At 36.3% G+C, this 461373-nt stretch carries 361 protein-coding genes, 7 tRNA genes and 1 other RNA gene (2 of these 369 cut by a window edge); 148 read left to right on the top strand and 221 right to left on the bottom strand.

Features of this window, described 5'->3' with window-relative positions:
- From I5168_RS07070 to I5168_RS07050, 5 genes are all read right to left on the bottom strand, one after another.
- Window positions 1–1159: the 5' portion of a TonB-dependent receptor gene (locus I5168_RS07070; protein WP_431471326.1), read on the bottom strand. Its footprint begins 1310 nt before the window's first position; only the first 1159 of its 2469 coding nucleotides appear in the window; its start codon is at window positions 1157–1159; its stop codon lies off the left edge, out of view.
- A gap of 36 nt (window positions 1160–1195) precedes the next feature.
- Window positions 1196–1486 carry a hypothetical protein gene (locus I5168_RS07065; RefSeq protein ID WP_105019457.1) on the bottom strand — a complete coding sequence of 97 codons (291 nt, stop codon included), beginning with the start codon at window positions 1484–1486 and terminating at the stop codon, window positions 1196–1198.
- 80 nt (window positions 1487–1566) lie between these two features.
- Window positions 1567–2565: a hypothetical protein gene (locus I5168_RS07060; RefSeq protein WP_060524232.1), complete on the bottom strand. Its 999-nt coding sequence runs from the start codon at window positions 2563–2565 to the stop codon at window positions 1567–1569.
- Between the two features lie 155 nt (window positions 2566–2720).
- Window positions 2721–4703 carry a putative porin gene (locus tag I5168_RS07055; protein ID WP_431471325.1) on the bottom strand — a complete coding sequence of 661 codons (1983 nt, stop codon included), beginning with the start codon at window positions 4701–4703 and terminating at the stop codon, window positions 2721–2723.
- 78 nt (window positions 4704–4781) lie between these two features.
- Window positions 4782–5051, bottom strand: coding sequence for a hypothetical protein (locus I5168_RS07050; RefSeq protein WP_167342369.1), 270 nt, complete (start codon window positions 5049–5051; stop codon window positions 4782–4784).
- Window positions 5052–5125: 74 nt separating this feature from the next.
- Between I5168_RS07050 and I5168_RS07045 the strand changes: the two genes are divergently transcribed.
- Together I5168_RS07045 and I5168_RS07040 are read left to right on the top strand one after the other, a co-directional pair.
- Entirely contained in the window at window positions 5126–5725 is a 600-nt protein-coding gene (locus tag I5168_RS07045; protein ID WP_105019460.1) for a ribonuclease HII, read from the top strand.
- A 61-nt stretch (window positions 5726–5786) separates the two neighbouring features.
- Window positions 5787–8213, top strand: a complete 2427-nt coding sequence (locus I5168_RS07040; RefSeq protein WP_431471324.1) for a hypothetical protein — start codon at window positions 5787–5789, stop codon at window positions 8211–8213.
- A gap of 5 nt (window positions 8214–8218) precedes the next feature.
- Here the strand turns inward: I5168_RS07040 and I5168_RS07035 are convergent, their stop codons facing one another.
- The 3 genes from I5168_RS07035 to I5168_RS07025 form a co-directional block, all read right to left on the bottom strand.
- Window positions 8219–9304 (bottom strand): DNA topoisomerase IB, encoded by a 1086-nt coding sequence (locus I5168_RS07035; protein ID WP_431471323.1) that lies wholly within the window; start codon window positions 9302–9304, stop codon window positions 8219–8221.
- Between the two features lie 104 nt (window positions 9305–9408).
- Entirely contained in the window at window positions 9409–10110 is a 702-nt protein-coding gene (lipB, locus tag I5168_RS07030; protein ID WP_431471322.1) for a lipoyl(octanoyl) transferase LipB, read from the bottom strand.
- Window positions 10111–10167: 57 nt separating this feature from the next.
- Window positions 10168–10326 (bottom strand): YqaE/Pmp3 family membrane protein, encoded by a 159-nt coding sequence (locus tag I5168_RS07025; RefSeq protein WP_082586949.1) that lies wholly within the window; start codon window positions 10324–10326, stop codon window positions 10168–10170.
- Window positions 10327–10662: 336 nt separating this feature from the next.
- On the opposite strand from I5168_RS07025, the gene lysS reads away from it, so the two are divergent.
- The 3 genes from lysS (at window position 10663) to I5168_RS07010 (ending at window position 13331) form a co-directional block, all read left to right on the top strand.
- The gene (lysS, locus tag I5168_RS07020; RefSeq protein ID WP_060524219.1) at window positions 10663–12354 is read left to right on the top strand and encodes a lysine--tRNA ligase; all 1692 of its coding nucleotides are present in this window, start codon (window positions 10663–10665) and stop codon (window positions 12352–12354) included.
- A gap of 113 nt (window positions 12355–12467) precedes the next feature.
- A complete protein-coding gene (locus tag I5168_RS07015) occupies window positions 12468–12878 on the top strand; it encodes a hypothetical protein (RefSeq protein ID WP_431471321.1) in 411 nt (136 codons plus the stop codon).
- 75 nt (window positions 12879–12953) lie between these two features.
- On the top strand, window positions 12954–13331 hold the full coding sequence (locus I5168_RS07010) for a hypothetical protein (RefSeq protein WP_042277696.1): 378 nt from the start codon (window positions 12954–12956) through the stop codon (window positions 13329–13331).
- A gap of 31 nt (window positions 13332–13362) precedes the next feature.
- On the opposite strand, the gene I5168_RS07005 is transcribed toward I5168_RS07010, so the two are convergent.
- Genes I5168_RS07005 through I5168_RS06990 form a run of 4 tightly spaced genes read right to left on the bottom strand, consistent with a single transcriptional unit; the run spans window position 13363 to window position 17289 of the window.
- Complete coding sequence (locus tag I5168_RS07005; protein ID WP_431471320.1) at window positions 13363–14199, bottom strand: sterol desaturase family protein; 837 nt, start codon at window positions 14197–14199, stop codon at window positions 13363–13365.
- 24 nt (window positions 14200–14223) lie between these two features.
- A complete protein-coding gene (gene hemL / locus I5168_RS07000; RefSeq protein WP_105019467.1) occupies window positions 14224–15516 on the bottom strand; it encodes a glutamate-1-semialdehyde 2,1-aminomutase in 1293 nt (430 codons plus the stop codon).
- A complete protein-coding gene (locus I5168_RS06995) occupies window positions 15516–16370 on the bottom strand; it encodes a glucosaminidase domain-containing protein (protein ID WP_431471319.1) in 855 nt (284 codons plus the stop codon). Before I5168_RS06995 ends, hemL begins: the two co-directional genes overlap by 1 nt.
- On the bottom strand, window positions 16354–17289 hold the full coding sequence (locus I5168_RS06990; RefSeq protein ID WP_431471318.1) for a 1-aminocyclopropane-1-carboxylate deaminase/D-cysteine desulfhydrase: 936 nt from the start codon (window positions 17287–17289) through the stop codon (window positions 16354–16356). The genes I5168_RS06995 and I5168_RS06990 overlap by 17 nt, the downstream gene beginning before the upstream one ends.
- Window positions 17290–17700: 411 nt before the next feature.
- Between I5168_RS06990 and I5168_RS06985 the strand changes: the two genes are divergently transcribed.
- The 4 genes from I5168_RS06985 to I5168_RS06970 all read left to right on the top strand — a co-directional run bounded on the left by I5168_RS06985 (window position 17701) and on the right by I5168_RS06970 (window position 22066).
- Window positions 17701–17862 (top strand): DUF5522 domain-containing protein, encoded by a 162-nt coding sequence (locus I5168_RS06985; RefSeq protein ID WP_181072639.1) that lies wholly within the window; start codon window positions 17701–17703, stop codon window positions 17860–17862.
- Window positions 17862–19886 carry a urocanate hydratase gene (locus tag I5168_RS06980; RefSeq protein ID WP_431471317.1) on the top strand — a complete coding sequence of 675 codons (2025 nt, stop codon included), beginning with the start codon at window positions 17862–17864 and terminating at the stop codon, window positions 19884–19886. Before I5168_RS06985 ends, I5168_RS06980 begins: the two co-directional genes overlap by 1 nt.
- A gap of 6 nt (window positions 19887–19892) precedes the next feature.
- Window positions 19893–20471: a DUF4136 domain-containing protein gene (locus tag I5168_RS06975; protein ID WP_338350107.1), complete on the top strand. Its 579-nt coding sequence runs from the start codon at window positions 19893–19895 to the stop codon at window positions 20469–20471.
- 191 nt (window positions 20472–20662) lie between these two features.
- The gene (locus tag I5168_RS06970; RefSeq protein ID WP_105019473.1) at window positions 20663–22066 is read left to right on the top strand and encodes a hypothetical protein; all 1404 of its coding nucleotides are present in this window, start codon (window positions 20663–20665) and stop codon (window positions 22064–22066) included.
- Window positions 22067–22077: 11 nt separating this feature from the next.
- On the opposite strand, the gene I5168_RS06965 is transcribed toward I5168_RS06970, so the two are convergent.
- The 6 genes from I5168_RS06965 to I5168_RS06940 all read right to left on the bottom strand — a co-directional run bounded on the left by I5168_RS06965 (window position 22078) and on the right by I5168_RS06940 (window position 31793).
- Entirely contained in the window at window positions 22078–22500 is a 423-nt protein-coding gene (locus tag I5168_RS06965; RefSeq protein WP_431471316.1) for an OsmC family protein, read from the bottom strand.
- A 3-nt stretch (window positions 22501–22503) separates the two neighbouring features.
- Window positions 22504–24582, bottom strand: a complete 2079-nt coding sequence (locus I5168_RS06960; RefSeq protein WP_431471315.1) for an alpha-ketoacid dehydrogenase subunit alpha/beta — start codon at window positions 24580–24582, stop codon at window positions 22504–22506.
- 57 nt (window positions 24583–24639) lie between these two features.
- On the bottom strand, window positions 24640–25965 hold the full coding sequence (locus tag I5168_RS06955) for a dihydrolipoamide acetyltransferase family protein (RefSeq protein ID WP_105019476.1): 1326 nt from the start codon (window positions 25963–25965) through the stop codon (window positions 24640–24642).
- A gap of 191 nt (window positions 25966–26156) precedes the next feature.
- Window positions 26157–28145, bottom strand: a complete 1989-nt coding sequence (locus tag I5168_RS06950) for a DUF3352 domain-containing protein (protein ID WP_431471314.1) — start codon at window positions 28143–28145, stop codon at window positions 26157–26159.
- A 58-nt stretch (window positions 28146–28203) separates the two neighbouring features.
- Window positions 28204–29832, bottom strand: coding sequence for an acyl-CoA carboxylase subunit beta (locus tag I5168_RS06945; protein ID WP_105019478.1), 1629 nt, complete (start codon window positions 29830–29832; stop codon window positions 28204–28206).
- 320 nt (window positions 29833–30152) lie between these two features.
- A complete protein-coding gene (locus tag I5168_RS06940) occupies window positions 30153–31793 on the bottom strand; it encodes a SulP family inorganic anion transporter (RefSeq protein ID WP_105019479.1) in 1641 nt (546 codons plus the stop codon).
- Window positions 31794–31900: 107 nt separating this feature from the next.
- Here I5168_RS06940 and I5168_RS06935 point away from each other — a divergent pair, with 107 nt between their 5' ends.
- Genes I5168_RS06935 through I5168_RS06925 form a run of 3 tightly spaced genes read left to right on the top strand, consistent with a single transcriptional unit; the run spans window position 31901 to window position 33905 of the window.
- Window positions 31901–32263, top strand: a complete 363-nt coding sequence (locus I5168_RS06935; protein WP_105019480.1) for a hypothetical protein — start codon at window positions 31901–31903, stop codon at window positions 32261–32263.
- Window positions 32264–32287: 24 nt separating this feature from the next.
- Window positions 32288–33274, top strand: coding sequence for a DUF6588 family protein (locus I5168_RS06930; protein ID WP_431471313.1), 987 nt, complete (start codon window positions 32288–32290; stop codon window positions 33272–33274).
- Window positions 33255–33905 carry an acyloxyacyl hydrolase gene (locus I5168_RS06925; protein ID WP_431471312.1) on the top strand — a complete coding sequence of 217 codons (651 nt, stop codon included), beginning with the start codon at window positions 33255–33257 and terminating at the stop codon, window positions 33903–33905. Before I5168_RS06930 ends, I5168_RS06925 begins: the two co-directional genes overlap by 20 nt.
- A gap of 204 nt (window positions 33906–34109) precedes the next feature.
- Here I5168_RS06925 and I5168_RS06920 read toward each other — a convergent pair whose 3' ends face one another.
- The 5 genes from I5168_RS06920 to thrS all read right to left on the bottom strand — a co-directional run bounded on the left by I5168_RS06920 (window position 34110) and on the right by thrS (window position 39037).
- Window positions 34110–35564, bottom strand: coding sequence for a vWA domain-containing protein (locus I5168_RS06920; protein ID WP_431471311.1), 1455 nt, complete (start codon window positions 35562–35564; stop codon window positions 34110–34112).
- A 189-nt stretch (window positions 35565–35753) separates the two neighbouring features.
- Complete coding sequence (rplT, locus tag I5168_RS06915; RefSeq protein ID WP_042277677.1) at window positions 35754–36098, bottom strand: 50S ribosomal protein L20; 345 nt, start codon at window positions 36096–36098, stop codon at window positions 35754–35756.
- A 98-nt stretch (window positions 36099–36196) separates the two neighbouring features.
- The gene (gene rpmI / locus I5168_RS06910; protein WP_042277675.1) at window positions 36197–36394 is read right to left on the bottom strand and encodes a 50S ribosomal protein L35; all 198 of its coding nucleotides are present in this window, start codon (window positions 36392–36394) and stop codon (window positions 36197–36199) included.
- Window positions 36395–36522: 128 nt separating this feature from the next.
- Window positions 36523–37032 carry a translation initiation factor IF-3 gene (gene infC, locus I5168_RS06905; RefSeq protein WP_082586947.1) on the bottom strand — a complete coding sequence of 170 codons (510 nt, stop codon included), beginning with the start codon at window positions 37030–37032 and terminating at the stop codon, window positions 36523–36525.
- A gap of 58 nt (window positions 37033–37090) precedes the next feature.
- Window positions 37091–39037, bottom strand: coding sequence for a threonine--tRNA ligase (gene thrS / locus I5168_RS06900; protein WP_085775115.1), 1947 nt, complete (start codon window positions 39035–39037; stop codon window positions 37091–37093).
- 264 nt (window positions 39038–39301) lie between these two features.
- Between thrS and I5168_RS06895 the strand changes: the two genes are divergently transcribed.
- Window positions 39302–40798, top strand: a complete 1497-nt coding sequence (locus I5168_RS06895) for a hypothetical protein (RefSeq protein ID WP_431471310.1) — start codon at window positions 39302–39304, stop codon at window positions 40796–40798.
- Between the two features lie 46 nt (window positions 40799–40844).
- Window positions 40845–41249: a hypothetical protein gene (locus I5168_RS06890; RefSeq protein ID WP_105019487.1), complete on the top strand. Its 405-nt coding sequence runs from the start codon at window positions 40845–40847 to the stop codon at window positions 41247–41249.
- Between the two features lie 224 nt (window positions 41250–41473).
- Here the strand turns inward: I5168_RS06890 and I5168_RS06885 are convergent, their stop codons facing one another.
- The gene (locus tag I5168_RS06885) at window positions 41474–41971 is read right to left on the bottom strand and encodes a GNAT family N-acetyltransferase (RefSeq protein ID WP_431471309.1); all 498 of its coding nucleotides are present in this window, start codon (window positions 41969–41971) and stop codon (window positions 41474–41476) included.
- A gap of 9 nt (window positions 41972–41980) precedes the next feature.
- Complete coding sequence (gene rimO / locus I5168_RS06880) at window positions 41981–43285, bottom strand: 30S ribosomal protein S12 methylthiotransferase RimO (protein WP_431471308.1); 1305 nt, start codon at window positions 43283–43285, stop codon at window positions 41981–41983.
- 136 nt (window positions 43286–43421) lie between these two features.
- On the opposite strand from rimO, the gene I5168_RS06875 reads away from it, so the two are divergent.
- Complete coding sequence (locus I5168_RS06875; protein ID WP_167342392.1) at window positions 43422–44261, top strand: carboxypeptidase-like regulatory domain-containing protein; 840 nt, start codon at window positions 43422–43424, stop codon at window positions 44259–44261.
- Here I5168_RS06875 and I5168_RS06870 read toward each other — a convergent pair.
- The 10 genes from I5168_RS06870 to paaZ all read right to left on the bottom strand — a co-directional run bounded on the left by I5168_RS06870 (window position 44258) and on the right by paaZ (window position 57527).
- Window positions 44258–44866, bottom strand: a complete 609-nt coding sequence (locus tag I5168_RS06870; protein WP_105019491.1) for a DUF1684 domain-containing protein — start codon at window positions 44864–44866, stop codon at window positions 44258–44260. The genes I5168_RS06875 and I5168_RS06870 overlap by 4 nt on opposite strands.
- A gap of 8 nt (window positions 44867–44874) precedes the next feature.
- Window positions 44875–45204, bottom strand: coding sequence for a hypothetical protein (locus tag I5168_RS06865; protein WP_167342394.1), 330 nt, complete (start codon window positions 45202–45204; stop codon window positions 44875–44877).
- Between the two features lie 9 nt (window positions 45205–45213).
- Complete coding sequence (locus I5168_RS06860) at window positions 45214–46812, bottom strand: amidase family protein (protein ID WP_431471307.1); 1599 nt, start codon at window positions 46810–46812, stop codon at window positions 45214–45216.
- Between the two features lie 58 nt (window positions 46813–46870).
- Window positions 46871–47827: a signal recognition particle-docking protein FtsY gene (gene ftsY, locus I5168_RS06855; protein WP_105019494.1), complete on the bottom strand. Its 957-nt coding sequence runs from the start codon at window positions 47825–47827 to the stop codon at window positions 46871–46873.
- Between the two features lie 98 nt (window positions 47828–47925).
- Complete coding sequence (locus I5168_RS06850) at window positions 47926–48525, bottom strand: transferase hexapeptide repeat family protein (RefSeq protein WP_431471306.1); 600 nt, start codon at window positions 48523–48525, stop codon at window positions 47926–47928.
- Window positions 48526–48578: 53 nt separating this feature from the next.
- On the bottom strand, window positions 48579–51530 hold the full coding sequence (locus I5168_RS06845; RefSeq protein WP_431471305.1) for a hypothetical protein: 2952 nt from the start codon (window positions 51528–51530) through the stop codon (window positions 48579–48581).
- Between the two features lie 307 nt (window positions 51531–51837).
- Window positions 51838–53049, bottom strand: a complete 1212-nt coding sequence (locus I5168_RS06840; protein ID WP_167342399.1) for a S41 family peptidase — start codon at window positions 53047–53049, stop codon at window positions 51838–51840.
- A gap of 11 nt (window positions 53050–53060) precedes the next feature.
- Window positions 53061–53813, bottom strand: a complete 753-nt coding sequence (locus tag I5168_RS06835; RefSeq protein ID WP_060524157.1) for an enoyl-CoA hydratase/isomerase family protein — start codon at window positions 53811–53813, stop codon at window positions 53061–53063.
- Window positions 53814–53936: 123 nt separating this feature from the next.
- Entirely contained in the window at window positions 53937–54797 is an 861-nt protein-coding gene (locus I5168_RS06830) for an OmpA/MotB family protein (protein WP_167342400.1), read from the bottom strand.
- Window positions 54798–54989: 192 nt separating this feature from the next.
- Window positions 54990–57527 carry a phenylacetic acid degradation bifunctional protein PaaZ gene (gene paaZ / locus I5168_RS06825; protein WP_167342401.1) on the bottom strand — a complete coding sequence of 846 codons (2538 nt, stop codon included), beginning with the start codon at window positions 57525–57527 and terminating at the stop codon, window positions 54990–54992.
- A gap of 278 nt (window positions 57528–57805) precedes the next feature.
- On the opposite strand from paaZ, the gene I5168_RS06820 reads away from it, so the two are divergent.
- Complete coding sequence (locus I5168_RS06820) at window positions 57806–58591, top strand: hypothetical protein (RefSeq protein ID WP_431471304.1); 786 nt, start codon at window positions 57806–57808, stop codon at window positions 58589–58591.
- A gap of 32 nt (window positions 58592–58623) precedes the next feature.
- A complete protein-coding gene (locus I5168_RS06815; protein WP_431471303.1) occupies window positions 58624–59379 on the top strand; it encodes a hypothetical protein in 756 nt (251 codons plus the stop codon).
- 53 nt (window positions 59380–59432) lie between these two features.
- On the opposite strand, the gene I5168_RS06810 is transcribed toward I5168_RS06815, so the two are convergent.
- Window positions 59433–60647: an acetyl-CoA C-acyltransferase gene (locus tag I5168_RS06810; RefSeq protein ID WP_431471302.1), complete on the bottom strand. Its 1215-nt coding sequence runs from the start codon at window positions 60645–60647 to the stop codon at window positions 59433–59435.
- A gap of 121 nt (window positions 60648–60768) precedes the next feature.
- Between I5168_RS06810 and I5168_RS06805 the strand changes: the two genes are divergently transcribed.
- From I5168_RS06805 to I5168_RS06785, 5 genes are all read left to right on the top strand, one after another.
- Window positions 60769–61947: a 3-hydroxyacyl-CoA dehydrogenase NAD-binding domain-containing protein gene (locus I5168_RS06805; RefSeq protein WP_431471301.1), complete on the top strand. Its 1179-nt coding sequence runs from the start codon at window positions 60769–60771 to the stop codon at window positions 61945–61947.
- Complete coding sequence (locus I5168_RS06800) at window positions 61947–62474, top strand: DUF1697 domain-containing protein (protein ID WP_431471300.1); 528 nt, start codon at window positions 61947–61949, stop codon at window positions 62472–62474. Before I5168_RS06805 ends, I5168_RS06800 begins: the two co-directional genes overlap by 1 nt.
- A gap of 3 nt (window positions 62475–62477) precedes the next feature.
- Window positions 62478–62882, top strand: a complete 405-nt coding sequence (locus tag I5168_RS06795; RefSeq protein WP_338351016.1) for a PaaI family thioesterase — start codon at window positions 62478–62480, stop codon at window positions 62880–62882.
- Window positions 62883–62988: 106 nt separating this feature from the next.
- Window positions 62989–63519, top strand: coding sequence for an RNA polymerase sigma factor (locus I5168_RS06790; RefSeq protein WP_060524130.1), 531 nt, complete (start codon window positions 62989–62991; stop codon window positions 63517–63519).
- On the top strand, window positions 63519–64313 hold the full coding sequence (locus I5168_RS06785; protein ID WP_431471299.1) for an anti-sigma factor domain-containing protein: 795 nt from the start codon (window positions 63519–63521) through the stop codon (window positions 64311–64313). The genes I5168_RS06790 and I5168_RS06785 overlap by 1 nt, the downstream gene beginning before the upstream one ends.
- A gap of 314 nt (window positions 64314–64627) precedes the next feature.
- Here I5168_RS06785 and I5168_RS06780 read toward each other — a convergent pair whose 3' ends face one another.
- From I5168_RS06780 to I5168_RS06760, 5 genes are all read right to left on the bottom strand, one after another.
- Window positions 64628–66844, bottom strand: coding sequence for a TonB-dependent receptor (locus I5168_RS06780; protein ID WP_431471298.1), 2217 nt, complete (start codon window positions 66842–66844; stop codon window positions 64628–64630).
- On the bottom strand, window positions 66844–68121 hold the full coding sequence (locus I5168_RS06775) for a cell surface protein (RefSeq protein ID WP_431471297.1): 1278 nt from the start codon (window positions 68119–68121) through the stop codon (window positions 66844–66846). The genes I5168_RS06780 and I5168_RS06775 overlap by 1 nt, the downstream gene beginning before the upstream one ends.
- A gap of 109 nt (window positions 68122–68230) precedes the next feature.
- On the bottom strand, window positions 68231–68791 hold the full coding sequence (locus I5168_RS06770; RefSeq protein WP_060524122.1) for a DUF4331 family protein: 561 nt from the start codon (window positions 68789–68791) through the stop codon (window positions 68231–68233).
- Window positions 68792–68808: 17 nt separating this feature from the next.
- Window positions 68809–69462 carry a DUF4331 family protein gene (locus tag I5168_RS06765; RefSeq protein WP_060524119.1) on the bottom strand — a complete coding sequence of 218 codons (654 nt, stop codon included), beginning with the start codon at window positions 69460–69462 and terminating at the stop codon, window positions 68809–68811.
- A 128-nt stretch (window positions 69463–69590) separates the two neighbouring features.
- The gene (locus I5168_RS06760; protein WP_338351020.1) at window positions 69591–70370 is read right to left on the bottom strand and encodes an enoyl-CoA hydratase-related protein; all 780 of its coding nucleotides are present in this window, start codon (window positions 70368–70370) and stop codon (window positions 69591–69593) included.
- A 178-nt stretch (window positions 70371–70548) separates the two neighbouring features.
- Here I5168_RS06760 and I5168_RS06755 point away from each other — a divergent pair, with 178 nt between their 5' ends.
- Window positions 70549–72687, top strand: coding sequence for a T9SS type A sorting domain-containing protein (locus tag I5168_RS06755; protein ID WP_431471296.1), 2139 nt, complete (start codon window positions 70549–70551; stop codon window positions 72685–72687).
- A gap of 8 nt (window positions 72688–72695) precedes the next feature.
- Here I5168_RS06755 and paaD read toward each other — a convergent pair whose 3' ends face one another.
- The 5 genes from paaD to I5168_RS06730 all read right to left on the bottom strand — a co-directional run bounded on the left by paaD (window position 72696) and on the right by I5168_RS06730 (window position 76959).
- Entirely contained in the window at window positions 72696–73232 is a 537-nt protein-coding gene (gene paaD, locus I5168_RS06750) for a 1,2-phenylacetyl-CoA epoxidase subunit PaaD (RefSeq protein ID WP_105019511.1), read from the bottom strand.
- A 244-nt stretch (window positions 73233–73476) separates the two neighbouring features.
- The gene (gene paaC, locus I5168_RS06745) at window positions 73477–74277 is read right to left on the bottom strand and encodes a 1,2-phenylacetyl-CoA epoxidase subunit PaaC (RefSeq protein WP_105019512.1); all 801 of its coding nucleotides are present in this window, start codon (window positions 74275–74277) and stop codon (window positions 73477–73479) included.
- Window positions 74278–74520: 243 nt separating this feature from the next.
- Entirely contained in the window at window positions 74521–74805 is a 285-nt protein-coding gene (paaB, locus tag I5168_RS06740) for a 1,2-phenylacetyl-CoA epoxidase subunit PaaB (RefSeq protein ID WP_042277605.1), read from the bottom strand.
- Window positions 74806–74823: 18 nt separating this feature from the next.
- Window positions 74824–75780: a 1,2-phenylacetyl-CoA epoxidase subunit PaaA gene (gene paaA, locus I5168_RS06735; RefSeq protein WP_042277602.1), complete on the bottom strand. Its 957-nt coding sequence runs from the start codon at window positions 75778–75780 to the stop codon at window positions 74824–74826.
- Between the two features lie 102 nt (window positions 75781–75882).
- A complete protein-coding gene (locus I5168_RS06730) occupies window positions 75883–76959 on the bottom strand; it encodes a 2Fe-2S iron-sulfur cluster-binding protein (protein ID WP_431472758.1) in 1077 nt (358 codons plus the stop codon).
- Between the two features lie 150 nt (window positions 76960–77109).
- On the opposite strand from I5168_RS06730, the gene I5168_RS06725 reads away from it, so the two are divergent.
- Window positions 77110–77700 (top strand): hypothetical protein, encoded by a 591-nt coding sequence (locus I5168_RS06725; protein ID WP_431471295.1) that lies wholly within the window; start codon window positions 77110–77112, stop codon window positions 77698–77700.
- On the opposite strand, the gene I5168_RS06720 is transcribed toward I5168_RS06725, so the two are convergent.
- The gene (locus I5168_RS06720) at window positions 77693–79219 is read right to left on the bottom strand and encodes a GH3 family domain-containing protein (RefSeq protein ID WP_431471294.1); all 1527 of its coding nucleotides are present in this window, start codon (window positions 79217–79219) and stop codon (window positions 77693–77695) included. The two genes, I5168_RS06725 and I5168_RS06720, sit on opposite strands and share 8 nt — an antisense overlap.
- A gap of 100 nt (window positions 79220–79319) precedes the next feature.
- Complete coding sequence (locus I5168_RS06715) at window positions 79320–80183, bottom strand: hydroxymethylglutaryl-CoA lyase (protein WP_042277593.1); 864 nt, start codon at window positions 80181–80183, stop codon at window positions 79320–79322.
- A 119-nt stretch (window positions 80184–80302) separates the two neighbouring features.
- Between I5168_RS06715 and I5168_RS06710 the strand changes: the two genes are divergently transcribed.
- On the top strand, window positions 80303–81457 hold the full coding sequence (locus tag I5168_RS06710; protein ID WP_431471293.1) for an NAD(P)/FAD-dependent oxidoreductase: 1155 nt from the start codon (window positions 80303–80305) through the stop codon (window positions 81455–81457).
- A 43-nt stretch (window positions 81458–81500) separates the two neighbouring features.
- Here I5168_RS06710 and I5168_RS06705 read toward each other — a convergent pair whose 3' ends face one another.
- Both I5168_RS06705 and I5168_RS06700 read right to left on the bottom strand, forming a co-directional pair.
- On the bottom strand, window positions 81501–82118 hold the full coding sequence (locus I5168_RS06705; RefSeq protein ID WP_431471292.1) for a LysE family translocator: 618 nt from the start codon (window positions 82116–82118) through the stop codon (window positions 81501–81503).
- Window positions 82118–83161, bottom strand: coding sequence for a quinone-dependent dihydroorotate dehydrogenase (locus tag I5168_RS06700; protein ID WP_431471291.1), 1044 nt, complete (start codon window positions 83159–83161; stop codon window positions 82118–82120). Before I5168_RS06700 ends, I5168_RS06705 begins: the two co-directional genes overlap by 1 nt.
- A 75-nt stretch (window positions 83162–83236) precedes the next feature.
- Here I5168_RS06700 and lpdA point away from each other — a divergent pair, with 75 nt between their 5' ends.
- Window positions 83237–84628 (top strand): dihydrolipoyl dehydrogenase, encoded by a 1392-nt coding sequence (gene lpdA / locus I5168_RS06695; RefSeq protein WP_431471290.1) that lies wholly within the window; start codon window positions 83237–83239, stop codon window positions 84626–84628.
- An 81-nt stretch (window positions 84629–84709) separates the two neighbouring features.
- Here the strand turns inward: lpdA and I5168_RS06690 are convergent, their stop codons facing one another.
- Together I5168_RS06690 and I5168_RS06685 are read right to left on the bottom strand one after the other, a co-directional pair.
- Entirely contained in the window at window positions 84710–85297 is a 588-nt protein-coding gene (locus I5168_RS06690) for a hypothetical protein (protein ID WP_431471289.1), read from the bottom strand.
- A gap of 104 nt (window positions 85298–85401) precedes the next feature.
- Window positions 85402–86292, bottom strand: coding sequence for a hypothetical protein (locus tag I5168_RS06685; RefSeq protein ID WP_431471288.1), 891 nt, complete (start codon window positions 86290–86292; stop codon window positions 85402–85404).
- Window positions 86293–86337: 45 nt separating this feature from the next.
- Here I5168_RS06685 and I5168_RS06680 point away from each other — a divergent pair, with 45 nt between their 5' ends.
- Complete coding sequence (locus I5168_RS06680; protein ID WP_431471287.1) at window positions 86338–86694, top strand: TM2 domain-containing protein; 357 nt, start codon at window positions 86338–86340, stop codon at window positions 86692–86694.
- A gap of 66 nt (window positions 86695–86760) precedes the next feature.
- On the opposite strand, the gene I5168_RS06675 is transcribed toward I5168_RS06680, so the two are convergent.
- The 4 genes from I5168_RS06675 to I5168_RS06660 form a co-directional block, all read right to left on the bottom strand.
- A complete protein-coding gene (locus I5168_RS06675) occupies window positions 86761–87372 on the bottom strand; it encodes a porin family protein (protein WP_167342421.1) in 612 nt (203 codons plus the stop codon).
- 129 nt (window positions 87373–87501) lie between these two features.
- Window positions 87502–88095, bottom strand: coding sequence for a porin family protein (locus I5168_RS06670; protein WP_167342422.1), 594 nt, complete (start codon window positions 88093–88095; stop codon window positions 87502–87504).
- Between the two features lie 79 nt (window positions 88096–88174).
- Window positions 88175–88597, bottom strand: a complete 423-nt coding sequence (gene aroQ / locus I5168_RS06665) for a type II 3-dehydroquinate dehydratase (RefSeq protein WP_431471286.1) — start codon at window positions 88595–88597, stop codon at window positions 88175–88177.
- Window positions 88598–88700: 103 nt separating this feature from the next.
- On the bottom strand, window positions 88701–89300 hold the full coding sequence (locus I5168_RS06660; RefSeq protein ID WP_042277575.1) for a porin family protein: 600 nt from the start codon (window positions 89298–89300) through the stop codon (window positions 88701–88703).
- A gap of 126 nt (window positions 89301–89426) precedes the next feature.
- Here I5168_RS06660 and xerD point away from each other — a divergent pair, with 126 nt between their 5' ends.
- Window positions 89427–90338 (top strand): site-specific tyrosine recombinase XerD, encoded by a 912-nt coding sequence (gene xerD, locus I5168_RS06655; protein WP_431471285.1) that lies wholly within the window; start codon window positions 89427–89429, stop codon window positions 90336–90338.
- Between the two features lie 77 nt (window positions 90339–90415).
- Window positions 90416–91363, top strand: coding sequence for an aldo/keto reductase (locus tag I5168_RS06650; protein WP_431471284.1), 948 nt, complete (start codon window positions 90416–90418; stop codon window positions 91361–91363).
- Window positions 91364–91612: 249 nt separating this feature from the next.
- Here the strand turns inward: I5168_RS06650 and rny are convergent, their stop codons facing one another.
- From rny to I5168_RS06630, 4 genes are all read right to left on the bottom strand, one after another.
- The gene (gene rny, locus I5168_RS06645; protein ID WP_431471283.1) at window positions 91613–93187 is read right to left on the bottom strand and encodes a ribonuclease Y; all 1575 of its coding nucleotides are present in this window, start codon (window positions 93185–93187) and stop codon (window positions 91613–91615) included.
- Window positions 93188–93234: 47 nt separating this feature from the next.
- Window positions 93235–93345, bottom strand: a non-coding RNA gene (gene ssrS, locus I5168_RS06640) — 6S RNA.
- 55 nt (window positions 93346–93400) lie between these two features.
- The gene (locus tag I5168_RS06635; RefSeq protein ID WP_042277571.1) at window positions 93401–93691 is read right to left on the bottom strand and encodes a cell division protein ZapA; all 291 of its coding nucleotides are present in this window, start codon (window positions 93689–93691) and stop codon (window positions 93401–93403) included.
- Window positions 93692–93694: 3 nt separating this feature from the next.
- Window positions 93695–93982: a hypothetical protein gene (locus I5168_RS06630; RefSeq protein WP_042277567.1), complete on the bottom strand. Its 288-nt coding sequence runs from the start codon at window positions 93980–93982 to the stop codon at window positions 93695–93697.
- A gap of 119 nt (window positions 93983–94101) precedes the next feature.
- Here I5168_RS06630 and I5168_RS06625 point away from each other — a divergent pair, with 119 nt between their 5' ends.
- Window positions 94102–95811, top strand: coding sequence for a M23 family metallopeptidase (locus tag I5168_RS06625; protein WP_431471282.1), 1710 nt, complete (start codon window positions 94102–94104; stop codon window positions 95809–95811).
- Window positions 95812–95814: 3 nt separating this feature from the next.
- Window positions 95815–98313 (top strand): carboxypeptidase-like regulatory domain-containing protein, encoded by a 2499-nt coding sequence (locus I5168_RS06620; protein ID WP_431471281.1) that lies wholly within the window; start codon window positions 95815–95817, stop codon window positions 98311–98313.
- Here the strand turns inward: I5168_RS06620 and I5168_RS06615 are convergent.
- Window positions 98303–99469, bottom strand: coding sequence for a cysteine desulfurase family protein (locus I5168_RS06615; RefSeq protein WP_167342428.1), 1167 nt, complete (start codon window positions 99467–99469; stop codon window positions 98303–98305). The two genes, I5168_RS06620 and I5168_RS06615, sit on opposite strands and share 11 nt — an antisense overlap.
- 73 nt (window positions 99470–99542) lie before the next feature.
- On the opposite strand from I5168_RS06615, the gene I5168_RS06610 reads away from it, so the two are divergent.
- Entirely contained in the window at window positions 99543–100439 is an 897-nt protein-coding gene (locus I5168_RS06610; RefSeq protein WP_431471280.1) for a hypothetical protein, read from the top strand.
- On the opposite strand, the gene I5168_RS06605 is transcribed toward I5168_RS06610, so the two are convergent.
- The gene (locus tag I5168_RS06605) at window positions 100436–100963 is read right to left on the bottom strand and encodes a Smr/MutS family protein (protein ID WP_431471279.1); all 528 of its coding nucleotides are present in this window, start codon (window positions 100961–100963) and stop codon (window positions 100436–100438) included. The genes I5168_RS06610 and I5168_RS06605 overlap by 4 nt on opposite strands.
- The gene (locus I5168_RS06600) at window positions 100953–101144 is read right to left on the bottom strand and encodes a hypothetical protein (RefSeq protein ID WP_105019533.1); all 192 of its coding nucleotides are present in this window, start codon (window positions 101142–101144) and stop codon (window positions 100953–100955) included. The genes I5168_RS06605 and I5168_RS06600 overlap by 11 nt, the downstream gene beginning before the upstream one ends.
- Window positions 101145–101262: 118 nt before the next feature.
- On the opposite strand from I5168_RS06600, the gene I5168_RS06595 reads away from it, so the two are divergent.
- From I5168_RS06595 to I5168_RS06580, 4 genes are all read left to right on the top strand, one after another.
- On the top strand, window positions 101263–103308 hold the full coding sequence (locus tag I5168_RS06595; protein WP_105019534.1) for a T9SS type A sorting domain-containing protein: 2046 nt from the start codon (window positions 101263–101265) through the stop codon (window positions 103306–103308).
- Between the two features lie 2 nt (window positions 103309–103310).
- A complete protein-coding gene (locus I5168_RS06590; protein ID WP_042277552.1) occupies window positions 103311–103604 on the top strand; it encodes a DUF2752 domain-containing protein in 294 nt (97 codons plus the stop codon).
- A gap of 73 nt (window positions 103605–103677) precedes the next feature.
- Window positions 103678–104046 (top strand): CCC motif membrane protein, encoded by a 369-nt coding sequence (locus I5168_RS06585; RefSeq protein WP_240919409.1) that lies wholly within the window; start codon window positions 103678–103680, stop codon window positions 104044–104046.
- A 66-nt stretch (window positions 104047–104112) separates the two neighbouring features.
- Window positions 104113–104475, top strand: a complete 363-nt coding sequence (locus tag I5168_RS06580; RefSeq protein WP_042277548.1) for a CCC motif membrane protein — start codon at window positions 104113–104115, stop codon at window positions 104473–104475.
- Between the two features lie 50 nt (window positions 104476–104525).
- On the opposite strand, the gene I5168_RS06575 is transcribed toward I5168_RS06580, so the two are convergent.
- Genes I5168_RS06575 through rocD form a run of 3 tightly spaced genes read right to left on the bottom strand, consistent with a single transcriptional unit; the run spans window position 104526 to window position 106492 of the window.
- On the bottom strand, window positions 104526–104897 hold the full coding sequence (locus I5168_RS06575) for a DUF2752 domain-containing protein (RefSeq protein ID WP_431471278.1): 372 nt from the start codon (window positions 104895–104897) through the stop codon (window positions 104526–104528).
- Window positions 104898–105191, bottom strand: coding sequence for a CD225/dispanin family protein (locus I5168_RS06570; protein WP_431471277.1), 294 nt, complete (start codon window positions 105189–105191; stop codon window positions 104898–104900).
- 26 nt (window positions 105192–105217) lie between these two features.
- Entirely contained in the window at window positions 105218–106492 is a 1275-nt protein-coding gene (rocD, locus tag I5168_RS06565) for an ornithine--oxo-acid transaminase (RefSeq protein WP_167342432.1), read from the bottom strand.
- A gap of 109 nt (window positions 106493–106601) precedes the next feature.
- Here rocD and rlmD point away from each other — a divergent pair, with 109 nt between their 5' ends.
- From rlmD to I5168_RS06545, 4 genes are read left to right on the top strand one after another with little or no spacing between them, the layout of a single operon-like run.
- Window positions 106602–108020, top strand: a complete 1419-nt coding sequence (gene rlmD / locus I5168_RS06560; RefSeq protein WP_431471276.1) for a 23S rRNA (uracil(1939)-C(5))-methyltransferase RlmD — start codon at window positions 106602–106604, stop codon at window positions 108018–108020.
- Window positions 108021–108022: 2 nt separating this feature from the next.
- Window positions 108023–109504, top strand: a complete 1482-nt coding sequence (locus tag I5168_RS06555) for a TlpA family protein disulfide reductase (RefSeq protein WP_431471275.1) — start codon at window positions 108023–108025, stop codon at window positions 109502–109504.
- Window positions 109497–110012 carry a DUF6452 family protein gene (locus I5168_RS06550; protein WP_042277539.1) on the top strand — a complete coding sequence of 172 codons (516 nt, stop codon included), beginning with the start codon at window positions 109497–109499 and terminating at the stop codon, window positions 110010–110012. Before I5168_RS06555 ends, I5168_RS06550 begins: the two co-directional genes overlap by 8 nt.
- Window positions 109993–110691, top strand: coding sequence for a DUF6048 family protein (locus I5168_RS06545; RefSeq protein ID WP_060524061.1), 699 nt, complete (start codon window positions 109993–109995; stop codon window positions 110689–110691). Before I5168_RS06550 ends, I5168_RS06545 begins: the two co-directional genes overlap by 20 nt.
- A gap of 57 nt (window positions 110692–110748) precedes the next feature.
- Here the strand turns inward: I5168_RS06545 and I5168_RS06540 are convergent, their stop codons facing one another.
- The 3 genes from I5168_RS06540 to ruvX all read right to left on the bottom strand — a co-directional run bounded on the left by I5168_RS06540 (window position 110749) and on the right by ruvX (window position 112310).
- Window positions 110749–111147 (bottom strand): DUF5606 family protein, encoded by a 399-nt coding sequence (locus tag I5168_RS06540; protein ID WP_042277534.1) that lies wholly within the window; start codon window positions 111145–111147, stop codon window positions 110749–110751.
- A 53-nt stretch (window positions 111148–111200) separates the two neighbouring features.
- Window positions 111201–111791, bottom strand: coding sequence for a peptide deformylase (gene def / locus I5168_RS06535; protein ID WP_431472750.1), 591 nt, complete (start codon window positions 111789–111791; stop codon window positions 111201–111203).
- Window positions 111792–111896: 105 nt separating this feature from the next.
- Window positions 111897–112310 (bottom strand): Holliday junction resolvase RuvX, encoded by a 414-nt coding sequence (ruvX, locus tag I5168_RS06530; RefSeq protein ID WP_060524059.1) that lies wholly within the window; start codon window positions 112308–112310, stop codon window positions 111897–111899.
- 79 nt (window positions 112311–112389) lie between these two features.
- On the opposite strand from ruvX, the gene I5168_RS06525 reads away from it, so the two are divergent.
- Both I5168_RS06525 and I5168_RS06520 read left to right on the top strand, forming a co-directional pair.
- Window positions 112390–113205 carry a 2,3,4,5-tetrahydropyridine-2,6-dicarboxylate N-succinyltransferase gene (locus I5168_RS06525; RefSeq protein WP_042277527.1) on the top strand — a complete coding sequence of 272 codons (816 nt, stop codon included), beginning with the start codon at window positions 112390–112392 and terminating at the stop codon, window positions 113203–113205.
- Entirely contained in the window at window positions 113205–114269 is a 1065-nt protein-coding gene (locus I5168_RS06520) for a glycosyltransferase family 9 protein (protein WP_431472749.1), read from the top strand. Before I5168_RS06525 ends, I5168_RS06520 begins: the two co-directional genes overlap by 1 nt.
- 6 nt (window positions 114270–114275) lie before the next feature.
- On the opposite strand, the gene I5168_RS06515 is transcribed toward I5168_RS06520, so the two are convergent.
- Window positions 114276–115100: a glycosyltransferase family 2 protein gene (locus I5168_RS06515; protein WP_431472748.1), complete on the bottom strand. Its 825-nt coding sequence runs from the start codon at window positions 115098–115100 to the stop codon at window positions 114276–114278.
- A 104-nt stretch (window positions 115101–115204) separates the two neighbouring features.
- Between I5168_RS06515 and I5168_RS06510 the strand changes: the two genes are divergently transcribed.
- Window positions 115205–115969, top strand: a complete 765-nt coding sequence (locus tag I5168_RS06510) for a glycosyltransferase family 2 protein (RefSeq protein ID WP_167342437.1) — start codon at window positions 115205–115207, stop codon at window positions 115967–115969.
- Here I5168_RS06510 and I5168_RS06505 read toward each other — a convergent pair whose 3' ends face one another.
- The gene (locus tag I5168_RS06505) at window positions 115970–116806 is read right to left on the bottom strand and encodes a glycosyl transferase (protein WP_258150549.1); all 837 of its coding nucleotides are present in this window, start codon (window positions 116804–116806) and stop codon (window positions 115970–115972) included. It lies immediately after the preceding gene.
- Entirely contained in the window at window positions 116803–117561 is a 759-nt protein-coding gene (locus I5168_RS06500; protein WP_105019543.1) for a lipopolysaccharide kinase InaA family protein, read from the bottom strand. Before I5168_RS06500 ends, I5168_RS06505 begins: the two co-directional genes overlap by 4 nt.
- A gap of 169 nt (window positions 117562–117730) precedes the next feature.
- Here I5168_RS06500 and I5168_RS06495 point away from each other — a divergent pair, with 169 nt between their 5' ends.
- The 8 genes from I5168_RS06495 to I5168_RS06460 all read left to right on the top strand — a co-directional run bounded on the left by I5168_RS06495 (window position 117731) and on the right by I5168_RS06460 (window position 126420).
- Window positions 117731–118846, top strand: coding sequence for a glycosyltransferase family 4 protein (locus tag I5168_RS06495; RefSeq protein WP_431472747.1), 1116 nt, complete (start codon window positions 117731–117733; stop codon window positions 118844–118846).
- A gap of 7 nt (window positions 118847–118853) precedes the next feature.
- Window positions 118854–119885, top strand: coding sequence for a glycosyltransferase family 4 protein (locus I5168_RS06490; protein ID WP_167342440.1), 1032 nt, complete (start codon window positions 118854–118856; stop codon window positions 119883–119885).
- Between the two features lie 34 nt (window positions 119886–119919).
- Complete coding sequence (locus I5168_RS06485) at window positions 119920–120576, top strand: L-threonylcarbamoyladenylate synthase (RefSeq protein WP_431472746.1); 657 nt, start codon at window positions 119920–119922, stop codon at window positions 120574–120576.
- Window positions 120576–122000: a CCA tRNA nucleotidyltransferase gene (locus I5168_RS06480; RefSeq protein WP_431472745.1), complete on the top strand. Its 1425-nt coding sequence runs from the start codon at window positions 120576–120578 to the stop codon at window positions 121998–122000. The genes I5168_RS06485 and I5168_RS06480 overlap by 1 nt, the downstream gene beginning before the upstream one ends.
- Before the next feature lie 280 nt (window positions 122001–122280).
- Window positions 122281–122901: a two-component regulator propeller domain-containing protein gene (locus I5168_RS06475; RefSeq protein WP_431472744.1), complete on the top strand. Its 621-nt coding sequence runs from the start codon at window positions 122281–122283 to the stop codon at window positions 122899–122901.
- Window positions 122898–123899 carry a hypothetical protein gene (locus I5168_RS06470; RefSeq protein ID WP_431472743.1) on the top strand — a complete coding sequence of 334 codons (1002 nt, stop codon included), beginning with the start codon at window positions 122898–122900 and terminating at the stop codon, window positions 123897–123899. The genes I5168_RS06475 and I5168_RS06470 overlap by 4 nt, the downstream gene beginning before the upstream one ends.
- A gap of 834 nt (window positions 123900–124733) precedes the next feature.
- Window positions 124734–125969: a peptidase T gene (pepT, locus tag I5168_RS06465; RefSeq protein WP_431472742.1), complete on the top strand. Its 1236-nt coding sequence runs from the start codon at window positions 124734–124736 to the stop codon at window positions 125967–125969.
- 76 nt (window positions 125970–126045) lie between these two features.
- Window positions 126046–126420, top strand: a complete 375-nt coding sequence (locus tag I5168_RS06460) for a DUF1801 domain-containing protein (protein ID WP_431472741.1) — start codon at window positions 126046–126048, stop codon at window positions 126418–126420.
- 74 nt (window positions 126421–126494) lie between these two features.
- Here I5168_RS06460 and yajC read toward each other — a convergent pair whose 3' ends face one another.
- The 4 genes from yajC to I5168_RS06440 all read right to left on the bottom strand — a co-directional run bounded on the left by yajC (window position 126495) and on the right by I5168_RS06440 (window position 129556).
- Window positions 126495–126788 (bottom strand): preprotein translocase subunit YajC, encoded by a 294-nt coding sequence (yajC, locus tag I5168_RS06455; RefSeq protein WP_042277499.1) that lies wholly within the window; start codon window positions 126786–126788, stop codon window positions 126495–126497.
- A gap of 9 nt (window positions 126789–126797) precedes the next feature.
- Window positions 126798–127265, bottom strand: a complete 468-nt coding sequence (locus I5168_RS06450) for a DUF1573 domain-containing protein (protein ID WP_042277496.1) — start codon at window positions 127263–127265, stop codon at window positions 126798–126800.
- A gap of 95 nt (window positions 127266–127360) precedes the next feature.
- On the bottom strand, window positions 127361–128299 hold the full coding sequence (locus I5168_RS06445; protein ID WP_431472740.1) for a transcription antitermination protein NusB: 939 nt from the start codon (window positions 128297–128299) through the stop codon (window positions 127361–127363).
- 153 nt (window positions 128300–128452) lie between these two features.
- Window positions 128453–129556 carry a Glu/Leu/Phe/Val family dehydrogenase gene (locus I5168_RS06440; RefSeq protein ID WP_042277493.1) on the bottom strand — a complete coding sequence of 368 codons (1104 nt, stop codon included), beginning with the start codon at window positions 129554–129556 and terminating at the stop codon, window positions 128453–128455.
- A 133-nt stretch (window positions 129557–129689) separates the two neighbouring features.
- Between I5168_RS06440 and I5168_RS06435 the strand changes: the two genes are divergently transcribed.
- From I5168_RS06435 to I5168_RS06425, 3 genes are all read left to right on the top strand, one after another.
- Window positions 129690–131444: an ABC transporter ATP-binding protein gene (locus I5168_RS06435; protein ID WP_431472739.1), complete on the top strand. Its 1755-nt coding sequence runs from the start codon at window positions 129690–129692 to the stop codon at window positions 131442–131444.
- A 204-nt stretch (window positions 131445–131648) separates the two neighbouring features.
- A complete protein-coding gene (locus I5168_RS06430) occupies window positions 131649–132032 on the top strand; it encodes a PUR family DNA/RNA-binding protein (RefSeq protein ID WP_060524027.1) in 384 nt (127 codons plus the stop codon).
- A gap of 78 nt (window positions 132033–132110) precedes the next feature.
- Entirely contained in the window at window positions 132111–134633 is a 2523-nt protein-coding gene (locus tag I5168_RS06425; protein WP_431472738.1) for a M14 family metallopeptidase, read from the top strand.
- 69 nt (window positions 134634–134702) lie between these two features.
- Here I5168_RS06425 and I5168_RS06420 read toward each other — a convergent pair whose 3' ends face one another.
- The 3 genes from I5168_RS06420 to I5168_RS06410 all read right to left on the bottom strand — a co-directional run bounded on the left by I5168_RS06420 (window position 134703) and on the right by I5168_RS06410 (window position 136029).
- Entirely contained in the window at window positions 134703–135305 is a 603-nt protein-coding gene (locus I5168_RS06420) for a M23 family metallopeptidase (RefSeq protein ID WP_105019556.1), read from the bottom strand.
- A gap of 93 nt (window positions 135306–135398) precedes the next feature.
- Window positions 135399–135734 carry a tRNA-binding protein gene (locus tag I5168_RS06415; RefSeq protein WP_431472737.1) on the bottom strand — a complete coding sequence of 112 codons (336 nt, stop codon included), beginning with the start codon at window positions 135732–135734 and terminating at the stop codon, window positions 135399–135401.
- Window positions 135727–136029, bottom strand: a complete 303-nt coding sequence (locus I5168_RS06410; protein WP_042277484.1) for a hypothetical protein — start codon at window positions 136027–136029, stop codon at window positions 135727–135729. Before I5168_RS06410 ends, I5168_RS06415 begins: the two co-directional genes overlap by 8 nt.
- A 209-nt stretch (window positions 136030–136238) precedes the next feature.
- Here I5168_RS06410 and I5168_RS06405 point away from each other — a divergent pair, with 209 nt between their 5' ends.
- The 3 genes from I5168_RS06405 to I5168_RS06395 are packed head-to-tail and all read left to right on the top strand — an operon-like array spanning window position 136239 to window position 138281.
- The gene (locus I5168_RS06405) at window positions 136239–136796 is read left to right on the top strand and encodes a thioredoxin family protein (protein ID WP_085775182.1); all 558 of its coding nucleotides are present in this window, start codon (window positions 136239–136241) and stop codon (window positions 136794–136796) included.
- 51 nt (window positions 136797–136847) lie between these two features.
- Window positions 136848–137789, top strand: a complete 942-nt coding sequence (lgt, locus tag I5168_RS06400; protein ID WP_060524018.1) for a prolipoprotein diacylglyceryl transferase — start codon at window positions 136848–136850, stop codon at window positions 137787–137789.
- A 6-nt stretch (window positions 137790–137795) separates the two neighbouring features.
- Entirely contained in the window at window positions 137796–138281 is a 486-nt protein-coding gene (locus I5168_RS06395; protein WP_431472736.1) for a DUF192 domain-containing protein, read from the top strand.
- 145 nt (window positions 138282–138426) lie between these two features.
- On the opposite strand, the gene I5168_RS06390 is transcribed toward I5168_RS06395, so the two are convergent.
- The 7 genes from I5168_RS06390 to I5168_RS06360 form a co-directional block, all read right to left on the bottom strand.
- Window positions 138427–141102, bottom strand: coding sequence for a gliding motility-associated C-terminal domain-containing protein (locus I5168_RS06390; protein WP_431472735.1), 2676 nt, complete (start codon window positions 141100–141102; stop codon window positions 138427–138429).
- A 182-nt stretch (window positions 141103–141284) separates the two neighbouring features.
- Window positions 141285–144323: a protein translocase subunit SecDF gene (secDF, locus tag I5168_RS06385; RefSeq protein ID WP_431472734.1), complete on the bottom strand. Its 3039-nt coding sequence runs from the start codon at window positions 144321–144323 to the stop codon at window positions 141285–141287.
- Between the two features lie 98 nt (window positions 144324–144421).
- On the bottom strand, window positions 144422–144997 hold the full coding sequence (locus tag I5168_RS06380) for a hypothetical protein (protein WP_431472733.1): 576 nt from the start codon (window positions 144995–144997) through the stop codon (window positions 144422–144424).
- Between the two features lie 285 nt (window positions 144998–145282).
- Entirely contained in the window at window positions 145283–146206 is a 924-nt protein-coding gene (gene mdh / locus I5168_RS06375) for a malate dehydrogenase (RefSeq protein WP_042277468.1), read from the bottom strand.
- A gap of 108 nt (window positions 146207–146314) precedes the next feature.
- Window positions 146315–147415, bottom strand: a complete 1101-nt coding sequence (locus I5168_RS06370; RefSeq protein ID WP_042277466.1) for a DUF6588 family protein — start codon at window positions 147413–147415, stop codon at window positions 146315–146317.
- Between the two features lie 110 nt (window positions 147416–147525).
- Window positions 147526–149463, bottom strand: a complete 1938-nt coding sequence (gyrB, locus tag I5168_RS06365; protein WP_085775188.1) for a DNA topoisomerase (ATP-hydrolyzing) subunit B — start codon at window positions 149461–149463, stop codon at window positions 147526–147528.
- Window positions 149464–149612: 149 nt separating this feature from the next.
- Window positions 149613–150245 carry a 7-carboxy-7-deazaguanine synthase QueE gene (locus tag I5168_RS06360; protein ID WP_167342455.1) on the bottom strand — a complete coding sequence of 211 codons (633 nt, stop codon included), beginning with the start codon at window positions 150243–150245 and terminating at the stop codon, window positions 149613–149615.
- A 174-nt stretch (window positions 150246–150419) separates the two neighbouring features.
- Between I5168_RS06360 and I5168_RS06355 the strand changes: the two genes are divergently transcribed.
- The 7 genes from I5168_RS06355 to I5168_RS06325 all read left to right on the top strand — a co-directional run bounded on the left by I5168_RS06355 (window position 150420) and on the right by I5168_RS06325 (window position 155905).
- Window positions 150420–151934: a helicase HerA-like domain-containing protein gene (locus tag I5168_RS06355; RefSeq protein WP_105019564.1), complete on the top strand. Its 1515-nt coding sequence runs from the start codon at window positions 150420–150422 to the stop codon at window positions 151932–151934.
- A 58-nt stretch (window positions 151935–151992) separates the two neighbouring features.
- The gene (locus I5168_RS06350) at window positions 151993–152541 is read left to right on the top strand and encodes a membrane lipoprotein lipid attachment site-containing protein (protein ID WP_042277460.1); all 549 of its coding nucleotides are present in this window, start codon (window positions 151993–151995) and stop codon (window positions 152539–152541) included.
- 10 nt (window positions 152542–152551) lie between these two features.
- A complete protein-coding gene (locus I5168_RS06345) occupies window positions 152552–153394 on the top strand; it encodes an alpha/beta fold hydrolase (protein WP_431472732.1) in 843 nt (280 codons plus the stop codon).
- 54 nt (window positions 153395–153448) lie between these two features.
- Window positions 153449–153688: a DUF7218 family protein gene (locus I5168_RS06340; protein ID WP_060524006.1), complete on the top strand. Its 240-nt coding sequence runs from the start codon at window positions 153449–153451 to the stop codon at window positions 153686–153688.
- On the top strand, window positions 153689–154711 hold the full coding sequence (locus I5168_RS06335; RefSeq protein ID WP_060524005.1) for an AI-2E family transporter: 1023 nt from the start codon (window positions 153689–153691) through the stop codon (window positions 154709–154711). It begins immediately after the preceding gene.
- A 72-nt stretch (window positions 154712–154783) separates the two neighbouring features.
- Complete coding sequence (locus tag I5168_RS06330; RefSeq protein ID WP_042277452.1) at window positions 154784–155326, top strand: ClpP family protease; 543 nt, start codon at window positions 154784–154786, stop codon at window positions 155324–155326.
- Window positions 155327–155485: 159 nt separating this feature from the next.
- Window positions 155486–155905: a VOC family protein gene (locus I5168_RS06325; RefSeq protein ID WP_431472731.1), complete on the top strand. Its 420-nt coding sequence runs from the start codon at window positions 155486–155488 to the stop codon at window positions 155903–155905.
- Here the strand turns inward: I5168_RS06325 and I5168_RS06320 are convergent.
- The 3 genes from I5168_RS06320 to I5168_RS06310 all read right to left on the bottom strand — a co-directional run bounded on the left by I5168_RS06320 (window position 155884) and on the right by I5168_RS06310 (window position 162462).
- On the bottom strand, window positions 155884–157521 hold the full coding sequence (locus tag I5168_RS06320) for an amidohydrolase (protein ID WP_431472730.1): 1638 nt from the start codon (window positions 157519–157521) through the stop codon (window positions 155884–155886). The genes I5168_RS06325 and I5168_RS06320 overlap by 22 nt on opposite strands.
- A gap of 158 nt (window positions 157522–157679) precedes the next feature.
- On the bottom strand, window positions 157680–159398 hold the full coding sequence (locus I5168_RS06315) for a hypothetical protein (protein WP_431472729.1): 1719 nt from the start codon (window positions 159396–159398) through the stop codon (window positions 157680–157682).
- Window positions 159399–159441: 43 nt separating this feature from the next.
- Window positions 159442–162462, bottom strand: coding sequence for a tetratricopeptide repeat protein (locus tag I5168_RS06310; RefSeq protein ID WP_431472728.1), 3021 nt, complete (start codon window positions 162460–162462; stop codon window positions 159442–159444).
- Window positions 162463–162582: 120 nt separating this feature from the next.
- On the opposite strand from I5168_RS06310, the gene I5168_RS06305 reads away from it, so the two are divergent.
- From I5168_RS06305 to I5168_RS06295, 3 genes are read left to right on the top strand one after another with little or no spacing between them, the layout of a single operon-like run.
- On the top strand, window positions 162583–163266 hold the full coding sequence (locus tag I5168_RS06305; RefSeq protein WP_042277440.1) for a cell division ATP-binding protein FtsE: 684 nt from the start codon (window positions 162583–162585) through the stop codon (window positions 163264–163266).
- Between the two features lie 2 nt (window positions 163267–163268).
- Window positions 163269–164129 (top strand): glycosyltransferase family 2 protein, encoded by an 861-nt coding sequence (locus tag I5168_RS06300; RefSeq protein WP_431472727.1) that lies wholly within the window; start codon window positions 163269–163271, stop codon window positions 164127–164129.
- Window positions 164126–165025 carry a glycosyltransferase family 2 protein gene (locus I5168_RS06295; protein WP_431472726.1) on the top strand — a complete coding sequence of 300 codons (900 nt, stop codon included), beginning with the start codon at window positions 164126–164128 and terminating at the stop codon, window positions 165023–165025. Before I5168_RS06300 ends, I5168_RS06295 begins: the two co-directional genes overlap by 4 nt.
- 11 nt (window positions 165026–165036) lie before the next feature.
- Here I5168_RS06295 and I5168_RS06290 read toward each other — a convergent pair whose 3' ends face one another.
- Together I5168_RS06290 and I5168_RS06285 are read right to left on the bottom strand one after the other, a co-directional pair.
- Window positions 165037–165438, bottom strand: a complete 402-nt coding sequence (locus I5168_RS06290) for a sugar 3,4-ketoisomerase (RefSeq protein WP_431472725.1) — start codon at window positions 165436–165438, stop codon at window positions 165037–165039.
- On the bottom strand, window positions 165438–166247 hold the full coding sequence (locus I5168_RS06285; RefSeq protein ID WP_431472724.1) for a glycosyltransferase family 2 protein: 810 nt from the start codon (window positions 166245–166247) through the stop codon (window positions 165438–165440). The genes I5168_RS06290 and I5168_RS06285 overlap by 1 nt, the downstream gene beginning before the upstream one ends.
- A 32-nt stretch (window positions 166248–166279) precedes the next feature.
- Between I5168_RS06285 and I5168_RS06280 the strand changes: the two genes are divergently transcribed.
- Window positions 166280–167416, top strand: a complete 1137-nt coding sequence (locus I5168_RS06280) for a glycosyltransferase (RefSeq protein WP_431472723.1) — start codon at window positions 166280–166282, stop codon at window positions 167414–167416.
- Between the two features lie 125 nt (window positions 167417–167541).
- Here I5168_RS06280 and I5168_RS06275 read toward each other — a convergent pair whose 3' ends face one another.
- The 6 genes from I5168_RS06275 to I5168_RS06250 form a co-directional block, all read right to left on the bottom strand.
- Window positions 167542–167829 (bottom strand): hypothetical protein, encoded by a 288-nt coding sequence (locus I5168_RS06275; RefSeq protein WP_431472722.1) that lies wholly within the window; start codon window positions 167827–167829, stop codon window positions 167542–167544.
- A gap of 99 nt (window positions 167830–167928) precedes the next feature.
- Window positions 167929–168588, bottom strand: coding sequence for a DUF6705 family protein (locus I5168_RS06270; protein ID WP_167342466.1), 660 nt, complete (start codon window positions 168586–168588; stop codon window positions 167929–167931).
- A gap of 73 nt (window positions 168589–168661) precedes the next feature.
- Window positions 168662–170005: a dihydrolipoamide acetyltransferase family protein gene (locus I5168_RS06265; protein WP_431472721.1), complete on the bottom strand. Its 1344-nt coding sequence runs from the start codon at window positions 170003–170005 to the stop codon at window positions 168662–168664.
- Window positions 170006–170139: 134 nt separating this feature from the next.
- On the bottom strand, window positions 170140–171228 hold the full coding sequence (locus I5168_RS06260) for a glycosyltransferase family 2 protein (RefSeq protein ID WP_431472720.1): 1089 nt from the start codon (window positions 171226–171228) through the stop codon (window positions 170140–170142).
- Window positions 171229–171846, bottom strand: a complete 618-nt coding sequence (gene recR / locus I5168_RS06255) for a recombination mediator RecR (RefSeq protein ID WP_167342469.1) — start codon at window positions 171844–171846, stop codon at window positions 171229–171231.
- A gap of 3 nt (window positions 171847–171849) precedes the next feature.
- Entirely contained in the window at window positions 171850–172389 is a 540-nt protein-coding gene (locus tag I5168_RS06250) for a DUF1599 domain-containing protein (RefSeq protein ID WP_042277418.1), read from the bottom strand.
- Between the two features lie 54 nt (window positions 172390–172443).
- Here I5168_RS06250 and folP point away from each other — a divergent pair, with 54 nt between their 5' ends.
- The 4 genes from folP to I5168_RS06230 are packed head-to-tail and all read left to right on the top strand — an operon-like array spanning window position 172444 to window position 175667.
- Window positions 172444–173274, top strand: a complete 831-nt coding sequence (folP, locus tag I5168_RS06245; protein WP_431472719.1) for a dihydropteroate synthase — start codon at window positions 172444–172446, stop codon at window positions 173272–173274.
- Window positions 173275–173292: 18 nt separating this feature from the next.
- On the top strand, window positions 173293–174069 hold the full coding sequence (cdaA, locus tag I5168_RS06240) for a diadenylate cyclase CdaA (protein ID WP_060523974.1): 777 nt from the start codon (window positions 173293–173295) through the stop codon (window positions 174067–174069).
- A gap of 3 nt (window positions 174070–174072) precedes the next feature.
- A complete protein-coding gene (locus tag I5168_RS06235) occupies window positions 174073–174855 on the top strand; it encodes a DUF3667 domain-containing protein (RefSeq protein ID WP_431472718.1) in 783 nt (260 codons plus the stop codon).
- A complete protein-coding gene (locus I5168_RS06230) occupies window positions 174855–175667 on the top strand; it encodes a DUF3667 domain-containing protein (protein WP_042277411.1) in 813 nt (270 codons plus the stop codon). Before I5168_RS06235 ends, I5168_RS06230 begins: the two co-directional genes overlap by 1 nt.
- Here the strand turns inward: I5168_RS06230 and I5168_RS06225 are convergent.
- On the bottom strand, window positions 175664–177439 hold the full coding sequence (locus I5168_RS06225; protein ID WP_105019579.1) for an ABC transporter ATP-binding protein: 1776 nt from the start codon (window positions 177437–177439) through the stop codon (window positions 175664–175666). The genes I5168_RS06230 and I5168_RS06225 overlap by 4 nt on opposite strands.
- A gap of 101 nt (window positions 177440–177540) precedes the next feature.
- Window positions 177541–178302 (bottom strand): tRNA pseudouridine(38-40) synthase TruA, encoded by a 762-nt coding sequence (truA, locus tag I5168_RS06220; protein ID WP_431472717.1) that lies wholly within the window; start codon window positions 178300–178302, stop codon window positions 177541–177543.
- An 82-nt stretch (window positions 178303–178384) separates the two neighbouring features.
- Between truA and I5168_RS06215 the strand changes: the two genes are divergently transcribed.
- Entirely contained in the window at window positions 178385–178873 is a 489-nt protein-coding gene (locus I5168_RS06215) for a metallophosphoesterase family protein (protein WP_431472716.1), read from the top strand.
- 129 nt (window positions 178874–179002) lie between these two features.
- Here the strand turns inward: I5168_RS06215 and I5168_RS06210 are convergent, their stop codons facing one another.
- A complete protein-coding gene (locus tag I5168_RS06210; RefSeq protein ID WP_431472715.1) occupies window positions 179003–179413 on the bottom strand; it encodes a DUF4293 domain-containing protein in 411 nt (136 codons plus the stop codon).
- A 182-nt stretch (window positions 179414–179595) separates the two neighbouring features.
- On the opposite strand from I5168_RS06210, the gene rho reads away from it, so the two are divergent.
- The 4 genes from rho to I5168_RS06190 all read left to right on the top strand — a co-directional run bounded on the left by rho (window position 179596) and on the right by I5168_RS06190 (window position 183262).
- Window positions 179596–181287 (top strand): transcription termination factor Rho, encoded by a 1692-nt coding sequence (gene rho / locus I5168_RS06205; RefSeq protein WP_431472714.1) that lies wholly within the window; start codon window positions 179596–179598, stop codon window positions 181285–181287.
- Between the two features lie 305 nt (window positions 181288–181592).
- Window positions 181593–182312 carry a hypothetical protein gene (locus I5168_RS06200; RefSeq protein WP_060523963.1) on the top strand — a complete coding sequence of 240 codons (720 nt, stop codon included), beginning with the start codon at window positions 181593–181595 and terminating at the stop codon, window positions 182310–182312.
- Between the two features lie 138 nt (window positions 182313–182450).
- On the top strand, window positions 182451–183026 hold the full coding sequence (locus I5168_RS06195) for a hypothetical protein (protein ID WP_105019583.1): 576 nt from the start codon (window positions 182451–182453) through the stop codon (window positions 183024–183026).
- Between the two features lie 83 nt (window positions 183027–183109).
- Window positions 183110–183262 (top strand): hypothetical protein, encoded by a 153-nt coding sequence (locus I5168_RS06190; protein ID WP_167342478.1) that lies wholly within the window; start codon window positions 183110–183112, stop codon window positions 183260–183262.
- A 32-nt stretch (window positions 183263–183294) separates the two neighbouring features.
- Here the strand turns inward: I5168_RS06190 and I5168_RS06185 are convergent, their stop codons facing one another.
- Genes I5168_RS06185 through I5168_RS06175 form a run of 3 tightly spaced genes read right to left on the bottom strand, consistent with a single transcriptional unit; the run spans window position 183295 to window position 187057 of the window.
- On the bottom strand, window positions 183295–184554 hold the full coding sequence (locus I5168_RS06185; protein WP_431472713.1) for a hypothetical protein: 1260 nt from the start codon (window positions 184552–184554) through the stop codon (window positions 183295–183297).
- Between the two features lie 6 nt (window positions 184555–184560).
- On the bottom strand, window positions 184561–185775 hold the full coding sequence (locus tag I5168_RS06180) for a hypothetical protein (RefSeq protein ID WP_105019585.1): 1215 nt from the start codon (window positions 185773–185775) through the stop codon (window positions 184561–184563).
- A gap of 10 nt (window positions 185776–185785) precedes the next feature.
- Window positions 185786–187057 (bottom strand): OmpA family protein, encoded by a 1272-nt coding sequence (locus I5168_RS06175; RefSeq protein ID WP_431472712.1) that lies wholly within the window; start codon window positions 187055–187057, stop codon window positions 185786–185788.
- A gap of 136 nt (window positions 187058–187193) precedes the next feature.
- Here I5168_RS06175 and I5168_RS06170 point away from each other — a divergent pair, with 136 nt between their 5' ends.
- From I5168_RS06170 to I5168_RS06155, 4 genes are read left to right on the top strand one after another with little or no spacing between them, the layout of a single operon-like run.
- Complete coding sequence (locus I5168_RS06170; RefSeq protein ID WP_431472711.1) at window positions 187194–187748, top strand: RNA polymerase sigma factor; 555 nt, start codon at window positions 187194–187196, stop codon at window positions 187746–187748.
- The gene (locus tag I5168_RS06165) at window positions 187741–188469 is read left to right on the top strand and encodes a tetratricopeptide repeat protein (RefSeq protein ID WP_431472710.1); all 729 of its coding nucleotides are present in this window, start codon (window positions 187741–187743) and stop codon (window positions 188467–188469) included. The genes I5168_RS06170 and I5168_RS06165 overlap by 8 nt, the downstream gene beginning before the upstream one ends.
- Before the next feature lie 19 nt (window positions 188470–188488).
- Window positions 188489–191488, top strand: coding sequence for a CHAT domain-containing protein (locus tag I5168_RS06160; RefSeq protein ID WP_431472709.1), 3000 nt, complete (start codon window positions 188489–188491; stop codon window positions 191486–191488).
- Between the two features lie 50 nt (window positions 191489–191538).
- Entirely contained in the window at window positions 191539–193152 is a 1614-nt protein-coding gene (locus tag I5168_RS06155) for a T9SS type A sorting domain-containing protein (protein ID WP_431472708.1), read from the top strand.
- A 69-nt stretch (window positions 193153–193221) separates the two neighbouring features.
- Here the strand turns inward: I5168_RS06155 and rpsT are convergent, their stop codons facing one another.
- The 3 genes from rpsT to proS all read right to left on the bottom strand — a co-directional run bounded on the left by rpsT (window position 193222) and on the right by proS (window position 195193).
- Window positions 193222–193473 carry a 30S ribosomal protein S20 gene (gene rpsT, locus I5168_RS06150; protein ID WP_042277382.1) on the bottom strand — a complete coding sequence of 84 codons (252 nt, stop codon included), beginning with the start codon at window positions 193471–193473 and terminating at the stop codon, window positions 193222–193224.
- A gap of 41 nt (window positions 193474–193514) precedes the next feature.
- Window positions 193515–193586, bottom strand: a tRNA-Glu gene (locus tag I5168_RS06145).
- A gap of 128 nt (window positions 193587–193714) precedes the next feature.
- Window positions 193715–195193, bottom strand: a complete 1479-nt coding sequence (gene proS, locus I5168_RS06140; RefSeq protein WP_338351058.1) for a proline--tRNA ligase — start codon at window positions 195191–195193, stop codon at window positions 193715–193717.
- A 113-nt stretch (window positions 195194–195306) separates the two neighbouring features.
- On the opposite strand from proS, the gene I5168_RS06135 reads away from it, so the two are divergent.
- Together I5168_RS06135 and I5168_RS06130 are read left to right on the top strand one after the other, a co-directional pair.
- Window positions 195307–196356, top strand: coding sequence for a hypothetical protein (locus tag I5168_RS06135; protein ID WP_431472707.1), 1050 nt, complete (start codon window positions 195307–195309; stop codon window positions 196354–196356).
- A gap of 17 nt (window positions 196357–196373) precedes the next feature.
- Window positions 196374–197870, top strand: coding sequence for an OmpP1/FadL family transporter (locus I5168_RS06130; protein ID WP_431472706.1), 1497 nt, complete (start codon window positions 196374–196376; stop codon window positions 197868–197870).
- A 217-nt stretch (window positions 197871–198087) separates the two neighbouring features.
- Here I5168_RS06130 and I5168_RS06125 read toward each other — a convergent pair whose 3' ends face one another.
- Entirely contained in the window at window positions 198088–203169 is a 5082-nt protein-coding gene (locus I5168_RS06125; protein WP_431472705.1) for a T9SS type B sorting domain-containing protein, read from the bottom strand.
- A 256-nt stretch (window positions 203170–203425) separates the two neighbouring features.
- Between I5168_RS06125 and folE the strand changes: the two genes are divergently transcribed.
- The 4 genes from folE to I5168_RS06105 all read left to right on the top strand — a co-directional run bounded on the left by folE (window position 203426) and on the right by I5168_RS06105 (window position 207606).
- On the top strand, window positions 203426–204097 hold the full coding sequence (gene folE / locus I5168_RS06120; protein ID WP_042277377.1) for a GTP cyclohydrolase I FolE: 672 nt from the start codon (window positions 203426–203428) through the stop codon (window positions 204095–204097).
- Window positions 204098–204184: 87 nt separating this feature from the next.
- Window positions 204185–205669 carry a cysteine--tRNA ligase gene (gene cysS / locus I5168_RS06115; RefSeq protein WP_167342492.1) on the top strand — a complete coding sequence of 495 codons (1485 nt, stop codon included), beginning with the start codon at window positions 204185–204187 and terminating at the stop codon, window positions 205667–205669.
- Between the two features lie 173 nt (window positions 205670–205842).
- Entirely contained in the window at window positions 205843–206064 is a 222-nt protein-coding gene (gene yidD, locus I5168_RS06110) for a membrane protein insertion efficiency factor YidD (RefSeq protein ID WP_042277375.1), read from the top strand.
- Between the two features lie 72 nt (window positions 206065–206136).
- Window positions 206137–207606 carry a sodium:solute symporter gene (locus I5168_RS06105; RefSeq protein WP_431472704.1) on the top strand — a complete coding sequence of 490 codons (1470 nt, stop codon included), beginning with the start codon at window positions 206137–206139 and terminating at the stop codon, window positions 207604–207606.
- On the opposite strand, the gene I5168_RS06100 is transcribed toward I5168_RS06105, so the two are convergent.
- Window positions 207603–207965 carry a CoA-binding protein gene (locus tag I5168_RS06100; protein WP_060523935.1) on the bottom strand — a complete coding sequence of 121 codons (363 nt, stop codon included), beginning with the start codon at window positions 207963–207965 and terminating at the stop codon, window positions 207603–207605. The genes I5168_RS06105 and I5168_RS06100 overlap by 4 nt on opposite strands.
- Window positions 207966–208215: 250 nt before the next feature.
- On the bottom strand, window positions 208216–209223 hold the full coding sequence (locus I5168_RS06095; protein ID WP_060523933.1) for a 3-oxoacyl-ACP synthase III family protein: 1008 nt from the start codon (window positions 209221–209223) through the stop codon (window positions 208216–208218).
- A gap of 76 nt (window positions 209224–209299) precedes the next feature.
- Between I5168_RS06095 and I5168_RS06090 the strand changes: the two genes are divergently transcribed.
- Window positions 209300–209905, top strand: a complete 606-nt coding sequence (locus tag I5168_RS06090) for an alpha-ketoglutarate-dependent dioxygenase AlkB family protein (RefSeq protein ID WP_431472703.1) — start codon at window positions 209300–209302, stop codon at window positions 209903–209905.
- Here the strand turns inward: I5168_RS06090 and I5168_RS06085 are convergent.
- Entirely contained in the window at window positions 209902–210195 is a 294-nt protein-coding gene (locus I5168_RS06085; protein WP_431472702.1) for a TIGR03643 family protein, read from the bottom strand. The two genes, I5168_RS06090 and I5168_RS06085, sit on opposite strands and share 4 nt — an antisense overlap.
- A 74-nt stretch (window positions 210196–210269) precedes the next feature.
- Between I5168_RS06085 and I5168_RS06080 the strand changes: the two genes are divergently transcribed.
- The 4 genes from I5168_RS06080 to I5168_RS06065 are packed head-to-tail and all read left to right on the top strand — an operon-like array spanning window position 210270 to window position 214012.
- Complete coding sequence (locus tag I5168_RS06080; protein WP_431472701.1) at window positions 210270–210926, top strand: SdpI family protein; 657 nt, start codon at window positions 210270–210272, stop codon at window positions 210924–210926.
- Window positions 210926–211882: an alpha/beta hydrolase gene (locus I5168_RS06075; protein WP_431472700.1), complete on the top strand. Its 957-nt coding sequence runs from the start codon at window positions 210926–210928 to the stop codon at window positions 211880–211882. The genes I5168_RS06080 and I5168_RS06075 overlap by 1 nt, the downstream gene beginning before the upstream one ends.
- Window positions 211883–211942: 60 nt before the next feature.
- The gene (locus I5168_RS06070) at window positions 211943–213259 is read left to right on the top strand and encodes a DUF819 domain-containing protein (protein ID WP_431472699.1); all 1317 of its coding nucleotides are present in this window, start codon (window positions 211943–211945) and stop codon (window positions 213257–213259) included.
- Window positions 213260–213304: 45 nt separating this feature from the next.
- Complete coding sequence (locus I5168_RS06065) at window positions 213305–214012, top strand: DUF4369 domain-containing protein (RefSeq protein ID WP_431472698.1); 708 nt, start codon at window positions 213305–213307, stop codon at window positions 214010–214012.
- On the opposite strand, the gene I5168_RS06060 is transcribed toward I5168_RS06065, so the two are convergent.
- The 8 genes from I5168_RS06060 to I5168_RS06025 all read right to left on the bottom strand — a co-directional run bounded on the left by I5168_RS06060 (window position 214007) and on the right by I5168_RS06025 (window position 238312).
- Window positions 214007–214273: a hypothetical protein gene (locus tag I5168_RS06060; protein WP_042277359.1), complete on the bottom strand. Its 267-nt coding sequence runs from the start codon at window positions 214271–214273 to the stop codon at window positions 214007–214009. The genes I5168_RS06065 and I5168_RS06060 overlap by 6 nt on opposite strands.
- A gap of 39 nt (window positions 214274–214312) precedes the next feature.
- Window positions 214313–215290 (bottom strand): type I phosphomannose isomerase catalytic subunit, encoded by a 978-nt coding sequence (locus tag I5168_RS06055; RefSeq protein WP_431472697.1) that lies wholly within the window; start codon window positions 215288–215290, stop codon window positions 214313–214315.
- Window positions 215290–215700 carry a 6-pyruvoyl trahydropterin synthase family protein gene (locus I5168_RS06050; protein WP_042277355.1) on the bottom strand — a complete coding sequence of 137 codons (411 nt, stop codon included), beginning with the start codon at window positions 215698–215700 and terminating at the stop codon, window positions 215290–215292. The genes I5168_RS06055 and I5168_RS06050 overlap by 1 nt, the downstream gene beginning before the upstream one ends.
- Window positions 215697–216206 carry an isopentenyl-diphosphate Delta-isomerase gene (idi, locus tag I5168_RS06045; RefSeq protein ID WP_042277354.1) on the bottom strand — a complete coding sequence of 170 codons (510 nt, stop codon included), beginning with the start codon at window positions 216204–216206 and terminating at the stop codon, window positions 215697–215699. The genes I5168_RS06050 and idi overlap by 4 nt, the downstream gene beginning before the upstream one ends.
- Window positions 216207–216304: 98 nt before the next feature.
- Window positions 216305–217321, bottom strand: coding sequence for a LacI family DNA-binding transcriptional regulator (locus I5168_RS06040; protein ID WP_431472696.1), 1017 nt, complete (start codon window positions 217319–217321; stop codon window positions 216305–216307).
- Between the two features lie 189 nt (window positions 217322–217510).
- Complete coding sequence (locus I5168_RS06035) at window positions 217511–219490, bottom strand: OmpA family protein (RefSeq protein ID WP_431472695.1); 1980 nt, start codon at window positions 219488–219490, stop codon at window positions 217511–217513.
- A gap of 18 nt (window positions 219491–219508) precedes the next feature.
- The gene (locus I5168_RS06030; RefSeq protein ID WP_105019606.1) at window positions 219509–220444 is read right to left on the bottom strand and encodes a PorP/SprF family type IX secretion system membrane protein; all 936 of its coding nucleotides are present in this window, start codon (window positions 220442–220444) and stop codon (window positions 219509–219511) included.
- A gap of 63 nt (window positions 220445–220507) precedes the next feature.
- Window positions 220508–238312 (bottom strand): Ig-like domain-containing protein, encoded by a 17805-nt coding sequence (locus tag I5168_RS06025; protein ID WP_431472694.1) that lies wholly within the window; start codon window positions 238310–238312, stop codon window positions 220508–220510.
- Between the two features lie 646 nt (window positions 238313–238958).
- Here I5168_RS06025 and I5168_RS06020 point away from each other — a divergent pair.
- A complete protein-coding gene (locus I5168_RS06020) occupies window positions 238959–240560 on the top strand; it encodes a peptide chain release factor 3 (RefSeq protein ID WP_431472693.1) in 1602 nt (533 codons plus the stop codon).
- 69 nt (window positions 240561–240629) lie between these two features.
- On the opposite strand, the gene I5168_RS06015 is transcribed toward I5168_RS06020, so the two are convergent.
- The 30 genes from I5168_RS06015 to I5168_RS05870 all read right to left on the bottom strand — a co-directional run bounded on the left by I5168_RS06015 (window position 240630) and on the right by I5168_RS05870 (window position 296553).
- Window positions 240630–242630: an OmpA family protein gene (locus I5168_RS06015; protein WP_431472692.1), complete on the bottom strand. Its 2001-nt coding sequence runs from the start codon at window positions 242628–242630 to the stop codon at window positions 240630–240632.
- A gap of 12 nt (window positions 242631–242642) precedes the next feature.
- Window positions 242643–243578 (bottom strand): PorP/SprF family type IX secretion system membrane protein, encoded by a 936-nt coding sequence (locus I5168_RS06010; RefSeq protein WP_105019606.1) that lies wholly within the window; start codon window positions 243576–243578, stop codon window positions 242643–242645.
- A gap of 54 nt (window positions 243579–243632) precedes the next feature.
- A complete protein-coding gene (locus tag I5168_RS06005; RefSeq protein ID WP_431472691.1) occupies window positions 243633–270971 on the bottom strand; it encodes an SdrD B-like domain-containing protein in 27339 nt (9112 codons plus the stop codon).
- A gap of 532 nt (window positions 270972–271503) precedes the next feature.
- Window positions 271504–271815 carry a DUF3467 domain-containing protein gene (locus I5168_RS06000; protein ID WP_042279760.1) on the bottom strand — a complete coding sequence of 104 codons (312 nt, stop codon included), beginning with the start codon at window positions 271813–271815 and terminating at the stop codon, window positions 271504–271506.
- A gap of 5 nt (window positions 271816–271820) precedes the next feature.
- Window positions 271821–276128: a DNA-directed RNA polymerase subunit beta' gene (gene rpoC / locus I5168_RS05995; protein WP_042279759.1), complete on the bottom strand. Its 4308-nt coding sequence runs from the start codon at window positions 276126–276128 to the stop codon at window positions 271821–271823.
- Between the two features lie 90 nt (window positions 276129–276218).
- Window positions 276219–280028: a DNA-directed RNA polymerase subunit beta gene (gene rpoB / locus I5168_RS05990; protein WP_167342532.1), complete on the bottom strand. Its 3810-nt coding sequence runs from the start codon at window positions 280026–280028 to the stop codon at window positions 276219–276221.
- A 125-nt stretch (window positions 280029–280153) separates the two neighbouring features.
- On the bottom strand, window positions 280154–280531 hold the full coding sequence (gene rplL, locus I5168_RS05985; RefSeq protein WP_042279757.1) for a 50S ribosomal protein L7/L12: 378 nt from the start codon (window positions 280529–280531) through the stop codon (window positions 280154–280156).
- 48 nt (window positions 280532–280579) lie between these two features.
- Window positions 280580–281095 carry a 50S ribosomal protein L10 gene (gene rplJ, locus I5168_RS05980; protein WP_042279754.1) on the bottom strand — a complete coding sequence of 172 codons (516 nt, stop codon included), beginning with the start codon at window positions 281093–281095 and terminating at the stop codon, window positions 280580–280582.
- A gap of 12 nt (window positions 281096–281107) precedes the next feature.
- The gene (gene rplA / locus I5168_RS05975) at window positions 281108–281806 is read right to left on the bottom strand and encodes a 50S ribosomal protein L1 (RefSeq protein ID WP_042279751.1); all 699 of its coding nucleotides are present in this window, start codon (window positions 281804–281806) and stop codon (window positions 281108–281110) included.
- A gap of 11 nt (window positions 281807–281817) precedes the next feature.
- Entirely contained in the window at window positions 281818–282258 is a 441-nt protein-coding gene (rplK, locus tag I5168_RS05970) for a 50S ribosomal protein L11 (protein WP_042279749.1), read from the bottom strand.
- A gap of 67 nt (window positions 282259–282325) precedes the next feature.
- A complete protein-coding gene (gene nusG, locus I5168_RS05965) occupies window positions 282326–282880 on the bottom strand; it encodes a transcription termination/antitermination protein NusG (RefSeq protein ID WP_431472690.1) in 555 nt (184 codons plus the stop codon).
- A gap of 12 nt (window positions 282881–282892) precedes the next feature.
- Complete coding sequence (secE, locus tag I5168_RS05960; RefSeq protein WP_042279746.1) at window positions 282893–283090, bottom strand: preprotein translocase subunit SecE; 198 nt, start codon at window positions 283088–283090, stop codon at window positions 282893–282895.
- A 36-nt stretch (window positions 283091–283126) separates the two neighbouring features.
- Window positions 283127–283199, bottom strand: a tRNA-Trp gene (locus I5168_RS05955).
- Window positions 283200–283281: 82 nt separating this feature from the next.
- Entirely contained in the window at window positions 283282–284469 is a 1188-nt protein-coding gene (gene tuf / locus I5168_RS05950; protein WP_431472689.1) for an elongation factor Tu, read from the bottom strand.
- A 107-nt stretch (window positions 284470–284576) separates the two neighbouring features.
- Window positions 284577–284648: transfer RNA gene (locus I5168_RS05945), tRNA-Thr, on the bottom strand.
- A 93-nt stretch (window positions 284649–284741) separates the two neighbouring features.
- A tRNA-Gly gene (locus tag I5168_RS05940) sits at window positions 284742–284814 on the bottom strand.
- A gap of 42 nt (window positions 284815–284856) precedes the next feature.
- Window positions 284857–284937: transfer RNA gene (locus I5168_RS05935), tRNA-Tyr, on the bottom strand.
- Window positions 284938–284967: 30 nt separating this feature from the next.
- Window positions 284968–285041, bottom strand: a tRNA-Thr gene (locus I5168_RS05930).
- 98 nt (window positions 285042–285139) lie between these two features.
- Entirely contained in the window at window positions 285140–285439 is a 300-nt protein-coding gene (hpf, locus tag I5168_RS05925; RefSeq protein ID WP_042279744.1) for a ribosome hibernation-promoting factor, HPF/YfiA family, read from the bottom strand.
- 21 nt (window positions 285440–285460) lie between these two features.
- The gene (locus I5168_RS05920; RefSeq protein WP_431472688.1) at window positions 285461–286342 is read right to left on the bottom strand and encodes a tyrosine-type recombinase/integrase; all 882 of its coding nucleotides are present in this window, start codon (window positions 286340–286342) and stop codon (window positions 285461–285463) included.
- Between the two features lie 68 nt (window positions 286343–286410).
- The gene (rpsU, locus tag I5168_RS05915; protein ID WP_042279738.1) at window positions 286411–286605 is read right to left on the bottom strand and encodes a 30S ribosomal protein S21; all 195 of its coding nucleotides are present in this window, start codon (window positions 286603–286605) and stop codon (window positions 286411–286413) included.
- An 88-nt stretch (window positions 286606–286693) separates the two neighbouring features.
- Entirely contained in the window at window positions 286694–287863 is a 1170-nt protein-coding gene (locus I5168_RS05910; protein ID WP_431472687.1) for an acyl-CoA dehydrogenase family protein, read from the bottom strand.
- 26 nt (window positions 287864–287889) lie between these two features.
- Entirely contained in the window at window positions 287890–288747 is an 858-nt protein-coding gene (locus I5168_RS05905) for a ComEA family DNA-binding protein (RefSeq protein WP_431472686.1), read from the bottom strand.
- Window positions 288748–288756: 9 nt separating this feature from the next.
- Window positions 288757–290841: an amino acid carrier protein gene (locus I5168_RS05900; protein WP_105018117.1), complete on the bottom strand. Its 2085-nt coding sequence runs from the start codon at window positions 290839–290841 to the stop codon at window positions 288757–288759.
- Between the two features lie 75 nt (window positions 290842–290916).
- Entirely contained in the window at window positions 290917–291918 is a 1002-nt protein-coding gene (locus I5168_RS05895; RefSeq protein WP_105018116.1) for a potassium channel family protein, read from the bottom strand.
- 4 nt (window positions 291919–291922) lie between these two features.
- Window positions 291923–292150: a PspC family transcriptional regulator gene (locus I5168_RS05890; protein ID WP_042279727.1), complete on the bottom strand. Its 228-nt coding sequence runs from the start codon at window positions 292148–292150 to the stop codon at window positions 291923–291925.
- Window positions 292151–292165: 15 nt separating this feature from the next.
- Window positions 292166–293434, bottom strand: a complete 1269-nt coding sequence (locus tag I5168_RS05885; RefSeq protein ID WP_431472685.1) for a DUF2851 family protein — start codon at window positions 293432–293434, stop codon at window positions 292166–292168.
- A gap of 82 nt (window positions 293435–293516) precedes the next feature.
- Complete coding sequence (locus tag I5168_RS05880) at window positions 293517–294533, bottom strand: PLP-dependent cysteine synthase family protein (RefSeq protein WP_431472684.1); 1017 nt, start codon at window positions 294531–294533, stop codon at window positions 293517–293519.
- A 64-nt stretch (window positions 294534–294597) separates the two neighbouring features.
- The gene (locus I5168_RS05875) at window positions 294598–295680 is read right to left on the bottom strand and encodes an amidohydrolase family protein (protein ID WP_042279725.1); all 1083 of its coding nucleotides are present in this window, start codon (window positions 295678–295680) and stop codon (window positions 294598–294600) included.
- Window positions 295681–295767: 87 nt separating this feature from the next.
- The gene (locus I5168_RS05870; protein ID WP_105018112.1) at window positions 295768–296553 is read right to left on the bottom strand and encodes an SDR family oxidoreductase; all 786 of its coding nucleotides are present in this window, start codon (window positions 296551–296553) and stop codon (window positions 295768–295770) included.
- A 93-nt stretch (window positions 296554–296646) separates the two neighbouring features.
- Here I5168_RS05870 and map point away from each other — a divergent pair, with 93 nt between their 5' ends.
- Both map and I5168_RS05860 read left to right on the top strand, forming a co-directional pair.
- Window positions 296647–297456 carry a type I methionyl aminopeptidase gene (gene map / locus I5168_RS05865; protein WP_105018111.1) on the top strand — a complete coding sequence of 270 codons (810 nt, stop codon included), beginning with the start codon at window positions 296647–296649 and terminating at the stop codon, window positions 297454–297456.
- A gap of 42 nt (window positions 297457–297498) precedes the next feature.
- Window positions 297499–298263, top strand: a complete 765-nt coding sequence (locus I5168_RS05860) for a class I SAM-dependent methyltransferase (RefSeq protein ID WP_105018110.1) — start codon at window positions 297499–297501, stop codon at window positions 298261–298263.
- On the opposite strand, the gene I5168_RS05855 is transcribed toward I5168_RS05860, so the two are convergent.
- Together I5168_RS05855 and I5168_RS05850 are read right to left on the bottom strand one after the other, a co-directional pair.
- Complete coding sequence (locus tag I5168_RS05855) at window positions 298264–299310, bottom strand: FAD:protein FMN transferase (protein WP_105018109.1); 1047 nt, start codon at window positions 299308–299310, stop codon at window positions 298264–298266. It abuts the gene before it with no gap.
- On the bottom strand, window positions 299307–299666 hold the full coding sequence (locus I5168_RS05850) for a hypothetical protein (RefSeq protein WP_060523881.1): 360 nt from the start codon (window positions 299664–299666) through the stop codon (window positions 299307–299309). The genes I5168_RS05855 and I5168_RS05850 overlap by 4 nt, the downstream gene beginning before the upstream one ends.
- Before the next feature lie 166 nt (window positions 299667–299832).
- Between I5168_RS05850 and I5168_RS05845 the strand changes: the two genes are divergently transcribed.
- The 6 genes from I5168_RS05845 (at window position 299833) to I5168_RS05820 (ending at window position 305973) form a co-directional block, all read left to right on the top strand.
- The gene (locus tag I5168_RS05845; RefSeq protein WP_431472683.1) at window positions 299833–301281 is read left to right on the top strand and encodes an aldehyde dehydrogenase; all 1449 of its coding nucleotides are present in this window, start codon (window positions 299833–299835) and stop codon (window positions 301279–301281) included.
- Between the two features lie 4 nt (window positions 301282–301285).
- Window positions 301286–302089, top strand: coding sequence for a pyrroline-5-carboxylate reductase (gene proC / locus I5168_RS05840; RefSeq protein WP_105018107.1), 804 nt, complete (start codon window positions 301286–301288; stop codon window positions 302087–302089).
- A complete protein-coding gene (locus I5168_RS05835) occupies window positions 302089–303303 on the top strand; it encodes an NAD(P)/FAD-dependent oxidoreductase (RefSeq protein WP_373420728.1) in 1215 nt (404 codons plus the stop codon). Before proC ends, I5168_RS05835 begins: the two co-directional genes overlap by 1 nt.
- 118 nt (window positions 303304–303421) lie before the next feature.
- Window positions 303422–304936 (top strand): 2,3-bisphosphoglycerate-independent phosphoglycerate mutase, encoded by a 1515-nt coding sequence (gene gpmI, locus I5168_RS05830; RefSeq protein WP_105018105.1) that lies wholly within the window; start codon window positions 303422–303424, stop codon window positions 304934–304936.
- An 18-nt stretch (window positions 304937–304954) separates the two neighbouring features.
- Window positions 304955–305554 (top strand): thioredoxin family protein, encoded by a 600-nt coding sequence (locus I5168_RS05825; protein WP_105018104.1) that lies wholly within the window; start codon window positions 304955–304957, stop codon window positions 305552–305554.
- Window positions 305555–305613: 59 nt separating this feature from the next.
- The gene (locus I5168_RS05820; protein WP_105018103.1) at window positions 305614–305973 is read left to right on the top strand and encodes a cupin domain-containing protein; all 360 of its coding nucleotides are present in this window, start codon (window positions 305614–305616) and stop codon (window positions 305971–305973) included.
- Between the two features lie 9 nt (window positions 305974–305982).
- Here the strand turns inward: I5168_RS05820 and I5168_RS05815 are convergent, their stop codons facing one another.
- Window positions 305983–307293 (bottom strand): hydroxymethylglutaryl-CoA reductase, degradative, encoded by a 1311-nt coding sequence (locus I5168_RS05815; RefSeq protein WP_431472682.1) that lies wholly within the window; start codon window positions 307291–307293, stop codon window positions 305983–305985.
- A gap of 126 nt (window positions 307294–307419) precedes the next feature.
- Between I5168_RS05815 and I5168_RS05810 the strand changes: the two genes are divergently transcribed.
- The 4 genes from I5168_RS05810 (at window position 307420) to I5168_RS05795 (ending at window position 313525) form a co-directional block, all read left to right on the top strand.
- On the top strand, window positions 307420–309573 hold the full coding sequence (locus I5168_RS05810; RefSeq protein ID WP_431472681.1) for a S9 family peptidase: 2154 nt from the start codon (window positions 307420–307422) through the stop codon (window positions 309571–309573).
- Window positions 309574–309597: 24 nt separating this feature from the next.
- Window positions 309598–311142, top strand: coding sequence for a peptide MFS transporter (locus I5168_RS05805; protein ID WP_105018101.1), 1545 nt, complete (start codon window positions 309598–309600; stop codon window positions 311140–311142).
- A 6-nt stretch (window positions 311143–311148) separates the two neighbouring features.
- A complete protein-coding gene (locus I5168_RS05800) occupies window positions 311149–312924 on the top strand; it encodes a peptide MFS transporter (RefSeq protein WP_431472680.1) in 1776 nt (591 codons plus the stop codon).
- Window positions 312925–313000: 76 nt separating this feature from the next.
- Window positions 313001–313525, top strand: a complete 525-nt coding sequence (locus I5168_RS05795) for a thioredoxin family protein (RefSeq protein WP_431472679.1) — start codon at window positions 313001–313003, stop codon at window positions 313523–313525.
- On the opposite strand, the gene I5168_RS05790 is transcribed toward I5168_RS05795, so the two are convergent.
- Genes I5168_RS05790 through surE form a run of 5 tightly spaced genes read right to left on the bottom strand, consistent with a single transcriptional unit; the run spans window position 313522 to window position 318495 of the window.
- Window positions 313522–315594 (bottom strand): ComEC/Rec2 family competence protein, encoded by a 2073-nt coding sequence (locus I5168_RS05790; protein WP_431472678.1) that lies wholly within the window; start codon window positions 315592–315594, stop codon window positions 313522–313524. The genes I5168_RS05795 and I5168_RS05790 overlap by 4 nt on opposite strands.
- 23 nt (window positions 315595–315617) lie before the next feature.
- The gene (locus I5168_RS05785) at window positions 315618–316325 is read right to left on the bottom strand and encodes a C40 family peptidase (RefSeq protein WP_431472677.1); all 708 of its coding nucleotides are present in this window, start codon (window positions 316323–316325) and stop codon (window positions 315618–315620) included.
- Window positions 316309–317421 carry a lipid-A-disaccharide synthase gene (gene lpxB, locus I5168_RS05780; RefSeq protein WP_431472676.1) on the bottom strand — a complete coding sequence of 371 codons (1113 nt, stop codon included), beginning with the start codon at window positions 317419–317421 and terminating at the stop codon, window positions 316309–316311. Before lpxB ends, I5168_RS05785 begins: the two co-directional genes overlap by 17 nt.
- Before the next feature lie 2 nt (window positions 317422–317423).
- Window positions 317424–317723 (bottom strand): hypothetical protein, encoded by a 300-nt coding sequence (locus I5168_RS05775; RefSeq protein ID WP_060523864.1) that lies wholly within the window; start codon window positions 317721–317723, stop codon window positions 317424–317426.
- On the bottom strand, window positions 317713–318495 hold the full coding sequence (gene surE / locus I5168_RS05770; protein WP_431472675.1) for a 5'/3'-nucleotidase SurE: 783 nt from the start codon (window positions 318493–318495) through the stop codon (window positions 317713–317715). The genes I5168_RS05775 and surE overlap by 11 nt, the downstream gene beginning before the upstream one ends.
- Before the next feature lie 158 nt (window positions 318496–318653).
- Between surE and I5168_RS05765 the strand changes: the two genes are divergently transcribed.
- From I5168_RS05765 to I5168_RS05755, 3 genes are read left to right on the top strand one after another with little or no spacing between them, the layout of a single operon-like run.
- Window positions 318654–320801 (top strand): carboxy terminal-processing peptidase, encoded by a 2148-nt coding sequence (locus tag I5168_RS05765; protein WP_431472674.1) that lies wholly within the window; start codon window positions 318654–318656, stop codon window positions 320799–320801.
- On the top strand, window positions 320801–321904 hold the full coding sequence (locus I5168_RS05760) for an ABC transporter permease (protein WP_431472673.1): 1104 nt from the start codon (window positions 320801–320803) through the stop codon (window positions 321902–321904). Before I5168_RS05765 ends, I5168_RS05760 begins: the two co-directional genes overlap by 1 nt.
- 2 nt (window positions 321905–321906) lie before the next feature.
- On the top strand, window positions 321907–322728 hold the full coding sequence (locus I5168_RS05755; protein WP_431472672.1) for a DNA/RNA non-specific endonuclease: 822 nt from the start codon (window positions 321907–321909) through the stop codon (window positions 322726–322728).
- Window positions 322729–322979: 251 nt separating this feature from the next.
- Here the strand turns inward: I5168_RS05755 and arsM are convergent, their stop codons facing one another.
- From arsM to I5168_RS05735, 4 genes are all read right to left on the bottom strand, one after another.
- Window positions 322980–323948 (bottom strand): arsenosugar biosynthesis arsenite methyltransferase ArsM, encoded by a 969-nt coding sequence (gene arsM / locus I5168_RS05750; protein WP_060523857.1) that lies wholly within the window; start codon window positions 323946–323948, stop codon window positions 322980–322982.
- 62 nt (window positions 323949–324010) lie between these two features.
- Window positions 324011–325075 (bottom strand): arsenosugar biosynthesis radical SAM (seleno)protein ArsS, encoded by a 1065-nt coding sequence (gene arsS, locus I5168_RS05745; RefSeq protein WP_042279682.1) that lies wholly within the window; start codon window positions 325073–325075, stop codon window positions 324011–324013.
- An 86-nt stretch (window positions 325076–325161) separates the two neighbouring features.
- The gene (locus I5168_RS05740; protein WP_431472671.1) at window positions 325162–325449 is read right to left on the bottom strand and encodes an HD domain-containing protein; all 288 of its coding nucleotides are present in this window, start codon (window positions 325447–325449) and stop codon (window positions 325162–325164) included.
- 379 nt (window positions 325450–325828) lie between these two features.
- On the bottom strand, window positions 325829–326164 hold the full coding sequence (locus I5168_RS05735) for an arsenosugar biosynthesis-associated peroxidase-like protein (protein ID WP_042279680.1): 336 nt from the start codon (window positions 326162–326164) through the stop codon (window positions 325829–325831).
- Between the two features lie 169 nt (window positions 326165–326333).
- Here I5168_RS05735 and I5168_RS05730 point away from each other — a divergent pair, with 169 nt between their 5' ends.
- Window positions 326334–326555, top strand: a complete 222-nt coding sequence (locus tag I5168_RS05730; protein WP_042279679.1) for a hypothetical protein — start codon at window positions 326334–326336, stop codon at window positions 326553–326555.
- A 65-nt stretch (window positions 326556–326620) separates the two neighbouring features.
- Here the strand turns inward: I5168_RS05730 and I5168_RS05725 are convergent, their stop codons facing one another.
- From I5168_RS05725 to I5168_RS05695, 7 genes are all read right to left on the bottom strand, one after another.
- Window positions 326621–328051, bottom strand: a complete 1431-nt coding sequence (locus I5168_RS05725) for an alpha-amylase family glycosyl hydrolase (protein WP_431472670.1) — start codon at window positions 328049–328051, stop codon at window positions 326621–326623.
- Window positions 328052–328115: 64 nt separating this feature from the next.
- Window positions 328116–330464 carry an alpha-amylase family glycosyl hydrolase gene (locus tag I5168_RS05720; RefSeq protein WP_431472669.1) on the bottom strand — a complete coding sequence of 783 codons (2349 nt, stop codon included), beginning with the start codon at window positions 330462–330464 and terminating at the stop codon, window positions 328116–328118.
- A gap of 52 nt (window positions 330465–330516) precedes the next feature.
- Window positions 330517–332433 (bottom strand): glycoside hydrolase family 13 protein, encoded by a 1917-nt coding sequence (locus I5168_RS05715; protein WP_431472668.1) that lies wholly within the window; start codon window positions 332431–332433, stop codon window positions 330517–330519.
- A 61-nt stretch (window positions 332434–332494) separates the two neighbouring features.
- On the bottom strand, window positions 332495–334798 hold the full coding sequence (locus I5168_RS05710) for a glycoside hydrolase family 65 protein (RefSeq protein WP_105018088.1): 2304 nt from the start codon (window positions 334796–334798) through the stop codon (window positions 332495–332497).
- Window positions 334798–335460, bottom strand: coding sequence for a beta-phosphoglucomutase (gene pgmB, locus I5168_RS05705; RefSeq protein WP_167342579.1), 663 nt, complete (start codon window positions 335458–335460; stop codon window positions 334798–334800). The genes I5168_RS05710 and pgmB overlap by 1 nt, the downstream gene beginning before the upstream one ends.
- Window positions 335453–336898: an MFS transporter gene (locus I5168_RS05700; RefSeq protein WP_167342581.1), complete on the bottom strand. Its 1446-nt coding sequence runs from the start codon at window positions 336896–336898 to the stop codon at window positions 335453–335455. The genes pgmB and I5168_RS05700 overlap by 8 nt, the downstream gene beginning before the upstream one ends.
- Before the next feature lie 120 nt (window positions 336899–337018).
- On the bottom strand, window positions 337019–338041 hold the full coding sequence (locus tag I5168_RS05695) for a LacI family DNA-binding transcriptional regulator (protein ID WP_042279671.1): 1023 nt from the start codon (window positions 338039–338041) through the stop codon (window positions 337019–337021).
- Between the two features lie 223 nt (window positions 338042–338264).
- Between I5168_RS05695 and I5168_RS05690 the strand changes: the two genes are divergently transcribed.
- The 9 genes from I5168_RS05690 to I5168_RS05650 all read left to right on the top strand — a co-directional run bounded on the left by I5168_RS05690 (window position 338265) and on the right by I5168_RS05650 (window position 354765).
- On the top strand, window positions 338265–341150 hold the full coding sequence (locus I5168_RS05690) for a SusC/RagA family TonB-linked outer membrane protein (RefSeq protein ID WP_431472667.1): 2886 nt from the start codon (window positions 338265–338267) through the stop codon (window positions 341148–341150).
- Window positions 341151–341167: 17 nt separating this feature from the next.
- Window positions 341168–342763 carry a RagB/SusD family nutrient uptake outer membrane protein gene (locus tag I5168_RS05685; RefSeq protein ID WP_431472666.1) on the top strand — a complete coding sequence of 532 codons (1596 nt, stop codon included), beginning with the start codon at window positions 341168–341170 and terminating at the stop codon, window positions 342761–342763.
- 18 nt (window positions 342764–342781) lie between these two features.
- Window positions 342782–343897: a SusF/SusE family outer membrane protein gene (locus tag I5168_RS05680; protein ID WP_169709776.1), complete on the top strand. Its 1116-nt coding sequence runs from the start codon at window positions 342782–342784 to the stop codon at window positions 343895–343897.
- A 63-nt stretch (window positions 343898–343960) separates the two neighbouring features.
- The gene (locus I5168_RS05675; protein ID WP_431472665.1) at window positions 343961–346696 is read left to right on the top strand and encodes an alpha-amylase family glycosyl hydrolase; all 2736 of its coding nucleotides are present in this window, start codon (window positions 343961–343963) and stop codon (window positions 346694–346696) included.
- A gap of 284 nt (window positions 346697–346980) precedes the next feature.
- Entirely contained in the window at window positions 346981–347973 is a 993-nt protein-coding gene (locus I5168_RS05670) for a M28 family metallopeptidase (protein WP_105018080.1), read from the top strand.
- 1 nt (window position 347974) lies between these two features.
- Window positions 347975–348658, top strand: a complete 684-nt coding sequence (locus I5168_RS05665; protein ID WP_105018079.1) for an SDR family NAD(P)-dependent oxidoreductase — start codon at window positions 347975–347977, stop codon at window positions 348656–348658.
- Window positions 348659–348888: 230 nt separating this feature from the next.
- Window positions 348889–353235: a DNA polymerase III subunit alpha gene (gene dnaE / locus I5168_RS05660; protein ID WP_431472664.1), complete on the top strand. Its 4347-nt coding sequence runs from the start codon at window positions 348889–348891 to the stop codon at window positions 353233–353235.
- 108 nt (window positions 353236–353343) lie between these two features.
- On the top strand, window positions 353344–353661 hold the full coding sequence (trxA, locus tag I5168_RS05655) for a thioredoxin (protein ID WP_042279663.1): 318 nt from the start codon (window positions 353344–353346) through the stop codon (window positions 353659–353661).
- A 174-nt stretch (window positions 353662–353835) separates the two neighbouring features.
- Window positions 353836–354765, top strand: a complete 930-nt coding sequence (locus tag I5168_RS05650; RefSeq protein ID WP_431472663.1) for a DUF58 domain-containing protein — start codon at window positions 353836–353838, stop codon at window positions 354763–354765.
- A gap of 103 nt (window positions 354766–354868) precedes the next feature.
- On the opposite strand, the gene I5168_RS05645 is transcribed toward I5168_RS05650, so the two are convergent.
- The 5 genes from I5168_RS05645 to porU form a co-directional block, all read right to left on the bottom strand.
- Window positions 354869–356521: a pyruvate dehydrogenase complex dihydrolipoamide acetyltransferase gene (locus I5168_RS05645; protein ID WP_431472662.1), complete on the bottom strand. Its 1653-nt coding sequence runs from the start codon at window positions 356519–356521 to the stop codon at window positions 354869–354871.
- Between the two features lie 2 nt (window positions 356522–356523).
- A complete protein-coding gene (pdhA, locus tag I5168_RS05640; RefSeq protein ID WP_105018075.1) occupies window positions 356524–357522 on the bottom strand; it encodes a pyruvate dehydrogenase (acetyl-transferring) E1 component subunit alpha in 999 nt (332 codons plus the stop codon).
- A 149-nt stretch (window positions 357523–357671) separates the two neighbouring features.
- Window positions 357672–358157, bottom strand: a complete 486-nt coding sequence (gene cdd, locus I5168_RS05635; RefSeq protein WP_431472661.1) for a cytidine deaminase — start codon at window positions 358155–358157, stop codon at window positions 357672–357674.
- Window positions 358158–359333, bottom strand: a complete 1176-nt coding sequence (gene porV, locus I5168_RS05630) for a type IX secretion system outer membrane channel protein PorV (protein ID WP_060523806.1) — start codon at window positions 359331–359333, stop codon at window positions 358158–358160.
- A gap of 43 nt (window positions 359334–359376) precedes the next feature.
- Window positions 359377–363225: a type IX secretion system sortase PorU gene (porU, locus tag I5168_RS05625; protein ID WP_431472660.1), complete on the bottom strand. Its 3849-nt coding sequence runs from the start codon at window positions 363223–363225 to the stop codon at window positions 359377–359379.
- A 198-nt stretch (window positions 363226–363423) separates the two neighbouring features.
- Between porU and gldJ the strand changes: the two genes are divergently transcribed.
- The 10 genes from gldJ to I5168_RS05575 all read left to right on the top strand — a co-directional run bounded on the left by gldJ (window position 363424) and on the right by I5168_RS05575 (window position 374485).
- Window positions 363424–365118: a gliding motility lipoprotein GldJ gene (gldJ, locus tag I5168_RS05620; RefSeq protein ID WP_060523801.1), complete on the top strand. Its 1695-nt coding sequence runs from the start codon at window positions 363424–363426 to the stop codon at window positions 365116–365118.
- 68 nt (window positions 365119–365186) lie between these two features.
- Window positions 365187–366449 (top strand): UDP-N-acetylmuramoyl-tripeptide--D-alanyl-D-alanine ligase, encoded by a 1263-nt coding sequence (locus I5168_RS05615; RefSeq protein WP_431472659.1) that lies wholly within the window; start codon window positions 365187–365189, stop codon window positions 366447–366449.
- 54 nt (window positions 366450–366503) lie between these two features.
- Window positions 366504–366576 (top strand) — tRNA-Phe (locus I5168_RS05610).
- Window positions 366577–366758: 182 nt separating this feature from the next.
- On the top strand, window positions 366759–367490 hold the full coding sequence (locus I5168_RS05605) for a type III pantothenate kinase (protein WP_431472658.1): 732 nt from the start codon (window positions 366759–366761) through the stop codon (window positions 367488–367490).
- Window positions 367483–368739 (top strand): hypothetical protein, encoded by a 1257-nt coding sequence (locus I5168_RS05600; protein ID WP_244895602.1) that lies wholly within the window; start codon window positions 367483–367485, stop codon window positions 368737–368739. The genes I5168_RS05605 and I5168_RS05600 overlap by 8 nt, the downstream gene beginning before the upstream one ends.
- A 19-nt stretch (window positions 368740–368758) precedes the next feature.
- Window positions 368759–370114 (top strand): hypothetical protein, encoded by a 1356-nt coding sequence (locus tag I5168_RS05595; RefSeq protein ID WP_431472657.1) that lies wholly within the window; start codon window positions 368759–368761, stop codon window positions 370112–370114.
- Window positions 370114–370698 carry an LPS export ABC transporter periplasmic protein LptC gene (gene lptC / locus I5168_RS05590; RefSeq protein WP_167342593.1) on the top strand — a complete coding sequence of 195 codons (585 nt, stop codon included), beginning with the start codon at window positions 370114–370116 and terminating at the stop codon, window positions 370696–370698. The genes I5168_RS05595 and lptC overlap by 1 nt, the downstream gene beginning before the upstream one ends.
- Before the next feature lie 2 nt (window positions 370699–370700).
- Window positions 370701–370892 (top strand): hypothetical protein, encoded by a 192-nt coding sequence (locus I5168_RS05585; protein WP_082586934.1) that lies wholly within the window; start codon window positions 370701–370703, stop codon window positions 370890–370892.
- Between the two features lie 2 nt (window positions 370893–370894).
- Window positions 370895–372166 (top strand): hemolysin family protein, encoded by a 1272-nt coding sequence (locus tag I5168_RS05580; protein WP_431472656.1) that lies wholly within the window; start codon window positions 370895–370897, stop codon window positions 372164–372166.
- Between the two features lie 207 nt (window positions 372167–372373).
- Complete coding sequence (locus tag I5168_RS05575; protein ID WP_431472655.1) at window positions 372374–374485, top strand: peptidylprolyl isomerase; 2112 nt, start codon at window positions 372374–372376, stop codon at window positions 374483–374485.
- A 70-nt stretch (window positions 374486–374555) separates the two neighbouring features.
- On the opposite strand, the gene I5168_RS05570 is transcribed toward I5168_RS05575, so the two are convergent.
- Window positions 374556–375473, bottom strand: a complete 918-nt coding sequence (locus I5168_RS05570) for a GYDIA family GHMP kinase (protein ID WP_431472654.1) — start codon at window positions 375471–375473, stop codon at window positions 374556–374558.
- 32 nt (window positions 375474–375505) lie between these two features.
- Window positions 375506–376759: an ABC transporter permease gene (locus tag I5168_RS05565; protein ID WP_431472653.1), complete on the bottom strand. Its 1254-nt coding sequence runs from the start codon at window positions 376757–376759 to the stop codon at window positions 375506–375508.
- A gap of 231 nt (window positions 376760–376990) precedes the next feature.
- Here I5168_RS05565 and I5168_RS05560 point away from each other — a divergent pair, with 231 nt between their 5' ends.
- Window positions 376991–378058: a diphosphomevalonate/mevalonate 3,5-bisphosphate decarboxylase family protein gene (locus I5168_RS05560; protein ID WP_431472757.1), complete on the top strand. Its 1068-nt coding sequence runs from the start codon at window positions 376991–376993 to the stop codon at window positions 378056–378058.
- 5 nt (window positions 378059–378063) lie between these two features.
- A complete protein-coding gene (locus tag I5168_RS05555; RefSeq protein ID WP_105018067.1) occupies window positions 378064–378999 on the top strand; it encodes a mevalonate kinase family protein in 936 nt (311 codons plus the stop codon).
- A gap of 69 nt (window positions 379000–379068) precedes the next feature.
- Here the strand turns inward: I5168_RS05555 and I5168_RS05550 are convergent, their stop codons facing one another.
- The 5 genes from I5168_RS05550 to I5168_RS05530 form a co-directional block, all read right to left on the bottom strand.
- Window positions 379069–379698 carry a hypothetical protein gene (locus I5168_RS05550; protein WP_431472652.1) on the bottom strand — a complete coding sequence of 210 codons (630 nt, stop codon included), beginning with the start codon at window positions 379696–379698 and terminating at the stop codon, window positions 379069–379071.
- The gene (locus I5168_RS05545) at window positions 379698–380465 is read right to left on the bottom strand and encodes a M48 family metalloprotease (RefSeq protein ID WP_431472651.1); all 768 of its coding nucleotides are present in this window, start codon (window positions 380463–380465) and stop codon (window positions 379698–379700) included. Before I5168_RS05545 ends, I5168_RS05550 begins: the two co-directional genes overlap by 1 nt.
- Window positions 380466–380490: 25 nt before the next feature.
- Window positions 380491–381168: a M15 family metallopeptidase gene (locus I5168_RS05540; RefSeq protein ID WP_105018064.1), complete on the bottom strand. Its 678-nt coding sequence runs from the start codon at window positions 381166–381168 to the stop codon at window positions 380491–380493.
- Window positions 381169–381171: 3 nt separating this feature from the next.
- Window positions 381172–381630: a GNAT family N-acetyltransferase gene (locus I5168_RS05535; RefSeq protein ID WP_431472650.1), complete on the bottom strand. Its 459-nt coding sequence runs from the start codon at window positions 381628–381630 to the stop codon at window positions 381172–381174.
- Between the two features lie 140 nt (window positions 381631–381770).
- Window positions 381771–388406, bottom strand: coding sequence for an MG2 domain-containing protein (locus I5168_RS05530; RefSeq protein WP_431472649.1), 6636 nt, complete (start codon window positions 388404–388406; stop codon window positions 381771–381773).
- Window positions 388407–388524: 118 nt separating this feature from the next.
- Between I5168_RS05530 and I5168_RS05525 the strand changes: the two genes are divergently transcribed.
- From I5168_RS05525 to I5168_RS05475, 11 genes are all read left to right on the top strand, one after another.
- Window positions 388525–389268 (top strand): tetratricopeptide repeat protein, encoded by a 744-nt coding sequence (locus I5168_RS05525; protein ID WP_431472648.1) that lies wholly within the window; start codon window positions 388525–388527, stop codon window positions 389266–389268.
- A 3-nt stretch (window positions 389269–389271) separates the two neighbouring features.
- Window positions 389272–390627 (top strand): UDP-N-acetylmuramate--L-alanine ligase, encoded by a 1356-nt coding sequence (locus I5168_RS05520; protein WP_431472647.1) that lies wholly within the window; start codon window positions 389272–389274, stop codon window positions 390625–390627.
- A 108-nt stretch (window positions 390628–390735) separates the two neighbouring features.
- Window positions 390736–392283 carry a bifunctional phosphoribosylaminoimidazolecarboxamide formyltransferase/IMP cyclohydrolase gene (purH, locus tag I5168_RS05515; RefSeq protein WP_431472646.1) on the top strand — a complete coding sequence of 516 codons (1548 nt, stop codon included), beginning with the start codon at window positions 390736–390738 and terminating at the stop codon, window positions 392281–392283.
- A 54-nt stretch (window positions 392284–392337) separates the two neighbouring features.
- Window positions 392338–393366 (top strand): rod shape-determining protein, encoded by a 1029-nt coding sequence (locus I5168_RS05510; protein WP_042279614.1) that lies wholly within the window; start codon window positions 392338–392340, stop codon window positions 393364–393366.
- 14 nt (window positions 393367–393380) lie between these two features.
- Window positions 393381–394205, top strand: a complete 825-nt coding sequence (gene mreC / locus I5168_RS05505; RefSeq protein ID WP_431472645.1) for a rod shape-determining protein MreC — start codon at window positions 393381–393383, stop codon at window positions 394203–394205.
- Window positions 394198–394707 (top strand): hypothetical protein, encoded by a 510-nt coding sequence (locus tag I5168_RS05500; RefSeq protein WP_431472644.1) that lies wholly within the window; start codon window positions 394198–394200, stop codon window positions 394705–394707. The genes mreC and I5168_RS05500 overlap by 8 nt, the downstream gene beginning before the upstream one ends.
- Window positions 394704–396632 carry a penicillin-binding protein 2 gene (gene mrdA, locus I5168_RS05495; RefSeq protein ID WP_431472643.1) on the top strand — a complete coding sequence of 643 codons (1929 nt, stop codon included), beginning with the start codon at window positions 394704–394706 and terminating at the stop codon, window positions 396630–396632. Before I5168_RS05500 ends, mrdA begins: the two co-directional genes overlap by 4 nt.
- Window positions 396632–397909, top strand: coding sequence for a rod shape-determining protein RodA (gene rodA / locus I5168_RS05490; RefSeq protein WP_105018056.1), 1278 nt, complete (start codon window positions 396632–396634; stop codon window positions 397907–397909). The genes mrdA and rodA overlap by 1 nt, the downstream gene beginning before the upstream one ends.
- 55 nt (window positions 397910–397964) lie before the next feature.
- Window positions 397965–398906, top strand: a complete 942-nt coding sequence (locus I5168_RS05485) for a geranylgeranylglycerol-phosphate geranylgeranyltransferase (RefSeq protein WP_431472642.1) — start codon at window positions 397965–397967, stop codon at window positions 398904–398906.
- On the top strand, window positions 398906–399856 hold the full coding sequence (locus tag I5168_RS05480; RefSeq protein WP_431472641.1) for a carbon-nitrogen hydrolase family protein: 951 nt from the start codon (window positions 398906–398908) through the stop codon (window positions 399854–399856). The genes I5168_RS05485 and I5168_RS05480 overlap by 1 nt, the downstream gene beginning before the upstream one ends.
- A gap of 59 nt (window positions 399857–399915) precedes the next feature.
- The gene (locus I5168_RS05475) at window positions 399916–400809 is read left to right on the top strand and encodes a pseudouridine synthase (RefSeq protein WP_042279603.1); all 894 of its coding nucleotides are present in this window, start codon (window positions 399916–399918) and stop codon (window positions 400807–400809) included.
- Here the strand turns inward: I5168_RS05475 and I5168_RS05470 are convergent.
- The 7 genes from I5168_RS05470 to I5168_RS05440 form a co-directional block, all read right to left on the bottom strand.
- On the bottom strand, window positions 400787–401437 hold the full coding sequence (locus I5168_RS05470) for a peptidoglycan-binding domain-containing protein (protein WP_431472640.1): 651 nt from the start codon (window positions 401435–401437) through the stop codon (window positions 400787–400789). The two genes, I5168_RS05475 and I5168_RS05470, sit on opposite strands and share 23 nt — an antisense overlap.
- Before the next feature lie 36 nt (window positions 401438–401473).
- Window positions 401474–402892, bottom strand: coding sequence for a glycosyltransferase 87 family protein (locus I5168_RS05465; RefSeq protein ID WP_431472639.1), 1419 nt, complete (start codon window positions 402890–402892; stop codon window positions 401474–401476).
- On the bottom strand, window positions 402892–404385 hold the full coding sequence (locus I5168_RS05460; RefSeq protein ID WP_431472638.1) for a cellulose synthase family protein: 1494 nt from the start codon (window positions 404383–404385) through the stop codon (window positions 402892–402894). The genes I5168_RS05465 and I5168_RS05460 overlap by 1 nt, the downstream gene beginning before the upstream one ends.
- Window positions 404382–405083 (bottom strand): glycosyltransferase family 2 protein, encoded by a 702-nt coding sequence (locus I5168_RS05455; protein ID WP_431472756.1) that lies wholly within the window; start codon window positions 405081–405083, stop codon window positions 404382–404384. The genes I5168_RS05460 and I5168_RS05455 overlap by 4 nt, the downstream gene beginning before the upstream one ends.
- Before the next feature lie 89 nt (window positions 405084–405172).
- On the bottom strand, window positions 405173–407935 hold the full coding sequence (locus I5168_RS05450; protein WP_431472637.1) for an outer membrane beta-barrel protein: 2763 nt from the start codon (window positions 407933–407935) through the stop codon (window positions 405173–405175).
- A 62-nt stretch (window positions 407936–407997) separates the two neighbouring features.
- The gene (der, locus tag I5168_RS05445; protein ID WP_431472636.1) at window positions 407998–409299 is read right to left on the bottom strand and encodes a ribosome biogenesis GTPase Der; all 1302 of its coding nucleotides are present in this window, start codon (window positions 409297–409299) and stop codon (window positions 407998–408000) included.
- 149 nt (window positions 409300–409448) lie between these two features.
- The gene (locus I5168_RS05440; RefSeq protein WP_105018047.1) at window positions 409449–410426 is read right to left on the bottom strand and encodes a polyprenyl synthetase family protein; all 978 of its coding nucleotides are present in this window, start codon (window positions 410424–410426) and stop codon (window positions 409449–409451) included.
- A gap of 203 nt (window positions 410427–410629) precedes the next feature.
- On the opposite strand from I5168_RS05440, the gene I5168_RS05435 reads away from it, so the two are divergent.
- Window positions 410630–412006, top strand: coding sequence for a T9SS type A sorting domain-containing protein (locus tag I5168_RS05435; protein WP_105018046.1), 1377 nt, complete (start codon window positions 410630–410632; stop codon window positions 412004–412006).
- A gap of 56 nt (window positions 412007–412062) precedes the next feature.
- On the top strand, window positions 412063–413403 hold the full coding sequence (locus tag I5168_RS05430) for an aryl-sulfate sulfotransferase (RefSeq protein WP_431472635.1): 1341 nt from the start codon (window positions 412063–412065) through the stop codon (window positions 413401–413403).
- On the opposite strand, the gene rlmN is transcribed toward I5168_RS05430, so the two are convergent.
- The 10 genes from rlmN to I5168_RS05380 all read right to left on the bottom strand — a co-directional run bounded on the left by rlmN (window position 413404) and on the right by I5168_RS05380 (window position 424313).
- Window positions 413404–414441, bottom strand: coding sequence for a 23S rRNA (adenine(2503)-C(2))-methyltransferase RlmN (gene rlmN / locus I5168_RS05425; RefSeq protein WP_431472634.1), 1038 nt, complete (start codon window positions 414439–414441; stop codon window positions 413404–413406).
- Between the two features lie 65 nt (window positions 414442–414506).
- A complete protein-coding gene (locus I5168_RS05420) occupies window positions 414507–416819 on the bottom strand; it encodes a T9SS type A sorting domain-containing protein (protein WP_431472633.1) in 2313 nt (770 codons plus the stop codon).
- Between the two features lie 114 nt (window positions 416820–416933).
- Window positions 416934–417986: a tRNA preQ1(34) S-adenosylmethionine ribosyltransferase-isomerase QueA gene (queA, locus tag I5168_RS05415; protein WP_042279579.1), complete on the bottom strand. Its 1053-nt coding sequence runs from the start codon at window positions 417984–417986 to the stop codon at window positions 416934–416936.
- A 66-nt stretch (window positions 417987–418052) separates the two neighbouring features.
- The gene (locus tag I5168_RS05410) at window positions 418053–419312 is read right to left on the bottom strand and encodes a 3-phosphoshikimate 1-carboxyvinyltransferase (RefSeq protein WP_431472632.1); all 1260 of its coding nucleotides are present in this window, start codon (window positions 419310–419312) and stop codon (window positions 418053–418055) included.
- Window positions 419309–419635 carry a nucleotide pyrophosphohydrolase gene (locus tag I5168_RS05405; protein ID WP_042279574.1) on the bottom strand — a complete coding sequence of 109 codons (327 nt, stop codon included), beginning with the start codon at window positions 419633–419635 and terminating at the stop codon, window positions 419309–419311. The genes I5168_RS05410 and I5168_RS05405 overlap by 4 nt, the downstream gene beginning before the upstream one ends.
- Window positions 419636–419637: 2 nt before the next feature.
- Entirely contained in the window at window positions 419638–420132 is a 495-nt protein-coding gene (gene dtd, locus I5168_RS05400) for a D-aminoacyl-tRNA deacylase (protein ID WP_431472631.1), read from the bottom strand.
- Between the two features lie 14 nt (window positions 420133–420146).
- Window positions 420147–421154, bottom strand: a complete 1008-nt coding sequence (gene rsgA / locus I5168_RS05395) for a ribosome small subunit-dependent GTPase A (RefSeq protein WP_431472630.1) — start codon at window positions 421152–421154, stop codon at window positions 420147–420149.
- A gap of 66 nt (window positions 421155–421220) precedes the next feature.
- Window positions 421221–422306: a bifunctional 3-deoxy-7-phosphoheptulonate synthase/chorismate mutase type II gene (locus I5168_RS05390; protein ID WP_105018040.1), complete on the bottom strand. Its 1086-nt coding sequence runs from the start codon at window positions 422304–422306 to the stop codon at window positions 421221–421223.
- Window positions 422296–423159, bottom strand: coding sequence for a prephenate dehydrogenase (locus tag I5168_RS05385; RefSeq protein ID WP_431472629.1), 864 nt, complete (start codon window positions 423157–423159; stop codon window positions 422296–422298). The genes I5168_RS05390 and I5168_RS05385 overlap by 11 nt, the downstream gene beginning before the upstream one ends.
- On the bottom strand, window positions 423156–424313 hold the full coding sequence (locus tag I5168_RS05380) for a pyridoxal phosphate-dependent aminotransferase (protein WP_431472628.1): 1158 nt from the start codon (window positions 424311–424313) through the stop codon (window positions 423156–423158). Before I5168_RS05380 ends, I5168_RS05385 begins: the two co-directional genes overlap by 4 nt.
- A gap of 333 nt (window positions 424314–424646) precedes the next feature.
- Between I5168_RS05380 and gldA the strand changes: the two genes are divergently transcribed.
- The gene (gldA, locus tag I5168_RS05375; protein ID WP_167342616.1) at window positions 424647–425549 is read left to right on the top strand and encodes a gliding motility-associated ABC transporter ATP-binding subunit GldA; all 903 of its coding nucleotides are present in this window, start codon (window positions 424647–424649) and stop codon (window positions 425547–425549) included.
- Here gldA and I5168_RS05370 read toward each other — a convergent pair.
- The 8 genes from I5168_RS05370 to I5168_RS05335 all read right to left on the bottom strand — a co-directional run bounded on the left by I5168_RS05370 (window position 425546) and on the right by I5168_RS05335 (window position 433667).
- The gene (locus I5168_RS05370; RefSeq protein WP_431472627.1) at window positions 425546–426253 is read right to left on the bottom strand and encodes a TIGR04283 family arsenosugar biosynthesis glycosyltransferase; all 708 of its coding nucleotides are present in this window, start codon (window positions 426251–426253) and stop codon (window positions 425546–425548) included. The genes gldA and I5168_RS05370 overlap by 4 nt on opposite strands.
- A gap of 6 nt (window positions 426254–426259) precedes the next feature.
- Window positions 426260–427015 (bottom strand): DUF547 domain-containing protein, encoded by a 756-nt coding sequence (locus I5168_RS05365; RefSeq protein WP_431472626.1) that lies wholly within the window; start codon window positions 427013–427015, stop codon window positions 426260–426262.
- A 67-nt stretch (window positions 427016–427082) separates the two neighbouring features.
- On the bottom strand, window positions 427083–427901 hold the full coding sequence (locus tag I5168_RS05360) for a purine-nucleoside phosphorylase (protein WP_105018035.1): 819 nt from the start codon (window positions 427899–427901) through the stop codon (window positions 427083–427085).
- A complete protein-coding gene (locus I5168_RS05355) occupies window positions 427891–428514 on the bottom strand; it encodes a TIGR04282 family arsenosugar biosynthesis glycosyltransferase (protein ID WP_105018034.1) in 624 nt (207 codons plus the stop codon). The genes I5168_RS05360 and I5168_RS05355 overlap by 11 nt, the downstream gene beginning before the upstream one ends.
- Window positions 428515–428566: 52 nt before the next feature.
- On the bottom strand, window positions 428567–429127 hold the full coding sequence (locus I5168_RS05350) for a hypothetical protein (protein ID WP_317043036.1): 561 nt from the start codon (window positions 429125–429127) through the stop codon (window positions 428567–428569).
- Window positions 429102–430451, bottom strand: coding sequence for a magnesium transporter (mgtE, locus tag I5168_RS05345; RefSeq protein ID WP_060523728.1), 1350 nt, complete (start codon window positions 430449–430451; stop codon window positions 429102–429104). The genes I5168_RS05350 and mgtE overlap by 26 nt, the downstream gene beginning before the upstream one ends.
- Before the next feature lie 58 nt (window positions 430452–430509).
- A complete protein-coding gene (gene rsmA / locus I5168_RS05340) occupies window positions 430510–431358 on the bottom strand; it encodes a 16S rRNA (adenine(1518)-N(6)/adenine(1519)-N(6))-dimethyltransferase RsmA (protein ID WP_431472625.1) in 849 nt (282 codons plus the stop codon).
- A gap of 41 nt (window positions 431359–431399) precedes the next feature.
- Window positions 431400–433667, bottom strand: a complete 2268-nt coding sequence (locus I5168_RS05335; RefSeq protein WP_431472624.1) for a response regulator — start codon at window positions 433665–433667, stop codon at window positions 431400–431402.
- Between the two features lie 114 nt (window positions 433668–433781).
- Here I5168_RS05335 and I5168_RS05330 point away from each other — a divergent pair, with 114 nt between their 5' ends.
- From I5168_RS05330 to I5168_RS05320, 3 genes are all read left to right on the top strand, one after another.
- A complete protein-coding gene (locus I5168_RS05330; RefSeq protein WP_042279553.1) occupies window positions 433782–434366 on the top strand; it encodes a HupE/UreJ family protein in 585 nt (194 codons plus the stop codon).
- Between the two features lie 90 nt (window positions 434367–434456).
- A complete protein-coding gene (locus I5168_RS05325; RefSeq protein ID WP_042279552.1) occupies window positions 434457–434888 on the top strand; it encodes a deoxycytidylate deaminase in 432 nt (143 codons plus the stop codon).
- Window positions 434888–436468: a S41 family peptidase gene (locus I5168_RS05320; RefSeq protein ID WP_431472623.1), complete on the top strand. Its 1581-nt coding sequence runs from the start codon at window positions 434888–434890 to the stop codon at window positions 436466–436468. Before I5168_RS05325 ends, I5168_RS05320 begins: the two co-directional genes overlap by 1 nt.
- On the opposite strand, the gene I5168_RS05315 is transcribed toward I5168_RS05320, so the two are convergent.
- The 4 genes from I5168_RS05315 to rpe all read right to left on the bottom strand — a co-directional run bounded on the left by I5168_RS05315 (window position 436465) and on the right by rpe (window position 439069).
- The gene (locus I5168_RS05315; protein WP_060523720.1) at window positions 436465–436662 is read right to left on the bottom strand and encodes a hypothetical protein; all 198 of its coding nucleotides are present in this window, start codon (window positions 436660–436662) and stop codon (window positions 436465–436467) included. The two genes, I5168_RS05320 and I5168_RS05315, sit on opposite strands and share 4 nt — an antisense overlap.
- 6 nt (window positions 436663–436668) lie before the next feature.
- Complete coding sequence (locus I5168_RS05310) at window positions 436669–437256, bottom strand: MarC family protein (RefSeq protein WP_042279549.1); 588 nt, start codon at window positions 437254–437256, stop codon at window positions 436669–436671.
- A gap of 132 nt (window positions 437257–437388) precedes the next feature.
- On the bottom strand, window positions 437389–438354 hold the full coding sequence (locus I5168_RS05305; protein ID WP_431472622.1) for a YpdA family putative bacillithiol disulfide reductase: 966 nt from the start codon (window positions 438352–438354) through the stop codon (window positions 437389–437391).
- Between the two features lie 55 nt (window positions 438355–438409).
- Window positions 438410–439069 carry a ribulose-phosphate 3-epimerase gene (rpe, locus tag I5168_RS05300; RefSeq protein WP_105018029.1) on the bottom strand — a complete coding sequence of 220 codons (660 nt, stop codon included), beginning with the start codon at window positions 439067–439069 and terminating at the stop codon, window positions 438410–438412.
- A 340-nt stretch (window positions 439070–439409) separates the two neighbouring features.
- Here rpe and I5168_RS05295 point away from each other — a divergent pair, with 340 nt between their 5' ends.
- Window positions 439410–439979 carry a hypothetical protein gene (locus tag I5168_RS05295; protein WP_146104969.1) on the top strand — a complete coding sequence of 190 codons (570 nt, stop codon included), beginning with the start codon at window positions 439410–439412 and terminating at the stop codon, window positions 439977–439979.
- Window positions 439980–440162: 183 nt separating this feature from the next.
- On the opposite strand, the gene I5168_RS05290 is transcribed toward I5168_RS05295, so the two are convergent.
- The 13 genes from I5168_RS05290 to ruvB form a co-directional block, all read right to left on the bottom strand.
- Window positions 440163–442430: a polyribonucleotide nucleotidyltransferase gene (locus I5168_RS05290; protein WP_338350786.1), complete on the bottom strand. Its 2268-nt coding sequence runs from the start codon at window positions 442428–442430 to the stop codon at window positions 440163–440165.
- Between the two features lie 168 nt (window positions 442431–442598).
- Window positions 442599–442868 (bottom strand): 30S ribosomal protein S15, encoded by a 270-nt coding sequence (gene rpsO / locus I5168_RS05285; protein ID WP_042279545.1) that lies wholly within the window; start codon window positions 442866–442868, stop codon window positions 442599–442601.
- A gap of 137 nt (window positions 442869–443005) precedes the next feature.
- Window positions 443006–445108 carry a gliding motility protein RemB gene (locus I5168_RS05280; protein WP_431472621.1) on the bottom strand — a complete coding sequence of 701 codons (2103 nt, stop codon included), beginning with the start codon at window positions 445106–445108 and terminating at the stop codon, window positions 443006–443008.
- A gap of 103 nt (window positions 445109–445211) precedes the next feature.
- Window positions 445212–446036, bottom strand: a complete 825-nt coding sequence (locus I5168_RS05275) for an energy transducer TonB (protein ID WP_431472620.1) — start codon at window positions 446034–446036, stop codon at window positions 445212–445214.
- A 164-nt stretch (window positions 446037–446200) separates the two neighbouring features.
- Window positions 446201–446929 (bottom strand): energy transducer TonB, encoded by a 729-nt coding sequence (locus tag I5168_RS05270; RefSeq protein WP_060523704.1) that lies wholly within the window; start codon window positions 446927–446929, stop codon window positions 446201–446203.
- A gap of 60 nt (window positions 446930–446989) precedes the next feature.
- Window positions 446990–447412 (bottom strand): VanZ family protein, encoded by a 423-nt coding sequence (locus I5168_RS05265; RefSeq protein ID WP_146104968.1) that lies wholly within the window; start codon window positions 447410–447412, stop codon window positions 446990–446992.
- The gene (gcvH, locus tag I5168_RS05260) at window positions 447412–447789 is read right to left on the bottom strand and encodes a glycine cleavage system protein GcvH (protein ID WP_105018024.1); all 378 of its coding nucleotides are present in this window, start codon (window positions 447787–447789) and stop codon (window positions 447412–447414) included. The genes I5168_RS05265 and gcvH overlap by 1 nt, the downstream gene beginning before the upstream one ends.
- An 83-nt stretch (window positions 447790–447872) precedes the next feature.
- Window positions 447873–455084, bottom strand: a complete 7212-nt coding sequence (sprA, locus tag I5168_RS05255; protein WP_105018023.1) for a cell surface protein SprA — start codon at window positions 455082–455084, stop codon at window positions 447873–447875.
- Window positions 455085–455108: 24 nt separating this feature from the next.
- Window positions 455109–455690 carry a Holliday junction branch migration protein RuvA gene (gene ruvA, locus I5168_RS05250; RefSeq protein WP_042279540.1) on the bottom strand — a complete coding sequence of 194 codons (582 nt, stop codon included), beginning with the start codon at window positions 455688–455690 and terminating at the stop codon, window positions 455109–455111.
- Window positions 455691–455726: 36 nt separating this feature from the next.
- Window positions 455727–458039, bottom strand: coding sequence for an NADP-dependent malic enzyme (locus tag I5168_RS05245; RefSeq protein ID WP_167342629.1), 2313 nt, complete (start codon window positions 458037–458039; stop codon window positions 455727–455729).
- A gap of 241 nt (window positions 458040–458280) precedes the next feature.
- Entirely contained in the window at window positions 458281–458817 is a 537-nt protein-coding gene (locus I5168_RS05240; RefSeq protein WP_431472619.1) for a hypothetical protein, read from the bottom strand.
- A gap of 366 nt (window positions 458818–459183) precedes the next feature.
- Window positions 459184–460518, bottom strand: coding sequence for a cytochrome P450 (locus tag I5168_RS05235; protein ID WP_431472618.1), 1335 nt, complete (start codon window positions 460516–460518; stop codon window positions 459184–459186).
- A gap of 3 nt (window positions 460519–460521) precedes the next feature.
- Window positions 460522–461373, bottom strand: the 3' portion of a protein-coding gene (ruvB, locus tag I5168_RS05230) for a Holliday junction branch migration DNA helicase RuvB (RefSeq protein WP_105018015.1). 177 nt of this gene lie beyond the right edge of the window; 852 of the gene's 1029 nt are visible here — the last part of the coding sequence; its start codon lies off the right edge, out of view; the stop codon is at window positions 460522–460524.

Here is a 461373-nt window from a genome sequence, read left to right as displayed (position 1 = left end):
GTTGATACTGGTAGTTGAATTCAAACTTTCCTAGATTTCTAAAGCGTTTAAAAGCGTTAAGAGCAACTTGGTGATGTATGACCTCTTGTTTTGGCTCATCAATATCATAAGTAAACTCATTAATGATAGCAGGTTCACCAGAATTTATACTACGCACTAAGTCGGCGGTATTACCAATGTGAGATGCTCTTAAAATACCTAATTCAGTATCGTAAAAATTATATTCAGCACTTAAACCGTATTCAAATTGCTTATACCCAACTGCAAGTCTAGTAGCAGCTGTTTGAGAACCCGTATTAGAAAGAATATAATCTGGGGCTTCAAAATCTCCCAGTCGCTTGAAAGTAATATTTGCCTGTTGATACCAGCCTGACTTTTTATATCGCTGTATACCAGCAGTTATAGCTCCGCCACGACCATTCGATTGACCGGTTAAGATTGCGTTACCCATAAGAGTATCCTTACTTATTACACGAGCTGGGTCTATTATTATAGTTCCTCCTACCGCGTCGCCACCATAACGTAAGGCACTACTACCTTTAATAACTCTTATAGAAGATGCTGTGTTGGGATCAATATTTGGAGCATGTTCTGTTCCCCATTCTTGATCTTGTAACCTCACACCATTATTTACAATGGTAATTCTACTACCATACAATCCGTGCACGATAGGCTTTACGACACCTTGACCTGTTTTCAGTGATGACACTCCAGGCACAGTTTCTAGCGCATCTCCTAGGGTTGCACCGCTATACTTTTGAATTAATTCCTTATCAATACGAGTTGCATTTTGAGTAGTTGCATGATCATCATGAACATCGGCAACAACCTGTACCTCATCAAGTTCATTGATATGATGTTCGAGAGTAATATTTAAGATTTTATCTTGATTTACAACGACCTCAATTGATTTTTTATCACAATCAATATGAGTAATAATAAGATGGTAAACTCCTGTACACAAGTCATTTACTTGATACTCACCAGCTAAGTTTGACGTATAAGTACGCTCTTGCTCCTCTACATATACTTGGGCTAGTTCTAGTGGTTTATTATTATGAAAATCGGTAATCTTACCTTTAAGGGTGTTCTTGCAATCTTGTGCTGTACACATTGCAACAGTAGCCATAAATATGACTACTAATAAATATTTAAACATAGTAAGGGATTGTAATAACTAATTCAAAAAACGGAATTAGGCTAGTACTGGCGGCGGTCTTGTAAAGAGAATGTTTGATGTTGAGTTCGCTTTCGCGGAAGCGTAATAAACAACAACACCATCAACAGGGATGTGATTTTGAATAGATGGAGTCCATGTCCCTAATTGTGGGAAATCATATTGAAGTTCCTGAAACTCGTGAGATATAACACATACCTCGCAATCTGTTTCATGATCATCATCATGTGACCAGCTATGCAAGTTCATCAATTGCATGCTAGTAAACAGGGCGATTAGTAATATGGATATGTATTGGTTATATCTCATGATCGCCAAATATAGAGCAAAAAAAAATTGTTGCGCTCGAACAAGCGCAACAATTAATATTTCTTTATAGAATTTGAGAATTAGTCGTTCCCGTAGAAATCTAATGAGCTACAACCAGCAAGCATGTTGTTAATAGCTGGATTAGCATTTCCAGATTGTGCTACGTCAAATGCAAGTACTCGTCCACCACCATTAGCAATCTCTGCAATAAAAATGGTATTTGATTCGGTATCGTAATCAACATCAATTGGATTACCTAAAAACGTATTTGAACCTGCAACTCTTGTTTGAGATGATAGTGCCAAAGTCCCACCATTTGCAACTCCTGCTATTTGAGAAAGCGCATTATCAATTACATGATAAGCACCATCTGTATCACTAGAAGCCAGACCAACATCTGTCATGATTAATAAGTCATCTTGTGCATCATAGGCAATACCGTGTGTTCTTACGATTCCTTCAATTGTAATTTGTTTGGTTGCAGCTAGTGAACCATCAGTTGTATTTGATAGGAAATTGGTAAAAATTGCTAGATCTGAGGTGTTATCAACTACCGCATATAAATCTGATCCTACAAACTCAACGCCCCATAAATCAAAAGCTATATCAAACGTATTACGCAATTGCAAACCGCTTGATGTTCTAGTATAAACGAATAGTTGATTAGTACCATTATCTGCTACTACTACATTGTCACCATTTATAGCTAGTGCTCTAGGACTGTTAAATGCGGCCGTGGCGGTAATACCTGTTGCTGCTGCAACAGCTCCTGATTCAATAGTAGCCTCTACATCTGTAAAAACACTTAAGTTAAGAGCACTACGTGATGCAACAAATAACTCGTCTGTATCACCATCGTACTCAATACCTTCGTTAGAGGTACTTAATGTCGTAAGAGTTGTAGTTTCAACCTGATCATCATCAGAAAAGTCATAGACTGTGATGTCACCACTTGCTGTACTGGTTACATAGAGTTCTGCTCGGTCAAAACGTCCTTCTACAACATCATCATCGTCAGAACAGTTAAATAAGGTTAGTGTACTTAACAGCAAACCGCTGTATAAAAAATACTTTTTCATTGTAATTGTTTTTGAATTCATACATATTTACGAAGAATCTTACACCTCGGTTTTAATGAATTCATAAGAGAGTTTGTAAATGTTAAAGAAAAACAGCTGATTTTACTCAAAATCAACCACTTGAAACATAATTATTTAACGTTTTTAATACAATTTTATAAAAAGAAATTCCACACTATACCGAATCTAAAAGTGAAATCACGATAAGGATGTAATGGAGCACTGAAGTAATCCTGCTTACCAAAGAGTGCATTGATATGTTCTGCCTTAAAGAATATTCTTGTTTGTCTAATCTTACCATTTAAGAAAACATCAATCATAGGAAAATCACCAAACTCTTGATTGTTTTGCGTATAGAATTCCCCTAATACAGGATCGTATCCATCCATATTGTAGGAAGTAAAATATTTTAATGTAAAACCGGTTTGCAGTTGTAAAGCTCTTTTAAAAAACCTATTCTCATAGTAAAAGGTATTTCGAGTAACTACTTCTGGTAAGTTTAATACTTCTTGATTTTGGTCAACAGACTGAAGCATGACGGTATGATCCATACCAAAATGGGTCAAGAACTTAAATCCTTTGTACAACTTCAATTTTAAATACGTAATTTCAGAATCAAATTGTTGAGGAGCTGCATTATAACCTACTGTATTCAAATCAGAGTCCAATAACTGATTTTCGGTGAAGTAAACATAATCCTGAATTCTAGTAATGCTTAACTGTGCATCTAGAAGTTTATCTGATTTTAAATCAATAGAAAATTGTTGCTTCTCGATATTGTCAAAAGCATTTTGCCAATTATAATTTTCATAATCACTTTGGAATAAAAGCGCATTAAAATTAGGAGATTGCGAGCTCAAATCTAAAGAAGCACTAAGTTTAAACAACTTAAAATCATAACTAGCCGATGCATTTAAAAATTGACCTGTCAAATCACCAAATAGTATTACACCACCATCACCTTGAATATCAAATCCTTTATAATTCTTACTAAACGTTCCTGATAATTGGTACGTTTCACCCTTGAGTCTATTGGTAATTGAAGAAGTCCCAAAATCAAGAACACGATTATAACCATAATTATATGCCTGCCTGGTGAATCCTGCTTTAAAATGACCTAACAAATGATGATCATAGAGTAAACCTACTTCTATATCTCCTTGTTCAAAATCTGTTTTATCATTAATTGCATTCCCAAAGGCATTTCCTAGAAATTCTTCATCTGGTGAAGACTGCTCAAACCTGTACAATTTATCTTCATAAAACATTTCATTGTACAATCTTGCGCTGTAGAAACTGGTTGAATCCTTTTTACCTAGAAACTCATATTCATGATTGATATAAAATCGACGACCGTTCAATGTACCTTCCGCATTTTCTAGATTAGGGTCTAATCGTCCTCTATCATCAAAATCCTCATCGTTATCAACAAATCCTTGAACGGCACTAGCCACAATACCACCATTCTCTTGATTAGATAAATCTTGAAAGGTTGTATGTGCTATAGCTTTATACTTCTTATTTTTTGAAACATAATTTGCCGTGAATTTAAATATCCCTGTGCTAGTAAGTGTGCGAGCATAGTCTCCTGCGCTGCGCACTCCTTTATAACCGATAGAGAAATTAAATTGAGGAGAAATATTACTTGTAAAGGTAGCGTCTAACTGCTGTCCTTGATTTACTGCTGTTTTAAAATATAAATCGGTTAAAGGAGTAGGCACTCTATAATACTGCATATCCTGTACTTCTAAATATCCTGTATGCCTAGCTCGCGCACCCATTGATGGAGTGAGTGTATTTAATGAATAGGACTTTCCTAATTCATTATAAGGTTGACCTACATTGTGAAAGGGTTGTAATTCAAAATTATCCTTGCGCAAATAATTGAATTTATAATCTTTGTAAATGTGTAAAGTGGTATCTACGTGAGTCGTATCACGTTGTGCAGATATGATTAGGTAATCTGTAATCGGTGGCTTATCTCCCTTAACTTGAACGCCAGGTTGATCTGTATTTTGATCTCCGTTCAAAGATGTAAATCTATCAGAAGTTCGAACTTCTCCAGCTGATATCAACTCCTTTTCTTGTGCTATAGAAAGTACAGGAAAAGCCAACAATAGAAATAAAAGAAATCTCATTTTTTTAATCACGGCTCAAAAGTAAGATAACGATAGCAATTAGAAGTTATTGAGTTCCTATTAATCTATAGGTATAGATTAATTAAAAATACCAACAGCAAGCTCTATCCAAAGTAAGAAAAAAGCAATGAGAGCTAGTACAATTAGGCCGTACCTCCATTTTGAAGAAGTGTGAGAAAACCAAATATAATGCAACAGAACGCTTGTTGTAAACAGCATCACACCCATAACTAAGAAATCCAGCAAACCCCAATTCACCTCTTTACTAAACACCATACCGATAATTGGTAGGGTAAGAACTAATCCTGTTATAGATAAACTACGTTTTAAAATTCGAATAGTTTTCATGTATTCCTTCTTTGCACATTCAAATTAAGTAATGCGTTTTTATAAAGGTAATTGATATTAATTACATTCGCAGTATGCTTTTATTACAAGTAAAACCCAATCTTATTGAGGCAGGAACTGATGAAGCTGGACGTGGCTGTCTTGCCGGACCCGTCACTGCTGCTGCTGTTATTTTACCACCAGACTTTAAATGTCCTGAATTGAATGATAGTAAAAAGCTTTCGCGAAAGCGTAGGTATGAACTTAGACCTATTATAGAAAAAGAAGCAATATCATTTCATGTATCGCATGTAATGATGGAGAAAATCGATGAGATTAATATATTGAATGCAAGTATTCTGGCAATGCATCAATCAATAAAGGGTCTTGAAAGTAAACCTGATCATATAGCCGTTGATGGCAATCGTTTTAAGCCATGCAACGAAATACCTTACACAACAGTGATTAAAGGTGATGGAAAATACCTCAACATCGCAGCTGCTTCCATACTCGCCAAAACATATAGAGATGATTTTATGGAAAAAATATCTAGGGAATTCCCTAATTATGATTGGCATAAAAATCAAGGTTATCCCACAGTTGCACATCGCCACGCTATTAAACAATATGGTAGTACAAAATACCATAGAAAAAGCTTTAAACTTTTACCAGATCAATTAAGTCTGGATTTATAATAGTTTTGTTTGAACTGTGTGTTATTTCATATAACTTTTACCTTTGTATAAAACTAGGTCTATGAAAAACTTTTTGAGAATCTTTGTTTTGGTTCTGCTTATTACTAGCTGTGAAAAAGACTCCCAAATAGATTTAAATCTCCTCCATCGTATACCACATGATTCTAAGATCATAATTGACGCAAATAACATGGAGGATGTATTTAGTTTTATAGAAAATAACGCTCTATATAACCAAATAAAAAATCTAGATAGACTACAAGAAATTAAAAATGCAGGTAGCTTTTTAGAATTATATAAAGAAAGTGATAACAATCTAATCACAGTAAGCATTGAAGGTAAAAATGAAGTGGTTATTTCTTTAATTTCTTCGGACCTACCAAAGTATAGAGATACTACATCAACCTTTAATTACAATGAAACAAAATACTATAAATCAAAAACAGATAGTATTGATTTTTATTTTCTTAATCATAAAGGATTGCATCTCGCTAGTAGTTCAAAACTTATAATTGAAAGTCAAATAAGACGAGAACTTGATGATTATGTGTTTAATGACGAGTTCAAATCTTTATATGAAAAAACTAGTGGTAATTCGGTATCCTTATATGTTAAAGCCAGTGATAGAAATTGGCTTAAAGAATTTATCTATGGTCGCAATATAAATGATAAGGGAAACTATGCTCATTGGTATCAAGTAGAACCAGAAAACAACGATCTTGCGATACAATTCTCTGGTATTCTCACGTATTCAGACAGTACATCAATGCGCCATGCACTTTATGATGGCCTGACTGCTAGAACTAACCACATATCTGAAATATTACCTCTTAATTTCACCAATGTAGAAACTACTACTTATAAGAATCATCAAGAAATCATATCCAATTTGTCCAGGCAAAAATCAATTAATCACGAGGTTACTGCTACTGTAAAAAATATTTTAGACAACTGTTATGAGTTAAGTAAAATAAGCTGGGATAAGGAGCACGTTGTAGCTTTTGGACTAGAACCTTACGAAACTTTCTTTCTCAACCTGGATAGTTTATCCACAGCCAAGTTTGAGTATCGTAACACAACCATTTATGAATTAAGAGAACCTATCAATACTAGTAGCTTATCTCCTATTTTACCTCAAAAAAACTATTCATATATTACTGTTTTAGGATCTCACTTTATATTGTCTGAAAAAGCAACTACACCCGAGCAAATCATTGCTGCAATTACCAACAAAAGCACTTTGGCCGATCAAATTTGGTGGCAAGACCTAAACAGTTCGATAAATAGCTCAAGTAGCTACACTTCAATTAGTAGTATAGAATTTTATAAGCAAAACTCTACGCTAAGTAAAAACGACAGCAAGATTTTAAAGCAAATTTCAAGTAAAACTTATCCATTTATTATATCTCAATACGTACATGAAAACGAATACGCTCATTATAATTTCCATATACCAGTTGTAAACGATGAGTTAAACAGTGGTAGCGTTCAACAGAGTTTGACTTATAAATCAGGCTCGAGTATTATTGCAGGACCATTCCTATTCCCCAATCATTTAACTAAAGGATATGATGTTGCCTTTCAAGACGCCGAATTAAAACTTCACTTAGTATCAGACAAGGGTAAACGACACTGGTCTAAACAGTTGAAAGGGAAAATATTAGGCGAGATACAAGTTGTTGACGGCTATAAAAATGGTCGCAAACAGTTAGTTTTCACCACTGAAAAAGCAATTTACTATCTAGATCGCAATGGCAAGGACGTAAATAAATATCCATTAGAATTTAAAAACGGTATAGATCAACCGGTAAGTGTTTTTGATTATGACAACAGCCGTAATTACCGATTTGTTGTAACTCAGGGTTCAAGATTATTCATGTATGATATAAATGGTAATGCTGTTAAAGGCTTTAATTATCAACCTGATGGAGAAATTCTAACATCACCACAACATATTAGGGTAAACAACAAAGATTTTATCGCGTTTGCTAAAGCAGAAAATAAAATAGCCCTTATCAGTCGTACTGGAAAAACCAGAACTAAGGTTACAGTTCCTATTGCGTTGAAAGGTAAACTCAAACAGTTTAAAAATAAATTGGTTGGACTAGATCAAGACGGTAAATTCTTCTCAATTAATCCTCTTAATGGAGAAGTAGCATTTGAAAATTTCAATAAGTATGGTAACTCTTTTGATAGCTCAAAGTCCCAAAGAGTGAGTTACAACGATAATAATCTGTTTATCAATAAGAATAAAGTTGAAATACCTTATGGTAGCTATGAGTACATTTCGGTTTATGAGAACAAGAACAAAAGCTTCATATCACTAGTTGATAACGCAGAAAATAAGGTTTACATATTCTCCCAAAAAGGTGATTTACTTAATGGATTTCCTGTTTACGGTAATACTACGGCGTCTGTAAAAACTGCTGGTAAATGGCATTACCTAGTCACTTTAGATGGTGATGATGTCCTACTATATAAGTGGTAACGCTCTTAAATTGATGGCTTAAATTCAATTTCAAAATCATCTATAAGCTGTTGAATTCTAGTTTCAATAGCCGTAAAATAGGTACGATCTTTTAATTCTTTAATTTCTTTCCTCTCATCTACAAAACCAGATTGTTTATAAACATCAGCGATATGAGGATGAACATAATATTCTCTACATACACTACGCGTGTTACCTAAAGCTTCGGCAGCAGCATCATAGGCTTGCAGTAGATTAGCTTCTCTATCTTTTTCAGTATTCAAATCAGGTGATTGTAGTAAGAAAGTATAGAATTCTCTTGTCGCGCCCCATGTTCTAAAATCCTTTGCCGAGAAAATATCTCCTGCGATGGTATGCAGATAATCGTTGACGTCATGACTTTCAATAGATTGATGGTTCCCGTAATCATCGTAATACTGAAAAAGTTCCCAACCAGGAATTTCCTCACATTGCTGTATCGCTTTTACCAGCTGTGCGTCATCAATTTCAACATGTTGATCAATTTGATGTTTTCCTTTAAAGTCAAAGATAATTTTTGATCCTGTATCAGTTAAGTGACGCATGCGCATTGTAGACAATCCATATGTCCCATTGCGCTTAGCATATCCTGAACTGCCTATGCGCACATAAGTTTCATCCATTATTTTTATAACCAGCGCAAGACATTTTTCTCTTGTCATTCCTACCACTTGAAGACTGTTTACTAGTTGCTTTCTAATTTTTGGTAACGCTTTCGCGAAAGCGGACATTTTAAAAAACTTAGTTTGATTACGAACTAAATTCCAGAGGTCATGATAGAGATATACTTTACGGTTTTTTGCATCGCGTCCAACTACTTGCAAGTGCCCATTATCGATAGCACTTATTCGCACTTGTTGCCAAGCTGGCGGTATCACTAACGATTTAATCCTTTTAAGTTGAGCCTTATCGGTTAATCTAGATTCATTATCAATTAGGTAGGTATATCCACGACCGTATTTTTTCCTATGAATATTTAAATGTTGGTCTGTTACATAAACCAAATCTGCCAGCTGTGCAGCATATTCAGGCTCTTCAATACAAGCACGTATATCTTCAATTGATAAGGTCATACCTATAAAAGTAGTCTAGTACATCATTGAGACTACTTAAGGATATTGTAATTCATGTGTAAAGAATGTTAATTCAATTTACATGATCGGCAAGAAGACGAGAATTACTTTTCTACAAGATCTGCTTCAAAAAGCTCAACAAAATAGGTTTTAATTTTTTGCTTGATCTCCTCTTGATCTACAGGTCTTTTTAGCTCTGCTGCTAGAGATGTTACTGCTTTATCTTCTATTCCACAAGGAATAATATGGTCAAAATAACCTAGATCTGTATTTACATTAAAAGCAAAACCATGCATGGTAACCCAACGACTAGCACGTACTCCTAGAGCACAAATTTTACGTGCAAATGGTGTTCCTACATCCAGCCATACCCCAGTTTCACCATCACTACGTTCACCTTTAAGACCGTAATCGGCCAAAATTTTAATGAAGATTTCTTCTAGTAAACGTAAATATTCATGAATGTCAGTAAAGAAATTTTCTAGGTCAAGAATTGGGTAACCTGTAATCTGTCCAGGACCGTGATAAGTGATGTCTCCGCCACGATTAATTTTATAAAAATCGGCATTGATTTGTTTAAGAACGGCTTCATTGGCAAGAAGGTTATCCAGATCACCACTTTTACCCAGCGTGTAAACGTGATTATGTTCTACAAATAATAGGTGATTAGGTGTAGGATTCTTGGAATCTTCTTTCCTATTTTCAATTTTAATATCAAGAATTTCTTTAAAGAGTTGTTCTTGATAAACCCAGGTCTGTTTATAGTCACCGACCCCTAAATCCTGAAAGAAGACCTTTTTATTCATTTTGCAAAGGTAATATTAACTTTGGTTAAACTTATACTAAATCGCTAAATATTTATATTATCTGTCAGGATTATTTAGTATGATCAATGCAGCAATAACACCAGGAACCCATCCTAACAAGGTTAATATCAATACAATCAAAATAGAACCACAGCCTTTACCAATTACTGCAAGTGGAGGAAAAATAATGGCCAAAATTACTCGCCAAACGCTCATATATTATAATTTAAAGGTGATGTGATTGCAGTAATATGACTGTGTAAAATGACAAATGTTACATTTTTTTCTTCAGCTTATTTAATCTAGATGAATTCACAACGATCAGTTTTTAGTAGTGACTTAAACACATTTAAATACACTTAGGTTAACTACTTTATAATCAGTTTTTTTTGAGCTGAAAAGAACTCGTTAAAAAGCACATGTTTTTTATTTAGCAACAGACTATTAGACAATCAAAGTACTCTTAATAATGTTCTTTTCATTTTTCACATTCTTATTAAAGTTACTTTTCTGTTTTAATTTACCTTTGCAGGCTTATAAAAACACCTATTTATGCAACTTTCTGAACAAGAAATCGTACGCCGTGAAAAATTGGCAAAACTGCGTGAGATGGGAATAGATCCTTATCCAGCAGCGCTTTATCCCGTAGACCATTCTACTAAACAAATTAAAGCCGATTTTAAAGAAGGTAAACAGGTAAACATCGCTGGTAGATTAACCTCTAGACGTATACAAGGTAAGGCTAGTTTTGCCGAAATTCAAGACTCAGAAGGTCGTATACAAGTTTACTTTAATCGTGATGAAATTTGTACCGGTGATGACAAAACGCTTTATAATGAAGTCTATAAAAAATTATTAGATATAGGTGACATTATAGGAATAGAAGGTGAGCTTTTTAAAACACAGGTAGGTGAAATGACTGTAAAAGTCACTAATTTCACATTGCTTACGAAAACCTTGCGTCCACTACCCTTTGCAAAAACGGATGCTGATGGAAAGGTTTATGACAAATTTGATGATGCAGAACAACGTTATCGTCAACGATATGTGGATTTAGTAGTTAATCCAGATGTTAAAAATGTTTTTGTCAAAAGAACAAAACTTTTTAATGCCATGCGTGAATTTTTCAATTCGCGTGAATATTTTGAAGTAGAGACTCCAATTTTACAACCTATTCCTGGTGGTGCGGCTGCAAAGCCTTTTATCACACATCACAACTCTCTTGACATTCCTCTTTATATGCGTATTGCAAATGAGCTGTATCTTAAGAGATTGATTGTAGGAGGATTTGACGGTGTATATGAATTCAGTAAAAACTTCAGGAATGAAGGGATGGATCGCACACACAATCCAGAATTTACAGCCATGGAAATTTATGTGGCTTACAAAGATTATAACTGGATGATGGATTTTACCGAGCAATTATTAGAACATTGCGCGGTTGCAGTAAATGGTACTACTCAAAGTACATTTGGCGATCATACCATTGAATGGAAAGCTCCATACCCTAGAGTCACCATGACTGATGCTATCAAACAGTTCACCGGTTTTGATATTACCGGTAAGAGCGAGGAAGAGTTGTACGCTTTCGCGAAAGCGGAAGGAATAGAAGTAGATAACACAATGGGTAAAGGAAAGCTCATCGACGAAATATTTGGTGAAAAATGTGAAGGAAACTTTATTCAACCTACCTTCATTACTGATTATCCTAAAGAAATGTCACCATTAACCAAGGAACACCGTGATCATCCAGAACTTACGGAACGTTTTGAATTGATGGTTTGTGGTAAAGAAATAGCCAATGCTTATAGTGAGCTTAACGATCCTATAGATCAACGCGAGCGATTTGAAGCTCAACTGGCTCTAGCCGATCGTGGTGATGACGAGGCGATGTTTATAGATCAAGACTTTTTAAGAGCTCTAGAATACGGTATGCCACCTACGTCTGGATTAGGAATAGGAATGGATCGACTAATTATGTTTTTAACCAACAACCCATCCATTCAAGAAGTTTTATTTTTCCCACAGATGAGACCGGAGAAAAAATTAAACGTCGACCTCAATGATGATGAAAAAATGGTATATGAACTATTAAAAAAATCAGGCAAAGTAGAGTTGAATGCGCTTAAATCTGACAGTGGACTATCTAATAAGAAATGGGATAAAACAGTAAAAGGATTGACTGGTAAAAAGGTAGCCAAAGTTGAGAAAACAGATGATGGACTTTTTATCGATTTAGTGTAGCCTGAACTGGTACGATTTTAAAATTATAAAAACCGCTAGTAAATACTAGCGGTTTTTCTTTGATTAAACTTTTCAACTATAAGCCAGTCATAAGGACAAATAAAATTTTAAATATGAAAAACATCATTCTAATCGCTACATTTTTTGTGACAGCGATATCCGTAGCACAACGCCCACTTCCAAAAAAAGGAAATGATTTTACACCAGAACAACGTGCAGAACTTAAAGTTAAAAAAATGGCTGTAGCACTAGATTTGTCGGACAAGCAAATCAATAGTATTGAACCATTAATCGCAAATCAAGAATTGGAACGTCAAAGCTTGAGAGAGAATCGCGAGGAAATGAAAAATTTGAGTAATGACGAAAAGTTCAATCGTTTAAACACTAGATTGGATAAAAAACTTGAATTTAAAAGAAAAATGAAATCAATTCTAACAGCCGATCAATACGAAAAGTGGCAGAAAATGCATAAAAGAAAGAGAACTGAAGGCAGAAAGAAACATAAACGTAGAAGAAATGAGTAATTAAACTAAGTTTTAATTATTGATAAGGCTAGTTTATATTATTTGTTTATTTTTAAACTCAACAAATACCATCAAATGAAAAAGATCATATTCTTATTAGCCATTGTGTGTTCAGTAAGTGCATATTCACAACAAACTATTACGGCAGAACAACAGGAAGTTTCTGCGCAAACTCATATCAGAGTTAAAGAATTCAATAAGAAAATAGAAACTAAAGTTCAATTGATTGTTGATGCTGTTAAATTGGATGAGAAAAAGGTAAGCGAGCTACGAGAAATAGTTAGAGATCGCGAATCAATGGTTATTCGTATAGAAAGAGAAGCGCAAAGAGGAGAAACGAATGACTTGCAAGGAACTTTAAATGATGTACAAAGTAATTATGAAAAGCGCCTTAAAGAAGTACTAGGTACAGAAAAGTACAACTTATTAAAAAGCAAACAATCTCCGAAATAATAATATAGATTGGTCGATTAAAAGAAGGTTCTCAATTTTGAGAGCCTTCTTTGTTTTTATACTGGATAGTTTTGTTAAAAGGCAAACCTAACTGATACTTCAAATCGTTTGAGCGCTTACTATCGACAATGTCCAATCCGTAGTTGATATTTTGGCTATCACCATAGTAATAGGTTCCAAATATGTGATCCCAAATACTCAGAATATTCCCAAAATTTGTATCTGTTATAGGCATACTATCATGATGATGGAATTTATGCATACCAGGTGTTACTATTAGGTAGCTTAATGTTTTATCCAGTTTTTTAGGTAAACTAATATTTGCATGACTCCAATAAGTGAAAAATACTGTAATGATCCTATATATAAGATAAAAACCTATAGGCATACCTGTAATCACTACTGCTATCAAAGCTGCAAATTCCCTTAACATAAAATCCAAAGGGTGATGTCTAGTTCCACTAGTAACATCTAAAAAAGTATCACTGTGGTGTACCGTGTGAAGCCTCCATAAAATACTACTTTTATGTAGTAAAAAATGAATGCCATATTGAGCAACAAGATCTAGTACTAATAAACTTATGACTAGTTCTAACCAGATAGGCAAACTCACATAATTTAATACTCCTAAACTATTTTGCTCTAGAAAAATAAAAACACCAGCAGTCAGTAAACCAAATACTACATTAATAATCATAGTAAATGTAAGCAAGGCAAGATTTGTTTGAGCATGCTTCCATTTATCGTAAGGTGATTTTAAAAAACTATAGTATCCTTCAAGAATCCAGAAAAGGGTAATCAAACCTATCAGCCACACCAATTTATAGTAGATGGGCATTGTTTCAAAGATTTTTAAAAATGCTTCCATCTCACTAAAGTAGCAAAAGTTATGCTACCAGCTTTTAACTACTTCCTGAGTAGCCTCAATAGTTCTGTCTAGATCTTGATAAGAAAGAGCATCATTTAAGAAATAGCTTTCAAATGCACTAGGTGGCAAATAAATACCTCGTTCTAGCAATCCATGAAAATATTTTTTAAACCACTCATTGTTTCCTTTGGCTGCGCTTTCAAAATCCACTACTGGATCTGGAGTAAAATGAACTGACATCATCGATCCAAATCTATTAATCTGATACTCGATTCCCTTACTCTCTAGAACTTCTTGAATTCCCTTATGTAAATACTCCGTTTTTTGAGAAAGACTATCAAACACTTCTGGATGTTTATTCAAATGATCTAACATTGCATATCCGGCACTCATCGCTAGTGGATTACCACTTAATGTACCAGCCTGATAAACTGGACCTAGTGGCGCTAAATAATTCATAATTTCTTGACGTGCTGCAAATGCTCCTACAGGTAATCCGCCACCTATGACTTTACCATAGGTAACAATGTCTGCATTTACACCTGTTACCTCTTGTGCACCACCACGAGCTAGCCTAAAACCAGTCATCACCTCATCAAAAATGAGTAGTGCATTATTTTGATCACACAATTCTCTTAATCCTTGTAGAAATCCTTCCTGTGGTATTATACAACCCATGTTACCAGCAATAGGCTCTAGAATGATACAGGCAATTTGATCCTTATTATGCTCAAATAGCTGTGCAACCTGATCAAGGTTGTTGTACTGGGCAAGTAAAGTATCTTGAGCTGTTCCTTTTGTTACTCCAGGACTATTTGGACTCCCAAAAGTCACCGCACCACTACCAGCTTGAATTAAAAAGGAATCACTATGCCCGTGGTAGCAACCTGCAAATTTGATAATTTTATCTCGACCTGTGTAACCTCTAGCTAGCCTTACTGCACTCATACAAGCCTCGGTACCAGAGTTTACCATTCTAATTTGATCAATATTAGGAGCCATTTCAATGGCAAGAGCAGCAATTTTGGTCTCCAATTCAGTAGGCATACCATAGGAAGTACCACGGTCAACAGCCTCTTTTACCGAATTCACTACGGGCTCAAAGGCATGACCTAATATCATTGGACCCCATGAAGCTATATAATCTATAATTTCATGTCCATCCTCAGTTTGAAGATAAGCTCCTTTGGCGCTTTTGACATATACGGGATCACCGCCTACTGCGTTAAATGCTCGTACCGGTGAGTTTACACCACCAGGAATATATTTTTTTGCCTCATTAAATAAGGCACTACTACGTTGATAAATAAATGACATTAAAAATCTTTAGGAAGAGGTTCTACAAATAGTTCTTGACCTACACTAATAGTGTTGTCCTTTAAACCATTAAAGGCTTTCAATTGATCTACTGTAATATTATATTTTCTTGAAATACTATAAAGTGTGTCGCCGGCTACAACTTTGTGCGATGCTTGTACACTTGGTCTTACATCGGTGATAGTTCTGGTTTTAGAATCCGTAGGGTTTCCTAGTACCATATTATCGTACTTGTATAGCTCATAACGCTCAATTAAACTTATGAGTTTTTGAGGGTAACGTCTATCTGTGGCATATCCAGCAGCTCTTAAACCTTTGGCCCAACCTTGGTAATCATCTGGTTGTAATTTGAATAAACCTGCATATCTTTTCCTATCTCTCAAAAATAGAGAATGATCACGATAAGAATAGTCTGGATCATTATAGGTCCTAAAACATTCTTGCGCCTTATCATCATCATGATATATGCGTCCACCAGTCCATCCTTTATGACATTTTATTCCAAAGTGGTTGTTAGCCTCTACAGCTAGACGACCTTCACCAGATCCACTTTCTAGAATACCTTGAGCTAGCGTGATACTAGCTGGTATCTTATAAAGTTTCATCTCTCGCATGGCGGTATTAGCAAATAAATCTATGTAAGTGGACACCTTATCTTTACTATCAGGCTTTGTAGTTTTAGTAACCTTATCTTCTTCTTGTTGACCTATGGCTTGTGGCGTCGAATCTGGTTGAGTAATTGTTTGAGTTGTCTTTTTCTTCTTTGTAGTCACTACTTTTTTACTACCACCGCACGATGTTAATAGCATCACTCCAAAGAAAATGATCAGCAAATTTTTAAATTTCAAACTCATAAGTAATTTCTTCTCTTCTTTTTCTTTTCAACATTTGATTGTAACCAGCGATCGCCTGTAATCCTCCTGTATGAATTGCTAAAATACGAGAATCTTTAGGAAAAACACCTTTTAAAATAAGGTCTTCTAGATGGAACATCATTTTTGAAGTGTATATGGGATCAAGTGGTACTCCGCTTTCGCGAAAGCGTGAATTCATATATTTAATTAGTTCATTATCAGACCTTGCGTATCCTCCAAATCTATCCTCAGAAAACACTTGAAAATTAGAACGAAGAGTAAGCTTGTTTATTTCCTCCTTTAAAAAACCTCCCTTTAAGGCAGAAAACACTAAAACCTTTTGGTTAGGTGCGCTGCTTTCAATAATACCTGCTGCCGTTCCACCTGTTCCGCCAGCCACGGCAATAAAATCATAATGAGATTTATCTTGGTCGGTTAATATTTCTTTGGTTCCTTGAATTGCCAGTTGGTTAGTTCCACCTTCTGGGATAATCATAAGTTTACCGTGTTCCTTAAAAAGCTCTCGATAGTATTGATCATCCTTTTGCTTGTAAGATTCTCTAGTTACAAAGTGAAATTTCATTCCATTGTTGTGAGCCGTGAGTAAGGTATTATTACTTGCTAAGGTTTTTTTTAGATTTAAACCCAATTCCTCTCCTCTTATAATCCCGATACTAGATAAACCAGCAATTTTTGCAGCGGCGCTTGTGGCTGCTATATGATTTGAAAAAGCTCCTCCATATGTAACTAGGGTATTGATGGATTCTTTTTGTGCATGTAATATGTTATATTTTAATTTCCTAAGCTTATTACCAGATACTTCAGGATGCAATAAGTCTTCTCGCTTAATATCTATTAAAACGTTATTAAGTGTTTTAAAAAACTGATTTTCAGACTGTATTACTCCATAATCTTGCATAGGACAAAGGTAGCAAGCTAATAATGTAAAAAAGCATAGGGTTTTCGCTTTTTTAAGTATTGTAGCTCCGTTTCCATACAATAAGCTTCTTTTTCAAATCTTATTGATCTATAGGCTAAATCATGTGATTTACTAACTCTTAATATTAGATATTCCAACAGATACCATAAATAGAAAAAGACGATTAAAAGCTCCAGCTGTTGCCTGGCGTGAATTCTTTCATGATTCATAAAAACCGGATCATTTTTAAGCGATTTGGATTTGACTAATAAAAATGGATATAGCGTTATACCGTTATAATTTTTAAGAAATGAAATTTCGACCACTATCATAGTGATAAAGGTAGTATTTATTAAGTCAAAAGCCTATTATCCTTACGGTCATACCACCGTAAAATAGTATTTTTAAGCCATGAAAAAACATATTCCCCTTGAGGAAGGAGATTACTACTTAACACCAGAAGGGTATCGTTGTTTCACTGAACAATACCATTTAAAAAGAGGTTATTGTTGTGAAAGTGGATGCAGACACTGCCCATACGGTTACAATAAAAAAACAAACAGCCAGAAATAATGAACAAAACTATCAATAACAACAGTCAGTTTGATTTAGACATATTTCAACAGAGTATAAAACAGGGTATTCCTGAATCTTTACCAGACCCATATGTCTATGACAACTCAGTAAACCATGCTCCTAAAAGAAAAAAAATTCTCAATAAAGAAGAAGAACAACTTGCATTGCGCAACGCACTCCGATATTTTAAACCTGAATTTCACTCCATTTTATTACCAGAGTTTAAACAAGAATTAGACGAGTATGGACGTATTTATATGTATCGTTTCATGCCTAAGGAAGAAATAAAAGCTAGATCTATTGACGATTATCCAGCTCGTTCTAAACAGGCTGCAGGAATAATGCTCATGATTCAAAATAATCTTGATCACGCGGTCGCACAGCATCCTCATGAACTTATCACTTACGGTGGTAATGGTGCTGTTTTTCAAAACTGGGCTCAATATTTACTCACTATGCAATATTTGAGCGAAATGACCGATGAACAAACTTTAGTCATGTACAGCGGTCACCCAATGGGGTTATTCCCTTCACATAATAAGGCTCCTCGCTGTGTTGTTTCAAATGGAATGATGATACCTAATTATTCTAAACCTGATGATTGGGAAAAATTTAATGCACTAGGTGTCACCCAATACGGTCAAATGACAGCAGGATCCTACATGTATATAGGTCCTCAAGGAATCGTTCATGGTACCACTATAACTGTATTAAACGCCTTTAGAAAAATTGGAAAATCTCCATTAGGTAATGTATTTGTTACTTCTGGATTAGGAGGAATGAGTGGAGCACAACCAAAAGCTGGAAATATTGCAGGTTGTATCACCGTTTGTGCCGAAATGAATCCAAAGGCGGTACAAACTCGACATTCACAAGGATGGGTGGATATTGTAATTGACAACACACATGAGTTAGTAGAACGAGTAAAAGTTGCCCAACAACACAAGGAACCTTTATCAATTGCCTATCTAGGAAACGTCGTTCATGTATGGGAATCCTTCCATGAAGCAGGAATAGAAATTGCGATAGGTAGCGATCAAACTAGCTTACACAACCCATGGGCTGGCGGTTACTACCCGGTAGATCTATCTTTTGAACAGGCAAATAAAATGATGAGTGAACAACCTGAAGAATTTAAAAGTCAGGTTCAAAATTCTTTAAGAAGACACGTTGCTGCTGTGAATAAACATACTGATCAAGGAACCTATTTCTTTGATTATGGTAATGCCTTTTTATTAGAGTCCAGTCGTGCAGGAGCTAACATCAAAGGAGAAACTACAGAATTCAAATACCCATCATACGTACAAGATATAATGGGACCTATGTGTTTTGACTTCGGGTTTGGCCCATTTAGATGGGTTTGTGCTAGTAATGATCCTACAGATCTTAAAAAAACAGATGAAATTGCTACTCAAGTTTTAGAAAAACTAGCAGCAAACTCTCCACAAGAGATTAAACAACAAATGCAAGACAATATCCAATGGATTAAGGGCGCACAACAAAATCAACTTGTAGTAGGGTCACAAGCACGTATTTTATATGCAGATGCTTTAGGAAGAATAGAAATAGCCAAAGCTTTTAATCAAGCCATAGCGCAAGAAGAAATAGGCCCTGTAATTTTAGGCCGAGATCATCATGATGTATCAGGAACAGACTCACCATACCGTGAAACATCAAACATTTATGACGGCTCTAGATTTACAGCAGATATGGCTATACACAATGTAATAGGCGATAGCTTCAGAGGTGCTACATGGGTTTCCATTCATAATGGCGGTGGTGTAGGCTGGGGCGAAGTAGTTAATGGTGGATTCGGCATGGTTATTGATGGTAGTAAAGAAGCTCAAAATAATTTGGAGAGTATGCTTTTCTGGGACGTTAATAATGGAATAGCAAGAAGAAACTGGGCTCGTAATGAAAATGCAACATTTGCGATTAAACGAGCAATGGAACTTAATCCAGATTTGAAAGTTACGTTACCTAATAAAGTAGACAGTAACTTAATTAAAAATATTAATTAGCAAATCGTGAAAGTTGTTATCGCTTTCGCGAAAGCGCAAAACCCAATAGCTATGAAACGATTTTTTACCCTTTTATTAATAACAATAGTAGCTGCTAGTTGTCAAACAGTACGAGTTACTCAAGATTATGATGTAAATGCAGATTTTAACAAGTATCAAACGTACGCCTACTACAAACAAGGTATTGACGAAGCCGATGTAAGCGAACTTGATAAAAAACGTATTCTTAGAGCTATTGATGCGAATATGCAAGCAAAAGGATTTACCAAATCTCAAAATCCTGATTTCATGATTAATATTTTCACTGATGCCAAGGAGCGTGTTGATGTGTATAACAACTGGGGTTGGAATGTCGGCTGGGGCTGGGGCTGGGGCGGCTTTTGGGGTGGCCCATGGGGCAATAGCGTAAACCGAGTTACCGAAGGCGTTCTTTATATAGATTTTATAGACACCAATAAAAAAGAGCTTATTTGGCAAGGTATAGGAACAGCGCCGTTAAAGACCACACCACAAGACAAAATAGAACGAACCAATGAAATGGTTAAAGAAATATTAGAGCAATTTCCACCAGAGCCAGCTAGATAACTTTTTTGGAATTAGTATTAAATAGGCTTCATTATCAAGGAATCACATCAAATAATCGTAAGTGTATTGAGAAAACCTCATCTATACATCTGATTTTTATACCCTTTAACTGAAATTAACAATAATACGTTGATAAATACGTGATTATGACATTTAAGTTTTTGATTTGCATAATCTAAAATGATAATGTTTTGAAATTAATTTCAGTTATTTTCCTTTTTTCTTTTGCCACGAGCTTAGCTCAGGTTGGTATAAACACCACTTCTCCTGCCGATGGTACTGCATTGGATATCTCATCATCCGATAAAGGAATATTAATTCCTAAAGTATCACTTAACTCAACTAATAGCTTAAGTGGAATAAATTTAGTAGGTAGCACACTTGAAGAAGGTGTTTTAGTTTATAATACAGCAACCACTTCCGGGACAAATGCCGTTTCACCCGGTTTTTATTATTGGAATGGTTCCAACAGCTGGATTTTATTAACCAATTTAAAAGATTGGTCGGTAGAAGGAAATAATGCCATTTCAACGGACAGGTTTGGTACAAATAATAACATCCCTGTTATCATTAAAACGAATAATAATGATAGATTTCAAATAACTACATCTGGTAGACTTTTGAGTTATTCTAATGGAACCGAATCGTTACCATCCTATTCATTTGCGAATAAAACTAATTCAGGAATGTATTTGAACGGATCCGATGAAGGCTTAATGTTTACAAGTGACGGGTATGACTTTTTGAAATTACAAAATTTTGGCACCTCTAGACAGATAACACTTAATCCTGATGGAGATGGTGATATGAGTCTGCAAATTCGAGGAGATTCAAATGTAATTCTTAGTGCAAACTCAAGTAGACATAATCTAGACGTAGGCTCTAATGCTAACCCAGAATACGCTTCGCTTGCCTTAAGTCAGAGTAATCGTGGACTTCTACTAAATAGAGTTAGTTTAACAGCTGCAAATAGTTTCAGTCCATTACCATCAAATCCAGCTTCAGGTACAATGGTTTACAATAGAAGTGAAAATTTAACTCCATCAGGATATCTTAACGATGTTCGCCAAGGTGTGTATGTATGGAATGGTAGTAGATGGATACCACAATTTGCAGAAACACGCTCAGCAAGGTTTGGTAATGCAGCAAATAGAACTCAAAATTTAAACGATTTCACTTCAAACGAATTAGAACTGTTTTCCTTTGCGGAATGGAATGATGATTATAGTTTATTTAACGTAAGCTACGGATCAGGCACAACAAGATTGACAATAGGAGAAGATGGAAGGTTTGAAATAAAGGTAAATATGTCAATAATTGTCGATTCAGGATCTACTAACGTTGACATTCAATTAGATGCTGAATTAAGGGTAGATCGAGGAGGAACCACAATATATCCAGGAACAACAACATCTAACAACTACATGAGAAATAGAAATGGTGTAACAACTTCTAGTATCAACATAAATGAACTTGTTGAATTAGAAGCAGGTGATCAAGTCTATATTCATGTAGAACAAACAGGGAACACGGGAACAGTTACCATGAGACCCGAGGCAGGAAGTAATTTTTTTACTATTAAAAAAATCAAATAAAACCTCTAAGGTTACTCAATATCGGTACCGTTTACTATTACTTTATAGTTAATCGCAACTACAGCATCAAAAGTTTTAGAAACACTACAGTATTTCTCAAAACTTAAAGCCGCTGCACGAGCAGCCTTTTTATCGTCTATATCTCCTTCCAGATGAATAGCACAAGTGATTGACTTAAATGGTTTTGCATGATCTAATTCAAATCGATCTCCTTCCACCTCAACTTTGTAACTAGTGATAGATTGACGTTGCTTTTTTAGAATATCAATAATATCAATTGCGCTACAGCCACCTACTCCCATTAAAACAAGTTCCATTGGACTTACTCCTTGTACAGGAGTTGCGCCACTATGATCGATCATTACTGTATTTCCTGAGGAGCCTGTTGCTTCCATCAAAAAATCATCATTCTTACGTTCAATTTGAATTTTCATCACTTAATAATTCAATACCTCTTCAATCTTATTCTTTACCTTTTCAGTACTAGGAATCATGGTTTGCTCTAGCGTACTATTTAAAGGAATCGCAGGCATATTCTCACTTCCTATAAGCATTACTGGTGCGTCTAACTCTTTAAAACATTCTTCTTGAATACGACCTTGCAATCCTCGCGAAAACCCATTATCACTAGGTTCTTCGGTTACAATTAAACATTTACCGCATTTCTTTACACTGGTAAATACAGTCTGATAGTCCAACGGATGTAGAGTACGCAGATCGACTACCTCTATTCTATCCTGAACTCCTAATTCTTGAGTAGCATTCATAGCCCAGTGAACACCCATTCCATAGGTAATTATCGACAAGGTTTCCTCTTCCTCTTGTTTCCAAATTTCTTGTAAAACCCATGCTTTACCAAATGGCAGGACGTAATCCTCGCTAGGCTCTATGCTAGTTGCTCCTTTTGTCCCGGGCACTTTGGACCAATACAAACCTTTGTGTTCAAAAATCACCACAGGATTAGGATCGTAATAAGCTGCTTTCATCAGTCCTTTTAAATCGGCACCATTAGAAGGATATGCTATTTTAAGACCTCGTATATTGGTTATAACACTTTCTACAGATGATGAGTGATAAGGACCACCACTACCATAGGCACCTATAGGCACTCTTAAAATCATTGATACTGGCCATTTACCATTACTCAAGTAACATGATCTTGAGACCTCGGTAAATAATTGATTCAGACCTGGCCATATATAATCTGCAAATTGAACTTCAACTATTGGTTTCAATCCTACCGCACTCATTCCTACTGTACTACCTACTATAAAGGCTTCTTGAATAGGAGTGTTAAAAACTCGATTATCACCAAACTTTTGAGCTAGTGTAGCTGCTTCTCTAAAAACACCACCTAATCTTCCTCCTACATCTTGCCCATAAAGTAAGCATTCAGGATGCTTGCGCATCAATTCTTCAATAGCAAACAAGGCACAGTCCACCATGACTACTTTTTCTGCGTCCTTTGGCGATCGTTCTCCTTTTTCCTCAGTAATCGGTGTAGGTGCAAAATCATGCGTAAACAAATCTGCTGGTTCTGGGTCTGGTTGTTCTATTGCACTTTTGAGAGATTGCTCTACTTCTGCTTTCGCGAAAGCGTCCATTTCATCCAGTTCCAGCTCGCTATATCCATATTTACCCATAAGCTCACGCATTCGTGGATAAGGGTCACGACTACGTGCCTCTTCAAGATCATCTCTATAAAACTCCATGCGAACACCGCTTGTATGATGATTAAGCAAAGGCACCTTGGCATGAACTACAAATGGTCTGCGTTCTGTCCTAATAGTTTCAATAACTTTTTCAAGGGTTTTATATGATTCCTCAAAGTCTGTCCCATCAATACTTACCGACTCTAAGCCATGAAACCCTGATGCATATTGAGCAGCATTTTGTGCTCGTGTTTCTGCTTCATTAGCACTTATATCCCAGCCATTATCTTGTACTAGATATAGAATAGGTAATTGTTTAAGGGCTGCCATTTGCCAGGCTTCCGCTATTTCACCTTCGGTTACACTGGCATCACCTAGTGAACAAACAACGATAGGCATGTTAACATCGTCATCTTGCTTCAAATCTTCAAGACTTTCCTTGTACCACATTCCCATTGCTACACCTGTTGCAGGAATTGCTTGCATTCCTGTTGCGCTACTTTGATGAGGAATTTTAGGCTTATCCTCGTCATTCAATGATGGGTGTGAGTAATAGGTACGACCACCACTGAAGGGATCATCTTTTTTAGCTAATAACTGTAGCATTAAATCATAAGGCTTCATACCTATTGCGAGCAGCATGGCATCGTCGCGATAGTAGGGAAATGCAAAATCTTGAGGTAGCAATTGCATTCCGATTGCTGTTTGTATCACCTCATGACCACGACTAGTGGCATGTACATATTTTGAAACCAGCTTAAAATTGTCTTCGTAATGCTCTGCCATTGCTTTGGCAGTAACTAGATTACGATAGGCCTTTTTAAGGTTTTCCTTAAATTGAGTATCATTTATAAAATTACTCATATTAAATGTTTTACTTGTCAACATCACATTAATGATGTAGACAGTGATTTTATAGTGTTATAAATCTTTAAGATCGGGAACAAGAGCCATATTATCGGCTACCTTTTTCAAAAAGCTACCGCCTAAATAACCGTCAACAACACGATGATCAAAACTTAAGCTTAACATCATCATACTGCGAATCTCGATGCGATCTTCTCCATTTTCTGTGATTACTTCGGCACGCTTTTTAATAATCCCAGTTGCCAATATTGCGACTTCCGGTTGATTGATAATGGGTGTTCCCATTAAGGAACCAAAGGTCCCTACATTACTAATTGTAAAGGTGCTTCCTTTTATATCATCACCACCTAGTTTATTATCCCTAGCTAGCCCAGCAAGTCGATTTACATCGGCAGCTAGTTCAGGTAGTGTTTTTTGATCGGCATTTTTAACTACAGGCACTATTAAATTACCGGTGGGTAACGCCGTTGCCATCCCAACATTAATTTCCTCTTTTACGATAATGTTTTTGCCATCCAGACTACTATTAATCATTGGAAATTCTTTGATAGCGCTGGCAACAGCTTTAACGAATAATGGCGTAAAGGTCAGTTTGTTGCCGTGTTTTTCTTGGAATTCGTTTTTCACGCTTTCGCGAAAGCGTACTACATCAGTCAAATCTGCTTCAACATAGGCAGTAACATGTGGACTAGTGTGTTTACTGTACACCATGTGATCTGCAATCATGCTGCGCATGCGGTCCATTTCTACAATACGACCAGTTCCTTTGTCTAAATTGAGTTGGGGAATTCTATATGCTGTTGGGTCTGGTTCTGGCGATACTGATTGTGCAAATTGATAAGGCCTGCCTTCATTCAAATATTGTATTACATCACTCTTGCGTAGACGATTATCTTTACCAGTGCCGGGAATACGAGCTAATTCCTCATACGAAATATGATGCTCTCTTGCTATACTTTCTACTAACGGGCTTATGAACCTATCAACATTGACAAATGAGGTTTGAGAATTACTAATTGAACTGGTTACGGCTTTTTTAGGCTTGAGAGGTGTTTGTTTTGGTTTCTCAGAACTCGTTTTTTGAGGTGCTTTTTGTGCGGAATTGTCTGTTTTTTTTGTTGAACTTACTGCTCCTTCTACTGGCTCAAATCGAGCAATCACAGCGCCTATTTCAACCACGTCTCCTGAATTGAATAAATGCTCCTGCATGATACCACTAGCAGTCGCAGGTACTTCATTATCAACTTTATCAGTACCTACTTCAACAAGAATATCTCCTTCTTTAAAGGATTCTCCTGGTTGTACCATCCAATTGAGTACAGTTCCTTCGGTTATACTTTCACCCATTTTGGGTAAAACAAAATCTTCCATTTTTGCCATGGGATAAAAATAAGAAAACTAACGGTTGTTAGCTTACTTATAATTCTTAAAGTAGTAATATTTTTAGGTATGAAATAGACTAAAAAATCAAAAGCTTTTTTAATCATTTTTGATTCAATGTTGGTTTATTGGTTAGTAGTAAGCATCAAATTTTACTTTACGGCATGTAATATTTAATCTAGTAAATAGGGCTAAAAGCTTTTTTGGTGAAAGCGTTTTCCATTAGGATAGAAGGCTTTCCATTTGCCAATTTGCTTACCTAGTTTAAAGCGTCCAGAAATTTTCAACTCACCAGTGATATAATATTCTCTATATCTACCGTTAGGTAAACCATCACTTAAAGGAACTTTGAATTTAAGCTGACCATTTGAGTAGAATTGCTCATAATCACTAGCAGTAAAATCTGAAGGAAATAGGTCAAGCTGAAATATTGTTTCTTTATCTAGATTTACCACATTGCGCACCAACTCAATTCCTGGTGAAACTTGTTGCTCTAATTCTTGCACCTGATTATCGTAATCAGGATCATATCTCATTACAGCTCTTGTTTTAAATAAATCATCCTTTGCCTTTAACTCAAAACCTAGTTGGGTAAATTGAGAGTAAAAATCGTGTTGCTTATTAAGCAGTAGTTGAGTTTCTTTATTTAAGTATTCACTTCCTACATGAGCTAGTTTATTAGTATCTATATAAAAAAACACATTGCTTTGGGTACTGAATTCATCAATAAAATCCATGTAATAATCGCTGTAAATCAATGTGTTTTTGTCCTCGTAATCATCAATCATTTTTTTGAGTGTTACTGGACTGTTGGAAAAGACTATATAGTCATCAATAACTGTATAATATGGTTTTTCAATTCGTTCAAACATTCCTCCTAACACCCATTTAAAAAACCCTTTTATATCAAGAAAATTTATTGCATGTTGTTTATAATTAACCGTTTTGAACATGACAGGAGATTTTTTACGAATTTGTTCTTGAACAAATCTTAGCCGCTCCTGCATTACATCCTCGTCGTTATATTTAATGGCAGCTATTATACTTTCTTGGTTATTCTTATAATTAGGATTATTGCTATTATCTAATGTAGCAAAAGCAAATTCATCATCCCACCAAGAGTACATATCACGATCTAGATTTATATCCAGAAATTCCTCTATCTTCTTTTTACCATTTTCATATTCTTCAACTGTTTTATTTTCTTGTTTCTTTAAAATTGAAATAAAATCCTGTTGTAGAGATTGAAAATTATCAAACCCAAAACTTATATAAAGTGCGGTATCATTTGGCAAAACAGTAGTGGCATCTAAGCTACCTGTTCCAGAATTGTCTAATGCTTTTATAAAGGCTTGTGCAGTCGAATTACCGCTTATATAACCAGTTGCTTTTAACCATCGATCACTTTCTTCTTCTATTTGAAAACCGCTGTAATAAAAATTTCTTTCAAGAATATCAATAATATCACTGGATTCATTAACAAAAAGACCATAGTAATTACTGAGCTGATTGTGATTCAAGTAAAACCTGAATAAGCCATCATCTTGAATTTCATTTTTCACTTTTATGAAATTCAAGTCGGTACTTAATTTAGGATTTTTGCTTGTGGTAATACTTCTTTCAACCAGTCGAGGTGTGTAACTTGCTACTAATTGATTTTCTATAAAGGTTATTCTAAGAACCTCATTTGTATTTGTATCCAATATCTCTTGAATTACATGTCCTTTAAATTCTCTTTTAGAAACACTGTAATTCTCATTTACCAACTGGCTAATGTTATTTTTAATCAAATCAATTTTTGAATACTGCCTTAGATCGGCTACGTATAAAAACCCGTAATCATCAAAACTGATTTTATGAGCACTTATAATAAGATCTCTATCTCCTATTTTATTAAATAAATTTCTTTCTGACTGAAAAAGAGAATCCAATGAGTTTAACTTCTCACTCATCAATGCAATTTGCTCATTCGATTGCAAATGATCCCATAATTCACTTTGAGAAAGAATTTCTAAATTACTAATAGGTTCGCGCGTTTCAATTATAAACATCGCATCATGAGGTACAAGATGAAAAGCGTTTATACGATCTGGTTCAAAAACAAACCAACTCGCGACCTTGTAAACTATAAAAGCTAAAAGGGCAAATAGCGCAATTTTAAAATACCTCTTTATGGTCATTGTAGGATTTAGCCTTTGGATCAAGATAATAACTACAGATCATGTAGCAATATTATAATTATGTCTGTATCACCCCAAGATTAAAATCCTTTTCAATAGGTGCATGATTTGCGGCTTCTATTCCCATAGAAATCCACTTGCGTGTATCGCGCGGATCTATAATAGCATCAGTCCATAATCGTGCAGCTGCATAATAAGGAGAAACCTGATCGTCATATCTATTTTTGATTTTGTCAAACAGTGCTTTTTCATCTGCTTCACTCAGTTTCTCACCCGATTTTTCTAGCGATGCTTTTTCAATTTGCATGAGTACTTTAGCAGCGCTATTTCCAGACATTACTGCCAGTTCTGCGCTAGGCCATGCGACGATTAATCTAGGATCATAGGCTTTACCGCACATAGCATAATTACCAGCACCATAACTGTTTCCTACTACTACAGTGAATTTAGGAACCACGCTATTTGAAACTGCATTTACCATTTTGGCACCATCTTTTATGATTCCACCGTGTTCTGACTTGGAACCTACCATAAAGCCAGTCACGTCTTGTAAGAAAACTAAAGGTATTTTCTTTTGGTTACAGTTGGCAATAAAACGAGTTGCTTTATCGGCGCTATCACTATAGATAACACCACCAAATTGCATTTCACCTTTTTTGGTTTTTACAATTTTCCTTTGGTTAGCCACTATACCAACTGCCCATCCATCAATTCTAGCATATCCAGTTACGATGGTTTGGCCATAGCCAGATTTATATTCTTCAAATGTATCCGCATCGATCATACGATTGATGATATCCATCATATCATATTGATCACTACGCTTTCGCGGAAGCGTACCAAATAACTCTTCTGGATCCAGAGAAGGTTCTACTGATTCCTTTCTATTGAAACCAGCCTTTTCAAAGTCTCCAATTTTGTCAAAAATATTCTTGATTTTATCTAAGGCATCTTTATCGTCGCTAGCCTTATAATCAGTAACACCGCTTATTTCACAGTGAGTAGTTGCACCACCTAAGGTTTCATTATCGATACTTTCTCCAATGGCTGCTTTAACCAAATAGCTTCCAGCTAAAAAGATACTACCTGTTTTATCAACTATAAGAGCCTCATCACTCATTATAGGTAAGTAAGCACCACCAGCAACACAGCTACCCATAACAGCAGCAATTTGAGTGATTCCCATACTACTCATAACTGCGTTATTACGAAAGATGCGACCAAAATGTTCCTTATCTGGGAATATTTCATCTTGCATAGGTAAGTACACTCCTGCACTATCTACCAAATAGATAATCGGTAATTTATTTTCAATGGAAATTTCTTGGGCTCTAAGGTTCTTCTTACCCGTAATAGGAAACCAGGCTCCTGCTTTAACCGTAGCGTCATTTGCGACTACGATAACTTGTTTACCTTGAACATGACCAATTTTAACTACTACTCCACCGCTAGGACAACCACCATGTTCCTCATACATTCCTTCACCAGCAAAGGCTCCTATTTCAATAGCATTGGATGGATCATCCAATAAATAATCGATTCTTTCTCTTGCAGTAAGCTTACCTTTAGCATGGAGCTTATCAATGCGTTTTTGCCCACCGCCTAATGAAACTTGAGCAAATCTTTTTTTGAGAGTACTTAATAGTAATTTATTGTGATCTTCGTTTTTATTAAAGTTGATATCCATCGATTGCGTAGTTTTCCCAAAAATAGCAAATCTCAACCTGAAACGCAGAATATAACTGGTTTAAACAAGAATTAACATGAATTCAAAAGCCCTTATTAATCAATGAATTAAAACGTAAGCCTCAAGTCTAAAAACTTAAAATTATGTTAATGAGAGTTCAACACAATTGATTTAAATCACTTCTCGTAACATTATCCAAATTATTATTACGTGAAAATCCATGCAACAATGCCATACATTGCACGCATTCTGTGTTAATCAATAATAAGAATTAAATCTACCTGAGAAGTGTTTAAAGAGGAAGGTTAAAATATTCTTCCTTAAACCTCTGCATCTAATAAATCGGTAGCAATATGGTACCGTGGATCCTCAACACTGCTTTCAATAATAGTATCAAATTCAGGATTACGACGCATGAGTAATTCTTTACACTCAGGACTTAAATGGGTCAGCTTCACTTCTTTTCCTTGTGCTTGATATTTATTTACAACCTCTCGTAGTGCTTCAATTCCTGAATGATCCTGAACCCTAGATTCAATAAAATCTATTTTAATTTTTTGTGGATCATTTTTAGGATCAAATTTCTTATTAAAATCAGTCACTGATCCAAAAAATAATGGGCCCCAAATTTCATACACCTTGGTTCCATCATCTTCAATACGTTTTCTCGCTCTAATTCTTTTGGCACTTTCCCAAGCAAAAACAAGAGCACTTATAATTACACCTACAAAAACAGCAATTGCAAGATCAAAAATAACTGTAACTACTGATACAGTTATCAGAACAGCAGCATCAGATTTTGGAATTTTATTAAGTATCCTGAAACTTGACCAAGCAAAGGTGTCAATAACCATCATAAACATTACACCTATCAACGCTGCGATGGGAACTTGCTCTATTAGTTTATCTGTAAACAGTAAAAACGTTAACAAGGTAATTGCCATCATAACCCCAGAAAGTCTACCACGACCACCGGCATTAATATTAATTACTGTTTGACCAATCATTCCACAACCACCTGTTCCTCCGAAAAGTCCACTCACAATATTACCTGCACCTTGCGCCACACATTCTCGATTACCACTACCACGTGTCTCGGTAAGTTCATCGACTAAATTCATGGTCATCAAGGATTCAATTAAACCAACCGCAGCGGCAAGAAAAGCATAAGGAAGGATGAATTGAAAAGTTTTAAAATTGATTGGTAAGTTGCTCCAAAGATCAGTATTAAAAGTAGGTAATTCACCCTTTAAACCTGTCCCACCACCTTCAATTATGTAGGAACCTACTGTACTTACCTCCATACCGCTTATCACAACAACAGCAGTTGTAACTATGATTGCCGTTAATGCAGCTGGTATCTTTTTAGTAAGTTTAGGTAATAACCATATAATTCCCATGGTTAATAACACAAGCGCAATCATCGTCCACAATTCAGTTCCTTGCATGTAGGTGGATACATATCGTGTAACTCCATCTTCTCCCACAACCGGATTTTTATGTGAAAACATTTTTACTTGCGCGATAAAAATCACTACCGCAAGACCATTCACAAATCCCATCATTACTGGATGTGGTATTAACCTAACAAATTTACCTATCTTAAAAACACCTGCTCCTATTTGAATAACACCCATTAAGATTACCGTGGCAAAAAGGTAGTAAAAACCCATATTTTCTACTGGGTTTTCAAAGGCCATACCCTTTTCATGACCTTTGATGATAAGATCAACAAATATCACTGCAACAGCACCAGCAGCACCCGATATTAAACCAGGACGACCACCGAATAAAGCAGTTATTAATCCTATTATGAACGCTCCTGAAAGTGCCACTAATGGGTCTATACCAGCCACAAATGCAAAGGCCACTACCTCTGGAATCATAGCTAGCGATACCGTAATTCCCGCAAGAATATCGTTTTTAGGAGATTTTGTAAAGTTGTTGAAAATTTTAGCCATGCTTGTGAACTGCTGTATTTTAAAGGGCGCAAAGGTAATCGCTTTTTAAGGTTTATAAAACCTTGAATAAGTTATTTATATTTGAAAACCAGTTAACCAAGAACTTCATGAACTTATACACAAGGTGTACCAGTTGTGGCAACCATTTCAATTTAAAGATTAAGGGAAAAGATCGTGTTGAAATCAAAATGAAATACGGTGATTCAATTGCGTCACAGTGCAGTCATTGCCACACACAACAATCAACACCAATTAAAAAGATTAAAGCCGAAACAAATCAGCTTATCATCTCGATAGGATTTATAATAGGAGCTGTAGCATTCTTAAGTACATTTTTCTTTATAGGTAAATATTTGGCACTAGGTAAAGCAGTTTATTTCATTTATGGTGGTTTAACCTCTTTACCGTTTTTATTATGGCGTATTGAAGAGAAGTCTGTCAGGAGTTTTAATAGTACCAACGTAAAATAAGGTGAATTCCTTAAAAATCAATCTATGAAAAAATATGTCCCGTTAGTTATTGTTTTTCTCGCTTTCGCGAAAGCGGAAACACTACGAGCTCAAAATGATATTGAAGTTGTTTTAGAAGATTTACTTGTCTATCTGGATGGGTATATTGAACCAGCAGCTGAAGCCAGTGTTACGCAAGCAGGAGCAGCCTGGTATTACAGTGCTAAAGCACTACCAAAATTTAAGACGAGCATAGGCTTACATGCTAATGCGCTAGTTGCTCCTGAGAAAAAGCAATTCTTCACAGTAAATAACGATAAATTTAACAATTTGAGAATACGAGGCGGCACAGAGGCTAAAATACCTACAGCCTTAGGTCCGGAACAACGAACGTTTTTTGACTTTACCGTGGAAGGTGAAGAGTATGAACTTCAAGTTTTTGAAGGCATATCATCCGAAGTACTAGGACATCCCTTTTTACAAGCTAACGTAGGCTTATGGGCCGAAACTGAATTGCTTGTAAGATTTGCGCCAAAAATCACCTTGGATAAATCTAATTTTAGTTTATACGGTCTTGGGCTTAAACATAATTTAAGCCAATATTTCTTTGGTTCAAATCGTGATTTTGAGCTAGCAGTTCTAGCCAATTATTCTCTTTTTGATTTTAATTTAATATTTGACCCTTATACTATAGAATCAAATCAAGGAACAGCGCTTACAACTATTGATGGTGCTTTAATTGACTCGCATGCTGTTATTGTCCAATTAATTGCAAGTAAGGATTATAACAATTGGACATTTTCTAGTGGTGTAGGTTATACAAATAGTTGGATTGATTATCGACTTACGGGAAGTGAAGGTACGTTTCTGAACTTATTTAACGAGGTCCTCGTAGCTCTTGGTGAGACTAAACAGTCTTATCGATTTGATCTAGGCGCCACTTACAACTGGAATAAATGGAGTGTCACATCTCAATTAAGTGTGGCTCATTATGCTAATTTAAGTTTAGGTGGTGTTTACAAGATCAATTAATAGTTTCATTTTCTTACTTGTTTCAATAGTAAGTATATCGGTTCAAGCACAAGAAACTTCACCAGAAAAATCGGCTAGAAACAGGAAAATCGGTATCGGATATGGCTGGCACACACAGCAATCTTTTCCTGGAACGAGCAACGATTATATTTATGAAACAAAGTCGGCTCACATATTTTATGAATGGCAGCAATGGCAAAGTGGCAGATGGACCTTTCACACCTCAATTGAGACGGCACTATATCAGGTAGATCATCAATTGCTTAACTTTTATTTTATCACACCAGATCAAGAAGATTTTCAAGAAAGACGTGATAGATTCACACAGGCAAGATCATTTAACGAATACGTAGCACATGCAGGACTGAAAACAGTTTACAACTGGAATTTTGAAATAAAACCATTTATTCAAATTCGTATAGGTCCTATGTACGGCACACAAACTACCGAAAGGCTGAAACGAGGTTTTTCTTTTTCAGATGTTTTGAGTATTGGAACACAATATCAAGTAGATGAGCATGAATTTATAATAACCTATAGCTTAAGACATACCTCAAATGCAGGTTTAAAATTTCCTAATAGCGGTCACAACAGTTCAGGATTTCAAATAAGTTATGCTTACTTGTTCTAGAAATAAGTTTAATTAACTTATTAAACTCTTAAAAATTCACACAACTTTATTACGAGATTACTGTTTAATTAGCATTTCTATCCTACTCTATCCTATAATTTTACATCATCTAAGAATACAATTAAGTAGTAATTATTGTACAAAAAAAGGGATGCTGTGCTTGCATCCCTTTTTCATTGATAACCTAATATAAACTCAATACCATTAAAGTCTATCAGCAATTTGAACAAGCTCTTTAAACTCTTGAATGTATCCATGTGGATCACTCAATTGTACCGACTGTAAAACCTGTTCTATATCACCGTAATTGAAACTGCCTTTATAGCTAGAGTTCCTAAGATTCATTCCAAAACTAGCTGCAGCAGCACCTAATTTTTGCTGTGATGAGCTCGCACTAAAATCAAGATTAGCATCTAAGAGTTCTTCCACTAGTAAATTGCTGGTTGAGTTAACTGGCTCTTTATATCTTAGATTAACCTTGAGACTAGGTTGATTAGCACTTCCTGCTGTTGATGCAGGTACAATCTCATAAAAGGCGGTAATGGATTGCCCGCGACCTATTTCCCCAGCATCTTCCTCGTCATCCTCAAACTGATCATCTTGTAGCAACCTGTTTGCATATCCAATAAGTCGATAACTTTGCACTTCAGTTGGAGAAAATTCTACTTGAATTTTTACATCCTGAGCAGCGGTAAAAAATTTATTTCGTTCGTGAACAAAAACTTTCAGCAACTGTTCTGTTTTGTCAATATATTCATAGGTCCCATTTCCTTTATTAGCCAATTGCTCTAAGGTTCCTTCATTTAAATTTCCTCTACCTACACCTAAAGCTGTTAGAAAGACACCTGATTCTTTTTTATCTTCTATAAGTTCAATAAGACCTTCTTGATCAGATACTCCAATATTAAAATCACCATCGGTACCTAGAATCACTCTATTATTTCCATTATTTATATAATAGGATTGTGCTATTTCATAAGCCGTAATGATACCTCTTGCACCTGCAGTTCCACCACCAAAACCTAAATCGTCAATAGCTTGTTTTATTCTTATTTTATCACTTCCTGGAGCGCCATCTAAAACCACCCTATCTGCACCAGCATAAGTAACAATTGAAACAATATCATCATCATTGAGTTCATCCACCAAAAATTTAAACCCAGATTTAAGCAAACCAAGTTTATCTGGCGAAGACATACTTCCTGAGACATCAATTAAAAAAACATAATTACTACCTGCAACGGTTGTAAGATCAATATCCTTTCCTTTTATACCTATTCTAGCAAGCTTATGTCCATTTGTCCATGGACAGCTTGTAATCTCTCCATTTATAGTTATAGGACTAGTTGAAAAATCATCATCATAATTCATATCAAAATAATTAATGATTTCTTCAGTGCGCACTGCATTAACAGGTGGCAAAACCGCTTCCTGCTGTAAAAAGCGCCTTACATTAGAATAAGAACCACCGTCGGCATCTATTGAGAATGTAGAAATTGGAAATTCAGTAACGTCAAGAAAAGGATTTTCTGTAACTTCATTATACTGATCGCCTGAAAATGGTTCTGGGAATGGGGAGTCATTGTAAAACATTCCTTGATCCTCACAAGAAATCACAAAAAATAGTGTAATAATTAAAAGTGATAGTAATTTTTTCATGGTTGCGTTTTTAGAATAGATACACATTTCCTTAAAAGGTTGCGTAAAAGAGTGTATCATTTATGAAGAAAGGAACATAAATAAGGATCTTCACAAAAACGCTAAGACAAGTAAATTAAAACGCGCTGAAAAAAAATCCCGATCTGATATCAGATCGGGATTTAATTTGATGCGAGAGGTGGTTACACCTTATTTTACTTTTTCCACGATAGCTTTAAAAGCCTCTGGATTATTCATTGCTAGGTCTGCAAGAACTTTACGATTAAGTTCTATATCGTTTTTCTTTACAGCACCCATAAATTGAGAATAACTCATTCCATGTAAACGAGCACCTGCATTGATACGAGTGATCCATAAACGACGGAAAGTTCTCTTTTTATTTCTTCTATCACGGTAAGAGTAAGACATTGCTTTCTCAACCGCATTCTTTGCTACTGTCCAAACGTTTTTACGACGTCCGAAGTAACCTTTTGCCTGCTTAAGGACTTTTTTTCTACGAGCTCTACGAGCTACAGCATTTACTGATCTAGGCATAATTTTAATTTTTTAATAGTAGGCGACTGTTTTAACAGCACTTTTAAAAGCCTGACTATTGGGTTTTTATTAATTAATAAACCATCAAGGTTTACAGCTTACTTAAGGTTAAGTTGTAACTTGATATTGTTTTCATCACTCTTGTGCACAAGTGTATCGTGAGTAAGAGCTAACTTTCTTTTCTTGCTTTTCTTTGTCAGGATGTGACTTTTAAAAGCGTGCTTTCTTTTGATCTTTCCAGTACCAGTAAGCTTAAAACGCTTCTTTGCACTAGATTTAGTTTTCATTTTAGGCATAATTTCCTTTTTTAATTTCTCGCATTTCCACTTAAAAAATGACCATAAAAAAACAGCCCTCTTTTAAGAGGACTGCAAAAATATTATTTTTCCTTGAATTATTAATGCGATCAAGCAAAAAGTTCGTCTTATTTTTTCTTAGGAGCGATAAACATATTCATACGTTTACCTTCCATTTTAGGCATTTGTTCTACTTTACCTAGATCTTCAAGATCTTGAGCAAGTCTAAGCAACAATATTTCACCTTGATCTTTATAGATTATAGAACGTCCTTTAAAGAAAACATAGGCCTTTAATTTAGCTCCTTCTTTCAAAAACTTCTCGGCGTGTTTTTTCTTGAACTCATAATCGTGATCATCTGTATTAGGACCGAAACGTATTTCCTTAATAACCACCTTACTTGCGTTTGCCTTCATGGCTTTTTCACGCTTCTTTTGTTCATAAACAAATTTCTTGTAGTCAAGAATTTTAACTACTGGCGGTTCTGCGTTAGGAGAAATCTCAACAAGATCTAGTTCTTGCTCGCGCGCTTCTTTCAATGCGTCACGGGTGTCCATTACTCTAGGTTCACCTTGACCTACTAATCTAACTTTTCTTGCACGAATTTTCTCATTAATTGCGTGCTTATCTTCTTTAATAATTCGAGCCGGTCCGCGGCTTCTGCGTCTACGTATTGCTATGGCTATATAATTTTAATTAAACTTCAAATTTTTTCATGGTAGCATCGATTTCTTCTTGTATCGCTTTCGCGAAAGCGGAAACATCCATACTACCTAAATCGTCTCCACCATGTTTACGTACAGAAATAGTGCCATTCTTTTCTTCTTGTTCCCCAACAATGATCATGTAAGGGATTTTATTCATTTCGGCCTCACGGATTTTTTTACCCATGGTCTCTGCACGATTATCAACAATAGTGCGAATTTCGTAATTTCCTAGAGAATCTGCTACCTTTTTTGCATAATTTTCATATTTCTCACTGAGAGACAGTATAGTACATTGCTCTGGCATAAGCCATAATGGGAAGTTACCACCTGTGTGCTCTAGTAAAATTGCGATAAAGCGCTCCATTGATCCAAATGGCGCACGGTGAATCATCACTGGTCGATGTGACTCATTGTCAGCTCCTTTATAAGACAGATCAAATCTTTCTGGCAAATTGTAATCTACTTGTATAGTTCCTAACTGCCAGCTACGGCCTAGAGCATCTTTTACCATAAAATCAAGTTTAGGACCATAAAAAGCAGCTTCACCTTCTTCAATGACATAATCTAAACCTTTATCTCGTGCCGCGCTGATGATCGCGTTTTCTGCAATTTCCCAGTTATTAACGTCGCCTATATATTTTTCTGGTTTTTGCGGATCTCTTACACTCACTTGTGCGGTGAAATTTTCAAATCCTAACGAACCAAAAACGTATAATACTAAATCTATAACTGCTTTAAACTCTTCATCTAGTTGTTCTGGCATACAAAAGATGTGAGCGTCATCTTGAGTAAATCCACGTACTCGAGTAAGACCATGTAGCTCACCACTTTGCTCATAACGATAAACAGTCCCAAACTCAGCAAAGCGTTTTGGTAAATCTCGGTATGACCATTGTGTACTTTTATAAATCTCACAATGATGAGGACAGTTCATCGGTTTAAGAAGAAACTCTTCATCATCAGCTGGTGTGGTAATAGGCTGAAAACTATCTTCACCATATTTAGCATAATGTCCTGACGTAACGTATAATTCTTTTGAGCCTATATGAGGACTTACCACCATTTCATAACCAGCTTTCTTTTGAGCTGCTTTTAGGAAGTTCTCTAATCGCTCACGTAATGCAGCACCTTTTGGCAACCATAATGGAAGACCTTGACCTACTCGCTGTGAGAAAGTAAATAACTGTAATTCCTTACCTAATTTTCTATGGTCGCGTTTTTTTGCTTCTTCAAGTAATTCTAGATATTCTTTAAGGTCCTTTTGTTTAGGAAAAGAAATACCATAAACTCTAGTAAGCTGTGTATTATTTTCATCACCACGCCAGTAAGCACCAGCAATAGACATTACTTTTACAGCTTTAATTATTCCTGTATTAGGAATGTGACCACCGCGACACAAATCAGTAAATGAATCGTGATCACAAAAGGTAATCGTCCCGTCCTCAAGGTTCTCTATAAGTTCTACCTTATACTCGTTATTTTGTTTTTTGTAGAAATCTAGCGCATCTTCTTTTGAAACACTGCGCATTTCAAACTCATGTTTACCTCGAGCGATTTCCAACATTTTAGCCTCAATTTTTGGAATATCACTTTCAGAAATACTGTGCTCTTTAAAGTCTATATCGTAGTAAAATCCATTATCTATAGCTGGCCCTATTGTTAAACTCACTCCAGGAAACAATTCTTCAATAGCCTGAGCCATAACATGTGAGGTTGAATGCCAAAAGGCTTCTTTACCTTCCTTATCTTTAAAGGTGTAAAGAATAAGATCTCCATCTTCGGTAAGCTGTGTTTTTGTTTCTACTTTTTTCCCATTGTAGCTAGCACTAATAACATTGCGCGCTAATCCTTGAGAAATACTCATTGCGACATCCATAGGTGTTGAGCCGCTCTCCATTTGTTTGATACTACCGTCTGGTAATGTAATATTAATCATAAGTACAAAATATGAATAAACAAAAGTAATCTTTTAAGCCTATTAACAAAGCATACATAGATTAAACTTATGGTTAATTAAGAAGTTGAAAAAATAGATTATTATTGACTTGAAAGTTTATGAACAACCATTTACAACTCTGGAGATTTAAATCTATTAGATAAAAGTCATTTTTATTAGATAAACTTTCTCAACTACAACAAATTAGCTATTGGAAAGCCTGTCATTTTTTATGTAACTTTAACCACATATAATCAACCTCTCATGAAAGCATTATTAGGGAAATGTAAGTGGGCACTTTTTTTATCATGTTTCTTATTTCATTGCAACCTTTATTCTGCGAGCAATGAATCAAAAAACGTTTCTGAATTAATCTATAAAATAGATAAAAGTACCGATCGTGTAACCTTATTTGAGTTAATCAAAAAACTTAAAAAAGAACACAATATCTCTACAAGAATCACATCCTATAAGCGTACAAGTGGAACAACTACTGAACTAGGCCTATACTTTAGTGATAAATTGAATAATGAAAAATCATTCAATTTATCAAGTCAAAACGGTATAGCAGACATATGTATTAAGATAGACAGTAAAAAGGATGAACTGTTAACTGCAGGAACTTGCAATCCACCAATACAAGAACCTACAACCCAAATAGATCAAAATACCTCAACAGCTTCAAACCGTACATCTACTGAGCCAACAAGCATAAGAACTAAACAAGAACTTAAACAACAAGCAGCACGAGACCGAGCAAGTATTGCAAGAGAGAAAAAGAAAGCAGCAATCCTTAAAAGGCAAGAGGAAATGCAAGAGCGTTTACAAGAGCAAAGAATTAAAAAGAACGAATTAGATTCCATTGCTGCTGCAAAAAAATTGAATCGCCTCAAAAAGGTCGAAAACGAAAAACTAGAACGTAAAAAAGAACTGGAAGCAGCAAGATTAAATAAAATCAATAACGATAAAGAACTTCTCAAACAGCAAATAGAGGCAATAAAAAATAAAAACTTAATCGAGCAAAGAAGACTGGATTCTATAAGAAAAGAAAGAGAAAAACTACAACGACAAAGCGAATTGAGAGATCAAAAGATTAAAGAAACTAAAGAAACAATTGCCGCTATTAAAGAAAGTAGAAAAGAAGCTTTCAGAACCGAAAAAGAAAGGTTACAAAAAGAAGAAGAAATGCGCAGAGAACTGGTTCAAATAAAGCAAGACAGTGCCGCAATACAACGAGACCAAATTGCGCAACTTAAACTTACTCAAGAAGAAAAGCTAGCATTAATTGAAGAAGAAAAAAGAAAAGCACAAGCCATACAAAACAAATTAAAAGAACAAGAACTTAAAAAAGAGTTAGAAAGAATTCAACGAGAAAGAGACCTAAGCGAGCAAGCACTTATGGAGATTGACAAAAGCTATGAAGAAAGAATGGTTGGTCTAGAAAAACTACAAGAACTAGTTGTAGAAAATAAGGATGAGGTTGTAACTCAAAAAGTTGATGAAAATAAAATAGCACTTTCCGAAGGCACACTAATCATTAATGGCGATCAAAGCTTTTATCGCAGTTATAAAAACCGAACCGACATTTATAACTCTCTGGGTAAGGTAATCTTATCACTAGAAAAAAGTATTACAAAAAATTCGCATTCTGGTTCTATAAACATTAAGGGCCAACCTATTAAATGGCAATTAAAAAACTCCATTCTTATTTTGAAAAATAATTCTGGTGAATTAGTAAATCCAGACGGTAGTATTTATTAGAGTTTGGTCTAAAATTTGATGTCATTTCACGATATCAAATAAGAATATGAAAAAGCTGCTGTTAATTTTAATTTTAGCTATTACTACAGTCTCGTGTAACATCATAAACGATTGCGACATTTGGGGTGCAAAACCGCAACTAAATGATACAAAACTTTCAACAGGCGTTGTAGATTCATATTACGAAGACAGTTTGAATGCCGAAATTGATAATAACCCTAACGACAACGGCTATTACTACTATTTTACCGTTCATCATTTACCTGCTGGAATGGATTACGAAGTTTACGGAAGAGAGTTGGTCCTTTTTGGCACTCCATCACAACCTGGACGCTATTCTATTGAGGTTGAACTATACGTAGAACCTGAGTTTTGGGACGAATCGTATGAAGGTGATGGATTGTGTACAGATACTACAAGCAAATACTACAGTCTTGAAATCAAATCATAGGACATTTATACCTGAAATAAGGAAATAATAACCTATAACTAAGGTAGATCATAATAGAACTTTGTAATGTATTTTAAAAGCAAAAACATTATGAAATTCTATGAGACTTCAATTTTCAGATTAATTAATTTCTTTACTCAAAATAAAACAATCGGCCCTAAAGTTCTTAACCGTTTAAAATATTGTGAACAGGAAAAAGTCCATGATTTTTATTGCAAGGGCAATTAAAGGTGTTTTTCAAACAATTGATTAGTAGAGTGTGGCATGTGGACTGTCCCTACTGGCTTAAATCCCATACCTTTATAATAAGAACATAGTTTTTCATTGTTAGCTAGACAATCCAACCTAAGCACACCTATTCTATGACTAACAGCCTTTTTTTCTATAGCTTTCATCAATTTAATACCTATACGATTTCCCGTATAATCTGGATGAATCACCAACGAATGAATATAGAATGCGGCGATATCTTGTTTTCCCCAATAAGGAATGTCATCCTTCATTAATCGGAACATCCCTACTAGAATTGAATGAGAATAAACTAAGGTAAACTCGGCAGCATTAACTCCTTGTTGCACCCATTGAAGTTTATCCTCTGGTGGTTGTAACCAATAGCTCCATTGATCAACACTTGATTCTTTAAGGTGACGTGCCGCTTTTTGTAACAATTCGACCACAACTGGAAAGTCAGATGATTGAGCTGTTACAAATTTAAGTTCCATGATTTATTTTTAAGACACAGGCTCTCCATAAAGGTCAAAGTCTTGAGCATCCGTAATTTTCACATTAACAAAACTACCTACAGACAAATAATGATCTGCAGCCTCAATGAGTACCTCATTATCAACATCTGGACTATCAAACTCGGTACGACCTACAAAATAATTACCTCGTTTACGATCAATCATGACCTTAAAAACTTGACCTATTTTTTCTTGATTAAGTTCCCACGAAATTTGAGATTGAATTTCCATAATTTCATTGGCTCTTTCCTGTTTAACCTCTTCAGGTACATCATCCTCTAATTGATAAGCATGTGTATTTTCTTCATGAGAATAGGTAAAACAGCCTAGTCGTTCAAATCTTTGTTCTTTTACCCAATCTTTCAACAGCTGAAAATCCTCTTCTGTCTCTCCTGGATATCCTACTATTAAAGTAGTTCTAATTGCCATATTGGGTACGCTTTCGCGAAAGCGTGACAACAACGCATTAGTCTTCTCATAAGTAGTACCACGACGCATGGATTTCAACAGCTTTGTAGAAATGTGTTGAAGTGGAATGTCTAAATAAAAACAAACTTTAGGTTCTTGATTCATAACGTCAAGAACATCCATAGGAAAACCTGTAGGAAAGGCGTAATGAAGGCGAATCCACTCGATACCATCTACTTTTACCAAAGCGCGTAAAAGGTCTGCCAGTTTGCGCTCTTTGTATAAATCAAGGCCGTAATAAGTTAGATCTTGAGCAATTAGAATGAGTTCTTTAACACCCGATGCAGCTAGCTTTTCTGCCTCGATTACCAAATTCTCAATTGGTGTACTTCTATGCTTACCTCTCATTAAAGGTATAGCACAAAAAGAACATGGTCTATCGCAACCTTCGGCAATTTTAAAATAGGCGTAGTTTTTGGGTGTAGTAGTCACTCGCTCTCCTATAAGCTCGTGTTTATAGTCTGCACCAAGTGCTTTGAGAAGTGATGGAAGTTCGGTTGTTCCAAAATATTGATCAACATCTGGTATTTCCTTTTCTAGATCTGGTTTATATCTTTCTGACAAACATCCAGAGACAAATACCTGATCCACCTCACCACGATTTTTACGCTCAACAAATTCAAGTATGGTATTAACAGATTCTTCTTTGGCATTATCAATAAAACCACAAGTATTAATTACCACTACATTACCTTCTTCTTCGTGAACGACATCCTTTCCACTCGCTTTAAGTTGCCCCATTAAAACCTCACTATCGTAAACGTTTTTGGAACATCCTAATGTTACAACATTAATCCTATTTTTCTTTCTTGACTTTGTTCTCATATCGGCTGCAAAAATACGATGAAGTAATGGATATGTTGTTAAAGTAAATTATAGGATAAAATTGTTGTTATTTAGTTATCTTTAATAATATATGCGGTATCTTCTTCTCACTTTTCTATTGCTAATTTTCACTGGTATGACAACTGCACAAAATCGAACTGTCACTGGTGTAATTAGTGATCCTGATGGCCCGATAGGTGGTGCAATCATAACTGTAAAAGGAACAGAAAGATATAGTACGACAAATTTTGATGGATTTTACTCCATCATGGTCAATGATGGCGATGTTTTGGTTTTTAGTTATGTAGGTTATGAGAGTCAAGAGGTTAAAGTAGGGTTATTGAATATTATAAACGTAATATTAATTAGCAGCTCTGAAGAAATAGTGATAGAATGTGGATTGTATCGCACCAATCAAAAAATTAGTTTATTTAAACTAATTAATAACGAATTAATTGGAGTCTCCTATCAGGATTATTATCAATTCATTCCAAAAGTAAACTTTGGTATGTCCTTGGGTAGTGATTTTGAAAATGGACTCTTTATAAATGGGTTTATTAGTACTTATATAAAAACATCTTCAAGAACCGATCCTTACTATCAGTTTATTGATTTAGACTCAAAATTATTCCGTAATGAATCTTTACAATTCAATTACCACAGTCTAACCCTAGGGTTTCCGAAGAATTCATCTATATTCAAAAACCACAGCTTATATATAAGATTACCCTATGTGGATTACTCAAATAATCTTAATAATTTTAAAGAGGTTGGAGTTGGAGTTGGTTTGGCTGGAGAATTGTTTTTAGGTATCGGACACTATACAAACTACGATTACTTTAAAAGTACTAACATATTTTCTACTCAATTTTCAAGAAGTATCAAAATCGGAGAAGAATATTTTACCGCAAGCATTAATTACCAGCACCTGGAACGATTTGAGGAGTTTACAATTGGTCTAGGATATCTATTTTAAAACCTTTTCTTTTTCAAAATCCCCTTTTTAACTCCTGCCTGTAGTTTGGTGTTTAAATGGTTTTCTTTAGGCGGAATAGGACAAGAATATCCATACCTATAAGCGCAATAAGGATTGTACGTATTGTTAAAATTGAGAACAACCTTTTTCTTTAATGGAGCTCTTAATTCCAAGTACCTTCCAACCTCATAGGTTTCATCACCATTAGTTTGATCAGTAAAATAAAGAGACAAAAAATTGTGATATTCAGGATGATTGCGATATTGTGGCCCATACATGACTAGCAACCTATAACTCTCTCCTTTTAAATTAAAATCTAAATAACCGTACTTTTCATAATCACTTACTTGATTCATTGTTGTGGTTACTTGAATGGTGGAATCGTCGTCAACAGGAGTGAAATTTGCCTCAACTACATATTCCGGGTCGTAAGGGTAGTATTTTAACGCAACAAACTCCTTTTTATCATCCTGTGATAATGGTGATTTATCACCAGATTTAAAAATTGCATTTTGCTTTTTTCTAAATTCAATAGTTTGTTGTCTATAATCAGGTGATTGAGAAAACAGACATAGGAATCCTATAAATATTAGTATATGTTTCATAAAATTAATCAAAAAGTGGCGTAAACCCAATTTGCAATTTCTTGATACGCAAATCTACAAGCTAGAATTACCGCAATAAGAAATAATGTAACCACCCAAGATTGTTTCTTAAGCCATAAAGTTACTACACTAATAAGTAAAACAACAGCGTGAATTGCAGCTATAAAATATACTGGTGTGTATAAGTTATCTGGCATGAGTACGTTGGACTCTCTTTCGCCCGTTAAAAAAGGAACTATGGAAGTAACTATATAAAATGCAGCGTAAAAAGCTACTATTTTGGTAGTTATATTTAATCCTTTTGGAGTAAATAAAACAGATTGATTTTCTTGACTCATATATTTCAATTAATAACCTTTGGGCGCTTGTCTATGGTTGGTTGCTTTTTCATAAGCTGCTGCCCACTTGAACAACAAGGCATCCTCTTCGGTAGGTGCAATAAATGTTAAACCGTATGGTTGTCCTGAGTCGTCATATCCCATAGAAACTGTCATGGCAGGAAAAAATGCTACAGCTGCTTGTGCCGCAGTGTAATTATTGATGGAAAGAAAACCATCGAGGTTATTTTTTCTTGTATAATAATAAAAATAATCTTGAGTTGCCGTGGTAAGCTTTCTTTTAAGGCTTTGCAAATCCTCTTCACTCATTAAATCTTTTTTGATCATATTGTCGAATAAGCGTTGACCATAAGGCATGGTTTTCACCGAGTCGATTTTATTAAAATTCACTAAGCGTTCCAAATCATATCCACGATACGATTGGTTTGCATATCCCGTAAAATAGTTAGGCAAATCCCGTTTCATATCCTGATCAAGTAAGCTTATAAAACCGTCTAATGAAACATCCTTTTCTTCTAGAATCACTACAGTTGCCCCTAAACTCTCTATATCCTTAATAGCCTGTGAAAACAATGAGTTCTCTTGAAAGCCAGCAAAAACACCAAAACGTTTTCCTTTTAAACTAGATTCATATAATCCAGCGATTTCCTTTTTAGATATTACTTCTACATTTTGAGTCATAGCATTAAGTAGGATTGCATTGTCCATGACATTCTTGGCCATAGGACCGGCAGTATCTAAATAACTAGAAATAGGTACAATACCGCTTCCGCTTAGTGTTCCTACTGTAGGTTTGTATCCCACGAGCGCGTGTTGTGAGGATGGTGATAATATGCTTCCTGCCGTTTCAGAGCCTATTGCAACCGCCGCAAAATTTGCAGCAACGCTAGCGCCACTACCACTACTTGATCCACCTGTATCAAATTTTCTAGGCCCATATGGATTTAATGTTTGTCCACCAACGGCGCTCCAACCACTAGGACAATCACCGCAAAAGTAATAGGCCCATTCACTCAGGTTTGCTTTACCTAGAATAACCGCACCTTCTTCCTTAAGTCTTGTAATAATTTTTGCATCTCGTGCGTCATTTTCAAGCAATGCAACTGCACCAGCTGTAGTGGCAATTCCCGATACATTAATATTATCCTTAACTAGAACAGGAATACCCCACATACTATATTGAATATCAAGCGCAGTTCCTCTATCCTTTAATTGAGAGTCTGCCTTTTTTGCTTGCTCGATAGCCTCGGGATTAATTCGGATTACGGAATTGATCGCTTTTTTATTAAGACGGTCGTACTCGTAAATACGGCTTAAATAATACAGTGTAAGTTGTTCATAGGTAAACTTTCCTTCTGCGATGGCAGTATGAATTTCAGGAATTGATTTTTCAAGGACGTATGGACCTATCAATATTGAGGACTTCTTCCCTATTTCGCTTTCGCGAAAGCGTAATACCTCATCCAGCACACCTTCAAACACGTCTTGTTTTGAAATATACTGGCTATCAATTACCTTGAATTCTCTGAAATCATCTTTTTTCTTGCTTACATCAGTGGATTGACACGCTGCAAGCACAGCCAAAAAGAAAATTGAAAAATACCTCATCTTTGAAAATTTGCTTAAAAATAGCAAACTATCGATAAACAAGATGTTTTGAATGTAGTTACTGTTTAAAGAAGCTATCTACAAACTCAACTTTATTGAAGACTTGTAAATCATCCATGCCTTCACCTACACCTATATAGCGCACGGGTATTTGAAATTGATCTGAAATACCTATTACCACACCACCTTTTGCAGTACCATCTAACTTAGTAACAGCAAGTGAAGTAACCTCGGTAGCAGCGGTGAATTGTTTTGCCTGCTCAAAAGCATTTTGACCGGTTGACCCGTCCAAGACGAGCATGACGTCGTGAGGCGCATTAGGCAGCACCTTTTGCATAACTCGTTTAATTTTACTGAGCTCGTTCATCAGGTTGACCTTATTGTGCAGTCGTCCAGCGGTATCTAGTAAAACCACATCAGCATTTTGAGCTACGGCACTTTGTAGGGTATCAAAAGCAACACTGGCAGGATCACTACCCATCGCTTGTTTTACAATCTCTACTCCTACTCTATTTGCCCAAATATCTAATTGATCGACTGCAGCAGCTCTAAATGTATCTCCTGCTCCTAGTACGACCTTTTTACCTTTTTGTTTAAACTGGTGTGCCAGTTTTCCAATTGTAGTGGTTTTTCCTACACCATTAACTCCAACAATCATGATAACATATGGACCATCAGTGTTTGGAATAGTGAAGTCTGTGGCATCACCATAATTGACCTCGCTCATTAATCCAGCGATTTCTTCTCGCAGGATTGAATTAAGTTCTGAGGTGCCTAGGTACTTATCTCTAGCTACTCGTTCTTCAATACGATCAATTATTTTTACCGTAGTCGCCACGCCTACATCACTAGATATAAGTACATCTTCTAGATCATCTAGAACATCCTCATCTACCTTTGATTTACCTGCAACGGCTTTACCTAATTTATCAAAGAAACTGGATTTTGATTTCTCAAGACCTTTGTCTAAAGTTTCTTTTTTTTCTTTATTGAATATCTTTTTGAAAAAACTCATTAGTAGCTAATTGGTAAATGCAAAGTTACACAAGTATATAGAGTTAATAAGTGCTTCTTTTTAGGAATTATAGAATAGCCTGTATGGCTGATTTAGCTTTATGATTTTTTAATCTCTTGAAGTGTTTTATAAAAGTCCTCTTGAACAGGTCTATTTTTAGGTAATTCTCTTAAAGGTTCCACTTGTCGCATTGTATCGTGACAGTCATTTGGCAATTGCTGGTACAATCTAGTTCCTGCCGTTTTCCAATCTATCATTTGATCACTAACGTCTTTGATTTTTTTTGCAGGATTACCGACAATCAAACTACGCGGTTCAAAAATAGATTCTGCCTTTACAAAACTCATAGCTCCTACTATACATTCATCGCCTATGACAGCATCATCCATGATGACACTATTCATTCCAATTAAGCAATTGCGACCTAAATTAGCTCCATGAATGACCGCGCCGTGTCCTACATGTGCGCTTTCGCGAAAGCGGATACTTTTACCAGGAAACATGTGCACCGTACAATTTTCTTGTACGTTAACACCATCTTCCAAAATGATTTCACCCCAGTCACCACGTATTACCGCACTAGGGCCTACGTAACAATTTTTACCTATGATAACATTGCCTATGACAGTTGCTTGAGGATGAATAAAACTACTCTCGTGAACTACTGGGATATGACCTTTAAATGAATAACATGACATAAAGCTAAATTAAACCAACTCTGATAATTTCTCAAATAAATATATGCGTAGGTTTAATTGATAATTACTTTTTCTGTGTAGTAACGACCATTTACCTTCAATTGAAGGATATAAGTACTGGTTGCCATATTAGCAGTGGTTATTTCCCAATTCTGACTGCTGTTCTTTAAAGTGGAAGAATTCACGTTAACGATAGCTTTTCCATTGATATCCAAAAGGTTTACAGACTCTAATTGATAATTGTCATCTAGTAATTGAATTACAATTTTTTGTTCACCATACGGCTGATAAATTGAAAGGATGTCATTGATTGAATTAAAATCATCAATTGAAAGAGTCGTATTTTCAAATTTTATAGAAAAGCGTCCTATATATTGACCAGCATTTAATTGTATGTTTGCGCTTGCATTTCGTAAATCATGATAATTATTGAGTAAGCTATCGAACAAATAAATATCTTGATTACTATCCCAATTTTCAAGCTCATCGATTCCGATGGTATAATTACCTGCGTCATTAATTTCTACAATTAGAGGTAAGCTATCACTATTATCGATATTAGGTACACCTTGAATCATATAGTTCTCTCCATTTAAATCAAATGCCATGTCATTTGACAGCCATTCATAGGCTTTTCCATCATAATATTTATCAACACCATCTGATGATAATGGATCAACTGTTAATAATAACTGTCTGTGCCCACCTGAAAGTCCAGTAAATCCTAATCTAATTTTTGATCTTATATCCTGTTGTTGAGGACCTAGAGTGGCTGTCCCACCAGCTTTGACAAATACGCTTTGACCAGAAGTTTCTGTGACAAAAATTCTTTGATTATTATTAAAATTAATGGGATTGCTACCAACGGTTTCTACAAAAAATCCTTGCGCAACTGGGATGTAACGTCCTGGCGTTTTAGTTGCAGTTCCTGATGTTGAAACACCATTAGCCGGAGTGGCAATGGATGGAGCACCTACACCACCTGAAAAATTATAGGTTGCATATCCGCCTTGGTATTCGGCTAAAAGGTGAGAATTGCCTCCATAATGTTCCCAAAAATAAACAGTACCGTCCAAGTCTGGATTATCTAACAAGAATTGATGAGTATCAATAGCACTAGGATATGGATTCGAAATTAAATAAATATTTCCAACTGTAATCGGCAAATTAATATTACCGTTATTTGGAATACCTTGAAATATAAAAGGTTGTACTCCTGTGGAAAGATGTGTCCCTTTCATTGTGAATCCTTCTCCAGCAAGTAAACTGGTTGACGGTGAAATTTGTTCCCAGTTTGAATAATTCCCAGGTTGATCCCTAAAAGCATAAAGCCATCTTCCTGAGATGGTAGCTGCGTTAGTAGCATCACCAGGTATTCCATCTGGAGTGTTTGTATTTGTAAAACTTAAATCTCGAGGGATTCCTGTAGTTCCATCTTTCATAACAGTTGAAACATCAAAACCTGCATTACTAGATGAACCAGTATTTGAGACAGGACTACCCCAATAAGTATACCTATACAAGTTAGGATTTCCTTCTCGCCATTTTCTCAATTCACCACTTGCCCCTACATTTAAAACTGAACTGTTAGTTTGTACAAATTGTCCATCTAATCCTAAATCTAATACTCCATTAAGATTTACAGGTCCAGTGACCTCAATACCTACATCACCAGAAGTAGTAAGGGTAACTCCTGGATCTATAAGTAAGGTTCCTGTTGTAAAAGAGTTAGTTTGAGTTGTGTTTTCCCTAACTATGACTGAATGCGAACTATTACTTGCTATAGGAGTTGATAATCCAGGGTCATAAGGGTCCCAACTTCCAGAATCGTAAACAAATTGCGGAAGTATTTGGATAATCACAGTATTAGAATAACTAGTATTTCCACAAATATCTTGAGCGCGTCGCCTATAATATCTAGTAGTGGTAAGACCTGTAGGAGGAATATAAGAAAGTGACGATGCTCCTGCTACATTTACCCATCCCGTAACTCCATTGTTACTCCACTGCCATTGATAATTAACAGAGGTACTGTAGGCTTCGGCGTTACTTGTTGAACTTAAGTTCACGGTGTTAGCAATTATATTATAAGAAGAAGCTCCTGTAATCGTTCCTGCATTCAAACTAGTAGCGTCTGTAAAGCTTATTTGATCAACGAATCCGCGATCCTCTCCCACTGAAACACTTCCATCCTTAACATAGCGCCATTCTATAGTATTATTTCCATAGTCAAGCGGTAAAGTAACCAATGTCCATCCTACTGTCCCGCTTATACGTTGCCTTCTTACACCATTAACATATACTTCGAGAAAATCATAATTTGCCTCACTACTCACACGCCATCTAAAACTTACCTGCGATCGACAAGAGACTGTAGTACTAAAGGAAGAAGTTTGATTATGTGTTATGGTACCAGAAGCTGCACAATCACTACCACTAAAAGCCCAACTACCTAATGATCCCCAAAAAGGTCGAGTACCACCGCCATTTAAAGTAGATTGAGTGTTTTCAGTTGCCAAAGTTAATGAAGTCGTAGAATATATATAAGAGTAATAAAGATTCATTCGATGATCTACATCACCTACTGTTTGATTACTAATTGTATTCTGATACTCTACTGGTGTAAGGTTGAATGTGCTTGTTTGTTGAGTTCTACAGTCATCGCCTGATTGATAGGTACATCTAGAACCTGAATCATCTTCCCATGCATCTATTCTTCCAATTATTTGTGTAGCTGGAACATTGTTTCTAGTTCTAGATGCGAACGTCCCAGTTCTATTGTAAGCTCCGTTATCATCAATTTGTACGCAACCACTGGAAATTTCAGCTATTGTGTTATCTCTATGATATCCATATGCCGTATATTCTTCTGTAGTGTTAAATCCAAAGTCATTGCCACAACCATTACCTTGAAATCTTGTTATCCTGGCAGTATAGTTTATGTTTTGTGAAAGACCTACTAACCCTAAAAAAATAAAACTAAAAAATACGTACAAAGTCTTCATAATAAATCGATTGGGACTCGTGAATTTCGTAAAACACTACTATTCAATAAAATACAATCGATACATTACATAGATATTCGGTTATCTACGTTTTTTGAAGAAAAAAAATGACGTTTACTAAAAATTTTTACTACAATATTTTACCAAAACGAAATGCAATTAACCTAAAAATCAAAAGATTAATATGTAGTGTTAACTAAGACCTTCAATTTTAAGAATTTACAAGTCCATGAATTTGAATTAATGATGAAAATGCATAGACGATAACTTTAGTAATAACTTTAATCTTTAACTGCTCTATTTAAAATTACGAGCCTTCAATAAATTTTATGGTTTGATCAATCCAGTTCTCATCATTTTTTAGTCTGACATCAACTGGAACGCCTCTACTTTCAAATTCAAAAAACTCATTGAATTTTAGGTCGGACAAATAAAATGAATAACAATTATCGCCTATTGAAATTAAATCTCCATAATTCAAACCATAAGCAATTACTCCCATGGAACTGTCACCTAATACTGTACCATTTATTAATTCACCTATGAAATGAGTTGTTTGTTCTGCATTGCTTCCAGACTTACCGTTTACAAGAACATATATATTGTTGCGTTTTGCATACTTTTTGATGGCCTTTCTCAATGGTTTACCTATTTGATCTGTACCACCACCATTATTGCGCAAATCGATGATAAGGTGATTTACTTCTAAATTTGGAAAAATATCATCTATAAACTTATTTGCTACTGCTACGTTATCATTGGCCCAACTGAACGTAGCTATACGCATATAACCAACCTTTTTATTTAACGGTTTGTAATAATAAAGGCTATCACTTTCTGGTGCATTATAATGGTATGGCTGTGTTTTATCTTTATAAATACCGTAGAAAACGAATCTCCCGTTAACTACTCTTTCTGCTCTAGAGCTTGCAAACAGTGAAAAATCGGATTTTATAAAGGATATCCTAAACTTATCTCCCAGAGAAGGAATTAATTCAAAAAACTGCATACCTGGTTCCCAATGGTCCATTTGAGTTTTTAATAATATTCCTAGGTATTTATCTTGATCTTTCACAACCCCAAAGGTGGAACCTTCACTATAATATACGCCTTCAATATCTTCAAATGGCTTCTGGTTGAGTTCAGTTTTAAGAGCATTTAAATCACCTTGATAGCGCGGAAGATTTTTGTAAAAAATAGAATTCTTAATGTTTATGGTATCAGAAATTCCAGTACCACGTACTCTACTATGTTCATCTCTTATTACATCTTTTAAATCTGTAATTTTTATGAAACATTCCCAGTGAGTAGTGTTTGAATCAACTTCTGCTAATAGAACATTTAACTTAGCTTTATAAGCTTCCTCGACCTTTCTATCCTTTGTCTGTTGTTTATAAGAAATAGTTTGTTTGTATTTTTCTGCAAACTCATTCAGCGATGTTTTACAATCACAGTTTTGAGCCTTACCACTCAGGATAGCCGTAAAAACGAAAAGAAAAGAAAGATAAATTGCCCTCATTACCAAATTATTTACTTAAACCTTTTTAATGTTTCCTTAGTAAATTCACTCAAGACTAATCGCCCAGAGATTTTAGCTCTATCGATCAATAAAGTATCCCAGTCTTCACAACCTGTCCAAAACATTTTTTTCATTTCGGCCATGGCATCTGGATTATAAGTCGCTAGATGTTGCGCAAATTTTAGAACTGCCTCATCCATCTCTTCTGTAGATTCATAAACATGAGCAAATAAACCGTTATCTTTTGCCCATTGCGGTGAATAGAATTCATTAGCATTAATAGCAATCTGGCTCATACCGGTTAAACCTAATTTACGCTCTACTGCTGGCCCCACTACAAAAGGACCTATACCTATATTAAGTTCACTTAGTTTTATAGCAGCATATTGAGTGGCAAAACAATAATCGGTAGCAGCAGCTACTCCTACTCCACCACCAACAGTTTTTCCTTGTACACGCCCAATGATAAATTTGGGACATTTACGCATGGCGTTAATTACATTAGCAAAACCACTAAAAAATTCCAGACCTTGCTCCTTATTTTCAATTGCAACCAATTCTTTAAAACTGGCACCTGCACAAAACGTTCTCGCTCCACCAGACTTCAAAATTATCACTTTGGCTTCTTCATCTTTACCTGCGTCTTCTATTGATTGTGCAAGATTTGCAAGCACATCACTAGGTAATGAATTGTGTGCTGGGTGAAAAAACTCAATAGTTGTAATCCCATTATCAGTTTGAGATGTTACGTAAGGTGCGGTCATAATTTTCAATACTTTATTTGTAATTCAAATCTAAGATTTCTTTGGCGTTTTTATAAAGATATAACCATAAAAAAGCCTCTTGTTTACACAAGAGGCATAACATTTCCTGTTATTGTTAAACGATTAGTCGTTAGTTCTATTTACTGCCGCTACTTCACTTTCTAATAAAGCAAAAAATTTGTCTAGATTAGGCATAATTACGATTTGTGTACGTCTATTTTTAGCCATGTTTTCTCTACTATCATTTGCTACTACTGGATCATAACTTCCTCGACCTGCAACAATTAATTGATCAGGCGAAACATTAAATTTGTTTTCTAATCTTCTTACAATTGATGCGCTACGCTCGGTACTCAGGTCCCAATTGTCTTTAATATAACTTCCTTCTTTTACTGTTCTACTATCTGTATGACCAACTATAAGAACTTCTAACGATGGCTCACTGTTAACTACTTGTGCAATTCGATTTAAAATACCATCTGCATCTTTTCCTATTCTGTAACTACTGTCTTTAAATAACATGTCGTCATCTATGTCTATCATTACAACGGTTTCATCAACCGATACATTTAAATCTGAATTTTCAGGTAGACCAGAAAGCTTTTTGGACATATTGTGAGCGATAGCGACATTAAGAGAATCTTTTAAAGTGGTTGCTCCGGCTAGTTTTGCCGCTGGCACATCTTTCAAAGTTGCCCTCATCGCTTTTTTATTGTTTTCAGACATAACTAGATCACCGTTATCCTGTGAAACTAACATCCCATCCTTCTCTGTTTTGAGAGAAGCAATCTTGGCATTGTATCGATCCACTCGCATTTCTATTTCATTCATGCGATTTTCTAATTGTTCTTTTTCAACTCGTGTTTTTTGAAGTTGAGATACAGTGGTGTTGTACTGTGATTCTAGCTCGGTGTATTTCTTTTTTGAAACACAGCTCGTTGTTAACAGAACTACTCCTGTAGCAATAAAAATTTTCTTGATCATAACTTATTTATTTGATAGCAACATAATGTGATGATCAAACGAATAGTATATAGAAAAGCTTAAAGTGTCGTTAAACAATTTATAAACACTAATCAATGTGTTGATTTACAGTTATTTAAAATCAATACGTTGATTTAATACAATTGTTAATTAATTGTATAAATTAAGAGTTACTTAAGAACCACGTAGTCTTTACAACAGTCCAAATTGTTCCAAATGATGTGTTACATGTTTACGCTCCAGCAAGCTCCATTCGTATTTAGAAAGCGGTCCAAAAACAGCATTCTTTGTAGTAGCTTTTGGATTACGCTTAAAGTAATCTATGTACCCATTACGAGCCTCAAAAAGTTTTTCAATAGCGGTTGCCAGGTCTTCATGTTGTAGCTCCTCTAGGCTTCCATCTTGTTTCATTAATGGCATCTTGAAATCACGCGGCATTTTCTCATAATTCCATAAGGTTGCTGCCACTTTTTCTAGATATTTTTCTGGTGTTGCTACTTCAAAATCTTGAATCTCACCACTAGCAATTCTGTAACCATGCTCTAGATGCTCGACCATGTGCTGCATGGTCATGCTGCCCCATAATGGTTTTGTTTCTGGGTTCGCTTTCGCGAAAGCGGAACGCATAAAACGTTCATTGATTTCTGGAAATGTTGTTTGCTTTTTCTCTACCATCGTAAGAATAGTCGCAACCGCAACGAGAGCTTGTGCTTCTTCGTCCGTTTTACCGTTTTCATAATCAACTGGCTCTGCGTCAAAAACCTCAACATACCATTTTACGATACCACTAGGATGCTCACGACCGCTTACATCGCGCTCGCGTTTTTCTTTACAAGTTAATCGCACATAAATCGTATCGTTGTGGTATAACGGTCTTAAAAAACGAATATCTTCAAGTCCATAATTGGCACTTACTGGGCCTTTATTAGGATAAACGAACAAACCAGCAGCGGCACTAATGATAAAGTAACCATGCGCTGTGCGCTTTTTAAAAATGCTACCATCTAAACTGGTGATATCTGTATGGGCATAAAAATGGTCCCAAGTAAGATTAGCAAAGTTTTGAATATCCGTATCAGTAAGAGTACGCTTGTGCGTTTGCAGACTCATACCAGGTTTGATATCTTCATAATGATAGGCAAAAGGATGCTTTTCGGCTTCTTTGTACGCACCATTAGGTTGGTATATTCCTGTGACTTCTGTGAGTGTCGTCGGGCTACCTTGAACCGCACAACGTTGCATGTAGTGTTTGATACCGCGCAGTCCGCCCATTTCCTCGCCGCCACCTGCTCTACCAGGACCACCGTGTACTAATAACGGTAGCGGTGATCCGTGTCCGGTGGATTGTTTGGCACTTTCGGCATTTAAACATAGTATTCTTCCATGATGCGATGCAGCTTCTACAGTGTACGCTTTCGCGAAAGCGTCATCACCAGTAACCACACTGCTCACCAGAGAACCTTTACCCATTTGAGCCAACTCGATTGCCTCTTCAATCCCATTGTAAGGCATGATGGTACTCACAGGACCAAAAGCCTCAATCTCGTGAACCGCAATGTTTTTGAATGGGTTGTCTTCTCTCAACAAAATTGGAGACATGAACGAGCCTTTTTGGGCATCGGCGCCATGAACCTCAACATTATCTAAATCACCATAAACGATGTTTGCTGTCTCGGTTAGTTTTTTAATTTGGCTGATGGTTGTATCACGCTGATCATTATTAATTAACGCACCCATGCGTGTTTCCTTTAGTTTAGGATCACCTATAACAGTACGACTTAATTGCTTTCCTAAAGCGATCTGAACATCTTCAACCAGATTTTCTGGAACGATAATGCGACGTATAGCAGTACATTTCTGGCCGCATTTTACGGTCATCTCTTTACGTACTTCTTTAATAAACAGGTCAAATTCTACTGTTCCAGGAACCGCATCTTCTCCCAAAACACAAGCATTTAAACTATCTGCTTCCATTGTAAATGGAACACTCTCTTCTAGAAGCTGGCTGTGATTTTTAAGTTTACGACCTGTGGCAGCACTACCTGTAAAGGTGACTACATCTTGAGATTGTACAGTGTCCAAAATACTTGTAGTAAGCCCAGATAACAATTGCAGTGATCCTTCTGGTAAAATACCGCTATTGATAATCTCACGCACTACAGCCTCTGTTAGGAAAGCTGTTTGAGGTGCTGGTAATACCACTGCTGGCATTCCTGCCATCCAGTTTACGGCACATTTCTCTAGCATTCCCCAAACAGGGAAATTAAATGCGTTGATATGAACTGCTACTCCTTTTTTAGGTACTAAAAGGTGGTGTGCCATAAAGCGTCCACCACGCGATAAATCAATAGGCTCACCTTCTACAGCATAACTTTGGTCTGGAAAGAGTTTACGCAAACTGGCATTTGCAAATAGATTACCAAATCCTCCTTCTATATCTATCCAGCTATCTACTCTCGTTGCACCGGTGCGGTAACTAATCTCGTAAAACTGTTCCTTGCGCTTGGTAAGATAAAGCGCCAGTTTTTTAATCATATTACCACGCTGCTGAAAGGTCATATCTCTAAGGATTTTACCATTATCTCTACCATATTGCAAGGCACTAGCGATATCCAACCCTTCTGTACTTGTTAAGCCTATTACGTCACCTGTAACAGCGTCGTACATATTACGAGCATTTCTATCATCTCCTGTTAACCATTGTCCATTTATATAAGAAGGTAAAATCATAATATCGTGTTGTTATCAGGCTTTTAAAGATGATAAAGCCCTTAATTCAAAATTCGCATGATTGATTGTTACGAAAATAATAAATGATAACAGTACAAGACTAACATTTGTTAGTTAATTTAAATTCTTTAAATTTTTTGTAAGAAATTGGATTTACTATTGATTGAAAATAAAACTGTTAAACCAAGAATAATACCGATTATAGATTTAAATAAAACCGCATGATCCATTTACTCGTAAACCTAGACTGTACAATACGTTTGCAAAAAAAATGAGAAATGAAATTCCTGTGGTTATTATTAATGTGTTCCATACTGTCTTTTTTTGGTCAGGCTCAAGTAGGAATAGGCACTACTAATCCTGCAATTGGGACTATTCTTCACATAGATGATTCCAGCGGAATTAGAGGTGTAAAACTACCCGATGCTAACCTCATTGATCTTAATACCATAGATCCTTTACCTACAGGCACACATGTAGGAACCATGGTTTATAACATTAACTCCTTCACTGGTCAAGGATTTTTTTATTGGACTGGCTTTGTATGGGCGCCTTTACAGTTGTTCTCTGAAAGAGCTGCGAAATTTCAGAATCTTAAAAATATAGAGACGACTAACGATGTTAACCTTAATACTACTGCCGGTGTAGATGTGGAAATTATGGATGGCGTTGTGTTTAATGATAATCTAGATCTTTTTGAACAAGTAACTGATGCTAATAATCGTGTAACTAGAATTAAAGTAAAAAAATCTGGCAGATACAAAATCACCGTTTTTATAGGTTTAGAACAAGATGATGCCACAGCAGGATCTTCATCCATACAAGGAAGAATTCGAATAAAAGATTCGATGAATTCATTGAGGTTTGAAGGTAGTTCTCACCGAAGTTCTGAGATGGATCGAAATGGTACCGGTGATGATGATGGTACACTTTCATTTTCAGAAATTTTAAATCTTGATGAAAATGATGAAATCTCTATTAATTGTTCCAATCTAGAAGGTACTGCAGCTGTTTATCAACGAGACAAAAAAGGCTCTGCATTTATAATAGAAAAAATCAGATAAAACATTCAACTCATAACTTAATCCCTATTCTTTTGAAGACAATTACAGTTTTATTAGTAATCCTATTACCCCTACCAATTCATGCTCAAGTAGGTATAGGAACCAGTCATCCTGCCACAGGAACTAGCCTGCACATAGAAGATTCTACAGGAACAAGCGGTGTACTTTTCCCCAAAGTAAATATCCTAGATTTACAAACAGTAGATCCACTTCCGACAGGTACGGAAAACGGGACCATAGTCTACAATACAAATCTTACTACTGGTGAAGGTTACTACTATTTCAAGGACGGTAAATGGGAACCCATTTTTGGGGTTGTAGGCTCTATGGCAAAATTTACAAACCTTTTATTCTCCACAAGTTCCAAAAATTTAAATACAGGAGGCTGGACAACTACTCAATTATGTACTAGCACTTATTTTAATGACAACGCAACCGTATATCAAGAATCTGGCAATACAACTTTGACTGTAGGTCAAACTGGTAGGTATAAGGTTGTTGTCAATATATCGTTAGAAGGCTTTTCTGGTAATAGCAATCAAGCATTGCTAGCTGTAGAATCTACATTACGTATAAATGGCACTCAAACTGGTGGTATCTATCGCAGTCAAGAAATGATTTCTGCAAATAGCTCTACACCAGATTATAGCAGCATTAGTATCACCGAAATTATTGAATTAAATGCCATGGATAAAATTACTGTAGTAACCAGACGTACTCAAGATACTGGTACAGTTTATTTACGCTCTGAAAGGTCCTCGAGCATCTTTATTGAAAGATTAGATTAATTATCAAACCCCAGTTTAAAATTTAACTAGGATTTGATACTTAGACAGTTACCTTACAAACTAGCATTCTCAATCACCATCGCATAACCTTGACCTACACCTACACACATGGTAATAAGCGCATAGCGTTTCCCGGTAAGTTGTAATTCCAACGCCGCGGTATTTGCAAGCCTAGCTCCTGTCATTCCAAGTGGATGACCGATAGCAATGCTTCCACCATTAGGATTAATTCTAGGGTCATCATCTGATAGTCCCCATAAACGAGTGCAAGCTAATGCCTGTGATGCAAATGCTTCATTTAACTCTATAACATCCATATCATTCATAGTTAATCCTGCTTTTTCAAGCGCACGATTACTAGCTTCTACAGGTCCTATTCCCATTATACGAGGTTCTACTCCTACTACAGCACTACTCAATACTTGAGCTCTAGGCGTTAAATCATACTTCTTGACAGCATCTTCACTAGCAATAACTAATGCAGCAGCACCATCATTAAGTCCGCTAGAATTTCCAGCAGTCACTGATCCACCTTCTTTCTTGAAAGCTGGACGTAACTTTGCAAGTATTTCTTTGGAAGTAGTAGGTTTTATAAATTCGTCTTGATCAAAGACAATTGGGTCTTTTTTACGTTGCGGGATTTCAACAGCTACAATTTCTTTAGCAAGTCTTCCATTTTGTTGCGCAGCAGTAGCTTTATGCTGTGACCATGCTGCAAAGGCATCTTGATCTTCACGAGATATACCAAATTTCTCTACGAGATTTTCGGCTGTATTTCCCATTCCATCCACACCATACATTTCGGCCATTTTGTGGTTTACAAATCTCCAGCCAAAACTACTATCATACATCTTACTGTCATTACCAAAAGCACTACTAGGTTTTGCTATGACGTAAGGACCACGTGTCATATTTTCTACACCACCGCATACAAACACATCGCCATCACCAGTCTGAATAGCACGATGAGCGTGTACCACACTACTTAAACCAGAGCTACATAATCTATTAACTGTTTCTCCTGGAACGCTCCATGGCAATCCAGCAAGTAATCCAGCCATACGTGCTACATTACGATTATCCTCACCAGCTTGATTAGCACATCCCATAATAACATCGGCATAGGCTTCTTTTGGAATACTAGAGTTCCTGTCAACAACAGTTTTTATAACAAGAGCCGCCATGTCATCTGGACGTACTTTTGAGAGCGTTCCTTTGTAATTTCCTACTGGCGTTCGTACACCATCGATGATATATGTTTTTTTCATAAAGTATATAAATTACGCTTTCGCGAAAGCGGAAAAGTAAAATGATTTTCATCAAAAATACAAATAAGAAACTCGGTAGATGTATCCTCAAACTCTTAAATTTGAAGATCAAAATTAATCTATGAAAATTAAGACAGTAGGAATAATAGGTGCTGGAACAATGGGTCGTGGTATTGCACAAGTTGCAGCTACCGCTGGATGCACGGTTGCACTTTTTGATACGAATCAAGATGCTCTGGATAATGCCCGTGCCTCTCATGAAAAAATCATGAATCGATTGGTAGAAAAAGGACGTATCGATGAAGATGAGAAAAACCGAATTCTAAGTAATATCACGTATGTGGATGCTGTCTCCGCTTTCGCGAAAGCAGACCTCATCATAGAAGCCATTATAGAGAATATTGACATTAAGAAAAAGGTTTTTCAAACTATTGAAAAAACTGTTTCTGAATCATGTATCATCGCATCAAATACCAGTAGTTTAAGTATCGCGAGTATTGCTGCATCACTAGACAAACCTGATCGTTGTGTAGGTATTCATTTTTTCAATCCTGCTCCATTAATGAAATTGGTAGAAGTTATACCAGCGGTACAAACTAGTGAAATAACTTTAAACACTAGTGTTGCTACTATTAAAGAATGGGGTAAGGTTGTGGCAGTAGCAAAAGACACACCAGGTTTTATCGTTAACCGCGTAGCACGTCCTTTTTACGGAGAAGCTATAAGAATTTTTGAAGAAGGCATTGCCGATATTCCTACCATAGATTACGCTTTAAAGGGTTTAGGTTTTAAAATGGGACCTTTTGAGCTTACAGATTTCATAGGCCATGATGTAAATTATGTAGTGACTGAGACTGTATTTAAGGCTTTCTATTACGACCCGAGATACAAACCTAACTTTTCTCAAAAAAGATTAGTTGAAGCTGGATGGTTAGGCCGGAAAAGTGGTAGAGGTTTTTATGATTATAAAAATGATGAAGCCGCTAATTTCTATGGAAAACAACAACCAAACAAAGAGACAAAACTCATCGAGAATATTCAAGATAGAATCCTTGTCATGCTTATTAATGAAGCTGCCGATGCTTTGTTTTTAAATATAGCAAACGCTACTGATATTGATACCGCCATGACTAAAGGCGTTAATTACCCTAAAGGACTACTATCATGGGCTAATGAAAAAGGAATTTCATGGTGTGTAAATCAATTAGACTCGTTATACGATCTGTATCGTGAGGACCGTTACCGTTGTTCACCTCTATTAAGAAGATTGAATGAGCACGGTAAGCAATTTGATATTTAATGAGATACGTAGGTTTATTAAGAGGTGTTAATGTAGGCGGCAAAAACAAACTTCCAATGGCTGAATTGAGGAAAGCTTTAAGCTTTCTTCCTATTGATAACTTAGTGACATACATACAATCTGGAAACATTGTCTTTGATTCTGATTTTAGCAGTACAGAATGTTCTACTCTCATATCAAACACTATATCTCAAAATTTTAACCTGAACATTCCTGTAGTAGTTTTTGAACAAGCTAATATTATAGAAATATTAGATTCTAATCCATTTAAAAAGCTATGTGAGGTAGAGAAAAAATTCATGTCTTTTGGATTTCTTGATGAATACCCCAGTAAGGAAAATTGTGAATTATTGGAGTCTTTTTCTAATGAAAAGGAGTTCATCAAAATAACAGAAAATATCATATTTTTTTACTGCACTATCGGGTTTGGTAAAACAAAATTGACTAACCATTTTATGGAGAAGAAACTCAAAGTTTCTTCGACTATGAGAAATTATAACACCACTTTGAAATTATCAACACTGTAGAATATGGACGGAAAAGAAATACCTAAAAAAATGCTTAGTCTAGATCCTTTTTCACAATGGTTAGGTATCGAGATTTTAGAATGTGAGGTAGGCAAAGTTACATTGGGAATGACTGTAAGACCCGAAATGCTTAATAGCATGGGTAAAGCTCACGGTGGCATTACCTACTCCTTGGCAGATAGTTGTTTTGGTTTTACTGCAAATACACATGGCAAGTATGCGGTCTCTATTGAAACTAGTATCAATCATATTGAAGCACTAGAAGCAGGTGATTATTTGATAGCAACTTGCACTCTTAATGAGACAAGAAATAAAGTAGGTTTCAATATTGTTGAGGTTTACAAGGGCAAAACTTTAGTTGCGTTATTTAAAGGAGTAGTTTACCGCACCAATAAGAATTGGGAATAAATCATATTTGTTAAGAAATAACTTAGAAAAATAAACTTATTGAGTATCCAAATATGCAATACCACTAAGTTTTTCTATTTTTACACATTACCGGTAAATTGAATTAATGACATCACTAGATAATCTTATAACAAGATTTAAAAATAAAGAGGTTGATGCTTTTGAAAAGCTATACGAAATGTATAGCGATAGTATCTATGGTGTCATCATGAATATCGTGAGAAATGAAGAAATGGCGACTGAGCTTTTACAGGATTCATTCTTAAAAGCCTGGAACAACGCAGAAACTTACAATTCTAAAAAAGGAAGGTTTTTCACCTGGATGCTTAATATAGCGCGTAATAGCGCAATTGATAAGACAAGATCCAAAGCTTTTAAACAATCACGTAAAAACCTAGACTCTAGTTTATTCGTAGATATTATACCAGACAATGAAAATCTGGATAACAAGACGGACGCTATAGGCATCAAAAATTATGTAAAAGCCCTTGGTGAAACTTGTAAACAACTTATAGAATTACTTTATTTTAAAGGTTTCACTCATAAAGAAGCCGCTGAAGAATTAGGCAATCCTATTGGGACGATTAAAACTAGGAATCGTAATTGCATCAAACAATTACGCGATATGGTATTATAATGAAGGATGTTAAAGAATACATAGAATCTGGAATTCTTGAGCTATATGTAGCTGGGAAACTTAGTGAACAGGAAAATCAAGAAGTTCATGAGATGATGTATGAACATCCTGAAATTAAAAAAGAAGTTGAAGAAATTGAAAAAGCGATTTTGCTATTAACGGCATCAGTAGCTCCAGGAACAGTTTCCTTCAACAATATTTTAAATCATGTAAACTCAAACGATAAAAGAGTAATACCGTTAAAAACTAGATATAATTGGGTTACCTATACCGGTTGGGCAGCAAGTATTTTATTAGCAGCTGGCTTAGTTTATAATTATCAGTCCAAAGTTGATTTACAAGGCGAATTAGAACTAACAGAGAGAGAAAATCGAATTCTTGAAATTAAGTTTGAAGACTCTCATGAAGCTCTAGTTCAAACACAAAATACCTTAGATGCTATAAGAAGTAAAGACGTCATTACTATACCTTTAGGAGGTCAAGGTAATTTTGCCGACTCTTATGCTAAGGTATACTGGAATAAGGAAGATAATTCTATTTATATTGACGGTTCTGGCCTACCAGAAACTCCAACAGGTAAAGTATGGCAAATATGGTCTTTAACTTTAAATCCGCTTACTCCGACTAGTTTAGGAACTATTGACAGTTTCAATGATGATGAAGACAAACTATTTAAGTTTGAAAATGAATATAGTAGTGAAGCTTTTGGGATAACTCTAGAACCAAAAGGCGGAAGTGAATCTCCTACTATGGACCAACTACATACTCTAGGAGTAGTAAATTCAAATCCTTAAAGGGTTCATTTTTCATTAATTCTATAATTCTTCTTAAAGTAAATTTTTCTCCTTCGTTTAAGGACTAATTTATTAATTGCCTTGTCCAGCTATTGAACTTTCTTATATCAAATTTGAAGATTCCGTTTAAACTAGTTCAGTGAATTCTTTTTAATAACATTAATTGAAATCAAAAACGCCCGTATTCAATATACGAGCGCTTTTTCAACCAACTAACTAACCAATTAACTATTACAATTAGAAAATAAAAACCTTAAAATTATCTCAATCAAACCATCGGCTAGTAATCAGTATATTCTAAACATATAAAGGTTTTAAAATGTGTATGTAGCAATACCTCTTATATAAAAAGGTGTGCCTGGAGTAAAATGTAATTCTTCTGTACTCGCAGATTCATTTCTTAAACGAGATTCAGTAGCAAACTGCGCCTCATTCCAATCAATATCAAATAGATTTTCTACTCTAACTCCAAGTGTGAGCTTATTAAACTCATAAGACACATTTAAGTCAAACACTGTATAACCTTCGGCTATGATAGTGTTGTCTTCATTTGCTGGCCTATCATCGATGTATCTCATTTGCAGGCCACCTGAGAAATTTTTAATATCCTTAAAGTATAAACCAGAGACCAATGTAAAGTCAGGAGCCAAAGGAATAAAATCCTCTCCATCAAGTTCATCAATAGCTCTTGCTTTAGTATAAGTTGCATCTGCATTTAGAAAAAGCCAATCGTTTAATTGGTATCTAGTACTTAAATCAATCCCGTATCTTCTTGTTTTTCCACTAGGCTCAACTATCCCGGCATCACCAACATACACAAACTCTTGTTCTAAAAACAAATACCACAAAGCGCCTTCTACTAATAACCTAGGTGCAGGTTTCCAGGTCAATCCTAAATCCGCGTTATAGGATCTTGGTAATATTTCTTCACCTTGATTAGCTACAACTACTCGGGCATCATTAGAATGAAATCCTAAACCAGATTTAGCGTAAACTTGAAAATCATTGTTTATAGTATAGTATAAATTTAGTTTTGGATTAAGAAGGGTTTCAGTTTCAGATTGGGTTTCATAATTTTCTTGTAACTGATCGTTATATAAGAAATTGAAATGATCCAATCTCACACCTGGCTGAATTTTAAACTTACCAAAATCCAACATTGCTTCTACATAGGCACTTGTATTGGTTTGATTAATATCACCTAACTGTAACACTTCAAGAGTTGTTTTTCTGTTTGCTGTTCTGGATAATTCAACATCATTATTAACATCGTGCCTTAAACTAAAACCATAACTCAAATCAAGATCAAAGTTTGAGAAATTCTGGTTGTAGTTAAACTTTGTATTTATACCATATATATCACGATTCTCACGTTGTTTAATCTGATCACCATTAATAGGATCCTCTAAAAAGAAAGTAAAGTTTGAGAAAAGTTCAAAAGTATAATTAGAATAAAAAGCATTTGCGGTTAAGGTTGTGTTTTCCGAAAGAATTGACTGGAAACTTATATTGAAATTAGTTCTTGAAGTATCACCACCTTCCGTATCATCTATTGCACCAAAACGTGTAATAAGTCCTCTATCAACTGCTCGTTGAGGAATTTGACCAGATGCATCCCAACGGCTTGTGAAATGAGAAGCCGTAAGTTCTACTCGATCTCCTGAAGCTAGATTCTTAATATACTTTGTAAATAAATTGATTCTATTAAAATTTTGTGGAGATTCGAATGGACCATCACTCTCTAGGTATTCTACAGCTAGATAAGCATTATCAGTGCTCTTTTTATCTAAGAGGTTAAACATACCGACTGTTCTCAGTGTATTAAATTGTCCAAGACTCAGGCTCAAACTATTCTTTTGTAAATAATCTTTGGTTTTAAAACTTACATATCCAGCTGTATTGAAATCTCCTTTATCAGCATAATACGCGCCTTTACCAAAGTCAATAACATCTATCGTTTCTGGAATTAAAAAATGAAGGTCGCTATAACCTTGTCCATGAGCATGTGATACCATATTCACAGGCATGCCATCCACATCGATTGCCACATCAGTTCCATGGTCAATATCAAATCCACGTAAGAAAATTTGTTCAGCTTTACCACCACCAGCGTGTTGACCAATGAAAAGACCTGGTACTTTCCTTAAGATTTCTTGAGATGATGTTACAGGTGCAATTTCAAGATCTATTTTGGAAACTGTGGAAGTAAGATTCTTTTGAGAGGCTACAACCAGTTCCTTAAGCTCTACTGGTTTCAACTTCAAAACAATTTTATTATCCAACATGGTTTCAACTTCTAATAGTTGGGTAGAATAACCTAAAGACCTATACATGACAGTATCTCCAATTCTTGTATTCAATAATTCGAACCTACCTAATTCATTACTATGAGTGTGTTCTTGGGTTCGTTGGTTTTCTATATAAACATCCTGTAATGGTTGATTAAATTCTGATACAACTGTTCCTGAAAACTGTTGTGCATGCAATAAGGAGCTTATTAAAAATGTAGCTAAAAAAAAGGCGTTTTTCATTATAAAGTTTTAATCTTAGAAGTTGTCACAGGTCCTAATTCATATGAGCTCGCAAGTAATTCTTTTTTCATTTCTTGAACAATTTCTGCACGGTTAACATTTTTATAAATTTTAGCCATGTGTAATAATGCCAATGGTTCAAAAGTTTTACCATACACCTTGTCATCAATTATTGCAATAGCTTTTTCTGTTTCTCCAAGATTATAATAACTCCAGGCAAGTAAATCATATGCCATAGGAGTTGGTCTGTTTGCTACTTCAATTTTTGCTATTTCTAGAGCAACCTCTGGTTGTTTAACCTCATCAATAAAAATTGCGATGTCATAAGCATTATACATATCACCATAATTGTCATCTTTAGTTAACAATTTATATTGGTTTAATGCTGTTTCTTTTTCAACTGCATTACCTGAGTATTCAGAAATTTCGGCTTTTAATAGATACAAATCCGGAGACTTATAGTAGGACAAACAATGATCTATAATATCATTTGCATCGGACACTTTATTTTCATGGGAATATAATATCCACGCGATACCTTTTTTAGCATAGGCATCCTCTGGCTTTAACTCTAATGCTTTTAAGTAATGATTATAACTTTTTTCTATTTCACCAGCATGACCATAAAAATCCGCAAGATTTGTATAGGACCAATATTTGAGAGAAGACAAGTTTGAGGATTCTGCAATTTTGGTAGCCTTTTCCATATTAAAAATAGCATTATCCAAATTACCCTTATGATCTTCCCATTTTGCTACTCTTATAAAGTAATCAAATCCACCATCGTTTCTTATGGCATCTAACTGTTTTTCTGCTAGAGAATAGTTTCCTAGTTCCAAATGGACATCAAATAACATTTTTTGAGTAGCTAAAAGACCATCTCCTATATTTTCTGCATCTTCCAATAACGTTAGAGCTTCTTTAAAGCGATGTTGAGATATGTAATTTGAAGCTAAGGATCTTAAGTAGCCCGGTTCTCTATTTTGTGTTAATTCAACAGCTTGATTCAAATCAGCCTCTGCTAATTTTAGATATTCAATTTTTGCAGTGAGATCAAATAGACTAGAATAGACATTTGCTCTTTTTACGTAATAAGGATGTTGATTAGGTGTTTCATTTATTTTGTTAGTCCAGAATAGTGCATCTTCAAGTTGCGACTTTAAATCTGGTGTTTGGTTAAGATACTCTGCATATTCGTCACCAGTTTTGAAGGTGTTTTCACAACTTATAGACATGGCGAGTAACATTGCGAGCAATGAGTAAATAGTAATTTTCATTTTTAGGTTTTTAAGATTTTTAATATTAAGAGACGAGCTTTTCATTAAGAGAACCTTTAAAAAACTCGCCTCTAAGTAAATGGGGAATAGATATCAACTAGCTACTCACCTACCAAGGTGAAGCTAGGTAAGGGAAAGAACTATCAAATTGTTTATCATTAGCATCAACATTGTCATTTGATAAACCAGGATTTTCAGAAAAATCTTCACCTCCAAAAATCAATAAAAGTTCTACTGTAATAACATCATCAGTTAAAGCACGACCCGTTAATACATTAGTCCCATCAAAAAAGGTTGTAGTCCCATCTAGTGATACATTAAGGACATCTGTAGCAAGTAAACCTGTAAAGGCAGCAGCATCTTGTCCTAAAGCATTTTGATCACCAGGATTTGCAAAGGCCGGACTCAATCCAGTAAGATTGTTTTCAAACATCGTTTGAAACATTGCATTTTGATTAGATGGAATTGTGGTATTAAAATTATCTTTCATTCCAGAAGACACAAAGACAGTATTAACCGCTGGTCTTCCCATTTGATCTTGTTGTACAAATGTTCCAGAAAAATCTGGTCCTTGTGGAGTTGTATTTATATCGTCGTCGTCACTACAACTAACAGCTGTAAAAGCTAAAGAGACAACTAGAATCGATATCTTAAAAATATTAGATTTCATATTAATTCGTTTTAAGGTTATTGTTTTCTTTTAGTCTCTACCCAAGTATTGATAGTTCCTGATCCACCTATCATAGACTTAGGCACCTCAACTACAATTGACATTACATTAGTACCAGCAAAGGTGTCAGTACCAGGATTATTAAAACTTGTAGCATTTCCGGCGATGATCTCGCCATATTGAGCAAAATCCATGAAAAAAGGATCATCTCTAGGACCTGCAAACGCCATCATTCCATTTGAACTTTCAACAATAGCATTTTGACCATACGGCGTAATATCCACTACTAGTTGATTGTTTGAATTGGTAAGAATACTACTGTTAAGACCAGTTCCCATAGGAGCATCTGGACCAAAAACATACATTTGCCCATCCTTTGGAATAGCTTGTATTACTAGATCTTCAACATTATCATCATCGGTATCAATGTTGAATTCAACTAACACGTTTTCATCAAAAGATGCTGCTCCAGTTGCATTTGGCGATAACAACCCTTGCACATTTGCAACAAATGCAATGTTATTAGAGTTTTCACCTTGGAAGGCATAAAAATCGGTGATATCACTTGTACCACCTTGTACTGCAGGCGCGTCAATATGATCTGCTGCGATCACGACTAGACCTACGATTGCCATAGCGGCAAATAGTAAGTAAAATTTATTTTTTTTCATAAGTGTGAGAATTAAAAGTTAATCGGCTCTCAATTCTATTTACGTCAACTTATGAAAAGTGGTTTTGTTAAAGTTTTATTAAACCATATTAAAGCACTATTTTACAGACTAATAGGTTCGTTTTTATATTAATTTCCTTTGAACTTTGGACTGCGTTTTTCCATAAAAGCTGCAACACCTTCTTTGTAATCCTCGGTTTGTGCGCTTTCAATTTGAAGTTTACTTTCTAAGGCTAATTGTTGTTCAACGTTGTTTGAATAACTTGCGTTGAATGCTTTCTTTGTATTAGCCAGGGCAATGGTAGGTAGGTTTGCTAGTTTTTCTGTTTTAGCTTTCGCGAAAGCTAAAAACTCATCATCTTTTATCGCTTTATAAATCATACCCATTTGTTCAGCCTCGTTTGCGGTAATTTTATCGGCTAGCATAGCGATAGCACTCGCCTTACCAAAACCAATTAATCGTGGTAAGAACCAGGTCCCAGCACTATCTGGAATTAACCCTATTTTACTAAATGCTTGAATAAACGCAGCACTTTCTGTCGCAATTACCACATCACAACACAATGCGATGTTTGCTCCAGCACCAGCAGCAACACCATTTACTGCAGCTACAACAGGTTTTTCTAGTTCACGTATCTTAATCACGATAGGATTATAATGGTCGTCTAGTATAGCTTTAAAACCAGGATTAAGTTCTGGATCAGTAATCTCTTGAATGTCTTGACCAGCACAAAAAGCTTTCCCTTCTCCAACAATCATTACAGCACGCACATCATCTTCTTTACAACGATCCAAAGCATCTTGCATCGCATGGGCCATTTCTTTATTAAAAGAATTAAAAACCTTGGGTCTATTAAGAGTTATGGTGGCGATATTGTTTTCAATTTGAAGCAAAATACTGTTTGACATATGTTTTATGTATTTCTACCTAGGGCTAAACCTGGGTTGATGAATAAATGATTATTAATTTATGTAAAGTTAATGGTTAGTACGCTTTCGCGAAAGCGGAATTAAAATCGATGTAGATTTAACTCTAAGTTAATCGAAGAGTTCAAAATCTTTTATATTTTCAAACAAACTACCAGCCATGAAATACTTCTCTGTCATAATAGTGCTATGGAGCGCTTTAGGATTTTCACAACAAGGCGATATAGATTTTGAATTAGTGGTGAGTAATGGGCCGATGGGTGGATATGCAGATGTTACTTACTATATATCAAATTTATCTCCTACAGCAACCTATACTAATGTCACGATCAATCATCCCGATGCAGTTTTACAGAATGTAGTGGTCACTCCATCTACCTTGCCACCTGGTATTCAGGTATATTTAACAGGTCGTATACCATTGTCTGGAGACAATTATGCAGGAATAGGATTGCGCAACACTCAAGCTACTCTTACTGCTAGTGATGGAACTACTACAATTACAGAACTTTCTGACGGTAGAGATTTTCAAGGAAACAGTATGGATGATGGTCCAACTGATTATTTTGTTTTAGAATCACCTAGTTATGGTGTGATTTATATTGACGACAATTTGAACGGTCAATACGATGCAGGAATAGATACATTCTTACCACAGGTAAGGATAAATTTATATGATAGTGCTGGTAATACAGATTTTTTGATGACAAATGAAACTGGATGGTGGTATTTTGATAATAGTTTTCTACAGAATAATAGTACAGGTAATTTCACTTACGGTGCCATCATAGACGTTAATTCACTACCTGCAAATAGTACACGTACCTATCAACTTACAGATGGTGATAATCCCTTTATCCCTAACGGTACTCTTGCCTTTAATTTTAATATGAGCCACGGTTTTGTGTCATCAGATTTTGGCACCATAGAGGCAAGTGCCTTTTTAGATGAAAATAACAATGGTATGCGTGACACAAACGAAGTCAATGTCCCATATGTCGATTTTGAATTTATTAAAGATAATGATCCAACTAGTGCTTTGATAATTAACTCTGGTAATGATGGTATTGTAAGACGCTTTGATAGTAATCCAGGGATCCAATTGAACGATGTCAAAGCTATACTTACCAACAATTCAAGTTTTTACACTATAACAACACCAGATTACGACGATATTACCACGACGATCAATCAAACATTTTACGCTCCACTTGCCCTGACAGAAAATTCTAGTTCCAATAGAGACACTGCTGTATACCTAACAAATGTGGCATCACCAAATCCAGGGTTTGCCAGTAGATGTAGAATTACAATTGACAACCGCAGCCCTGGAATAAGCACAGGTAATTTACAATTCACTGCAGATCCAAACGCAAGTATTCTAAATGTGTTTGATCAAAATGGCAATGACTTATTGGTGAATGGAGTTGCTACGGCAACAACTTCTGGGTTTATTATGAATTACTCCATACCCTATTTTTCTCAAAAAGAGATAGATGTAGTTATGGACACGCCAATCACAGGTGTACAAATAGGAGATGTTTTCACTCATAATTCTACTATATTACCCACATCTATAGATGTAGACACTGGTAACAACACTCAAAACATTGATGTTAGTGTAATTGCTTCATATGATCCTAACGATATTACTGAAATAAGAGGTCCTTCAATTCCTATAAATTTATTTTCTACCAGTGATTTTTTAGAATACACCATACGGTTTCAAAATGAAGGAACTGCAAATGCCCAATTTGTACGAATTTTGTCCTCGGTAGATGCTATGCTTGATTTAACGACACTAGAAATGCTTTCTAGTAGTCATAATTATACTTATACTATAATTGGTAACGAATTAGACTGGTATTTTGATAATATTCAACTAGTTCCACAATCGGTAGATGAACAAGCTAGTCAAGGCTATATAAAATACCGTATTAAACCTCGTGCTGGTTTTTCAGTAGGTGATGTTATTAGTGCCCAAGCAAGAATTTTCTTTGATTATAATCCCGCTGTTTTTACTGAAGAATGGACCAGCACATTTGATTCTTCAGCGTCGATTAATGATTCTAGAGAAATTGTTACTGTATATCCCAATCCTATAAATAACCATAATGAATTACACATTTCACAATTAGAAAATGGAAAATTTGAGTTATTTGGGGTAACAGGTATACTATTATACAGTGGCGAGTACCATGAAGGTGTCATAAAACTAAATAACCTTTCTCCAGGAATCTTTTTTTTGAAAGTTATCGGTAACGGTAGGTCTGCCGTTATTAAATTAGTTAAAGAATAAACCTCTTCTTACTTCAAACACTTGAAATAGTCAAAGGGCTCTAGACAATCATCACATTGAAACATTGCTTTACAAGCTGTTGAACCAAATTGACTGACTAGTTTTGTATTAGTAGAACCACAGTTGGTGCATTTGACCAACTTTTTATTATTAAGTAGAACATCCTTATCGGCAGTTGGTTCTAGAGGAGCAGCTATACCATATTCTTCCATAGCTTTACGACCACGTTCTGTAATCCAATCGGTTGTCCATGGTGGCGACATGATAAGTTGTATGGTGGTTGTGTAGCCCGCTTTCGCGAAAGCGCGATCTAAATCATCTCCTATAACATCCATTGCCGGACATCCACTATATGTAGGTGTAAGTTGAATGGTTACATGATCTTCATCCAATTGCACACTTCTGATTACACCTAAATCAATAACACTCAAGACTGGAATCTCTGGATCAGAAACAGACTCTAAAATATCTAAAACATCTTTGGGTAAATCCAAAAATTGTTCAGAATTTAATTCATAAGAATTTGTTTTAGAATCACTACTCATCTCTATGTCTGTAAATATTTTATTTCTTTAGTTAGCCAATACATTGAAAATAATCTTTGCTTCAATTTAAAAATGGGTTAAACTCAATATTTGAACGCTCACATAAAACTAAGTACTAGTAAAACAATTAAATTTTTAAATACTCTTTATTTTAAAAGTCTCACTGCCAGTAATTTAAAACGAAAGTGCTATCAAAAAAGTTTTTAACCGCCGTTATAACTTACTGTAGAGGATTCACTCAATACTACCATTTGCTATTCGGGTAGGTACGCTGCATATATTGCATTTCTGCAAGGATGTATCCCATGTACTCACTGTGAAGTCCGTTTTTCCCTCCTTTTTGAAAGTAAGGTACTTCTGGAACTTCCAGGGTTGCCTCTGTTAGCAAGTTTTCTACTTTTTCATAATAGTACTCTCTTAATTGTAGCATATCTGGAGCTACGCCAGCATCAATCATTGCTGAATCAGATTCATTTACTTGAAAAAGTTCGTCCGTAAACACCCAAAGATCATTAACCGCTTTTTGAGCTTTATCATGACTTTCTTCTGTTCCATCACCTAATCTCTTTAACCAATCTCCTGAGAAACGTTCGTGATAACTCGCCTCTTTAATTCCCTTAAATGCTAGTGCTCTCAGTGTTTCATCGGCGCTTTGTTGCAAGGCATTCAAGAACATTTTATTAAAAACGTCAAAGAAAAACTGTCTTGCAATTACATAGGCAAAATCTGTATTAGGTTGTTGTACCAGTAATACACTTCTATACTCACGCTCTTTTCTTAAAAAGGCAATATCGTCCTCGGTACTTCCGTCACCTTTTATTTGAGATATATACTGATAAAAACTGCGAACTTGACCTAAAAGATCGAGCGAAATGTTTGTAATAGCGATATCAGGTTCTAGATTAGGTCCATGACCACATAGTTCACCTAGTCGTTGAGCTAAGATTAAATAATTATCGGCAACACCTAAAAGATAGTCTATCAGGTGTTGTTTATTTTCCTTGGACTCTAGGAATTGTGGGTTTAATTCTCTTATCGGTTTCATTTTCGCTAGTTGTAATTAAAGTCTAGTTTTAGGTATAGACTTATTTTATCTTAATCTCAATTAATGGCGTCATTACTAATTTAAAAGATGCCATATCAAAAGAGTTATATATTTTAATAACTATAAGAATATCTAATCGTAATTCTCATTTAAGATGAAGTGAAAATTAACATTCTTATTTCCATTTCCTTTCTGAACTAATATGTCCAATTTTCCCCAAACATCTCTTATAGTATTAGCATATTACATATGTTTCAACTCGTCAGGCAACTCATAAAAAGTAGGATGCCTGTACACCTTATCTGCAGCAGGCTCAAACAACTCTCCACTATCTTGTGGATTGCTTGCAGTGATATGTTTACTTTCTACCACCCAAATACTCACACCTTCATTTCTACGTGTATACACATCTCGAGCATTATTGAGTGCCATTTCTGCATCCTCGGCATGTAAACTACCACAGTGCCTGTGTTCTAGACCATTTTTAGATCTAATGAATACTTCCCATAATGGAATTTCTTTACTCATAATATATTAAGTTCTTGATTAGATAGCTTGCTTATTTTTACGCTCGTTTTGTTTCTGAGCGTATGCCATCGCAGCATCTCTCACCCATTTTCCTTTTTCCCAAGCATTTCTGCGATCATCCAGTCTTTTTTTATTCATTGGTCCATGCCCCTTTACTACTTGCCAAAACTCATCCCAATCTATTGGACCAAAATCATAACCTCCTTTATCTTCATTCCATTTTAATTCAGGATCTGGTATAGTAAGTCCTAGAATATCGGCTTGTGGAACAGTTTGATCAATGAACTGTTGTCTAAGCTCATCATTAGTTTTGCGCTTTAGCTTCCATTTCATGGATTGTTCAGTGTGCACACTGTCTTTATCTTCTGGTCCAAGCATCATTAAGGATGGCCACCACCATCTATTTAATGCATCTTGAGCCATTTGTTTTTGCTCTTCTGTACCGTTACAAAGCGAAAGCATAATCTCATAACCTTGTCTTTGGTGGAAGCTTTCTTCCTTACAAACACGCACCATAGCTCTTGCATATGGTCCGTAAGACGTACTACACAATGGCACTTGATTGATGATAGCAGCACCATCTACTAACCAACCTATAGCTCCCATGTCAGCCCAAGTTAAAGTAGGATAATTAAAAATAGAACTGTATTTGGCTGCTCCTGTATGTAATTGATTGTATAATTCTTCTCTCGAAATTCCTAAGGTTTCACAAGCGCTATATAAATACAACCCATGACCTGCCTCATCCTGAACTTTGGCTAATAACGCAGCCTTACGTCTAAGTGAAGGTGCTCTTGTGATCCAATTTCCCTCGGGTAACATACCCACGATTTCAGAATGTGCGTGTTGTGAAATCTGACGTATGTGAGTTTTACGATACTTCTCTGGCATCCAGTCTTTCGGCTCAATTTTTTCATCATTTGCGATTTTAGCCTCAAACTGTGCTTCTAAACTTTTAATTTCTGCTTCACTCATAATTTCTCGATATTATCACTTCATTACCTATAAGGTACTGTAATGTGGATTAAACTTAAATGGTTTATCAATAGTTCCTATTAAAGATAGGTACTTATTAAATTAAACATCATAATCAACTACTAATTTTTTACTAGTCGGAACACTTACGCAACTAAGTACCAAACCTTTGGCGACCTCTTCTTCAGTAAGAGCATAATTAACTTTCATAGCTACACTACCTTCTTTAACCTTGCACTTACACGTACTACACACACCACCTTTACAAGCATAGGGAAGATCGGCTCCTGCTGCAATCGCTCCGTCTAATACATTATCATAATCCTCACCTAATACAAAATGAAATTCTTTACTACCATCAATAATTGTGACCTCAACACCATCCACTTTTTGTTCAAGGGCAGCTGCAGCTCTTGCTTTATCTTCTTCACTTAAACCACTCACAAACAATTCGTAATGAACATTTTCAGCCTTCATCCCAGCAGCAACTAATTCATCGCGAATTAGAAAAATCATCTCTTCAGGTCCACAAATAAAAGCATGATCAGTATGCGGCGCATTAATCAACGTTTGAGTAAGAGTTTGCATCTTTTCCTTATCAAAGCGGCCGTTAAATAAAGGTATATCACGGTGCTCTCTACTCAAAAAATAAAACACTTCAAACCTGCTCAAATATTGATTTTTAAGAGCTTCTATTTCTTCCTTAAAAATGATTGAGCTAGCAGTTCTATTCAAATAAAACAATTTGAACTTAGCGAGTGGTTCTTTTTTCAAATGTGTTTTAATTATACTAAGCATAGGTGTAATACCCGAACCAGCAGCAAAAGCGACATAATTCTTACTTTCTGCCTCACTGTAACATTCAATACCAAAATCACCGCTAGGCGCTGCTACTTGTATTGAGTCACCAGCTTTAAGCTTTCGATTTACAAAAGTTGAAAATTTACCCTCATAAATTTCTTTCACGGCTACCTTCCACTCATCATCAAGAGGACTACTGCATAAAGAGTAACTGCGTCTAACATCCTCGCCATCGATTGTTGCTCGCAATGTCAAAAACTGTCCCTGACGATAATTAAACTCTTTTTTAAGTTCTTCGGGTACGTCAAAAGCAAGTACCGTCGTATCATCAGTTTCTTTATAGACCTCAGATAATGTTATGTTATGAAATGTATTCACGTTGAATAAGTCGTTGATTTGAAACAAAACTAACACTTGTTAGTTTGTGATGCAAATATGCTGTTTTAATTAGACTTGTTCTGTATTGAAATCAATTATTTTAACCTGATTTTCACGACACTTTTTGTACTAAATACTAATTTAGAAAATATGTCATATTCTAAAATAAAGGCCCCAGCTAGTATTATTGATGCAGTAAATGAAGCTGTTAGTTATTTTCCTGAACTTTATCACACACCTATTGAATTTAAGTTTAATAATATGGTGCGTAAAAATTTTATGCAAGCTCAACCCAAATGGATAAGCTTTTTAAAAAGAAGAAAACATCGTAGTTATATTATCCTAATAAGTAAGGAGTTTAGAGTAGAAAACGAAATTTTCACTGTGAATGAAATCCCTTATGATGCACTTGTAGGATGGTTAGGTCATGAATTAGGTCATGTGATGGATTATCGTAAAAGGAGCAGTTTAGGAATGTTAATTTTTGGGATTAAATATTTGTATTCATCCGCACACATTCAAGAAGTAGAACGCACTGCCGATGAATATGCTGTAAGACATGGCATGGGAGAACATATAATCAAAACCAAGAATTTTATTTTAAACCACACTAGTTTATCTGAGACTTATAAAAATCACATGCGTAAATTTTATCTATCTCCCGAGGAAATTTTAGAATTGATTAATAGATATGGTGATACTGGTGAAAAACCTACTAGAGAAGAGCTTGCGCCTAAGTAATGGTCGATTTACAAAAATGCTCCCATTCCTTAAAAGTTTCTTCTTTCATAACTTTTTCCATTTTTACCTGACCACCTTTCTTCTTGTTGTAATCATTCCATTTTGAAAATATCTCTGGTGCAACTTTATGAACTATCACACCCTTTAAGGCCTTAGACCTTGCAACTTTATAATTTTTATTTGCTTTTTGAAGTAAATCATCAAGATGTGATGCTAGCTCTTTCTCACTTACCTCAGTGGTTGTCCCTAACGTCCAAACGTGATAAAACTCACCTTTATTTTTTTTGGCACAAACCGTAAACTCCTTGATTGCTGTATCAAATTTGTTTTGCAGATCCGTTATCGCTGTTTCCATTTTAAGTACAGATAATTGACTACCTACTACATTTAGAAAGAACTTTGTCCTTCCTGTGATTTTAATTTCAGCGCGATCAACATCAGTAAATTTAATCGTATCACCTATTAAATAACGCCAGGCACCAGATACCGTTGAAATTATTAATGCATAATCCACATTTTCCTCTACTGCGCCTAAATGCAAAACTGGAGCATCTTCAACTATACTCCCATCTGGATTTATATATTCAGGTTTAAAAGGAACAAATTCAAAATAAATGCCACCATCAGTAACAAGTTGCATGGCGTCAGTTTCTGGTCTTTGTTGACTTGCTATAAAACCTTCACTAGCTAGATAAGTATCTACAATTTGAACAGGTTTAGAAAACAGTTTTTCAAAACTGCTGCGATACGGCTCAAAGGCAACTCCACCAGAGGTATATACAGACAAGTTAGGCCACACATCATGGATAGAATCAACCTTGTGATATTCCATCACTCTTTTAAGCATTATTTCAATCCAGGATGGTATACCGCTTAACATTCCAATATCCCAATTTTCAGATTGAATTGCAATTTGATGCACCCGTTCATCCCAATCATCTATACTTGCAATTTCCTTTCCTGGCTTGTAAAAGGAACTCAAAAATTCTGGAATTTGACTAGCCGATATTCCACTAATCTCGCCTATAGTAAACCCATTTTTATGATCAAGATCAGTAGAACTTCCCAATGCGAGAACCTCTTTTTCAAAAATTGAAGGATCTAAATTAAAATTACTTAATGCGCTTACCTGTGAGGTTCCAGCATCCTTAATGGCTGTTATCATTTCATCAGTTACAGGTATCATCTTTGACTTTTTACCAGTTGTACCGCTTGATCTAGCTAAAAAACTAGGTACACCTGGCCATGTAATATCGGGTTTCCCTTGTTTCATTTGTTGCCACCATCGATCGTTCATTTTATCATAGTCGTAGAAAGGTATCGCTTTCGCGAAAGCGTGCCTAATATCATCACTTTCTAAAATGGAATCAAAATCATAGTAAATACCAAACGAAGTATCCTGAGCTGTGATGAGCATGTTACGCAGGACCTTTTCCTGTGATTTTACATGGTCTGTAACCGAGGTCAAATTTTCATGAATACTGAGTGCTGTCTTAATCAAAGGACCTAAGAATGCCATATAAATAAGGTTTATTGTAAAGGTAAGACCCGTACAACCAGCATCTCGTTAAGATAGTGTTTAACTATGCTTATAAAATGTAAAAGGTATCTTTAACTCTTTAATGAAATACGGAAAATAACTTAGTTGCCTCATTATAGCTACTTTCAAATGACATTGCGTTTACATTTGAGTGCGCCTTTACGTTATTAAAGTAACTCACCATTTTTTCTGTAGGCATGTTTCCTGTAAGGTCATCTTTGGCCATAGGACAGCCACCAAATCCTTGAATAGCACCATCAAACCTGCGACATCCTGCTTTAAAGGCTGCATCGACTTTTTCATGCCATGTGGTAGGAGTAGTATGTAAATGTGCACCAAACTCCACATGCGGATACATAGGTATCAAATTTGAGAATAGATAATCTATAGTGGATGGATCGCTGGTACCAACGGTGTCGGACAATGAAAGGATTTGAACTCCCATTGTTGCTAATTTCTCTGCCCAGTCACCTACTATGTCTACATTCCATGGATCACCATAAGGGTTACCAAATCCCATTGAAATATAAACTACAACTTGTTTTCCCGAAGTATGAGCAATGTTTAGAATTTCCTTGAGAGTTTCAACAGATTGCTCTATTGTCTTATGCGTATTACGCATTTGAAAATTCTCAGAAATTGAAAAAGGAAATCCTAAATAATCAATTTCAGGATGTTGACAAGCATCTTGAGCTCCTCTTACGTTTGCAACAATAGCGAGTAATTTGCTTTCTGTTTTAGTTAAGTCTAATCCTGCTAAAACTTGAGCAGTATCAACCATTTGAGGAATTGCTCTTGGGGAAACAAAGCTTCCAAAGTCAATCGTATCAAAGCCACAACGCAGCAGTGATTGAATGTACTGTATTTTTTTATCAGTAGGAATAAAAGGTTTTATTCCCTGCATGGCGTCTCTAGGACATTCAATAAGTTTTACCTTTTCCATCGACCGGTAAAGATACGATGCTCGATCAGCTTTATGAAATCGATTGCGTAAATGATTTTTGATTAATTATCTATTTTTAAACTTGAATTTTAAACTTCTAATCAATCAATTCTCAGCTTATGAGTTCAGTAGACTTTCAAGTAGCAGTAATAGGTGCAGGACCAGCAGGTGCAAGTGCAGCTTATAAATTAGGAATAGCTGGTGTTTCATGCATTCTTATTGAAAAACAAAAGCTACCTCGTTACAAAGTTTGTGGTGGCGGACTGGTATATAGAGGATTAAACTCCATGTCGTTTGATATTTCATCCGTTATTGAAAGGCAGTTTGACACTATTGATATTTACTTAAAGAATGGTAAATCCATAAAAACAAGCTCTACAGAACCTATGGTAACCATGATAATGAGAGATTCATTTGATCATTTAATTACTAAAAAGGCTCAGGAAGCTGGTGTTCAATTACAAGATGAGACTAAATTGACAGCGATCAATCATGATAATCAAATGATTCAAGTTGTTACGGATAAAGGAAGCTGGAATGTTGAAGCAATTATAGCGGCCGATGGTGTTTACAGTCCTACTGCAAGGATGACTGGCTGGAAAAATGAGACTAGACATCTTGCTCCTGCATTAGAATACGAGGTTTACGTAACTGATGCAGAGTTTAAAAAGCACAAAGACATCGTTCGATTCGATATTGATGCCATTAAAAGTGGTTACGGATGGAGCTTTCCAAAAAAAGATCATTTATCAGTAGGTGTTGGCGCCTTTGGTGTTGAAAAAAAGAAAACAGATTTGAAAAGCTTGTGTATGGACTACATGAAGCGCATAGGAATCAATGAAGTAACTCATATAGATAAGCATGGGTTTAATGTTCCTGTAACTCCAAGAACAGATGGTTTTGTAAAAAACAATGTATTTCTCACGGGTGATGCGGCAGGTTTTGCCGATCCATTAACAGCCGAAGGTATTTCAAATGCCATAAGAAGTGGTAATCTAGCTGCACAATCCATCATTGAAAACGCTAACAACATCACAAGTGCTGGTGAACGTTATTTGGAGCTTTTGAATGACGATTTATTACCTCAAATAAAAACCGCTCAACAATTGGCCAAATGGTTCTACTCTCATCCTAAATTGAGGAACATTGTTCTTAATAAATATAGTCAAGAATTTGCAGATTATGTTGCAGGTATTTTTGCTGGAACTAAGACTTACCCAGAAAATGTAACGAAAAGATTGAAAGAAAAAGCGTTGTCCATGGTCAGTTTCTAATGTTTAGTTTTTTTTTAATTTGTAATAATGTAACAATTAAAACTTAAGGTATTAGTATTAAAACAGCAATCCCTACAAACACCACTATTTGCAACCATTTCATAAAAAAAGGAAACCAGTTGGAGTTTTTTATAAATATAGCTGCCCGACCTGCTAATAATGCAATACTGTAAAAAACAACTAAGGAAACTAACATAAAAATTATTCCCAAAATATAAATTTGAATCCATTCAGGAGTGTCATTTTGAACTACAAACTGTGGTAGCAAAGCAAGAAAAAACAAACTTACCTTGGGATTCAAAATATTCATAGTTACTCCTACTTTGAACATGTCCCACCAATTACCTTGAGAAGTTTGAGAATCCTGCAATGAGATAGATGGATCAGATTTGAATACTTGAAAAGCAAGATAAAGCAAGTAAATGGCACCGGCTATTTTTATTCCTAACAATAACCACTCATTATCCCTTATTACAATCGCAAACCCAAAAGCTACTAAAGAAGTATGAGCAATACAACCTGTTATTAATCCAGTTGCAATGGCAATTCCTATTTTACTACCACGAGCAACACTCTGTGTTAGAACAAAAATGTTATCTGGCCCAGGACTCAACGCAAGTAATAGTGTGGCAAGCGCAAAAGAAACTAAAGATTCTATCATTAACCTTGATCAATAATTGCCTTATTAATCCTTTTTATCAATCCAGGCCCTTCATAAATAAAACCGGTATACAACTGTACAAGACTTGCTCCTGCATTAAGTTTATCTAGAGCATCCTTTTCACTCATAATACCACCTACTCCTATAATGGGAAAAGCACCATTACTCTTTGAATGTAAAAAACTTATGACTTGGGTTGCGCGATTAGTAAGTGGCGCACCGCTTAATCCACCGACTTCATTTTGTAAGCTCTCTGCAGATTTTAATTTGTTTCTCTCTATAGTTGTATTGGTAGCAATCACACCATCAATCTTTGTATCTTCTACAATACCTATAATATCCATCAATTGATCATCAGTAAGATCTGGAGCTATTTTCAATAATATAGGTTTACGTACTGACTTCTTATTATTAATATCTTGTAGGGTCTGTAAAATATGAGTCAACGGTTTGCGATCTTGTAATTCACGTAAACCTGGTGTATTTGGTGAACTCACATTGACAGTAAAATAATCTACAAACTCAAATAGTTTTTCAAAGCAAATAATGTAATCATTGACTGCTTCCTCATTAGGAGTGATCTTGTTTTTTCCAATATTTCCACCGATAATCACATGCCCTTTTTCACCAGGTCTTGGATTTTTCTTCAATCGTTCAACTGCAGCATCAACACCACCATTATTAAAGCCCATTCTATTAATAATTGCTGCATCATTCTTAAGCCTAAAAAGTCGTTGTTTGGGATTTCCGTCTTGTGGTTTAGGTGTAAGCGTTCCTATTTCAATAAACCCAAATCCTAGGTTTGAAAATTCTTTAAAAGCCTTGGCATCTTTGTCAAATCCAGCAGCCATTCCAACAGGATTTGGAAATTTGATTCCAAATAATTCTCTTTCTAATGACTTTGGATTGTTGTGGTAGCGCTTTCGCGAAAGCGAACTAAATCCAGGCAACTTGTTTAATAACTTAACACTTTTGAATGAAAAATGATGTACTGCCTCTGGATCAAAGTTAAAAAGCAGTGGTCGTATTATAGTTTTATACATAGGAATAAGGTTGGGCAAATTTACAATCTGTATTGCTTTATTGCATATTTTTGTGACTCTAAAAAAAAGATCGACATGAGTAAATATGATGTAATCGTTTTGGGAAGTGGACCAGGCGGATATGTAACAGCTATACGTGCTTCACAACTAGGTATGAAAACTGCCATAGTAGAGAAAGAATCTCTAGGTGGAGTTTGTTTAAACTGGGGTTGTATTCCTACTAAAGCACTTATTAAAAGTGCCGATGTTTTTAACTACCTAAAACATGCTGAAGATTATGGTCTTAAAGCAGATAATGTAGATAAAGATTTTGATGCTGTTGTAAACCGCTCTCGCGACGTTGCAAATGGCATGAGTAAAGGTGTTCAATTCTTGATGAAAAAGAATAAAATCGATGTCATCATGGGTTATGGAACACTTAAAAAAGGTAAAAAAGTTGAGGTAAAAGCCGAGGATGGTTCTACCCAAACCATAGAAGGAAATCACGTAATTGTAGCTACTGGAGCTAAGTCTAGAGTTCTTCCATCGCTTCCACAAGATGGTAAAAAAGTGATAGGATACCGTGAGGCTATGACTTTAAAGGAACAACCTAAAAAGTTAATCGTAGTTGGATCTGGTGCTATAGGTGTTGAATTTGCTTATTTCTATAACGCAATGGGAACTGAGGTTACCATTGTAGAATACCTAGATCGTATTGTTCCTGTAGAGGATATAGATGTATCTAAACAAATGGAACGCAGCTTTAAGAAGTCTGGAATTAAAGTCATGACTTCAAGTGAAGTAACAAAAGTAGATACTAGTGGTGATGGTGTAAAAGCTACCGTTAAAACTAAAAAAGGTGAAGAGGTTCTAGAAGCAGATATCGTATTGAGTGCCGTAGGAATCGAAACTAACCTTAAAAATATAGGATTAGAAGAGGTTGGTATTTCTACTGATCGTGGTAAGGTACTGGTTAACAAATACTACCAAACTAATATTCCTGGATACTATGCAATAGGTGACATTACCGCTGGACCAGCACTTGCACACGTTGCTAGTGCAGAAGGAATCTTATGTGTTGAAAAAATTGCTGGTATGCATGTGGAACCATTAGATTATGGTAACATACCTGGTTGTACCTATTCTACTCCAGAAATTGCCAGTGTAGGTATGACTGAAGCACAAGCTAAAGAAGCTGGTTATGAGCTTAAGGTAGGTAAATTTCCTTTCAGCGCAAGTGGTAAAGCAAAAGCTAGTGGCGCAAGCGATGGTTTTGTAAAAGTAATATTTGATGCTAAGTATGGAGAGTGGTTAGGTTGTCACATGATAGGCGCTGGAGTTACAGATATGATTGCAGAGGCTGTTGTTGCACGTAAATTAGAAACTACTGGTCATGAAATTTTAAAGGCAGTTCATCCACACCCAACTATGAGTGAAGCTGTGATGGAAGCCGTAGCAGATGCTTATGATGAAGTAATTCACCTGTAAGACCTTATTAATTATACAATTAACAAAGAATCCTTGTCCTTATTTATAGAACAAGGATTTTTTTATTGACTATTTTTTTTTTTAGAATCGGAAAGACGTACCCAAGCTTAATGTTCCTACCTCACCTTCCTTACGAAGATTATTACTAAAAGTAGCTCTTTGGTAATCAAATAAATTCTGTTGATATCTTAAGTCAATACGCCATCTTTTTGATAAGTCGTATTGTAATCCAAATTGTAAATAAGGATTTACAATCACACGACCATATCTATCACGCTGGACAAGAGTTTGTGCGTTTGTATTGAATAATGTTCCTGCACCTGCATAAATGCGCCATCGATTTGCAAATCGATGATGAGTTTGAAAGGAAAGATAAGGAGTAAGACCTAGATTAGCATCAACGCCAGTTTCCCATCTTAAACTCCACACATTGTTTACTTTATAATCTGCATAAATACCTAGTCCTAGACCTAGAAATTTATCATCGTATTTGTATCTGGTATTTTGATAGGTTTGATAGGATAATAACGTTCTAGCAGTAGCTCCTAATTCCCACCTATTTTCAACAGGTGGATCAAATAGAATAGAAGTTGATTTTCTTTCTGTTTCTTGTGACCATAAAGCGTGTGTCACGGACAAAAAAAGCAAGGTAATGAGTAACTGTTTCATAGTTTGGTGTTTTGGTTTTGACCACAAATAAAACACACAAAACCACCAGCTACACTATTGACCACCAGGCTTTAACCCTAAATAACAAAAACTGTTAAGTGGTGTTACTTTTGAATTTTTGGTTTTTCTTTAAAAAAGGTAAAAGTTACATCTTCACCTACCTTTAGTTGTGAGGTCACATCTATTACTTGACCATCCTTAGCTTCAATTGCAATTTTTGCAGTATTGGGTGGTTTATTTCCAATATTTAAGGCTTTGATTTTAATAGTGTTCACAGGATCTATAAATTCCAAAGGAATTATTTTTTTAGTTGTACTAGGTTCAAAGTCCTTCAATATTTTGCGATCATTGATGGATAATTCTATTTTATCTCCATCTGCTTCTTGATCGTCCCAAATTATTAATTTAATATTCTTGTCTTTTAATATAATGTTCAAATTTTCTCCACCCTTTAATTGATTTTTAGAGAATCGATTGAACATCTTACTCATATTAATTTTCTGTTTAATGCTATCAGGAACTTTATTGGTTCTATTCACTCTTTTTTGAAATTTCTCATTTCGCTTTTTAACCTTTTCTGCCGCTTGCATTACAAGTTCCCCATCTATACAACTAGTAAGATCATCATAATATCCCTTAAAGGTTCCTTTAATTTCTGCTTTCCCGTTTAATTTTCTTAAATCACCTGTGAAATAAACGTTGCAAAAATCTATCTCCTTAATGTTAGATTTAGTGTAAATAATCTCGACTTCTCTAAATTCCAATTTATTCTCTTCACTATCATACTTTCCTACTACGGCCGACTTTGTCTCGTGCTCACCATTCATATCAGAGTAAGAAAATCCTTTAATTTTTCCGTTTTCTTCTTTAAAACTAAGATTATAAGTTATGAGAGAACTATCTGGTAATTTGAGCAGTCCCATGTATTCATAATTTTGAGCGCTAGATACTAAACTGAATAAAACTAAAATTAAACCGATTAAATATGATTTCATAAAAAGGCATATATTTGAGTAAATGTAACCAATAAAACAAATTTTATGAAAACAAAATTTACTTTGGTATTAGTAGGTTTATTCATGGTAATGAGTCAATTTGCCTTTGCCTCATTCCCAGTTGAAAGACAAGTTGTTTCTGAAACTATAGCAATTAGCGATACAGAAACGATGGAAGTAGCTACAACAACATTAACTTCTCCTGCTGCGGTTGCTTGGTCAGAGGATCAAACAGTTGCTATTCTTTTATGGTTTTTCCTAGGAGGATTTGCAGCACACAGATGGTTCTTAAAGAGCCCATGGTACTGGAATGTTCTCTTCATTATCACATTTGGATTCTTCGTTGTAGGATGGGTGATCGATGGTATAGAGATTATTACAGGAAGTTATCCTGGACTGTAAATTTAAAATTTAAAAAAAAGCCCGTTGAGTTTTCTCAACGGGCTTTTTTATTACACTTATTTTTAATTACAAGTCAAATATGAGTCCAGCAGAGATAGCTGTTGAGATGTTAAACAACTTGACATCCTGACCAAAATCATTATTGTTTTCATTAATTCGGCTTAGTCCATAAAAACTTTGGGCTTGGAAAAATAATTCTGTATTCTCCGAAACATCAAATTTATATCCTATCCCGTAACCTAAGCCTATATCTAGGCTAGAGACTTGATCCTTTAAATCAATCTCACTACCATCAGAAAGCTCACCTTTTGCACTTAATAATACATTTAAAGAAGGACCAAAATTCACATACCAGTTTCTGTTATCCCCAAAGTGAAAGTTTGCTTGCAAAGGAATAGATAAATAATTAAGCTTATCAATATTATTTTCAACATCAGTTCCTTTTGCATCATACAGTAATCCAGTTCTAAAACTCCATCGATCACTAAAATAGTAGTCTCCAGTTACTCCAACTACCATAGCTACTCTCAAATCATTGTTTAAATCTACATTACTTCTGTAGTTGGAAAGGTTTAATCCTAATTGAGGAGCAAGAGTAAAGTCACCTTTGTCATTTTGAGCATCTGTTGTAAAGGCAAAACCAGCGACACACAATACCGTTAAAAGAATTTTTTTCATTTGGTTGATTTTTTAAAATTACGGAGTAAAACTAATTTCCATGCTACTACCATAATGTGAAAATTATGTTAACACAAATAAGCCCATTGAGAAAACTCAACGGGCTTTTTAATTTCTGTAAATGATCTATTAATTGAATTTGTATACTAATCCCAAATTAACATTAGTAAAATTAAGACCTAAATCAAATGAATTAGTAGAATCAGAAGCTCCATCTAGCTCAACAGATGAATAGCTTAAAATTCCCACTGTCGCTTCTAGCGCAAAGTTGTTTGAAATGAAGTAACTAACACCTGGAGCAATACCTAGTCCAAAACCATCGGTATTAGATTCAAAAGCACCTTGCTCGTTTTCAACAGAAAGGTAAGCAACCGATAATTGTCCAAATAAAGAAAATTGACTACTTGGAGTTACATAATATCTTCCTGTAGCCTCGATGGCTATTGTAGTTGATTCAAAATCAACGACTCCAGGCTCCTCAAATGTTGAAGATGATAATCCTAATCCTAATCCTATAGCGATGTTGTCAGAAACAAAATATCCAACTGATGGTGCGAATTCTAAAGTGTTTTCTTTACGATCGCCAGTACTTTCTGTACTTATTCCAATTGATCCAGTAACAAATAAATCGCCTTGGGAGTAACCACCTGTATTTTCCTCTTGAGCGTTTGACATACCCATTCCAAATACTGCAAACGCAGCTACAAATAACATTTTTTTCATGATTGATTGTTTAAAATAATAATGAAGTAAAAATATCTGTTTGAAATGAGGTTATTGTTAATAGAATATTAATGCACTATTATCTTATGGATAGATAATGCATACCTAATTCATAACCTAATAATCCAAAACCACTTATCACTCCTGCGGCATGTTTAGATATATAGGACACATGTCTAAACTCTTCTCTTTTCATCACATTTGAGATATGAACTTCAATAACTGGTGTGGTTATTCCTGCAACAGCATCAGCTATCGCAACCGATGTATGCGTGTATGCGCCTGCATTAAATAAGATCACCTCGTATCCATGATCATCGGCTTTATGCAATTGATTGATCAACTCACCTTCTACATTACTTTGGTAATATTCAATAGTGATATGAGGTAGTTTTGCCCTTAAAGCTTTTAAATAATCATCAAAACTTTCTGCTCCATAAACTTCTGGCTCGCGTTTCCCTAGCAAGTTTAAATTAGGTCCATTAAGTATAAGTACTTTCATATGGTAAATATATCGGTAGTTACGCTTTCGCGAAAGCGTAAACTTAAAAAAGCCTGTTATCTAATAAATAACAGGCCTTTCATTTTTCTTTTTCCTTATCGTTCTAGAACTTGTATCCTATTGAAAGTTGAAGGTTAGAGTTGGTGATATCATCTCCAAACGTATCATTATCTTCAAACACATTGTTCAAACCAATCATATAACGAGCACTTATCATAAATCCTTCGAGCGATGTTCCCTCTTTGAATTTATATGCAAATCCACCACCAGCGCTTAGATCCAACTCTTCGGCATCAGCGTCTTGTTCTACATCTACTAGTCCGCCTTCTTGTGTGAACTCATCATTTACTAGAATTCCAAATTGTGGTCCTGCTTCGATTGAAAAACCAGAATCTGCAATGTAAAATTTAGCCAAAATTGGAATATTGATATAATCCAACTTTAACTTACTCTCTACCCCATTTGCTTCCGATTGTAAACCTTGTTGTGAGTAAACAGCCTCTGCTTGCAACCCAAAAGAAGAATTGAACATGTATTCACCTGTTAAACCTACATGGAAACCAGTACGACCATCAGTATCTTCAACAGCATCTCCTTGCAACTTTGCAAAGTTTACACCACCTTTAACTCCAAAGTCGATTTCTTGTGCCTGAACAGTAATAGCACTTACCGCTAAAGCAATTGTAAAAAGTAATTTTTTCATAGTTATTTATTTTTGTTGCACAAGATTACTAGAAATTTAAACACACATAACTTAAATTATTTTTAAGAGCTGTTAAAACTAGTTAATGACAAAGCCCTTTTTAAGATCATAATTAATTGAATATAAATGAAATACAACGCTTGGGATTCTATAATAAAAAGCTTTAAATCTTACTCTAGAATCGAGCGTGGACTATCAGAAAACACAATAAAAGCATACACTAGGGATCTCAATAAACTCAAGAATTACCTTATTGACAATGATCAAACTGTGAAACCAGAAAACATCTCCAGTGAACAACTTAAAGAGTTTATCTATCATATATCTAAAGAGGTTAAGCCACGTTCACAAGCAAGGATAACAAGTAGTTTAAAAGCTTTTTTTCTCTATTTAATATTAGAGGATTATAGAGAAGACCAACCTATGGATTTGATTGAAAGTCCAAAAATAGGACGCAAGCTACCAGATACTCTTACCCTTGAAGAAATTGATCAACTACTCGCTGCCATAGATAGATCTACCCCAGAAGGTGAACGCAATCGCGCTATCATTGAAACATTATACGGTTGCGGTCTTAGGGTAAGTGAATTAATTACATTAAGATTAAGTGACCTACTTTTTGAGGAAGGATTTATTAAAGTTATAGGTAAAGGTAACAAGCAGCGGTTTGTCCCTGTAAGTGAATATACTATTAAGGCGATCAACTTATATCGTGATGAAGTACGCGTTCATCAAAAAATAGACCTAAAACATCAAGACACTTTATTTCTTAATCGTCGAGGAAAAGGTCTTACCAGGGCTATGATTTTTCATATAATAAAGCAATTAACGCAACTCGCAGGTATTAAAAAAACTATAAGTCCACACACTTTTAGACACAGCTTTGCCACTCATCTACTAGAAAATGGTGCCGATTTAAGATCGATTCAGGCCATGATGGGGCACGAAAGTATCACCACAACCGAAATTTACATGCACGTTGACCGCAAGCATCTAGAACAAGTGATTCATCAATATCATCCTTGGGCAAAACAGTAACCTATTAAAGTTTTTATAAACTAGCATTCATTTTTGGGTATCGCTTTCGCGAAAGCTAACTTTAACAAAAAACAAAAATGAAAACATTAAAATTTAGAAATGGAGATGAACTCCAGGCTATAGGTTTAGGTACATGGAAATCTGCACCAGGTGAAGTGAAAAAAGCCGTAATCACAGCACTAGAAAACGGATATAAACACATAGATTGTGCTGCCATTTATGGAAATGAAAAAGAAATTGGTGAGGCTTTCAATGAGGTTTTCTCAAAGGGAGAAATAAAAAGAGAAGATGTGTGGATCACATCAAAGCTATGGAACAACGCGCACTTACCAGAAGATGTTGAACCTGCCCTAGATCAAACCTTAAAAGACTTACAACTGGATTACCTAGATTTATACCTAATTCACTGGCCCGTTGCATTTAAACCCGATGTAAAAAACCCTGAAAAACCTGAGGATTACTTAACACCCGATGAAGCTCCTATCCATAAAACGTGGGAAGCTATGACCGAATTGAAGCAAAAAGGAAAGGCAAAACATATAGGAGTTTCCAATTTCTCAATCCAAAAGCTTGAAGACTTAATGAGTAAGACTGACGAGACTCCTGAAATGAATCAAGTTGAGTTACACCCTTTGCTACAACAAAACGAGCTTTTTGAATACTGCAGTAAAAATGGAATTCACTTAACAGCTTATTCTCCATTGGGTAGTGGTGACAGATCCGAAGGTATGAAACAAGCTGATGAGCCCAACATGTTTGAACTTGATGCGATCAAAAACATTGCTCAAAAACACAATGCTAGTGAAGGTCAAGTGCTTATCAACTGGTCAGCAAATCGTGGTACAGCGGTTATTCCTAAATCAACAAATGAAGGGCGTATTAAAGAAAATCTAGCTGCTGCCGCTGTAAATTTTGACAAGGAAGATTTGAAGGAGCTTTCAAATCTAGATCGTCATTACAGATATGTAACAGGGAAATTCTTTGAAGTTCCAGAGAAGGGTTATGACAATATTTATAACGAATAAAAATTTACCCTATATGGGGTATTTTTTGAATTAGATATTCTTCTCATCTTTGACAAAGAGAAAGCAATCAAGTTCATGGAGTAAGAGAGTTAGGGGACTTTTACTTCACAAAAAAATGAGCTGATTCTCAAAATCATAAGCCAAAAAACTTATGAGGTTTAGGAAGGTTGTAGGGGATTTTTCTAAATCAAATTAAAAAACCGTTCTGAGAGATCAGAACGGTTTTATTTTTTGTTAGAATTTTTAAAATTACTTGGCAATATTTACCGCTCTCGTTTCTCGGATTACAGTAACCTTTACCTGACCAGGATAAGTCATGTCCGTTTGGATTTTTTGAGAAATCTCAAAAGAAAGCTGTGCCGCTTTTTCATCATTAATTTTCTCGCTTTCTACCATAACTCGTAATTCTCTACCAGCTTGAATGGCATAAGCTTTTTCTACTCCTGGAAAACCAAAAGCTATATCTTCAAGGTCTTTTAATCGTTGAATATAAGAATCCAGAACTTGTCTCCGCGCACCTGGTCTAGCACCGCTTATGGCATCACAAACCTGTACTATAGGTGACAATAGAGATGTCATCTCGATTTCATCATGGTGAGCACCAATTGCATTGCAAACTTCAGGTTTTTCACCATTTTTTTCGGCAAGTTTCATACCGAGAATAGCGTGAGGAGTTTCATCTTCAGTTTCAGGTACCTTACCTATATCGTGCAGAAGACCTGCACGTTTAGCTAGTTTAGGATTAAGTCCTAATTCACTCGCCATGGTTCCACACAATTTGGCTACTTCTCTACTGTGCTGTAATAAGTTTTGACCGTAGGAAGAACGATACTTCATTCTACCTACCATTTTTACTAGCTCAGGATGAAGACCGTGAATTCCTAAATCAATAACGGTACGTTTACCTACCTCTACTATTTCTTGGTCTATTTGTTTACGAGTCTTACGAACTACCTCTTCGATACGAGCTGGGTGAATTCTACCATCAGTTACTAATTTGTGTAACGAAAGTCTAGCTACTTCTCTTCTTACTGCATCAAAACAAGATAAGATAATTGCATCTGGAGTGTCATCTACTATTATTTCAACTCCAGTTGCCGACTCAATCGCCCTGATATTACGACCTTCACGACCTATAATACGACCTTTAACATCATCACTTTCTAGGTTAAAGACGGAAACACAATTCTCTACAGCTTCTTCTGTCCCTATACGCTGAATAGTGTTTATAATAACTTTACGTGCTTCTTGTTGAGCAGTCATTTTGGCTTCTTCAATAGTTGTCTGGATAATGCTCATGGCTTCTGTCTTTGCCTTATCCTTAAGTGACTCTACAAGTTGTTTCTTTGCATCTTCACCAGACATTCCACTTATAACTTCCAGCTGCTTGACTTGAGATTCGTGCAGCTTTTCAACCTCATCTAGACGCTTATAAACGCTTGCACGTTTACTTTCAACATCCTTAAGTTTATCCTCTAAACTTTGATTGAGTTTTTTATTTTTTGATAATTCACTTGAAGCCTTTGACTCTTTATCTCGAGTTCTCTTTTCGGCGTCGTTCATTTTCTTTTCTCGCTGCATGATTTCCTTCTCATGCTTTGATTTGAGCTCGATGAATTTTTCTTTTGCTTTATAGGTTTTATCATTATAAAGCTTTTCGCCTTTAATTTCGGCATCTTTTAGAAGGCTATCTGCTTCCTTTTTTGCATCGGCAATAATTTTTGATGCTTTTCCTTTTTCAATTATAGATTTTGCAATTAAAAATCCTATTGCTAATCCTATTATTAGCGCCACTATGGCGATTATTATACCTGTTGTATCCATGGTTGTTGACTATATATAAAAAAACCTGCACTAGTTGGGTTTTGAATGAACTCCTTAAATAAAGTTTAAGGCTAACTGATTGATCAAGGGTCTGGCATTATGACCAGCATGCTTTTACAACCACGACTCACCTTTTTTAAAGAATTATAGTGTTGAGTTCACCAAAAAATTGAACCAGTGCAGGTAGTAACTTTATTATTTTAAAAGAACGTCTTAAGAAAGGTGATTATCTAGTAAATGCTCGATATTATCCAGCATTTTTTTAGCATTTTCAACATCACTATTCTTATCTATTTTAATTTGCTCTGCTTGAGCTGCAAACTGTAGAGCACACATAGCTAGAACATCTTGTTTATCCCTTACGGCATAATTATTCTCCAGCTGTTGTATCATTTTTTCTATATTCTTTGCAGCTATACGAAGACCTTCTTCTCGAGAAGGTTCTATGGTAAGAGGATAAACTCTATCTGCAATAGAAATTTTGACTTTTTGCCTCTGACTCATAGTTTACGTAAGTTGAGCTATACACTTATCAATTTCTTTAACAAGTGCATTTATCTTGAGCTTTGTTTTTGTTTTGTACTCGTCACTACCCAGCATTGCGTTTGCCGTTTTGAGAGCTACCATCTTATCCTCTGTTGCTTTTAACGATTGTAAAAGTTCATTATTGTCTTTTTCCAATGTTGAAGTAAGTGTTTTTTCATCCATTAACTCCTGTCGCAACCTAGCATTTTCTTGTAATAAAGTCTTTACTTTTAACTCTATAGAAGAAAGTTGAGATGTTAGATCATTCATACGGCATTATTTTCTGCTGTATTTACAAATCTAAAATTATACCTAGAGATTTCAAACAAAAGTGGAACAAACTTTGACATTATTTGTAAAATTAATCCTGCTAAACCTATATTAGTGCCATGATGCAACGTTTATTTATTTCTACCTTTTTCATACTGTGCATGTTCCATTTCGGCGAAAGCCAAACCAACAAAAAAATTCTAGAAGGATATTTTATCAACCCTTTAGATATAGACATGAAACTAAGTGGGACTTTTGGTGAGTTAAGGTCAAATCATTTTCATAGTGGTCTAGACATAAAAACAAATCAAAGAACTGGTGCCAAAGTGTATGCTGTGGCAAATGGTTATGTGAGCCGTATTAAAATTGAAAGATACGGTTATGGTAAAGCTTTGTATGTGACGCATCCTAACGGTTATACTAGTGTCTATGCGCACCTAGAAAAATTTGCTCCCAGAATAGAGGAATACGTAAAGAAAAGGCAATATGAAAAAGAAAGTTTTGAAATCCAGCTGTTCCCAACAGACTTAGAGTTACGAGTAGACCAAGGAGATATAATCGCCTATAGCGGAAATAGTGGTGGTAGCGGTGGTCCTCACTTACATTTTGAGATAAGGGATAGTGCTGCAAAACCGATCAATCCAATGTTAATGGATATAGAAATACCAGACACTAAGGCTCCTATTGTTAAACAGGTTATGGCCTATCCTCTAGATGAAAACAGCACCATCAATGGTCGCAATCAACCCGAATTGATAAGATTGATCCCTTTAAAAAATGGCGATTTTAAAACGGAAAATTTCAAAGCCTATGGGCAAATAGGTATAGGAGTAAACACTAATGATCGACAGAATGGAGCCGCTAACCAAAATGGAGTTTACCGCATTAAATCCTACCTTAACGGCACTAAAAATTTTCAAATCACTTTTGACACCTACGCTTTTAATGAGACTCGATATTTAAACCGTCTTATCGATTATAACCATTTTAAAAAGACTAAAAGTCGAATTACAAAATTGTTTATTCCAGAAGGTTCTCCTTTAAGTCTTTATGAAGATCATATAGATTATGGTGTTTTAAGTTGCTATGATGCCGGTGTAACCAATCAACTTAAAGTTGAAGTAATGGACTTCAAAGACAACACAACCAGCATTCATTTAAAAATCACCACTGATCAACCACCAGGAGAAAGAATGATTCCAGACAATTCGCATTTGTCTTATGTAAATCATAGAGAAAGTTTTACTTACAACGACGGTGCTTTTAATGTGTCAATCCCTAAAGGAGCTCTTTACCAGAACAGTTTATTAGATATCAAAGTAAATAGCGATACAGTAAAAATTCATCAGGATGAAATACCCTTACACAAGAATATTTATATCAATTACAACCTAAAATCTAAAAAGGAAGAAAATCTCAAACAGTATTATATAGGACGAGTTACTGATTGGGGAAGCGTTTACTACACTTCTTCAAAAATTAAAAATGGAGTTCTTACAGGTAGCACCAGATACTTTGGCACCTATGCAGTAAGCAAGGATTACACGCCACCTACCATTACCCCAATTAGCTTTAAAAACAAACAGTGGATATCTAATCATAAGACTTTGAAAATTAAAATTGATGATGCACAAACTGGTATCAAAGGATATCGTGCGACAGTTAATGGAGAATTCATTTTAATGGAGTACGACTATAAAACAAAATTACTAGTACACGATTTTGAAGATGGAGTCGTTAAAGATGGAGAAAACAACCTAAAAGTGATTGTAACGGATAATGTGGGAAATAGCACTACATTTGATGCAGTCTTTTACCGTAAAAACTAATTTTTGAAACAGCTTTTAACCTCGGTTTTTTTATTATTATCATTTCTTTCATTTAGTCAAAATGCCACAATTACCGGTGTTATTCTAAACGAAAAAAACTTACCAGTAGGTGACATTAATGTAAGCATTACAGGCACCTCAATTGGTAACGCAACAGACAACAGCGGTTTCTATAAAATCATAGTGCCAGCAAACGAATTACTCGAATTAAAGTTTTCTGCAATTGGTTATGAAACTATTATCATAAAAAATTTAAAACTGGCAAACAATCAGGTTTTTGAACTTAATCCGGTTATTAAATCTAATATTGAGGAATTTAAGCCTATCGAAATAGATGCGATAAGAGACAATGAACTTAGAGGGATTACAAAAATTAAACCTGCCATAATAAGAAATATGATAGGTGCTCAACCTGGTGTTGAAAATCTTCTTAAATCCTTACCTAGTATTAGTAGTAACAATGAATTGAGCACTCAATACAATGTAAGAGGTGGAAATTTTGATGAAAATCTAGTTTATATAAATGAGATTGAGGTTTACAGACCTTTTCTTATACGTAGTGGTCAACAAGAAGGACTGAGTATTGTCAATTCTGATTTGGTACGAGATGTGAAATTTAGCGCTGGTGGATTTCAAGCACGATACGGTGATAAGTTAAGCTCTGTTTTGGATATTGAATACCGTCGCCCTACCCAATTTGCTGCTGGAATCGACGCTTCTTTATTAGGTGTAAATAGTTATGTAGAAGGTACCGCTTTCGCGAAAGCGTTAACAGCAACTCTAGGAGTACGATATAGAGACAATAGCTTATTTGTGAACTCTAGAGAAACTGAAGCCATTACCATTCCAAGGTTTTTTGATTCTCAAACACACCTCACCTATCAGTTATCTCCTAAATTTGAATTAAGCTTCCTGGGAAACATTGCTATCAATGACTATGAATTTGAACCACTTACCTCTCAAACAAATTTTGGTACGGTAAACGATGCTCAAGCTTTAATTATTGACTATGACGGTCAAGAAAACGATAGGTACGAGACCTACTTTGGCGCAATAAAAGCCAGTTATGATGTTAATGATAACTTGAATGTAAGGTTAATATCTAGTGTTTATCACACTCAAGAACAGGAATACTATGACATTCTTGCAAGGTATAGCATCGGTCGCCCAAATACAGATATTGGAGGAAGTGATCTAGGAGAAGTAGATTTTACAACCTCCATAGGAAGTGAACTAGATCATGGACGTAATAATCTAGATGCACTTATCACTACTGCACAACTTAAATCAACTTACACCATACCTAGCTCCAAAAAAAATAAAGACGTTATCGATGCTAGTATTAAATTTAACAAGGAAGACATTAGAGATAGGTTAAGGGAATATACGGTTATAGATAGCGCCGGATTTAGCGTAAGGCCACCATTACCAGAATTTAGAAACCAACAACCTTATTTTTCATATACAGCTCCTTTAGTACCGTTTGAATCTGCAAGGGCCGATAATGATATTACCATCGATCGAGTACAGGCTTTTATACAATATAGTAGCCGTGGATATCTAGGAGATCACGAAACCTTCTGGAATGCAGGGATAAGATCTCATACATGGACTGTAGCCGGCGATGAAGTTGATAGTAATACTCAAACTGTATTTTCTCCTAGAGCTCAATTTGCTATAAAACCGTATTGGAAGAAAACAGATATGTTGTTCAGGCTGTCCGGTGGATTATACCATCAACCACCTTTTTATAGAGAGTTAAGAGATCAACAGGGAACGGTGCAACCACAAGTCGAGGCACAAAAATCAGTTCATATTGTTCTAGGGAATGACTGGAGTTTTAATTGGTCTTCTAAAAAAGACGAAATAAGACCATTTAAACTGACTACCGAGGTTTATTATAAAGATTTATGGGATGTGAATACCTACACTCTTGAAAATGTTAGGCTACGATATAGAGCAAACAACAATGCTACGGCCTATGCTTACGGGATAGAAACAAGAATGAATGGCGAGTTTATCAAAGGAACTGAAAGCTGGATATCTCTTGCATACATGCGTACCCAAGAAAACTTGGACAATCGAGGATTTATTGATCGACCTACTGATCAAAGACTAAAGGCTGCATTCCTATTTCAAGATTATGTTCCTACAATACCTAATTTAAGAGCCTACTTGAATATGGTTTATAGTACAGGGTTACCAGGCGGATCACCTAGTTATGCAGATCCTTATGATTTTCAATTTAGGCTTAAAGATTACTTTAGAGCAGACCTTGGCGTACAACTCGAGCTTGTAGGACCTAATAAAGTTGCTAGAGATGACAGCTGGTTAGCCAACTTTACCGAACTTTCTATAGGTGCTCAAATCTATAACATATTCAATTACGAAAATCAAATATCAAATCTTTGGGTGAGAGATGTAGCTAGTCAGGCACAATACGCGGTGCCTGTAAGATTAACTCCTAGAGTTTTTAATATAAGATTACTAGCTAGACTGTAGCAGTTGAAAATTGCTCGATATACTCCTTGAGAACATTTATTACGTAATCCAATTCTTCTTTAGTATTGTAGATTGAAAAACTAAATCTTAGACTAGGTTTATTTAAATCCTCTCCTTTAAGAACGTTACTAAGCACATGACTTCCTTTTTGTGCTCCGCTTTGACACGCACTTCCTTTTGAGCAAGCAATTCCTTTCAGGTCTAAAGTAAAAAGAAGCATCGCAGCTTTGTCTGCAGGAATCGGTAAACACACATTCAATAAGGTAAAGGTGCTTTTATCTTCCTTGGAACAATTACCATTAAATTTTATACCTGGCACATTACTTATTAATTGGTCTTTGAAGTAATTTTTAAGTTCTAGAACGTAACTTCTTTCTTCTTCTAGATTATCATAAGCCATTTGTAATGATTTGTCTAGGCCTACTATATTATGAACACTTTCAGTACCAGCTCTTACACCACGCTCTTGTGAACCACCTACAATTAATGCTTGTAATCCTGATCCTTTCCTTACAAAAGCAAATCCCACTCCTTTAGGACCGTGAAACTTATGAGCACTCACGGCTGTAAAATCTACGGGAATTTCTGAAAAATCTAATTCATAGTGACCAATAGATTGCACGCAATCACTATGAAACAAAGCATTGTACTGTTTACATAATTTTGCTATTGATTTTATATCTATTTTATTTCCTATTTCATTGTTCACATGCATTAAAGAAACTAGCGTTTTCTCATCTGACTCTTTCAACAATTCCTCTAGATGTTCTTCGTCAGGCGTTCCACATTCTTTTAATCTTACATGAACCTTAGTAGCGCCATGTTTTTCACAGGCTTGATCAATAGCGTATAAGACAGCATGATGTTCAATAGGCGTGGAAATAATTCTAGTAACACCTAAGTCCCGCACACAACTTATTATAGCAAGGTTATCAGCCTCAGTACCACCAGATGTAAAAATGATCTCGGCAGCACTTACGTTCAATACCTTTGCAACATTCTTTCTTGCCGTTTCAATCAAAGATTTGGCTTCTCTTCCGTAACTGTGAGTTGAGCTAGGGTTACCATAAACTTCGGTCATGACCTTCGTCATTTCCTCAATAACTTCTGGTCTCATTTGAGTTGTTGCTGCGCTGTCTAGATATACTTTTCTCATAACAGCAAAAATAAATTAATTAAGAATATTATATAGTAACTCACGTTAATACTTAAGTTCTATTTTTGTATCCATGAAGAAGTTACTTTACTTATTACCCATTTTTCTTTTTAGCTGCGATGATGGCGATGTTATCGTGCAAGAATTTGATTTTGAAAATGTATCAGTTGATGCATGCGAATCTGATTTTTTGAATAGTAATGAATACATTTTTTACAAAAACAACGGTCAAGAAACAATCTTCATTCAGTTTTCTACGACCGACGGTATTTTATTAGAAAACAACACCTATGGAAACTACTCAGTAGGAACTAACAACTCTATTGAATACCGCAAATTATCAGATGATATCCCATCTGATTATTACTGTAATAACATTCCCATTCAAGGAATTGACGTACTAGATGTGTTTACAGCAACAGCTGGTGATATTTCAATTGTCACAATAACTAATAGTGAAACAGACAATGACGGTATACCTAACGAACTTGAAACTGGAGACTACGACAATGATGGCATACCTGATATAATAGATCTAGATGATGATGGTGACAACGTACCTACAGTAGATGAAGGCGTGGTAATCACCAATGGCATGATAGATCTAGCTCTCAGTCGTGATACAGACAGTGATGGGATTTTGGATTACCTAGACACAGATGATGACGGCGATGGAATCCTTACCTCACAGGAGGATGTTGACGGTGATCTAAACCCGAGAAATGACATAACAAATGGAATTCCAAACTACCTGAATCCTGCTGTATCCGATACATTTACAGCAACCATAGATACCGCTATCCCTAATAGTTATAGCAGATCCTCGAATCTTGATATTACAATATCCAATTTGATTCTAACCGATGGCAACAATGAGGTATTACTAGGAACTTTTGATTTTGGAACCTACATTTCTCCCGTACTTACCATTGAATCTACAGGCGAGGTAAATACAGTAATAACAAACTAGGATTTGTTTTGATAGAAATACACTTCAGTTGCACCCAGTCCGTATTTCTTGAAATCAGCATCATAGTACGTTAAATGCTCATAACGATTAAGTAAATACTCGAGCTCGGTTTTTAGTACACCAGTTCCCACTCCATGGATCAAAATTAATTTGGGAATTCTGTTTTGTAAAGCCCATTCCACTTTAGAACGAGCTACCTGCAGTTGTAAATCTAACTTTTCATGCGGTTGCATGTAAGCATCCTTATTAGTTAGTTGATGAATATGCAAATCAACTTCTATCGGTGGTAGTTGCCCTTTTTTCCTTTTTTTCGATTGTTTTTTCTTAGGCTCTTCTGCCATAGAGATATCCACGGCACCTATTTGGAATGTTTGATCTAGAATAATCTGCTTGGGATCTACTTGGATTTCTATTTCCTCATCTGTAATGATGGTGAGTGATTCCGCTTTCGCGAAAGCGACAACACCACGTACATCGTCGTCGATAAAGGTTATCCTATCCCCTTTTTTGAATTTACGACTCATCAGAATCTAGATGATCATCTTTAGTTTTAACCCAATGTTGACTTGCTCTATAAGCCCCAAACATCAACAAAACTAATCCAATAATTTTTATGTATACCGAAGTATTTTCATCAATGAGAGCGTAAGCAAGTAGAACTCCACCTAAAAAAATTAAAATACCGTTTATGGATTGCTTGACCATCGTTTTGGGCTCAAAAATAGTCCTTTTATCGATAAACCACATTGAAACATGGTCTTTTAACCATAATTTTTAAGATTTCTATGGTAAAAGTTTATTTTTGTTCTATAATAAGAGTAGTATGAAAAATTTTATAATTACCGCATTTTTAAGCATATACGCAATAACCGCAGCTGCCCAAGTTGTTGTGGTAGGTGATAATTTCATCTATTCTCAAGGAGTCAATCTATTTTCTAAAGGAAGCATTGATTTAAATGATGCCGACTCTAGAATTTACCTAAGAGAAGAAGCGCAACTTATTCAAAATGACAATGTAAGTAATGCTGGTGACGGCTTTATTTCTATTTTCCAAGAAGGTACCGCTGATCAGTTTAATTACAACTATTGGTCTGCACCAGTAGGTGATGTGGCTACAGCATCTGGAAACGAAGGTTTTTCAATGACTCAAATCTATTATCCTACAGGAATCCTTACTGGAACAGCTGCCGATGATGAAAATTATTTCAATAGGACTATTACTGCAGAAAACGCTAATTTCTTAAATTATAATGCTCGTGATGGTGTTTCAGATGATGGGACAGCAACCAATCCTCTTGAAATTGCAAGTAGATGGATATACAATTATGACAGTGCAGGAAACGCAATACCAGGAAATGCCTATTCAGGATGGAATTATCTAGGTGGTAGTGGTTTTGTGAATGCTGGATATGGTTTTAGCATGAAAGGTGTTTCTGGAACTAATGGGATTGCAGTAAATCCTAATCTTAGAGAATATCAAAATGGTCAAATCGGACAACGATATGATTTTAGAGGACGTCCTAATAATGGTAATATTACCGTAGGTGTGGCAGATGATGAGGTTTCACTAGTAGGTAATCCTTATCCAAGCGCACTTGATTTAAAACAATTTTTATTTGAAAATTCCACTGTAAGATATGGTGTAGGAAGCGATCCTGCAGAAGTTGCTACAGTAGATGACACAAAGTTAGATCCATCTATTTTATTCTGGCAGTCTAATGCCTCTGGTAGTCACATGCTTACTGCATATGAAGGAGGATATGGTATTTATTCACCTGATGGATATGATGTAACGGCACCAGGATCAGGGATATTTGCTACTGAAGGTAATTATGTTCCTGCTGCCTTTTATTCATACGACAATAGTGGTAATCCAATTACCAACACATCACCTGGACTAGCAAGCCCAGTAGGAGCAACACTTAGATACGCTCCTGTAGGACAAGGATTTATGATAAGACGAAATGCTAGCGGTTTTACCGCTCCCAATGGAACTTATTTTCCTCCTACTGCTAATTTAACTACCGGAACGGCTTTACCATCAGGAGCTAATGGTGAAGACCAAATCGTATTTACTAACACTCAAAGAGATTTTGTTAGAGAAAGTGGTGGCAACTCCTTAATGCTTAGAGGTTCTGGAAACGGTGGCGCACAAAATAGTGCTTATGCTAACCAGTCGCCTAAATTTAGAATGAATGTAATCATTAATGATACTTACACTAGACAATTATTATTAACCTTTAGAGACAACCTTTCTCTTAACTACGACTCAGCTGTTGATGCTAGGGTTCCAGGGCTCTTGGATACTGATATTTTTGTTAATGTAGAAGGTGGTGCGTTTTCAATTGCAGGTCAAAAATATGATGAAGACATGGGTATTCCTCTAGGACTACTAGTTGATCAAAACGCATCTAATGATGCTACTTTCAATTTTTCAGTTGTAGAACAAATTAATTTTACGCCTAACAATATTTATATTTATGACACCATTGATGATGTGTATTATAACATAACGAGAAGCTCACAAGGGATACAATTACCTTCAGGTCATGCGTCAATGGATCGTTTTGAGATTAGATTTAAAGACACTAGCAACACTTTATCTAATGATACTATTGACGAACTAGGCTTCACAGTATTTCAAAATAACAGAAAACAAAACTTAACTGTATATAATCCAGAGCTGCAAAAGGTTTCTAATATATCGTTGTATGATCTTTCTGGACGATTAATTTTTAATGAAAAACCATCTACAGCTCAAACAGAATACACGTTTAACACTGCAACCTTGTCGAGCGCCTTATACATAGTTAAAGTAACTACCGAGGCAAACAAAGAAGCAGCTATCAAAATAAGTATTGCTAATTAAACATGAATATAAACCTCATCCTAGATGACAGCTGGATGCTGCCTTGTATGAGTAAAAAAATATTAGGAATGGACTGTCCTGGATGTGGAATCCAGAGGTCCATTTCTTTTTTACTTCAAGGTGAATTTGTAAATGCTTTTTACATGTATCCAGCCATATACTTTCTTTTCTTACTTTTTTCTGTGTTAATTATAGATTTCTTCATTAAAATCAAGCATGGAGAAAAAATTAAATTAGTTTTGACCGTACTTACTATAGGAACCATACTAGTTAATTATCTTTTAAAAGTTTTTTGAAAACTTATTTAGAATAACGTAACTTTTGGACTTACTTTTAAACCTATAATTCAATTAACCTAAATTTATCATCATGCAAAAACTCAACACAACCGCAGTCTACATTTTATCCATTGTAGGATTTTTATGTTGTTGCGCCTGGGGACTAGGATTTGTGGCAGCTTTAATAGCTTTTATTATCGCAAACAAGGAACTGAAAAAATATAATGAAAACCCTGAAGCTTACAGTAATGGTAAAGCTATGAAAACTGCAAAAACCGTAGCTTTAGTATCCTTAATTGTTTCTGGACTGGTAACAGCTTACACCGCTTACACATATTTTGCATATAGTGAAAGAGAACGTTTAGAGCAGGGAATTGATTTTTATAGATCAATTGGAGCTCCAGATGAAATGATTGATGCTATGGAAGATCAATTAGACAATATTGAAGACGAAGAATAAGTAGTTATTATATAATAAATTAAAAGGCTCTTTAAATAGAGCCTTTACTTTTTAAATTTTAATATCATGCAAAAATTAAATACAACGGCTGTATACCTTTTATCTGTAGCAGGATTTTTATGTTGCTGCTTTTATGGTATAGGGACAATTGCAGCTATAATTGCTCTTGTTATAGCAAATAAAGAACTTAAAAAATACAATCAAAACCCGGAAGCCTATACAAATGGAAAAGCAATGAAGTCGGCTAAAACGGTTGCCATCATTTCATTAATACTATCTATAATAGGATTGGTAGTTCTGGTTTTATTTTACATGAACCAATGTGAGTTTTACGAATGGTACATCGATTTTGCTCTTAATCAACCTAATGTAACCGAGGAACAACTAGCACCACTGTACGACGCAATGGAACAAGCAGGTTGTAGATAATATTCTAACATTACTCAAAAAAAGGCTCGCTAACGCGGGCCTTTTTTATTTTATACATTTCTATAAATAGTAAAAACAATAATGCTCATAAGCAATATTAAGATAGGCCACTTCCCAATCAAATATTTACGATATTTTATAGGAATGATGGACGTATGTTCCATTAAAAGAACTAAGATTATATAAGGAATTAAAAAAAACAATAGAGCATTTAAATCCCAAGCTGTTTTAAAATCTCCATGAAGTATAGCGTGTATTGCTCGTTGCGAACCACAACCTGGGCAATCATAAGAAGTCACCACCTTACTAGGACACTTTGGAAATAATGCTGTATTTGATGGATTATAGGAATAGTAAATATAAAAACAGCCACTTATAAAAGTGACTGTAATTGCAATAAAAAAGAATCTTTTAAGACTCATTTAAATGTTGTCCAATCCTACTACCAAAAGAACAAAAAGTAAATAAAGTACTATAAACACAGCTGCTCCTATAGCACTGTAAATACACCATTGTTTTGCTTTTTCCGATGCTTGTCTAGATTCATTGTACATACCTTGATTCCACAGTCTATCTACTTTTGCTGCGTTTACAATTGCTGGGATTCCTAATGGCCAGCAACATATAATAGTCACAATTATCGATTCAGCTAAATAGGTTTTAGGAGGTTGTCCTACTGGTCTTTGGTTTTCAGGTTGATTGAAAGGATCTTGCATATTATTTAATTTATTTGTGTAGCAATTTACTCAAACTCCTTTAAAGTTTTAATAATTATCTCAATACAATCATCTAACTGCTCTTTTGTCATTACCAAAGGAGGAGCAAATCTTATGATGTTACCATGAGTAGGTTTTGCTAGTAAACCATGATCTCTCAAACGTAAACAAATATTCCATGCAGTATCACTTTCTTCCGAATCATTTACAACAATAGCGTTAAGAAGTCCACGACCTCTTACTAGAGTTACTGTATCGGTAGTTTCGATATATTCATTAATTCGGCTTCTAAAGTAATTACCTAGTTCTCTTGCATTTTGCGCTAGCTTTTCATCCTTTACAACATCAAGTGCCGCCATTGCAACTGCACCAGCGATAGGGTTACCTCCAAAGGTACTTCCATGCTGCCCAGGTTGTATAACATTCATAACTTCATCATCTGCAAGAACAGCGCTTACAGGATAAGCTCCACCGGATAATGCCTTACCTAAAATTAAAATATCTGGACGTGAGTACGTTTCTTGTCTTTCACAATGACCTTCACAGGAACATTTACCGCATACAGCAAGTAAAGCACCAGTACGAGCAATACCTGTTTGGATTTCATCTGCAATGAAAAGAGCGTTGTATTGAGCGCATAATTCCTTTGCTCGCATCATGAAGTCATCACTAGGAGTATACACTCCTGCTTCCCCTTGAATAGGTTCAACTAAAAATCCAGCTATATTATCTTGTTGTAATGCCTTTTCAAGAGCATCAGTATCATCATAGGCAATCTTAATAAAACCAGGAGTATAAGGTCCAAAGTTTTTTCTTGCATTTTCATCGTTAGAAAAAGAAATCACAGTTGTTGTCCTACCGTGAAAATTATTTTCACACACAATTATTTGTGCATCGTGTTCCTGAACACCTTTCTTTTCATAGGCCCATTTTCTCGCAATCTTTATAGCTGTCTCTACCGCTTCGGCGCCCGTGTTCATCGGTAAAACTTTGTCAAACTTGAAGTAATCAGTTACATATTTTTCATAAACACCTAGCTTATCATTGTGAAATGCTCTAGAAGTAAGCGTTAATGTTTTTGCCTGTTCAGTCATGGCATTAACAATAGCTGGATGACAATGACCTTGATTCACAGCACTATAAGCACTAAGAAAATCATAGTACTTTTTACCTTCTACATCCCAAACAAAGACTCCATCACCTCGTTCCAGAACCACTGGTAAAGGATGATAATTATGAGCTCCATGCTTATCCTCTAGATCTATATATTGTTGGGATTTATTTCCTACTTGAACGTTCATACTATTACTATTTATTGGTTGGGCAAGTTAATAAATCTAACAGGCACTGTCCAATAAATATCGTTAAGAAACCTTCAATTCCACTAGATAAAGTTTAATTTTACGCCCTATGTCTAAAAGAAGAAAAAGAGCACAAAAAACCTTTTTAAATGTACCTGTGGTTGATGCTGGTGCCAAAGGTAAAAGCGTAGCAAAAACTGAAGATGGTGAGGTAATTTTTCTTACCGATGCGGTTCCTGGTGATGTGGTAAACATTCAAACCTTTAAGAAAAAGAGATCCTTTTATGAAGGCCGCGTAACAGAATTTATAAGTAAGAGTGATCGTCGTACAACACCGGTATGTAAACACTTTAGTGTGTGTGGTGGTTGTAAATGGCAACACATGAAGTATGAGGACCAACTACATTTTAAACAGAAGGAAGTTGTAGAGAATCTTACTAGAATAGGTCATCTGGAATTACCTAGTGTGACACCTATTTTGGGTTCTGCAAAACAATACCACTATCGCAATAAAATGGAATTCAGTTTTTCTGCAAACCGCTGGCTTACTCTTGAAGAGATAAACAGTGACAAAGAGATTCAGGATAAAAAAGCTTTAGGATTCCACATTCCTGGTATGTGGGATAAAATTTTACATCTGGATGAGTGTCATTTACATCCTGCTATTGGTGAGAAGATAAGATTGAGTGTTCACGCTTTCGCGAAAGCGGAAAATTTATCATACTACGATCCTAGAGAACGTACAGGATTGTTACGCACCTTAATGCTGCGCATGGCGTCAACAGGTGAGAACATGGTGGTAATTCAGTTTTTTCAAGAAGATGAAGCAAAACGCATTGCTTTACTTGAACACTTAAAATTACAATTTCCAGAGATTACATCTTTACAATATATAATCAATGAAAAAGCAAACGACACTATATATGATCAAGATGTGATTTGTTACCATGGTGAAGATCATATTTGGGAAGAAATGGAAGGTTTAAAATTTAAAATAAACGCCAAATCATTCTACCAAACAAATAGTGAACAAGCTTATGAATTGTATAAAATAACAAGAGATTTTGCGTCATTAAAAGGAGACGAATTAGTCTATGATTTATACACAGGAACTGGAACTATAGCACAATTTGTAGCAAAAAAAGCAAAACACGTGGTAGGTGTTGAAGCGGTCGAAGTAGCTATTAAAGATGCGCAAGAAAACGCGCAAGTAAACAATATAGAAAACACCACCTTTTATGCTGGTGATATGAAAAATGTGTTTACTCAACAATTTATTGAAGAAAATGGTGCCCCAGATTTGGTTATAACAGATCCACCAAGAGATGGTATGCATAAGGATGTTGTTGCTCAATTGCTTAACTTACAAGCACCAAAAATTGTATATGTAAGTTGTAACAGTGCAACACAAGCGCGTGATCTCGCGTTATTAGATCAACATTATAAAATTGATAAAATCCAACCTGTAGATATGTTCCCGCAAACGCACCATGTAGAGAATGTAGTGCTACTTACTTTAAAATCGTAATTATGAAAAATATTGTTTTGTTACTATCACTAGTTTTATTGGTAGCAAGTTGTAAAAAGGATGTCGATATTAAAGAAGAGAATACTGCCGTTTCATCCACATTAATTAATGGTTCAATCGTATTTACGGATAGTATTAATGAAGCTCCTGATTCTTTCATTGTTTATTATTTTGATCGTGAACAAAACAAATACGAAAACTCACAAGCCCAATTTGATGATAATGGCACATTCAATCTTACACTAGACATTGAACAGCCTACTACAGCAATAGCTTATGCAGGCCAACAAATAAATCTTTTTCTAGTTCCTGGTGATGCATTAACCATTAGTGGAACGGTAAACGGAGCACAATCAGAGAACAACACGATTAAGTTAGATGGTTCTCGCACTAAAGAATTCATGGCTGTAAAGAACTATTTTGAGAATAACCCCATCAAGGTAGATCCATTTTATGAGCCAGGAGCCGACAAGGATCCTATGGATTTACATATTTATCTTTTAAAAAAGGAAGATGAGTTTCATCAATACAACAAGAATTACCTTAATAATCCAAACATACCAGAAGAGTTCAAGAAAGTAATCAATGCAAACGACAAATACTTTCTAGTCAATGCTAGATTAGAGTTTTTAAATTACGCTAACTACATAGGAAAAGAAATACCAGCAATTGATAGTGAATATTTTGAAGGCATGAAAAACTTACCAGATTTCACTAAAGATGATCTTACCTATGGTGCATTAACTAATGCTATTGCAAGTAGTTATAAAAACTATTTAAGAGAAAGACTAGTCTTTGACAAACCAGGAGTTTCCCCAGATTCCTTAAGCTCTATTGTATCAAAACAAATTATAAAGGATAATTCAAAGCCCATACTTAACCAATATGCTACTTTTTCAACTGCTTTAAAAACCTTTGAAAATCACGATTTGGATTTTTATCAAAACAATCAACAAGCTATTGAACAGCAACTTACAGGAAGTGATTTCCTAGCTATTTTGAAAAGAGAATATGAAAAGGAAAAAGAATTACTTGAGCGCCCAGAAATACCTAAGGAATCAGAAATTCTAGAATTCACATCTACAGAACCGTCAAATTATTTGAATGAAATTATTTCTAATTCCAAAGGAAAAGTTATTTACATTGATAATTGGGCAACCTGGTGTGGACCTTGTAAAGCCGAATTTAAGGAAGCATCGCCAGCGCTACATGAAAAGTTTAAAGATGATGTTGAGTTTGTTTACTTGTGTCATGCTAGTGAGAAAAAAGCTTACTTACCTAGTATTGCACAATTTAATATTAAAGGAAAACATTACTTTTTAAATGATCAGGAAGGACCAGTTGTTCAAGAACAAATAAATCTAGAAGGCTTTCCTACCTACACCATTATAAATAAAAAGGGTGAAATAGTTCAATCAGATTACATTCACCGACCTAGTTACCCTAAAACCACTACTCTTTTAGAAAGTTTAATCAATGAGTAAATTTAAGGCGACTTTTATTCTGATTTGGGCCATTTTTTTCCTTGTATCAGGATGTGAAAAAGATGATTTATGCACACTGGATCAACCAGCAAACGCTCGTATCAATATAGTATTTAAAGATCGCAGTATTCCATCAGACAACAAGGTTGTTTCACAGCTGAGAGTTTTATTGGAAAATGTGGATACCGAAGTTCCTCTTAATTCTACCAATGATCTTTTGTTAACTGCAACAGACTCAATATCAATACCGCTACCGATTGATGTAAATACTGTTACATATAGATTTGAACGTATTGAAAATGAGAATGAAAATCAGGATGCCATTACTTTTACCTTTGATACTAGAGAAGAGTACGTAAGTCGAGCGTGTGGTTTTAGAGTAGTGTATGATAATTTAACCGCACAAGTCGCACCTGAGACTGGCACTAACAATTGGATTAATAGTGTAGTTGTTAATGAAACTACCATTGAAGACAACCAAATTATTCATGTTGAAATACGTCATTAATATAGTTTTCCTACTTCTGTGTTGTACGGTTTTACAAGCACAAGAAGAGAAAGAAATCGAGCAAGCTCAAGATTCAATTCAAAAAAAATACGGATTAAGAGTTGGAATAGATGCAGCTAGTTTAGCAAGAAGTTTCTTTGATGACAATTATCAAGGTTTTCAAATCCTAGGTGATTTTAGATTAACTCCATCCTTATATGTTGCTGGAGAATTAGGTAATGAAACTATTGCCAAAGACCTAGAACGCATTGAATATGAAACAAGTGGTTCTTTCTTCAAGGCTGGAATTGATTATAATTTCTACAACAATTGGTTAGAGATGGACAATATGATATACGGTGGTGCTCGTATAGGTGTTGCTAGCTTTGGTCACGAATTGTACAGATATGAATACAACTCGGACAATACCCTTTTCCCTATATTAAGTCAACAAGTACAACGAGAATTCAATGGTCTTACTGCTATCTGGTTTGAAGTACAAGGAGGAATGAAGGTTGAAGTGTTTAACAACATTTATTTAATGGCAAACGTTCAATTAAAATTCCTAATCAACGAGAGCACTCCAGATGATTTTGATAATCTGCACATTCCAGGATTTGGAGTTACCAATGATTTTAATGGTATAGGCGTAGGTTACACGTATGGTATTCTATACCGAATTCCTTTGTTTAAAAAATAAAAAATCCTAGAAACAATAATGTTTCTAGGATTCTATAATTAAATTCTTCTTTATTGACTACTCCTCTTCATCAAGAGCAGCAAGCAAGTCATTTGACTGTAAAAGATTATACCATTGAATTACCTTTTTAATATCGCTGGCATAAACTCGATCTTCATCATATTCTGGCAAAACCTGTGAAAAATAATCTTGCAATTCATTTTTTGAGGCTTTATGAGAAATGGCAGGTCCCTTTTCCTCTTTATCAGCTATCTTAGAGAATACCTCTTTAAGTGGTACATCCTCAGAATAAGTGTATATGGAAATATCCTTTAAAACGCTCACATTGTGGTTTATTCCTACAATCGAAGTTTTCTTATCTATTAAAGATTCTACTACAAAGCCACTACGTGCCTTTGATTTAAGTTGATACAATCCTGGTTTTCCTGTTATGGATAAAATGTTATCTAAACTCATTGCGAATTATTTTTTTGGGTGGCAAATATATGTAAAAGCTATTTTACTAATGGTTAACGTCTTCCTTTTAATTCAGGAAACCTCATTCTGTAGTCAACACGAACCTTACCTTTTGATATATTAGCCAGTTTTCCTTTTATCAATCGCTTTTTTAGACTTGAAAGTTTATCAGTAAATAATATTCCTTCAATGTGATCGTATTCATGTTGTATAACACGAGCGGCTAGACCTGTATAAGTTTCTGTATGTTTATTAAAATTCTCGTCTAAATAAGAAATAGTAACCTCTTCTGGTCTAAAAACATCTTCCCTTACATTAGGTATACTTAAACAACCTTCATTGAATGCCCATTCATCTCCATTTTCTTCTTCAATTTGAGCATTAATAAAAACCTTCTTGAAACCAGTAAGTTGGTTTATTTCCTCTTCAGTAAGTTCTTCATCATCGGCAAATGGGGTTGCATCAATAACAAACAATCGTAGTGGCATACCTACTTGTGGTGCTGCCAGACCTACTCCACTAGCGCCATACATGGTTTCCCACATGTTTTCAATGATTTCTTTTAATTTTGGATAATCTTGAGGAATATCCTTTGCGACTTTTCTTAAAACTGGATCGCCATAGGCGACAACTGGATAAATCATATTTTTTTATTTAAAGGCCCATTTCGGTTAGGATTCCAATATCCTTCCTCAACATCATTCACCTTATCATTATACCTTTTTTTTTATTTACGGCTTCAGCAAGTTTTACATTTTACTATCCAAAAACGTTTGTAAAATAATTGTTGCTGCGATCTCATCAACCAGGGCTTTATTACGCCTTTTGGATTTTGACAAACCACTATCAATCATGGTTTGAAAAGCCATTTTTGAGGTAAATCTTTCGTCCACTCTCGTAATTTCTATGGATGGGTATTTTTCTTGTAACGCTTTCGCGAAAGCGTCAATCACATCTCCTAATTCACTAGGTTCTCCATTCATTTGTTTAGGTTCACCTATTACGATAGTGCTTACTTCCTCATTACGTAAATAATTTTCAATGAATGGTACTAATTCATAGGTGTTTACAGTGGTAAGACCTGATGCTATAAGTTGCAAGGGATCTGTAACTGCAATGCCTGTTCTTTTTTTACCGTAATCTATAGAAAGTGCTCTAGCCATGAGTTTGCAAAAATAATCAATCTAATATGAAGCACATCACTAACTGCTACTACTTATATTTGTGAAAAACTTAAAAGTAGTGGATCAATTAAAAAATATCATTGAAGAAGCCTGGGAAGACCGCACTCAATTAGAGAATCGCGTTACCCAGCAGGCAATTAGAGAAGTGGTAGACATGCTAGATCGTGGAACATTGCGAGTAGCACAACCTACCGAAAATGGCTGGCAAGTTAATGAATGGGTTAAAAAGGCGGTAGTTCTATATTTCCCAATTCAAAAAATGGAAACAATAGAATGTGGTCCACTTGAATTTCATGATAAAATCCCTTTAAAAACTGGATATAAAGAAAAAGGAATACGTGTCGTACCACATGCAGTGGCTAGACATGGAGCTTATATTTCAAGTGGTGTTATAATGATGCCTAGTTATGTAAACATAGGTGCCTATGTAGAGGAAGGAACCATGGTAGATACTTGGGCAACGGTAGGTAGTTGTGCCCAAATAGGTAAAAATGTGCACCTGAGCGGTGGTGTAGGAATAGGTGGCGTACTAGAACCTTTACAAGCTGCTCCAGTTATCATAGAGGATAATGCTTTTATCGGGTCCCGTTGTATTGTGGTAGAAGGTGTACGAGTAGAAAAAGAGGCAGTACTAGGAGCCAATGTCGTTCTAACCGCTTCAACAAAAATTATAGACGTAACTGGAGATCAACCAGTAGAATACAAAGGCCATGTTCCTGCTAGATCGGTTGTAATTCCAGGTAGCTACCCTAAGGAATTCCCAGCAGGGACTTACAATGTTCCTTGTGCGATCATAATTGGTAAACGTAAAGAAAGTACCAATAAAAAAACCTCGCTTAACGATGCTCTACGCGAGTACAACGTAGCAGTATAGTGAGAATATTACTTATTCAATATAAGATGCTGGGTGATGTGCTCACGAGTACAATTATAGCAGATCAATTAAAAATCACCTACCCCAATTGTCAAATAGATTATCTTATCACACCGATGGCTGCTTCTTTAGTAAAGAACCATCCATCGGTAGATAATCTTATATTGGCTTCCAATAAGGATTTTGAAAGCTTCACAAGTATCCTAAAACTTGCAAAGAAGCTTAAAAAAAACAATTATCAGTTGTGTATTGATAGTTATGGTAAAAACAACAGTGCCTTGCTCTCCTATATCGTTAATGCTACTAGAAGAATAGGGTATAAAAAATGGTTTTCATCACTTGCTTATACTGATATGGTTAAAAACGAACCAAATAGAGGTATTTATAAAACAGGTGTAGCTCTAGGTAGTAGAATGATCTTATTAAAACCGCTAGAAAAAAATATTCAATGGCACCTTAAACCAAAGATTCATTTGACAGTTGATGAAATCGAACAAGGAAAACAGTGGCTGGAACAAAAAGGGCTAGACTTAACTAATTCCGTAACGATGATAAGTGCTTTGGGTAGTAGTAAGGAAAAAACGTTACCTTTTAAGGAGTTAGCTAGTCTTTTAGATTTTATAGTCCAGAACACTGAGACTCAAATATTGTTCAACTACATCCCTAATCAGATCGACCAAATTAAAGAACTGTATGAACTGTGTTCACTTAAAACGAAAGAACACATCTTTTTAGATGCTTTTGCTCCCAACATACGTGACTTCCTTAAAATTCTTCACCATTGCACTGCTATAATTGGCAACGAAGGTGGTGCCATAAATATGGGAAAAGCACTAGACATTAACACCTTTGCAATTTTTGCCCCATGGATTAATAAATCTTCCTGGAACATAGGTGAAGATGGGAAAAATCACGTAAGCGTTCATTTGATGGATTACAAACCAGATCTTTACAACAACCAAAGTGCAAGTACATTCAAAAAGAAGGCTTTAAGTTTGTATTCTCATTTTGAAGCTGGTATGATACAAAAAGATCTTAAAAGCTTTTTAAATCATCATTACTAAAAATCTTTACTCTTTATTTATCCCAAATGGAGTAAAGGATTTCTTTTCATCACGAGTAGACTTTCTTATAGCCTTGTTTTTATCGATAGATTCTTGATTTTTATAACCTCGTGCATGATCAAGATGTAAACAAATTGCGCTATAGCGTATTTGTTTTGACTTTATTCCTAGGTTGAATAAACGTTCTCCTAACTCTCTATCTTGACCACCGTATTGCATGCGCTCGTCAAATCCATTAACCTTCTTTATATCTTCTAACCAACCACTACTGTTGTGACCGTTCCAGCTAGCATTAGTCGGAGTCAAATTTTCCATAACCTTAGCCGTAACAAAACCAGCTGTAAGCTTTTGATTTTTGTAGGATGCTGGTAAACCTCGTTCCTTCAACCACTCTACATCAAAACATCGTTGCGTGTAAATGTCATCTTTCGTAATGGCTTGAGAAATATCTAGGGGCAACTTATAGTAACCACCGCTCAAAAAATAACCAGGTTCCCTACGTTCATAATGGATTTGAAGAAAATCCTCACGAGCAATACAATCACCGTCGCTCATTACAACGTAATTTGCATTACAAGCCATTATAGCCTTATTTAATATTTGACTTTTTTGGAATCCATTATCCTCGTGCCACACGTGTATAATAGGATATCGTGAATCTTGAGCATAGTTTTCAATGAATTCTTTTGTATCATCCCTAGAACCATCATCTGCTATAACTACTTCAAAATCCCTAAAGATTTGTTGCTCATAACTCCATAAGGTCTTTTCTAACCAGGGAATCGAATTGTAGGTACTTATAATGACAGAAATTGTCGGGTTTGAAGACATAGTTCTAGTTTTCTTTCAAAATCTAAACAAATTTAAGCATATCTAGTGGTTATCTAATCAGTAAGTTTATTTTTGCTGAAGAACTATTATGTTTATATCCACTTATGACCAAATATAATATCACTGCAATCATTCCAGCTTTTAACGAAGAACACAACATTGTTGATGTCCTTAAATCTGTTGATTTTTGCGATGAAGTCATTTTAGTAGATTCAAACAGTACCGATAATACGATAGAACTAGCAAAACCTTATTTCACCAAATTACTGACTCGTAATTACGAGCACAGCGCTAGTCAAAAAAACTGGGCTATTCCTCAAGCAAAACATGAATGGATACTTTTAGTCGACGCTGATGAACGAGTTACACCAGCATTAAAAGAAGAAATTTTGAACCTATACCCTACTCTCGATACATCTGATTATGTTGGTTATTGGATTGGTAGACGTAATTTCTTCATGGGTAAACAAGTACGTTACAGTGGCTGGAAAAATGACAAGGTAATACGATTATTTAAGAAATCTAAGTGTAAGTATAAAGACAAACACGTTCATTCTGAAATAATTGCTGATGGTCCAGTAGGAAAACTGGAAAACAGATTCTTACATTATAAATATGTGAGTATGGATCACCATGTTAAGAAATTACAACGCTACGCTGATTTGCAAGCTAAAGATTTTGATAAAAAAGTAGGCAAAATTACCGCATACCACATAGTCATCAAACCTATGTGGGGCTTTTTCAAGCACTTTTTTGTTCAAAAAGGTTTTCTAGACGGATTTGTAGGATTTACGATTGCTTATCTGCGCAGTTATATGATTTTTATGCGATACGTAAAATTATGGTTACTCAGACGAGGGATTAAGTAATCAAATAAGAGTTTCTATTGCGGTTGGGTTCCAATTGTAATAATCGCAAATTCGTTGCCATTGAACTCTATTAAAATCCTTTCCTTTATTTTCTTTTTTAAGGGCCACCTTTTGAGTCCTCGCTATAGGAATAGGTATATCAGGATAATTTTCATTTTGTAAAGAAAGGACTCCATTTTTTAAAGCCATCGCCTTAAACCAAAGATCATCGGCCTTTGGAGCTAATTCATTAAACAAGGTAACATTATGAACATCCTCATGTAAAGAATTAGAAGGATACAAAACACAAAATGCTCCTACAGGCATATTGTGAATACTCTGTTCTTTTACATCATGTATAAAAGGCCACTGTGAATAGCTATTTACCCGATTATTCTCGTATGTCATCTTACGACATCGATTACCAATTATATTGTCGGGATATTTTAAATGAAAGTCCCATAACTTTTTGATTGTATCATCTTGATACATCACATCGTCATCACAAGTAATAATGGTTTTTTCTGGAAATTTCTTTAGACTATGGATTAGTTTACGGTGAGAAAACGTGTAGGGCACGTATTCAATTTGAAAAAAAGGACCTTGTAATTTGGCTAGTTTGTTAGGCAAGCTGTTCTTTAAATCATGATGCAACCACAGCACCACTTTTTCAGGAGCATATTTTTGTCTCATCATACTACGTATGGTAAGATCAAGTGTACTTAATCTGCTAGGGATACTAGTTAAACTTACAATAGCAGGAATGACTTGCTCCTGATTCTTTATAAGATTTGCTACACTCGTACTGCGCAATCTGAACGCTTCTAGTATTGAACCCGGTAATTCCTTTAATTTCATGATTTAAACAGTCCTTTTAATTTCTTTTTAAATCTTTTTTTACGGTGAAATTTATCTTGAAATTTTTGCACACTTTCCCACATGGATTCAATAGCATGTTGAGCATCCTTATCAGATAATTTTGCATACTCCTTACCCATTATATCATACATCCATTTTTTGGGCGATAATCGCTCAAAATTCTTCAATCTCATATTATAAGGTATGTCAAAAAATTTCATTCTGTTTAAATCAACCAGACTAAAAGTATAGCCTTGCGAAGTTTTCTTAATCAAGGTATTCCCAGGAGAATGATCTAGGAAATAAATACCGGCCTCATGCATTTCATACATAAAAGAGGCAAACTCCTTGAGAATTTGTTCTTTATCTTGAAGTGAATCATCATTAATAAGTTCTCTAAAAGTAAAGTCATGTTCCCCATAATAACATATGTAATAACTATCCTTTAAAGTGAAAATCCCTAGTTTTTCTAGATAAGCCACTGGTTGTGGGGTTCCTATTCCTTTCTCAGTTAAATAAACCGCATTTTCATAGGATCTTCTTGCCTTTGATTTTCTAATAAATCTGTAAACAAACTGATTGATAAAGTTTGGTTTCTTGAAGGATTTTACGACATACTTTTCATCTTCCCATTCAATTACCTTTATAGTATTACGTGGATCTCCTAACCTATTTTCAGAATCGTAAAACAACTCTAGTAAATGTTGTATTCGCTTTCGCGAAAGCGAACTAGAAAAAAACCTCTCTTTAAACATATAGTATCACAATGGTAGACAAAGAAACGACATATCCACCTGCTAACAAAGCTAGATGGATATCTAAAAGTTACAGAAAGGTCTAGTTTAAATCATATCTTTGAATTTTATTTATAGCAAACGGTCATCATGTCTTACCATTACTCACTTCAAACAATAATATCAATACATGAGTAAAACAGTCTTACGTGTAGTTCATCTTTCTGGAATGATGAGTCGTGGTGGTGGCGAAAATCACATCATTAATTTGACTACTGAACTGAATAAAATGGGGCATGAAAGCACCGTGTTTTGTCCGTTAGGAAGTCAATTAGGCACAGAACTTAAGGAACTCAATAGTCCAGTGATTGAGAAGAAATTAAGGTTAAAAGTTGACCCCTTGTTCTTTTTAAGCTTTGGTAAATTCTGTAAAAAGAAGAAAATTGACATTATACATGTGCACGATCCCGTTGCTATGTTTTTGGTCATACTAGCCTCGTACTTTTTTAAGTTACCTAAAACGGTAATGAGTAAGAAAACTAGTTTTCCTATCAAAAACCGTAAAAAAACTCTTTATAAATACAATCATCCCATTTTTAAAAGAGTGATTTGTGTATCTAATGAAGTGAAAAAGGTAAGCCAAAAATCAATCGTTAACTCAAATAAGATTGTCACGATTTACAATGGATCTAATCTAGATAAATTAGACACATTCGAGCCTAAAATTAATTTAAGAGAATCCTTTAATATTTCCAAAGACGTTACCCTAGTTTTACATATTGCAAATCACACTAAACCAAAAGACTTACCATTATTTATAAAGTGTGTAGAATACTTTAAAGATCGTAAGGATGTGCACTTTGTTCAAATTGGTAGGCACACTGAACATTCCATACCCATTCTAGAAGCTGTTGAGAGTAAAGGACTTGAAAAAAGAGTTTCCTTTTTGCATGAACAAGAAAATGCTGCCGTTTACCTTAAACAAGCCGATATCTCCTTCATTACCTCAAAAAGTGAAGGATTACCACAGGTTATCTATGAGTCCATGTATTACCAGACCTTAATCGTAAGTACTATGGCAGGTGGTATTCCTGAAGTTATTTCAAATGGCGTAAATGGTTTTATAGCACCAGTAGGCGATAGTATTAAATTAATTGAACATTTGAATCACGCGATAGGCAATAAAAGTGCCTTTGCAAAAATGCTCGATCAAAACTTTCAATTAGTAAAAGAAAAATATGATTCTAAGATAATGGCTCAAAAGACGCTTGAATTATATCAAAACTTGTTAAAGCCTGTTCAATAAATTAAAAATGAAAAACCAACAAGACGATTTTAAAGAACGTATGTATTTCCTATTTGCCCATAAATGGAAATATATTGTTTCAATTATTTTGACCCTTTTCAAATCCAAAAATTATAAAAAAGGTGCAGTGCGCACTGTTACTTACATTGCCCGAGAAAAGGATAAAACATGGATATTTGGAGCTAAAGTTCGTAGATTATCAAAACATTCTCAACTTGACGCCAGAGTTCATTGGAATGATAAGATCAAAGGAATTCCAGATACTGATGGCTATTACCACATCTATCAAAACCACTTTTGCCGCAGTTTGCGACGCAAACCAAACATCATTTTTAAAAAGAATATTGTGATGTTCACCCATCCTAGCTGGAGTAAAAAATACTCAAAAACACATGTGGTTTGGGGTTTGAATCAAGCAGATTATGTCATATGCTTAAATTCCAATATCAAGAAAATGTTGATCGAGGATGGAGTAAGACCAGAGATACTTAAGGTAATTCATATTGCTACCAGTGAAAAAACATTCTATCCACATGAGCGTACAGGTAAAGGAGTTGTGGGATTATGCTCTGGATTTCAAATACGTAAAAATCCAGATTTAATATTTGATGTAGTAAAAAATATGCCTCAAAGAGAGTTCCTTCTATTAGGTAGTAATTGGGAGCGATATACAAAATTTGATGAGTTATTGGCTCTTCCTAATTTCACCTATCTTAAAGATATGGAATATGAAAAATTTCCTGAATTTTACGATAAGATGGATGTATTTTTGTCACCTTCAATTTTAGAAGGTGGACCAGTACCTTTGTTAGAAGCTATGATGTCAAATTGTGTTCCTGTAGCGTCAAACACTGGATTTTCTACTGATATTATTACGCATGGAGAAAATGGGTTCATATTTGATATTAACGCCTCCTATAAAGAGGTAATTCCTTTAATTGAAGAAGCCTATAACCTCAAAGGCAATATTAGAAATACAGTTTTAGAGCATACCTGGACTAATTGCTCTCATAAAATTGACACTCTTTTCAATACATAAAAGGGATGTTCGTTAGATAAAATGTGATTTGAACATGAAAAAGAAAAAGCCTGATAATCGACCTAGAGTTCCTAAAGAAACCATAGATAAAACAGTTGATCATTTAAAAAAAGGTCATACCCTTATTCTTCCTATGGACGGTTATTATTATTTATGCTGTGATGCACAAGACATAGAAGCGGTTGAAAAAACTCTAGGATTAGTAACTAGTAATGAGGCTATTTTTTATGAAGTTCTTGTAGATAAAGATCATGTACTCGAGCGTTATGTAGAACAAGTGCCTGATCCTGCTTGGAATATCATAGACACTAGTAAAAGACCTGTTACACTAGTCCTAGATAAACCAAAAAACATAGCGCCAGCTCTTATACTAGAGGACAACAGTACTCCTTTTAAAATAACCTACGATAGATTCACAGCATTAGTCACAAGCAAACTACGCAGCCCGTTGTTGATCGCTTCTTCCAATTTTCTAAAAGGTAACATGCCAGAAAAATTGGAAGATATTTCTCAATCTTTAATCGATCAAGTTGATTCAATTATTTCCATTGAAGATACTACAGAAAAAATTGAAGTTCACCCACTTGAAAAAGAAGCTCAAAAAGGATCGAATAAACAACGACAACGCCACCAACCTACATCAATTATAAAAATCTCTAATAACGGTACCTTTAAAATTATTAGAAAGTAATGTCGCAAACTCACTATTTAAAAGCACTTGAGCACCCTATATTCAAGGTCATTAATCAAGCTAGTGAATTACTACAACTTGAAACTTATGTTATAGGTGGATTTGTGCGGGATTACTTTTTAAAAAGAGGTCAAAAAAAAGATATTGACATCGTAACTGTAGGTAGCGGTATAGAACTAGCTAAAAAGATAGCCAGTCTCTTAGAAGACAGTCCAAAAGTGACTGTTTTTAAAAATTTTGGCACGGCCATGCTCAAAACAGGAGATCTTGAGTTAGAATTTGTTGGAGCACGCAAGGAAAGCTATGATCGTAATAGCCGTAAACCATTTGTAGAAAATGGCACATTAAAAGACGATCAAAACCGCAGGGATTTTACCATAAACGCCATGGCGTTTTCTCTCAATGATAATAACTACGGTCGCCTGATTGATCCTTTCAATGGTATACAAGATCTAGAAAACAGATTAATACGTACTCCATTAGATCCAGACATCACTTACAGTGACGATCCTTTAAGAATGCTGCGTGCAATACGTTTTGCAAGTCAACTAGATTTCAAAATTGAAGAAAAATCCTTTGATAGTATCAAACAAAACGCAGAAAGATTAGACATCATTTCTCAAGAACGTATCGTGACCGAAGTTCACAAAATCATGCTTTGTGATGTTCCCTCTTATGGTTTCTTACTTTTGGAAAAAAGTAAATTACTTGAGCGTTTTCTTCCAGAATTAACTGCTTTAAAAGGCATTGAAGAAGTTGAAGGTCAAACACATAAAGACAACTTTTATCACACTCTAGAGGTAGTAGATAATATTTCTAAAAACACCGATGATCTTTGGTTACGCTGGTCTGCATTACTACATGATATAGGCAAAGCTCCTACAAAGAGGTTTTCTAAAAAAGTAGGTTGGACATTTCATGGGCATGAGTTCAAAGGCTCAAAAATGGTATACCACCTTTTCAAACGCCTTAAAATGCCATTGAATGACAAAATGAAATTTGTACAAAAAATGGTTCGCATGAGTTCAAGACCTATCGCTGTAATAGATGAAAGCGCAACCGATAGCGCTGTGCGCAGGCTAGTTCATGATGCAGGTGATCATATAGAGGATTTAATGACTCTATGTGAAGCAGATATCACAACTAAGAATCCAAAGAGATTCCAGCGTTATCATAATAACTTCAGGAAAGTACGTACCAAAATTGTCGAAGTAGAAGAACGCGATCGTATACGCAATTTCCAACCACCTGTAAGTGGCGAGGAAATTATGAAAACCTTTAACCTCAAACCTTGTCGAGAAATTGGAATGATTAAAGCAAGTATTAAAGATGCTATTTTGGATGGAAAAATCCCTAACGAATACGAAGCTGCACGAGAGTGGATGTTACAGAAAGGGAAAGAGTTAGGACTCGTGACGCACTAATTGTTCTCACTTTTACAAAACTTCATTTTTAATAAAAGCTAATATCACTAGCTCTTTTATTTCGCTTTCGCGGAAGCGTGATAACTATAGTTGCACCATAGTTCACTAGAGAAGAAAGTCGTCAATTTGATTTCTTGAAACCTTTAATTTCTTCAATTGTATATCGTCCTTTTTTTGAGCATTTCTAGTGTTTTATTCCTATAAAATTACCATTGAGCAACTCATACAGAGATTGAGCAAGATTTTATTTTCATGAGATACTTAATCGTATTTTTATAAAATGATGAGGAGTATCCATTTTTTTAAATTATTACTAGTTGTAGGTTTCCTGCTTAGCACCATATGTTTAAAAGCACAAGAACCTGTAACGCTATCAATTACTGAAGCACAAGGACTACCGAGTAACGAGATTTATTCCATGGAGGAAGATGCAAAGGGATTTGTATGGCTAGCTACTAATAAAGATTTGGTGCGTTACGATGGTACAACTTTTCAATCCTATGCACATCCTGAACAAGTAGGATTATCAGTTTTTAATTTATTCGTTGATCAAATGTATAGAGTATGGTGCATGAACTTATCTGGACAGATTTTTTATGCTAAAGATGATGAATTTATGCTTTTTGCAAATGTCAATGAAGAATTTAAAGGATCACTTGGTAATCTAGTTGCTAATAAGGAAGAACTTGTCGTGAGTTACTTTAAATCTCGCGTGACTATTAATTTAAAAACTAAAGAAAAAAAAGTTTCTGATATTCCACAAAATAGTTTTAGCTATGGTCTAGTCGCTCAGCATGATGGAAACATCTTTCAACCTGTGGGAAATATTTTAAGATTATTAAAAATAGTCAGGTTACAAACAAATATCTTTTACCCAGCTCTCTTCATGATGAAGCATTGAGACCACACCCTATAAGAACCGTTTTTTCACCTAATGGTAACTTGAATTTAGTTCAAGAATTGTTAGGTGAATCGCTCAAGGTATTTATAAGAGAAAATGATGGATGGACTTCTCTAAACACTCCAGCAGATTTCAAAGACGTTAGAATTCAATCCGTTCATGCCCATGATAATCAATTATTTTTTAGTACCAATAAAGGTGTTCTTATCTGTGAGCGCAACGGGAGCGATCTACTTATAAATCAATCTATCCTTCAGGACTTTTTTACAACTGACACATTTATCGACAATGATCAGAACATTTGGATAAGCACTTTGCACAACGGTCTCATAGTTGTGCCTAACATTCATGTGCGTGAGCACACACTTCCAGCTACTTTGCCTACACGCATTGAAAAGCTTTCTAATGATCACGTTGCAGTAGGTTTTGAGAATGGAAATATAGGAATAGTATCTTCCAAAACTGAAGAAATGGAAGTCATCAAATTCCCTACATCTACCGCAGTTTCTACGTTGTTATATCATAAACAAAACTCAGATCTATTTGTTTTCCAGAAACTATACAACTACAGATATAATCTGGCTACAAGAAAAATCGCTAAACTTGAAAACCAACTAACCACTGTAAAAAAGGCGTCACTAATAGGTACAGATACAATACTATATGCATCTGCCGGTTTTATCGCGGCTCGTTTACTAAAAGAAAATGGGTTTACTAAAAGAGACGAGTTTCTTTTTCAACAAAACATAAGGGGTTACACTGCGCTTCATACCGTCAAAAGTGATCAATCGTATCTGGCATCAATAGAAGGCTTACACATGCTTACTAAAGATTTACAATTAAATCCTATCGCCTTTAAAAACCATCCGATACTTACACGCAATTTAATAGAAGACAACAGTGGAAATGTTTGGGCTGGTAGTTTTAAAAATGGACTTTACAAAATTAATGATGAGAAAGTAGTAGATCACATAACTACTGATGCAGGATTAGCGTGACAAGTAATCAACGCACTAGCCGTAGATGGTGATTATTTATGGATTTGCACAGATAATGTATTGCAACGTTACCACATACCTAGCGGCAGTTTTAACACTTTATATGCACGTGATGGTATTCCATCATTTTGAATAGTGAATATGACCATGGCTGGAGATTATCTCTACATGAATACTCCATTAAAATTATTCAGCATACAAAAAGAAAAGGTATTTAAACCGCTTTATATTCCTGATTATTAATTTACTGAAGTTCAGATAGACGGAAAAACACAGGAGAAAAGTGACAAGTATATAATCGAAAATAAAAATACGCCTACCATCATTTTCTATAATGTTAATGGTTTGCGAGGTTTAACTAGTGGAAATTTTGAATACCGCATAAAAAATCATACTGAATGGACTACTCATTCTCAAGGCGCTAAAAGCATACGGTTTGCCGCTTTACCTTTGGGTAAATTGACCTTTGAGTTGCGACAACTGGAATTTATCTGGTTAAAGTATTTACATCAAATGGTAATAGTGCAACGCAGAAATTGATTAAAAAATAGTAGAATTCTCAATTATGTTTTGTAGTAATTTTCATAATTGAACCATAGAAATCAGGCCAAAAACTGGCCTGATTTTCACCATTTATTGATCATACATAAATTCAAACTATATTTTCATTAAATGACCTATTTCAGTCAGATACAGATAAATTAACTTCAATTAGGTGATTTTTACATCGGGTGGCATAGTAGGGAATGTTATCCGATTTTATTGTCTATAAATTGTAGTTACTCCACTTTCGCGAAAGCGTGAACACCATTATCTTTACTTATCAAATAAAAAATGATGAATAAAGAAGAAGTTCTAGAGCGATTTTTAAGCTATATAAGCATTGATACTGAAAGTGATGCCTCAAGCCCAACGACACCAAGTACAGATAAACAATGGGACCTTGCTCGTAAATTACATCAAGAGTTGATCGATATGGGAATGAGTGATGTTACAATAGATGAACATGCTTACGTCATGGCTACTTTACCGTCAAATGTCGATCACGAGGTACCAACGATTGGATTCATTTCTCATTTTGACACCACTCCTGATTATACAGGAAAGAATATCAAACCGCAAATAATTGAAAATTATGATGGTGGTGATATTCCTCTTAAAGGAAGCGATCTCATTTTATCTCCAGATTATTTTGAATCTCTTAAAAACTATATAGGTCAAACTATTATCACTACAGACGGGACTACACTTTTAGCAGCAGATGATAAAGCTGGTATAACCGAAATCATGACAGCGGTTAAATATTTAATCGACCATCCAGAAATTAAGCATGGAGCTATCAAAGTAGGTTTTACACCCGATGAAGAGATTGGTCGTGGCGCTCATAAATTTGATGTAGAAAAATTTGGTGCCGATTGGGCCTACACAATGGACGGTAGTCAAGTAGGTGAATTAGAATATGAAAATTTTAATGCCGCTGGCGCCGTGGTGACTTTTCATGGTAAAATTGTTCATCCTGGATATGCCAAAGGCAAAATGATTAATTCTATGTATGTGGCAAGTGAGTTTATTGAATCATTACCCAAATTGGAAACTCCTGAGCATACAGAGGATTATCAAGGTTTTTTCCACCTACATAATATGAAAGGTAGCGTAGAAAAAACCGAATTACATTACATCATACGCGATCACGATAAAGAGCATTTTGAAGCTAGAAAAGAAATGCTACTCAAATTGGTAAGCGAGCTAAACAAGCAGTACGACAGAGAGGCTGTAAGTATTGAAATCAATGATCAATATTACAACATGCGAGAGAAAGTAGAGCCTGTAATGCATATTGTTGATGTTGCTGAAAAAGCCATGAAAGAATTAGGAATCACTCCACTCATCAAACCCATTAGAGGTGGAACTGATGGATCTCAATTAAGCTACATGGGATTACCATGTCCTAACATTTTTGCCGGTGGACACAACTTTCATGGACCATATGAATATGTTCCTTTAGAAAGCATAGTCAAGGCAACTGAGGTCATTGTTAAAATTGCTGAACTAGTCGCCCAGCCTGAATAATTGATTTAATGCGTAGTGAACAAATCCATTGTAATTATGATGGACTTCATATTATCTAAATTATAATCCTCTATCAATGAAAACTAAAGTAACTAATACCGCCGAATACATAGAACAATTTCCAAAATGGAAAGAGCAGCTTGAACAAGCTGCAATTATTCTTGAAGAAACTGATCTAGAGGCGTCTATTAAATGGGGCGCGCCATGTTATGGTTATGGTAAACGTAATTTAATTGGTTTAGCTGGATTTAAAAATCACTGCGCTATTTGGTTTCATGAAGGTGCGTTATTATCTGATTCTTATAAAGTTTTGGGAAACGCACAACCTGGAAAAACTAAATTCCTAAGAAACATACAATTAAAAGAAGGTGAACAGTTTGACACCGTTATTCTCAAAGAGTATATAAACGAGACCATCCAAATTGCTAAAAGTCAGGACAAACCTAAATAGTAAAATGTTTCTACAAAAAAGAAAAGCCCTAATGCAAGTGCACTAGGGCTTTTTTATGAATTCCTATTTCAAACTTATTTCTTGTCTGATTTAGGTTCGTTTATTTTTTTAGAAAGTTCTGCACTTACAGCAGCACGTTCAAAAGTGATTTTTCCAGCACCTGTTTCAATAACCAAAGTACCTTTTTCCTCATTGATTTGATTCACTTTTCCGTGAATACCACTAGTAGTAACAACTTTGGCTCCTACTTTAAGAGATTCTGTGAATTCCTTTTCAGCCTTACGTTTTTGCGATTGTGGTCTAATTATTAAGAAATAAAAAATCCCAATTACTAATATGTAAGGTGCAAATGCAAGAATTTGATCCATCTAAAATAATTAAGCGTTAGGGCTTGCTTTAGCCTTTGGGTTTACAAAACCTTTGATTCTAATTGACTCAGTACCACTTTCAGTGTTTGCTTTGATGGTAACAGTTTTAGTTTGATTGTTAGGCTTTCCGTTTGTATTAAACTTTACTAGCATACTTCCTTCTTCACCTGGAGCGATAGGCTCTTTTGACCAAGTAGGAACAGTACAACCACAACTACCTTTTGCACTTATTACAACAAGCGGTGCTGTACCTGTATTTTTAAAAGTATACTCATGTTCAACAACAGTTCCTTCTTCTACAGTACCAAAATCATACTCAACCTCGTTGAAGGTCATTACAGGATAATCCGCTGCAACTTCTTTACTAGCTGCTGCTGCAGTTAAATTTGCCTCATCGATTTTAGCCTTAGATTCATTGTTACAACTTGTAAGAGCTACTGCAGCTACTGCTGCAAACATCATTATTACTTTTTTCATTTCAATTAAATTTTAAGTCTAGCAAATGTAATTAAATCCAACCTGAAAGCAAAGTGCGCAACTATAAGATTAACAAAGTTTCAAATACCTTCTTACTACATCAAACCACGACCTACTTTATTGATAAGATCTTGAGCTGTGAGTTCTTTAAGTAATCTATCTAGAATACCATTTACAAAAGTGCTACTTTTAGGAGTACTGTAATCCTTGGCGATCTCTAGATATTCGTTCAAAGTTACCTTTGTTGGAATACTAGGAAAATACAAGTATTCTGCCTGGGCCATCATAATAAGTATACTATCGATAGGTGCAATACGTTCCTTATCCCAATTAGGTGTTTTACCTTCTATACGACCTTCTAATTCCTCAATATTAAGGACTGTTTTTCTAAACAAATCCATAGCAAACTTGATATCATCTTGATCTTTAACCAGAACTGGCATTTTAACATCCTTTGATGGCTTTACCTTTCTCAAGAACATGATTATATTACTGTTGACAAGTGGATAGTCATCCATCCAAGTAATATTGATATCCTCCAAATAATCCATGATCTCATCACTAGGAGCGATAAGATTTTCATAGACATTAAGTAGGAATTTTAAATCTCTTTTCAACGACGGCTCTTCGTCCATCGCGTATAAAACAAATTCCTTACTGCTTATAATCTTATCATATAGATTATGTATGTATTTTGAATCTAGATGCCATGGATCGATTTTACGTTTTTCTAGGGCATCAACCAACTCTTGACTTTCTCTAAGCTTAAGTAGAATTTTATTATCAATTAAATGACGACTGGGATTACGTTCAGCATCGGTAGCGATATGACGGTTTTGAGCAAGTTCGTGTTTATCGACTGCGTGCTCATGTAGTTTTACTAAAAGTTGTACCATGTATAGAAACAAGGTATACGTTTGCGTCATACTTGTGTTTAAAAAGGTTTCTAGACTTTTTAATTCATCTGGTTGTTGACGCTGAAATGCAAATACAGCTTGCATCACTTTAATTCGTAGTTGTCTTCTAGTAAGCATAAAGAACGTTTTTTTCCTTTTTAAAGGTTGTTGCTGGTGGTAATCACCATGCGTTTTTATTTATTAAAGATGTCTTATAGGTTCGCTTTCGCGAAAGCGAACAAATTAAAAATAAAGTCCTTCCTATAAGACACCTTAATTCATTTTCAACTATTAAGCTAGTTGTTCTTGTTTTCTAGCATCAATGCGAGCTTGTGCAATTTCAAGCGCAGCTTGATGAGTAGTTACACCAGTCTCGTGAGCTCTATTGAGAATTTCAATAGTAGTGGTGTAAATATTTTCAGTCTTGCGCATGATTTCGGTACGATCATACCCTTCAAGCTCGGCATAGACATTTATAATCCCACCTGCATTGATAAGGAAATCTGGTGCATATAAGATACCACGCTCTTGCAATCTTTTACCGTGTTTTTGCTCATCGGCTAATTGGTTGTTTGCAGCACCAGCAACGATATCACAGTTTAATAAATTAACTGTATCATCATTTACAGTAGCTCCTAATGCACAAGGTGCGTAGATATCCATTTTCTCAGCATAAAGATTAGTCCCACCATAAATAGTAGCGCCATACTTATCCCTAACCTCTTCTAATTTCCCTTGATTAATGTCTGATACGACCACTTTAGCTCCTTCTTGAGTAAGGTATTCTACCAAAGTTTCTCCTACATTACCGATTCCTTGAACATATACGGTTTTATCTTCAAGAATGTCACTACCGTATTTGTATTTTGCAGCAGCCTTCATTCCCATAAAGACACCATAAGCGGTGATTGGACTAGGATTTCCTGCTCCACCTTTATCTTGTGAAATACCTGTTACATATGGAGTGACTTCTCTCACAGTATCCATATCTTCAGTTTCCATACCTACATCCTCTGCAGTAATATACTTACCGCTCAATGAGTGCACAAATTCACCAAAACGGCGCATTAATTCTGGAGTCTTTTGGGTTTTGGCATCACCTATAATTACGGCTTTTCCACCACCTAAATTTAATCCTGTAATGGCACTTTTATATGTCATACCACGTGATAAACGTAGTACATCATTAAGGGCTTCCCACTCGTTTTTGTATTGCCACATTCTAGTTCCTCCTAATGCAGGACCTAAAACTGTGTTATGAATTCCGATAATGGCACGTAATCCAGTATCTTTGTCATTACAAAAAACAATTTGTTCATGATTATTAAAGGAAACCTGTCCAAAAACGGGATCCTGTTGAATCATTTCTTCAACGCTTGTATAGTCTTGTGACATATTGAAATTTTAATTGCCTGTGTTGTTTAGAAAAGGCGTGCAAAAATAACGTGATTTTAGCACATGGACAATATACCAAATGTAAATTACACCCATTTTACAACAGGCCTGTTGTTGGTCACTTTTTTATTACATGAAAGAACTACAAAAGCTCAATAAGCTCTTTGCAAAATACAAATGGCAACTTATAGGTGGAATCCTTGTCACCATTGCCGCCAGACTGTTTTCACTAGTATTACCTCAATATGTAGGTAAAATCATTAACCTACTTAATGATTATGGATCTGGTAAAATTACAGACAAAGAATTTTTAAGAAGTGAATTGTTAATTAACATTGCATGGATAATCGGTGCGACTCTTCTCGCTGCTGGATTAACTTTTGTCATGAGACAACTAATTATAGTTGTATCAAGACACCTAGAATACGACTTAAAAAATCTAGTGTATGAGCAATATCAAAAACTTTCTTTAGGATTTTATAAGCAAAATCGTACTGGCGATTTAATGAATCGTATAAGCGAGGATGTATCCAAGGTAAGAATGTATATGGGACCATCGATTATGTACAGCATTAACATGATCACATTATTTGCAGTAGTTATACCTAGAATGTACTTTACAGCTCCTACCCTAGCATTGTACACTCTTATACCACTTCCATTTCTGGCAGTAGCCATCTACGTTATCAGCAGAGAAATCAATAAAAGATCAACGCTAGTACAACAATACCTGTCTAATTTGAATACGGTTTCACAAGAAGCCTTCAGTGGTATTTCTGTAATAAAAGCCTACAATCTATCTGGTCAAATGTTTCAACAGTTTGAAGAAATTGCAAATGAAAGTAAAGCAAAAAACATAGACCTAGCACGTGTACAAGCCCTATTTTTTCCATTAATGGTATTATTAATTGGATTGAGTAATATCATGGTCATATATATTGGTGGTAAACAAGTGATCGACGGAGTTATTGATGTAGGGACCATACCCGAATTTCTTATCTATGTAAACATGCTTACATGGCCAGTAGCAGTAGTTGGTTGGGTAACTAATATGATACAACAAGCTGAAGCTTCTCAAAAAAGAATTAATGAATTCCTAGATATTGAACCTGCAATTCAAAATTTACAGCCACAGCGATCGCCAGTAAAAGGAAATATTGAGTTTGATCAAGTAAGTTTCACTTATGATGATACTAATATAACCGCACTTAAAGAGGTTTCCTTTGAAGTTCCAGCAGGAAAAACACTTGCCATCTTAGGTAAAACAGGTAGCGGTAAATCAACCGTTCTAGAACTTTTAGGAAGGCTATACGACATTGAAAAAGGCTCTATAAAAATTGACGGAATTCCTATTAAGGAACTTAATCTTGAAGATTTAAGAGCAGCCATTGGATATGTTCCACAAGACGCATTCTTATTTAGCGACTCAATTAAAAACAACATAGCATTTGGTAAGGTAGATGCAACAGAAGAAGAAATTATAGCAGCAGCAAAAAATGCAGCCGTACACAAAAACATAACCAACTTCACAAAAGGTTACGATACCGTTCTAGGTGAACGAGGAATAACCTTGAGCGGTGGACAAAAGCAGCGTGTCTCAATAGCTAGAGCAATTATTAAGGAACCACAAATCTTACTATTTGATGACTGTTTGAGTGCGGTGGATACCGAAACTGAAGAAAAGATTCTAAGCAATTTAAAAAGGGTTACAAAAGACACCACTACAATCATCGTTAGTCACCGTGTAAGCAGCGCTAAAAACGCTGATCTAATTCTCGTACTAGAAGACGGTAGAATTATAGAAAAAGGAACGCATCAAGACCTAGTAAACGCACAAGGTTACTATGCTGAATTATTTGAAAATCAAATGTTAGAAAAACAAGATTAAAGCCAAACTAATCTCACTGTACAGACCACTCGTTTCCCTTTAAAGTTGTTAAAAGATAAATAAGTCTTCTTGTTATTAACATAAATCAACATTAACATCAAAAACAAAGTACTGCTTATCAGTATTTTAGACACTTAAAAAGCATAATGCTTTTGGCTTAAACATTTTTTTATATTTTTGAGCCATAAACCATGAAAAACTCAAATGAGCGATAGAGATTACAAAGAGCAGGAAGATATTTTTTCAAAAGTTGTACGCGCAGGTCGTCGCACGTATTTCTTTGATGTTCGTTCTACTAAAGCAGATGATTATTATTTAACCATCACTGAAAGTAAAAAATTTACCAATGACGACGGTAGCTATCACTTCAAAAAACACAAGATTTATCTTTATAAAGAAGATTTTGCTGAATTCACTGAAACTTTAAATGAGGTTACTAATTTCATAGTTAAAGAAAAAGGTGACGAAGTTATAAGTGAGCGTCATCAATCAGACTATAAAAAGGAAGATGTAGTTGCTGCTCATGATAACGCTGCAGAGCCTAATCACCCTGCAAGTTTTACTAATGTAGAATTTGATGACATATAAAACTTATCGTCTTAAATATATCTTAAAGCCTTTCCCTACGGAAGGCTTTTTTTATTTTTAAAAAAATTTCCCATTCACATGAAAATTACTCGCCATATACTAGTTATCTTAAGCTGTGTTTTTAGTATCGCTTTCGCGAAAGCGCAATCAAATCCTACACTAGTCAACCCAACCTTAGATTATTACTTACCCCAAGACATCTCTTATGATTCCAAAATCTCTAAACCACAAGACGTTTTAGGATATGTTCCAGGTAAGTGGCATGTGACACACGACAAACTTGTAGAATACATGCGTGTACTAGCCCAACAATCAGACAGAATCACCATAGAAAATCGAGGTTATACTTTTGAGGACAGACCTTTATTGCTACTTACAATAACGTCTCCTGAAAATCATGCTAACCTAGACAGTATTCAAAAAGAGCACCTAGCTCTTTCCAACAGCAATGAAGCAGATGTAAGCAACATGCCGATTGTAGTCTACCAAGGTTTTTCTATACATGGTAACGAAGCTAGTGGATCAAATGCAGCTTTACTACTAGCTTATTATCTAGCAGCTGCACAAGGTGATGAAATAAACAACCTCCTAAAAAACACGGTTATTTTATTTGACCCAAGTTTTAACCCAGATGGCTTACAACGTTTTGCAGGTTGGGTAAATCAACACAAAAATAAAAATGTAACTCCTGATGGGTATGATAGAGAATACAGTGAAGCATGGCCAGGTGGACGTACTAATCATTATTGGTTTGATATGAACCGTGACTGGTTACCAGTTCAACTTCCAGAATCACAAGCCCGTATTGAAACTTTTCACAACTGGATGCCCAACATTCTTACCGACCATCATGAAATGGGTACCAATGCTACTTTCTTTTTTCAACCGGGAATTCCATCGCGCACGCACCCATTAACACCTGCAATGAATCAGCAATTAACTCGTGAAATAGGAAATTATCACGCTACCGAGTTAGACAAGATAGGATCCTTGTATTATACAGAAGAAAGTTATGACGACTTTTATTACGGTAAGGGATCTACTTTTCCAGATGTAAATGGGTCAATAGGAATACTTTTTGAACAAGCTAGCTCGCGTGGTCACGCTCAAAATTCTGAAAATGGGGTACTTACATTCCCATTTACGGTGCGCAATCAATATACAGCTGGAATCAGCACGTTGAAAGCTGCGGTAAGTATGCGAGAAAAGATTTTGAATTACCATAAGGACTTTTATGCAAACGCTAGAAAAGAAGCAGATAATGGCGCGATAATTTTCGGTGATCATACTGACGCTGGCAGGACTCATGCTCTTGCTGATATTTTACGCCGTCATAAAATTGAAGTAAAAAGCCTTAAAAATGACGTCAACAGAAACGGAAAAACCTTTAAAAAAGGATATGCTTACATCGTTCCTAAGAATCAAAAGAACTCTCGATTAATCAAAGCGATGTTTGAAAAGCGTACGCAATTTCAAGATAGTTTGTTTTATGATATAAGCGCCTGGACCTTTCCACTAGCATTTGATATGGATTATGACGAAAATGCAAGTTTAAATAATGCAGCAGATAGAATGTCCAATTCCAAAACCAATGAAATACAAATATCAGATTACGCCTACCTAATGCCATGGAATGAGTACAAGACCCCAAAGGTTCTTAACTCTCTTTTATCAAAAGGTATTCGGTCAAAAGTTGCTATGGAACCGTTTTCTATTGAAGGACGCAGCTATGATTATGGAACAATTTTAATTCCAGTGGAAAATCAGTCATTGAGTAAAACTGCTCTAGCTGAGTTATTGTTTGAATTACAACAAGATAATAAAGTAAACATTTACCCAGTTCAATCTGGCTTAACTACAGGAATTGATTTAGGCTCACGTCAATTTAGAGCGCTTAAACTACCTAAAGTTGCTTTATTAATAGGCGATGGTATAAATCCATACGATGCAGGAGAGATATGGCATCTGTTTGATCAACGCTATGACATCCCTTTAACTAAGATCGACATCAATGACCTTAATCGCAGAGACCTATCTAAATACAACACCATTATCGTTCCTAATACCTACGGCAGTCCAGAAAATGAGGTGATCGACCAATTAAAGGCATGGACTCGTGACGGAGGAACGCTTATCGGCTATAGAAGTGCCCTACGATGGATGAGTAGTTCAAAAATGTTACCTCTTGAATTTAGATCAACGGAGAACCCAGCAGAAAATATTTCTTTTGAACAGCGATCTGCTTTCTATGGTGCGCAAAATATAGGTGGTGCTATTTTTGAAACTAAATTAGATCGTTCACATCCTATTGCTTTCGGTTTTAAAGATGATCAGTTACCTATGTTTCGCAATACCAGATTATTCATAGAACCACATAAAGATTCTTTTAGAAACCCTATTACTTACACCAATTCACCGTTAATGAGTGGTTATATAAGTGATATTAATCTAGAAGCATTGAAAAACAGTGTTCCATTTAGACATAATAATTATGGCCGTGGTGATGTAATTGGTTTTACAGACAACACTCAATTCAGGGCATTTTGGTATGGTACAAATAAATTACTAATGAACGCTATATTCTTTGCAGAACAGATGTAGTAAAATCTAAATCAAAAAAAATATCCTTATTCATAAACATCTAGTGAATAAGGATATTTTTATTAATTCTTATCTGTGGCCTTTTATAAATGCGGTAGGGTTCAAATAGCCTTCACTGTTTGATGAATAGCCATCCCCTATTCCCATATTTAAGCTGTCACGTATCTCAAAATGAAGGTGCGCTTTATACAATCCATTTACATTACCTATGGTACCTATTTGCTCGCCTTTTTTAACGATATCATTTCTATTTACCATCATTCTTCTACAGTGAGCATATAAAGATTCTATTATCGCTCCATTCTTAAGCCTGTGCTTAATAACAATAACATTTCCCCAACCACCTGAATAATCCTTTGCCACAACCACTTGACCGTTTCCTATGGCAAAAATAGGATCGCCTAGATCAGAATTACCACCAGTGACGGCATTCCAATCATCTCCTAAGTGATAATTCTCTCCAAAAGGTTGAGCATTATAATAACCAATTGCGTCAGGTTTTCCAACAGGATAATCAAAATGAAAAGCTACAGGAATACTATCATCTAATACAAGCTGTTTATTATTAAATAAAGTGTCCTGTTTTATTGTGATTTCTTGAGAAGAAATGTTGCTTTCCTTACAAGAAGAGAAAACAATCAAAACTCCAAAAACTAAAGGCTGTAATTTCATGGTTTAGGGCACCTGGTTTTATTTTTATAGTATTTTTTGCTCAACCTCAATTGTAAAAAATTAATAATCCTTGCAATAACACGGTAATCACTTCTATTCTATTCTATCACCATTTTTTGCATGAGCACCTGGTTGAAGTAATATTACATCTTTATCAACTCCTACTACTCCTAGCACTAGACATTCACTCATAAAATTTGCGATTTGTTTAGGCGGGAAATTCACAACGGCAATCACTTGTTTACCAATGAGCTCCTGTAATTTGTAACGATTTGTAATTTGAGCACTGTTTTTTTTTACTCCTAAATCACCAAAATCTATATACAACTTATAAGCTGGGTTACGAACTTCTAGAAAAGGCTGCGCATCTATAATAGTACCTACACGCATATCCACCTTTTCAAATTCAGACCAAGTAAGTTTATCCATTCATTCTTAATTTTTCAATCATTTCACGTGAGATTTCGATGTCTGCGCCATAAGCATCTAATAATATACCTTTTTGATCATCCTTTGTTTCAATGGCGTATAAAATCATGTTATCTCCAGGATTAGTCATTCCTTCAAAACGATGAAACTCCACTACTTCTAATTCACCAGCTTTCCACTCTTTTTTAAGTTCTTTACTATGAACACCATCTTCTACAAGATCAAAATCTATTGAAAATCCTCTGTCTTTTAAGTCTTGTGTAGCTTCAACTACGGTATCGTATGATTTTTTCATTTTTTATTTTCAAGATAATAATGTTCTAGGACAAGCCCGTGGGATTTAATAGGGTTTTAAGATATGAGATAACAATTCTGTTTAAATGATTAACATTCACCATTAAATTTGTAAACAAATATTAATAAATTACTTTAAAGATTGTAGTTATTCCGCTTTCGCGAAAGCGTAACAAACCGACATACTTTACTACTTATAAATAAAAACAAATGGCTCTTACACCTTCTAACATGTTACCACTGGGCACAAAAGCACCAGATTTCTTTTTATTAGACACGGTAACTGAAAATCACATGAATTTTACAGACATAAAAGGAGAATACGGGACTGTTGTCATGTTCATTTGTAATCATTGCCCTTTTGTAATCCATGTAAATGATGAGTTAGTACGTGTGGCAAATGATTATCGAGTTGCTGGTTTTGGTTTTGTAGCGATTTCTAGCAACGATATAGAAAACTATCCACAGGATGGTCCTAATTTTATGAAAGAAGTTGCAGATCGAGAAAACTATCCATTCCCTTACTTGTATGATGAAACGCAAGAGGTAGCTCGTAATTATGATGCTGCTTGCACTCCTGACATTTATGTATTTGACCGAAATGAAAAGCTTGTATACCGTGGACAATTAGATGATTCAAGACCAGGAAACGGCATACCACTTACTGGCAGATCATTGCGTGAAGCTCTAGATGCTCTTCTAGGTAACAAAGTGGTTTCACCAGAGCAAAAACCTAGTATAGGTTGTAACATCAAATGGAAGAAATAAGGTCATTAAATTAAGAGGATTACCTTAACTTAGTCCCAGAAAATATTCTACATGCAATCATTATACATAGTCTGGAATCCACTTGAAGGAATAGATTTAGGATTTTTTAAATTACATTTTTATAGCTTAAGTTATGTTATTGCCTTTATTCTAGGCTGGTATATTATTAAACCTATTTTTAAAAGAGAGGAACTATCCACTGAAAAGCTGGACCCATTATTCATGTATACGGTTATTGGTTGTATCGTGGGTGCTCGGTTTGGCCATTTTTTATTTTATGAACCAAAGGTGTTTTTCAACGACTTTTTACATGTAATACTACCTTTTAGATTCGAACCTGAATTTGAGTTCACAGGCTTCATGGGAATGGCTAGTCATGGTGCTGCACTAGGGATTATCATTGCCATGTACTTTTATAGTCGCAAACATCTAAATCGTAAAACGCCTTTTTGGATTTTGGATCGTATTGTAATACCTACGGCAATTGGTGGAACTTTTGTGAGATTAGGTAATTTATTTAATAGTGAAATAAATGGTGATGTAACCAATGGTTTTGGGTTCAAATTTGTAAGAGAGAGCACCGATAAGATGAACTCATTGTTACAGCAAACTCAAATTCCAGATAGAGATAAAGCTATTGACGAATTGGTGAACAACCCACAATTTGCAACATTATTGGAACAAGTTCCCGTAAAACATCCAGCGCAGCTGTACGAGGCTATTTGTTATGTTTTCGTATTTATAATTTTGTACTTTACTTACTGGAAAACAGACAAAAGGAATAAACAAGGATATCTTTTAGGAATGTTCTTTGTACTGCTATTTACAGTAAGATTCTTTATAGAGTATATTAAAGAAGAACAAACAAGTCATGATGGCTGGGAAATGTTTGGAATATTCTTAAACAATGGACAGCTTTTAAGCATTCCTTTTATCCTTATTGGTTTATACTTAATGTTCAGACCACAGCAAACACTAGTTAAGGATAGATAGATATTGATGAAAAAGACCAAAATCTTCCTGAGTGCAATGTTATTTTGTATGATAGGTTGTAAAAAACCATTTAATCAACAGTTTTCTGAAGAAGATTTAACATTCAAATACCAAGCAAAGGCGTATATAATTGATCAAAATACGTGGGATACTTTAAGCTCTATAAAGCTTCAAATAGCAGAAACTGACCTTCAAATCGCCAAAGGTTTGATGTGGCGTGATAGTTTGTTGCCTAATCAAGGTATGCTATTTCTATTAAAGCATAACTATCAAGCGGGATTCTATATGAAAAATACGTCCATTCCTTTGGACATAATTTATATAGATTCGACCAATTCAATTACGCAGATATATGAGAATACTATACCCTATTCTGATTCTATTTATCAAAGCTATTATGTAATTGATAAGGTAATTGAAGTTCCTGCTGGAACGACCTCTAAAAATGACTGGAAGGCCGGAGATCACCTTATACACAATCGTATTAAATAGTCAATACTAACTAAGTAATTATAGTTGACGTCCTATCAAACGCAATCATTCAATTCTAGTCAATAAAAAAAACCTCTTTGATTTGATTCAAAGAGGTTTTTTATGAGAGACTAAAGACAGTTTAAAATCTATCTATAGGTAAAGCTTAATAATTAATGTACAACCATCTAGCTACATCTTCAACTTCGCTATCATTAAATTGAATCGTATAGAAGTAAGTTCCTACAGGTAATAAACCATCACCAGCTAGTGGTCCTTTATTAGGTATACCTGCAAACTCCTGGTAGTTTTGAGCTCTAGTTTCATAAATAACCGTACCATAACGGTTAAAGACCTTAAGTTCAAAATTTGTAAACTGTTCAATATTTGGTATAACAAAAGTGTCATTTATAGTATCTCCATTTGGAGAGAAACCTTCTGGTAAAATCACCTCACATGTCTCAACTTCTACATCAAAGGTTGATACATTGAAGCATCCTGTATTAGCATCTGTTAATCTAGCGTATATAGTAGATCCATCATTGATATCATCTGTATCTGATAATGATCCTGATCCTGCTTCGGCATCTGTTAAAGAAAGGTGATAAGTAACAGAATAATTAGCAGGGCTTAAACCATTTAAAATTGCATTATCTTGAGCTGATAATACAAATGCAGTTCTTAAGTCCAGTGGTGCATTATCACACTCTGTAAGATCAGACGCTGTTCCTATATTCGGCAAATCAAGAACAACTAGATCGAACGTACCTGTTGCATAACAATCTTGATCCTGTGCGTTAGAAACTCTTACGTAAATTGTTTCTGGATTTGAAACATTATCATAAGATTGTGGCGTTGTGATAGCATTGGTATTTGCGTCAGCATCAGCTTGGGTATTAAAATAAGAAACTACATAATCAGCAGGATCTTGAGAACCTAGAATACCAGCTTCTTGACTTGTTAAATCAAAATTTTCAATACCGTCTGCCGATAGGTCATCACATGCCTCAAGGTCATTTACTGAATTAAATGCTGATGTGTTATAGGTAACATCAAGTGTCTCTGTATTAAAACAACCAGAAGTATTATCAGTTATTCTCACAAAAACAGTTTCGTTTGTTGTTACATCATAAGCCGTACTATTTAAAATAGGATTAGAATCGGCATCTGCATCGGCTTGTGAATTATAAAAAGTCACATCATACAAAGTTGCATCAAGCCCATTAAGGACATCTGTATTTCTTACAGTAAGATCAACAGTTGCAGCACCAGAGGATTGACAAACTATAATATCATTAGGAGTAGTCGACGTAATTTCAGGAGCAACATCGATACAAATAGTTTCTGTATAAGTACATCCGAAATCATCGGTAAAATCAATACTGTAACAATTTTGTCCGGCAACGCTAGGCGTTACTGTAATATCATTTCCTGTTTGAGCAGTGATATCTGCATTGGTTTGCCATTCAGTAAGTACCTCAGAAGGCTCATAACTACCAGCAGCTGGAATAATGGCAGGATTAAAGTTAATTCCCCATTCAAAAATATATCCATTATCAATAGATAAATTATCTACAATATCTAGGCACCACAGACCATTAAGAGGAGTACCTATAAAGTTAGAGAATGGATCCTCTGGAGAGTAACTACCAGCAGGCATAGGAGTTCCAAATGCAACTGGTCCAGTTGATTGATCCAAAGTTTGAGTTGCAGCTTCAGTAAACGTATAAACAAAACCTACACCTGGAGTGGTAGTACCATCGTCTAATGCATTACCTAGATAACGTCCACCACCAGAATTCGGAAAAGTTAAAAACTTTACTTGAGACCCGTTTGGAGCCGTCAAAGTAATATCTAAATCACCCATGTAGGAGTGCTCAATATCTATAAATACATTTACTAAATCACTAGCACTTGCAAATGTAGAACCTGCAGGAAATCCTGAAACATCAATACAAGTTTGGTAGGCTACACCGCTTCCGTCCGGAAGAAAAGTCTGTCCCGTTATTGGAGGAGCAACATCAGCAAAAAATTGAGTAGTTGATACGTTACCAGTTATAGTCGTGGACTCTCCAAAACAAAGGGAAGTATCTGCAGCTACAACACCAGAAAAATCAGGTGTAGTACTTACTATTACAGTTGCATCGATAGTTTGTCTATCACGACAGCCTAATTGATCAAACGCAACATAATCAATCTCATAAATTCCAGGTGAATTATATACCTCTGAAGCCGATTGACCAGAAACTACAGTTCCATCTGCAAGTCTGAATTCATAGGTAGCTCCAGTACTATCTTGACTGAATTGTGTAGTCCCAGTAAAAGATACCGTATCACCTTGACATACTCTAATAATACCGTCACCGTCTGGCGCAGGTGTAGAAGTAATCGTGTTACTAATAGATTGACAGTTAGTTACACACTGAATAGTACCTTCCCATCCTGGAGCTGTGTTGGATGAATCGGATATAAATCTAAAAGTTAAACAACCTGATGGATTTGTTGCAGGTGGTGAAGCAATCACCGTACCTGGTGAATTAGTACCTAAAAACACTCCAATAATTGGACTTGTAGCGGTGTCTCCATCATAAATGATAAGTAAATCTCCTGAGGCTAAATCAAAAGAATTAAAAGATACCTGAATAGCGTCCAATGGAAATGGAGAACATATTGTTGTAACAAAGGATTCTCCGTTAGAATAATTACCTGTTAAATCACCAGAATCGGTAAAACTTCCGGAACAGGAAGTGTAATTAGCATCATTCATTATAAAGGTGTTCTGAGCACTTACCCCAACGCTTATAAATAAAAATGCAAGAATAGTTAAAATGTTAAGTTTCATAGGTTTTGGTTTACTATGTATTGAAACTGCAAATTAATCATTTTGTCGCATTTATTTAGTAATTTTTCTAAATTGAATTAACATAATATTTACAACGATCAGTTATACTATTGAACTGATCATATAAAGAAAAAAGCCTCTTAATTAATTAAGAGGCTTTTCTTACTATTATCTAATTCAATTTATTCTTCATCCTTTTTATCGGCTTCAATTTTACCATTTGATTTCTTGATTGTGTCATACATTACCGGAGTCGCAATGAAAACAGAAGAATATGTACCTACAACCACACCTACAATTAAAGCAAACATAAATCCTCTAATAGACTCACCACCGAAAGTAAAAATAGCAAGCAGTACAATTAAAGTAGTTAACGAGGTATTCAATGTACGAGATATAGTACTACTAATCGCTCTATTCACCGTTTCACCAAATGCCATTCCAGTTCTTTCATTGATAAACTCCCTAATTCTATCAAATACTACAACCGTATCATTAAGTGAGTAACCAATTACCGTAAGAATAGCTGCAATAAATGCTTGATCGATCTCCATATTGAAAGGTAAAACCTTGTACAACGCAGAGAATACACCAAGAACTATAGCCACATCATGGAAAACAGCAACAACAGCTCCTAAAGAGAATTGCCATCTCTTAAAACGTATTAGAATATATAAGAATACAACTGCCAATGAACCTAGAATCGCATAGATAGATCCTTTAAGGATATCATCGGCGATAGTAGGACCTACCTGGAAGTTAGACATAATTCCTGATGTTTTTACTTCAGAACCTACATCTGCAAATTGCGCTTGAGTCATATCAGCCGGTAAGAAATCTTTAAGAGCCACATACAACTTATTTTCAATCTCATCACTTATAACACTGTCGTCTTGATCAATACCATACTTTGTACTGATTTTAAGCTGATTTGCATCACCATAAGTTTTAGCCTCGGCAGAACCTAAGAAATCCTCTGAGCTTAATATTTTAGTAATCTCAGTAGCATTTACTTCTTGATCAAATCGAACGACATACGTACGACCACCTGAGAAATCAATTCCTAAGTTTAATTTGTTGATTGCCAAAGAAGCAATAGAACCTATAACAACCACCAAAGAAATTAAATAAGCTACCTTTCTCTTCTTCAAGAAGTCAATATTTACATTTCTAAACCAATTCTTTGTTACACCAGATGCAAACGTTAACGTTTTACCATTCTTAACGTAACCATCAACAAATAATCTAGTTATAAATACCGCTGTAAATAACGAAGTAAGAATACCAATCATTAAGGTAGTTGCAAATCCTTGAATAGGACCTGTTCCAAAAATGTAAAGTATGATAGCGGTTAACAATGTAGTAATGTTCGCATCTAAAATGGAACTTAATGCATTATTAAATCCATCTTTAATACTATCGGCTTGTGATTTACCCTTAGCAAGTTCTTCACGTATACGTTCAAATATAAGTACGTTAGCATCAACCGAAATACCAATTGTAAGTACGATACCGGCGATACCAGGTAAAGTAAGAACTGCTTTTAAAGATGCTAATGCTCCAAATATGAATAAGATGTTTACCACAAGTGCTATATCTGCATACAAACCTGCTCTACCATAGTAGAAGAACATCCATATAAGAACTAAAACAAGTGCCAGTGCAAATGACATTAAACCACTATCAATAGCTTCTTGCCCTAATGATGGTCCAATTACATCACTTTGAATAATTTCTGCTTTTGCAGGTAATTTACCAGCTCTTAAAACTGTAGCAAGATCTTTAGCCTCTTGAACAGTAAAGCTTCCTGAAATTTGAGTACTTCCACCAGAGATTGGACCTGTTGTTACACTAGGCGCACTGTAAACGGTGTTGTCTAAAACAACCGCAACTTGTGAACGATTGTTAAAGGCATATCCAGTCATTTCTTCCCAAACCTTTGACCCTTCGCCGTTCATCGTCATACTCACGATCACTTTTGCACCTAGATCATAATCCTGCTTAGCATCGGTTATAACACCACCTGCAAGTGGCGCTTCATCTTCTGCGTTACCAACAAGAGCAAATAAATCTGATACTTCAAATCCTAGATTTTCATCAAGGGTAGGTAAAGTAAAAGCAAATTTTGCATTACGAGTTTCTGGAGAAAGTCTCGCTCTTGATTGAGGATCATTTAAATAATCTAAAATAAGATCAATATCGCTTGCGCGGAAAACTCCTAAACCACCAATAAATGATGGACGAACTAACCTTCCTAAAATTGGATTTTCGTCTAAATTAGTTTCTGCCACCTCTTCACTTGTCTCATCATCACCATCTAAAAGTGCACTTAAGTCAGCAGGATCTTCTTCTTCAACAACTGTTGAATCTCCAGCAACAGCATCAGCCTCAACCACATTACTAGCAACCGCTAATTTTTCTTTCCAATAATTGTTAGAAGCAACAATATAATCACTAATCTCACCTTGCTTATAAACATGCCAAAATTCTAACTGAGCAGCCTTAGTAAGAATATCTTTAATACGTTTTACATCGGTTTCTCCTGGCAATTCAATTAATACACGACCCGATGTCCCTAGTTGTTGAATATTTGGTTGAGTAGTACCAAATTGGTCAATACGTTTTCTAATTACATCAAGAGCACTAGTTAAATAGTCTTTTAATTCCTCTTTAAGCACAGCAGCTACATCTGCATTAGAAGATTGAAAATCAATTTCAAATGCATCTTCCATTTCTGGCGTTCCAAAAATATCTGGAGACGCTAGTTGGGCTCCTTCAATCTTATTAAATTCTTCCAGGAAATAGTTAATGTAGTCATCTTGTCCATCCTTAATACGCTCGTCTGCAGCAGCAAGAGCTTTTCTAAATGCAGGGTCATTTGACTCATCTGCCATTCCGATAAGAATGTCTTTTACTGAAATTTGAAGAATTACGTTAATACCACCTTTTAAATCCAGACCTTTTTTAAGCTCTTGCTTTTTGGCACTTTCATAATCGGTATAACCACCCCAAACGTCTTTTTTTGCTACTGAATCTAAGTAACTTTTTACTGCTTCGCTTTTAAGTTGTGATTTGTTCTCAGCATCTGCTGGAACTACGGTAGCTGCATATGCTTCTGCATCGTCTTCTACCTTGTTTGTAATAAATGTGTAGGTAAGCTGGTAAATACTTACTACAGCAAAAATGATCGCAAAAAATCTGATCAATCCTTTGTTTTGCATGATTTCTATAAATTAATTGATAATTGGTAACAGACTTTAATCTGTTAAGTGATGGTAAGAATAAACTATTACTACCATCATCGTAATAGTTTAAACGATTATACAAATGCGATAGGTCCCGCGCGACTATCGGGTAGTTGATCTATAAAAGATCCCGAAATACCTGAATTGTAATTATTAAATGTATGTGCTGTTAATCTATAATTACTGCTTAGAATCAACGCCTCTAACTCAATGGCATGGAGCACGCTTTGAGGAGTTCTCTCTAAAGAGTTTTTCATTTCAAAGACTACAACATCATCTCCTAAACCAGAAGAAGGAATTTCATTTTCAAGAACTTGAGCTACGGAAACATCTACAGATCCCTCATAGCCTTGTAATCGAATTGTAAAGTAATTCTGAACAACCTGAGCAACTTGAGCTCGCCACTTTTCCGCATTTTGCGAATCACCCCTTAGCTCGATTTTGATAGAATTACCACTTCTAATAAGTGTAATGTCCTCGTTAGTAGTTTTTAAATATTGTGCTACTTCTTCAAAAACAGCATTTTGAAAATCTCTGGTAACATTACTAGTAAATCCTATCTCCACTTTATACTCAACCTCTTCTGGTGAATAATAAGCACACGCGCCTATTAAAAATAGGCTAGCGATAATTGATAAGATCCATTTCATTCTCACGCGCCAAATATAACACTTTCCAGCTCTTTATTTAAGTATACTCTAACAGCTATTCACCACAACCTACTTTATTAGTAATTCATTACATACAAGGTGGTTACACAAGATTTAGGATCCCAAAAAAGGAATCTATTTAAAAAACGACTTTGTTAAGTACGCTTTCGCGAAAGCGATAAAACCAACATCAATCCTTACTTAAGAATCGCTTAAAGTTTAAAAATGGTCATAAAAAAAACCGCTTCAACATTGAAGCGGTTTATATTATATTATAATGATAGTTTAAGCCAACAATCCATTTGTTTTCTTAACACCTTCTGCACTTTCAGTTAATGCACTTCTTTCTGCATCACTCAATTCAATTTCTACGATCTTTTCTATCCCATTTGCACCTAAAACAACTGGAACACCTATACAAAGATCAGACAATCCATATTCACCTTCTAACAAAGCACTACAAGGGAAGATTTTCTTTTGATCACAAGCGATAGCCTGCACAAGACCAGATACTGCTGCACCTGGAGCATACCAAGCACTAGTACCTAATAATTTTGTAAGAGTTGCTCCACCTACCTTTGTATCCTGAAGAACTTGCTCTAGTCTTTCCTCAGAAAGAAATTCACTTGCTGGCACAGAATTACGAGTAGCTAATCTTGTTAATGGAACCATTCCTTTATCAGAGTGCCCACCGATTACCATACCATCAACATCGCTTATTGGCGCTTCAAGAGCTTCAGCTAGACGGTACTTAAATCTAGCACTATCTAGGGCACCGCCCATACCTATAATTCTATTTTTAGGTAGACCAGTTACTTGGTGTGCTAAATAAGTCATGGTATCCATAGGATTAGAAACCACAATTAGAATTACGTTAGGTGACTGTTCTACTAGACTAGCTGCTACAGATTTTACGATACCTGCATTAATTCCTATTAATTCCTCACGAGTCATTCCTGGTTTTCTAGGAATACCCGAAGTAATTACTGCGATATCACTACCTGCAGTTTTTGAATAGTCACCAGTAGTTCCTGTGATTTTTGTATCAAAATTATTAAGAGATGCGGTTTGCATTAAGTCCATAGCTTTACCTTCGGCAAAACCTTCCTTAATATCAAGTAACACTACCTCACTTGCAAAATTTTTAATTGCGATATACTCTGCACAGCTGGCACCTACTGCTCCAGCTCCTACTACGGTAACTTTCATTTATGTATGATTTTAGTTAAATTAAATGTATTTTTCAATAGTCCTACAAAAATAACCTATGAAACTTAATTGTGTTCATAATTCCTTGTAAAAGTAGGTGGTACACGATTATAATCGAACAAAAATAGACGCAGTAGCCGTATTGAATTCACCAAAGGTATAATCTGCATGTAAATTAAATGCTCCCAAAGTTAATTTTGCACCTACAGTTCCTAATAACCCTGTCGTATCAGACTCTACTGTCACAGGATCACTCACCGTGGTACTTACAGGGAAAATAACCGTATTGCTGGTAAAAGTGTAATCACCTAGTAGTCTTGTCTCTGTACTTCCAGAAATGTAATTGATACCACCATATAAATTAAAAACGTCCCAATTTGTACCTGTGATTAAACTTACATTAAAAACATCGACTTGAGTTTCAATACTTTGATCTCTTCCATCTACAATTGCACCATCTTCAAAATCATAAGAAGCATCTAACCTACTGTAGCCCACAAGAGCCGAAATAGTGATGGGAGCACCATTTATTACTCCATTACCATCTTCTCTATCAAAAAGTTTAGTAAACTCCCATTGTAAAGCACCACCGTAAAATCCAGTTTCAAATTCATCTGTTTTTACCTTTGGAACAAATCTGGCTTTAAGTTCAAGACCTGCGCCTAATCCTACTCCTGCTTGTAAGAAGGCAGTAGGAACAAATTCTAATCCTTCTGAACTCAAACCTTGAGCTAGATCAATCTCATCTCTTTGTAACAATGCTCCTGTATTGGCTTCTCTAGATTCCACAACAAGTTGTTGTGGCATTTCATTTTCTCCTAGTGCGGTTGCGATTAACCTAGGAGTTGTTGAGCCATCACCAAACGAAACATTAATATTGGCTGCAGGTCCATTGGTATTATTATAACTTTCTTGAATAATGCGCTCATATTCTGTAGGATCCAGTAAAAACGTCTTTTTCTCATCTGGGGTAAATGTTGCCTGCGCTCGTAATTGAATTTTGAATTTACCAGGTTTCAACACTCGAGCATCATCGTACCATCCAGATGCTATATTAAAGGTAAGAGATTCTGCTGCAGGTGTAGCATAATCTTTTGCGTATAGATTTGCAGCATCAACACCGGCTGCAAGTATTTCTGAAAAATTATCTTGTGATTTCGCTTTCGCGAAAGCGAACAAAACACATAATATGAATATCGTATTCTTCATAACATAAATATTTAATCCCAAAGAAAGACAAAATTACTTAAAACGGTCTTTTTAGTAAACAAAAACGCCCTTACCATTCGGTAAAGGCGCTTAATTAAGTTTGAATGTTGTTATGCATCAATGTTAGCATAAACCGCATTTTTCTCTATGAACTCACGACGAGGCGGCACCTCATCACCCATTAACATTGAGAAAATACGATCAGCCTCGGGCATACTATCAATTGTAATCCTTCTTAGAGTTCTGAATTCTGGATTCATAGTGGTATCCCACAACTGATCTGCATTCATTTCTCCAAGACCCTTATAACGTTGAATGTTTGCTCCACCACCGAAACTTTCGGCGATTTCATCACGCTCTTTATCATTCCAAGCATAACGTTTTTTAGCTCCTTTTTTAACTAGGTATAGTGGCGGTGTTGCGATATACACGTAACCGTTCTCAATCAACTCCTTCATGTAACGGAAAAAGAACGTCAAAATTAAAGTAGAAATGTGAGATCCATCGACATCGGCATCACACATGATGACAATTTTATGATAGCGTAACTTTTCTAAATTTAAGGCTTTAGAATCTTCCTCAGTACCTATAGTAACACCTAGTGCGGTAAAAATGTTTCGGATTTCTTCGTTTTCAAAGACCTTATGTGACATCGCTTTTTCAACGTTCAAAATCTTTCCTCGTAGTGGCAGTATAGCTTGAAAATTACGGTCACGACCTTGTTTTGCTGTTCCACCTGCAGAATCTCCCTCAACAAGGAATACTTCACATAAAGTAGGGTCAGTTTCAGAACAGTCAGATAATTTACCTGGCAGTCCACCACCACTCATTACGGTTTTACGCTGTACCATTTCGCGAGCCTTGCGAGCAGCATGTCTTGCTTGTGCTGCAAGAATCACCTTTTGTACAATTACCTTGGCATCATTAGGGTGCTCTTCAAGATAATCTTCTAACATTTGAGATACCGCTTGCGAGACAGCACTTGTAACTTCCCTGTTACCTAATTTAGTTTTTGTTTGACCTTCAAATTGAGGTTCGGCAACTTTAACAGAAACGATAGCCGTAAGACCTTCACGGAAGTCGTCTCCTGTGATATCAAACTTCAATTTATCTAACATTCCCGAGTTATCGGCATATTTTTTAAGCGTTCCTGTTAATCCACGACGGAAACCACTTAAATGAGTACCACCTTCGTGCGTATTAATGTTATTCACATAAGAATGTAAATTCTCTGCATAACTATCATTATAAATCATAGCTACTTCAACAGGAATACCATTTTTCTCGCCTTCCATAGAGATTACATCCTCGATTATTGGATGTCTGGTATCATCTAGGAAACGTATAAATTCTTTAAGTCCTTCTTGAGAATGAAATGTCTCACCTTTAAAGGAACCATCTTCCTCGGTTTCTCTTTTGTCGGTAAGTATAATTGTGATTCCTTTATTAAGGTATGCTAGTTCTCTTAAACGATTTGCAAGAGTATCGTAACTATAAGTTGTAGTTTGTTGAAAAATACTGCGATCCGGCAGGAAGGTTACCACTGTACCTGTTTTATCAGTATCGCCAACTGCTTTTACGGGATAAAGAGATTTACCTCTCTCGTATTCTTGCTCCCAAATTTTCCCATCACGATGCACTGTTGCCTTCAAATGATCAGAAAGTGCGTTAACACAACTTACACCTACACCATGCAATCCGCCAGAAACCTTATAGGAGTCTTTATCAAATTTTCCTCCGGCACCTATTTTAGTCATTACAACTTCAAGTGCACTTACTCCTTCTTTTTTATGAATACCTACAGGAATACCACGACCGTCGTCAGTTACAGTAATACTGTTGTTTTCATTAATAATAACTTCGATATTATCACAATGACCAGCTAGCGCCTCATCAATGGAATTGTCTACCACCTCATAAACTAAATGGTGTAAACCTCTTACTCCTACATCTCCAATATACATAGAAGGACGCATGCGCACGTGCTCCATTCCTTCAAGTGCCTGAATAGAATCAGCACCATAATTCTTCTTGTTTTCTTCGCTCATTTGTCTGTATAAAATTTGCTACAAAAACAAAGATAACAACCAATTAAAGTAAATAATTGATTTTAGAGCTTTTAATAAACGAAGTTATCAACAGTGTTAATATACTTGTGTTTGAAAAAAGTGTTTTAAAACTGCTCTAAATACGCTTTTTAAGGAATATTTAAATATTTATGCGTTTGTAAAGAGACTTGCCATTCAGGATTTTGCATCACAAAATCTGTAATTAATGGGATCATTTTTTCTCTCACCGACCATTCTGGTTGTATGTATAATTTACAACTTGAAGAAACTTTTTCTGCTTCCGCTTTCGCGAAAGCGAAATCATGTTTATTGTATACAATCACTTTAAGCTCATGGGCTTTAGGATATATTTCAGGAACAGGCATTTTTACCTTTTTAGGTGATAAACAAATCCAATCCCAATCACCCGTTAACGGATAGGCTCCACTAGTTTCAATATGCACCTGCATTTGTCTTTCTTTAAGACCTTGGGTTAATGGTCCCATATCCCAAGTGAGCGGTTCTCCACCAGTAATCACAATTGTTTTACTGTATTTTGAAGCGTTTTCTATAATTTTATCTATAGCAGTAGGTGGATGTTTTTCTGGATCCCAACTTTCCTTTACATCACACCAATGACAACCTACATCACAGCCGCCTACTCTTATAAAGTAAGCCGCTCTTCCTGTATGTGATCCTTCTCCTTGAATCGTGTAGAATTCTTCCATTAATGGCAACATAAGGCCTTTTTCTACTTGATCCTGCACTACTTCTTGATTCATGCCACAAAAATACAATATATTGGTAGGTAACATAAGTAATTCACGATAACTTATATCGATGGAATCATCTTATTTCCACAACCACATATAGATATTATCCTTTTTATAGACTTCCTTTTTTTCGTAGTTGAACAAATGATTATATTTTTACCTCAATCATATATACTGTAATAGATGAGTAATAGAGAAAAATTCACTGAAGTAATTTCTACTGGTTATAATCCGAAAGGTGAAAGCATTATAATGGGCGCCGCCATGTTAGATGGTGAAGCGATTACAGGATCACATGTAAAAATCCCTCTTAAAACAATGAACCGCCACGGCCTGATCGCAGGAGCTACTGGTACAGGAAAAACTAAAACATTACAAATCATTGCAGAGCAGCTTTCTCAACAAGGTGTTCCTAGTCTACTAATGGATATCAAAGGTGATTTATCTGGTATAGCCGCAGAAAGTCCAGGTCATCCCAAAATTGACGAAAGACATGAAAAGATTGGGTTAGATTTTAAAAAACGTAAGTCGCCAGTCGAAATAATGACCATATCAGAACAAGACGGAATTAGACTAAGAGCTACAGTAAGTGAATTTGGTCCAGTATTGCTCTCTAGAATACTAGATGTTACTGAAACCCAAGCAGGAATTATCTCTGTAGTTTTTAAATATTGTGATGATAATAAATTGCCTTTATTAGATTTAAATGACTTAAGAAAAGTCTTGCAATATGCTACTGGTGCCGGGAAAGCAGAATTTACTGAAAATTACGGCCGCATTTCAACTTCATCAACTGGAGCAATTCTAAGGAAATTAATAGAACTGGAGCAACAAGGTGCTGATAGGTTTTTTGGCGAACGTAGCTTTGAGGTAAAAGACTTAGTTCGCAAGGATAAAAACGGACACGGATATGTCAATGTAATTCGACTTACTGATATTCAGGATAGGCCAAAGTTATTTTCTACCTTCATGCTTTCATTACTTGCTGAGATTTACTCTACTTTTCCAGAGCAAGGCGATAGTGACAAACCTGAATTAATTTTATTCATTGATGAAGCTCACCTCATATTTGACAATGCTAGCAAAGCTTTACTAGATCAAATCGAAAGCATCGTTAAATTGATTCGTAGTAAAGGTATAGGTTTGTACTTTGTGACTCAAAATCCTACTGATATTCCTGATGGTGTATTAAGTCAACTGGGATTAAAAGTCCAGCATGCTTTAAGAGCATTTACGGCTAAAGATCGAAAAGCGATAAAACTGACGGCACAAAATTATCCAGAAACCGATTTTTATGACACTGCAGAGGTTTTAACTTCACTTGGAATAGGAGAAGCTTTAATAAGTGCTCTAGATGAAAAAGGAAGACCTAGTCCACTTGCCGCTACCCTATTAAGAGCTCCTGAAAGTAGAATGGACGTACTTACCGATAGAGAGTTATCGGATTTAATTGCAGATTCGGAGTTGACAGACAAGTACAACGAGGATATTAATAGAGAAAGTGCCGAAGAAATTTTACAAGCTAAAATAGAACGAGCTCACGAGGAAGACATAAAAGAAAAAGCTAAAAAAGAAAAGGAAAAAGCGAGCAGATCAAGCTCGAGAAGAAGCACAAGGCAAAATCCAATTGTAAAAGTTCTTACAAGTGCTACATTTATAAGGGGCGTTTTAGGAATTTTAGGTAAAGCGCTTAAATAATCTTAAAAACCAATTAAGTAACAACTCAAATTCCTACTTTTGCGGTAGAATGAAAATTATGAAGAAATTACTTTTTATTGCTGTAATAGCTGCCGTTTTAACTAGTTGTGGTAAAACACAAGATCCTTTTGAATGGAATAAAGATCGTGTAGGACACATCACAAAGGATACTAAAGTGTACCAACTAGACAGCTTATTTGCAAATGATAGTATTATCAATCCTATTAAAGGAGATGAATTTTCTAATGGAGCAGCTGATATTGAGGTATATGAGAAAGGTGGTAAGCATTTGTTATCCATCTCTCCTTTACAAGCTTTGGATAGCACATCAACTATAGCCAATATTAGAATACACGATGATCGCTATAAGACCGAAAAAGGAATAACAATCAACAGTACCTTTAAGGAAATCGCTGCTGCTTACAAAATCTCTAATGTAGATAACATGATTGACGACGCGGTAGTATGGGTCAATGATCAAAATTTTTATTTTACAGTAAGCAAGGATAATTTACCGGTAGAAGTTAAGTACGATATGAGTGCCACGGTAGAAAAAACAATGATTCCTGATAATGAAAAACCGGTTCACGTATTTGTAAGCTGGTAAAAAGAGTACCATGAAAAAATTCTTATCTAAGGCCATACCAAAGTTGTATGGCTTTTATTTTAATATACTTGCGGTAATAGCACCCAAAAAAGCAGCTCAACTTGCACTAGACGTCTTCAGCATCCCTAGAAAGGGATTTATAACATCACAACAGCAAGAATTTTTAAATACCGCTCGTCAACAACGTGTTGCGTATGAAGATGGTTTAGTAATGCTTTACCATTGGCAAGGAAATGGACCTACCATTCTACTACCTCATGGATGGGAATCAAATAGCGCAAGATGGCGCTATTTAATAGAACCCTTACAAAAAAAAGATTACAACATCATCGCCATTGATGCACCGGCTCATGGTAAAACTACTGGTAAATTTTTTAACGCGATTAAATACTCTAGGGTTATAAGAAGTATTATCGAGTTATATGAACCAGAAGTTGTAATAGCTCATAGTGTAGGTGCCATGGCTACTGTATTACAAGAAAGCGAAACACCTCACGACTTCATAAATAAAATAATTCTTTTAGGCAGTCCTGATGAGCTAGAGGTTATCATGAAAGGTTATCAACAAGTAGTAGGATTCAACAAGCGAGTATGGAATCTTCTCGATCAACTTTTAAAAGAAAAATTTGGATACCACATTACTGAGTTTAAGACATCTTCCTTTGCAACAAAAATTCAAACGCCCGTACTTTTAATTCACGACACAAAAGATTTAATCGTACCCTATGAATCGATGGATAATATTGCTACTGGCTTTACTAATAGCACTGTTTACACATCAAAAACTGGTGGTCACAGCCTACATACTCCTGAAGTCATTGAACAAGTCCTTAAATTCTTAGAAAAATCCTAATTGCAGCTTTTTTAACTCTAGCTAGTGTAAGGTCATAGTATCTTTAAAATAAAAATGTCAAGACCTAGTATTAAAAACGAAGAGCAGTATGAAGCCTTAAAGGATCAAGGCTACAGTAAGGAAAAAGCTGCAAGAATAGCAAATTCTGAAAATAGTGGTAAAAAAGGTGGTAAAGCAAAACCCTATGAAGAAAGAACCAAGGAAGAGCTATACGATCAAGCAAAAGAAATAGGAATTGAAGGACGTTCCAAGATGGATAAGCAGGAATTAATTGAAGCTTTAAGAAATCACTAAATGAGCAACCGCATTCCGCCAGAAACCATAAGACAGTTATTCATACTTACCGTCATTGTTGCTTTACTTATTCTTATAAGCAAGGAAATGATGGTCTATATAGGTGGAATAATGGGAGCAGTCACCCTATACGTTATTCTAGAGCCATTACAAATTAAGCTAGAGAAAAAAAACTGGAATGCGAGTCTTACAGCAGGACTGTTGCTTCTCCTAACGTTCATTGCATTGGTAATACCACTAGCTGGCATGTCCTACCTTTTAAGCAGTCGTGTAAAAACCGCACTGGATAATAGCAACAAAATAGCCGAAACTATTAAAAGTGAATTAGTAAAGCTTGAAGAACTAACGTCGATGAGTTTATCAGACAGCATTAATATGGAAGCTATCCAGGATTGGATCGCAACACATATTCAAGACATTGCAAGTTCAGGTTTTCAAACCATTTTCTCCATTTCGGTAATGTTTTTTATACTCTATTTTATGCTTATTAATCGCAAAAAATGGAAGGAAGCTATACTCATTTACCTACCTCTTAAAAAAAGAAATATTGAATTACTAGGAAAAGAAAGCAACAATCTTGTAAAGTCAAATGCTATAGGAATTCCACTGGTGGCGCTTTTACAAGGAATAGTGGCACTTATTGGCTATTTTATTTTTGGAGTAGAAAATCCATTTTTTTGGTTTGTCATAACTGTAATTGGTAGCATGATACCTTTCGTTGGTACGGCTTTAGGGATTATACCTGTTGCAGCACTTCTCTTTGCCAAGGGTGATACAGGAGCAGCCATAGGAATCTTAATTTATGGAGCAGCGGTTGTAGGTGCGACGGACAACGTATTTAGACTAATTGTTCAACAAAAGCTAGCTGACATCCATCCTGTTGTTACCCTAATCGGTGTACTGGTCGGTGTTCCACTGTTTGGGTTCATCGGATTAGTTTTTGGTCCACTATTAGTAAGCTTATTACTTTTAATTATTAAAATTTATAAAAACGAATATGGCAAAGACGAAGGAGTGATATAGCGGTAAATTTTTGTTATATCTCGCTTTCGCGAAAGCGTAATTACGTATTTTTAGCCTAAATAAATTTCATACATGAGTAAAACGATCAAACTTCAAGATAGAATAGACGACAATTTTATAGAACAACGTAAAGTTTTTCTTTGGGGAATGGTAGATGACAAGTCGGCGAGGCACTGTGTAGACCGATTACTTTTATTAGACTCAATAAGTAATGAAGAAATAACATTTGTAATCAATAGTCCCGGAGGCTATGTTACGGCTGGATTTTCAATATATGATACTATGCAAGAAATAAAAAGTCCTGTAAGTACTGTTTGTAGTGGTCTAGCTGCTAGCATGGGATCTCTATTACTTTCTGGTGGTGAAAAAGGAAGACGTTTTATACAAAAACATGGTAGAGTGATGATTCACCAGCCTAGTGGTGGTGGAAGAGGTACTAGTGCCGATATTGAAATAACAGCACAAGAAATACTTAAGACACGTGATATCCTTGCTAAAATTTACGAGGCTAATTGCGGTCAACCTTATGAAAAAGTTATGAAAGACTTTAATCGCGACTATTGGATGGGCGCAGATGAGGCTGTGGATTATGGAATTGTAGATGGAATTTTATAATAACCCTAAAAATTACATGATAAACCACCTGTAAAAAGGTGGTTTTTTTGAATAGAACTTTTAGCACACAAAGAAATTATTGAAACGAGGACTTAGCTAATTGCCGTTCAACTTCCTATTAAATAAATAGTAAATTAAAGCAACGTAAAACTTATAAAAATGAAACTCACTCCTTTTCATCTAGCAATTCCTGTAAAAGAAATAACAACAACTAGATCCTTCTACCGTGATACTTTAGGATGCACAGAAGGTCGTAGCAGTGATCATTGGGTAGATTTTGATTTCTTTGGACATCAATTGGTTATTCATATATCGGACAATACAACAGGATTATCTCACAATGCGGTCGATGGTAAATCTGTCCCAGTACCTCATTTTGGTGTGGTACTAGAATGGGATATTTTCCACACTTTTGCGAAAGCATTACAAGAAAAAAACATCGAGTTTATTATTGAACCCTATATAAGATTTGAAGGCTTGCCAGGTGAACAAGCTACTATGTTTTTTCTAGATCCTAGTGGGAATGCTCTTGAGTTTAAAGCCTTTAAGGATGTGAATCAATTGTTTGCTACAGAATAAACTTTTTCACCATTAATATAGGTAGCATTTACTTTAAAATCTGGAATTTGCTCTACTGGAATAGTCATTAAATTCTTTTCAGTGATTATAAAGTCTGCTGCCTTACCTTTTTCAAGACTACCTTTTTCATTTTCTTCAAAATTGGAATAGGCAGCCCATATAGTCATACCCCTTAAAGTTTCTTCTCTAGTCAAACTTTGTTCAGGTAAAAAACCATTTTCTGGATAACCGCTTGTATCCTGTCTAGCAACTGCGGCATAGAATGTTAAGAAAGGATTCACTTGTTCTACAGGATAATCGGTTCCTAGAGCGACTATTCCTGACTTCTTTAATAAGGTTTTATAAGCATAAGCACCTTTAATACGCTCAGCTCCTACTCTATCTTGTGCCCAATACATGTCACTAGTGGCGTGAGTAGGCTGCACCGATGGTAAAATATTATCTTGATTAAAGCTGTTAAAATCATAAGGATCTACTATTTGAGCATGCTCGATGCGCCATCTTCTGTTAGAACTACCATTCAATAATTCCTTATAAGTCTCTAGAACAACATAGTTTGCGCTATCACCAATTGCATGGGTATTCATTTGATAATCGCTTGCTGCTATACGAGATGCAATTTCCTTTATTTTTGAAATAGGGCTAAGCAAGGCTCCATAATGATCGTGTTTATCGCTGTAGGGTTCTTTAAGGGCTGCTCCACGACTTCCCAGCGCTCCATCGGCATAGAATTTAACAGATCTAACATTAAGTCTATCGGTCTTAACAATTCCTTTGTTTAGGTAATAATCTAAATTTTCAGGAGTATTGCTAATCATGACATACATTTTCATTTTTAGTTCACCAACTTGTTGTAAACTATCAATCACTTCAATAACATCTTTATGAAGACCAGCGTCATCTACGGTAGTAAGACCATATTTAAAATTCTCTTTTTGAGCAGTTAAAAGAGCGTCAACCATATCTTGAGTAGAAGGTTTAGGGTATACAGCCTCAACTAACTCCATTGGATTGTCTACAAGTACTCCTGTAAGTTCACCATCGCTCATGATAATTGCTCCACCATCTGCTGGAGTATTAGAATCAATTCCCGCAGCATCGAGAGCTGCTTGATTTGCTAACATTGCATGACCGTCAATTCTAGTGAGTGCAACAGGTATATCTGGAAAAAGCTCGTTTAATTTTTCATTACTTGGAAATTCTTTAATCTCCCAATCGTTTTGATCCCAACCTCGACCAATTATAAAATCACGATTATTTTCATTTTGAAAAGTTACTACTCGCTGTATTACGTCCTCAAAACTAGTAGTCCCCATAAGATCTACTCGCTGTGCTTGCTGTCCTAGACCAAAAAAGTGACAATGCGCATCTATTAATCCTGGGTAGATAAACTTACCCGAGGCATCTAGGATAGTTTTACTTTCATACTTTTCAATCAAATCTTTACTATCACCAGTAGCTACAATTTGACCATTTGATATAGCCATAGCCTCAACGGTAGAAAAATTATCGTCAACGGTATAAATGGTTCCGTTAGTTATTAATAAATCTATTGATTGCTTTTTTTCGCAGGCTATTAAACTAATAGCTAGCAATAAAGGTAGTATTCTTCTCATGGGTTAAAAATAATACAGAGTTATCAAAGTTTCATATAATGAATAGCTATATCCCACGATTCAATTCACATTGTTTGATGTTTTAAAACAAATAAAGCACTGAAAAAATCAGTGCTTTATTTACGGGTATTACTCACTCGCTTTCGCGAAAGCGAAAATTAAAAATCAAACTTATAGACGATTCCTCCTAAGACCTGTAAATTTTGAACTGGATAACCGTTAAAGTATTGGTAGTTACCACCGGTGAGATTATTCCCTCTTAAAAAAGCGGTTAACTTAGGGTTGATTTTATAGTTGACGTCTAGGTTTAAATCAACAAATCCATCAATGGTCTCTTTTCCAACTCCTATTCTATAGGCATCTCTCTCTCCAACATAATATAAAGTTAGGCCTGTACTCCATTTTTCATCAATTTTATAATTAGCTGTTAGATCTGCAGTAAGTTCTGGCAGATTGGATGCTATATTTTCAAAAGCATCACCTTCACTTACATCAAAAGATCTTCCTGTAACATTTAAAGTTACATCGAGCGCTGTATTTAAGGTCACTCCTAAAGAAGCTCCATATAATACTGTATTCAAATCTCCATAGGAAGTATAAAAAACATTCCCGTAATCATAAGATTGTAAATCACCAATTGTAAAACGTGAACCGTCATCGGTGATATAAAAATTACGATTTTTCTCAATTCTATAACCTCCAAATACTTTGTAACCAAATACTCCTAGTTTTCCTTTGAATCCAGCAATTGCATCTAACTGTCTGTCTGTAGACGCGACAGTAAGTGCCGGAGCTATGAACACATTTTCATCTGCAAATTGTTGTAATGAGTTTACGTCAAATCCACCACCAATCTCGGTAAAGGCAACTACGGTTTCTTCTGCGAGGATATAACTTGCTGTTATGTCTGGATATACATAAATATCACTTTCTGAATTTTCTATATCGGTAGCATAGTTCACGCGTGCTCCTAGTTCTACCTTGTAATTATCACCGTACAAATTAACACTAGGGTATAAACCAGCGTTAAATAATCCGTAATCAGTTGCAACGGGAATAAAAACTTGTTGATCAAACGAACCGCTTAAATAATCCAATTCCACACCTAGATCAACCTCAGTTTCCATAATATCAAAACCTAGTTGTGGTCGCAATCTTGCTCTAAATTCACTCGCATTATTTCCTGAACTCACTCCGGTCAATTGTACATCAGCTTCCTTAAATACACTATCAAAAAAGCTAGCTCGTCCTCCTATTCCATAACTAAAATAAGACGTTGCAACATCTAGACCTTCTTCTGGTTGAGTAGGCACGTTATCATAAACACCATACCAGTTTGCAGTTTGATACCTACCGCCAGCAGTAATGCTCCAGTTCATATCTCTAGATCTAGTTCCGTAAGATACGTCTAGACCGGTATCAGAAAACGAATCATCCAGTCGCACCTCATCAATACCACCTTGAGAAGAATTATGGTTAAAAAACACACTTACATCACTATCCCTATCAATTTCAAAATTAGTTGCAAATTCACCAAGTATGTTTACGTAATTACCTAAACCTAAGCGAGCATAATTACGATAAAATTTTTCTTTACGTTTAGGTTTTAAACGATCTAATTTTCCTGTGGCAGGTGTAAACGTACTGGCTACTGGCACAGAGAATATACTGTAGGTGACAGGCTTTTTCTTGACTTTGGTAGTATCATTTACATTAGGAACGCTTTTCACCTTAAATGCGTCGCTTATAGTAGGATCATAAGGTTTGACTACAGTAATGGTACCACCATTAAGCTGGTTTTCCTCTTCTTCTTGAGCTATAGCAACACTAGTCCCTAGTATTACAGTCGAGATTAAAAATGATATATAAAATTTCATATGATTCAATTTTTTAAGCAATTCAATAACTGTGTTTCTCACTTTAGTTTTGACTCGCTGGCACTACAGATGAGTTTGTTTTTGCTTCCTTCGTTTTAATAAAATCTAGTTCTTTTTGAGCTTCTTCCACCACTTCTGGATACTTAGTAAAATTCTTGATGACAGCTTCTAATATAGTAGTAGCGTTTAGTGTCTCACCTTTGGCGTAATAACTTTTTGCCATAACAACCAGTCCTTTGGCACTCCACAATTTATATCCAGCATAGTTTTTACTTAGGCTGTTTGCCGTTGCAATTGCCTCATCATGATTACCATCCTTATTTTCAAAATAAGCTTTAAAATAGGTTGCTTCTGCCGCTAGATTTCCAGTCGCATTCTGTCTTACGTTTTCATAAGCGGTTCTTGCATCAGATTCCTTGTTCTGTTTCCATGAAGAACGAGCGATAACAATTTGAGCATCGTTTTTCACAGCAGTTTCTGCAGTTGCATCATTCAACACCTGATTTGCATAAACGATGGCTTGTGAATAATCTTCAGTTTCGTAAAAAGCCCTCATTAAATTAGACCTTGCATAAGAAACATTTTGAGGAAAATCTGCTAGTTGTTCCAATTGTTTAAGAACTGGTATCGCTTTCGCGAAAGCGTTATCACTTAAATGAATCTCACTTAATCGAGCCAATGCTTGTTCGGTAAACTGACTACGTTCTTTAGAAATCACATACTCATAATGAGGTATACTTTCTTGTTTTTGATCTAAAGAGAACTGTGCCTGTGCTAAATAAAAATGAGCTTGAACGGCATGTTTACCATTAGGAAACTGGTCTAAATACTTTTTCATTTCACGAGCAGTACCTTGCATATCACCTCGCACGAAAGGCTGTTCTGCACTTTCATAGGCTGTATCATCAAGTTCACTATCTGTAATTTCAACACCTTCTAAACTTCTTACCCAGGTAGCATACTCTGCCGTTTTACCTTGATCGATATAAACTTGTCTGGCGCTGCTAATTGCTTCTGCAGCTTGCGGTGTACCAGCATATTTACTTGCTACTTGTTTAAAAACGTTAAGAGCTGCATCTAATTTACCATCGTTATAAAGTTGCAACCCTTTTCTCATCATGGCTGGTGAGGTAAATGAACTACGTGGAAACTCACTAATTAACTGATCATAGGTTTGTAATCCATTATTAACCTGATTATTATTGATATAAGTATTACCTAATTCATACAACACATCGTCTCTATAAGGTGATCTTTTAAATTTATTCAAGAAGGTTTTTAAATCTTCAATTTTTCTATCTGGCTTACCTACAAATCCATAAGAAATGGCTTTTTGAAATGCGGCATAATCTGCATTTCTTCCATTCATTGAAATAGCTTTGTTATAAGCTTCCATTCCTGGCCAGTATTTCTTAGTCACAAAATTAGCATCTCCTATTCTTAAGTAAGCATCGTTCAATCTTACTTGATCTACATTTGGTTTATCTGTAAATGAAGTAAATGCAGTTATCGAATTATCGTATTCTTTGAGCTTAAAATAGGTGTAACCTAAATCGTAGTCAATAAGATCATCCTCGATAATACGAGATGAAGATGCCTTTGCCATTTTATAATTATCAAGTGCTGCCTGATAATTGTTTACCATATAATAAGATGCTGCTCTCCAGAAATAAGCACGTTTTTTAAGCTCATCCTGATTTGTATACTTTACAGTTTTATCTAGTTGATTAACTGCATCGCTGTATTTGGAGTCATTGTATAAGTTGATAGCATGGTAAAAGGCAACCTTTGCATAAGTCGCTTCGTTTCCTTTAATTCTGCCATTTTCTAGAAGGTCTAAAGCCTCGGCATAATTTTTTGAAGAGAAATAAGAATCGATTAAAAACTCATTCATTTCATCAGAATGCTGGTTTTCGGGATATGATTCCAAATAACCTAATATTACAGATGGCACACTATCGTAAGGATTTCCGTTTTCATAACTAAGTTTTGCATAGTTATAAGAAGCATCTTCTGTAATTTTTTCATCAAGATTCATTTCACTTGCTTTTTTAAAAGCATTAAGTGCATCCTCGCGTCGATCAACTTTAATATAACTTAATCCTAAATGATAGTAGGCATTTTGTGCTGTAGCATTAGTCCCGTCAACTATTTTATTAAAAGTCTCAATAGCCATAGAATAATTGCCCATTTTATAATAAGCGTATCCCAATTGATAGTAGTCGTTGTTATTCCATTTGCCACGAGTACCTTCATATTTTTCTAGATAGGGCAATGCCTCGTCATACTTTTCTTGATTGAATAAGGATTGACCTATAATACGATTAAGCTCTGATTGTTCCTTGCGGTTAGATTTGGGTAATTGCTCCTGGGCTAGTTGAATAGCTTTATCAAAGTTTCCTAGTTTATAATTAAGATCGGCTTGATAATAAGATAACTTTTCATCAACTTCTGGTGACTCTTCAACTTGATCAAACAAATCACTTGCTTCTTGCAGTTCATTGCCTTCATAAGCGATGTAACCCAAATAATATTTTGCTTTGCTTCCATAGGTAGGATCATCGCTCACTCTGTTTAAATACTTTTTTGCTTCATCGTATTTTTTTGATTGTACGAGAGTATATCCTGTGTTGAAATAGTATCTAGTCGTTTGTTTTTGCGAAAGCGTGCTTTTATCAACCCTAGTATACCATTTTGCTGCGCGATTGTAGTTACCATTATCAAAGTAATAATCGGCCACATCAATAATGGCGTTATTTTTTTTAGGATTAGTCGGGTATTTCTCCACAAACTGCTCTATGAGTTGGTCTGCGTTTTTTTGATTAAGTCTGACTGCGCAATTTGCGATGTAATAAGCGGCATTAGACTGTATACTTTCATCATCTACCTCGCGTGACACCTTCTCAAACAGCCGTTGTGCTGCTAGGTATTGATTCTCGTCATATAAATCTAGCGCTTGATTATACATCGCTAGATCATCAATATAAATTTTAGATTGTTGAGCCTGCAACGGCATGGCGATTCCCATGATTAGAATAGCCGCGATAGCAATTTTCTTTAACATAAATACTTTTTTATGGTAAGGTAAAATTAGACACTTACTACAATACAACGCAGGAAAGACTGTTTAATTATTCATAATGTTTTCCACATCAATGATTAACTTTGTAAGAAACTGTTTTTTATGTCAAACCCTGTTTTATCTTTAAATGAAGTTGATATTTTTCAACGAGACACTATGATTCTCAAAAACATCAATTTGAATATTGAAAAAGGAGAATTTGTATACCTAATAGGTAAAACGGGAAGCGGTAAAAGCTCCTTAATGAAAACCTTATACGGTGATCTACCTTTAAAAAAAGGATCAGGTACTATTGTCGATTTTGATCTAGCTCGCTTGCGCGAAAAAGAAATACCACACCTGCGTCGTAAGCTAGGAGTTGTTTTTCAAGATTTCAAATTACTTACCGATCGCAACATCAATGAAAATTTAAAATTTGTGCTCAAAGCAACAGGCTGGAAGGACAAAAAAGCAATGAACGATAAAATTGAAGAGGTTCTTAATAAAGTAGGTATGAAAACCAAAGGTTTTAAATACCCTTATGAAATAAGCGGCGGAGAACAACAACGAGTGGCTATAGCCAGAGCTTTGCTTAATGATCCCGAACTTATCATTGCTGACGAGCCAACCGGTAATCTAGATCCACAAACAAGTGTTGAGGTGATGGAAGTTTTACAAACTATAAATAAAAATGGTAATACTATTCTCATGGCTACACATGATTATGCCCTTATTCTAAAATATCCCTCAAAGACATTGAAATGTGATAATGGGGAAATATTTGAAGTGGTTCAAAAAGCGGTTTAATATTGAAAATTACCATAGGAATACCAACCTTCAATGATGATCCTAATAGATTAATTGATCAATTAGTACGTTATTACAGCAATGATATTCATGAAATTATCATTTATAACGATGCATCTACTATTCCTATAAATGTAAGCTCACACAAACTAGTAACCTATTTAAACGGTATTCAAAATTTAGGTGACGTAGAAAGCCGTAGAAAAATAGCAGAAGCTGCCACTACCGATTGGGTTTTATTTATTGATGCAGATATACACATACCAACTATTAATTTCACAAGCTCGTTCCTCGTTCATCTTGATGAATTTGAATTAGTATACGCTACGGTAACTTACCAAGAGACCCTTAATAATCCCAACCATTCTTTAAGATGGAAATATGGTATTTCAAGAGAACAACGTAAACCTAGTAATAATTATGAGGTCTATAAATACTTCGTTTCTGCTTGTTTCATTATTCAAAAAAAGCAGTTCTTAGACATTTCTAAAAATGTACCTAAGGGTTATGGACTAGATATCTGGCTCGCCAAACGATTTAAAGAAGAGCAAATTAAAATCAAACATGCGTCCACTCGCATCATACATTTAGGCTTAGAAGAAAACAGAGTTTTTTATAATAAGTCCATTGACGGAATTAAAAACACCGCTTTACAATATAAAAATGGTCAACTGGATGGAGCTTCAAGACCGGTCATAACTCTTTATGAACGGATTAACTCATTAGGTCTAAGTAGCGTTTTCACAAGCGTGGTTACATTTTTTAAACCTAGATTAGAACAAAATATTCTAGGAAAAAATCCTAATCTTAGGTTTTTTGACATTTTAAAATTATACCATTTTATAAAGTCAATAAAAGCATGAATTGGATAGTTGCAATACCACTTTATAACAAATCAAGCACGATAGAAAGGTGTTTAAAAAGTGTATTATCTCAAAGTCTAACAGAATTTGACTTGTTGATAGTCAATGATGGCAGTACCGATAATAGTATTGCGATCGTTGAAGAACGTTTTTCCGATTCACGATTAAATATCGTAACTACAATTAATAAAGGTGTAAGCAATGCAAGGAATATCGCTATTGACTATGCTGTTGATCATGAACACAAGTATATCGCCTTTTTAGATGCAGATGATTATTGGGAAAATAATCATTTGGAACTTCTAGATCAGCTTTTTAAACAGTATGAAGACATTCAAGTTGTCGCGAGTAATTATATCACTCACTTTAACAACTATGTAAAATCAAATGTTTTTTCAAAACCCATAGAAACAACACAAATTCTAGAGGATTTGTTTACTTACTCTTTTAAAAGTTTTCCTTTGAGTAGTTCTAGCTTTGCCTGTAATGTTGAAGTTTTTGAGAAAACAGGTAACTACAATACACAGCTCACTCATGGTGAGGATACAGAATTATTTATTCGTCTAGGAAAACTCTATAAAATTGGCTTTAACACCTCGGTTACAGTTCACATAGACAGAACCTTATCAGGAAGCTCGTCTATTGCAATAAAAGATAGAAAGTACCCAGAATTCATCCATTTAGATGATAGTAATAACTTACCCTTGCATGCTTTTATTCAAACCAATCTTTGGCGCATTGCTATAGAACACAAAATGTATGGGCAATCTGATTCCTTTGAAGAGATCAAAAAGAAAATTGATAAAAACGCACTTACCGTTAAGCAATTATTTCTATTAAACTTACCCGGCAAATTACTTTACTACTTACATCAATTTAAAACAAGAAAAGACTAGTATTCATATAACTAGCTATCACCTGCAACAGCCTTAACAAAGTCATTTTTTACTCTTATGTAATCTGCCTCACTATACTCATCCGAGGCAAGCACCAGGCACATAGAACCACTGGAAAAATCTTTAAGCTCTCGCCACATCATGGTAGGAATCAAAAGTCCTTTATCTGGTTTGTTTAAAACAACCTCTTTAGTAGTTTTACCATCAAATAAAGTAACAGTAAAACTACCACTTACTGCAATCAACAATTCCAAACATTCTTTATGCGCGTGTCCACCGCGGTATGAATCACTAGGAACATCATACAAGTAATAAACCCTATTTATTTTATAAGGAATAGAGTCTTTTTCAATTACCGCTAGATTTCCTCTAGGGTCAGTTATTTTTGGTATGTCTAATATTTCTAACTTCATTACTTGGATGATTTAAGATAGGCATGGGCTCCTTGAACAAACACCTGATACTTCTTGAGTAACACAGGCAAATTAACAACATATCCCTTACGTAGTAAGAAAAACATATATTTCAATGCCATTAATTTAACCGGTCGATTATCAAACGCAGCTAAAGCACCTCTTGCCTTTATAACCCTATCTGTGACAACCATGTCACTACTTGTTGTTTTAGGATGCTTAACAACGAACTTGGGATCAGACATCAACGAGACACCTTTATCTAGAGCCTCTTTTAAGAATATATAATTCTCTGAATCTTCAAACGTACTTCCTAGACCAAATCTTTCATCATAACTCAACTTATTGATAATCTCTTTATGCTTGAAAGTGATTTCTGGAGAAAGCACTTTTCTTATACTTTTCCTATCATGTAGTTTACTCACATCACCCAGCGTATAATACGGCTCATTATTATCACTCCTTGTCTTAAAAGTTATTATAGCTGTATTGTTTGTGTTATGCGACTCAATGACTGATTCAATTGCGCCTGGCAATAGCTGTACGTCATCATCTAGAATCCAACACAAGGGTTTACTTGCATTTTGAATTGCTATATTCCTACTGCGAGATAATCCTAATTGCGTATCATTGATTACTTGAATGTTGGAGTATTCACTTTCCAAAACTACCGTACCTTGATTGACAATAATGATATTCTCAGTAATTTCACTTATTGGCTTTGAAAAAATACGTTCCAAAAAACTAAGATCACCGCGATTCATAGTCGCAATGAGAATCTCTAAATCATCAATGGTGTATCTATTCAAGCGTGTTATCTTTACCTCAAAGATAGTTTTTTATGCGCATCTTACTCATAGGCGAGTACAGCGGTTACCACAATGCCCTTAAACACGGTTTACAATCTCTAGGTCACGAGGTTGTCATTGCTGGTGATGGTGATGGGTTTAAAAAATTTCCCGTAGACGTCGACTTAGGTAGCGATTATTTTAGGCGCAATTGGTTTAGAGAAAAGATAAAAGTAGCGTGGTGGAAACTTACTGGTAACAATCTAGAAGACTATTTGAGATTAGCTCGCTTTCGCGAAAGCGAAAAAAAACTAGCAAATTTTGATATAATTCAATTCATCAATTCAAACGCATTAGGTTGTGCACCCAACATAGAATGGCAAATGATGCAACGATTACTGGAAAACAACAGTAAGGTCTTTTTAATTGCCTGTGGTGATGATTGTGAATACAGCAGCTACCTAGTAAACCAACATAAAGGCTATTCAATTCTTAAGGCAGCCGAAAATGCTCCAACAGGAAAAGCAGTTCTTGATCACACTTACAAATATTTGGATAAAGGATACCGCGATAATTATAACAAATTGATGAAGCGTTGTGTGAATATCGTTCCCAGTAATACGGACTATGCCATGGCACTCACTGATCAAAATAAGGCAACAAGTATCATTGCTGCTCCTGTAGTCGTTGAAAAAATCCCAGACGAGATAAACCACGATCTAAGTGTGATTGAAATATTTATGGGTATTAATCGCGGTAATTACTGGAAAAAAGGTATCAATTATTTTGAGAAAGCTCTAGAGATTGTAAAAGAGAAATACAAGAGTAAAGTGAATATTACCATAGCTGAAGATTTACCCTATACCGATTACATTACCAGCTATAAAAAAGCACATGTTTTACTGGATCAAGTACTATGCTTTGATCAAGGATACAACGCCTTGCAAGCCATGTTACGAGGCAAAGTTGTTTTTGCAGGTGCAGGTGAACCCTATTTTAAATTTCATAACATTGATAAAATTCCTGTTATCGACGCAACGCCAGATGTGATGGATATTGTAGATAAACTGAGCGAACTTATAGAAAATCCCAGCACCATAATTGAACTAGGTAAAGAAGCTAGAAAACACGTCATTCACTATCACGATGCGGTAAAAATAGCTAGACAATTTGAGCATCTCTATAAATAATGATATAATAAACAACCATGCTCTTTTTACATATAATTGAAAGGCACTAGGTTATTAATAAGATACGTTGATTAAAAAACTGATAATGAATTGGTAGAGTTTAATCAACTTACTCGAAGGATAGATTATTTATTTTTCCACTGTATATCGATACCTGAAAAATCTGCTTTGGCTTGTTCTTTAGCTTGTGAAGGAATCATAAATTCAAACTCTACATTCACTTCTAGACCATCGTCCAGGTAGAACAGCATAGTTTCTTCACCTTCATAGTCACATATGACCAAAGCATGAACTTCTTTTACGGTAAAAAACTCTGGATCTTTGTATTCCTGAGGTTCAACAAACTCAAAATAGTGAAGTACTCGTGCTCCTTTAAAAAATTCTATCTGCGACAAATACAAGTCTTTTTCCATGTTGCAAAAATAAATCTTTCTATAAGGGTTTTATCAAGATGCTTAAATAAAAAACCACCTAAGTACTTAGGTGGTTTGAATTATAGTACATGGTTAATATTAGGATTGCTTTATTAAAGTCATTTCTTCTGGTAGCACAAAATCATACTCACAACCACGACCAAAAGCATTTTGTTTAATACTTCTACCAAATCTCTTATAATGAATAGATCCTACGGTGGTTGTACCATTAACGTTATTTGTTGTGGTTTCATACTTAAGTGAAAACTGTTTGAAACCTGGATGTTCACACAACTCACCGAAATACTCATCATACCTTCCGTATACAACACTATAACCAAGGTCTGCTCCCACAGACTGCCCATTTAAATGGATCTCTTGATTTAAATTAACTTTGGTAAAAACTATTTGCTGGAAGGCATCATCTCCTATCCTAAATCGAGGATCAGATTCTTTAACCAGCACACCATTTTCATAATATTTATATTCGAGTTGTAATAAATCTACAAAGCACTTAGTCTTCCAACCAAAACCTTCACGTTCTCGTTGATTAATAGATATTTCTACCTTTCTGTAGCTATCTTCATATACCCAAGTTCCAACAAATTTATCTTGATCATTATGAATATCTTTATAATAATCACCCGGTTGTGCATCAGTATTAGGCATAGTAAACAGATACAAAGTTCTTAAATCGTGAATGCTTGTGTGTGAGTTGATAATTAAAAAGGCTAATAGGAGAAAAAAATATTTAATCATACGTAGCAATTTAATAAAAAACCACCTAAGTACTTAGGTGGTTTTTTTAAGTCTAACTATAATTCTCAAGTATTTAAATAGTTCTATTAGGGTCAAAACTTTCTAGTAGCTGCGCCACTCGTTGCACAAACTGTCCACCTAGAGCTCCATTTACTACTCTATGGTCATAACTGTGAGACAAGAACATTTTCATTCTTATACCTATAAAATCACCATCTGGAGTTTCTATTACTGCTGGCACTTTTCTAATCGCACCTAGTGCTAGAATACCAACTTGTGGTTGGTTAATGATTGGTGTTCCTAGTACAGAACCAAAGGTACCAACATTGGTCACCGTATAGGTACCACCTTGTGTATCGTCTGGTTTTAATTTACCATTTCTAGCTCTATTTGCAAGATCGTTAACCGATTTTGCCATTCCGACCAAATTAAGTTGGTCTGCATTTTTGATTACCGGAACAATAAGGTTTCCATCTGGTAAAGCAGCTGCCATACCTAGGTTAACGTTCTTCCTTTTTATTATTTTATCACCATCAACTGATATGTTCATCATTGGAAATTCCTTAAGAGCTGTTGCTACAGCTTCCATAAAGATTGGTGTAAAGGTTAAATTCTCGCCTTCTCTAGCTTTGAAAGCATCCTTATTCTTTTTACGCCAGTTCCATATTGTGGTTACATCTGCCTCTATAAAACTTTGTACGTGTGCACTAGTTTGCACGCTAGCTATCATGTGATGAGAGATTAGTTTACCCATTCTACTCATTTCAATGATCTCATCTTCTCCATTGACTGATACTGGAGCAGCCTTAACTGGAGCAGCAGCAGGTTTTGAAGCTGCAGCTGTTGGAGCTGCTGCAGGTGCTGGAGCTGTTTTACCAGCTTTTTTATCTTCTACGTAAGCTAGGATATCGTTTTTAGTAACGCGTCCATCCTTTCCTGTCCCATTAATAGCCTCTAATTCTTCTAGTGAAATGTTCTCCTCTTTGGCAATATTCTTAACAAGCGGAGAGTAAAATGAATCGCTGTTTGCGTAGTCGTTATCCACTTTACCAGCGGTAGCCATTCCTTTATCAACTTGTGCTGTAGCGGCTTTTACAGCCTCAACAGGTTGTGCAGTTGCCTCGGCCGGCGTTGAATCGTTACTAGAGGATGATGCAGCGTCTGTAGCTGAATCTCCGTCAGTTTCTATAATCGCAATAGTTTGTCCTACTTGAACTACATCATCTACTTGAAATAGGATTTCTTTAAGAACACCATCTACCTCACTAGGCACTTCACTATCTACCTTGTCGGTAGCTATTTCTAGTACAGGTTCATCCATTTCTATGGTGTCACCTACATTTTTAAGCCATGTGGTTATGGTAGCTTCTGCTACCGATTCTCCCATTTTAGGTAATTTTAATTCAAATGTTGCCATGATTTTACAGCTACTATAACGTTTTCAATTAGTTTACAAAAGTAAGCAATTAAATAGAGCGTTTAGTGTATTCACAACAAATTAAGAATTCGATAAGTATCAATTACGATATTCTCAATAAATCAAGATTAATTTTAAAATATTTCTATTTTTCCTTGACTGTTTTTGTCGTCACTTCCTACCGCTGTACTCCTATCCAAACTTAAAAATCTATACAAGAATGACCTAGGGTTATCTTTCATGTAGCGAAGGACATCTTCTATCAACAAGGAATTAATGTCCCAAAATAACGCAGTATTGCTACAAGAAGTCGCAGGCAATGTATCCATAGAACACACCTCATCAAAACTAGACAACCCTTTATTAGCCTGACTTGTCACCAGAATCTTTCTCTTAATTTTTGGATTAGGCTGAGTATTTTTTATAGGCTTAATGGATAAAACTTTTACTGCTATTTTAACAACCAGCTTTTCAAATAAATTGCGTTTGAAATATTTGTCGTAAAACAATTCCATCGCGCCGTAAAAGCGCTTTAGGTATTTTTTATCCTTTACAGTACTCTCACCTTTAAAATGAACAACGAGAGCGTCACCTAAATAATAATTTTGCAAATTATTGATTAATGCGGTGTATGACAGATCTATATCCTCGCCATACATAAAATATCGTTCATCATATCCTCCTAAATCTTGGTAAACTTTCTTCCTACAAAACATAAAGGCTCCTACCAGGATCTCAACAGGACCTCTTGAATCTTTATCAATATCATTGAAATAATACTTGTCGTCGTGGCCTAAAAATTTTGCCCTTGCAACTTTTGGAGTAGGTAAATGCCTTTTGCTTTCTGGTAAAAAGGTGCCTGATCCATCAATGAGTTGGGTCCCTACAAATCCTAAATTTGAGTTCGCTTTCGCGAAAGCGAGACAATTCAAAAACACATTTTCACCAACTATGGTATCGGGATTGAGAATACATAAGTAAGTACCACGAGCTTGTTTAACGGCTAGATTATTTCCTTTGGAAAAACCATAGTTTGAGCCAAAAGGTAATAAGGTTACCTGCGGATATTTTTCTCTAACCAGTTGAACACTATCGTCAGTAGAACAGTTATCAGCGACTATAATCTCACTAGAAATTTTTTGTGTAGCTCTAATGACACTATCCAAACATAAGCGTAAGAACGGTGCTGCATTATAATTGAGAATTACTACACTTAACTCCATCTAGCTTTTCATAGAGTTTTCATAGGGCACTCGATGCAATATACTGCGACCTAGGGTAACCTCATCGGCAAATTCTAACTCGTCTCCTACTGCGATACCACGTGCGATGGTTGATGTATTCACCTCTAGATCTGACAGTTGTTTGTAGATATAAAAATTAGTAGTATCTCCTTCAATTGTAGGACTAAGCGCAAAAATAAGCTCCTGTATTCCTTCTTCCTTTACACGGTTAATCAAGCTAGGAATATTAAGATCTTGTGGTCCTACACCATCCATGGGACTTATTTTCCCACCTAAAACATGATATAAACCCTTATACTGACTAGTGTTTTCTATGGCCATTACGTCGCGTATATCTTCTACCACGCAAACTAAGTTTTGATCACGATTATGACTAATACAAATTTCACAAAGGTCGTTGTCACTTACATTGTGACACTTTTTACAAAATTTGAGGTCGTTGCGCATGCTCAATAAGGATTGAGCGAGCGCATCGGTCTGTTGTTCTGGCTGTCGCATTAAGTGTAGGACTAAACGCAATGCTGTTCTCTTACCTATTCCAGGTAATTGAGACACTTGGTTCACAGCCTCTTCTAATATTTTTGATGAGAAATTCATGTATTATGAGTCTCCTAAATGTATCATAGCAAACACAGAATAATTGATCATATCTTGATAATTGGCATCCAGACCTTCAGAAACAAGAGTTTTACCTTCATTATCCTCAATTTGCTTTACTCGTAACAGTTTTTGCAGTATGAGGTCGGTAAGCGAGCTTACTCTCATATCACGCCATGCCTCACCATAATCGTGATTTTTGTCCATCATTAATTGTTTAGTAATTGAAGCATGATGATCGTAAAGCTCTAGTGCCTGTTCCAGATTTAAATCTGGTTGATCCACTACACCTTTGTCTAATTGAACGAGCGCCATTAATGAATAATTGATAATTCCAATAAACTCACTTTCTTGACCTTCGTCAATTTTTGATTCGGTTAATGTTTGTAAACCTCTTATACGTTGCGCTTTGATAAAAATTTGATCAGTAAGCGATGGAAGCCTGAGAATGCGCCACGCAGCTCCATAATCTTTCATTTTATTAGAAAACAACTCGCGACATTGTGCGATAACGGCATCGTATTGCTTACTTGTATCTGACATAAAGGTTTAAATTTGGTGTAAATTTAGTTTCAATTTTTCACATAACCCTATTTCATGTCGACTATCAATTGTGCTGGCACACTAATCAATCTTTCAAAAGCTCATACCATGGGTATTGTAAACGTTACTCCAGACTCGTTTTATGATGGTGGTAAGCTCAAGTCTGATAAAGATGTACTCACCCAAGTGGAACGCATGCTCGATGAAGGAGCCACTTTCATTGATATAGGTGGTTACAGTTCTAGACCTGATGGGACTGATATTAGTGAGCAAGAAGAGATTAGAAGAGTTATTCCTGTCATCGAACTTGTTGCAAAAAGCTTTAACATTAAAGGGTTGAGTTGTGACAGCTTTCGCGGAAGCGTGATTAAAAAGGCCCTACAACACGGCGCAAACCTAGTCAATGATATAAGCGCAGGACTTATTGATCAATCCATACTACCCGTGGTAGCAGAAGCACAAGTACCTTATGTTATGATGCACATGCGCGGCACACCACAAACTATGAAAACTCTTACTGAATATGATGACCTCATTCATGAGATAAATTATTATTTTTCTGATAGAATAGCTGCAGCACGTGCGCTAGGAATCAATGATATAGTAATTGACGCTGGATTTGGTTTTGCTAAAACTAGAGAGCAAAATTTCACTTTGCTTAAAAACATGAGTTTATTGCAAGCGCACCAAGTTCCTATTCTAGCAGGAGTTTCAAGAAAATCAATGATATATAAAACATTGGATACAACCTCGGACAAAGCGTTAAATGGAACTACTGCCCTACACATGATTTGTTTACAACAAGGTGCTAAAATTTTGAGAGTACATGATGTTGCACCTGCCATGGAATGCATTAAACTATTTGAAGAACTGCAAGAAAATTAATTTCTATTTTTACAACTTATGGGCCTACCTGATTTTAGAATTGTAGATTTAATTGATATTGTATTATTTGCCTTTTTGGTTTACTACATATACCGGTTAGTTAAAGGAACTGCTGCAATCAATATTTTCATCGGGATCATTATCTTTTTGGTGATTTATCAAATCACGGTTACTCTTGAAATGAAGCTTTTAGGGTTAACACTAGGTGCCTTTGTAGGTGCTGGTTTTATTGCCCTAGTTGTAGTTTTTCAACAAGAAATTAGGCGTTTCTTATTGATGATAGGAACAACAAACTTTACTAGTAGAAAAAAATTACTACGCCAATTGAAGTTTTTTAGAGAAGATTCCACAGCACAACATCATGTTGTAGATGAAATTGTAAGCGCCTGTTTTACATTAAGTAAAACTAAAACAGGCGCGCTTATCGCTATTAAACGGGACGTTTCTATGGATTTTGCAAAAAACACAGGAGACAATATGGACATTCTTGTCAATGCTCCGATACTACGTAGTATCTTTTATAAAAACAGTCCCTTACATGATGGCGCTGTGATTGTAGAGGATAATAAAATCACTGCCACTAGAGCCATTTTACCGGTAAGCAATAGTAAACAAATACCTAGTAGATTTGGCCTTAGACATAGAGCAGCTCTAGGTATTACTGAAAGGACAAATGCTATAGCGGTTATTGTAAGTGAAGAAACAGGCCAAGTATCTCTAGCTCATGAAGAGGAATTAGAAACGTTTCAAGACGAGAATAAACTCGCCGAAAAAATGAAGACTTTATTATCCTAATTTATGGAACGCAGCTGTAGAAATTGCAACCAAATGCTATATCATGGACATGATTACTGTCCAAAATGTGGCTCAAAATGGATTACAAAACGGCTTACCATAAATACGATTACCAGAGAATTTTTTGATCGATACCTGGGTACTGACAATGTATTAATATCAACTTTCAAAGCTCTTATACTTCAACCAGAAATTGTAATTGACAACTACATAAAAGGTCAACGTAAAAGATTTGTAAATCCCATAAATTGGTACTTAATAAGTCTTACACTCATCGGTCTTCAAATGTTTATTCTTAAGAACTTTTTCCCAGAATTATTAAACCTAGTCGATATAAGTGAAACGAACAAACTCGAGTTATTCAACTATTTCTATGACTATTTGGGTGCGTTAACTTCTTTATTCTTGCCCTTGTACGCGTTTACTGGCTGGCTTGTATTTTTTGATATACGTAAGTATAATTTTGTAGAACATCTTATATTATTTGTATATGCTTTTGGGCTACTCAATATGGTTACTGTAATTTTTACACCTTTAATGATTGTACTTGATATTAGCTATGGAGCAACATCCATCCCAATATCTCTTATTAGCGTCATTCAAATAGGCTGGTATTACAAAAGAATTTTCAAATTAAGTTTAGGACAAACGGTACTCAAAGCTATTCTATCGAGTATCATCTTTAGTACACTTCAAATAATATTTATCATTATTACAGCGGTTTTTGTTCTAGGCGGCATCTATTTGATCAATCCAGAATACTTAAAAGCATTTAAAACAAATTAATGGAACGAGTTTGTAAAAATTGTAACCACATCTTCTACGAGAAGCACAACTATTGCTCTAATTGTGGTTCAAAATGGATTGAAAACAGAATCACGATGCGCAATGTAGCAGCTGATTTTGGCGATATGTATTTAGGGATAGACACAAAATTTGTGAGAACTTTTTTAGATATGTTTACCAAACCTCGTGATGTCATCAATGGATACATTAAGGGACGTCGCATGAATTATGTAGACGCTATCAGGTATTTATTTATAAGCTTGTTTTTCACTGGAATTACGGTATTTGTAATGAAACATACCGAAATAGAATTTTTAAATACGAGCGATTTAATTGATATGTACAAAAGAATGGGCATTCCTGAAAAAGACGCGATAACTCAGGCAAATGCTTTTTCTCAATCTACTGAGTTTACTCAAAACTACATGTCTATAATAGTCTTGTTATCAATACCTATATATGCTCTTTGGGGTAGAATAACATTTTGGGGAAAGAAGAAATACAATTATACCGAACAGCTGGTCATTCAAATGTATTCCTATAGTCAATATGCTATTGCTACTACACCTATTGCTATAGCTATTTTAGTGCTTGCACCAGATTATTATGGAGTATACACAATATTTACCTTGCTCACGCTCTTTTTGTACAACGTTTATGTGTATCAACAACTTTTTAAACTAGATCTGGCCCAAACGGTAATGAGAAGTTTACTATTCTTTGTAGTAGCTATAGTTTCTTATATAGGTCTTATTATACTTGTTGTTCTAGCGATGATTATAGGAATGATTGTATTTAAATTCCTGATTTAGGCTACTTCTTGCTGTAAAAATTGAACCTCGTATAAATTGCGGTAATAGCCATTTTCTTTTTGCAGCAATTCTTTATGTGAACCTATCTCGACTATTTCACCAGCATCCATTACAATTATTTTATCTGCTTTTTTAATAGTAGCCAATCGGTGCGCAATAACTATGGACGTGCGTCCTTTGGTAATGATGTCTGTGGCATCTTGAATTAATTGTTCACTATAAGCATCAACAGAACTTGTAGCTTCGTCTAGAACTAAAATACTAGGCTTACTCACATAGGCTCTCAAAAAGGCGATCAATTGACGTTGACCAGAACTTAACATAACGCCACGCTCCTTCACATTGTACTGATAACCATTAGGCAAAGACATAATAAAGTCATGAACTCCAATTTTTTTAGCAGCTTCAATTACGTCTTCTTCGGTGATGGATGGATCTTGCAGTGTAATATTGTTAAAAATAGTATCGGCAAAGAGAAAAACGTCTTGTAAAACAACTGCAATTTGTGACCGCAATGAGTGTAGTTGGTACGCTTTCGCGGAAGCGGAATCAATCTTAATCACACCACTGTTAATTTCATAAAATCTCGATAACAAATTAATGATTGTGGATTTACCAGCACCTGTCGCTCCTACTATAGCTACTGTCTCACCTGGATTAACTGTGAATGACAAATTCTTTATAACTGGTTCATTTTCTACATAACCGAAATTCACATTCTCAAATTCAATAGCACCTTTAAGGTTTTCTGCCAGCATGGTACCTTCGTCTTCAATCTTAGAATCGGTATCAATTATGGTAAACACACGATTTGCTGCTACCATTCCCATTTGTAAGGTATTGAATTTATCGGCTATCTGCCTCAAAGGTCTAAATAGTTTTTGAGATAAATCTATGAACATAACAATGGTACCTATTTCTACCAAAAGAGAACCTTGGTCCAAATTAACCACAAATCCTATGTACACGATTAGAGCAATAGTAATACTTGAGGCCATTTCGGCAATTGGGAAAAAGATAGAGTTGTACCATACGGTGCGCACCCATGCGTTGCGATGCTTGTTATTGATTTCCTTAAAACGTTCGTATTCTATTTTTTCGCGATTGAAGATTTGAACAATTTTCATACCGGTCACCCTTTCTTGAACAAAACTATTAAGATTACTAACCTGAGTACGCACCTCTTCAAACGCCTTTTTCATAGCTTTTTGAAATACTCGTGTGGCATACAAAATAAAGGGCATTACTATTAATGCCACTAGGGTTAATCGCCAACTATAAAAGAACATAAAACCTAAAACCACAACCATCTTAAGTAGATCGGATATCATCACAAATAAACCTTGTGAAAATATACTTGCAATGGTTTCAATATCACTTACTGCACGTGTTACTAATTTTCCAACTGCACTAGTATCAAAATATTTCATTTTGAAACCCATCATGTGGTCAAAAAGCTTCAAGCGTAAATCTCTAATAACCTGCTGGCCCAACCAGTTTGCATAAAATATAAAGCTGAGCTGCAACAGCACCTCTATCATTAAAGCACCTATCATCATTGCGAGCACAGTGGTAAAACCTTCATACTCCTTTGGAACTATGTGCTCGTCGATAGCCACCTTGAACAAATAAGGCATAGCGATTGAAACTGCTGCAAGTAAAATTGCGCTCAAGGCTACAAAGTAATACGTAAAACGATAAGGTTTTGTATAGGCTAGTATGCGTTTAAATAAACGCAGGCTAAATGCATTTCCTGTTGTTTTATCTGCCATATGATTTTAGCTTCTTTAAAGCTTCAAATTTTATTTTTTAAAAGTAAGACAATAACCCTTTTAAGCGCTGATTATTCTATCGATTTTAACGATATCACAATTTAATCTTCTATTTTGAAAATATGATCCGGATAATGAACCCTGCTCAGGTAAAGTCCTTGGGCTGGTGCACTAGGACCTGCCATGGATCTGTTTTTGGATTTAAGAACCTCGTGCAAATATTCAACCGACATTTTATCATATCCTATTTCCAATAAGGTTCCTACAATAGCTCTTACCATATTTCTCAAAAATCGGTTAGCTTTAATATGAAAAATGACATGGTATTTTTGATGTTCAAATGATACATTCATTAAATCACACAAATACGTGTGTACGTCACTGTTTGACCTAGAGAAGCATTCAAAATCGTTATACTCTAGTAACAATTGAGCTGCTTTATTCATTTTATTAAAATCAGGCAATCTATATAGAATGTGTGAGTTGTGATTGAAAAAAGGATCTGGTCTTAAGTGAAAATGATACTCATAACTGCGTGCAGTAGCATCAAACCTTGCATGAGCTGTTTCATTCACATTAACAACAGTAAAGACCGATATATCATCTGGCAACCATCTATTTAGTTTATAAACGATATTATCCAATTTGTTAGGATCATCTAGTTCAAAATGCGCAAACATTTGTTTTGCATGAACACCAGCATCAGTTCTACCAGCTCCTACAAGTGATATAGACTCACGTAACAGCAGCTGCATACCTTCTTCCAGTTTTTCTTGAACGGTAATAGCATCTGGCTGTCGTTGCCAGCCGTGATAATTTGTTCCATTATAGGCAAATTCTATAAAAAATCGATTCGATTTCATACTGCAAAGATAAGCGGCTGTTTGAGGAAAACAGGTAACTATTGACTGCTTTACTCCTTACTTTTGCGATAAAGTAAATTTCATGAAAATCCTATTACTTTCTGACACACACAGCCATATTGATGATTTTATACTAAAATATGCGCTCGAGGCAGATGAAATATGGCATGCAGGAGACATTGGTGATTTAACGGTGACCGATCAGTTGTCTCAAATAAAACCACTTAAGGCTGTGTATGGTAATATTGACGATGACAAAGCGCGATTACAATTTCCAGAACACTTACGGTTTAATTGCGGTGGTATGGACGTATGGATTACTCATATAGGTGGATATCCAGGTCGTTACAATATGCGAATAAAAGAGCAGATATATCATAATCCACCAGATATTTTTATCTGTGGTCACAGTCATATTCTTAAAGTTATGATGGACAAAAAGATCAATTGTCTGCACATGAATCCTGGCGCTGTAGGTATTCATGGGTTTCATAAAAAACGAACAATGTTACGATTTGAAATTAATGCTGGTAAGATTAGTAATCTTGAGGTTATTGAGAAGGACAGGTAAATCGTTCTAGATGAATCGTGATTTTTCTATTACGCTTTCGCGAAAGCGAGCTTTAAACTATTATAAAACAAAAAACCTGCAAGGTGGCGCCTCGCAGGTTTTTTCACTAATATCACTAAGATAAAATCGTTATCGCAATCGGTCCGCTGATTTTACGAGTTGTTCATCCTTCCGTATGGCCTTGTTTGCCAAGGCAAGTAAAACGATAGATAATACAGGAAGGAACATCCCAAGGCCTTTCTCAGAAACCGCCGTTCCTCCAGACCAAGTTAGGGCTCGATATACAAAAACTCCTAGCAAAATAAGATTAATCAGTATATTGAGTCTATTGATAACAAATTGTAACTGCCTATTTTTAAATAGGAAGATTGCAAATATAGATAAAACAGCACTTACCATAAAAGTACCAAAGTAAACCGAATCATCTACACCTAGAAATTCATTACCATCGCCATTAAGATAAGCATCTACTACCCAAACCAATACACCAGAAACTAGTGCTGCCAGTATTAAGTAAATAGATTGTATACGTTGTATCATTACATATTTTCTATTGAGCAAAAATAAAACTTAGCCGTTAAAAACAGTAGTTAATATCATTTTTTTAAGTATACTTGCAATGTATTAGGTGTTAAACTACTGTTTTCTAGACCACCTAGACACGTCAATTTTTTCTGATAAAATTGATTTAGTTCCCTTATAATCTTATCATTTAACAAATAATGTTTCAAATAGCTGATTTAAAATCAAAGAAATTACCTGAGTTACAGGAAATTGCCAAGGATTTAAACGTACCTAAGTATAGATCCCTGCGCAAGTTGGATTTAGTTTACAAAATTCTAGATGTTCAAGCAGAAAACCCTAAAGTTCTAGAAAACCTAGACCTAGACAACAAAAGTGAAGATTCACCTAAAAAGGAGTCTAAACCAGATCCAAAAAAGGAATCAAGGACTGCGCCTACTAAAAATATCGAACAAAAGAAAGAACGTAGACCAAGAAAAAACAACAATCCAAAGTCAGAAGAAAAGGATAAGGAATCTAACACTTCTTCTAATAAAAGTCAGCCTTCTAAAAAAGAGAATAATACAGAAGAAACAAAAACCAACGATTCTAATAAGAATAATAAAAAGTCTAATGACAATCGTAACGAGAATCGTAATGAGAATCGTAACGATAATGACACTAGAAATAAGAACAACAATCGCAATAAGAACAATAACCGAAACAACAACAGCGGTAACAATGTTCCTAAAGGAAATAAAGATAACCGTAATCGCTATCGAGATCCAGATTTTGAATTTGATGGAATCATCGAGAGTGAAGGTGTTCTTGACATGATGCCTGATGGTTATGGATTTTTAAGAAGCAGTGATTACAACTACTTATCTAGCCCAGATGATATTTATGTTTCTCAATCACAGATAAGATTATTTGGATTAAAAACAGGTGACACAGTACTAGGTATGGTACGACCACCTAAAGAAGGTGAAAAGTACTTTCCTTTAATTAAGATTTCTCAAATCAATGGATTAGATCCGAAGGTTGTTAGAGATAGAGTATCTTTTGAACACCTCACTCCATTATTTCCAGATGAGAAATTCAATATAGCCGAGAGACAATCCAGTATTTCAACTAGAGTAATGGATTTATTTGCCCCAATAGGAAAAGGGCAACGTGGTATGATTGTGGCGCAACCTAAAACGGGTAAAACAATGCTACTTAAAGATATAGCAAATGCTATAGCAGCCAATCATCCTGAAGTATATCAACTTATATTACTTATAGACGAACGTCCTGAGGAAGTAACAGACATGCAACGCAATGTAAGCGGTGAAGTAATTGCTTCAACTTTTGATAAAGAGGCGCATGATCACGTAAGGGTAGCTAACATTGTTCTAGAAAAAGCAAAAAGAATGGTTGAATGCGGTCATGATGTTGTTATACTATTAGATTCTATTACCAGGCTAGCACGAGCTTACAACACTGTTCAACCTGCCAGCGGTAAAGTACTTTCTGGTGGTGTGGACGCTAATGCTTTACACAAACCTAAAAGGTTCTTTGGAGCTGCTCGTAATATAGAAGGTGGTGGATCATTATCCATCATAGCAACGGCATTGACAGAAACTGGTTCAAAAATGGACGAGGTTATCTTTGAAGAATTTAAAGGAACCGGTAACATGGAACTACAGTTAGATAGGAATATTTCTAATCGTAGAATATTCCCTGCCATTGATTTAACCTCATCGTCTACACGTAGAGACGACTTACTTCTTGATGAAAGCGTATCACAACGTATGTGGATTATGAGAAAATACCTAGCTGATATGAATCCGGTTGAGGCTATGGAGTTTATATCACAACGAATTAAACAGACAAGAAATAATGAAGAGTTTCTAATAAGTATGAATGATTAAACATTCTTCCCTATTAAATAAAGCCTCAATTCACATTGAGGCTTTATTTTTGCACTTCATCCTGATTTAATCACTTTGGTCGATTGGCTAATACCCACATTTAATCAAATGTGAAACATTTTAAAAAAACGCTCTTCAAAAGCGTCATTTCCCTGACAAATAAGAACTTTTAAAGAGTAAAAAAATCACCTCTTTATCAAAACATTCAGTTTAACGTGTTTAAAAGAGTCCTAATCGAAAAATCATAAATTAAGACTTGTTAAGTATTTTGTAATTGTACTTTTGGACCACAAATTACAATCGTGATGAAAAAATTATACTATTTATTTGCTATCGTTTTACTAGCTGCTTCTTGTTCACAAGTTGAAGATGCAAACGCTCTAGAAGGTCAGAATGATCAAATAGAAATTGCAAAATTAAGCGAGCAAGAATTTATAGATCATGTTGAAAATATTGCTCTTGCAGACAATTTAATCTCACAACATATTAATCCTGAACAATCAGTTTCTCCTGTTCCTTATGAAGCGATGACTACACAAGTGGAAGAAGGGAAATTTGGAATCATTGGTGGTTCTAACTCTGGAGCTTGTTTTGTAGGAGAAGCTCTTAAAGTTTCCAACTCAAAAAGATACGGTGAATTCACTGTAAATATGGACTCTAATAAAACATATCTTGAATTAGAATTGAATGATGGATGGTACTTACACTCAATCTATATGAATGTAGATTCTACTTGTGATGCCTTACCTAGAGACAGTAACAACTTAATCAACCCATGTTTCTATGGAATCCGTAACTGTTTTAGAGCTTATACAGAAAGTGTAAAGTATAGATTCAACAATAACCATTTCGGCGATTGTTACTGTACATCAGTTTACGCTGTAATCTACAGTGTAAATGAGCACGGTTGCATAGATCAAACTCACGGAATATGGGTAGACGGTGCTGAAGTTCAAGATCAGTTCAACATTCGTACTAACACACACTGTATGTCTGACTGTGGTAATGGAAACCCAGACAACTAAAAGATACAACAACAAACCAATAATTAAAGACGCCTAATTAGGCGTCTTTTTTATTTAGAATAATATTAAAAATAGTTCGTTGTAATACTGCGTATTTTTGCAAAATCTTTAAAACAAAACTTTTAAGTATCCCTAAACATGAAATTCTATTTCTTTTTACTAATACTATTTATTACACACACATCTATCCTAGCACAGGATTCCATCGCTACCCATGAAAAATTGAATAATAAGTTCAATGAAGTTATAGAATCCTCTAACAGATATCAAGAATATAGAGTCATTGAAATTGATAAGATTAACAAGCTTAAAAAAGAAGTCACAACAACTGTAGAAGATCAAGATATTGAAATTAACAGCTTGAATAAGCGTATCGAAGATCAAGTAAGCCAGATACAAGAGTTGAACGATCAAATGGAAGCTAGTAAAATTGACATTGCCGCCCTGGAAAAAGGACAAGATAGTATGGAATTGCTAGGTATTCAACTAGAGAAAAGTATGTATAATATTATTCTATGGTCAATAATTGGGATTTTAACCTTATTACTGATAAGCTTTATCTATAAATTCAAAAACAGCAACACTTTAACATCCACTGCTCAAGAACAATTGGCTCAAATAGAAGAAGAATATGAGAATTACCGCAGAAATGCGCTTGAAAAAGAGCAAAGGCTTAATAGACAATTATTAGATGCAAAAAAAGCTAACAAATAATTAAACAAGATGTAATCCTTTGTTAAACCAGTTGTTATACTCTTATTAATTCATAAACTTCTTTATCTTTAAAAGAAAAGATTATGAATACAGAAGGAAAAACGCCGGAAAAAACGAGCAAAAAAGAACAAGCCATTAATCTAGAAGAAACGCATGGCAAAAAAATTAATCATCAGGTTAAGGACAAGAAAGAATACACACAACCTAGAGATAATTTAAACGCTAACAAAGAATAAAAAAAAATCCCGCTAGTGCGGGATTTTTCTTTTTATATAAGCTCAATAGTATAATAGTATCCAAAATGAATTTTCTTCTTCTTGGGCTCTTTTATATCACCATATACATTTAATATACGCTTACCATTTTTCACTTCAATTTTAAAGTGATCAGGACTATCTGGAATTCTGAATCTACCATTACTACCACGAGCATAATTGCTTTCACTAGTTTTACCGGTTAACAAATCAATAACCGCTTTCATATCAATATTTCTTTTTGATCTAAAATCACTGCGTTTGAGAGCTCTAAGACTTTCTATAAATACAAACTCATTTGCCATAGATATTTTGGGTAATTGTTTTTCATAAACGTTGTAAACAAAGTAACCGCTCGTATTAAATAATTGTCCTTCTGGATAGTTATTGATATCATTACTACTGTACCATTGACGCCAGTTAATACTTTTTAAGATCCAAGAATCCTTTCCTGTATTCTCTCTTTTTTCATAATCTTGTAGATTACTTCCCATCTTTAATTGATTTCTAAAACCTAAAAAACCACGTTCTCGTTTTCTTAAATTGTCTGAATTCCAACATTTATAACCATTTAGGGTAATTTTAATCTTATACTCCTTTCCTAGATTTGTTCCTGTTCTTACATCAGAATTTGGTAACTGTGTACGGTTACCATTCCAACTTCCATATTCCAAATTATCGTATTTACCTTTGAATGAACTGTTAGAAAAAATGAAAGAACATGGCCTGATTTTACCTGATTCTTTATTTTTAAACTGACCTTTAAAAATTCGGGTCGATGGATTTTTCTTACCCCAAATCATTCCTCCCTTATCTCCATAATGAGCGACCATAAATCCAGACTTACTATCAATAAAGTCTAGCGTACCGAATTTAGTTTTCCACTTTCCTTTATGGTAATTTTGTTGCGCATCGCTTACTTTTTTCCCGTTCCAATCTCCTTGTACTACACCTGTACTCCATTTCCAGGTGCCTTTAAAACCTAACACAGTTTTTTCTAAGTATGCGTAGCCTAAGGTTCCATTGTTATCAAAAACAACGTTTAGCTTTCTTCCGCTTTTTCTGATAGACCTTATAGTTCCTCGATCACTATATGTTCCTACCACGTAATTACCTCTTTGCAATAGGATAATTTGACCAAAATTAGTCTCATAGGTTCCTGTCCAGTTGAGAACCGTAGTAGGTTCCATGTTTGATGTTGTATTTGATTCTGCTTTCGCGAAAGCGATACCAAAAAGTAATATCGCAATTGCAATTAATCTTGAAGTTTTCATATTGATTTAATTAAGTTGAATTGTATAGAAGTACGCCCATTTATCATTATTGCCGTATTTAATGAAGGCATAACCGCGCACCTTGCGTTTACCGTTAGATTCTGAGAGCCAAAAAGTGTGATCTGAATTTGAGATCTTCTTACGACCATCGGGAGCATTTTGAAAGCTATTAGAATTTCTTTTGTAGGTCAAATAATCCAATATATCCTTCATAGGTATTGAATGAGCCACTAAACGATCTGAAGCATTACTAATGCTACGTAGTCTTTTATGCGTGAAGTTTAAGTTGAGAATTGGATTTTTGTAATATCCTTTACCACCATTATAATAATTAACAAGATTGCTATATTGTTGATCAACCTGTTTTTCTTTATTTTCTTTATAGGTAATATTAGATTGATCTTTATATAATGTGTGTGTCCAATGCCTTCCTTTTTCATCAAATAAAGAGGCGCTTATTGTGACCTTACCCCTTTCCTCACCATGCATTAAACCGCGATTTTTATAATTCTTAATGGTTTGTAGTGTAATATTTACAGTCTGACCGTTCTCACTTCCTCGTATATTAGTATGCTGCCTGCCTTTAGAAGTGATAGTTCCATATAGGCCATAATCCCAATCCATCACTATATCAAAAGGACCGCTGGTCTTTATTGTGTCTTCTGAATTTGAAATATAGGCGTAGAACTTCATTTGAGATCCACCACTAAAACCACCGTGAACAAAGTACTCCTGACCATCCTTATATAAGAAACCAGCAACTTTACCTTCAGGATTATGAATGAGGTCTAGTGTGCCGAAATCTGTTTTAAAGGTGTTCCACATGTGTAATCCTTTAAGTTTTGAACTGGTTTTAAAAGTTCCATCCCATTTACCATCCCATTTATTTCTACCTGTGGTTGTTTTCCATTTCCAATCTCCTTTCCAAGCTTGATTAGATTGTGGAGTGAAAGAAACTTGTCCAATTTTTTTACCATTTGAAAAGCTACCTGTGTAGACTCTTCCTCGACCTGAAATGGTAAAATTGGATAGTAACAGATGACCTACTCCTTTGTAAAGGCCTACCGTTTTCTTATTTGATCTTGAGTTTAAAATGTGAATATCTCCATGATCTGATGTGTAAACTCCATCCTTAATTTTAGCATTAATTACTTCATTTCCAGCCATAGCTAGGGCTGTGACAACCATAAATACGGCTGCCGTTATTACTGTTTTTTTCATGATTGATTGATTAAATTTTTCTTATTTCTACGCGACGATTTATTGCTTTGGCCGTCGCTGTTGTTTCATTTGTAAGTGGTTGCGCATCACCAACTCCATCTATTGACAAGATATCTGGCGTGATATTAAAATCATTAATGAGGACATTATAAACTGATTCTGCACGCTTTCGCGAAAGCGTGATATTATCATCATATTGCCCATCACTGTCAGTGTGACCTATAATTTGATATGAATTCTCAGGATTATTCTCAATCTCTCGAGCAATTGCCTTGATAGTAGCGTAGGATTCTGGGTTTAAGCTTGCGCTTCCTGACTGGAATGTTATTCCATGAGCTTGATAAGAGTCGTTATGAAACAAACTTGTAGGAATTTCAACCTGTCCAGCATATTTAATATTACTGATATAAAAATGTTGATTTGCCGGTGAAACATTACTAGCAAATCGGATCGTTTGATACAGCACATCCGGTTGCACCGCTTGGGTCATATCAATTACTTTTTCACTATTGATATACATTTTAATGCGAGTATCCTTTTTTACAATTGAAACGTGGTGCTTTTGATAAGGTTGTGCAGTTTTGTTTGATAATACCGCATGAGGTTGCTTTGTAGACGTGTCTGTAGATCTACTTGTTGTTTTTTTATATAGTATCGCTCCTTTACCACCACCGCCAGAACCTGCGCCTATACGCAAATAGGTGTAAAAATTACCTTTATAAGGTTTTGACAAATAACTATATGGATCTTCAAGATCACTAAGTATGACATCAAAGTGTCGCTTAAATGCATATTCGTCCATTTTAAAATCATAAACAAAGTCAAATTCCAGTGTAAAATCGGATTGTAAATTATTGGCGATCTCACTTATAACGATAGTCCTTGATCCTGCCCCAATTTTTAGCCATTTTTCATTGAATTCCTCGAGCTTTACTACTTCAGTTCCTGCGTTTGTATGCCAGCTAGTGGGAAAATCTCCAATAAGCACATTGGAAAAATCTTCAAAGTAGAGAAGATTCTCTCCAGGTGTAAAATCAAATTTTGAATATGTTTTAAAAGTAGATTGATTATCATAAGACATTGAGTCCTTAAACTCAACCATTTCTGATTCTTCTTTCACTATAGGTGAAGCATCATTAACACTATCGTTGCCAAATAAAAGGTCATCTACTCCTTTATCTATTTTATTTTCTATTTTCTTTTCAGTCTGCTGGACTTTTTGATCAATTTTCTTCTTTAATTTTTTAAAGAATTGAGCTTGACCATTAAAGGCTGTTAACATAAATAAGCACGTTAACAGGGTACAAAGGTTTTTCATGATTAGAGTTTTTAATTGATTTACTCCTTAATGAAGAGCAGGAATAAAAGGTTAACAAAACCTAAAAATTTGTAACTTTAATTCCTCTAACCAACGGATAATGAATCATCAACGAGAAGATACCATTTACCTTCTAAAATCTGGAGATCGATCCTATTATGAAAAAATCTATTTGCATTATAAGCAAGATTTTAAAGGATACGCTCTTAAACGAGGTATTCCACTACATGATGTTGATCAATTATATCAAGACAGTTTTGTTCAACTGTATCAAAATGTCGCTACCGGTAAATTAACTACACTTACTAGTAGCTTAAAGACCTATTTATTTGGAATAGGGAATTATAAGATGATGGAATACTATAAATCTAAAGGTACTTATGTTAACCTTGATACTGATAATGACATTAAACAAGAAAACCCCATGATGTTCTTTGAAGAACAATCATTGACTGAAAATCAAAATAAATTATACACCGCATTAAACAATATAGGCACTAGATGCAGAAATATTCTTGAGTTATTTTATTTACAAGGTTTGAGTATTAAAGAAATACTAGCAACCGAGAATTATAGTAGTGAAAATACAGTCAAAGCACAAAAAAGCAGGTGTTTAAAACAACTTAAAGAATTAGCAAACAAAGCAGATGGATAAAGAACAGCTCATACAATTAATTATACATAATAAGGCTAACGATTATCAGAAAAATGAATTTGAAAAACTCGTTAATACTGACCTAGAGTTCAAAAAATCCTATCAAGACGCACTTGATATGCGTGCTGCATTAATTAAATCAAAATCTGCAGAATTGAGGAATTTGTTTGACAAACTCGAAAGTACACATGGAGATAAACAGCAATTTTCTAGAAAATTATCTATAAAAACAATCATACCATTTGTTGCGGCGGCTAGCATCTTGCTATTTATATTGTTATGGAATAGTTCTCCTTCAAATGACGAAGTTTATAACCAATATTATACTCCTTATCGCAATGTAATAGTAAATATAGAAAGAAGCGAAACAATAGGAGATGATCAAGTGAGTCGAGCTTTTTACAATTATGAAAGTAAAAATTATGCAGTGGCATATAAACAATTTGACAGCATATACAATCAAGATAATCAAAGCTTCTATTTGTTTTATCAAGCTAATGCCGCGCTGGGAAATGAAGATTATTCTTCAGCAATTGAGCTATATAAAAAACATCAAAAATTACAAGATGACTTCTACGCAAGATCACGTTGGTACCTAGCCCTTTCTTACGTAAAAATTGGTGAGAAGGAAAAAGCAATCTTGGTACTTGATAAAATAATTGATAATCAAAGCTATAACTACAAAAAGGCTCAATCTCTATTACAAACTTTAAAAGAATAAATCCTTAATTTTTTAGGCTATGAGAACCAACCAAACAAGCATAATCATCTCTTACCTTTTGACATCTAGTCTTATGCTTTTCTTATTGGCTTGTAAAAAAACTGAAGACAGCAGCTTTAACAAACAGATAAATACTCACGTTGAGAATATTATTGAAACCGATAAAGTTAATGACTCGTTGAGTAAAAAGTTCTATCAACAAGTTCAGGATAGTATAGCTGTTAATAATATTAATCCATCACTAATTTCACTTTTAGACAGCACAACCTTTTATTATGACAAGGTAAAGGTTAAAGACTTAAATTATTTAAATGAAATTTATAAACTTAATTACTCATTTAGATACTACCAAAATGATGTAGAAAATGCGGTCCTGAAAATAAAGCAGTTCTTAAAGATTTATAATTCTTTAGAGTATAAAGATTATAAAATAGAATTACCAGCAATTGATTACTTGGTAAATGGATTGCTTAGAACTAGTGACTGTAGTGTTGCGATTGATGATTACATAAAGCCCACTGTAAGAAAAATTGACTCTTTAATCAAAACAGAATCTACCCCAGAAAATCTTGAATTTTTAGAAACAGCAAAATTATCTCTTTATCAAAACCATCTTTCCTGTACACAAGTAATGGATAACGGATTTGAAAAAATTAAAGTACTCAAGGAAATTGAACCCCTTTTAACCCCAAAATACAAAGGAAAGGATTATCTGTTTCAAATTCTAGATTTAATCGATAACGTATCAGATACTTATCATGCATTAGGTGATTACGATAAGTTTCAACTTTATCTACACATGTATGAAAACCTACCTGCAGAAAGAGACGCAATAGATAAACAAATCCTCATGGACAGGTACATGATGCATGCAACAAACGTAAAATCTGATTCCCTATTCTTTAAATATTATGATGAATCCAGTCGTATTTATCAAACTTCTAGAAATGAATATCCTGAATTTTCTGATGAATACATTACTATTGCTCACTGGCAAAGGATAGCTTACGAGCGCAAGGCAAGATACCTTTTAAAACATGTTGACTCATCCGATAAGGAAATAGCAACTCTATTACATAAAGCTATTAAACTAGTTAGTAATTTTCAAAATGATAATTACATCAACCCTATTAATGCGTATAAAAACCTTGTCGAGTACCATCTTGCAAACGAAAGAATAGATAGTGCTGTATTTTATTTGAATAAGCATTTAGAAAAATCAAAAACCCTTGAAGACAGTTACCATATAAGAGATAACTATTTTCTAAACACTTTGGTTAAAATACAATCAAGAAATAAAGATTCAATTATCAGAAGTCTAAATGATTACTATGAACATCTAGGCATTTCAAATATCGATTCGTTTATCAATAAACCTGAATTACTTAAAGAAACCTCTTTAAGTGAATCATCTGTAAAAAGGTTTATCAAGCTTGCCCATTCTCTTCATAAAACAGCGACTAACAATCAGGACGACGTATTACTACATAAAAGTAAAGAGCTATTTCTATTAAGTACTGGATTAATAAATCAGATGAATTTAATAGTAAATAATAATAGTAATTATGTAATACAAATTGACAAAATCAATAACGCTCTGGTTCAAATCGATGATGAACTGTCTCAATTAAATGCCTTAAATGAAGACGATATTTTTAAAACGGTAATAGCTTTAGAACAAAACCATTCCGTTGAAATAAAGTTAAAGTCACGGTTGTATAAGAATGTAAAAAATGATTCCGTTCTCCTCAGTTGGCTTTCGCAAAAGTACTCTCTCGAAAAAAGGATAAAGAAAATCTCTCAAGAACAATCTAAGGACTCTATAAGTCAATTTAGTTATCCAACACTGGTTAATGATCTTAATAACGTTAATCAAAACATAGAAGAGAACTATCCTTACCTATCTACTAACAAGCAAGGTCAAATTACCATTTCATCTCTTAAAAGTTTGGCAAGCCAGCAAACCTCTCATGTATACTATAATGGTAACGATGGCCTTTATTTATATTCTGTAAGTCAAAATCCTTATACCATTAGACTACTTAACAACGAGGAGTTTAATAATATAAATCATAGGACCATCCAGTCAATCGCTAATAAAGAGCCGTTACTACCCACAATTAATATTGGCAACAAACAATTTACTAACGTCACAATTACACGATATGGCGCTACTCAAAACCTACCGCTCCATTACTTAGTCTCAAATTATGCTGGTAAAAATATAAGCTATTCATTGCAACTTCAAAGTCATCAATTTGATGGCGATCAAAGACCATCATCTTCACTCATCATTACACCATCTTACACAGATGTAAGCAACAGTCTAGCAGCTGTTATTGAACGATCTGGCTCCTATTCATTACCCTTTGCACGTGACGAAGCAACCTATATTTCTAAATTATTTGACGGTACTCTTTTTATTGATGAAGATGCAACTAAAGAGAAATATATTGAGAACGCATCCAACCACAATGTTCACCATCTCGCAATGCATGCTGTAATTGACGAAGAGAATGATTACGATGCAAGGTTATTATTTCACGGTGAAAACGATGAGGATTTTCTAAATCTAGAAGAAATTTACAAATTGCATTTAAATGCAGATTTAGTAACATTAAGCGCCTGTAATACTGCTTATGGTAAAATAGATCCTATTGAAGGTGCAATGAGTCTTTCTCGAGCATTTCAATATGCAGGTGCAAGAGCAACCATAACTAGTTTGTGGCGTGTTCCTGATAGAGAGACATCGATTATTATGAAGAGCTTCTATTCTCATCTTAAAAAAGGTCAACCCAAAGATGTTGCACTTAGACTAGCTCAGGAAGAATATGTATCTAATCAAGTTGAAGAAGAATTTAAACATCCCTATTATTGGGCTGGTTTCATACTTACTGGAGACACTAACCCTATAATTTATTCAGATTCACCGTTGGAAAACCTATGGTATGTGATTCCTTTCATACTATTATTGATAGTTCTCTATATCACGCTTTCGCGAAAGCGAAAAAAACAATAATCCCTTGTTAACCTATTTCATAGAGATGCCATTAATGGTAAACTAATCTCATGAAAACATTTTACATTTTACTATTAACCACCTTCATTTGTCAAGCTCAATTCTATGGTCCCGATGATTTTAGAATAAGTGATGCTGGAGGATTTGGAAACACTACACCAAGTGTTGACTTTCCTGACATAGCCTACAATTCAAACAACCACACTTATCTTGCTGTATGGGAAAGCGCCGATACAGATTTCAATGGAGTTGTAGCAAATAACAGTCAAATAATTGGACGATTTATCGATTTAAACGGAAATGTACTAGGGAATGATATTCTCATATCATCTTTAAATCTAGGACAAGCTCCATTGGAGAATCGTTTTCCTCGAGTAGCTTTTAATTCCTCAAACAATACTTTTCTTGTGGTTTACCAAGGACAACTCAACGCCAATAAAAGTGAAATTTATGGTGTGGTATTAGATCAAAATGGTTCTATAATATCGAGTGATTATAGAATAACAAATTCCGGCTCTAGTGGAAATTCTTCAATCGATGCACGTACACCAGCTCTTGTATATAACTCCTTGTTAAATGAATATTTTATGACTTATATAATGGTAAGTCAAGCAACAAGTACTGCTAATGGGTCTTTGGAACTTTATGGTCAAAGACTTAATCAAAATGGCTTACAAATAGGCACAAGTTTTCCTATAACCAACTCTGCCAACGGAATACAAACCAACGGATCAATACCCGATGTGATCTTCAATCCCAATGCAAGAGAATATGCTGTTACCTATGTTGCATCACCTATTAATAATCAAGAAGAGGCTTTTGTTACCATTGTTAATGAAAATGGTAATCTAGTTAACCAATATCAGTTAAGTAATAGAGGAAGTATAAACAGCAACAGTTTTGGTAATAAATGGGTAAGAGCTGCATACAGCACGACAGACAATCGGTACATCTTTGTTTATGAAGCTGATAATTCTCGAGCAGGAGAAATAGATGTATTTGGAGTTATCTATGATGATTCCATGAATATTCTAGTCCCTGAGTTTGAAATTAGTCTAGTAGGTGCCCAGTCCACTAGACATTTTGCTGCAGCTGCAGATGTTGATTGGAACCCGAACGACAATACATTTTATGTCGTTTTCAACGCAAATCCTTTTTTCTCAAATAGGTTCGAAAGAGAAATATTCATGAGAACTGTAACCACTACAGGAGTGACAGGTAATTCATTGTTGCGTGTATCTGCAGCACCAGTTAATGCTGATGGAAGTGCATTTTTACCCAGAATAGTTAGTAACGGTCAAGCGGCACTTTTAATTGTGTACAAAGCAGAGGATACTTCAAGTGGAAGTATGATGGTAAATCAAGAATATGAAGTTTATGGACAACTATATGGTAATAGTACCCTTAGCTTAGATGGAAATCAACAATCTCAAATTGAGTTTTACCCTAACCCATCCAAAGACTTTATATTTATTGAAGGAAATGGTGATGTAGAAAAATCGGTTACTATTTCTAGTCTATCTGGAACACAATTACTGCAGCATCATGAAATAAATCAAAACCTCACCAAAATTGACATTTCAAACTTGGCTACTGGTGTATATTTCCTAACGGTAACGTCTAATAATGACATCATTACTTGGAAGTTTATTAAATCGCAGTAGCTTAGACAAACTATATAAATAAAAAAGCTCGCTTGAAGCGAGCTTTTGATTTTTTTAACTAGATACTAATTAAAGTGCATTAACGTGCTTTGCAAGTTTAGACTTTAAATTACCAGCTTTATTAGAATGAATAATATTCTTTTTTGCTAATTTATCAATCATAGATGATACCTCAACATATAATTTTTCAGCAGCTCCTTTATCAGAAGTCTCACGTAATTTTTTGATAGCATTACGAGTTGTTTTGTGCTGGTGCTTATTTCTAAGTCTAGCTGTCTCGTTTCTTCTAATTCTTTTTAAAGCACTTTTGTGATTTGCCATAATCTTTGTAAAAATCGTCTATCTAAAGACTTGTTTTATTGTAGCCCGTAGGGGAATCGAACCCCTCTTTCCAGGATGAAAACCTGGCGTCCTAACCGATAGACGAACGGGCCATTGAGTTTTGCTCGTTTAGCGGATGCAAAAATAAGAGCTTTTTACGATTTGCCAAACTATTAAGTAAAAAAAATGAATAAATTTTTCAAATTATTTTTACTATTCTCAATTTCAATTAATTAGATCCCTAATAAGCCTTAGCAAACAACACCCTTCTTGTACTAGGTTTCCCAGAGAATACGCAAGTTCCTTGTTCTTCCTTAGCATCAAGAGGAATACACCTAATCGTGGCCTTAGTCAGTTCTTTAATTTTATCTTCTGTCTCTGCCGTGCCATCCCAATGAGCACTTATAAAGCCCGTTTTGTTTTCTAAAACGTTTTTAAACTCATCAAATGTTTCAACTTTAGTAATGTGATTATCTCTAAAATCTAATGCTTTATTAAACAATGACTCTTGAATCTCTTTGAGCAATTCTTTCACACGCATCGCTATTCCTTCTGAAGGAACCACTTCTTTAGTCAGGTTATCTCTTCTAGCGAGTTCTACCGTTCCATTTGCTATATCTCTTGCGCCAATCGCAATTCTTAATGGAACCCCTTGTAATTCGTGCTGTGCAAACTTTGCTCCTGGTCTTAAGGTATCTCGATTGTCATATTTAACAGTTACTCCTAGTGACCTAAGATCTTTCATCATCTCATCTGCAACCGTTGTAACTTCCTTCAACTGATCTTCTCCTTTATATATAGGCACTATGACAACTTGATTTGGTGCTAGATTTGGAGGCAGCACCAAACCTTTATCGTCACTGTGAGTCATAATCAAAGCACCCATTAATCTAGTAGAAACTCCCCAAGACGTTGCCCATACATAATCTTGCTTCCCTTCTTTAGAGGTAAACTTAACATCAAATGCCTTGGCAAAATTTTGACCTAAAAAGTGACTTGTACCTGCCTGCAAAGCTTTACCATCCTGCATTAGAGCTTCAATACAATAAGTCTCATCGGCGCCGGCAAATCGTTCACTTTCAGTTTTCAAACCTTTAACCACTGGAATCGCCATGAAATTTTGAACGAAATCAGAGTAAACGTTATTCATTAACTCTGCTTCTTGAATCGCTTCTTCTTTAGTTTCATGAGCTGTATGACCTTCTTGCCACAAAAACTCTGCAGTCCTCAAAAACAGCCTTGTTCTCATTTCCCATCTAACAACATTGGCCCATTGATTTATTAATAAAGGTAGATCCCTATAACTTTGAATCCATCCTTTATAAGTATTCCATATGATCGCCTCACTGGTAGGTCGCACAACCAACTCTTCTTCCAATTTAGCTTGTGGATCTACTCGTAATTTTCCTGGATTTTCAGGATCATTTTGTAGTCTATAATGAGTTACTACAGCACATTCCTTAGCAAAACCTTCAGCATTTTTTTCTTCCGCTTCAAACAGGCTTTTAGGAACAAACAAAGGAAAATAAGCGTTTTGATGACCTGTTTCTTTAAACATACGATCTAATTCTGCTTGCATTTTTTCCCAAATAGCAAACCCATAAGGTTTGATAACCATACATCCTCTTACAGCACTGTTTTCTGCGAGGTCAGCTTTTACTACTAGTTCATTATACCATTTGGAGTAATCCTCTGCTCTACTTGTTAGGTTTTTAGACATTTATTAATTTTTTGGCACAAATATTGTACTTAGATTAGAAGTTTGTTAATCCTTATTATTAGGATAGCAAAACTACTTATTTTTATCAAATGCTATCAAAAAAATCAAAAGTTATGAGTATCAATTACAATTTTAGAAAAAAATGGAAATCAGCGATTTTGTTATTCGCTTTAAGTTTTATGATCATTTCTTGTGGTACCTATAACAACGTTTCGTATAACGATGGCATCTATGGTGAATCAGAATCGGTAAAAGTTGAGAACACTCCTACATATCAAGATGACAGCGCAGGCTACTATGAAAGACTTTTTGAACAAGAAGGTGAACAATTTGGGAGTAACTTTGAAGTCGACAGTGTATTTACTGATGTGGAATCATATTCTGGAGGTAGTTATGATTCTTCAAACCCAGATGCTACAGCTACCTATGGTGGCGGTAATCCTGCATGGGGAGAAAATCCATCTCAAATTAATATAAATTATATAGATAATGGATGGGGTTTAGCACCTGGTTGGGGTTGGAACAATTGGGGATACAACCCAGGATTCGGTTGGGGTTCAGCAAGATGGGGGATTTTTGGTGCTCCTGGCTATAGGTTTAACAACTGGGCCTGGGGTGGATTCGGATATTGGTCACCTGTTTGGGGTTGGAATAACTATGCTTGGCTCAGCTGGAATAATTGGGGATTTTTCCCAGGCTGGGGTTACGGAAATGGTTGGTATACCAATAACTCTGGCTGGGGTTACAACCAAAATAATTTCGCTTATGTTAATAGAGGTAGATCTTCAAGAGGTTACAGCCTAAATTCAAATACAAGAGGTAGAGCTGCTTATGGAAGTCGCAATACCACAAATGGTAGATACTATTCTGGACGAAGCACCTCAAACAGAAGAAGTAGTTCGATATCTAGAAGTAGTAGAACCTCTCGAAATAGTAGTATTTCAAGAACATCAAGAAGCTCTACACGTAGTACCAGAATAGGAACAAGAAGTTCTAGTTCTCGTAGTAGTGGAATGAGATCTGGTAGCTCAAGAACAAGCCGCTCTTCAGGTATGAGAAGCAGTGGTAGCTCTTCAAGATCCTCAGGAATGAGAGGTGGCGGATCTAGTGGTAGATCTTCAGGTGGTGGACGTTCATCAAGCTCTAGAGGTCGTAGAGGATAATTAGAAAGTTAAATTATATGAAAAAGGCAATAATTATAGGCGCGCTCGCACTGGGTGCGCTTTTTTCAAGCGCTCAATCTGTTCAAGAAGGACTTACTTACACTCCACAAGATATATTTGGAACAGCTAGATTTAGAGCTCTTAGCGGAGCAATGGGATCATTAGGAGGCGATTTATCTGCAATTGGAGTAAATCCTGCTGGTTCAACAGTATTTGCAAATAATTACGTTTCATTAAGTTTAAATGTATTTAATCAAGATGCCGACACAGATTACTTTGGAAGCACTTCAAATGACGGCAGTACTGATGTAACTATTAATCAAGTAGGTGGTGTCCTAGTTTTTGAAGGCAACAATGAATCTGGCGTTACTAAATTTTCTCTAGGTATCAATTACGATGCTTTAAGAAATTATGATACTAGGCTCTTTTTTAATGGTGTAAGTGACACTTCTATTTCTCAATATTTCTTGAATAACGCTAACGGTATTACTCTTGACAATTTACAGTTACAAAATGGAGAAACAGTAAGCGGTCTTTATAGGTTCCTTGGGGAAAATGTAGGTTTTGACGCACAACAAGCCTTCTTAGGATATGAAGCTTTTATAATAAACGCTGTTGATGATACCGACCCAAATAATATTGATTACGTATCAAACACTGGTAATGGTCCATACAACCAGACATATTTTGAAGACTCTAATGGGTATCAAAACAAAACATCTTTTAATGGAGCTTTAGAAATTGATAATAAATTTAGCTTAGGTCTTAATGTTAATATTCATTATTTATTTAATGAAAAGTTTACTCGCGCAACCGAAAACAGCAATGGTAATGTTTCTAGAACTAGATTTGACAATGTATTAAGAACAGACGGTAGTGGTGTAAGTTTTCAATTAGGTACGATAGCAAAGGTTACAAAGCAATTTCGACTAGGCCTGTCTTATGAGTCACCAACATGGTATACTATTGAAGATAACTTAGTTCAGGAGATCGAAGCATCAGGAGCCAACATTAATGCTATAGTTGCTCCTAGGGTAGAAAACTTATTTGCCCCTTACGATTTAAGGCTTCCAGGAAGTTGGACTGCAAGTGCTAGTTATGTTTTTGGCAAAAAAGGGCTTATAAGTCTGGACTACGGCATAAGAGATTACACGAATATGAAGTTTTCTCCAGAAAACGATTTCATTTTTTCTCAAAACAACCAATTTATTTCCAACAATCTAGACACAGCTACCACTTTGAGAATAGGCGGAGAATATCGCGTTAAAAATTGGTCACTGCGTGGTGGTTATAGAATGATTGATTCGCCTTACAAGGATAAGAGTATTATGGATGATCTTACAGGTTATAGTTTAGGTTTGGGATATTCATGGGGAAATACAGTTCTAGATTTGTCTTATGATTACTCCGAACAAGATTTCACTCAAAACCTTGCTTCTGGAGGATTAGACACCTCTGGGAACGCACGAAACAGCCTAACTAATATCGTATTAACCTTAGGGTTTAATCTATAACAGGTTAACTCTTAACAAGAAAAAAGCTGCATTTCCAATAGATGCAGCTTTTTTTATACCTAGGATTAAATGATTTTTATAATTATTGTGCTTGGTAGTGTTTAGTTATTACGCTTTCGCGAAAGCGTAATCAAATAAATAACAAGCAGTTTTAAAACCTAGTAAGCAAAAGCCCGCATTTTAAATGCGGGCTTTAATAATGTATACCATGAAGAGATTATCTTTTTAAAGCAAAGTGTCCAGTAGCCTCTGCGGATTGTCCTTCAAATTGATATTCAATTTTAAACCAATAATCAGAACTTGGTAAAGGCTCTCCATTAAAAGTTCCGTCCCAACCAGGACCATCGGTTGCTATTTGTTTTAGGAATTTCCCATAACGATCAAAAATGTATACCTGTGTTCCTGGTAGTCTATCACCTCCAATAATATTCCAAGTGTCGTGATACCCGTCTGCATTAGGAGTAAAATAATCAGGATATCCGTATACAAACACCTCTACAACTACTTCACCACAACCAGTTCGTTCTGCAATTGCCATTGTGTGAGGTCCAGGACTTACGTCATTAAAGTATGGTGAATTTTGGTAAGGACCACCGTCTAAACTAAACCAATATTGATCTGGACCTTCTGTAGTTATAAAAATATTATGTGAAAAATCAAAAGGGTCTGTGGTAACCTCAACATCATAGGAAAGAGGAATTCCCGAAAAACGTACATTAGTACTTTCAGTTTGTTGACAGCCAGTAAACAAGTCTGTCACTACCACTTCATAATCTCCATCTTCTGTTGCATTCAAAAAGGAATCTGATGCACCAGCTATGATTGTACCATTTCGAGTCCATTCAAAAGAATAATCTTGATTATTAAGACCTGTATCAAGTAATTCAGGTCCATTTATAAGAACTCCGTTTTCATCTCTACACAAAATATATTGCGGCAGTAATTGTGGATCTGGCAAATCATTAAACAATAGATCTAAAGTGGTAAATCCTTCACAGCCTAAACCTGGGATTTCAACCCTAACGAATACAGTTGTATCACCGCTAAAATCATAATTAGCATTTAATGGGTTAATACCATCCTGGGCGTCTTGAGAGGTTTCATGGAAGGTTACATCACTTGTTTGTCCTCCTGTTATCTCTGGGATAGCAGTAGTTAAATCTACCGTAGCTATTCCAGTTCCATCATCACATGATTCAAGTGGTGTCGCAACAAACGCATTAGGCGCTGCAAGTGCCTCTATTTCAAAAGTACCCACAGCAAAACAACCGGTTGAAGCATTTTCTAATCGATAATGAATGGTTTGTGGATTAAAAATATTATTGTAACTGTTACCATCTAATGGGTTTGTTTGTGAAACAGCATCGGCTTGTGACTCATAAAATGTCACTACTGCCGATTGACCGTTAGCTATTTCTGCAGTGCGATCGCTTAAAGAAAACATACCTACACCATCATTATCATCGTCACATACTTCAAGATCTGAAACCGCAACCGTTTGTGGAATTGGATTTACGGTGATGTTGAAACTTGATGTATTTGAACAGCCTGTTGTATTATTCACTACACTAGCGTAAATCGTTTCAGAAGTGGAAGTATTTGAATAATTGGTATTTAAAGGATTAATAGCTGAATCTGCATCGGTTTGAGATGCATGATAAGTTATAGTATAATCAGCAGGATTTAAACCATTCAATATCACGGCATCGTTTTGAGATAAGTCAAAAACTTCTATACCATCTCCTGAAATATCATCACACAATTCTAAATCATTACCATTAATAATAGAAGGAGCTGGATTAACAATTATATCAAAATTAACTGTCGAAAAACAGGTCGCATTTACTACACTTTCCATTCTTACATAAATGGTCTCTGTAGCTGCAGTATTATCATAACTTGTTGAATTTAAAGGATTGGTATTTGAATCAGCATTAGCTTGAGAAGAAAAGTAAGTTATCACATAATCTGCTGCGTTCAATCCGTTTAAAATTGCCGCATCTTGTGAACTTAAGTTAAAATTCTCAATGCCGTCGTTAGAAGGATCATCACAAACCACTAGATCTGCAGGACTTGTTGCCACCGGTAACTCATTAACAACAAGATTAAAACTACCTGTTGTAAAACACGAACCATTAGGCACACCTTCTACCCTTACAAAAATTTGCTCTCCTCCTATTATACTGTTTGTATAAGAACTTGGAGAAGCTATAGCATTAGTCGCAGCATCAGCATCTGATTGAGAAAGATAGTAAGTTATCAAAACATCTACTGGATTTTGTCCATTTAGAATATCAACTTCTTGCGAGGTCAAATCAAATATTTCAATACCATCGTTACTTGTATCATCACAAACAATCATATCCTGTGCTGTATTAAAAACACCTAAATAATCCACTTGTAATGCGAATTGAATTACATCAAAACAAGCGGTATTGCTAGAATTTTCTAACCTAGCATAGATTGTTTGCGGATTTGAAGTATTTGAATAAGCTGTTGAGTTAGTAATTGGATTTGTATTTGAAGTAGCATCGGCCATTGATTCAAAGTAACTAACATTTCCAGTTGTTACCGTTTGAATACTGGCGTCTTGTGAGGTTAGATCAAAAACTTCTACCCCATCATTACTTGCGTCATCACAAACCACCATATCATTTGGCGTGGTTGCTACTGGTAATTCATTAACCACAATATTGAAACTTCCTGTAGTATAACAAGCAGCATTAGGCACGCCTTCTACTCGTACAAAAATTTGTTCACCACCTACAACTCCATTAGTGTAAGAAGAAGGAGTTGCAATAGCATTGATATTAGCATCTGCATCGCCTTGAGAAAGGTGGTATGTTATAGTAACATCTGCTGGATTTTGACCATTTAAGATATCAATTTCTTGAGTAGTTAAATCAAAGATTTCTATTCCATCATTAGTGACATCATCACACACAACCATATCAGAGGCTGTATTATACACTCCTAAGTAATCAACTTGTATTGCAAATTGTGCTACATCAAAACATGATGGATCAATAGGGTTTTCCAATCTAGCGTAAATAATTTGAGGATTAGAAATATTAGAGTATCCAGTTGGGTTAGTAATAGCGTTTGTATTTGCAGAAGCATCTGCCAGAGTTTCAAAATAGGTAACGTTACCACCAGTTACCGATTGAACATCTGCATCTTGAGTAGTAAGATCAAAAACCTCAATACCGTCATTGCTAGCATCATCACATACCACTATATCGTTAACCGGACCTGTAATGGTTTGATTAACTGTTATATCAAAAGGCAATACTGCGTTACAAGAAGGATCAGCAGTGCTCACAATTCTTATCCAAATAGTTACAGTACCAGAAGCTTGGTTATAAGGAAGCGGTATAGGATTTGCTCCAGTTGTAGCATCTGCTTGCGAGGTGTGAAATGTCATCGTAAAATTAGTTCCTACCGTTCCACCGCCGCCACCAGACAAGCTACTATTTACATAACCTTGCAAATCAAAATTAACAAGAGCCGTACAGCTGTTAATATCTGGAATGGTTACTGTTCCAAAGTCTATAATCGACACTTGAAAACCAGCTGGATCTACTTCAATACAACTATTTGCTAGGTTTGTAATAGAGACATAGACAGTCTCTGGAGAAGTAGTTGTTACGTATGCACTAGGATTTGCAATAGGATTAGTTGCGTTCTCTGCGTCGTTTAAGGTATTATGGTAAGCGACTGAAAAATCGGCAGGATTTAAACCATTTAATACAATAGGTGTATTAACCGTAAGGTCAACAGCGGTAGTACCTAAAGTTCCACATTCAACAATGTCATTTGGTGCAGCATCGAGAATTTCCTGTTCTACAGTTATACAAACCTGTTCTGTATAAATACAACCAAAGCTGTCCGTAAATTCATAAGTATAACAGTTCAGACCTTCAGTAGTAGGTGTTACTGTTATCACATCACCATTTGTTGCTGTAATAGAAGGATCTGGCAACCATCTCGTTGCGCTACTACCAGGTGTAAAGTTGAACTCACCTGGTATTATTGCTGGATCAAAAGTAATACCCCATTGAAAAATATAACCGTTGTCGGAACCTAAATTATCTACTATATCTATACACCACTGACCGTTTAATGGACTTCCTATTAAATTAGTATAAGGATCAAATGGAAGATAATCACCAGCAGGAATAGTCGCGTTTGCAGCTGCGGCCTGAGCCCATGTTTGTGTCGCTGCTCGTTGTTCGGTAAAATAGTATAAAAATCCTCTTCCAGGGCTCAGGTCTGAGTCATTATCTATTGGGATTCCTAAAAATGTTCCGCCACCATTAGAATATTGATGAAGAACTGCTGTTTGCCCATTTGGAGAAATTATAGTTACCTCTAGATCTCCTAAATAGGAATGCTCCATTTCTAAGAAGATATCTACGATATCAGATGCATTAGTTACCACTGCACCTGGAGTAAAAATATCAACATTTATACAGGTTTGATAGGAAACACCACTACCATCAGGAAGGAAAGTTTGTCCTGCGACAGGTGGAGTTGGGTTTATCGCAAATTCAACCGGTGTGACCACTCCAGTAATGTCGGTACTATCTCCAAAACAAATGGTGGTGTCATCAGGTTGAGTACCCGTAAAATCAGGATCTGTTGAAACAAAGATTATTAAGTCTATTTCCTCTCTATCAGTACAGCCAATATTATCAGTTACAGTAAATTGAACGTTGTATATTCCAGGACTCGCATACGTTTCACTCACCATTTGCCCAGTTACTGTTCCATTACCATTTCCTAGATCCCACTCGTATGTTGCTCCTGTTCCATCTAAACTAAAAGTTGCGCTTCCGTCAAAATTCACAGTAGTACCTTGACATATTCTTAAAATTCCGTCTGCATCGGTTGCTGGAGTTGTTGTAATAGAAGGCGTTATTGTTTGACAAGGATCAAAACAACCTCGCGTCGCTCTCCAACCTGCATTATTCGTATTTGTACCATCGGAAACAAAGGTAATAAACAAACAACCGGTCGAATTAGTAGGAGATGCTTCTATCACTCCTGGCGCAGTAGTTGTATTTGATGCAGTGTAAAGAACAGGTGCTGTATTATCATCACCGTCATAAATAGTTAAAACATCATTAGGACCTATATCAATAAGTCCTATATTGAATTGCATTCTATCTGTCGGAATAATAGGGCATAAAATAAGTTCACCATTTTCATTATTTCCATAATTTCCTGCAGGACCGCCACTATCATTTAAAAAAGCATTGTTACAACCTACATATCTCTCAGTTGCATTGGCGGGCATATTAATAGTTTGAACCTGGCTGTATGCTGTGATTGCCACTGTAAAAAAGAGCAAACTCAACAAGAGTTTTTTAATAGAAATCATTGCTTTGAACTTAGATTAAATCTTGAGTAAGTAACAAATATCTTAATTTTCATTAACATAGCGTTAACTGTAAGCTAATTATTAACACGCCTACCACTCTAATTAGTTAAATTAAAGACCTTAGTTGTATCTTTGCAACCGCATTTTAACGCTTTTAAAGCGATAGTATTTTATGAAAGTAGAAGATCTTTTGGATGATATAAACGACCACGATCACTCATGGTCCAGTGAAGAAACACCGCTACGGGAAGACGCTTTTAGTCTTACCGATGAGGAAAAGATAGAGAGTATTAAAAAAGATGTTCATAACATCTTACAAACATTGGGAATGGACATGACCGATGACAGCCTGCAGGGAACACCTAAAAGGGTTGCAAAAATGTTTGTTAATGAGATCTTTGGAGGATTAAGACCCGATAAAAAACCAAAGGCAAGCACCTTTGACAATAAATACAAATACAATGAAATGTTAGTCGAGAAAAACATAACATTGTATTCTACCTGTGAACACCACTTACTACCTATAGTAGGACGTGCTCATGTTGCCTACATTTCAAATGGAACTGTGGTTGGACTTTCAAAAATGAATCGTATTGTAGATTATTATGCTAAGAGACCGCAGGTGCAAGAGCGATTAAATATCCAAATAGTGAGGGAACTTCAAAGAGTTCTTGGAACAGAGAATGTTGCCTGTGTGATTGATGCAAAACACCTTTGCGTAAATAGTCGAGGTATTCGCGACATTGAAAGTAGTACCGTTACGGGTGAGTTTGGAGGCGAATTTAAAAAGCCAGAAGTAAAAAAGGAATTTCTAGATTACATAAGTCTAGAAACCAAATTCTAGAATCACCTTCTTTACGTGATAGTTTGTTATTGATTACGCTTTCGCGAAAGCGTAACATCTAATATCTTTACCTTATAAATCAACATTATGGAATTATACCAAAGCAATGAAGTAAAGCTTTACAATTCACTTAATGGCCAGAAGGAAGTTTTTACTCCTATAACGCCGGGAAGAATAGGTATGTATGTATGTGGACCTACTGTTTACAGCAACGTACACTTAGGGAATTGTCGTACTTTCATAAGCTTTGATATGATATTTAGGTATCTAAAGCATCTAGGATATAAAGTTCGATACGTACGTAATATTACCGATGCTGGCCACTTAACAGATGATGCGGATCAAGGAGAAGACAAAATATCCAAAAAAGCTAGACTAGAAAAGCTAGAACCTATGGAAGTGGTACAGCAGTATACCCTAGACTTTCATAATGTAATGAGGCAATTTAATGCCTTACCACCTAGCATTGAACCTACTGCAACTGGACACATTGTTGAGCAAATTGAAATTATCAAAAACATCATTGACAAAGGTTATGCGTATGAGCGTAACGGATCTGTCTATTTTGATGTCGTTAAATTCAATACTGATCATCGTTACGGAAAATTAAGCGGCAGAAATCTAGAGGATATGATCGCAAACACACGTGACCTTAATGCTCAGGATGAAAAAGAAAATGCTCAAGATTTTGCCTTGTGGAAAAAAGCAAATCCAGATCATATCATGAGATGGCCTAGCCCATGGGGTGATGGTTTTCCCGGTTGGCATCTAGAATGTACTGTAATGAGCAGTAAATATTTAGGAGACACCTTTGATATTCACGGTGGTGGAATGGATCTTAAATTCCCACATCATGAATGTGAAATTGCTCAAGGTGAAGCAGCACACGGTTGTAGTCCTGTAAACTATTGGTTACATGCTAATATGCTGACTCTTAATGGCAAAAAAATGTCAAAATCAACTGGAAACAGTATTTTACCTAAAGAACTATTTACCGGTGATAACGACTTCATGGAAAAAGGTTTTTCACCTAGTGTAGTGCGTTTCTTCATGATGCAAGCTCATTACCGATCTGTTTTAGATTTTAGTAATGATGCTATCCTAGCGGCTGAAAAAGGTTATAATCGTATTAATGAAGCTATTACTTTATTAGACAAATTACCCGTTTCTCAAACTAGTAGCTTTTCCATTAATGAATGGAAAGAGAAATGTTATGCAGCAATGAACGATGACTTTAACACTCCTATCCTAGTAGCAGAATTATTTGAAGGAGCGAGTTTAATTCAAAAAATTAACAGCGGTTCAGAATCTATAAATCAAGAGGACTTAACCGTATTGCAGCAAACTTTCAGGGATTTTTTCTATGATGTTTTAGGTCTAAAAAGTTCTCAAGAATCCTTAATTGGTGATGAAACAGAACACTTAGATAAAGCTATGCAATTGTTAATTGATTTAAGAGCACAAGCTAGAGCAAATCGTGATTTTGCAACAAGTGACAAAATCAGGGATCAATTACTAGAGGCTGGAATTCAACTTAAAGATGGTCCAGACGGAACTACTTATACCTTATAAGCGCTTAGACTTAAAGCTATCTTGATATCATCGTTTTTTAAATGATTATCATTATAGTTGATTAAAGGGATTACTATTTATGCATAGTTATAAATAGTTCTAAACTAGAAATTAAAATGCCACATTTTTAATTCATGTTGAACTTGTTTAATTTTATATACGAATAAATTAGATTGAAAAAGTGGCTTACATATCCTTTTCTAGGAATAATTTGGGTTTATCAAAATGCGATATCTCCCTTTACTCCTGCTAGTTGTAGATACACTCCTACATGTTCTAGCTATTCCAAAGAAGCTCTTATTAAGCATGGTTTTTTTAAAGGTGGCTGGCTAGCCATTAAACGTATTTCTAGCTGTCATCCATGGGGTGGCAGTGGTCATGACCCAGTACCTTAATTTTCCAATTATAGATTTTTACTATCTTATATCTAACAATGTCTTTTGTAAATTCGCCATTAAAATAAGTTAGTGAGTCCTAATCAGATATTATTTACAATCATCGGTTATTTTGCCGTACTAATCGGCATTTCCTTTTTAGTAGGTCGTAAAAATGATAGTGCAACCTTTTTTAGAGGTAACCGTTCTTCACCATGGTACATAGTTGCCTTTGGGATGATAGGTGCTTCATTGAGCGGTGTAACCTTTATAAGTATTCCTGGTAATGTTGAGGCAGATTCTATGGGGTATTTTCAAGTAGTACTTGGGTATACCTTAGGGTATCTTGTAATAGGAACAGTCTTGCTTCCCATGTATTACAGACTCAATCTAACTAGTATTTATACCTATCTGCATGATAGATACGGAAAATCAGCTCAATATACCGGATCCAGCTTTTTCCTATTGAGTAGAGTTGTAGGAGCGAGTTTTAGGCTTTATTTGGTGGCAGGCGTACTTCAAACTTTTGTTTTTGATCCTATGCAAGTAGGGATTGAATTTTGGCAAACGGTAACTCTTACTGTTATTCTTATCTGGTTGTATACGTTTAAAAGCGGTATAAAAACCATTGTATGGACAGACACCTTGCAAACTTTGTTTATGCTAATAGCAGTAGGTGTAGCCTTGTATTTTCTTTATGAGAGACTAGAATTCTCTTCTATTAATAACTTAATTGATTATATAAACAGCAGTAACTACTCTCAAGTATTCTTTTTTGATGATTGGAAAAGTGATCAATATTTCTGGAAACAATTTTTATCTGGTGCATTTATAGCAATTGTAATGACAGGATTAGATCAAGATATGATGCAAAAAAACTTGACTTGTCGCAGTCTCAAAGACGCTCAAAAGAATATGTTTTGGTTCACGATTGTACTTACCATAGTTAATTTATTATTCCTAGTACTAGGAGTTCTTTTAACTGCCTTTGCCAAAGCGGAAAACATTCAAGCTTCTAAGGACAGCTTGTTCCCTGCAATTGCGCTACAAAGTGAGATGGGAATAGGACTAGGACTTGTATTTATGCTAGGACTTGTTGCCGCTGCTTATAGTAGTGCCGACAGTGCTCTAACTTCACTTACCACCTCATTTTCTGTAGATATTTTAAACGTAGAAAAAAACTACTCTGAATCTAGGCAAAAGAAAGTACGTATGTTAACACATATCGCGTTTTCAATCCTATTAATTCTTGTGATAGTAAGTTTTGAATACCTGATCCAAGATGCCAGTGTAATTACTAAACTTTTTGTTTTTGCTGGTTACACCTATGGACCACTTTTAGGTTTGTTTAGCTTTGGAATACTCACTTCGCTTAAACCTCATCGATACAGCGTTCCTATTATAGCGATAATATCTCCATTTATTGCCTACACCGTGAGTGTACTAGCCGAAAATGCGGGATTTGAATTTGGGTTTTTTATTCTTTTATTAAATGGTGCAATCACCTTTTCGTTATTATTGATTGCGTCAATTTTACTACCTTCTAAATCAGTACATAATTAGTATTGGTTTGTACCTAGCATTACTAGAGTACACGCCACTTCTACCTCTATACCATTTGACCTTAGAATTTCATAAAATTCAGGATTTTCTGTGCCAGGATTAAAAATGACACGTTTAGGCTTAAGACTTAAAATGTAATCGTAATAGGGCTGCTGTCTCTTTGGATTTAAATATAAAGTCACCGTGTGAATATCCTCATATTGCGGTTGATCAGTATCAATAGTTACTCCTGCAACCTCACCAGTTTTCAAACCTATAGCTACGGTAGGAACCTGATAAGACTCCAGTCTATTAATAGCCATGTTTGAGTAACGGTCTGTTTTAAGCGATGCTCCTAATACAAGTGTTTTTTTAGACATATTTAAGATTTAAGCTGTAACATTTCAACAAAGTTAGCGTCTTTTAATTGAAGGACGTGATAAACCCTTTACGATTTATTTGATAATTGAATTGTTTGAAAAAGAAAAATTCAAAGGTTAACGTTTCGTATAATTCATAATTAATGGTTGGTGTTATTGTACGATAACTAGAAATCCCGAGCTTGCAGGCTCGGGATTTTGTTTATATAAAGAATTCAAATAGAATAACCAATCAGTTGTTCTAAGATAACTACCATTTAATTACTGCACTACCCCAAGTAAATCCACTTCCAAAGGCGGCAAGAACCACCGTATCACCTTCTTTTACTTTACCTTCTTCCCACGCTTCACACAACGCTATTGGGATAGAGGCTGCAGTCGTATTTCCATAGCGCTGTATATTGTTGTATACTTTGTCATCAGATAATTGAAATTTCTTTTGAATAAATTGTGAGATACGCAAGTTAGCCTGATGCGGCACAAGCATGTCAATATCATTAACATCCAATCCATTAGTTTTCAATCCTTCCATTATCACTTCACTAAAACGGACTACTGCATTTTTAAATACAAACTGGCCATTCATATATGGGTAGTAAGGAATATCTTCCTGTGGATTCTCCTCAATTATTTGAGGAACCCAATGGTTAGTAGAAGGACCTTTAAGAGAAAGTTCTAGCGCGTGTTTCCCTTCACTATGTAAATGTGTTGAAAGTACTCCATGACCTTCTTGTTCTGATCGAGTAAGAACGGCGGCTCCTGCTCCATCACCAAAAATTACTGTTACACCGCGACCACGAGTAGAAAAATCTAATCCACCGCTGTGATTTTCTGATCCTATTAAAAGTACATTTTTATACATACCTGTTTTAATGAATTGATCAGCTACAGAGATTCCATAAATAAAACCACTACATTGATTACGTATATCAAGGGCTGGACAAGTGTGAATTCCCATCATATCTTGTACTTGGACACCACATCCTGGAAAGTAATAATCGGGAGATAGGGTTGCAAAAATGATTAAATCAATCTCATCCTTAGATATTCCAGCTCGATCAAGAGCAATTTCGGCAGCTTTCACTCCCATTACTGCAGTTGAATTTCCATCGCCTTTTTTAATATGACGTCGTTCCTTAATACCTGTACGCTCTTGAATCCACGCATCATTTGTATCCATTAATTTAGAAAGATCATCATTAGTCACCACATTTTCAGGGACATACTTTCCCATTCCGGCTATTCTAGAAGTGTACATATTTATTGTTTAAAAGCCTTGCAAGATAATAACCCACTACCCTATCTTGCTATGGTTTCCATTAGTTTTTATATGCATGCATAATAAGTTGTTTTCTAGTAATCTTCCGGAACTACCTGATGGTGAACTACATTATGTAGGTGATTATTACGCTTTCGCGAAAGCGGACACATTACAGCGTACAATTATTGAGGAAACGAAATGGCGCCAGAACAAAATAAAGTTGTTTGGAAAAGAACACCTAGAACCTAGACTTACTCAATTATATGGTGATCCAAAATTGAATTATGGATATTCGGGTATTGAATTTGAACCCTTACCCTGGACCAAAACGTTAGCCATGATTAAAAAAGATGTTGAACAACTTGCTAAAACCGACTTCAATATTTGTTTGCTTAATTTATATAGAGATGGGAATGATTCTAACGGATGGCATGCAGACGATGAAAAAGCTCTAGGTGAAAATCCAACAATTGCATCAGTAAGTTTAGGTGAGGAACGATTTTTTCACCTGAAACATAACACGCTTAAACAACACCGATATAAGTTTAAACTGGAGCACGGCAGTGTGCTAATAATGAGCGGTGGCACGCAACATTTTTATAAACATCAAATTGCCAAAACTAAAAAGACTATAAAACCGCGATTGAACTTAACCTTTAGAAAGGTAATTAGCGATTAACGTTTGGCTATTTTATTACCTGTAGATCGCTGTCTAGAACACTTGAATCTATTAATGCCTTCCATGCGTTGTGCTCTATGTTTTGTAGAACGACCTTGAACACGCTCGCGCCACATTTTAAAACTACTAGGTTTCATTTGATTGCGCATGATTTTGATAACCTCGCCTTCAGAAACGCCGAATTGAGCCTCGATAGCATCAAATGGAGTGCGGTCTTCCCAGCCCATTTCTACTATACGATCAATAGCTCTTTCGTCTAAGTTTTTGATTATGTCTTTTGCTCTTGCCATAGTGATATAGTCGCTTCAATATTTATTCATTACATTGATAGTAGCAGATAATACTCTTTTTTTTACCTTTAAATATGCAAAATAAAAATTTTATAGAGTACTTAATTATTACTCTTAATCTAATTCCGTTTCTTTATTTAGGCTTTATTTACAGCGAATTACCAGAAGAAGTAGCCATGCATTTTAATTCTAGCGGACAAGTGGATAGAATGGGAAGCAAACAGGAATTGTGGATACTTCCTATCCTTTTATGTGGCGTCATGTATTTTTTGTTTAAGTACCTACCTCAACTAGATCCTAAAAACAATAATTCTAGGATATGGCCAGGACTTAGGTTAGGCCTTACAGTTTTTATGAGTACCATCAGCATTATCATTATTTACGCTTGTTCACATACAGATTCATCAACCTTCAGTAAAGAACTACCTAGATTAATCTTTGCTGGTGTGGGATTATTGTTTGTTTTATTGGGATTATATATGAGACATATTAAACCTAATTATTTCATCGGAATACGCACGCCATGGACGCTAGAGAATAATGATGTATGGAAAAAAACACATTATTACGGTGGATACTGGTTTTTAATAGCAGGGATCGTAATGGTAATTTCAAGTATACTATTCTCCATGCAAACAACGTTTATTATTGTCATGTCAGCTACCATTGGCATAGCAATTGCAAGTTTTGCATACAGTTATTATTTATATCAAAAACCAGGTAAGAGCTAATGAAGTATTTTCTAGTATTCACTTTATTTATTGTAAGTATTTCTTTAAACGCACAAGACGTTTTCAGTAAAGGTCAAATGCAAAAGGAACAAATCGATCCTACCATCTATAATATTAATGATAATATTCAAGGTTCTCTGCTGGTTCCCGATACATTGCAACCAGTACCGCTAGTGATTTTTATTGCAGGACAAGGAGCCGTTGACAGAAATGGAAATGAGCCTAGAACAAGAAGCAATCACTACAAACAATTAGCAGACAGTTTGTTATCTAAGGGTATTGCTAGTTATCGTTATGATAAGCGTACTCTTACACTAATGAAAAATAGAAAGACTACGGATGAGGTTACTTTAAACACATTCATTACCGATGCGAGAGTTACCGTAAAAACGTTTAATAGAGATGATAGATTCTCTAAAATCTATTTATTAGGACATGGCCAAGGGTCACTGATAGCTATGAGAGTTTATGACGAATCCATTTCTGGGGTAATATCTATTGCAGGTCACGGCCAGTCTATCGATGATTTAATAGTGGATCAAATATCTAAAGAAATCCCAGGTCTAGATAAGGTAGCAAGAGCAACCTTTGACAAAATAAAAAAGCAAGAAAAACCTGTTAAAAACATTGAACGAGATCTTTGGAATGTAGCAAATCCTGGAATCCAACCTTTTATGAAAAGTTGGATGAAATATGACCCAACAAAACTGATAAAAAAAATAGAATGTCCGATTCTTTTATTAAACGGTGATAAGAACAGACAGGTTTCTACCATGCAAACTGAACTGTTACATGAAGCATCACCTAGTTCTAAAAAGGTGATTATTACAGGCATGAATTATGTATTTAAAAAAGTTGGTGATGATGAAATTGTTGCAGCAAAAAGCTATGTGGAGCCCAACTTTCCTATTCACCCTGAACTAATTAATCAAATACATACGTTTGTAACAGAATAGTTACAAATTATTCTCGTTTCATTGTATTTTGCAGGCAACCTTTAAAACAAGCCTGTATCAATGGATATTCCTAAAATTGAAAACGCAGCACCATTAATCACCAATGACGCAATAGTCTTTGGACTTTTAATGATTTGTCTAGCTATTGTGTTTTATGCCTCGTCAAGAGAAGACGGATTTTGGAAAAAATTCTTTACTTATGTTCCCGCCTTACTCATGTGCTATTTATTACCTAGTTTTTTGAGCACAACTGGAATTATATCTGGTGAATCGTGGCAAATTATTGAAAATGGCGAGCTAGTTGAAAAGGAGTCTAACCTATACTACATGGCCAGCCGTTACTTACTTCCAGCAGCACTTGTTCTTATGACCCTTTCCATTGATCTTAAAGCTGTTTTTAATTTAGGTTCAAAAGCACTACTCATGTTTTTGACTGGTACCGCTGGAATTATTATTGGCGGACCACTAGCAGTACTATTAATAGGTTCGTTTGTACCAGAGGCTATAGGTGGTGAAGGCACAGACGCTGTTTGGCGAGGACTAGCTACACTAGCTGGAAGCTGGATAGGTGGTGGAGCAAATCAAACTGCCATGTTAGAAGTATATGAATATAGCCAAGATAAATACGGTGGTATGGTAATCGTAGACATTGTTGTAGCAAACTTATGGATGGCAATTTTGCTTTTCGGTATCGGTAAAAGTCAACTGTTCGATAAATGGACCAAAGCTGATAATACAGCCATAGAAGAACTCAAACAAAAAGTTAGCGATTATACTACTGCTGTAAAGCGAGAAGCTACAGTTACAGATATTTTTGTAATGTCTGGAATCAGTTTTGGCGCTGTGGCAGTATCACACTTACTTTCAGAGTTTCTGTCTTCAACTTTCCAAGCAAATGAATTGATAGCTGGTAACATTTATTTGTCCTTTTTGACTAGTGGTTTTTTCTGGATTATTGCTATAGCTACTTTGATTGGAATATTACTTTCTTTTACTCCAGCTAAACGTTATGAAGGCACAGGAGCAAGTAGAATAGGCGGTATATTCATTTACATACTGGTAGCCACGATAGGTATGAAAATGGACTTAACTAAAATAATGGATAATCCATTCTTAATTCTAATCGGCCTGGTGTGGATGTTTTTCCATGCGATGTTATTAATAATCGTGGCAAAACTTATTAAAGCTCCTTACTTTTTCCTAGCTGTGGGAAGTCAAGCAAATGTAGGTGGTGCTGCCAGCGCTCCAGTTGTAGCTGCCGAGTTTCACCCATCCTTAACCAGCGTGGGCGTTCTACTTGCTGTATTTGGATATGTAGTAGGAACTCTAGGAGCTATTGCCTGCACAATTCTTATGCAACTGGCAGCAACAGCCTAGTATTTTACAAGGATATAATGCATATTTGCACCTCAAATTTTTGAAATGAAAAATCTCATCATCTTAATTCTTTTATTTGCTGGAATCACAGCTTGTTCTGATTCAAAAGGCACTCTTACCGTTAATGGAAATATTAAGGGGCTAAAACAAGGAACCGTATATCTTCAAAAATTAGTAGATACAACCATCGTCAACGTTGATAGTATAAAAATAGATGGTGAGCCTGTATTTAAATTAACGACTCCACTAGAAAATCCAGAAATTTTATATCTATATCTAGATATTAAAGATGGCGTTAAATATGATGACCGTATACAATTTTTTGCTGAAGATACAATTATCAATATAGAAACTGACCTAGAGAAGTTTGAGGATAATGCTCAAATCACTGGTTCAAAGAATCAAGATATTTTAAATATTTATGAGACGAACAAAAAACCTTTAAACCAGGTCTATACTAAGTTAGTACAACGCAGTATGCAATTGAATGCAATGGAAGACGTTTCTCAGGAAAAAATTGATTCACTTACAACTGCTTACGATAAATACCTGCGTAAAAAAGTCCTATATGCGATCAACTATGCTCAATTGCACAAAGATTACGAAGTATCTCCATATATCCTTGTAAAAGATGCTTTTGATGCAAAGGCAGAACTACTAGATAGCGCTTATCAAATGATGCCAAAAAAAATTCAGACAAGTCGTTATGGAAAACAACTGTCTGAATTAATTAAAACTAATAAAGAATTATAGAGCGTTTATACGATCAGCTAATTGGTTAGCTTCGTTTTGTAAATCAACTCTTACTTGTTTTAAATGACTTGCTCTATTTTCTACGCTGCGGTCGTTAACACGTGCGATAAGAGCGTCAAAAGTTTTTATACTATCGTCTATAATTTCTTCAGATTTTTTATGATCAGATTCTGGATGCGCTCCTTGATGGATAATTGCCGCATCAATGATATCACCTAGTACATAGTTGATATCTTGCTTTAAGTGTCTTATGCTTGCCATAATTGTGAATTTATGGCAAAAATAACCTATTTATTAATCTTATGATATAGAAACCTGTAGCACTTTTGCACCTGCGGTTGAATGCAAATCAACAGCTACTAGGCTCGCTGGCAATAAAACTGTTTCTACTGGTTTTAATGTTACATTTTCATCATCTACCTCAATATCGATAATTGTATCACCTACATTCATAAGCACTACAAAAGATTCGAGCTGTGCTGGGTTTATCTGGTAGTGATCATCAAAACTCACATAGTCTGTTTTAAAGTATCTATTTGTCGCAAGATTTTGACTACCCGTTTTTGAAGGATTATAATTAATATGGTGACCTTTAACTTTGTTATAATCAGCAACGTCAATGGTATCCTGAATATGTAATTCTCTGGTATTACCTTCATCATCCTTGCGGTCAAAGTCATAGACCCGATAGGTAATATCACTACTTTGTTGAATTTCAGCAAGGGTTATTCCACCACCTATAGCATGAATTAATCCAGGCTTGATAAAGAATGCATCGCCTGTTTTAACTTGCTGTTTATTTAATATATCTAGTAAGGATTTTTCTTGTATCGCTTTCGCGAAAGCGTCCTTATCACAATCCTCATTAAAACCCATTATTAATCGCGCACCATCATCCACATGCATGATATACCACATCTCAGTTTTACCAAAACTATTATGTTTCTTTTGAGCTACACTGTCATCAGGATGCACTTGTATAGACAAATCTTGTGCTGCGTCTATATATTTTATAAGCAAAGGAAACTGATTTCCAAATCTGTTTACACTAGTAGCTCCTAACAGTTGTAAGGGATATTGTTCAATCAATTCAGTGAGCGATTGCCCCTTATAATTACCATTGGTAATAATAGATTCATCATCGGGCACAACACTGATTTCCCAACTTTCTCCTAATTGGTTAATCGGTGGATTGATTTTTTTGAGTGTATTTAATTGATCTCCACCCCAAATTTTGGACTTAAAAATAGGTTTAAACTGCAGTGGATATAGTTTCATTAATCACCTGAATATACAACAAAGTTACGAGGTGTCTCGTATAATTTAATACTCAAATCGTATTTAGGATCTAATTTAGGTTTTATTTTTTGATAAATTACATAGGCAATATGTTCTGCCGTAGGAATTAAGGTTTTAAATTCAGGAACTTCTTCATTGAGATTTTTGTGATCAAATGCATCTTCTACTTGTTCTTTGATGATATCTTTAAGTATTTTCAAATCAATCAAATAACCAGTTTCTGGATCAACTTCACCTGTCACACCTACTTCTAATTCGTAATTGTGACCGTGAAAATGTGGATTGCTACATTTCCCAAATATTGATTCGTTTTGTTCACTAGACCAATCTGGTCTAAACAGTCGATGTGCTGCATTAAAATGCGCTTTACGATATGCTGTTAATCTCATGAGATGAATTTGTAATATTTATCAAAAATAATTTTGAACCAAGCTGTATACTCATGTGGATTTTCATCCATATGAGTTTTAATTTCTTGAGCTGTCATCCATTTATAAGCTGCTACTTCATCTGGATTAATTACAGGCTCATCATTGTAGTAACCTATCATCACGTGATCTAATTCATGTTCTGTAAGGCCATTATCAAACGGAGCTATGTATATGAAATTGAAAAGTTCTTTAAGCTCTGTAGAAAATCCCATTTCCTCTTGTAGTCTTCTTTTACCTGCCTCAATATTAGTCTCACCATCTCGTTGATGACTACAACATGTGTTAGTCCATAAGCCTGGTGAATGATACTTGTGTAATGCTCGTTGCTGCAACATAATTTGTTGCTTATCATTTACTACAAATACGGAAAACGCACGATGCAATAATGCTTTTTCATGGGCCTCAATTTTTTCCATAAGGCCTACTTTTTCATCGTTTTCATTTACCAGTATGACTTGCTCCATTTATAAAATTTTGTTTCAAATTTACAAAAGAAGTTTAATCAACCTCTTAGTAATTTGTTAAGAGAATTGATGATAAATCACTGATTGAATATCTTGATCTATGACTTTTTTAGAGTAGTTCCTCTGTGATCAATGGTAAAATCTACTGTAGTTGTAGAAACTGGTTTTTTCTTGTTCCCAGTTAAACGATCAACTAGCATATCTACCGCAACGGCACCTATTTCTTCACCGTGTTGAGTAACTGTAGATAGAACAGGATCCGACAAATATGAAAATTCCTCGCTAGAGAAACCTACAATTGATACGTCTTTAGGAATGTTATAATTGAGTCTATTAAGAGCACTTACCGCTACTAATCCCGATTTATTATCAATGCATAAGACTCCATCAACATCGGGATGTACTTCACACATATTTTTTATGTGTTCTCTTACACCTTTTGCATTGTCAACATTGATTATGATAGGTTCTTGATTAGTATTACTTGATTTTTCTAGAGCGGTTTTATATCCTAAAATTCTAAGTTTTGCAACGCTTAAATCTCCTAAAGTATTTATTAGTATTATCTTCTTACGACCTTCTTCAATAAACATATTGACAGCGTTGAAGGTCGACATAAAGTCGTCTATTACTACCTTATCACATTCAATCGATTGTGAGGTTCTATCAAACATTACTACTGGAACATCTTGTTTAAGTAAATCTTTCAGGTGGTTTAAATCGTCTTTGGCCTGCGTCTCTTGTGAAATTGAGAGTATAAATCCATCGACACTACCATTTGACAATAAGTTTATTGAGTCATTTTCTTTTGTAAAGGACTCATTTGAGATACATGTAATAATATTATATCCCAATTTATTTGCCTGTTGCTCAATCCCGTATAAGGTATTTGCAAAGAAAGGGTTTAAAATATCTGGTATGATTACACCTAAGGTTTTAGTTTGTCTATTTTTTAAACTAAGTGCTAATGTATTTGGGCGATAATTTAATTCTTTTGCGATTTCTTTCACTCTTTTAATAGTATCCTGACTAATTTCTGGACTATCCTTTAATGCCTTAGAAACAGTAGATACTGAAACACCTAGAGTGCTGGCTAAATCTTTAAGTGTAATCATGATTTACCTTTTGTATTTCACAAATATAATGAACAAGCAACTAGCAGTTAAAAGCCGCAGTCAAACTTTAATTATTGAAACATTTTCTCCTAAAACCTTTACAATGGCCCAACAAAGCATAGGAATAACATATTTAGAAAATGTATATTCAATAATAGAATTAAAACTGCAGCTATAAGATTAAATTAATTATTTACCTACCACGATAAACTCAGATCTTCTGTTAAGTTGGTGTTGTTCCTCGGTACAATCAACACCGTTTGAACATTCGTTAACCAATTGAAATTCTCCATAACCTTGAGCTGTCAATCTATCTGCATTGATTCCTTTCATTATTAAATAAGCCCGAGTAGACTTGGCTCTGCGGTCACTTAATTTCATATTATATAAATCTGGCGCACGGCTATCTGTATGGGATCTAATATCTACTTTAACAGTAGGAAACGCCTTCATAAATTGTAACACTTTTTGCAGTTCAACTTCTGCATCAGGCCTTATATTAGATTTATCAAAGTCAAAATATATCATAGGTATATCTAGCACGCTAGCTAGATCATCACCGACTTGGAATTTTTGGATTTTATCATCAATAGATCTTTTTAAAGAAATAGGTAAATCTATCGTAGCAATAACATCTGGTGTTGTTGTTACTGCATCGGCAGGAGCATACTCTTCTTTGGATGCTTGGATGGAATATGTTGATTCACATAGCACTGTAAAGGAATAAGCCGCGTCCTTTTTAACAATTACTCGTTCTACCTCGTTATTATCTACATCTAAAAGAACAACGGTTGCTCCTGGAATTAATTCTCCCGTTTCTTCATCTGTTACTATTCCTACTATTTCATCTTTACAAGCTAAAGGTTTGTTTTGCTTTAAACTATATATATCATCAAGACCTTGTCCTGATTTTCTATTTGAACTAAAGTAACCCGTCATAGTGCTATCCTTAATGACAAATGAAAAGTCATCGTAAGAACTATTAATTGGTTTTCCTACATTGGTGATTTTTAACTTTTCGCTATCATGGGCTTCTGCAAGTGAAATCACAAAAACATCTAATCCTCCTAATCCCATGTGTCCCGTAGATGAAAAATAAAGATCCTCTTTTTCTGAAATAAATGGGAATAACTCCTTTCCTATTGTATTTACAGCAGTAAGATTCACAGGCTCTGATAAGGTGCCTGTCGAATCTATTTCAACATACCAGATATCTGAACTACTCTTTCCATCCAAACCTGTTACACTTCCAGGTCTATCGCTAGAGAAATACAACCTAGATTCTTCTCCATTTAATGCTGGGTGAGCTGTCGACCACTCGTCGCTATTGATTGCTAGTTCTTCTATATTTCCCCATCCGTCTTCTGTTTTACTAGCTCTAAATATTTTCAACTTATTTATTTCATCTTTGCTTTTCTTATACTTTTTATTGAAATAATTATTGCTGGTGTAATAGATCGTTTGACCGTCTTTCGTGAATACTGCATTACTTTCATGAAATTTAGTATTCAATTTTTGATCGCCATTTCCAAATTTTCTAGGATTAACAAGTTCTAAACTTGCACTATCAATTTGAGCAACATATAAATCTAAAAACTGTCGTTCACTCCATTTATGACGTCTGTTAATCATAGAAGCAGAATCCTTTGAACTTGCATATACCACTTCATTACTCCCATTAAGATAAGCGGTTCCAAATTCCTGAGACTCACTATTTATCTCTAAATTTTTAATGGTATATCTCCATGATTGAAGTTCAATCATCTCAAGATAATTTTTATCGTTTACAAAAATTTCAGTAAAAGAATCTGCTCCCTTAATTTTTTGATATTCTATTAATAACGCATCAGCCTTATCGTAATCCTTTACCGCTTTTAAACTTTGAACATATCTAAAATAGTATTCACTTTCTATCGCGCCATCGTTATTCTCAAATAGTTTTGTATACCATTTGTGTGAATTTGAATAGTCGTTATTGAAGTAATAAGTATCTCCTAATTTTTTATAGACATTACTTGTCCCGTAACCGTCCTCCACCATATTTAAATACATGTGTTGTGCATCTATAAAAGCATACTCATCATATACTTTATCTGGCTCTATTACATTTCTATCTTGAGCGAGAGATATCGTGGAAACTAATCCTAGTATAACAGTTAAATATTTCATTGTAACTTTTTAATTTTATTAAAAGAATCTTGGTGTGATAATTCTATCGTAGCTGTTGAACAATTCAAATCGCAAGAATAATTCATAACTACCGTCGTTGTATATCGCATTACCTAATTCTGTAGTCTCGCGATCATAGGCAAATCCTATCATCATTTGATCACTTATTTGAAATCCTACTAATCCAGTAACAGCAGCACTCCACCTATAGGCCGCTCCTACTGTGAACTTCTCGTTGAATAAGAAATTTGCCGTTAAGTCAACCTGTAAAGGTGCTCCTTGTACCATCTTTACTAGTCCAGCTGGCTTGAACTTAATGTTATCATTTAAATCAAAAACATATCCCACGGTTCCAAATAAGTGTATACGCTCCTCTGCTATAAACGTGGCTGAACTCGTGTCGTTATCTTCATCAAAATGATCCGTCTGTAATAAATTAGGCGAACTCAATCCTACGTAAAACCTCTCCGTATGATAATACAGTCCTAATCCTACAGTAGGTGACAATCTATTGTCTACATTCTCACTCAATCTAGGATCTCCTGGATCAAAAATATTTAGCTTATTAAAATCAACATTTAACACGTGGATTCCTCCCTTAAGTCCAAAGCTTAATCTTGCCTCGTCTCCTACGGGAATCGTATAACTAAAATCTGCCGCTACATAGGTCTCATCAGCTGGTCCTATTTCGTCATTCACAACACTCAAACCTAACCCTACTCTACTATTGGCAATAGGAGTATGAAACGACAAAGTTTGAGTGCGTGGTGCTCCATCCAATCCAACCCATTGACTACGATGTAATCCAACTATACTCGCTACACCGCGATTACCAGCATAGGCCGGATTTATAACTATCGGATTATACATATACTGACTGTACTGTGGATCCTGTTGAGCTGTTAACGCTTTCGCGAAAGCGAAAAAAACAAAGACAACTATTAATTTTTTCATGCTTGTATTCTTAATAATTAATCTAGACTTAGACTTCCATCTAAGCCTAGATTTATTTTCATTTTATCTGATGTATAAATAACCGGCCAATTTCTGAGTTTTCCCAAAATCATCTATATATTCTACTACATAGAAGTATGTACCAGTCGGTAATTTCTCACCTTGCTCGACAGTAACTCGTCCTTCTGAAACACCTTCAAACCTACGAGTTTCATTATCGTAATTCTCAGTGTTATAAACCTCAATACCCCATCTATTATAGATATGAACTGTATTCTCAAAATTCTCAATTCCTTCTAATATGAAATAATCATTTCTACCATCCTCATTAGGCGTAACTGCATTCCATACTCTTATTCGACGTGGATCTGAATCTAGATAATCTGGAATTCCATCACCATCGATATCACTAGTATCTCCTGTGTTTGGATTACCATCTCCATCTGGATTTGGCCCTTCATCCATAGTATCAATTCCATCGCCATCATCGTCTGTATCTAGGTAGTCTGGTATGCCATCTCCATCAGAGTCTTGATCGGTAGGATCATTATCACCATCATAGTCTTCAAAAATCGTATCTACACCATCTCCATCATCATCGGTATCAAAAACATCTGGAACACCATCTCCATCTGTATCGCCTCTTGTAAGTTCCACTCCATTTGGAACATTATCCATATCACAATCTGCATCTAACCATTCTTGAGAAGGTGTTGTTGATTGATCATCTAGATTAACGCTACATGGATCTTGTGGATCTGTAGGATCTCCACCGTTTGGAGGGAATAATTCATCAATATTGGATACGCCATCTCCATCACAATCTAAGGCATCCCATGCTCCTGATGCTAGACTTACGTCTTGTGATATTGAGTCATAATCACATGGATCTTGAGTATCAGTCCCGTCTATTAATTCCTGTCCGTTAGTTACTCCATCACCATCACAATCTAACATAGCCCATTCATCACTTGGAGTTATTGTCTGACTAGTGGTAAGATAATCACAAGGGTCATTTAGATCAGTACCGTCTGCGATCTCATCACCATTAGTAACTCCATCACCGTCACAATCTGCATCTAGAAAATCGCCTCCTTGAGTTAAAGTAATACTTCCTACTATTAGATCACAAGGATCAATTGGATCAGTCCCATCGATTATTTCATCACCGTTAGTAACACCATCACCATCACAGTCTAGCGCATTCCAAACTGATGTTACTAATGTTAAATCTTGGCTGTTCACATCATAATTACAAGGATCTTGTGGGTCGGATCCATCATTTAATTCGGTACCGTTTGAAACACCGTCACCATCACAATCAGCACCTTGCCACGCTGGAGAAGTAACAGACACATCCTGTTGTGATGCATCGTAATCACATGGGTCATTAGGATCTGTTCCTGCTGTTAATTCGTCTCCATTAGTCACTCCATCACCATCACAGTCTGCTGACAAATAGTCTCCTGATTGAGCAACCGTAATACTTCCAACATTTAAATCACACGGATCGTTTGGATCAGTTCCGTCTGCTATCTCATCAGCATCGGTCACTCCATCTCCATCACAATCTACTGTGCTCGTTACTGATACTGTTATCTGTGACACGTTGTAATCACACGGATCGTTAGGGTTAGTACCATCTGGTGTACCTGGATCTCCATCTGGACCATTGATCTCATCAGCATCGATTACTCCATCTCCATCACAGTCTACTGTGCTGGTTACTGGTACAGTTACGCTACTTACGTTATAACTACAAGCATCGTTTGGATCGGTTCCGTCTGCAATCTCATCGGCATCTATCACACCATCTCCATCACAGTCTACTGTGCTAGTAACTGATACCGTAATATCTGCAACATTGTAGCTACATGCATCGTTCGGATCGGTTCCTGCTGCTATCTCATCAGCATCCGTTACTCCGTCTCCATCACAATCTACGTTACTTGTTACTGCTACTGTTATACTTGCTGGATCATAACTACACGCATCGTTTGGATCAGTTCCGTCTGCTATCTCATCAGCATCCGTTACTCCATCTCCATCACAATCTACTGTGCTTGTTACTGCTACTGTTATTTGTGACACGTTGTAATCACATGGATCGTTAGGGTTAGTACCATCTAGTGTACCTGGATCTCCATCTGGACCATTGATCTCATCGGCATCAGTTACTCCATCTCCATCACAGTCTACTGTGCTGGTTACTGGTACAGTTACGCTACTTACGTTATAACTACAAGCATCGTTTGGATCGGTTCCGTCTGCAATCTCATCGGCATCTATCACACCATCTCCATCACAGTCTACTGTGCTAGTAACTGATACCGTAATATCTACAACATTGTAACTACATGGATCATTTGGATCGGTTCCTGCAGCTATCTCATCAGCGTCAGTTACGCCGTCTCCATCACAATCTACTCCACTTGTTACTGATACTGTTACACTTGCTGGATCATAACTACACGCATCGTTTGGATCGGTTCCATCTGCTATCTCATCAGCATCCGTTACTCCATCTCCATCACAATCTACTATGCTTGTAACTGCTACTGTTATTTGTGACACGTTGTAATCACATGGATCGTTAGGGTTAGTACCATCTAGTGTACCTGGATCTCCATCTGGACCATTGATCTCATCGGCATCAGTTACTCCATCGCCGTCACAATCTACTGTGCTGGTTACTGGTACAGTTACGCTACTTACGTTATAACTACAAGCATCGTTTGGATCGGTTCCGTCTGCAATCTCATCGGCATCTATCACTCCATCGCCATCACAGTCTACAGTACTAGTTACTGCTACAGTAATATCTGCAACATTGTAGCTACATGCATCGTTTGGATCAGTTCCGTTTGCTATCTCATCAGCATCCGTTACTCCGTCTCCATCACAATCTACGTTACTTGTTACTGCTACTGTTATACTTGCTGGATCATAACTACACGCATCGTTTGGATCAGTTCCGTCTGCTATCTCATCAGCATCCGTTACTCCATCGCCATCACAATCTACTGTGCTTGTTACTGCTACTGTTATTTGTGACACGTTGTAATCACATGGATCGTTAGGGTTAGTACCATCTAGTGTACCTGGATCTCCATCTGGACCATTGATCTCATCGGCATCAGTTACTCCATCTCCATCACAGTCTACTGTGCTGGTTACTGGTACAGTTACGCTACTTACGTTATAACTACAAGCATCGTTTGGATCGGTTCCGTCTGCAATCTCATCTGCATCTATCACTCCATCGCCATCACAGTCTACAGTACTAGTTACTGCTACAGTAATATCTGCAACATTGTAGCTACATGCATCGTTCGGATCGGTTCCTGCTGCTATCTCATCAGCATCCGTTACTCCATCTCCGTCACAATCTACACCACTTGTTACTGATACTGTTACACTTGCTGGATCATAACTACACGCATCGTTTGGATCGGTTCCATCTGCTATCTCATCAGCATCGGTCACTCCATCTCCATCACAATCTACTGTGCTCGTTACTGATACTGTTATCTGTGACACGTTGTAATCACACGGATCGTTAGGGTTAGTTCCATCTGGTGTACTTGGATCTCCATCTGGACCATTAATCTCATCAGCATCCGTTACTCCATCTCCATCACAATCTACTGTGCTGGTCACTGGAACTGTAATACTACCTTGATCATAATTACAAGCATCTGTTGGATCGGTTCCGTCTGCAATCTCATCTGCATCTATCACTCCATCGCCATCACAGTCTACAGTACTAGTTACTGCTACAGTAATATCTGCAACATTGTAGCTACATGGATCGTTTGGATCAGTTCCGTTTGCTATCTCATCAGCATCCGTTACTCCGTCTCCATCACAATCTACGTTACTTGTTACTGCTACTGTTATACTTGCTGGATCATAACTACACGCATCGTTTGGATCAGTTCCGTCTGCTATCTCATCAGCATCCGTTACTCCATCGCCATCACAATCTACTGTGCTTGTTACTGCTACTGTTATTTGTGACAAGTTGTAATCACATGGATCGTTAGGGTTGGTACCATCTAGTGTACCTGGATCTCCATCTGGACCATTGATCTCATCAGCATCGATTACTCCATCGCCGTCACAATCTACTGTGCTGGTTACTGGTACAGTTACGCTACTTACGTTATAACTACAAGCATCGTTTGGATCGGTTCCGTCTGCAATCTCATCAGCATCTATCACTCCATCGCCATCACAGTCTACAGTACTTGTTACTAATATCGTAATATCTGCTACGTTGTAACTACATGCATCGTTTGGATCGGTTCCGTTTGCTATCTCATCAGCATCCGTTACTCCGTCTCCATCACAATCTACACCACTTGTTACTGTTACTGTTACACTTGCTGGATCATAACTACACGCATCGTTTGGATCGGTTCCATCTGCTATCTCATCAGCATCGGTTACTCCATCTCCATCACAATCTACTGTGCTGGTTACTGATACTGTTATCTGTGACACGTTGTAATCACACGGATCGTTAGGGTTAGTTCCATCTGGTGTACTTGGATCTCCATCTGGACCATTGATCTCATCGGCGTCAGTTACTCCATCGCCGTCACAATCTACTGTGCTGGTCACTGGAACTGTAATACTACCTTGATCATAATCACAAGCATCTGTTGGATCGGTTCCGTCTGCAATCTCATCGGCATCTATCACTCCATCTCCATCACAATCTACTGTGCTCGTTACTGCTACAGTAATATCTGCAACATTGTAGCTACATGCATCGTTCGGATCGGTTCCTGCTGCTATCTCATCAGCATCCGTTACTCCATCTCCGTCACAATCTACACCACTTGTTACTGATACTGTTACACTTGCTGGATCATAACTACACGCATCGTTTGGATCGGTTCCATCTGCTATCTCATCAGCATCGGTCACTCCATCTCCATCACAATCTACTGTGCTCGTTACTGATACTGTTATCTGTGACACGTTGTAATCACACGGATCGTTAGGGTTAGTTCCATCTGGTGTACTTGGATCTCCATCTGGACCATTAATCTCATCAGCATCCGTTACTCCATCTCCATCACAATCTACTGTGCTGGTCACTGGAACTGTAATACTACCTTGATCATAATTACAAGCATCTGTTGGATCGGTTCCGTCTGCAATCTCATCTGCATCTATCACTCCATCGCCATCACAGTCTACAGTACTAGTTACTGCTACAGTAATATCTGCAACATTGTAGCTACATGGATCGTTTGGATCAGTTCCGTTTGCTATCTCATCAGCATCCGTTACTCCGTCTCCATCACAATCTACGTTACTTGTTACTGCTACTGTTATACTTGCTGGATCATAACTACACGCATCGTTTGGATCAGTTCCGTCTGCTATCTCATCAGCATCCGTTACTCCATCGCCATCACAATCTACTGTGCTTGTTACTGCTACTGTTATTTGTGACAAGTTGTAATCACATGGATCGTTAGGGTTGGTACCATCTAGTGTACCTGGATCTCCATCTGGACCATTGATCTCATCAGCATCGATTACTCCATCGCCGTCACAATCTACTGTGCTGGTTACTGGTACAGTTACGCTACTTACGTTATAACTACAAGCATCGTTTGGATCGGTTCCGTCTGCAATCTCATCAGCATCTATCACTCCATCGCCATCACAGTCTACAGTACTTGTTACTAATATCGTAATATCTGCTACGTTGTAACTACATGCATCGTTTGGATCGGTTCCGTTTGCTATCTCATCAGCATCCGTTACTCCGTCTCCATCACAATCTACACCACTTGTTACTGTTACTGTTACACTTGCTGGATCATAACTACACGCATCGTTTGGATCGGTTCCATCTGCTATCTCATCAGCATCGGTTACTCCATCTCCATCACAATCTACTGTGCTGGTTACTGATACTGTTATCTGTGACACGTTGTAATCACACGGATCGTTAGGGTTAGTTCCATCTGGTGTACTTGGATCTCCATCTGGACCATTGATCTCATCGGCGTCAGTTACTCCATCGCCGTCACAATCTACTGTGCTGGTCACTGGAACTGTAATACTACCTTGATCATAATCACAAGCATCTGTTGGATCGGTTCCGTCTGCAATCTCATCGGCATCTATCACTCCATCTCCATCACAATCTACTGTGCTCGTTACTGCTACAGTAATATCTACAACATTGTAACTACACGCATCGTTCGGATCGGTTCCTGCGGCTATCTCATCAGCGTCAGTTACTCCATCTCCGTCACAATCTACACCACTTGTTACTGCTAAAGTCACACTTGCTGGATCATAACTACACGCATCGTTTGGATCGGTTCCGTCTGCTATCTCATCAGCATCGGTTACTCCATCGCCATCACAATCTACTGTGCTTGTTACTGCTACTGTTATTTGTGACAAGTTGTAATCACATGGATCGTTAGGGTTAGTACCATCTGGTGTACCTGGATCTCCATCTGGACCATTGATCTCATCGGCATCAGTTACTCCATCGCCGTCACAATCTACTGTGCTGGTTACTGGTACAGTTACGCTACTTACGTTATAACTACAAGCATCGTTTGGATCGGTTCCGTCTGCAATCTCATCGGCATCTATCACTCCATCTCCATCACAATCTACTGTGCTCGTTACTGCTACAGTAATATCTACAACATTGTAACTACATGGATCATTTGGATCGGTTCCTGCAGCTATCTCATCAGCGTCAGTTACTCCATCTCCGTCACAATCTACACCACTTGTTACTGCTAAAGTCACACTTGCTGGATCATAACTACACGCATCGTTTGGATCGGTTCCGTCTGCTATCTCATCAGCATCGGTTACTCCATCGCCATCACAATCTACTGTGCTTGTTACTGCTACTGTTATTTGTGACAAGTTGTAATCACATGGATCGTTAGGGTTAGTACCATCTGGTGTACCTGGATCTCCATCTGGACCATTGATCTCATCGGCATCAGTTACTCCATCGCCGTCACAATCTACTGTGCTGGTTACTGGTACAGTTACGCTACTTACGTTATAACTACAAGCATCGTTTGGATCGGTTCCGTCTGCAATCTCATCAGCATCTGTCACTCCATCTCCATCACAGTCTACAGTACTTGTTACTGCTACAGTAATATCTACAACATTGTAACTACATGGATCATTTGGATCGGTTCCTGATGCTATCTCATCAGCATCCGTTACTCCGTCTCCATCACAATCTACGGTACTTGTTACCGCTACTGTTACACTTGCTGGATCATAACTACACGCATCGTTCGGATCAGTTCCATCTGCGCATTCTGCAGAATTAGTAACACCGTCACCATCACAGTCTTCAAAACCAATCGAGTTTGCTGGATCGCTGGTCAAAATTAGACATACATCAACCGTTCCAGATGTTACATCGTCACAATCAATAACAACAGTTATGGATACATTACCTACATCAGTTAATCCATCTTCATCTTCTAGCGTATAGTCAAAACTAACACTTGTTAAATTTGGTCCAGGCGTAACATCTAAGATCCCGTTTGTCTGAAGGGTTACCGTAGTACCATCACTTAAGGTTACTGTCGATCCTGGTGCTATCGGAGTTACTACTCCTGTTGCTGGATCGATGATCTCGGTAATCGTCAAATTAGCATTGTCGCCATCTGGATCATCATCACCGTCTAATACATTGATATTGATCAAGGCTTCTGTATCTGTAGTAGCCACTTCATCATCCGCTACTGGTGGTAACTGAGTGAAAGTTATATCTACCATACCTGTATCAGTTAAACCGTCTTCATCTGCAACTGTGTATTCAAAACTGATTGGCTCTGTGCTGTCTGTCGCTGGAATAACATTTAAGGTTCCATCTGGATTTAACTCTACTACCGTACCATCAGCCAAAGTCACTGGTGAACCTACCGATATCGCCTGACCTTCTACCTCAGTGATTGTCAAGTTTGCATTATCACCATCTGGATCATCATCGCCTGCTAACGCATCTACCGTCACTGGAGTATTGATCGTCTGGTCTGCTAGAATCTCATCATCTGCTACTGGTGGTAACTGAGTGAAGGTTATATCTACCATACCTGTATCAGTTAAACCGTCTTCATCTTCAACTGTGTATTCAAAACTAATCGGCTCAGTACTATCCGTTACTGGAATAACATTCAAGGTTCCGTCTGGATTTAACTCTACTACCGTACCATCGGCTAAGGTCACTGGTGAACCTACCGATATCGCCTGACCTTCTACCTCGGTAATTGTCAAGTTTGCATTATCACCATCTGGATCATTATCGCCAGCTAACGCATCTACCGTCACTGGTGTATTGATCGTCTGGTCTGATAGAATCTCATCATCTGCTACTGGTGGTAACTGAGTGAAGGTTATATCTACCATTCCCGTGTCAGTTAAACCGTCTTCATCTTCTAAGGTATACTCAAAACTAATCGGCTCCGTACTGTCTGTCGCCGGTGTAACATCTAAGGTCCCGTTTGTCTGAAGGGTTACCGTAGTACCATCACTTAAGGTTACTGTCGATCCTGGTGCTATCGGAGTTACTACTCCTGTTGCTGGATCGATGATCTCGGTAATCGTCAAATTAGCATTGTCGCCGTCTGGATCATCATCACCGTCTAACACATTGATATTAATAGGTGTGTTTATAGCTTGATCTGTTAAACTCTCATCATCTGCTACTGGTGGTAACTGAGTGAAAGTTATATCTACCATACCTGTATCAGTTAAACCGTCTTCATCTGCAACTGTGTATTCAAAACTGATCGGCTCTGTGCTGTCTGTCGCTGGAATAACATTTAAGGTCCCATCTGGATTTAATTCTACTACCGTACCATCAGCTAAAGTCACTGGTGAACCTACCGATATCGCCTGACCTTCTACCTCAGTGATTGTCAAGTTTGCATTATCACCATCTGGATCATCATCGCCAGCTAACGCATCTACCGTCACTGGAGTATTGATCGTCTGGTCTGCTAGAATCTCATCATCTGCTACTGGTGGTAACTGAGTGAAGGTTATATCTACCATGCCCGTGTCGGTTAAACCGTCTTCATCTTCAACTGTGTATTCAAAACTAATCGGCTCAGTACTATCCGTTACTGGAATAACATTCAAGGTTCCGTCTGGATTTAACTCTACTACCGTACCATCGGCTAAGGTCACTGGTGAACCTACCGATATCGCCTGACCTTCTACCTCGGTAATTGTCAAGTTTGCATTATCACCATCTGGATCATTATCGCCAGCTAACGCATCTACCGTCACTGGTGTATTGATCGTCTGGTCTGATAGAATCTCATCATCTGCTACTGGTGGTAACTGAGTGAAGGTTATATCTACCATTCCCGTGTCAGTTAAACCGTCTTCATCTTCTAAGGTATACTCAAAACTAATCGGCTCCGTACTGTCTGTCGCCGGTGTAACATCTAAGGTCCCGTTTGTCTGAAGGGTTACCGTAGTACCATCACTTAAGGTTACTGTCGATCCTGGTGCTATCGGAGTTACTACTCCTGTTGCTGGATCGATGATCTCGGTAATCATCAAATTAGCATTGTCGCCGTCTGGATCATCATCACCGTCTAACACATTGATATTAATAGGTGTGTTTATAGCTTGATCTGTTAAACTCTCATCATCTGCTACTGGTGGTAACTGAGTGAAAGTTATATCTACCATACCTGTATCAGTTAAGCCGTCTTCATCTGCAACTGTGTATTCAAAACTGATCGGCTCTGTGCTGTCTGTCGCTGGAATAACATTTAAGGTTCCATCTGGATTTAACTCTACTACCGTACCATCAGCTAAAGTCACTGGTGAACCTACCGATATCGCCTGACCTTCTACCTCAGTGATTGTCAAGTTTGCATTATCACCATCTGGATCATCATCGCCTGCTAACGCATCTACCGTCACTGGAGTATTGATCGTCTGGTCTGCTAGAATCTCATCATCTGCTACTGGTGGTAACTGAGTGAAGGTTATATCTACCATTCCCGTGTCAGTTAAACCGTCTTCATCTTCTAAGGTATACTCAAAACTAATCGGCTCAGTGCTATCCGTTACTGGAATAACATTTAAGGTTCCGTCTGGATTTAACTCTACTACCGTACCATCGGCTAAGGTCACTGGTGAACCTACCGATATCGCCTGACCTTCTACCTCGGTAATTGTCAAGTTTGCATTATCACCATCTGGATCATTATCGCCAGCTAACGCATCTACCGTCACTGGTGTATTGATCGTCTGGTCTGATAGAATCTCATCATCTGCTACTGGTGGTAACTGAGTGAAGGTTATATCTACCATTCCCGTGTCAGTTAAACCGTCTTCATCTTCTAAGGTATACTCAAAACTAATCGGCTCCGTACTGTCTGTCGCCGGTGTAACATCTAAGGTCCCGTTTGTCTGAAGGGTTACCGTAGTACCATCACTTAAGGTTACTGTCGATCCTGGTGCTATCGGAGTTACTACTCCTGTTGCTGGATCGATGATCTCGGTAATCATCAAATTAGCATTGTCGCCGTCTGGATCATCATCACCGTCTAACACATTGATATTAATAGGTGTGTTTATAGCTTGATCTGTTAAACTCTCATCATCTGCTACTGGTGGTAACTGAGTGAAAGTTATATCTACCATACCTGTATCAGTTAAGCCGTCTTCATCTGCAACTGTGTATTCAAAACTGATCGGCTCTGTGCTGTCTGTCGCTGGAATAACATTTAAGGTTCCATCTGGATTTAACTCTACTACCGTACCATCAGCTAAAGTCACTGGTGAACCTACCGATATCGCCTGACCTTCTACCTCAGTGATTGTCAAGTTTGCATTATCACCATCTGGATCATCATCGCCAGCTAACGCATCTACCGTCACTGGAGTATTGATCGTCTGGTCTGCTAGAATCTCATCATCTGCTACTGGTGGTAACTGAGTGAAGGTTATATCTACCATGCCCGTGTCGGTTAAACCGTCTTCATCTTCAACTGTGTATTCAAAACTAATCGGCTCAGTACTATCCGTTACTGGAATAACATTCAAGGTTCCGTCTGGATTTAACTCTACTACCGTACCATCGGCTAAGGTCACTGGTGAACCTACCGATATCGCCTGACCTTCTACCTCGGTAATTGTCAAGTTTGCATTATCACCATCTGGATCATTATCGCCAGCTAACGCATCTACCGTCACTGGTGTATTGATCGTCTGGTCTGATAGAATCTCATCATCTGCTACTGGTGGTAACTGAGTGAAGGTTATATCTACCATTCCCGTGTCAGTTAAACCGTCTTCATCTTCTAAGGTATACTCAAAACTAATCGGCTCCGTACTGTCTGTCGCCGGTGTAACATCTAAGGTCCCGTTTGTCTGAAGGGTTACCGTAGTACCATCACTTAAGGTTACTGTCGATCCTGGTGCTATCGGAGTTACTACTCCTGTTGCTGGATCGATGATCTCGGTAATCGTCAAATTAGCATTGTCGCCGTCTGGATCATCATCACCGTCTAACACATTGATATTAATAGGTGTGTTTATAGCTTGATCTGTTAAACTCTCATCATCTGCTACTGGTGGTAACTGAGTGAAAGTTATATCTACCATACCTGTATCAGTTAAACCGTCTTCATCTGCAACTGTGTATTCAAAACTGATCGGCTCTGTGCTGTCTGTCGCTGGAATAACATTTAAGGTCCCATCTGGATTTAATTCTACTACCGTACCATCAGCTAAAGTCACTGGTGAACCTACCGATATCGCCTGACCTTCTACCTCAGTGATTGTCAAGTTTGCATTATCACCATCTGGATCATCATCGCCAGCTAACGCATCTACCGTCACTGGAGTATTGATCGTCTGGTCTGCTAGAATCTCATCATCTGCTACTGGTGGTAACTGAGTGAAGGTTATATCTACCATGCCCGTGTCGGTTAAACCGTCTTCATCTTCAACCGTGTATTCAAAACTAATCGGCTCAGTGCTATCCGTTACTGGAATAACATTTAAGGTTCCGTCTGGATTTAACTCTACTACCGTACCATCGGCTAAGGTCACTGGTGAACCTACCGATATCGCCTGACCTTCTACCTCGGTAATTGTCAAGTTTGCATTATCACCATCTGGATCATTATCGCCAGCTAACGCATCTACCGTCACTGGTGTATTGATCGTCTGGTCTGATAGAATCTCATCATCTGCTACTGGTGGTAACTGAGTGAAGGTTATATCTACCATTCCCGTGTCAGTTAAACCGTCTTCATCTTCTAAGGTATACTCAAAACTAATCGGCTCCGTACTGTCTGTCGCCGGTGTAACATCTAAGGTCCCGTTTGTCTGAAGGGTTACCGTAGTACCATCACTTAAGGTTACTGTCGATCCTGGTGCTATCGGAGTTACTACTCCTGTTGCTGGATCGATGATCTCGGTAATCATCAAATTAGCATTGTCGCCGTCTGGATCATCATCACCGTCTAACACATTGATATTAATAGGTGTGTTTATAGCTTGATCTGTTAAACTCTCATCATCTGCTACTGGTGGTAACTGAGTGAAAGTTATATCTACCATACCTGTATCAGTTAAGCCGTCTTCATCTGCAACTGTGTATTCAAAACTGATCGGCTCTGTGCTGTCTGTCGCTGGAATAACATTTAAGGTTCCATCTGGATTTAACTCTACTACCGTACCATCAGCTAAAGTCACTGGTGAACCTACCGATATCGCCTGACCTTCTACCTCAGTGATTGTCAAGTTTGCATTATCACCATCTGGATCATCATCGCCAGCTAACGCATCTACCGTCACTGGAGTATTGATCGTCTGGTCTGCTAGAATCTCATCATCTGCTACTGGTGGTAACTGAGTGAAGGTTATATCTACCATACCTGTATCAGTTAAGCCGTCTTCATCTTCAACTGTGTATTCAAAACTAATCGGCTCAGTGCTATCCGTTACTGGAATAACATTTAAGGTTCCGTCTGGATTTAACTCTACTACCGTACCATCGGCTAAGGTCACTGGTGAACCTACCGATATCGCCTGACCTTCTACCTCGGTAATTGTCAAGTTTGCATTATCACCATCTGGATCATTATCGCCAGCTAACGCATCTACCGTCACTGGTGTATTGATCGTCTGGTCTGATAGAATCTCATCATCTGCTACTGGTGGTAACTGAGTGAAGGTTATATCCACCATTCCCGTGTCAGTTAAACCATCTTCATCTTCTAAGGTATACTCAAAACTAATCGGCTCCGTACTGTCTGTCGCCGGTGTAACATCTAAGGTCCCGTTTGTCTGAAGGGTTACCGTAGTACCATCACTTAAGGTTACTGTCGATCCTGGTGCTATCGGAGTTACTACTCCTGTTACTGGATCAATGATCTCGGTAATCATCAAATTAGCATTGTCGCCATCTGGATCATCATCACCGTCTAACACATTGATATTAATAGGTGTGTTTATAGCTTGATCTGTTAAACTCTCATCATCTGCTACTGGTGGTAACTGAGTGAAAGTTATATCTACCATACCTGTATCAGTTAAACCGTCTTCATCTGCAACTGTGTATTCAAAACTGATCGGCTCTGTGCTGTCTGTCGCTGGAATAACATTTAAGGTCCCATCTGGATTTAACTCTACTACCGTACCATCAGCTAAAGTCACTGGTGAACCTACCGATATCGCCTGACCTTCTACCTCAGTGATTGTCAAGTTTGCATTATCACCATCTGGATCATCATCGCCTGCTAACGCATCTACCGTCACTGGAGTATTGATCGTCTGGTCTGCTAGAATCTCATCATCTGCTACTGGTGGTAACTGAGTGAAGGTTATATCTACCATGCCCGTGTCGGTTAAACCGTCTTCATCTTCAACTGTGTATTCAAAACTAATCGGCTCAGTACTATCCGTTACTGGAATAACATTTAAGGTTCCGTCTGGATTTAACTCTACTACCGTACCATCAGCCAAAGTCACTGGCGAACCTACCGATATCGCCTGACCTTCTACCTCGGTAATTGTCAAGTTTGCATTATCACCATCTGGATCATTATCGCCAGCTAACGCATCTACCGTCACTGGTGTATTGATCGTCTGGTCTGATAGAATCTCATCATCTGCTACTGGTGGTAACTGAGTGAAGGTTATATCTACCATTCCCGTGTCAGTTAAACCGTCTTCATCTTCTAAGGTATACTCAAAACTAATCGGCTCCGTACTGTCTGTCGCCGGTGTAACATCTAAGGTCCCGTTTGTCTGAAGGGTTACCGTAGTACCATCACTTAAGGTTACTGTCGATCCTGGTGCTATCGGAGTTACTACTCCTGTTGCTGGATCGATGATCTCGGTAATCATCAAATTAGCATTGTCGCCGTCTGGATCATCATCACCGTCTAACACATTGATATTAATAGGTGTGTTTATAGCTTGATCTGTTAAACTCTCATCATCTGCTACTGGTGGTAACTGAGTGAAAGTTATATCTACCATACCTGTATCAGTTAAACCGTCTTCATCTGCAACTGTGTATTCAAAACTGATCGGCTCTGTGCTGTCTGTCGCTGGAATAACATTTAAGGTCCCATCTGGATTTAATTCTACTACCGTACCATCAGCTAAAGTCACTGGTGAACCTACCGATATCGCCTGACCTTCTACCTCAGTGATTGTCAAGTTTGCATTATCACCATCTGGATCATCATCGCCTGCTAACGCATCTACCGTCACTGGAGTATTGATCGTCTGGTCTGCTAGAATCTCATCATCTGCTACTGGTGGTAACTGAGTGAAGGTTATATCTACCATACCTGTATCAGTTAAACCGTCTTCATCTTCAACTGTGTATTCAAAACTAATCGGCTCAGTGCTATCCGCTACTGGAATAACATTCAAGGTTCCGTCTGGATTTAACTCTACTACCGTACCATCAGCCAAAGTCACTGGCGAACCTACCGATATCGCCTGACCTTCTACCTCGGTAATTGTCAAGTTTGCATTATCACCATCTGGATCATTATCGCCAGCTAACGCATCTACCGTCACTGGTGTATTGATCGTCTGGTCTGATAGAATCTCATCATCTGCTACTGGTGGTAACTGAGTGAAGGTTATATCTACCATTCCCGTGTCAGTTAAACCGTCTTCATCTTCTAAGGTATACTCAAAACTAATCGGCTCCGTAATGTCTGTCGCCGGTGTAACATCTAAGGTCCCGTTTGTCTGAAGGGTTACCGTAGTACCATCACTTAAAGTTACTGTAGATCCTGGTGCTATCGGAGTTACTACTCCTGTTGCTGGATCAATGATCTCGGTAATCGTCAAATTAGCATTGTCGCCGTCTGGATCATCATCACCGTCTAACACATTGATATTAATAGGTGTGTTTATAGCTTGATCTGTTAAACTCTCATCATCTGCTACTGGTGGTAAACAAGAGACTGGAATTACAGTTAAAAATACTGCTGTACTCTCACAACCCGTAGAGGTATTCAATACCGTTACTTCATAATCACCTGGAGCTAAACCTATGAAATCACCTGTTGTATTTGTTTGTGCGGCAACTACTGGAGAAACACCTGTTAATTCATAAACTTCATTTGTGCCCAAGCTCGGTGCTGTAACATCTATTGTACCTGTTGGTGTAGTACACGTTGGCTGTACAGTTACTGAGGCCGTTGGTGTTACTGGGTCTGCTGGAACAGTATTTATAGTTAGAGCTACTGCTGTACTTTCACAACCTGCAGCCGTATTCAATACCGTTACTTCATAATCACCTGGAGCTAAACCTGTGAAATCACCTGTTGTATTTGTTTGTGCGGCAACTACTGGAGAAACACCAGTTAATTCATAAACTTCATTTGTTCCCAAGCTCGGTGCTGTAACATCTATTGTACCTGTTGGTGTAGTACACGTTGGCTGGACAGTTACTGAGGCCGTTGGGGCGGTAGGGCCACCTGGCGGAGCATTTACTGTTAAAGATAAAAAAGTACTCTCACATCCAGTAACTGTGTTTAATACTGTTACATCATAATCACCTGGTTGTAATCCACTAAAAATCCCATCTGTATTATTGGTCTGCGCAGGTACTGCTGGTGTTATTCCTGTTACTTCGTACACCTCATTTGCACCTAAAGCAGGAGCCGTTACTGAAATTGTACCTGTGGGTGCTGGGCAAGAAGGTTGTTGAGTTACTGTTGCTGTTGGAGTAGTTGGATTAGCTGGGACCGAATTTACTGTTAAAGAAATAGCAGCACTCTCACAGTTTCCTGCCGTGTTGAGTACTCTTACCTCATAATCACCTGGTTGTAATCCACTAAAAATCCCATCTGTATTATTGGTCTGGGCTGGCACTGCTGGTGTTATCCCCGTTACTTCATACACCTCATTTGACCCTAGAGCAGGAGCTGTTACTGTAATTGTTCCCGTAGTTGAGATACACGTTGGCTGTTGAGTAACAGTTGCTGTTGGAGTTGTTGGAGTAGCAATTACTGTTAGGGTAATTGTATCCTCTGCCGGACATATATTATTAGGACTACTTACTTCTACTCTATAAACATTACCATTCATAGCTGGAGTTACAGATGTCAAATTAAGTGTCTGTGTAGTTGCAATTACTGTGGTACTTGGATTTAAATACCAATTATAGGTGAGCCCAGCTGAAGAAGGTGAAGAATTAGTATCATCACTAGCATCACCTGTAGGCCCGAAATTGGTTACCTGAGTAAATGTAGCATTTGCTGTAAACGCCACATTATTACCTTCACAAGCGGGTAAAGCTGGTGCAGCAGAAATAGACGAAATTGTTACTGTTTCAGAAATTGTTTCAGCACCATCTGCTCCATCGTAGCCACCAGTAATTGGCGCAGCACCTGTAACACGGCCAAAAGAATCTACTGTAGTAGGAGGATTACCTAGAATACCATCACCGTTAGGATCAACTCCACCAGATTCTAAAACATCATTACAACCATCATTATCTGAATCTAAATCATAAATATCAAAAATACCATCACCATCTGTATCACAATCTGGTGTAAACGAAGTAAGGTAAGGTATCAATTCACTCTCAACAATACCTTGTGCACCTCCCCAAAACTCTGCTCTTATCCTTATAAATTCCAAATCTGAGAGAATATTATTATAATCAGTAACAGTACCAGAAAAGTTTGCTTGGTTTATATTTAAAATTATTTCGAAATCTCCTCCATTAACTTGAGTGTCTAGAAAAGGATTTGCGCCAATTTGGGCAGTAATTTGATTACCTCCATCTCCTATCAATATAAAATCATCAACACCTGGAACTAAATTCGAAAACCAACTATTAGAAGCAGAATTATCATCCAAAAATATTCTAAACCGGACATTCCTACCATCTAAGTCCGAAAAATCTTGACCACTAAATGCAAGTTGGTAAAACGTTATACCTAAAGCTTGATCAATGTATCTGAGTCCAACTTCATTATTACTGGGCCCAGCATTGTTAACGGCTGGCGTTCCGGATGCACCGCCTTCTACAACTGTAACATCTCCTGAGTTAATAGCATCTAATAAAAATGCTCTGCTAATTGTTACTTCATTACATTCAGCTACATCATCAATACCATCATTATCCGCATCTAAATCATCTTGATTGAGTACTAAATCCCCATCGCAATCGCCAAGAGGACCTTCTTGCCCTGGAGGACATTGCCCAAAACCAGAAAACACCACTGATACCATCAGTAGCGCTGCAAGGAAATATTGTTTAAAATCTACTAATGCTGTTATATCAACTGAGCATTCATTTTTCAAAACGGAAGGAATTGTAGTTTTTCCCATAATAATCATTAGTTATTTCTTAAAAGTTGGTTGGAATGTGTTGTAGAAAATTTTAGATAGGATATTATTTCTACTAAAGAAATCAGACAATATTAAAATATATGTAAAAAAATAAACCTGTTAGTCTCATGTCTAAAGGGGAATACATTATATAAGCTTAATCTAATAAGCAGTATACAATGGATATTAATTAATAGCTTTGGTTAGCTAAATAACTTATTGTAGCCAATTCATTAATTTAACCAACATTTAACATTTCAAAAATAATAAAAATTAGTGATTATAAATTGTAAGAATTTTTCTAATATTTATTTACTCGATTAAAAACTGATAAAATCGATTAAAATCGAAAATAGTTAATTTCATACAATATCGATTGTTTAAATTTTATTGAATATTTAAAATCACCAAATAAAAAAGAACATCTTGAACTTACTTTGAGCTATATTATCACACCGCTAATCTGATAAAATAAGTAAACTATAAAATTAATATACTCATTTCTTGAATTATCTTTTTACTCTGATTATCATGTGGTCTACATAACTAGAATTTTCAATATAATTTTAAGATTACAAACCCCAAAAGAACAGACAGAATTACTAAAATAATTGACTATTTTTGCCCTCAATTTCCAACATAAATTATGAGTTTTATATCCGAAATTAATAGACGCCGCACCTTTGGTATTATATCTCACCCAGATGCAGGTAAAACAACACTTACCGAAAAACTCCTTTTATTTGGTGGTGCCATACAAGAAGCAGGTGCTGTTAAAAGTAATAAAATAAAAAAAGGCGCTACTAGTGACTTTATGGAGATAGAGCGCCAACGAGGAATTTCTGTAGCAACATCTGTTTTAGCTTTTGAATACAATGGTATAAAGATAAACATACTAGATACGCCTGGGCATAAAGATTTTGCCGAGGACACTTTTAGAACTTTAACAGCTGTTGATAGTGTCATAGTCGTAGTAGACGTTGCAAAAGGTGTGGAAGAGCAAACTGAAAAACTTGTAGAGGTTTGTAGAATGCGTAACATTCCTATGATTGTATTCATCAATAAAATGGATAGGGAAGGAAAAGATGCCTTTGACCTACTAGATGAAATTGAGCAAAAGTTACAACTCACAGTGACACCATTGAGTTTTCCAATAGGAATGGGATATGATCTTAAAGGAATTTATAATCTTTTTGAAAAAAACATAAGATTGTTTACTGGAGAGTCTTCTAAAGACATTAATAAAACTACTTCCATAGACGATTTAAATGATACGGCATTAGACAACCTAATTGGAACTGAAAGCGCTCAAACATTACGAGAAGAACTTGAAATGGTAGAAGGTATCTATCCAGAATTTAATGAGAAAGATTACCTAGACGGTAAATTGCAACCCGTATTTTATGGTAGTGCACTACATAATTTTGGCGTAAAAGAGCTGCTAGACGCATTCATTAAAATAGCCCCTACTCCTAGACCTAAAAATGCTGAGGAACGATTAGTAAATCCTAAAGAAAAAGATTTTAGTGGATTCGTTTTCAAGATACACGCGAATATGGACCCTACACACAGAGACAGACTGGCTTTTGTGAAAATTGTAAGCGGGACTTTTGAACGGAACAAACCTTATAAACATGTTAGGTTAGATAAAAACTTAAAATTCTCCAGCCCTAATGCATTCTTTGCAGAAAAGAAAGAAATTGTTGACATATCGTACCCAGGAGATATTGTAGGTCTTCACGACACGGGAAATTTTAAAATCGGTGACACTTTAACTAGTGGTGAGATCCTACATTATAAGGGAATTCCTTCATTCTCACCAGAACATTTTAGATACATTAATAATGCCGATCCTATGAAAGCAAAACAGCTTGCTAAGGGTATTGATCAATTAATGGATGAAGGTGTAGCGCAATTATTTACTCTAGAACTAAATGGTCGTAAAGTTATTGGTACTGTTGGCGCCCTGCAATTTGAAGTAATTCAATATAGACTGGAACATGAATATGGAGCAAAATGTTCCTATGAGAACCTTAACGTGCACAAAGCTTGCTGGGTGGATACCAAAGATTGGAAAAGTGAGGAGTTTTTAGATTTTAAAAGAGTTAAGTCCAAGTTCTTAGCTAAAGATAAACAAGGTCAATTGGTATTTCTAGCAGATAGTGCTTTCTCTCTTCAAATGACGCAACAAAAATACCCTAGTATCAAATTTCACTTCGTATCGGAATTTGAATCCATAGCTGTATAATCTTTGCTACGCTTTCGCGAAAGCGTTATTATAAAAAAAGAAAGAGGTTCTTGAAGAACCTCTTTTTTATTAATTACAATTGGAAATCTTACCTAGACCAGAAATTATAAACTCTGATCTACGATTAAGTTGATGTTCCTCTGGAGTACATTCAACTCCATTTGAGCACTTATTAAGTAATTGACGCTCTCCATAACCTTTGGCTGTTAATCTGGACGCATCGATACCATTATCGATCAACCACTGACGAGTACTTCGCGCTCTACGATCACTTAAAGCATCGTTGTAATCATCTGGCGCACGACTATCTGTGTGAGACCTAATTTCAACAGCTATCTGTGGATATAGTTCCATGAATGCTTTAATCTTTGTCAATTCTGCAGCCGCATCTGGTCTTATATTAGACTTGTCAAAATCAAAGTAGATTTGTTTTATGTTTAATAAAGGTGCTATATCATCACAATCTGCTAGCGCTTGTTTATTTTTAGACAATTCCAGCGGTATATCACTATAATCTGTTTGAGAAGGTGTTGTAAACAAATCCTCGTCGGTACCATATTCTCGTTTTTCACCTCGTAGGAAATATTGTTTATCACACTCTAATTTAAATACAAATTTCCCATTAGCCTTAGTAATCACGTCTCCTACAACATTATTATTAGCATCAAGAACGGTTACTAATGCACCATCTATAGGAGCTCCTGTATTTTTATCAGTTACTGTACCAGAAAGAAGGTGCTCACATTCTTTACGCATCTCTTCCGTTTGAATGAAACTATAAATATCGTCATCTCCGATTCCTCCTGGTCTATTACTACTGAAGTATCCTCGCTTACTACCGTCATTTATTATAAATGAGAAATCATCATATTGCGTGTTTATAGGACTACCTATATTTACCACATTAGATACAGATCCATCTGGTTTGATGGAACTTGCAAATACATCTAATCCTCCTAATCCTTGATGACCAGTACTTGCGAAATACAGTGTATTATTGCTACTTACAAAAGGAAAACTTTCTCTACCTTCTGTATTGACATTTTCCAAATTGCGAGGTTCACTGTAATTACCATCTTCTAAAATATCAACTACCCATAAATCAGACTTACCAAATTTTTCTCTCATGTCATAACCAACTGATCCTGGCATATCACTAGAAAAATACAACTTAGTCTCATCTGGACTTAATGCTGGATGTGCTGTAGAGTATTCATCGCTATTAAAAGGTAGCTCAACAGGTTGTGACCATCTTTTTCCCTTTTTAACCGACTTGTATATTTTAAGTCTGTTAACCCCATCAATATCTTGTCTTGCAACACCTTCGGAGTAGTTATTACGTGTAAAGTATACAGTACTACCATCCTTAGTAAATGTAGGTGTACTTTCATGGAACCTTGTATTAAGAACCCCTTTAAATTCCTTGGCATTTCTTAATTCTCCAGCATTTGTTTCATCAGCTTCATAGAGCTCTAAAAAAGCCTGTCCACTCCATGTATGTCTTCTATTTATCAATGAAGAAGTATCTCTAGATGTGGCAAACACTACTTTATCTTTGGCACCGTAATAAGCCGTACCAAAATCACTGGAATAACTATTAACATCCTCTGCATTTTTTATAATAAATCTTCCTGACTGAAAATCAATGATTTGCAGATAATTAGGCTCGTCAGAATATTTTTTGGCTCTTGAATCAAATCCCTTGAAGGAATTAAAAGTGGCCATCAATTCATCTGCTTTCTGATACTGACCAGTAGCTTTTAAAGTTTGAGCATGTCTAAAATAATACTCTGGTTTTACTGACTCTTTGTATTTTTCAAAAAGTAGTGTATAATATTTATTGGATTTTTCTAACTCGTCATTAAAGTAATAAGCATCGGCAAGTTTTGATAAAATCTCTGGTGATTCGTAACCATCTTCAAATAGTTTTTTATAAAGCTTTTGAGCTTCAAAAAAAGCTAATTGATCATACTTTTTATTTGCTTTCTCTAAATCTGACTTTTTCTGTGCATATGAAAAATTCAGAATAAATGTCACCAATAAAAGTGTAGATATATATTTTAATTTCATGATACTATTTTATTAAAAGAATCTTGGTGTGATAATTCTATCGTAGCTGTTGAACAATTCAAATCGCAAGAATAATTCATAACTACCGTCGTTGTATATCGCATTACCTAATTCTGTAGTCTCGCGATCATAGGCAAATCCTATCATCATTTGATCACTTATTTGAAATCCTACTAATCCAGTAACAGCAGCACTCCACCTATAGGCCGCTCCTACTGTGAACTTCTCGTTGAATAAGAAATTTGCCGTTAAGTCAACCTGTAAAGGTGCTCCTTGTACCATCTTTACTAGTCCAGCTGGCTTGAACTTAATGTTATCATTTAAATCAAAAACATATCCCACGGTTCCAAATAAGTGTATACGCTCCTCTGCTATAAACGTGGCTGAACTCGTGTCGTTATCTTCATCAAAATGATCCGTCTGTAATAAATTAGGCGAACTCAATCCTACGTAAAACCTCTCCGTATGATAATACAGTCCTAATCCCACAGTAGGTGACAATCTATTGTCTACATTCTCACTCAATCTAGGATCTCCTGGATCAAAAATATTTAGCTTATTAAAATCAACGTTTAACACGTGGATTCCTCCCTTAAGTCCAAAGCTTAATCTTGCCTCGTCTCCTACGGGAATCGTATAACTAAAATCTGCCGCTACATAGGTCTCATCAGCTGGTCCTATTTCGTCATTCACAACACTCAAACCTAACCCTACTCTACTATTGGCAATAGGAGTATGAAACGACAAGGTTTGTGTGCGTGGTGCTCCATCCAATCCAACCCATTGACTACGATGTAATCCAACTATACTCGCTACACCGCGATTACCAGCATAGGCCGGATTTATAACTATCGGATTATACATATACTGACTGTACTGTGGATCCTGTTGAGCTGTTAACGCTTTCGCGAAAGCGAAAAAAACAAAGACAACTATTAATTTTTTCATGCTTGTAAGTTATAAAAAAAATCAAGCCTTGACCTAAATCAAGGCTTGAATGATTTATCTGTTAATATAAAGATAGCCAGCTAATTGAACTGTCTCATTCTGATCATTGATGTACTCAATTACGTAGAAGTATGTTCCTTCTGGTAATTTCTCGCCTTGTGCTACTGTCACTCTACCTTCTGATATACCTCTAAATGCACGGTTACCATTGTTATAGTTCTCAGTATTATAAACCTCTACACCCCAACGGTTGAAAATACTAACTGTGTTTTCAAAATTCTCGATTCCTTGAATGATGAAGAAATCGTTACGTCCATCACCATCTGGTGTAACTCCATTAAATATCTTAATTTTTCTTGGGTCTGAATCTAGATAATCTGGGATTCCATCATTATCAAAGTCTCCATTTATTAAATCTGGACCTGTAATAATATCATCGTTATCATCATCTAAATCTCTATAATCTGGCTCCTCATCCCCATCTGTATTATTAAGATCATTGCGAGGATCACTGTCCACAAATGCTCCATTTGCATCGTCATAACCACCATTAGGTGTGCTATCAAACGCATCATCAAGACCATCATTATCTGCATCATTTCCTGAAGGCGTAACATCTGGCTGACCATCATTATCGTAATCAAATCCTTCTGTACTATCAGGAACTCCATCATCGTCAGAATCTTCATCTAGATAATCAGGAAGTCCATCACCATCAAAATCTATTGGCATAATTCCCTCTCCAGATCCTGGTGTATTTTCATACGCATCATCTAATCCATTTCCATCAGAATCAACTCCAGAAGGCTCGACATACCCAGCTGTTGATTGACCTTCAACATTATCAGGAATACCATCTCCATCACTGTCTAAATCAAACCAGTCTGGAATTCCGTCTCCATCGCTATCACCATTACCTTCAAGAATATCAATAATACCATCATTGTCATCATCAATATCATCAACATCTGGTATTCCATCTCCATCATTATCTGGATAGTTGTAACCATTGTTCTCTTCAAACACATCTACACCTGAAATTACTGTTACAGTTGTAGGATCTGTCCCTTCTGTTTGTGATGCACTATTTGGCAATGTTGTTTCATCTATATCTACAATAGCATCTCCTGCTGCTATCACGGTAGCCACATAATCACCATTTGCATCTGTAATTACAGTTTGAGTATTCCCTTCAGAATCGGTTATAATTACACTTACTCCTGCAAGATCAGGTTCTCCAGGATCTTGAATTCCATTTCCATTTGAATCTAGATAAACGTGTCCTGAAATAGTCCCTGGAATATTGAAACCATTATTTTCTTCAAACACTGTCGCACCTGCTATTACTGTTACGGTTGTAGGATCTGTTCCTTCTGTAAGGGTTGCACCTGCAGGTAACGTAGTTTCATCAATATCAATCACAACATCTCCAGGCACTACAATTGTTGCAGTATAATCTCCATTATTATCTGTAATTACAGTTTGAATATTTCCATCAGAATCAGTTATAACTACAGTTACTCCTGCAAGATCTGGCTCTCCTGGATCTTGAACTCCATTACCATTTAGGTCTTCATATAAGTGACCTGTTACGGTTGCTGGTGTATTATAACCATTATTTTCTTCAAACGTATCAATGCCAGAAACTACGGTTACAACAGTTGGATCGGTTCCTTGTGTTTGAATGGCACCTACCGGTAGTGTTGCTTCATCTATATCTACTGTAGCATTACCAGGTGCCGAAACTACTGCTGTGTAATTTCCATTTGCATCTGTAACCACTGTAACTATATTACCTAGTGAATCTGTAATGACTACTGTGACACCTGATAATCCAGGCTCACCTGGATCTTGAACTCCATTACCATTGACATCATCATAGATAGTACCAGACACAGTTCCTGGAACATTGAAACCATTGTTTTCTTCAAATACTGTTACTCCTGAAACAGCTATTACCGTTGTAGGATCTGTTCCTTCTGTTTGAACAGCTCCTACTGGTAAAGTAGTTTCATCAATATCTATAATTGTCGCTCCAGGAGCAGAGACATTTACTGTATAATCACCGTTAACATCAGTAACTACAGTCTGCACCATACCTAAAGAATTTGTTATTATCACAGTTACTCCTGCTAAATCTGGTTCTCCTGGATCTTGCACGCCGTTACCATTAACGTCATCATAAAGATGACCTGTAATTACAGATGGTATATTGAAACCGTTGTTCTCTTCGAAAACAGTACTACCTGATGTTACAACAACGGTTGTAGGATCAGTACCTTCTGTTTGTACAAAACCTAATGGTAGCGTATTGTCATCAATATCTACAACCACATTACCAGGTGTTAAAATCAATGCAGAATAATCTCCATTAACATCAGTAGTAACAATTTGTATGTTACCATTACTATCAGTAATTACCACATCTACACCAACTAAATCTGGTTCACCGGCATCCTGTACTCCATTACCATTTAAATCTTCATACAAGTGACCTGTAACTACTCCTGGGATATAATAACCATTATTTTCCTCAAATACAGTAGTACCAGAAATCACAGTTACTGTAGTTGGATCTGTACCTTCACTTAAAATAGCTCCGGCAGGTAATGTAGCTTCATCTATATCAATAGTAACATCCTGTCCTCCGGTTACTGTAACTGTATAATCACCATTACTATCAGTCACGACAATTTGGGTATTTCCTAAACTATCAGTTACGATGACATTTACACCTGCAAGATCTGGTTCACCAGGATCTTGCACACCGTTGTTATTTAAATCGTTATACACGTGCCCTTGTATGGAACCTGTTTCAAGTATAAATCCATCATCTGTAGTTGTCACAGTTGTATTAGTCACTACCGTTATACTCTCTGGATCTGATCCGATGGTAGATAAAATATAACCTGATGGATCAACTACGTCCACATTATAATCTCCAGAAGGGACTGTAGCCGTCCAGTTACCAGTAGCATCTACTGTTACTGTAGTTACAACTCCATTAATATCAGTCAAATTAACTAGTGTACCGGCAGGGAATAAATTATCAACAGTTGGATCATATAACCCATCATTATTTATGTCTTCAAACACAAATCCTGTTACAGTTCCTTGACCTTGATATCCATCATCTGTACTATTATTAGTTGTACCAGCCACAACAGTAACTGTTTCAGGATCACTTCCCACTGTTGTTAATACTGCACCTGTTGGATCAGTAACATCTATAGTCGTATCTCCTGATGGAACTACCACTGACCAACTTCCGTCTGGCTGAGTTGTAACTACTTGTACAACTCCGTTTGAATCTGTAACTACTACATCTACACCACCTAAGCCTGGCTCACCTGCATTCTGTACTCCATCTCCATTTAAGTCCTCAAAGACTAATCCGTTTAAGATTCCATTCTGATCTAAAGGTGTCACCGTTGGATCATCTGGATCTCCATCTGCGTCTGGATCTACATCATTCACATTGTTTGGATCATCACTATCATCGCTCACAGGTCCTAATGGATCTCCATTTGGATCTATAGCGTCTGCTTCTGATACCGCTGTATTGGTTACACTTCCGTTTGCTATATCTGCTGCCGTTAATGTGTAAACCTGATCTGCTATACTTCCTACTGCGCCTGGAGCTAATGTACTTGGAACTACTGGCTCATTTACTAAACCTAGTAAGGCATCACTGATTACTGCATTCTCTACTAATACATTACCATTATTGGTCACTGTAAAGCTGTAGGTAATCGTGTCTCCTGCATCTGTAATACCATTCCCATTAGCATCTACTACTCCTCCGCTTACTTTCTCTAACGATAGGTTTGCTTCTGCTGTAAAGAATCCATCAGCTGGCTCTGTTACATTTGATCCTGATCCTACTGTTGTAGTCGTTGGATCTGTTCCGGCTGTCTGAATATCAGTGCCTGCTGGTAATGTAGACTCATCTATATCGGTTGTCGTATCTCCTGATGGAACTACCACTGACCAACTTCCGTCTGGCTGAGTTGTAACTACTTGTACAACTCCGTTTGAATCTGTAATTACTACATCTACACCACCTAAACCTGGCTCACCTGCATCCTGTACTCCATCTCCGTTTAAGTCCTCAAAGACTAATCCGTTTAAGATTCCATTCTGATCTAAAGGTGTCACCGTTGGATCATCTGGGTCGCCATCTGCGTCTGGATCTACATCATTCACATTGTTTGGATCATCACTATCATCGCTCACAGGTCCTAATGGATCTCCATTTGGATCTATAGCGTCTGCTTCTGATACCGCTGTATTGGTTACACTTCCGTTTGCTATATCTGCTGCCGTTAATGTGTAAACCTGATCTGCTATACTTCCTACTGCGCCTGGAGCTAATGTACTTGGAACTACTGGCTCATTTACTAAACCTAGTAAGGCATCACTGATTACTGCATTCTCTACTAATACATTACCATTATTGGTCACTGTAAAGCTGTAGGTAATCGTGTCTCCTGCATCTGTAATACCATTCCCATTAGCATCTACTACTCCTCCGCTTACTTTCTCTAACGATAAGTTTGCTTCTGCTGTAAAGAATCCATCAGCTGGCTCTGTTACATTTGATCCTGATCCTACTGTTGTAGTCGTTGGATCTGTTCCGGCTGTCTGAATATCAGTTCCTGTTGGTAATGTAGACTCATCTATATCGGTTGTCGTATCTCCTGATGGAACTACCACTGACCAACTTCCGTCTGGCTGAGTTGTAACTACTTGTACAACTCCGTTTGAATCTGTAATTACTACATCTACACCACCTAAACCTGGCTCACCTGCATTCTGTACTCCATCTCCGTTTAAGTCCTCAAAGACTAATCCGTTTAAGATTCCATTCTGATCTAAAGGTGTCACCGTTGGATCATCTGGGTCGCCATCTGCGTCTGGATCTACATCATTCACATTGTTTGGATCATCACTATCATCGCTCACAGGTCCTAATGGATCTCCATTTGGATCTATAGCGTCTGCTTCTGATACCGCTGTATTGGTTACACTTCCGTTTGCTATATCTGCTGCCGTTAACGTGTAAACCTGATCTGCTATACTTCCTACTGCGCCTGGAGCTAATGTACTTGGAACTACTGGCTCATTTACTAAACCTAGTAAGGCATCACTGATTACTGCATTCTCTACTAATACGTTACCATTATTGGTCACTGTAAAGCTGTAGGTAATCGTGTCTCCTGCATCTGTAATACCATTCCCATTAGCATCTACTACTCCTCCGCTTACTTTCTCTAACGATAAGTTTGCTTCTGCTGTAAAGAATCCATCAGCTGGCTCGGTTACATTTGATCCTGATCCTACTGTTGTAGTCGTTGGATCTGTTCCGGCTGTCTGAATATCAGTGCCTGCTGGTAATGTAGACTCATCTATATTGGTTGTCGTATCTCCTGATGGAACTACCACTGACCAACTTCCGTCTGGCTGAGTTGTAACTACTTGTACAACTCCGTTTGAATCTGTAACTACTACATCTACACCGCCTAAGCCTGGCTCACCTGCATTCTGTACTCCATCTCCGTTTAAGTCCTCAAAGACTAATCCGTTTAAGATTCCATTCTGATCTAAAGGTGTCACCGTTGGATCATCTGGATCTCCATCTGCGTCTGGATCTACATCATTCACATTGTTTGGATCATCACTATCATCGCTCACAGGTCCTAATGGATCTCCATTTGGATCTATAGCGTCTGCTTCTGATACCGCTGTATTGGTTACACTTCCGTTTGCTATATCTGCTGCCGTTAATGTGTAAACCTGATCTGCTATACTTCCTACTGCGCCTGGAGCTAATGTACTTGGAACTACTGGCTCATTTACTAAACCTAGTAAGGCATCACTGATTACTGCATTCTCTACTAATACATTACCATTATTGGTCACTGTAAAGCTGTAGGTAATCGTGTCTCCTGCATCTGTAATACCATTCCCATTAGCATCTACTACTCCTCCGCTTACTTTCTCTAACGATAGGTTTGCTTCTGCTGTAAAGAATCCATCAGCTGGCTCGGTTACATTTGATCCTGATCCTACTGTTGTAGTCGTTGGATCTGTTCCGGCTGTCTGAATATCAGTGCCTGCTGGTAATGTAGACTCATCTATATTGGTTGTCGTATCTCCTGATGGAACTACCACTGACCAACTTCCGTCTGGCTGAGTTGTAACTACTTGTACAACTCCGTTTGAATCTGTAACTACTACATCTACACCACCTAAGCCTGGCTCGCCTGCATCCTGTACTCCATTTCCGTTTAAGTCCTCAAAGACTAATCCGTTTAAGATTCCATTCTGATCTAAAGGTGTCACCGTTGGATCATCTGGGTCGCCATCTGCGTCTGGATCTACATCATTCACATTGTTTGGATCATCACTATCATCGCTCACAGGTCCTAATGGATCTCCATTTGGATCTATAGCGTCTGCTTCTGATACCGCTGTATTGGTTACACTTCCGTTTGCTATATCTGCTGCCGTTAACGTGTAAACCTGATCTGCTATACTTCCTACTGCGCCTGGAGCTAATGTACTTGGAACTACTGGCTCATTTACTAAACCTAGTAAGGCATCACTGATTACTGCATTCTCTACTAATACGTTACCATTATTGGTCACTGTAAAGCTGTAGGTAATCGTGTCTCCTGCATCTGTAATACCATTCCCATTAGCGTCTACTACTCCTCCGCTTACTTTCTCTAACGATAAGTTTGCTTCTGCTGTAAAGAATCCATCAGCTGGCTCTGTTACATTTGATCCTGATCCTACTGTTGTAGTCGTTGGATCTGTTCCGGCTGTCTGAATATCAGTTCCTGTTGGTAATGTAGACTCGTCTATATCGGTTGTCGTATCTCCTGATGGAACTACCACTGACCAACTTCCGTCTGGCTGAGTTGTAACTACTTGTACAACTCCGTTTGAATCTGTAATTACTACATCTACACCGCCTAAACCTGGCTCACCTGCATTCTGTACTCCATCTCCGTTTAAGTCCTCAAAGACTAATCCGTTTAAGATTCCATTCTGATCTAAAGGTGTCACCGTTGGATCATCTGGGTCGCCATCTGCGTCTGGATCTACATCATTCACATTGTTTGGATCATCACTATCATCGCTCACAGGTCCTAATGGATCTCCATTTGGATCTATAGCGTCTGCTTCTGATACCGCTGTATTGGTTACACTTCCGTTTGCTATATCTGCTGCCGTTAATGTGTAAACCTGATCTGCTATACTTCCTACTGCGCCTGGAGCTAATGTACTTGGAACTACTGGCTCATTTACTAAACCTAGTAAGGCATCACTGATTACTGCATTCTCTACTAATACGTTACCATTATTGGTCACTGTAAAGCTGTAGGTAATCGTGTCTCCTGCATCTGTAATACCATTCCCATTAGCATCTACTACTCCTCCGCTTACTTTCTCTAACGATAAGTTTGCTTCTGCTGTAAAGAATCCATCAGCTGGCTCGGTTACATTTGATCCTGATCCTACTGTTGTAGTCGTTGGATCTGTTCCGGCTGTCTGAATATCAGTTCCTGCTGGTAATGTAGACTCATCTATATTGGTTGTCGTATCTCCTGATGGAACTACCACTGACCAACTTCCGTCTGGCTGAGTTGTAACTACTTGTACAACTCCGTTTGAATCTGTAACTACTACATCTACACCACCTAAGCCTGGCTCGCCTGCATCCTGTACTCCATTTCCGTTTAAGTCCTCAAAGACTAATCCGTTTAAGATTCCATTCTGATCTAAAGGTGTCACCGTTGGATCATCTGGGTCGCCATCTGCGTCTGGATCTACATCATTCACATTGTTTGGATCATCACTATCATCGCTCACAGGTCCTAATGGATCTCCATTTGGATCTATAGCGTCTGCTTCTGATACCGCTGTATTGGTTACACTTCCGTTTGCTATATCTGCTGCCGTTAACGTGTAAACCTGATCTGCTATACTTCCTACTGCGCCTGGAGCTAATGTACTTGGAACTACTGGCTCATTTACTAAACCTAGTAAGGCATCACTGATTACTGCATTCTCTACTAATACGTTACCATTATTGGTCACTGTAAAGCTGTAGGTAATCGTGTCTCCTGCATCTGTAATACCATTCCCATTAGCGTCTACTACTCCTCCGCTTACTTTCTCTAACGATAAGTTTGCTTCTGCTGTAAAGAATCCATCAGCTGGCTCGGTTACATTTGATCCTGATCCTACTGTTGTAGTCGTTGGATCTGTTCCGGCTGTCTGAATATCAGTGCCTGCTGGTAATGTAGACTCATCTATATCGGTTGTCGTATCTCCTGATGGAACTACCACTGACCAACTTCCGTCTGGCTGAGTTGTAACTACTTGTACAACTCCGTTTGAATCTGTAACTACTACATCTACACCGCCTAAGCCTGGCTCGCCTGCATCCTGTACTCCATCTCCGTTTAAGTCCTCAAAGACTAATCCGTTTAAGATTCCATTCTGATCTAAAGGTGTCACCGTTGGATCATCTGGATCGCCATCTGCGTCTGGATCTACATCATTCACATTGTTTGGATCATCACTATCATCGCTCACAGGTCCTAATGGATCTCCATTTGGATCTATAGCGTCTGCTTCTGATACCGCTGTATTGGTTACACTTCCGTTTGCTATATCTGCTGCCGTTAACGTGTAAACCTGATCTGCTATACTTCCTACTGCGCCTGGAGCTAATGTACTTGGAACTACTGGCTCATTTACTAAACCTAGTAAGGCATCACTGATTACTGCATTCTCTACTAATACGTTACCATTATTGATCACTGTAAAGCTGTAGGTAATCGTGTCTCCTGCATCTGTAATACCATTCCCATTAGCATCTACTACTCCTCCGCTTACTTTCTCTAACGATAAGTTTGCTTCTGCTGTAAAGAATCCATCAGCTGGCTCGGTTACATTTGATCCTGATCCTACTGTTGTAGTCGTTGGATCTGTTCCGGCTGTCTGAATATCAGTGCCTGCTGGTAATGTAGACTCATCTATATTGGTTGTCGTATCTCCTGATGGAACTACCACTGACCAACTTCCGTCTGGCTGAGTTGTAACTACTTGTACAACTCCGTTTGAATCTGTAACTACTACATCTACACCGCCTAAGCCTGGCTCGCCTGCATTCTGTACTCCATCTCCGTTTAAGTCCTCAAAGACTAATCCGTTTAAGATTCCATTCTGATCTAAAGGTGTCACCGTTGGATCATCTGGATCTCCATCTGCGTCTGGATCTACATCATTCACATTGTTTGGATCATCACTGTCATCGCTCACAGGTCCTAATGGATCTCCATTTGGATCTATAGCGTCTGCTTCTGATACCGCTGTATTGGTTACACTTCCGTTTGCTATATCTGCTGCCGTTAACGTGTAAACCTGATCTGCTATACTTCCTACTGCGCCTGGAGCTAATGTACTTGGAACTACTGGCTCATTTACTAAACCTAGTAAGGCATCACTGATTACTGCATTCTCTACTAATACGTTACCATTATTGGTCACTGTAAAACTGTAGGTAATCGTGTCTCCTGCATCTGTAATACCATTCCCATTAGCGTCTACTACTCCTCCGCTTACTTTCTCTAACGATAAGTTTGCTTCTGCTGTAAAGAATCCATCAGCTGGCTCTGTTACATTTGATCCTGATCCTACTGTTGTAGTCGTTGGATCTGTTCCGGCTGTCTGAATATCAGTGCCTGCTGGTAATGTAGACTCGTCTATATCGGTTGTCGTATCTCCTGATGGAACTACCACTGACCAACTTCCGTCTGGCTGAGTTGTAACTACTTGTACAACTCCGTTTGAATCTGTAATTACTACATCTACACCACCTAAACCTGGCTCACCTGCATTCTGTACTCCATCTCCGTTTAAGTCCTCAAAGACTAATCCGTTTAAGATTCCATTCTGATCTAAAGGTGTCACCGTTGGATCATCTGGGTCGCCATCTGCGTCTGGATCTACATCATTCACATTGTTTGGATCATCACTATCATCGCTCACAGGTCCTAATGGATCTCCATTTGGATCTATAGCGTCTGCTTCTGATACCGCTGTATTGGTTACACTTCCGTTTGCTATATCTGCTGCCGTTAATGTATAAACCTGATCTGCTATACTTCCTACTGCGCCTGGAGCTAATGTACTTGGAACTACTGGCTCATTTACTAAACCTAGTAAGGCATCACTGATTACTGCATTCTCTACTAATACGTTACCATTATTGGTCACTGTAAAGCTGTAGGTAATCGTGTCTCCTGCATCTGTAATACCATTCCCATTAGCATCTACTACTCCTCCGCTTACTTTCTCTAACGATAAGTTTGCTTCTGCTGTAAAGAATCCATCAGCTGGCTCTGTTACATTTGATCCTGATCCTACTGTTGTAGTCGTTGGATCTGTTCCGGCTGTCTGAATATCAGTGCCTGCTGGTAATGTAGACTCGTCTATATCGGTTGTCGTATCTCCTGATGGAACTACCACTGACCAACTTCCGTCTGGCTGAGTTGTAACTACTTGTACAACTCCGTTTGAATCTGTAATTACTACATCTACACCGCCTAAGCCTGGCTCACCTGCATTCTGCACTCCATCTCCGTTTAAGTCCTCAAAGACTAATCCGTTTAAGATTCCATTCTGAGGAATATTGAAAATAGTTGGGTCTTCAAAATCTCCGTCAGAATCAGTATCTACATTTGTAAGATCATCAGGATCATCTGAAACATCAGAAACATTAGGTAATACATTTCCTTGAGAATCTGTAGTTTGAGCAGTAACAGTTGCCGAGTTAATTATTTGTCCATTGGCAATATCACTTGCTGTAAGTGAATAATCAAAAGATGCAGTCCCTATATCACCTGGATTCAAGGTAGCTGGTACTACTGGTAAATTAGTCACTCCAATTGTTGTATCATTAATACTTGCATTTGTCACAACAGTGTTTCCAGTATTCTGAACTGTAAATGAATAAGTAACAATATCACCGACATCTGCTATACCGTTACCATTACTATCGGTATATGAGTCCGCTTTCGCGAAAGCGAGATTAGGAGAGCTCAAATCTACGAATGTAGGGTCCTCTTCATCACCGTCACTATCTATGTCTTGACCAGTAAGATCGTTAGGATCATCAGAGTCATCGGAAACATTTCCTAGACTCGTACCATTTGAATCCAAAGCCTCACCAGTAGCAGTTGCCGTGTTTATTATGCTACCGTTTATTATATCACTTGTTGTTAACGTGTAGTTTGTAGTTACAACATTACTAACGTCACCTGCATTTAACACAGAAGGAGTAATCACTAATCCTGATACACCAATAATTGCATCATCAATTACAATATTCTGGACTTGTACATTTCCATTATTAGTAACAGTAAAGGAATATGTAATTGTATCACCTGCATCAATAAATCCATTTCCATTAACATCTGCGACAGCGCTAGCAACCTTATCTAAGCTTAAGTTAGGTTCTGGTGTTTGGAAACCATCTGCAGGTTCGCCTACACTTGTACCTGCTGCAACATTAGTTGTTGTAGGATCAGTACCAGCTGTTTGAACCTCTGTTCCATTTGGTAGGGTCGTCTCATCAATATTTGAAGTGGTAACTCCTGCTGGAACAACAACCGACCAACTACCATCAGGATTAGTAATAACTTGCTGTGTTGTACCATCCGAGTTAGTTATATCGATTGTAACTCCTCCTATTCCAAGTTCGCCTGCATCCTGAACACCATTACCGTTTTCATCATCAAATACAACACCATTTAAGATACCGCCTGCCGTTAAATTAGTTATGGTAGGATCATCAGGATCAGTGTCAGCATCTGGGTTAACGTTTGCTGGATTATTAGGGTCATCACTATCATCGCTAACAGGACCTGCTGGATCACCATTAGGATCTATCGAATCACCATCAACAACTGCGGTGTTGATTACTACACCTGCAGCAATATCCGAAGCCGTTAAGGTGTAAACCTGATCTACTATAGTTCCTGTTTGTCCAGGTAGTAACGTAGACGGTGTTACAATAGCATTAATTAATCCAATTGTATTATCGTTAATAACCAAGTTCTCGACTTGAACATTACCATTGTTAATTACGGTAAAGCTATATGTGATAGTGTCTCCAGCATCGGTAATACCATTACCATTAGTATCAACTACGCCTCCGCTAGTTTTTTCAAGGGCAAGATTTGAATCAACTATAAAGTATCCGTTGTTCTCCTCTGTTATTGTAGTTCCGGCTATTACCGTTACTGTCGTTGGATCGGTTCCTTCTGTTTGTACAAAACCTACTGGCAGGTCTGCATCGTCGATGTCTACGGTAGCATCGCCTGCAGCTACTACGGTAGCACTATAGTCTCCATTGGCATCCGTAGTTACGGTTTGTACGTTACCGTCTTCATCGGTAATCACTACGTCTACTCCTGGTAAACCTGGCTCGCCTGCATCTTGTGTCCCGTTTCCGTTTATATCATTATAAACTGTTCCTTCTACTATTCCTGGTACGTTGTATCCGTTGTTCTCCTCTGTTACTGTAGTTCCGGCTACTACCGTTACCGTCGTTGGATCGGTTCCTTCTGTTTGTACAAAACCTACTGGTAGGTCTGCATCGTCGATGTCTACGGTAGCATCGCCTGCAGCTACTACGGTAGCACTATAGTCTCCATTGGCATCCGTAGTTACGGTTTGTACGTTACCATCTTCATCGGTAATCACTACGTCTACTCCTGGTAAACCTGGCTCACCTGCATCTTGTGTCCCGTTTCCGTTTATATCATTATAAACTGTTCCTTCTACTGTTCCTGGTACGTTGAATCCGTTGTTCTCCTCTGTTACTGTAGTTCCGGCTACTACCGTTACTGTCGTTGGATCGGTTCCTTCTGTTTGATTCGCTCCGGCTGGTAAATCAGCATTGTCGATGTCTACGATAGCATCGCCTGCAGCTACTACGGTAGCACTATAGTCTCCATTGGCATCCGTTGTTACGGTTTGTACGTTACCGTCTTCATCGGTAATCACTACGTCTACTCCTGGTAAACCTGGCTCGCCTGCATCTTGAGTACCGTTTCCGTTTATATCATTATAAACTGTTCCTTCTACTGTTCCCGGTACGTTGTATCCGTTGTTCTCCTCTGTTACTGTAGTTCCGGCTACTACCGTTACTGTCGTTGGATCGGTTCCTTCTGTTTGATTCGCTCCGGCTGGTAAATCAGCATTGTCGATGTCTACGATAGCATCGCCTGCAGCTACTACGGTAGCACTATAGTCTCCATTGGCATCCGTTGTTACGGTTTGTACGTTACCGTCTTCATCGGTAATCACTACGTCTACTCCTGGTAAACCTGGCTCGCCTGCATCTTGAGTACCGTTTCCGTTTATATCATTATAAACTGTTCCTTCTACTGTTCCTGGTACGTTGTATCCGTTGTTCTCCTCTGTTACTGTAGTTCCGGCTACTACCGTTACCGTCGTTGGATCGGTTCCTTCTGTTTGATTCGCTCCGGCTGGTAAATCAGCATCGTCGATGTCTACGGTAGCATCGCCTGCAGCTACTACGGTAGCACTATAGTCTCCATTGGCATCCGTAGTTACGGTTTGTACGTTACCGTCTTCATCGGTAATCACTACGTCTACTCCTGGTAAACCTGGCTCACCTGCATCTTGTGTCCCGTTTCCGTTTATATCATTATAAACTGTTCCTTCTACTGTTCCTGGTACGTTGTATCCGTTGTTCTCCTCTGTTACTGTAGTTCCGGCTACTACCGTTACTGTCGTTGGATCGGTTCCTTCTGTTTGATTCGCTCCGGCTGGTAAATCAGCATCGTCGATGTCTACGGTAGCATCGCCTGCAGCTACTACGGTAGCACTATAGTCTCCATTGGCATCCGTTGTTACGGTTTGTACGTTACCGTCTTCATCGGTAATCACTACGTCTACTCCTGGTAAACCTGGCTCGCCTGCATCTTGAGTACCGTTTCCGTTTATATCATTATAAACTGTTCCTTCTACTGTTCCTGGTACGTTGTATCCGTTGTTCTCCTCTGTTACTGTAGTTCCGGCTACTACCGTTACCGTCGTTGGATCGGTTCCTTCTGTTTGATTCGCTCCGGCTGGTAAATCAGCATCGTCGATGTCTACGGTAGCATCGCCTGCAGCTACTACGGTAGCACTATAGTCTCCATTGGCATCCGTTGTTACGGTTTGTACGTTACCGTCTTCATCGGTAATCACTACGTCTACTCCTGGTAAACCTGGCTCGCCTGCATCTTGTGTCCCGTTTCCGTTTATATCATTATAAACTGTTCCTTCTACTGTTCCTGGTACGTTGTATCCGTTGTTCTCCTCTGTTACTGTAGTTCCGGCTACTACCGTTACTGTCGTTGGATCGGTTCCTTCTGTTTGATTCGCTCCGGCAGGTAAATCAGCATCGTCGATGTCTACGGTAGCATCGCCTGCAGCTACTACGGTAGCACTATAGTCTCCATTGGCATCCGTTGTTACGGTTTGTACGTTACCGTCTTCATCGGTAATCACTACGTCTACTCCTGGTAAACCTGGCTCGCCTGCATCTTGTGTCCCGTTTCCGTTTATATCATTATAAACTGTTCCTTCTACTGTTCCTGGTACGTTGAATCCGTTGTTCTCCTCTGTTACTGTAGTTCCGGCTACTACCGTTACTGTCGTTGGATCGGTTCCTTCTGTTTGATTCGCTCCGGCAGGTAAATCAGCATCGTCGATGTCTACGGTAGCATCGCCTGCAGCTACTACGGTAGCACTATAGTCTCCATTGGCATCCGTTGTTACGGTTTGTACGTTACCGTCTTCATCGGTAATCACTACGTCTACTCCTGGTAAACCTGGCTCGCCTGCATCTTGAGTACCGTTTCCGTTTATATCATTATAAACTGTTCCTTCTACTGTTCCCGGTACGTTGTATCCGTTGTTCTCCTCTGTTACTGTAGTTCCGGCTACTACCGTTACTGTCGTTGGATCGGTTCCTTCTGTTTGATTCGCTCCGGCTGGTAAATCAGCATTGTCGATGTCTACGATAGCATCGCCTGCAGCTACTACGGTAGCACTATAGTCTCCATTGGCATCCGTTGTTACGGTTTGTACGTTACCGTCTTCATCGGTAATCACTACATCTACTCCTGGTAAACCTGGCTCGCCTGCATCTTGAGTACCGTTTCCGTTTATATCATTATAAACTGTTCCTTCTACTGTTCCTGGTACGTTGTATCCGTTGTTCTCCTCTGTTACTGTAGTTCCGGCTACTACCGTTACCGTCGTTGGATCGGTTCCTTCTGTTTGATTCGCTCCGGCTGGTAAATCAGCATCGTCGATGTCTACGGTAGCATCGCCTGCAGCTACTACGGTAGCACTATAGTCTCCATTGGCATCCGTAGTTACGGTTTGTACGTTACCGTCTTCATCGGTAATCACTACGTCTACTCCTGGTAAACCTGGCTCGCCTGCATCTTGTGTCCCGTTTCCGTTTATATCATTATAAACTGTTCCTTCTACTGTTCCTGGTACGTTGAATCCGTTGTTCTCCTCTGTTACTGTAGTTCCGGCTACTACCGTTACTGTCGTTGGATCGGTTCCTTCTGTTTGATTCGCTCCGGCTGGTAAATCAGCATTGTCGATGTCTACGATAGCATCGCCTGCAGCTACTACGGTAGCACTATAGTCTCCATTGGCATCCGTTGTTACGGTTTGTACGTTACCGTCTTCATCGGTAATCACTACGTCTACTCCTGGTAAACCTGGCTCGCCTGCATCTTGAGTACCGTTTCCGTTTATATCATTATAAACTGTTCCTTCTACTGTTCCTGGTACGTTGTATCCGTTGTTCTCCTCTGTTACTGTAGTTCCGGCTACTACCGTTACCGTCGTTGGATCGGTTCCTTCTGTTTGATTCGCTCCGGCTGGTAAATCAGCATCGTCGATGTCTACGGTAGCATCGCCTGCAGCTACTACGGTAGCACTATAGTCTCCATTGGCATCCGTAGTTACGGTTTGTACGTTACCGTCTTCATCGGTAATCACTACGTCTACTCCTGGTAAACCTGGCTCGCCTGCATCTTGTGTCCCGTTTCCGTTTATATCATTATAAACTGTTCCTTCTACTGTTCCTGGTACGTTGTATCCGTTGTTCTCCTCTGTTACTGTAGTTCCGGCTACTACCGTTACTGTCGTTGGATCGGTTCCTTCTGTTTGATTCGCTCCGGCAGGTAAATCAGCATCGTCGATGTCTACGGTAGCATCGCCTGCAGCTACTACGGTAGCACTATAGTCTCCATTGGCATCCGTTGTTACGGTTTGTACGTTACCGTCTTCATCGGTAATCACTACGTCTACTCCTGGTAAACCTGGCTCGCCTGCATCTTGTGTCCCGTTTCCGTTTATATCATTATAAACTGTTCCTTCTACTGTTCCTGGTACGTTGTATCCGTTGTTCTCCTCTGTTACTGTAGTTCCGGCTACTACCGTTACTGTCGTTGGATCGGTTCCTTCTGTTTGATTCGCTCCGGCAGGTAAATCAGCATCGTCGATGTCTACGGTAGCATCGCCTGCAGCTACTACGGTAGCACTATAGTCTCCATTGGCATCCGTTGTTACGGTTTGTACGTTACCGTCTTCATCGGTAATCACTACGTCTACTCCTGGTAAACCTGGCTCGCCTGCATCTTGTGTCCCGTTTCCGTTTATATCATTATAAACTGTTCCTTCTACTGTTCCTGGTACGTTGTATCCGTTGTTCTCCTCTGTTACTGTAGTTCCGGCTACTACCGTTACTGTCGTTGGATCGGTTCCTTCTGTTTGATTCGCTCCGGCTGGTAAATCAGCATCGTCGATGTCTACGGTAGCATCGCCTGCAGCTACTACGGTAGCACTATAGTCTCCATTGGCATCCGTTGTTACGGTTTGTACGTTACCGTCTTCATCGGTAATCACTACGTCTACTCCTGGTAAACCTGGCTCGCCTGCATCTTGAGTACCGTTTCCGTTTATATCATTATAAACTGTTCCTTCTACTGTTCCTGGTACGTTGTATCCGTTGTTCTCCTCTGTTACTGTAGTTCCGGCTACTACCGTTACCGTCGTTGGATCGGTTCCTTCTGTTTGATTCGCTCCGGCTGGTAAATCAGCATCGTCGATGTCTACGGTAGCATCGCCTGCAGCTACTACGGTAGCACTATAGTCTCCATTGGCATCCGTTGTTACGGTTTGTACGTTACCGTCTTCATCGGTAATCACTACGTCTACTCCTGGTAAACCTGGCTCGCCTGCATCTTGTGTCCCGTTTCCGTTTATATCATTATAAACTGTTCCTTCTACTGTTCCTGGTACGTTGTATCCGTTGTTCTCCTCTGTTACTGTAGTTCCGGCTACTACCGTTACTGTCGTTGGATCGGTTCCTTCTGTTTGATTCGCTCCGGCTGGTAAATCAGCATTGTCGATGTCTACGGTAGCATCGCCTGCAGCTACTACGGTAGCACTATAGTCTCCATTGGCATCCGTTGTTACGGTTTGTACGTTACCGTCTTCATCGGTAATCACTACGTCTACTCCTGGTAAACCTGGCTCGCCTGCATCTTGTGTCCCGTTTCCGTTTATATCATTATAAACTGTTCCTTCTACTGTTCCTGGTACGTTGAATCCGTTGTTCTCCTCTGTTACTGTAGTTCCGGCTACTACCGTTACTGTCGTTGGATCGGTTCCTTCTGTTTGATTCGCTCCGGCAGGTAAATCAGCATCGTCGATGTCTACGGTAGCATCGCCTGCAGCTACTACGGTAGCACTATAGTCTCCATTGGCATCCGTTGTTACGGTTTGTACGTTACCGTCTTCATCGGTAATCACTACGTCTACTCCTGGTAAACCTGGCTCGCCTGCATCTTGAGTACCGTTTCCGTTTATATCATTATAAACTGTTCCTTCTACTGTTCCCGGTACGTTGTATCCGTTGTTCTCCTCTGTTACTGTAGTTCCGGCTACTACCGTTACTGTCGTTGGATCGGTTCCTTCTGTTTGATTCGCTCCGGCTGGTAAATCAGCATTGTCGATGTCTACGATAGCATCGCCTGCAGCTACTACGGTAGCACTATAGTCTCCATTGGCATCCGTTGTTACGGTTTGTACGTTACCGTCTTCATCGGTAATCACTACATCTACTCCTGGTAAACCTGGCTCGCCTGCATCTTGAGTACCGTTTCCGTTTATATCATTATAAACTGTTCCTTCTACTGTTCCTGGTACGTTGTATCCGTTGTTCTCCTCTGTTACTGTAGTTCCGGCTACTACCGTTACCGTCGTTGGATCGGTTCCTTCTGTTTGATTCGCTCCGGCTGGTAAATCAGCATCGTCGATGTCTACGGTAGCATCGCCTGCAGCTACTACGGTAGCACTATAGTCTCCATTGGCATCCGTAGTTACGGTTTGTACGTTACCGTCTTCATCGGTAATCACTACGTCTACTCCTGGTAAACCTGGCTCGCCTGCATCTTGTGTCCCGTTTCCGTTTATATCATTATAAACTGTTCCTTCTACTGTTCCTGGTACGTTGAATCCGTTGTTCTCCTCTGTTACTGTAGTTCCGGCTACTACCGTTACTGTCGTTGGATCGGTTCCTTCTGTTTGATTCGCTCCGGCTGGTAAATCAGCATTGTCGATGTCTACGATAGCATCGCCTGCAGCTACTACGGTAGCACTATAGTCTCCATTGGCATCCGTTGTTACGGTTTGTACGTTACCGTCTTCATCGGTAATCACTACGTCTACTCCTGGTAAACCTGGCTCGCCTGCATCTTGAGTACCGTTTCCGTTTATATCATTATAAACTGTTCCTTCTACTGTTCCTGGTACGTTGTATCCGTTGTTCTCCTCTGTTACTGTAGTTCCGGCTACTACCGTTACCGTCGTTGGATCGGTTCCTTCTGTTTGATTCGCTCCGGCTGGTAAATCAGCATCGTCGATGTCTACGGTAGCATCGCCTGCAGCTACTACGGTAGCACTATAGTCTCCATTGGCATCCGTAGTTACGGTTTGTACGTTACCGTCTTCATCGGTAATCACTACGTCTACTCCTGGTAAACCTGGCTCGCCTGCATCTTGTGTCCCGTTTCCGTTTATATCATTATAAACTGTTCCTTCTACTGTTCCTGGTACGTTGTATCCGTTGTTCTCCTCTGTTACTGTAGTTCCGGCTACTACCGTTACTGTCGTTGGATCGGTTCCTTCTGTTTGATTCGCTCCGGCAGGTAAATCAGCATCGTCGATGTCTACGGTAGCATCGCCTGCAGCTACTACGGTAGCACTATAGTCTCCATTGGCATCCGTTGTTACGGTTTGTACGTTACCGTCTTCATCGGTAATCACTACGTCTACTCCTGGTAAACCTGGCTCGCCTGCATCTTGTGTCCCGTTTCCGTTTATATCATTATAAACTGTTCCTTCTACTGTTCCTGGTACGTTGTATCCGTTGTTCTCCTCTGTTACTGTAGTTCCGGCTACTACCGTTACTGTCGTTGGATCGGTTCCTTCTGTTTGATTCGCTCCGGCAGGTAAATCAGCATCGTCGATGTCTACGGTAGCATCGCCTGCAGCTACTACGGTAGCACTATAGTCTCCATTGGCATCCGTTGTTACGGTTTGTACGTTACCGTCTTCATCGGTAATCACTACGTCTACTCCTGGTAAACCTGGCTCGCCTGCATCTTGTGTCCCGTTTCCGTTTATATCATTATAAACTGTTCCTTCTACTGTTCCTGGTACGTTGTATCCGTTGTTCTCCTCTGTTACTGTAGTTCCGGCTACTACCGTTACTGTCGTTGGATCGGTTCCTTCTGTTTGATTCGCTCCGGCTGGTAAATCAGCATCGTCGATGTCTACGGTAGCATCGCCAGATAACACCGTTGCAGTGAATTGACCACTTGCATTCGTTTGAACCGTTACTGGATCACCATTTGTAGGAGTAATAACTACATCAACATTAGAAAGAAGAACATCTCCAGTATCGAAAGTTCCATTACCATTAATATCATTATATACAATTCCTTCAAGGTTACCTGAACCTAATATAGTTTCGGTAATATCATCCTCTGTATTACCATCGCCATCGTTACCGTCATCAGATATATCTGAAATTGGATCTCCATTATCATCAACAGCATTGGCAATAGCTTGATTATCTACTTGACCTGAATTAACATCTTGTTGATTAATCGTATACACCGCTGTAAAGGTAGCAGAGGCTCCTGGTCTTAAATCGATAGCATCTCCTTCACCATCTTCATTGGTTCCTCCCGATTGATAAGCTGGAGTAGGCAAAGGTGTGTTTGCACCAGTAAATAGTCCGGCAGACTCTGAAACCGTTACATCAAAAGCAAAACTAGAACCAATATTTTGAACTATATAGGTATAACTAATAACTCCTGTTGCAGGATCAAATGTACTTGTTTTAGTAATTTCTAACTGAGTTGAACAAGCTTCTGCGAAACCAGCTTCAAGAAAATCTGGTATCCCGTTAGAATTTAAATCTGCTGGCTGGGTATAACCTTCTCCTGATTCACCGCTAGTAACAAGACCATTACTACTGTCCACTGTTTCAGGAGCTAAATTACCAAGGATTCCATCTTCCTGCGCTTTCGCGAAAGCATCAATAAAACCAGCTTCTACAGTATCAGAACATCCATCACCATCAGAATCTGGATCTAAATGATTAGGAATACCATCTCCATCTAAATCTGGAGCATTGATAATTACTACAGTTGGTTCACCACCGAAGTCATCTATAACACATTCATCGAATTGAACACTATAGAATCTACTTTGAGCAGCGTTAATATTTTTTGTTACACCAATTACATATTCGAATTGATTAACATCTTGACGCTGGAAGAATACTTTATATCTCGCATCGGTATCTATAGGCTCAATCGGAGCAGAACCAGTCCCGTTTGCTCTAAATTGAGTTACTCCACCGGTAAGATTTGTTGCAATAATATTCGTAGGGTTATTTAATGAATAACCCACCAAATTCCTTAATCTATAGAATTCTCTAATTCTACCTGACCCGTCGCTGTCAACATCCTGAATAAATCCACTAATTCTATTAACAACAGTAAGATTAGTAGTTCCAGCATCTACCAATTGAACATTGAAGGTAACTGTTAAATCACCAGAGGATGCTGCAGAATAATTAATTACAGGCTGCCATGCATTTGCATCACCAGAAGCGTTATCAATAGAATTTAATGTTGCTCCAGTAGATCTTTGTGTAATTTCAACAATAGCATCAATTCCTGCGCGAACTCCAGAAAATCTGTATCTAGCTCCTACTTGACCTGCCGTACCTGAGATTAACGTACCTCCATTAAAATTGTAAGTTTGACCAGTACAAGTTGTAGAATTATCTGTGTAAAACTCAAAACCTTCTGTGATATCGGTAATTCCGTCATTATCATCATCTAAGTCATCCCTATCTACAACTCCATCACCATCTTCGTCATTAGGTAAACTGCGATCCCTGAAGTCTACATTACCTCCAGAATTTAAATCGCCATCGGTATCTGGTAAGTTAGCAGTATCATCTATATTACCATTAGGATCAGCATAGGTAGGTGTTTGATCAACTGCATCGTCCAAACCGTCATTATCGGAATCATTACCTGATAAAGTTAATCCAGCTTCAACAGTATCATTCCCGCCTTGATTGTCAGAATTTAGATCTAGATAATCAGGTAGGTCCACCGTATCTGTATTAACTGGCAATAATCCAAGCTCATCGTTATTTTGATTATAAGCAGTAGGTAAACCATTTGCTGTAACATCTGGAATTCCATCTCCATCTGCGTCGTTTACTAACGGATCAATATAACCTAAAGTAGTTTGAGCCTCATTATTATCAGGAATACCATCACCATCAGAATCTAAATCCAAATGGTTAGGTATACCGTCACCATCCTGATCTGAAGGATTAGTAAATGGATTATTATCACCATCCAAATTAGCATCTTCATTAATATCTAGTATACCATCATTGTCGTCATCGATATCTACGGTATCAGGAACCCCATCACCATCTGTATCATCTTGATCAAGATAATTTGGAACTCCATCTAAATCTTCGTCATCATTTGTAGGGTCATTATCATTATTGGTATCCTCTCCAGTTCCAGATGTCAAAAGTGAATCGTTATCGTCATCGGTATCTCTATAATCTGGTTGATCAGTACCATCTGTATTATTTAACTCATTACCAGGATCATTTGTTACAGGAGTACCGTTAGGATCTCCATATCCCGTTGTGTCACCGTCAAACGCATCGTCGAGTCCATCATTATCAATATCATTTCCACTAGGAGTAGTATCAGGATTACCATCATTATTAAAATCAGAACCTTCCGTAGCATCTGGGACATTATCATTGTCACTATCTAAATCAACATAATCAGGATTTGGATCTCCATCTGTATTTTCTGGCGTAAGCCCTTCTCCACTTCCTGGAGTAGTTTCATAAGCATCATCTAAACCATTCCCATCACTATCTATACCAGATGGTTGTATGTAGCCAGCAGTATCTTGAGCTTCTACATTATCCGTGATACCATCATTATCACTATCCTGATCCAATAAATCTTGTATACCGTCATTATCAAAATCACATGAAGAAAAGCGAATATTCCCTATACTAAATCCTGGCTCGGAACCTGGGTTGATCACAGAATCATCAGTAACATCAAAAACAATAGTGATAGTATCCACTGGTGCAGAAAATGATATATTTACATTTCCTGCTGCTGATGCAGCACCAGTTGGGGCAACTGGATCAACACCTAGAACAGAATTGCCTATAACCTCTTGAGTTCCTGCTGGAACTATATTTGGTAAAACCTGAGACGCTCCATTAAAACCAGTTATAGTATATCTTTCTTTTCGTCTGATTGAACCTAACTCACCGTCTATATCAAATAAAGTAAACGCTACATTGTTAAAGGACTCACTGTTAAAATCGATCGTGTAAGTAACAGTACCTGTTGCTCCTAATGTTTGTAGGTCGAAACCTGAAATAAGAGTTTGCGGTATAGATGGTTGTCCACCTTGATAAAAAGCTCCCGAAATAGGCAGATTAGGAGAATTAAGTAATGCATCGTTAGGGTCAACTACAGTTATATTAACATCTCTAGAATCAACTGAATAAGAGTTACTAAGTGTGCCGGCAGCCCAAGTATTTACGCTCCAGTCCAATGTAGACTCATCCTTACATTCAACCACGTCCAAAATACCATCATTATCATCATCAATATCTACAACATTCGGCACTCCATCGCCATCAGTATCTGGACGGTCATCAACATCATCACATGCATCTATGATCCCATCACCATCTGTATCAGGTCCTATCTCGGTATAATCTGGTACAGTATTCGAATTAGAATCAGCTGGTTGTGCATAACTTGCTGCAAGAACAGCACCATTTGAAGAATTCGTTGGTGGGATACCTGAACCATAGGCACCACCATCTCCTCCATCAGCAGAACTATTGTTGTAAGCCTCGTTAGCATCGGAACATCCATCATTATCAGAGTCAGTATCTTGAAAATCAAAATTATCTATACCATCAGAGTTAACTAATTCATAGTTAACAATGCCGTTATCTACATCACCAGGATCTTGAACACTATTAGGCACACCATCCTCACCAACTGGACCGGTTAATCGACCGTCAGTATTGACTTCATTATGACCAGCTTCGACTGCGTCATAAATACCATCATTATCTGCATCAACATCTAAACTATCTATTATCCCGTCACCATCTGTATCTGGACAAGTTGAACCTCCATTAAGAATAAACACTTTTCCATCGCCTCCATCTCCATCTGCTCCTGGAGAAACATTAATAGACTTTATTACAGAACCTGCGGGCGCAAGCTGTGATAATGGATAAACTGCAATATTAATTGGCTGACCAACCGAAGTGTTAATACCTGTATTTATATAATCGGTAAGTACTACATTTAGTTGACCAAAACTATTTCCTTGTGCATCAAACGCTTCAATATCAAAAGTGTTATTCCCATTTCTTTCAGAAACTAATAAGAAAGTTTCTCCTGAAACAGAAATTGGAACATTGTAACTAAGTGTATAAAAATCAGTATCTAAAACTGCTCCAGAAAGTCCTTGGAAATAATTAAAATTTCTTGATTGGAAGGCTGGTAAAATTATTTGTTCCCAATTAGGATTTGAAATATTATCTCCTGTAGGACCTGCACCTTGGCCACTTGTTCCATTAAGAACCTCATACACAACATTATCACTTGTAGAGTTGAAATTCTCTGTATATAAATCTGGAACAATAAAATCATTATAAGTAGTACCATCTAATGTTACAGATTGTAAATTTGCATTATTATTCCCACCAGAACCAGAAAAGGAGAAAGTGGTATTTGTACTTGTATAAGGGCCTGTAGGCGTTGGTTCTACATAACATTCGTCGGAATCTAAAATTCCGTCATTATCATCATCTAAATCTACTTCGTCAAAAATTCCATCGTTATCGGAATCAACGCTAGCAGTTGTATCACGGTAATTTACATCACCACCACCATTAACATCGCCATCATTATCAGGTAATGATGATGGATTATTTATATTACCGTTAGGATCTTGATAACCAGAAGTAGCATCAATACTATCATCTAATCCATCAAAATCTGCATCGTTTCCAGATAGAGTAAAGTTATTTTCAGTTGTATCGTTAATTGAATCATTATCAGAATCCAAATCCTTATAATCAGGAACCCCATCAAAATCTGTATCCACCGGCAATACAGCAAAACCATTTGAACAGGTACCAGAAGTAAAACTATAGCTAACTCCGCCTATTCTAAACCCACCTGAGTTTAATTCGAAAAATACAGACGATGTTGGACTTGTAGTAACAACATTAAATTGAACATAGGAATCAGCAGCTCCACCTGTATTGTAATTAGAGATCAACTGTGAACCAAGAGCGATATTCATGCTATCACCTGCACCAATATCATTTGCAATTGAAAATGTAATTGTAGTCCCTACCGGTAGTCCTCTATCAAATTCTAATGTTAATGGTCCTTGAGTTTCACCTGCAGAACCGGTATTTCTAAGACGAACTCCATTAAGATTAGTAGCGGCAATACCATTTGCTTCGGGTGTACCTAATGCTGGCGTAATATCCTGATTACCTCCATAAGTAAATCCTGAAACAGCATTACCACTAGCACTAGTAGTGGACGAACCGTTACAATCAGGATCATAAGTATCCACCAAACCATCACCGTCAGTATCTGTTAAACCACCTTGAGCTATATACTCTAGAGTACCTTGAGCTTCAACATTATCAGGGACACCATCTCCATCAGCATCTAAATCAAACTGGTCTATAATTCCATCACCGTCAGTATCATATAAATCACTTACACCGTCATTATTGTTATCAACAAAGTTTGAACTGGAAGGACCATCCGTTCCTGGGCCATTAGATGGGTCAAAATAATTTAACAATCCATCACCATCATCATCTCCAAGAGGATCGCTAGCATTAACATTTTCTAATTCTACTACATCTGGAATCCCATCATTGTCATCATCAATATCAACAAGATCATGAACTCCATCACCATCTTGATCACATGAAGGAACAACTAATTGTACCACAGAGGATTCTACCTCAGAACCATAAAACCATGTATTAATAACTCTTAGATTTCCATAATCATCACATAATAGAGCCGGAGTATTAGTACCTTCACCAGCACCAGCGGTTGCAGGCACTGTATTACCAGGATTAGACCCATTCCATGCGTGACCTGGCCCCACACTTCCATCTAACAAATTCGTATTTATAAAAGATCCAGTAGTCGTATTTGCAGTATTCTGAGTTGTGTCGTCTACACAAGTTCCAAAAGCTGTTAATTGTGAATCATCCCAAAAAAGTTTTTGACTTGCTATAGTAGGAGTCACGGACTCCATAGTTAGACCATTTAAATTGAATTCCGCATCATACATAGGAACATTGGTTCTACCTCTATAAGACACTAACTTTAAACCTATACTCACACCTGCTTCGGATACATTACCAAACCCATCTAACCCATCCCAAAAAAGCAAGTTATCACCTATTGGCTGTTCAAATGCTTCAATAACAACATCCCGAGTATTTGCATCAAAAACCCCATTACCATCAAAATCTACTAAAAGAGCAACATCTGCAGGTGCATCCAAAGTATAAGGAATGTAATAGTTACCCGGACAACCAAAAATCTCGCCAGTTAATATCGGATCTGCTTGTGGAGCAGGTATAAAAACAGATTGATCCGGAACCGTCAAAAAGACCGGATACCCATTGTCTAAATTAGGAGAAGTATTGGAAGGTCTATTTACAGATCTTCGTGTTAAAAGAAAATCATTCGCTGGATTATCATCATCATCAACAACACCAAATCTATTCATAGACAACTCATAGGCTAATGGCCTAAATCCTGGTAAAAAATCCACTTTAACGATTACCTGATCATCAGTATACGCGTAAAATTCACCCTCAACAGATGCATCTAGTGTAGGATTAGGTACATTTGGAGTACCTATATCACCATCAGCATCCTGATTTTGATAACCAATTAACGACCATTTATCAGACCATATTCTTCCTGGAATTGCAGAGGCTGTAGACCCCACAGTAAAATCAAAATATGGAAAAAAGAAAATAGCCGGATCTCCATTTCCAAAAGCAAATGGGGTGGCACCACCATCAATACTTACATAAAATTCAATATAATAATTTCCCGCAGTTGCAGGGTTAAATACATAAGGATTGTAACCATTTGTAACTCCACCTACACCGTTTGGACCGTTAAAAGCCTCTGTGTAATTTGATATAAATCCAGCATCTCCCGCGATTGGGTTTGCTCCTGCACCATCATCAAATCTACCTGACAATGTTCCTACCTGCACACCAGCAGGATTGATTCCTTCAACTAACGTACCACTCTGGTCGTAAATACGATAATAAGTTAACGCTCCCAGCTCTGGATGATTAGCTGCGTCTAGCCTCTGCCTTGAAAACACCCCAAAATAAAGATTTTCAGTAGCAGCATTAGCAATAGTAAAACGCAATCTGCTAGAATTAGGCGCGTTAACATAAGGACCAAATTGACCTCTTGTTATGTAGAGAGCTGTACCATTTGCCGGCTCAATTCCTGTCGCAGAAGGCATCAACTGCTTGGTTCCATCAGCAAAAACCGAACTAGGATTAAGAATGAATAATAATAGTAACACATAGATAATGTTACCATTGAATTTTAGGTTAGAGGGAAAATTAAAACTCATTGTAAATGAAATAATTATCAAAAAAAACAGAATAGCTTGTTCTATTCCAAATTGCAAAAATACTTGTAACAACATCCCAGCGAAGAAAAACCCAGTATTTATAGTGCTCTTTCGACAAAATTCCAATTAAAGTCGTTAAAAACACTCATGAAAAAAGTTCCATTAAAAAAACTCTGAAACACAGAAGATTAAACAAATACTAAATTTGACGTCTTTAGGATCTAGTATTTACGAAGAAAAATACTCGGTGGTTTTTAAAAAACTAAAATTTTTTAAATCTCATTTTAAGAACATCTCCTGAAAGAAAAATTACTGCTAATAATGTCGAGTATCTTTAGCATGAAATCTCTTTAAACGCTTTTAGAATAAGTGTATTTTCGATAAGTCATAATCAAAAACTATTGTGTATATAAAAAAAATAAAGCCTAACTATAAAAGTTAGGCTTTAATAATAACTACGCTTTCGCGAAAGCGGAATATATTAAGCTTGTCCAGTCGGACCAAAATTTAAGGGAATAGGAGGCTGCTCGTAATCCTTAATTTCACCATGCGCATTTTCAAATTTTCTAATATTATCCATAAGTGCTTGAGCTAAACGTTTAGCATGTTGTGGAGTAAGAACTATTCTTGACTTCACCTTAGACTTTGGATTACCAGGCATGATATTAACAAAATCAACAACAAATTCAGAATGTGAATGATTTATGATAGCTAAATTACTATACTGACCTTCAGCAATCTTTTCGTCAATTTCTATGTTGATCTTATTCTCTTGATTAGGATTATTTGCCATTCCTATTAATTATAATTTACCTCTTGTTCTGGTTTATTAAGCATAAGCTTCTCGAACTCCTCTTTTGAGCCTACAATAATGTCATCATAATTTCTCATACCTGTTCCTGCTGGAATTCTATGACCTACAATAACATTTTCCTTAAGACCTTCAAGAGTATCAACCTTACCATTTACAGCTGCCTCGTTAAGTACTTTAGTAGTTTCCTGGAACGACGCGGCACTAATAAATGATTTAGTTTGAAGAGATGCACGAGTAATACCTTGTAATATAGGCTCTGCCGTTGCAGGCATTACCTCTCTTGCTACTACTAGATTCTTATCCTCTCTTCTTAAAATAGAGTTTTCATCTCGTAAATCACGTGGAGAAACGATTTGACCTTCTTTAAGATTCTCTGAGTCACCAGCATCTTCAACCACTTTCATTCCATAAAGTCGATCGTTCTCTTGAATGAAGTCTTCTTTATGAACCAATTGATTCTCTAGGAAAATACCATCACCTGGATCTACGATACGAACTTTTCTCATCATTTGTCTTACAACAACCTCAAAGTGTTTATCATTGATTTTTACACCTTGTAATCGATAAACCTCTTGCACCTCGTTAACTAAATACTGCTGTACAGCACTTGGCCCTTTAATTGCTAGAATATCTTTAGGGGTTATAGAACCATCTGATAAAGGCATACCAGCTCTTACATAATCATTTTCTTGGACTAGAATCTGATTAGATAATTTTACTAAATATTTCTTTACTTCATCTGTTTTGGAAGTAACGATAATTTCACGGTTACCACGCTTAATTTTACCAAAAGAAACAACACCATCAATCTCACTTACAACAGCTGGATTTGAAGGATTACGAGCTTCAAAAAGTTCAGTCACACGAGGAAGACCTCCGGTAATATCACCTGCTTTGGCACTCTTACGAGGGATCTTAACAAGAATTTTTCCTTCTTTAATCTTCTCACCATCATTAATCATTAAGTGTGCACCTACTGGTAAGTTATAAGAAATTTGAGTTTCTCCTTTACCATCAACGATGTGCAGTGTAGGAATTAACTTCTTATCTCTAGATTCAGAAATAACCTTTTCTTCGTAACCAGTTTGTTCATCAGTTTCAACTTGGAAAGTTGTCCCTTGAATGATATTTTCAAATTTGATTTCTCCAGAGAACTCTGAAATAATTACTCCATTAAAAGGATCCCATTTAGCAATTACTTCGCCTTTCTTAATTTTTGCTCCAGGTTTTTTGAATAACTCTGCACCATAAGGAATGTTATTGGTATTAAGTAATAAACCAGTGTCCTTGTGCATCAACTTAGCCTCAGATGTTCTAGAGATTACAATATCTACTGCATTCCCTTCGCTATCTTCACCCTTAACCGTTTTAAGATCTTCAATTTCAAGAACTCCTTCATTTTTAGCGATTACAGAATTCTCCTCACTAACATTACCTGCAACACCACCTACGTGGAATGTACGTAAGGTAAGCTGTGTTCCTGGTTCACCAATTGATTGTGCAGCGATAACTCCAACAGCCTCACCTCTCATAACAAGACGGTTAGTAGCTAGGTTACGACCATAACATTTTGTACAAACTCCTTTTTTAGCTTCACATGTTAATGGCGAACGCACTTCCACAGACTCGATTACTGTTTCATCAATTGCATCAGCAATTTTTTCAGTAATCAATTCACCTGCTGCCACCATAACATTTTGTGTAGCTGGATCAACGACATCATGTAAAGCAACACGTCCTAGGATACGAGCTCCTAGTTTCTCCATTACTTCTTCATTCTTTTTAAGAGCAGTAACTTCAATACCTCTTAATGTTCCACAGTCTTCTGTATTAACAATAACATCTTGTGCAACATCATGTAAACGACGTGTTAAATAACCAGCATCGGCAGTTTTAAGTGCCGTATCTGCAAGACCTTTACGCGCTCCGTGAGTAGAAATGAAGTACTCAAGAATTGATAATCCTTCTTTAAAGTTTGAAAGAATTGGATTTTCAATAATTTCTCCACCACCTGAGTTCGACTTTTTAGGTTTTGCCATAAGACCACGCATACCAGTAAGCTGTCTAATCTGCTCTTTTGATCCACGAGCACCAGAATCCAACATCATATACACCGAGTTAAATCCTTGCTGGTCTTCTCTAATATTCTTCATACCTAGTTCAGTAAGCTGAGCATTAGTAGCAGTCCAAACATCAATCACCTGATTGTAACGTTCATTCTGAGTAATAAGACCCATTCCATAGTTACCACGTATCGCGTCAACTTTGGCATTAGCCTCGTCTATCATGGCTTGCTTTTCTTCTGGAATCATGATATCTCCTAGTGAGAATGACAATCCACCGCGGAATGCAAATCCATAACCTAAATCTTTAATCTCATCAAGGAAGGCAGCTGTTCTAGGAACATCTGTCACCTTAAGAATATCACCGATAATATCACGTAAAGCTTTTTTAGTCAAAACTTCATTTATGTAACCAGCCTCATTAGGTACTTTCTCGTTAAATAACACACGTCCTGCAGTAGTTTCTATCAACTCTGATTTGTATGACCCATCTTCTTGTAAAAGTGGTATTCTACATTTTACTGGTGCGTTAATATCAACACGTTTTTCATTAAATGCGATTACCAATTCTTCTGGACCATAGAACGTTAAACCTTCACCTTTAACAATGTGATTAGGTTCTGACCTACGTAACTTAGTCATGTAATATAAACCTAATACCATGTCCTGAGAAGGAACGGCAATAGGACTACCATTTGCAGGATTCAAGATGTTATGAGAAGCTAACATTAAAAGTTGAGCCTCTAAAATCGCCTCTGGTCCTAGTGGTAAGTGTACCGCCATTTGATCACCATCAAAATCGGCGTTAAATGCAGTACATACTAACGGGTGTAATTGAATTGCTTTACCTTCTATTAACTTAGGCTGAAATGCTTGAATACCTAGACGGTGAAGTGTAGGAGCACGGTTTAATAATACTGGATGCCCTTTAAGAACATTCTCAAGTATATCCCAAACAACAGGCTCTTTTTTATCAATTATTTTCTTAGCAGATTTTACTGTTTTTACAATACCTCTTTCAATCAACTTACGAATAATGAAAGGCTTGTAAAGTTCTGCAGCCATATCTTTAGGAAGACCACATTCATAAAGTTTCAATTCTGGTCCTACAACAATTACAGAACGAGCAGAATAGTCAACACGTTTTCCAAGTAAGTTTTGACGGAAACGTCCTTGCTTACCTTTAAGGGAATCTGATAAAGATTTTAATGGTCTGTTAGAATCTGTCTTAACAGCACTAGATTTTCTAGTATTATCTAAAAGAGAATCCACAGACTCCTGTAGCATACGCTTTTCATTACGTAATATCACCTCTGGAGCTTTGATTTCCATCAATCGCTTCAAACGGTTGTTACGTATGATTACACGACGATAAAGATCATTTAAGTCTGATGTTGCAAAACGACCACCATCAAGAGGTACAAGCGGACGTAATTCTGGTGGAATCACAGGAATCACTTTCATGATCATCCATTCTGGCTTGTTTTCTCTGTGCAAGTTAGACTCCTTAAAAGCCTCAACTACCTGAAGTCTCTTGAGAGCTTCAGTTTTTCTTTGTTTAGAAGTCTCATTATTTGCTTTGTGACGTAAGTCATAAGACAACGCATCTAGATCGATTCTGTTTAATAATTCAATTAAACACTCTGCACCCATTTTTGCGATAAATTTATTAGGGTCAGAATCTTCTAGATATAAATTTTCTTGAGGAAGACTATCTAAAATATCTAAATATTCTTCTTCAGTAAGAAATTCCATTTTTTGAACTGGCTCACCTTCGGCATTTTTTGCAATACCTGGCTGTATTACTACGTAACGTTCGTAGTAAATAATCATATCCAGTTTCTTTGATGGTAATCCTAATAGGTATCCAATTTTGTTTGGTAAACTACGGAAATACCATATGTGTGCAACAGGCACAACTAGGTTAATGTGACCTATACGATCACGACGTACTTTTTTCTCTGTTACCTCTACTCCACATCGATCACAAACGATACCTTTATAACGTATACGTTTGTATTTTCCACAGGCACATTCATAATCCTTTACAGGACCAAAAATACGCTCACAGAAAAGTCCATCGCGCTCAGGCTTGTGAGTACGATAGTTAATCGTTTCTGGCTTTAGTACTTCTCCTTTAGATTCTGCAAGAATAGATTCTGGAGATGCAAGACCGATTGAAATTTTTGAAAATTTCTTCTGAGTTTGGGTTTCTTTATTTCTAGCCATAATTATGGTACTATTTTAATTAGTGTAAGAGAGGTTGATGGTAATTACGCTTTCGCGAAAGCGAAACTACCACCTACTCTCAAAGATAAATTAATCCTCGAGTCTAAGGTCTAAACCTAGTCCTTTAAGCTCGTGCATCAATACATTAAATGATTCTGGAAGACCTGGTTCTGGCATAGGCTCACCTTTAACGATCGCCTCATAAGTCTTAGCTCTTCCTATTACATCATCTGATTTTACAGTAAGAATCTCACGCAGTGTACTAGAAGCTCCATAAGCCTCAAGTGCCCAAACCTCCATCTCACCAAAACGCTGACCTCCAAATTGTGCTTTACCACCTAATGGTTGTTGAGTAATAAGTGAGTATGGTCCGATAGAACGCGCGTGCATCTTATCATCTACCATGTGACCTAATTTAAGCATGTAAATAACACCTACTGTTGCAGGTTGGTCAAATCGCTCACCTGTTCCTCCATCAAATAAATAGGTGTGACCGAATCGTGGTATTCCAGCGTTATCAGTCAATTCATTTATTTGATCCAATGTAGCACCATCAAAAATAGGTGTAGCAAATTTCTTACCTAATTTTTGTCCAGCCCAACCTAATACAGTTTCATAAATCTGACCGATATTCATACGTGATGGTACACCTAATGGATTAAGAACGATATCTACTGGTGTTCCGTCTTCTAGGAACGGCATATCTTCTTCACGTACTATACGCGCTACGATACCTTTGTTACCGTGACGACCTGCCATTTTATCACCTACTTTAAGTTTACGCTTTTTAGCTATGTAAACTTTAGCAAGTTTGATAATTCCTGCTGGTAATTCATCTCCTACAGAAATTGTAAACTTCTCACGGCGCAATGCACCTTGAAGATCGTTCTCTTTAATCTTATAGTTATGTAGTAAGTCTGCAACGGTTTCATTAATCTCGTCACTTGTTGTCCAAGTACCAGAAATTAAGTGAGTGTAATCATCTACAGAGTTCAACATCTTAAGTGTATACTTTTTACCTTTCGGAAGTACTTCCTCACCTAAATCATTGTATACACCTTGTGATGTTTTACCACTAACGATTTCAAAAAGTTTTTCAACCAAACGATCACGTAAACCGTCAAATTTTGCCTGATAACTTTGCTCTAATCGTGCAATATCCTCTTTATCCTGTGCTCTTTTTCTTTTATCCTTTACTGCTCTAGAGAATAATTTCTTATCTATAACAACACCGCGCAATGAAGGTGAAGCTTTAAGAGATGCATCTTTAACATCACCTGCTTTATCACCAAAAATAGCACGTAGTAATTTTTCTTCTGGAGTAGGATCAGATTCTCCTTTTGGAGTAATCTTACCGATAAGAATATCACCTGGTTTTACCTCGGCTCCAATTCTTATCATTCCATTTTCATCTAAGTTTGAAGTTGCTTCTTCACTTACGTTAGGAATATCGGCTGTTAATTCTTCATTACCTAATTTAGTATCTCTAACTTCAAGAGAATACTCATCAACGTGAATAGAAGTAAACAAATCTTCTCTTACAACTTTTTCTGAGATTACAATCGCATCCTCAAAATTGTATCCTTTCCAAGGCATGAAGGCAACCTTCATATTACGACCTAGAGCTAACTCACCTTTTTCAGTTGCGTATCCTTGACAAAGTACTTGACCTTTTTCAACTCTATCTCCTTTTTGGACAATTGGTTTTAAAGTTATAGAAGTACCTTGGTTTGTCTTACGGAACTTTATAAGGTTGTAAGATGTATCTTCTGGGTCAAAAGAAATCATTCTTTCACGCTCGGTTCTATCGTAACGAATTACAATTTTTTGAGCATCAACATATACAACTTCTCCATCACCTTCGGCATTGATTAAAACTCGTGAATCAGACGCAACTTGTCTTTCAAGTCCTGTTCCAACAATAGGAGAATCAACTCGTAATAATGGAACTGCCTGGCGCATCATGTTTGATCCCATCAATGCACGGTTTGCATCATCATGTTCCAAGAATGGAATTAATGAAGCTGATATCGAAGCGATTTGGTTAGGCGCAACATCGGCATATTGTACCTGATTTGGCTCAACCACTGGAAAATCACCTTCTAAACGGGCAATTACTTTGTCAGATTCAATCTTACCATTTTCAAGTGGCAAGTTTGCCTGAGCAATGTGCATTCCTTCTTCTTCTTCGGCACTTAAATAAATAGGCTCTTCTGATGTATTAATAACACCGTTCTCAACTTTTCTATATGGTGTCTCAATGAATCCCATGTTGTTCACCTTAGCAAAAACAGCTAAAGATGAGATAAGACCAATATTCGGTCCTTCAGGAGTTTCAATAGGACATAATCTACCGTAGTGTGTGTAGTGTACATCACGAACCTCAAATCCTGCACGTTCACGAGATAAACCACCTGGACCTAATGCTGACAGACGTCTTTTATGCGTAATCTCTGCTAATGGATTCGTTTGATCCATAAACTGAGATAGCTGATTAGTTCCAAAGAACGAATTAATTACAGATGAAAGCGTCTTTGCATTAATAAGATCAATAGGTGTAAAAACCTCATTATCCCTTACATTCATGCGCTCACGAATTGTTCTTGCCATACGAGCAAGACCAACACCAAACTGAGATGATAATTGCTCACCTACTGTACGTACACGACGGTTTGATAAGTGATCGATATCATCGATTTCTGCTTTTGAATTAATTAATTCAATTAAGTATTTAATTATAGTAATGATATCTTCCTTTGTAAGAACCTGCTTACTCATGTCAATATCAAGACCTAATTTTTTATTCATACGATAACGCCCTACATCACCTAAGTTATATCTCTGATCAGAGAAGAATAACTTATCGATGATACCACGAGCAGTTTCCTCATCTGGCGGCTCAGCGTTACGTAATTGTCTATAAATATGCTCTACCGCTTCTTTTTCTGAATTGGTAGGGTCTTTTTGTAAAGTATTGTGAATGATAGCATAATCTGCAGACATCATATCTTCCTTATGTAAAAGAATAGTCTTTGCCTGAGAATCGATTATTTCATCGATATGCTCTTTTTCTAGGACAGTATCACGATCTAATACGATTTCATTACGCTCGATCGATACAACTTCTCCTGTATCCTCGTCTACAAAATCTTCATGCCATGTTCTAAGAACACGAGCTGCTAATTTGCGACCTAGGTATTTTTTTAATCCTGTTTTACTAGCTTTTACCTCTTCTGCAAGATCAAAGATTCCGAGAATATCTTTATCTCTTTCATAACCAATTGCGCGGAAAAGAGTTGTTACAGGTAATTTCTTTTTACGATCGATATAAGCATACATTACACTGTTAATATCTGTCGCAAATTCAATCCATGATCCTTTAAATGGAATTACACGTGCTGAATATAATTTAGTACCATTTGCGTGAAATGACTGTCCAAAGAACACACCAGGAGAACGGTGTAACTGGGAAACAACAACACGCTCAGCTCCGTTGATAACGAAAGTACCAGATGGAGTCATGTATGGGATTGTACCTAAATAAACATCTTGAACAATAGTTTCAAAATCCTCGTGTTCTGGATCGGTACAATATAATTTTAATCTTGATTTAAGTGGAACACTGTAAGTAAGCCCACGTTCAATACACTCTTGGATAGAGTAACGTGGTGGATCCACAAAGTAATCTAGAAACTCGAGAACAAATTGATTGCGAGTATCTGTGATTGGAAAATTTTCCATGAAGGTATTATAAAGACCTTCATTTTCTCTCTTGTCAGATTTAGTTTCTAACTGAAAGAAATCCTGAAACGATTTGATTTGGATATCGAGCAGATCAGGATATTCTGCTTTGTTCTTTACCGTTGAAAAGTTAATTCTCTCTGTGTTTGTTGCTAGCATCAATGCACGGTATTAAATGGTTAAAAATAGCGTTGTTGATGACGTCTCATCATTATACGCAAAATGGTCTAGACCTGTGAGCCTTGCTCAACAGGTCTAAACCTTTATATATAGGTAATGTTAAATTACTTTAACTCAACCTCAGCACCAGCTTCTTCTAGCTGAGCTTTAAGAGCTTCTGCCTCATCTTTAGCTACACCTTCTTTAATTGGAGATGGAGCGTTGTCAACAAGACCTTTCGCATCCTTAAGACCTGCACCAGTTAATTCTTTAACTAACTTCACTACAGCTAATTTAGAGGCACCAGCTGCTTTAAGGATTACGTCAAATTCAGTTTGCTCTTCAGCAGCGTCTCCACCACCTGCAGCAGCACCACCTGCAACAGCTACAGCTGCAGCAGCAGGCTCAATACCATACTCGTCTTTAAGTATGTCTGCTAATTCATTTACTTCTTTAACAGTTAAGTTAACTAACTGTTCTGCGAATTCTTTTAAATCTGCCATTTCTATCGTTTTAAAATTTATATAAAATAATTGCGTACTAATTGTTTACTATCTTTCTGATAGTGTTTTAAGGATTCCTGCAAGTTTACCACCACCCGATTGAAGAGCAGAGACAACATTCTTAGCAGGGCTTTGTAGAAGACCAATGATTTCTCCAATCATTTCTTCTTTAGACTTGATTTCACTTAATGAATCTAACTTATCATCACCTACGTAAATTGCTTCCTCGATATAAGCACCTTTTAATAAAGGCTTATCCGATTTCTTACGAAAGTTCTTAATAACTTTAGCTGGAGCATTAGCTACTTCAGACAACATTATAGAAGTGTTACCTTTAAGAAGTTCTGGCAATTCACCAAAATCCTTATCAGAAGCTTCCATTGCTTTTGCAAGTAGTGTATTTTTAACTACCGCAATACTTACGTTAGCTTTAAAACATGCTCTTCTTAAATTAGATGTATCAGAAGCATTAAGTCCAGATATATCTGCAAGGTAAATAGTAGAGTTTTCTCCTAACGTTGCAGTCAAGTCCTGTATAACAGTTGCTTTTTGTTCTCTTGTCATGATCTAGATCTTTTAATCGTCTGCAAAACGTTTAGCATCTACATTTACACCAGGACCCATTGTACTAGACAAGTGGATACTTTTGATATAAACTCCTTTAGCTGCTGTCGGTTTTAACTTAACTAATGTATTAATTAACTCTCTTGCGTTACCTGCAATTTTTTCAGCATCAAAAGATACTTTTCCTATTGCAGCGTGAACAATCCCGTTCTTTTCAACCTTGAAATCGATTTTACCGGATTTAACGTCAGACACAGCCTTAGCCACATCCATAGTAACTGTACCAGTTTTAGGGTTAGGCATAAGACCGCGTGGTCCTAATACACGACCTAAAGGTCCTAACTTACCCATAACACTAGGCATAGTGATAATTACGTCAACATCAGTCCAACCACCCTTGATTTTATCAAGATACTCATCAAGACCAACAAAGTCTGCTCCAGCACCTTTTGCCTCTTCTTCCTTATCTGGAGTAACAAGAGCAAGTACTTTCACATCTTTACCAGTACCATGTGGTAAGGTTACGACACCACGAACCATTTGATTCGCTTTTCTAGGATCTACGTTAAGACGAACAGCTAAGTCAACTGACTCATCAAATTTTGCCGAACTAGTGTCTTTAACGATTTTTGAAGCGTCTGCTAGTGAGTAAGACTGTGCCTTATCGAATTTAGCGTTTGCTGCCTTTTGATTTTTCGTCAATTTTGCCATAATAACTAAATTTAAGCAGGTGCCTCACCACCTTTAACATTAACACCCATTGATCTCGCAGTTCCTGCGACCATTCTCATTGCGCTTTCGATTGTAAAAGCATTTAAGTCTGGCATCTTGTCTTCAGCTATTGCTCTAACTTGATCCCAAGTAATAGTACCTACCTTTTTACGATTAGGTTCACCACTACCACCTTTTAACTTTGCTGCTTCTAAAATTTGTACTGCTGCTGGTGGAGTTTTAATTACAAAATCAAAGGACTTGTCACTATAAACAGTTATAGCAACAGGCAACACTTTACCTGCCTTATCCTGAGTTCTAGCGTTAAACTGCTTACAGAACTCCATAATGTTCACTCCAGCCGCACCAAGAGCAGGTCCTACAGGAGGAGATGGATTTGCAGCACCACCTCTAACCTGCAACTTTACAATCTTAGATACTTCTTTTGCCATTTTTAAATTGTTTCAAATTTTGATAACCGTAAGTGGAAGCCTAACTAGTTATCTGAATAGGTAACATTTATATTTTTTCGACTTGCATATAGCTTAATTCCAATGGTGTTTTTCTCCCGAAAATCTTAACCATTACTTCTAGCTTACGCTTCTCTTCATTAACTTTTTCTATATTCCCATTAAATCCATTAAAAGGACCATCAACAACTTTGACAGTTTCCCCAACTTTGTAAGGAATAGACACATTATCGGTTTGCTCTGCAAGTTCATCAACTTTACCAAGCATTCTATTAACTTCTGACTTTCTTAATGGTACAGGATCTCCACCTTTAACCTCTCCAAGAAACCCAATCACACCATTAACAGATTTAATAACATGTGGAACTTCACCTTCTAACCTAGCTTGTATCATTATATACCCAGGAAAAAAGACACGTTCTTTATTAATTTTTTTACCGTTCCTAATTTGAACAACCTTTTCAGTAGGAACCAGAATCTGCTTTAAATAATCTGACAACCCATGATGAGCTATCTCGGATTCTATGTAGTCTTTAATTTTATTTTCTTGACCACTCACCGATCTTACCACATACCATTTCATTACATCCTTTTCTTCACTCATCTCTATGTATGATTATCCGTTAATGACCCATTCAAAATATCTATCGATTACACCATTAAAGACATAATCAATACCTGCCACAACTAAAGCAAAAACCACTGAAAACACAGCTACAGTTACCATAGATTTTTGTGCCTCAGCCCAAGTAGGCCAAGAAACATTTTCTGATAACTCATTAAACGAATTTTTTACATAAGATACTAATCCCATAAGTATGCTATTTTAATAAGCCTTTCAGCTTTTGTGCGCAGGTTGAGAGGCTCGAACTCCCGACACCTGGTTTTGGAGACCAGTGCTCTACCAACTGAGCTAAACCTGCATAGTTAAAGGTCGCCCTTTAACAAGTGAAAAGTATCCTTTCTTTATTCAAGAAAGGATACTTATAATATTAATACTTGAAATTAATCAAGGATCTCAGTTACCTGACCAGCACCAACTGTTCTACCACCTTCACGGATAGCAAAACGTAAACCTACGTTAAGTGCAATTGGCTGAATAAGTTCAACCTCAATAGTTAAGTTATCTCCAGGCATAACCATTTCAACACCGCTTGGTAATTTGATATTACCAGTTACATCAGTTGTACGAACGTAGAACTGTGGACGGTAGTTATTATGGAATGGAGTGTGACGTCCACCTTCTTCTTTCTTAAGGATATAAACCTCAGCCTTAAAGTGTTTGTGTGGAGTTACTGAACCAGGAGCAGTAATTACCATACCACGAGAGATTTGATTTTTATCAATACCACGTAATAAGATACCTGCATTATCTCCAGCCTCACCTCTATCAAGGATCTGACGGAACATTTCAATACCAGTAATAGTAGAAGTCAATTTCTCAGCTCCCATACCGATAATCTCTACAGGATCTCCAGTATTTGCAACACCAGTCTCGATACGACCAGTAGCAACAGTACCACGACCAGTAATAGAGAATACATCCTCGATAGGCATCAAGAATGGCTTATCCATATCACGTACTGGCTCTTCAATCCATGCATCCACTTGGTTCATTAATTCAAGAACAGTATCAACCCACTTTTGCTCACCATTAAGTGCACCCAAAGCAGACCCCATAACTACTGGTCCATTATCACCATCATACTCATAGAAACTTAGTAACTCACGTACTTCCATCTCAACAAGCTCTAATAATTCCTCATCATCAACCATGTCAACCTTATTAAGGAAAACAACAATACGAGGAATACCTACCTGACGACCTAATAGGATGTGCTCACGAGTCTGTGGCATAGGACCATCAGTCGCAGCAACCACTAAAATAGCACCATCCATTTGCGCAGCACCAGTTACCATGTTCTTTACATAGTCGGCGTGACCTGGACAGTCAACGTGTGCATAGTGGCGGTTTTCAGTTTGGTACTCTACGTGCGAAGAGTTAATTGTAATACCACGCTCTTTTTCTTCAGGAGCATTATCGATCTGGTCAAAGCTTCTTGCTTCAGAATAACCAGCATCAGCAAGCACCTTTGTGATAGCAGCAGTAAGAGTAGTCTTACCGTGGTCTACGTGACCAATTGTACCTACATTAAGGTGCGGTTTGGAACGATCGTACGTTTCTTTAGCCATAATTATAGTCTTAGTTTATATTAGTGTTTCAATTTAAAAACCATTTAATTTACAAAATGGCTTATACCACAAATGGCCCCTAATTGAGACCTTTTTCATCTTAATTGAGCCAATGACGAGATTTGAACTCGTGACCTCTTCCTTACCAAGGAAACGCTCTACCCCTGAGCTACACCGGCTTTTATTATGCTTTCGCGAAAGCGTAATAGCCAAAGGCATATTTTAAGCATCACATCTCGTTAATGCTGCATCACACCAAGGTGCAATAATTGAGCGGGAGACCGGGTTCGAACCGGCGACATTCAGCTTGGAAGGCTGACGCTCTACCAACTGAGCTACTCCCGCTTAAAGAAATTACTTTAACATAATTTCATAATAATGTGTTTGTGGGGAGAGCAGGATTCGAACCTGCGAAGGTTGCCCAACGGAGTTACAGTCCGTCCTCGTTGACCGCTTGAGTATCTCCCCAATGCTTACACATTTATTTCAAAAAACTTGAGCCGATAGAGGGACTCGAACCCACGACCTGCTGATTACAAATCAGCTGCTCTAGCCAGCTGAGCTATATCGGCTTTAAACTCTTTTTGTCTTCACAAAAACAGCCCGTTGTTTTAACGGACTGCAAATGTAAACCTATTTTTTAATTCACAAAAAAAAAAATTAAAAAAAATTAATGAGAAATTAATTTTTCCTTGCGGCGCTTGAGCTGACGCTCCAATGCAGCAGCACATTCGTCAATACATTGCTCAAAAGTTTTACATGTTTTTGTAGCAACCATATCGTCTCCTGGCACGAATAACCTTACCTCAGTAATCTTATTTTCCTTATTACTAGTCTTTTGAACTTTCAAATAAACATCGGCGCTTATAATTTTATTATAATACTGCTCTAATTTATCTAACCTTTTTTGAATGAACTCAATTAACTTGATGTCCGCATCAAAATTTACTGATTGCACGTTTACTTTCATAATCTTACGTTTTTGAGGTTACTATTTCTTTGAGCGCGGATGAGCATTTTTATAAACTCCTTTTAAAGTAGCCATACTAGTATGTGTATAAATTTGTGTTGACGACAAACTAGAATGACCTAAAAGCTCTTTAACCGCATTTAAATCTGCTCCTTCATCTAGTAAATGAGTTGCAAAAGTGTGCCTCAATACATGAGGACTTACTTTTATCTTACTAGACACCTTACTAAAATACGATTTTATAATTCTATAAACAAGAGACGGGTATATTTTATCACCTTTAACTGTAATCAATAATGTATCCACATCTCGTTTATCCATAAACACCCGCAACCTTAAATAATTATCCAACAACCAATACAAACGATCGGTTACCGGCAGGATGCGTTGCTTATTTCTTTTTCCTACAACGCGTATTGTTCTAGCAGATTGCTCAAATGAGCTGATTTTAAGACTAATTAACTCTTCTCGGCGAATTCCTGTTAAATAAAGTAACTCAATAATTAATCTATCCCTACAATTTTCAAAATCTTCTATATCGATTTTTTCATTAAGCACCTTCAACACTTCTTCTTTGGAAAATGGCAAGGTCAATCTTTTAGAAGTCTTTATACTTTTATGATGCAATAGTGGGTTTTCCTTGATTACGTCAATTCTCTTTAAAAATTGAAAGTATGTTTTAAGCGCAGTTATTTTTCTATTTACAGATTGAGCTAGCAGTCCCTCTTCTAACAAGAATGCGATATAAGATCTTATCACCTGATAATTAACCTCATTTAAATTTACACCTTCAAATTCACAAAACCGTTTAAACTGGCACAAATCTCTATCATATGCCTTTAAAGTATGGGCTGAGTATCCCTTTTCAACTGATAAGTATTCTATGAAATTTTCAATAAACATAAAAAAAACCGCTAGAAAGTAAATTTAAACATTTCTTTCTAGCGGTTAAACTTTAAACTAAAGAGTTCTTAGATATTCTCTTGATCTCTTAAGTGCTGGATGTATTCAGCTTTAATCTTTTGTGCTCTTTTTGCTACAGACGGCTTTGTAAACTGTTGTCTTCTTCTTAGTTCACGCATCTTCCCTGTTCGATCAAATTTTCTTTTGAAACGTTTTAGAGCTCTATCGATATTTTCTCCTTCTTTAACTGGTATTATTAACATAGTGGCATCACCTCCTTTCTTTAGCGAGTGCAAAAATACATTTATTTTTTAATTCTAGTAATAAAAGATGTAATTCCTGGCAAATAAATTATTTAGCAGCAGGTTTGTAGTCTTTACCATCAAGCTCCATTTTTGCTATTATCTCACGCATAATTTCACTCGTACCACCACCAATAGGTCCTAAGCGACTATCTCTCCACATACGTGCAAGAGGATATTCTTCTATATATCCATAGCCACCTAAATATTGTAAGCATTGATAGATTACCTCGTCTGCTATTTTAGTAGATACTAACTTTGACATACTTGCCTCTTTAACAGGATAAAGCCCTTTATCTAGCTCCTCGGCGATGTTATAATTGAAACATTTTGCCATTTCAACCTCACTTAGCATATCAGACATTTTATGGCGTAATGCCTGGAATTTGTCCAATGACTTTCCAAACGCCTGTCTATCTCTCATATATTGAGCAGTGTATTCCAGCGCGTATTCTGCTCTAGCATGAGCATTGATACCCATTATTAATCTCTCAAGAGCAAAATGCTGCATTATGTACGCAAATCCTTTACCTTCTTCACCCATCAGGTTTTCAACTGGTACACGCACGTTATCAAAACCTATCTCACCGGTATCACTTGCTCTCCATCCCAATTTATTTAGTTTAGTTGCGCTTATACCAGGCGTCTCACGATCCATTACGAATATGCTAATACCTCTTCCTTTTGCATTAGGATCAGTTTTTGCAGCAACAACCAGATAGTCCGAATAAACTCCATTTGTTATGAAAGTTTTTGATCCGTTAATTATATAATGATCTCCTTCCTTTACAGCGGTAGTTCTCATACCAGCTACATCACTTCCTCCAAACGGCTCTGTTATACCCAAACATCCTATTTTTTCACCTGTTAAAGTAGGAACAAGATATTCTTCCTTAATTCTTTCATCACCTTCCTTAAGCAAATGCTGTGCACCTAGAAATGCTTGTACCCACATCGCAGCCGCAAACCCACCTGAGTTAATACGCTGCATTTCTTCTAAAAAAATAACAGTATAGAAAAAGTCAAGGTCAAGACCACCATATTTTTCAGGATAATAAAGACCAAAGTAGCCCATCTCTCCCATTTTTTGGAAAATCTCTCTATCAATTTGACCGGTTTCCTCCCATCGTTCAATATGAGGAAGGGCTTCTTTTTGAAGAAAATCTCTAAAACTCTGTCTGAATGCGTTGTGTTCTTCGGTAAAGTATTTTGAGTACATATAAAATTATCGTATAATATTTCTAGTTAGTCGAGCGTCAAATATAACTGAATTAGGGCCAATTTCTCTTCAGGGAAACGGGAAGTTAACAGTACTTTATCCCAGCTCTTAAATCCATCTCGTAATGTGCGTTGCTCTATTAAAGCATCAACCAAGTAGTCGTTAAAATATGGAATGCTTAACAATTCTTCTCTTGTGGCGGTATTCAATGCTATTTTAGTATGAGAAGCGTTGTTTGTCAAATAGAATTTTTCTTTGATCCTTATAAAAGTAGAATCAGGCAAACCATAAACTGATTGTACTTGCAACATATCAACAAAGCCACCTAATCTATCTCTTTCATTAATTATTTTCTTTGCTGTAGCAGGCCCTACGCCATACACCGACCTCAAATCATTATTAGTAGCTTGATTTATGTTTTTGCGAACATGGGTTCGTTTATTGGCGTAAGTCCTAGTTTGGTTTTTATTTTCCGTCACCCATTTAGGGAATTTAAAAAAGGGGCTTATACTATCCAACCATTTGTCACTTACACCAGTCACCTCTTTAAATTGCCTAGTAGAGTTGATCCATTTTCCGCTTTCGCGAAAGCGTAATAATCTATCTATTTCCTCTACAGTCAACCCTAATTTATAGCCTTTAAAATCTGTAATGTAATTAGGATTGAATGGATAGATGGTATCACGTTTTCTTTTTTGTAAGGCAATTAAGGAATCTATCTGACCTTGATACCCTTCAATTCTAGACACGCTTAATTGGTTAGACGATTCAGTTGATTTTGTATATCCGTAAAACCCTATCGCAATTATTAATAAGATGCTTAATACAAAAATCCCTCTGAGCTGATTTTTAGTAAAAGCAAAGAGGGATTTAAATTGATTCATAAAACTGTATTATGCATCTTTTTTCAAGCCTAATTCTCCTGATTTAAGCTTACGCCAGTATTCATTAAGATCACGTTTAACTTCACCTGACATTAGATACAATCCAATAATATTAGGGAACGACATAGCAAGTATCATCATATCTGAAAAGTCTAGAACAGCACCTAACGATACAGAAGAACCTATAACTACAAAGATTAAGAAAATCATTTTATAAGCAATCTCTACCATACGACCTTTCCCAAAAAGATAGGTCCAAGCACGCATTCCATAATAAGACCAACTTATCATTGTACTGAATGCAAAAAGGAAAATTGCTCCTGCTAAAACATATGGGAACCAAGATATAACACTACCAAAGGCATCAGAAGTAAGTTGAGCTCCTGTAAGTCCTTCTACCTCGTGCATTCCTGTGAAGATTAATACTAAAGCCGTAAGTGTACAAACCACTACAGTATCGATGAAAGGCTCTAACAATGCAACAAAACCTTCAGAAGGTGGATGATGCGTCTTTGCAGCACTGTGAGCAATTGCAGCAGACCCTACACCAGCTTCGTTTGAAAAAGCCGCACGTTGAAATCCAATGATTAACACCCCAATAACACCACCTTTTAATGCCGAAGGACTAAAAGCACCATCAATGATGGCAGAAAATGCAGGCCCTACATTCTCTATATTAATAATTATAACCGCTAGCGCTGCTATTATGTAGACACTAGCCATGAATGGAACAATTTTACCTGTAACTTTTGCGATACTTTGGATACCACCAATTATTACCACACCTACTAACACTGCTGTTATTATACCAAATATAAATCCATGTCCTTCTAGGAAAGTAAATTGAGTTGCTAGACCTTCAAAAGCTTGATTAGACTGGAACATATTACCACCACCAAAGGAAGCTCCAATTGCAAGTACTGCAAATAAAACTGCCAATACTTTACCTAATCCTTTTTTATTTTGTTTTTCAAGACCATATCTCAAGTAGTTCATAGGACCACCATAAACAGCTCCTGTACTTGAAATATCTCTATATTTTACACCAAGAGTACATTCCACAAATTTTGAAGACATACCTAGTAGTCCAGCAACTATCATCCAAAATGTAGCTCCTGCTCCACCTATAGAAATTGCTACAGCTACACTCGCTATATTTCCTAATCCTACAGTTCCTGAAACTGCTGTTGCCAAAGCCTGGAAGTGAGTAACCTGACCTGGTGCTGTTGGGTCATCGTACTTTCCTTTTGCAAGATCTATGGAATGCTTAAATCCTCTAAAATTGATGAATCCCATTCTCAATGTAAAGAATAAAGCCCCTAGCACTAACCAAATTACAATAAACGGAATAGGCTTTTGTTGAACATCACCATTAGGATGAAGTAAAGGAACCTTTTCATCATACTTAACTTGTGCAAACAAATGAGCTCCTGTTTCTATAACATCGCCACTGTTTTCTCCATTATAAATAACGTCCCCAGGATTAAGGTCTTTACCACGACTTTGTAAGTGGTTAAACTCACCACTAGCTGGTGAGGAAACAACCACATCTTGACCATTTTCTACTGCAACAATAGCAACCTCATCACCTTTTTTTACTTTTTCACCGTCGTTTTTCAACCATTGTTTAAGCGTGTACTTATTTGCATCTCCAGCTTCCCAGTTAGGTATAGAAATCTTTTTTGATTCTGCATAAACAACTGGATCGTAAATTCCAATTGCCGAAAATAAATCCCAGAACAGTACATTCCCCAAAGCTCCTACAGCAGGCACGGCAGCACCATTCAAATGCTCTACTATACTTTCTGCTTTAACTTCGTATACTCCTGCCACGTTATTTCCATCGGCATCTGTTACCTCAACTGTATAATTAATCCCCTCAGTAAGTGAAGTTGCGGTATTTGATTTCAATGGAGTGGATTGATTGGACCATTTGTAAGTATATGGTGCTTTACCACCTGACACAGTAACGGTAATAGAACCATCATTTATCTCTGATGTCGGGTTAGTAGTTTGAGCCTTTAAAATAAGCTCTTGTGCGTTACCTAACGTGGTTATAAGAAAGGCAGCAACCAGTATGTAAATACTCCTCATATATTAAATTTGATTAAACAAGGCAGCAATATCTTAAAAAATATTGCTAATTAAAAATTTAAAAGTGATAAACCCTTAGTCTCCTATGCGATATACCTTTTGTAAATGTTGTATTTGATTGGTATTTCCAACTACTATTATTTTTGATCCAGGAACTAATTCTATCGAGGGATCAGGATTTACAATATAATCTCCATTAGGATTTTTATACCCAATAATTGTACAACCAGTTTCTTTTCTTAGGTTTAAATCTAGAATATTGCAAGACCTTTGGTGATCAAACATTTGCTCAAATGAAACTTGTTCTAGATTAACTCCATCATTACCACCATAACTCAAATTATCCCAAAACTCTATTAAGTCTGGACTTACAATTAATGAAGCCATATGCTGCCCGCCTATTAAGTCAGGTAGTATAACGTTATTGGCTCCTGCGAGTTTAAGTTTACGCACAGTTGTCTCTTCACTTGCTCTTGATATAATCATCAACTTACTATTCAACTGCCTAGCACTTAAAACTACAAAGAGATTATCTGCATCATCAGGAAGAGCTGATATTAAAACACTGGCACGTTCGATTCCAGCGTTAAGCAAGGTTTCATCCTCGTTTGCATTACCTCTTAAAAAGTATTTACTATCCAAGCTAGCTTCATCTATAACTTCTTGATTTTTTTCAAGAACTATAAAATCACGATTATAATCTTGTAACTTCTCAACCGCTTGACGCCCGTTGCGACCATAACCGCAAACAATAACATGATTCTCCATGTTCTTAATTTGTTTAAGTTGTCTTTTAAAAATAATATCTCGTACTGAACTTCGTGAAATTAAATACTCTGTAAAAACACTTACTGCATATCCCACTGCAACTACACTTACTAAGATAAGCGCTATGATGAATAACTTAGCTTGCGGCGATGGATTTCCAATTTCTCGATAGCCTACAGTAGTAATCGTAATCACCGTCATATATAGAGCATCGATCACGTCTAGATCCATGGTTACCATGAATCCAATCACACCAGCACAAAGAATACTAAGAAGTAAAGTAAGTGCAATTTTTATCTTCCTACTCATTAGCTTAAAGATCAAAGACAGAACTTCGCTTTACGTATACTAAGTCTTTTATTTTTAACCAAAAAGCAATAATTAAATATACCGCAAATCCAGCACCGAGCGTAGCAAACGTAAAGTATATAAAAGTAATTCTTACACTGCGCGCTCTCATCCCTAAACGATCTGCTAACCGTGTAGAAACATAAAAGCCGTATTTTTCTAGATAAGTTCTTAAACTAGCTACCATTCCCATAAAGTAAAAATACTATTAATTCCTGACTAGTGAAACACCTACATCACATTGCAAACACTTATTTCTATCGCAATAGTTAGGTTTTAATTGCAACAATGATTGTGAAGTTAATGCCGATTTTACATTAATCAACTTTTTAAATCCATTTATGACCGCGTTACTTTCTGCTTTAACGGAATCCATAAGTGCGAGTAATTCCTCGGTATTTTCCTTACCCATTTGTTGACCATAATAAAATTTTATAGGCACGATACAATTGATAATGATTAAATCTATAAAAGCCTTAGTTAATCTTTTAGGCTGGTCATTAGTCTTCTTATCAAAAACATGATGATCATCCCAGTATTTAGATGCCTTTAATTCAAATAAATCATACACATCCTCTTTAGTTACAGCAAGCAAAACCTCAGCAAATAACATAGGTTTTCTATGGTATAACATGGCCAACTGTGAAATTCTCACCGTAGGAAAATTTGCTGGTCTCAATCTGAAAAACTTCATAGGTGTGAGCGATGGCTGTATTTGATATTTCGCTTTCGCGAAAGCGTACTCTTTAACACACAATTCGTAATACCTATCTTCCTTTTTCTCATCCAATAATCCTGACTGACCTAATAGTGCACTTTCTAACTGAAAAGAATCACGAGCCAATTTGCGCACGGTAGCCTGATCGATGCTTTGTGCTAACTGTTCAAAAGCATCAGCATTTGTTTTTGTACCAAAACTGCGAGCCAATAACTGAAAAAAAGCTGCTTCCCAGTCGTTATTGGATTGTTTCAAATAGTGTTTAATCCTAGCAGATTTTTGTTGCAATCTATTTATAAATAATTTTTCCAGCCATAAGTTGAGTTTAAATTCATTTACGTGCGGTAAATCCTGCTCACAGTTTATAAACTGATTGTTTTTATGTGCAAAAAGCTTGCGGTAGGACATCACTAGATTTTCTGGAACAAATCTTGAAACTTCCAGAACAGGTATTTTAATTCCATCTCGAGTTGAAATTTCAGCATCGTGCTGCCACACCACGTGTAAAATCACGTTATCATAAGCAGGATCATCGTCGTGACCGTGAAGAAACCAATCACTAGCTTTTACATGCATTTCTACATTACCTGCCCATTGTTGATTTCCTATTTTAAGTCTAGCATTAAAGAAATCTGGACCACTTTCAAAATTATGGGAACCTAGGGATTGAATAACAAGATCAACCCCATCTGTGGTAGTTAAAGGAATACCTGATAACTTTTTAAACTTCCATAAGTAATGAATAAAATCTTCTTGCATAAAAAAAGGTCATAATCTTTGTAAACTTAGAACAAAAATTATAACCTTTAACAGTACCTCACATACCTATAGGTGAAGTAAATTATTTTTCATCTGGCAAATAACTACCATCTTCATTTAACCATCCTTTTTCTTGCATCCAGTCATCGTTAAAAAACTTACCTACGTAACGGCTTCCGTGATCATGGAATAGAATAACTATCACATCATCCTTATTGAATCCAACTTGCTCATGAATTTGGCGTAAACCTTTAATGGCCGCACCTGCACTATTTCCTAAAAACATTCCTTCTTCTGCAGCAAGTCTTCTAGTATATACCGCTGCATCTCGATCAGTTACTTTAGTAAAACCATCGATCACTTCAAATCTTACGTTGAGTGGTAAAATATCTTCACCTATACCTTCTGTTACATAAGGATGTATCTCGTTTTCATCAAATATTCCTGTTTCATGATATTTTTTGAAAACTGATCCGTAGGTATCAATTCCCCAAACTTTGACATTTGGATTTTGTAATTTTAAATAAGTTCCTACTCCCGAAATGGTACCACCAGTTCCTACTCCAACGACGAAATGAGTTACCTTACCTTCTGTTTGTTCCCAAATTTCTGGCCCAGTAGACTCATAATGCGCTTTACAATTAGAAGGATTATCATATTGATTAACATACCAAGAGTTAGGAGTTTCCTCGCTTAATCTCTTACTGGTAGAATAATAAGATCTAGGATCATCAGGAGCCACATCAGTTGGGCACACATGGACTTGAGCACCTACAGCTCTCAAAATATCCATTTTTTCTTTTGATTGCTTATCACTTAATACACAAACTAATTTGTAACCTTTTATGATTGCAGCGAGTGCTAGTCCCATACCTGTGTTTCCACTGGTTCCTTCAATGATAGTTCCACCTGGTTTCAGTCTTCCGTCAGCCTCGGCATCTTCTATCATTTTAAGTCCCATACGATCTTTAACGCTGTTTCCTGGATTAAAAGTTTCGTATTTAGCTAGGACTAATGCTGGAATATCCTCAACTAGCTTGTTCATTTTAACCAATGGAGTGTCACCTATCGTCCCTAAAATATTTTCTGCGTATTTCATAAATTGCATTAAGAGGTTGCAAAAATACCGTTTTAAATAACGTAATCTAGCTTTTTAAAAAGCTTTAAGAGAGTATACGCTGGTAGAATTCTTTTTTTGCGTTTTCATCTTTTCCAAACAACCATCTTACCACATGCTCATCCCACATGCCTTCATAATCAGATTGTGTTATAATCTTGCGATCAATGGCCAAATCAAGAATTTTCCCAGGATAACTACTTTGTTTTTCACTATCCATTTCTCCTAATGGATATGGATCATCCAGACCTACAAGAATTTGTTGAGCACCTTGATTTTTTACTAAAAGTTCTAGAGAACCAGTATCGTGGACTAGTGTGTCAAAGAATATATTAGGATGTCCTACACTTTTACGAGGATGTGTTTTACCCTCAAATAAATCTGGTCGACCATCAAAACCTTGAATCCTGCGACCTAAGTTCATTTGGGCTAACTGACCGCCATGTGCAAAACAAACTCTCATACCTGGGTACTTTTGGGCGTATCCATTAAGAGTTAAAAAATGATAGGCATCGGCGCATTGTGCAAGCATCCAGATAAGATGAAAACGCCATGCTGTATTTTGAAGTTTGATAAACTTCTCTCCATCATACGGATGAATTTCTACAGCTAGATTGAGCTCACTTGCAAGTTCAAAGATAGGTTCATTCTCCTCATCAAAAATACAACGCCATTGACCTATAGTATCCATATAATGAGTAGGTAAGCACAGTAATCTCATGCCTAGAACTTTTACACATCGTTCTATCTCCCACAAAGCACCACGTATAAAACCTGGATGCACTACAAATCCACAGGTGAATTTATTAGGGTGATCGTGTTGCACTCTTGCGTTAAAGTCGTTTTGAAATCGTAAGGCTTGTTTCATTTCCTCCAACCTCAAACCATTTCCATACAATTGACTTAAATTTAAAATAACCGCATGATCAATCTTGTATTTGTCCATCCACTCTAGTTTCTCTTTCAAGAAAAAGCTAGAATCCGTAACGGGTCTCTCCCAATCTTTTTGGAGCATTTTTTTACGATCCTTATCTACCCAAAAGATTCCTTTTTCACGCATGAAATCAGGTATCTCCTCTGGATAAGGAAGTAAATGTGAGTGACCGTTTATACGTAGTTTTTTGGACATAATATTGTAGATGGTTTATAAAATTAGTAAAACAGATTGCTTATTTAGAATATTAACAAAATTATTCTTCTTAAAATCTTTCTTTTGCTACAAACTCTTAGTTCGCCCACCATCGACTGGCAGATTTATACCGTTGATATATCCTGCTAGATTACTAGATAGGAACAACACAGCATTGGCTACTTCTTCCGGTTGTGCAAAACGTCTAGCAGGAACGTAATTTTTCATAATTTCTGCAGCTTGTTCCTCGCTATGACCAGCTCTATTTGCTTTACCTGCGATAATCTTGTCCAATCTTTCGGTAGCTGTAAAACCTGGTAGTACATTATTCACTGTGATACCATATGGTCCTAACTCATTACTCAATGTTTTTGCCCAATTTGCAACGGCTCCTCTTATTACATTAGATACTCCTAGAAATTCAATGGGCGCTTTTACACTTGTTGATATGATATTTATGATTCGCCCGTAGCCTGCTTCCTTCATCCCAGGAGCACATGCTTTAACTAATACTTGATTACACTTTATATGCTGTGTGAATCCATCTTCAAGCGCCTTAACCTCGGCATCTATTAAATAGCCAGGTGCAGGTCCGCCTGTATTATTGACTAAAATGTGAATTGGGTTCGCTTTCGCGAAAGCGGAAACTACCTCATCCACTTCCTTATAATTTAAAAAATCGGCAACAAGATAGGTGTGGTCATCTCTATGCGTGGTATCCAAAGTAGACAATACTTTTTGAAGTTTATTAGGATTGCGGGCGAGAAGGACAACTCTAGCACCTGCTGCAGCCATTAACCTTGCTGTAGATTCTCCTATTCCAGTACTACTACCGCATACTAGGGCGGTTTTATCTTTAAGATCTATTTTCATGTAGCGAATTTACAGAAATTAACCAGCAAACCCCTTATGTAGTTCTATGCAAATCTCTTAAATAGGAGTATTTTTGCAGTATATTTCAATCTAATGATCGTAACAAAAACAAAGGAAGAACTAGAGATAATGCGTAAAGCAGCCTTAATGGTAAGTAAAACTCTAGGAATGGTAGCAAGTGAAATTAAACCAGGTGTAACCACATTAAGACTCGATGAACTCGCTGAACAGTTTATCAGAGATCATGGTGCAATTCCAGGTTTTAAAGGATTGTACGATTGTCCTAGTACTTTACTTATTTCTCCAAATGAAGAAGTTGTCCATGGGATTCCTAAAAATGTTGAAATTAAAGAAGGTGATATACTATCTGTAGATTGTGGTGCTATCGTTGAAGGTTTTTATGGTGATCATGCTTACACCTTTGCCGTTGGAGAAATCCCACAAGAAACTCAAGATTTATTAGACCGAACTAAGAATTCTCTCTATCTAGGAATAGAGCAATTTAAAACTGGAAACCGTGTAGGTGACGTGGGATATGCCATACAGAATTATTGCGAAAGCTTCGGATACGGTGTTGTACGAGAATTAGTCGGTCATGGAATAGGTAAAGTGATGCATGAGGATCCTCAAATGCCTAACTATGGTAAAAGAGGTAGAGGCAAGAAATTTGTAGAAGGAATGACAGTAGCTATCGAACCTATGATTAATTTGGGAACCAAAAACATCAAGCACCATAGTGATGGATGGACGATAACCACACGGGATAAAAAACCAAGTGCGCATTTTGAGCACGACGTAGCTATTGTTAATGGAGAACCTAGGTTACTGAGTACTTTTGACTACATCTATGAGGTTTTAGGCATTACATCAAACGAGGAAGATCCTTATCGTTGGGTCGATTAATCGTTTACCTTGATTCTATTTAATTTTTAGATTAATCTCATATTGAAAAAACTTTTCAAATTTTTCCTTAACCTAATACCTAGAACATGGCTCATTAAAGCAAGTTATTGGGTGCGCCCAATTATTGCGTGGTGGTATAAGGGTAATAAATATGAAGATCCTATCGATGGTAAAACTTTTTCTTCATTTTTACCTTATGGGTATGAAAATGTAAGAGAAAATGTGTTGTCACCTAGCACACTTTCATTAGAAAGGCATAGGCTTCTATGGCTTTATTTAAACAGGGAATTACAAGTATTTACCAAACCTTTAAAACTATTGCATTTTGCTCCTGAGCAGTGCTTTTATAATCGTTTTCGCAATAGCGACAACATAGATTATACTACGACAGACATAGAATCACCACTTGCTGATGTTCAGGCAGATATTTGTGACTTACCCTTTGAAGATAATCAGTATGATTTAATTCTGTGTAATCATGTATTGGAACACATTACCAATGACACAAAAGCCATGCAAGAGCTTTATAGGGTTTTAAAACCAGGTGGCACCGCTGTTCTCCAAATACCGCTGGACATGAATAGAAAGGAGACCTTTGAAGATGACAGCATTACCGATCCTAAACAACGAGCCCAAATTTTTGGGCAGTATGACCACGTTCGTGTATATGGAATGGATTATTTCAATAAATTAGAATCTATTGGTTTTAAGGTGGAAGCTGTTGATTACACAACTACCCTTAATAGCAAAGAAATTGACCGTTATAGACTAGCCGCAGGTGAACTTATACCAGTTGTAAGGAAATAATTAAATCGCCTTTTTTACATACTGTTTAAATCCTGGAGTAGTTTCAAACCTTAACATACCATTTTCATCTATATACATTATTATAACCTCTATTTCGGGCAAGTTTTTAAGATGAATTCTAGATTTTTCTAATGGCATTGCCATAAAGGCTGTAGCATAACCATCAGCTAAAGTACATGAATTTGCTATCACGTTTACACCTATAACCTGTGAAGGCTGTGCTTTACCAGTTAATGGATTTACCGTGTGAACATACTCTTGACCCGAGCTTGAGTCAATTTTAAACTTGCGATAATTACCACTACCTGCCATAGCCTTATCGGTTAACTCAACAACAGATAAGTAACTGGTCTTATTCCCTTTTTTCTTAGGGTCCTCAATTCCAACGGACCAACTACCGTTGCGTTCTAGATTTTTACCTTTGGCATATACTTCTCCACCTATATCCACTAGGTAATTTTCAACTCCTTGTTTAGTGAGCCACCTAGCAATGTAGTCTACTAATGTTCCTTTACCTATAGCATTAAAATCCATGTAAACACCAGGCTTTTCTTTTTTAATATAGACACTATCTTGGATTTTTGATGGAACAAGTGACAAGTTATGAAAACCCACAAATCGCATTAAACTGTCTATTTCTTTTTCAGTAGGTATTTTTTCTTGCTCTCCATTTGCTCCAAAACCATAAGCATTTACAAGATTACCTACCGTAGGGTCAAAATACCCATCGGTTTTACGATAAATATCGCTTGCCTTTTCAAATACTTCTTTAAATGGCTTGCCTACAAGTACACTATCAACCTCGTTATTAAGTTGATTAATAAGCGAGCCCTTTCGCCAGGTACTCATAGAGGAGTTGAACATTTCAATTATACTATCCACGCTTTTTTCTACTGCTACTTCATTTTCATGAAACAGGGTAATATTATAATAGGTACCTATAGCATTACCCGAGAATTTTTGAGCTTGAATATCGTTTTCTGGTGTTTGATTCTTGCAACTTACTGTTGCTAACACCACAAGCAACAAAAAACTTAAATACCTCATTTTATTTCAATTAATCCAGCATAATTAACCACATAATCTTCATCATGGTGTACTGGAATTTCATAATTATTCGAATTTGCAAGACCTACTCCTGCATAAAAAGTACGGGCTTTAAATTTAACAGCATGATCTCTCATGGTTATCATTAAATCTTCATCATACTCTACAGGATTGTTGGGGTAACGTATTGCTCTAACTACAACAAAATGTAGCTTCCCTTTTTTTAAAGCCACAAATTGAGGATCTTTTTTAGGTTTTGAATTAATACTTAAAAACTCAAAACCTTCCTCTTCCATTTCTTTACCTACTATATTCATAGCAAGTTGATGTAATTCTTGATCTGTAAGTGGATTCATGTCACAAAAGTAAGGTTAATTCAAAGAGTATAAAGTGATATAATACAAAATGATAGTCGCAAATCTAACCTATACTTACTGTAAGGTTTTGTTTATATTTAAAGTAACATTAAGGGAAAATTCCTTGTGAGTTCATTAGCTTGCATGCCCGTGAATACAACCAATTATGGATATAAAAAATTTTATCAATAATGAAGAGCACATACCTTTAAGTGGTATGTGGATGGATAATTATGATCCTGCTACCGGTAAAATATATGGAGAGATTCCTAGCTCTAACCACACTGATGTTGAAAGCGCTTATCAAGCTGCTGCAAAGGCTTTTCCATCATGGTCTAATACACCTATTGACACTAAATCCAAAATACTTTCAAAAATAGCCGACTTAATTGAGGAAAATCTAGAAGATTTAGCTAGAGCAGAGTCTCAAGATAATGGCAAGCCCTTATGGCTTGCTCAATCAGTAGACATTCCACGAGCATCTTCAAATTTTAGATTCTTCGCTCACGCAATAACACAATATGCTAGTCAATCCCATGATAGCACAGGTAGAAATACCTTGAATTATACGTTACGCAAACCTTTGGGAGTTGTAGGCTGCATATCTCCTTGGAACTTACCGCTTTATCTTTTTACATGGAAAATAGCACCAGCCATCGCAGCAGGAAATTGCGTAATTGCAAAACCCAGTGAAGTAACTCCTGTCACTGCCTATCTTTTAGGTAATATTTGTAAAAAAGCTGGATTACCTGCTGGTGTTCTTAATATAGTACATGGAACTGGCCCAGAATGTGGACAAGCTATTGTAGAACATCCAGGTATAAAGGCTATAAGTTTCACCGGTGGCACAAATACTGGCGCTAGGATAGCAGCAACAGCAGCGCCTATGTTCAAAAAACTATCTCTAGAATTAGGAGGAAAAAATCCCAATCTTATCTTTTCAGATTGTGATTATGAAAAAATGCTACACACTACCGTAAGATCATCATTTGCAAATCAGGGACAAATATGTTTGTGTGGATCTAGAATATTTGTTCAAGAAGAAATCTACGACAAGTTTAAAATAGACTTCATTAAACTAGTTCAGGAACTTACTGTGGGACATCCCATGTCTAGTACTACCAAAGTCGGCGCCGTGGTTAGTGCTTCGCATAGAGATAAAATATTATATTATATCGCTTTCGCGAAAGCGAACCCAGAAGAATACACCATTTTAACAGGCGGCAACACACTTCAAATACCCAATTACGAGGATGGCTATTATATTGAGCCTACTGTAATTGAAGTTTCTAACAACACTTGTAAATTGAATCAAGAGGAAATCTTTGGGCCTGTAGTTACCCTTATGACTTTTAAAGATGAAGAGGAAGCTATCACCCTTGCAAATGGTACAAGATATGGCCTAAGCGCAACTGTTTGGACAGAAAACCTCAACAGAAGCATTAAGTTAGGAAATGAGCTCGAGGCAGGAATTGTTTGGGTAAATACATGGTTAAATAGAGACTTAAGAACCGCTTTTGGTGGTGTTAAGGACAGCGGTATAGGCCGTGAAGGCGGTTTTCATGCGCTCGACTTCTTTACCGAAACAAAAAATATATGTATAGAATACAAATAGAATTATGAGAGTATTAGTTATAGGAGCAGGTAACATGGGACTTACCTATGCAATGGGTATGTCACAGTCCAGTCTTTTAGGAAATAAAAAAATACAGATTTACGACACAGACCCAGATAAAATAAAAACTCTTAAAGAAGAAGGTGTTTTTGAAGTGCACACCTCGCTTGAAGATTGTCTAGGAAAAGTTGATATCGTTTTTATAGCCGTTAAACCATATCATAGCACAAGTTTATTTGAAGAAATGAAGCCCTTAGTAAGAAATGAACAGCTATTCATTTCTCTTATGGCAGGTGTTACTATTGAAACTATACAAGAAGGATTACAAATTGATAAAGTTATTCGAACTATGCCTAATCTACCTGCCAAAGTAGGTAAAGGAGTAACCTCTTATACAGAGTCCAATAGTGTATCAAGAATTGAGTTATTGACAGCAAGACATTTGCTGGACACAACAGGTACATCAATTCATGTGGATACTGAAAAATTTATTGATGCCTCAACAGGAATATCTGGTAGTGGTCCAGCTTATGTCTTTTATTTTATGCAATCCATGCTAGAAGCGGCATTAAAAATGGGTTTTTCAGATTACGATTCAAAAGTCCTAGTGAGCAATACATTTGAAGGAGCCATTGAATTATTCAATCAATCCGATATTTCACCAGAACATTGGATTGATAAAGTAGCATCCAAAGGAGGAACAACACAAGCTGCAATTGATTCCATGGAAGACAATAATGTTAAACAACTTATTCAAGATGCTGCCTATGCCGCTTTTGATAGAGCTGTAGAATTAGGAAAAGAATAGTGAACACAAACTACACAACCATCATAATCGGAGGCGGCGCGGCTGGTTTTTTTACCGCGATCAATCTTGCAGAACAAAATCCAAATGAACGGATAGCTATATTAGAGCGAGGTAAAGAAGTGCTACAAAAAGTAAAAATTTCCGGCGGTGGTCGTTGTAATGTCACACATGCTCAATTCATTCCTAGAGAATTATCAAAAAATTATCCGCGTGGTGAGCGTGAATTACTAGGACCCTTTCACACGTTCATGACAGGCGATACCATAGCCTGGTTTGAAGAACGTGGTGTAGAATTAAAAATAGAGGACGACGGTCGCATGTTTCCTACAACAGATTCTTCACAAACGATTATAGACTGTTTCAGCTCGCTTGGGCGAAAGCACAATATCGACATCCTTACTAGTCACAATGTAACAGCCATTCAAAATTCTAACAACAACTGGGAAATCACGACAAAACAACAAACCTTTTCTGCAAAAAATCTAGTAGTTGCTGCAGGAAGTAGTCCAAAGATCTGGAAGATAATGAAAGACTTAGGACACACTATTGTTGATGCAGTTCCTTCTCTATTTACTTTTAACGTAGTTAACAAGAAAATCACACAGTTAGCTGGTATAGCAGTTAATACCCAACTAAAAATCCCAGCTCTCAAACTTAAATCAGAAGGACCGACATTAATTACTCATTGGGGATTTTCAGGACCAGGAATATTAAAAATGAGTGCTTGGGGTGCTAGAGAACTCAATGATGCGCAATACAAATTTGAACTGGTAATAAATTGGACCGGATACTACAGTGAACAAGAATGCTTTGAAGAACTTCTAGAGCAAAAGAACAGCTCTAAAAAGCTTATTTACAATGAATGGCTATTTGATCTCCCTAAAAGGTTATGGAGGTATTTAGTTGAAAAATCACAGTTAGACAGCACCAGTTGGTCACAAGCAAGTAACAAGCAATTACAACAACTAGCACAACTTTTAACAACTAGCAGTTACACCATAAATGGTAAAAGTACATTCAAAGAAGAATTTGTTACTGCTGGCGGAGTTGATTTAAAGGAAATAAATTTTAAAACATTTGGTTCTAGAATTCATAATAACCTCTATATGGCTGGTGAAATATTGAACATAGACGCCATTACTGGCGGATTTAATTTTCAAAACGCCTGGACTGGTGGTTATTTAATTGCCCAATCCATCGCAAAAAACGGGTAGTTTTTAGAGAGTTACTATAAAGGCTCAATCGGTTTCGTAAATAAAATACCTATGGATTTCTTAAAAATCAACCTTAAGAATATCGATTTGTTACTTTTGATATTTAAATCTTAAGATTTTGAACAAGAAAACCATACTCATGATACTGGACGGTTGGGGAATTACCCAAGACCCCAAAGTAAGTGCCATTGCACAAGCTCAAACTCCTTTTATAGATAGCCTTTACCTTAAATATCCCAATGCACAATTGCGAACAGATGGAGAGCATGTAGGGTTACCTGATGGACAAATGGGAAATAGCGAGGTTGGCCACATGAATTTAGGTGCTGGACGTATTGTTTATCAAGATTTAGCTAAAATAAATAAGGCCATTAATGACAATAGTCTCAAGGATAATGAGGTGTTGATTAACGCTATCACTTACGCGAAAGCTAACTCTAAAAAGATTCACTTCCTAGGATTACTATCTGATGGCGGAGTTCACGCTCACATAAATCACCTAAAGGCTTTACTGGATATAACAAAGGCTAATGAGCTAGAAGATGTTTTTATACATGCCTTTACCGATGGTAGAGATGTTGATCCAAAATCAGGTATACAACATATTCAAGAAATCGAAAAACATATAAAAGGAAGTAACGCGCAGCTAGCAACGGTCACGGGCCGTTACTTTGCCATGGATCGTGATAATAGGTGGGAACGAGTAAAAAAGGCTTATGATGTTATGGTAAATGGACTGGGTACTCCTACTCACGATGCTATTCAATCCATTAAACAATCCTATGAAGACGGTATAACCGATGAGTTTATTGAACCCATGGTCATTCTTAATGGCACTGAGCCTGTAGCTACTATCCAAGATGATGATGTCGTTATTTTCTTTAATTATAGGACCGATAGAGGTAGAGAACTTACCGACATGTTATCGCAAAGAAACTTTGAAGAGGTTAATACCAAGAAATTAAATCTACACTATGTCACAATGACCAAGTATGATGACACATTTAAGAATGTGCAAGTCATGTTTGAAAAAGACAATCTTAAAAACACACTGGGAGAAGTACTTTCAAAGGCAGGCAAAAAGCAAATTAGAATTGCCGAAACTGAAAAATATCCACATGTAACCTTCTTTTTTAATGGTGGTCAAGAAAATCCTTTTGAAGGTGAACAACGCATTATGTGTAATTCACCCAAGGTAGCCACCTATGATTTACAACCTGAAATGTCTATTAATTGCGTTCAGGATAAAATTATACCAGAGATTGAATCTCAAAAGGCAGATTTCATTTGTTTAAATTTTGCCAATCCCGATATGGTAGGCCACACTGGCTCCATGGATGCAGCCATAGCAGCTTGCGAGGCTGTGGACAGTGCAGCAAGCCATGTAATAAATAAGGCAATAGATAATAATTACTCAATTCTTGTGATTGCAGATCATGGTAATTGTGAGGTTATGATCAATCCAGATGGCTCTGTAAATACGGCTCATACTACAAATCCAGTACCTTTGATATTAATAGATCAAGATATAAAAAGCGTAAAAAATGGTATTTTGGGAGACGTCGCTCCTACTATACTAGAGTTAATGGGAATAGAACAACCTGATGAAATGACTCAAAAATCCTTACTTTAGAAATTTAAATTAGATAGAATGAAAAAGATCCTAATAGCAATAATTGCTTTGGCAACCATTTCTTGTGGAACCCAAAAGACAGCTCAAGATAATTCAACAAAACCAGTAAAAGAAACGGTAAACACTCCGGAATTTAAAAAAGCGCCTGAACCTGAAAAAAGTTTAGCACAAAAAGTAAATGGCCATCTCCTAGGTAAAGCGACTAAAGCCGATTTGATGAATAATCCATATAATACATGGTTTAATTCTAGGTACGATGCATATCAGGTTGATTCAAGCATCGCACAAGAAATCGGTACTTACATGAAGGATGTTGATGTAAGATTGTATATGGGAACCTGGTGCGGCGATTCTAAACGTGAAACACCTATGTTTTATAAGTTAATGGAGGAAGCAGGAGTAAGCGAGAGCAAGATTACACTTATAACTGTTGATCGAACAAAATCAAAACCTGTAGACCTTGTAGAAGGATATAACGTTGTAAGAGTTCCTACTATAATTTTTTATCGTGACGGACAAGAATTGGGTCGGTATGTTGAGCGCCCTAGAGAATCGCTAGAAAAAGATATTCTTAAAATAGTTTCTGGTCAAGAATACAAACACTCTTACCAAAATTAAATTCAATTTGTTATCTTTAAAAAAGAGGCTGTACGCCTCTTTTTTTTATACCGTATTTTATGCGAATCGTAAACTTAGAACAAAAACTCAACCTTTTCACAGAGACATGGACACCAAAAATTATCGGTGAACTTAATGGGCAGCATGTTAAACTAGCTAAACTTCAAGGAGAATTCGTTTGGCACAGTCATCAAAATGAAGATGAGCTGTTTTACGTCTTAAAAGGAACTTTAATCATTAAATTAAAGGATAAAACTGTTACCCTTAAACCAGGTGAAATGTATATTATTCCTAAAGGAATAGAGCATAAACCTATTGCTCATGAAGAAGTACATGTCATGTTGTTTGAACCAGCTGCAATAAAGCATACTGGTGATGTAACGCATGAACTTACAAAAGAGAAATTAGACTGGATTTAAGATTAAGTATTATCCTCTCAACTTCTCCAAACTTTCCTTAAGGCTAGAGAAACTTGGTGTTTTATCTGCGTATTCCTTTTTAAGAAGTTCCTTTTCTGGATCAGTAGCGCCTATTTGTTCAAGCATGTTTACCAAGTGCATTTTCATGTGACCAGCTTGTATTCCCGTAGTCACTAATGAATGTAAAGCTGCAAAATTTTGTGCAAGACCACATACTGCTGTATATCTCATAAGCTGCTCGGCAGTTGGGTTTTCAAGAATTTGTAAGGCCAATTTAGAAAGAGGATGTAACGAGGTTAAACCACCTACTGTTCCTAGTGCCAGAGGAAAATCAGCCTCAAAAACAAACGTATCGTTTTCAACCCTAGCATTAGTCAAACTTCTATATTGCCCATCTCGTGCTGCGTAAGCGTGAACACCAGCCTCAACCGCTCTAAAATCATTACCAGTCGCTATGACTACTGCGTCAATTCCATTCATGATTCCCTTATTATGAGTAACAGCTCGATAAGGTTCTACAGTAGCAATTTCTACCGCTCTTGTGAATTTACGTGCAAAATCGGCTCCAGAGATTCCATTTACTTCACCTATTTCATCAATAGGACAACTTACCTCAACATGGACAACACACTCGGGTACATAATTACTTAATATACTCATAACTACCTCGGGCAACTCACCATTAAATGGTTCATAACTCACCGATAGTTCTCTAAATTTAGTTGCGATTTGTTCTAGAGTTGTGTTTATAAAATTAGCACCCATTGCGTCCTTGGTTTCAAAAGTGGCCTGCAATTGATAATACCCAGGCATGGATGCATTTTTATCGACAAGTTTCAGGTCTATAATTCCACCGCCACGTTTTTTCATCGATGCATTTATTTGCGATAAGGAGTTAATTAGTTCCGCTTTCGCGAAAGCGAAAAAATCAACCATCACTTGTGGATCACCTTCATACGTAAGGTGCACCTGACCCGATTTTACTGTTCCTTTTATAGTAGTTTTAAAACCGCCACGTTTCAACCAAAACTTTGCTGCTTTACTTGCTGCCGCAACGACACTACTTTCCTCAATTGCCATAGGTATGGTTACTAATTTCCCATCTACCAAGAAATTAGGCGCTAGACCAAATGGAAAGTAAAAATTTGTTATCGTATTCTCACTGAAACCATCGTGTAATTCCTGAAGTTTGTGATCATCATTCCAGTATTGAGTGAGTATTTCTTTGACTTGTGAATCATTAGAAAAATACTCTTGTATCAACCAGTCTATCTTTTGTGTCTTTGATAGTTTTGAGAAACCAGAAATGGGCTTGTCCATGCTTTAGGGATTTAAACAGCGGCAAAGATAAATGATAATATTATAGGGCTTTCACTAGAAACATCACCGCAATTAATTGCCATATTTTCCTTATTATTGGTGTTTTGATTTATGAAAACGATTGATATGAAAAAAATCACGGCTATTGCAGCCTTCTTCTTGCTTGTTTTTCAAACAAGCATTGCACAGCAAAACATTACTGTTGAGGACATTTACACTGGTAAATTTCGTACTGCTGGCTTACAATCCTTACGTTCTTTAAATAATGGTACCGAATATATAGTACTTAACTATAACCGTAACCGTACTCAAACACTTGATAAATACAGCTATGCTACAGGTGAAAAAACAGGAACTATCTTAAGTAGTGAGGAGATCGGGATTCCTATCTACAGTTATGAAATGAATGATAGTGAAAACAAGATTTTAATTACTTCTCAAAGCGAGTCTATTTTTAGATATAGCAGTTATGACAAAGTACATGTGTATGACCGCAACACTAAAGAACTAACCCCAATAAGCGATCACCTTGTACGCAGTGCTGCCCTTTCACCTGATGGGACTAAGGTAGCTTACGTGTTTGAAAACAACATCTATTATCAGGACTTGAAAAACAATACCACTACCCAAGTAACTAAAGATGGAAAAAACAACGAATTGATCAATGGTGTAACTGATTGGGTAAATGAAGAAGAATTCGGTTTTGTAAGAGCCTATCAATGGAGTCCAGACAGCCAGCAAATAGCTTTTTTAAGTTTTGATGAAAAAGAAGTTCCTGAATTCTCGATGGATGTGTATGGAAATGATTTATACCAATATCCGTACGTTTTTAAGTACCCAAAGGCTGGTGAAAAAAATGCTACGGTTAAATTACATGTATATAGCTTGCTTTCGCAAAAGCGTAAAGAAATAAACTTGAATAGAAATGAAGAGTATTATGTGGCAAGAATTAACTATGCTCCTACAGGTACTCTTACAGCACAAGTTCTTAATCGACACCAAAATGTTCTTGATTTCTACTATGTAGATATAGCTGGAAATGCTAGCATAGCATTTACTGAAAAAGATGACGCTTATGTAGATGTAAGCGATGATTTAACTTTCTTACAAGACGGTTCTTTTTTATGGACTAGTGAAAAGGATAACTGGAAACACATTTATTTATACGATAAAAACGGTAAAGAAAAACGCCAAATCACCAGTGGTGAATGGGATGTAACTGCCTATTATGGATATGATGCAAAGAAACAGCGTATCTATTTTCAAAGTACAGAAGATGGATCTATAAACCGTGGAGTTTATTCTATTTCTTTGACGGGTAAGAAAAAGAGAAAACTAAGTAATAAGATAGGAACAAATAGGGCTTCCTTCAGTAAAAACTTTACTTACTTTATAAACACTTATTCCAGCGCAACAACTCCACCAGTGTATACCTTACACAAGGCTAAAGACGGTGCATTAGTTCGTGAGATAAAGAATAATAATCAACTTAAAGAGGTTTTAAAGGATTATCAATTCTCTGAGAAGGAATTTGTTACTATTCCAGTTAATGGAAATGATCTTAACATGTGGATGATGAAACCTGTAGATTTTGATCCTAAAAAATCTTATCCTTTATTAATGTTTCAATATAGTGGTCCTGGATCACAGCAGGTTGCAAATAGCTGGTATGGAGCAAATGATTACTGGCACAGTATGCTAGCAAATGAAGGCTACATTATTGCTTGTGTTGATGGTCGAGGTACAGGATATAAAGGAGCAGACTTTAAAAAAGTTACACAAAAAGAATTAGGTAAATATGAAGTGGAAGATCAAATAGCTGCTGCCGAAGTATTAGGTGAAATGGACTACATTGATGCAAGCCGCATAGGTATTTGGGGTTGGAGCTATGGTGGATTCATGAGTTCAAATTGTATTTTAAAAGGTAATGATGTTTTTAGTACAGCAATTGCTGTTGCTCCTGTAACTAATTGGAGATTCTATGATTCAATTTATACAGAGCGTTATATGACTACTCCACAGGAAAATGCTAGTGGATATGACGAAAACAGTCCTATAAACCATGTGGATAAATTAAAAGGAAAGTATTTACTCATTCATGGTAGCGCCGATGATAATGTTCACGTACAAAATACCATGCGTATGATAGAGGCACTCGTTCAAGCAAACAAACAATTCGACTGGGCTATATATCCTGATAAAAATCACGGCATTTACGGTGGAAATACTAGAATTCACCTTTTCAACAAGATGACTAACTTCATCAAAGAAAACCTTTAAACTACTTAAACCTAAATAAAAATCATGTCAACAACCCTTAATCAAAAAGAGCTATTTGGACATCCTGTAGGTCTATATATTTTATTCCTTACTGAAATGTGGGAACGTTTCTCATATTATGGAATGAGAGCAATTCTAGTTCTTTATTTAACTAGTGAAGTGATTTCAGACAATCCTGGATTAGGATGGACTGATCCCGAGGCTTTAGCGCTTTACGGTTGGTATACTATGCTAGTTTACGTAGCCTCTATTCCAGGCGGTATTATCGCAGATAAAATTATAGGTCAAAAAAGATCTGTTTTGTATGGTGGATTATTATTGTGTGCTGGGCATGGAGTGCTTTCAATTGAACAAAATTGGGCCTTCTTAACTGGACTGGGTTTAATTGTGGCTGGAGTTGGATTGCTTAAACCTAATATTTCCACATTAGTGGGTGGTTTGTATGCTCCTGGAGACGACAGGAGAGATAAAGGGTTTAGTATTTTCTATATTGGAATTAATGTTGGAGCGGCAGTTGCTTCTATAGTAGTAGGTCTAGTTGCTAAATCGTATGGATGGCATGCTGGATTTGGGTTGGCAGCGATAGGAATGGCGCTAGGTCAAATAATTTACATGTTGGGACAAAAACATTTAAAACATGTAGGAAACAAACCTACTAAAGCTAAGAAAGATGATGGAAATGTATCAATTCCAGAGCTTTTTAAAGATATGATTAGTAATAAACTATCGCTAACCGTTTGGTTAATTTTATCAGGAATATCCATAGCATTAATTATTCTTTGGGATTGGGGTTATGGTTTATTATTCTTGTTCCTATCCTTTGTTGTTGGAATGATGATGGCCATTTATCAGGATCTAAACACTAAAATCGAAAAGGACAGATATATTGTTTTGTTGCTTAGCTTTTTAATTGTAATTGTATTCTGGGGCGCCTTTGAACAAGCTGGTGGATTAATGAACTTATATACAGAAAGTAAAACAGATCGTTTTATAGGTGGATGGGAAGTTCCTAGTGCAGTAATGCAAGCCTTCAATCCAGTTTATATTATTCTTTTTGCAATTCCAGTAGCTAGTGCCTGGATGTGGTGGAAAAATAGAGGTAAGGAAGCTTCTTCTTTATTTAAAATGGCATTTGGAGTTATCATTATGGGATTAGGTTTTGTATTCATGATAGGCGCATCTTTACAATATGAAGAGTTAGGAAAATCAGGTTTATACTGGTTAGCATTTGCTTATCTACTTCATACGCTTGGAGAATTATGCGCGTCACCGGTAGCACTTTCATTTATTACCAAACTAGCACCTGTTAGATATGGCGCTCTTATGATGGGTGTTTATTTTGCCGCTACTGGATTAGGAAATAAGGTTGCTGGAATTATTGGTGAAAGTGCCGATGGTGCTGGTGAGCTTACAGTATTTACATCTATTACTGTTTTTTGTGTTCTTTTTGGATTATTGGTTATAGCTCTTCTTAAACCTTTAAAAAGACTAACTCACGGCGCCGAAGAAAAAACTGCGGAAGAATTAGAACAAGAAAATTATGAACTTGCAGATTCAGACATTAACTAAATAGCAATGAATACTACCACTGAGAATTTTTTTAAAAACAAAGTAATGGGACACCCAGCTGGTCTGTTTGTCCTATTTTTCACCGAAATGTGGGAAAGGTTTTCCTATTATGGTATGAGAGCCATTTTAGTAATATTCCTGACAGGTGCAATTACTGGAGAAAATCCAGGTTGGGGTTGGGAAAAACCTGCTGCCTTATCACTTCTAGGAACCTATGCTATGTTTGTATACCTGACTCCTATTGTAGGTGGTTGGCTAGCCGATAATAAAATAGGTTATCGCTCTGCCGTTGTAATTGGCGCGTTGCTTATGACTTTAGGTCACGCATCAATGGCAATTGAAACACCTACATTTCTATATATCGGAATATTTTTTCTTATCATAGGAAACGGATTTTTTAAACCGAACATGACTTCTATAATTTCAAAAATGTATGAAGGACATGATGAGAAAAAAGACGGTGCTTACAACATCTTCTATATGGGAGTCAATGCGGGAGCGTTTTTAGGTATTATGCTCTGTGGTTGGTTAGGTGAAAATGTTGGTTGGAGTTATGGTTTTGGACTAGCAGGAATTTTTATGTTATTAGGCATGATCCAATTTTATTTCGCTCAACCTTTATTTGGAAATATTGGGGAAAAGCCTAAAAATGAAAAAAAGGATATGATCGACACTCTACAAGAAGATCTTATCTCAAAAACTGAAGGAGTTAAGGAGAAACTTAATCGATTTGTTTCAATTGATTACATATTGATAGGTGCCTTTATTATTTCAGCATTAATATTTATTGTAAATGACCCTTTAAGTAAAATAGGTGATATTAATACATTAAATTTTACCGTATTTGGACTTGAAAACTCTTTATTCTTTGCATTATTGGCTGCGATATTATTTATTTTGATTCTTATAGTTCGCATTCCAAGGTATGACAAAATTGTAAGGGATAGAATGATAGCTTTTACCATCTTCTGTATTTTTACAATTTTCTTTTGGGCCGCTTTTGAGCAGGCAGCAGGATCATTACCTCTTTACACAAGAGATTATACGGATAGGGTACTAGAAGGCAATTGGGCCACGATATTCAAAATTATAGATGCAGTAGTAACAATCGTTCCTATTGCCATAATTACCTATGTCTTAATCAGTCTTTTTAGAAAGACATTTAACCGTATTAGCTTATCTAATATTGTTCTTGCCATAAGTTTTATTATTGTTTGGGGATTAGTGGTTTATAAGCTTTGGATTAATTTTAGCGCAGAGGCTAAGGAAGTAGAAATAACTTGGTTTGCTATTCTTAACTCTTTATTTATAATAATTTTTGCTCCACTATTTACTAAATGGTGGGATAGTAAATACAATCCACCAGCATCAGTTAAATACGGTTTAGGATTAATTGTTATGGCTATTGGTTTTGGACTATTAGCATTTGCCACACGTAACGTACCATTGGGAGCAGAGTCTGCAAAATTGAGTATGGTTTGGTTGGTTTTAGCTTACTTATTCCACACTTTAGGTGAGTTATTTTTATCTCCTATGGGTTTATCGTATTTGAGCAAATTAGTGCCGGCAAGAATGATTGCATTTATGTTTGGAGTTTATTACTTGGCCATTGCAATAGGTAATAAAATGGCTCACTATGTAGGTGGTGATATTGAAAAAATCACCGAAGAAAGTGGTTTGTCCTACTTCTTCCTAATTTTTACAGTCATTCCAATTGGCTTAGGTTTAATTTCATTTGCTCTTCATCCTTTACTTAAGAGATTGATGCACGGTGTAAAATAAACTCCTTGTAAAATATTTGAAAAACGCACCAATTATGGTGCGTTTTTTGTTTACTTAGAGTTTGTAACTTTGTGCTATGAAAAAAATGCTTTTTATTCTTTTTATTGTTCCTGTTTTTGCCACTGCTCAAGTTAATTGGATGACAATGGACGAGGCTCTCGCTGCTCAAAAAAAAGAACCTCGTAAAATCCTTCTTAAAAGTTATACAGAATGGTGTCCTAATTGTAAATGGATGGACAAGTACGCTTTTTCAAAATCAGAATTAGCACAGTTTATTAATGACAACTATTATCCAGTTGCATTTAATGCTGAAGGTACTGAAAGCATCACTTACCAAGGAACTACATACAGCAATCCTGACAAAAGACGAAACGACAGATCACCACATCAGTTTGCTGAAAAGCTTAGAATTTTTGAATATCCGACTTTAGTGTTTTTTGATGAAAATGGTCAATTCATAAGTACCGTACCTGGTAAATTGGATTCAAAAAAACTAGAAATATATGTCACTATGCTTGTGGACGATAGTTATAAATCTATAAACACAGGTAAAAAGTGGAGCGATTACCAAAAAGATTTTGAATATAAACTACAAGGTTAATACGATAGCTCTACAGCTCCTTCCTCATAGGTATTTATAAAGGGAATGTTATATTTTAAACAGGTAGATTCCCAAGTAATGAAGTTGCTTCGATAATTCGAACCATCTGCAATGATTAATGTAGGTCGAACTTCGTTAATTAATCTTTCCAAGTTCACTCTTGCTGATTGAGTAAGCAACACTATTGGTTGATTATGAGTTTTCCTGTAAAAACCATCTTCTTTTATAATTACCAATTCAAGTTCATTAATCTTGATATCATAATGTAAACTATCTCTTAAAACTTCTCTATCGCGATGCGGTTCTATCCAACGTAATCTATTCCAAGTAATAGAATCACGGTTCTCTGTCATCTTATAAAAATCAGTAAACACTTGTGCTCGATGATTGTTATAAACACTTATTGCACTACCAGCAGCCTGGTGAAGAATTAAGACCTTAGAATCCTTTGTTAAAGTACTAATGGTAGAAATTACTAAACCTAACAAAATGCTGAATAAAGACAAGTGTAAAAAGTTGTTCGGTTTTATAGGAATTAATCGCTCTTTTTTACTTCTACTAAGGACAGGAGATACAAATAGGGCTGTTCCATATAAAATGAAATACAATAATATGACTTGCCAAAGTTCTAGATAGACATGTTCTATTAACAAAAAGTCCCAAGAACCTACTTTGTGTATAAAATCAATCACCCATTCTAAAATAAAGTTTAGAAGTACATCCAGTTTAAAGGCGTTACCACAAACAACTAATATTGCCATCATTAATATGGATGCGGCAAGAAATATGGGTAAAGCAGGTAGTAAGACCATATTACCAATAAGAAAACCTAACGGAAATTGATGAAAGTAAAATAAACTAATAGGTGCCACACCAATTTGAGCTGCTAGCGTAACAGTAAAAATGCTAAATAAAAATCGAAGCACTCGGTTTCTAGGAAACCACAATGACTTGAACAACGGTTGCAAGGTAACTATGGCAAAAACAGCAGCATAACTTAATTGAAAACCTACATTAAAAATTAATCTAGGATTAATTAACAAAAGCACGATTGCACTCAACATCAAACTAAAATAAGTATTAGTCCGTCTAGACAAGGTCATACCAATTGCTACAAAAGAAAACATGGTTACAGCTCTCATGATAGAAGGGCTCATCCCTGTCATTAGGGCAAAACTCCATAGCACAATTAGTATCACTATCGTTTGTAAGTATGCCCCATAGGAATTCCATCTTTGCAATGGTCTAGTTAAAAATTCAATTATTAAAAGAATGATACCTACATGTAAACCACTTAATGCAAGAATATGAATGACACCAGCTTTACGAAATGAAACAGCAATCTCTTTATCTAAATGTTTACGTTGACCCAACAGCAATGCTTCAATCATAGCGATAGGTTGCTTTGACATTTCAGATGAATATAAAGCAGTCTCTAATCGTTTTCTTACTTTAATGAAAAATGAGAGATCACTTGATTTAGGTAGTTCTTGCTTTAAAATTTTATCTTTATCTATATAAATTTGACCATGTACGTTAATACCTTCTAAGTATTTAGCGTAATTGAAATCACCTGGATTTCTTGCGTTACTGGGTAAATTTATGTCGTCGTAAACCCATAATTTATGACCAAGAGTAAATTCTAAGCTATCAGTCGTTTTAAAAAGAACAAGCACATTTCCTGTTGATTGAGTAGCATTAACATTACGCACCCTAGCATAATAGCGATCATTAAATTGATTGGAAGCTAATTGCTCATATAACTCTAACTCTATAACTGCTTCTCTACCTATCAAACCTTGATTCACATAGTGATTTTCGGGCAAGAATTGTTCTTGTTGGACTCGCCAAAAACCTAGCGAAACAAATAAAACAATTACCGATAAAGAACCTAACCACTTAAAAGGCTTTGACCATCCTTTAAAAAATATCGTAATAGCAAGTAAGCATAAGCTCGAGGATAATAATCCATAAATAAACACGGATTGAACTTTAAAAAAAGTAGCAATTACTATACCTATTACAAATGCAATGAGCAGTTTAAAAAAGGGATAAGACAAGTATCTCACCTCATAAAAGTAGGAAAAATCTATTATTTTATCCTACCAGCTTTCAAGAAACGTGTAAACCAATAAGCTTCATTAAAGCTAGTTATGATTACTCCGCGCGAGGTAGTACTATGAATGAACTCGATTCCTGCTGGGGTAACATCAGTAACAAGACCTACGTGATTCACTTTTTTCTTATTTCTACCAGTGGCAAAAAACAGCAAATCTCCTTTTTGAACTTCCTTCACCTTTATTCTGTCGGCACTTTGATACAGGGCTGCACTTGTTCTAGGCAATTGAATGTTTTCACTACCATAAGCGTTGCAAATTAAACCGCTACAATCCACGCCGTTTTTATCATTACCACCATATCTGTATCGAGTACCTAAGTAACCACGAGCATGCGCTATTATCCTGTCTACCTCATTAGTAACGGTCAATTCTTCTTCTATAGGCTCAACCTCTTCAGTATCTTCCTTGTCCGAAACTGTTGAAAACACAGGTGCCTTAGGTTGATTTTTTTTTAATTTTCGTGCTTCTTTTTTTGTAGTAACAATTTTTGGTTTTGAACTACCACAACCCGATATAAGACTAGTCGTAAATAAAATAATTAATACGTGTTTAGATATTTGTAGGTATTGTTTACGCTTTCGCGAAAGCGTAAAAATGCACAACCTTTCTGACAAGAAACACATAACATCTTTTATAAATTGCATCATTACTGCGCTATTGGTCTTATTGAATAGATTCATAAATCAATTGTGCGGTTTGATCGCTAGCTCCTACTCCACCTAATTTATGTTCTAGTTCATAATAATTAGCAAAAACTCGGTTACGATGAGTGGCATCTAGAATAATAGAAAGTTCGGTGCTTAATTTTTTCTCGTTGAAATCCGATTGAATGAGTTCGGTTACCACTTCTTCATCCATAATAAGATTCACTAAAGAAATGTAATTAAGGTTTATAATTCTTTTTGCTATTTGATAGCTTATGTTACTTCCTTTGTAACATACCACCTGTGGCACTTTAAACAGGGCTGTTTCTAGCGTGGCTGTCCCACTAGTAACCAGTGCTGCGTGACATAAACTGAGTAAATCATAGGTGCGATTCATAACTAGAGTTGCAGGATAGTTTTTGAGAAATTGACTGTAAAAACTTTCATCCTGTCCTGGAGCACCAGCAATTATGAATTGGTAATCTGGAAATTTATCTGCCATGCGCAACATAACTTTGAGCATTTTCTTTATTTCCTGTTTACGGCTACCTGGTAATAAGGCGATTAACGGCCTATCGTCTAATTTATAAGTTGCTAGAAATTCATTATGGTCTACAGCTTTTCGTTGGGCGATGGCGTCTATTAATGGATGGCCAACAAAATGTACTGGATAATTATGTTTTTGCTCATAGAAATCTTTCTCAAATGGCAAGATTACATACATTTTATCTACATCCCTTTTAATAGCTTTTATCCTATTTTCTTTCCAAGCCCAAATTTGTGGTGATATGTAGTAATGATTGCGGTACCCTTTAAGTCGAGCCCATTTCATGATTCTAAAGTTGAAACCAGGATAATCAATATAAATAATAATATCTGGATTAAAACTTTCAATATCTTTCTTACAAAGGTTAATATTCTTAAGAATCGTGTTTAGGTTTGATAAAACCTCAACAAACCCCATGAAAGCTAGATCTCTATAATGCTTTACAAGTGTTCCTCCTACCGCTTGCATGAGGTCACCACCCCAAAATCTAAATTGAGCATTCTCGTCTTTTGCTTGAATGGATTTCATGAGATTGGATCCATGCAAATCACCACTAGCTTCTCCAGCAATTAGATAATATTTCATAATCAGAATTCAAAATATAGTACTGCTAGAGCAGCTAGCACAGTTGCTAATAATACGCCACGCGCTTCGTAAAATTGAGGTTTCTTTTGGAATTTGCCCAATTTAGTAGTCAGGAAAAAAAAGAAAAGAACCAGATTAAACACGGCTCCTAGACCAATTAATCCACCCAAGAATCCTTGTTTATAGCCTGCTTCAACAGCTTCAATGAAATGGCTATCGGTCATTAAATAGATATAAATATAGGTTCCAGCAAGATTTGCCAGCAGTCCTAAAATGAATCCTTTAAGTATTTTAATTATCAAAATCCCAAGTGTTTAATTCGGCAATATAATGATGCGCTGTTAAATCATATTGAGTAGGCACTATAGATATATAATTATGTTCTAGCGCCCATTCATCTGTGTCTTCTCCTTTATCATCATTAACAAATTTACCAGTAAGCCAGTAATAATCCTTACCATAAGGATTTGTTCGTTTATCAAACTCTTCTACCCAATAAGCATTTGCTTGTCTGCAAATTTTAACTCCTTTTATTTCGTCATGAGTAGCCTTGGGAATATTGACATTAAAAACAAGTCCTTTAGGCATTCCTTTGTCTAAGACGTTTTTAATAATTTGCTTTACGTAAGGTCTAGCTGGTTCAAAATTAGCATCGGCGCTATAATCACATAATGAAAAGCCGATTGATGGAATTCCTTCAATACCTGCTTCAACAGCTGCACTCATAGTTCCACTATATATAACATTAATAGCACTGTTACTTCCATGATTTATACCACTCAAACACAAATCAGGTTTTCTATCTAAAATTTCATGGCTTGCCATTTTTACACAATCTACCGGTGTACCGCTAGTGGTGTATTCTTTGTGATTATGAGAATGAGCAGTATACTCTTTTAAATACAAGGTGTTATTAATGGTTATAGCGTGTCCCATTGCACTTTGTGGGCTATCAGGTGCAACCACAACTACATCTCCTAACTCGGTAGCTATATCAATTAATGTACGTATTCCTTTTGCTGTTATACCATCGTCGTTAGTAACGAGTATTAATGGTTTGTTTGTATTAGGCATATAATTTTGAAGAATTTTTAATGAGATAACGCAAAATAACGCACGTTAACATACACTGGGGTTAAAATTAATTAAAATGACGTGACTTGTCGAATCATATTGTTAATTTAACCCGTTCAAAAAATGGCACGATTTTTAAGTGCTAATAGAAGGAATAAATGAAGTACATAATGAATTTTCTCAAAAATAATTTTGCAATAGGTATTATAACTCTGCTCGTGGCTACCGCCAGCTGTAGCTTTACAAATACTATTGACCCAGGAGATAAAGAAAAGGAAGAAGTTTTAATTCAGTTAGTAGGACAACTACTCAAACGAAATCACTTTTCTCCTGCTGATTTAACAGATCAGTTTTCGGCAGATGTTTACAAGAACTTCATCAATGATCTTGACCCAGGTCGCAGGTATTTTCTAGCTTCTGATATTGAAGAATTCAAAGCCTATGAATACCAAATCGATGATCAAATACGAGAAGGTAATGTAGCCTTATTTACTCTAGCCTACGAGCGACTGCTCAAAAGGCAAGATCAATCTGAAAAAATCTATTTAGAGGTGATTCAAGAACCTCTTGATTTTGATAAACAAGAAGAGATTGATACAGATTATGAGAAAATGAGTTATGCCGAAAACAAAGCACAACTCAAAGATCATTGGAGAAAATTAATAAAACTCTCAGTGCTAGGTAATTACTACGACAAGATTGAAGAACAGGCTGATCTAAAAGATCAAAGCAAAGCAAAATCTGAAGAAACACTCAAGAAAGAGGCTATTGAAGAAGTGAGAAAATCTCTTGCAGAGAGCTTTGATTTAAATGATGATGTAGAGCGCATGGATTATTTCTCTTTATTCATGAATGCGATAACTACACATTTTGATCCACATACTAACTTTTTCCCACCTAGGAACAAAGATCGCTTTGATACCTCAATGAGTGGAAAACTAGAAGGAATAGGTGCTAGACTTCAAAAGAAAATGGATTACATAAGTGTAATTGAAATCATATCAGGTGGACCAGCATGGCGCAGCGAAAAAATTGAGATAGGAGATAAAATCTTAAAAGTAAAGCAGGAGAAAGATACTGTAGCAACAAGTATTGTAGGAATGAGAATTGCCGATGCTGTTGAACTTATAAAGGGACCTAAAGGAACTAAGGTAATTCTTACTCTTAAAAAGGTGGATGGAACTGTAGAGGACTTAACGCTAACTAGAGATGTGGTAGAAATTGAAGAAACCTTTGCAAAATCTATGATCATTGAAAATGAAGGTATGAATTACGGTCTTATCGACTTACCTAAGTTCTATTTTGATATGGAAGATCGCAATGGTCGCGCAGCTGGTGAAGACATCGCAAATGAAATCATTAAGCTTAAAAAGCAAGGCATGCAAGGTCTAGTACTAGACTTAAGAAATAATGGCGGTGGATCATTAGGTGAGGTGATCAAAATGGCCGGTTTATTCATTGAAGAAGGTCCGGTAGTACAAGTTGCCTATCCTAACGGAAGAACAAGAATTCATGATGACCCAGATAATGGCGAAGTTCTTTGGGATGGACCTTTAGTAATTATGGTAAATGAGTTTAGTGCAAGTGCAAGTGAAATTCTAGCAGCTGCTATGCAGGACTATGATCGTGCTGTGATATTGGGTAGTAAACAAACCTTTGGAAAAGGTACGGTTCAACAGTTTCAAGACCTTAATAGATATATTACCAATGGAAATTTAGGTGACTTTGGATTTATCAAACTAACTACTCAAAAATTCTATCGAGTAAATGGTGGAAGTACCCAATTAGAAGGTGTAAAAAGTGACGTTGTTGCTCCAGACCGTTATTCTTATATCGATCTAGGTGAAAAGGACGAACAATTCCCTTTACCTTATGATGAAATACCAGCTGCAGAATATAATCGATTTACTGGTTATCTTAATTTAAGTGAAGCTATTAAAAACTCGCAAGAGCGTATTGACAACGATCCAAAATTCCAGCTAATTGATGAAAGTGCAAAATGGCTTAAAAAGCAAAGAGAGGATAACGTCATACCTCTTAATCTAGAGGCTTATAAAAATAGGTTGGAAAATTTAGAAAATCAATCAAAGCGATTTGATCAATTTGAGGATTATAAAAATGAATTATCCTTCAAACTTACACCAGCCGATGAATTTGCTACAAAACAAGATAGCATTCTTAAGAAAAAAAGAGAGCGCTGGCAAGAAGGATTACAGACTGATTTATATTTAAATGAGGCTGTTAACATCCTTAAGGATTTAAAGATGAAAAACATCAAAAACAGCAATCTTACTCTTAAAGATTAATGTCAAGAAAATCACAGTCATTAGGACATCTAGCGCTCCAAAAATTTAAAAAGAATTTTTGGGGCGTTTTGAGTTTTACGGTGATTGTAATCTATGCATTACTAGCGTTATTTGCCTATGTGATTGCTCCTGATTCCACGCGCAATGCTAATCAAATGCACCTTTCCATTCATTCGCAACCACCTGGATTTTCTACTAAAATGATGATTTTACCTATACAAAAGGGAGATTCTAATTTTTGGTCCTTTTTATCCGGCAGCACATCAACTGTAGAAGAAATTCCATTTAATAAACTTAAATCGATCGATGGTATAATTCATTATACTCCTTTTGATCCTGACAATGAGGTAAAACCTTATCAACCAGTGATGCATGAATGGGGCAAAGTGATGGATATGTCACGCTTTCGCGAAAGCGCAACCACAACAAAGACCTTTCTACTAGGAACTGATAAATATGGCCGCGATTTATTAAGCCGTATGCTCATAGGAGCACGTATTAGCATATCAATAGGCTTTATTGCTGTTCTTATTTCATTATTAATTGGAATATCATTAGGAGCAATTGCAGGATATTACGGCGGTAAAATAGACAACGCCATTATGTGGTTGATTAATGTGACCTGGTCTATCCCTACCCTATTGATGGTAATCGCAATAAGTATAGCCTTGGAAAAAAGTTTTTTTACCGTTTTTATAGCGGTAGGCTTAACTATGTGGGTTGAGGTTGCGAGAGTTGTACGCGGTCAAGTTATAGTAGCCAAAGAATATCAGTATGTAACCGCAGCTAGAGCTTTGGGATTTAATGACTGGCGTATTATTACCCGACACATTTTACCCAACATTACAGCGCCTATCATTGTAATAAGTGCCGCAAATTTTGCGGCAGCTATTCTCATTGAAAGCGGACTTAGCTTTCTAGGGATTGGTGCGCAGCCACCCATGCCCAGTTGGGGTAGTATGATAAAGGACCATTATCAATACATAATTCTAGATAAGGCCTATCTTGCAATTATTCCTGGTATCGCAATCATGACGCTTGTAATGGCATTCATGTTATTAGGTAATGCTCTACGTGATGCCTTGGATGTAAAAAAGATCTAACTATGAGAAAAATCGTTTATCCTATTTTAATTTTTTTATGCGCCATAGGCTTTATTCTTTGGGAACAAAAAATAGATAAACAAGAGTCACAGGATAATCTGGAACAAGAAGATTTTGCCAGTCGCGACTTTAATAATCAAGGTATTAAAAAATTGAGTAGAAAAGATTTCTTACCTACTTCTGGCAATCAGGTTGTTCATCATCACACTTATAGCTTGTCGTATAATGAATTACATGAACAAGCAGAATGGACAGCACACATTCTTAATAAAAGTGATATTAAAGAGGTTGATTTTAAAAGACCTTACTTTGAGATAGATGATAAAATCACTACTGAAGCTGCTCATTGGAAGAATTACAAGAACAGTGGTTATGACCGAGGTCATCTAGTTCCCGCAGGTGATCGCAGGGCGACAAAAGCAGCGTATGAAGAAACATTTTTAACCTCAAACATATCACCGCAAGAGCATGAATTCAACGCTGGTATATGGAATCGCCTAGAACAAAAAACAAGGTATTATGCAAAAAAGCATGACCAACTGTATGTGGTTACTGGTCCCGTATTAAAAAGAGGATTGAAAAGCATAGGGTTTGATAACGTAAGTGTACCAGAACAGTATTATAAAATATTATACCGACAAACTAACGATGGAGGAAAGATGCTAGCATTTCTTTTACCTCATCGTGCGTCAAATGAGAGTATTTATAAATATGTGAGTTCTGTGGATCAAATTGAATCGCTTACTGGAATCGATTTTTTCTCACAGCTACCAGATACTATTGAGAAGGAGCTAGAATCTAGTAGGGATACTCGTGGATGGTAATTACTTTTTATTGGACATTCTCAATTGACGCATACCAAACCAAATTGCCATTAAAAATAAAAACGCATACCATATAAAACTGCGATTTTGTTCTCCCGAAACGATGCGATAGCCTATTAAAATTAGGCAGATCACACTCATTGTTATCAATAATTTATAAAACCAAGCTGGAATCATTTCTCGTTATATTTAAAAAGTAAAAGCGCAGAGAAGTAAATCTCTACGCTCTAAGTTACAATATATTCTGTCATCTAGCAGCAACCACCACCATCGTAATGGTAAGTACTTTCACTAATATAAATATCATCGCGACCTAATGCGGCAAGAGCACCAGCCGTTTTATCACAAATAGCTAGTGGCTGGTTTTGTAATAAAACATGTCCTTTACCATCATCAAACTGTCTTTCATCGCCGTAGTAAATAGCAGCTTTACCTGTGAATATACATGGTCCATCTTCTGGCATTGGGTCTTTAATAGCAGCTACTTCAATACTTTCTATATAAATCAATTCATCGGTAGGATAATTTTTAGGATCCAAAATACGATAAGGTTTTCTAGCTCTTATTTCTATGGTACCGAAACCTACATCAGTCAGGGCTTTTACATATTGATCTATAGGTAATGAACCGCTTAAACAAAGTGCTCTCAACCTGTCGTCATTACGCAAGGTGTCATTCATCTCTTGCTCACATGTAGGATCGCTCATCACTAGTCGACCATGCGGTTTTAGGACACGGTACATTTCTTCTATAGCCTTCTTTAAATCTTCTTCCTTAAAAATATTGAACAAGCAGTTTTGCGCTGCAACGTCTATAGAGTTATCGGCAACTGGTAAGTTTAAAGCATCACCTTTGTGTAATTCAACAAATTCACTTTTGAACCAGTCGTTTTGCTCCTCGGCGATTTTAAAGTTTTTACGAGATGCTTCTAGCATTTCTGGCACCACATCTACACCTACAACACCGCCTTTTTGTCTTGAGAAATAAGAGAATTGTAATAATTCCATTCCACCACCTACACCTACGTATAAAACCCTTGGACTATTTGTAAGATCCCTTGCATGAACCGTAGAACCACAACCGTAATTCATTTCTTGCATAATTCTAGGGATTTTTAGCCCTGGTAATTCCCATACTGGATTTGTAGTACAGCACAATCCCACATCTGGTGTAAGTGCTGCGTCTCTATATAATTCTTCTGTAGCGTTTAAATAACTCATTAATTTATTTTTTAATCCGTTTTGTTTACGCTTTCGCGAAAGCGTGATAAAATAATCAATAATTAGGCAACTGTTCCTTGACAGCTACTTCCTGCACCAGCGGTACATCCATAACAATGTTGAGAAATAACAATATTACGATCTAGAAGTAAATCTTCTTGATAATCTTTAATATGCTTTATTTTATGATTCACTTTAAGATCAAGCATTTGATTAAAATCACAATCGTATAACCATCCATCCCAAGATACACTAATTGTATTTGTACACATCACATTTTGTACAGCTGTAGGATTATAAGCCTCAACCAAGGCATACATGTAATCCTCATAATTTTCACTTGCTACTAAGTAATCTAAAAATCTGGATATAGGCAAGTTAGTAATTGCAAAAAGGTTATGAAACTGAATATTAAAATCTTCTAACAAAGCAGCTTTAAAATCCTTTTCCATACTCGCTTGATCACCAGGCAAAAAAGCACCACTAGGATTGTAAACCAGATCTAATTTAAGATCGCTACCTGGCATTCCATATCCACGTTCATTGAGTTCTTGCAGCGCTTTAATGGATTTATCAAAAACACCATCACCTCTTTGCTTATCGGTTTTACCACGAGTCCAGTGTGGCATGGAGCTCACTACATGTATATTGTGTTTTTTAAAGAAATCTGGCAGATCGTAATACTTAGGATTTGCTCGTATGATAGTAAGGTTACTGCGTACGATAAAATCTTGAATACCTGCAGCGCTTGCTTGTTCTACAAACCATCTAAAATTAGGGTTCATTTCTGGGGCACCACCAGTTAAATCTAAGGTATGAGCACCAGTAGTTTTTATCACATCGAGAATTTGTGACATGGTTTCTCTAGTCATTATTTCCTTGCGATCGGGACCAGCATCTACATGACAGTGTGCACAAACCTGATTACACATATAGCCCACGTTGACTTGTAATATTTCTAACTTTTTGGGTCTAAGAGGAAACTGGTTTGTTTCTTTTATCTTATTTGCAAAAGTTGGTAACTCACCATCACTAAAAGGCTCTCCATTTAAAACCTCCATTTGTTTAGCAATTGCTGCTAGTTCACTTTCTCTCTTCTTTAAGGATACCTTAGTATTTACTGCCATATCTGCTTTTTGCTATTCTTAATTGAAAATATGTAGATAGCTGCATAGTTACAAACTACATATCACAAAATTGTCACTCTTTTTTCTTAAACTAATGTTTGAAGTTCTCTCTTTAAATTTCTTTGTGCTTGTTTTTCATACTTACTTGTAAAGTAATCTGTTTGATAAATAGGTTTGTTTAGTAATACTCTTAACACTTTTAATCTTCCTCTTCTATATAAGAAAGTAGGATATATTTGATATTCCTTTCTAATTAATCTAATGTACTCGTCGTATTGGGAAGAAGAACTTCCTAAAACAGCTAAATCACTATCTAAAAAATACCTACTATCTGAATTAAAGGTTTTATCATGAAATTTTGTTGCTATTATCATTTCCTTGACTAAATCTACATGCTCAAAACGAGTCTTTGAAATCCTTTTTTCAAAAGTATCTGCACTTTGCTCCTCGTTTTCTGTAGAAGTAACTTTATAAATTAAATCATGATAAAAAACTGCTAATCGAATGGAATCAATACTCTCTATAAAATCTTCAACCTCTTGTATTAATTGAACATCTGTTGAAGATGATTCAAATTATGATAGAAACGTTTTTTATTTGAGTAGTTCTTTATTACCTCATCCCAGCACAAATTCATGTAACTTCTATCGTTACAATATTTCTCAAAGGTTTGATAAAATAAAGGTTTTAATTTTTCCAATATCAGTATTTGTAGTTACCTGTTTTGCAGACTAGCCAAGTTTAAGGATGCATCTACATTTCTAATTTATTCACTTTATTCATCATTTGGACACCATGTACCAAAGTCGCTCCACCGCGTATAGCACCAGCTACATGAACCGCTTCCATCATTTCTTCTTTGGTTATTCCTCGCTGTAATCCATCACCTGTATAAGCATCAATACAGTAAGGGCATTGAACAGCATGAGAAACTGCTAAGGCTATTAGAGACTTTTCTCTAGCTGTGAGAGCACCTTCTTCAAATACTTTCCCGTAATAGTCAAAGAATTTTTCTCCTAGTTGCTCATTCCATTCACTTATTTTACCAAATTTCTTTAGGTCTTTAGGGTCGTAGTATGTTTTTTGCATCTTAATTATAATTTTTCACTGCCAAGTTAGGGAATAGATCTCACAAATTGATGACCTCTAATCAGGAAAATGCTCTTATTTCCCACATGCCAAAACTATCTTAATATACTAACTACGAATAAAACTTTTGTCTAGTTTTAAATAATACTAACATTAACAAACCTGGATTATGAAAAAAAGTTTATTAATCGCCGGAATCACCTTATTGTGTTTAACCGCTTGCAGAGATGAAAAAACTCCTGAGGAGCAGGCTAATGATTTGATTGAAAATGCCGATGAAATTAAATCTAAAGAAGATAAGGTCAAGTTAGAAAATGAAGATGGTACAGATGCTAAAATCAAGTACGATGAAGATGGTAATGTTGAAAAAATAAAAACAGACGATAATTAGTCGCTGGAACAAAAAAGGCCTGCTCGATATCGAGCAGGCCTTTTTTACTTGATAATTTTAAGCGGTTATTCATTAACTACTTCTAAAAATCTGAAGGCTCCAGAAGGCAAATCAATTATTTGATTCTCCCTTAATTGTGCTGTAGCTCCTGTCATAATATCACGCACTTTAATATCGCCCATTTTAAAGGTTGTGCTTGTTTTTACATCTGTTGGATTTCCCATAAAGTAAACAGTCGATTCACCGTTTACCCTTTTAAACGCAATAATTTCATCTCCACTTTCTTGTTGTAAGGTAATGTAATCTGCATCGTCCTTTCCACCATGTAAGGCAGGTATGGTTTCTTTAGCTTTAGCCAAAATCTCCATTTTTTTCCATACATCGCCTTTTGTTTTTGGAATAGTATCTTTTTCAAAGAATTTTAATCTATGGTCCATTCCATATTCTTGACCTGAATAAATTAACGGCATTCCAGGAATAGCATACTGAAAGGCAAGAAACAAGTTAGCCTTATTACCCATACGTTCTTTCACAGTACCATTCCAACTGTTTTCATCATGATTAGTAATGAAGTTCATAAGAATATCATCGGCTTCATAGTTTTCTTTTACACGTTCCATATAATCAGACCACGCATTAGGTTTAACTTTTCCTTGAGCCATCTCATTCATAATGTGATGACCTTCCCAATTATAGCCCATATCAAAAGCTTGCTTAAATAGATCTTTCTTTTCACTTTCTGCTAGCATAAATAAAGGCTTGATATTATGAAGTTGACCAGACGCTTCGTTCCAGAAGTCTGTAGGAACTTCATGTGCCACGTCACATCTAAAACCATCTACATCAAATTCTTTAACCCAATAAGACATCGCATCTATCATGGCTAATCTTAAGTTCTCGTTATCGTAATTCAAGTCTGCAGTATCGGTCCAGTCTGTTCCTTTAGGATGAATTATTTCTCCTTTTTCATTTTTTGTATAAAATTCTGGATGTTCATTAATCCACCAGTTATCCCAGCCAGTATGATTTGCTACCCAATCTAGAATAACATACATGCCATTATCGTGTGCAGTGGTTATTAATTTTCTCAAATCTTCTTGTGTACCATAATCTGGATTAACAGCTTGGTAATCCGCAACGGCATAGTAACTACCTAGGTACTTTTCTCTTTCTTTAGGGTCTTTAATATCATGAACCATCAAATCACCTTTGGCCTTTCTATTTTTTTCTGAAACAGGAAAAATAGGCATTAACCATATGACTTTAACTCCTAGCTTTTTAAGTTCAGGAATATCCTTAGTAAACTGATTAAATGTTCCCTCTTGAGAATACTGTCTTATGTTTGCTTCATAAATAATAGCCGTTTCTAATTCACTATCTTGAATAGGTGTATAAACCGTAGATTCTTCTTCAACGTTTACATCTTCCTTCTGTTTATCCTTTTCACAAGCTGTAAAGAGTAAACAGGCTAGAAACAAATACAATAGGTTTTTCATAGTTTTTAATTTTCTGGTATTATAAAATTGTAAGTTTAAATAGTGTAGTGCTAATATATTCCGATTATTGTTTTATTGGTACCTTTTTAGTTTGCACGATTGTAAAGGATTGAGGCTTTACCTGTATGTAATTAGGGTCTTCTATACCATTGATCACAATTTTCACCTCTTCCTTGTCATTGCGCTTGTAAGCATTTAATGAAATCTTATTTTCATTAAAGAATATATAGGTTGTTTCGTTAAAATAAGTTCTTTTTATTCCTAATATACCATTTGCATCTGATAAAATCTCGGTATCACCATACAATAGACTCATCGAATTACGTCGTAAATACACAAGTGATTTTACTTGATTTTTAAGTTCTTGTTCATTGCTTGATAGATTATCAAATTTCATCATTCTACGGTTATCAGGATCGTTTGCCCCTATACTACCATATTCATCTCCATAATAGATTACTGGAACTCCAGGAATCGTCATGTTAAAAGCGTGTAACATTGCCAGTCTACCATAAGATGATTCATCACTCATACCTATATCGCGAGTCCATCCAGCAGCTTTAGCGTCTTCTTCAAATTTCACATCACCACTTGCGTAACTTATAAAACGAGCGCGATCTTGATTACCCGAGATGTTCCCCATTAAATGGTGGTAACCGTAATAGTCGAGACCTTTTTGCAATATCTCGGTTAAATTACCGTAGGAATTGTCCGCTTTCGCGAAAGCGGAAACAGCTGCATCATACATATTGAAATCAAATTGTGCATCTAGCATACCGGTACTCACGTAGCTGCGAATAAGGTCGTAAGATCCATAAGTTTCTCCAATTTGATATATAGGCCTATTTGTTTGTTCTTTAATTTTCTTAGTTAACGTACGCCAATACAGCTCTGGAACATGCTTTGTAGCATCGTGTCTAAAACCATCTAATTGATAATTTGTCACCCAATGCAAGGCACTGTCAACCATAACCTCAGTCACCTCGGGATTCTCTAAATCCAGCGTAGGCATAAACGTATCAAACCAAGTGGTTAATCTATGATCGTCCCATCTTTCAGTATTTAAACTGCCATCTGGCAGATATAAATCAGTAGCCCATTCTGGGTGTTCTTGATAAACCGGATGTTCTTTATGAACGTGATTTGCCACATAGTCTAGTATAACATTAACATCTTGCTTGTGAGCCTCGTCAATCAATGCTTTCAAAGTTTTCTCATCACCAAATCGATAATCAATTTTTGTATTAGACACAGGCCAATATCCATGATAACCACTAAATTTAGTTTTAGGCTCTGGCCATAGGCCATAGGCTCCTTCAGGATTTTGAGTAATTGGCGACAGCCATATGGTATTGATTCCCATTTTACTGAAATAACCTTCTTTCAATTTTTGTAGCACACCTGCAAGATCTCCACCTTTATAATTTGCTTGTGGTAATATCTCTGGATCATCAACTGGTTTTGTATTACTAGTATCGCCATCTAGGAAGCGATCTACCATCATAAAATATAGTACTTGATTATGAAAATCGCTGCGAGTTAATCTAGAAGGTTCAGTTACCACATGACCATCCTGAACAGGAATCAGTAAATCATTTGAGCGACCATTATTATCGCTTGCAAAAACGCGAACTAGTTGTGTGTGGTGAATATTGTTTGTAAAATCTTTTTTTGGCAATTTAACTTGGTACCTGTTTCCTTCTTTTTGAAAATCTATAAGTTGGTTTTCAAATAAAACAAGAACATTATCTAGTTGACCTGTTGCATTAAAGGTAAAACCACTTTCAATTACTTCACCATATTGCAATCTGGCTGGAGCAGCCTTACGACTATTATCTAGCACTCGATTGAAGCCACCCATTCCATTGCTTACTACATTTTCCTCCTGACCTGAAAGCAGTTCCTCCTGTCCATTTTTCATGAAAATATATTGAAACTTTCCTTGTGGAACAGTGGCATGATAGACTAATCTATTACCTTTTTTTTCAAGATCTACAGGCGCCCAATTAGTAAATTCTCCTTTAAGCTGTACGTTTTCATTATTAGCATCACCATAATAATTGATAGGTATAGTTTTAGACATTGACTTATAGACAGGAATATCATTGCGTATTCCATCGGTCCATAAAGTGATCAATGATACAAACGGTGCGTTTTCTTCTAAAATAATCTCAACACTTTCATTGTTATCGACTTTTTCTACACCAGTTACACCATTACCATAGGAAATACTATCAATAATAGTTACATCAGTAATGTAGTCCGTCAAAACCAATTCCGTTTTATCTTGACCAGCATAGATAGGAGTGGTAATGGTTTTTATGACACTTGATCTAGTATCGTATTGCTCTTTTTCGTTTGATGAACAACTTACGAAAAGAAAAACCAGCAATACATAAATTAAATTTTTCATAGTTTTTGGTTTAGTAAAAGACACGAGTGCCATTTAAATTTTTATTACTTTATTAGAAAAAGCGAGGTCCTTTTTCAGGTTTATCAAGATCGATGACCATACTAGTTTTACCCGAAACAGATAACGTATTTCCCATATCTATCTTTTTTCCTGAGAGTATATCTAGGCCTTCATTAACATCTTGTAATCCTTCTTTAAACCTATCTAAATTTAAAGTTACTTTTTCAGGATTGTTATTGATCACCACCATTACTCTGCTAGAATCAGAGTATCTAAAATATACATAACAATTGTTTTCTGGCACATAATGTAAAAACTTACCGTCGTGTAGAACAGGTTTTCCTTTTCTATAATTCAGTAGCTTTTTAGTAAATTCATAGAATGGTTTTTGGAACTTTGTTCTTTTTTTAAAGGCATTTACTTCATCATCCTGCCAGCCACCAGGAAAGTCGCGACGTATATCACCATCACCACTGGTATCACGATTTCCTCCCATTCCTATTTCATCGCCATAATAAATTTGAGGTATTCCACGAGCGGTAAGAACTAGTGTCAAAGCCAGTTTATAGTTATTTACATCGCCATCATATAATCCATCACCATTGATTCTATTTGTATCATGATTACCAGCGAATAGTAAAATATTGTTGACATCTGCATATAGGAAATCATTTACAAAGTTCTCATAAATTCTTACCATTCCCTTATCCCATTGCTGGTCGTTCTCTTTAAATGCTTTCATAATTGCATCGTGTAAAGTGAAGTCCATAACACTAGGTAATCCTGAATTATAACTTTGAATAGCTCCTATAGGACTATCCTTTTGCCAAAAAGCTATTTGTGATTGATCATGCATCCAGGTTTCTCCTACGATATTAAAATACGGATATTCCTTCATGATAGCTTTGGTCCAGTCTGCGATTCCTTTCTTTTCATTATAGGAATAGGTATCTACTCTGAACCCATCTAAACCTGCATACTCAATCCACCATATAGCGTTTTGGATAAGATAATTTAGAGCTAATGGTTCACTTTGATTAATATCTGGCATGGTACTTACAAACCAACCTTTCTCGGCATAGGTATCATCAATTTGAGATTTATATGGATCCATTTGTGTGGTTTGTCTATAGCTAGAATTTGCATACCCAGAAACTGGAAATTCCTTACCGTCGTTATCATCAAATTGATGAATCCATGTCGCCGTTGGTAAATCTTGCATCATCCAGTGCGTTGCACCCCAGTGATTTGTCACATAATCCATAATCAATTTCATGTCACGCTTATGCAATTCACTGGCTAATCGTTTATAATCTTCATTGGTACCATAGCGAGGATCAATTTTATATAAATCACTTTGCGCATAGGTATGATAGGAATACTGTTTATCATTATCCTCTAGTAATGGAGTACTCCATATTGCGGTAGCTCCCAATTCACTAATGTAATCTAGATGATCAATAATACCTTGTATATCACCACCATGTCTACCACCTTTAAAACTTCTATTTAGTTTTTCAATAGTTTCTGGATGACTATCGTTTTCTGGATTTCCATTTGCAAATCGATCTGGCATTAAAAGATAAATGGCGTCACTGCTATCAAAACCTTTTCGATACTTTGAATTTAGACTGCGCTTCTTGAGTTCATATTTAGAGGTAAAGTAAGTGTCTCCTACATTCATGGTGATAGCGTATTCTCCATGATTTTGATTTGTCGTGTCAAATGTAACGAAGAGATAATTCAAGTTTTCAGTTCTTCGTATTTTAAGGATTGGTAAATCACTTTTGACCTCAGCTTTTCCAATATTTTGTCCATAAAACATTACCTCAACCTCGGCATGTTCCATATCTGCCCACCAGAATGGTGGTTCAATGCGGTCTATGGATGATTGTTGTGAGATCGCTTTCGCGAAAGCGAAAATCACAAATAATAAACTTACAATATGAACTTGTTTCAGTCTAATCATAATTCGAAAAATAAAAAACCTAGCCCATTCAAGGACTAGGTTCGGTTAAGCTAATTCATCATTAAGCGGTGATGACTTGTGGTTGTAGGGTTATTTTTTTACCGTTGACAACTACATCCTGTGGTTGATCGCCTTTAAGCTGCACTTGAGTTCCTTGCTGGGTCACTTGTACATTTAAAATTTGATCTCTAAAATTTATTTTGAATGAAAAACCTGCCCATTCCTTAGGTAATTTAGTGGTAAAATGAGGTGTGTCATCCTTAATTTGTAATCCACCAAAACCTTCTACAATACTCATCCAGGTTCCTGCCATACTAGTGATATGACAGCCTTCTTCAACTTCCTTATTGTAATCATCTAGATCTAGTCTAGAGGTACGTAAGTAGAACTCGTAAGCCTGATCCATGCGATCAAGTTTTGCAGCCTGAATACTGTGTACGCATGGAGAAAGCGAACTTTCATGAACTGTAAGTGGCTCATAAAAATCAAAATGCTTTTCAAGTTCTGCCTTAGAAAAATGATCTTCAAAGAAATAGAATCCTTGAAGTACATCGGCTTGTTTGATGTAACAGCTGCGTAGTATACGGTCCCACGACCATTTTTGATTAATAGGTCGTTGTGAATGATGTAATTTTGAAACTGGAATAATCTCCTTATCCATAAATCCATCTTGTTGTAGGTATACTCCATATTCTTCATCGTATGGAAAATACATACCATCAGAAACTTCTTGCCAAGAAGCACGCTCTGATCCAGTAAGTTTTGTTAGACTTATAATACGGTCATAATCTTCTGGGTAACCATCTTTCACTTTGTCTAAATGTTCAACAGCTTGGTCAATACACCATTTTGCGATGTAGTTGGTATACCAGTTGTTGTTAACATTATTCTCATATTCATTAGGTCCAGTAACTCCTAATATCATGAATTTACCAGCTTTTTGAGAAAATGTAGCTCGTTGATGCCAAAACCTAGCAATTGCAATCATGACCTCTAGCCCCATTTCTGGAACATAACTGTAATCACCTGTATAACGTACATAATTGTAGATTGCAAATACCATGGCACCGTTACGGTGTATTTCTTCAAAAGTGATTTCCCACTCATTATGGCTTTCTTCACCATTCATAGTTACCATTGGGTAAAGGGCTGCACCATTTGTAAAGCCTAGTTTTTCTGCATTTTCTATTGCTTTATCTAATTGATCATATCGGTATTTTAATAGATTACGAGCTACTTGTTGATCCTTTGTAGCCATATAAAATGGGATACAATATGCTTCAGTATCCCAATAGGTCGAGCCTCCATATTTTTCACCTGTAAATCCTTTAGGACCAATATTTAACCTACTGTCTTTACCTAAATAAGTTTGATTTAACTGGAAAATATTGAAACGTATACCTTGTTGTGCCTTTAAATCACCATCAATAGTGATATCTGCCATTTCCCAAATATTAGACCATTCTTCTACTTGTTCATTAAACAACTTTTCATAACCATGCTCAGTTGCTAATGCTAGTATTTTTTTACTTGCATCAAACAATTCGTATTTGTTATGATTAAGACTACTTACATAACCTGCATATTTTCTTAAAGTTAAGCTTTCGCCTTGAGCGATATCACCACTAGCTTCATGACGCACGGTTGTATCGTTTTGATCTAGATGAGTGGCGTATTGAATGTGTTCCTCATCTTTAAGCAATTCTGACTGCATGTAGGTCGCTACGTGAAAATTCGTCTTATTAGTGCGGCTGCGTATCATACCTTGATGTTGATCCGAGTATAACTCTTCAATAGCCCAAAATGCATCGTCCCAATTTGAATCTTCATTTGTGATACCAGCATCTATATAAGGCTGGAAGGTGATGCTTAAATCTCCTTTTACTGCAGTTACTTTATAATTTATAACTCCTAATTCATCGTGTTTAAGACTTAAGAAACGTCGTGATTCAACCTTGATTTCTTTGTCATCAGAAATTTGAGCTATAAAACTGCGCTCGTACCAACCTTCTTTCATGTTAAGCTCGCGCCTAAATTCTCTTACTTCTTGAACTTGTGCAAGATCTAGAGGTAAACCGTCTATAAAAACATCTATTCCTATGAAATTAGGAGAGTTCAATACTTTGGCAAAGTATTCTGGGTAACCATTTTTCCACCAGCCTACTCTTGTTTTATCTGGATAATACACACCTGCTACATAACTACCTTGAAATGTATCACCACTATATTGTTCTTCAAAATTTGCTCTTTGTCCCATTGCACCGTTTCCTATGGAAAAAAGGCTTTCGCTTGATTTAACCATGGAAGGACTCCATCCTTCTTCTATAATCGACCACGCATCTGGTTTAATATACTCTTGATTCATTATTTCTGTGTATTCAATAGTGTTTTTATGTAATCCGATGGCATTTCTTCAAAGGATTGAAATACAGCATCGGCTTCATTTAAGTTTGTTTGATCTCCCAATCCAATTGATATCATACCGGCAGTATTTGCAGCTTGAACTCCTGCTTGACTATCTTCAAATACGATACTATCTGCAGCCTTATATCCTAGTTGACTGCAAGCACTCAAGAAGACTTCTGGATTTGGTTTTGCCTTGGTTACGTTAGTCCCATCAACGATAACATCAAATAGGTCTATTATTCCCAACTTTTTTAGAATAGGACGAGCGTTCTTACTGGCACTACCTAAAGCAATAGGTTGAGATATTGCCTTTAAATCCAATAAAAAAGAATGCACTCCTGGCAAAATATCGTTTACCGAGAGACCTTCAATTAAAGAGAGATACTGATTATTTTTTTCTATTAATTTTTGATCAAACTCTTCTTGCGGCAATGATTTATTACCCCATTCTAGAATTTTTTTAAGCGAGTCAACTCTAGAAACTCCTTTAAGTTGCTCGTTTTCCTTTTCTGTAAAATTTATTCCGATATCAGCCGCTAGTCGTTGCCATGCTACAAAGTGAAATTTTGCAGTGTCAACTACCACGCCGTCTAAATCAAATATGAATGCTTTTTTATTCATTAGTAATGGATGGCTGATAAGTAATCGCCTTTTTATTTGTTATTAATAAATTTGAGAATGCGGCAAGAATTAAAAATATACCTGCTATTGTCATTGAGTGGATAGCCTCTTCTCCTATCATATTTTGAAGTAATACTACTCCACCTACTGCTGCTATAATTTGAGGAATCACTATAAACATGTTAAACACACCCATCATAAGCCCCATTTTACTAGCCTCGACAGAACTAGAAAGCATTGCATAAGGCATTGATAAAATGCTACCCCAAGCTATTCCTATTAGACCAAAAGAAAGATTAAGCATGACCGGTTTACCAGGTATATACAACATAATAAGGAAACCTGCTGCTCCTGCGAGCAAACTGATCATGTGAACATACTTGCGGTTTATACTATTATAAGCAGTATAAAAGGTTAAGAGTAAAGCAAAAATCATTGAAGTCAATCCGTAGATTCCCATTTTACTTCCTACATCATCACTAGCCTCATTATATGCCTTATCTGCTTCTTTATAATTTAATTCTGCTTGTGCACTAGTAAACTCTATAGTATCATTCGAGTTTCTCAAAACCTCGCCATCCTCATCGACCTGAGCGTATTTCTTAATATCAGGTTTTGGGGCATTATAAACATGACTGGTTAAAGCAGGATTTGCCAAGGTCCACATGGCAAAAAACGCAAACCAAGAAAAGAACTGCACAACACCTAACTTTTTCATTATTTTAGGCATTAACGCATAAGTAGATAGGATTGTAGCAAACATTCCTTTTTTCTCCTCTTCGGGTTCGGAGTCGCTAAAGGCAGCCATTTCTTCAGGAGAATATTCTTTGGTAGTAAAAATTGTTACTAGAATTGACACAATAAACACTAACGCTCCTACTCCAAAAGCTACTTTTACTGAATCTGGAACGACACCTGGTGCTGCTTCATTTGAGATATCGAAAATATCGTTCATGAATTTAGGGAGATTACTTGCTATCCAAGTTCCCACACCGATAATCAACGTTTGAACTACAAACCCATAACTGCGCTGTGATTCAGGAAGCTTATCTGCTACGAGCGCCCTAAAGGGCTCCATTGAAATATTGATAGAAGCATCTAATACCAACAAAAGTCCGGCAGCCATCCACACCTCACTAGAATAAGGCATAAAAAGCAATGCGATAGAACTTAAAATTGCACCTAGTAAAAAGAAAGGCCTTCTTCTACCTAAGGTTTTATGCCAAGTATTATCACTTAAATACCCAATAATAGGCTGAACGATCAAACCAGCAAGCGGTGCTGCTATCCATAAAAATGGAATATTATCTTTATCAGCCCCTAGAGTTTCAAAAATACGTGACATGGTTGAGCCTTGCAGAGCAAAGCCAAATTGTATCCCAAGAAATCCGAAACTCATGTTCCAGATATCCCAGAAACCTAATTTAGGTTTTTGCATATCGTTTAATTTTAATTTAAAACGACAAGCCTATTTTATTTGTTAGACTTATCTTGGTGTGTGTGTGAAGAAAATAAGTCTGTATTTATGTAAAAACATAAACAATACAAATCTACTTTATTAAGGTGTACTTTCCCTTTCTATTAAAGAAGTTTTTACGATAACGGTTTCGTAGCGTTCCTCATCTTTTTGATCTTGTTCTAATCTATCAATTAATTTAGCCGCTGCAATTCCACCCATTTCGTACCCATTTTGACCTATGGTCGTAAGAGATGGGTTAGAGTATTTAGACAACATACCATCAGTAAAAGCAACTATAGCGACATCATCTGGGATTCTTTTTCCTTTGCGTAATAGTATTTTACTAGCAGTTACTGCAAACAACTCATTCACAGCCACTATACCATCTAATGATGGATTATTATCTATAAACTTTTCTATCAATTCATCACAATGATCAATGTCTTCAATTTTCAAAATAAGATCTTGATTCACCTCTACACCGCGTTTCATTAAAGCCTCTGAATACCCTTGTGTACGCAATCTCCCAACATTGACATAATCTACTGTACTTAATATACCTACATTCTTTTTAGCCTTACGCATTAAGAAGTCCGTTGCCTCACTAGCAGCTGTTACATCGTCAATAATAATTTTGTCACCAGGAATATCATCGGCAACACGATCAAACATTACGATAGGCATTCCTTGATTAATCACCTCTCGCAAGTGGTGAAAATCCTGCTTTGACATTGTTTCTTTAGATAGACTTAGAATAAATCCATCAATACTTCCATTTGCCAGCATTTCCATATTAACTACTTCCTTATCAAAACTTTCACCACTTAGGCAAATAATTACCTGATAACCTTTTTCATTAGCTACATGCTCTACACCAGAAATAACAGTTGCAAAAAAGTGATGTACAATTTCAGGAATGATAATCCCTATTTTTTTCGTCTTTTGATTTTTTAAGGACAGTGCTATACTGTTAGGCTTGTAATTATACTGTTTAGCATATTCCTGAATTTTTTTTCTAGTCTCCTCACTTATTTCATAAGAGTCCCTTAGAGCTTTAGAAACTGTCGAAATGGAAACTTTAAGGTCTTGAGCTATTTTTTTTAGTGTTAATTTTTGAGCCATGCTACTTAAACAATTACTTGTAGTTCTTTACGATTATGCTAATATAAGGTGTTACGCTTTCGCGAAAGCGTAAATTCCATCTAAATATAATGATAAAATAACACTATAACGAGCCGAAAACGTTTTCGTAAAATCACAGAACGAAAACGTTCTCTTAACATTATGTTTACATAATTTCGTGGCGTGTGTGAAGAAGATTCAATACTAATTCAAACCATTATTCATGATTAGAAATTTTAAAATAGCATTACTTGCCCTATTGTTTCCAATTATTGCGCTAGCACAAAGCGCTGTAAAAGGGAAAGTTACAGATGCTCAAACCGGACTCCCAATTTTAGGAGCATCGGTTGTCGTAGAAGGTACACAAAATGGAACCTCTACCGACTTTGATGGAAATTACACCCTTAATAATGTGAGCGATGGAGCAGTTATCGTTTTCACTTACCTGGGTTACACCTCGCAAAGTGTAGCTTACACCGGTCAATCGACCATCAATGCAGCGTTGGAGGAAAGTCCTTCAGAGTTAGACACTGTAGTTTTAATAGGATACGGTAGTACTACAAAAGCTAATGTTACCGCAGCTCAAACTACTGTAGACTCAGAAGAATTTAATAAAGGTGCTATTGTTTCACCAGGACAATTAATTGCTGGTAAGGCAGCTGGTGTACAAGTAACAGCCGCTAGTGGTAGTCCTGGAGACGGACCAGTTATAAGAGTACGCCCAGGTTCTACACTTGGAGGAAATGCAGATGCTCTTATAGTAGTTGATGGTGTTCCACTAGATCAACAAAATGCAAATCTTAATTCTATTAACCCAAATGATATTGAATCATTCACTATTCTTAAAGATGCTAGTGCAACTGCCATTTATGGTAATAGAGCATCAAATGGTGTAATCCTGATAACTACTAAAAAAGCTAAACTTAATAGCGATTTAAGATTATCATATGGAGTTCAATATGCTGTTGAAAAGGTGCAAAATTATATTGAAGTACTAGATGCAACAGAATTCAGACAATTGGTAGAGGATCAAGGTCGTGATACATCAATATTAGGTGATGCAAATACAGACTGGCAAAACGCCATTTATCAAAACGCAACTAGAGCTGTTCACAATATAACAGCTGAAAAGGGTTTTGAAAAAACCTCAGTACGTGCGTCATTAGGTTATACTAATGAGAATGGTACTCTTTTAAGATCTGGATACGAAAGATTGTCTTTGAGTCTAAACGCAGTTCATAGATTTAACAATGACATAAAACTAACGTTCACATCACAACTATCTCAAGAGGAACGCCGATTTGCTGATGCTGGAGCTGTAGGTGCTGCGGTGGTTTTTGACCCTACTCAACCTATCTTTAGTGGCAATGATATTTATGGTGGTTATTTTGAATTCACTAACGATTCTGGTCCAGAACCAAATGCGCCTCGTAACCCATTAGGTTTATTAAATAGCTTGGATGCTCAAAATGACAATTCACAAGCTCGTTTAAACATGAACTTGGATTATAAAATCAGCCAAATCCCAGGTTTAAGATTTGTAGGTAACGTAGGTATCGACTACAATGAATATGACAGCTACTCTATAAGAGATGCTAATTCTGGAGCTGGTTTCAGATTTGCAAGTCAAAATTACAACAATGGAATAAGAAGAAACCAATTGCTTGATGGTCGATTAGATTATAAACGAGCTATTGATGCAATTGACACTAAAATGGATCTTACTATAGGTGGTAGTTATCAGGACTTCTACCGTGCCGATGGTGGTAGAACACTTACAAACACTGGATTTCAAGACAATCCTTTCTCAGTAAATGAAACTACCTTGGTAACCGGTTTTGCTCGTGCTACGTTCGACATTAAAGATCTTTTAATTTTATCTGGTAGTTACTCTAGAAACGGAAGTTCACGATTTTCAGAAAACAACCGTTGGGCAAACTTTTATGGTGCCAATGCTGCTATTAAATTAACTAATACTGATTTTGTTCAAAATAGTGGAGTTATTTCAAGACTTAAGATTCGTGGAGGCTATGGACAAACTGGACAACAAGATATTCCTGTGTCATTTGCCTTTTTATCTGTATTTACTCCAGGTCAAAATCAAGCACAAGTACAGTTTGGGAATGATTTTGTACAAACTATACGTCCTGAAGGAGCTATTGATCTTAAATGGGAAACAACAGATCAGTATAACGTTGGTATCGACCTAGGGTTCTTTGATGACCGTTTAACTGGTACGGTTGATGCATTCTATCGAGAAACTAATGACCTTCTTTTATTTGGACCTCTACCAGCTGGTGGATTAGAGAATGGTAGTTTTCAAAACGCAGGATCTACATTGAGTAGAGGTATTGAAGCTAGTGCAGCACTTGACGTAATACGCAATGAAAACTTTAATTGGAATGTTAGTGGTAATGTTACTTTCCAAGAAATTGAAATTACAGACCTAGCTGGTGCGACAAATGAACCTGTACAAGTAGGTGGAATATCTGGTGGAACAGGTAATAACATTCAAGAATGGGCTGTAGGATCGGACCCAACTACCTTCCATGTATTCCGTCAAGTGTACGATCAAGATGGTAATCCTTTAGATGGAGTTTTTGTAGACGTTGATCAAAACGGAATTATCAACGATGCTGATCGTATAAGATATAAAAAAGCTAACCACGATGTTTACTATGGTTTTTCATCTAGAGTAAACTATAAAAACTTCGATTTAAACTTTACTTTCAGGGGTGCTGCTGGTGGCTATAACTACAACAACGTAGCGTCAAATGCAGCAAACTTTGGTAGCGTTTTCCCAAGCAACACTCAGAACCCTATTTATCTAAACTCGCCGATTGATATTCAAAACACAGAATTTAGTCAACAACGCTTGTTTTCAGATTACTATGTTCAAAAAGCTGATTTCTTAAAACTTGATAACATTTCGTTAGGATACAACTTCCCAGGCGACAAAGTTGATGTAAGAGCTTCTGTTACAGGCACTAATTTATTTGTAATTACAGATTACGATGGGATAGATCCTGAAGTATTCGGTGGTATAGATAACAATTTATTTCCAAGAAACAGAGGTTTGATTTTTGGATTAAACTTCAATATTAAATAACTCAATAAAGCAAGAATATGAAAATGTACAAATCGATAATCTTGTTATTTGTAGGAATGCTAGCTTTCACTGCATGTGATGATGCTTTGACAGTAGAGCCTAGAGATAACAGATTGACAGAACAACAGCTATTTCAAGATCCTGCAACTTACCGAGGACTAATTGCAAAGGCTTATGCCGGGTTAGCAGTTGGTGGGCAAGAAGGTGGAGATGGTGACGCTGATATTAGTGGTATCGATGGTGGTTTTTCAAATTACCTAAGATTATATTGGAACATGCAAGAGCTAACTACTGATGAAGCTATAATCGCATGGAACGATGGTACGATTAAGGATCTACACTGGCATGTATGGACAGATGGTAATGAATTTATCAACGCCATGTTCTCAAGAATTAATTACCAAATAGCAGTTTGTAATGAGTTCCTAAGACTTAGTACCGATGCTAAACTGGACGAATACAACATTCCTGCAGACTTAAGAGCTGATGTTGCTGAATACAGAGCAGAGGCAAGATTCTTAAGAGCTTACTCCTATTATCACGGTATGGACCTTTTTGGTCAAATGCCTTTTACAGATGAGAATAGCGATCCAGCGGCTTTTCCTCCAGTATTGTCAAGAACAGAGTTATTTGACTTCATTGAATCCGAATTAGTTGCTATTGAAGATCAAATGGTTGATGCTAGAGCTAATGAATATGGAAGAGCAGATAAGGGAGCTCTTTGGATGACACTTGCTAAAATTTATTTGAATAGTGAAGTTTATACTGGTAATGCACGATATGATGACGCCATTATTCAACTTAACAAAGTAATTGGAGCTGGCTATTCAATTCCTTCAGACCCTTATCATAACTTGTTTCTTGCAGACAACAATTCAAATGGTAGCCAAAATGAATTTATTTGGACCATCAATTTTGATGGATTAAACACTCAAACCTTTGGAGGTACTACTTACCTTACTCATGCGCCTATAGGTGGTGATATGAATGCTGCCAACTTTGGTGTGAATGGTGGTTGGGGTGGAATAAGAACCACAAAAGAATTTGTTGAATTGTTTCCTGGAATGGAAAATAGCGCTGATGGCCGCGAGGCATTCTTTACCGATGATCAAGAATTAGAAATTCAAGATGTTGGAAGATTCAAAGATGGTTATGCCATTGAAAAATTCCGTAATGTTACAGTAAATGGTGTGGCAGGTAGTGATCCAGTTGGCGACTTTGTTGATATCGATTTCCCTGTTTACCGACTAGCAGATGCGTATTTGATGTATGCCGAAGCAGTTGTAAGAGGTGGTTCTGGTGGTGACATCAACACTGCTGAAGGATATATAAACCAACTTAGAGAGCGAGCTTATGGAAATACAAGCGGTAACATAAGCGCGAGCAATATAGATTTAGATTTCCTTCTTGATGAAAGAGCCAGAGAATTACACTGGGAAACTCACAGAAGACAAGATTTAATTCGTTTTAACCAATTTACTACAGGAAAAGTTTGGACTTGGAAAGGAAACGTACAAAGTGGAACGACGACAGCTCCATTTAGAAACATTCTTCCTATACCTGCTCAAGAAGTAAGTCTTAACCCTAATTTAAACCAAAATCCAGGTTACTAACCTTTAATATAATTAATGATGAAAAAAATATCAGTTATAATGTTTGCATTCCTTGCCATTGCAGGAATCATATCATGTGAAGATAATGACAGTGAAGAATTCACAATCAATACTGCTCCTAGCGGAGAAGTAATGCTGTCGCCAGACGTTGTCAACTTTGAAGTTACAGAAACAAACGGTAATACTCTAGCAGAAAGATTTGTTTGGAATGATTTAGAAATGGAAGTTCCAGTTCAGGTTAATTACGAGTTACAAATGGACGTGGAAAACGGTGATTTTAGTGCGCCACAAGTAATAGGTTCTACTACTGAGAATAATTTAGCCATTCTTTACAGCACTTTAAATAATGCGGCAACTCAACTAGGTGGTGAACATGCTACACCAGGAAACTATTCTATCAGATTAGTAGCATCAGTAGCAGATCCTGCTGTCGAACCTGTTATTTCAAATTTAGTAAATGCTATTATTACTCCATTTTCTGCATACCCATTTACAGACTTATATCTAGTAGGTGCAGCAACTGCTCCAGGATGGAATAATGATAATGATAATCCTGCTCTTTACAGAGATCCAGCAAACGACAACGTTTTCTATTACTCAGGATACTTTGTAGGTGATGCATTTAAAATTTTAACTTCTCCTGGATTCTGGCAACCGCAATATGGTGAAAGCAATGGAGCTGTAGGTCTTAACGATGGTGCTGGATCTGATCCAGGAGTATTCTCAATTCCAGCAGATGGTTACTACGATTTCACTATCGACATTACAGGTGTAACTAACTCATCTCAAGGATCTTCAAGTTTCAGTATTGCTCCTAATGCAAATGGAGCAAGTGCAACTACCTATACTTCGGTAGGAATAATTGGAGATGGAACTCCTACAGGATGGGGATCTGATACAGATATGGTTCAAAGCACATTTGATCCTCATAAATGGAGCATCACAAACGTAAGTTTAATTAGTGGTTTTATGAAGTTCCGTGCAAATGATGACTGGGCTGTTAACTGGGGTTCTGATACTGAACTTACAGGTCAAGGTACTCAAGATGGACCTAACATTCCTGTTGAGCCAGGAACATACGACATCTACTTTAATGACTTAGATGGACGTTATATTTTAATTCCTGTTAGATAATCATGTTTATTTATAACTTAAAAGGGCTGTTTATACAGCCCTTTTTTGATAACGATTAATTCTATGAAAAACTTTTACCTTTTATTAGCTGTGATTTTTGGGTTCGCTTTCGCGAAAGCGCAAGTAACCACAAACCCATCAATACCTACACAACAAGATCAAGTAACACTAATATTTGATGCAACAGGAACTCCTTTAGAAAACGAATCTGGAAATTTTTATGCTCACACAGGAGCCAACATTAATGGAACACGCTGGTCCAATGTAGTAGGAAACTGGGGTGACAATACTGCTCAACCACAATTTGTAAATACTGGCGGTAACATGTATCAAGTAACCTTACCAGGAACTTTAGAAACTTTTTACAACGCACAACCAGGAGACGTAATATCAGAAATTTGTTTGGTTATAAGAAACGCTGCAGGAACTAATCAAACATCACCAGATATTTTTATAGACGTTTTCCTACCTGGTTTAAACACTTCAATCACCAGCCCACAGGACGGTGAGATTATAAATTTAAACCAAACCATAAACCTAAGTGCAGACTGTACCCAAAACGCAACATTAGATCTTGCGGTAAATGGAAATAGTGTAGCGACAACAAGTGGTTCTAGTATTTCTACTTCATACACATTTTCAAATCCAGGCAATTACACAATTGCAGTTAATGCAGATAATGGAACAACAACAGTTACCGATCAAGTATCGGTTTATGTACCAAATACCACACAAAGTATTGCTAGACCAGCAGGATTGAAAAACGGTGTGAATGAAAATGCTGACGGTAGTGTTACTTTCCTATTAGCAGCACCAGGCAAAACAGATGTAATGCTTTTAGGAAGCTTCAGCAATTGGGACTTGGATCTTCCTTATCAAATGAATAAGGATGGTGATTATTTTTGGGTTACCGTTCCTTCTACACAGTTTTCTGCAGGAACTGAGTTTGCTTATCAATACTTAGTAGATTACAGTATCAAGATAGCCGATCCTTATAGTCGTTTGATTCTGGATGATGGATTTGACCAATTCATAAAGCCTGGTAATTTTGATAACATTTATCCTTATCCTACGGGAGAGACTACAGGAGATATATCGCTTTGGACTTATCAAGCTACTCCTTATAATTGGAATGTGACTAATTTCCAACGTCCGGATCAAGAAAATTTAGTTATTTATGAAATTTTGGTACGAGATTTTTCTGAAAACGATAGCTACCAAGAAATAATTAATAGAATAGATTACCTAGCCGATTTAGGTATTAATGCTCTTCAATTCATGCCCCTAAATGAATTTGAAGGAGCAGATAGTTGGGGTTACAATCCTAAGTTCCATATGGCAATTGATAAAACCTACGGAACTCCTGAAAAATTTAAGGAACTGGTAGATTTATGTCATTCAAAAGGTATCGCTGTTATACTAGATGTTGTTTATAATCATGCCTTCTCTCAAAGCCCACTTTGTCAAATGTGGTGGGATCAAGCAAATTTTAGACCAGCAGCAAATAATCCTTACTTAAATCCGACTGCTAGACACGATTTCAATGTAGGATATGATTTCAATCATGAAAGTAATTGGACTAGAGACTACGTTAAACAAACCCTACAATATTGGATAGATGAATATAAAATTGACGGTTTTAGATTTGATTTATCTAAAGGTTTTACCCAAAACAACACGCTAGGAAATATTGGTGCTTGGAATGCTTATGACCAAAGTAGAGTCAATATACTCAATGATTATAAGAATACTATCTGGAACAATAATTCTAACGACATTTACATGATTCTTGAACACTTAGGAGGACAAAATGAGGAAGCCGCACTAGCCAATGATGGATTTATGCTTTGGGGAAAAATGACCGACGAATTCAATCAAAACAGCATGGGATTCTCATCTAATTCCAATGTCTTTAGAAGTTATTACACATCAAGAAATTTCAATGACCAGCATCTTATAGCCTATGCAGAAAGTCACGACGAGCAACGATTAATGTATAAAAACTTACAATTTGGTAATGCTGCAAATTCTTCTCATAACGTTCAAAATGTTCCTGTAGCATTGGATAGACAAGAAGCCATTTCAGCAATTCTTTACAGCATTCCTGGACCTAAAATGCTATGGCAATTTGGTGAGTTAGGATATGAAATTGACATAGACCAAAATGGTAGAACAGGTCGCAAACCAGTAGCTTGGACATTAGGATACGATACTGACCAGGATCGATTAGACTTATACGATGCAACAGCTACATTCATAAACTTTAAAACCTTATATCCTGAAACCTTTAACAATACAAACAATAACTTAAATGTTTCTGGGCTGGTTAAAACCATCAATTTAAATGGACCTAATTTTGATGCAGTAGTACTAGCAAATTTTGCGGTAACTGCGCAAACAGCAAATCCTAATTTTCAACAAACAGGAGTTTGGTATGATTACTTCAACAACAATGCGGTTGTGAACGTTACTAATACTACTACTGGAATTTCATTGCAACCTGGAGAGTACAAATTGTACACCACAACTCCTCTTAATAATCCGTTGAGTAATGAAGAAGTTCAGGAACAGTTAAAATCGTCTTTCATTATTTATCCTAATCCAGCTCAAAGTACTTTTAACATTCAAAGCGATACGGAAATAGACCAAGTAATAATCTATAATACATTAGGTCAGGTAGTGAAAACATTTGAGCATGAAACTATAAATTATGATATCTCTGATCTTAAATCTGGATTATACTTTGTTCAAGCTAGTATAAATGGAAGAATATCTCAAAACAAACTATATATCAAGTAATTAAACCTATAAAATTGATTTTAATCGATTTGAAAAGGTATCGATTCTACTTTTTATAGAATAAAATGATAATTAAAGAAATTCGTTTCCTGTTGGCTTGAAGCAGGGCAGCGATTCCCTAGTTCACTGATCTGTGGAAAGTCAACGCATTTCATAATTCATTTGATTATTAAAAGCTGCTATTTTAGCAGCTTTTATTTTTTCCATACTAATGTAAAATTTCTCAGCTCAGCCCTTTTCTTTAAACCTTAGTAAGTTATTATCTTTACACTCAAAACCATCCAATGAAAAAGATATTACTACTTTTTGTCGTTACAGTTTTAACGTTCTCATGCAACTCGAGCTCTAAAATAACCTCTGTAGAAAAAGCCGCAGAATCTGTAAAACAGTTATCCGAGATTAAAATCCCGATGGCAAAAAAAGAGAATTTAGAAAACATTGTTAACTATCTAGCACAAGATGAATTAGAAGGTAGAATGACAGGAACACCTGGAATTGCAAAAGCTGCAGATTACCTGGTTGATCAAATGACAATGATGGATCTAGAGCGTTACGGCGATAGTTATATTGATACATTTAGCGTTCAAGATTCTATAAAAGCCTTTAATGTAGTTGGAATTTTACCTGGCTCTGACAAAAACCTTAGTGATGAGGTTGTTGTTATAGGAGCTCATTACGATCACATTGGTATCATTAAAAATGCCCAAGGTGAAGATAAAATTGCAAATGGCGCCAATGATAATGCTACTGGTACAGCAACTGTTATGGAAATCGCTAGAATTTTCAGGCAATTAGACTTTAATAGAAGAACTATTATTTTCGCCTTATTCAGTGCAGAAGAAATGGGCCTTTTAGGTTCTAAACATCTTGCTACACGTATGAAAAATGAAGGTGTAAACGTAGTGGCAATGGTCAATTTTGAAATGACAGGAACTCCTATGGTAGACAAAGATTACATTGCCTATCTTACTGGTTATGACACATCAAACATGGGTGAATTGTTCAATACCGCAAACAGTGATAAAATAGTAACTGGAAAACTTCCACAAGCTGAGCAATTCAATTTGTTTAAAAGGTCAGACAACTACCCTTTCTATGAGCAACACAACATACCAGCACAAACCTTTTGCACCTTTGATTTTACAAACTTTGATCATTATCACAAAGTAGGTGATGAAAAAGAATTAGTAAATACAGACCACATGGCACAAGTTATAAATGCCGTAACACCTGGAATCTTTCACATCGTGAACAAGACAGCACCTCAACTTAATTAAAATGAGTAAAAGAGTAATTATAACAGGAGCCAGTCGAGGGATTGGGTTTGAACTGGTAAGACAATTTTCAAACGCTGGACATGAAGTTATAGCGCTTTCGCGAAAGCTAGATTCCTTAGAAGCAATGGAACGTAATACAGTTCTAGCGATATCAACAGATCTTACTTCTACAGGTAGTATAGAGGATACAGCTAAAACCATTAAAAATAAATGGGATCATGTTGATATAGTGATTCATAATGCAGGAATGCTAGTAAACAAACCTTTTGATCAACTTACCAATACTGATTTTCAAAATTGCTATGCTGTCAATGTATTTGGAGTTGCCGCACTTACGCAATCCTTATTGCCAATTTTAAGTAAGGATAGTCATGTAATTGCAATAAGTTCGATGGGTGGCATTCAAGGTAGTGCAAAATTTCCTGGTCTTGCAGCATACAGCAGCGCCAAAGCTGCCGTAATAACACTATTCGAATTACTAGCTGAAGAATATAAAGAAAACGGTCCCTCGTTTAACACACTTGCTCTAGGTGCGGTACAAACCGAAATGCTCGAAGAAGCTTTTCCTGGCTACAAAGCACCCTTACAGCCTGATGACATGGCCGCCTATATCATGAACTTTGCACTCACAGGTAATCAATTTTACAACGGTAAGGTACTTCAAGTAAGTAGTAGCACACCTTAAATCAAGCATTTGTTTTATTACTGATAATTGAGTCATTTCGATTAAATACATAACCCCTTATTTCATTCAAAACTGTTCATAACTATATTTTAAAAAACAGTACTTCTCTCCTATCTTTAAAAACTGCTTTTTTATATAACAAGTGTTGATTATCGATCAGATAGTCAGGTCTTTAATATAAAAGAGTCAACTCATTTTTACGCCACACAATTACCCTAGGAGAAGGATTTATGTACTTAATTTTTGATACTGAAACTACCGGTTTACCCAAACGATGGGACGCACCTATAACTGACACAGATAACTGGCCACGTGTAGTTCAAATTGCATGGCAGTTACATGATGAAATGGGTAATCTTATTGAACATGAAGATTATTTGATCAAACCTGATGGATTTGACATCCCATATGATTCAGAACGTGTACATGGAATATCGACACAACTAGCCCAAGAGCAAGGAATAGCGCTCGAGGAAATGCTAGAAAAATTCAATATTGCCCTATCAAAAACAAAACTTGTTGTAGGTCAAAACTTGAATTTTGACTTAATGGTTACTGGATCAGAGTTTGTGCGAGCACAAATAGCCAATCAGCTTCAAGAAATTCCAGTTCTAGATACCTGTACAGAACATACTGCACAGTTATGTCAAATTCCAGGTGGACGTGGAGGAAAGTTTAAACTTCCTACCCTTACCGAATTACATGAATTTTTATTTGGAGAACCATTTAGTGAAGCACACAATGCAACTGCCGATGTTGAGGCAACAACACGATGCTTCCTTGAACTGGTTAGAAAAAAACAGTACACAAGGGAACAACTAGATGTTGAAGAGGATTATTTCCTTAGATTCAAACAAAGCAACCCATCTACTATCGCTCCTGTAGGATTAAAACATGTTAATCTACAAAAAGCAAGTGCTGCGCTTAAAAAGGATGAGGAACCTGTAGTATCCAATCAAGAAATAAAAGAAAATTTAGCAGAATTAAGTGATGCGCCCTTTGTTCATTTACACAATCACAGTCAATTTTCTATTCTACAATCAACAGCTAGTGTAAAAGACCTCGCCGAAGCTGCAGCAGCCAATAACATGACCGCTGTTGCCATGACCGATCATGCAAACATGATGGGTGCATTTCATTTTGTGAGAGCCATTCAAGCAGTAAATAAAACACTTGCAGATGGTGAAGAGGAACGTGAGCCGCTTAAGGCCATAATAGGTTGTGAATTTCAGGTTTGTGAAAACATGACTGACAAGTCTATTAAAGACAATGGATATCAAATCGTTATTCTTGCCAAGAATAAAAAGGGTTACCATAACCTTGCAAAACTTGCTAGTAAGGCTTTTACCGATGGTTTTTACTACGTACCGCGTATCGATAAAGAATTATTGCTTCAGTATAAGGACGACCTAATTGTGCTTACCGGTAACCTATACGGTGAGGTCCCTTCAAAAATTTTGAATATTGGTGAAAAGCAGGCTGAAGAAGCTCTGCTTTGGTGGAAACAAAACTTTGGCGATGATCTTTATATTGAGATTATGAGGCATGGTCAAGAGGATGAAACTAGAGCAAATCAAGTTTTAATTGCGCTTTCGCGAAAGCATGATATCAAAATAGTTGCAACCAATAATACGTACTACATCCACAAAGAAGATGCAAACGCTCACGATATCTTACTATGTGTAAGAGATGGAGAAAAACAATCTACACCTATAGGTCGTGGACGTGGTTACAGGTATGGTTTACCAAATGATCAATACTATTTTAAAAGCTCTGAAGAAATGAAAGAGCTTTTTAAAGACCTGCCAGATGCTATTCTTAATATCAAGGACGTAATTGATAAAATTGAACCCTTTGAACTTGCTCGTGATGTATTATTACCTGCATTTGATATACCTGAACGATTTATAGATCCCGATGATGCTACTAAGGGAACCAAAAATGGTGAGAACGCCTACTTAAGATTTCTTACCTATGAAGGAGCCAAAGAACGTTATGGAGAAGAATTAACTGACGACATCAAAGAACGATTAGATTTTGAACTTGATGTTATTGCCAAAACGGGTTACCCAGGTTACTTTCTTATTGTTTGGGATTTTATTAAAGCAGCAAGAGATATGGACGTTGCCGTTGGGCCTGGACGTGGTAGTGCCGCAGGTAGTGCTGTTGCCTATTGCTTAAAAATTACCAATGTTGATCCCATACATTATGATTTACTTTTTGAGCGTTTCCTAAATCCAGATCGTGTATCAATGCCAGATATTGATATTGATTTTGATGATGAAAATCGATATAAAGTAATGGACTATGTAATTGAGAAATATGGTTCCAATCAAGTAGCCCAAATCATCACTTACGGTACGATGGCTGCAAAATCATCCATACGAGACACGGCTAGAGCACTAGATCTACCCTTAATGGATGCTGATAGAGTAGCAAAGCTAATTCCTGATTTTGCCAAGCTTAAAAAAATGTTTGCTCTCGAGGAAAAAGAAATAGGCTCTAAATTTAGAGGAGAAGATGCTGACAATGTAAGGGAATTGTTACAGTTATCAGAAGGAAATGATCTTACGGCCGACACCATTCAAAAAGCTAGAATTCTAGAAGGTTCAGTACGTAATACAGGTGTTCATGCTTGTGGTGTCATAATTACTCCCGACGATCTAACCAATTTTGTCCCTGTAGCAACAGCAAAAAACTCGGATTTATATGTTACTCAATTTGATAACGAGGTAGTAGAAAGCGCCGGTTTGTTAAAAATGGACTTCCTAGGGCTTAAAACCTTATCCCAAATAAAAGATACGGTGGCCATTATAAAGGAGCGACATGGAATTGAAATTGATATTGAGGCCATACCACTAGACGATCCAAAGACCTACGAATTATTTCAACGTGGAGAAACCACAGGTATCTTTCAATATGAAAGTGTGGGAATGCAAAAATATATGAGAGAATTGAAGCCTACTCAATTCCCTGATCTTATTGCAATGAACGCCCTTTATCGACCAGGTCCTTTGGAGTATATTCCAGAATTTATTGCTCGTAAACACGGTGATAAAGAAATCGTTTATGACCTAGAAGCGTGTGAGGAATACCTAGCAGAAACCTATGGAATTACAGTTTATCAAGAGCAGGTGATGCTTCTGTCACAAAAACTAGCTAATTTCTCAAAAGGTGATGCCGATGTCCTGCGTAAAGCAATGGGTAAAAAGCAAATGGCTACATTGATGAAGATGAAGCCTAAATTTCTAGATGCCGGAGAAAAAAATGGACACGATAGAGAAGTTCTAGAAAAGATATGGAAAGATTGGGAAGCATTTGCCTCGTACGCATTTAATAAATCGCATTCCACCTGCTATGCCTGGATTGCTTATCAAACAGCTTACCTCAAAGCCAATTATCCAGCAGAATTTATGGCAGCAACGCTATCCAATAATATGAATAATATTAAGGATGTGACTAAGTTTATGGATGAGTGTAGGCGTATGGGGTTGGACGTTTTGGGACCCGATGTTAATGAATCTAATTACAAGTTTACCGTGAATAAGGAAGGTGCTGTACGATTTGGTATGGGTGCGGTAAAAGGATTAGGTCATGGCGCTGTAATGACAATTATAGAAAACCGAAAGGACGGACCCTACAAAAGTATCTTTGATTTAGGTAAACGCATAGACTTGAGAGCTGCTAACAAAAAATCATTTGAAGCACTAGCTCTAAGCGGAGGTTTTGACAGCCTAGGTGGAGAAAATAGAGCATTATACTTTCATGCAGCAGACAATGGTCAAACATTTCTTGAGCAAGTAATCAAGTATGCTCAAAAGTACCAAGAAAATGAAAACAGCGCTCAAATGAGCATATTTGGCGAGGCAAGCGAGGTACAAATACCAGAGCCTATGTTGCCCGTGTGCGAAAGTTGGGGCACCATGGAAAAACTTAAAAGAGAAAAAGAAGTAGTAGGTATTTACATTTCTGGACATCCGCTTGATGATTATAAAAAAGAGATGCAATTTTTTTGCAACTCAAATTTAAATGCAATGAAAGTGTTACCTGAACTGGTAGGTAAAGAACTCACCTTTGCCGGTGTAATTTCTAGCGTAAGTCACATGATGAGTAAACAAAATAAACCATGGGGAATGTTTACCCTAGAGGATTATGATGAATCTCATGAATTTAGAATGTTTGGAGAAGAATATTTAAAATTCAGGCACTTCCTTATACCTAACACATTTGTTCATTGTAAAGTCACTGTACAACAAGGATGGATTGATAAAAAAACGGGAAAGCCTCGCGATCCTAGGTTAAGTTTTATTCAAATGCAGCAACTGCAAGATGTGATGCAGCACGCAGCAAAAAATTTAACTTTAGAATTTAGCTTAAATGAGGTGTTAGAATCTAAGATTCAAACCTTGAAGGAAGTATTAGATAAGCACACAGGAGAACAATTCTTGTATATAAATATTAGAGATCATGAAGAAAAAATTGCATTAGACATGACCTCGAGAATGCAAAAAGTAAGCGTGAATTCAGAATTATTAGACATGCTAGATAATCTAGATATCACGTACAAGGTTGGTTAATTGGTAGCTTATTATTTAAGTAGATACTAGTATAAGCAACTATAATAAGATAAGATAAATTACGGCCTTACTTTTGCTTAACTTTGTATATAATAAAAAATTTAGAAAATGGCACTAGAAATAACAGATGCAAACTTTGAAGAAACAGTATTAAACAGCGATAAGCCAGTAATGGTAGATTTTTGGGCAGCATGGTGTGGCCCATGTCGCATGGTTGGACCTATCATCGATGAGCTATCAAATGAGTATGATGGAAAAGCTGTTGTAGGTAAAATTGATGTTGATGCAAATCAAGAGTTTGCTGCAAAATATGGCGTACGTAATATCCCAACTGTACTAGTTTTTAAAAACGGAGAAATCGTTGATCGCCAGGTAGGTGTTGCACAAAAAAGTGTTTATGCAGAGGCTATAGACAAGCAACTATAAGTAATTATACACTAAATAAAAAAGCCCATTCTATGCAAGAATGGGCTTTTTTATTTGCATGAGTTTACTAAAATATTTGTGTTTTAGTTCGCTTTCGCGAAAGCGTAATTTCAAATACATAACCACTTAACCCTTTTTACAGTCTGTTATAAAACGATTGACTATATTCACAATATGAATTTACAGCAAGAACTCAATAAAACTTCAGGATTTAAAAATCTCGCTTTACTTGCTAGTCAAGTAGTAGAAGGATACATAAGCGGTATGCATAAATCTCCTTTTCACGGTTTTAGCGCAGAGTTTGCTGAGCACAAAATTTACAATCCAGGAGAAAGCACAAGACATATCGACTGGAAACTTTATGCCAAAACAGATAAATTATATACCAAACGATTTGATGAGGAAACTAATTTAAGATGTCATTTAATTGTAGATAATAGTCCTAGCATGCATTATCCACTTATCAAAGATTTTTCTCTTACGTCCTTGAATAAAATAGCATATTCCTCTCTAGCCTGTGCTGCAATTATGAACGTACTTAAAAAACAGCGCGATGCTGTAGGATTAAGTATTTATTCAGACAGTTATGAATACTATGCACCTGAAAAAGGTAGTGATCGTCACCATAGCATGCTTTTAGATATGTTAGGAAAAACATGTGTGCAACAACCATCAGGATCGGGAACCGACACTTATAAGTATCTTCATGAAATAGCAGAGAAAATTAAGCGCCGATCGCTCATTTTTTTATTTACCGATATGTTTCAAAGTGACACGCATGAAAATGAACTTTTTGAAGCACTCAGACACCTTAAATACAACAAGCACGACGTTGTACTTTTTCACACATTTGATAGTACTACCGAGCTAAATTTTGATTTTCCAAATACTCCTAGCCGATTTGTAGATGTTGAAACAGGAGACCACATTAACCTTTATGCCGATAATATTAAAGAGGATTACAAAAAGGCGATTCAAGAGTATTTTAGTAGACTAAGAGTGCGCTGTGGACAAAACCGAATTAAATACATGCCTGTAGACATCAAAAAAAACTTTGACGTAGTTCTTACAACTTTTTTACTCGAAAGGCAATTATTTAAATAATTCTAATTACTAGACATATCTCGAGACAGATATTAGCTGTTACAATAAAAAACGCCAGTTCTAGCAAGAACTGGCGCTCATATAGCTCATCAATAATTAAACGCTATACGTACATAACGATAGGGTTTTCCATGTATTGTTTAAATGTTTGTAAGAATGCAGCTCCCGTTGCACCATCAACTGTACGGTGATCACAAGCTAAAGTGATTTTCATAGTATTACCAACTACAATCTGACCGTTTTTAACCACTGGTTTTTGAACGATAGTACCTACTGACATGATAGCACTGTTAGGCTGATTGATTATAGAAGTAAATTCTGTAATACCAAACATTCCAAGATTTGAAATAGTAAAAGTACTACCTTCCATTTCCTTAGGTTGTAACTTTTTATTACGGGCTTTAACAGCTAGCTCTTTTACTTTTGCACCTATCTGTTGCATACTCATTTGATCTGCAAACGGTAACACTGGAACCAGTAAACCGTCATCAACGGCAACAGCAACTCCTACATGAATGTGCTTCGCCTGTATGGTATTTTTATCTGTCCATTGAGTATTCACCTGTGGATGTTTTCTCAACGCCATTGCAGCTGCTTTAATAACCATATCATTAAAACTCACCTTAGTATCTGGCAACTCATTAATTGCCTTTCTACTTGCAATAGCATTATCCATATCTAGTTCAATTCCTAGATAATAGTGTGGTGCTGTAAATTTGGACTGGCTCAAACGTTTTGCGATGGTCTTGCGCATTTGAGAATTTGCCATTTCAACAAATGTCTCTTCTCCAACAGCTTGAAAAGCAGGTTGAGAGGCACCTGTAGAAGTTCCAGGAGTAAAACTTTCTATATCCTTTTTAATGATACGACCATTTTCTCCAGAACCTTGAACCTGCGACAAGTCGATTCCCTTATCCTGAGCCATCTTCTTTGCTAGTGGTGATGCAAAAACACGGCCTGTATTGCTACTAGAAGTTGAGTTACTTGAATTAGAAACAGTCTTTGTTTCTTCCTTCTTAGGCTCTTGCTTTTTTGGTTGAGATTTTGGTTCTTCTTTGGCCGGTGCTTCTTTTTTCTCTTCCTTCTTTTTTGAAGAATTAGAAGTCCCATCTAAGGATACATTGGAAACATCTGTTCCTTCAGGGCCAATGATAGCTAACAAAGCGTCTACAGCAGCAGTTTCTCCTTCTTGTATACCAATTTTAAGAAGAGTTCCACTATGAAAAGACTCAAACTCCATGGTAGCCTTATCTGTTTCAATTTCTGCAAGGATATCACCTTCTTCAACTTGATCACCTTCTTTTTTCAACCAGCTTGCAACTGTACCTTCTTCCATGGTATCACTCAATCGCGGCATAGTAATGATTTCCACTCCATCAGGTAAATCATTAGAATCATCAGTTGAAGATGAAGCTTCATCGCTCTTATCTTCATTTGAATCTTGAGTATTAGAAGAATCTTCGTTTTCTGTATTGGATGAATCGCCAGCGCCATCTAGTAAAGCTTGAATATCCTCACCTTCTTCACCGATTATACATAAAAGTGAATCAACTGGTGCGGTTTCACCTTCTTGAACACCTATGTGTAATAAGGTACCACTTTGAAATGATTCAAATTCCATGGTAGCCTTGTCTGTTTCAATTTCTGCGAGAATATCACCTTCTTCAACTTGATCACCTACTTGCTTAAGCCAAGCTGCCACGACACCTTCTTCCATGGTGTCGCTTAATCTAGGCATGTTTACAATTTCTGCCATAATTATAATTTTGCTGGTAAAAATGGATAGTCTTCTTGCTCGTATACTGAATCAAACATCACACTCTTTTCTGGCCAAGGTGACTCTTCGGCAAACTTTTCACATTCTGCAACACGCTCTTTCACGCGCTTGTCCATTGATTTTATTTCATCCTCACTCACACCGTGCTCTTCTATTAAACGATCTTTCACCTGCGTAATAGGATCAATTTTTTGATATTCGGCTACCTCATCTTTCGTACGGTACTTTTGAGCATCACTCATTGAGTGACCGCGGTATCGGTAGGTTTTTAATTCAAGGAAAGTAGGTCCACCGCCAGATCTTGCTCGCTCAATAGCTTCATGCATCGCTTCAGCTACTTTTTCTGGGTTCATCGCGTCTACTGGTCCGCATGGCATTTCATATCCCAACCCTAATTTCCAGATATCAGTATGATTAGCACTGCGCTCTACACTGGTTCCCATGGCATAACCATTGTTTTCTACACAAAAAACAACTGGTAATTTCCAAAGCATCGCTAGGTTAAATGTCTCGTGAAGAGAACCTTGACGTGCTGCACCATCACCAAAAAAAGTAAGTGTTACTGCGTCATGATTGTTGTATTTATCTCCAAAAGCCATTCCAGCTCCTAGAGGGATTTGTCCTCCTACGATACCATGACCTCCAAAGAAATTATGTTCTGGTGAAAATATGTGCATGGATCCACCTAATCCTTGAGAGGTTCCAGTAGCCTTTCCATACAATTCGGCCATTACTTTTTTGGGATCTACACCTAATCCTATAGGTTGAACGTGGTTACGGTAAGCGGTAATCATACGATCCTTACCTAATTCCATAGCGTGTAAACATCCTGCAAGAATAGCTTCTTGACCGTTGTACAGGTGTAAAAACCCACGTACCTTTTGTTGGATGTAAACTTGTGCAAGTTTGTCCTCAAACTTTCTCCAGAAAAGCATTTCCTCGTACCAGTTGAGTAATACTTCTTTAGTAACTTTTTTCATTTACGTTGTCTTTGTTAGTGCGCTTTCGCGAAAGCGTAATCAAGATTCAACCTTTATTTAAGGCTACTACCTTTTATAAAAGCGAAAACAAAAATAGAGATAAAATGCCTAACCAAAAACCCATAACGACGTTAAAAACATCGCAAACGTTATAGGTAATTTTTATCAAAGCTTAAAGGAAGTAATGATTCCATTGAACTAGCCATAACTACCTTACCGCCAGTACCCATGAAATATATCTCAATTCCATTTTCTTGACGTTTCTCATATTCACTAATTACTTGTCTACAAGCACCGCATGGTGGTACTGGTTTAAAGAAATCCGAAGACATGGGACCAGCTGTTAAAGCCATTTTTTTAACCGGCACACCGGGATATTGAGAACCTGCATAGAAAAGGGCTACACGCTCTGCACACAAACCACTAGGATAAGCAGCATTTTCTTGATTGTTCCCAGTGACTATTTCATTATTTTCTAATAAAATAGCGCAACCTACTGCAAATTCGGAATAAGGAGCATAAGCCCTAGAACGTGCTTTGACAGCGTGTTCCATCAATAAAAAATCCTCAGAAGCTAGCTCCTGAAGATTTTCATAAACCTCTAACGAGGTCGATATATTTAATTTCTTACTCATCTACCACTCATCAAATTCATCTCCAAAATTGAAGGTAAGACCGAATCTTAATGTTCCTTCTAGTGGACTTTGCACGCGACTTGTTGAGAACAAGTAAGACAGGTCAATTCCTATTTCAGAGAATTTAAATCCTGCACCTAGAGCTAAGAATTTACGCGCTCCTTTGTCATCTGCCTCGTTAAAATAACCGGTACGTAATGCAAACGCATCGTTGTATGTATATTCTGCCCCTATTGCCCATGTAAACTCTCTAAGCTCTTCTTCAAAACCACCTGGTGCATCACCAAATGACTGAAACATACCTGTAATGAAAGAAACATCGTCATCTTGTCCAGAAATAATCTCTCTAGGAATACCGTCTCCATCAGCATCACCATCTTCTCTAATCGGTGGTGTAGGAACTAATAATTTATTTACTTCGGCCATCACGGATACTTTACTAAAACCATCGTTTAAGATAAAGTCAAATCCACCACCTAAAGCTAAATTTGTTGGGATGAAGTTTTCTTGACCACCTTGATCGTAGGAAACTTTAGGACCTATATTACTTATATTGAATCCTCCACGCCAGCGACCATTAAAATCTGTGTAAGCTATTTCTTCACTTTGGTAATAACCACTAATATCAACACCAAAACTATTTGCAGCACTAGCATCATTATCTACTCCTTGTATTCTCAAATCAGAACGTAGGTAGCGACCTGTTACTGCCATAGAAAACTGTTCTGACAGCTTAAGTGCATAAGTACCATCAATAATAAATTCATTGGGATTTTCCTCTCTTCCAGGATCATTAGGATCCTGTCTTAGGGTAATTGAACCTAAACTGAAATACCTTAGACTTCCTGAAAAAGCGCTGTATTCATTGAGTCGTTGAGCATATACTAACTGAGCTATTGCTATATCATCAACTAAATTACCTAAATAAGGTGTATAAGCAACACCTAGTTTATGCTCTCTTTCTATGAAAGCATATTTAGCTGGATTCCATTGCTGTGACCAAGCATCTGGACTAGTTGCTACTCCCATATCGCCTAATCCAGCTGCGCGTGGATCACCGGCAATTCTTAAAAATGGTAAAGCTGTTGTGATTACTCGAGTATCGTTCTCTTGTGCGCTTGTTGTGCTGGGTAATGCAAAATAAAACGCAACAAAAACTAGAAAAATTTTTTTCATCAAATACTTTTTGTGAAAGGCAAATATAGCCTATTCCTTCTATTTAAATTAAGACCAGTTTCTCTATTTTACTGGCAGACTGATTAGTTAACGTGGAATTTACCGTAATCTTATAAATATACACTCCTTTTCCTAAACGTTGACCAAAATCATCTCGTCCATCCCATGTTATTTCTCGTGAGGTAAATCCAGATGTTGTAATGGTTTGATTTTTGGTCCAAACTACTTTTCCTGTAACGGTTAAAACTTGAACTTGAACATCCAGCGGCTCGAACGGTCTATTATGATTGAACCAAAATTCTGTATAATTAGTAAAGGGATTAGGGTAATTTAAAACTCTAGTAAGCTCAATCCCTTCATTTTCTGACACTAAGAATTGAATTTCTTCACATACAGAATTATTATAAACATCCCAAGCACAAACCTCAAGTGTATGCAAACCTGGCTCTATATCTCGTAAAGGAAAATATACTTGACCGCTTGTAAAACTATCAACATCGGCCTCGTAGTAATCATTTAAGATAAAGGGATTAGCATCATCTCCATCTAACACTACGGTGATATCATGACCTATCCCACTACTAGTATTAATTCCACTATCATCACTTAAAAGAGCTAGGAGAAATGGATTAGAATCCGTAACACCACCATTGACAAAGTTTGTGTCATTCATATACAATTGCATTTGTGGTGGCATGTCGTCATTTGCGGCATTTGGATTTATACCACCAATTTGAACATCGAGAGAGTAACCATTTTGATCTTCTAGAATAGTTGACCTTTTTGAATAAAAGGAAACTCTACCTGAACCAACTGGTATTTGAGTATCTCTAGGCAAAATAAACTCAATATCAAAAACGCCATTTTCTACCGTTGCTTGACCTCTAAACAAGACTTCTCCTTGTTCCGTAAAAGGAAGAATAATTAAATTTCCAGGGGAAGATTCTATATTATCATTAGCATTTGTAACCCTATCAATCAATTTATCAAATACCGTTACAGAAACAGTACCATTATAGTTATTGATTCGAGCTCCTGCAATGTCCTGAACCTCGCCACTTAGTGTAACCCTATCTAAAGCTCGTAAGGTTGAAGTAGGACCAGAAACCGGCACACCGTTAACTGCGGTAAGAATCACTTGAGGTTTTGGAGAGGCTAGTTTTAACGCTGGATCTCCTACAAAGGCAACAACTCTTGCTCCAGTTAAACTACCAAAGGCAGGATCTACCTTGGCTCTTCTCAACGCCTCTGCCATGCTTACCTGCACCGTATTATTGTAATCATACAAATATTGATCGAGTACCTCGTTCAACCTTGTACCTGCACTAATTAAAATAAGTCTATTTGTCGCAACCGAGGCGATTACGCCACCATTAGGGTTAAGGTATATCACCTCTCCACCACTTTCTCGCAGTGGATTATCAAATCTAGTAAACTCACAAGTCACACTTATGAATAAAGGTAAATTATTAGGATTCCTATAATCCCTAGCAGAATTTTGAGTAATAACAAACTCACGAGCAAGTCCATCTTCATTTCCATGCCCAAAATAATTAACTACCAAAGAACCTCTTTCAAAAGCATCTTCTATATTAGATACAGCTGCAGGATATCTAGGACCACCAGCGTTGTTAACCTGAATATAACTATCGAGTAAAATTTTATCAACGTTTAAGTCTGGCCTATTTGTGGCAATTTCAGTCGCTAATTGATTAACGCTTTCTTGTAGAACTCTATCACCTAATTCATCAACATCATCTGCAATTAACGTCACCCTGTTTCTCCAAGGATCAAATGCAGGTTCTTGTTGATAGGAAATTACTTTATCTACCATTTCACGTGCTTCTGTAAGATCACTTACAATCATTCTTCCTACAGCAATATCAGGCAATCCTCCATTTACACCAACATTACCTTCATTATCGTCCATTAAAACAAAAAAATCATCTAGCGCATAGCTGGTGATTAACGACACACTGGACTCACTCAAATAAATGGGAACAATATTATCTCTAACACTTATTCTATCCTTATAATCATAACTGGCATCACCAAAAAGATTTACAAATTGCAACCTATTTGCCGGTGACGATGCATTATCATAAACATACTTGATGAAATTTCTTATAGCAGAAATATCCTGCATTCCATTAGAAAACTCATCATAAATCGCCTGAAGAGTAACAACCTTTGTATTTAAATTATTCTCTAGGATATGGAAGTTAGCTAATCTATCTGCCTGAGATTTTAAAAACTGCGGAGTAATAATTAAGTAATCTATATCTTTAAAAGTACCTGCATTGTCTAAAAAAACTGTTCCTTTAAGGTTACTATTTTGTACTCTAGACTCATTCATTCTAATAACCGGGAAATAATCCCCATCCTCAACAGCAACAAATTGACGTGGTGATCCTAATGTGGATTTAAAAGAAAAAGTTGATTGATTATTTGAATTGACAATTCTAGTGGTGTTAAATGGATCTGTTATATCCCAGATTTCTTTTATAGTAGCTGCATTAGATACCTGATATTCTCCAATACCGGTGTTGGTTGAAGCGTCAGTGTTTTGAAAAACAAACTGCTCACCAGTACCTTGCAATAAAGTAGGTACATTTAACCTTATATAATTTAAAAACCCACGAGCTCCTGGATTGCCACCATTATCAAAAGATAAATCTATAGTAGCTGTTCCACTCGTCGGATTAAAACTTGAATTAAAAGTAGCGGTTCTTCCAGCAAAAATATTTGAACGCTGACCACCAATAACTAAGCCCGTTAAATTACTCGTCCCAATTACAGAATTGTTATAAGAAATCTCAAACGAAACAGGAGTATCAGATATAGATGCTGTTTTGACAATAACCCTGGCATCTCTAGCCGTATTTACATTATCCAAGTCAAATTCGAAGCTTTGATCTGGTTCAAATGAAAATCTCTCACCATACCATGTCCTACCTAAAGCTGCGATATTGCGTTCATCCACCTCATGGTGATAAACCTTATCATAATCTGTATAAGTTACAGTAACATTACCGGTAGGCTGTATAGCACTTAAAATCCTTTTTCCAGGATTACCTTGAGCTGTGATGTAATAAATAGACTCGTCGGAGTATGGATTGATAAAACTATCATTTTCCTCAACATATTCAGTATCACTCGCTGTAGCATAAAATAAAATTTCATCACCCGAATCAAAACTTCCATCAGATTCACCAATTACTCTTATAGGAATCTCCGCAGGATCGTAATATAAATTTTCATTGTTAGCTAGTGGCAATGACCTTCCACCCTGACCGTAAATTTTTAATCTAGATGGATCTATACTATTAACATCCATACCCAAACTAGATAAAAAACCTCTAGTAATTCTGTGAACACCTGTATTATTAACCTGAAACTTAAACCATTCCCCAGATGCTAATAAGGAATTACCATAGGTAGTATTTTTAGGCAATAAAACAGCCGTTCTTTCTCTATAGGAAATTTGAAAACCTGTTACTTTGTAATAATTTGAACCTTCCTTTAAAATTACTGGAACTTTTAGTGTGGTATAATTACGCTTTCGCGAAAGCGAAGTTTCTAAAAAAACTTCAAATTGAGAAGGAAGCGTCAACGTCCTTAAAAAACCAACATTAGAATCGGGAATGACCGTTTTTTGTACAGAAACCACCTGTGCTGATCCTGGTTGAGCAAGCGGAATATCTATATAATTTTTGTGAAACACTAACCCGGTTTCAATTAAAGAGCAGTTATCTCCACAATATGGCATGACAATATCCTCGCCATTAATAGAATAAGTATAATTATCAATCCAAGTTAGTTGTTCATCGATATTTTGAGCTTTGGGCACAAAAAAACTTAGAATTAGTAAAATTAAAGAAAAGTGCTTCATCCGAATTTTAACGATAATGCGAGTTACATATTATTTACTTTGACCAACAATTTTTAAGATATCCATAAAATAAAAACAACTGGACGACGTTATTTAGGCTTTAACGACAAAAGTAACGCGATTTATTTCAATAATTCCTTTTGAATTAATATGAAGTTGTTATATTGCGGGACTATTTTCAAAAAGTATTCTTAAAAAATGAGAAAGTATTTTGCGGTTAAAGCGTTGTTCACAGCAGTAATAGCAGCCCTATTAGTAAGCTGTGGTGGTGGCGGTAATGAATACACTACAACATCCAGAGGAACAGGCTGGGACGTTACAGGTAAAAACGGTGGTTTTGAACTTAATACTAAATACAAGGAGCAGGCAACTGGACCTGGTTTAGTCTTTATTGAAGGAGGAACCTTTACCATGGGACGTGTGAAAGATGATCCAATGCACGACTGGAACAACACACCAAATCAACAACATGTTCAATCCTTCTACATTGATGAGACTGAAGTTACCAATGGTATGTATCTTGAGATGCTTGATTGGGTTAAAACTGTATTCCCACCAGAGGATGAGGAATACCGTAAAATATATGACGGTGTTGTGCCAGACACATTAGTATGGAGAAATCGTTTAGGGTACAACGAAGAAATGACTAAAAACTACCTGCGCCATCCAGCATACCAAAACTATCCTGTAGTTGGAGTATCATGGGTACAAGCAGTAGAATATGCTGACTGGAGAACCGATCGTGTTAATGAATTAATATTAAATCAAGAAGGCTACACCGCAAAAGATGCCTTGGCTAATCAAGAAGCTGGGTCTACTTTCAATACTGAAACCTACTTAAACGCACCTACTCTAACTTATGGAGGAGATGATGAAAAATTAAGAGGTGGTAAGCGCTCTCAATCATTAGAAAAAAAGAAAACAGCAAAGGCTGCTAAAGCTGGTGATGGAACTGGAGAAGCTAGTGGTTTATATGTAACAAGAAAAGATGGAATCATTTTACCAGCATATCGTCTACCTACAGAAGCAGAATGGGAATACGCCGCTCTAGCTAACGTAGGAAACAGAGAATACAATGCTATTCGTGGTAGAAAAAAATATCCTTGGGATGGTCAATATACACGTAGTGGAAAACGCACAACGCGTGGTGATCATTTAGCTAACTTTAAACAAGGCGACGGAGATTACGGTGGAGTTGCTGGATGGAGTGATGACGGAGCAGACATTACAGCACCGGTTAAATTTTACAGCCCTAATGACTTTGGAGTGTATGAAATGGCAGGTAATGTGTCGGAATGGGTTGCAGACGTTTATCGTCCTATAGTTGATGATGAATTTAACGATTTCAACTACTACAGAGGTAACCAATACACGAAAAACAAAATTGGACCAGACGGAATGATTGCTGTTGTATCAACTGACTCTATTCCTTATGACACATTGAGCAATGGAAAGACGATTGCAAGAGCACTTCCTGGTCAAATACAGCAACAACCAGTTGATGAAAATGAAACTTATTTAAGAACTAATTTTGATCGTAGTGACAATCGTGATTTCCGTGATGGAGACGCTCAATCTACTAAATACTTTGATAGTAAAGATGCCTTGAGAGATGCGAATAAGCGAATGTACAACTCACCACAGCACTCTGTAGAGGCTGATTCAATTGGAAAACTAGATCGCCAATATGATTCTTCAAACAGTAGAACTACCTTGATTAACAATCAAGTACGAGTTTACAAAGGTGGATCTTGGAGAGATAGAGCTTACTGGCTAGATCCAGCAACAAGAAGATTCTATCCACAAGATATGGCTAGTGACGACATCGGATTCCGTTGTGCTATGTCACGTGTTGGTTCTAAAGCTAAAAAGACTAAGAGAGCTAGAAACTAAATAGCACTTTACATAAATCTTTAAAGACCGCTTTTTAAGCGGTCTTTTTTTGTTTCTATATTTACATTATGATTGAAGAACTCTATAAAATATTCCTAGAAAGCACAGGAATAAGTACAGACACTAGAACAATTGAAGAAGGAAATTTGTTCTTTGCATTGTCTGGAGAAAATTTTGATGGAAACACCTATGCAACTAAAGCAATAGAATTAGGAGCCAAACACGCCATAGTAAGCGATAAAGCCATCGATGGTTCCTCTTTTACAGTAGTTGATGACGTTCTAAAAACGCTGCAAGATTTAGCAAGACATCATCGACAGCAGCTTAAATTTCCTATTATCGGCTTAACAGGAAGTAATGGTAAAACAACCACTAAGGAACTTATTTTATCAGTTTTAAAGCAAGAATTCAAAGTAAAAGGAACAGAAGGAAATCTAAACAATCACATAGGAGTACCACTTACTTTGTTGAGCTTTTCTAACAACCTACAAGCAGGAGTGGTAGAAATGGGTGCAAATCATCAAAAGGAAATTTCGTTTTTATGTGATATTGCACAACCAGATTATGGGTTAATCACTAATTACGGCAAAGCACATTTAGAAGGGTTTGGCGGCATCGAAGGTGTTAAAAAGGGTAAATCAGAACTATACGATTACTTAAGAAGTGAAAGTAAAACAGCAATAATTGGTCGATGGGATCCAGAACAAATAAGCCGAAGCACAGGTATAAACTCGATATTAACACCAGAAAACACAAGCTTGTATAAAACAGAACCTTTCATTCAATTTACCATAGATAATCAACTTATAAAAAGCCAACTTACAGGGACATACAATTATAAGAACGCGGTATTTGCCTACACGATAGGAAAAGAGTTAGGAGTTTCACCAGAAAAGATTGTTAGAGGAATAGAATCATACCAACCATCCAATAACCGGTCTCAAGTAATTAAGATTGACAATACCAAAATAATTCTTGATGCCTACAACGCAAATCCCTCTAGCATGATGGTAGCCATAGACAACTTAATTAATCAAAAGGCTGATAGACGAATTGCCATTTTGGGTGACATGTTTGAATTAGGAAAATACTCAGAAGTAGAACACAATAAAATTGCTCAATACGCAGCGGACAGTGCTATCGACGAGGTTATTTTAATAGGGTCTAATTTCTCTAAAGTAAACATTGAAAATATTCACACCTTTACAGATTATGATGGATTCATACAAAGTGCTCATTTAATTGAAACCAATCAATCGACTATTTTAATTAAAGGATCGAGAGGAATGGCTCTCGAAAGATTAATTGAAGATTTATTCAAAAAAAATTAAAAAACACTTTGCACATTGAATTAATTAATTAAATTTGCACCCGCTATACAGCATGGTACCTTAGCTCAGTTGGTAGAGCAAAGGACTGAAAATCCTTGTGTCCCTGGTTCGATTCCTGGAGGTACCACTTAAATCCCGAGTTTACTCGGGATTTTTTGTTTTAATAATCTTTGGATTGATTTAAATAATAATCGTTTTCTTACATTTCTTATAACTCGTTTATTTACTTAATTAATAACAGTTATATAACAATTACTAAGCTCCTGCTTCTCTTATATTTGCGTCAGTTTTTAAACCATAATTTCTTCTATGTTTATAGTAGATGCAGGTAACACCTCTATTAAAACAGCTGTAATAAAAGATGGCAGCTTTATCCATATCCATAGATCAAGTCATGAAGAATTCCTTCATGATTTCATGCAACTATCTGAATTATACAGTGATTTAAAAGAAATTGCATTTTGTAACGTCGGTTTTAAAGACAACACCATCGTTAATAAACTAAAACAAGCCTTTAAAGTTTTTGAAATTAACAATAAGATTAAGCTACCCTTTGAAAATAATTACCAAAGTTCTACACTTGGTAATGACAGAATCGCACTAGTGACTGGAGCTTTAACCTTAATTAACAAAGATCAAACAGCATTAATAATTGACCTAGGAACCTGTATCACATATGACTATGTCAATATCAAAAGACAATACTTAGGAGGCGCCATAAGTCCAGGTGTTAGACTAAGATACCAATCACTACATAATTATACTGCAAAACTCCCGTTATTACTGCAAAAGGTGCCAGAACACTTCGTGGGAAATTCAACAGAAAACAGCATTCATAGCGGTGTAGTAAATGGAGTTTCAAGAGAGTTAGATGGAGTTATAAATCAATACCAAGAAATGGATGAAAATTTACAAGTTTTCCTAACAGGTGGCGATGCTAGGTTGTTGGAGAAACAACTAAAAAGCCGTTTCTTTGCCCAGCCTAATTTAATGCTCAAAGGCATTTATCAATTATACATCTATAACAACACTTATGATTAGAAGTATCATCTTCGTGATTACAGTATTAAGCATCAATTGTGCGCTAGGTCAATCTCGTACTTCATCGCCATATTCATTTTTTGGATTAGGCCAACAAACCTTTAAAGGAACAATTGAAAACCGAAGCATGGGTGGACTACGCACTCACTTGGACAGTATTCATACTACCCTGAACAACCCAGCCACCTATGGTAAAATAAAACTCATTAACTATGGCGTAGGTTTATTACACACCGAGACGTGGGCATCAACAGAAAGTGAAAATGACACTTATGATTCTACATCTTTAGAATACTTAAATGTAAGTATACCTCTAGGTAACAATGCAAAAACAGGAATAGGATTTGGATTAGTTCCCTTTAAATCCGTTGGATATACCATCGGAGACCTAACTGATACGGAGTATTACAACTTCACAGGTGAAGGAAGCATTACCAGAGCTTACTTTGGAGTTGGACATGAGCTTACAAAGAATTTAAGTATTGGTGCAGAGTTAAGGTATAATTTTGGTCAAGAAACAAACAGCTCAAGTGTACTTACAAATCAAGTCCAGTTTGGCTCTAATGAGACAAACGAAACCGACTTTAGTGGATTAAGCTACAATTTAGCCTTACACTATGAAAAAAATATTGGCGATGAACACAGCTTACAGGCAAGTATCGTTTACAGTCCAGAGAGCAAATTAGTAGCAAAAAGCACATCGGTGCTTGCCAATTTTTCATTTACCCCAGGAACAGGAGAAAGTTTATTTAACGCTCGCGATCCACAGGAAAATGAGGAAGACCTTACACTTCCTTCTGAATTAACTGTAGGATTGAATTATGGGAAATTACGCAGTTGGATGATTGGTGGAGAGTTTTCTATGCGAGGTGAGAGCAGCTTATCTAATCGCAGCTTCAGCCCAAATAACAGTTCATTCAAAGATGCCATCTCCTTAAGAGCAGGTGGCTATTATATACCAAACTTCAATAGCTTAACAAGTTACTGGCAACGTGTTACTTACAGATTTGGAGCTCGTTTTGAAGAAACAGGTCTTGTTCTTAATAATGAGGACATCAACGAGTTTGGCATATCTTTTGGAATGGGTTTACCTATAGGAGGCAATCGCTCTTTTTCAAATGCAAATATTGGACTTGAATTAGGACAGAGAGGAACAGAAAATGCCGGTCTTATAAAAGAAACATTTGCCAGCTTATCAATTAGTTTATCGTTAAACGATCGTTGGTTTATTAAAAGAAAGTACAATTAAGATTAGAACAATAAAAATTATGAAACTTAAAAACACCATTTTATTCAGCTTAGTTGTTTTGGGATTCGCTTTCGCGAAAGCGCAATCAGGAGACTGCAACACGATGCTTAGCATCTATGCCGAAAACGCTAAAGCAAAAAATTATGATGAAGCATACAAGCAATTAGGTCAGCTAGTACAGAACTGTCCAGATGCCAGCCCTGCTATTTATCAATACGGTGAAAGAATATACGAGCACAGATTGAAGAAAAAAATCGGTGATCAAAACGAGAATGTTAAAGGTTTAATGAACATGCTTGAAACTCAAATTAACAAGTATGCCGATAAAATTAACGTTACTAAGAAAAAAGTTGAACTAGGTCGAGTAATGTACAAGTACAAACAAGGTACTCAGTCTGATCAATTTAACTATTTAAATGAAACCTTTACAAGTGGAAAGGAAGACTTTACAGATCCTAATGGATTGATAACCTATTTCAAACTTGCTGAAAAGGAATATAAGGCAAACGCTCTTAACCTTGAAGACCTTTTTAATGTTTACGATGCACTAACAGAACATTTAGACAATGTTTCTAATGAGAGAAGTAAGATAGTATCTGAACTATTAGACAAGGAAGCAGAAGGAACAATTACAGAGGACGAAAAGAAAAACATAGAAAATCAAGAAAAAAACTTGAAAAACTATGGTATCGTAATGAAAAGTGTAAATGGTACTATTGGAAGTCTTGCAGACTGTGATAACTTAATCCCACTTTACTCAAAAGATTTTGATGCAAACAAATCAAACATGTCTTGGTTAAAGAATGTACTTGGAAGGTTACAAAAGAAAGATTGTACAGAAAGTGAATTATATGTAAATTCTGTAAAAGCTTTACACGAGTTACAACCTAGTGCAATGACTGCATATGGTTTAGGTAACATCGCAAAAACTAATGCTGAAAAACTGAAGTACTGGGATGAAGCTCTTTCACTAGGGATCGACCAGAAATACGTAGCAAATATTCACTACAAAAAAGCTGAACTTTTAAGAAAGCAAGGTTCTTTTGGTAAAGCGAAAAGAGAATATATTCTTGCTAATCAAGCAAAACCATCATTTGGATTACCATTCTTAAGAATCGCAGGTATGGTAGCGCAAAGTACAAACAGCTGTGGTAACACTCCTTTTGAAAAAAGAGCTGTTAACTGGATTGCAGCAAGATATGCAAACAAAGCAGCTAGTGTAGACCCTACTTTAAGATCTACTGCTGCCAAAGCAGCAGCTAGTTATAACGGTGTCGCTCCTAGCAATCAAGATATATTCTTAGCTGGTATGGCAGGTAAGAGAATCACCTTCAGCTGTTGGGTAGGTGAATCAGTAACCGTACCTACTCCTTAATGAGTATAAAACGAAACATATATTTTAAAGCAATCACGACAATCGTCGTGATTGCTTTTTTGGTTTCTTGTGAGGATAATCTCAAACAGGTGCGTAAAATGGAAACTAGCACCAACTCGCCTATAGGTGAGGTAACAAACATGGTCATTAAACACACAGACAGTACTCGATTAAAATTGAGCATAGCTGGTCCAGTTGCCTATGATTACTCAAATGACGCCTTTCCCTTTACAGAATTCCCAAATGGTGTAGAGGTTAAAGTGTATGAGTATACTAACAACCAGCAACAGGTTACTACTATAACCGCAAACAAGGCCTATCTTTACGACATAACTGATATGATTGACATGCAAGGCGATGTCACGATAATCACTCATGACGGTAATACCTTTAATGGTGACCAGTTATACTGGGATCAAAAAAATAAATGGGTTTTTACTCACGAGCCTTGGGAAACAAGACTAGTAAAAAACAGTGATGCGTCTAATTTAGGGAACACATCGGCGACCATGCTAGATGCTAGTGAAGATCTTAAAAAAGTAAATGCACGTAATCCTAACGACACGTTCATATCAAATCAATAATTATGAAAAAACTACTTAAATATTCCGTTTACATCTATTTAATCTTTGCTATCGTTTGTTTAATAACAGCAATTACAGAATGGAATGTAGAACGCAGCCGTGCCTACCTCATGCTTTTTATGGCAGCGGTAGCCCTATTTATGTTTTTCTTCCGCAGGCGATTTATTCGTAGATTTGACGATCGCAATAAGTAAATATGATCAGCTCTATAGTGCTCATAGTAAGCATGCTCCTTCTCAGTGCTTTTTTCTCTGGAATGGAGATCGCTTATGTATCGTCCAACAAAATCCATATTGAACTTGAAAAACGTCAAGAGGATTTTTTAGGACGAGTATTACGCAATCTAACCGCACAGCCTTCTAAGTTTATAATCACTATGCTTATAGGCAATAGCATTGCCCTAGTAGTATATAGTATGCTTACTGGTGATTTAATTCTTGATCAAATTGCTCAATGGTATCCTGCTCTATCAACAGGGCTTCAAGGTTTGTTGCTACAAACTGTGATATCGACTATAGTAATCCTATTAACAGCTGAATTTTTACCCAAAGTATTTTTTCAAATTTACAGCAACGAGCTACTCAAATTCTTTTGTGTACCAGCCTATTTGTTTTATTTGATTTTCTGGCCTATTTCATGGTTTTGCATACAAATTTCAGACTTTTTTTTAAAAACCTTTTTTAAGTCAAATGGCGATCAATTACAACTTTCCTTCTCAAAAATTGAGCTAGGGAATTACATTACTGAGCAAATGGAAAGCGCTCAAGAACAAGAAGAAGTAGATTCTGAAATACAGATATTTCAAAACGCATTAGATTTTGGAGATCTAAAGGCCCGTGAAGTTATGGTACCTCGTACCGAAATGATTGCCGTCCACAAGGACACCAGTATCAAAGAACTCAATAAAAAATTTGTTTCTACCGGACTTTCTAAAGTATTAATCCACGAGGACACTATTGATAATATCACAGGATACGTTCACAGCTTTGACCTCTTTAAATCACCAGATTCCATTGACCAAGTGTTACGTAAAGTTGTCAACGTCCCAGAAACTATGCTGGCAAAGGACGTACTAAACACGTTGATTAAAAGACATAAAAGTATTGCGATCGTTATAGATGAGTATGGTGGAACAAGTGGATTGATAACAGTAGAAGATATTGTAGAAGAACTATTTGGTGAAATTGAAGACGAGCACGATACCGATTCATTAATAGACACACAACTTACCGAAAACTCCTTTAAACTAAGTGCTAGATTAGAGGTAGATCAAGTTAATGAAAACTACAAATTAGATTTACCAGAAAGTGAGCAGTACGAGACAATCGGTGGACTTATAGTTAACACCACAGAAGGAATACCGGAAGAAGGAGATAATGTAACCATAGATCATTTCACTTTTACCATTTTGGAAAAATCAGATAATAAAATTGATTTGGTTCATCTAGAAGTAGGCGATTCAGAATAGCAGAAAAACTAGTCAACTACTGCTAACATTTTAGTTAAAAAACTTTCTTTTAGTAATTACGCTTTCGCGAAAGCGCACCTAACAACCTCACCATAAAACAATACTTTAATAGTTTGTATTAAAAACGACTGAGATAGCATACGTTTTCTATTTCATAATTTCAGGGAAAACCTTATTTTCGCCCTCATTACAAAAAGTTAAAGAACAATGGCGATATTACAACAGATCAGAAGCCGTGGCGTGATCTTAATATTAGTAATAGCACTGGCATTATTTGCCTTTATCGTGCAAGGAGCACTTACTTCAAGTGATCAAAAACAAGAAACATCAATCGGATATGTGGGCGATGTTGAAATCAATCAAACAGATTTTGCACAAAAAGTAGAAAACATGTCTCGTAATATGGGACCTAGTGGATCTACTGTACAAGCTGTAAATAGCGTGTGGAATTCTGAAGTGCGCAATGCCGTACTATCAGAACAAATGGAAGCAGCTGGTATTCAGGTAACCGATGCACAAGTAAGAGATCAAGTGCGTTCTTTCTATGAAAGCAATCCACAGTTTCAAAACGCTGATGGAACATTCAACGAAGGAGCTTTCAAAACTTATGAGGAAAGCTTTTTACAAAATGATCCACAAACTTGGAAAAACTATTTAAACGATGTACGATCAAATTTAAGGCAAGAGAAATTCTTTGAATTACTTAAGTCAGGATTTGTAGGTACAAATGCAGAGGCTAGAATGGATTATTTAATGGAAAATGAACAGCGTAGTTTTAACTATGTCCAAATTCCATACACAACTATCGCAGATAGCACAGTAGAAGTTTCAAAATCTGAGATTGAATCATACATAGCATCTCACTCTAAAGAGTTTCAAACAGAAGCACAAAGAGATCTTCAAATGGTCTTGTTTGCTGATGTAGCAAGCGATAGCGATAAGGAAGCTATAAAAAATGATTTAGCAAAACGTTTAAGAGCAGATTCGGTTTACAATAGTTCTAACGACAGTTTTACTAAAATCCCTGCATTCAACAATGCAAAGGATGTACAACAATACGTTAATCAGTATAGTGAGCAAAGTTATTCTAGCGACTACCTGCTAGAAAGCCGTTTACCTACTGCTGTAAAACCAATTATATCACAAGAATTAGGTACTACTTTTGGTCCTTATGAAGATCGTGATATGATGAAGGTTTCTCTATTAGAAGACAAAAAATCTGTAATGGATAGCGTGCAAAACCGTCACATACTAGTTGCTTATCAAGGTGCTCAAAGAGCTGCTGCAAATATCACAAGATCCAAAGAAGAAGCAAAAACTGTTGCTGATAGTATCTTTAACTTAATAGGTCAAAACAAAGGACGTTTTGATTCAAAATTTGAATATTTTGAAGAAAATACAAATATCGCTAAGGCTGAGGATATAGGTTGGGTAACCTACTCAGGTAACGCAAGAAATTTTGCAGAAGGTTTCAGAAATTTCCTTTATGACAATGACAAAGGAACTATTGGAATAGCAGAGTCTAGTTTTGGATACCACATCATCCGTATTGACGATACAGCAGCACCTGTAGATCTTTATAAAATTGCTAGTATCTCAAAAGCTGTTAAGCCATCTAAAGCTACTACAAAAGCAATGAGAAAAGAAGCTATTAAGTTTCAACAAGCAGCAGTATCTGGTGACTTTACTGAAACTGCTAAAGAGTTTAAAAAGACTACTACTCCAGTAACCAGTATCAAGCCTATGGATGAAACATTACCATTGATTCAAAAGAATCGTGAAGTTGTTCGTTGGGCATTCAATGAAGAAACAGAGGTTGGAGATATAGAGAAATTTGACACTCCACAAGGAGTTGTAATTGTTAAAGTAACGCGTGCAAGTGAAGCAGGAAACATGTCTAGTGAAGAAGCAAGCGCTACGGTTACTCCTATACTACGTAATAAGAAGAAAGCAGAAATGATAATGGCTAAAATATCAAACAACGATATTAATGCTATTGCTAAGGCTCAAGGTCAATCAGTGCGCAGTGCAGCCTCAATCAATCGTAAAAATCCTACTATCCCAGGAGCTGGTCAGGAACCAGTTGTTGTAGGTACAGCGTTTGGTCTTTCAAAAGGTACTACTTCATCACCTATAGCAGGTGAAAAAGGAGTATATGTAATTAACCTTACTGGTATTTCAGAAGCTCCAGAATTAGAAAACTTCACATCACAGGCCAAATTATTAGCTGATACAAATGCTAATCAAGCTAGTTCAAAATTAGTTGAAGCACTTAAGAAAAAAGTAGACATAGTTGACAATAGAAAGAATTTCTATTAGACTTTTTACCCTTATTCAAAAAACGCCTCGATTTTATCGAGGCGTTTTTTTTGTTACTTGATACTAGTTCTTATAATACAATATCCTTCCACTTATAAATAACGTCGTATCCTTTCTTTTTAAAATATTCTTGTTTTGCTTCATCACCGGTTGCAAGAACAAAGTCTCCTCCCCAACCACCTAATGATTTTACAACACCGGTATAATCATTAAACAATACCTTTTGAACCGGTTCTAGACCAATAAGTCTTGAGATAAGCTGTTCATGCTCATGAAGTATATTTTCAAACTCAATTAAATCCTTGCATGAAACTAACAAGTCTGGTATTTGATTTAAACGTATTCTAACGTTTTCTGAAAGCAAATCTTTATCAAATCTCGCGATACTTTGTCTGCTATCCTGTTTTTGATTCAGGTACACAAAAAATAAGTCATCTTTAAAATCAGGATCAAAATCTATAGATTCATAACTAGGCTGCTCAGGATGATATCTATATACAATGGGACCGTTTGAGGTAGCGCACGCGATATCATAACCACTGCCTCCAAAAGACTGAAATTGTAATGTGTATGGATCAACTTGAAACCATTGAGCAATTAATGAAATCAAAGTACTGCTAGAACCCATTCCAAACTGTCTATCAAAATCTAGATGCATTGTTATTTCACAACCTTTATCCAAAATAAAGCTGCCAGCTAACTCTTGGGCATGCTTAAGTATATCTATAAGCTTTTGAGTTACTGAGTCACTTGAAGATTCACTCCAAGAATTCACCGTAGTTTGCCAGTGAAACCAAATACCACCATCGGCATTGAAACTTTTCCAAATTATAGCTTGATCTGTACGCGGTGTAATTTGAATACGTTGCCCTAAATTTAAGGGCACTGCTAGTCCACGCACTCCGTCTAACACTACATATTCACCAGTAATGAGAAATTTACCATTAGCATAAAACTGCAAACTATGTTCAATTTGAGAAACTTTCATTAGAACAAAAGTAAGGTAAAGTATAAAGGGAATTACATTCCAGATCTAATTGCCTCCACAGGATCTAAACGTGCAGCAGAAAAGGCCGGTATAATACCTGCTATTAAACCTACAAACGCACTCACACTACATCCTATCAAAATGTTGTTCAAGCTTAGAATAAAGGTAAATTCGTCAGTCAAACTACTAGCAATCAAAGTTCCTAACCACACGAATAACAAACCAAAAGCTCCACCTAACAAGGCTAGAATAATAGATTCAAATAAAAATTGAAACAAAATAAAAAAGCTTTTTGCTCCTAATGACTTCTGTATCCCAATTAAATTGGTGCGCTCTTTAACACTCACAAACATGATATTTGCAATTCCAAAACCACCTACTAGCATTGAAAATCCAGATATAATCACACCTATAAAAGTAAGTGTACTTGTAACCGTGCCTATAAAGTCGGCAAATCCTTTAAGTGGATTAATAAAAAAAGTGCTTAACTCATCGGGTTTGATTCCTCGGTAGTTTCTTAGCTTTTGTTCTAGCATAGCTATAAATTCATCCTGATCTGCTCCTTTTTTAGGTTTCAAGATAAAGGCACTTGTTTTGGTCCTATCGTTATCACCATAAATTCTTCTTACAAAGTTCACAGGTAAATAAGCACTACCATCTTTGGAAGGTCCTATGCTAGCTCCTGCTCCTTCCTTTTCAAGTACGCCTATAACCGTAAATTTATTCCCATACAGCCGTACTCTTCTCCCTATAGGATTAGCTTTGCCAAATAAGCTATTGGCAACTTCGGCACCAATTACTACTACTGGAGAACCGCTGTTGGATTCACTACCATTAAAAAATCGTCCTTCTGAAAGTTTAAGTCTTTCTAAGTCAAAAAAGGATTCTGTACCTGGAATGATATTCACACCAGTTGCTGTTTTATCCTCAAACTTGATGTTTTCAGGTGACATAAACATCGTGTAGGTAATGGCGTCTAGATCTGGCAGACTGCGCTCGAGCATTTGGAATTCATCATAACTAACGTCGGGCCAGTTTTCAAATTGATATGGTTCTAATTCTGTTGGACCAAAAGAAAATCTTAATACATAGATTGTAGAAATATCTAGTGCGCTTAAGCCACTTTCAATCTCTTTCTCTAGCGAATCAACTGCTGCTAGAATACCTATAATAGCAAAAATTCCAATGGTAATTCCAAGCAAAGACAAGAAAGCCCTCAACAGATTAGTACGCAAAGCATTAAGCGCAAAAATCAGACTTTCCTTAATCAAGCGTAAAAATACCATAAACGTTTTTTGACAAATTAAAAGTAATACAATTCATTTGACCTCTTACCAGCACAAATGTTACAACATTTTTAAAAATAGTGAGATTATAGCATTTTTAATGATCCATAGGACCTATGAATAAAAGCACCACTACCCTTTTAATATTTATTTTAATTAATGAAGACATATACAATGCCCTACTCTATTTAGAAGACTAAGGTCTTGTAGACTATCTTTGCTTTAAACAAAATTATCTTGGAAACAGAATTCATACTTCAACAAGAGATCAAGGAAATCACCTCGTTAACTACTACATGGCAAGCACCTAGTAATATTGCACTAGTTAAATACTGGGGAAAGCATGGCATGCAATTGCCCGCAAATCCCTCTATAAGCTTTACACTTAACGCCTGCCGCACCATTACTACAGTAAACGCTGTTAAAGGCGAGCACGGTTTTAAAATTTCATATGAAGGTGTTGAAAAACCAGATTTTGCACCCAAAATAAAAGCATTCTTTGAGCGTATATCTTCTTACAGCCCGTGGATAAAGAATTACTATTTCAATATTGATACTCGCAACACATTTCCACACAGTTCTGGAATAGCAAGTAGCGCAAGTAGTATGGCTGCATTAAGCGCCTGTATTATAGATTTTGAATCTCAACTTACTGGTTTGGATTTAGATTACGATAAAATGTCATTCCTATCTAGATTAGGTTCTGGTAGCGCTTGTCGCAGTTTACAAGGTCAATTAGTCGTTTGGGGTGAGCACGATGATACAGTAGGTAGCTCAAACTTGTATGGTGTAGATCAAACAAAATTATTGCATCCCACGTTTCAAAATTATCACGACACTATTCTATTAGTCGATAAAGGTCAAAAAACGGTAAGCTCTACAGTTGGTCATGGGCTTATGAATGATCACGCTTTCGCGAAAGCGAGATTTGAACAAGCACCGCAAAATCTTACTCTACTTAAAAAAGCTTTACAGGAAGGCGATATCGAGACCTTCATTAAAATCACTGAAAGCGAAGCGCTCACTTTACACGCAATGATGATGACTTCTCATCCTTATTTCATATTAATGAAACCTAATACATTGCGTATTATCGAAGAAATTTGGAAATATAGAAAAGAAACGCAAATCCCTGTGTGTTTTACCCTAGATGCAGGAGCTAACGTTCATTTACTGTATCCTAACAATCACAGAACTGCTGTATATGAATGGATTAACGAGAAATTAGCTGTGTATTGTCAAAACTCTCAGTATATTTGTGATCAAATAGGTAGTGGAGCATCAAAACTGCTAGCTTAATTTTTATGAAAGGACCACTTTTTTATTCTAAGATTTTACTCTTTGGAGAGTACGGGATCATCAAAGACTCAAAAGGTCTTTCAATCCCTTACAACTTTTATAAAGGTGCACTTAAAATAAGTGATGACCTTTCTGAAAAAAATCAACAATCTAATAAGAACTTAAGCCGTTTTGCCAATCATCTAGAAGAATTGAGCAAAGGATCGGATTTTCCAAATTTTGATATCACGAGTCTCAAAAAAGATATAGAGGCTGGAATGTACTTTGATAGTAGCATCCCACAAGGATATGGTGTAGGAAGTAGTGGTGCTCTTGTCGCAGCTATTTACGATAAATATGCTTTGGAAAAAATTACCGTTCTCGAGAATCTTACAAGAGAAAAATTACTGGAACTCAAGAGTATTTTTGGTAGAATGGAAAGCTTTTTTCACGGTAAAAGCTCTGGTCTAGATCCATTAAATTCTTATTTAAGTTTACCAATACTAATTAATAGTAAAGAAGATATTGAACCTGCGGGAATTCCATCACAAAAGCAGTCGGGTAACGGTGCTGTTTTCTTAATTGATAGTGGTATTGTAGGTGAAACTGCTCCTATGGTAAACATTTTCATGGAAAACATGAAACAAGAAGGTTTTCGTAAGATGTTAAAGGACAAGTTTGTAAAATATACAGACATGTGCGTAGAAGATTTCTTAAGCGGTGATGTTAAAGGACTGTTTGGTAATGTGAAACATCTTTCTAAAGTAGTTCTAGACAACTTTAAACCCATGATACCTGCCCAGTTTCATGAGCTTTGGAAAAAAGGACTGGATACAGGCGACTATTATTTAAAATTATGTGGCTCTGGCGGCGGTGGATATATTTTAGGCTTTACAGAAGACCTAGAAAAAGCAGAAAAATCTCTTAAAGATTATAAACTAGAAGTAGTTTATAATTTTTAATCTCAACAAGAAAATAAACAAAAGCCGCTAGTTTCCTAGCGGCTTTTTTATTAGAATAATTTTACAATACTAGACTACTTCACCTTCACTAGCAGGCTCTTGTGTAATAGGACTTTTTGTAGGATAGTAATTGCGCTTGTAATGCTGTCGTTCATCATCACCTAATTTGCGTATGGCCTGATTACCTAAATCTGTGGTAACCAGCACTTCTTCCTGGTTAGGAAAATGTGGATAACGCACCTTCCAGGCTGGGAATCGCTGGTTTTTTCTAGCGCGGTAAGCCTCGTACTCGAATTGCTCGTGATACGCGTGAATAAATTCATGAGCCAGAATACTGGCAGCGGTATTGCGACCCATATTTGATTTTATCCAAGGTTTACGCAAGTCTTTTCTAAACACACTTCCAACCTCATCATAAAAAGTAATAATATCACGAGTTCCCTCGTATTGATTTTTCTCACCATCGCGTATGATTAAATTTTTGTCATTCCTGGACATAAATTCATCAAGGATATTTATGGTGCGACCATCGGGAAACTCTAGTAATAAGGCTTGCTTTTCCCAAATATGATCTAAAGTAAGGAAAACGTTTTTTAAAAATTTATTCGCATCAGTTGGAATAGATCGATTATTCTCATAACGATAAGGCTCGAACAGCCATTTACCTTCTTTACTCCATAGAATTTTGATACTACTCATTAGCCGCGATATTTTCTAATTGATTCCCTGATACGCTCTATTCTATTGTCTGGATCTGGATGGGTGCTTTGAAATTCCGGAACTCGATTAGGACCAGCTGCTTGCTTTAAAATTTTCATCACACCTATCATTTCTTGAGGTTCATAACCTGCATCAATCATCATTTTTACACCTAGATCATCACTTTGCAATTCATCGTCCCTACCATATTTCATGGTCAACATTTGTGCAACGGCAGCAGCAGTTTGTCCACCACCTTCGGTTCCTACACTTACACCTGTAATAACTCCTTGGGCTAGCCCTTGCTGGCTCATTCTAGCAGCGCTGTGTTTGGCAATCACATGACCTATTTCATGACCCATAACTCCGGCCAACTGATCTTCATTTTGAAGTTGATTAAATAAGGCTGCTGTTATAAAACACTGTCCGCCAGGAAGCGCAAATGCATTTATCGTCCTATCATCGGCTAGTAAATGAAAATCCCATTGATAATTGGATTCTTTGGCAATGCTACTTTGTACCAGATTGAAACCTACTTGATCCACTAGCGTTTGAGCACGATTATCGGGATGTAAACCACCGTGCTCCTCAATCATACTAGGAGCTGCTTGCAATCCAAGTGCTATTTCTTCTTCTACTGAAAGATCAATGTATTGAGTTTCTCCTGTAAACTCATTTGTTTCAGCACTACCGCAATATTTAAGCACGGCAAATGCTACAATAGCCATACCTATAAACAATCTTATTTTACCGGATCCACCTCTCATAATTAAGTATTTAGGTTTAAAATTACTATTTTAATTTTGGATTAATTCCTTTGATATGCTCCTCGAGATACCTAGTTAAACGCCCATCACTTATTTTATTCATTCCTAATATTTTGTGACTGCGTAAAAAAGGTATTAGATCAATTTCTTCAAGATATTTTTTATACCGCTTTCGCGAAAGCGGAACATAACTATAATGCCACGGTTCATAGTTGAATCCAGTTCGATTTTCATTCAAGGTATAAACTAATTCAAATCCATATTTACTGGCATGAAGTTCCATCCATTCTTTCATTTTACAAAAAGGGCCATTACCATGAAATTTATTTGGAACAAGAACATCGCCTTTATAAGTAGCAGCAGCGTCTATAATATCTAAATCGGTACCCCAATGATGGCGTGATGTTCCTGGCACGGTACTGTATTCTACAATTTTATCAAAAATTGCATCGGGTAACATACCTTGCTTTTCATACCGTTTGTATTTACGGTTCCATATAGCCTGTTGCCTTTCAAAACTGCGATAGCCAGAGACAACTTGTAGTTCAATACCATCTTTAAATGCAGCAGCTTTCATCCTATCAAATGCCTGTTGCGCCTCAATCTCTAACAAGTTGTTTGGATTAGGTGACTGCCCTGTGAGCTTACCCTTATCTTGAGAGCCCAGTACACAAAAAAGAAGAACAAAAAATAGGTGCTTCATGTCTTAAATACTTTTTAATTCTTTCCACATTCTATAATGAGGTCCTACCAGTGGTATGTCAAACATCTCACCCTGGACACTAAAGCCTAATTTCTCATAGAAAGGAACAGCATTAATTCTTGCATTACACCATAAAATATCAATTTGATTTTCTTGTAGTACTTGAAATCCTTTTTTCATGATAAGCGCTCCTATTCCCATTCCCTGTGCTTTTTCTATAACACCCATGCAACGCAATTGGTACTGAGTTTTTGAATGTACTGGAAAAGCAACCGGAGCCATGATTTTCATAAAAGATGCTACACCGTAAACCTCATCACTTATTACTGCGCCTAGGTGAATGGTACTTAAGTCATCATCACCTTCACAGTAACATGAATCTATAGGTCTACCCTGGCGCAATACTGGATGGCGCACTATATAGGTTTCTCTAGCGGTAATCTTTTTAATTTTTATGTCCATGAATGTTTTTCCATGACTAAAATAGAGAAACCTAAACAAATGTGATAATTAATACAGTGCTTTAGAAACTCATCGTTTAAAGGATAAAAAGTTCGCTAGACATTAACCACAAATACTTATGTAAAATGTGAATTCCTATATTATTCCACAATATTTACTCTAGTACCTGAACTATGGCTTCCATATTCTGGAGCATACATTGATTCTATTCGAGTTATTCCATTAGAAAATTGACCAGCATTGTTTGCTCGTACGTTATAATCAAATACATAGGTCCCTTTACCAATTTTATCAAAAAAGAAATGAGAAGCTACATCCTTGGTACTTTGATAATATCCTAGACCATCTTGCCATTTATACTTTGAAATAACATCTACTGGTTCAAAGCCACTGCTACGCATGTCCTTTAAGTGAATGTATTCCATATCCTCTACCGCCGTGATGATAATACGCACTGTAATAAGATCACCTATTTTAACCGGGTTTTCTTGAGTGATTTCTTGCAAACTAGCACCATCATCGTTTGTAATATTTTTAAATAATTGTTTTTTAACCTTAAGTGGACCATCACCTGAATGCGCCTTAATCTTATCTAAGTCTTCAAAATATTGCCAGTACAAGGCTCCATAACCTGTAGTACTCGATTTGTTATCTACCGTAACGGTTGCATAATCTTTAGATATTTTTTCCTTGTCTATACTAGTTTTAAAATATCCCGTTCCCTCTTCAACCTGGTCTTCATTTAGCATTTCATTTATCACATCTTTGCCTGCCCAATAAATACGCGGTTCAGCGCTGATACTAGTGAAGTTATCTCCTTTTAACAATAAGGCGTAACAAGCCATAGCGGTAGACTTTGTTGAATCCCATCTATTTGCTCGTCCTCTTCTAATCAAAGAGACCTTCAAAGACTCTACTGTTTCTTGATCGTCTGTAATCTCAGCAAAAGCTTCAATAGCTAGTGCAACAGTGTTCACATCATTGTTGTACCATCTCCAGCCGTATTTTGTATTCTCCCAATACATTCCTCTTGCCTCGCTATTAATAGCAATTTGTTTTAAACCTTCTAGAATCCTTTGAGCATCATTGGTAAAGCCATTGCGATGTAAAACAAGTGCTATTAATAATTGTTGGTACCTGGTATGGGTTGCAAATTCTGTTTTTGCTTTCGCGAAAGCGTAATCCTCATACTCCTTTAAAATTCCAGTTACAGGCTTCAGCCTTTTTTGAGACATCCCAAAGCTGCGCGCATATTGGTAATGCCAATAACCGTAATAGAAATTATAGTCCTCAGGACTTTTAAATTTAGTTGTATCTGTAATACGACCATAATTGGTACGATGATTCTTGAACTGCTCTTCCCATTTTTTATCAAGCGCATGAACACCTTTATCGTACATAGCTCTCATTTCTTCCTGATTTTCATGTCTAATTTGCAGTTGTTCCATTCGACCTATTCCCGAGACTATATGTCTAGAAATGTATTCATTGTCTGCACCGCCATTAAACCATGGAAACCATCCCGAATTATTTTGAAGTTTCTTAAGTTTTTTGAAAGTACGTTTCTGCTCTCTAGCTGTTCGATCCAGATCAAACAAAGTTGCTAGTCTTTTAAGCTGTTCTTTTTCATCCTGCGTATCTAGCACCCATGGAGTATGGGTAAGTAAAATAGATTTGAGTTCATCATTCTTTTCCATCTTTGATAAAGGAACGTCTAGTGCTGCCCATTTGTCAAAAACCTTTTTCACTTCTGGATGACTGTTTAAAATATGTGCCGATGTAGCATTGGCAAAATATCTAGAGAAAGTCTGTTCGGCACACTCGTGTTCATATTCCTTAAGATAAGGTAAGGCTTTAATAGCGTACCATGCAGGGTTTGAAGTGTATTCTAATGTAAGTTTATGATGTTCTAAAGTGCTGGAATTATTCTCTTTAAGATTGTTAAGGGTGAAACTTTTATTAACGCCTGATCTTACCCACATAGACTGAGTCTCAGTAACCAAGTCGCGATTAGTAAGAACAGGTAATACATTTTCTTCTCCATCTGAGAACTTGCCTGTACTTGCAGTAATTCTATAAGTGACTGGCGGCGCTCCTACTGGGACCACAAAAGTCCATGCTACTGATGTATTACCACCGGCATCTACCTGAAAATTCTGAGTAGCGCTAGTGTTATTAAATTTATCGTCAATACTTGAACCATCAATTGCACTTGATAATTGTAATCGAGCTATACCGTTATAATCCTCCTCAGAAAGGTTGGCTATTTTAGTAGATAATTTAATGGTATCTTTTTCTCTTAAGAATCGCGGTGCGTTGGGAACAATGCTCAAATCTTTTTGAGTCCGCACTGTTTTAGTGAGTTGTGCAAACTGACCTTGTTTGTTATGGGCTAGTAATCGAAATTTCCATTCGGTAAGCATTTCTGGACTCGTAAAACTTACTTTAAGATTCCCCTGTTTATCTGTTTTTAAGTGTGGCAGGAAAAAGGCAGTTTCTTTTAGGTTTTTTCTAGCCTTGACTTTGTTTAATTCTATTTCCTGATTAACAATGTCTGCAGTTGAAATACCTTGTTTGGTTGATATCACAATTACTCCATTTGCTCCACGATTACCATAAATGGATGTTGCTGCCGCATCTTTAAGAGTTGCGATTTCTTTAATATCATCTGGATTAAGCCCTTTGAAGTCTTCCTTATTCACAGGAACACCATCAACTATATATAAAGGTGATATATTGCTTTGACCAGATGATATTCCTCTTATTAAAACCTGTGGATTTGCACCAGGTTGACCACTTGAGTATTGCACTTGCAAACCAGGTACTTGACCTTGTAATCTTTGAATGACTGATGAATTTGGCCTATCCATAACTTCCATTGCTGAAACAACTGAAGTTGCTACATTTGATCTAGATTTATGAATTGTTCTATAGCCTACAACTACAACCTCATCCAAAGAAGAGTTTAAAGATGTATTGATTACCGTATCCTCTCCTACCATTATTTCTTTACTCTCATAACCTACATAGGAAACCACCAAAACATCCTCCTTTTGAGCAACAATTTCATAACGACCATCAAAATCTGTAGTGGTAACTATATTCGTTCCCTTCACATTCACTGTTGCGCCTAATAAAGGACCATCATAATCGCTCACGACTCCTACTACAAAACCTTGTTTTGGTTTTAACTCCTTATGTTTACGACTTATGTTTTTAAGATAACTACTATTTACAATTCCTGGATTATTAAAATTGAGTCCAAAAAACCGAAGTCTATCATACTCCAAAGTGGGCACTGTATTATCATAAGTACTATTAAAGAAGATACTATCAGAATCATCATTTAACGGTTCTATGTTTTCAAAATAACCTACATGTATACCGTAATTATAATTATTGAAGTAAGGCAAACCCCAATAGCTAGGCTTAAACTGATCTAGACCCAAATCATACATACTCGCTAGTACCTCTGCCACCATAGGCTGGTCTTTTTGATTTTTAATTTTAAATGACCATATCTCTTCTTCGCCTGGGGCTAATTTATCCCTAAATGTACTTGTCTCAATTTTATAATTGACTGGTGTAATTTTCTGTAGACTTAATGTCTTGGAAATGGAATGTAAATGATTTTCTATGTAGGTGATAAATTGAAAATTCAAATTATCTCCCTTTACATCTTTAAATGTATATGAAACACCATTTGTTCCCTTATTAAAGTAAAGTACTTCATCTTTTAAAATACTTTTTTTATCCCATATGAGCACACGTGTAAAAATACCATTCATACTAGTTTTTGCAGTAACACTAGTTAGGTCGTTATTTTGCGAGACATCAACCTCAAGAATTGTTGGAAACAATGGTTGCCTTTTATCGGCATGGATGTTAACCTCTTGTCTGTTAGAAACATCTTCCTCAATAGATTTTACGAAGAAGTAATAAGCCCCATTTTGCCATTCTTCATTAATTGGAACTTTTACTGAGGTAATACTATCTATCACCACTTCTTTTTTATAAAGGATTGGCATGTCCTTCCAATCATTTGCAGGACGGCTTTCATATCGATTAGAACTTGATACGAATTCCCGATTGTACGCTGCTCTGTATGGAAAAGCATTTATATGATCTTCGCGACTGTATTCGTAGAATTTAGGAAAGGCTTCTGTATTTTCAGATTTCTCATTTACAATGTATGATCTATGAGAATAGTAGTTAGATTCTGTTCTTTTTTGAAATATTGGTCGGTTCTCATTTTCCTTTTTTCGGATTTCTAAAACCACCTTTGTAGATGCAAATTGACCATTAGCATTCCTTGCGGCTATAGTTATTGTATCATTGTCTATGGTTAAATCGTTTTTAGAAATGGATAAAGAAAAGGGTTCTGTACTTACTTTAACCTGAGTATTTGCCTCTCTAGTTTCACCATTTAAATCGGTGACAGCAGCATTTACTTCATAGATATAAGATACCTTTTCCCCTTTCTTATAATTTTCATCTGGTAAAGCTTTAAAAACAATCTCGTAACTACCATCCTTTTTTGTTTTAACAGTTCCCGTTTGAAAACTCTCTTCTTTGTTTTTATACCTGTAATACCAATGGTATTGCGCTTTTCGTTTAACTGTATATTTAACCTGTGCATTAGTAATCGGGCTTCCTAATAAAGCCATTGCTTTCCCCACAACTTTTACACTATCATTGATTTTATAGAGTTCTTTTATTGGTTCAAAACTAGTTTTAAACTTAGGTAGTTTATATTCTTCTACTTGAAAGCTATATTGATTATTAATCCATCTGTCAACATTTCTTATTCTATCATTAATTTTATTTAAACTCAATGTAAACCTACCCGTTAAAACGTCTTGAGGTAACTTAAAAGATCCACTTACACTTCCATAATCATTAGTGGTCAACGTATCCTCATGAATCACTTGATAGTTAGCATCCTTTACCTCGAGTTTTACAGTAAAGTTATCGAGCGTTTTTGATTGCTTTTTATAGTTTTCTAAAACAATACCTTTAAAAAACACTTCTTGATTAGGTCGATAAATACCACGGTCCAAATAGAGAAATGATTTAGCTATACGCTCATGTTTATATTTAGTTTTTACTTCACGATATCCGTATAAATCAGTTTCTAGAGTATCCTTACCATTAATAATTAATAGATCAAAATCATTGGCGTCTTCATTCTTTTTTAAAGGTAATTTCACCCTACCATCTTGATCTACTTTAAAATTGCCTATAGGATTAAATGTATAATTATTAAATCTTTTTACACGAGCACTTCTTAAAGGAGCTCCAGTTTTTCGATTGTACAAACTCAATTCAATATAGGTTGGAGTCTTTCGCTCTATTGCAGCGATATTGCTTACATTGAATGAAAGAAATTTGATTTTTGAAACGTCATTTTCACAAACTTCAAGAACTGCATTATAATGACCAGCATTTAATCCAGGTACAACAAATTGATAATCATGAGAGTAAGTATCTTCCACATCGTGTAAAGGAAAATGTTCTGCATGAATTAATTCATTATTGGCTAGTGCTTTATTAAAAGTATCCCTAGCCAAACTATCGTTTTTATACAAATAGTAACTTTTACCAGGAATCACATATAAAGTAGCATTATCAATATTACGATATGTAAGGTTTCCTAAGATAGAATCATTCGGTGTTACGTAGTTATCGATATCAATCCTTGCAGTAGTTTCAAAAATGCTCGATAAAATTACTTGAGCCAGCAGACTACCGTAGGAATCTTTATAATCATCAATAGCAAGTTGAGCCAGTTGTATGCTTTTATTTCGGTAGGATTTAAAGTCTGGCAAAGAATAATTCAAGCTCAATTGATAATACTCTCTTGCAAGCAGATTCAAAACCAAACTTGCTTCCTTATTTCCCTTATTTGCACGATAGAACTTTTCTAATGCATCTATATATAATAAGGTAAATTCATCATTACTTAAACTACGTTCATATTTCATTCTTTCTATAACCGTGTAAAGGTAGGCCTGATCGTTACCCAGTCGACTATGTAACTTTTCCAATAAGTTATACATTTTTAAAACTGGATAAACTTTTAGCAAAGTAGCATTTGCACTGATTTCTTGCGTCGGCAAGAACATCTCCTTTTCTGTAGGTTTTATAGGCGAATAATATGATTTTTTGATTGGATCATTAAAAAAAGGAAATGCTTCTCTAAACAAAACGTCCAGTAAGGTAGGTTGTAAAAATCGTCCGTTTACACGTTGAAAGAATAATGCATCATATTCAACGGTTTTTATCTTGGCCAGTTCTAATGGCTCTTCTAAAGAGCTAGTGAATAAAGCATTGATTTCATCTACAAATTGAATCTTAGTCCATTGTTTAAAGTCATCAATAGCTCCATTTTGTTTATTTCTTCGATCGATAAGATACCTATTGGTATTATAATAATTATATAGCAATTGAGCTTTGTAGGATTGATATATGTTACGCTCAGGAAACTGTTTGATAGTTATTAAGCTGTCTAACATTTTGAGGACTTTACGTTGCGCGTCTTCTTGATTAATTAGTGTGTATTTCGATTTAAATACCGTAACCTTAATCATCTCGTCATTAAGATGTTCTTCCTGAGCTTTTTCATAAATACCGTTGAGTATCTTATGGGCTTCATTGATTTTATTTGAAAGCTCTAATTTTTCAATTTCTTCCCATTGATTTTGAAATGGAGATTGAGCAACGATAATTTGACCTAATAGGATAAGGACGAATAAAATGGCTGGCGTGCTTTTCATATCAATTTTTTATTAAAGATATGAGATAGGTACGCTTTCGCGAAAGCGAAATGAGTAAAACCCTATTTTTAATGAGTGAAAACCGATTATTGGACTGCTTTTTGATACTTTTGATGTTATGCAACGAGTATTATTATTAATTCTTTTCTTAGTAGCTTATACTATTCAGGCACAAACTGATTTACTAGATGCCGAAGCCTTGTATAAGAACAAAAATTACCAAGAAGCGTTAGTAAAGTACCAGAACATCTATGATAAAGACAGTACTCAACTTATAGCTATCGAGCGTTTGGGTGACATCGCTGGGCATCAAAAAAAATATAAGAAAGCTATGTCTTATTTTGAGATACTGGTTGAACGTGATCCTAAAAATGCTAACTACCATTTTAAATATGGTGGAGCGATGGCTTTTTACATCAAGGGAATTTCAAAATTTAAAGCGATTAAATATTTGGACGATGTAAAGTTTCATTTGCATCAAGCTGCTATTTTAGATAAAAAGCATATTGAGTCTAGGCACGCTTTATCTCAAATGTACTGTGAACTACCAGGTATAGTAGGTGGAAGTATTAAAAAAGCAAAGTTTTATGCTGATGAATTACTTAAAATATCACCGGTTGATGGTCATTTAGCATTTGGTTTTATTTACACCTATGAGGAAGATTACTCAAAGGCAGAAGATTCTTACAAGAAAGCCATTGAGATTGGAGGCTCTCCTACTACATACTTGCTGCTAGGGCAATTGTATGAGAAACAAGAATTACCATTGAAAGCATTAAAAATATACAAGACTGGTCTAGACAAAACAAAATCGGCACAACTACAAACCGCCCTAAGTCAATTGAACCAAAAGCTCAACTAATTTATGAAAGTACACTTTATAGCAATAGGCGGTAGCGCCATGCACAACCTAGCCCTAGCATTACATCATAAGGGTTATCAAGTTACAGGTAGCGACGATGTGATATTTGAACCTAGTAAATCCAGATTAGAAAAATATGGACTTTTACCAAAGGAATATGGCTGGAACTCACAAGCAATTACCACCGAACTAGATGCAGTAATTGTTGGCATGCATGCTAAAGAAGATAATCCTGAATTAAACAGAGCTCAAGAATTAGGTCTTACCATTTATAGCTATCCAGAATATCTATATGAACAATCAAAAAACAAAACACGAGTTGTAATTGCAGGTTCTCATGGTAAAACGACGATAACCTCAATGGTTCTTCATGTGATGCATTATCACGACAAAGAAGTAGATTACATGGTAGGAGCTCAATTAGAAGGATTTGATACTATGGTGCACCTTACGGATGATAATGAATTTATGATTCTTGAAGGTGATGAGTATTTATCAAGTCCTATCGATCGACGTCCTAAATTTCACTTATACCAACCTAACATCGCTTTATTGTCAGGTATTGCTTGGGATCACATTAATGTTTTCCCTACTTATGAAAATTATGTAAGTCAATTTGAGATGTTTCTTGATTTAATGAAAGATGGAAGTATACTTGTTTATAATGAAGAGGATGACGAGGTAAAGAGAATTAGTGAGGCTGCAAAAAAACCTACACGCAAGCACTCGTACCACATCCCAGAACATCAAATAATAGACGGTATTACCTATCTAGAAACACCTGAAGGTGCTATGCCTATAGAGATATTTGGTAAGCATAACTTAAATAACCTTGCTGGGGCAAAATGGGTTTGTCAACATATGGGTATCGATGAAGATGACTTTTATGAAGCAATAGCAAGTTTTAAAGGAGCTTCTAAACGTTTAGAAAAAATCGCGGAATCTAATGGTAAAGTAATTTTTAAAGATTTTGCTCACTCTCCAAGTAAAGTTAAAGCCACCACTGAAGCTGTACATGACCAGTATATCGAGCGCAAGCTCATCGCTTGTCTTGAACTACACACCTACTCCAGCTTAAATCCAGAATTCCTGAAAGAATACGCAGGAGCTCTTGATGCTGCTGATGAGGCAGTAGTATTCTTCAGTCCAGAGGCTGTTGCCATAAAGCAATTAGCACCTATTACAAAGGAGCAAATTTTCGAGGCTTTTGACCGAGATGATTTAATCATCATGACCGAGCCTGTGACCTTCAGCACATGGCTTCTTGAAAAAAATCTAGATCAGTCCGTTTTACTTCTAATGAGTAGTGGAAATTACGGCGGATTAGATCTAGAAAAAGTAAAACAAATGGTTGATTGAATCTGTCCAAATAAAATTTAAAAGTATCGCAATATTTTATTTATAATGGAGTTCAAAATGAATGAGTTGAATTACTTTTGCAACTTGTTTAAATAACCCCAACACAACATGAGTAATATCACTGCAAAAAGCGCATTAATTTCCGTATTCAGCAAGGAAGGACTAGAACCTATTGTTCAAAAAATGAATGAATTAGGTATCACTATTTATTCAACCGGTGGTACTGAAAAATTTATTACAGACCTTGGAATTCCTGTAGTTCCTGTTGAAGATGTTACCTCATACCCATCTATTTTAGGCGGTCGTGTAAAAACTTTACACCCTAAAGTTTTTGGAGGGATTTTAAATCGCCGTGACAATGAAAACGACGTTGCTCAAATTAAAGAATTTGACATACCACAAATTGACATTGTAGTAGTAGATCTATACCCTTTTGAAAAAACGGTAGCAAGTGGCGCAAGTGAACAAGATATTATAGAAAAAATTGATATAGGCGGAATTTCTTTAATTAGAGCAGGTGCCAAAAATTATAAAGACACTTTATGCGTAGGAACCGTTCAGGATTATACAGCTCTATTAGAGGTATTAGAAGAAGGTAATGGGGTTACTACCTTAAAACAACGCAAGCGATTTGCAACGAATTGCTTCAATGTCTCTTCACACTACGACAGTGCTATTTACAATTATTTTTCTGGATACTCTATAGATAAAGCTCTTAAGATAAGTGAACCTACTGTCATGCCATTGAGATATGGAGAAAACCCGCATCAAAGAGGTTGGTTCTATGGCAACTTTAACGAGATGTTTACCAAACACCACGGTAAAGAGCTATCCTACAACAACTTACTAGACGTTGATGCCGCTGTGAATCTTATGAGTGAATTTGAGCATGATGCCCCTACATTTGCGATTTTTAAGCATAACAATGCTTGTGGAGTTGCACAACGCGACACTATTCATCAAGCTTATGTTGATGCACTTGCTGGTGATCCTGTGAGCGCATTTGGTGGTATTTTAATCGCAAATACGAATATTGACAAAGCAACAGCCGAAGAAATACACCAGCTTTTTTGTGAGGTAGTTATAGCTCCTTCTTTTGATGAGGACGCTATGGAGATACTTAAAGGCAAGAAAAATAGAATATTACTAGAGCTTGTAGATGGTGCGCTTTCGCGAAAGCGTGATCACAACACACTTGAGATACGAGCTTCATTAAACGGTTATCTAGTACAGGATCCAAATATTAAGACAGATCAAAAAGCAGATCTAAAAACTGCAACTACAATAAGCCCAAGCGAAGAGCAAATTGAAGATTTATTATTTGCTTCAAAGATTTGTAAACACACAAAATCAAACACAATTGTTCTTGCAAAAGGAAAGCAGTTATGTGCAAGTGGTACTGGTCAAACATCACGAGTAGACGCTCTTAATCAAGCTATTCATAAAGCCGGTAGCTTCAATTTTGATCTTGATGGTGCTGTTATGGCTAGTGATGCATTTTTTCCATTTCCTGATTGTGTAGAAATCGCAGATAATGCTGGTATTAAGGCTGTTATACAACCAGGCGGATCCATAAAAGACCAACTTTCAATCGATTATTGCAATGAAAATAGTATTGCAATGGTATTTACAGGTACTAGACACTTTAAACACTAATTATTTGATTAGATTTGTAGGTGACGCTTATTAACTTATTCCTCTGAGGTTTATATGGGATTTTTTGACTTTCTCTCTGAAGATATTGCCATTGATTTAGGTACGGCAAATACTTTAATTGTACACAATGGTAAAGTTGTTGTGGACAGTCCATCTATTGTTGCTAGAAATAGAACTACGGGTAAAATCATAGCCGTAGGTAAGGAAGCAGCCATGATGCAAGGTAAAACTCATGAAAATATCAAAACCATTAGGCCGCTTAAAGATGGTGTAATTGCAGACTTTGATGCCTCTGAAAAGATGATTTCGATGTTTATCAAAGAAATCCCTGCACTTAAGAAACGACTTTTTACCCCATCGTTAAGAATGGTGATTTGTATCCCATCTGGGATAACCGAAGTTGAAATGCGTGCGGTTAAAGACAGTGCCGAACGTGTAAATGGTAAGGAAGTTTACCTTATTCACGAACCAATGGCAGCAGCTATAGGTATAGGTGTTGATATCATGCAACCTAAAGGAAACATGATCGTTGATATAGGTGGAGGAACAACTGAAATTGCGGTTATTGCTCTAGGAGGAATTGTTTGTGATCGATCGGTAAAAATCGCAGGTGATGTTTTCACCAACGATATCGTTTACTACATGCGCACACAACATAATCTTTATGTAGGTGAACGCACTGCAGAAAAGATAAAAATTCAAATAGGTGCAGCTACCGAGGATTTAGAAGTTCCACCAGAGGAAATGAGCGTGCAAGGTCGTGACTTAATCAAGGGTAGACCAAAAGAAGTTAAGATCTCTTATCGTGAAATTGCCAAAGCACTTGATAAATCAATCCTACGTGTTGAAGATGCTGTGATGGAAACTTTATCTCAAACTCCTCCAGAACTAGCAGCCGATATCTATAATACTGGTATTTATCTTGCTGGTGGAGGATCGATGCTTAGAGGACTGGATAAACGTCTATCTCAAAAAACCGATCTTCCTGTATACATTGCAGAAGATCCTCTAAGAGCAGTGGTACGCGGTACAGGACTTACATTAAAAAATCTAGATAAATATAAAACTGTTCTAGCAGGATAGACATATTATAACCTATGCAGCAAATTATTAACTTTCTGATTAAGTACAGAAATTTATTGCTGTTCCTGTTTTTACTTGTTGTATCAATCAGTTTAACTGTACAGTCACACGACTATACTAGGTATCAATTTATTCATTCTAGCGGCAACTTTACTGGCGGAGCTTTAAGTTCAAAACAGTCTGTTGCAGACTATTTTAATCTGAAACAAGTAAATCAAGAACTTGCAAATGAAAATGCAAAACTTAGAATGTTACTTGACGGTCTGAAAGCAGATACTTTAAGAATCGATACAACTACAGTTATTGCACAATCAACTTATACAGTAATACCTGCAAAAGTTATTAAAAATAGTTTTCTCAAAAAGGATAATTATTTAACCCTAGACATAGGTGAGGAAAATGGAATTGAACCAGATATGGGTGTCATTACAGACAAAGGTATCATCGGTATAATTGATAGGTCCAATTCCAATTATTCTAGAGTAATATCTGTTTTGAGCTCTGATCTTTCAATTAATGCACAAATCAAGGGAAGTAATGTTATCGGGTCTTTAAAATGGAATGGACAGGATCCCTATTACCTAAGCTTAGAAGATGTTCCCAGACTTGCACAAGTTAAAAAAGGCGATACCATTATCACAGGTAAGCAATCCACTTTATTCCCACCTAATATAGAAATAGGCACTATTAAAAAAGCTGAGCTTATCGATAATGGAGCCAAGTATAAAATCGATGTACAACTTTTTAATGACCTAACTGATTTAGGTTATGTATATGTGGTTAAAAACAAAATTTTACCTCAATTAAAGGAAATTGACACACTCGGACTAAATGACTAAAAAAAGTATATATACCGCTTTTTCAATACTGCTAATATTGTTCTTACAAGTTTTTGTATTGGATCATGTGTACTTCTTAGGGTTTATTAATCCTATCATCTATGTCATCATCCTGTTACTATATCCTGTAGAACATAATAGAGCGCTTTATTTAATTGCTGCTTTTTTTCTGGGATTATTTATAGACACTTTTCAAGACACCGGTGGCGCACACGCCACATCATGCCTGGTTTTAGCTTTTTCGAGACCGTTTCTTTTACGTATTATATATGGAGAAAGTTATAAAATGAAAAATTTAAAAATAATTCAATCTAATTTTGATCGATTATTACTACTACTGATTCTTGGAATACTGATACATCATTTTATATTTTTCAATCTTATATATTTTAACATGAGTCATATACTCATGGCCGTTAAAGACACGTTTGCTATAGGTGGCTTAAGCCTACTTATATCCTTGCTAGTAATATATTTAGTAAAACCTAAGGTTGTAAGATGAAAAAACTACTTCTTTTATTTCTAGTAACCGTAATTGGAATAGTGTTTATCGCTAGGCTTTTTTATTTACAAATCTCTACTGACAGCTATAAGCAAAAAGCAGTTGAAAATGCACAAAAGGTAATTTATGATTACCCAGAGCGTGGTTTTATTTATGATCGCGATGGAGAATTAATGGTAGGTAATCAGGTAGCTTATGATATCATGGTAACACCTAGAGAAGTCAAAGAGTTTGACACTTTAGCCCTATGTAAATTACTTAAGATTGACACCAATAGACTTCTCAATCAATTAAACAAGGCCAAAAGCTGGTCTACTCGCAAGCCCAGTGTTATCATACCACAACTTACTCAAGAGGAATATGCTCCTGTTCAAGAACAACTAAGAAAGTATAAGGGATTTTTCGTAAGACGTAGATCGTTAAGAAAATACCTTGTAGATCATAGCGCAAGTGTTTTAGGTTATATAAGAGAGGTAAACACTTCAAAGATTAAAAAAGACCCATACTATGACCTAGGAGACCTTGCCGGTAAAAGTGGAATCGAACTTCAATATGAGGATACATTGCGAGGAATTAAAGGTAAAAAAATATACCGCCGTGATGTTTACGGTCGAGAGTTAGAATCGTATGAAAATGGGAAATATGATATAGAAACAGTAGCAGGTAGTGATCTTACTGTAACTCTAGACAATGATCTTCAAGCTTATGGTGAACTTTTAATGAAGAATAAGCGAGGTGGAATTGTCGCTATACAACCAAAGACAGGTGAAATTCTTAGCTTAATAACTGCCCCTAATTACGACCCAAGTATTCTGATGGGTAGAGATCGATCAAAAAATATAAATGCGATCTTACGAGACACCATAAGACTTCCTGATTTTAATCGTGCTCTACAGGCACAATATGCACCTGGATCACCTTTCAAAGTCTTAAACGCACTTGTAGGTCTAGAAGAAGGAGTAATTAGACCTAACGAAAAATTAAGGTGTAATCACGGGTATGATTACGGTGGACGTAAACCTTTAGGTTGCCATTATCATCGCAGTCCACTGGGCATGGAGTTAGGAATAGCAGAAAGTTGTAACTCCTATTTTGCTCAAGTATATAGAAGAATTATAGAAAAAGAAAGTTCTCCAACGGCTGGAATGAATAATTGGAACAAGCATATTTCTAGTTTTGGTTTGGGAGATTATTTAGGTTATGACCTACCAGTAGGTCGCGCCGGTAGAATTCCAGACGGCGAGTTCTATAACAACAACTATAAGTTTAAGTGGTATGCTCCTACCACAATATCAAATGCAATTGGACAAGGAGAAGTTGAAGCTACTCCTATTCAGCTCGCAAATATGACAGCTGCAATTGCTAATAGAGGATACTTTTACACACCACATATCATTAAAAAAATTAATGGAAACCCTATCACAGAGGAAAACTACACAACTAAAAGATATACCACTATAAGTCCCGAACATTTTGAACCCGTAATTGAAGGAATGAGCGAGGTGTATAAAAGTGGAACTGCAAAATACTCACAAATTCCAGGTATAGAAATTTGTGGAAAAACTGGAACGGTTGAGAACAAAATGCGAATTGATGGAAAAACGAAACAACTTACAGATCATTCTGTTTTTATTGCATTTGCTCCAAAAGACGATCCACAAATAGCGATTGCAGTTTTTGTAGAGAATGGATATTGGGGTTCAAGATATGCTGCTAAAATTGCCAGTTTAATGATTGAAAAACACATCAAAGGCGAAATTACCAGAACAGATTTAGAACAATATTTACTTACTCATAGTTTGGAATATGAGTATGCAAAACCCTACAGCGGTGAAGAATTTCTTATTAATGAAGCGGTAGATAGAGGTTTAATTACAGAGGAGAATAAACACATATATGCTCCGGACAATGGCTTACTTAAATAATGAGAATAGGAGACAAACCTAAATACGATTTTTACACTATTTTCATTTTTCTAGGTTTAATTACTATAGGATGGCTAGCGATTTACTCTAGTGTTAATGTTGAAACGTATTCCAGTATCTGGGATATGAATGTTGAGTACGGTAAACAATTCATTTGGATTGCCCTAGCCCTGCTTCTTATCGTTATTATTTTAGCTATAGAGCCTAAGTTTTATGAACGCTTTGCAGGTGTTATTTATGTCGTCTCGATGCTTTCCTTGTTAGGTCTTTTTGTATTTGGAAAAGAAATAAGCGGCGCCAGATCTTGGTATTCCTTTGGAAGTGTTGGTTTACAACCTAGTGAATTTGCAAAATTTGCTACGGCACTAGCAGTAGCCAAGTATCTAAGCCAGCTCAATGTAACTCTAAAAAACAAAAAGCATTTATTAATTGTAGGAGGAATTATCCTATTGCCACCACTACTTATAATCCCGCAACCTGATCCTGGAAGTGCTTTAGTATATTCCGCGTTTTTCTTTACTTTATATCGTGAGGGATTGTCTTTATGGTTTCTCACATTGGGCTTACTAGCGGTAGGACTTTTTGTAGGTGCACTTGCAATAGGACCTATACTAGTTTCGATAAGTGTACTAGTTGTTGTTGTAGTTATGTACTTGCTTTCGCGAAAGCGTAAACATAAAAAACGACTCGCTCCACCACGTAAATGGTTGTATATAATTACTGCATTTCTTGCAATTGGTTATACGTTTTCCACACAGTTTGTATTTGAAAACGTACTAAGCGATAGACATCGTAATCGTATTGATATTATTCTAGGACGTGTGGAAGACAATAAAGGAATAGGTTATAATTTAAACCAAAGTCTTATTACTATAGGACATGGTGGATGGACAGGAACCGGTTTACTTAAAGGATCTCAAACACAAGGTGGTTACGTCCCAGAGCAGCATACAGATTTTGTATTCACCGCTATAGCCGAGGAATTAGGGTTTGTAGGTGCTAGTGCCGTAGTGTTATTATTCATGGCACTTATTTACAGACTAGTCATAATGGCCGAAAGACAGCGTAATCAATTTGCTCGAGTTTACGGTTATGGTGTCGCCGGTATTTTTACTATTCATTTTTTTGTGAATATAGGCATGGTGCTAGGGCTATTGCCTACTGTAGGAATACCACTACCCTTTGTAAGCTATGGAGGAAGTGGTCTATGGGGCTTTACCGTATTACTCTTTGTATTTGTAAAACTAGATGCACACAGGATGAGCTACGACCATTAACCCTAATTGAATAAGTATTAACACAGTTGTGATAATTTGTCTGTAAATTCGAACTGTGAATCTGGAACAATCATATCAATCTAGGAACAAACAAAGTTTGCGCACGTTATTGGTTAAATCGTTAAGCCTTTTCAGTACGGTGAGGTTGTACAACGTGGGGCTAATAGCGGTAGCACAATTACTGGCTAGTATTTTTATCATCGCTCCAGAATTGCCAGTAAAAAGTCTTTTGCTAGACTATAAATTGTGGCTCCTTATTTTAGCTAGTGCTAGCGCCATTGCCAGTGGCTACATTATAAATAACTTTTACGACCGGGAAAAGGATTTAATCAATAGACCTCAAAAAACCTTATTAGAAAATCAGGTAAGTCGATCAACGTTATGGTCTGTGTATTTTACTCTTAATGCCATTGCCTTTTTGTTAGGCTCGATCGTCTCGTGGCGTGCTGGGGCATTTTTTGCATTTTATATTTTTGCCATGTGGTTGTACTCACATAAACTCAAAAGAATTTTATTTCTAGGTAATTTGATGGCGGCATTGTTATCCATAAGTCCATTTTTCGTTCTTTTCATGTATTATCGTAATTTCTTACCAGTGATTCTTATTCATGGGTCCTTTTTGTTTTTGATTTTGGGAATGCGTGAACTTATTAAGGACCTAGAAAATTTACGTGGTGACCTAGCTCAAAACTATCACACTATTCCTGTTGTTTTAGGAATTAAAACGAGTAAAACCTTTTATACCTTTCTTACATTCATAGCAATTATCCCAGCATCCATTCTTATAACCACCTACAATGTAGGTGACATGAAGTATTATTTTGCGATGGTTGCTGGAGCTCTACTGGTATGTTTACCCTTATTATGGTCTTCAAAAAGAAAGCGGGAATATTTATTAATCCATTTTATTCTCAAAGTTATAATTGGCGTAGGCGTATTTTCAATATTATTAATTGACTTACCAGCCATAATAAATAGATTAAAGGACTTCATATAATGAGTAATTCAAAAATAAAAGTAGGACTAGCGCAAATAAGCCCTGTATGGCTTGATAAAAAAGCTACGTTAAAAAAAATATTGAATACGCTGGAGCAAGCAAAAAATCAGCAAGTAGAACTAGTAGCTTTTGGAGAAGGCTTATTACCAGGATATCCATTTTGGCTAGCACTTACCGATGGGGCTGCTTGGAATAAAAAGATTGTCAAAGAACTGCATAGACACTACAGTTTAAACGCAATTTGTATAGAAAAAGGAGAGCTAGATGAGGTATGCGTTTTCGCGAAAGCGAATAAAATGGCAATTTATTTAGGAATAATAGAAAGACCGGAAGATCGTGGCGGCCATAGTTTATATGCAAGCTTTGTTTACATCAATCAAGAAGGTTTAATACAAAGCGTGCACCGTAAATTGCAACCTACCTATGACGAGAGGTTGACATGGGCACCAGGTGATGGTAATGGATTAGTAACTCACCCATTGAAAGATTTTACGGTAAGTGGTTTAAACTGTTGGGAAAATTGGATGCCACTTCCTAGAGCTGCGATGTACGCACAAGGCACTAATTTACACGTAGCTTGTTGGCCTGGCAGTGACCACAATACTAAAGACATTACCAGATTCATCGCAAGAGAAGGACGCACCTTTGTTTTAAGTGTTGCGAGTACAATGTTTAAATCTGATTTTCCAGAAAACACTCCTTATTTAGATGAAATTCTAACAAATGCTCCTGAAGTACTAGCCAACGGTGGTAGTTGTATCGCAGGACCAGATGGGGAATGGATTATTGAACCACAAGTTGGGAATGAAGAGTTAATAACGGCTACTCTAGACCTTCACCGTGTTTATGAAGAACGTCAAAATTTTGATGCAGTTGGACATTACTCTAGACCAGACGTCACTCAATTACATGTGAACAGAGATAGGCAGTCGACCATAAAATTTAAATAAATTCATCTCTCTCAAGCACAGGTCTTTCAAAATATTATCTTTGCAAAAAAATAGCAGAGATGAATAAGGGAAAAGGAGGACGTAAGGGACCAGCTAATAGTAATTCTAAAAGCAAATCTACACGCAACACTCGCGGTGGTAAAAATCAAATTATAGGCACATCTAGAACAGGAAAACCTGTTACTAAAAAACAGTACATAAAACGCAAGAAAAACGAAAGTTCCTCAACTAGCGACGATACAAAAGGTATTCGTTTAAACAAATACATAGCCAATTCTGGAATTTGTAGTCGTAGAGAAGCCGATGTGTTTATTGCAGCTGGTAGTGTTTTTGTTAATGACAAACCTGTTACAGAAATGGGTTATCGAGTGCAGCCAGACGATCACGTGAAATTTGATGGCCAATCTATCACTCCTAGAAGGAATGAGTATTACCTACTAAATAAACCAAAAGGATTTATTACGGCTAACAAAGGAGATAAGGCTTCTAAAACAGTTGATGATTTAATGCGCAATGCAAGTGGATACCACCTACATCATGTAGGTAAACTTAATAGAACTGGATTAGGACTAATGATATTTACCACAGATATTAAAATGGCCAATAAACTTAATAATCCTAACCTAAAACTAAAGAGATTATATCAAGTCACGTTAGAACGTAGTTTGAAACATGCTGACCTTCTAAAAATTCGTGAAGGACTTATTATCGATGGACAAGAGATTCATGTTAATGATATCAATTACATTGAAAACGGTCGCAGTAACGAAATTGGTATAGAGCTTTCCATAAATAAGGAAAGTATTGTAAAAGAGATCTTTGAGAGTTTAGATTACTCAGTATCCTCTATGGATGTTGTTATGATTCACGGTTTAACCAAAAAAGACCTACCTAGAGGCCACTATAGAAAGCTTACTCAACAAGAAGTGATTAATTTACAGATGTTGTCGTAACCTCAACAAGTTTTTCGAGAGTCAGCGCATCGAGCTGTCCGTCAGGAAATAAGCTATGTGCTGACTCGAATTTACTTACAGCTTGTGTAGTGACAGTGCTATAAACACCGTCAACTACAATACTATCTTTCAGTGCCTTGTTGAGAAGTTTTTGAACCTCATAGACAAGTACTCCTCGACTACCAGTTTTCAATTCATTTTTGGGAAAAGCAACTAGCATATTCTTATATAACGGCAATACTTTTGATGGTTGAGGTTGCTGTGTAATTCCTAGTTCCTTCTTTTGGATTTCATCGTTGGTCCATCCCTCAGATTTTAAATGAGCACTATTTTCAAGTTTATTTTCCAGATATTTTACTAAAGCTCGTTTTGATGCATATTTTTTAATCGCGCGTTGCGTTTCTATATCGTCATCTGATGGGTTAATTACATCTACATCATTCACACTCCATTCATATTGAATATAGGAGTTTAAATCTTCAATAGCTTCATAATAGGAAAATAAAACGCTATCATCATGATAAGTAATATCAATCTTTTCACTTGCCTCATAATTTGCATTATCAGGATGCAATCGGCGCCAATCTTTATAGAAATCATAGGCTAGAAAACCGACTATTATAATCAAAAGAACAATAATGATTTTTTTCATTTGATGGATGGTTTAACGGTATAAAGATACATTTTTATTCACATTTGTTGTGTTTTCCCGATTTCGGGAGAAATAAAATAACTCGTAAATGAAATAACCTATTACAACCACATATTCAAAAGCAATCAACCACAAATTCTCTTGATAATTAGAATTTGAATAGGCATAATAGCTTAGAAATATGAAAGCAGACCAAACTACCATAAATCTATATTTGGTAAAAACACTAAATAATAAGGGTATTACTAGATACCAAGGATGTACGGTGGTTGAAAAGAGCAAATGCAAACAAAAGGCGAACATTACACTAGTGAATAAACCAACTGGTGTGCGGTTATTTCTAAAGTATGTAATAAGTAACACACTTATTAGAGTACAAAAAGGTAGAATTTTCCCTATCGTTCCTATAGTATTGTAACCTACAAGACCATAACCTACTTCACGAACTAGATAATAAACAGAGGCATTAAATTCAAATTTACCAAACCATAAGCCTACACTGTTACTGTATTTATCAAAAAGCTCAATGGACAAGAATGGTAAAAATCCTATTCCTACTACAATTAAAATGAATAAATAATAAGGGATTATTTTACTGAACTTAGTTCGATTAAGTAATATAGGTAATATCAACAAAGGCATGAGTTTTAATAATATTCCATATCCCATGAATAAGGCGCTCCACCATTTTTTTAGTTTTAATAATAAGTAAAACGCTAGTAGCATAAAAAAGCCCATCACACCTTCCCAGTGTAAATTACCTGTCAACTCCACGAGGACAAAAGGGTTTAAGAAATACAACAGACTATAGTAATCAGGTTTACCCAGTTGTTTTAATAATTTAACCATGATTACAAGTGTTCCTACATCGGCTAGAATAATGAACAACCTCATAAAAATAACCGTAGCCGTTATACTTTTACCGCCTAACGCAGCCGCAACTGCAAAGAAAAACTGATTAAGCGGCGGATAGTTGGTATAATGACTAGCGCTTAAATCTCCCATGTAAGCTCTTAATACCTGGGCATTGGGAATAAAGGACGATGCCTCGCCTATGATCTCATCTGGAATATATAAATAGGGATTATATCCATTAAGCAACATTTGACCATCCCATATAAATCTAAAAAAATCTTGAGAGAGATTGGGAGTCACTTCCCAAATCATTAATCTTAATAGAACTCCTACGGTTCCTATCAGGATAGCAGTTCTATGCTTTTGAAAGAGTGTTTTATCTTGATCGACTAGTTGAGAGTAAGATCTATTAAATTCCTTAAACAACCACCAAAAACAGGCTAAACCAATAAATAGTAATATATATGTAATTGTTAGTTGATAGAATTGCTTTCGCGAAAGCGTAAAGAAAAAAGCGTATAGTACGCAACATATAATGGTAGTAAGACCTAGACCGTTTTTAATACGGCGTTTCATTATTGTTTATCTGTTAAACTGCGAATAAAAACGAATCCAAACCCAATCATTAACATCAAATGGAAAGGAAGTAATCCAAAGTCTCCACCTTGATCACCTACATAAAAAGCTGCAACAATTCCAAACGCAAAATATAGAATCAATAAAAACTCAATAATTAGATTTTTACTTAAGTTTCTTCGTAGATATTTATTGGATTTCCAATTTTTTCCTACGGCTGCTAGATTAAACTTTGGAGTGCGCACAAATTCGCTGCGTTTACCTATATGACCTTCAATAACAGCTATAGAATTATGTAATGAGAATCCCATAGCAATCGAGAAAAAGGTGAAAAACATTCCAATGTAGGAAATGAAGTTTTTAAAACCACCACCATAGGTGTTTTTATACATGAACCAATAACATATAAAAAAGATAATTGAGCTGAGAACAAAAAAGCTCATTGCATAAAAGTAAGGCGCTAGGTGAGCGTAAGTATTTTTAATAAATAACATGGGAACGCTTAAAACACCTACTATAAGTACGTTTAAAAACATAGTACTATTCAATAGATGTAATATACCATGGACTTTTGACTTAAAAGATAGTGACTTGTTGGTCACCACTCGTTTTGCCATTTTCCTAAAGTTTTCGGCACCGCCTTTATTCCATCTGAATTGCTGTGATCTAGCAGCACTTAAAACAATAGGTAACTCTGCTGGTGTAGTTACATCCTCTAAATATTTAAATTTCCAACCTTTGAGCTGCGCTCGATAACTTAGATCTAGATCTTCGGTTAGGGTATCTCCTTCCCAATTTCCTGCCTCGATAATGGTTTGTTTACGCCATATTCCTGCGGTACCATTAAAATTGATAAAATGTCCTTTACTATTCCTTCCAACCTGCTCTAGAGTAAAATGAGCATCGAGAGCAAATGCTTGAACTTGAGTTAAAATGGAAAAATCTCTATTCAAATGACCCCAACGAGTTTGAACTACTCCTATTTCAGGATTTTTAAAATAGATAACGGTTTTTTTAAGCCAATCAGACTCCGGCAAGAAGTCTGCGTCGAAAATCGCTATGAATTCACCTTTTGCTATTTCTAAACCTTCTTTAAGAGCTCCTGCTTTAAATCCAACACGATTTGTTCTAGTGATGTGTTTAATATCTAATCCAGTTGCAGCTAGTTTATCAACATGTGCTGCAGTGGTTTTAACTGTCTCATCCGTAGAATCATCTAATACTTGAATCTCTAACTTATGTCTAGGATAATCCATTAAAGCAATATTATCTAGCAATCGCTCCATAACGTAAGCTTCGTTAAAAACTGGTAATTGTATGGTTACAAATGGAACCTCGGCAGTGTTTGTCAAATCAAAAACGGGATCGTTATCTGTTTGATTTTTACGGGCTTTTAAGTAGTTAACCAGTAGATTGAGTTGCGCAAAAGCATAAAGCATAATTAATATTAATGCTATAGAATAAATCACAATACATATCCACTCAAAAATCATTTCCTAATACCGTATTTAAAAATCCACGTTAAAATTTTAACGCCTGCAAAGATAGCACCTTTAACAGTACCTGACACCTTTGACACTCCTATTCTATTGCGGTAATTCATAGGAATCTCACAATAGGTATATTTATTCTTTAGAGCCTTAAGCTGTAATTCTACAGTCCAACCGTAAGTTTTATCCTGCATATTCAAGGCTAATAGCTTATCATATTTGATAGCTCTGAACGGGCCAAGGTCTGTAAATTTACTTGCAAACATCCATTTCATAAGGGTAGTTGCCAGCCAATTTCCAAATATTTGAGGTAGTGTCATACTTCCCTTTTCACGTAAATGTGAAACCCTAGCTCCAATTACTACATCAATATCGTCGTTTATTATAGGATTCACTAGCTCAATTAACTGTTCTGGATAATCACTATAATCACCATCTAAAAAAACAATAATATCTGTGCGCTCATTTAATTGCGCGATGTAGTCCATTGCTTTTAAACATGCATTTCCGTAGCCAGGATTTGGCTCCTCAACCACAGTAGCACCAGCATTTCTAGCAACTAGGACGGTATCATCGCTTGAGTTGTTACTACAAACGACAACTTCTGTCACAATTTTTGGGATATCTTTTATCACATGACCTATCGAATCTTGTTCATTGTAGGCAGGAATAATTACTCGTATGATAGGGAAACGTTGCAGGGCTTATTATTTAACCGCGCAAGTTAATCAATAACCCAATAATATGCTGTGATAACTTAGTACCATATCTTATTTATGTTACTTAGTTATCAATCCATAAAAATGATTGAATTCTCCGATTTCTTCTTAGTAAAAGTTGAAAGTTTATAAGTAAAACTAAACATAAAGTATTGTTGTAATACTAAAGTATTAGTATCCTGAACATAATCACTAGCTACTGTTCTTCTTGTACCTATTACTTGATTGAGAATATCATAGGCTTTAACTTTAAAATTAGCCTTATCATTTGCAAACGAGTAACCTAAGCTACCTATTAGAATCAAGGAATCATCATCAAACCCAGCTTCTATATTCCCAAACTTATTATACTCACCTCTTAGCCCAAAAGTGACCTTTTTAGGCCAGTATGTAGTTAGGTCTATTGATACTTGTTGATTAGTAAAATCTTGCTCTTGAAATGGCGCGTTATCAAATTTAGTTTTATTAAAACTAGGATCATAGGACAATTTTACGTCCAATAAATCATCAATATCATAACTCACATATACTCTAGGGTTAATTCTTGTACTTTTTGTAGTAAATAGGATATTCTGTGTAAAACCTTTGTTCTCATCATAACCTACATCTAGACCTGATCCTACTTTAATTTTTGAATTGTCTTTTTTCCAACTTTTGCTGTAACTCACATAAACATATGAATTAAACACACCATCAACATTGGTATAAGTTGTCGTCCTAATCAGATCTTCATCTGTTATGGTACTTGCTACAACTCTATCGTTTACAAAGTTTAAAGATCCACCGGCATATAATCCAGATTGCTCTTTCCAGTTATAATCGCTATAGTAGAAATTCACACGATTATTTTTTATGGCATTCAAATCCGGATTACCTATTATAATGTTTTGAGGGTTTGTTCTATCTTCAGCAGGCTGTAATTGATTTGCTGCTGGTAGACTAATATCATTCCTAAAGCTTAAACTTAGATAACCATTTTCTCCAAAACTTTTAGTAATCCTGGCGTTCAAATAAGGATTAGTAAATTCTTTTTCAAAGTCAAATGATCTAAGACCATCATTATTATCTAAACTTTGTCGTATAAAACCTGTAGAAAGATTCAATCTGTATTTGCCCAACTTATATCTTCCTCCTAATACGGCCCGTTGTTCCAAGGTATTAATTTCCTGATCAGTACTTTGTGCTTGATTAAATAAATTCGTACCCGAATCTCTATCAAATACGCTTCGTATATTTTCCTGATTTTGATTCCTATAGGTATACTCAGTAAAAAAGCTTAATGAGTCATGAACCTTATAATTAATCTTGGGTGCTAGTCTATATGACCTAATGTTATTTTCCTGATCAATTAGTTGATTTTGGATTTCAGTGCTAGGTGAAGATCCAAAAGTATTCCTTGTACTATTAAAATCATTGAGATTGTCAGAATTATTCAAGGATAAATTACCACTAGCTGAAAAACTCCATTTTTTGCCTAAAGTTCCTCTAAAAACATAAAAGTTCCCACTGAAATTTGTTGACTCAGAATCGTTGGAACTTAAAGTTTCCACGTCATTAATTATACTTCCGTCGGGATTTGACGCAATTGAATTGCTACTGGAATTACTTTGATTTTGACTCGAATTAAATTCAGGTGTAAAAGTTATAGTCGTTAGAGTATCTGGCCTAACCTTTAATTCTGCACGCATTCTGTGATTAAAACCGTCTGATCTAGAATCATTTGAGGAATTATTGATAAAACTACGATCAGGTAAAAAGGTTTCTCTTCTAGATTGGGTGGCGCTTATCGTTTCACTGCCTCCGTAAAAATAATTTGCACTTAATTCTACCTTCTTACCCCAGTCATTAGAAATATTGATTCCGCCACTTTGACTAGTAGTAATACCATCACCACTACCACCGAAGTTGAATCCATTAACACCAAAGGAGCCGTTTGAACTTCTGGATATTGAGAATGCCTGACTTCCCATTGCATCAAATACTTCATCAAAGCTAAAACCAGGTGAATTTATATTGTTACCAGCTCCTAGCACACTGATACGAAGATCCTTGTTAAAATAATTAGCAATACCACTCAAGGAGTATCTTTCATCAGTTCCAGCGCCAGCAGTGAATCTAGAGAAAAAACCTTTGTTCTTATCTTCGGCAATGACAACGTTAATTTCTGCCTCATTGTTATCACTTTTCTCTTTGAGAATTTTTTGTTCTTCTGTCTTAGATTCAGTTACTTGAATTTTATCAATAATCTCCTTAGGTAAATTCTTAAGTGCAATTTTGGGATCACTCCCAAAAAACTCTTTTCCGTTTACTAATAATTTATTGACCTTTTTACCATTTACCTTTATGGTGCCATCTTTATCTATTTCTACACCTGGTAATTTTTCTAGTAAATCCTCTAGTGTAGCGTTTTCTTTTGATTTGAATGATCCAGCATTAAACTCTAAAGTATCTTGTTTAATTCGAATGGGGGCAGCTTTGGCATTTACAAGCACACCTTCCAATTCTTCTACTTGATTGCTTAAAGAGATTTGTCCTAAATCTATTTCCCGGTTATCCTTTATAAAGAGCTCTTTTCTAAACTCTTTATACCCTTGATACGAGGCGTAAAATACTAGACTATCGACACTTGTGTTACCACTTATAGTAAATGCGCCATTTTCATCAGTTATCGAGTAGGCAATTAAGGTAGCGTCTTTTTTAGCTTCAGCAAATACGGTTGCACTTTGTAAACCTGTATTTGACAAGGAGTCCAATACAACTCCTTTAATTTCTATTTTTTGGGCAAATAGAACTGCACTGGTCATCAATACCAGCGTAAATAGCAAATTTTTCATGATTGGTTAGTTTCATAGCAAATGTAATTTACAAACGAAAACTAATTCAAACTATTGCCCTTTTATTTTTTTCTCATGTAAACGCTTACTGGAACTCCTGTAAAATCAAAATGTTCTCTCAACTGATTTTCCAGATATCTTTTGTAAGGCTCTCTTACATATTGTGGTAAATTACAAAAGAAGGCAAATTGGGGTTGTGGAGTTGGTAATTGGGTTACGAACTTGATTTTAACATATTTCCCTTTGGTTGAAGGCGGTGGTCTGTTCTCAATGATAGGCAACATAACCTCATTAAGTTTGCTTGTTTTTATTTTCTTTGACCTGTTTTTATAGACCTCTACAGCTGTTTCAATCGCTTTGTAAATTCTCTGTTTGTTTAAAACCGACATAAAAACAATAGGAACATCAGTAAAAGGTTCCATCTCACGGCGAATTTGAGCTTCAAAATCTCGCATCGTATTGGTTTCCTTTTCTACAAGGTCCCATTTATTCACCAGAATAACTATCCCTTTTCTATTACGTTCTGCAAGCCAAAAAATATTTTGAACCTGACCGTCAAATCCTCTTGTTGCGTCTAAAACGAGTAAACAAACATCACAATGCTCTATAGCCCTTACACTACGCATAACGCTATAAAACTCAAGATCTTCCTTAACCTTCTTTTTACGTCGTATTCCAGCAGTATCTACTAGATTAAACTCAAAACCAAATCTATTATATTTTGTATCAATAGAATCACGAGTTGTTCCTGCGATATCAGTTACTATATAACGATCTTCACCTATTAGAGCGTTAATAAAGGATGATTTACCAGCATTTGGTCTACCTACAACGGCAAAACGAGGTAATTCTTCCTCTTCAATTTCTTCCTTTTCTGGCAACTTTTCAACTACAGCATCTAGTAAATCACCTGTACCACTTCCATTTATACTAGAGATATTGAAATAATCACCTAGACCTAAATCGTAAAATTCATACGCATCTTGAATGCGCTGTACGTTGTCTACTTTATTTACTACAAGAAATATAGGTTTTGTAACTTTTCTAAGAATTTTTGCAACATCCTCATCCATGCTGGTAATTCCATCTTCCGCATCTACCATAAAAATGACCGCATCAGCCTCATCAATTGCAAGCTCTACCTGTTTATCAATTTCCGCTTCAAAAACATCGTCGCTACCTATTACATATCCACCTGTATCAATTACAGAAAACTCACGGCCATTCCAGTCGGTTTTACCATAATGCCTGTCGCGAGTCACACCACTTACGGCATCGGTAATGGCTTCTCTACGCTGTATTAATCTATTAAAAAAGGTAGATTTTCCTACATTCGGTCTTCCTACAATCGCAACTATACTCATCTCTTGTTTTTAGCATTTGCAAAGGTACTCATTTTAATAGAGTAACCTATTAGTATGAAAAGGTATACCTGCTTAAATGTAGTATGATTTGTTTTTAAAAAAAGGATAATTTGAATTACGCTTTCGCGAAAGCGTAAAAAGCTTCATACTTATTTTTTACGATCAATCACATAATCTACCATCATGCGTAAAGATTGTTTGTACTCAGAATCTGGATAAGTGTTTAAAATCTCCAAAGCTGCATTCTTGTATTGATACATAGCTTTAATGGCATAATCCAGACCGCCATGATCTTTGACAAATTGAATCACTTCTCTTACTCTTTTTTTATCCCGGTTGTGGCGTTTAACCGAATTGATAAGCCATTTACGCTTGTCTGCACTACAAGTATTTAATGTGTAAATGAGTGGCAAGGTCATCTTTTGTTCTTTAATATCGATTCCCGTAGGTTTCCCTATACGCTCGTTCCCATAATCAAAGAGGTCGTCCTTGATTTGAAAAGCAGTTCCTATAAGTTCACCAAACTTGAGCATTTTCTCAACATGGTCGCTTGATGGGGCTACTGCACATGCTCCTAGACTACAACATGCAGCTATTAAGGTAGCGGTTTTCTTTTTAATTATATCGTAATAAACCTCTTCGGTAATATCAAGACGTCTTGCTTTTTCAATCTGTAAGAGCTCGCCCTCACTCATCTCTCTCACAGCTACACTGATTATTTTAAGCAAATCAAAATCCTCGTTATCAATACTCAATAACAATCCTTTGCTCAGTAAATAATCACCTACTAGAACTGCAATTTTATTTTTCCACAGAGCATTTACTGAAAAGAAACCACGTCTTTTCAGGCTATCATCCACCACATCATCATGAACTAGCGTTGCGGTATGAATAAGTTCGATTACCGCGGCACCTCTATAAGTGCGTTCGTTTACTTGTCCACCACCTATCATCTTGGCCACTAGAAAAACAAACATGGGTCTCATTTGTTTCCCTTTACGGTTTACAATAAAATGAGTAATCCTATTGAGCAATGGAATACGAGATGCCATAGAAAGTCTGAACTTTTGCTCAAAAAGTTCCATTTCATGACCTATGGGTTGTTTAATTTGCTCAACAATCTTCATGGGATGCAAAAATATTAAGAAAAGCTCTAATTAATTTATAGAATTCATAAAAGTGAACTTTTGTTTTTACAGATTATCCTATGAAATGACATTTAATCTAAAATAAAATTTGTTTAATGTTTTTTAACGTTAAGTCAGTTAAAAATGAACCCGTTTCTCAATTAAAGTTCCTATTTTTAACGATTATTAATAAAACTTAACTCATGAAAAAAATTACTCTATTAACCTTATTATTGTTAAGCGCAATTGGTTTTTCACAATCCGATTGTTCAAACGCCTTACCAATATCATTAACTTCTAACAACACAGTTACCGCCTATGGAACTACAGTAGCTACTCCTGACTGTACAGGATATACAGCACAATCAACGGGATCTGCTTGGTTTTCTTATACAGCTACTGCAAATGGTGTGCTCAATTTAAGTTCAGATTTAGCTGCAAACAATAACGTAGATACTCAAGTCTCAGTATATTCGGGATCATGTTCAAGTTTAGTTTGTGAAGGTTTTACCGATGATGTGAGCTACCCATCTAACCTTACTTCAACTGGATCATTTAATGTTACAAGTGGGACAACTTATTATATTGCTTGGGAAGACAGATGGTCTTCTACGGTTCCATTTGATTTTACTGCTAGTTTTGTTCCTGTAACTGGTCCGCCTAATTCAGTAACTACGCCAACTCCTGCTGACATGGCAACAAATGTAACTATTGATACAGCAGATAATAACAACGATGGTGCTGCTGATAATGCAGTTCAACTTACTTGGGTTCCTTCAACTACAGGCTCTCCAGCAACTGAATATGATATCCTATACGGTACTGACCCTGCTGCTTTGAATAATCTTACTCAAGCAACTACTTTTACAGGAACTAGCGTAAGAATTACAGGAAATAACTTTAACACCACTTATTATTGGTCGATCGTCGCTATCAATGGAAGCGGTAGTTCAACCAATAACCCAGTTTGGTCTTTTACAACTGAAACTCCTTCTGGAACTCCTCCAACAAATGCGATTGGACCAACACCTGCGGATGGCGCTGTAAATGTAACAGTAGACACTACTGATGGAAACAACGACGGAAATCCAGATAATGCCGTAGACATAAGTTGGATGCAAGATCCTAGTGGACAACAACCAACTGCATATACAATAAGATTAGGTGATAGTCCTACTACTTTAAACGATTTGACTACTACATTCACCAATACTGCTGCTAGATTTCTGAGTTTAACTGGGAACACAACTTATTACTGGCAGGTTGTACCAACAAACAATGGTGTAGAAGCATTAAATCAACCTGTATGGTCTTTTACAACTGAAAATGTCGCTTCAGTTGAAGATAAAGACGCTAACTTTTTTACAATCAGTCCTAACCCTGCACAAAATTTCTTAGAAATTGAAAGTGAATTAGTTATAAATAATATTGAAATATTCAATGCATTAGGACAAAATTTAATGAAAGATGTAACATTAAATGATTCAACACTAGATATATCTAAACTGAATTCTGGTTTCTACATTATTAAAGCTTCAAGTGATAATGGATCTCAATCAATCAAATTCATCAAAAAATAACTAATACTATTTGTATTTTTAAAGCGCTCTTTAAAAGGGCGCTTTTTTTTATATCTATGAAATATTCCTACATTACCGTTTTAATCTTAGTAATCTCCTTAATTTCTTGCAATCAAGACGATAATCAAATTTTAAAACCAGCTCTTAATCAAGCTATCACAGTATATGAAAACGATCATTTTGAGGATGATTATATTTTAATAACGCCCATGAGACAAGACACGACCTATCTAATAGATCGAACTGGTAAATTACAACAGTCGTGGTCAAATGAAGGTGACGAAGTTCTCATGGCCTATTTGATGAAAGACGGTTCCGTATTAAGAAGTATATTCACGAATGCGGATAATGGAATTAATATTCCTGGTAAAACTGGAAAATTACAAATTATAGATAAAAATAACGCACTAGTTTGGGAATGGCATTTAGATAATTCAACTCAAGCTCTTCATCATGACATAGCGCTATTACCCAATGGTAATATTCTAGCAAGTGTTTGGGAAGTTATAGATTTTAATATGTGCGTGGAAGCTGGAAGAGATCCAAATAAACTGTTTGACAACAGGTTAGTTATTGATAAAGTAATTGAAATACAACCAGTAGGAAATAATCAGGCTAATATCATTTGGGAATGGTCATTATGGGACCACATAATCCAAGACTTTGATGTGAATCGAAGCAACTATGGCGATATCGCAGACCATCCTGAGTTATTTGATGTAAATCTTGGTGCTGGAGGAGAAAATTATACACACGTGAATAGTCTTAATTATATCACCGAATTTGATCAAATAATAATTAACAGTCGCACTTTGAATGAATTCTTTATAATTGATCACAGTACTAGTACCGAAGAGGCCAGGACTAGCTTAGGTGGAACTTATGGCAAAGGAGGCGATATATTATTTAGATGGGGAAATCCTGTAAACTTTAAGACAGGAAATAGTAATGATAGAAAAATAACAGGACAACACGACGCTTCATTTTTCAAGAGTAATGGACAATTCGAAAATTTTCTGGTTTTTGATAATCTGGATAATGTTGAATATTCAACAGTCAAGGCAATAAACGTAAATATTTCTGAAATCGGCAATTATCCAAACGTTCTAGACATCGGTAACATACCATCAAATGTAAGTTGGGAGTATTCTTCTAATTCTATTTTGTCAAAACTAACTTCAGGATGTCAAAGACTAAGAAATGGAAACATATTAATAACTAGCACAGCCGGTAATATTATCAGAGAAGTGACGATGGACAAAAGAGTTGTTTGGGAATATGATTTTAATCAAGAAAGCACGGATGAGCAAGATTTTAAAATGTACTCTAACGGTTTTAAAACACGGAGTTTAAGTATAAACTACTCTGGAATTCAATCCTTAAATCTTGAGAATTAATTATTCCTTATTAGCCAATTGTCCACAAGCAGCATCAATATCCTTACCTCGACTACGACGTACGTTAACAACTATTCCATTAGCTTCAAGTGTCTTTTCATACATATTTAAAGCTTGTTGTGAGGCTTGCTCAAATCTTGGATCATCAATACTATTGTATTCTATTATATTCACCTTACAAGGTATTATTTTGCAATAATTGACTAATGCATCAACATCTTCTTTTTGATCATTAATACCTTTCCACACAACATATTCGTAAGTAACCTTGGTTCCTGTTTTATTGTACCAATACTTTAAAGCATCTGCAATATCTGCAAGAGGAAACTGTTCGTTAAAAGGCATTATCTGTGTCCTTTTTTCATCGATTGCACTGTGCAAGGAGAGTGCTAGATTGAATTTAGGCTGATCATCAGCCAGCTTTTTAATCATCTTTGGAATACCACTAGTTGATAAAGTAATCCGTTTAGGTGACATACCTAAACCTTCGTCTCCGGTTATTTTTTCAATAGACTTAAGAACATTATTATAATTCATTAATGGTTCTCCCATACCCATAAACACGATATTGGATAAAGGTCTATTATTATAAATTCTACTTTGTTTATCTATAGCTACTACCTGATCATAAATTTCATCAGGATTAAGGTTACGCATTCTTTTCAATCTTGCAGTAGCGCAAAATTCACAATTAAGACTACAACCAACCTGAGAAGAAACACAAGCTGTTGTTCTTGTAGGTGTAGGTATCATTACAGATTCCACTACTAGACCATCATGTAATTTGACCGCATTTTTTATAGTTCCATCATTACTGCGCTGCATGTGGTCAACCTTAATGTGATTGATGGTAAAATGCTCATCCATAAAGACTCTAGTAGACTTAGATAGATTTGTCATTTCATCAAAAGTGTGAGCCCCTTTTTTCCATAACCATTCATACACTTGGTTACCTCTAAAAGCTTTTTCACCATTCTCCTCAAAGAACTTTCTTAACTCCTCTTTGGTATAAGACCTTATATCTCTCTTTTTTATCATAACAAAAATGTCTTGCAAAGGTACAATTTGCAAGACGTTTATATTACTTAATTACTTTTGATACGTTACTTCTTTATAAGCTTTCGCGTAAGCGTAGTATCATTTACTTCAATACTTAAAAAATACATACCATTAGAAAGACTTGATAAATCTAATGTTGAGCTATTATCGTCTAAAGGACCTGTTTTTATTAATTTACCAGACAGGTTATATAACGAATAACTAGATTTCTGAGAAAATTCTATCGTGAACAGTCCAGAAGAAGGATTTGGGTATATTTTCAGGGCTTCTTCTAAAGAATCATCTACACTACTGGTATCGGTAACATTAAATTTAGTTGTTTCACTAGCGCCAAACTGTCCACCTGTTGTTATAACAGTACCTGTATCCGTAGTCAGATTATAACTTCCTACACCAAATGAACAACAAATCCCGTCACTTTGTGAATCATTTATAGTAAAAGTGTAACACTCACCTTGCACTATAGGAATAGTACGACTATAAGTTGTAGCGTTTGCTGGAAGCGATCCTCTTGCTCCACTTGCAACTATAGCTCCAGAACTATCTAAACATTCCCATGAAGTTTCATTGGCATAATTATCCGTAGTAATATTAAACGTTACAAAGTTGTTTGCCACAAATGATTGAGATGAATCTCTCGTGAAATTTGCTACGACTGAATTATTGGACACATTTGGATCTGTTGAATTATTGGGATTAATTAAATTAACAAACAAATTATTACTTCCTGAATTTAATGTAAAACTAGGTAAAGAAACTACAGCCGTTGCATTTTGACTAAGGTTTCCTGTCCAACTAATAGTCGTATTACCTCCGTTATTAAAATTATAAACTATATCGACACTTGTCAACGGTTGTGTACCGGCATTACGTATAACAACATCTGGTGTAATGGTAGATCCACAAACCACCTGAGGCGCGTTTTGCAAACTAACCGCAGCATCAATTGGAAACTGATTAATTGGAGGATATTGATCGAGTGTAACTGAACCAGTCCCATTTGGATCTAACCAATCACGTAATCGTGTAGATGCTGTTGTACCCTGATCCCACGCAACGCCAAATCTTCCATATATATCAAATCCACCGTTATCATTTGTTCCTACACACGCGGCAGATCCACCTGAAAGAACACCAATAACTCTACCATCTTGATCAAATAATGGTGAACCCGAAGAACCTCTCTCGGTTACACCTAAATCCCAGTCTGCAATTCTCCACATTTGAGCATTACCATTACCATTGAATGAAGTTGAAGTTCTCGTTGCTCCTTGATCGTCTCGACATGCCTTTTGTATATCACCGCTAGGATGATGAACACCAAAATTTAATTGAGGAGTTGCGGTTGTAGATCGGTTCCAACCGTTCCAAACTACATCTGGCGGATTGGTAGAATTAAAGAAACCAGCATCTGTAATTCTAACTAAAGTAGTATCACTACCAGAGTTATTCATAAGTAATGTCGCACCTACAGCAGTCTGATCAAAGCCTCCGTTCCCACTATTTGCAGTAGTTCCACAAGATGGATTATCACTACGCCAATTAAATCTGTAAGACCAACTTGATACCTGATTACCACAGTGATTTGCCGTTAAGAATAATGGTTCTCCATTTTGAGCTGTATTGTTGACTAGCGAACCTGTACAAACTCCAGAATTCCCAACTACCATCATAGCTACACTTTTCTTAACATCTTCCTTTTTCTGATTAACGTTAAAAGGATCAGCACCTGGTGGTGTTATATCACAATCAACATCTTGATTACAGGATCCCGAGTCATTTAAAGCTTTTGCGTCTGGTGATTCTCCTATTGTTCTATAACCATGAACTACGTTTGCGATTTCCAATATAGATTGACCTACAACGCCTGATGGTTCATACAACTCAACCCAAACATCATCACTTTTAACTGGCCAAATCCCAATTGCGTCATTAGGATTATTTTGTAAATAAGTAAGTTCCTTTGTCCTATCAGATTGGTCATAGGCAGCAACAAATAACCTGGCGCCTTTTGCTAACTTGTACCAATCAAAAAATAAATTTATCGTTTTTGCACCTGGTGACTGAATTCTAACGCGCCATACCCGATCACCATTTGATAGATTAATATACTCACCATGAGTACCTGGGTCTATATTAGTGGCAAAATCATATCCAAATCGCCAAGGTGTACTTTTATCTAAATCATTTTTGGCATCTTCTTTAGCTAGTTTTTTAAAAGGAACACCAGTAAAAGATTCGATATTAGCCTGATAACTTCCTTCATAACTCCAGGAAAAAGGTTTTGAAGAATCTTGTGCGTGACTAAACAAACTGAATATAAACACAGTTATTAATGAAAGGGGAAAATTTTTCATACTATTATTTAAAGAGGTCTTAAAAATATAATAATCAAGCTAATTATTCCGTGATAAAACGAAAAACCAGCCTTATAGGCTGGTTTTTAAGTAAATTCTTATAATTTTTATCGATTAATCAATGATTAACATTGCATCACCGTAGGTACTAAATCTGTAACCTTCTTTTAATGCGATATCATAAGCTTCCTTTAAAAAGTCATAACCAGCAAAAGCAGCCGCCTGCATCATTAAAGTAGATTTAGGAGGATGAAAGTTGGTTATCATAGCTGTTGCAATACTAAAATCATACGGTGGAAAAATAAATTTACTTGTCCAACCGTCGTATGTATTAAGGTGACCATCACTACTCACAGAACTTTCTAGTGTGCGCATAGTTGTTGTACCAACAGCAACTACATTACGTTTATTATCGATAGCTTCATTTACAGCATCACAGGTAGCTTGTGAAATAAACGCCTGCTCGCTATCCATTTTATGCTTTGAAAGATCCTCGACCTCAACAGGAGCAAATGTACCTAATCCAATATGCATGGTAACATTTGCAACGTCAATACCTTTAATCTCCATGCGCTTCAACAAATGCTTAGAAAAGTGCAGACCAGCTACAGGTGCTGCGACAGCACCTTCATTTTGTGCAAAGATCGTTTGGTAACGTTCTTCATCGTTTTCCTCTACATCACGCTCCAGTTCTCTAGGTAATGGTGTTTCTCCTAGATCTTTTAATTTCTTTCTGAATTCTTCATAGGTACCATCAAACAAAAATCTCAATGTTCTACCACGACTAGTAGTATTATCAATTACCTCAGCTACTAGACTATCGTCCTCAGTAAAGTATAATTTATTACCTATTCTAATTTTACGAGCAGGATCTACTAGCACATCCCAAAGTTTGGTAGTAGGATTAAGTTCACGCAACAAGAAAACCTCTATACGAGCACCTGTTTTCTCCTTGTTACCGTATAATCTTGCAGGAAACACCTTTGTATCGTTCATTACAAAGACATCCTTTTCATCAAAATAATCGATTACATCCTTAAAAAGTTTATGTTCTATCTTTCCAGATTTTCTGTGCAAGACCATGAGTTTAGACTCATCTCTATTTTCTTCAGGGTATTGTGCAATACGATCCTGTGGTAGATTATAACCGAAATTCGATAACTTCATTTAACTAATTTTGAATTTAATACAAATATACAATTTCGAGATAGGCCTTGTCAAGCAAAATAACTCTTAAATTTCTGTAATCGACACATTTATTGATTTTAGATGCTCATAATAGCTTGGGTAACTCTTTGTGACTACCATTGGATCATTAATTTGAACGTCAGTAAACTTGCACAATGGAGCAAATGAAAGTGCCATTCTATGATCGTGATAAGTATCAACTACAAATTCATGTAACAATTTACTGTTGTGAGGCAGAATGAGTTTAATAGAATCGGATGTGGTGGTAATTACGCTTTCGCGAAAGCGTGATCCCACTTCCTTCATTGCTTCTATCCTATCTGTTTCTTTAATTTTGAGAGTGTGTAATCCTGTGAGTTCAACATTTATCCCTAAACCTAAACAGGTTACAAAAATAGTTTGCGCCTGATCAGGCTGCTCCGTTAAATCAAAATGAAGTTGTTGATCTATCGTGTCTGAGGTCTTAGTTAAAACTAGGTTATTCCCTTCAAAACTAGTCTCTACTCCAAATTTTTTATAAATATCCTGTAGTTTACTATCACCTTGCATAGAATCGCTGTAGAAGGATTCCAAGGAAATTTTATACCCAATGTTTTGAAAAGCGACCCAAGTATACCAATATCCAGTGCTACTCCAATCTGATTCGACTGTTTGAGATAGTTTACCAATGTTTTTTATAGGTTGAATACTTATTTTTTCAACATTATCATCAAAATTCTCGTCCCATTGGATATCACACCCTATTTTCTTTAAAATAGACAAGGTCATTTCTATATAAGGTCTAGAGGTAACCTCACCTATAAGTTCGATTTCAAGACCGTTTTCTAATACTGGTGCAATTAAACATAAAGCAGTAATATATTGACTACTTACATTTGCTTGTAAGGTTACTGTTCCTCCTTTTAGTTTTTTTCCTGTAATTTCAAGAGGTGGATATCCTTCCTTATTTAGGTACGTAATTTGAGCTCCAATAGATTGTAATGCGTTAACCAAAATTCCTATTGGTCTCTCTTTCATACGATCACTACCTGTAATCACTACCGACTTACCTGCTTGAGAAGCAAATAACGCAGTTCCAAAACGCATAGCCGTTCCCGCATGACCTATATCTAGAATATGATCTGTAGAATCTAGTGCCTTTCTTAAATAACGTGTATCATCACTATTTGATAGGTTATTTAAAACAAGATCACTAAACAAGGATTGTAATATCAACCATCTATTACTCTCGCTTTTTGATCCTGTAATTTTGAATAATTTATCAGTATCTGGATGGTCGCATTTATGTAACTTAAATGCTATCATTTTAATTTTTCATTATTATGGTGCCTATCGTGATCTCTTTCAGTCTTTATTTTTAGTTTTTTATTGAAGGCATCTTCTAGATCAGTACCGGTTTGGTTTGCAAGACATAGTACAACAAACAGAACATCTGCAAGTTCCTCACCTAGATCCTTGTTTTTATCACTTTCCTTCTCACTTTGTTCACCGTATCGTCTAGCAATTATTCTAGCTACTTCACCTACTTCCTCAGTAAGTTGAGCCATATTGGTAAGTTCATTAAAATATCGAACACCGTGATTTTTAATCCACTCATCTACTTGCTGTTGTGATTGTTTAATTGACATGGTTATTTATTTTTACTATCTATTACTATCGTCACTGGGCCATCATTTATTAAGCTTACTCTCATGTCGGCGCCAAAGACTCCAGATTTTATAGGTGATGTTTTAAAGTTCGCTTTCGCGAAAGCGGAATTATTCACATCAGAATAATACGCTTTCTCCAATTCTTTTTTAAATCTTTCATATAACGATATAGCGATATCGGGTCTTGCTGCGTTAATAAAACTGGGGCGATTCCCTTTTTTTGTAGATGCATAAAGTGTGAACTGGGATATCACCAAAACTTCACCAATTGTGTCAAGAAGGCTTAAATTCATCTTACCGTCGCCATCTGAGAAAATACGCATATTAAGAATTTTCTTTACTAAATATTCAATATCCTCTTGAGTATCTAATTGTGTTATTCCTAAAAATATGAGTAAACCTTTACCTATCTCATTATGAACTTCATTATTGATAGTAACGCTAGCATGATCAACACGTTGTAATACAGCTTTCATAATAGGAAAGGATTTTAATTTTGATATTTATCAACTCTATAGTGTTGATCGTCCTCACCAGTGATCATGCTTAAATAGCTTTGATATCTGCTTTCAAAAATCTCGCCGTTCTCCACTGCTTCTTTCACCGCGCATTTAGGCTCTTCAACATGCAAACAGTTATTGAATTTACAATTTTGTTTGAGGGCAAAAATCTCTTTGAAATAATCTCCTATTTCCTCTGGCTCCATATCAACAATTCCAAAGCCTTTTATCCCTGGCGTGTCGATCAAACGACCATCTAACTCTAGATCAAACATTTGGGCAAAAGTTGTCGTGTGTTGACCTTGTTTATGCTGTTCAGATATAATTTTTGTCTTTAGATCAAGCTGTGGCTCTATAGCATTTGCAGTGGAACTTTTACCTGCACCACTGTGACCGGCAAACATGCTAGTTTTACCCTTCATCAACTTCTTTAATTGATCAATATTTTTTCCTGTTTGAGCACTTATTGCCAGGCATTCATATCCTATAGACTTGTACATAAACATCAAATATCTTACTTGATCGAGCTCGGTCATTGTGGTCACTTCTTCACCTGTCTCTAGATCTATAGTTGCTTCTTGTTGATCATCACTGTACGTATCTACTTTGTTGAAAAGCAAAACTACGGGAATATCGTAAGCTTGTGCCGCAGCTAGAAACCTATCAATAAATGAGGTGTAAGTAGGCGGATTATTTAAGGTCACGAGTAAGAAAACTTGATCAACATTGGCAGCGATAATATGAGTTTGTTTACTCAAATTCACCGATTTTCTAATGATATAGTTTTCTCTATCATGTATATCGTGAATGATACCTACTTCTTCATCACCCTTTTGTTCAATATCAAATTCAACTATATCGCCTACCGCAACAGGATTGGTACTTTTTATTCCTTGAATTCTAAATTTACCCTTGATTCTACAGTTATAAAATTGTTGGTTTTCATGAGATTTCACCTCATACCAACTTCCTGTAGATCGATAGACCGTTCCTGTCATGTGTTTTCTTAAGTGATTTTCACAAATTTACAAGTTCACAATGTTATATCTTGTTTATAAGCTTATTTATTCTGCTTTAATCACTTTCTCTTGATGTGCAATTGATTCTTGATGTACAGCTTTGAATACCTTAAGAATGAATTCTTCACTCAAGCCTTGTTCTTCACCTAGTAAGATCATTCTTCCTAAGATCTCGTTCCACCTTTTTGATTGAAGAATTGCTACGTTACGTTCCTTTTTAAGAGCACCTATAGAGTCGGCTATTTTCATACGTCTACCCATGGTTTCAATTAAGTCTTGATCGACAACATCGATTTGAGCTCTTAATTGACTGAGTTCTTGTTTGTACACTGCTTCGTTATCGCTTGTTTTTCTTATTCTCAAATCTTTAAAGATTTGTTTAAGGGTATCTGGAGTAACTTGTTGGGCCGCATCGCTCCATGCCTTATCTGGCGTGTGATGCGTTTCAATCATCAAGCCATCAAAATTCAAATCAAGCGCAGTCTGTGATACATCAAATATCATATCTCGTTTACCTGTAATGTGAGAAGGGTCATTAATTAAAGGTATATCTGGAAACCTAGTTTGAAAGTCTACTGCAATTTGCCATTCTGGATTATTTCTATATTTAGATTTGTCATAGGTAGAAAATCCTCTATGAATCACTCCCAATTTATTGATACCTGCATTGTGAATACGCTCAACTGCTCCTATCCATAATGCTAAATCTGGATTGACCGGATTTTTTATAAGCACTACTTTATCTGTACCTTCTAGAGCATCGGCAATTTCTTGCACTATAAATGGACTCACTGTTGATCGGGCTCCTATCCAAAGCATATCAATATCGTGTTCTAGTGCTAGTTCCACGTGATTGCGATTAGCTACTTCGGTTGCGGTTAATAGTCCTGTTTCTTCTTTTACTCGTTGTAACCATTTAAGACCTATTGCTCCTACTCCTTCAAAATTCCCAGGTCTTGTGCGCGGCTTCCATATACCGGCGCGGTAATAGGTCACATCACTATCTTTTAATTCATGAGCAATTTTCAAAACTTGCTCTTCAGTTTCGGCACTACATGGTCCTGCAATCACTAGTGGATGCGGTAAGTTATGGCCTTCTAACCAACTTTTAAATTCTTTCTTATTCTCCATTTTTTATTCCTTCTAATATATTTTTTATTCTATTTGTCGACTCTAACTCTTTATACATGGTAGTAGTGTCGTTGTTGATTATGCTTTCGCGAAAGCGTGATAAATTTTCTACATACCTATCTAAACTAGCTATAACGTGCTCTTTGTTTTGAGAAAAAATAGCTGTCCACATAGCTGGCGAACTTTTTGCTAGTCTTACAGTACTTTCAAAACCACTACCTGCTAGATCAAAAATATCTCGTTCACTTTCCTCTTCCTGCATAACTGTTTTACCCAGCATGAAGCTGGAGATATGGGAAAGATGTGAAACATAGGCGATATGCTTATCATGTGCGAGTGGTGTCATGTAACGCACGTTACACTTTAAAGTTTCAAAAATTTCTTTGGCTCTATTTTGTAATTTAAATTGTGTTTTCTCAATTTCACAAACAATCATGGTTTTGTCTATAAAGAGACCTTCTAAAGCCGCATCTGGACCCGAATACTCGGTACCTGCAATAGGATGGGCTGCTAGAAATTGATGTCTGTTTTTATGATTTTCTACTGATTTACAAATGGCATTTTTTGTAGAACCCGTATCCATTACCAAGGTATTTGGCGATATACGATCTAGAATATCCTTGAGCTCATTTTCTATTGCATTTACTGGTATGGAGATTATCACCACATCCATGTTTTGCAAGTCGTTGATGGATCCTTGTTTATCAACCCAACCTAGCTCAACAGCCTTGCTTATATTCTTTGGATTAATATCAATCCCTGTACATTCTAAATTAGGCCATTTTTTCTTACAATCCCTTACTATCGAACCTCCTATTAACCCGACGCCTATCACTGCTATTTTATTAATCATACGGTCATTAGTGTGCGATTCAACATTGTTTTTATTTGATCCTCGGGAACACAAAGAGAAAAACGAACATGTCCTTTACCTTCATTACCAAAAATATCTCCAGGTGCAATAAACACATCATATCTAGCAAGAACCTCATCCACAAAAGACAATGAATCCTTTTTACCTTGTGGCAATGCACACCATAAAAACATACCACCTTCTTTATTAATAGGCCTGCAATCTAGAGATCTAGCAAATTCTTCCATCAAAACTCTTCTGGATGCATAAGTATGATTTTGCTTTTGTAACCAATATTTCGAAGTTCTAAGAGCGGTAATTGCGCCTTGTTGAATACCGTAAAACATACCGCTATCCATATTGGTTTTGACCTTTAGAACCTGATTTATTAACTCCTTACTCGCTATCATCATTCCTACTCGCCATCCTGCCATATTGAAAGATTTGCTTAATGAATTAAGCTCGATAATACCATTGGAAACACCTTCAATTTTCATTATACTCAATGGTCGTTCATATCCTATAAGACTGTATGGGTTATCATTTACAATGAGTATGTTATGTCTTTTACCAAAAGCAATCAATTTTTCAAAAACATCACGAGTAGCCCTAGCTCCTGTAGGCATGTGTGGATAGTTTACCCACATAATTTTTACCTTTGATAGATCTAATTTTTCTAATTGGTCAAATTCTGGTTGATAACCACACTCTTTTTTTAGAGTGTATGGTATTGCCTGAGCTTCACACAACTGAGCAACCGCAGAGTAAGTTGGATAACCAGGATCAGGTACAAGAACCTGATCACCAGAATTTAAGAAAGCCAAGGAGATGTGCATAATTCCTTCCTTGCTACCCATGAGTGGTAATACTTGACCGTCGGGATTCACACACACTCCATAGTGGCTTTCATAAAATTGAGCCATAGCAGATCTTAATTCGGGAAGACCTAAATAACTCTGATATTTATTTGCATGAGGTTCTTTAACAGCCTGACTGATGGCATTAACAACCTCTTGCGGCGGCAATAAATCTGGGCTACCAATTCCTGCATTTATAACAGGCTTGCCAGATGCTAGTAGTTCTCGAACTTCTTTCAATTTTTGAGAGAAGTAGTATTCTTTGACATTATTTAATCTATTTGCTGCAACTAGCATGATAATTTCTAAATTCTTATTTCACTTACTTGAGTGAAGTTTTAAAAAGTTAATCTGATTGAAAAATGACCCAATAAAAAAAGTCCTGACTTAAAAGGGTCAGGACTTAGATATATTAGATTATTTCCACACGGTCCTGTTACCCTTTTGGGTAAAAGTAATATCCGTACCAGAAATGATTGTTGTTCATAATTGATGGTAAAAGTAATACAGAATTATTAAAAATCAAGTAAATATTTAAAAATGAGAAAAAATTAACCTTGATAACTAGGTGAATAAAAAATATAATGCTTTCGCGAAAGCGTAATAACGTTCTTTCTTTATCTTTACCTTATGTCAATAGAAGTAAGAAAAGTTACTAAACATTACGGTACGCAAAAAGCACTAAACCAAGTAAGTTTTACGATTAAATCAGGCGAAATAGTTGGGTTTCTAGGACCTAATGGCGCTGGTAAATCTACCATGATGCGTATAATCACCACTTATCTAAATGCGGACGATGGTGAGGTATTAGTTAACGATCATGATGTGAAGACCGCAGCGAGACAAGTTCAAAGCTCTATAGGATATTTACCTGAGCATAATCCCTTGTACCCTGATATGTATGTGCGTGAATATTTGAAATTTACCGCAGATGTTTATAAGGTGAAGAATGCAAAAGAACGAATAGACGAGGTGATCAAGGAAACAGGTTTGACCACTCATGCAGGTAAAAAAATAAAAGAGCTTTCTAAAGGATATAAGCAACGTGTAGGACTCGCTCATGCCTTGTTACATAAACCTAAGGTATTAATACTAGATGAGCCTACTACTGGTCTTGATCCCAATCAATTAGTAGAAATAAGAGAATTGATACGTAAGGTTGGTAAGACTACTACTATTCTTCTTTCTACTCATATCATGCAAGAAGTTGAAGCCATGTGTGACCGTGTAATCATCATCAATAAAGGCAATATAGTTGCCGATGATTTACTGAAAAACTTGAAAGGTGACTCGAATCAAGAAATTGAAGTGGAATTTGACTACCGCGTAGAAGTGGAGCTACTTTCTGAGATTAAAAAAGTACGAGAAGTAAAAGAACTTTCAGGATTCAAATACTTGCTAAGCTTTTACACCCATGAAGACATGCGCAGCGCAGTTTTTGATTTTGCACATGATAATGGATTAAAAATTCTATCCTTGAATAAGCTTAATCGAGATCTTGAGACTTTGTTCCATGAGCTTACAAAGAACTAGTCACAATATTTTAGATAATATTCGTGCAATTGCTGGATGCTATCACCTCGCCACTTGCGGTAATAGATATTCAAGTAATACCATTGCAATTTAAAGATACCTACATCCTTATACCGTCTAGAACTAGTAGTAAGAACTTGTGGTAAAACCGTATAACAGTTTATAGCATATAGCTTATTGATAAGATCGTAGTCCTCGTAAATTGGTAAACTTGTGTCATAACCACCAATTTTAGTGTACATCTTATTGCATATAAATTGAGACTGGTCACCACCGCGAGACACTTTCCAAGAAAACCTTGTAAACCAACCCATAAGGAACAACCACCAATTGGGATTATCAAACTTCATTCTAAAACATCCCGCTTTTTGATTTCTATTTACTGCGTCAATAATTAATTGGTCAAATTTTATAGGTGGATAAGAATCTGCATGAAGGAAGTAAAGGATGGAACCTTGTGCATGCTGCGCTCCATGATGCATTTGTTTACTTCGACCCTTTTTTGAATGCAACAAGGTTACTGCTTTAAAACAATTAGTCGATAGTCGGTACTCTTCAATTAATACTGGAGTTCTATCAGTACTGCCGCCGTCTACAATCAATATTTCAAGCTGTCTAGAATCGCTTGAAGATTGTTCCAAATATTGAAGAAGTGAAATTATTCCCTTTTCTTCATTCAATACTGGAACAATTATACTTATCATTATATACTATTGTTTATTAAGCTTCCAATTGTAATCCTTATAATCTATGGAAGCATTTTTATTAATCTTTACCGTACTGTATTTGTTGAGGTAATCAATCAGACCTAACTCTTTTGAAGTAAAATCATCTTTATACCATTTGAAAATTTTGCTTAAAGAGACCTTATCTCTTGAAATGTCATTTTTTGATGAGTTAATAAATTCACGAGCTCCTTTTTCCATCAATTCTTCCAAATTATCTTTAGTAAAAGCGCGATTCTGTAATTTGGGACAAGAATAACTAGCGCAGTTTATGGCAAAATGTACCCGCGGATCGCCCATTTTTAAAAGTATACCTTTTTCAATGTCATTAAGTGAATACTTTTCCCCTTTAATCGAGATATATTCCTTATTCCACACTGAATTAAAAGTGCCACCAATATCCTTAATACTTTCCGGCATATTATTTTCCAAAATCAGTTGCACTGCTGCCGCATTGTATAAATTAATATAGTAAGCCAAGGTGCTCTTTTTATCCCAACTTGAACTAGGTTTGTGGTTACCTAGATAAACTAAATATTCGTCTAGTTTAATCTTATCCTTCTTCCAACCCTGATAATCTACAAGTCCTTCTTGATTCACATAAGTGCGTAACAAGTTATCAAATACCGAATGATCTACAGGTGAAACCGATTGACGAGATTCAAATTCTTGTACTAAAAGGTCATTACTCACATTACAAGTACCTAAAAGAAAAAACAAGTGTATCAATATATACTTCATGACTTCAAATTTTTAACGCAAGTAATGAAAATGAGTTCACAATAATGTCACAAACCTTTTTTTGACTTTACAACGATTCAATTAAGCTCTTGAAAAGCTCTACCATTTTAGGCTCCGCTTTTCCTGCCACTTCTATAATTTCTGGAACATTGATTGGCTGTAGGTTATCTGGATCGCATTCATCTGTAAGAACAGATACTGCAACAACAGGTAGTCCTAAATGATTTGCAACGATAACTTCTGGGACCGTACTCATTCCTACGGCATCGGCACCTAGAATTTTGAGCATACGATATTCTGCTCTAGTTTCTAATTGTGGTCCGACCACACTGGCATAAACACCAGTATGTAAAGTTATTTTCTTACTACTAGCGATATCTTTAATCTTAGCGCACATCTGTTTATCATAGGGTGCACTCATATCTACAAATCGCTCACCAAACTCTCCTACATTTTTAAATGCCAATGGGCTGCCACCTTGTAAATTGATATGATCATCAATTAACATCATGTCACCCTTTTTCATATTAAGATTTACAGCACCGGCAGCATTTGATATCAGTAAGTTTTTAATTCCTAGCTCATTCATTACTCTTATTGGATAGGTGATATCCATAAAATCATAACCTTCATACAAATGAAAACGTCCTTGCATAACAACGACTTTTTTTCCTCCCATTGTACCGTATATCAGTTTTCCTGTATGAAACTCAACAGTAGCTAAAGGAAATGACGGTATGTTATTATAATGAGCAACAACGGGTTGTTCAATTTTATCAACTAATTGACCTAGACCAGTTCCTAACACAATTCCTACTTCAGGCTTGTCAAATCCTAGTTCTTCTAGATACTTAACTGAATTTTCTAATTGTTTCTTACTTAACATCTATATTTTTTAAAAATGGTTGAAATGCTTGAACATCTTTTATATCCTCGTAATAATCGACATCATTACGCGGTTCTAAGGTAGCATAATTTAATTTCTTAAGATCTCTGATGGTGTCTTCATAAACTGTACCAGTTCCCCATTGCTTGTCTTCAAAAATTCCTTTTGGGATATTTTTATTAAAACCCAATAAGTAATATCCACCATCAGTGGCTGGTCCTATTACAGCATCATGAGTATTAAGTGTTTCAAAGGCTAGATTAAGGTCTTGAGAAGATAGATCGTACAAATCACTGCCTATAATCACAACTCGATCGTACTCTTTGAGAGCCTTTTCAAAAGCTGCACTCATCTTTATTCCCAGATCACCCTTTACCTGTACATGCTTTTTAAACACATCATCAGGCCAAATGTCGTTTTCATGAATTTTTTCAGAATACCAGACTTGTTTGACCACTTTCAATGGTTCTGTAATAGTTTTGGTATGGTTGAGTAAAAACTTATAAACTTCTAGAGTAGCTTGATCTCCAATTGTAGCTGCTAGTCTACGTTTACCTTTACCCAATTCTGGATTACGAGTAAAAATAAGTAATGCTGCGTTTTGTTCCTTCATCACTACAAGTATAAAGCAATACCGCAATTAAGTATAAAAAACTTTGCTAAAACTAAAGTTCGATCATATTAAGCTCTTGCTCATAATCGAATTGTAAATCTTCATGAAGTGTAGAAATACGCACCTTAATTAAGGTTATTTGCCTAGCCACTAAATCTCTTATCACTTTTGAATTAAAAACTTTAGGAACATTCTCTCTAAGTGCGTATACAAAATGGATCAGTAATTGAACCTCGGTTTCTTTATTTCCAGAATATCTGATGAATTTTTTTACTTCTTTGAGTAGCTTGCGTATGTTCTTTTTACCGTAATAAAGATTTGACGTGTTTACTTCTAGTACCTTTTCATCAATATAGGCTTTAATCCTGTCAACGTATCCCTGCTCATAGTCTGCTTCAAAGAGAATGTAGGTAAGTAGCTCTTTATTTTCTTTTTTAAATCTGGCAAGGCGTTGAATGACTTGTCTCAAATCATCCTCAGACCTGGATTTGAGCTCATCCCTTATTTCTTTGGCACTTGCTGCTTTCATATTTCTAATTGCTAGATGGTGATTACGCTTTCGCGAAAGCGTAATAATTACACTTCTATTATATCCCGATAATAGCTTTGGCAATCATAAAATAGATTAATATTCCAAAAATATCGTTACTAGTGGTTATAAATGGTCCTGTTGCTATCGCTGGGTCAATTCCTTTTTTGTGTAAGGCTAATGGCACAAATGTCCCTACTAAACCAGCGACTATTATCACTGAAAATAAAGATACTGAAATTGCGATACAGGTTAAAATACTTTGCTGTGTAGCTATGGTATAAGCTAATAACAAAATAGCCAAAATAAAACCATTAAGCATTGCTAGAAGCACTTCTTTTATCAAACGGTTACCTATACTACCTTTTAAATCGTCATTTGCGATACCTTGTACGATAATCGCGCTGGATTGAACACCTACATTACCAGCCATGGCGGCTATAAGCGGTGTAAAAAAGTAGAGTACTGCATTATTTTCCAGATCTGCCTCAAAACCTTCCATGATTGCAGCGGCTCCTATTCCACCCATTAGTCCTAGTACTAACCATGGTAATCGTGCTTTGGTCAAATCCCAAATACTATCGTTTGCCTCTACATCTTGTGATATACCACTGGCTAACTGGTAATCCTTTTCAGCCTCTTCTGTAATAAAGTCTACAATATCGTCAATGGTAATACGACCTACTAAACGGTTAAGTTCATCAACCACCGGTATAGCTTCTAGATCATATTTACGCATTAATCGTGCGACCTCTTCACCTGTTGTGTGTACATTGACAAAATCAACTTTTGGTATATACACATCTTTTATAGGGGCATTATCTGGTGCGGTAATCAAATCTTTAAGAGATAATCTTCCCTTTAATTTATTGGCATTATCGACAACATAAATACTATGAACTCTAGTAACATTCTCACCTTGTGCACGCATTTCACTTAAACAGCCAGTCACGCTCCAGTTTTCATTAACCTTAATGAGCTCCTTTGCCATAAGTCCACCTGCACTATTTTCATCGTAGCGCAGTAACTCTACGATATCCTCAGCATGTTGTTCATCCTCGATCTCATTGATAACCTCTTGTGCTACTTCTTCAGAAAGCTCGCTAAGAATATCTGCAGCGTCATCGGTATCCATTTCTTCAAGCTCACCGGCGATTTCTTTAGGTGAAAGGGCATTGATGATGCGCTCTCGTTGGTCCTCATCGAGTTCCATAAGAGCCTCAGAAGTTTTCTCAGAGTCAAGAAGTTTTATGATAAATACGGCCTCATCTAGATTGAGTTCGTCAATAATCTCTGCCACATCGGCAAAGTGCAACTCACTTAACAGCGCACGCAACTCATCTTTATGGTCTTGTTCGATGAGTGAACGTATCTTATCCAAAAACTCGGTGCTAATTGTAAATTGCATAATAATGAGGCTTATAATGCAAATATACCTTAATGAGATTGAGGATTACAAGACCCTTTTACTTGTTGTTTGACAATTGCTCAATCTTTGTAGCCAGTTCTATGAATTGTTGAACAGAAATTTGCTCTGGTCTAAGACTAAAAATTTCTTGTTCACGAATTTCATCAGGTAATTGCAATGATTTTAATGTATTACGCAATGTTTTACGGCGTTGTTGAAAAGCGAGTTTTACCACTCTTCTTAAGGTGCTATAAGAGCATGGCAAACGATCATAATCATCTTTACGTGTCAAGATTAAAACACCACTTTGAACTTTTGGTGGTGGATTAAATACCTCACTACCTACGGTAAATAAATACTGCGCATGATAATAGGCTTGCGATAATACGGATAAAATACCATATGTTTTAGAGCCGTGTTGAGCACACACACGTTCTGCTACTTCCTTTTGAAACATTCCACCAAATTCTATGACTTGATCTCGATTTTCAATAGCTTTAAAAACAATTTGAGTACTTATGTTGTAAGGAAAATTACCAACGATAGCAAAGGGCTTATTACAATAAATTTCATTCAAATCCTTTTTTAAGAAATCGGCCTCAATTACAGCAAAGTTATCTTCATTGACAACTTTGGGATGTTCTAGTCTAAAACTATGTTTAAGATAAACTACTGACTCACTATCCAATTCTAAGGCTGTTACCTTAATACCCTTTCTTATAACATGTTTGGTAAGTACACCTGTTCCAGGACCGATTTCGAGCACCTCATCATATCCATTGTAGCTCAAGACATCAGCTATTCTTATAGCCACTGTTTCATCTTTAAGAAAGTGTTGTCCTAGATGCTTTTTAGCTGTTACCCCTTTATCGATAGCTTTGTTTTTCTTTGTCTTTTTGTAACCCAATTTTTTTATTCTTGATAATTTAAAAGGAGAGCAAAGGTCGTCTATTTTGAACTACGATAACTTATTATTGTAGTTGCTATCTTATTTTTCAGCTCCTTTATGTCATATGGCTTTATGATTATATCATTCATCCCAGAGGAATAAATACGCTCACGAGCTTCTTCAATTTCAACAGCCGTCAAAGCTATTATAGGCACGTCACTAATTTTTCTAATATTTTGGGTTGCTGTTATACCATCCATAACAGGCATATTAACATCCATTAAAATTAGATCTACAGGATTGTTTTTATAAAAATCAATTGCCAAAGCTCCATTTTCAACTACAGAACATTGTACACCAACCTTTTCTAGAATTTTCCTAGTTACCATTTGATTGATTTTATTGTCCTCGGCAACTAGGATATTAAGTCCTTTCAATACATTTTCAAGCACGATAGGCGTTGTGCTTCCTTCATGAATGCTTGAAGTAGCAATTTCAAAATCAAGAGAAAAGTAAAATGTAGACCCTATTCCTTCAACACTGTTTAATTTGATTTCACTACCTGAAAGATCTAGTAGTCGCTTCACTATAGGTAATCCTAAACCAGTACCTTGATAAAGATTACTATGAGCATCACCTTGTTTAAACTCTTCAAAAATTTCTTGTTGCCTTTCTTTTGATATACCTGTACCGCTATCTTTAACTTTAAAAGTTATGTGAGCTACTCCATTATTTCTCATTGATTCTAACTCAACAACAATACTTCCATTTTCAGTAAACTTATTAGCATTTCCCAGTAGGTTCATTAATATTTGGGATAATCGTGTAGGGTTACCTTTTACTCGATGAGGTAGGTTGTCAGGTATGATAGAATTTAGAGTGTTGTTATTTTGTCGTTTTAAGTATTCAAAGGTTTTAATAATCTTCTCTACCAAATCACGGATTGAAAATACCGTTTCTTCATCTTCAATTTTATTATGGTCTATTCTATTAATTTCTAGAACGTTGTTCACCAAAGCTAGAAGATAATCAGCAGAAAACTTTAAAGACTCTAAATCACTAGAGAGCGATGCATCTTTATTATTTTCAGACAAGATCGAACTTAAACCTATTACTCCGTAAAGCGGTGTACGTAATTCATGACTCACAGTTGAGAAAAAGTTATTTTTAACTTCAGCTAGATCTTCTGCCTTTTTCTTTTCGATTAGATAGGCGTGGTTTTTCTTTCTAAGCTGTTTAATTATTCTTTTACGTTTATAAAAATTACTTGCTAGAATTAAAATTATCAAAAGAGCAACCGCTACAAGACCAAAAAGAACATAGTTAAGTATGGTTCTATTTTTTATTTGTTCTTCCTGCAGTTGTTTTTGTAATCGAGTTTTATCTAGTTCACGCTGGTATTCCTCTACCTTATATTTTTGCGCCAGCTTTGCTGTTTCTTGTTCTATGAAATTAGTCTGATTTGTTTTTAATGTTTCAATATACTGATCTTGAATAATGGCAGCCTGTTGAAGTTTATTATTTTCTAATAAACAAACAGAATAAGATTGAAGGAGCATTTCCTTTTCAGATGAATTGTTTTGCGCTTCTGTTATCTTAATACCTTCCAGAAAGTATTTTTCTGCTTCACTAGTCTTTCCTTTTTTACAGTAATGAATACCAATAAAATTTTTAACTAATGCTTTATAGTCATCAGAAACACCTTCAGGGAAAATCTCTTTATCCTCAAATTGCAATACGATCTTGCTAAACTCATCCCATCGCTCAACATCAATCAAATAATCAGCATAGTTATACATAGCGTATTCCAAGCCATTTATATCACCTATGCGTTCATAAATTTCAATAGCTTGTTTATAATAATCTTCGGCCATTTCTAATGTTTTCATTTGTAGAGAATAAACATTAGCTAGATCCACATAGGAATCGGCAGTAGCACCATCGTTATTTAACTGTTTAGAATATTGAGCCGACTTTTTGAAATTTTCGGTAGCACGCACAGTATCTCTTAATTGCAAGTAATCAAACCCTAGATAATTATAGCTACGGCTTATAGCATCTAGATCTTTTGCATGCAACGCATGTCGTAAGGCAAATTGATTGAGTTCAAAAGACTTTTTATATTGACCCGTTTTAAAATAATCGGTAGACCTACTTAAAATAGAATCTAATTGATAAGGGGTATAGGTATTCTTAACCTCATAAATGCTATCAAGCTCTTGACTATTACAAAGAACACATGATAACACACCGATTATAAGGCTTAAAATAGCACGAGATATTTTAACTTGTTCTAGCAAAATGGCATGGCTGTTTAAAGTAGTCAAAAGATAAGAAAATAAAATTACACACGAATGATAATTCCTACTTAGAATTTTACAGCAAACTGTCTACTTTTTTATAATTAGATTTTATTTTTGACCAAATCCCCAAAAATAATTATGAACGATTTTATACTATATGTTACAGAAGGTTTTGAACATGTTCTAGATCTACGCGCTTATGATCATATTTTATTCATAACCTTGTTAGCAGTTCCTTATTTATTCAATAGCTGGAAAAAATTACTCTGGTTGGTAACCGCATTTACAATAGGACATACTCTATCTCTATTCCTAGTAGCATATGGTGGCGTGAGTGTAAAATCTGCCTATATAGAATTTCTTATCCCAGTTACCATCGCTATCGCAGCTTTATACAACATCTTTACCGCTGGTAAAAGACATAGAGACCAGGCACATTGGGTTACCATAATAATTACTTTATTTTTTGGATTAGTACATGGTTTTGGTTTTGCAGGTGAATACAAAATGCTAGCAGCTGGAGCAGATAATGATTTTCTCATGTTATTAGAGTTTGCTCTAGGAATTGAGCTAGCTCAATTAGTGATAGTGCTTATCGTATTGATTTTAAACTTTATATTTACTGGTCTATTTAGGTTTAGTAAAAAGGATTGGGTGCAAATTATAAGCGCCATTATTTTCGGTATTGTAATCCCGATGCTTATTGAAAGATGGATGTGGTAAGCCGATCATGTTTTTTGCAATAAACCTTAACATTTTATCGCTTTCGCGAAAGCGTAAACCTATTAACAAAGCCTGTCTAATCAAGTTTGCATGAATAACACTAACAAACAGCACAAATACGACGTTGCTTATTTGAAAATGGCACAGGAATGGGCCAAATTATCCTATTGCAAAAGACGACAAGTAGGAGCTCTTATAGTGAAAGATCGCATGATTATAAGCGACGGATATAATGGAACGCCTAGTGGTTTTGAGAATTTTTGTGAGGATGAAGAAGGATATACAAAATGGTATGTGTTACATGCAGAGGCTAACGCTATTCTAAAAGTAGCAGCATCAACACAAAGTTGTCAAGGTGCAACACTTTATATTACCATGTCACCTTGTAAAGATTGCAGCAAGCTAATTCATCAAAGTGGTATAAAACGTGTAGTGTTTATAGAAGCTTATAAAGATCAAAGCGGAGTAAAATTTTTGGAGCGTGCTGGCGTTACAGTAGAACGAATCACTGAATTAACTTAATGAAAAAAACGTACTTGTACTTACCCATTTTCCTAGGAGTGTTTTTTGCTGCTGGAATTTTATTAGGGCATTATATTAATGATGTTACTAATGGCAGGTATCTAGCAAGTAACAATTCATCCAGGCAAAAATTAAATCGATTAATTGATTTAATAGAAAATAAGTATGTGGACGATATCGATACAGATAGCATTGTTGATGCTACGGTACTGGGTATCATGCAAAATCTAGATCCACATTCAGTTTATATACCTAGTGACCGTGCAGAGGCTGTACACAACGATATGAGAGGTGATTTTGTAGGGATTGGAATCAAATTTTTTGTAAACAACGACACGATATCTGTAACTCAAGTCTTTAAAGATGGACCTAGTGACGAGGCTGGAATACGTAGCGGTGATAAAATTCTTACCGCCGATGGACGCAAATTATATGGAGAAAATGGTACAGATTCCAGTATTCTTAAGGGAAAAGACGGTACAAGGATAACACTAGGAGTATTGCGACCAGGAGATCAGGAATTACTTCAAATTCCAGTGACTAGAGGTAAAGTTGCGCTACGTAGTGTAGATGCCGCTTATATGTTAAGCTCAGATTTAGGCTATATTAAAGTCAATCGTTTTGCTGAAAATACAATAGAGGAATTTGATCAAGCTATCGAAACAGTAAAAAAAGCTGGTGCAACATCCTTAGTTTTAGATTTAAGAGACAATCCTGGAGGAATACTTACTGCGGCGACTCACATAGCCGATGAGTTTTTACAAGAAGATAAACTCATTTTGTTTCAAAAAGATCGCAATAATAAACGAATTGACAGCTATGCCACTGACGATGGTGATTTTGAAGATAGAGAGGTCTACATCCTTATCAATGAAAATAGTGCTAGCGCAAGTGAAATTGTTGCAGGTGCCTTACAAGATAATGATATTGGTATTATTGTAGGTCGTAGAAGTTTTGGTAAAGGTCTAGTTCAACAGGAAATGAAGTTAGGTGACGGCAGCTCTGTACGGTTAACAGTGGCTCGTTATTATACTCCTACTGGACGTAGTATTCAACGACCTTATGATATGGGTAAAGAAGCTTATTTTAATGAATACATTAATAGATACCAAAATGGTGAGTTAATCGATGAATCAAATATTGAAGTGAACGATTCATTGAAAAGAATTACTCCAGGAGGCAAAGTCGTTTATGGTGGTGGCGGTATTGTTCCGGACGTTTTTGTTCCTAGTCCAGATGGATACATTCTTCAAACCTTAGATTATTTTGCTAGAACTGGTTTTGCCGATCGTTTTACAAACATGTATTTACAAGAAGACGGCGCCTATTTGTTCAACCTATCCAAACAAGAGTTTTTGGAAGAGTATGAAGTTCCTGAACCTGTCATGGAGAATTTCATACAGTTTGCTCAACTTTATAATACCAGTATAAAATTACCTGGATATAGGAATGAAATTTCTTTGATCATAAAAAGCTCTATTGCCGAACAGCTTTTTGGAACTCAGCTTAAGGTAAAACTGATTAATCAGGAAGATAATATGATTAAAAAGGTTTTACAATTACACGCAAAGTCAAATTAGGCCTTACTTTTTTCTTTAATTTTAAGAGAAGTAAGCATTATCCACATAAGTACTACTACACATAAAGCTGCGATAATACTTATTACGGCAATTTGACTATCTCCATTAAATGGCTGGTTAAAATCTAATTTAAACACATTAAATAAAGCGCTTGCACCAGCGATGATCATCATTATTTTACAGAATAGCTTCATGATATTTTAAATAAATAGTTCTTTTATATTGGTCGCAAAAAGCTTCACAGCTATCGCTAATAATATAACTCCAAAAATTTTACGTACTACGTTGATACCTTGTTTTCCTATAACCTTTTCAATTCTTCCAGAATTCTTCAGCACTAGATAAACAAAAGCAATATTCAATACAATTGCCACGATAATATTAATCCCACTGTATTCCGATCGCAATGACAGAACAGATGTTAAAGTACCAGCACCGGCAATGAGAGGAAAGGCTATAGGAATAATTGCTGCTGTTTCAGGAGCATCATCTTTATACAGCTGTATTCCTAATATCATCTCTAATGCAATAAAGAAAATAATGAAAGCACCTGCAACAGCAAATGAATTTACATCAATTCCAATAAGGTTAAGCATGCTCTCTCCTACAAACATAAAAACAATCATTAAGATACCAGCTACTATACTCGCCTTTTCACTTTGAACATGTCCCACCTTGCGACGCAAATCAACAATAATCGGTATACTACCAATTATATCTATTACAGCAAATAAAATCATTGCTGCAGTAAACGTCTCTTTAAAATCAAAAGCTGTTAAAAATTCCATCTCGATTTATTCAAATTTTTTGCAAAAGTACTGTTATTTAAAAGTTGGGCAACCACAATTCCTGTTTAAATAATTCTTAATAAACAGTAAAGAATTTTGACATATTCCAGTTTAGAAATTCTTTATTAGGTTTTAACCTTTTTCCATTATATCAGAAATAATCATTTCTGCATGAACCCTACTATTCTCTATGAACCACTTATGTGTTTCCTTTCCGCCGCAAATAACACCAGCGAGGTATATACCAGCTACATTAGTTTCCATTGTTTTAGGATCGTAGCTAGGTATTAAATATTTTCCTGTAAGTTCAACACCCAGGCTTTTTAAGAAACTAAAATTGGGCAGATAACCCGTTAGAGCAACAACAAAATCATTTTCTATACTTTTTATAACTCCGTTATGTTTGAAAAATACCAAATTCGGTGTGATTTTTTCAACTTCAGAATTGTAAAAAACAGTTATAGCTCCTTCTTTGATCCTATTTTCTATATCAGGTTTAACCCAATACTTTACTCGTTCTCCTATGGAGTCTCCTCGGACTAGCATGGTTACCTTACCTCCTTTTCTATAAATTTCAAGAGCTGCATCAACCGCACTATTACTAGCACCAATAACCACCACATTTTGAAAAGCGTACAAGTGAGGATCATTGTAATAATGGGTTACCTTAGGAAGCTCTTCTCCTGGAACTTTTAATAAATTAGGAATATCAAAAAAGCCAGTTGCAATTATCAATTGTCTTGACAAATAGGTTTTCCTTGAAGTAATTACTTCAAAATCAACTTTCTTTTTAACATCGACGACCTCTTCAAATAAATGAATGTCCAGTTGGTTTGAGGTAGCAATTCTTCTATAATATTCTAATGCTTCTTGCTTACTAGGTTTTGCTTCTTTTGAAATAAACGGGATCTCTTCAATCTCAAGCTTTTCACTAGTTGAAAAAAACTGCATGTTAGCAGGATAATTATACAAAGAGTTTACGAGCGGTCCTTTTTCTAGAACTAAATAAGATAATCCTTCCTTCTTTGCTTTTAAGGCACAAGCAATACCTATGGGTCCTGCCCCAATAATAATTATATCATACAATACCTCTTCCATAGCACAAAGATAATGGCTACTTTCAAGGACTATTTACAGAGTAATCTTAAAAAAATTACTTCTCTATAATTTTCTTAAGACCTGCGATAGTTTGGGTAGGATTTTCGCTTTTGAATACATAGCTACCAGCTACTAACACATCGGCACCAGCATCGATTAATTGCTTTGCGTTTTTATCCGTCACGCCACCATCGATTTCAATCAAGGTTTCAGCACCTTTAGCATCAATAATTTTTTTGAGCTGGGTTACTTTATCATAAGTATTTTCAATAAAGCTTTGTCCTCCAAAACCTGGATTCACACTCATCAAACAAACCATATCAATATCCTGAATGGTATCTGTAAGTAAATGAACACTAGTATGTGGATTAAGTGCTACACCAGCTTTCATACCGTGAGATTTTATAAGTTGAAGTGTTCTGTGTAAGTGTGTACACGCCTCATAATGAACGGTAAGGTAATCACAACCTAAATCGGCAAAGGTTTTCACATAACGGTCTGGATCAACGATCATCAAATGTGTATCTATAGTTTTTGTGGCGTGCTTTACGATATCACGTAGCACGGGCATTCCAAAAGAAATATTAGGAACAAAAACACCATCCATGATGTCTATGTGAAACCAGTCTGCGTCACTAGAATTAATCATTTCAACATCACGTTGAAGGTTTGCAAAATCTGCTGCTAGAATAGATGGGGCGATACGTTTGGACATTACTAAGTTTTAAAGGTTATGCAAAGTTAGGGTATTGATTTCGCTTTCGCGAAAGCACAGCACTATAAAATCATTTTGTAATGACCACTCTAAAATTTTAACATAGCTGTTTTCATGTAGAAACAATCTGTTTAAATTTAAAAAGATAAAATTTTAAACCATTTTAACAAAAGATATACAGCAAGTTAAAATGTTGCAAACATATTATTAAGATGCTGCTAAACACTTGCCTGTAACTATTTTTTTTTTTTTGCTTTGAGAAGATTTGCAAATCAAAATTCCCTTTAAACGAGGAAGCCGAAAAGCGATATGAGTAAGCATAATTAATTATTAATATATAATGAAAAAACATTTTAAATTATTACCACTACTCCTTGTGAGTTTTTGTTTAACCTTTAATTCTTGTAGTGATGACGAGCAAGTATTAGAAACAAATTCAGAAGAGCAAAATTTCTTAGAAAAATCTTCAAGTGCTATAGAAACTATTGAAAGTATTGAAGAAGATTTTGGAATTGAGTTAATTGTTGATGAAACTATAGATCCAGAAAATACAATTCATTTTGAAACAGAAAAAGAAATGAGAAGTTTTATTGAAGAACAATTAAATCAAATTCAAAATCCCAGTCCTGTTCAAACAGAAGGATGTGCTAATGGAATATACACTGGTCAGGCGGCATCATCTGGGTTAGCTTCTTTGAATTTTGATGTTTCTGTTAGTGACGGTTGTATTTCAGGTATTAGTGGATATTGGTCTGGCTTTACATTTGGTTTAGGATATACACAAGGTGAATCGAATATGAATTGTAGTTCAGCTACGGTTTGTGGAACAGTTGACTATTTGCTGTTTTTTCAAGGTATCGGTACAGTATGGAAAGAGAGTGTATGTTATTCAATTAGTTTAAATTGTTAATTATGGATTTAAAACTTTTTTCATGGCAGCTATTTCTAATCGCTGTAATCGTTATTGTAGCTGTCCTTGTTTATAGAGCAGTAAGAAAGAATAGAAAGAATAATAACTTATAATTAATATTCATTTTTATAAAAAATGCCTCTCGATTTCTCAAGAGGCATTTTTACATTATAAACTTGTGAATTAATCTTCAGATTTATTCTCGTTGTTGTCATTATCACGACGTGGTCGGTCATCGCGACGTCTGTCGTTACCACGACGGTCATCACGTCTACCACCGCTACGGCGGTCGTTGTTACGCCTATCGTTATTGTTGCTGCGACGTGGACGCTCTTCCCAACCTTCTGGCTTAGGCATTAATGCTTTACGAGATACCTTTTGTTTTTTAGTTCTAGGGTCTATTCCTAAATACTTAACATCTAGAACATCTCCTACACTTAAAACAGTTGATGGATCTTCAATACGTTTGTAATCAAATTCACTTACGTGTAATAAGGTTTCCTTTCCAGGAGCAAATTCTACTACCGCACCAAATTCAAGCATCTTAACCACTTTCACCTCGTAAACCGAGCCTACTTCAGGTTCAAAGATGATGTTTTTGATACGCTCAATAGCAGCATTGATTTTATCGCGGTCTGTACCAGCAATTTCGATAACACCTTTATCATCAACCTCTTCAATATTGATAACCGTATCTGTTTCCTTTTGCATTTCCTGGATAATCTTTCCACCAGGTCCGATAACAGCACCTATGTACTTTCCTTCTATCTCCATAGATTCCATCTTAGGAGCGTGTGGCTTCACATCATCAGCTGGAGTAGCAATCGTATCGGTAAGTTTACCTAAAATATGCATACGACCATCACGTGCTTGCATTAAAGCATTGGTAAGGATCTCATAAGAAAGACCTTTAATCTTAATATCCATCTGGCAAGCAGTGATACCATCTTCTGTACCTGTTACTTTAAAGTCCATATCACCTAAGTGATCTTCATCACCTAGAATATCAGATAAAACTGCATAATCATCTCCATCGCTTATCAATCCCATCGCAATACCAGAAACCGGCTTTTTCATTTCAATACCAGCATCCATAATTGCCATAGTACCAGCACAAACAGTTGCCATGGAAGAAGAACCATTAGATTCTAATACTTCACTTACAACACGCACAGTATATGGACAATCCTCTGGGATCATTCCTTTAAGTGCACGTTGAGCAAGGTTACCGTGTCCTATCTCACGACGAGATGTCCCACGTAGTGGACGAGCCTCACCAGTTGAGAATGGCGGGAAATTGTAGTGTAAATAGAAACGCTCTTCACCTTCTTGAGACGCCATGTCTATCACATTTGCATCGCGTGAAGTTCCTAGTGTTACTGTTGCAAGCGCTTGAGTTTCTCCACGTGTAAAAATGGCACTACCATGAGTAGATGGTAAATAGTCGATCTCACACCAAATATCACGAATATCAGTAGTTTTACGACCGTCAAGACGCACACCTTCCTTAAGCAACACATCGCGTACTGCTTTTTTGTGGGTTTTATTGAAATATTTAGAAATTAATTTTCCTTTTTCTTCTACCGTTTCTTCATCAAAAGTTTCAAATAAAGCCTCTTTAATTTCACCAAAGGCAGTTGAACGCTCTCGCTTACCACTACCTTGTTTGGCAATATCATAAACCTTGTCATAAGTAAACTCAGCTACTTTAGCCTCGATATCAGCATCTTCATCCTCGCCTTCATACTCACGAGTTTCCTTCTTACCACCTACTTGTTCTACTAGTGCTTTTTGAGCCTCGCATTGTTCCTTGATAGCTTCATGTGCTGCTTTAATAGCTGCGATCATTTCTTCTTCAGAGATTTCATCCATTTCTCCTTCAACCATCATCACACTATCGGCACTCGCACCTATCATCATGTCAAGATCACTTTCCTCTAGTTGTTCAAAACTTGGGTTTATGATAAACTCGCCGTCAATACGTCCTACACGCACTTCAGAAATCGGGCATTCAAAAGGAATGTCAGATAATTGTAATGCAGTACTCGCAGCTAATCCTGCTAGTGCATCAGGCATTACGTTTTTATCGTGTGACATTAATTGAATCATCACTTGCACTTCATTGTGGTAGTCCTTAGGAAATAGTGGACGTAATACACGGTCTACTAATCTCATAGTAAGTACCTCACCGTCATTAGGACGTGCTTCACGTTTAAAGAATCCGCCTGGGTATTTACCTGCCGCAGCAAATTTTTCTCTAAAATCTACAGTAAGAGGTAGGAAATCCATTCCCGTTGAAGAGTAACCAGATACTACAGTACCTAATAACATAGCGTCGCCGCAGCGCACTACAACCGATCCGTGTGCCTGTTTTGCAAGAGCACCGGTCTCAATGGTGATATCTGGCCCATTGGCCATTTTTATCACTTGTTTAAAAACTTGTGGTTTCATAAAATTTTATTTAACGTTTTCTCAAGTTGTGTGTGGTGAGAAAGTGTTTGTCATTTTTCTTTATGAGAAACCAGCTTTTATGTCTCGCGATTATTTATTTATGACGCTTTCGCGAAAGCGTACCTGCAATATACTAATAAAAAAAGGGGACACAAGGTCCCCAATTTTTTACTTTCTTATTCCTAATTCCTTAATAAGCTCACGATATCTTAAGATATCCTTCTTCATAAGGTAATCAAGTAATGAACGACGCTTACCTACCAATTTAACCAAGCTACGCTCTGTATTAAAATCGTGACGGTTTTTCTTAAGGTGTTCTGTTAAGTGGTTGATACGGTATGTGAATAACGCGATTTGCGCATCAGTGTTACCAGTATCGTTTACTGACTTTCCATACTTTGAAAAGATTTCAGCTTTTTTTTCTGCAGTTAAATACATGCCAAAATTATTTGAAATAATGAATATTATGTATGCCAGACTATCTGACGTATCGCTTAAAGCGAGTGCAAAAATAATGTTTTATTATGGTTTACAAGCTTTTAAATTAAAAAAGTTAATCTGATGCTTTTTATCATTTACCTGTCGTAAGACCAGTTCATTATATCTGTGCGCAATCCTATGTTAAACCAGGTTGTGGATTGATCAACTACTCTTACGTTATCTACTTGAGGAGAAATATCACGATAAATAAGCTGTGTATATACTTTTAAGTTTGAGGCTGGATTGATTAAATATCCAGCTTCAAGTTGCCCATAAAAATAGCTTGCGGTATTACCTTGAGCTACTTCATTCCCGTTTTCAAATGCGCGATTATCTTCACTGGTGTAAACATTTCCTCCATAAGCAAGATTGTCGCTATTTGATAATATATCATAACCACGTTCCCCTAAAATAGCTTTACCGATCCCATACCATCGTTTATAGTCATATCGGCCTATAAAAATCATCTCATAGAAGTTTGCACCCCATGGATGAGCAAGCGCTTGGTTACTATTACCATAATTAAGAACGATAGAATTATGACTGTAAGTAAAAGGCCTTACCCGATTATACTCTGCTTGAAGCATTAAACCGTTAATAAAAGCATTTTGCCATTTTACACCTATTTGAAAGGCACTTTTATTCTTAAAACTACCACCACCAGCCACGGCATCACTAGAAAACTCGTCAAAAACAAGCTGTCCATATCCCGTAACCCTATTGGTGAATTTATATTTTGCAGTAGCGCCTATTAAAGCATTTCCACCTCGTGAACCTGTTTGTAATTCAATAGCTTGATAAAAAATGATAGGATTAATATAATTAAAATCAAATCCTCTTTGGTTATCATCCTGCCAAAGCACACTTTCAAACAATCCGATATTAAGTCGCTTTGTAGCATTCCAACTTAAATAGTGAAAAGTCATAAACTTAGTACGAAAACTATCATCGGCAGTTACTTCACTGCGTACATCTCTTAGCGAGGTGTAAAGAACAGTGTAGTTGAGCTTCCAAAAATTGGCATTTACTTTAAAGTAAGGGAATGGCATTGAGTTATCACTTAAAACTAAAGATCTGTATCCATCTCCTATAAAATGCTGCCCATGACCTAATTGTAAATCAAAATACTTGCTAGGTTTGTAATTAATATAACCTGTTGCTACTGGGTAATCGTAAATATTCTCACCGCCATCTTCAGCAATACCACGACCAGGCACAATACCTGGATTACCGCCGTCGGGTGCTCGCAGTGTGATTTCTCGATTGAAATAATCTGCAAATCGACCTTGAGATTCTTGAATCGTAGCTCCAAATGTTATTTGCTTACCGATACCACCGTTTACCATCGCAAGCCTTGTATTATTAAAAGTATTAATGTCGGCGTCAAAATCTTTACCCAACTGTAGGTCTACTCCTGGATCTATTACAAACCAGTAATCATCTCCTGCAACTCTAAAAAAGTGCTCATTCCACCATTTGCGACCTAACCATGTTGTGCGTTCTTCTGTTAAACTAGAGCGCTGTGCTTCTAAATCAAAATACGCTCCTACTTGATTAAAAGTATAAGGTTTAATACTACTATGAGCATTGGTGCCAATTTTGTTCATAGCAGCTTCATATGGTGCATAACGCTGATACGAAAAAGGAATTATTGTGTTTGAGAGTAATTCTTGATTGGTGTATTTATTTGATTTGATACCTTGGTAATCATTGTTCGCTTTCGCGAAAGCGATACTGTCTAAATCATTGACCAAATCACTCTTTGCTGGCGATGCAGTATTTTGCTTTTCATCAAACGTAACAAAGGAACCACCTGACACCAATGGAACTGGTGTGTTTATAACAAATTGCATAAATGTGGGATTTCCGTTGTAGCTAGGTGGCGTAATTTTGGGCAATGAATTAAAAGCTTTTCTCAATTCACTTTTTACATCTTGCTCTTTTGAGTCTAAGGTGATAACAATAAACTCACCGTCTTTATTTACTTCAAACCTAATAGTCGCACTACTAGAACCAACATCTACTGGGTGATCATAATTATTTTGAAGCTGCATGTATAATTCCTCATAAAAACAGCTGGACAGTTCACTGGATAAAACTGATTCACAATTACTAAAAATAGGGAATTTCTCTATACTTGTTTGAGCAATACCTGTTATAGAAGACAGTATAAAAATTAAAGAGAGAATTGATCTCATAAATTCAAGTTATAGGCTCAAAGATACACTTTAATAATACCGAATAAAAAATCCCAGACTCATATTAAAAAACAGGTCTGGGATCACAATAAATGGTTGATGTTTATTGCTGAATTGAAAATGTTATTGGTATTGAATAAATCACCCTAACTGGTTTATTATTGATTTTGCCAGGCTGCATTTGCGGTAATTTGGCCATCACTCTATTAGCTTCCTTTACTAATCGATCATTAGGAGCACGTACTTTGATATCAATTGGATTACCGTTTTCATCAATTGTGAACATAGTTGCTATCTTAAACTTATCTCCTTGACCTGATAAATCTTCGGCTAGACTAGTATCAAAATTTCTTTGAATGAATCGTTTCATCTTTTCATTCATGCAGTTATACTTTTCCTCTCTTGACATATCTTCATCACAACCAGGAAAAAGCGGCATTTCTTGAACAGCTATTATAGGACTGCTGGTAGTAGATGTGGTCGGTTTGCTTTTTGCTTCTGTCTTACTAGATGTAACTGGCGTAACCGCAGGCTCTGTAACAGGCGTTTCTTCCCTTTTTTTGTCATCATTTTCAGGAACAAGTTCGTTATTATCAACCACCTTTAATTTATTCGGTTCTATAATTTTAGGAGTTTCGATTCTTACAGGTTTTGCAATAGGCTGTTTAATGACAGGATTATCTGGAATTACTCGATAAACATCATGATCCTCTTCCCACACATCTATGATCGTAGTACCAACGATTGCAGGAACAGGCTTAGTTTCTTCGGTAGTGGTTTCAATAACCATCCAAACTAGCAATAACGCTGCTACCAGCCCTATTTGAAAATTAATAATGGGATTGACTTTTGTGTTAATAGATTTCTTCCTCTCGATACGAGAAAGTACCGATGTTGCAGCATCGGCATCTTTTTTAAAGAGACTCATAATTAATGGTTTAAAATGTTATTAGGAACAGAAATCAAGAGTCGTACCAAAAACCGTTAATTCAAAATAAAATCCATAAGCTTTTAATGAAAACATTATTTTATTGATAATAAAAAAGCCCGACTTGTAGAAAGTCGGGCTTTTTTAAAAATTTATTTAATTATCTAGTCTTGTACTTGGAAGATAATTGGTAATGCATAAATAACACCTACCGCTCTACCACGCTGCATACCTGGAGTCATTTTAGGTAATTTATTAATTACGCGAGCAGCTTCTTTCTGTAAATCTGGGTGCTTAGCACGAGATTGAACTCCTACGATATTTCCTTTACTATCGATTTTAAACTGTACCGATATTTTTTGACGACCTTCAAGACCTAAGTCGTTTGCAAGACCTGTGTTAAAGTTACGGTTAACGAACTTGGTGATTTTCTCACTCATACATTTCTTACGGTCGGCATTATTTTTCTTATCCTCACAACCAGGATAAATAGGCACGTTTTCAATAATTGCAAAAGGTACATCGGCAATCACTTCTTCTACACCTACTTCTTCAGAAACCTCTTCTACCTCAACAATCTCTTCTTCTTCATCGGTTTCAGTATCCTGAATTTCCACCTCTTCAATTTCTACATCATCCTCAACAACTTCCAGAATTTCTGGAGCTGGTGGCGGTGGTGGTGGCGGTGGTGGCGTATCAAGCATTTGTGTAATTGGAATTTCTTCTTCAATTACGAATTCTTCGATTTCAACTGGCGGCTCCTCGATTTCGACTGTTTTTGTCTCATACTCCAAACCTTGCCATGCTAGCAAAAGCATAAATGCCAGTCCTGCAAGAGCATACAACGTAATATTCTTACGTAAATCTGCCTTTTCTGATTTTTTAACTTCCATTGCGGTGGTGTTTAGTGGCTAAAAATAAATAATTCAATTTTTTCTTAAAAGCTTTTAACGCTAAGATTTTTTTATCTGTAACATTTTACTGATAACATAAAGTAATAGAGCACCAATAATGATGCCAAATACATTTGCAATAACGTCAAAGATATCCATAGATCTATTTTGTGAGAAATATCCTTGACCTAATTCTATAAGAACACCTATAATAAAAGATAATACCATAGCTCCTATAACAACTGTTCTAGAAAAATCTTCTAGTATGTTTTTTATATTCCATGAATAATCAGGAAACTTTGAAACATAACCTACATAAAAAAAGAAGTACCACACTATCGCCATAATGGAATAGGCAATTGCATGATACACTTTATCTTGAAAACTGAGCTCAAAAGGAATCGGAAAGGGTAAACTTGTTAGTGAAAGATAAGCAATCACTAGAGTGTAAACCGGCGCAACCCCTTTAAGCAAATGCTTCACTATCCTACAAGATCTTTATAAGCATCAGCAGTCATAAGACCATCTACTTGTGAAGCGTCGCTTATTTTTATTTTGATCATCCATCCATCACCATAAGGGTCAGAGTTTACTAACTCTGGCTCGTCTTCTAATTGCTCATTAAATTCAACAATTTCACCTGACAATGGTAAAAACAAATCAGAAACGGTTTTTACCGCTTCTACCGTACCGAAAACTTCCTCTTGATCAAGTGTTTCATCTACGGTTTCAACCTCAACGTATACAATATCACCTAATTCGCTTTGAGCAAAATCAGTGATCCCTACTGTTGCAACATCACCTTCTATTTTTACCCATTCGTGGTCTTTGGTGTACTTAAGTTCTGCTGGAATATTCATTATTTAAATTTTAAAGGGGTAAAGTTAAAACATTAAGCTTTTTAAGCCACAAGTTTACTATTATAATTACGTAAAATCCCTTACTAATTTCCAAACGTATATCTTAATGTAATTCCACTACGAATAGTAGTTTGCGGAAACGCCGTCGAAATTGCAAACTCGCTGAAAGTATGGTCGTAATAGAAGATTCCAGTAAAGGCCTGGCTAAAGGCATATTCTGCGCTGAATTTTAAACCATAGATTGTTTGTCCAGCAGTAGCTTGACTATTATCAAAATCTAAATACCTTACTATGGTAATATTATCTCTGATTGAACCATCCAATCTCATGTTCAAGTCGCTTTTTATCACACGACTGCGTCCACCCCAATTCGTTCTAAATTTGAGATCCTTTAATCTATAACCAACTCCTACGATCCATTCTTTACTGTTTATTTCAGTAAGTAGGTTATTATCAAAACTTAGGGACACAGCTCTATCCCTACGGTGTTCTACAGCAATAGACATTGAATTTTTCATTTCAAAATCAATCTTGAATAATGGCGAAAAACTCTCAGTCAAATTGATGTTGAAATATAGTTGTGGTGACTTGAAATCTCCATTTTGATTTAATGATCCTGGATTAAGCGTAGCATTTTCATCATAATCAAAATTTCTATTACCAGCAACAAAATCTAGATTACGTTGGAATTGATTAATCGTATAACTAGACCTATACCCATGATTCAATGAAAATCTTCTAAAACGTTTTTTGAACCATTTAAGATTCATTAATCCTGTATACTTTAAAGTCCAATTAGGTAATGGAATATCTCTAAAAGCACTGCGATCTTGATCTTCAACATCGCGCCCTTCATAAGCAGCAATAAACGAAGGCAATAAAACTTCCTGACTATTACGTGAAAAACCTACAGGAAACCCATCTGAATCACGGTTAAATGTTGTGGTTCCATAAAATTCCGTTGCCAGTTTATTGGCTACAGCTAGTCTATTATTTCTAAATGTCTCAAAAGTTTTTGAGCCATTGATATCGCTTTTTTGAAAAGCAGTACCAATCATAATGGTAGAAATATCAAAGTTCCCAAATTCATTAGGAGTCAACGATTGATATTGTAAGGATGTTGGGTTTACTCGATAATTTTCTTGATAGGTTTCTTGATAATTACGGTTCCCTACAAGGTCTAGCGTTAGGTCCTTTACTAGATCTACTTTAATGTTATAATCAAACTTGCGTGAAGCTACCTCACTATACTGTTGATTAAAATCCTGAAACAAGGTTAACCAACCTTTTCTTGCGGCTAGTTCTCTAACTTCTGCCTGTGACCCAAACACAAAACCTGTAGTAGGTTTTAAAGTTCCTATAAACCCAATATCATTTGTGTAACCTGGAAGGAACATACCATTGGTTTCCTCATAATTAATTTGTGCTCTTTTTACTGAAGTTACCACACCTATTAAAGTATTAAGAGCTTGATTTGCAAAATTCTTCTTAGGGATCTTCTTTTCCTTTTCTTCCTTAGCCTGATCGGGATTTGGTGTTCCAGCTGGTGTGCGCGTTCTACTGCGGCTGCGTGATCTCTTACGGGCATTACGTGCTTCGTTTCCAAATTTAATCTTCTCTAGACCTACGTATTTATAAAGATTATCTAGATCCAAAGTACCATTGATACGATGCGTATTGGCATTTGAAACAGTGTTACCTATATCCGGTATATCATCTAATTGTGAAAATTGTTGCGATGATCTCTGCCAGTTAAAATCTGCTGTGTAAGTGTAGTTCGCTTTCGCGAAAGCGAGAAAAGGAAACTTATCAAACGGCAATTTATAAGTAAGTTGTAATTGTTGATTGTGTTGATTAGGGATACCTTCATCAAAAAAGTCGGTCCATAAAGTATAGTCTTGATCTACTTCATTGGACTCTGAATCAATGTAACTACGCACCAGTCTATTCTGATTGGCACTTAAGTTGAACTGTAACGATTTTGTCAAATCCCAATTAATAGCATACTGATGGTTGAGTGTAAAATTGCGATTTGTTAATGGAGCGATGCTGATGTTTTGTGCATCTGGAATACCATCACCATCAATATCTACCGGATTAGTATCCAATTGAAGATCTCTAAATTTTTGAAAGTTGTATTGTCTAACAATATTCCCACTCGCAGAAAAATTATTAGGTAATAAATTAAGATTAAAATCACTTAAGAATTTACCGTACTTACCTTCTAAAAAGCTGATGTTTTTGAAAGGCTCAACCTCGGCTTTAGGAAACGCATAATTATAAGTTGCTCCTGCATTAACCGACTGTTCTTTATATTGCTCAATTTCAAAGTTGCGTTGATCTACTTGATTGTAACTTCCAGAGAAAGTAAAGTTTTCAATATCATACGGCATAGGTTTTGAATCACCAGTTCGCTCCTTGCGCACTCCTATAAGATTGACGCTTTGCCTGCGTGTATAATTTTCGGCTTGTTCCCTTATTGCGTCTCTTTCGGCGTCATTGTCTGCATTATCTAATCTAGTGTCCAATTCAATATCCTCAAACTGTGGATCAAATTGCGGTGTTATGGTTTCTTCACCTATACTATAAGTGAACGGTAATTGTACACCCCATTTTTTAGGCAACAATTGACCTAGACTTACATTTGTTGTGATATCATATTGTGTGACATTTTCACGATCTCGCTCGTTAGGCCCTTGCTCAATAGCTCCAAAACCTATTGTGCTGCGTCTACCTGTCGCAGTAACCGATGCAAAATCGGCAACATTTGCATCAAGATTCATAGTTGCCGCATAACCACCTTCGTTTTTAAGACCAGCAAGTCTCATTTCATTAACCCAAACTTCACCACATATTTGATTTGATGTTGGATTGCGTACACCAATCATAAGTGCTCGTATATCTCCAAAATTAGGATTTCCACGGATACCATAACTGTGCTGTGCTGCCTCGTTAGGATCTCCTCCAAGATTAACTTGATCAAAGAAATTAGCTTCGTTGACATTTAATGCTGGATTTCCTAGTACTCTAGCTTTCAATTCCTGCAGTAACTCGAGGTTAATCTTAAAGTTGTTACTATTAGGCCAAACTTCGTTGCGATCAGTAGCTCCAAATGCTGTAATAGAAAGTGGCAACCTTACCTCATAATAATTTTGGGTAAAATCTACACCCATTCTCACAAAGACTTCAATCTCACCATCAGCAAGTGCGAGTTCATTTACTAGAGATTCAGCATGGACAAACATTTCTAAATCTTCATATTGACGCATGTCAATTCGAATGTTCTTAAACACAGCTCTCGAATCACCCGATTCTAAATCACAAACTCTTAAAGCTAGCGATTGTTCATTCTGTCTGATGTTTTGATTTTGAGTTCTTAATTCTTCTCTTTCAACTCCTGGTGGTAATACATATCTAATTGGAGTTCTAGATTCGTTATTTTCAATATTAACACCTTCAACTTCAAAAACAGTAGGGTCGTCTGCGGCGTTAGGATCTGTTTCATCTAATGAAGCAGTGTAACGACGATAATCACCGCGCACTAGATCCAAAGAACCAAATCTTAAGTGCGTATCTACGTTAAAATCTGTCAGGTACATTCTCATGAATCGAATAGCTCTAAAATCTGCTATTTCATTAATCACTTCACGATTAGGATCATTAAGCGGCACTCTAAACTGCACCCATCTTGTATCTATACGAGTTCCGTTAGGCAATTCGGTTTGTACTGTTTTAGTATCGTAGATGTAATCGTTGTTATTAACGTCCATTCCTGGAAATACTGGAATATTATATTCGAAATAACTATCGATGGTATTCATGGTGTTATCTCTATTAATATCCTCAACATCTGGCAAAGTGGTTGATCCTCTATTTGTTTGAGATACTTCAGAAGGTGAGTTTCCTTCTGTCCCATTATAATTTCTATAACGATTAACTATATCACCGTTAGCAGCAAGATAAAACTCATAATTATCATTAGCTGGATCTACTGGACCAAAAGCAGGAAAGGAATTAATCTCTTCGGCATCACTAAAACCATCTAAACCTATATCTTGATTTGCTCTCTCTTGTCCTTGTGTGTCAAATGCGTAAACAAGAGATTGACTATTAGGGACTTTTCCATAAGCCGTTGATGTAGTTAATATCGTACCTCCATCATCCGGTAATCCATTTTCAAATTGCTTACGGTTGTCCTTTAGCACATCTTCAGATATACTTCCTAAGTTGATAGAAATTGTTCCTCCTGTATTAGTAGGGTCAAATGCAAATGTGTCCATCATCCAAAATTGAATGTACTCCACATTATTTTGCTCAAAATTGGTACTTGAGAACTGTCTCATGATACCTGCCCAATTATCCTGTGGATTAGGAAGAATGTTTGAACCAGCTGCAGATGGATTGTAATTATAAGGACCACGCTCGCTTGGATAATAGGCAAGGTCTAGTGTATTTACTACTTGTTGTTGACCCTGTTGTAAATCCACATTAGGAAACAACTCGTCTATAAACACTCTACGAGTTCTCCAATCTGAAACATCGTCATCTGTAATACCTGCTGGTCTTTGCGTTCCATAGAATATTGGATCAATGGAATACCAGGACATTTTGGCCCTGCTATAATTGTACTCTAGTGGATTTGAAGAACTTCCATTGCCTTCAAAATCAACTGGTGTACTCGCTAACGACCAGGCAAACGGACTTAATATGTCAATAGTAGTTTGAGAACCCTCAAAATCATCTACATAAGCAGCTGCTCTATTACCGAAATTATCACCAGCTGGCGAGCCAGGAAATAAATATGCAATCTCACCTCTTAATGATAGATTTGAAGCAACATCAGTATCAATATTTGGTAATTTATTAACCAGTCGGGTTAATACAGGCACTTCTGTATTGTACAGAAAGTTTGCACCTAAAATAGTATTGTTAATAGGCTCAAAACCGTAGGTAGATTTTTGTGTAATGGGACGTTCTTTTAGATTCAAAAAAGTACCACCTACTATAAGATCCTCACTAAATTTATGTTCTACATTTATTCCTGTAAATCTCTTTGTTTGCTGTCTGAATACCGAATTATTCTCTGTAGAAACTTGAATTGGCGTGTTTGAATTAAGTAACGCTTGATCCAGAATAATAACTCGACCAGCTAGATAGTCTACCGTATAATCTATACCTTCTTGTAGGGTTCGTCCACCAGCGGTAACAGTAACCGAACCTCTAGGAACATTAAAAGCACCTATAGGAATACCTTCTTGACCGGTTGATTTGTATTGACCTTTAATTAAATACTTATTCTTATCAGCGTTTTCTAGAGCTTGAGCCTTGGTCGTGCGATACATATTGCGGTATACATACTGCTCTTGATTTGCATTATAAGTAGATGGGTTGTTATAATCTTCTGGACCAGCGCCAGGAGTAAGATCTAACTTATTGAATAAAAATTCACCAAAAGGTTCTACACTCGTGAATATAATACGCCCATTTTCTGGATCGATTGTCAAACCAGGTACGTAATCAAAGAAACCATCACCGTCAGGTTGCGGATCTCCTTGTTGATTTAATCTATCTAAATCAAATACTCTAATTAATGTGGTTTCTTCAACGTCACTAGGTAAAGCAACTGGTGGATTGGTTAGTGTTCCAGGAGCAGCTGTTATATAATTTAACTCTGGCGGATACTGGTAAAAGATATTTAATCTAAAATCCTCTGGTGATAATTGAAATCCACCTAAGTTATAAATATTTTTCATCATTAGGTCCCAAGATGGCTCCGTAACGGTTACTAAGTTGCTCTTAAGTAGCTTTACTACTAGATTTTGGTTGTTAACAGCTACTTGGCCAGGATTCGTGTTTGCGTCTACATTGGTTGCAACTACACCATCATTAGCAAATTCTCCTACTTGATATACCTTACCACCAGCAGTAAACTGGAAAGCAACTGCAAGTACTTCATCGTTATTCAATCTTTGTCTTAAAGATATATAACCTAATTGTGTGTTTAAGGTATATTCATTTGGTGCTAATTTCCTTGCATTTTCTAAGGAAACATAATCAAAACCCTCATTTACTTGTGCACCACCAAAACCTTGCTGGACTGTTCCTATGTCTCTAATTTGCTCATTGAGTAATGAACTTGTAGAACCATTTATTCCTCTAGGGTTGAATTGGTTATTTGAATTGTCAGGATAAGCACCTTCTGTAACATTAACAAAACCAGGAGGAACAACGTCTAGACCAATATTTTCACCATCTGACTCACCCAAATCCTGAATAGCTACTAAATTACGTACATCTTGAGTACGATTACCACGATTGGTAATCCAAACCTCGGCTCTTGTAATTTGTACATTTGTATTTATAAATGGATAATTTTCTAGGGTGCGATCGTAATTATCCCTAAAATAATGAGCTAGGAAAAAGTGCCTGTTCTCATCATAATCCAGCGAGAAGAAATCAAATTCATTAATTGATGCTCCACCTTGAGCCTGAACTGTACGAGCCTCACTTTGTTGTTCTGAAAAAACAGCAGTAATTCTGGTTTTTCCAAATTGCAATTCTGTTTTAATACCAAAAAGACTTTGCGCACCACGAATAAGTTGAGAATTAAGCGGCATATTCACATTACCTACCTCAATACTTTGTAAAATATCGTCTTCTGTAGGTGTGTAATCAAGTTTAATTTGATTTTGAAAATTAAAGGTGCTTTGAGTATCGTAGTTAGCATTAACCTGTAGCCTAGTACCTACCTTACCTACAAGAGATAAATTGATACGCTGGTTAAAATCAAAAGTGGTATTCTGTCTATTTCTTGGGGAAAAACTAGGGTTATCACTACGATTAAAAAGCAGCCCTAGATCTACCTCTACAGATCCTTGTGGAACTACCGATATCTCTGTACCACCAAAAATACTTTCAAACAAAGCCGAGTTTACATAAAAATTGGGTAAAAGATTCTTTTGCTTCTCTTTATCCTCATCCGTTTTTCCTGCAATTGCCTGTGCTTTTTCAATGAAATAACTTTTCATTTGTTCTTTCATAGCACGCTGTAAATACTGCTCTCTGGTAAGTACAAAGGGATAATCCAATTGATAGCCAGCAAATGTAGTCCTCAAAATATACCTATCCATTACTGGATCATATTCATACATTTTGGTTATGGAAGGTGGATCTGGTAATTCTAATTTACCTAATTCGACTCCATTAGGTATAGAATCGTTCTCTTGTGTTGTGGGTTGTTGCGCTTTCGCGAAAGCGAAACAAAAAAGAGCTATTAAAACAGGTAAAAGCTTCATTTTAAAATACCTATATCCCAAATCCTATAATTGTTTTAATGCTTGTTTAATCAAATCTTCTACTGTGGCATCTGGTTGATTGCTCAAAATTTTATCCACGACTTTTTGAGCCTGCTTGCGAGCATAGCCTAAAGTTTCTAGTGCAGATAACGCTTCATCACGGCCAGTATTGCTTGCAACAATAGAAATTTCTGGATTATCTAATACTTGTAATATTTTATCCTTAAGATCGAGTATAACACGTTGCGCTGTTTTTGCACCTATACCTTTTACACTTTGTATTGTGCGCACATCTTCACTAGCGATTGCTTGTGCAATTTGTGTGGGCGCAACACTGGATAACATGGTACGAGCTGTATTTGCACCAACTCCAGATACGGACAGTAATAGTTTGAAGATTTCTCGTTCACTTTTTTCGGCAAAACCGAACAACCTGTGTGCATCCTCACGTACTTGCATATAAGTATACAACTTGCACTGCTCGTTGTCTGGCAGTTGTGAATATGTGTGCAGTGATATTTCTACTAGATATCCTACTCCATGGCAATCAATTACTACATCGGTCAGGTTTTTTTCTACTAGCCTGCCCTGAAGTTGTGCAATCATAATTGGTTAATTGTGTTTCAAATGTAATAAAATAATCTATTGCGGTTGTTGCGACCTTTTTAACTGCAATGAACGATTATAGGACTCCTTTTGTTGTGCATCTATAACTGCCACGGCAGCCATGTTCACGATCTCGTCCACACTAGCTCCTAATTGAACTACGTGTACGGGTTTTTGCAAACCTAAAAGGATAGGACCTATGCTATCAATACCATTAAGTTCCTTCATCATTTTATAAGTACTATTTGCACTTTCAAGGTTAGGAAACACTAATGTATTCACTTTTTTACCTGCAAGTTTTGAAAAAGGAAACTTGTCCTGAAGTAATTCAGAATTTAAAGCAAAATCGGCTTGTAGTTCTCCATCTACTACTAGATCGGGATAATATTGGTGTAAATATTTTACCGCATTACGTACTTTAACAGCATTAGGATGTTCTGAAGACCCAAAGTTCCCGTAGCTTATCATTGCGATATTAGGTGTGATACCAAACAACTGGGCTGTACGGCCTGTCATTTGTGCAATTTTTGCAAGTTCAATAGCATCTGGATCTATGTTTATAGAGGTGTCTGAAATAAACATAGGACCTCGTTGTGTAATCATTAAATTGGTACTGGCTACTTTGTCAACTCCTGGTGCGCGACCTATAATCTCTAACATAGGTGTGATGGCACGAGGATAGGACTGAGCAAATCCAGTGATTAAACCATCGGCATCACCCATTTCTACCATCATCGCTGCAAAATAATTACGCTGTCTTAAAAATTTACCGGCATCAAATAAAGTAACCCCTTTACGCTTTCTTATTTTCCAAAACTCTTCAGCATATCTATCTCTGCGAGCTTTTTCTTCATCGCTTTTGGGATCAATAATTAAACAAGGTTGATCAAACTCAAGTTCCTCTTTAAGTTCTTCAATTGTTTCCCTGCGTCCCAAAAGTATAGGTGTTCCTATTCCTTCTTCTAAAACAATTTGCGCTGCTTTTAGTACATCTAGTTGATCGGCCTCAGCAAAAACAATTCTTTTTGGATTTGTCCTTGCTCTATTTAAAATAAGCCTGACAAGCTTATTATCTGAGCCCATACGTGTGAGCAATTGCTCCTCGTATTTCTCCCAATCTTGAATTGGTTCTTTGGCAACTCCTGTTTCCATGGCTGCTTTTGCAACAGCTGGCGGAATGGTTGAAATTAATCTAGGGTCAAAGGGTTTTGGAATTATATAATCCCTACCAAAGGTAAGTTTGAGCTCGCCATAGGCGATATTAACTTGTTCAGGAACTGGTTCTTTAGCAAGACTAGCAATAGCATGAGTAGCTGCTAGTTTCATTTCTTCATTAATTGTAGTTGCTCTTACATCTAGCGCTCCACGAAAAATAAAAGGAAAACCTAATACGTTATTTACTTGATTAGGGTGATCGCTTCGCCCTGTTGCCATAATGATATCATCACGGGTTGCTATAGCTAGGTTGTAATCAACCTCGGGCACTGGATTTGCCATGGCAAATACAATCGGGTTCTCATTCATGCTCAATAGCATGTCCTCATCAACAATATTTCCTACTGAAAGACCTAAAAATACATCGGCATTCTTAAATGCCTCGCGCATGGATACAGTATCCATCTCTCTTGCAAATTGCATTTGCATATCACCAAGATCTGTCCTAGATGTTGTAATTAAACCGTCCACATCATACATCATGATGTTTTCCTTCTTTGCTCCTAGCTTTACATAAAGGCTGGTACAAGAAATGGCAGCGCTACCAGCTCCCGACACAACGATTTTTACGTCTTCTATTTTTTTATCAGCAAGTTCAAGCGCGTTGAGTAACGCAGCACTTGAAATTATGGCTGTACCATGTTGATCGTCATGCATTACTGGGATATCTAACTCCTCTTTTAAACGGCGTTCTATTTCAAAAGCCTCTGGAGCCTTGATATCTTCTAAATTTATCCCACCAAAAGTTGGGGCAATATTTTTCACAGTTTGAATGAACTCTTCAACATTTGTGGTATCAACCTCAATATCAAAACAGTCTAGATCAGCAAATATTTTGAAAAGCAGCCCTTTTCCTTCCATTACAGGTTTAGATGCTTCTGGGCCAATATCACCAAGACCTAAAACAGCTGTTCCATTAGAAATTACAGCCATAAGGTTACCCTTGGTAGTATATTTATAAACATTTGCCTTATCCTTAGCTATTTCAAGACAAGGCTGTGCAACACCTGGACTGTAGGCAAGAGATAAATCCCGTTGACTACTGTACTTTTTAGTAGGTACAATTTTTATTTTACCAGGTTGCGGTTTAGCGTGATATACTAATGCTTCTCTACGTTTACTTTCTTCACTCATAAAATGGATTTACCGTGATAAACAAAAGTAAGGCTTAATCGAGAAGTGTCTGTTTTTAGAATATATTTTTTATTGATAAATAACACATTTCAAAACAAGCCCCTATTAAATTATTCGTTTGTAGCCAGACTGATCAGTAAACCAGTACAGAAGTTAAAGTTTGAAAACCGCTAGTGAGTTTTTATAGATAATTGATGAGATAATTTCCTATTACAGATGAAATTAGGTGAGTCTAGTGACATCATTGTGTAAATACCGCATCGAAACGGCCGTCGGTTATTTCGTAGATGGTTCCAGTTTCTGGATCTATTACCGTAAATTCAAATGTGGCAGAGACTATATTTGAATTCGTTGTAAATTCAATGAATGTTATTGAGCCATTGGTGGTTGAACTTGAATCGAAAAAACGCAAACCGTCATTATCAACAGCTATGCTTACAAAAAAATTACCCACGTCGTTTGATTCAATATTATGGGATTGATTAGTTCCTATTTCTCTTTGGTTAGTGCGCAAGCATATATCGGATACCACACCACTTTCATCTAATCCGCATATATTGAAGAAATACTCTCCATCCACCAGCTGGTAAAAGCAGTTAAAGTTGCCACTGTCGTCCACAAAGGGCTCACCGTTCACGAGGCAGCCAAAGGTGCCTGCGCCTGTGGTGGTGGCTGGTGGTAGGCAATCAACACCGGCGCAACCGGGATCATCGTCCTCGCATGAGGTGGTTAAAAAAATAAAGAAAATAGAGGATAGAATATAGACTGCTTTTTTCATGATGTGAAGATTAAAGGATTAATTTGATAAAGTATGAAATTTATGTAAATTGATTGTAAATAAGAGGTCAAGCTTTCGCGAAAGCATAATTGAAAATTTTGTGAATGTTTCCCAAAACATTTGTGTCGTTGTGCACACTATCAGTTAGCCTGCGTTTCTCTCGCTATCGCTCGTCGAATGCAAGAAAAACTGTAAGTTCTTTAAACTTCATAGCGTAATCAAGTAGTATTCCTGATTCTACCTAGGGCTTTTATTGAAACCTATTACTAATTGAATTAGTCTAGTCACTGTTGGTTTTGAGCTGGACTAGGATATGATGGAAGGTAGAAGCAAGACTACAGAATTAAAATCAGACTTAGCGTATGACTATCGCTCTTTAAACATAACCATCGCCTTTTTAGGTTTTAGGGTAATTAGTGGATTGTATTCTATCCTTTCTCTGGTAGGGACTAAATGATACTTACTTACTAGTTTGTTCAAAACCATTATCATTTCAAACATCGCAAAGTTGTTTCCTACACACATACGTGGTCCTGCTCCAAATGGAAAGTAGAAATTCCTGTATTCTTTTACTCTATCTGGATTGAAGCGTTCTGGTTTAAAATCATCAGGAGATTCCCATAAGTCTTCTCTACGGTGTAACTCATAAAACGAAATCAACCAATTGGTATTTTTATCAATTTTTATAGAACCGCACTCATCATCTTTAAGAGCTACGCGATCAGTTACATAAGCAGGTGGATACAATCTTAATGTTTCTTCAACACATTGTTTGGTAAATTGAGATCGCATTATCTGCGTCATCAAGTCTGATTCTTTATCAACATCTTGCAACGACTGTAAAACTAAATCTTGTGCATTTTGATGTTGGGCTAATAGTTCAGTAGCAAAGCTTAATGCATTTGCCGTTGTCTCGTGACCAGCAATAAACAAAACTAGTATTTCGTCTATGAGTTGCTCCTTACTCATATAGGAACCATCCTCATAGGTGCTGTGTAAAAGCATGTCTAATAGATCACCGAAATGCTTTTGACTAGTTTTACGATCATCAATTATATCTGAAAGCAATTGTCTAGCTTCATTAATAAGCTCAAGATGATAGGGAATACTTCCAGATCCAGACAACCATTCTCGTTTATAGTACCAAAGTAAAAAAGGCAATCTTAATTCCTTAATCAACATTTTTTGAGCCTTTTCAGTAATTTCCTGAAGCCTGTTGATCTTATCATCAATATCTTCAATATAAAAAAGAGTTTTGGCAACTACTTTAAACGCAAGATTATTGAAAATTTCAAAAACGTCTTGGGTCTCATTTGGTTTGATATTACCCAACTCTTTATCAACCACTTCTTCCATCTTGTTCATAAGAGTAGCGATTGATTTTTTGTAGAAAGCTGGTTGAATTAATTTACGATTGGCTTTCCATTGCTCACCGTTTGCCGTTAGCAATCCGTGACCTATGTACTTCCCTAAGTCTTTTGTTTGTAAAGTAGACTTATGAAAATTTTTTTGATTTTTTTGAAGCATGTACTGCGCAAGATCCTCGTCGCAAGTAAAATGAATGACCAATCCGGACTTCGGTTTTATCTTAAATGTTTTACCGTACTTTTTAAAGTTATAACGATGAAACGGCAAGGGATCCTTATAAATTTGTCTGGATTTGCTAAAAAACTCTATAAAAGGTACTTGTGGTATTTCCATGTTTTAGGTATCAAATAAGCCTCCTAGATTATTATGTCGGGTTTTACCCAAATGCTTATAGGCTAATTCAGTAACCTCTCGACCTCTTGGTGTTCTCATTATGAAACCTTGTTGAATGAGAAAAGGCTCGTATACTTCCTCAATCGTTTCGGCATTTTCAGATACCGCTGTAGCTAAGGTAGTTATTCCTACAGGACCACCTTTAAATTTTTCAATTAATGTTGTTAAAATCTTATTGTCCATTTCATCCAGTCCATGCGCATCAACATTCAGTGCCTTCAAGGAGAATTGTGAAATATTCAAATCAATAGAACCATTGCCTTTTATTTGTGCAAAATCCCTTACTCTACGTAACAATGCATTAGCAATTCTAGGTGTACCACGACTGCGACCAGCGATTTCAATAGCGGCATCTATATCAATTGGTACTTTTAAAATATGAGCGCTACGCGTTACAATCGTAGACAGTAACTCTGTAGTATAATACTGTAACCTAGATTGAATACCAAAGCGAGCTCTCATAGGAGCTGTAAGCAATCCTGACCTAGTAGTAGCACCAATTAATGTAAAGGGAGCAAGATTGATTTGAACAGTACGAGCATTAGGACCTGTTTCAATCATTATATCGATTTTATAATCCTCCATTGCACTGTATAAGTACTCCTCTACAATCGGACTTAATCTATGAATTTCATCAATAAATAAAACGTCACGCTCATCCAGATTAGTTAGTAAACCAGCTAGATCACCTGGCTTATCTAGCACAGGACCACTAGTAACCTTGATACCTACGCCTAATTCATTGGCTAGAATATGTGCCAAGGTCGTTTTTCCTAATCCAGGTGGACCATGAAA

Source organism: Nonlabens sp. SCSIO 43208, from assembly GCF_050703575.1.
Classification (GTDB): Bacteria; Bacteroidota; Bacteroidia; order Flavobacteriales; family Flavobacteriaceae; genus Nonlabens; species Nonlabens tegetincola.
The sequence above is the reverse complement of the archived record's forward strand: the minus strand, read 5'-3'. Positions and strand labels throughout refer to the sequence as shown.

Coding starts and splice junctions, on each gene's coding strand:
- I5168_RS06805 (WP_431471301.1), top strand. CDS start 60,769: ATGAAAATTAAGACAGTAGGAATAATAGGTGCTGGAACAATGGGTCGT.
- I5168_RS06235 (WP_431472718.1), top strand. CDS start 174,073: ATGGAACGCAGCTGTAGAAATTGCAACCAAATGCTATATCATGGACAT.
- lysS (WP_060524219.1), top strand. CDS start 10,663: ATGCAACTTTCTGAACAAGAAATCGTACGCCGTGAAAAATTGGCAAAA.
- I5168_RS06490 (WP_167342440.1), top strand. CDS start 118,854: ATGAAAAACCAACAAGACGATTTTAAAGAACGTATGTATTTCCTATTT.
- I5168_RS05690 (WP_431472667.1), top strand. CDS start 338,265: ATGATTAGAAATTTTAAAATAGCATTACTTGCCCTATTGTTTCCAATT.
- I5168_RS06360 (WP_167342455.1), bottom strand. CDS start 150,245: ATGAATCAAGAAGTAGTGCAGGATCAAGTAGAAAAAGGCCTTATGTTG.
- dtd (WP_431472631.1), bottom strand. CDS start 420,132: ATGAAAGCTGTATTACAACGTGTTGATCATGCTAGCGTTACTATCAAT.
- I5168_RS05555 (WP_105018067.1), top strand. CDS start 378,064: ATGAAAGGACCACTTTTTTATTCTAAGATTTTACTCTTTGGAGAGTAC.
- I5168_RS06590 (WP_042277552.1), top strand. CDS start 103,311: ATGAATATAAACCTCATCCTAGATGACAGCTGGATGCTGCCTTGTATG.
- I5168_RS06090 (WP_431472703.1), top strand. CDS start 209,300: ATGCATAATAAGTTGTTTTCTAGTAATCTTCCGGAACTACCTGATGGT.
- mgtE (WP_060523728.1), bottom strand. CDS start 430,451: ATGCAATTTACAATTAGCACCGAGTTTTTGGATAAGATACGTTCACTC.
- I5168_RS06600 (WP_105019533.1), bottom strand. CDS start 101,144: ATGGTCAAGCAATCCATAAACGGTATTTTAATTTTTTTAGGTGGAGTT.
- I5168_RS06315 (WP_431472729.1), bottom strand. CDS start 159,398: ATGAAATTTTATATATCATTTTTAATCTCGACTGTAATACTAGGGACT.
- rplJ (WP_042279754.1), bottom strand. CDS start 281,095: ATGACAAGAGAACAAAAAGCAACTGTTATACAGGACTTGACTGCAACG.
- folP (WP_431472719.1), top strand. CDS start 172,444: ATGTCGACTATCAATTGTGCTGGCACACTAATCAATCTTTCAAAAGCT.
- I5168_RS06325 (WP_431472731.1), top strand. CDS start 155,486: ATGAAACTCACTCCTTTTCATCTAGCAATTCCTGTAAAAGAAATAACA.
- I5168_RS06330 (WP_042277452.1), top strand. CDS start 154,784: ATGAGTAAAACGATCAAACTTCAAGATAGAATAGACGACAATTTTATA.
- I5168_RS06990 (WP_431471318.1), bottom strand. CDS start 17,289: ATGCAAGATTATGGAGTAATACAGTCTGAAAATCAGTTTTTTAAAACA.
- purH (WP_431472646.1), top strand. CDS start 390,736: ATGAGTAATATCACTGCAAAAAGCGCATTAATTTCCGTATTCAGCAAG.
- I5168_RS06210 (WP_431472715.1), bottom strand. CDS start 179,413: ATGATACAACGTATACAATCTATTTACTTAATACTGGCAGCACTAGTT.
- I5168_RS06705 (WP_431471292.1), bottom strand. CDS start 82,118: ATGATAGAATCTTTAGTTTCTTTTGCGCTTGCCACACTATTACTTGCG.
- I5168_RS05275 (WP_431472620.1), bottom strand. CDS start 446,036: ATGAGTCTCTTTAAAAAAGATGCCGATGCTGCAACATCGGTACTTTCT.
- I5168_RS06415 (WP_431472737.1), bottom strand. CDS start 135,734: ATGGATAAACTTACTTGGTCTGAATTTGAAAAGGTGGATATGCGTGTA.
- I5168_RS06670 (WP_167342422.1), bottom strand. CDS start 88,095: ATGAAAAAAATGTTATTTGTAGCTGCGTTTGCAGTATTTGGAATGGGT.
- I5168_RS06595 (WP_105019534.1), top strand. CDS start 101,263: ATGAAAAATTTTATAATTACCGCATTTTTAAGCATATACGCAATAACC.
- I5168_RS06845 (WP_431471305.1), bottom strand. CDS start 51,530: ATGAAGACTTTGTACGTATTTTTTAGTTTTATTTTTTTAGGGTTAGTA.
- paaA (WP_042277602.1), bottom strand. CDS start 75,780: ATGAGTGAAGCAGAAATTAAAAGTTTAGAAGCACAGTTTGAGGCTAAA.
- I5168_RS05430 (WP_431472635.1), top strand. CDS start 412,063: ATGAAATATTCCTACATTACCGTTTTAATCTTAGTAATCTCCTTAATT.
- I5168_RS05735 (WP_042279680.1), bottom strand. CDS start 326,164: ATGCAAAAAACATACTACGACCCTAAAGACCTAAAGAAATTTGGTAAA.
- I5168_RS06230 (WP_042277411.1), top strand. CDS start 174,855: ATGGAACGAGTTTGTAAAAATTGTAACCACATCTTCTACGAGAAGCAC.
- I5168_RS06155 (WP_431472708.1), top strand. CDS start 191,539: ATGAAAACATTTTACATTTTACTATTAACCACCTTCATTTGTCAAGCT.
- I5168_RS05920 (WP_431472688.1), bottom strand. CDS start 286,342: ATGTTTATTGAAAATTTCATAGAATACTTATCAGTTGAAAAGGGATAC.
- I5168_RS06555 (WP_431471275.1), top strand. CDS start 108,023: ATGAAAAATATTGTTTTGTTACTATCACTAGTTTTATTGGTAGCAAGT.
- I5168_RS05580 (WP_431472656.1), top strand. CDS start 370,895: ATGATCAGCTCTATAGTGCTCATAGTAAGCATGCTCCTTCTCAGTGCT.
- I5168_RS06215 (WP_431472716.1), top strand. CDS start 178,385: ATGAAAATCCTATTACTTTCTGACACACACAGCCATATTGATGATTTT.
- I5168_RS05280 (WP_431472621.1), bottom strand. CDS start 445,108: ATGAGATCAATTCTCTCTTTAATTTTTATACTGTCTTCTATAACAGGT.
- I5168_RS05385 (WP_431472629.1), bottom strand. CDS start 423,159: ATGATTAATAAAATAGCAGTGATAGGCGTCGGGTTAATAGGAGGTTCG.
- I5168_RS06010 (WP_105019606.1), bottom strand. CDS start 243,578: ATGAAAAAATTAATAGTTGTCTTTGTTTTTTTCGCTTTCGCGAAAGCG.
- I5168_RS05815 (WP_431472682.1), bottom strand. CDS start 307,293: ATGGACAAGCCCATTTCTGGTTTCTCAAAACTATCAAAGACACAAAAG.
- I5168_RS06830 (WP_167342400.1), bottom strand. CDS start 54,797: ATGATCAAGAAAATTTTTATTGCTACAGGAGTAGTTCTGTTAACAACG.
- I5168_RS06485 (WP_431472746.1), top strand. CDS start 119,920: ATGAAAAAGAAAAAGCCTGATAATCGACCTAGAGTTCCTAAAGAAACC.
- I5168_RS05535 (WP_431472650.1), bottom strand. CDS start 381,630: ATGGACATAAAAATTAAAAAGATTACCGCTAGAGAAACCTATATAGTG.
- I5168_RS06515 (WP_431472748.1), bottom strand. CDS start 115,100: ATGTCTTCAAACCCGACAATTTCTGTCATTATAAGTACCTACAATTCG.
- I5168_RS05650 (WP_431472663.1), top strand. CDS start 353,836: ATGAATTTACAGCAAGAACTCAATAAAACTTCAGGATTTAAAAATCTC.
- I5168_RS05730 (WP_042279679.1), top strand. CDS start 326,334: ATGAAAAAAAGTTTATTAATCGCCGGAATCACCTTATTGTGTTTAACC.
- I5168_RS05685 (WP_431472666.1), top strand. CDS start 341,168: ATGAAAATGTACAAATCGATAATCTTGTTATTTGTAGGAATGCTAGCT.
- I5168_RS05550 (WP_431472652.1), bottom strand. CDS start 379,698: ATGAGTAGTATCAAAATTCTATGGAGTAAAGAAGGTAAATGGCTGTTC.
- secDF (WP_431472734.1), bottom strand. CDS start 144,323: ATGCAAAACAAAGGATTGATCAGATTTTTTGCGATCATTTTTGCTGTA.
- I5168_RS05760 (WP_431472673.1), top strand. CDS start 320,801: ATGTCAAGAAAATCACAGTCATTAGGACATCTAGCGCTCCAAAAATTT.
- I5168_RS06270 (WP_167342466.1), bottom strand. CDS start 168,588: ATGATTAAATATTTTTTTCTCCTATTAGCCTTTTTAATTATCAACTCA.
- rpe (WP_105018029.1), bottom strand. CDS start 439,069: ATGTCCAAACGTATCGCCCCATCTATTCTAGCAGCAGATTTTGCAAAC.
- yajC (WP_042277499.1), bottom strand. CDS start 126,788: ATGGATCAAATTCTTGCATTTGCACCTTACATATTAGTAATTGGGATT.
- I5168_RS06130 (WP_431472706.1), top strand. CDS start 196,374: ATGAAAAAGGCAATAATTATAGGCGCGCTCGCACTGGGTGCGCTTTTT.
- dnaE (WP_431472664.1), top strand. CDS start 348,889: ATGTACTTAATTTTTGATACTGAAACTACCGGTTTACCCAAACGATGG.
- lptC (WP_167342593.1), top strand. CDS start 370,114: ATGAGTATAAAACGAAACATATATTTTAAAGCAATCACGACAATCGTC.
- I5168_RS05405 (WP_042279574.1), bottom strand. CDS start 419,635: ATGTCAATTAAACAATCACAACAGCAAGTAGATGAGTGGATTAAAAAT.
- rny (WP_431471283.1), bottom strand. CDS start 93,187: ATGGATACAACAGGTATAATAATCGCCATAGTGGCGCTAATAATAGGA.
- thrS (WP_085775115.1), bottom strand. CDS start 39,037: ATGATTAATATTACATTACCAGACGGTAGTATCAAACAAATGGAGAGC.
- I5168_RS06370 (WP_042277466.1), bottom strand. CDS start 147,415: ATGAAGAATACGATATTCATATTATGTGTTTTGTTCGCTTTCGCGAAA.
- I5168_RS05475 (WP_042279603.1), top strand. CDS start 399,916: ATGAATAAGGGAAAAGGAGGACGTAAGGGACCAGCTAATAGTAATTCT.
- I5168_RS06350 (WP_042277460.1), top strand. CDS start 151,993: ATGAAGAAATTACTTTTTATTGCTGTAATAGCTGCCGTTTTAACTAGT.
- rho (WP_431472714.1), top strand. CDS start 179,596: ATGTTTCAAATAGCTGATTTAAAATCAAAGAAATTACCTGAGTTACAG.
- I5168_RS07015 (WP_431471321.1), top strand. CDS start 12,468: ATGAAAAACATCATTCTAATCGCTACATTTTTTGTGACAGCGATATCC.
- I5168_RS06340 (WP_060524006.1), top strand. CDS start 153,449: ATGTCAAGACCTAGTATTAAAAACGAAGAGCAGTATGAAGCCTTAAAG.
- gldJ (WP_060523801.1), top strand. CDS start 363,424: ATGAGAAAGTATTTTGCGGTTAAAGCGTTGTTCACAGCAGTAATAGCA.
- I5168_RS06795 (WP_338351016.1), top strand. CDS start 62,478: ATGGACGGAAAAGAAATACCTAAAAAAATGCTTAGTCTAGATCCTTTT.
- I5168_RS05740 (WP_431472671.1), bottom strand. CDS start 325,449: ATGATAATAGCAACAAAATTTCATGATAAAACCTTTAATTCAGATAGT.
- I5168_RS06170 (WP_431472711.1), top strand. CDS start 187,194: ATGAATCATCAACGAGAAGATACCATTTACCTTCTAAAATCTGGAGAT.
- arsS (WP_042279682.1), bottom strand. CDS start 325,075: ATGGCAGTAAATACTAAGGTATCCTTAAAGAAGAGAGAAAGTGAACTA.
- I5168_RS05520 (WP_431472647.1), top strand. CDS start 389,272: ATGAAAGTACACTTTATAGCAATAGGCGGTAGCGCCATGCACAACCTA.
- I5168_RS06630 (WP_042277567.1), bottom strand. CDS start 93,982: ATGAATGATCTAACATCTCAACTTTCTTCTATAGAGTTAAAAGTAAAG.
- I5168_RS07055 (WP_431471325.1), bottom strand. CDS start 4,703: ATGAGATTTCTTTTATTTCTATTGTTGGCTTTTCCTGTACTTTCTATA.
- proC (WP_105018107.1), top strand. CDS start 301,286: ATGAGAGTATTAGTTATAGGAGCAGGTAACATGGGACTTACCTATGCA.
- I5168_RS06310 (WP_431472728.1), bottom strand. CDS start 162,462: ATGTTAAAGAAAATTGCTATCGCGGCTATTCTAATCATGGGAATCGCC.
- I5168_RS06700 (WP_431471291.1), bottom strand. CDS start 83,161: ATGTATAAAACTATAATACGACCACTGCTTTTTAACTTTGATCCAGAG.
- I5168_RS06505 (WP_258150549.1), bottom strand. CDS start 116,806: ATGAAATTAAAGGAATTACCGGGTTCAATACTAGAAGCGTTCAGATTG.
- rpoC (WP_042279759.1), bottom strand. CDS start 276,128: ATGGCTAGAAATAAAGAAACCCAAACTCAGAAGAAATTTTCAAAAATT.
- I5168_RS05530 (WP_431472649.1), bottom strand. CDS start 388,406: ATGAAAAGCACGCCAGCCATTTTATTCGTCCTTATCCTATTAGGTCAA.
- rplK (WP_042279749.1), bottom strand. CDS start 282,258: ATGGCAAAAGAAGTATCTAAGATTGTAAAGTTGCAGGTTAGAGGTGGT.
- I5168_RS07065 (WP_105019457.1), bottom strand. CDS start 1,486: ATGAGATATAACCAATACATATCCATATTACTAATCGCCCTGTTTACT.
- I5168_RS05615 (WP_431472659.1), top strand. CDS start 365,187: ATGATTGAAGAACTCTATAAAATATTCCTAGAAAGCACAGGAATAAGT.
- I5168_RS06790 (WP_060524130.1), top strand. CDS start 62,989: ATGACATCACTAGATAATCTTATAACAAGATTTAAAAATAAAGAGGTT.
- I5168_RS05820 (WP_105018103.1), top strand. CDS start 305,614: ATGCGAATCGTAAACTTAGAACAAAAACTCAACCTTTTCACAGAGACA.
- rplT (WP_042277677.1), bottom strand. CDS start 36,098: ATGCCTAGATCAGTAAATGCTGTAGCTCGTAGAGCTCGTAGAAAAAAA.
- I5168_RS05235 (WP_431472618.1), bottom strand. CDS start 460,518: ATGGAAATACCACAAGTACCTTTTATAGAGTTTTTTAGCAAATCCAGA.
- I5168_RS07045 (WP_105019460.1), top strand. CDS start 5,126: ATGCTTTTATTACAAGTAAAACCCAATCTTATTGAGGCAGGAACTGAT.
- I5168_RS05370 (WP_431472627.1), bottom strand. CDS start 426,253: ATGATAAGTATAATTGTTCCAGTATTGAATGAAGAAAAGGGAATAATT.
- I5168_RS05510 (WP_042279614.1), top strand. CDS start 392,338: ATGGGATTTTTTGACTTTCTCTCTGAAGATATTGCCATTGATTTAGGT.
- rimO (WP_431471308.1), bottom strand. CDS start 43,285: ATGAGAACAAAGTCAAGAAAGAAAAATAGGATTAATGTTGTAACATTA.
- ruvX (WP_060524059.1), bottom strand. CDS start 112,310: ATGGCTAGAGCACTTTCTATAGATTACGGTAAAAAAAGAACAGGCATT.
- I5168_RS06495 (WP_431472747.1), top strand. CDS start 117,731: ATGAGTAAAACAGTCTTACGTGTAGTTCATCTTTCTGGAATGATGAGT.
- I5168_RS05605 (WP_431472658.1), top strand. CDS start 366,759: ATGTTTATAGTAGATGCAGGTAACACCTCTATTAAAACAGCTGTAATA.
- I5168_RS06435 (WP_431472739.1), top strand. CDS start 129,690: ATGAAAGAACTACAAAAGCTCAATAAGCTCTTTGCAAAATACAAATGG.
- rplL (WP_042279757.1), bottom strand. CDS start 280,531: ATGGCAGATTTAAAAGAATTCGCAGAACAGTTAGTTAACTTAACTGTT.
- I5168_RS05295 (WP_146104969.1), top strand. CDS start 439,410: ATGAAAAAACATTTTAAATTATTACCACTACTCCTTGTGAGTTTTTGT.
- I5168_RS05890 (WP_042279727.1), bottom strand. CDS start 292,150: ATGGGAATGGTAGCTAGTTTAAGAACTTATCTAGAAAAATACGGCTTT.
- tuf (WP_431472689.1), bottom strand. CDS start 284,469: ATGGCTAAAGAAACGTACGATCGTTCCAAACCGCACCTTAATGTAGGT.
- I5168_RS05435 (WP_105018046.1), top strand. CDS start 410,630: ATGAAAAAAATTACTCTATTAACCTTATTATTGTTAAGCGCAATTGGT.
- surE (WP_431472675.1), bottom strand. CDS start 318,495: ATGCCTAATACAAACAAACCATTAATACTCGTTACTAACGACGATGGT.
- I5168_RS06580 (WP_042277548.1), top strand. CDS start 104,113: ATGCAAAAATTAAATACAACGGCTGTATACCTTTTATCTGTAGCAGGA.
- I5168_RS06125 (WP_431472705.1), bottom strand. CDS start 203,169: ATGCCCGCCAATGCAACTGAGAGATATGTAGGTTGTAACAATGCTTTT.
- map (WP_105018111.1), top strand. CDS start 296,647: ATGATCGTAACAAAAACAAAGGAAGAACTAGAGATAATGCGTAAAGCA.
- I5168_RS05665 (WP_105018079.1), top strand. CDS start 347,975: ATGAGTAAAAGAGTAATTATAACAGGAGCCAGTCGAGGGATTGGGTTT.
- I5168_RS05765 (WP_431472674.1), top strand. CDS start 318,654: ATGAAGTACATAATGAATTTTCTCAAAAATAATTTTGCAATAGGTATT.
- I5168_RS06075 (WP_431472700.1), top strand. CDS start 210,926: ATGAAGTATTTTCTAGTATTCACTTTATTTATTGTAAGTATTTCTTTA.
- I5168_RS06065 (WP_431472698.1), top strand. CDS start 213,305: ATGAAAAATCTCATCATCTTAATTCTTTTATTTGCTGGAATCACAGCT.
- I5168_RS06500 (WP_105019543.1), bottom strand. CDS start 117,561: ATGTTTAAAGAGAGGTTTTTTTCTAGTTCGCTTTCGCGAAAGCGAATA.
- I5168_RS07025 (WP_082586949.1), bottom strand. CDS start 10,326: ATGAGCGTTTGGCGAGTAATTTTGGCCATTATTTTTCCTCCACTTGCA.
- I5168_RS05460 (WP_431472638.1), bottom strand. CDS start 404,385: ATGATTTTTGAGTGGATATGTATTGTGATTTATTCTATAGCATTAATA.
- nusG (WP_431472690.1), bottom strand. CDS start 282,880: ATGAGTGAAGAAAAGGATGTAATGAAATGGTATGTGGTAAGATCGGTG.
- I5168_RS06055 (WP_431472697.1), bottom strand. CDS start 215,290: ATGAAACTATATCCACTGCAGTTTAAACCTATTTTTAAGTCCAAAATT.
- aroQ (WP_431471286.1), bottom strand. CDS start 88,597: ATGAAAGTACTTATACTTAATGGACCTAATTTAAACTTGCTAGGGAAA.
- I5168_RS06180 (WP_105019585.1), bottom strand. CDS start 185,775: ATGAAAAAAACAGTAATAACGGCAGCCGTATTTATGGTTGTCACAGCC.
- I5168_RS06035 (WP_431472695.1), bottom strand. CDS start 219,490: ATGAAATATTTAACTGTTATACTAGGATTAGTTTCCACGATATCTCTC.
- I5168_RS06710 (WP_431471293.1), top strand. CDS start 80,303: ATGAGTTCAGTAGACTTTCAAGTAGCAGTAATAGGTGCAGGACCAGCA.
- I5168_RS06070 (WP_431472699.1), top strand. CDS start 211,943: ATGGATATTCCTAAAATTGAAAACGCAGCACCATTAATCACCAATGAC.
- I5168_RS06335 (WP_060524005.1), top strand. CDS start 153,689: ATGAGCAACCGCATTCCGCCAGAAACCATAAGACAGTTATTCATACTT.
- I5168_RS05330 (WP_042279553.1), top strand. CDS start 433,782: ATGAACGATTTTATACTATATGTTACAGAAGGTTTTGAACATGTTCTA.
- I5168_RS05795 (WP_431472679.1), top strand. CDS start 313,001: ATGAAAAAAATGCTTTTTATTCTTTTTATTGTTCCTGTTTTTGCCACT.
- I5168_RS05360 (WP_105018035.1), bottom strand. CDS start 427,901: ATGTTAAGTAAGAAACAATTAGAAAATTCAGTTAAGTATCTAGAAGAA.
- I5168_RS06615 (WP_167342428.1), bottom strand. CDS start 99,469: ATGAGAAAAGTATATCTAGACAGCGCAGCAACAACTCAAATGAGACCA.
- I5168_RS06405 (WP_085775182.1), top strand. CDS start 136,239: ATGGCTCTTACACCTTCTAACATGTTACCACTGGGCACAAAAGCACCA.
- I5168_RS06810 (WP_431471302.1), bottom strand. CDS start 60,647: ATGAAAAAAACATATATCATCGATGGTGTACGAACGCCAGTAGGAAAT.
- I5168_RS06875 (WP_167342392.1), top strand. CDS start 43,422: ATGACAACTGCACAAAATCGAACTGTCACTGGTGTAATTAGTGATCCT.
- I5168_RS06225 (WP_105019579.1), bottom strand. CDS start 177,439: ATGGCAGATAAAACAACAGGAAATGCATTTAGCCTGCGTTTATTTAAA.
- I5168_RS06765 (WP_060524119.1), bottom strand. CDS start 69,462: ATGAAAAAAAATAAATTTTACTTACTATTTGCCGCTATGGCAATCGTA.
- I5168_RS06550 (WP_042277539.1), top strand. CDS start 109,497: ATGAGTAAATTTAAGGCGACTTTTATTCTGATTTGGGCCATTTTTTTC.
- I5168_RS06860 (WP_431471307.1), bottom strand. CDS start 46,812: ATGAGGTATTTTTCAATTTTCTTTTTGGCTGTGCTTGCAGCGTGTCAA.
- I5168_RS05845 (WP_431472683.1), top strand. CDS start 299,833: ATGGATATAAAAAATTTTATCAATAATGAAGAGCACATACCTTTAAGT.
- I5168_RS05310 (WP_042279549.1), bottom strand. CDS start 437,256: ATGGAATTTTTAACAGCTTTTGATTTTAAAGAGACGTTTACTGCAGCA.
- I5168_RS06195 (WP_105019583.1), top strand. CDS start 182,451: ATGAAATTCTATTTCTTTTTACTAATACTATTTATTACACACACATCT.
- I5168_RS05480 (WP_431472641.1), top strand. CDS start 398,906: ATGAGTAATTCAAAAATAAAAGTAGGACTAGCGCAAATAAGCCCTGTA.
- ruvA (WP_042279540.1), bottom strand. CDS start 455,690: ATGATTGCACAACTTCAGGGCAGGCTAGTAGAAAAAAACCTGACCGAT.
- rpsO (WP_042279545.1), bottom strand. CDS start 442,868: ATGTATTTAACTGCAGAAAAAAAAGCTGAAATCTTTTCAAAGTATGGA.
- cysS (WP_167342492.1), top strand. CDS start 204,185: ATGGAATTATACCAAAGCAATGAAGTAAAGCTTTACAATTCACTTAAT.
- I5168_RS06480 (WP_431472745.1), top strand. CDS start 120,576: ATGTCGCAAACTCACTATTTAAAAGCACTTGAGCACCCTATATTCAAG.
- pgmB (WP_167342579.1), bottom strand. CDS start 335,460: ATGAATAAAAAAGCATTCATATTTGATTTAGACGGCGTGGTAGTTGAC.
- pdhA (WP_105018075.1), bottom strand. CDS start 357,522: ATGAAAAAAGTTACTAAAGAAGTATTACTCAACTGGTACGAGGAAATG.
- secE (WP_042279746.1), bottom strand. CDS start 283,090: ATGGGATTAGTATCTTATGTAAAAAATTCGTTTAATGAGTTATCAGAA.
- I5168_RS06200 (WP_060523963.1), top strand. CDS start 181,593: ATGAAAAAATTATACTATTTATTTGCTATCGTTTTACTAGCTGCTTCT.
- I5168_RS06320 (WP_431472730.1), bottom strand. CDS start 157,521: ATGAGAAGAATACTACCTTTATTGCTAGCTATTAGTTTAATAGCCTGC.
- mdh (WP_042277468.1), bottom strand. CDS start 146,206: ATGAAAGTTACCGTAGTAGGAGCTGGAGCAGTAGGTGCCAGCTGTGCA.
- xerD (WP_431471285.1), top strand. CDS start 89,427: ATGAAATACAACGCTTGGGATTCTATAATAAAAAGCTTTAAATCTTAC.
- I5168_RS05725 (WP_431472670.1), bottom strand. CDS start 328,051: ATGAAAAACCTATTGTATTTGTTTCTAGCCTGTTTACTCTTTACAGCT.
- lpdA (WP_431471290.1), top strand. CDS start 83,237: ATGAGTAAATATGATGTAATCGTTTTGGGAAGTGGACCAGGCGGATAT.
- rsgA (WP_431472630.1), bottom strand. CDS start 421,154: ATGACAGGAACGGTCTATCGATCTACAGGAAGTTGGTATGAGGTGAAA.
- I5168_RS05710 (WP_105018088.1), bottom strand. CDS start 334,798: ATGAATCAAGAGTATATTAAACCAGATGCGTGGTCGATTATAGAAGAA.
- I5168_RS06940 (WP_105019479.1), bottom strand. CDS start 31,793: ATGGCTAAAATTTTCAACAACTTTACAAAATCTCCTAAAAACGATATT.
- I5168_RS05870 (WP_105018112.1), bottom strand. CDS start 296,553: ATGAAAATAGATCTTAAAGATAAAACCGCCCTAGTATGCGGTAGTAGT.
- I5168_RS06275 (WP_431472722.1), bottom strand. CDS start 167,829: ATGGAAAAAGACTTGTATTTGTCGCAGATAGAATTTTTTAAAGGAGCA.
- queA (WP_042279579.1), bottom strand. CDS start 417,986: ATGAAGTTATCGAATTTCGGTTATAATCTACCACAGGATCGTATTGCA.
- I5168_RS05365 (WP_431472626.1), bottom strand. CDS start 427,015: ATGAAGTATATATTGATACACTTGTTTTTTCTTTTAGGTACTTGTAAT.
- I5168_RS06755 (WP_431471296.1), top strand. CDS start 70,549: ATGAAATACTTCTCTGTCATAATAGTGCTATGGAGCGCTTTAGGATTT.
- I5168_RS05270 (WP_060523704.1), bottom strand. CDS start 446,929: ATGGAAGTTAAAAAATCAGAAAAGGCAGATTTACGTAAGAATATTACG.
- I5168_RS06780 (WP_431471298.1), bottom strand. CDS start 66,844: ATGAAAAACGCCTTTTTTTTAGCTACATTTTTAATAAGCTCCTTATTG.
- I5168_RS07010 (WP_042277696.1), top strand. CDS start 12,954: ATGAAAAAGATCATATTCTTATTAGCCATTGTGTGTTCAGTAAGTGCA.
- I5168_RS06585 (WP_240919409.1), top strand. CDS start 103,678: ATGCAAAAACTCAACACAACCGCAGTCTACATTTTATCCATTGTAGGA.
- I5168_RS05895 (WP_105018116.1), bottom strand. CDS start 291,918: ATGAGTAGGAAGATAAAAATTGCACTTACTTTACTTCTTAGTATTCTT.
- I5168_RS06395 (WP_431472736.1), top strand. CDS start 137,796: ATGAAAAAGACCAAAATCTTCCTGAGTGCAATGTTATTTTGTATGATA.
- I5168_RS06510 (WP_167342437.1), top strand. CDS start 115,205: ATGACCAAATATAATATCACTGCAATCATTCCAGCTTTTAACGAAGAA.
- I5168_RS07005 (WP_431471320.1), bottom strand. CDS start 14,199: ATGGAAGCATTTTTAAAAATCTTTGAAACAATGCCCATCTACTATAAA.
- I5168_RS05900 (WP_105018117.1), bottom strand. CDS start 290,841: ATGAGGAGTATTTACATACTGGTTGCTGCCTTTCTTATAACCACGTTA.
- I5168_RS06625 (WP_431471282.1), top strand. CDS start 94,102: ATGATGCAACGTTTATTTATTTCTACCTTTTTCATACTGTGCATGTTC.
- paaD (WP_105019511.1), bottom strand. CDS start 73,232: ATGAGTAGTGATTCTAAAACAAATTCTTATGAATTAAATTCTGAACAA.
- recR (WP_167342469.1), bottom strand. CDS start 171,846: ATGAATTTCTCATCAAAAATATTAGAAGAGGCTGTGAACCAAGTGTCT.
- rpsT (WP_042277382.1), bottom strand. CDS start 193,473: ATGGCAAATCACAAAAGTGCTTTAAAAAGAATTAGAAGAAACGAGACA.
- I5168_RS05540 (WP_105018064.1), bottom strand. CDS start 381,168: ATGAAGCACCTATTTTTTGTTCTTCTTTTTTGTGTACTGGGCTCTCAA.
- I5168_RS05800 (WP_431472680.1), top strand. CDS start 311,149: ATGAATACTACCACTGAGAATTTTTTTAAAAACAAAGTAATGGGACAC.
- mrdA (WP_431472643.1), top strand. CDS start 394,704: ATGAAAAAACTACTTCTTTTATTTCTAGTAACCGTAATTGGAATAGTG.
- I5168_RS06635 (WP_042277571.1), bottom strand. CDS start 93,691: ATGAGTCAGAGGCAAAAAGTCAAAATTTCTATTGCAGATAGAGTTTAT.
- I5168_RS06540 (WP_042277534.1), bottom strand. CDS start 111,147: ATGAGTTTAGATAACATTTTATCCATAACAGGAAAACCAGGATTGTAT.
- paaZ (WP_167342401.1), bottom strand. CDS start 57,527: ATGATTTTACCTTCTTATATAAATGGACAATGGTTAACAGGAGATGAT.
- I5168_RS06930 (WP_431471313.1), top strand. CDS start 32,288: ATGAAAAAATATGTCCCGTTAGTTATTGTTTTTCTCGCTTTCGCGAAA.
- I5168_RS06095 (WP_060523933.1), bottom strand. CDS start 209,223: ATGTACACTTCTAGAATAGCCGGAATGGGAAAGTATGTCCCTGAAAAT.
- I5168_RS06820 (WP_431471304.1), top strand. CDS start 57,806: ATGAAATTCCTGTGGTTATTATTAATGTGTTCCATACTGTCTTTTTTT.
- I5168_RS06290 (WP_431472725.1), bottom strand. CDS start 165,438: ATGAAGTTAGAAATATTAGACATACCAAAAATAACTGACCCTAGAGGA.
- I5168_RS06305 (WP_042277440.1), top strand. CDS start 162,583: ATGTCAAACCCTGTTTTATCTTTAAATGAAGTTGATATTTTTCAACGA.
- I5168_RS06080 (WP_431472701.1), top strand. CDS start 210,270: ATGCAAAATAAAAATTTTATAGAGTACTTAATTATTACTCTTAATCTA.
- I5168_RS06980 (WP_431471317.1), top strand. CDS start 17,862: ATGAACAAAACTATCAATAACAACAGTCAGTTTGATTTAGACATATTT.
- I5168_RS06185 (WP_431472713.1), bottom strand. CDS start 184,554: ATGAAAACTTCAAGATTAATTGCAATTGCGATATTACTTTTTGGTATC.
- gyrB (WP_085775188.1), bottom strand. CDS start 149,463: ATGAGCGAAGAAAACAAGAAGAATTATGGTGCTGATTCTATTCAGGCA.
- I5168_RS05545 (WP_431472651.1), bottom strand. CDS start 380,465: ATGAGAGGTGGATCCGGTAAAATAAGATTGTTTATAGGTATGGCTATT.
- I5168_RS06945 (WP_105019478.1), bottom strand. CDS start 29,832: ATGGATATCAACTTTAATAAAAACGAAGATCACAATAAATTACTATTA.
- I5168_RS05670 (WP_105018080.1), top strand. CDS start 346,981: ATGAAAAAGATATTACTACTTTTTGTCGTTACAGTTTTAACGTTCTCA.
- I5168_RS06920 (WP_431471311.1), bottom strand. CDS start 35,564: ATGAAAAAATTACTATCACTTTTAATTATTACACTATTTTTTGTGATT.
- I5168_RS06545 (WP_060524061.1), top strand. CDS start 109,993: ATGTTGAAATACGTCATTAATATAGTTTTCCTACTTCTGTGTTGTACG.
- I5168_RS05325 (WP_042279552.1), top strand. CDS start 434,457: ATGAATAACACTAACAAACAGCACAAATACGACGTTGCTTATTTGAAA.
- I5168_RS06030 (WP_105019606.1), bottom strand. CDS start 220,444: ATGAAAAAATTAATAGTTGTCTTTGTTTTTTTCGCTTTCGCGAAAGCG.
- sprA (WP_105018023.1), bottom strand. CDS start 455,084: ATGAAGCTTTTACCTGTTTTAATAGCTCTTTTTTGTTTCGCTTTCGCG.
- I5168_RS06965 (WP_431471316.1), bottom strand. CDS start 22,500: ATGAAAATTCAAATTGAACGTAAGAATGATGATTTTTTGATGGAAGCA.
- I5168_RS05675 (WP_431472665.1), top strand. CDS start 343,961: ATGAAAAACTTTTACCTTTTATTAGCTGTGATTTTTGGGTTCGCTTTC.
- I5168_RS06440 (WP_042277493.1), bottom strand. CDS start 129,556: ATGTCACAAGACTATACAAGCGTTGAAGAAATGATTCAACAGGATCCC.
- I5168_RS06885 (WP_431471309.1), bottom strand. CDS start 41,971: ATGGAACTTAAATTTGTAACAGCTCAATCATCTGACTTTCCAGTTGTG.
- I5168_RS05855 (WP_105018109.1), bottom strand. CDS start 299,310: ATGAGGTATTTAAGTTTTTTGTTGCTTGTGGTGTTAGCAACAGTAAGT.
- I5168_RS05315 (WP_060523720.1), bottom strand. CDS start 436,662: ATGAAGCTATTCTGTAAAATAATGATGATCATCGCTGGTGCAAGCGCT.
- I5168_RS05585 (WP_082586934.1), top strand. CDS start 370,701: ATGAAAAAACTACTTAAATATTCCGTTTACATCTATTTAATCTTTGCT.
- I5168_RS05645 (WP_431472662.1), bottom strand. CDS start 356,521: ATGGCAGAAATTGTAAACATGCCTAGATTAAGCGACACCATGGAAGAA.
- rpmI (WP_042277675.1), bottom strand. CDS start 36,394: ATGCCTAAAATGAAAACTAAATCTAGTGCAAAGAAGCGTTTTAAGCTT.
- rpoB (WP_167342532.1), bottom strand. CDS start 280,028: ATGCTAGCAACAAACACAGAGAGAATTAACTTTTCAACGGTAAAGAAC.
- I5168_RS05905 (WP_431472686.1), bottom strand. CDS start 288,747: ATGAATCAATTTAAATCCCTCTTTGCTTTTACTAAAAATCAGCTCAGA.
- I5168_RS06955 (WP_105019476.1), bottom strand. CDS start 25,965: ATGGCAAAAATGGAAGATTTTGTTTTACCCAAAATGGGTGAAAGTATA.
- rodA (WP_105018056.1), top strand. CDS start 396,632: ATGAGAATAGGAGACAAACCTAAATACGATTTTTACACTATTTTCATT.
- paaC (WP_105019512.1), bottom strand. CDS start 74,277: ATGAAACCGATAAGAGAATTAAACCCACAATTCCTAGAGTCCAAGGAA.
- I5168_RS07040 (WP_431471324.1), top strand. CDS start 5,787: ATGAAAAACTTTTTGAGAATCTTTGTTTTGGTTCTGCTTATTACTAGC.
- I5168_RS07060 (WP_060524232.1), bottom strand. CDS start 2,565: ATGAAAAAGTATTTTTTATACAGCGGTTTGCTGTTAAGTACACTAACC.
- I5168_RS06770 (WP_060524122.1), bottom strand. CDS start 68,791: ATGAAATCTAATATTTTTAAGATATCGATTCTAGTTGTCTCTTTAGCT.
- I5168_RS06650 (WP_431471284.1), top strand. CDS start 90,416: ATGAAAACATTAAAATTTAGAAATGGAGATGAACTCCAGGCTATAGGT.
- I5168_RS06025 (WP_431472694.1), bottom strand. CDS start 238,312: ATGGGAAAAACTACAATTCCTTCCGTTTTGAAAAATGAATGCTCAGTT.
- I5168_RS06800 (WP_431471300.1), top strand. CDS start 61,947: ATGAGATACGTAGGTTTATTAAGAGGTGTTAATGTAGGCGGCAAAAAC.
- I5168_RS05715 (WP_431472668.1), bottom strand. CDS start 332,433: ATGATTAGACTGAAACAAGTTCATATTGTAAGTTTATTATTTGTGATT.
- I5168_RS05390 (WP_105018040.1), bottom strand. CDS start 422,306: ATGGAGAATAAGAAAGAATTTAAAAGTTGGTTAGAAGGCCATAACTTA.
- I5168_RS06250 (WP_042277418.1), bottom strand. CDS start 172,389: ATGTCAGATACAAGTAAGCAATACGATGCCGTTATCGCACAATGTCGC.
- I5168_RS06015 (WP_431472692.1), bottom strand. CDS start 242,630: ATGAAATTAAAATATATATCTACACTTTTATTGGTGACATTTATTCTG.
- arsM (WP_060523857.1), bottom strand. CDS start 323,948: ATGAGTTATTTAAACGCTACAGAAGAATTATATAGAGACGCAGCACTT.
- I5168_RS06355 (WP_105019564.1), top strand. CDS start 150,420: ATGAGTAATAGAGAAAAATTCACTGAAGTAATTTCTACTGGTTATAAT.
- I5168_RS06870 (WP_105019491.1), bottom strand. CDS start 44,866: ATGAAACATATACTAATATTTATAGGATTCCTATGTCTGTTTTCTCAA.
- I5168_RS05680 (WP_169709776.1), top strand. CDS start 342,782: ATGAAAAAAATATCAGTTATAATGTTTGCATTCCTTGCCATTGCAGGA.
- I5168_RS06715 (WP_042277593.1), bottom strand. CDS start 80,183: ATGGAAAAGGTAAAACTTATTGAATGTCCTAGAGACGCCATGCAGGGA.
- I5168_RS05355 (WP_105018034.1), bottom strand. CDS start 428,514: ATGAAGGAACAAAACGCAGCATTACTTATTTTTACTCGTAATCCAGAA.
- gcvH (WP_105018024.1), bottom strand. CDS start 447,789: ATGAATATTCCAGCAGAACTTAAGTACACCAAAGACCACGAATGGGTA.
- I5168_RS06040 (WP_431472696.1), bottom strand. CDS start 217,321: ATGATTACACTTAAAGATTTAGCCAGCACTCTAGGTGTTTCAGTATCT.
- I5168_RS06160 (WP_431472709.1), top strand. CDS start 188,489: ATGAGAACCAACCAAACAAGCATAATCATCTCTTACCTTTTGACATCT.
- ftsY (WP_105019494.1), bottom strand. CDS start 47,827: ATGAGTTTTTTCAAAAAGATATTCAATAAAGAAAAAAAAGAAACTTTA.
- hemL (WP_105019467.1), bottom strand. CDS start 15,516: ATGTCATTTATTTATCAACGTAGTAGTGCCTTATTTAATGAGGCAAAA.
- I5168_RS06190 (WP_167342478.1), top strand. CDS start 183,110: ATGAATACAGAAGGAAAAACGCCGGAAAAAACGAGCAAAAAAGAACAA.
- I5168_RS06890 (WP_105019487.1), top strand. CDS start 40,845: ATGAAAAAGCTGCTGTTAATTTTAATTTTAGCTATTACTACAGTCTCG.
- I5168_RS05785 (WP_431472677.1), bottom strand. CDS start 316,325: ATGAATCTATTCAATAAGACCAATAGCGCAGTAATGATGCAATTTATA.
- I5168_RS06410 (WP_042277484.1), bottom strand. CDS start 136,029: ATGAAAAAATCATACGATACCGTAGTTGAAGCTACACAAGACTTAAAA.
- I5168_RS05875 (WP_042279725.1), bottom strand. CDS start 295,680: ATGTCCAAAAAACTACGTATAAACGGTCACTCACATTTACTTCCTTAT.
- I5168_RS06345 (WP_431472732.1), top strand. CDS start 152,552: ATGAAAAAATTCTTATCTAAGGCCATACCAAAGTTGTATGGCTTTTAT.
- I5168_RS06295 (WP_431472726.1), top strand. CDS start 164,126: ATGAATTGGATAGTTGCAATACCACTTTATAACAAATCAAGCACGATA.
- I5168_RS05695 (WP_042279671.1), bottom strand. CDS start 338,041: ATGGCTCAAAAATTAACACTAAAAAAAATAGCTCAAGACCTTAAAGTT.
- I5168_RS06450 (WP_042277496.1), bottom strand. CDS start 127,265: ATGAAAAAAGTAATAATGATGTTTGCAGCAGTAGCTGCAGTAGCTCTT.
- I5168_RS06265 (WP_431472721.1), bottom strand. CDS start 170,005: ATGGCAACATTTGAATTAAAATTACCTAAAATGGGAGAATCGGTAGCA.
- I5168_RS05880 (WP_431472684.1), bottom strand. CDS start 294,533: ATGAAATACGCAGAAAATATTTTAGGGACGATAGGTGACACTCCATTG.
- I5168_RS06785 (WP_431471299.1), top strand. CDS start 63,519: ATGAAGGATGTTAAAGAATACATAGAATCTGGAATTCTTGAGCTATAT.
- cdd (WP_431472661.1), bottom strand. CDS start 358,157: ATGAGTAAGAAATTAAATATATCGACCTCGTTAGAGGTTTATGAAAAT.
- I5168_RS05240 (WP_431472619.1), bottom strand. CDS start 458,817: ATGAAAAAAGCAGTCTATATTCTATCCTCTATTTTCTTTATTTTTTTA.
- porU (WP_431472660.1), bottom strand. CDS start 363,225: ATGAAGCACTTTTCTTTAATTTTACTAATTCTAAGTTTTTTTGTGCCC.
- folE (WP_042277377.1), top strand. CDS start 203,426: ATGAAAGTAGAAGATCTTTTGGATGATATAAACGACCACGATCACTCA.
- I5168_RS05720 (WP_431472669.1), bottom strand. CDS start 330,464: ATGAAAAATTTAATTTATGTATTGCTGGTTTTTCTTTTCGTAAGTTGT.
- rocD (WP_167342432.1), bottom strand. CDS start 106,492: ATGAACGTTCAAGTAGGAAATAAATCCCAACAATATATAGATCTAGAG.
- I5168_RS06575 (WP_431471278.1), bottom strand. CDS start 104,897: ATGAGTCTTAAAAGATTCTTTTTTATTGCAATTACAGTCACTTTTATA.
- I5168_RS07035 (WP_431471323.1), bottom strand. CDS start 9,304: ATGACCTTATCAATTGAAGATATACGTGCTTGTATTGAAGAGCCTGAA.
- I5168_RS06610 (WP_431471280.1), top strand. CDS start 99,543: ATGAAGAAGTTACTTTACTTATTACCCATTTTTCTTTTTAGCTGCGAT.
- lpxB (WP_431472676.1), bottom strand. CDS start 317,421: ATGAAATATTATCTAATTGCTGGAGAAGCTAGTGGTGATTTGCATGGA.
- I5168_RS06425 (WP_431472738.1), top strand. CDS start 132,111: ATGAAAATTACTCGCCATATACTAGTTATCTTAAGCTGTGTTTTTAGT.
- I5168_RS06605 (WP_431471279.1), bottom strand. CDS start 100,963: ATGAGTCGTAAATTCAAAAAAGGGGATAGGATAACCTTTATCGACGAC.
- I5168_RS06720 (WP_431471294.1), bottom strand. CDS start 79,219: ATGGCATTCTTAGGTCCTTTGATTAAGACAGCACTCAGTATTCATGAA.
- I5168_RS05450 (WP_431472637.1), bottom strand. CDS start 407,935: ATGAAAAATTTGCTATTTACGCTGGTATTGATGACCAGTGCAGTTCTA.
- I5168_RS05600 (WP_244895602.1), top strand. CDS start 367,483: ATGATTAGAAGTATCATCTTCGTGATTACAGTATTAAGCATCAATTGT.
- mreC (WP_431472645.1), top strand. CDS start 393,381: ATGCAGCAAATTATTAACTTTCTGATTAAGTACAGAAATTTATTGCTG.
- rplA (WP_042279751.1), bottom strand. CDS start 281,806: ATGGCAAAATTGACGAAAAATCAAAAGGCAGCAAACGCTAAATTCGAT.
- I5168_RS05805 (WP_105018101.1), top strand. CDS start 309,598: ATGTCAACAACCCTTAATCAAAAAGAGCTATTTGGACATCCTGTAGGT.
- I5168_RS05910 (WP_431472687.1), bottom strand. CDS start 287,863: ATGTACTCAAAATACTTTACCGAAGAACACAACGCATTCAGACAGAGT.
- I5168_RS05525 (WP_431472648.1), top strand. CDS start 388,525: ATGCAACGAGTATTATTATTAATTCTTTTCTTAGTAGCTTATACTATT.
- I5168_RS05575 (WP_431472655.1), top strand. CDS start 372,374: ATGGCGATATTACAACAGATCAGAAGCCGTGGCGTGATCTTAATATTA.
- I5168_RS06165 (WP_431472710.1), top strand. CDS start 187,741: ATGGATAAAGAACAGCTCATACAATTAATTATACATAATAAGGCTAAC.
- der (WP_431472636.1), bottom strand. CDS start 409,299: ATGAGTATAGTTGCGATTGTAGGAAGACCGAATGTAGGAAAATCTACC.
- I5168_RS05825 (WP_105018104.1), top strand. CDS start 304,955: ATGAAAAAGATCCTAATAGCAATAATTGCTTTGGCAACCATTTCTTGT.
- I5168_RS06725 (WP_431471295.1), top strand. CDS start 77,110: ATGTCATATTCTAAAATAAAGGCCCCAGCTAGTATTATTGATGCAGTA.
- rlmD (WP_431471276.1), top strand. CDS start 106,602: ATGTCTAAAAGAAGAAAAAGAGCACAAAAAACCTTTTTAAATGTACCT.
- I5168_RS06835 (WP_060524157.1), bottom strand. CDS start 53,813: ATGACCGCACCTTACGTAACATCTCAAACTGATAATGGGATTACAACT.
- I5168_RS06960 (WP_431471315.1), bottom strand. CDS start 24,582: ATGAGTAATTTTATAAATGATACTCAATTTAAGGAAAACCTTAAAAAG.
- I5168_RS06685 (WP_431471288.1), bottom strand. CDS start 86,292: ATGAAATCATATTTAATCGGTTTAATTTTAGTTTTATTCAGTTTAGTA.
- trxA (WP_042279663.1), top strand. CDS start 353,344: ATGGCACTAGAAATAACAGATGCAAACTTTGAAGAAACAGTATTAAAC.
- I5168_RS05420 (WP_431472633.1), bottom strand. CDS start 416,819: ATGAAAAATTTTCCCCTTTCATTAATAACTGTGTTTATATTCAGTTTG.
- I5168_RS07050 (WP_167342369.1), bottom strand. CDS start 5,051: ATGAAAACTATTCGAATTTTAAAACGTAGTTTATCTATAACAGGATTA.
- I5168_RS06475 (WP_431472744.1), top strand. CDS start 122,281: ATGATGAGGAGTATCCATTTTTTTAAATTATTACTAGTTGTAGGTTTC.
- I5168_RS06680 (WP_431471287.1), top strand. CDS start 86,338: ATGAAAACAAAATTTACTTTGGTATTAGTAGGTTTATTCATGGTAATG.
- I5168_RS06020 (WP_431472693.1), top strand. CDS start 238,959: ATGAGTTTTATATCCGAAATTAATAGACGCCGCACCTTTGGTATTATA.
- I5168_RS06675 (WP_167342421.1), bottom strand. CDS start 87,372: ATGAAAAAAATTCTTTTAACGGTATTGTGTGTCGCTGGTTTTGCCTTT.
- I5168_RS05885 (WP_431472685.1), bottom strand. CDS start 293,434: ATGCAAGAAGATTTTATTCATTACTTATGGAAGTTTAAAAAGTTATCA.
- I5168_RS06775 (WP_431471297.1), bottom strand. CDS start 68,121: ATGAAAATTACTATTTACTCATTGCTCGCAATGTTACTCGCCATGTCT.
- I5168_RS05565 (WP_431472653.1), bottom strand. CDS start 376,759: ATGGTATTTTTACGCTTGATTAAGGAAAGTCTGATTTTTGCGCTTAAT.
- paaB (WP_042277605.1), bottom strand. CDS start 74,805: ATGAGTAAAGAAATTCCATTATGGGAAGTATTCATTAGATCTAAAAAT.
- proS (WP_338351058.1), bottom strand. CDS start 195,193: ATGTCTAAAAACCTAACAAGTAGAGCAGAGGATTACTCCAAATGGTAT.
- I5168_RS05410 (WP_431472632.1), bottom strand. CDS start 419,312: ATGATAGCATTTAAGTTACATAAATGCGACCATCCAGATACTGATAAA.
- rlmN (WP_431472634.1), bottom strand. CDS start 414,441: ATGATAAAAAAGAGAGATATAAGGTCTTATACCAAAGAGGAGTTAAGA.
- I5168_RS06840 (WP_167342399.1), bottom strand. CDS start 53,049: ATGAGGGCAATTTATCTTTCTTTTCTTTTCGTTTTTACGGCTATCCTG.
- I5168_RS06000 (WP_042279760.1), bottom strand. CDS start 271,815: ATGGCAAATAATCCTAATCAAGAGAATAAGATCAACATAGAAATTGAC.
- gldA (WP_167342616.1), top strand. CDS start 424,647: ATGTCAATAGAAGTAAGAAAAGTTACTAAACATTACGGTACGCAAAAA.
- I5168_RS05700 (WP_167342581.1), bottom strand. CDS start 336,898: ATGCAAAAACCTAAATTAGGTTTCTGGGATATCTGGAACATGAGTTTC.
- I5168_RS05245 (WP_167342629.1), bottom strand. CDS start 458,039: ATGAGTGAAGAAAGTAAACGTAGAGAAGCATTAGTATATCACGCTAAA.
- I5168_RS06460 (WP_431472741.1), top strand. CDS start 126,046: ATGAAAACTAAAGTAACTAATACCGCCGAATACATAGAACAATTTCCA.
- I5168_RS06570 (WP_431471277.1), bottom strand. CDS start 105,191: ATGCAAGATCCTTTCAATCAACCTGAAAACCAAAGACCAGTAGGACAA.
- I5168_RS06850 (WP_431471306.1), bottom strand. CDS start 48,525: ATGTCATGTTATTCATTTAAAGGTCATATCCCAGTAGTTCACGAGAGT.
- truA (WP_431472717.1), bottom strand. CDS start 178,302: ATGAAATCGAATCGATTTTTTATAGAATTTGCCTATAATGGAACAAAT.
- I5168_RS05465 (WP_431472639.1), bottom strand. CDS start 402,892: ATGAAACGCCGTATTAAAAACGGTCTAGGTCTTACTACCATTATATGT.
- I5168_RS06660 (WP_042277575.1), bottom strand. CDS start 89,300: ATGAAAAAATTACTTTTTACAATTGCTTTAGCGGTAAGTGCTATTACT.
- I5168_RS06135 (WP_431472707.1), top strand. CDS start 195,307: ATGAGTATCAATTACAATTTTAGAAAAAAATGGAAATCAGCGATTTTG.
- I5168_RS06445 (WP_431472740.1), bottom strand. CDS start 128,299: ATGCTTACTAGAAGACAACTACGAATTAAAGTGATGCAAGCTGTATTT.
- I5168_RS06430 (WP_060524027.1), top strand. CDS start 131,649: ATGAGCGATAGAGATTACAAAGAGCAGGAAGATATTTTTTCAAAAGTT.
- I5168_RS06995 (WP_431471319.1), bottom strand. CDS start 16,370: ATGAGTTTGAAATTTAAAAATTTGCTGATCATTTTCTTTGGAGTGATG.
- I5168_RS05570 (WP_431472654.1), bottom strand. CDS start 375,473: ATGAAAGTTTCTCAAATTGAACATAGTTTGCAGTTTTATGCTAATGGT.
- I5168_RS06865 (WP_167342394.1), bottom strand. CDS start 45,204: ATGAGTCAAGAAAATCAATCTGTTTTATTTACTCCAAAAGGATTAAAT.
- I5168_RS05320 (WP_431472623.1), top strand. CDS start 434,888: ATGAAAAAAACGTACTTGTACTTACCCATTTTCCTAGGAGTGTTTTTT.
- I5168_RS05595 (WP_431472657.1), top strand. CDS start 368,759: ATGAAACTTAAAAACACCATTTTATTCAGCTTAGTTGTTTTGGGATTC.
- I5168_RS06100 (WP_060523935.1), bottom strand. CDS start 207,965: ATGTCTAAAAAAACACTTGTATTAGGAGCATCGCTTAAAACAGACCGT.
- hpf (WP_042279744.1), bottom strand. CDS start 285,439: ATGAAAGTAAACGTGCAATCAGTAAATTTTGATGCGGACATCAAGTTA.
- I5168_RS06380 (WP_431472733.1), bottom strand. CDS start 144,997: ATGAAATGGATCTTATCAATTATCGCTAGCCTATTTTTAATAGGCGCG.
- lgt (WP_060524018.1), top strand. CDS start 136,848: ATGCAATCATTATACATAGTCTGGAATCCACTTGAAGGAATAGATTTA.
- I5168_RS05755 (WP_431472672.1), top strand. CDS start 321,907: ATGAGAAAAATCGTTTATCCTATTTTAATTTTTTTATGCGCCATAGGC.
- I5168_RS06760 (WP_338351020.1), bottom strand. CDS start 70,370: ATGTCAAACAGTATTTTGCTTCAAATTGAAAACAATATCGCCACCATA.
- I5168_RS05380 (WP_431472628.1), bottom strand. CDS start 424,313: ATGCTAGTTGCAGCAAATAGATTAAATAATGTCAAAGAATACTACTTC.
- def (WP_431472750.1), bottom strand. CDS start 111,791: ATGATTTATCCAGTTGTCGCCTATGGCGATCCAGTTTTAAGAAAAGTC.
- rpsU (WP_042279738.1), bottom strand. CDS start 286,605: ATGTTAATAATACCAGTTAAAGAAGGAGAAAATATCGATAGAGCTCTA.
- I5168_RS06935 (WP_105019480.1), top strand. CDS start 31,901: ATGAACTTATACACAAGGTGTACCAGTTGTGGCAACCATTTCAATTTA.
- I5168_RS06085 (WP_431472702.1), bottom strand. CDS start 210,195: ATGGCAAGAGCAAAAGACATAATCAAAAACTTAGACGAAAGAGCTATT.
- I5168_RS05810 (WP_431472681.1), top strand. CDS start 307,420: ATGAAAAAAATCACGGCTATTGCAGCCTTCTTCTTGCTTGTTTTTCAA.
- I5168_RS05290 (WP_338350786.1), bottom strand. CDS start 442,430: ATGAAACCACAAGTTTTTAAACAAGTGATAAAAATGGCCAATGGGCCA.
- lipB (WP_431471322.1), bottom strand. CDS start 10,110: ATGAATAAAAAGGTCTTCTTTCAGGATTTAGGGGTCGGTGACTATAAA.
- porV (WP_060523806.1), bottom strand. CDS start 359,333: ATGAAAAAAATTTTTCTAGTTTTTGTTGCGTTTTATTTTGCATTACCC.
- I5168_RS06950 (WP_431471314.1), bottom strand. CDS start 28,145: ATGACCATAAAGAGGTATTTTAAAATTGCGCTATTTGCCCTTTTAGCT.
- pepT (WP_431472742.1), top strand. CDS start 124,734: ATGATGAATAAAGAAGAAGTTCTAGAGCGATTTTTAAGCTATATAAGC.
- I5168_RS05500 (WP_431472644.1), top strand. CDS start 394,198: ATGACTAAAAAAAGTATATATACCGCTTTTTCAATACTGCTAATATTG.
- I5168_RS06690 (WP_431471289.1), bottom strand. CDS start 85,297: ATGAAACAGTTACTCATTACCTTGCTTTTTTTGTCCGTGACACACGCT.
- I5168_RS05440 (WP_105018047.1), bottom strand. CDS start 410,426: ATGAAGATTGTTGAGCAAATTAAACAACCCATAGGTCATGAAATGGAA.
- I5168_RS06895 (WP_431471310.1), top strand. CDS start 39,302: ATGAAAGCATTATTAGGGAAATGTAAGTGGGCACTTTTTTTATCATGT.
- I5168_RS06280 (WP_431472723.1), top strand. CDS start 166,280: ATGCGCATCTTACTCATAGGCGAGTACAGCGGTTACCACAATGCCCTT.
- cdaA (WP_060523974.1), top strand. CDS start 173,293: ATGGGCCTACCTGATTTTAGAATTGTAGATTTAATTGATATTGTATTA.
- I5168_RS06060 (WP_042277359.1), bottom strand. CDS start 214,273: ATGGCAAGCATAAGACACTTAAAGCAAGATATCAACTATGTACTAGGT.
- I5168_RS05850 (WP_060523881.1), bottom strand. CDS start 299,666: ATGAATCCACTTACAGATCAAGAATTACATCAACTTGCTATGAATATA.
- I5168_RS06260 (WP_431472720.1), bottom strand. CDS start 171,228: ATGGAGTTAAGTGTAGTAATTCTCAATTATAATGCAGCACCGTTCTTA.
- I5168_RS06050 (WP_042277355.1), bottom strand. CDS start 215,700: ATGAGATTAACAGCATATCGTAAAGCGCATTTTAATGCAGCACATCGA.
- I5168_RS06420 (WP_105019556.1), bottom strand. CDS start 135,305: ATGAAATTACAGCCTTTAGTTTTTGGAGTTTTGATTGTTTTCTCTTCT.
- I5168_RS06390 (WP_431472735.1), bottom strand. CDS start 141,102: ATGAAACTTAACATTTTAACTATTCTTGCATTTTTATTTATAAGCGTT.
- I5168_RS06175 (WP_431472712.1), bottom strand. CDS start 187,057: ATGTTAACAGCCTTTAATGGTCAAGCTCAATTCTTTAAAAAATTAAAG.
- I5168_RS05305 (WP_431472622.1), bottom strand. CDS start 438,354: ATGGAAGAGGTATTGTATGATATAATTATTATTGGGGCAGGACCCATA.
- idi (WP_042277354.1), bottom strand. CDS start 216,206: ATGGAGCAAGTCATACTGGTAAATGAAAACGATGAAAAAGTAGGCCTT.
- I5168_RS06985 (WP_181072639.1), top strand. CDS start 17,701: ATGAAAAAACATATTCCCCTTGAGGAAGGAGATTACTACTTAACACCA.